Annotated in this window: 410 protein-coding genes, 4 tRNA genes, 1 other RNA gene and 1 pseudogene (2 of these 416 only partly in view); 251 read left to right on the top strand and 165 right to left on the bottom strand. The window is 58.8% G+C overall.

The window, feature by feature from the left end:
- Positions 1-288, bottom strand: partial view of a hypothetical protein gene (locus L0Y14_RS12440; RefSeq protein ID WP_251859201.1) — the 5' portion only. The gene continues 522 nt to the left of window position 1, outside the view; only the first 288 of its 810 coding nucleotides appear in the window; its start codon is at positions 286-288; the stop codon falls past the left edge of the window.
- A gap of 410 nt (positions 289-698) precedes the next feature.
- Between L0Y14_RS12440 and L0Y14_RS12435 the strand changes: the two genes are divergently transcribed.
- Together L0Y14_RS12435 and L0Y14_RS12430 are read left to right on the top strand one after the other, a co-directional pair.
- Positions 699-1,721: an efflux RND transporter periplasmic adaptor subunit gene (locus tag L0Y14_RS12435; protein ID WP_006475701.1), complete on the top strand. Its 1,023-nt coding sequence runs from the start codon at positions 699-701 to the stop codon at positions 1,719-1,721.
- Between the two features lie 42 nt (positions 1,722-1,763).
- A complete protein-coding gene (locus L0Y14_RS12430; RefSeq protein WP_006475702.1) occupies positions 1,764-4,811 on the top strand; it encodes an efflux RND transporter permease subunit in 3,048 nt (1,015 codons plus the stop codon).
- Between the two features lie 15 nt (positions 4,812-4,826).
- Here the strand turns inward: L0Y14_RS12430 and L0Y14_RS12425 are convergent, their stop codons facing one another.
- The 3 genes from L0Y14_RS12425 to L0Y14_RS12415 all read right to left on the bottom strand — a co-directional run bounded on the left by L0Y14_RS12425 (position 4,827) and on the right by L0Y14_RS12415 (position 8,161).
- Positions 4,827-5,567, bottom strand: a complete 741-nt coding sequence (locus L0Y14_RS12425) for a lipoprotein intramolecular transacylase Lit (protein WP_138921932.1) — start codon at positions 5,565-5,567, stop codon at positions 4,827-4,829.
- Positions 5,564-6,337, bottom strand: coding sequence for a CPBP family glutamic-type intramembrane protease (locus L0Y14_RS12420; RefSeq protein ID WP_006475704.1), 774 nt, complete (start codon positions 6,335-6,337; stop codon positions 5,564-5,566). The genes L0Y14_RS12425 and L0Y14_RS12420 overlap by 4 nt, the downstream gene beginning before the upstream one ends.
- Positions 6,338-6,517: 180 nt before the next feature.
- On the bottom strand, positions 6,518-8,161 hold the full coding sequence (locus L0Y14_RS12415) for a hypothetical protein (protein WP_005964759.1): 1,644 nt from the start codon (positions 8,159-8,161) through the stop codon (positions 6,518-6,520).
- Between the two features lie 214 nt (positions 8,162-8,375).
- Here L0Y14_RS12415 and L0Y14_RS12410 point away from each other — a divergent pair, with 214 nt between their 5' ends.
- The 3 genes from L0Y14_RS12410 (at position 8,376) to L0Y14_RS12400 (ending at position 10,373) form a co-directional block, all read left to right on the top strand.
- Positions 8,376-8,594 carry a hypothetical protein gene (locus L0Y14_RS12410; protein WP_005964757.1) on the top strand — a complete coding sequence of 73 codons (219 nt, stop codon included), beginning with the start codon at positions 8,376-8,378 and terminating at the stop codon, positions 8,592-8,594.
- A 239-nt stretch (positions 8,595-8,833) separates the two neighbouring features.
- Entirely contained in the window at positions 8,834-9,742 is a 909-nt protein-coding gene (locus L0Y14_RS12405; protein ID WP_005964755.1) for a phospholipase effector Tle1 domain-containing protein, read from the top strand.
- A gap of 226 nt (positions 9,743-9,968) precedes the next feature.
- Entirely contained in the window at positions 9,969-10,373 is a 405-nt protein-coding gene (locus tag L0Y14_RS12400) for an SCP2 sterol-binding domain-containing protein (protein WP_006475307.1), read from the top strand.
- A 45-nt stretch (positions 10,374-10,418) separates the two neighbouring features.
- On the opposite strand, the gene L0Y14_RS12395 is transcribed toward L0Y14_RS12400, so the two are convergent.
- The 3 genes from L0Y14_RS12395 to L0Y14_RS12385 form a co-directional block, all read right to left on the bottom strand.
- The gene (locus L0Y14_RS12395) at positions 10,419-13,667 is read right to left on the bottom strand and encodes an EAL domain-containing protein (RefSeq protein ID WP_006475306.1); all 3,249 of its coding nucleotides are present in this window, start codon (positions 13,665-13,667) and stop codon (positions 10,419-10,421) included.
- Positions 13,668-13,734: 67 nt separating this feature from the next.
- Entirely contained in the window at positions 13,735-15,402 is a 1,668-nt protein-coding gene (ettA, locus tag L0Y14_RS12390) for an energy-dependent translational throttle protein EttA (RefSeq protein ID WP_005964748.1), read from the bottom strand.
- 342 nt (positions 15,403-15,744) lie between these two features.
- Positions 15,745-18,345 (bottom strand): EAL domain-containing protein, encoded by a 2,601-nt coding sequence (locus tag L0Y14_RS12385; RefSeq protein ID WP_240991691.1) that lies wholly within the window; start codon positions 18,343-18,345, stop codon positions 15,745-15,747.
- 481 nt (positions 18,346-18,826) lie between these two features.
- Between L0Y14_RS12385 and L0Y14_RS12380 the strand changes: the two genes are divergently transcribed.
- From L0Y14_RS12380 to L0Y14_RS12280, 21 genes are all read left to right on the top strand, one after another.
- Entirely contained in the window at positions 18,827-19,360 is a 534-nt protein-coding gene (locus tag L0Y14_RS12380) for a flagellar basal body-associated FliL family protein (RefSeq protein WP_006475303.1), read from the top strand.
- A gap of 4 nt (positions 19,361-19,364) precedes the next feature.
- On the top strand, positions 19,365-20,408 hold the full coding sequence (gene fliM / locus L0Y14_RS12375; protein WP_006475302.1) for a flagellar motor switch protein FliM: 1,044 nt from the start codon (positions 19,365-19,367) through the stop codon (positions 20,406-20,408).
- Positions 20,409-20,424: 16 nt separating this feature from the next.
- Positions 20,425-20,826: a flagellar motor switch protein FliN gene (fliN, locus tag L0Y14_RS12370; RefSeq protein ID WP_006475301.1), complete on the top strand. Its 402-nt coding sequence runs from the start codon at positions 20,425-20,427 to the stop codon at positions 20,824-20,826.
- A gap of 10 nt (positions 20,827-20,836) precedes the next feature.
- Positions 20,837-21,247, top strand: a complete 411-nt coding sequence (fliO, locus tag L0Y14_RS12365) for a flagellar biosynthetic protein FliO (protein ID WP_006475300.1) — start codon at positions 20,837-20,839, stop codon at positions 21,245-21,247.
- Positions 21,247-21,981, top strand: a complete 735-nt coding sequence (gene fliP / locus L0Y14_RS12360; protein ID WP_006475299.1) for a flagellar type III secretion system pore protein FliP — start codon at positions 21,247-21,249, stop codon at positions 21,979-21,981. The genes fliO and fliP overlap by 1 nt, the downstream gene beginning before the upstream one ends.
- 12 nt (positions 21,982-21,993) lie before the next feature.
- Positions 21,994-22,281 carry a flagellar biosynthesis protein FliQ gene (fliQ, locus tag L0Y14_RS12355; protein ID WP_005959687.1) on the top strand — a complete coding sequence of 96 codons (288 nt, stop codon included), beginning with the start codon at positions 21,994-21,996 and terminating at the stop codon, positions 22,279-22,281.
- A gap of 108 nt (positions 22,282-22,389) precedes the next feature.
- A complete protein-coding gene (gene fliR, locus L0Y14_RS12350) occupies positions 22,390-23,169 on the top strand; it encodes a flagellar biosynthetic protein FliR (protein WP_006475298.1) in 780 nt (259 codons plus the stop codon).
- Positions 23,170-23,172: 3 nt separating this feature from the next.
- On the top strand, positions 23,173-24,306 hold the full coding sequence (gene flhB / locus L0Y14_RS12345; protein ID WP_006475297.1) for a flagellar biosynthesis protein FlhB: 1,134 nt from the start codon (positions 23,173-23,175) through the stop codon (positions 24,304-24,306).
- Between the two features lie 93 nt (positions 24,307-24,399).
- Positions 24,400-26,496: a flagellar biosynthesis protein FlhA gene (gene flhA / locus L0Y14_RS12340; protein ID WP_006475296.1), complete on the top strand. Its 2,097-nt coding sequence runs from the start codon at positions 24,400-24,402 to the stop codon at positions 26,494-26,496.
- Positions 26,497-26,583: 87 nt separating this feature from the next.
- A complete protein-coding gene (gene flhF / locus L0Y14_RS12335; protein ID WP_006475295.1) occupies positions 26,584-27,861 on the top strand; it encodes a flagellar biosynthesis GTPase FlhF in 1,278 nt (425 codons plus the stop codon).
- Positions 27,848-28,735, top strand: a complete 888-nt coding sequence (locus L0Y14_RS12330; protein ID WP_478210061.1) for a MinD/ParA family protein — start codon at positions 27,848-27,850, stop codon at positions 28,733-28,735. Before flhF ends, L0Y14_RS12330 begins: the two co-directional genes overlap by 14 nt.
- Positions 28,732-29,481 carry an RNA polymerase sigma factor FliA gene (locus tag L0Y14_RS12325; RefSeq protein ID WP_005959693.1) on the top strand — a complete coding sequence of 250 codons (750 nt, stop codon included), beginning with the start codon at positions 28,732-28,734 and terminating at the stop codon, positions 29,479-29,481. Before L0Y14_RS12330 ends, L0Y14_RS12325 begins: the two co-directional genes overlap by 4 nt.
- A 108-nt stretch (positions 29,482-29,589) precedes the next feature.
- Positions 29,590-29,964, top strand: a complete 375-nt coding sequence (gene cheY, locus L0Y14_RS12320) for a chemotaxis response regulator CheY (RefSeq protein WP_478210060.1) — start codon at positions 29,590-29,592, stop codon at positions 29,962-29,964.
- 85 nt (positions 29,965-30,049) lie between these two features.
- Entirely contained in the window at positions 30,050-30,781 is a 732-nt protein-coding gene (locus L0Y14_RS12315; RefSeq protein WP_005959695.1) for a protein phosphatase CheZ, read from the top strand.
- Positions 30,782-30,861: 80 nt separating this feature from the next.
- Complete coding sequence (locus tag L0Y14_RS12310) at positions 30,862-33,069, top strand: chemotaxis protein CheA (protein ID WP_005959696.1); 2,208 nt, start codon at positions 30,862-30,864, stop codon at positions 33,067-33,069.
- A gap of 187 nt (positions 33,070-33,256) precedes the next feature.
- Entirely contained in the window at positions 33,257-34,000 is a 744-nt protein-coding gene (locus L0Y14_RS12305) for a flagellar motor protein (protein ID WP_005959697.1), read from the top strand.
- A gap of 12 nt (positions 34,001-34,012) precedes the next feature.
- A complete protein-coding gene (gene motD / locus L0Y14_RS12300) occupies positions 34,013-34,891 on the top strand; it encodes a flagellar motor protein MotD (protein ID WP_005959698.1) in 879 nt (292 codons plus the stop codon).
- The gene (locus L0Y14_RS12295) at positions 34,888-35,685 is read left to right on the top strand and encodes a ParA family protein (RefSeq protein WP_005959699.1); all 798 of its coding nucleotides are present in this window, start codon (positions 34,888-34,890) and stop codon (positions 35,683-35,685) included. Before motD ends, L0Y14_RS12295 begins: the two co-directional genes overlap by 4 nt.
- On the top strand, positions 35,682-36,290 hold the full coding sequence (locus tag L0Y14_RS12290) for a chemotaxis protein CheW (RefSeq protein ID WP_005959700.1): 609 nt from the start codon (positions 35,682-35,684) through the stop codon (positions 36,288-36,290). Before L0Y14_RS12295 ends, L0Y14_RS12290 begins: the two co-directional genes overlap by 4 nt.
- A 72-nt stretch (positions 36,291-36,362) precedes the next feature.
- Complete coding sequence (locus L0Y14_RS12285; protein WP_005959701.1) at positions 36,363-36,845, top strand: chemotaxis protein CheW; 483 nt, start codon at positions 36,363-36,365, stop codon at positions 36,843-36,845.
- A 350-nt stretch (positions 36,846-37,195) separates the two neighbouring features.
- A complete protein-coding gene (locus L0Y14_RS12280; protein ID WP_240991690.1) occupies positions 37,196-37,525 on the top strand; it encodes a DUF2802 domain-containing protein in 330 nt (109 codons plus the stop codon).
- Positions 37,526-37,646: 121 nt separating this feature from the next.
- On the opposite strand, the gene soxZ is transcribed toward L0Y14_RS12280, so the two are convergent.
- The 7 genes from soxZ to L0Y14_RS12245 form a co-directional block, all read right to left on the bottom strand.
- Positions 37,647-37,964 (bottom strand): thiosulfate oxidation carrier complex protein SoxZ, encoded by a 318-nt coding sequence (gene soxZ, locus L0Y14_RS12275; protein ID WP_005959703.1) that lies wholly within the window; start codon positions 37,962-37,964, stop codon positions 37,647-37,649.
- A 46-nt stretch (positions 37,965-38,010) separates the two neighbouring features.
- Positions 38,011-38,487 carry a thiosulfate oxidation carrier protein SoxY gene (soxY, locus tag L0Y14_RS12270; RefSeq protein WP_006475290.1) on the bottom strand — a complete coding sequence of 159 codons (477 nt, stop codon included), beginning with the start codon at positions 38,485-38,487 and terminating at the stop codon, positions 38,011-38,013.
- Positions 38,488-38,876: 389 nt separating this feature from the next.
- On the bottom strand, positions 38,877-40,379 hold the full coding sequence (locus L0Y14_RS12265; protein WP_006475289.1) for a M48 family metalloprotease: 1,503 nt from the start codon (positions 40,377-40,379) through the stop codon (positions 38,877-38,879).
- A gap of 101 nt (positions 40,380-40,480) precedes the next feature.
- A complete protein-coding gene (locus L0Y14_RS12260) occupies positions 40,481-40,909 on the bottom strand; it encodes an FKBP-type peptidyl-prolyl cis-trans isomerase (protein WP_006475288.1) in 429 nt (142 codons plus the stop codon).
- A gap of 173 nt (positions 40,910-41,082) precedes the next feature.
- Positions 41,083-42,300 carry a vWA domain-containing protein gene (locus tag L0Y14_RS12255; protein WP_006475287.1) on the bottom strand — a complete coding sequence of 406 codons (1,218 nt, stop codon included), beginning with the start codon at positions 42,298-42,300 and terminating at the stop codon, positions 41,083-41,085.
- A gap of 16 nt (positions 42,301-42,316) precedes the next feature.
- Entirely contained in the window at positions 42,317-43,360 is a 1,044-nt protein-coding gene (locus tag L0Y14_RS12250; RefSeq protein ID WP_006475286.1) for an AAA family ATPase, read from the bottom strand.
- A gap of 53 nt (positions 43,361-43,413) precedes the next feature.
- A complete protein-coding gene (locus L0Y14_RS12245) occupies positions 43,414-43,968 on the bottom strand; it encodes a hypothetical protein (RefSeq protein WP_006475285.1) in 555 nt (184 codons plus the stop codon).
- 247 nt (positions 43,969-44,215) lie between these two features.
- Here L0Y14_RS12245 and L0Y14_RS12240 point away from each other — a divergent pair, with 247 nt between their 5' ends.
- Positions 44,216-45,253, top strand: coding sequence for an Sfum_1244 family protein (locus L0Y14_RS12240; RefSeq protein ID WP_005959710.1), 1,038 nt, complete (start codon positions 44,216-44,218; stop codon positions 45,251-45,253).
- Here L0Y14_RS12240 and L0Y14_RS12235 read toward each other — a convergent pair.
- Both L0Y14_RS12235 and L0Y14_RS12230 read right to left on the bottom strand, forming a co-directional pair.
- Positions 45,244-45,984, bottom strand: coding sequence for a sulfite exporter TauE/SafE family protein (locus tag L0Y14_RS12235; protein WP_005959711.1), 741 nt, complete (start codon positions 45,982-45,984; stop codon positions 45,244-45,246). The genes L0Y14_RS12240 and L0Y14_RS12235 overlap by 10 nt on opposite strands.
- A gap of 6 nt (positions 45,985-45,990) precedes the next feature.
- Positions 45,991-46,308 (bottom strand): hypothetical protein, encoded by a 318-nt coding sequence (locus tag L0Y14_RS12230; RefSeq protein WP_005959712.1) that lies wholly within the window; start codon positions 46,306-46,308, stop codon positions 45,991-45,993.
- 71 nt (positions 46,309-46,379) lie between these two features.
- Here L0Y14_RS12230 and L0Y14_RS12225 point away from each other — a divergent pair, with 71 nt between their 5' ends.
- Positions 46,380-46,760, top strand: coding sequence for a DNA-binding transcriptional response regulator (locus L0Y14_RS12225; protein ID WP_006475284.1), 381 nt, complete (start codon positions 46,380-46,382; stop codon positions 46,758-46,760).
- 139 nt (positions 46,761-46,899) lie between these two features.
- Here L0Y14_RS12225 and L0Y14_RS12220 read toward each other — a convergent pair whose 3' ends face one another.
- From L0Y14_RS12220 to L0Y14_RS12205, 4 genes are all read right to left on the bottom strand, one after another.
- Positions 46,900-47,244: a TusE/DsrC/DsvC family sulfur relay protein gene (locus tag L0Y14_RS12220; protein ID WP_005959714.1), complete on the bottom strand. Its 345-nt coding sequence runs from the start codon at positions 47,242-47,244 to the stop codon at positions 46,900-46,902.
- A 76-nt stretch (positions 47,245-47,320) separates the two neighbouring features.
- Entirely contained in the window at positions 47,321-47,980 is a 660-nt protein-coding gene (locus tag L0Y14_RS12215; protein WP_006475283.1) for a type I-MYXAN CRISPR-associated protein Cas6/Cmx6, read from the bottom strand.
- A gap of 13 nt (positions 47,981-47,993) precedes the next feature.
- Positions 47,994-48,698, bottom strand: coding sequence for a hypothetical protein (locus tag L0Y14_RS12210; protein ID WP_005959716.1), 705 nt, complete (start codon positions 48,696-48,698; stop codon positions 47,994-47,996).
- A gap of 26 nt (positions 48,699-48,724) precedes the next feature.
- Positions 48,725-48,901 carry a hypothetical protein gene (locus L0Y14_RS12205; RefSeq protein WP_005959717.1) on the bottom strand — a complete coding sequence of 59 codons (177 nt, stop codon included), beginning with the start codon at positions 48,899-48,901 and terminating at the stop codon, positions 48,725-48,727.
- A gap of 504 nt (positions 48,902-49,405) precedes the next feature.
- On the opposite strand from L0Y14_RS12205, the gene dsrA reads away from it, so the two are divergent.
- The 15 genes from dsrA to L0Y14_RS12130 all read left to right on the top strand — a co-directional run bounded on the left by dsrA (position 49,406) and on the right by L0Y14_RS12130 (position 63,280).
- The gene (gene dsrA, locus L0Y14_RS12200; RefSeq protein WP_039959666.1) at positions 49,406-50,644 is read left to right on the top strand and encodes a dissimilatory-type sulfite reductase subunit alpha; all 1,239 of its coding nucleotides are present in this window, start codon (positions 49,406-49,408) and stop codon (positions 50,642-50,644) included.
- Positions 50,645-50,748: 104 nt separating this feature from the next.
- The gene (gene dsrB / locus L0Y14_RS12195) at positions 50,749-51,819 is read left to right on the top strand and encodes a dissimilatory-type sulfite reductase subunit beta (RefSeq protein WP_005959719.1); all 1,071 of its coding nucleotides are present in this window, start codon (positions 50,749-50,751) and stop codon (positions 51,817-51,819) included.
- A 39-nt stretch (positions 51,820-51,858) separates the two neighbouring features.
- Positions 51,859-52,251 (top strand): sulfurtransferase complex subunit TusD, encoded by a 393-nt coding sequence (tusD, locus tag L0Y14_RS12190; RefSeq protein WP_005959720.1) that lies wholly within the window; start codon positions 51,859-51,861, stop codon positions 52,249-52,251.
- Positions 52,252-52,267: 16 nt separating this feature from the next.
- Complete coding sequence (gene tusC / locus L0Y14_RS12185) at positions 52,268-52,675, top strand: sulfurtransferase complex subunit TusC (RefSeq protein WP_005959721.1); 408 nt, start codon at positions 52,268-52,270, stop codon at positions 52,673-52,675.
- 13 nt (positions 52,676-52,688) lie between these two features.
- Positions 52,689-52,994 carry a sulfurtransferase complex subunit TusB gene (gene tusB / locus L0Y14_RS12180; RefSeq protein WP_006475278.1) on the top strand — a complete coding sequence of 102 codons (306 nt, stop codon included), beginning with the start codon at positions 52,689-52,691 and terminating at the stop codon, positions 52,992-52,994.
- A gap of 41 nt (positions 52,995-53,035) precedes the next feature.
- A complete protein-coding gene (locus L0Y14_RS12175) occupies positions 53,036-53,368 on the top strand; it encodes a TusE/DsrC/DsvC family sulfur relay protein (RefSeq protein ID WP_005959723.1) in 333 nt (110 codons plus the stop codon).
- Between the two features lie 71 nt (positions 53,369-53,439).
- Entirely contained in the window at positions 53,440-54,162 is a 723-nt protein-coding gene (locus tag L0Y14_RS12170) for a respiratory nitrate reductase subunit gamma (protein ID WP_005959724.1), read from the top strand.
- A gap of 30 nt (positions 54,163-54,192) precedes the next feature.
- Positions 54,193-55,728: a sulfate reduction electron transfer complex DsrMKJOP subunit DsrK gene (dsrK, locus tag L0Y14_RS12165; RefSeq protein ID WP_005959725.1), complete on the top strand. Its 1,536-nt coding sequence runs from the start codon at positions 54,193-54,195 to the stop codon at positions 55,726-55,728.
- 86 nt (positions 55,729-55,814) lie between these two features.
- A complete protein-coding gene (locus tag L0Y14_RS12160) occupies positions 55,815-57,770 on the top strand; it encodes an NAD(P)-binding protein (protein WP_005959726.1) in 1,956 nt (651 codons plus the stop codon).
- An 8-nt stretch (positions 57,771-57,778) separates the two neighbouring features.
- Positions 57,779-58,279: a hypothetical protein gene (locus L0Y14_RS12155; RefSeq protein ID WP_005959727.1), complete on the top strand. Its 501-nt coding sequence runs from the start codon at positions 57,779-57,781 to the stop codon at positions 58,277-58,279.
- Positions 58,280-58,297: 18 nt separating this feature from the next.
- On the top strand, positions 58,298-59,050 hold the full coding sequence (gene dsrO / locus L0Y14_RS12150) for a sulfate reduction electron transfer complex DsrMKJOP subunit DsrO (RefSeq protein WP_006475273.1): 753 nt from the start codon (positions 58,298-58,300) through the stop codon (positions 59,048-59,050).
- Between the two features lie 20 nt (positions 59,051-59,070).
- A complete protein-coding gene (gene nrfD, locus L0Y14_RS12145; protein ID WP_039959669.1) occupies positions 59,071-60,264 on the top strand; it encodes an NrfD/PsrC family molybdoenzyme membrane anchor subunit in 1,194 nt (397 codons plus the stop codon).
- Between the two features lie 99 nt (positions 60,265-60,363).
- Positions 60,364-61,752, top strand: coding sequence for a cobyrinic acid a,c-diamide synthase CobB (locus tag L0Y14_RS12140; protein ID WP_006475269.1), 1,389 nt, complete (start codon positions 60,364-60,366; stop codon positions 61,750-61,752).
- 17 nt (positions 61,753-61,769) lie between these two features.
- Positions 61,770-62,081, top strand: coding sequence for a HesB/IscA family protein (locus L0Y14_RS12135; protein ID WP_006475266.1), 312 nt, complete (start codon positions 61,770-61,772; stop codon positions 62,079-62,081).
- A gap of 92 nt (positions 62,082-62,173) precedes the next feature.
- Positions 62,174-63,280 (top strand): hypothetical protein, encoded by a 1,107-nt coding sequence (locus L0Y14_RS12130; protein WP_006475264.1) that lies wholly within the window; start codon positions 62,174-62,176, stop codon positions 63,278-63,280.
- A 49-nt stretch (positions 63,281-63,329) separates the two neighbouring features.
- On the opposite strand, the gene L0Y14_RS12125 is transcribed toward L0Y14_RS12130, so the two are convergent.
- The 3 genes from L0Y14_RS12125 to grxC are packed head-to-tail and all read right to left on the bottom strand — an operon-like array spanning position 63,330 to position 64,463.
- Positions 63,330-63,788 (bottom strand): hypothetical protein, encoded by a 459-nt coding sequence (locus L0Y14_RS12125; protein ID WP_005959734.1) that lies wholly within the window; start codon positions 63,786-63,788, stop codon positions 63,330-63,332.
- Between the two features lie 7 nt (positions 63,789-63,795).
- Positions 63,796-64,194 carry an RNA-binding S4 domain-containing protein gene (locus L0Y14_RS12120; RefSeq protein ID WP_005959735.1) on the bottom strand — a complete coding sequence of 133 codons (399 nt, stop codon included), beginning with the start codon at positions 64,192-64,194 and terminating at the stop codon, positions 63,796-63,798.
- Between the two features lie 5 nt (positions 64,195-64,199).
- Entirely contained in the window at positions 64,200-64,463 is a 264-nt protein-coding gene (gene grxC, locus L0Y14_RS12115) for a glutaredoxin 3 (protein ID WP_005959736.1), read from the bottom strand.
- Between the two features lie 265 nt (positions 64,464-64,728).
- Between grxC and pepN the strand changes: the two genes are divergently transcribed.
- The 7 genes from pepN (at position 64,729) to L0Y14_RS12080 (ending at position 79,080) form a co-directional block, all read left to right on the top strand.
- On the top strand, positions 64,729-67,377 hold the full coding sequence (gene pepN, locus L0Y14_RS12110; RefSeq protein WP_240991689.1) for an aminopeptidase N: 2,649 nt from the start codon (positions 64,729-64,731) through the stop codon (positions 67,375-67,377).
- Positions 67,374-67,748, top strand: coding sequence for a sirohydrochlorin chelatase (locus tag L0Y14_RS12105; protein ID WP_005959738.1), 375 nt, complete (start codon positions 67,374-67,376; stop codon positions 67,746-67,748). Before pepN ends, L0Y14_RS12105 begins: the two co-directional genes overlap by 4 nt.
- Positions 67,749-68,448: 700 nt before the next feature.
- Positions 68,449-74,034: a cadherin-like domain-containing protein gene (locus L0Y14_RS12100; protein WP_251859200.1), complete on the top strand. Its 5,586-nt coding sequence runs from the start codon at positions 68,449-68,451 to the stop codon at positions 74,032-74,034.
- A gap of 341 nt (positions 74,035-74,375) precedes the next feature.
- Positions 74,376-75,059 (top strand): DUF4956 domain-containing protein, encoded by a 684-nt coding sequence (locus L0Y14_RS12095; protein ID WP_005962083.1) that lies wholly within the window; start codon positions 74,376-74,378, stop codon positions 75,057-75,059.
- On the top strand, positions 75,056-76,993 hold the full coding sequence (locus tag L0Y14_RS12090; protein ID WP_005962081.1) for an HlyD family secretion protein: 1,938 nt from the start codon (positions 75,056-75,058) through the stop codon (positions 76,991-76,993). The genes L0Y14_RS12095 and L0Y14_RS12090 overlap by 4 nt, the downstream gene beginning before the upstream one ends.
- A gap of 150 nt (positions 76,994-77,143) precedes the next feature.
- Positions 77,144-78,253 carry a polysulfide reductase chain A gene (locus tag L0Y14_RS12085; protein WP_251859199.1) on the top strand — a complete coding sequence of 370 codons (1,110 nt, stop codon included), beginning with the start codon at positions 77,144-77,146 and terminating at the stop codon, positions 78,251-78,253.
- A gap of 8 nt (positions 78,254-78,261) precedes the next feature.
- Positions 78,262-79,080 (top strand): polyphosphate polymerase domain-containing protein, encoded by an 819-nt coding sequence (locus L0Y14_RS12080; protein WP_005962077.1) that lies wholly within the window; start codon positions 78,262-78,264, stop codon positions 79,078-79,080.
- Positions 79,081-79,504: 424 nt separating this feature from the next.
- On the opposite strand, the gene L0Y14_RS12075 is transcribed toward L0Y14_RS12080, so the two are convergent.
- Positions 79,505-79,858: a hypothetical protein gene (locus tag L0Y14_RS12075; RefSeq protein WP_006475378.1), complete on the bottom strand. Its 354-nt coding sequence runs from the start codon at positions 79,856-79,858 to the stop codon at positions 79,505-79,507.
- Between the two features lie 387 nt (positions 79,859-80,245).
- On the opposite strand from L0Y14_RS12075, the gene L0Y14_RS12070 reads away from it, so the two are divergent.
- The 5 genes from L0Y14_RS12070 to hybE are packed head-to-tail and all read left to right on the top strand — an operon-like array spanning position 80,246 to position 85,672.
- A complete protein-coding gene (locus tag L0Y14_RS12070; RefSeq protein WP_006475379.1) occupies positions 80,246-83,014 on the top strand; it encodes a molybdopterin-dependent oxidoreductase in 2,769 nt (922 codons plus the stop codon).
- A gap of 15 nt (positions 83,015-83,029) precedes the next feature.
- The gene (locus L0Y14_RS12065; protein ID WP_005962071.1) at positions 83,030-83,644 is read left to right on the top strand and encodes a 4Fe-4S dicluster domain-containing protein; all 615 of its coding nucleotides are present in this window, start codon (positions 83,030-83,032) and stop codon (positions 83,642-83,644) included.
- A 1-nt stretch (position 83,645) separates the two neighbouring features.
- Positions 83,646-84,605: an NrfD/PsrC family molybdoenzyme membrane anchor subunit gene (gene nrfD, locus L0Y14_RS12060; protein ID WP_005962069.1), complete on the top strand. Its 960-nt coding sequence runs from the start codon at positions 83,646-83,648 to the stop codon at positions 84,603-84,605.
- Between the two features lie 4 nt (positions 84,606-84,609).
- Entirely contained in the window at positions 84,610-85,131 is a 522-nt protein-coding gene (locus L0Y14_RS12055) for a TorD/DmsD family molecular chaperone (RefSeq protein ID WP_240991701.1), read from the top strand.
- On the top strand, positions 85,124-85,672 hold the full coding sequence (gene hybE, locus L0Y14_RS12050; protein ID WP_005962065.1) for a [NiFe]-hydrogenase assembly chaperone HybE: 549 nt from the start codon (positions 85,124-85,126) through the stop codon (positions 85,670-85,672). The genes L0Y14_RS12055 and hybE overlap by 8 nt, the downstream gene beginning before the upstream one ends.
- 279 nt (positions 85,673-85,951) lie before the next feature.
- Here the strand turns inward: hybE and L0Y14_RS12045 are convergent, their stop codons facing one another.
- From L0Y14_RS12045 to L0Y14_RS11925, 25 genes are all read right to left on the bottom strand, one after another.
- Entirely contained in the window at positions 85,952-86,947 is a 996-nt protein-coding gene (locus L0Y14_RS12045; RefSeq protein ID WP_005962063.1) for a malate dehydrogenase, read from the bottom strand.
- A gap of 113 nt (positions 86,948-87,060) precedes the next feature.
- Positions 87,061-88,455 (bottom strand): Re/Si-specific NAD(P)(+) transhydrogenase subunit beta, encoded by a 1,395-nt coding sequence (gene pntB, locus L0Y14_RS12040; protein ID WP_040819860.1) that lies wholly within the window; start codon positions 88,453-88,455, stop codon positions 87,061-87,063.
- A 12-nt stretch (positions 88,456-88,467) separates the two neighbouring features.
- Entirely contained in the window at positions 88,468-90,030 is a 1,563-nt protein-coding gene (locus L0Y14_RS12035) for a Re/Si-specific NAD(P)(+) transhydrogenase subunit alpha (protein WP_040819878.1), read from the bottom strand.
- Between the two features lie 12 nt (positions 90,031-90,042).
- A complete protein-coding gene (locus L0Y14_RS12030) occupies positions 90,043-91,962 on the bottom strand; it encodes an aconitate hydratase (RefSeq protein WP_006475383.1) in 1,920 nt (639 codons plus the stop codon).
- 578 nt (positions 91,963-92,540) lie between these two features.
- Positions 92,541-94,772: an NADP-dependent isocitrate dehydrogenase gene (locus L0Y14_RS12025; protein WP_006475384.1), complete on the bottom strand. Its 2,232-nt coding sequence runs from the start codon at positions 94,770-94,772 to the stop codon at positions 92,541-92,543.
- A 42-nt stretch (positions 94,773-94,814) separates the two neighbouring features.
- Positions 94,815-97,532, bottom strand: coding sequence for a CoA-binding protein (locus L0Y14_RS12020; RefSeq protein ID WP_005962054.1), 2,718 nt, complete (start codon positions 97,530-97,532; stop codon positions 94,815-94,817).
- A gap of 79 nt (positions 97,533-97,611) precedes the next feature.
- Entirely contained in the window at positions 97,612-98,883 is a 1,272-nt protein-coding gene (locus L0Y14_RS12015; RefSeq protein ID WP_040819861.1) for an ATP citrate lyase citrate-binding domain-containing protein, read from the bottom strand.
- Between the two features lie 131 nt (positions 98,884-99,014).
- Positions 99,015-99,839 carry an FAD/NAD(P)-binding protein gene (locus tag L0Y14_RS12010; protein WP_251859198.1) on the bottom strand — a complete coding sequence of 275 codons (825 nt, stop codon included), beginning with the start codon at positions 99,837-99,839 and terminating at the stop codon, positions 99,015-99,017.
- Positions 99,836-100,867, bottom strand: a complete 1,032-nt coding sequence (locus L0Y14_RS12005; RefSeq protein ID WP_005965504.1) for a 4Fe-4S dicluster domain-containing protein — start codon at positions 100,865-100,867, stop codon at positions 99,836-99,838. The genes L0Y14_RS12010 and L0Y14_RS12005 overlap by 4 nt, the downstream gene beginning before the upstream one ends.
- Positions 100,868-100,872: 5 nt before the next feature.
- Positions 100,873-101,913: a 4Fe-4S dicluster domain-containing protein gene (locus tag L0Y14_RS12000; protein ID WP_005965505.1), complete on the bottom strand. Its 1,041-nt coding sequence runs from the start codon at positions 101,911-101,913 to the stop codon at positions 100,873-100,875.
- On the bottom strand, positions 101,913-102,434 hold the full coding sequence (locus tag L0Y14_RS11995) for a hydrogenase iron-sulfur subunit (RefSeq protein ID WP_138921896.1): 522 nt from the start codon (positions 102,432-102,434) through the stop codon (positions 101,913-101,915). Before L0Y14_RS11995 ends, L0Y14_RS12000 begins: the two co-directional genes overlap by 1 nt.
- Positions 102,435-102,450: 16 nt before the next feature.
- Positions 102,451-104,400: a CoB--CoM heterodisulfide reductase iron-sulfur subunit A family protein gene (locus L0Y14_RS11990; RefSeq protein WP_005965507.1), complete on the bottom strand. Its 1,950-nt coding sequence runs from the start codon at positions 104,398-104,400 to the stop codon at positions 102,451-102,453.
- The gene (locus L0Y14_RS11985; RefSeq protein ID WP_005965508.1) at positions 104,397-104,966 is read right to left on the bottom strand and encodes a 2-oxoacid:acceptor oxidoreductase family protein; all 570 of its coding nucleotides are present in this window, start codon (positions 104,964-104,966) and stop codon (positions 104,397-104,399) included. The genes L0Y14_RS11990 and L0Y14_RS11985 overlap by 4 nt, the downstream gene beginning before the upstream one ends.
- The gene (locus L0Y14_RS11980) at positions 104,966-105,964 is read right to left on the bottom strand and encodes a 2-oxoacid:ferredoxin oxidoreductase subunit beta (RefSeq protein ID WP_005965509.1); all 999 of its coding nucleotides are present in this window, start codon (positions 105,962-105,964) and stop codon (positions 104,966-104,968) included. The genes L0Y14_RS11985 and L0Y14_RS11980 overlap by 1 nt, the downstream gene beginning before the upstream one ends.
- Positions 105,961-107,127: a 2-oxoacid:acceptor oxidoreductase subunit alpha gene (locus L0Y14_RS11975; RefSeq protein WP_006475391.1), complete on the bottom strand. Its 1,167-nt coding sequence runs from the start codon at positions 107,125-107,127 to the stop codon at positions 105,961-105,963. The genes L0Y14_RS11980 and L0Y14_RS11975 overlap by 4 nt, the downstream gene beginning before the upstream one ends.
- A complete protein-coding gene (locus L0Y14_RS11970; protein ID WP_005965512.1) occupies positions 107,120-107,380 on the bottom strand; it encodes a 4Fe-4S dicluster domain-containing protein in 261 nt (86 codons plus the stop codon). The genes L0Y14_RS11975 and L0Y14_RS11970 overlap by 8 nt, the downstream gene beginning before the upstream one ends.
- Before the next feature lie 11 nt (positions 107,381-107,391).
- Positions 107,392-108,270 carry a CoB--CoM heterodisulfide reductase iron-sulfur subunit B family protein gene (locus tag L0Y14_RS11965; RefSeq protein WP_040819862.1) on the bottom strand — a complete coding sequence of 293 codons (879 nt, stop codon included), beginning with the start codon at positions 108,268-108,270 and terminating at the stop codon, positions 107,392-107,394.
- A gap of 7 nt (positions 108,271-108,277) precedes the next feature.
- Positions 108,278-108,685 carry a 4Fe-4S dicluster domain-containing protein gene (locus L0Y14_RS11960; protein ID WP_005965517.1) on the bottom strand — a complete coding sequence of 136 codons (408 nt, stop codon included), beginning with the start codon at positions 108,683-108,685 and terminating at the stop codon, positions 108,278-108,280.
- 40 nt (positions 108,686-108,725) lie between these two features.
- Positions 108,726-110,459: an FAD-binding protein gene (locus L0Y14_RS11955; protein ID WP_005965519.1), complete on the bottom strand. Its 1,734-nt coding sequence runs from the start codon at positions 110,457-110,459 to the stop codon at positions 108,726-108,728.
- A 101-nt stretch (positions 110,460-110,560) separates the two neighbouring features.
- Entirely contained in the window at positions 110,561-111,322 is a 762-nt protein-coding gene (locus L0Y14_RS11950) for a 4Fe-4S dicluster domain-containing protein (protein WP_006475394.1), read from the bottom strand.
- 295 nt (positions 111,323-111,617) lie between these two features.
- Positions 111,618-112,175 carry an OmpA family protein gene (locus L0Y14_RS11945; protein WP_005965523.1) on the bottom strand — a complete coding sequence of 186 codons (558 nt, stop codon included), beginning with the start codon at positions 112,173-112,175 and terminating at the stop codon, positions 111,618-111,620.
- A gap of 350 nt (positions 112,176-112,525) precedes the next feature.
- Positions 112,526-112,975: a Fur family transcriptional regulator gene (locus L0Y14_RS11940; protein WP_006475396.1), complete on the bottom strand. Its 450-nt coding sequence runs from the start codon at positions 112,973-112,975 to the stop codon at positions 112,526-112,528.
- The gene (locus tag L0Y14_RS11935; protein WP_006475397.1) at positions 112,968-113,855 is read right to left on the bottom strand and encodes a metal ABC transporter permease; all 888 of its coding nucleotides are present in this window, start codon (positions 113,853-113,855) and stop codon (positions 112,968-112,970) included. The genes L0Y14_RS11940 and L0Y14_RS11935 overlap by 8 nt, the downstream gene beginning before the upstream one ends.
- A gap of 87 nt (positions 113,856-113,942) precedes the next feature.
- Positions 113,943-114,671 carry a metal ABC transporter ATP-binding protein gene (locus L0Y14_RS11930; protein WP_005963085.1) on the bottom strand — a complete coding sequence of 243 codons (729 nt, stop codon included), beginning with the start codon at positions 114,669-114,671 and terminating at the stop codon, positions 113,943-113,945.
- A complete protein-coding gene (locus L0Y14_RS11925; RefSeq protein WP_040819870.1) occupies positions 114,668-115,534 on the bottom strand; it encodes a metal ABC transporter solute-binding protein, Zn/Mn family in 867 nt (288 codons plus the stop codon). Before L0Y14_RS11925 ends, L0Y14_RS11930 begins: the two co-directional genes overlap by 4 nt.
- Positions 115,535-115,732: 198 nt before the next feature.
- Between L0Y14_RS11925 and L0Y14_RS11920 the strand changes: the two genes are divergently transcribed.
- Positions 115,733-116,578 (top strand): pentapeptide repeat-containing protein, encoded by an 846-nt coding sequence (locus tag L0Y14_RS11920; protein ID WP_240991703.1) that lies wholly within the window; start codon positions 115,733-115,735, stop codon positions 116,576-116,578.
- Between the two features lie 34 nt (positions 116,579-116,612).
- On the opposite strand, the gene L0Y14_RS11915 is transcribed toward L0Y14_RS11920, so the two are convergent.
- Complete coding sequence (locus L0Y14_RS11915) at positions 116,613-117,212, bottom strand: ParA family protein (protein WP_005963073.1); 600 nt, start codon at positions 117,210-117,212, stop codon at positions 116,613-116,615.
- A 234-nt stretch (positions 117,213-117,446) separates the two neighbouring features.
- The gene (locus L0Y14_RS11910; RefSeq protein ID WP_005963070.1) at positions 117,447-118,091 is read right to left on the bottom strand and encodes a hypothetical protein; all 645 of its coding nucleotides are present in this window, start codon (positions 118,089-118,091) and stop codon (positions 117,447-117,449) included.
- Between the two features lie 198 nt (positions 118,092-118,289).
- On the opposite strand from L0Y14_RS11910, the gene L0Y14_RS11905 reads away from it, so the two are divergent.
- From L0Y14_RS11905 to L0Y14_RS11890, 4 genes are all read left to right on the top strand, one after another.
- The gene (locus L0Y14_RS11905) at positions 118,290-118,445 is read left to right on the top strand and encodes a hypothetical protein (RefSeq protein ID WP_006475401.1); all 156 of its coding nucleotides are present in this window, start codon (positions 118,290-118,292) and stop codon (positions 118,443-118,445) included.
- 176 nt (positions 118,446-118,621) lie between these two features.
- Positions 118,622-120,955 (top strand): penicillin-binding protein 1B, encoded by a 2,334-nt coding sequence (gene mrcB, locus L0Y14_RS11900; protein ID WP_251859197.1) that lies wholly within the window; start codon positions 118,622-118,624, stop codon positions 120,953-120,955.
- Positions 120,956-121,038: 83 nt separating this feature from the next.
- The gene (locus tag L0Y14_RS11895) at positions 121,039-121,533 is read left to right on the top strand and encodes a hypothetical protein (protein ID WP_005963060.1); all 495 of its coding nucleotides are present in this window, start codon (positions 121,039-121,041) and stop codon (positions 121,531-121,533) included.
- 30 nt (positions 121,534-121,563) lie between these two features.
- On the top strand, positions 121,564-123,474 hold the full coding sequence (locus L0Y14_RS11890) for a DNA repair helicase YoaA (RefSeq protein WP_006475808.1): 1,911 nt from the start codon (positions 121,564-121,566) through the stop codon (positions 123,472-123,474).
- Between the two features lie 247 nt (positions 123,475-123,721).
- Here the strand turns inward: L0Y14_RS11890 and L0Y14_RS11885 are convergent, their stop codons facing one another.
- Entirely contained in the window at positions 123,722-125,095 is a 1,374-nt protein-coding gene (locus tag L0Y14_RS11885; RefSeq protein ID WP_006475807.1) for a Glu/Leu/Phe/Val family dehydrogenase, read from the bottom strand.
- Positions 125,096-125,334: 239 nt separating this feature from the next.
- Here L0Y14_RS11885 and L0Y14_RS11880 point away from each other — a divergent pair, with 239 nt between their 5' ends.
- The 6 genes from L0Y14_RS11880 to L0Y14_RS11855 all read left to right on the top strand — a co-directional run bounded on the left by L0Y14_RS11880 (position 125,335) and on the right by L0Y14_RS11855 (position 132,055).
- Positions 125,335-125,613: a hypothetical protein gene (locus tag L0Y14_RS11880; protein ID WP_006475806.1), complete on the top strand. Its 279-nt coding sequence runs from the start codon at positions 125,335-125,337 to the stop codon at positions 125,611-125,613.
- Positions 125,613-127,433: a serine hydrolase domain-containing protein gene (locus L0Y14_RS11875; protein ID WP_083825198.1), complete on the top strand. Its 1,821-nt coding sequence runs from the start codon at positions 125,613-125,615 to the stop codon at positions 127,431-127,433. The genes L0Y14_RS11880 and L0Y14_RS11875 overlap by 1 nt, the downstream gene beginning before the upstream one ends.
- Before the next feature lie 226 nt (positions 127,434-127,659).
- Entirely contained in the window at positions 127,660-128,244 is a 585-nt protein-coding gene (locus tag L0Y14_RS11870) for a sigma-70 family RNA polymerase sigma factor (RefSeq protein WP_005963052.1), read from the top strand.
- Positions 128,241-128,924 (top strand): anti-sigma factor, encoded by a 684-nt coding sequence (locus L0Y14_RS11865; protein ID WP_006475804.1) that lies wholly within the window; start codon positions 128,241-128,243, stop codon positions 128,922-128,924. The genes L0Y14_RS11870 and L0Y14_RS11865 overlap by 4 nt, the downstream gene beginning before the upstream one ends.
- A 301-nt stretch (positions 128,925-129,225) precedes the next feature.
- Positions 129,226-131,847 (top strand): putative bifunctional diguanylate cyclase/phosphodiesterase, encoded by a 2,622-nt coding sequence (locus tag L0Y14_RS11860; RefSeq protein ID WP_138921943.1) that lies wholly within the window; start codon positions 129,226-129,228, stop codon positions 131,845-131,847.
- Between the two features lie 132 nt (positions 131,848-131,979).
- Positions 131,980-132,055 (top strand) — tRNA-Glu (locus L0Y14_RS11855).
- A gap of 473 nt (positions 132,056-132,528) precedes the next feature.
- On the opposite strand, the gene L0Y14_RS11850 is transcribed toward L0Y14_RS11855, so the two are convergent.
- Entirely contained in the window at positions 132,529-134,751 is a 2,223-nt protein-coding gene (locus L0Y14_RS11850) for a c-type cytochrome (protein ID WP_251859196.1), read from the bottom strand.
- A 279-nt stretch (positions 134,752-135,030) separates the two neighbouring features.
- On the opposite strand from L0Y14_RS11850, the gene guaD reads away from it, so the two are divergent.
- Positions 135,031-136,353, top strand: coding sequence for a guanine deaminase (gene guaD / locus L0Y14_RS11845; RefSeq protein ID WP_138921913.1), 1,323 nt, complete (start codon positions 135,031-135,033; stop codon positions 136,351-136,353).
- Positions 136,354-136,413: 60 nt separating this feature from the next.
- On the opposite strand, the gene L0Y14_RS11840 is transcribed toward guaD, so the two are convergent.
- Positions 136,414-137,160, bottom strand: a complete 747-nt coding sequence (locus L0Y14_RS11840; RefSeq protein WP_240991730.1) for a hypothetical protein — start codon at positions 137,158-137,160, stop codon at positions 136,414-136,416.
- A gap of 11 nt (positions 137,161-137,171) precedes the next feature.
- Positions 137,172-137,450, bottom strand: coding sequence for an efflux RND transporter permease subunit (locus L0Y14_RS11835; RefSeq protein ID WP_240991726.1), 279 nt, complete (start codon positions 137,448-137,450; stop codon positions 137,172-137,174).
- 584 nt (positions 137,451-138,034) lie between these two features.
- On the opposite strand from L0Y14_RS11835, the gene L0Y14_RS11830 reads away from it, so the two are divergent.
- Positions 138,035-138,781: a class I SAM-dependent methyltransferase gene (locus L0Y14_RS11830; RefSeq protein ID WP_050799409.1), complete on the top strand. Its 747-nt coding sequence runs from the start codon at positions 138,035-138,037 to the stop codon at positions 138,779-138,781.
- 80 nt (positions 138,782-138,861) lie between these two features.
- On the opposite strand, the gene L0Y14_RS11825 is transcribed toward L0Y14_RS11830, so the two are convergent.
- The 8 genes from L0Y14_RS11825 to L0Y14_RS11790 all read right to left on the bottom strand — a co-directional run bounded on the left by L0Y14_RS11825 (position 138,862) and on the right by L0Y14_RS11790 (position 147,692).
- Positions 138,862-139,923, bottom strand: coding sequence for a polysaccharide deacetylase family protein (locus L0Y14_RS11825; RefSeq protein ID WP_006475586.1), 1,062 nt, complete (start codon positions 139,921-139,923; stop codon positions 138,862-138,864).
- 169 nt (positions 139,924-140,092) lie between these two features.
- Positions 140,093-141,799: a BatD family protein gene (locus tag L0Y14_RS11820; protein ID WP_040820011.1), complete on the bottom strand. Its 1,707-nt coding sequence runs from the start codon at positions 141,797-141,799 to the stop codon at positions 140,093-140,095.
- 77 nt (positions 141,800-141,876) lie between these two features.
- Complete coding sequence (locus L0Y14_RS11815) at positions 141,877-143,262, bottom strand: tetratricopeptide repeat protein (protein WP_006475588.1); 1,386 nt, start codon at positions 143,260-143,262, stop codon at positions 141,877-141,879.
- Positions 143,259-144,287, bottom strand: a complete 1,029-nt coding sequence (locus L0Y14_RS11810; protein ID WP_006475589.1) for a vWA domain-containing protein — start codon at positions 144,285-144,287, stop codon at positions 143,259-143,261. Before L0Y14_RS11810 ends, L0Y14_RS11815 begins: the two co-directional genes overlap by 4 nt.
- Positions 144,280-145,326 carry a VWA domain-containing protein gene (locus L0Y14_RS11805; RefSeq protein ID WP_006475590.1) on the bottom strand — a complete coding sequence of 349 codons (1,047 nt, stop codon included), beginning with the start codon at positions 145,324-145,326 and terminating at the stop codon, positions 144,280-144,282. The genes L0Y14_RS11810 and L0Y14_RS11805 overlap by 8 nt, the downstream gene beginning before the upstream one ends.
- The gene (locus L0Y14_RS11800) at positions 145,319-145,801 is read right to left on the bottom strand and encodes a DUF4381 domain-containing protein (RefSeq protein ID WP_006475591.1); all 483 of its coding nucleotides are present in this window, start codon (positions 145,799-145,801) and stop codon (positions 145,319-145,321) included. Before L0Y14_RS11800 ends, L0Y14_RS11805 begins: the two co-directional genes overlap by 8 nt.
- Before the next feature lie 12 nt (positions 145,802-145,813).
- Positions 145,814-146,722: a DUF58 domain-containing protein gene (locus L0Y14_RS11795; RefSeq protein ID WP_006475592.1), complete on the bottom strand. Its 909-nt coding sequence runs from the start codon at positions 146,720-146,722 to the stop codon at positions 145,814-145,816.
- A gap of 13 nt (positions 146,723-146,735) precedes the next feature.
- A complete protein-coding gene (locus L0Y14_RS11790; RefSeq protein WP_006475593.1) occupies positions 146,736-147,692 on the bottom strand; it encodes an AAA family ATPase in 957 nt (318 codons plus the stop codon).
- A gap of 680 nt (positions 147,693-148,372) precedes the next feature.
- On the opposite strand from L0Y14_RS11790, the gene typA reads away from it, so the two are divergent.
- Positions 148,373-150,187: a translational GTPase TypA gene (gene typA, locus L0Y14_RS11785; protein ID WP_006475594.1), complete on the top strand. Its 1,815-nt coding sequence runs from the start codon at positions 148,373-148,375 to the stop codon at positions 150,185-150,187.
- A 16-nt stretch (positions 150,188-150,203) separates the two neighbouring features.
- Here typA and L0Y14_RS11780 read toward each other — a convergent pair whose 3' ends face one another.
- The gene (locus L0Y14_RS11780) at positions 150,204-151,421 is read right to left on the bottom strand and encodes a methyl-accepting chemotaxis protein (RefSeq protein WP_006475595.1); all 1,218 of its coding nucleotides are present in this window, start codon (positions 151,419-151,421) and stop codon (positions 150,204-150,206) included.
- A 363-nt stretch (positions 151,422-151,784) separates the two neighbouring features.
- Between L0Y14_RS11780 and pip the strand changes: the two genes are divergently transcribed.
- From pip to tatC, 14 genes are all read left to right on the top strand, one after another.
- Positions 151,785-152,735: a prolyl aminopeptidase gene (pip, locus tag L0Y14_RS11775; protein ID WP_005964562.1), complete on the top strand. Its 951-nt coding sequence runs from the start codon at positions 151,785-151,787 to the stop codon at positions 152,733-152,735.
- Positions 152,732-153,169 carry a D-aminoacyl-tRNA deacylase gene (gene dtd, locus L0Y14_RS11770; protein WP_005964565.1) on the top strand — a complete coding sequence of 146 codons (438 nt, stop codon included), beginning with the start codon at positions 152,732-152,734 and terminating at the stop codon, positions 153,167-153,169. Before pip ends, dtd begins: the two co-directional genes overlap by 4 nt.
- Before the next feature lie 92 nt (positions 153,170-153,261).
- Complete coding sequence (locus L0Y14_RS11765; protein WP_006475596.1) at positions 153,262-154,212, top strand: MBL fold metallo-hydrolase; 951 nt, start codon at positions 153,262-153,264, stop codon at positions 154,210-154,212.
- 82 nt (positions 154,213-154,294) lie between these two features.
- The gene (rbr, locus tag L0Y14_RS11760; protein WP_006475597.1) at positions 154,295-154,873 is read left to right on the top strand and encodes a rubrerythrin; all 579 of its coding nucleotides are present in this window, start codon (positions 154,295-154,297) and stop codon (positions 154,871-154,873) included.
- A 518-nt stretch (positions 154,874-155,391) separates the two neighbouring features.
- Positions 155,392-157,347, top strand: a complete 1,956-nt coding sequence (locus L0Y14_RS11755) for a methyl-accepting chemotaxis protein (protein ID WP_006475598.1) — start codon at positions 155,392-155,394, stop codon at positions 157,345-157,347.
- Positions 157,348-157,537: 190 nt separating this feature from the next.
- Positions 157,538-158,131, top strand: a complete 594-nt coding sequence (hisB, locus tag L0Y14_RS11750) for an imidazoleglycerol-phosphate dehydratase HisB (RefSeq protein ID WP_006475599.1) — start codon at positions 157,538-157,540, stop codon at positions 158,129-158,131.
- Positions 158,132-158,163: 32 nt separating this feature from the next.
- On the top strand, positions 158,164-158,805 hold the full coding sequence (gene hisH, locus L0Y14_RS11745) for an imidazole glycerol phosphate synthase subunit HisH (RefSeq protein ID WP_005964583.1): 642 nt from the start codon (positions 158,164-158,166) through the stop codon (positions 158,803-158,805).
- Between the two features lie 3 nt (positions 158,806-158,808).
- Entirely contained in the window at positions 158,809-159,543 is a 735-nt protein-coding gene (gene hisA, locus L0Y14_RS11740) for a 1-(5-phosphoribosyl)-5-[(5-phosphoribosylamino)methylideneamino]imidazole-4-carboxamide isomerase (RefSeq protein WP_006475600.1), read from the top strand.
- 13 nt (positions 159,544-159,556) lie between these two features.
- Complete coding sequence (hisF, locus tag L0Y14_RS11735) at positions 159,557-160,327, top strand: imidazole glycerol phosphate synthase subunit HisF (RefSeq protein ID WP_005964589.1); 771 nt, start codon at positions 159,557-159,559, stop codon at positions 160,325-160,327.
- Entirely contained in the window at positions 160,324-160,710 is a 387-nt protein-coding gene (hisI, locus tag L0Y14_RS11730; RefSeq protein ID WP_305790647.1) for a phosphoribosyl-AMP cyclohydrolase, read from the top strand. The genes hisF and hisI overlap by 4 nt, the downstream gene beginning before the upstream one ends.
- A 9-nt stretch (positions 160,711-160,719) precedes the next feature.
- On the top strand, positions 160,720-161,037 hold the full coding sequence (locus L0Y14_RS11725; protein ID WP_005964595.1) for a phosphoribosyl-ATP diphosphatase: 318 nt from the start codon (positions 160,720-160,722) through the stop codon (positions 161,035-161,037).
- Positions 161,038-161,215: 178 nt separating this feature from the next.
- The gene (tatA, locus tag L0Y14_RS11720; RefSeq protein WP_006475601.1) at positions 161,216-161,467 is read left to right on the top strand and encodes a Sec-independent protein translocase subunit TatA; all 252 of its coding nucleotides are present in this window, start codon (positions 161,216-161,218) and stop codon (positions 161,465-161,467) included.
- Positions 161,468-161,507: 40 nt separating this feature from the next.
- Positions 161,508-161,846: a Sec-independent protein translocase protein TatB gene (gene tatB / locus L0Y14_RS11715; RefSeq protein ID WP_005964601.1), complete on the top strand. Its 339-nt coding sequence runs from the start codon at positions 161,508-161,510 to the stop codon at positions 161,844-161,846.
- A gap of 14 nt (positions 161,847-161,860) precedes the next feature.
- Positions 161,861-162,952, top strand: coding sequence for a twin-arginine translocase subunit TatC (tatC, locus tag L0Y14_RS11710; RefSeq protein ID WP_005964604.1), 1,092 nt, complete (start codon positions 161,861-161,863; stop codon positions 162,950-162,952).
- A 17-nt stretch (positions 162,953-162,969) separates the two neighbouring features.
- Here tatC and L0Y14_RS11705 read toward each other — a convergent pair whose 3' ends face one another.
- Complete coding sequence (locus tag L0Y14_RS11705; RefSeq protein WP_005964606.1) at positions 162,970-163,308, bottom strand: pentapeptide repeat-containing protein; 339 nt, start codon at positions 163,306-163,308, stop codon at positions 162,970-162,972.
- Between the two features lie 408 nt (positions 163,309-163,716).
- Here L0Y14_RS11705 and L0Y14_RS11700 point away from each other — a divergent pair, with 408 nt between their 5' ends.
- The gene (locus tag L0Y14_RS11700; protein ID WP_240991728.1) at positions 163,717-164,661 is read left to right on the top strand and encodes a LysR family transcriptional regulator; all 945 of its coding nucleotides are present in this window, start codon (positions 163,717-163,719) and stop codon (positions 164,659-164,661) included.
- Positions 164,662-164,687: 26 nt separating this feature from the next.
- Here the strand turns inward: L0Y14_RS11700 and L0Y14_RS11695 are convergent, their stop codons facing one another.
- Positions 164,688-165,551, bottom strand: a complete 864-nt coding sequence (locus tag L0Y14_RS11695; RefSeq protein WP_139042189.1) for an SEL1-like repeat protein — start codon at positions 165,549-165,551, stop codon at positions 164,688-164,690.
- 220 nt (positions 165,552-165,771) lie between these two features.
- Positions 165,772-167,541 (bottom strand): Ig-like domain-containing protein, encoded by a 1,770-nt coding sequence (locus tag L0Y14_RS11690; RefSeq protein ID WP_251859195.1) that lies wholly within the window; start codon positions 167,539-167,541, stop codon positions 165,772-165,774.
- A gap of 334 nt (positions 167,542-167,875) precedes the next feature.
- Between L0Y14_RS11690 and L0Y14_RS11685 the strand changes: the two genes are divergently transcribed.
- Entirely contained in the window at positions 167,876-168,838 is a 963-nt protein-coding gene (locus tag L0Y14_RS11685; protein ID WP_005966820.1) for a sigma-54 interaction domain-containing protein, read from the top strand.
- Positions 168,839-169,408: 570 nt separating this feature from the next.
- On the opposite strand, the gene L0Y14_RS11680 is transcribed toward L0Y14_RS11685, so the two are convergent.
- Positions 169,409-169,867, bottom strand: coding sequence for a hypothetical protein (locus L0Y14_RS11680; protein ID WP_005966817.1), 459 nt, complete (start codon positions 169,865-169,867; stop codon positions 169,409-169,411).
- A 190-nt stretch (positions 169,868-170,057) separates the two neighbouring features.
- Between L0Y14_RS11680 and L0Y14_RS11675 the strand changes: the two genes are divergently transcribed.
- From L0Y14_RS11675 to L0Y14_RS11665, 3 genes are all read left to right on the top strand, one after another.
- Positions 170,058-170,441, top strand: coding sequence for a type I restriction-modification system subunit M N-terminal domain-containing protein (locus L0Y14_RS11675; protein WP_006473997.1), 384 nt, complete (start codon positions 170,058-170,060; stop codon positions 170,439-170,441).
- Between the two features lie 106 nt (positions 170,442-170,547).
- Complete coding sequence (locus L0Y14_RS11670; protein WP_006473996.1) at positions 170,548-170,910, top strand: DEAD/DEAH box helicase family protein; 363 nt, start codon at positions 170,548-170,550, stop codon at positions 170,908-170,910.
- 26 nt (positions 170,911-170,936) lie between these two features.
- The gene (locus L0Y14_RS11665; protein ID WP_006473995.1) at positions 170,937-171,671 is read left to right on the top strand and encodes a hypothetical protein; all 735 of its coding nucleotides are present in this window, start codon (positions 170,937-170,939) and stop codon (positions 171,669-171,671) included.
- A gap of 43 nt (positions 171,672-171,714) precedes the next feature.
- On the opposite strand, the gene L0Y14_RS11660 is transcribed toward L0Y14_RS11665, so the two are convergent.
- From L0Y14_RS11660 to rpsU, 5 genes are all read right to left on the bottom strand, one after another.
- A tRNA-Ile gene (locus L0Y14_RS11660) sits at positions 171,715-171,791 on the bottom strand.
- Between the two features lie 97 nt (positions 171,792-171,888).
- Positions 171,889-173,700, bottom strand: coding sequence for an RNA polymerase sigma factor RpoD (rpoD, locus tag L0Y14_RS11655; protein WP_006473994.1), 1,812 nt, complete (start codon positions 173,698-173,700; stop codon positions 171,889-171,891).
- Between the two features lie 118 nt (positions 173,701-173,818).
- Complete coding sequence (gene dnaG, locus L0Y14_RS11650; RefSeq protein ID WP_006473993.1) at positions 173,819-175,585, bottom strand: DNA primase; 1,767 nt, start codon at positions 175,583-175,585, stop codon at positions 173,819-173,821.
- A 75-nt stretch (positions 175,586-175,660) separates the two neighbouring features.
- The gene (locus L0Y14_RS11645; protein WP_005960971.1) at positions 175,661-176,104 is read right to left on the bottom strand and encodes a GatB/YqeY domain-containing protein; all 444 of its coding nucleotides are present in this window, start codon (positions 176,102-176,104) and stop codon (positions 175,661-175,663) included.
- A 29-nt stretch (positions 176,105-176,133) separates the two neighbouring features.
- The gene (gene rpsU / locus L0Y14_RS11640; protein WP_005960972.1) at positions 176,134-176,349 is read right to left on the bottom strand and encodes a 30S ribosomal protein S21; all 216 of its coding nucleotides are present in this window, start codon (positions 176,347-176,349) and stop codon (positions 176,134-176,136) included.
- Between the two features lie 160 nt (positions 176,350-176,509).
- Here rpsU and tsaD point away from each other — a divergent pair, with 160 nt between their 5' ends.
- Positions 176,510-177,541: a tRNA (adenosine(37)-N6)-threonylcarbamoyltransferase complex transferase subunit TsaD gene (gene tsaD / locus L0Y14_RS11635; RefSeq protein WP_006473992.1), complete on the top strand. Its 1,032-nt coding sequence runs from the start codon at positions 176,510-176,512 to the stop codon at positions 177,539-177,541.
- Here the strand turns inward: tsaD and plsY are convergent.
- Complete coding sequence (gene plsY / locus L0Y14_RS11630; RefSeq protein WP_006473991.1) at positions 177,538-178,143, bottom strand: glycerol-3-phosphate 1-O-acyltransferase PlsY; 606 nt, start codon at positions 178,141-178,143, stop codon at positions 177,538-177,540. The genes tsaD and plsY overlap by 4 nt on opposite strands.
- A gap of 250 nt (positions 178,144-178,393) precedes the next feature.
- Between plsY and folB the strand changes: the two genes are divergently transcribed.
- The 22 genes from folB (at position 178,394) to L0Y14_RS11520 (ending at position 200,923) form a co-directional block, all read left to right on the top strand.
- Positions 178,394-178,750: a dihydroneopterin aldolase gene (gene folB, locus L0Y14_RS11625; RefSeq protein WP_005960975.1), complete on the top strand. Its 357-nt coding sequence runs from the start codon at positions 178,394-178,396 to the stop codon at positions 178,748-178,750.
- Complete coding sequence (folK, locus tag L0Y14_RS11620) at positions 178,743-179,237, top strand: 2-amino-4-hydroxy-6-hydroxymethyldihydropteridine diphosphokinase (protein ID WP_006473990.1); 495 nt, start codon at positions 178,743-178,745, stop codon at positions 179,235-179,237. Before folB ends, folK (L0Y14_RS11620) begins: the two co-directional genes overlap by 8 nt.
- Before the next feature lie 456 nt (positions 179,238-179,693).
- On the top strand, positions 179,694-180,935 hold the full coding sequence (locus L0Y14_RS11615; protein ID WP_005960977.1) for a DUF1015 domain-containing protein: 1,242 nt from the start codon (positions 179,694-179,696) through the stop codon (positions 180,933-180,935).
- 81 nt (positions 180,936-181,016) lie between these two features.
- Positions 181,017-183,185 (top strand): RelA/SpoT family protein, encoded by a 2,169-nt coding sequence (locus tag L0Y14_RS11610; protein WP_320415582.1) that lies wholly within the window; start codon positions 181,017-181,019, stop codon positions 183,183-183,185.
- A gap of 149 nt (positions 183,186-183,334) precedes the next feature.
- Positions 183,335-183,976 (top strand): adenylate kinase, encoded by a 642-nt coding sequence (locus L0Y14_RS11605; RefSeq protein WP_005960979.1) that lies wholly within the window; start codon positions 183,335-183,337, stop codon positions 183,974-183,976.
- A gap of 308 nt (positions 183,977-184,284) precedes the next feature.
- Positions 184,285-185,355: a dual-specificity RNA methyltransferase RlmN gene (gene rlmN / locus L0Y14_RS11600; RefSeq protein ID WP_081417716.1), complete on the top strand. Its 1,071-nt coding sequence runs from the start codon at positions 184,285-184,287 to the stop codon at positions 185,353-185,355.
- A complete protein-coding gene (gene pilW / locus L0Y14_RS11595) occupies positions 185,352-186,143 on the top strand; it encodes a type IV pilus biogenesis/stability protein PilW (protein WP_005960981.1) in 792 nt (263 codons plus the stop codon). Before rlmN ends, pilW begins: the two co-directional genes overlap by 4 nt.
- Positions 186,143-187,213: a RodZ domain-containing protein gene (locus L0Y14_RS11590; protein ID WP_005960982.1), complete on the top strand. Its 1,071-nt coding sequence runs from the start codon at positions 186,143-186,145 to the stop codon at positions 187,211-187,213. Before pilW ends, L0Y14_RS11590 begins: the two co-directional genes overlap by 1 nt.
- Before the next feature lie 89 nt (positions 187,214-187,302).
- Positions 187,303-188,586: a histidine--tRNA ligase gene (hisS, locus tag L0Y14_RS11585; RefSeq protein WP_005960983.1), complete on the top strand. Its 1,284-nt coding sequence runs from the start codon at positions 187,303-187,305 to the stop codon at positions 188,584-188,586.
- Between the two features lie 11 nt (positions 188,587-188,597).
- Entirely contained in the window at positions 188,598-189,227 is a 630-nt protein-coding gene (locus L0Y14_RS11580) for a YfgM family protein (protein ID WP_006473986.1), read from the top strand.
- Positions 189,202-190,386, top strand: a complete 1,185-nt coding sequence (gene bamB / locus L0Y14_RS11575) for an outer membrane protein assembly factor BamB (RefSeq protein WP_005960985.1) — start codon at positions 189,202-189,204, stop codon at positions 190,384-190,386. The genes L0Y14_RS11580 and bamB overlap by 26 nt, the downstream gene beginning before the upstream one ends.
- Before the next feature lie 5 nt (positions 190,387-190,391).
- Positions 190,392-191,777, top strand: a complete 1,386-nt coding sequence (gene der / locus L0Y14_RS11570; RefSeq protein WP_006473985.1) for a ribosome biogenesis GTPase Der — start codon at positions 190,392-190,394, stop codon at positions 191,775-191,777.
- A 300-nt stretch (positions 191,778-192,077) separates the two neighbouring features.
- Complete coding sequence (locus L0Y14_RS11565) at positions 192,078-192,815, top strand: lamin tail domain-containing protein (protein WP_005960988.1); 738 nt, start codon at positions 192,078-192,080, stop codon at positions 192,813-192,815.
- Entirely contained in the window at positions 192,793-194,085 is a 1,293-nt protein-coding gene (locus tag L0Y14_RS11560) for an SPL family radical SAM protein (RefSeq protein ID WP_006473984.1), read from the top strand. The genes L0Y14_RS11565 and L0Y14_RS11560 overlap by 23 nt, the downstream gene beginning before the upstream one ends.
- 1 nt (position 194,086) lies before the next feature.
- Complete coding sequence (gene putP / locus L0Y14_RS11555; RefSeq protein WP_006473983.1) at positions 194,087-195,532, top strand: sodium/proline symporter PutP; 1,446 nt, start codon at positions 194,087-194,089, stop codon at positions 195,530-195,532.
- Between the two features lie 120 nt (positions 195,533-195,652).
- Complete coding sequence (locus L0Y14_RS11550) at positions 195,653-197,359, top strand: HDOD domain-containing protein (protein WP_005960992.1); 1,707 nt, start codon at positions 195,653-195,655, stop codon at positions 197,357-197,359.
- A complete protein-coding gene (locus tag L0Y14_RS11545; protein WP_251859193.1) occupies positions 197,343-197,765 on the top strand; it encodes an ATP-binding protein in 423 nt (140 codons plus the stop codon). Before L0Y14_RS11550 ends, L0Y14_RS11545 begins: the two co-directional genes overlap by 17 nt.
- An 11-nt stretch (positions 197,766-197,776) precedes the next feature.
- The gene (locus L0Y14_RS11540; protein WP_006473980.1) at positions 197,777-198,106 is read left to right on the top strand and encodes an STAS domain-containing protein; all 330 of its coding nucleotides are present in this window, start codon (positions 197,777-197,779) and stop codon (positions 198,104-198,106) included.
- A 76-nt stretch (positions 198,107-198,182) separates the two neighbouring features.
- The gene (locus L0Y14_RS11535; RefSeq protein ID WP_006473979.1) at positions 198,183-198,989 is read left to right on the top strand and encodes an ABC transporter ATP-binding protein; all 807 of its coding nucleotides are present in this window, start codon (positions 198,183-198,185) and stop codon (positions 198,987-198,989) included.
- A gap of 14 nt (positions 198,990-199,003) precedes the next feature.
- On the top strand, positions 199,004-199,792 hold the full coding sequence (locus tag L0Y14_RS11530; protein WP_005960996.1) for an MlaE family lipid ABC transporter permease subunit: 789 nt from the start codon (positions 199,004-199,006) through the stop codon (positions 199,790-199,792).
- A 39-nt stretch (positions 199,793-199,831) separates the two neighbouring features.
- A complete protein-coding gene (gene mlaD, locus L0Y14_RS11525) occupies positions 199,832-200,293 on the top strand; it encodes an outer membrane lipid asymmetry maintenance protein MlaD (RefSeq protein ID WP_006473978.1) in 462 nt (153 codons plus the stop codon).
- A gap of 42 nt (positions 200,294-200,335) precedes the next feature.
- Complete coding sequence (locus L0Y14_RS11520) at positions 200,336-200,923, top strand: MlaC/ttg2D family ABC transporter substrate-binding protein (protein ID WP_006473977.1); 588 nt, start codon at positions 200,336-200,338, stop codon at positions 200,921-200,923.
- 46 nt (positions 200,924-200,969) lie between these two features.
- Here the strand turns inward: L0Y14_RS11520 and L0Y14_RS11515 are convergent, their stop codons facing one another.
- Both L0Y14_RS11515 and galE read right to left on the bottom strand, forming a co-directional pair.
- Positions 200,970-201,773 (bottom strand): undecaprenyl-diphosphate phosphatase, encoded by an 804-nt coding sequence (locus L0Y14_RS11515; RefSeq protein WP_005960999.1) that lies wholly within the window; start codon positions 201,771-201,773, stop codon positions 200,970-200,972.
- Between the two features lie 64 nt (positions 201,774-201,837).
- Positions 201,838-202,842 (bottom strand): UDP-glucose 4-epimerase GalE, encoded by a 1,005-nt coding sequence (gene galE, locus L0Y14_RS11510; protein ID WP_005961000.1) that lies wholly within the window; start codon positions 202,840-202,842, stop codon positions 201,838-201,840.
- Between the two features lie 298 nt (positions 202,843-203,140).
- On the opposite strand from galE, the gene L0Y14_RS11505 reads away from it, so the two are divergent.
- A complete protein-coding gene (locus L0Y14_RS11505; protein WP_006473976.1) occupies positions 203,141-203,449 on the top strand; it encodes a c-type cytochrome in 309 nt (102 codons plus the stop codon).
- Between the two features lie 68 nt (positions 203,450-203,517).
- On the opposite strand, the gene ppk2 is transcribed toward L0Y14_RS11505, so the two are convergent.
- Entirely contained in the window at positions 203,518-204,330 is an 813-nt protein-coding gene (gene ppk2, locus L0Y14_RS11500; protein WP_006473975.1) for a polyphosphate kinase 2, read from the bottom strand.
- 324 nt (positions 204,331-204,654) lie between these two features.
- On the opposite strand from ppk2, the gene L0Y14_RS11495 reads away from it, so the two are divergent.
- From L0Y14_RS11495 to folD, 3 genes are all read left to right on the top strand, one after another.
- Positions 204,655-208,125 (top strand): PPi-type phosphoenolpyruvate carboxykinase family protein, encoded by a 3,471-nt coding sequence (locus L0Y14_RS11495; protein WP_006473974.1) that lies wholly within the window; start codon positions 204,655-204,657, stop codon positions 208,123-208,125.
- A gap of 256 nt (positions 208,126-208,381) precedes the next feature.
- Positions 208,382-208,690 carry a sulfur globule family protein gene (locus L0Y14_RS11490; protein ID WP_081417773.1) on the top strand — a complete coding sequence of 103 codons (309 nt, stop codon included), beginning with the start codon at positions 208,382-208,384 and terminating at the stop codon, positions 208,688-208,690.
- 161 nt (positions 208,691-208,851) lie between these two features.
- The gene (gene folD, locus L0Y14_RS11485) at positions 208,852-209,709 is read left to right on the top strand and encodes a bifunctional methylenetetrahydrofolate dehydrogenase/methenyltetrahydrofolate cyclohydrolase FolD (RefSeq protein WP_006473972.1); all 858 of its coding nucleotides are present in this window, start codon (positions 208,852-208,854) and stop codon (positions 209,707-209,709) included.
- 34 nt (positions 209,710-209,743) lie between these two features.
- Here folD and L0Y14_RS11480 read toward each other — a convergent pair whose 3' ends face one another.
- Entirely contained in the window at positions 209,744-209,887 is a 144-nt protein-coding gene (locus tag L0Y14_RS11480; RefSeq protein ID WP_006473971.1) for a hypothetical protein, read from the bottom strand.
- A 106-nt stretch (positions 209,888-209,993) separates the two neighbouring features.
- Between L0Y14_RS11480 and L0Y14_RS11475 the strand changes: the two genes are divergently transcribed.
- Both L0Y14_RS11475 and L0Y14_RS11470 read left to right on the top strand, forming a co-directional pair.
- On the top strand, positions 209,994-211,547 hold the full coding sequence (locus tag L0Y14_RS11475) for a CHAD domain-containing protein (protein WP_006473970.1): 1,554 nt from the start codon (positions 209,994-209,996) through the stop codon (positions 211,545-211,547).
- Positions 211,548-211,551: 4 nt separating this feature from the next.
- Positions 211,552-212,295 carry a ParA family protein gene (locus tag L0Y14_RS11470; RefSeq protein WP_005965930.1) on the top strand — a complete coding sequence of 248 codons (744 nt, stop codon included), beginning with the start codon at positions 211,552-211,554 and terminating at the stop codon, positions 212,293-212,295.
- On the opposite strand, the gene L0Y14_RS11465 is transcribed toward L0Y14_RS11470, so the two are convergent.
- The 3 genes from L0Y14_RS11465 to L0Y14_RS11455 form a co-directional block, all read right to left on the bottom strand.
- Positions 212,253-212,621 (bottom strand): hypothetical protein, encoded by a 369-nt coding sequence (locus tag L0Y14_RS11465; protein WP_006473969.1) that lies wholly within the window; start codon positions 212,619-212,621, stop codon positions 212,253-212,255. The genes L0Y14_RS11470 and L0Y14_RS11465 overlap by 43 nt on opposite strands.
- Before the next feature lie 101 nt (positions 212,622-212,722).
- On the bottom strand, positions 212,723-213,250 hold the full coding sequence (dsrE2, locus tag L0Y14_RS11460) for a sulfur carrier protein DsrE2 (RefSeq protein WP_478210064.1): 528 nt from the start codon (positions 213,248-213,250) through the stop codon (positions 212,723-212,725).
- Between the two features lie 216 nt (positions 213,251-213,466).
- Positions 213,467-214,069, bottom strand: coding sequence for a TetR/AcrR family transcriptional regulator (locus L0Y14_RS11455; RefSeq protein ID WP_006473967.1), 603 nt, complete (start codon positions 214,067-214,069; stop codon positions 213,467-213,469).
- Positions 214,070-214,237: 168 nt separating this feature from the next.
- Between L0Y14_RS11455 and L0Y14_RS11450 the strand changes: the two genes are divergently transcribed.
- From L0Y14_RS11450 to L0Y14_RS11435, 4 genes are all read left to right on the top strand, one after another.
- Positions 214,238-215,170: an ABC transporter ATP-binding protein gene (locus L0Y14_RS11450; RefSeq protein ID WP_006473966.1), complete on the top strand. Its 933-nt coding sequence runs from the start codon at positions 214,238-214,240 to the stop codon at positions 215,168-215,170.
- Positions 215,167-215,943: an ABC transporter permease gene (locus L0Y14_RS11445; protein ID WP_005965916.1), complete on the top strand. Its 777-nt coding sequence runs from the start codon at positions 215,167-215,169 to the stop codon at positions 215,941-215,943. Before L0Y14_RS11450 ends, L0Y14_RS11445 begins: the two co-directional genes overlap by 4 nt.
- Positions 215,944-216,141: 198 nt before the next feature.
- On the top strand, positions 216,142-217,341 hold the full coding sequence (locus L0Y14_RS11440; RefSeq protein WP_138921736.1) for a tetratricopeptide repeat protein: 1,200 nt from the start codon (positions 216,142-216,144) through the stop codon (positions 217,339-217,341).
- Between the two features lie 111 nt (positions 217,342-217,452).
- Entirely contained in the window at positions 217,453-218,409 is a 957-nt protein-coding gene (locus L0Y14_RS11435) for an ATP-binding protein (RefSeq protein WP_240991583.1), read from the top strand.
- Between the two features lie 96 nt (positions 218,410-218,505).
- Here the strand turns inward: L0Y14_RS11435 and recQ are convergent, their stop codons facing one another.
- Both recQ and L0Y14_RS11425 read right to left on the bottom strand, forming a co-directional pair.
- Positions 218,506-220,332, bottom strand: coding sequence for a DNA helicase RecQ (gene recQ / locus L0Y14_RS11430; protein WP_006473964.1), 1,827 nt, complete (start codon positions 220,330-220,332; stop codon positions 218,506-218,508).
- Complete coding sequence (locus tag L0Y14_RS11425; protein ID WP_006473963.1) at positions 220,329-221,282, bottom strand: complex I NDUFA9 subunit family protein; 954 nt, start codon at positions 221,280-221,282, stop codon at positions 220,329-220,331. Before L0Y14_RS11425 ends, recQ begins: the two co-directional genes overlap by 4 nt.
- A gap of 98 nt (positions 221,283-221,380) precedes the next feature.
- On the opposite strand from L0Y14_RS11425, the gene L0Y14_RS11420 reads away from it, so the two are divergent.
- A complete protein-coding gene (locus L0Y14_RS11420) occupies positions 221,381-222,196 on the top strand; it encodes a sulfite exporter TauE/SafE family protein (RefSeq protein WP_005961997.1) in 816 nt (271 codons plus the stop codon).
- On the opposite strand, the gene L0Y14_RS11415 is transcribed toward L0Y14_RS11420, so the two are convergent.
- Complete coding sequence (locus L0Y14_RS11415; protein ID WP_006473962.1) at positions 222,155-222,895, bottom strand: hypothetical protein; 741 nt, start codon at positions 222,893-222,895, stop codon at positions 222,155-222,157. The two genes, L0Y14_RS11420 and L0Y14_RS11415, sit on opposite strands and share 42 nt — an antisense overlap.
- Positions 222,896-223,187: 292 nt before the next feature.
- Between L0Y14_RS11415 and L0Y14_RS11410 the strand changes: the two genes are divergently transcribed.
- Positions 223,188-223,637 carry an Rsd/AlgQ family anti-sigma factor gene (locus tag L0Y14_RS11410; RefSeq protein WP_006473961.1) on the top strand — a complete coding sequence of 150 codons (450 nt, stop codon included), beginning with the start codon at positions 223,188-223,190 and terminating at the stop codon, positions 223,635-223,637.
- A 200-nt stretch (positions 223,638-223,837) separates the two neighbouring features.
- Positions 223,838-226,225: a hypothetical protein gene (locus L0Y14_RS11405; RefSeq protein ID WP_006473960.1), complete on the top strand. Its 2,388-nt coding sequence runs from the start codon at positions 223,838-223,840 to the stop codon at positions 226,223-226,225.
- Between the two features lie 8 nt (positions 226,226-226,233).
- Here the strand turns inward: L0Y14_RS11405 and L0Y14_RS11400 are convergent, their stop codons facing one another.
- Entirely contained in the window at positions 226,234-228,219 is a 1,986-nt protein-coding gene (locus L0Y14_RS11400) for a transglycosylase SLT domain-containing protein (protein ID WP_005962005.1), read from the bottom strand.
- A 241-nt stretch (positions 228,220-228,460) separates the two neighbouring features.
- On the opposite strand from L0Y14_RS11400, the gene L0Y14_RS11395 reads away from it, so the two are divergent.
- Both L0Y14_RS11395 and L0Y14_RS11390 read left to right on the top strand, forming a co-directional pair.
- Positions 228,461-228,919 carry a PaaI family thioesterase gene (locus L0Y14_RS11395; protein WP_005962009.1) on the top strand — a complete coding sequence of 153 codons (459 nt, stop codon included), beginning with the start codon at positions 228,461-228,463 and terminating at the stop codon, positions 228,917-228,919.
- Positions 228,920-228,971: 52 nt separating this feature from the next.
- A complete protein-coding gene (locus L0Y14_RS11390; protein ID WP_006473958.1) occupies positions 228,972-229,412 on the top strand; it encodes a tetratricopeptide repeat protein in 441 nt (146 codons plus the stop codon).
- 2 nt (positions 229,413-229,414) lie between these two features.
- On the opposite strand, the gene L0Y14_RS11385 is transcribed toward L0Y14_RS11390, so the two are convergent.
- Positions 229,415-231,259 carry a hypothetical protein gene (locus tag L0Y14_RS11385; RefSeq protein WP_005962013.1) on the bottom strand — a complete coding sequence of 615 codons (1,845 nt, stop codon included), beginning with the start codon at positions 231,257-231,259 and terminating at the stop codon, positions 229,415-229,417.
- A 591-nt stretch (positions 231,260-231,850) separates the two neighbouring features.
- On the opposite strand from L0Y14_RS11385, the gene L0Y14_RS11380 reads away from it, so the two are divergent.
- Positions 231,851-232,510 carry a glutathione S-transferase family protein gene (locus L0Y14_RS11380; RefSeq protein ID WP_039960112.1) on the top strand — a complete coding sequence of 220 codons (660 nt, stop codon included), beginning with the start codon at positions 231,851-231,853 and terminating at the stop codon, positions 232,508-232,510.
- On the opposite strand, the gene L0Y14_RS11375 is transcribed toward L0Y14_RS11380, so the two are convergent.
- A complete protein-coding gene (locus L0Y14_RS11375; RefSeq protein WP_005962017.1) occupies positions 232,500-233,123 on the bottom strand; it encodes a thiol:disulfide interchange protein DsbA/DsbL in 624 nt (207 codons plus the stop codon). The two genes, L0Y14_RS11380 and L0Y14_RS11375, sit on opposite strands and share 11 nt — an antisense overlap.
- Positions 233,124-233,268: 145 nt before the next feature.
- On the opposite strand from L0Y14_RS11375, the gene L0Y14_RS11370 reads away from it, so the two are divergent.
- Complete coding sequence (locus tag L0Y14_RS11370) at positions 233,269-233,478, top strand: hypothetical protein (protein WP_005962019.1); 210 nt, start codon at positions 233,269-233,271, stop codon at positions 233,476-233,478.
- 37 nt (positions 233,479-233,515) lie between these two features.
- The gene (locus L0Y14_RS11365; RefSeq protein WP_005962021.1) at positions 233,516-233,851 is read left to right on the top strand and encodes an SET domain-containing protein; all 336 of its coding nucleotides are present in this window, start codon (positions 233,516-233,518) and stop codon (positions 233,849-233,851) included.
- 6 nt (positions 233,852-233,857) lie between these two features.
- On the opposite strand, the gene L0Y14_RS11360 is transcribed toward L0Y14_RS11365, so the two are convergent.
- A complete protein-coding gene (locus L0Y14_RS11360; RefSeq protein WP_006473951.1) occupies positions 233,858-235,573 on the bottom strand; it encodes a BatD family protein in 1,716 nt (571 codons plus the stop codon).
- A gap of 204 nt (positions 235,574-235,777) precedes the next feature.
- Here L0Y14_RS11360 and recJ point away from each other — a divergent pair, with 204 nt between their 5' ends.
- The 3 genes from recJ (at position 235,778) to L0Y14_RS11345 (ending at position 238,868) form a co-directional block, all read left to right on the top strand.
- A complete protein-coding gene (gene recJ / locus L0Y14_RS11355; RefSeq protein ID WP_006473950.1) occupies positions 235,778-237,499 on the top strand; it encodes a single-stranded-DNA-specific exonuclease RecJ in 1,722 nt (573 codons plus the stop codon).
- Positions 237,500-237,573: 74 nt separating this feature from the next.
- A complete protein-coding gene (gene yjgA, locus L0Y14_RS11350; RefSeq protein ID WP_006473949.1) occupies positions 237,574-238,008 on the top strand; it encodes a ribosome biogenesis factor YjgA in 435 nt (144 codons plus the stop codon).
- Positions 238,009-238,061: 53 nt separating this feature from the next.
- Complete coding sequence (locus tag L0Y14_RS11345) at positions 238,062-238,868, top strand: GGDEF domain-containing protein (protein WP_006473948.1); 807 nt, start codon at positions 238,062-238,064, stop codon at positions 238,866-238,868.
- Here L0Y14_RS11345 and gluQRS read toward each other — a convergent pair.
- Entirely contained in the window at positions 238,865-239,782 is a 918-nt protein-coding gene (gene gluQRS / locus L0Y14_RS11340) for a tRNA glutamyl-Q(34) synthetase GluQRS (RefSeq protein WP_305790605.1), read from the bottom strand. The genes L0Y14_RS11345 and gluQRS overlap by 4 nt on opposite strands.
- A gap of 56 nt (positions 239,783-239,838) precedes the next feature.
- A complete protein-coding gene (gene dksA / locus L0Y14_RS11335; RefSeq protein ID WP_005962033.1) occupies positions 239,839-240,279 on the bottom strand; it encodes an RNA polymerase-binding protein DksA in 441 nt (146 codons plus the stop codon).
- Between the two features lie 327 nt (positions 240,280-240,606).
- Between dksA and L0Y14_RS11330 the strand changes: the two genes are divergently transcribed.
- The 3 genes from L0Y14_RS11330 (at position 240,607) to L0Y14_RS11320 (ending at position 245,120) form a co-directional block, all read left to right on the top strand.
- Positions 240,607-243,063 carry a cytochrome c3 family protein gene (locus L0Y14_RS11330; RefSeq protein WP_005962035.1) on the top strand — a complete coding sequence of 819 codons (2,457 nt, stop codon included), beginning with the start codon at positions 240,607-240,609 and terminating at the stop codon, positions 243,061-243,063.
- A gap of 228 nt (positions 243,064-243,291) precedes the next feature.
- Complete coding sequence (locus L0Y14_RS11325) at positions 243,292-244,587, top strand: peptidylprolyl isomerase (protein ID WP_005962037.1); 1,296 nt, start codon at positions 243,292-243,294, stop codon at positions 244,585-244,587.
- Positions 244,584-245,120 carry a TlpA disulfide reductase family protein gene (locus tag L0Y14_RS11320; protein ID WP_005962039.1) on the top strand — a complete coding sequence of 179 codons (537 nt, stop codon included), beginning with the start codon at positions 244,584-244,586 and terminating at the stop codon, positions 245,118-245,120. The genes L0Y14_RS11325 and L0Y14_RS11320 overlap by 4 nt, the downstream gene beginning before the upstream one ends.
- A gap of 8 nt (positions 245,121-245,128) precedes the next feature.
- Here L0Y14_RS11320 and L0Y14_RS11315 read toward each other — a convergent pair whose 3' ends face one another.
- Both L0Y14_RS11315 and L0Y14_RS11310 read right to left on the bottom strand, forming a co-directional pair.
- Positions 245,129-245,983, bottom strand: coding sequence for an HDOD domain-containing protein (locus L0Y14_RS11315; RefSeq protein WP_006473945.1), 855 nt, complete (start codon positions 245,981-245,983; stop codon positions 245,129-245,131).
- Positions 245,984-246,147: 164 nt separating this feature from the next.
- A complete protein-coding gene (locus tag L0Y14_RS11310) occupies positions 246,148-246,327 on the bottom strand; it encodes a hypothetical protein (protein ID WP_039960117.1) in 180 nt (59 codons plus the stop codon).
- Between the two features lie 143 nt (positions 246,328-246,470).
- On the opposite strand from L0Y14_RS11310, the gene L0Y14_RS11305 reads away from it, so the two are divergent.
- From L0Y14_RS11305 to L0Y14_RS11295, 3 genes are all read left to right on the top strand, one after another.
- Positions 246,471-247,463 carry a serine/threonine protein kinase gene (locus L0Y14_RS11305; RefSeq protein WP_006473943.1) on the top strand — a complete coding sequence of 331 codons (993 nt, stop codon included), beginning with the start codon at positions 246,471-246,473 and terminating at the stop codon, positions 247,461-247,463.
- 125 nt (positions 247,464-247,588) lie between these two features.
- Positions 247,589-247,969, top strand: a complete 381-nt coding sequence (locus tag L0Y14_RS11300) for a tetratricopeptide repeat protein (RefSeq protein ID WP_040818765.1) — start codon at positions 247,589-247,591, stop codon at positions 247,967-247,969.
- A gap of 57 nt (positions 247,970-248,026) precedes the next feature.
- A complete protein-coding gene (locus L0Y14_RS11295; protein WP_006473941.1) occupies positions 248,027-248,194 on the top strand; it encodes a hypothetical protein in 168 nt (55 codons plus the stop codon).
- Positions 248,195-248,515: 321 nt separating this feature from the next.
- On the opposite strand, the gene ssrA is transcribed toward L0Y14_RS11295, so the two are convergent.
- Together ssrA and smpB are read right to left on the bottom strand one after the other, a co-directional pair.
- Positions 248,516-248,891, bottom strand: a transfer-messenger RNA (tmRNA) gene (gene ssrA, locus L0Y14_RS11290).
- Between the two features lie 501 nt (positions 248,892-249,392).
- A complete protein-coding gene (gene smpB, locus L0Y14_RS11285; RefSeq protein ID WP_005966434.1) occupies positions 249,393-249,878 on the bottom strand; it encodes an SsrA-binding protein SmpB in 486 nt (161 codons plus the stop codon).
- 112 nt (positions 249,879-249,990) lie between these two features.
- On the opposite strand from smpB, the gene L0Y14_RS11280 reads away from it, so the two are divergent.
- Genes L0Y14_RS11280 through L0Y14_RS11270 form a run of 3 tightly spaced genes read left to right on the top strand, consistent with a single transcriptional unit; the run spans position 249,991 to position 252,135 of the window.
- Positions 249,991-251,397 carry a sodium-dependent transporter gene (locus tag L0Y14_RS11280; RefSeq protein WP_039960708.1) on the top strand — a complete coding sequence of 469 codons (1,407 nt, stop codon included), beginning with the start codon at positions 249,991-249,993 and terminating at the stop codon, positions 251,395-251,397.
- Positions 251,398-251,399: 2 nt separating this feature from the next.
- Positions 251,400-251,834 carry a type II toxin-antitoxin system RatA family toxin gene (locus L0Y14_RS11275; RefSeq protein WP_005966436.1) on the top strand — a complete coding sequence of 145 codons (435 nt, stop codon included), beginning with the start codon at positions 251,400-251,402 and terminating at the stop codon, positions 251,832-251,834.
- Complete coding sequence (locus tag L0Y14_RS11270; RefSeq protein ID WP_232433047.1) at positions 251,827-252,135, top strand: RnfH family protein; 309 nt, start codon at positions 251,827-251,829, stop codon at positions 252,133-252,135. The genes L0Y14_RS11275 and L0Y14_RS11270 overlap by 8 nt, the downstream gene beginning before the upstream one ends.
- A 25-nt stretch (positions 252,136-252,160) precedes the next feature.
- On the opposite strand, the gene L0Y14_RS11265 is transcribed toward L0Y14_RS11270, so the two are convergent.
- Entirely contained in the window at positions 252,161-252,622 is a 462-nt protein-coding gene (locus tag L0Y14_RS11265) for an outer membrane protein assembly factor BamE (RefSeq protein ID WP_081417784.1), read from the bottom strand.
- 78 nt (positions 252,623-252,700) lie between these two features.
- Here L0Y14_RS11265 and fur point away from each other — a divergent pair, with 78 nt between their 5' ends.
- The gene (gene fur, locus L0Y14_RS11260; RefSeq protein ID WP_005966441.1) at positions 252,701-253,129 is read left to right on the top strand and encodes a ferric iron uptake transcriptional regulator; all 429 of its coding nucleotides are present in this window, start codon (positions 252,701-252,703) and stop codon (positions 253,127-253,129) included.
- A 31-nt stretch (positions 253,130-253,160) separates the two neighbouring features.
- Here the strand turns inward: fur and recN are convergent, their stop codons facing one another.
- Together recN and L0Y14_RS11250 are read right to left on the bottom strand one after the other, a co-directional pair.
- Positions 253,161-254,864, bottom strand: a complete 1,704-nt coding sequence (recN, locus tag L0Y14_RS11255) for a DNA repair protein RecN (protein WP_006473937.1) — start codon at positions 254,862-254,864, stop codon at positions 253,161-253,163.
- Positions 254,864-255,748, bottom strand: a complete 885-nt coding sequence (locus L0Y14_RS11250; protein WP_005965145.1) for an NAD(+) kinase — start codon at positions 255,746-255,748, stop codon at positions 254,864-254,866. Before L0Y14_RS11250 ends, recN begins: the two co-directional genes overlap by 1 nt.
- Before the next feature lie 251 nt (positions 255,749-255,999).
- Here L0Y14_RS11250 and hrcA point away from each other — a divergent pair, with 251 nt between their 5' ends.
- The 10 genes from hrcA to galU all read left to right on the top strand — a co-directional run bounded on the left by hrcA (position 256,000) and on the right by galU (position 266,622).
- Entirely contained in the window at positions 256,000-257,061 is a 1,062-nt protein-coding gene (gene hrcA, locus L0Y14_RS11245; protein WP_039960419.1) for a heat-inducible transcriptional repressor HrcA, read from the top strand.
- Positions 257,062-257,168: 107 nt separating this feature from the next.
- A complete protein-coding gene (gene grpE / locus L0Y14_RS11240) occupies positions 257,169-257,723 on the top strand; it encodes a nucleotide exchange factor GrpE (RefSeq protein WP_006473934.1) in 555 nt (184 codons plus the stop codon).
- Positions 257,724-257,799: 76 nt separating this feature from the next.
- On the top strand, positions 257,800-259,758 hold the full coding sequence (dnaK, locus tag L0Y14_RS11235; protein WP_005965151.1) for a molecular chaperone DnaK: 1,959 nt from the start codon (positions 257,800-257,802) through the stop codon (positions 259,756-259,758).
- Between the two features lie 252 nt (positions 259,759-260,010).
- On the top strand, positions 260,011-261,159 hold the full coding sequence (gene dnaJ / locus L0Y14_RS11230) for a molecular chaperone DnaJ (protein WP_006473933.1): 1,149 nt from the start codon (positions 260,011-260,013) through the stop codon (positions 261,157-261,159).
- 145 nt (positions 261,160-261,304) lie between these two features.
- Complete coding sequence (gene dapB / locus L0Y14_RS11225; RefSeq protein WP_040818756.1) at positions 261,305-262,108, top strand: 4-hydroxy-tetrahydrodipicolinate reductase; 804 nt, start codon at positions 261,305-261,307, stop codon at positions 262,106-262,108.
- 119 nt (positions 262,109-262,227) lie between these two features.
- The gene (locus tag L0Y14_RS11220; protein ID WP_005965158.1) at positions 262,228-263,157 is read left to right on the top strand and encodes a flagellar hook-length control protein FliK; all 930 of its coding nucleotides are present in this window, start codon (positions 262,228-262,230) and stop codon (positions 263,155-263,157) included.
- Between the two features lie 90 nt (positions 263,158-263,247).
- Positions 263,248-263,535: a LapA family protein gene (locus L0Y14_RS11215; protein WP_005965160.1), complete on the top strand. Its 288-nt coding sequence runs from the start codon at positions 263,248-263,250 to the stop codon at positions 263,533-263,535.
- 177 nt (positions 263,536-263,712) lie between these two features.
- The gene (lapB, locus tag L0Y14_RS11210) at positions 263,713-264,876 is read left to right on the top strand and encodes a lipopolysaccharide assembly protein LapB (protein ID WP_006473930.1); all 1,164 of its coding nucleotides are present in this window, start codon (positions 263,713-263,715) and stop codon (positions 264,874-264,876) included.
- 37 nt (positions 264,877-264,913) lie between these two features.
- Positions 264,914-265,636: an orotidine-5'-phosphate decarboxylase gene (pyrF, locus tag L0Y14_RS11205; protein WP_006473929.1), complete on the top strand. Its 723-nt coding sequence runs from the start codon at positions 264,914-264,916 to the stop codon at positions 265,634-265,636.
- A 101-nt stretch (positions 265,637-265,737) separates the two neighbouring features.
- On the top strand, positions 265,738-266,622 hold the full coding sequence (gene galU / locus L0Y14_RS11200; protein WP_039960428.1) for a UTP--glucose-1-phosphate uridylyltransferase GalU: 885 nt from the start codon (positions 265,738-265,740) through the stop codon (positions 266,620-266,622).
- Positions 266,623-266,739: 117 nt separating this feature from the next.
- Here the strand turns inward: galU and L0Y14_RS11195 are convergent.
- Positions 266,740-266,814 (bottom strand) — tRNA-Glu (locus tag L0Y14_RS11195).
- 68 nt (positions 266,815-266,882) lie between these two features.
- Between L0Y14_RS11195 and pcnB the strand changes: the two genes are divergently transcribed.
- The 5 genes from pcnB to panD all read left to right on the top strand — a co-directional run bounded on the left by pcnB (position 266,883) and on the right by panD (position 270,931).
- Positions 266,883-268,199 (top strand): polynucleotide adenylyltransferase PcnB, encoded by a 1,317-nt coding sequence (gene pcnB, locus L0Y14_RS11190; RefSeq protein ID WP_305790645.1) that lies wholly within the window; start codon positions 266,883-266,885, stop codon positions 268,197-268,199.
- Positions 268,192-268,689, top strand: coding sequence for a 2-amino-4-hydroxy-6-hydroxymethyldihydropteridine diphosphokinase (gene folK, locus L0Y14_RS11185; protein ID WP_040818754.1), 498 nt, complete (start codon positions 268,192-268,194; stop codon positions 268,687-268,689). Before pcnB ends, folK (L0Y14_RS11185) begins: the two co-directional genes overlap by 8 nt.
- Positions 268,690-268,825: 136 nt before the next feature.
- Positions 268,826-269,623 carry a 3-methyl-2-oxobutanoate hydroxymethyltransferase gene (gene panB, locus L0Y14_RS11180; protein ID WP_006473926.1) on the top strand — a complete coding sequence of 266 codons (798 nt, stop codon included), beginning with the start codon at positions 268,826-268,828 and terminating at the stop codon, positions 269,621-269,623.
- A gap of 8 nt (positions 269,624-269,631) precedes the next feature.
- The gene (gene panC, locus L0Y14_RS11175) at positions 269,632-270,495 is read left to right on the top strand and encodes a pantoate--beta-alanine ligase (RefSeq protein ID WP_240991580.1); all 864 of its coding nucleotides are present in this window, start codon (positions 269,632-269,634) and stop codon (positions 270,493-270,495) included.
- A 55-nt stretch (positions 270,496-270,550) separates the two neighbouring features.
- Positions 270,551-270,931, top strand: a complete 381-nt coding sequence (panD, locus tag L0Y14_RS11170; protein ID WP_005965177.1) for an aspartate 1-decarboxylase — start codon at positions 270,551-270,553, stop codon at positions 270,929-270,931.
- A gap of 93 nt (positions 270,932-271,024) precedes the next feature.
- Here the strand turns inward: panD and glgA are convergent, their stop codons facing one another.
- Positions 271,025-272,512, bottom strand: coding sequence for a glycogen synthase GlgA (gene glgA, locus L0Y14_RS11165; protein ID WP_005965179.1), 1,488 nt, complete (start codon positions 272,510-272,512; stop codon positions 271,025-271,027).
- A gap of 290 nt (positions 272,513-272,802) precedes the next feature.
- On the opposite strand from glgA, the gene pgi reads away from it, so the two are divergent.
- Positions 272,803-274,464, top strand: a complete 1,662-nt coding sequence (pgi, locus tag L0Y14_RS11160) for a glucose-6-phosphate isomerase (protein ID WP_240991579.1) — start codon at positions 272,803-272,805, stop codon at positions 274,462-274,464.
- Positions 274,465-274,553: 89 nt separating this feature from the next.
- Here pgi and glgB read toward each other — a convergent pair whose 3' ends face one another.
- Complete coding sequence (glgB, locus tag L0Y14_RS11155) at positions 274,554-276,734, bottom strand: 1,4-alpha-glucan branching protein GlgB (RefSeq protein ID WP_006473924.1); 2,181 nt, start codon at positions 276,732-276,734, stop codon at positions 274,554-274,556.
- A gap of 123 nt (positions 276,735-276,857) precedes the next feature.
- Here glgB and glgC point away from each other — a divergent pair, with 123 nt between their 5' ends.
- The 4 genes from glgC (at position 276,858) to L0Y14_RS11135 (ending at position 281,687) form a co-directional block, all read left to right on the top strand.
- Positions 276,858-278,123 (top strand): glucose-1-phosphate adenylyltransferase, encoded by a 1,266-nt coding sequence (gene glgC / locus L0Y14_RS11150; RefSeq protein WP_006473923.1) that lies wholly within the window; start codon positions 276,858-276,860, stop codon positions 278,121-278,123.
- Positions 278,113-279,819, top strand: a complete 1,707-nt coding sequence (locus tag L0Y14_RS11145; RefSeq protein ID WP_006473922.1) for a glycoside hydrolase family 57 protein — start codon at positions 278,113-278,115, stop codon at positions 279,817-279,819. Before glgC ends, L0Y14_RS11145 begins: the two co-directional genes overlap by 11 nt.
- A gap of 59 nt (positions 279,820-279,878) precedes the next feature.
- Positions 279,879-281,399 carry a 4-alpha-glucanotransferase gene (gene malQ / locus L0Y14_RS11140; protein ID WP_005965378.1) on the top strand — a complete coding sequence of 507 codons (1,521 nt, stop codon included), beginning with the start codon at positions 279,879-279,881 and terminating at the stop codon, positions 281,397-281,399.
- Positions 281,400-281,513: 114 nt separating this feature from the next.
- On the top strand, positions 281,514-281,687 hold the full coding sequence (locus L0Y14_RS11135; protein ID WP_240991578.1) for a hypothetical protein: 174 nt from the start codon (positions 281,514-281,516) through the stop codon (positions 281,685-281,687).
- Between the two features lie 252 nt (positions 281,688-281,939).
- Here L0Y14_RS11135 and L0Y14_RS11130 read toward each other — a convergent pair whose 3' ends face one another.
- Positions 281,940-282,071, bottom strand: coding sequence for a hypothetical protein (locus L0Y14_RS11130; protein ID WP_005965374.1), 132 nt, complete (start codon positions 282,069-282,071; stop codon positions 281,940-281,942).
- A 170-nt stretch (positions 282,072-282,241) separates the two neighbouring features.
- Here L0Y14_RS11130 and L0Y14_RS11125 point away from each other — a divergent pair, with 170 nt between their 5' ends.
- Together L0Y14_RS11125 and tcdA are read left to right on the top strand one after the other, a co-directional pair.
- Entirely contained in the window at positions 282,242-282,577 is a 336-nt protein-coding gene (locus L0Y14_RS11125; RefSeq protein ID WP_006473920.1) for a hypothetical protein, read from the top strand.
- Positions 282,578-282,694: 117 nt separating this feature from the next.
- A complete protein-coding gene (gene tcdA, locus L0Y14_RS11120; protein WP_005965370.1) occupies positions 282,695-283,474 on the top strand; it encodes a tRNA cyclic N6-threonylcarbamoyladenosine(37) synthase TcdA in 780 nt (259 codons plus the stop codon).
- Positions 283,475-283,580: 106 nt separating this feature from the next.
- Here tcdA and L0Y14_RS11115 read toward each other — a convergent pair whose 3' ends face one another.
- Entirely contained in the window at positions 283,581-284,171 is a 591-nt protein-coding gene (locus tag L0Y14_RS11115; protein ID WP_005965368.1) for a class I SAM-dependent methyltransferase, read from the bottom strand.
- 37 nt (positions 284,172-284,208) lie between these two features.
- Positions 284,209-284,829, bottom strand: coding sequence for a DsbA family protein (locus L0Y14_RS11110; protein WP_005965366.1), 621 nt, complete (start codon positions 284,827-284,829; stop codon positions 284,209-284,211).
- A gap of 144 nt (positions 284,830-284,973) precedes the next feature.
- Between L0Y14_RS11110 and rnr the strand changes: the two genes are divergently transcribed.
- The 11 genes from rnr to radA all read left to right on the top strand — a co-directional run bounded on the left by rnr (position 284,974) and on the right by radA (position 295,963).
- Positions 284,974-287,340 (top strand): ribonuclease R, encoded by a 2,367-nt coding sequence (rnr, locus tag L0Y14_RS11105; RefSeq protein WP_006473919.1) that lies wholly within the window; start codon positions 284,974-284,976, stop codon positions 287,338-287,340.
- Positions 287,341-287,349: 9 nt separating this feature from the next.
- On the top strand, positions 287,350-288,087 hold the full coding sequence (gene rlmB, locus L0Y14_RS11100) for a 23S rRNA (guanosine(2251)-2'-O)-methyltransferase RlmB (RefSeq protein WP_005965360.1): 738 nt from the start codon (positions 287,350-287,352) through the stop codon (positions 288,085-288,087).
- 75 nt (positions 288,088-288,162) lie between these two features.
- Entirely contained in the window at positions 288,163-289,371 is a 1,209-nt protein-coding gene (locus L0Y14_RS11095) for a hypothetical protein (RefSeq protein WP_006473918.1), read from the top strand.
- Complete coding sequence (locus L0Y14_RS11090) at positions 289,362-289,565, top strand: hypothetical protein (RefSeq protein WP_006473917.1); 204 nt, start codon at positions 289,362-289,364, stop codon at positions 289,563-289,565. The genes L0Y14_RS11095 and L0Y14_RS11090 overlap by 10 nt, the downstream gene beginning before the upstream one ends.
- Before the next feature lie 134 nt (positions 289,566-289,699).
- Positions 289,700-290,179, top strand: a complete 480-nt coding sequence (gene rpsF, locus L0Y14_RS11085; protein ID WP_040818751.1) for a 30S ribosomal protein S6 — start codon at positions 289,700-289,702, stop codon at positions 290,177-290,179.
- Positions 290,180-290,182: 3 nt separating this feature from the next.
- Positions 290,183-290,407, top strand: a complete 225-nt coding sequence (rpsR, locus tag L0Y14_RS11080) for a 30S ribosomal protein S18 (protein WP_005964967.1) — start codon at positions 290,183-290,185, stop codon at positions 290,405-290,407.
- 30 nt (positions 290,408-290,437) lie between these two features.
- Complete coding sequence (locus L0Y14_RS11075) at positions 290,438-291,364, top strand: DUF2232 domain-containing protein (protein ID WP_005964970.1); 927 nt, start codon at positions 290,438-290,440, stop codon at positions 291,362-291,364.
- 18 nt (positions 291,365-291,382) lie between these two features.
- The gene (gene rplI / locus L0Y14_RS11070; protein WP_006473914.1) at positions 291,383-291,832 is read left to right on the top strand and encodes a 50S ribosomal protein L9; all 450 of its coding nucleotides are present in this window, start codon (positions 291,383-291,385) and stop codon (positions 291,830-291,832) included.
- Positions 291,833-292,093: 261 nt separating this feature from the next.
- The gene (gene dnaB / locus L0Y14_RS11065; protein WP_006473913.1) at positions 292,094-293,500 is read left to right on the top strand and encodes a replicative DNA helicase; all 1,407 of its coding nucleotides are present in this window, start codon (positions 292,094-292,096) and stop codon (positions 293,498-293,500) included.
- Positions 293,500-294,603 carry an alanine racemase gene (gene alr / locus L0Y14_RS11060; RefSeq protein WP_006473911.1) on the top strand — a complete coding sequence of 368 codons (1,104 nt, stop codon included), beginning with the start codon at positions 293,500-293,502 and terminating at the stop codon, positions 294,601-294,603. The genes dnaB and alr overlap by 1 nt, the downstream gene beginning before the upstream one ends.
- Positions 294,590-295,963 carry a DNA repair protein RadA gene (gene radA, locus L0Y14_RS11055; RefSeq protein ID WP_006473909.1) on the top strand — a complete coding sequence of 458 codons (1,374 nt, stop codon included), beginning with the start codon at positions 294,590-294,592 and terminating at the stop codon, positions 295,961-295,963. Before alr ends, radA begins: the two co-directional genes overlap by 14 nt.
- Before the next feature lie 7 nt (positions 295,964-295,970).
- On the opposite strand, the gene L0Y14_RS11050 is transcribed toward radA, so the two are convergent.
- From L0Y14_RS11050 to L0Y14_RS11040, 3 genes are all read right to left on the bottom strand, one after another.
- Positions 295,971-296,330, bottom strand: coding sequence for a PilZ domain-containing protein (locus tag L0Y14_RS11050; RefSeq protein WP_006473907.1), 360 nt, complete (start codon positions 296,328-296,330; stop codon positions 295,971-295,973).
- Positions 296,331-296,348: 18 nt separating this feature from the next.
- Entirely contained in the window at positions 296,349-296,984 is a 636-nt protein-coding gene (locus L0Y14_RS11045) for an FHA domain-containing protein (protein WP_005964989.1), read from the bottom strand.
- 339 nt (positions 296,985-297,323) lie between these two features.
- Positions 297,324-298,616, bottom strand: a complete 1,293-nt coding sequence (locus L0Y14_RS11040; RefSeq protein ID WP_005964992.1) for an HlyC/CorC family transporter — start codon at positions 298,614-298,616, stop codon at positions 297,324-297,326.
- Positions 298,617-299,056: 440 nt separating this feature from the next.
- On the opposite strand from L0Y14_RS11040, the gene L0Y14_RS11035 reads away from it, so the two are divergent.
- The 9 genes from L0Y14_RS11035 to fliJ all read left to right on the top strand — a co-directional run bounded on the left by L0Y14_RS11035 (position 299,057) and on the right by fliJ (position 309,096).
- Positions 299,057-300,529: a sigma-54 dependent transcriptional regulator gene (locus L0Y14_RS11035; RefSeq protein WP_005964996.1), complete on the top strand. Its 1,473-nt coding sequence runs from the start codon at positions 299,057-299,059 to the stop codon at positions 300,527-300,529.
- Between the two features lie 118 nt (positions 300,530-300,647).
- Positions 300,648-301,883, top strand: a complete 1,236-nt coding sequence (locus L0Y14_RS11030; RefSeq protein WP_006473906.1) for a sensor histidine kinase — start codon at positions 300,648-300,650, stop codon at positions 301,881-301,883.
- Positions 301,880-303,226, top strand: a complete 1,347-nt coding sequence (locus L0Y14_RS11025; RefSeq protein WP_006473905.1) for a sigma-54-dependent transcriptional regulator — start codon at positions 301,880-301,882, stop codon at positions 303,224-303,226. Before L0Y14_RS11030 ends, L0Y14_RS11025 begins: the two co-directional genes overlap by 4 nt.
- Before the next feature lie 61 nt (positions 303,227-303,287).
- The gene (fliE, locus tag L0Y14_RS11020) at positions 303,288-303,605 is read left to right on the top strand and encodes a flagellar hook-basal body complex protein FliE (RefSeq protein ID WP_040818749.1); all 318 of its coding nucleotides are present in this window, start codon (positions 303,288-303,290) and stop codon (positions 303,603-303,605) included.
- Positions 303,606-303,791: 186 nt separating this feature from the next.
- Positions 303,792-305,435: a flagellar basal-body MS-ring/collar protein FliF gene (fliF, locus tag L0Y14_RS11015; protein ID WP_006473903.1), complete on the top strand. Its 1,644-nt coding sequence runs from the start codon at positions 303,792-303,794 to the stop codon at positions 305,433-305,435.
- Between the two features lie 54 nt (positions 305,436-305,489).
- Positions 305,490-306,533 (top strand): flagellar motor switch protein FliG, encoded by a 1,044-nt coding sequence (fliG, locus tag L0Y14_RS11010; RefSeq protein WP_005965013.1) that lies wholly within the window; start codon positions 305,490-305,492, stop codon positions 306,531-306,533.
- The gene (locus L0Y14_RS11005) at positions 306,520-307,215 is read left to right on the top strand and encodes a flagellar assembly protein FliH (RefSeq protein ID WP_006473902.1); all 696 of its coding nucleotides are present in this window, start codon (positions 306,520-306,522) and stop codon (positions 307,213-307,215) included. Before fliG ends, L0Y14_RS11005 begins: the two co-directional genes overlap by 14 nt.
- 3 nt (positions 307,216-307,218) lie before the next feature.
- Positions 307,219-308,640 carry a flagellar protein export ATPase FliI gene (gene fliI / locus L0Y14_RS11000; RefSeq protein WP_006473901.1) on the top strand — a complete coding sequence of 474 codons (1,422 nt, stop codon included), beginning with the start codon at positions 307,219-307,221 and terminating at the stop codon, positions 308,638-308,640.
- An 18-nt stretch (positions 308,641-308,658) separates the two neighbouring features.
- Positions 308,659-309,096 (top strand): flagellar export protein FliJ, encoded by a 438-nt coding sequence (gene fliJ, locus L0Y14_RS10995; RefSeq protein WP_005964215.1) that lies wholly within the window; start codon positions 308,659-308,661, stop codon positions 309,094-309,096.
- Positions 309,097-309,115: 19 nt separating this feature from the next.
- Here fliJ and L0Y14_RS10990 read toward each other — a convergent pair whose 3' ends face one another.
- From L0Y14_RS10990 to L0Y14_RS10955, 8 genes are all read right to left on the bottom strand, one after another.
- Positions 309,116-310,525 carry a sigma-54-dependent transcriptional regulator gene (locus tag L0Y14_RS10990; protein ID WP_040818747.1) on the bottom strand — a complete coding sequence of 470 codons (1,410 nt, stop codon included), beginning with the start codon at positions 310,523-310,525 and terminating at the stop codon, positions 309,116-309,118.
- Positions 310,522-313,140 (bottom strand): PAS domain S-box protein, encoded by a 2,619-nt coding sequence (locus tag L0Y14_RS10985; RefSeq protein WP_005964211.1) that lies wholly within the window; start codon positions 313,138-313,140, stop codon positions 310,522-310,524. The genes L0Y14_RS10990 and L0Y14_RS10985 overlap by 4 nt, the downstream gene beginning before the upstream one ends.
- Positions 313,131-313,460 carry a hypothetical protein gene (locus tag L0Y14_RS10980; protein WP_005964208.1) on the bottom strand — a complete coding sequence of 110 codons (330 nt, stop codon included), beginning with the start codon at positions 313,458-313,460 and terminating at the stop codon, positions 313,131-313,133. Before L0Y14_RS10980 ends, L0Y14_RS10985 begins: the two co-directional genes overlap by 10 nt.
- 14 nt (positions 313,461-313,474) lie before the next feature.
- On the bottom strand, positions 313,475-314,884 hold the full coding sequence (gene hemG, locus L0Y14_RS10975; RefSeq protein WP_006473899.1) for a protoporphyrinogen oxidase: 1,410 nt from the start codon (positions 314,882-314,884) through the stop codon (positions 313,475-313,477).
- On the bottom strand, positions 314,881-316,911 hold the full coding sequence (locus tag L0Y14_RS10970; protein WP_006473898.1) for a radical SAM/SPASM domain-containing protein: 2,031 nt from the start codon (positions 316,909-316,911) through the stop codon (positions 314,881-314,883). Before L0Y14_RS10970 ends, hemG begins: the two co-directional genes overlap by 4 nt.
- 10 nt (positions 316,912-316,921) lie before the next feature.
- Entirely contained in the window at positions 316,922-319,147 is a 2,226-nt protein-coding gene (locus L0Y14_RS10965; RefSeq protein ID WP_251859192.1) for a universal stress protein, read from the bottom strand.
- Between the two features lie 223 nt (positions 319,148-319,370).
- Positions 319,371-320,111, bottom strand: coding sequence for a carboxypeptidase regulatory-like domain-containing protein (locus L0Y14_RS10960; protein ID WP_005964192.1), 741 nt, complete (start codon positions 320,109-320,111; stop codon positions 319,371-319,373).
- A 33-nt stretch (positions 320,112-320,144) separates the two neighbouring features.
- Positions 320,145-322,601 (bottom strand): HEAT repeat domain-containing protein, encoded by a 2,457-nt coding sequence (locus tag L0Y14_RS10955; RefSeq protein WP_006473895.1) that lies wholly within the window; start codon positions 322,599-322,601, stop codon positions 320,145-320,147.
- Positions 322,602-323,234: 633 nt separating this feature from the next.
- Here L0Y14_RS10955 and L0Y14_RS10950 point away from each other — a divergent pair.
- The 13 genes from L0Y14_RS10950 (at position 323,235) to L0Y14_RS10890 (ending at position 340,451) form a co-directional block, all read left to right on the top strand.
- Positions 323,235-323,387, top strand: coding sequence for a hypothetical protein (locus L0Y14_RS10950; protein WP_006473894.1), 153 nt, complete (start codon positions 323,235-323,237; stop codon positions 323,385-323,387).
- A gap of 18 nt (positions 323,388-323,405) precedes the next feature.
- Positions 323,406-325,298 carry a cytochrome ubiquinol oxidase subunit I gene (locus L0Y14_RS10945; protein WP_081417741.1) on the top strand — a complete coding sequence of 631 codons (1,893 nt, stop codon included), beginning with the start codon at positions 323,406-323,408 and terminating at the stop codon, positions 325,296-325,298.
- Positions 325,295-326,122, top strand: coding sequence for a c-type cytochrome (locus L0Y14_RS10940; RefSeq protein WP_005964184.1), 828 nt, complete (start codon positions 325,295-325,297; stop codon positions 326,120-326,122). The genes L0Y14_RS10945 and L0Y14_RS10940 overlap by 4 nt, the downstream gene beginning before the upstream one ends.
- Positions 326,122-328,524 (top strand): c-type cytochrome, encoded by a 2,403-nt coding sequence (locus L0Y14_RS10935; protein WP_006473892.1) that lies wholly within the window; start codon positions 326,122-326,124, stop codon positions 328,522-328,524. Before L0Y14_RS10940 ends, L0Y14_RS10935 begins: the two co-directional genes overlap by 1 nt.
- A gap of 193 nt (positions 328,525-328,717) precedes the next feature.
- Positions 328,718-329,320: an SCO family protein gene (locus L0Y14_RS10930; RefSeq protein WP_240991577.1), complete on the top strand. Its 603-nt coding sequence runs from the start codon at positions 328,718-328,720 to the stop codon at positions 329,318-329,320.
- Between the two features lie 767 nt (positions 329,321-330,087).
- On the top strand, positions 330,088-331,194 hold the full coding sequence (locus L0Y14_RS10925) for a cytochrome-c peroxidase (protein ID WP_006473890.1): 1,107 nt from the start codon (positions 330,088-330,090) through the stop codon (positions 331,192-331,194).
- A 17-nt stretch (positions 331,195-331,211) separates the two neighbouring features.
- The gene (locus L0Y14_RS10920; RefSeq protein WP_005958940.1) at positions 331,212-332,450 is read left to right on the top strand and encodes a cytochrome-c peroxidase; all 1,239 of its coding nucleotides are present in this window, start codon (positions 331,212-331,214) and stop codon (positions 332,448-332,450) included.
- Complete coding sequence (locus tag L0Y14_RS10915; protein WP_005958941.1) at positions 332,450-333,019, top strand: arsenate reductase (azurin) small subunit; 570 nt, start codon at positions 332,450-332,452, stop codon at positions 333,017-333,019. The genes L0Y14_RS10920 and L0Y14_RS10915 overlap by 1 nt, the downstream gene beginning before the upstream one ends.
- A 15-nt stretch (positions 333,020-333,034) precedes the next feature.
- Positions 333,035-335,731: an arsenate reductase (azurin) large subunit gene (locus L0Y14_RS10910; protein WP_005958942.1), complete on the top strand. Its 2,697-nt coding sequence runs from the start codon at positions 333,035-333,037 to the stop codon at positions 335,729-335,731.
- Positions 335,732-336,030: 299 nt separating this feature from the next.
- Positions 336,031-336,477 carry a phospholipase effector Tle1 domain-containing protein gene (locus L0Y14_RS10905; protein WP_006473889.1) on the top strand — a complete coding sequence of 149 codons (447 nt, stop codon included), beginning with the start codon at positions 336,031-336,033 and terminating at the stop codon, positions 336,475-336,477.
- Positions 336,461-337,717 (top strand): phospholipase effector Tle1 domain-containing protein, encoded by a 1,257-nt coding sequence (locus L0Y14_RS10900; RefSeq protein ID WP_006473888.1) that lies wholly within the window; start codon positions 336,461-336,463, stop codon positions 337,715-337,717. The genes L0Y14_RS10905 and L0Y14_RS10900 overlap by 17 nt, the downstream gene beginning before the upstream one ends.
- Before the next feature lie 12 nt (positions 337,718-337,729).
- The gene (gene glgX, locus L0Y14_RS10895) at positions 337,730-339,856 is read left to right on the top strand and encodes a glycogen debranching protein GlgX (RefSeq protein ID WP_040818789.1); all 2,127 of its coding nucleotides are present in this window, start codon (positions 337,730-337,732) and stop codon (positions 339,854-339,856) included.
- 52 nt (positions 339,857-339,908) lie between these two features.
- Positions 339,909-340,451 (top strand): DUF2058 domain-containing protein, encoded by a 543-nt coding sequence (locus L0Y14_RS10890; protein WP_005958947.1) that lies wholly within the window; start codon positions 339,909-339,911, stop codon positions 340,449-340,451.
- A gap of 11 nt (positions 340,452-340,462) precedes the next feature.
- Here the strand turns inward: L0Y14_RS10890 and rhlE are convergent, their stop codons facing one another.
- The 3 genes from rhlE to fliK form a co-directional block, all read right to left on the bottom strand.
- Complete coding sequence (gene rhlE / locus L0Y14_RS10885; RefSeq protein ID WP_006473886.1) at positions 340,463-341,920, bottom strand: ATP-dependent RNA helicase RhlE; 1,458 nt, start codon at positions 341,918-341,920, stop codon at positions 340,463-340,465.
- A gap of 262 nt (positions 341,921-342,182) precedes the next feature.
- Positions 342,183-342,467, bottom strand: coding sequence for an EscU/YscU/HrcU family type III secretion system export apparatus switch protein (locus L0Y14_RS10880; RefSeq protein WP_005958949.1), 285 nt, complete (start codon positions 342,465-342,467; stop codon positions 342,183-342,185).
- Entirely contained in the window at positions 342,464-343,588 is a 1,125-nt protein-coding gene (fliK, locus tag L0Y14_RS10875; RefSeq protein WP_006473885.1) for a flagellar hook-length control protein FliK, read from the bottom strand. The genes L0Y14_RS10880 and fliK overlap by 4 nt, the downstream gene beginning before the upstream one ends.
- Positions 343,589-343,719: 131 nt before the next feature.
- Between fliK and L0Y14_RS10870 the strand changes: the two genes are divergently transcribed.
- Positions 343,720-344,514 carry a pentapeptide repeat-containing protein gene (locus tag L0Y14_RS10870; RefSeq protein WP_006473884.1) on the top strand — a complete coding sequence of 265 codons (795 nt, stop codon included), beginning with the start codon at positions 343,720-343,722 and terminating at the stop codon, positions 344,512-344,514.
- A gap of 3 nt (positions 344,515-344,517) precedes the next feature.
- Here the strand turns inward: L0Y14_RS10870 and amrA are convergent, their stop codons facing one another.
- A complete protein-coding gene (gene amrA, locus L0Y14_RS10865; protein WP_039959574.1) occupies positions 344,518-345,123 on the bottom strand; it encodes an AmmeMemoRadiSam system protein A in 606 nt (201 codons plus the stop codon).
- Between the two features lie 100 nt (positions 345,124-345,223).
- Here amrA and rdgC point away from each other — a divergent pair, with 100 nt between their 5' ends.
- Positions 345,224-346,135, top strand: coding sequence for a recombination-associated protein RdgC (rdgC, locus tag L0Y14_RS10860; RefSeq protein WP_005958953.1), 912 nt, complete (start codon positions 345,224-345,226; stop codon positions 346,133-346,135).
- A gap of 334 nt (positions 346,136-346,469) precedes the next feature.
- Here rdgC and L0Y14_RS10855 read toward each other — a convergent pair whose 3' ends face one another.
- The 9 genes from L0Y14_RS10855 to L0Y14_RS10815 form a co-directional block, all read right to left on the bottom strand.
- Positions 346,470-347,477 carry an NAD-dependent epimerase gene (locus L0Y14_RS10855; RefSeq protein ID WP_006473882.1) on the bottom strand — a complete coding sequence of 336 codons (1,008 nt, stop codon included), beginning with the start codon at positions 347,475-347,477 and terminating at the stop codon, positions 346,470-346,472.
- 50 nt (positions 347,478-347,527) lie between these two features.
- Positions 347,528-348,805, bottom strand: a complete 1,278-nt coding sequence (tviB, locus tag L0Y14_RS10850) for a Vi polysaccharide biosynthesis UDP-N-acetylglucosamine C-6 dehydrogenase TviB (protein WP_005958955.1) — start codon at positions 348,803-348,805, stop codon at positions 347,528-347,530.
- Positions 348,806-348,909: 104 nt separating this feature from the next.
- A complete protein-coding gene (locus tag L0Y14_RS10845; protein ID WP_251859191.1) occupies positions 348,910-349,662 on the bottom strand; it encodes a lytic transglycosylase domain-containing protein in 753 nt (250 codons plus the stop codon).
- 99 nt (positions 349,663-349,761) lie between these two features.
- The gene (locus L0Y14_RS10840) at positions 349,762-350,256 is read right to left on the bottom strand and encodes a hypothetical protein (RefSeq protein ID WP_005958957.1); all 495 of its coding nucleotides are present in this window, start codon (positions 350,254-350,256) and stop codon (positions 349,762-349,764) included.
- A gap of 15 nt (positions 350,257-350,271) precedes the next feature.
- The gene (locus L0Y14_RS10835) at positions 350,272-351,738 is read right to left on the bottom strand and encodes a hypothetical protein (protein WP_240991576.1); all 1,467 of its coding nucleotides are present in this window, start codon (positions 351,736-351,738) and stop codon (positions 350,272-350,274) included.
- Positions 351,728-352,528, bottom strand: coding sequence for a hypothetical protein (locus L0Y14_RS10830; protein WP_006473880.1), 801 nt, complete (start codon positions 352,526-352,528; stop codon positions 351,728-351,730). The genes L0Y14_RS10835 and L0Y14_RS10830 overlap by 11 nt, the downstream gene beginning before the upstream one ends.
- Positions 352,494-353,171, bottom strand: a complete 678-nt coding sequence (locus tag L0Y14_RS10825) for a hypothetical protein (RefSeq protein WP_006473879.1) — start codon at positions 353,169-353,171, stop codon at positions 352,494-352,496. Before L0Y14_RS10825 ends, L0Y14_RS10830 begins: the two co-directional genes overlap by 35 nt.
- A 7-nt stretch (positions 353,172-353,178) precedes the next feature.
- Complete coding sequence (locus tag L0Y14_RS10820) at positions 353,179-353,724, bottom strand: hypothetical protein (RefSeq protein ID WP_005958963.1); 546 nt, start codon at positions 353,722-353,724, stop codon at positions 353,179-353,181.
- A gap of 19 nt (positions 353,725-353,743) precedes the next feature.
- Positions 353,744-354,574, bottom strand: coding sequence for a hypothetical protein (locus tag L0Y14_RS10815; protein WP_006473878.1), 831 nt, complete (start codon positions 354,572-354,574; stop codon positions 353,744-353,746).
- 90 nt (positions 354,575-354,664) lie between these two features.
- Between L0Y14_RS10815 and L0Y14_RS10810 the strand changes: the two genes are divergently transcribed.
- Positions 354,665-356,383 carry a B12-binding domain-containing radical SAM protein gene (locus tag L0Y14_RS10810; protein ID WP_006473877.1) on the top strand — a complete coding sequence of 573 codons (1,719 nt, stop codon included), beginning with the start codon at positions 354,665-354,667 and terminating at the stop codon, positions 356,381-356,383.
- Between the two features lie 911 nt (positions 356,384-357,294).
- A complete protein-coding gene (locus L0Y14_RS10805; RefSeq protein WP_006473875.1) occupies positions 357,295-358,617 on the top strand; it encodes a dicarboxylate/amino acid:cation symporter in 1,323 nt (440 codons plus the stop codon).
- 26 nt (positions 358,618-358,643) lie between these two features.
- Here the strand turns inward: L0Y14_RS10805 and L0Y14_RS10800 are convergent, their stop codons facing one another.
- Positions 358,644-358,838: a hypothetical protein gene (locus L0Y14_RS10800; RefSeq protein ID WP_006473874.1), complete on the bottom strand. Its 195-nt coding sequence runs from the start codon at positions 358,836-358,838 to the stop codon at positions 358,644-358,646.
- Positions 358,839-358,959: 121 nt separating this feature from the next.
- Between L0Y14_RS10800 and L0Y14_RS10795 the strand changes: the two genes are divergently transcribed.
- From L0Y14_RS10795 to L0Y14_RS10780, 4 genes are all read left to right on the top strand, one after another.
- Positions 358,960-359,343: an SEL1-like repeat protein gene (locus L0Y14_RS10795; RefSeq protein WP_006473872.1), complete on the top strand. Its 384-nt coding sequence runs from the start codon at positions 358,960-358,962 to the stop codon at positions 359,341-359,343.
- 32 nt (positions 359,344-359,375) lie between these two features.
- Positions 359,376-359,828: a DUF192 domain-containing protein gene (locus tag L0Y14_RS10790; RefSeq protein WP_005958969.1), complete on the top strand. Its 453-nt coding sequence runs from the start codon at positions 359,376-359,378 to the stop codon at positions 359,826-359,828.
- Between the two features lie 363 nt (positions 359,829-360,191).
- Positions 360,192-360,401: a cold-shock protein gene (locus L0Y14_RS10785; protein ID WP_006473869.1), complete on the top strand. Its 210-nt coding sequence runs from the start codon at positions 360,192-360,194 to the stop codon at positions 360,399-360,401.
- A 73-nt stretch (positions 360,402-360,474) separates the two neighbouring features.
- Complete coding sequence (locus L0Y14_RS10780) at positions 360,475-360,795, top strand: RNA recognition motif domain-containing protein (RefSeq protein WP_005958972.1); 321 nt, start codon at positions 360,475-360,477, stop codon at positions 360,793-360,795.
- A gap of 182 nt (positions 360,796-360,977) precedes the next feature.
- Here the strand turns inward: L0Y14_RS10780 and L0Y14_RS10775 are convergent, their stop codons facing one another.
- The 7 genes from L0Y14_RS10775 to L0Y14_RS10745 all read right to left on the bottom strand — a co-directional run bounded on the left by L0Y14_RS10775 (position 360,978) and on the right by L0Y14_RS10745 (position 368,242).
- Entirely contained in the window at positions 360,978-361,391 is a 414-nt protein-coding gene (locus tag L0Y14_RS10775) for an acyl-CoA thioesterase (protein ID WP_005958973.1), read from the bottom strand.
- Positions 361,388-362,464 carry an o-succinylbenzoate synthase gene (menC, locus tag L0Y14_RS10770; protein WP_006473867.1) on the bottom strand — a complete coding sequence of 359 codons (1,077 nt, stop codon included), beginning with the start codon at positions 362,462-362,464 and terminating at the stop codon, positions 361,388-361,390. Before menC ends, L0Y14_RS10775 begins: the two co-directional genes overlap by 4 nt.
- Position 362,465: 1 nt before the next feature.
- A complete protein-coding gene (locus L0Y14_RS10765; protein WP_005958975.1) occupies positions 362,466-363,329 on the bottom strand; it encodes a 1,4-dihydroxy-2-naphthoate polyprenyltransferase in 864 nt (287 codons plus the stop codon).
- Positions 363,326-364,156, bottom strand: a complete 831-nt coding sequence (menB, locus tag L0Y14_RS10760; RefSeq protein WP_005958976.1) for a 1,4-dihydroxy-2-naphthoyl-CoA synthase — start codon at positions 364,154-364,156, stop codon at positions 363,326-363,328. Before menB ends, L0Y14_RS10765 begins: the two co-directional genes overlap by 4 nt.
- A 127-nt stretch (positions 364,157-364,283) precedes the next feature.
- Positions 364,284-365,069: a hypothetical protein gene (locus tag L0Y14_RS10755; protein WP_005958977.1), complete on the bottom strand. Its 786-nt coding sequence runs from the start codon at positions 365,067-365,069 to the stop codon at positions 364,284-364,286.
- Positions 365,070-365,090: 21 nt separating this feature from the next.
- Positions 365,091-366,788 (bottom strand): 2-succinyl-5-enolpyruvyl-6-hydroxy-3-cyclohexene-1-carboxylic-acid synthase, encoded by a 1,698-nt coding sequence (menD, locus tag L0Y14_RS10750; protein ID WP_006473866.1) that lies wholly within the window; start codon positions 366,786-366,788, stop codon positions 365,091-365,093.
- Positions 366,788-368,242: an isochorismate synthase gene (locus L0Y14_RS10745; protein WP_083825104.1), complete on the bottom strand. Its 1,455-nt coding sequence runs from the start codon at positions 368,240-368,242 to the stop codon at positions 366,788-366,790. Before L0Y14_RS10745 ends, menD begins: the two co-directional genes overlap by 1 nt.
- Before the next feature lie 194 nt (positions 368,243-368,436).
- Here L0Y14_RS10745 and L0Y14_RS10740 point away from each other — a divergent pair, with 194 nt between their 5' ends.
- The 12 genes from L0Y14_RS10740 to L0Y14_RS10685 all read left to right on the top strand — a co-directional run bounded on the left by L0Y14_RS10740 (position 368,437) and on the right by L0Y14_RS10685 (position 381,285).
- A complete protein-coding gene (locus L0Y14_RS10740) occupies positions 368,437-368,787 on the top strand; it encodes a hypothetical protein (protein WP_006473864.1) in 351 nt (116 codons plus the stop codon).
- Positions 368,788-368,792: 5 nt separating this feature from the next.
- The gene (locus L0Y14_RS10735; RefSeq protein WP_050799316.1) at positions 368,793-370,229 is read left to right on the top strand and encodes a metal ABC transporter solute-binding protein, Zn/Mn family; all 1,437 of its coding nucleotides are present in this window, start codon (positions 368,793-368,795) and stop codon (positions 370,227-370,229) included.
- 267 nt (positions 370,230-370,496) lie between these two features.
- A complete protein-coding gene (gene nosZ, locus L0Y14_RS10730) occupies positions 370,497-372,806 on the top strand; it encodes a Sec-dependent nitrous-oxide reductase (RefSeq protein WP_005958984.1) in 2,310 nt (769 codons plus the stop codon).
- A 282-nt stretch (positions 372,807-373,088) separates the two neighbouring features.
- Positions 373,089-373,406 carry a c-type cytochrome gene (locus tag L0Y14_RS10725; RefSeq protein WP_005958985.1) on the top strand — a complete coding sequence of 106 codons (318 nt, stop codon included), beginning with the start codon at positions 373,089-373,091 and terminating at the stop codon, positions 373,404-373,406.
- Between the two features lie 302 nt (positions 373,407-373,708).
- Positions 373,709-374,401, top strand: a complete 693-nt coding sequence (locus tag L0Y14_RS10720; protein WP_006473861.1) for a c-type cytochrome — start codon at positions 373,709-373,711, stop codon at positions 374,399-374,401.
- A gap of 122 nt (positions 374,402-374,523) precedes the next feature.
- Complete coding sequence (locus L0Y14_RS10715) at positions 374,524-375,720, top strand: hypothetical protein (RefSeq protein ID WP_005958988.1); 1,197 nt, start codon at positions 374,524-374,526, stop codon at positions 375,718-375,720.
- Positions 375,717-377,087 carry a nitrous oxide reductase family maturation protein NosD gene (nosD, locus tag L0Y14_RS10710; protein ID WP_006473859.1) on the top strand — a complete coding sequence of 457 codons (1,371 nt, stop codon included), beginning with the start codon at positions 375,717-375,719 and terminating at the stop codon, positions 377,085-377,087. The genes L0Y14_RS10715 and nosD overlap by 4 nt, the downstream gene beginning before the upstream one ends.
- 33 nt (positions 377,088-377,120) lie before the next feature.
- Positions 377,121-378,020, top strand: coding sequence for a 4Fe-4S binding protein (locus tag L0Y14_RS10705; protein WP_005958990.1), 900 nt, complete (start codon positions 377,121-377,123; stop codon positions 378,018-378,020).
- A 1-nt stretch (position 378,021) separates the two neighbouring features.
- Positions 378,022-378,993, top strand: coding sequence for a NapH/MauN family ferredoxin-type protein (locus L0Y14_RS10700; protein ID WP_005958991.1), 972 nt, complete (start codon positions 378,022-378,024; stop codon positions 378,991-378,993).
- A gap of 39 nt (positions 378,994-379,032) precedes the next feature.
- Positions 379,033-379,899, top strand: coding sequence for an ABC transporter ATP-binding protein (locus tag L0Y14_RS10695; protein WP_005958992.1), 867 nt, complete (start codon positions 379,033-379,035; stop codon positions 379,897-379,899).
- The gene (locus tag L0Y14_RS10690) at positions 379,889-380,458 is read left to right on the top strand and encodes a multidrug ABC transporter ATPase (protein ID WP_006473857.1); all 570 of its coding nucleotides are present in this window, start codon (positions 379,889-379,891) and stop codon (positions 380,456-380,458) included. Before L0Y14_RS10695 ends, L0Y14_RS10690 begins: the two co-directional genes overlap by 11 nt.
- Positions 380,458-381,285, top strand: coding sequence for an ABC transporter permease (locus L0Y14_RS10685; protein ID WP_005958994.1), 828 nt, complete (start codon positions 380,458-380,460; stop codon positions 381,283-381,285). The genes L0Y14_RS10690 and L0Y14_RS10685 overlap by 1 nt, the downstream gene beginning before the upstream one ends.
- A 63-nt stretch (positions 381,286-381,348) precedes the next feature.
- Here the strand turns inward: L0Y14_RS10685 and L0Y14_RS10680 are convergent, their stop codons facing one another.
- The 3 genes from L0Y14_RS10680 to L0Y14_RS16380 all read right to left on the bottom strand — a co-directional run bounded on the left by L0Y14_RS10680 (position 381,349) and on the right by L0Y14_RS16380 (position 382,936).
- Positions 381,349-382,032 carry a c-type cytochrome gene (locus L0Y14_RS10680; RefSeq protein ID WP_005958995.1) on the bottom strand — a complete coding sequence of 228 codons (684 nt, stop codon included), beginning with the start codon at positions 382,030-382,032 and terminating at the stop codon, positions 381,349-381,351.
- A 145-nt stretch (positions 382,033-382,177) separates the two neighbouring features.
- A complete protein-coding gene (locus L0Y14_RS10675) occupies positions 382,178-382,528 on the bottom strand; it encodes an inner membrane CreD family protein (RefSeq protein WP_006473856.1) in 351 nt (116 codons plus the stop codon).
- A gap of 285 nt (positions 382,529-382,813) precedes the next feature.
- A complete protein-coding gene (locus L0Y14_RS16380; RefSeq protein ID WP_005958997.1) occupies positions 382,814-382,936 on the bottom strand; it encodes a hypothetical protein in 123 nt (40 codons plus the stop codon).
- A gap of 56 nt (positions 382,937-382,992) precedes the next feature.
- On the opposite strand from L0Y14_RS16380, the gene L0Y14_RS10670 reads away from it, so the two are divergent.
- Both L0Y14_RS10670 and L0Y14_RS10655 read left to right on the top strand, forming a co-directional pair.
- Complete coding sequence (locus L0Y14_RS10670; protein WP_240991575.1) at positions 382,993-383,157, top strand: hypothetical protein; 165 nt, start codon at positions 382,993-382,995, stop codon at positions 383,155-383,157.
- A 357-nt stretch (positions 383,158-383,514) separates the two neighbouring features.
- Entirely contained in the window at positions 383,515-390,105 is a 6,591-nt protein-coding gene (locus L0Y14_RS10655; protein WP_270104647.1) for a PKD domain-containing protein, read from the top strand.
- A 37-nt stretch (positions 390,106-390,142) separates the two neighbouring features.
- Here the strand turns inward: L0Y14_RS10655 and L0Y14_RS10650 are convergent, their stop codons facing one another.
- Positions 390,143-392,239, bottom strand: a complete 2,097-nt coding sequence (locus L0Y14_RS10650) for an asparagine synthetase B family protein (protein WP_006475067.1) — start codon at positions 392,237-392,239, stop codon at positions 390,143-390,145.
- 159 nt (positions 392,240-392,398) lie between these two features.
- On the opposite strand from L0Y14_RS10650, the gene L0Y14_RS10645 reads away from it, so the two are divergent.
- The 3 genes from L0Y14_RS10645 to L0Y14_RS10635 are packed head-to-tail and all read left to right on the top strand — an operon-like array spanning position 392,399 to position 395,473.
- Positions 392,399-394,129 carry a 2-oxoacid:acceptor oxidoreductase subunit alpha gene (locus tag L0Y14_RS10645; protein WP_039960060.1) on the top strand — a complete coding sequence of 577 codons (1,731 nt, stop codon included), beginning with the start codon at positions 392,399-392,401 and terminating at the stop codon, positions 394,127-394,129.
- A 1-nt stretch (position 394,130) separates the two neighbouring features.
- Positions 394,131-394,955, top strand: coding sequence for a 2-oxoacid:ferredoxin oxidoreductase subunit beta (locus L0Y14_RS10640; protein ID WP_006475064.1), 825 nt, complete (start codon positions 394,131-394,133; stop codon positions 394,953-394,955).
- Complete coding sequence (locus L0Y14_RS10635) at positions 394,952-395,473, top strand: ferritin-like domain-containing protein (RefSeq protein WP_006475063.1); 522 nt, start codon at positions 394,952-394,954, stop codon at positions 395,471-395,473. The genes L0Y14_RS10640 and L0Y14_RS10635 overlap by 4 nt, the downstream gene beginning before the upstream one ends.
- Positions 395,474-395,480: 7 nt before the next feature.
- Here L0Y14_RS10635 and arfB read toward each other — a convergent pair whose 3' ends face one another.
- The 4 genes from arfB to L0Y14_RS10615 form a co-directional block, all read right to left on the bottom strand.
- Positions 395,481-395,894, bottom strand: coding sequence for an alternative ribosome rescue aminoacyl-tRNA hydrolase ArfB (gene arfB, locus L0Y14_RS10630; protein ID WP_005961813.1), 414 nt, complete (start codon positions 395,892-395,894; stop codon positions 395,481-395,483).
- The gene (locus tag L0Y14_RS10625) at positions 395,894-396,199 is read right to left on the bottom strand and encodes a hypothetical protein (RefSeq protein WP_006475062.1); all 306 of its coding nucleotides are present in this window, start codon (positions 396,197-396,199) and stop codon (positions 395,894-395,896) included. The genes arfB and L0Y14_RS10625 overlap by 1 nt, the downstream gene beginning before the upstream one ends.
- A gap of 122 nt (positions 396,200-396,321) precedes the next feature.
- A complete protein-coding gene (locus tag L0Y14_RS10620; RefSeq protein WP_005961819.1) occupies positions 396,322-398,295 on the bottom strand; it encodes a monovalent cation:proton antiporter family protein in 1,974 nt (657 codons plus the stop codon).
- Positions 398,296-398,434: 139 nt separating this feature from the next.
- Positions 398,435-400,003, bottom strand: a complete 1,569-nt coding sequence (locus tag L0Y14_RS10615; protein WP_005961821.1) for an inorganic phosphate transporter — start codon at positions 400,001-400,003, stop codon at positions 398,435-398,437.
- A gap of 342 nt (positions 400,004-400,345) precedes the next feature.
- On the opposite strand from L0Y14_RS10615, the gene L0Y14_RS10610 reads away from it, so the two are divergent.
- The 4 genes from L0Y14_RS10610 to L0Y14_RS10595 all read left to right on the top strand — a co-directional run bounded on the left by L0Y14_RS10610 (position 400,346) and on the right by L0Y14_RS10595 (position 403,289).
- On the top strand, positions 400,346-400,654 hold the full coding sequence (locus L0Y14_RS10610) for a hypothetical protein (RefSeq protein ID WP_039960062.1): 309 nt from the start codon (positions 400,346-400,348) through the stop codon (positions 400,652-400,654).
- Positions 400,655-400,748: 94 nt separating this feature from the next.
- Complete coding sequence (locus tag L0Y14_RS10605) at positions 400,749-401,459, top strand: response regulator transcription factor (protein WP_005961825.1); 711 nt, start codon at positions 400,749-400,751, stop codon at positions 401,457-401,459.
- 11 nt (positions 401,460-401,470) lie between these two features.
- Positions 401,471-402,925 (top strand): sensor histidine kinase, encoded by a 1,455-nt coding sequence (locus L0Y14_RS10600; protein WP_005961827.1) that lies wholly within the window; start codon positions 401,471-401,473, stop codon positions 402,923-402,925.
- Positions 402,926-403,049: 124 nt separating this feature from the next.
- Positions 403,050-403,289, top strand: a complete 240-nt coding sequence (locus L0Y14_RS10595) for an HP1242/YdcH family protein (protein WP_005961829.1) — start codon at positions 403,050-403,052, stop codon at positions 403,287-403,289.
- A 181-nt stretch (positions 403,290-403,470) separates the two neighbouring features.
- On the opposite strand, the gene L0Y14_RS10590 is transcribed toward L0Y14_RS10595, so the two are convergent.
- The 8 genes from L0Y14_RS10590 to L0Y14_RS10555 all read right to left on the bottom strand — a co-directional run bounded on the left by L0Y14_RS10590 (position 403,471) and on the right by L0Y14_RS10555 (position 412,172).
- Positions 403,471-403,827 carry a hypothetical protein gene (locus tag L0Y14_RS10590; protein ID WP_006475059.1) on the bottom strand — a complete coding sequence of 119 codons (357 nt, stop codon included), beginning with the start codon at positions 403,825-403,827 and terminating at the stop codon, positions 403,471-403,473.
- A 142-nt stretch (positions 403,828-403,969) separates the two neighbouring features.
- Entirely contained in the window at positions 403,970-404,599 is a 630-nt protein-coding gene (locus tag L0Y14_RS10585) for a class I SAM-dependent methyltransferase (protein WP_005961833.1), read from the bottom strand.
- A gap of 38 nt (positions 404,600-404,637) precedes the next feature.
- Positions 404,638-405,237 (bottom strand): hypothetical protein, encoded by a 600-nt coding sequence (locus L0Y14_RS10580; RefSeq protein ID WP_006475058.1) that lies wholly within the window; start codon positions 405,235-405,237, stop codon positions 404,638-404,640.
- Positions 405,238-405,305: 68 nt separating this feature from the next.
- On the bottom strand, positions 405,306-407,249 hold the full coding sequence (gene acs / locus L0Y14_RS10575; RefSeq protein WP_006475057.1) for an acetate--CoA ligase: 1,944 nt from the start codon (positions 407,247-407,249) through the stop codon (positions 405,306-405,308).
- A gap of 140 nt (positions 407,250-407,389) precedes the next feature.
- Positions 407,390-408,082: an exonuclease domain-containing protein gene (locus L0Y14_RS10570; RefSeq protein WP_005961838.1), complete on the bottom strand. Its 693-nt coding sequence runs from the start codon at positions 408,080-408,082 to the stop codon at positions 407,390-407,392.
- A 3-nt stretch (positions 408,083-408,085) separates the two neighbouring features.
- Positions 408,086-409,951: a putative nucleotidyltransferase substrate binding domain-containing protein gene (locus tag L0Y14_RS10565; RefSeq protein WP_006475056.1), complete on the bottom strand. Its 1,866-nt coding sequence runs from the start codon at positions 409,949-409,951 to the stop codon at positions 408,086-408,088.
- A gap of 168 nt (positions 409,952-410,119) precedes the next feature.
- On the bottom strand, positions 410,120-411,904 hold the full coding sequence (locus tag L0Y14_RS10560) for a sodium:solute symporter family protein (RefSeq protein WP_006475055.1): 1,785 nt from the start codon (positions 411,902-411,904) through the stop codon (positions 410,120-410,122).
- 13 nt (positions 411,905-411,917) lie between these two features.
- A complete protein-coding gene (locus tag L0Y14_RS10555; RefSeq protein WP_039960067.1) occupies positions 411,918-412,172 on the bottom strand; it encodes a DUF4212 domain-containing protein in 255 nt (84 codons plus the stop codon).
- A gap of 439 nt (positions 412,173-412,611) precedes the next feature.
- On the opposite strand from L0Y14_RS10555, the gene L0Y14_RS10550 reads away from it, so the two are divergent.
- Positions 412,612-413,559, top strand: a complete 948-nt coding sequence (locus L0Y14_RS10550) for a DUF3179 domain-containing protein (RefSeq protein WP_040819699.1) — start codon at positions 412,612-412,614, stop codon at positions 413,557-413,559.
- Between the two features lie 119 nt (positions 413,560-413,678).
- On the opposite strand, the gene L0Y14_RS10545 is transcribed toward L0Y14_RS10550, so the two are convergent.
- The 5 genes from L0Y14_RS10545 to L0Y14_RS10525 form a co-directional block, all read right to left on the bottom strand.
- Complete coding sequence (locus L0Y14_RS10545; RefSeq protein ID WP_005961850.1) at positions 413,679-416,813, bottom strand: efflux RND transporter permease subunit; 3,135 nt, start codon at positions 416,811-416,813, stop codon at positions 413,679-413,681.
- Positions 416,810-418,132 carry an efflux RND transporter periplasmic adaptor subunit gene (locus L0Y14_RS10540; RefSeq protein WP_006475052.1) on the bottom strand — a complete coding sequence of 441 codons (1,323 nt, stop codon included), beginning with the start codon at positions 418,130-418,132 and terminating at the stop codon, positions 416,810-416,812. Before L0Y14_RS10540 ends, L0Y14_RS10545 begins: the two co-directional genes overlap by 4 nt.
- Positions 418,129-418,803, bottom strand: coding sequence for a CerR family C-terminal domain-containing protein (locus L0Y14_RS10535; RefSeq protein ID WP_005961290.1), 675 nt, complete (start codon positions 418,801-418,803; stop codon positions 418,129-418,131). Before L0Y14_RS10535 ends, L0Y14_RS10540 begins: the two co-directional genes overlap by 4 nt.
- Positions 418,804-418,926: 123 nt before the next feature.
- The gene (locus L0Y14_RS10530) at positions 418,927-420,972 is read right to left on the bottom strand and encodes an ankyrin repeat domain-containing protein (RefSeq protein ID WP_039959939.1); all 2,046 of its coding nucleotides are present in this window, start codon (positions 420,970-420,972) and stop codon (positions 418,927-418,929) included.
- Positions 420,959-422,278: an NAD(P)-binding domain-containing protein gene (locus L0Y14_RS10525; protein ID WP_006475049.1), complete on the bottom strand. Its 1,320-nt coding sequence runs from the start codon at positions 422,276-422,278 to the stop codon at positions 420,959-420,961. The genes L0Y14_RS10530 and L0Y14_RS10525 overlap by 14 nt, the downstream gene beginning before the upstream one ends.
- A gap of 163 nt (positions 422,279-422,441) precedes the next feature.
- Here L0Y14_RS10525 and L0Y14_RS10520 point away from each other — a divergent pair, with 163 nt between their 5' ends.
- Entirely contained in the window at positions 422,442-423,356 is a 915-nt protein-coding gene (locus L0Y14_RS10520; protein ID WP_138921870.1) for a transcriptional regulator, read from the top strand.
- Between the two features lie 101 nt (positions 423,357-423,457).
- The gene (locus L0Y14_RS10515) at positions 423,458-424,972 is read left to right on the top strand and encodes a hypothetical protein (RefSeq protein WP_006475047.1); all 1,515 of its coding nucleotides are present in this window, start codon (positions 423,458-423,460) and stop codon (positions 424,970-424,972) included.
- Between the two features lie 430 nt (positions 424,973-425,402).
- Here L0Y14_RS10515 and L0Y14_RS10510 read toward each other — a convergent pair whose 3' ends face one another.
- A complete protein-coding gene (locus tag L0Y14_RS10510) occupies positions 425,403-425,891 on the bottom strand; it encodes a hypothetical protein (RefSeq protein WP_240991669.1) in 489 nt (162 codons plus the stop codon).
- A gap of 1,905 nt (positions 425,892-427,796) precedes the next feature.
- Between L0Y14_RS10510 and L0Y14_RS10505 the strand changes: the two genes are divergently transcribed.
- Entirely contained in the window at positions 427,797-428,015 is a 219-nt protein-coding gene (locus tag L0Y14_RS10505; protein ID WP_240991668.1) for a hypothetical protein, read from the top strand.
- A gap of 86 nt (positions 428,016-428,101) precedes the next feature.
- Complete coding sequence (locus L0Y14_RS10500) at positions 428,102-430,654, top strand: hypothetical protein (protein WP_251859190.1); 2,553 nt, start codon at positions 428,102-428,104, stop codon at positions 430,652-430,654.
- Positions 430,655-430,723: 69 nt separating this feature from the next.
- Here the strand turns inward: L0Y14_RS10500 and L0Y14_RS10495 are convergent.
- Positions 430,724-431,122, bottom strand: a pseudogene (locus L0Y14_RS10495) (response regulator); the annotation flags it as partial.
- A 114-nt stretch (positions 431,123-431,236) separates the two neighbouring features.
- On the opposite strand from L0Y14_RS10495, the gene L0Y14_RS10490 reads away from it, so the two are divergent.
- The 3 genes from L0Y14_RS10490 (at position 431,237) to L0Y14_RS10480 (ending at position 433,658) form a co-directional block, all read left to right on the top strand.
- Positions 431,237-432,325 carry a tetratricopeptide repeat protein gene (locus L0Y14_RS10490; RefSeq protein ID WP_006475045.1) on the top strand — a complete coding sequence of 363 codons (1,089 nt, stop codon included), beginning with the start codon at positions 431,237-431,239 and terminating at the stop codon, positions 432,323-432,325.
- A 440-nt stretch (positions 432,326-432,765) separates the two neighbouring features.
- Positions 432,766-433,245 (top strand): c-type cytochrome, encoded by a 480-nt coding sequence (locus L0Y14_RS10485; RefSeq protein WP_081417720.1) that lies wholly within the window; start codon positions 432,766-432,768, stop codon positions 433,243-433,245.
- Positions 433,245-433,658, top strand: coding sequence for a hypothetical protein (locus L0Y14_RS10480; protein WP_010088819.1), 414 nt, complete (start codon positions 433,245-433,247; stop codon positions 433,656-433,658). The genes L0Y14_RS10485 and L0Y14_RS10480 overlap by 1 nt, the downstream gene beginning before the upstream one ends.
- A gap of 684 nt (positions 433,659-434,342) precedes the next feature.
- Here L0Y14_RS10480 and L0Y14_RS10475 read toward each other — a convergent pair.
- The 4 genes from L0Y14_RS10475 to L0Y14_RS10460 form a co-directional block, all read right to left on the bottom strand.
- A complete protein-coding gene (locus tag L0Y14_RS10475) occupies positions 434,343-434,801 on the bottom strand; it encodes a cytochrome c (protein ID WP_005961299.1) in 459 nt (152 codons plus the stop codon).
- A 276-nt stretch (positions 434,802-435,077) separates the two neighbouring features.
- Entirely contained in the window at positions 435,078-438,185 is a 3,108-nt protein-coding gene (locus L0Y14_RS10470) for an efflux RND transporter permease subunit (RefSeq protein WP_005961300.1), read from the bottom strand.
- Positions 438,182-439,633 carry an efflux RND transporter periplasmic adaptor subunit gene (locus L0Y14_RS10465; protein WP_251859189.1) on the bottom strand — a complete coding sequence of 484 codons (1,452 nt, stop codon included), beginning with the start codon at positions 439,631-439,633 and terminating at the stop codon, positions 438,182-438,184. Before L0Y14_RS10465 ends, L0Y14_RS10470 begins: the two co-directional genes overlap by 4 nt.
- On the bottom strand, positions 439,630-440,238 hold the full coding sequence (locus L0Y14_RS10460) for a TetR/AcrR family transcriptional regulator (RefSeq protein ID WP_005961302.1): 609 nt from the start codon (positions 440,236-440,238) through the stop codon (positions 439,630-439,632). The genes L0Y14_RS10465 and L0Y14_RS10460 overlap by 4 nt, the downstream gene beginning before the upstream one ends.
- A gap of 419 nt (positions 440,239-440,657) precedes the next feature.
- Between L0Y14_RS10460 and L0Y14_RS10455 the strand changes: the two genes are divergently transcribed.
- Together L0Y14_RS10455 and L0Y14_RS10450 are read left to right on the top strand one after the other, a co-directional pair.
- On the top strand, positions 440,658-441,098 hold the full coding sequence (locus L0Y14_RS10455) for a helix-turn-helix domain-containing protein (protein ID WP_050799392.1): 441 nt from the start codon (positions 440,658-440,660) through the stop codon (positions 441,096-441,098).
- Positions 441,099-441,226: 128 nt separating this feature from the next.
- Positions 441,227-441,547 carry a hypothetical protein gene (locus L0Y14_RS10450; protein WP_138921868.1) on the top strand — a complete coding sequence of 107 codons (321 nt, stop codon included), beginning with the start codon at positions 441,227-441,229 and terminating at the stop codon, positions 441,545-441,547.
- 672 nt (positions 441,548-442,219) lie between these two features.
- Here L0Y14_RS10450 and L0Y14_RS10445 read toward each other — a convergent pair.
- Positions 442,220-442,306 (bottom strand) — tRNA-Leu (locus tag L0Y14_RS10445).
- 162 nt (positions 442,307-442,468) lie between these two features.
- Here L0Y14_RS10445 and L0Y14_RS10440 point away from each other — a divergent pair.
- The 4 genes from L0Y14_RS10440 to L0Y14_RS10425 all read left to right on the top strand — a co-directional run bounded on the left by L0Y14_RS10440 (position 442,469) and on the right by L0Y14_RS10425 (position 447,043).
- The gene (locus L0Y14_RS10440) at positions 442,469-443,308 is read left to right on the top strand and encodes a M23 family metallopeptidase (RefSeq protein ID WP_305790604.1); all 840 of its coding nucleotides are present in this window, start codon (positions 442,469-442,471) and stop codon (positions 443,306-443,308) included.
- A gap of 107 nt (positions 443,309-443,415) precedes the next feature.
- A complete protein-coding gene (locus L0Y14_RS10435) occupies positions 443,416-444,732 on the top strand; it encodes a TolC family outer membrane protein (RefSeq protein ID WP_039959957.1) in 1,317 nt (438 codons plus the stop codon).
- A 4-nt stretch (positions 444,733-444,736) separates the two neighbouring features.
- Positions 444,737-445,837, top strand: coding sequence for a chorismate synthase (aroC, locus tag L0Y14_RS10430; RefSeq protein WP_005961306.1), 1,101 nt, complete (start codon positions 444,737-444,739; stop codon positions 445,835-445,837).
- A 69-nt stretch (positions 445,838-445,906) separates the two neighbouring features.
- Entirely contained in the window at positions 445,907-447,043 is a 1,137-nt protein-coding gene (locus L0Y14_RS10425) for an MFS transporter (RefSeq protein WP_006475037.1), read from the top strand.
- 10 nt (positions 447,044-447,053) lie between these two features.
- Here the strand turns inward: L0Y14_RS10425 and trhA are convergent, their stop codons facing one another.
- Positions 447,054-447,713 carry a PAQR family membrane homeostasis protein TrhA gene (gene trhA / locus L0Y14_RS10420; RefSeq protein ID WP_005961308.1) on the bottom strand — a complete coding sequence of 220 codons (660 nt, stop codon included), beginning with the start codon at positions 447,711-447,713 and terminating at the stop codon, positions 447,054-447,056.
- 182 nt (positions 447,714-447,895) lie between these two features.
- Positions 447,896-448,813, bottom strand: coding sequence for a LysR family transcriptional regulator (locus tag L0Y14_RS10415; RefSeq protein WP_005961309.1), 918 nt, complete (start codon positions 448,811-448,813; stop codon positions 447,896-447,898).
- A 98-nt stretch (positions 448,814-448,911) separates the two neighbouring features.
- On the opposite strand from L0Y14_RS10415, the gene leuC reads away from it, so the two are divergent.
- The 11 genes from leuC to accD all read left to right on the top strand — a co-directional run.
- Positions 448,912-450,315, top strand: coding sequence for a 3-isopropylmalate dehydratase large subunit (leuC, locus tag L0Y14_RS10410; protein ID WP_005961310.1), 1,404 nt, complete (start codon positions 448,912-448,914; stop codon positions 450,313-450,315).
- A gap of 45 nt (positions 450,316-450,360) precedes the next feature.
- The gene (gene leuD, locus L0Y14_RS10405; RefSeq protein WP_006475035.1) at positions 450,361-450,996 is read left to right on the top strand and encodes a 3-isopropylmalate dehydratase small subunit; all 636 of its coding nucleotides are present in this window, start codon (positions 450,361-450,363) and stop codon (positions 450,994-450,996) included.
- A 149-nt stretch (positions 450,997-451,145) separates the two neighbouring features.
- The gene (leuB, locus tag L0Y14_RS10400) at positions 451,146-452,219 is read left to right on the top strand and encodes a 3-isopropylmalate dehydrogenase (RefSeq protein WP_006475034.1); all 1,074 of its coding nucleotides are present in this window, start codon (positions 451,146-451,148) and stop codon (positions 452,217-452,219) included.
- Between the two features lie 105 nt (positions 452,220-452,324).
- Positions 452,325-453,440 carry an aspartate-semialdehyde dehydrogenase gene (gene asd / locus L0Y14_RS10395; RefSeq protein WP_040819686.1) on the top strand — a complete coding sequence of 372 codons (1,116 nt, stop codon included), beginning with the start codon at positions 452,325-452,327 and terminating at the stop codon, positions 453,438-453,440.
- Positions 453,441-453,530: 90 nt separating this feature from the next.
- Positions 453,531-454,550, top strand: coding sequence for an Asd/ArgC dimerization domain-containing protein (locus tag L0Y14_RS10390; RefSeq protein ID WP_138921867.1), 1,020 nt, complete (start codon positions 453,531-453,533; stop codon positions 454,548-454,550).
- Positions 454,551-454,686: 136 nt separating this feature from the next.
- Positions 454,687-457,752, top strand: a complete 3,066-nt coding sequence (locus L0Y14_RS10385) for a FimV/HubP family polar landmark protein (RefSeq protein ID WP_251859188.1) — start codon at positions 454,687-454,689, stop codon at positions 457,750-457,752.
- Positions 457,753-457,825: 73 nt separating this feature from the next.
- The gene (gene truA, locus L0Y14_RS10380) at positions 457,826-458,587 is read left to right on the top strand and encodes a tRNA pseudouridine(38-40) synthase TruA (RefSeq protein WP_006475029.1); all 762 of its coding nucleotides are present in this window, start codon (positions 457,826-457,828) and stop codon (positions 458,585-458,587) included.
- A 41-nt stretch (positions 458,588-458,628) separates the two neighbouring features.
- Positions 458,629-459,255 carry a phosphoribosylanthranilate isomerase gene (locus L0Y14_RS10375; RefSeq protein WP_005965836.1) on the top strand — a complete coding sequence of 209 codons (627 nt, stop codon included), beginning with the start codon at positions 458,629-458,631 and terminating at the stop codon, positions 459,253-459,255.
- Positions 459,239-460,456, top strand: coding sequence for a tryptophan synthase subunit beta (gene trpB / locus L0Y14_RS10370; protein ID WP_005965838.1), 1,218 nt, complete (start codon positions 459,239-459,241; stop codon positions 460,454-460,456). Before L0Y14_RS10375 ends, trpB begins: the two co-directional genes overlap by 17 nt.
- Positions 460,453-461,259: a tryptophan synthase subunit alpha gene (gene trpA, locus L0Y14_RS10365; protein ID WP_005965841.1), complete on the top strand. Its 807-nt coding sequence runs from the start codon at positions 460,453-460,455 to the stop codon at positions 461,257-461,259. Before trpB ends, trpA begins: the two co-directional genes overlap by 4 nt.
- A 51-nt stretch (positions 461,260-461,310) precedes the next feature.
- Positions 461,311-461,373 carry the beginning of an acetyl-CoA carboxylase, carboxyltransferase subunit beta gene (gene accD, locus L0Y14_RS10360; protein ID WP_005965843.1) on the top strand. The gene runs 798 nt beyond the window's last position, so only the first 63 of its 861 coding nucleotides appear in the window; the start codon lies at positions 461,311-461,313; the stop codon falls past the right edge of the window.

The following is a 461,373-nucleotide window of genomic DNA, read 5'->3' as shown; positions in this document are numbered from 1 at the left end:
GCCTGAACTGCTGCCCTTTGTGCCACTGTTTTTACTCGGGCACTGGCCTTTGTAGTCACCGTGATCCATGTGAGCTTTAACGGCAGATTTCGCAACGCTGATGGTATGAGCATTGCCTGAATTGCTAGAAGGTATATGGCAGATTGTTACTTTGTCATTGGTCTTGTGTTTGCTCGCGTAGGTATTAGGTGATACGACGAGTAAGCTGAGGAAGAGGATTAACAAGATGTGGGTGAGCAGTCGCCCCTTTCTTCGTAAGGAGTGCTGGATAGATGTGGTTGATTTCATAGCTTTGACCCCCAATAGGCTCGATATCAGCCTTTGCTTGATTTTGGTATCGGGATGGGGTCTGACTTCTTAAGCCAATAGGTGTGTGTTAATTCATAAAAATCCTAGTAATACACTTTTGTCGGGGGTTTAAGTCGAACGATTCCTGAGGCAAGGAAGTTACTTCATTTGTTTTGGGCTGTTGCTTCTTCATGGCTATCTTAATAAGGGCATTTAATTCTCAGTGCAGTGTGTTAGGCTTCGGCGGTCTTCGACTTCACTCTCAGCATCTGGAAGCCAAAATGGATACGAAGAATCTGTCATTAGGTCGACTCCCTTTTTTTCTTGCCTTTGCTATGGCAGCTTTAATTGGAGGCTGTAGTGAAGCGCCGCCAACTGCCGAGACGGATCTGGCTAGACCAGTCAAATCGATGATTGTGGCAGCGCCTGAACAAGGGGGTATCCGCAACTTTCCTGGGCGCATCGATGCAGTTAACCGGGCGGAACTCTCTTTTCGGGTGCCGGGCAAGGTGGTGGCAATCAAGTTCAACGAGGGTGATCGGGTGAAAAAAGGCCAGATTCTGGCCCAGCTGGATGCCACCGACTACCGCATTACTCTGAAGGATCGCCAGGCTAGTTTTGACAGTGCGAAGAACGACTTTGAGCGAGCTAAGGATCTGGTGGAGAAAGGGCATATCTCGCGTCGTGATTTCGACAAGCTCGAAGCCACATTCAAGAGTGCATCGGCTGCGCTGGAGCAGGCACAACAGAACCTGCGCTACACCGACCTGCGTGCTCCGTTCGACGGGGTGGTGGCGAAACGCAAAGTCGAGCAGTTTGAAGAGGTGCAGGCAAAACAGCCGGTGCTTTCGCTGCAGGACAGCAGCAGTCTCGAAGTCAAGATCGATGTACCAGAAAATATTATTCTGCGGATTACTCAGGAGCGGGTTGAACGGAATGAAAGTGGACAGATCCCCGTCTGGGCCTCGTTCGATAGCGTGCCGGGGAAAAGATTCGAGCTGAGCTTCAAAGAGATCGCGACCAAAGCTGATCCCAAAACCCAGACCTTCGAGGCGACCTATACCATGCCTGCGCCGCAGGGCCTGGTGGTGTTGCCAGGTATGACAGTCAGCGTCACTGTCGATCTCTCCCGCTCTCTGGACGAGAAAGTGGTTTACTTCGTTCCGGTGAGCGCCATCGGCGGTGATCGGAAGCTCGATCCCCGCGTCTGGGTGGTTGATGAAGAGGCGATGGTGGTACATGAAAAGCAGGTGGAATTGGGGGTGATGAAGGGGGCGAATATTGAAGTTATTTCAGGGCTACAGCCGGGGGATCGGGTCGTGACGGTGGGGGCCGCCTACCTTGCTGAGGGGATGAAGATCAGCTTGATGCAAGAGACAGAGCAGGCTGAGCCTCGGTCGGATGACCTGCAGCTGATGCAGCAGAAACAGTAAGGTGCAATCAGATCGAATCGAACGGACCCGCGGGAATCTGCAATGAACATCGGCGAATATTCAGTCAACAACAAGGTTGTCTCCTGGCTTCTGGTCATCATCATGGTGGCCGGCGGCGTCTACGGCTTCGAGCGGATGGGCAAGCTGGAAGACCCCAACTTCACCATCAAACAGGCCAAGATCATCACCCTCTACCCCGGCGCCACTGCCCAAGAGGTGCAGGATGAGGTGACCTACCACATCGAAGAGGCGGTGCAGCTGATGGGGCAGCTGAAGCGGATCAATATGTCGATCTCCCGGCCCGGCATGTCTGACCTCAGCATTGAGTTCAAGGACGAATACAAGGCCAAGGATTTCCCCGATATCTACGACGAGCTACGACGCAAGATCGCTGACATGAAGCAGAAGCTGCCGCCGGGCGTGCAGGGGCCGCTGATCATCGATGACTTCGGTGACGTCTACGGCGTCTACCTGGCTCTGACGGGGGAGGGCTACACCTATCGCGATCTGAAAGACACTGCAGATGCGCTGAAGAAGCAGCTGGTGCTGGTGCCGGGAGTGAAGAAGATCGTTATCGGCGGCGAGCAGCCGGAGCTGGTCTACGTGGAGATCTCCCGTGCCCGGCTCGGTGAGTTGGGGCTGTCGATGGAGCAGATCACCCAGGTGCTCGCCTCGCAGAACCTGGTGGAAGATGCCGGCAAGGTTCGGGTCGGCGATGATTATATCCGCATCCACCCCAGCGGTGAGTTCGCCTCGGTAAAGGCGATCGGTGACCTGCTGATCAGTTCCAGCGATAAGCGGCTGATCTATCTGAAAGATATCGCGGACATCCGCCGCGCCTACCAGGATGTGCCGTCACGGCTGATCTACTTCAATGGCAAGCCGACCCTGACCCTGGGCATCTCCATGCGCGAGGGGGAAAACGTGGTGGCGGTGGGCGAGGCGTTGGAGAAACGCTTCAATCAGCTGCAGTCGATCATCCCGGTGGGCATGGAGTTGCAGGCGATCTACAACCAGCCAACCGAGGTCGATAACTCGGTGAGTAGTTTTATCGTCAGTGTTGGTCAGGCTCTGGCCATTGTCATCGTTGTGCTGCTGCTCTTCATGGGGCTAACATCGGGCCTGATTATCGGTGCGGTGCTGCTGATTACCGTGGCGGGCACCCTCTTCATCATGCAGCTCTACGGCATCGAACTGCAGCGTATCTCCCTGGGTGCGATGGTGATTGCGCTGGGGATGCTGGTGGATAACGCCATCGTGGTGGCGGAGGGGATGTTGATCCGCATTCAGGGTGGCATGAATGTGGTGAAGGCCGCCGGTGAGGTGGTGGGTAAGAGTATCTGGGCGCTGCTGGGCGGCACTATTATCGGCATCCTCGCCTTCTCCGCGATTGGCCTCTCCACCGACAATACCGGCGAGTTTGCCAGCTCCCTGTTCTACGTGATCCTGATCTCTTTGACCCTCTCCTGGGTCACCGCAGTCAGCACCACGCCGCTGCTCTGCGCACTCTTCATGCGGCCGAAAGCGGATGCAGCCGATGCCGGAAACCCCTACGACAAGGGCCTCTTCAGTGCCTTCCGCGGGGTCTTAAAACAGGTGATCCGGTTTCGCTGGATCACCGTCGGGGTGGTGGTCGGATTGTTCCTGGTTGCCGGCATGGGCTTCGGCTATGTGAAAAACGCCTTCTTTCCCAACGCCAATACACCGATGTTTTTTATCGATATCTGGGAGCCGGAGGGGACAGATATCCGCAAGACCCGCGATGATACCCTGCAGGTGGCCGAGTTCGTCCGCCAGCAGTCTGGGGTGACGAAGACCACCTCCGTCGTCGGTGGTGGTGATGCCCGCTTCTCCCTGGTCTATGAGCCCAAAGAGGCGAGTTCCGCCTATGCGCAGATCATCATTCAGACCGAGCAACTGGAACAGATCGGGCCAATCTGGGAGGCGGTGGCCGACTACATGCGCAACAATCTGCCACAGCTCGACCCGATCATCAAACCGCTGCGCATCGGCCCCGGTCGTGACGGCAAGATCGAGGCCCGTTTCCAGGGGCCAGATCCAGCAGTTTTACGCGGGCTCTCGGAGCAGGCCCAGGCGATCATGCGCGCCGATCCTGAGACCAAAGAGGTGCGTGACGATTGGCGCAGTCCGGTGCAGTTTATTCGCCCGTTGTTCAACGAGCAGGTGGGACGGCAACTCGGTATTACCCGCAAAGATCTGGCGATCGCCTTGAAATCGGCCTTCGAGGGCAAGGATGTAGGGGTCTATCGTGATGGTATCCGTCTGCTGCCGATCAAACTGCGGCCACCGGCGGATGAGCGGGAAGATGTGGCGAATATCCAAGATATTCGCGTCTGGAGCCCGGCGTTACAGAAGACGGTACCGGTGGCCCAGGTGGTGAGTGGTTTTGAAACCGCGTTTGAGAATACTGTGATCCGTGGCCGTGACCGGATCCAGACCATCATCACCTCCTGTAATCCAACCGGGGAGCTGGCGACACCACTCTTCAATCGTCTCAAGCCGCAGATTGAGGCGGTCGAGTTGCCACCGGGCTACAGCCTCTCTTGGGGCGGTGAGTATGAGGACTCGAAGAATGCCCAGAACGGACTGTTGTCGGTGCTGCCGGTGGGCTTTCTGTTGATGATTCTGACCAGCATCCTGCTGTTTGGCCGACTGCGTCAGCCGCTGATCATCTGGCTCACGGTGCCGTTGGCGATCGTTGGCATCACCGCCGGTCTGTTGGCCTTCAACGGCGCGTTCGATTTTATGGCGTTGCTGGGTGCACTGAGTCTGATCGGGCTGCTGATCAAGAATGCCATCGTGCTGATCGAGGAGATCGACCAGCAGATCGAAGAGGGCAAGCTGCCCCTGACTGCGATCCTCGATGCCACCGTGAGTCGGTTGCGGCCGGTGGCGATGGCCGCCGCCACCACGATTCTCGGCTTGATCCCGCTGCTCTCCGATGTCTTCTTCGTCAATATGTCGATCACCATCATGGCCGGCCTGGGCTTTGCTACCCTGTTGACGCTGCTGTTTGTGCCGGTGCTCTATGCGCTGCTGTTCCGGGTGCCCTATGCCGAAAACGCCTGATCGCAGGTTGTGGCTCTATCCGGTCTGGGTTGGCGCGAGCAGGCGTCGTGCCAGCCACAGCAACAGCAGATAGGCCAGCAGGCTCAGTAGCAGCCAGACCACGGCGATATAGGCGAACAGATTCGGCGCCTGCATCAGCATGCTCATCAGCGAATCCTGATAGTAGAAGAACCACTGGTGTCCCGCCGGGAAGACCCATTCGTGCAGCAGATAGAACAGCCGTTCCGCCCCCATGGCCAGGATCAGCAGCGCCAGGGTCAGCAGTAGAGTCAGCCAGCCGAGCAGCAGCTGCTGACCCCCTGGTAGTCGCCACCTGCCTCGTCGCAGGGCCAACAGCAGGAGCAGGCTGAGGCCGGCGCTGCCCCAGGCCAGTTGCTGGTAGCGATCGATCAGCCGGGCGACATCCACCAGGTGTTGCTGCTCCGGCGGGGTGAGGAAGTGCCCCAGTGGCTGGCCGTCTCGGGCGTGGTAGCGCAGCGCGCCGAGCCCCGCGCCCTGTCGGTGGATGGCCGTCACGATGGCGCTGAAGAGCCTCAGCCGCTCTCTCTTCTCTGTCGTCTCAAAGCCATGACGAAAGCGGTTCTGGGGGGCGTACACCTGGATTGTCTGATCGATCCCCATCCAGTCGTACCAGAGCGGAAACAGGAAGTCGGCCGCTGCCAGCGCCCGCCATGCCAGCAGCGAGGCGACCAGGAACAGGGCCAGTGCCAGCGCTATTCCCAGCAGTCGCTCAGCCACAGGGTGTCCCGTACTCATCCGGGCCACCAGCGCTGGGGTAGGGTGCCGCTGCGGTAGAGCGCCATCAGGTCCATGCCCAGGGCGATGCTGGAGTGGACCGCCACGCCACCCCAGATCGAGCGGGAACGCAGCGCCAGCAGCCCGAGCAGAAGGCCAAAAAAGATCGCCCCGCTCGCCTCCAGCCAGGGTTTGGCGAAGTGGATCATCAGATAGGGCAGCATCATCACAAACAGGGCATTCAGGCCGAAGGCGCGCTGGCAGGCGTGCAGCAGAAAGCCGCGGAAAAAGAACTCGAGAAAGAAGAACTGCAGCAGGTAGATGATCTCCCACGCCAGCAGATCGAAAATGCTGCGTGAGGCCTGCCGATAGAAGGGGTAGTGGGCGAGGAAGTCAGGACGCGCACTGGCGAACCAGGCGAACAGCAGAATCGGCGTGGCCAGGGCGAGGTACCAGAGCCAGAAGCGGCGGGTCTCGGCTAACTGTAGCCCATACTCGTTGGCCGGCTCGCGAAACAACCAGTGGATCACCGCCAACGGGATCAGCAGATAGCCGAGCAGATGCCAGAACCCCCACCAGAGCTGCTTGAAGAGCGGCAAGAACGGGCTGGTGATAAGCGCGGCGGCCAGCCTCTGGCCGGCCTCACCGCTGCCGCGCAACTGCTGCAGGGCGGCAACAAAGACATGGTCGAATTTGAGGTAGTGGATCAGCAGCAGGCAGAAGGCCGCTGTCGATAGTGCGATCGCCGGCTGCCAGTCGAATCTGTCGCTCCTGGTTGCATCGACTTGCATGCGTTGTCGCCAGCGGCATTCCGGCATTCCGGCATTCCGGCTTCCCCCTTGGTTGGTTGTCATCGACTGCCGACAACCGAGGCGGGATCCGGCAGATTGAGCTGATGATAACTCCAATCAGCTGTCGTCCCTAGTGCTGGCGGATGCAGTCCACAATCTTTGCGGGCTGCACCCTGCGGGTCAGATCCTCGCCTGAATCCGTGCCAATTGTTCCACCTGCGGACGGTTACGGTAGTCAGGGCTGGGCATGCGTCGCATCGCGCTGGCGGCCGCCCGGTAGTTGTTGAAACTGCCGTAGATCAGCTGATAGTGGTTGCCGCTCTTCAGATAGGCAAGATCCTGCTTCAGGTAGTGGCCGTAGCGATCGGCGATCTTGTAGAGCTGCTGCTTGTTGGCCACATTCGCGAGACGGATCGCATAGTGGTTTGACGGCTGACTGGCAAGCCACTCGGGGCCGTGGATGGTGTTGTCGCTGCCGAATTGGTGCAGCGGTGCGATCGCAACGACCCGGCCATCCAGACTCTCGACGCTGTCCCCCATGTTGGTCAGCTCACTCTTCAGGCGAGTGATCTTCTGCTTCAGAACCTTGACCTGCTGGGCCATCGCCTCACTATCTTGCTGATGAGCGCTGGCGGCGGCGCGCTGTGCGCTCAGCTGCTGCTGTAGGGAGGCAACCTGCTGTGCCATGGCGACCTGCTGTTGTGCATTCAGATCGAACTGCTGAGCAACGCGCTGATCCAGTTTGTTCTCCTGGTACCAGCGGTATTGCTGGTAGCTGGAGAAGACGGCCACCGCGAGTACCACCAGGATCAGGCTGATCCCCAGCATCTTGAAGTGGTGTCGCTCATCCTGGATGACCGAGGCGATACCCTGCTCCTGCTGATTGCTCCGCTCCTGAAGGGCGCCGGTCTTGCTATTCAGCTGGTTGACCGCTTGTGAGAGGCCCTGGCTCTTATTCTCCAGGCTATCGGTGGCGATCTTCAGCTGGTGAGTCTTCTGTCCTAGCTTGCTGGTGGTCTGCTTTATCTCCTCATCCACTGAGTGCAAGGTCTCGATCTGCTGATCGTGGTTTGTCAGACGCTTGCCGGCCTGCTTCAGCCCCTGTTCCAGGGCGCTGGTCTGCTGCGAGAGTTTCTCGCCCATGCTCTCCATCGAGGATTTGAGCTTGCCGGCGACCCGCTCAAGGCTGTCGCTGAGATACTTCGAGACCTCTTCGGTGCGGCGGGAGATGACGTCGTCGCGCTTCTGAGAGGATTGGGAGACCGCGTCGATCTTCTGCTGCAGTTCTTGCTGGGCGGCGGCACTTTCGTCAATGCTGCTCTCGAGGAGCGCAGCCAGCTGCTCCGTCGCCTCGTTCAGTGCCTGGATGCGCTCCAGCTGTGACTGCTGCTCGGCGCGCAAGGCGGCGCTCTCTTCACGGTGCTTCTTTGAGAGCTGTGCAATCTTTGCGGTGAGCTTCTTGCCCAGGGTGAGGGTGGCTCCCTCCTGCTCAGCGATGCTCAGCTCAAGCTTGCTGGCCACCTCGGTGGTGGCGGCGGAGAGCTTGAGAGTATCTTCTGAGAGGGACTGGAAGGCCTGGGTGAAGTCGGAGGAGAGGGCTTGGTTGCGGCTCTCAGCACTATTCAGGGCCTCGCTGAAATCGTGGTTGCTGCTGTCGAGGTGTTGCTGCAGCTGCTGCAGCGTCTCTTCCAGATCCGATATCTTGGTGTTGAAATCCCGCGCCCGGGGTTGTGGCTCTGAATCCTGATCCAGATGGATCAGGTTTTCTGTGGGTGTGGTGATCTCGGTCGTCTCTTCTGAGGCGACAGACTGTTTTGCTGACATGATTTGATCCTCCAGCCTATTTTGTCCGGGTGCAGGTACCAGTCAATGGGAGTAAAATTCGCCCCGGATTCAACAAAGTAGCATATTATGAAATGCGAATATATGGTGTTTTTCAGGCCCGGGGTGAGGTTTTGCTGCTTTGCCGTGTTCAGAAGCGGATCTCCGCGGCTGATCCCTTGGCTGCCGATCCATTGCTAAACGGGAGATAGAGGGTATGGAGTGGTTGGATCAACTGCCGTTGGGGACACTGGCCATCGGCTGTCTGTTATTGGGGTTTGCACCATTTTTTCCGGAACCCCACATCTGGGAGAAGCTGAAGATGCTGCGGGCGGGCACCCTGACGCGGGCCATCGATATCTTTGATCTGCTGTTTCACGCTGCCCCGTTTCTATTGCTGTTGCTGAAGCTGGTGAGGATGGGGATGCAGGACTGACCAGTATCACTGGGATGCTGCATAGGCTTGAAAAACAGCCACTCAATCAGTTCAGCCTCATCGGATTGCCTGATCATAGGGAAGGGCATGTTGGCAGATCCTTGCAGACCATGGATGGCTCTCCTAGGCTTTTAATCGGGAATTAGCTTCATTACACAAAGGTTGATCGTAGACTGAGGTCGGGGATCCGATCTCGCAGAGAGCATCAGAGGCTCCCTAAGGACCAAGAGGATAACATCATGGCAATCTATGCATTCGATGGTACCGGTAACGAAGACAACCCCGGAGAGGGGGAAGACACTAACGTCCTGAAATTTTTTCGCGCCTACGAGGATGCCTACAGTGGGCCTGGGAAGTGCTTTTACGTAGCAGGTGTGGGCACTCGCTATTCTGTGCTCGGGGACCTCTTCGGCAAGATGCTGGGGATCGGTGGCCACCAGCGTATCGGCGAGGCGATGGACCAGCTCGAAGCGAACTTCCGCAACGGCGATTGTGATATCGATATTATTGGATTCAGCCGTGGCGCTGCGCTGGCGTTGGAGTTTGCCAATGATATCCTGGAAGAGGGGGTGAATGGCGAAGAGGCGCCTACGATTCGCTTCATGGGGCTGTGGGAAACGGTCGCTTCGTTCGGCATCCCAGGCAACCGCATCAACCTGGGTTACGACCTCACTCTGCCCTATATCGTGCAGCATTGCTGTCACGCAATCGCACTGGATGAGCGGCGTCAGTTGTTTCCACTGACCCGGGTGGTGCAGGATGCCTATTCGGACCGGGAGCTACGCGATATCCGTGAGGTCTGGTTCCGTGGCTACCATTCTGATGTCGGTGGTGGCAACAATAATGAAGGCCTCTCCAACATTCCGCTCTACTGGATGTACCAACATGCCCAGCGCAATAAGCTGCCGCTGGATGACGCACAAATCAAGAAAGCCAGCGGCGGCAGCGACTCCTGGGCTGAATGCAAGACTCCGGGAATGGATCTGATGGCGAATAAAAAGCGCACTATCTATGCGACAGATCTGGTCCATAACAGCGTTATGCGACGCACCAAGGCCGGGCGGTTTGCTGCAAACAACCCCCCAGTTGGGCTGTGTGTTGTTGATGATGCGGGGGAGATTGTGGGCAAGGGGTTTGAAAAGCCCTGAAGTCTTGTACTCCGTCCCAGATATATCTGGGACGGAGTACAAGCGCTAGGTCCGCTGCGCAAATATCTGTTGGATTGAGGTGCTGTCCAGGCAGCGGGCAGCCTCGGAGGCTGAGTGGCTACAAAATTCCTGTCTGCTGGCATAAAAAGAACTGTTGCGATAAGCCGCCTGGCCTTGGATATAGTCAAGCAGTCTGAATACAACGACTAACCTGAGGATGTCTGGAATGGCTGAACTTTTTTCTGCTGATTGGATGAACGAACTGAAAGATGCCTGGAACGCTGATCCAGAGGTCAAAGACAAGCTGGCCGAGATCGGTTTCAACTCCACCATCACCTGTGGCTTCAAAGACGAAGAAAAGCCCCGTGGCGTGTTTGTGGTGGTGAACGGCGAGTGTGTGAGTGCCGGTGACTACGCTGGCGAGACGATGGATTGGGACATGCGCGCCAGCCGCTCTGACTGGATGAAGTGGGTGGAGAAGGGTATCGGCATGGCCGGTATGGGCACCGCCTTCGCCATGGGCAAGCTGAAGTTCCTGCAGGGCGACTTCAAAGGCATGCTCAAGGATCCGCGCATGGCGGGCCCCTTCATCAAGAGCTTCGGCCTGATGAAGCAGATTGGCGCCGAATAACTGGCCTCCGTAGAAGCGCCGCTTGTGGCGCTTCTACGCTGTGAGCTATAGCCGGAACTCCTTCAGCGGCATCGGCTCCCCAACCCCATAACCCTGCGCATAGTCGACATTTAGCACCCGCAGCTGATTCAGAATAGTCTGATTCTCGGCCCACTCGGCGATCGTCTCCAGCCCCAGGATATGGCCGATCTGGTTGATCGACTCCACCATCGCATAGTCCACCGGGTCGGTGGCCATGTTGCGCACAAAACTGCCGTCGATCTTCAGATAGTCCACCGGTAGCTCCTTGAGGTAACTGTAGGAGGAGAGCCCAGTGCCGAAGTCGTCCAGGGCGAATCGGCAGCCGAAAGATTTCAGACGTTTGATCATTACCTTGACGTGTTCCAGATTGGCCACCGCCGCGGTCTCGGTGATTTCGAAACAGATGCTGCGAAACGGGATCCGCCACTCGTCGAAGAGTCGCTCCAGATAGTTGAGAAAGCCGTCGTCCGAGAGGGAGGTGCCGGAGAGGTTGATGGCGAACAGAAACTCTCCTGTTTGTTGATTCACCTCGGCCCATTGACGCAGGGTCTCCCCCTGGGTAGTGAAGAGTTCGCTGATGATCCAACGGTCGATCGCCGGCATCAGGATGTAACGCTCGGCGGCAGGGATGAAATGATCGGGGACCACCGTATCCCCCGCCTCGTCGATCATCCTCACCAGCACCTCATAGTGGCGCCCATCGGCACCGTTGACCGGCACGATCGGCTGCACATAGAGATGGAAACGCCCCTCCTGTAGCGCCTGATTGATGCCGGCCACCAGGTGCATGTCGCCGTGGTGGCGGACCAGCGCGGTATCGCCAGTGTGGTAGGTATGGAGCCGGTTGCGGCCCTGCTCCTTGGCCATCTGGCAGGCCACATTGGCACTGCTGAGGATGCTCGAGGTGCTCTCATCGCCAGGCTTGAAGCCGAACAGGCCGATGCTGACTGCGACATCGTAGGAGCGCTCCTGCCAGGAGAAGAAAAAACTGCGAATGGTCTGCAGCAGATTGCTGCTGATCGACTCAGCCCGCTCTACCGAACAGTCGGTGAGGATCACGCCAAACTCGTCCCCGCCGACCCGCCCCAGCAGATCAAATCCCTTTAGCTGCGACTTGATAAGGATCGCCAGCTGGCGCAGCAACTCGTCTCCCGCATCATGGCCGCCGGTGTCGTTGACCAGCTTGAACTGGTCGATGTCCATAAAACAGACCACATGATGGGGACGGGGGCTGGCCGGCGTGCTCAGTAGCACCGCCAGGCGGCGCTCCAACTCGGCGCGGTTGAGCAGCCCGGTGAGCACATCGTGCTGCGCCAGATAGGCGAGCCGCTGCTCCGCCTCGCGGGATTCGGAGAGATCTTGCATCAGCAGCAGATAGTGGGGGCGCTGATCCAGCTCGAAGGGGCTGAGGGAGAGACGCAACGGGAACTCATCGCCGTTGCTGCGATAGCCGATCAGCTCGCGGATCCCGCCGTCCTCGGAGAAGCCCCAGTTCGATAGATACCAGGCAAGGGCGTGCTGCTCGCCGGGTGGTGCACTGGCCTCGAACAACTGCTCGAAACCGACCCCGATCAGATCCTCCTCGAGCCGGCCAAACATCATCTCTGCGGCCGGGTTGAAAAGCTGCACCAGACCGTCATCATCGAGCATGGCGATGCCCTCGGTGGCCGCCTCCACCAGGCTCTGCAGCTTCTGCTCGTTGTCGCGCAACGCCTTTAGCGACTGTTCCCGCTCGGTCACGTCGTTAATGATCAGATAGATCAGCTCAGTGTCGCCGGTGGTGACTGGGCCGGCCTGGATCTCCACCTCCCGTTCTCGGCCGGAGGCGAGGCGATGGGTCTCCTGAAAGCTGCTTAGCTGGCCCTGCCGGATCGAGCCGAGCAGCTGGCCCAGTCGCAGCGGTTCTGCCTGGTTGAGGTCATGGAAGCCGAGTGAACGGAGTGTCTCTTCGGGGTATCCGTAGAAGCGGCTGGCGGCGCTATTGGCCTCGATAATGTCGCCACAGGTGGCATCGAGGATCAGTTTGATCGCCTGGTTGGTCTCAAACATCTGCCGGTAGCGCTGCTCTTTCTCACGCAGCACATCAAGCGCGTTGATCTGTTCGGTGATGTTGGTGGCGGTGCCGGTGGCGCCCTCGATCTCGCCCTTCGGGCTGAGGATTGGCAGCGCGTTGAAGCGCATGTGGATATCGCGCCCGTCGCTGGAGGCCAGCCGGGTGATATGGTTTTTCCAGGCGTGGCCGCTGAGTAGGTTGCGCAGCGCCTTGAACTGGTTTTGCAGCTCATCGTCGGGGACGAACTCCAGCAGTGGGCGGCCGATCATCTCTTCTGCGTTCAAGCCAAGGATCGGCCAGGCGGAGTCGTTGATCTGGGTGAGGTAGCCCTTGCGGTCGATCGACCAGATCAGATCTTCAGAGGTCTCGAGCAGGTTACGGTAACGTTGCTCTGTGTGGCTGCGCTGGCGCTCTAGGATCATCCAGCGCCGATAGAGCAGCAGGCTCAGGATGCTGCTGAATATAAACAGTAGCAGTGCCTGGCCGGCGCTCCTGTCGAGTAGCGTCAGATCGGGCCGGGGTTGGGCGACGATGCGCCAGCCGATGTCTGGGATGGTGCTGTGGAGCGCCGGCACCGGGTCTGGGGCACCGCCATTGCCAGCCTCCAGCGGCGAGGCTGGTGGTAGCAGCTGCAGCTGATAGCCAGTCAGCTGTTCGTTGTTGATGATGCGGCAGAGTGGGCGGCAGAGGAAATGCACGGTAAGCACGCCGCTGCCTGCGCCTGAGCGATGCCAGGGCACCATGATCTCAAAGTTGTAGCGTTCGCCATTGCGCAATAGCAGGATCGGTTGCTGGCGTCCCAGGATGAACTGCTTCAGGGTATAGGTGTGTTGGTCATCGAGAAGTTCGTCACTATTGCCGGAGAGTGGTTTGCCGGCGCTATCGGTAAGCAGAAAGCTCTCCATGTCGGGGAATTGCAGCTGTAGTCGTTTGTGCAAGCGTTGGTGTTGTGGATCATTGACGTTTGTGACGGCAACTTCGGCCAACAAGGCCCGCTCCTGTTGGACGAACAGGGCTAGGTTGGCGTGGAAGTTACGCAGCTGTAGGGTGATCTCACGGGCGCCACTGCGGACCGCCTGTTGCGCGAGCTTTTGGCGGTGGGCATGGTGCTCTTGGTGCTCGTGCCAGACGTAGTAACTGAGCATTGAGGCGAGCATCAGTAGGGTGAGGATGACGAATTGAAAACTCGGCTGCTGCCTCAGATGATGCTGTGTCGACAAGGGGGTATCCTCCGCACCGGGCGGGGCTTCTGGCCCCAGCCCAGGTGCGAGACGCTGCGGTCCGATCTCATCCTGAGAGCCGTTTGTATTTGATTCGGTGTGGCTCGATTGCTGCTTCTCCGAGGCGGCGCTTCTTATCCTCCTCGTAGTCCTGGAAGTTGCCCTCAAACCAGACCGTCTGACCCTCATCTTCGAAGGCGAGGATGTGGGTGGCGATGCGGTCGAGGAACCAGCGGTCATGGCTGATCACTACCACGCAGCCGGGGAAGGCGAGCAGCGCCTCTTCCAGGGCGCGCAGGGTCTCCACGTCGAGGTCGTTGGTGGGCTCGTCGAGCAGCAGCAGGTTGCCGCCGCGCTGCAGCAGCTTCGCCAGGTGCAGGCGGTTGCGCTCACCGCCGGAGAGGTCGCCGACCCGCTTCTGCTGATCGCTGCCCCTGAAATTGAAGCGGCTCAGCCAGGCCCTGGAGTTGAACTCATAGCGTCCGACGGTGATGATGTCGCGGCCGTCGGAGATCTCTTCCCAGGCGGTCTTGCTGCCGTCCAGGGCGTCGCGGGATTGATCAACGTAGGCGATCTCGACACTCGGACCGATGCGCAGTTCGCCGCCATCGGGCTGCTCCTCGCCGGTGAGCATGCGGAACAGGGTGGTCTTGCCGGCGCCGTTGGGGCCGATGATGCCGACGATGCCGCCCCGTGGCAGATTGAAGCTAAGCTCATCGTAGAGCACTCGGTCGCCGTAGGCCTTCTTCAGCTGGTTGGCCTCGATCACCAGCTCGCCGAGGCGCTCGCCGGGCGGGATGTAGATCTCGTTGGTTTCGTTGCGGGCCTGGAACTCTTGGCTCTGCAACTCCTCGAAGCGTGCCAGACGTGCCTTGCTCTTGGCGTGGCGCCCCTTGGGGTTGGAGCGTACCCACTCCAGCTCGTGTTTCATGCTCTTGACCCGGGCCGCCTCGCTCTTCTGCTCCTGCTCCAGGCGCGCCTCCTTCTGCTCCAGCCAGGAGGAGTAGTTGCCCTCCCAGGGGATGCCGTAGCCCCGGTCCAACTCCAGGATCCAGCCCGCCACGTTGTCGAGGAAGTAGCGGTCATGGGTCACCGCTACCACGGTGCCGCTGTATTCGTGCAGGAAGCGCTCCAACCAGGCCACCGACTCGGCGTCGAGATGGTTGGTCGGCTCGTCCAGCAGCAGCATGTCGGGCTTCTCCAGCAGCAGCTTGCACAGTGCCACCCGCCGCCGCTCGCCGCCGGAGAGGGTGCTCACGTCGGCCTCCCAGGGCGGCAGCCGCAGCGCGTCGGCGGCGATCTCTAGCTGGCGCTCGATGTTGTGGCCGTCGCTGGTTTGGATGATGTTCTCCAGCTCCGCCTGCTCCTTGGCCAGGGCGTCGAAATCGGCATCGGGCTCGGCGTAGGCGGCGTAGACTTCATCGAGACGGGTTAGCGCCCGCTTCACCTCGCCCAGCGCCTCCTCCAGGTTGCCGCGCACATCTTTGCTCTCGTCGAGCTGAGGCTCCTGGGGCAGATAACCGATCCGGGTCCCCGGCTGGGGCCGCGCCTCCCCCTCGATATCGGTATCGATCCCGGCCATGATTCGCAGCAGGGTCGACTTGCCTGAGCCGTTGAGACCCAGCACGCCGATCTTGGCGCCAGGAAAGAAAGAGAGGGAGATATCGCGCAGGATCTCGCGCTTGGGCGGGACGATCTTGCCCACCCGGTTCATGGTGTAGATGTATTGGGCCATGGTCTCGGTCTTGGATTCCAGAAAAGAGAAAGGACAGGCGACGATTTTCGCACAAATCGGCGGCGGGCATCACCAGAGATGTAGGTTGGGGGGAGGAACAAATCCCAACTGGTGCCTGCCGCCAGCCACTCACCTGTAGGTCCGGCTTCAGCCGCACTTGTTTGTCCGGCTAAAGTCGCACCTACGAGGGTCCGATTATCCTTGTCACACCGCTCTGCGGTGTGGCGTACCTTAAGCATTCTTACCGAGGCCAGCTTGATCCTGCATGAGCTGTCGAGGCTGGACAAGGGGGAGATCATCCCGCTTCCCTCCGAGGAATCCGCAGCGGAGCTGGCGGGGATATCACCCAGTGGTGCACAGTGGTAATTTGCAGGCCTGCAGCAACTCATCGACCTCCTCCCGGGGTACCGGGTGCGAGTAGTAGAACCCCTGTCCCAACTGACAGCCCATGGCGGCTAGGGCCTGGGCCTGGGCCTCGGTTTCGATACCCTCGGCCACCACCTCCATTTGGAACCCATGGGCGATGCGGATAATGCTCGCCACCAGTGCGGACTGGGCGGTGTCATTCAGGAAACCAGCGACGAAACTGCGGTCGATCTTGAGCACCTGGGCTGGCAGGCGGTGGAGATAGGCCAGTGAGGAATAACCGGTTCCAAAGTCGTCCAGAGCGACCTTGAAGCCCATCCCACGCAGGCGATTCAGCACCTGTCCCGCGGATTCGGGGTCGCGCAGCAGTAGGCTCTCAGTGATCTCTAGGCGAATCTGCTCCGGCCTCACTCCGGCCGCCTTAGTGGTAGACAACAGACAGTCCATGAAATCACCTTGGGCAAAATGCTTGCAGGAGAGGTTCACCGCCAGATGGAGACTATCCATGGTGTCTGTGGCAAAGCGGCTGCGCCAGTCCACTAGGGCCGCGCAGGCCTGCTCCAGCATGTGGCGGTCGATGTCGCGCACTATCCCGGCCTCTTCCGCGGCGGGAATGAATTCCCCCAGGGAGATTATGCCTCGCTCGGGGTGGCGCCAGCGCGCTAGTACCTCGAAGCCGTGGATGGTCCCGTCGGTCAAGTCCACGATGGGTTGGTACCAGGCCTCGATCTGGCCCTCGACAACGGCGGCCCGCAGGTCCTGCTCCAAGGTCAGGACTTGCTGTGCGGCACTGTGCATCCCCACATCAAAGATCACGGTACGCCCCGTGCCCTCGGCTTTGGCCTGGTACATCGCGGTGTCGGCGTCGCGCAGCAGGCCATCGGGGCTTAGCTCCAGGGTATCGGTGAAGGCGATACCGATACTGGTGGAGGTGGTCACCCTGCGTCCATCAAGATTAAACGACTCTTCCAAGGCACGATGGATACGCTCGGCGATATGGGTGACGGTGGCTGGGTTAGCGACCTCTTCCAGCAACACTGTGAACTCGTCCCCTCCTAGGCGCGCCACGGTGTCCTGGGGGCGGACGCAGCCTGCAATGCGTCGCGCCGCCTCGCTTAGCAGCCGGTCCCCATGATCGTGCCCCAAGGCATCATTGATGGTTTTGAAGCGATCCAGGTCGAGAAACATCACCGCCGAAAGAACCTCCCCTTGACCTCGTCCCCCCCCCAAATGATGGCGCAGGCGATCCAGGAACAGACTACGGTTGGGCAGGCCGGTCAGCTCATCGTAAAAGGCCTGGTGCTCCAGACTCTGGCGGGCGAGATGGCGCTCAATCAGATTGCCGAGGATGTCGGCCACCGAGGTTAGGAAGAGCTGCTCCTGCTGGTCCCGGACATGACCCTCGGCGATATAGAGAGTAAATACGCCAAGCAGGCGTTCGCCGCTGTGGATGGGCATGCAGTAGTGGCCGTGGGCAGTCATGTTGGGATAACGGGTCTCGTGGCGCTCGTCCACGCAACCCGCGAACACCAGCTCGCGCGTGCTTGCGGCCCGCCCGCAGAGGCAGTGGCCGAAGGAGATCTGGGCGCAGGCATCGAGCAAAACGGGGGCCAGCCCTACCTGTGCAGCCATGTGCAGGCTCTCAGTCTCGGGATCCGCCAGGAACACCGCCCCCCTGGGCTCCAGGTCGGCCAGGGAGCTACGCGTGGTCACCTCCAGGATGCGGTGCAGACGCGATTCGAAGGGCATCTCCGCGAGGGAGATCTCGAGGATATCGCCCAAGGTGCGCTCATTGTCCAGTTCGCGTTTCAGTTTGCCCTCCATGGCCACACGCTGCCGTGCCCATCGCCCGGTCAGGACGTAGCCCCAGATGCCTCCCCCCAGCCCGAGGAACCAGATCAGGCCATAACCCAGCCAGACGCCCATGCGCTGTCGGGCCATGATTGCCTGCAAGGGGTCCAGGGGCACCCTCACCGAGAGTCCACCGAGGATTTCGCCGGTCTTCACGCCCTGACCTCGATGGCAGTCCAGGCACTCTGCCGAGGCGATGCGTGGTCGCAGTTCGCGCCACCAACGTTTGCCCTCCTCGACCACCATCTCCCCCCACTCCGATGCTCCGGAGCGAATGCGACGCAGGGCCTCTCGCTCCCAGGTGTCTGGGGCATTTTTTTCGGATAGGGGATCGATGGCGACGGCCCGCACCCGCACCCGGTCACGGCCCGGCGTCATCTCGTCTACCAACCTGATCAGGTAGGAGGAGTTCACTAGGGTGAGTGTTCCGCTATTTGGACCAGGGATGTCCCGGTAGGAGAGGTGGGCGAGGAAGGGGTTGGGCTCCACCCCCTTGGCCACGGGTACGTAGATCCCACCGACATGGGTTACGAAATAGCGCATGGCGGCCTGGGTTTCCAGTGCCGCTCGCGCCTGATTGCGCCCTTCGTCCAACAGAACCCCCCCCTGCTGCCACAGGTTCCAGGCCAGGGTCCCACCGAGCGCGAGGGTCCAGAGCATCGCTGCGGCGAAACCCAAGATACGGCGGCGTTTAGTGGAAACTCGTAAGGAAGGATCGTTGGTCATAATGTCGACTGCTCGGCTGGGCATCCCTTACTTTGACTGAATGTTATGAGCTAGCGGCATGGCGTGGCACGCAGCTCTCGAGACTCACAACCGCCCAGTGTGGATGATGAGGTATAGGATGTCCATTCCCAGAGATGAGTAGGGATTCAGGCACGAGCATTGATCATAAAGGGTCGATGAGATAATTGTCTCTCGCTTTTGTTGATGGTTAATACGCTTCCATCATGGTGCATTGTGACGCCGGTTAGGAAGTGGGGGGAGGCCATCTCATCGACTCCCTTACCCTGAAGCCTGACCTATAGGCGGGAGCGCCGTTTGTTGGTGGCCGACCCTGCCGTTATTTTGCCGGTCGTCCACTCATCTCTTGTCAATAAACCGGCATTGGCGGCCATGCTTTGTCTAACTCCATGACAAATCCACTAATTCTCTGCTGGCACTCATTTTGCATCTGGATTGTCGAAACAATCTTGGGGAGTGGGCAATGGCCAAAGATGCGGCAAAAGAGGATCTGGAGCTGGGCGATGAGAAGCCCGGCAAGAAGAAGCTGATCATCATCATCGCGGTGGCGACGGTATTGCTGTTGGGTGGTGGTGCGGCGGCCTATTTTCTGCTGATGGGTGATGAGGCACCGACAGAGGAAGAGGTGGCGCAGGAGCAGGAACAGGCCAAGGAGGAGGAGCCTGCAGCGGAGGTCGAGAAGGGGCCGCCGCAGTATCACGCCCTCGATCCGGTGTTTGTCGTCAATCTTCCGGGCAAGCCGAGCCTGATACAGGTTGGCGTGACTGTGCGGGTGCGCAGCGACCAGATGGTCGAGTTTCTCAAGCATAACGACCCGATGATTCGCCACCACTTTCTTGACCTGCTTGGAGCGAAGGATGGCAAGGTGCTGAAGAACCGCGAGGCGAAGGAGGCGCTGCAGCGGGAGATGCTCGACAAGCTCAACGGCATCGTCAAGGAGCTGGATGGACCGGGCGAGGTCGAGGCCCTCTATTTCACCAACTTTGTGATGCAGTGATCTGATGAGTACCAACGATCTGCTCTCACAAGAAGAGATCGATGCCCTGCTACATGGCGTCGACAGCGGCGATGTCAGCACCGAGGCCGAGGTCGAGGTGGATGCTGGGGGGATCTCGAGTTACGACTTCGCCAGTCAAGACAGGATCGTGCGTGGGCGTCTTCCGACCCTGGAGATGATCAACGAGCGTTTTGCCCGCCACTTCCGCACCAGTCTTTTCAATATGCTGCGCCGCTCCGCAGATATCTCAGTCTCCGGGGTGCAGATGCAGAAGTTCTCCGAGTTCGTCCACAGCCTGTTTGTGCCGACCAGCCTGAACATCGTGCGCATGCGTCCGCTGCGTGGCAAAGCCTTGATCGTGATCGACCCCAAGCTGGTGTTTGCGGTGGTGGACAACTACTTCGGTGGCACCGGGCGCTTCCACACCAAGGTCGAGGGGCGCGACTTCACCCCCACCGAGCTGCGGGTGATCCAGCTGCTGCTGAAGCAGGCGTTCGGCGATCTGCAGGGGGCCTGGAAGCCGGTGTTTCATGTGGAGTTCGAGTACGACAGCTCCGAGGTCAACCCACAGTTTGCCAATATCGTCAGCCCCTCCGAGGTGGTAGTGGTGACTAGCTTCCATATCGACCTGGAGAACAGCGGCGGTGATTTCCACATCTGCCTGCCCTATTCGATGTTGGAGCCGATCCGTGAGCTGCTCGATGCGGGTGTGCAGAGCGACCGGGGTGAGCGGGATGAGCGCTGGGAGCGCTCCCTGCGCGAAGAGATCCTCGGTGCCAAGATCGAGCTCAAAAGCATCCTCACCGAGACCTGTGTGACCCTACGTGAGCTGTCGAAGCTGGACAAGGGGGACATCATCCCGATTGAGCTGCCAGAGGAGGTGGAGGTGACCGCTGCCGAGGTGCCGGTCTTCCGCGGCAAGCTGGGGGTCTCCGATGGCAACTATTCGGTACGCATCTCGAAGTGGATCAAACCGAAACGGCAGGAGGCGTTGCACGAATATCTTGAGTATGAGACGGATTCTGCAGCCGGATCCGCAGCGGAATAGAGACAGGACTTGAATCATGAGTGATACAGAAAATAGCGAGCAGGGTGCTGAAGTGGTCGGCGACGAGTGGGCCGAGGCCCTGGAAGAGCAGAGTGGCAGTGAAGGTGGTGCAAATTTGCCGGCGGTGAATGGCGCGGAGGATGAGGATGATGCCGAAACGGTCAGCCTGGATGCGATTCTTGATGTGCCGGTGATCATCTCGATGGAGATCGGCCGCACCAAGATCAACATCCGCAATCTGCTCCAGCTCAATCAGGGCTCGGTGGTGGAGCTCGACCGGCTCGCCGGCGAGCCGATGGATGTGCTGGTCAACGGTACTCTGATCGCCCAAGGCGAGGTGGTGGTGGTGAATGAAAAGTTTGGCCTGCGTCTGACCGACATCATCAGCCCTGCCGAGCGGGTCAAGCGGCTTAGCTAGGGGCCCTCTAATGATCCGCCTCAGCGCAATCCCTCTATTTTTATGCAGCCTGCTGGCGACGGCGGCGGAGGCCCCGGGCGGCAAGGTGGGCGGCACGATGCTTGAGCCGATGTCTGCGACGCAACTGCTGGAGACCGCCGGTGGTCTGTTGCTGGTGCTGTTGTTGATCTTTGGTGCGGCCTGGCTGTTGAAACGCTATGGCCAGCTGCCCAGCGGCAGCAAGGGTCTGGTGCGGGTGGTGGGCGGTGCCTCGCTGGGCCCGCGGGAGCGGGTAGTGGTGGTCGAGGTGGAAGGGGTGCGATTGCTGCTTGGCGTCGCGCCGGGGCGGGTGGAGAGACTACATCTGCTTTCGAGTAGTGGGGAGAAGGGCGGGCAACCCTTCGAGAAAGAATTGAGTCAGGCGGTGGAGGAGCAGTCGTGATGAGGGCCGGAGTATTGCTGATCGGACTACTCTTGAGCCTCGGCCTGCAGGCGGCCCCCGGGGTGGAGGCGGTGACTGTGACCCAGGATGCCGGTGGAGTGCAGACCTATACCCTGAGCATCCAGGTGCTGCTCTTCATGACGGCGCTGAGCCTGATCCCCGGCGCGTTGATGATGATGACCTCGTTCGCCCGCATCATTATCGTGCTGGCGATCCTGCGTCAGGCGCTGGGCACACAGAGCACCCCCAACAACCAGATCCTGGTCGGCATTGCACTGTTTCTTACCATCTTCATCATGATGCCGGTCTTCAAAGAGGTGAATACAGTGGCGATCCAGCCCTACCTGGAGGATCGGCTGACCACGATGCCTGCGCTGCAGGCGGCGGCCCAGCCGGTGCGGGAGTTCATGCTGGCGCAGACTCGTGAGGACGATCTGGCGATGTTTGCCCGTATCGGCAACTACGGCGAGCTGCAGAGTCCGGAGGATGTGCCTTTTTCACTGCTGCTGCCGGCCTTTGCCACCAGCGAGCTGAAGACCGGCTTCCAGATCGGCTTCCTGCTCTTCATCCCGTTTTTGGTCATCGATGTGGTGGTGGCCAGCGTGCTGATGTCGATGGGCATGATGATGCTCTCGCCGATGATCATCTCGCTGCCGTTCAAGATCATGCTGTTTGTACTGATCGATGGCTGGGCGCTGGTGTTTGGCACCCTGGCGAGCAGTTTTCAAGTCTAGCGGAGGCAGAGTATGGATCCGGATACCGTCATCACTATCGGCCAGCAGACGATGCAGGTGATCGGCTCGATCATTGCGGTGGTGTTGCTGCCAGCGTTGGCGGTCGGGTTGATCGTCGCCACCTTCCAGGCAGCGACCCAGATCAACGAGATGACCCTTACCTTCATCCCCAAGCTGGCGGTGGTGGGTATGGTGCTGATGGTCGCCGGGCCCTGGATGTTGCGCACCATGACCGATTTTGCCCGCACCTTGATCGAGAGCATCCCGGAACTGATCTCAATGGGGGTGGGAGGCTTATGAGTGCATGTGCGGTCGCTGCGGCGTCTGCGCACCTGCCAGGGAGGGTGGGGTTTTTTCTGGCAGTGGTGGCCATGTGATGGCCGGTGATGCCTGAGGTTGGGTAGAGCGATGTCATTTAGCGAAGCGCAACTGGATGCCTGGATTGGGGCCTGGCTCTGGCCGTTGCTACGCATCGGCGCGATGTTGATGGCGGCGCCGGTGTTCAGCTCACGCCAGGTGCCGGTGCGATTTCGGCTCGCTCTGGCGGTGTTCATCACTTGGGCGGTAGCGCCGACCCTGCCGCCGATGCCGAGCATCGATGTGATCGGTTACCCTGGTTTTATCATCATGCTGCAGCAGATCCTGATCGGTGTAGTGATGGGCTTCCTGCTGCAGATGGTATTCGCCGCGCTAGTGTTCGGCGGCCAAGTGATGGCCTACAGCATGGGCCTCGGTTTCGCCTCCATGGTCGATCCGCAAAACGGCGTGCAGGTGCCGGTGCTGGCCCAGTACTACCTGATCCTGGCGAGCTTCATCTTTCTCTTTCTCGGTGGCCATCTGCTGCTGATCGAACTGCTGGTGGACAGCTTTCGGACTCTGCCGGTGGCGCTGGACGGCATTAACCGCAACGGCTTCCGTGAGATCGTCGCCTGGACCAGTCGGATGTTCGCCGGCGGCCTGCTGATCGCACTGCCGATGGTCAGCGCGATGTTAATGGTTAACATCGGCATGGGGGTGGTAATGCGCGCCGCGCCCCAACTCAACATCTTCTCCGTGGGTTTCCCGATCACCATACTGTTTGGTTTCGCACTGGTCTGGGTGACCCTGCCGAATGTACTGACTGTCTTCTCCAATATTTTGGAGGAGGGCTTCCAACTGGTAATGCGGCTGCTGGCCGTAACGAGGTGAACTATGGCCGAAAATAAGGACGGCCAGGAAAAAACAGAACAACCGACAGCGAAACGCATGAGCGATTCGCGGCGCAAGGGGCAGGTGCCGCGCTCACGGGAGCTCAACACCATGGCGGTGACCCTCGGTGGGGTGATCACTCTGGTGATGATGAGCGGTCACTTCGCGCAGGAGCTGCGTGACATCATGAGCAGCGGCTTCACCATCAGTCGGCAGGAGATCTTCGATGTCAGCAGCATGCTGGTGCGCCTGACGGAGAGTCTGCAGAGCGCCTTCATGATGCTGCTTCCCTACTTCCTGGTAATGGTCGTGCTGGCAGTGGCCAGTTCGGTGGTACTGGGTGGGTTGGCGGTCAGCAGTGAAAACCTGATGCCGAAGCTGAGCAAGTTGAGTCCGCTGAAGGGCATCAAGCGGATGTTCTCCGCCAAGGCGCTGATCGAGGTGGTGAAGGCGATCGCCAAGTTTGTGCTGATCGGCGGGCTGACTGTTTTGCTGTTGTGGAACACTCTGGAGAACTACCTGCAGCTGCACGAAATGGACCTGCACCAGGGCTTCGATCTGATCAGTAGTCTGGTCGGCTGGTCGGTGATCTTGCTCGCCTCGACCCTGATCCTGATCGCCGCCATCGACGTGCCGTTTCAACTCTGGGATCACACTCGGCAGTTGAAGATGACCCGCCAGGAGGTGCGCGATGAGATGAAGGAGACCGAGGGTCGCCCCGAGGTGAAGAATCGGATCCGCAGCCTGCAGCGGGAGATGGCGCAGCGGCGCATGATGGAGGAGGTGCCGAAGGCGGATGTGGTGGTGACCAACCCGACCCACTATGCAGTGGCGCTGCGCTACGACCAGGATCGCATGCAGGCGCCAAAGCTGGTGGCCAAGGGCAGCGAACTGGTGGCGTCAAACATCCGCCAGGTGGCCGGGGAGTCGCAGGTGCCGATCATCGAGTCGCCGATGCTGGCCCGCGCTATCTACTTCAGCACCGAGCTGAACGAGTCGATCCCCGCCGGGCTCTATCTGGCGGTCGCCAAGCTGCTTGCCTACGTGTTTCAGCTGAAGGCCTATGACGAATTTGGTGGTGAGCCGCCTGAGGTGCCGGAGGATCTGCCGGTGCCGGAAGATCTTCGGCACGACTGATGCGTGGAGGACAAATAGGTTGGGCCGTGCCCGACATGCGGTGGTGGCAAGGTATGGATGTGGCGGTCATGGGCTGCCCTATTTCAGGTTGATATGATGGACGCAACAGCGATTCTCGATAATGTGAAGCAGGTGGGAGCCCACGGTCTGGGTGCCCCGCTGGTGGTGGTGATGCTGCTGGCGATGGTGGTGATCCCGCTGCCGCCGTTCCTGCTCGACCTCTTCTTCAGCTTCAATATTGCCCTCTCGCTGGTGGTGCTGCTGGTGGTGGTCTACACTCGCCGGCCGCTGGAGTTTGCGGTGTTTCCCAGCCTGCTGCTGATCGCCACCCTGCTGCGACTGGCGCTGAATGTTGCCTCGACCCGGGTGGTGTTGCTGGAAGGACATCATGGCGGTGATGCGGCCGGCAAGGTGATCGAGGCGTTCGGCGCGTTTGTCATCGGCGGCAACTATGCAGTGGGTCTGGTGGTCTTCCTGATCCTGGTGATCATCAACTTCGTGGTGGTCACCAAGGGTGCCGGTCGAGTCGCGGAAGTGAGCGCCCGCTTCACCCTGGATGCGATGCCGGGCAAGCAGATGGCGATCGATGCCGATCTCAACGCCGGGCTGATCGATCAGGATGAGGCGCGCGCACGGCGCATCGAGATCTCGTCGGAGTCGGAGTTCTACGGCTCGATGGATGGCGCCAGCAAGTTTGTGCGGGGTGACGCCATCGCCGGCATCCTGATCCTCTTCATCAATATCATCGGTGGTCTCGCCATCGGCATGGCGCAGCACGGCCTCGATTTCTCTACGGCGCTGCAAAACTATGTGTTGCTGACCATCGGTGATGGTCTGGTGGCACAGATCCCCTCACTACTGCTTTCGACCTCGGCGGCGATCATCGTCACTCGGGTCGCCAGCAGCGAGGATGTGGGTGGGCAGATCATCACTCAGCTATTCGCCTCGCCCAGGGCATTGGCGGTAGCGGCCTCGGTACTGTTGCTGATGGGGATCATCCCCGGTATGCCTAACTTCGTCTTTCTGCTGTTCGCCGCCGCAGCGGGTGGTGGTGCCTGGATGATCCACCAGCGCCAACAGCAGGCGGCGGAGGAGGTGCAGGTGCCCGCTACCTCGGAGCCGTCACCGGAGCAGCGTGAGCTGACCTGGGACGATGTGCAGCCGGTGGATGTGATCGGCCTAGAGGTGGGCTACCGGCTGATCCCGCTGGTTGATCGCAACCAAGGTGGGCAGCTGATGAATCGTATCAAGGGGGTGCGGCGCAAGCTCTCTCAGGAGATGGGTTTCCTGATCCCCTCGGTGCATATTCGTGACAACCTGGACCTTTCGCCCAACGCCTATCGCATCACCATTAACGGCGTGATCAGCGCCGAAGCGGAGATCTTTCCCGACCGTGATCTGGCGATCAATCCAGGGCGGGTGTTTGGTGAGCTGCAGGGCACCTCTACCAAAGATCCCACCTTTGGTCTGGATGCGGTCTGGATCGACCATGAGCAGCGCGACCATGCCCAGACGTTGGGCTACACGGTGGTCGATGCCAGCACAGTGGTGGCGACCCATCTGAGCGAGATCCTGCACAACCAGGCCCATGAGTTGTTGGGTCATGAAGAGGTGCAGCAGTTGCTAGATTCGCTCGGCAAGACCGCACCGAAGCTGGTGGAGGATCTGGTACCCAAGCTGCTCTCCTTGAGTGTGGTGCTGAAGATCCTGCAGAACCTGCTGGCGGAACATATTCCGATCCGCGACATCCGCACGATTGCCGAAACCTTGGCGGACCAGGCGCCAAGAAGTCAGGATCCTGTCATTTTGACGGCGGCAGTCAGGGTTGCGCTCTCTCGAGGTATCGTCCAGCAACTCATTGGTTCTAATGCGGAAATTCCCGTGGCGGTGCTTGAGCCGGGTCTGGAACAGATATTGCAGCAGACGTTGCAGACCTCGGAAGAGGGGCAAGCTGGGTTTGAACCTGGCTTGGCAGAGCGGCTACAGGCGGCGCTGGCTGAGACCAGCTCCAGCATGGAGGCAGAAGGAATGGAGAGCATTTTGTTGGTGGCAGCACCGATCCGCGCCTGGATGGCGCGCTTCGCCAAACATGCGGCCCCGGGCATGCACATCCTCTCCTACAACGAGATTCCGGACAACCACCAGGTGAAAGTGGTGTCGACTATCGGCGGAAACCATGCGGAAACCTAACAGGCAGGCTGGGACAGAAAAGGGGAGCAAGCCACACAAGGCTAGCGTTCCTTTGAATGGACGGCCTGTCCAGAAGGATTGTGGACGATGAAGATCAAGCGGTTTTTTGCTCCCGACATGCGAACTGCCCTGCGCAAGGTGCGTGAGACGCTCGGTTCAGATGCGGTGATCCTCTCCAATAAGCGGGTGGATGGCGGTGTCGAGCTGGTGGCGGCGATGGACTACGACGAGGCGGCATTCACGCCCGAGCCTGAGCCTGAGCCACCGGCGATGGCGGATGTTCGCCCCCTGAGGCCGCCACAGTCGGAAGTGCCTAAAAATGAACCCTATATCGGCGAGCGGCATGAGCCGCCGGCACAGACACTGAAGCTCGATCAGCTGCGTCGCCAGCGTCAGCCTGCGGCCAAGCGGGTGGAGTGGAGTCAGGATCCGCTGCTGCAGGAGATGCGCCGTGAGATGTCCGAGCTGCGTCGGATGATGGAACTGGAGCTCTCCGAGCTGACCTGGCGTGACTTGGGGGAGCGATCACCGCAGAAACAGGAGCTGATGCGGCAACTGATGGAGTTGGGGCTGAGTGCCGATCTCTGCCGCAAGCTGGCCGAGCGGGTCGATGCAACGGAGAGCCCGGAGCAGGCTTGGCGGCAGGCGATGTTCCACCTCATCGGCGAACTGCCGGTGATGGATGGGGATATGTTGGAGCAGGGCGGCGTGATTGCCCTGGTGGGGCCAACCGGGGTGGGCAAGACCACCAGTATCGCCAAACTGGCGGCGCATTTCTGTCTGCGCCAGGGTTCCAGAAGTCTGGCGCTGATCACCTGTGACAGCTATCGCATTGGTGCCCAGGAGCAGCTGCATAACTACGGCCGGATCCTCAATGTGCCGGTGCGTTCAGCCGCCAGCGCGGATGAATTGAGCGATGCGCTGCATACCTTCTCAGGCAAGCGGTTGGTGCTAATCGATACAGCGGGCATGAGTCAGCGAGATCTGCAGTTCAGTGAACGACTGTCGTTGATCACCGCCGGCAACCATCCGGTGACGACCCTGCTGACCCTCTCCGCCACCACCCAACGTGCCGCGATGAACCATGCGGTGAACGCCTTCCGTGTCGCCAATCCGGTGGGGGTGGTGTTAACCAAGATGGATGAAGCGGCATCCCTGGGCGGGGTGTTCAGTACCCTGATCGAGGCCGGGTTGCCGCTTGCCTTTACCACTGATGGGCAGCGGGTGCCGGAGGATCTGCATCTGGCAAGGGCTCACACGCTTGTCAGTCAAGCCATCGAACTCGCCCAGGAGGCAGGGGAGGTGCTGGATGAGGCCTACCTGGCTCTCGCATTTGGAGGAACGGGTGAACATGCTCATGTCTGATCAGATCGAAGACCAAGCCGCCGGGTTACGCCGCATGGTGAATCCCGAGCCGGTGCGAGTGATTGCCGTGACTGGCGGCAAGGGTGGGGTTGGCAAGACTAATATCTCGGTCAATCTGGGGGTGGCGATGGCGGAGATGGGGCGGCGCGTGATGTTGCTGGATGCGGATCTCGGGCTGGCCAATATCGATGTGATGCTCGGCTTGCATCCCGAGTTCGATCTCTCCCATGTGATGCGCGGCGAGCGCCGCCTGGAGGAGATCCTGGTGACCGGCCCTCACGGCATGAAGGTGGTGCCAGGGGCCTCCGGTGTGCAAAAGATGGCCGAACTGAGTACCGCGCAGCATGTCGGTCTGATCAATGCTTTCAGTGAGCTGGCCAACGATGTCGATGTACTGCTGATCGATACCGCTGCCGGGATCTCCGACCAGGTGGTCAGTTTTAGTCGTGCGGCGCAGGAGGTGGTGGTGGTGGTCTGCGATGAGCCGGCCTCGATCACCGATGCCTACGCCATCATCAAGCTGCTCAACCGGGAACACGGTGTCAGTCGTTTTCGGGTGCTCGCCAACATGGTGAGAACGGTGCAGGAGGGGCGTGATCTCTACAATAAGATGTGTCGGGTCACCGACCGTTATCTGGATGCGATGCTTAGCTACATGGGCAGCATTCCTTATGACGAACAGCTGCGCAAAGCGGTCAAAGCACAGCGGCCGGTGGTGGATGGTTTCCCGCGTTCAAAGGCTGCACAGGCATTCAAGAATCTGGCGAAGAAGGCCGATACTTGGCCGCTCCCCACCGGGGTTAGTGGTGATCTGCAGTTTTTTGTTGAGCGTCTGATCCAGTTTTCAAGTCAATACGGGGAGAGTGCAAGGTGAACGGCTTGGCGAGTTACACGGCCATTCAGAACGATCAGGAGCACGATGATCTGGTGACCCGGCATGCGGGGCTGGTGAAGCGCATTGCCTATCATCTGATGAGCCGTCTGCCGCCGAATGTGCAGGCAGATGATCTGATCCAGGCGGGTATGCTGGGGCTGCTGGAGGCGAGTCGCAACTACGACCCCACCCAGGGTGCCAGTTTTGAGACCTATGCGGGGATTCGCATTCGTGGCTCGATGATCGATGAGATCCGTCGCAGTGACTGGACGCCCCGCTCGGTACACCGCAAGGCGCGCATGGTCTCTGATGCAATGCGCGAGATCGAAAATGCAGAGGGGCGGGATGCCCGTGATGTTGAAGTGGCTGAGGCGCTCAACCTGTCACTCAAGGAGTATCACCAGATCCTGAAGGATTCCACCGGCTCGAGGGTCTTCAGCCTGGATGAGCTGACCGCGGTCGGCGAGATCAACATCACCCCTGCCACCGGCAAGAATACCTATGAAGGGCCGTTTGAAGGGCTGCAGAAAGATGCGTTTAAGAATGCGCTGGCGGAGGCGATCGCCGGTCTGCCGGAGCGTGAACGGCTGGTGATCTCCATGTATTACGACGACGAACTCAATCTGAGAGAGATAGGTCAGGTGCTTGGTGTGAGTGAATCCCGGGTCTGCCAGATCCACAGTCAGGCTACGCTACGTTTGCGTTCGCGTCTGAGCGAGTGGCTGACTTTGGTGGAAGAGGAGTGAGTCTCAATGGTCGGAACAGAACGGTTTGGGGGGAAGTCAATGCTGCAACGCACTTCTTCCAGTCTTACAGTGGCGACACAGTGATGGGAGGTTGCCTTGGATAAAAATATGAAGATTCTCATTGTGGACGACTTCTCCACCATGAGGCGCATCATCAAGAACCTGTTACGGGATCTGGGTTTTACCAATACCCATGAGGCCGATGACGGGACCACCGCGTTACCGATGCTGCAGAACGGGAACTTCGATTTCCTGGTTAGTGACTGGAACATGCCAGGCATGACCGGCATCGATCTTCTCAAAGCGGTGCGTGCCGATGCCAAGCTTGCCGCTTTGCCGGTATTGATGGTGACTGCCGAATCGAAGCGAGAGCAGATCATCGAAGCAGCGCAGGCGGGGGTCAACGGCTATGTGGTTAAGCCATTTACCGCAGCGACTTTGGAAGAAAAGATCAACAAAATCTTCGAACGTATCGAAGGTTGATGTACTCCAGGGACAGCTAGCGTTGGCGAATGTGTCGTTTGCGTCCATTTTGTCGGTATAGCAGGCCCTAGTCGGGAGAGACCAGATGCAGGAAACACCGGATATTGGTACTGCTCGTCTGGAGACGGCACGTGCTTTGGTCGAAATGCTTGAGGCAGGGAAAAATCAGGAGGCCGAGCAGCTCATCGCAGAGCTGTCGCTGGGAAGAGAGAGCGAGCTATTTCAAGAGGTTGGCCGTCTAACGCGCGAACTTCACGAAGCGATCAACGGCTTTCTGCTGGACGCCCGTATGGCGGAGCTGACCGAGATCGACATCCCCGATGCCAAAGAGCGTCTCAGCTATGTCATTACCATGACGCAACAATCGGCGGACCGCACTTTGACGGCTGTTGAGAAGAGCCTGCCGCTGGTGGCTGAGATGGAAGGGCGGGCGAAACAGCTTGCAGGAGAGTGGGATAAATTCCGTTCTCGACAGCTGAACAAGGACGAATTTCAGGAACTCAGCTTGGCGCTTGATGGTTTTCTAAAAGAGTCAGCCTGCAGTGCCGCCGCCCTGCATGAAAACATCTCAGAGGTATTGATGGCGCAGGACTTTCAGGATCTGACCGGGCAGATCATCAAGAAGGTGATCGATCTGGTGCAGGATCTGGAGCAGCGTCTGGTGATGCTGGTGCGGATTACCGGCCAGCGGATGGAGGTAAAACGGGAACAGCAGCCAGAGAAGCTTGAAGGGCCTGTGGTGCCTGGGGTGGATCAAGGGGATGTGGTGAACGGTCAGGATGAGGTGGACGACCTGCTTTCAAGCCTCGGATTTTAGTTCTGCGTTGAGTTGCCGACACACCTGCATGTGGAACTAGGAAAGTTTTTGAAGGTGTCAGCGGGCTTCGGGAGCAAAGCATGGCGATCGATGTAAATGATGAAATACTGCAGGATTTCCTGGTAGAGGCAGGAGAGATTCTGGAGCAGCTGAGCGAGCAGCTGGTGGATCTGGAGCAGCGGCCGGAAGACTATGACCTGCTGAATGCGGTATTTCGTGGTTTTCATACCATCAAGGGAGGTGCAGGCTTCCTCGGTATCGAGGCCTTGGTCGAAGTCTGCCATCGGGCTGAGGATGTTTTCAACGTGCTGCGCCAGGGGCAACGCAGCATCGATGCCAATCTGATGGATGTGGTCTTGAACGCACTGGATGTTGTCAACGAGATGTTTGACAGCGTACGGAACGGCATCGAACCAGAGCATGCAGCCCCGGCGCTGATCCAGAGTCTGCACAGTTTTTCTGTTCCCGAAGCTGAAGCCGGGGCTCAAGCCAAGTCTTCCGGAGAGGAGAGTTCCCAGGCCCAAGCAGCTGCACCTGCAGAGAGTGTGGCGCCCGCGACAGCTAAGAAGGGTGAACTCTCCGATGCAGAATTTGAAGAGCTGCTTGAGTCGATTCAGGAGCCCGCACACGCTGCCACACCCAATGGCAACGACAAGATCACTGAGGATGAGTTCGATAATCTGCTGGATGAACTGCATGGCAAAGGTAAATTCACCGGGATGCCCACTGCCGCTGTGCCCGGTGAGGAAAAATCGGTAGCTGAGTCAGATTCGATAACCGAACAGGAGTTCGACAACCTACTCGATGAACTGCACGGCAAGGGCAAGTTCAAGCCACCCGCTTCCGCTCAGACAGTTTCTGTCGGCGCTGATGAGATCACCGAGGAGGAGTTTGAGGCCCTGCTGGACGAGCTGCACGGCAAGGGGAAGTTTGCCGGCGCTTCGGCGGCTACCGCAGCCAGCCCGGAACAGCCCGTGGTGCCGAAGACAGATGCTGCGCCTCAGCAGGTGGCAAGCCCCAAGCCGCAACAGGCTGCAGAACCTAAGAAAACAGAGCCGGAACCAAAGACAAAGCCCGGATCCGCGCCAGCAGTCCCGAAGACTAAACCCGCCAAGGCGGAGACCACGGTTCGCGTCGATACGCAACGCCTGGATGACATCATGAATATGGTGGGCGAGCTTGTATTGGTACGCAATCGACTGGCCACACTAAAGGCGACGCTGAATGATGAAGAGCTGGCGAATGCGGTGAGCAATCTTGATGTGGTGACCTCGGATTTGCAGCTGTCGGTGATGAAGACCCGCATGCAGCCGATCAAAAAGGTGTTTGGCCGTTTTCCCAGGGTGGTTAGGGATCTGGCTCGCAGCCTGAAAAAGGAGATCGATCTGGAGATGGTTGGCGAGGATACCGACCTGGATAAAAATCTGGTGGAGGCGCTCGCCGACCCGCTGGTCCATCTGGTAAGAAACTCGGTGGATCACGGTATTGAGCAGCCGGAAGAGCGGGAGCGTATGGGTAAGCCGAGACGTGGCACAGTGCAGTTGGCAGCTGCGCAGGAGGGTGACCACATCCTGCTCTCGATCAGCGATGATGGTCACGGGATGGATCCCGATGTGCTTCGCCGCAAGGTGGTGGAGAAGGGTCTGATGGACCAGGAGAGTGCCTCCCGGCTCGATGACAGGGAATGTTTCAACCTGATCTTCCAGCCTGGGTTTTCCACCAAGACCGAGATATCGGATGTCTCCGGACGTGGTGTGGGAATGGATGTGGTGAAGACGCGGATTGCGCAGATGAACGGCTCAGTGGAGATCGATTCAGAGTTGGGGCGCGGTAGCGTGATCACCATCAAGTTGCCGCTGACCCTGGCGATTCTGCCTACCTTGATGGTGATACTCAGTACCCAGCCGTTTGCTCTGCCGTTGGCTAATGTGGTGGAGATCTTCAATCTGGATCTGAAACGGACCAATGTGGTGGATGGTCAGCTCACGATCATGGTGCGTGAGCGTGCGCTGCCGTTGTTCTATCTACGGGAGTGGCTGGTGCCCACGGCCCCACCAAGAGATAAGGAGCGTGGGCTCGGTCATGTGGTGGTGGTCAATATCGGCAACATTCAGGTGGGGCTGGTAGTGGATGACCTTATCGGTCAGGAAGAGGTGGTGATCAAACCACTTGGCGCCATGCTGCAGGGTATGGAAGGCATGGCCGGTGCCACCATCACGGGTGATGGCAAGATCGCATTGATACTCGACATGCCCGGGCTGATGCGCAAGTACGCCAGAAAATTCTGAAGCTGCTGCCATGCCAGACAGGTAGACCAGGGTATCGGGACTGATGTATCTGGAGAGAGAGGCAGGTAGTGAACATGGTGTTGCGCTCCAAATATCTCACATCTTTCGAAGCCCATCGTTGTGTTGAGGTGGGCATGCTGCTTGGTATGCATGTCGTGATGGAGTGTGGGGCCGAGGAGAGGTCTAGATGAGGCCGGATATCCTCAGTTTTGTTGGCCTGATCATCGCTTTCATGGCGATTATCGGTGGTAACTGGCTCGATGGGGGGCACATCGACGCCCTGCTGAATGGGCCAGCGATGGTGATCGTGATCGGAGGCACTGTCGGTGCGATTCTGCTGCAGACACCAATGAACGTATTTTCCCATGCGATACGCCTTACCGGCCGGGTGTTTCTGACGCGTCACAACGACATGAGCGCCACCATCAGGAAAATGGTGGCGTGGAGCAATATTGCACGCAAGGAGGGGCTGCTCGGATTGGAGCGCGTTGCAGAGGAGGAGCCCGATCCTTTCATGCGCAAAGGTATGCAACTGATGGTCGATGGCGGCGAGCCTGAGGTGATTCGTTCCATCCTGGAGATGGAGGTGGATGCCACAGAACTGCACGATCTCCAGGCAGCCAAGGTGTTTGAGGGGATGGGTGGTTACTCGCCGACGATTGGCATTATTGGAGCGGTGATGGGCCTGATCCATGTGATGCAGAATCTGGCCGACCCGAGCAAGCTTGGCAGTGGTATCGCTACCGCCTTCGTGGCCACCATCTACGGTGTTGGGCTGGCCAATCTGGTGTTGCTGCCGATTGCGGCAAAACTCAAGACTCTGGCTGCCTACAACAGCAAATACAGGGAGATGGTGATCGAAGGGGTAGTGGCGATTGCTGAGGGTGAAAACCCACGCAATATTGAGATGAAACTGACAGCTTTTCTCTGATGAGATAATTCGATGGCACGCAGCAGACGCAAGAGAGTAGAGGAGCCTGTCCATCACGAGCGGTGGATCGTCTCCTATGCCGACTTCATTACCCTACTATTCGCCTTTTTTGTGGTCATGTATTCGCTCTCATCGGTAAATGAGGGCAAATATCGGGTGCTCTCCAATACTCTCTCCCAAGCCTTCAAAGAGGCGGGGCGCACGTTGGAACCGATCCAGTTGGGCGAGTTGAAGCGGGATCAGGGCACAGCCGATGCTGTGGGTCAGAAGAGCGCGCTGATCGAGACTGACGTGAAACTTGGCCCGGGCACCTATGAGGAGTCGGGCAGCGAGCCGGTCAATCCGCATCGCAGTCTGCTGGCGGAGAGCGACAAAGCGAAAGGAGGGTTGAGCGAGGCCCAGCGATTGCAATATCTCAGCGCAGCTATCGGGGATATGTTAGCCCCTTATGTGGAAGCAGAGTTGATCGATGTCGACTACAAAGATGGTCGTGTGCTGGTGGATATGAAGAACAAACTGCTGTTTCCCAGCGGTAGTGCAGAGTTGTCGCGAGTGGCGCTGAAAGTGCTCAGGGATATCAGCAAGATTATCGGCGTACTACCAAACCGGGTCTGGGTTGAAGGCTATACTGATAACCGCCCTATCCGGACCAATGAGTTCCCGTCGAACTGGGCGCTCTCCGCAGCCCGTGCAGCGAGTGTGGTGGATCTGATCAGCCGGCTGGGAGTGGAGCCGAAGCGGTTGGCGGCGATCGGCTTTGGTGAATACCATCCGATTGCGGACAACACTAGTGAAGCGGGTCGGCAGAAAAATCGGCGCGTGACCCTGGTGATCATCGGTCAGGGTATGGAGTCGGATCTAATGTTCGGCAGGCTGGGTACAGGGCGGTGAAAGTCTGGACGGTCGCCAACCAGAAGGGGGGGGTGGGTAAGACCACCACCGCCGTCAGCATCGCCGGACTGCTTGCCAACTGGGGACTGCGTACCCTGATGCTCGATATCGATCCCCATGGTTCGTTGACCAGCTACTTTCGCTACGATCCCGAGATGGTCGATGAGAGTGTCTACTCGTTGTTCAAGGCGGTGGCGGACAAGCGAGATGTGGACCCCGCCAGCCTGATCTATAACACTGGCACCGAAGGGCTAGATCTGATCCCCGCTGCGATGGTGCTTGCAACCCTGGACCGTCAGGCGGGCAGGCTGGATGGCATGGGGCTGGTGCTCAACAATGCATTGGCACGCCTGCACGACCGCTATGATTATGTGGTGATCGATTGCCCCCCCATCCTGGGAATACTGATGATCAATGCACTCGCCGCCTGTGAACATTTGATCATTCCGGTGCAGACCGAGTTTCTCGCCCTGAAAGGGCTGGAGCGTATGCTGCATACCCTGCGGATGGTACTGAAAGCACGCGCCACGCCGCTTCCCTACACTATTGTTCCCACCATGTATGACGTACGCACGCGGGCTTCTGTGGAGAGCCTGAAGGTGTTGCGTGAGACATATAAGGAGCATCTCTGGCAGAGCCTGATTCCGGTCGACACCCGTTTGCGGGAGGCGAGCCGGGCGGGTATGCCGCCATCGATGTTTGATCCTAATTGCCGCAGTGTTGCCGCCTACACGGAGTTGCTGCAGGAACTTCAGCGTGAAGGGGAGCCGCTCTCCCGGGCCGGTACCAGATGATCAGGTCGGTTGAATACGAACAGCCAGTTGTCGGTTTGGCTGAAAAAGATCTGGCCCTGACCAGCTACCTCGATATGTTGCTGGCGGAGGTGGATGAGCTGCTGCAAGCCCCATCGCCTGTTGAAGTCGAGGTGCTGGATGCTGTCCCCAGTCCATCAGAAGGGCTGCGGTTTTCGCCGAATTGGTCGAAAACACCGTTTCAGACACTCCTGTTTGAGGTGGAGGGCGTCTCACTGGCTGTACCACTGGTTTGTCTCAGTGAAGTCGCGGCCTGGGATGGCCAGTGTGCCGCTGTTCCGAAGCAACCGAAATGGATGCTCGGTGTGCTGATGAGACGAGATGAACTGGTTGGGATTATTGATACGGCACAGCTGATCATGCCGGAGCGGTCTGGAGGAGAGTGCTCAAAGGGTTATCTGCTTCTGGTGGATGAGGGGCGAATCGGCCTGGTGGTGGACAGGGTCTGTGAAACGACAACTCTGGTCAGGGGCGATGTTTGTTGGGCACGAGAGGCAAGTCGTCGTATCTGGATGGCGGGCGTGATGATTGAACAACTTGTTGTGCTGTTGGAAGTGGATGGGCTGGTGGGCATGATCAATGGTTGATCGGCTCACCGGTTTGTCATCTTGCAGATTTATAGATTCAACTCGTCGAAACGATGGGTGTGAGGTAAGGCAATGAACGAAATGGCAGCAGAAAGTGAATTCAACGATGCAGTGATTCAGTTGGTGACCTTTCGTCTGATGGATGAGAGCTACGGCATCAATGTGATGAAGGTGCAGGAGGTGCTCCGCGTTTCCGAGATAGCCCCGGTTCCTGGAGCACCATCATTTGTACTTGGCATCATTAACCTTCGTGGCAATGTGGTAACAGTGATCGATACGAGGAGTCGTTTTGGGTTGCCCCCCCATGAGGTGGATGATGCTAGCCGCATTATTATTATCGAGTCGGAAAAACAGGTGGTAGGTATCCTGGTCGATTCTGTAGCCGAAGTGGTCGAACTGCGCGAGACGGAGATTGATGCGGCACCGAATGTCGGTAGTGAGGAGAGTTCGCGCTACATTCAAGGGGTAGTAACACAGGAGAACCGCCTGCTTATCCTGGTCGATCTGAACAAACTCCTTACCGATCAGGAGTGGGCCGCGATCAAAGCCTTCTGATGCCGGCCCCTGGAGACGTCAGGCCAGCGCATTGAATCATCCTCTTGAGCCACTATAGTGTCGGGTAGTGAAAAGATAGTTCTGCGTAAGAGGGGAGGGGGACATCGTTATGCCTGAAATTGGTGAACAGAACCCGTTAAATCCGCTCTATCCTATCACTCCGGCGAAAAGACCGGAGAAGCGGGAGAAGCCCAGACCTCCCGAGGAGAGAAAAGATCGCCGACCCAAGCGCCAGTCCGATGAGCAGAATGATAATGGGAAGCCTCATATCGATGAGTATGCTTGATGGTTGACAGCAGCATTGCAATTGCTGCGGTCGTTTTGTGCCTGCTGATCATTCTGGCAGGGGGGTGGCGTTGCTTGTGACCGGACGTCGTTTCCGCAATGAATTATCATCCCTGAGAGGTGAGGTTGAGACCCTCAAACAGTCTGTTGGCGCGCTCTGTTCCAGTGCAGTGGGTGTGGATAAGCGGGTAATCCGGCTGGAGCGCCGCGGGCGTGATCTAGAAGAGCGCCAGGAGACCATTGAACACAACAAGGCTGGCGATCATCCCCCCTATGCGGAGGCGATTCGCCTGGTGCAGCAGGGGGCTAGTGCAGAGCAACTGGTCAATGAGTTGGGGATCAGTGGCGGGGAGGCCGATCTGATCGTGATGCTGCACCGCAACAGTCAGGCTTGATTGTGACGGTGGGCGTCTCTCGCCGACCCTGCCGATTCCACCATTTCACTTCTCTAGCGGGCACGAAAAAGCCGGCGATGCTGTAAGACTTCGCCGGCTTCGTAAGCGGTCAGAGTGGATCTTATTTGATCTTTGCGACCTTGCTGTCGCTGCCGCCTTTGTTATCGCTCCAGCTTAACTCGATTTCATCGCCCTTGGCGCCACCGGTAAACTTGAAAGAGAGATAGGGGTTTTTGGATACACCGCCACTGAACAGTGCGGCTATCACGGTATTCCCCTTGTGCTTGCATGTGATTTCCTGGATAAAGTGGGCCGGGATCAGTTTGCCGGTCTTCTTGTCCTTGCGACCGCCGGTCTCCATCGGGTGGGTCATCAGGGTCTTCACAGTGGTGACGTCACCCTTGGCCTTAGCCCGGATCTTGATGCTAGATTTCGCCATTTTTCTCTATACCTCTGTATCTGTTCTTCCGATGCTGTTGTGGGGCTTAACCGCCGCAACCGCCGATGGTGACCTTCACGCCCTTGCGTGCGCTGTAGAGCTTGCCGCCAGCTTTGACAACACCGATCACATCGCCGGTCTTGCCCATCTTGATACGGGTGGAGACGAAACCGCTTGCGCCCTGTCCAAGGTTGAAGGAGGCAACCAGAGGTACCGGGTTGTTGGAGGCGATGATGGCGATAGATTCCACGCCGCCGATGCTAGTCTCAACGGTGACAGGTACTACGGCACCGTTCTCTGCGATGTCCGGGGCCTTGACCCGGATATCGGTGGAAGGCTCGCTGGTGTCTGATCCCATCAGAGCGCTGAGTGCTGCCGGAATTTCCTTTGCTTCAAAAGCGGCTGAGGGCCAGGCGGCCAGCACTTGCTGCGGCATCAGCAGGCCCGCGCCTGCAGCCATGCCTACTGCGCCGGCAGCCAGTGATCCTTTGAGGAAGATCCTGCGTTTCATGTCGGTACTCATCAATAATTCTCCTGACTGAGAAGATTAGGGGGCGATAAATATCCACTCTCCGACAAGCGCGTATGCCCTCGAGAGGCGCATAAGCATATCGGTACTGCTGTATTTGGAGCCTGATTGGCGTCTAAAGTTTCACTTGTTGGGAAAGCGGTTTTTTTCTCACACAGGTGGGGTCTGTTATCGCTTCTGTTTTTCGCGACCGCTGCCTGTATCACCTTGTCAAGGTAGGCGGTAAGAATACCCTAACTTCAGGTGATGGCAAGTAAAAATTGTCTATATATTAGTGGTTTATAATGTTTGCGGCAGTACTTCCGCAGGCCTCGGATGGGTTTGCTGTGGACCGCCTAATGGTTAACCGTAATGCTTGTTTGTGTTTTATCCTGCAACGGAGATCATTGAGATTTGGCCTGTGCTTCCGAGTGTCGTTGCTGCAGTTCCTGCAGGCGGGCCTCAAGCTGTGACTGAAGATAAAAATCCCCCTTGTCGGGTTGCTTCAGGGCAATCTCGAGCTGGTTGATGGCGGCAGCCAGATCCCCTTCGAAGACATATGCCTCGGCAAGCTGCCGGTGAGATTCAGTCTGTTTGCCCCGGGCCTGTGCGGCGCGGGCGGCAAGTCGCAACAGGCGCGGTTCCCGGGGACGAAGCGCGCGCAGTTGATCGATAACCTTATCGACCTCGCTCTGTTTTCCCGCCTTGAGCAGAGTCTCCGCATAGTGAATTGCCAGCGGGTAGTCGTTCGGTAGCAGCAGGTAGGCTGTCTGCAAAGTCTGTAGAGCCTGCTCCATCTCCTTCCGGGCGAGGGCGATGCGGGCCTGCACCTGGATATAGCTGGTTTCAGTGGGACGCTGTTTCAGCAGTGGCTGTAGCATCTTCTCCGCTTGGTCGGGATTGCCGGCTTGCAGCAGTGCCAGCACATAACCAAAACGGTGCGCCTCCTGGTTGAGATAACGCTCTTGCTTCAGGCCTTCCGCATAGTATTTGACGGCGTCGGCCGGCTTATCATAGTGGCTGACCCGCAGCATTTCCCGCACCAGATAGTAGCGATGGCTGCTGGTGTACTGGCGATAGGGGTAGGTATCTGCCCGGTTCAGTGCATCGGCGATACGGTTGGTGGTGACCGGGTGGGTGCGCAGGATCTCTGGGATGCCGTTTTCGTAGAGGCGGCTGGCATCGGTCAGGCGCTCGAAAAAGATTGGCATCGAACGCGGATCGAAGCTGGCGTCGGCCAACAGGCCTATGCCCACATGGTCCGCCTCCTGCTCGTTGCTGCGAGTGAAGTTGATTTGCTGCTGCAGGGCGTTCGCCTGTGCTCCGGCGGCGATAGCCATACCCGCCTCGCCTGATGCACTGGCTCCGATCAGCACCGCAGCGAGCAGCAGTGCGGCGGTCTTACCGCTCATCCGGTTGGCTGCATCGAAAGCGCGTAGCAGATGTTTCTGGGTGACGTGAGCGATCTCATGGGCGACCACCGAGGCGAGCTCGCTCTCGCTCTGGCTGGCCAGGATCAGCCCGCTGTAGATGCCGATGTAGCCTCCCGGACCGGCAAAGGCGTTGATGACCGGTGAGCGGATAACAAAGAAGTGGAACTGGCCGCCCGCTGCATCACTCTGTTCGACCAGCTGTCGCCCCATCGACTGGATATATTCGTCGATCAGCGGCTCATCCACTACGTCCTGGGTTTCCCGAACGTTTTTTATGAACTCCCGGCCCAGACGCGTCTCATCGGCCGGAGTCAGATATTGATCCGAGGGTGAGCCCAGTTCCGGCAGCAGGATCCCCCCCGGCGCTGGCGCGAGATCGCCATCGGCGGCGAAGCTGAGCGAGACGACGGCAGCGAACAGGGCCGTGATGAGCGCCAGCAGCAGCGGAATGGATGGGCTGGTGAATCGTTTCATGAACCTTATGGAGTCTATCCGGCGGCGGGAGTTCCGCCTGATCTTGAAATCTGGCCTGGCAAAACCCCTGACGGCTGGTCAGGGTGCCAGCTTAAGGGCTGTTAGTTGATCGATACCAGTTCGATGGCGAAGGTGAGAGCCTGGCCCGCCAGCGGGTGGTTGGCATCAACACGGATCGAGCTATCATCCATCTCCACCACCGTCATCTGCACCACCTGGCCATCCGGGCTCTGTGCCTGCAGTGGCATGCCGACCTCTACCTCCATATCATCGGGCAGGGCGTCGCGTGGTACATTGTGAACCAGCTCATCGTCACGCTCACCGTAGGCTTCCTCAGCCGGGATCCGCACGCTCTTTTTTTCGCCGATGCTCATGCCGCTGACGGCGCTATCGAAGCCGGGGATCACCATGCCGCTGCCGATCTGAAACTCGAGTGGCTCCTGGCCTTCGGAACTGTCGAACTGGGTGCCGTCATCGAGGGTGCCGGTGTAGTGAATCTTTACGCTGTCGCCGTTCTGTGCCTGGCTCATGGTTGTCTCCAAATGGTGTTGTACCGCTGCATCGGCTTGAAGCTGGCAGAGTCGGGATAGCGCGGGCTGGCGAATCTGGAAGCGAAGGGGAGATGACTGGCGGAATGGTAAAACTGCCGCGCAAAAGTAACAGATGGCAGGGAGAGGGACAAATCCCGTGATGTGCCAGGACGTTAGTTGAGCTGAATGCGCTCACCCCAGGGGGTCTTAGTCTTGCCCTTGACCAGCCAGATCACCGGATAGCCCGGCTCCTGCTTGGGGAAGGCGCCCTCTGCATCGGTGAAGTAGACCAGCAGATCGGGGCGCTGGGGCTGCTCGCTGATCCACTTGAACACCGGGCGGAAATCGGTGCCGCCACCGCCCTGGATCTGTTCCGGCAGGGTGAACTCGTCCCAGCTCTCGTAGCGCCAGGGGGCATCTTTGGCGAGCTGTGAATCGCAGGCGAGCAGGGTGATGCAGGCGCGCATCTGGCCTTTGAGGGCGTTGACTTCGGCGAGAAACTCGGTGATCTCGGCGTTGCTGATGGAGCCGGAGGTGTCGAGCGCCACCACCAGTTCCACCTGGTTGCTGCGTAGGCTCGGCAGAATGAACGCCCCTTCGCGGCGGGAGGGCCGCATGTAGCTGAAGTCATCCCGCGCCATGGCGGTCATATAACGCGCCAGCAGCATCCGCCAGGGCAGCTGCGGTTGCAGCAGGTGATCCACCATGCGTGCCATCTCGCCCCCCATCTTGCCCGCCTGCATCGCTTGCTGGGCGGCACCGGCGAGGCGCTGCTGCCACTGGATGTTGAGGGTCTCCGCCTCATCCGGAGTGAGTGGCTCGGGCTGTTCGGCACCGCCATCGCTAGGCTGCTGGTCTGGGGTCTGCGAGTCTGTCTGCTCCGTCTTGTCCTGCTGCAGATCTTTCTCGTTTTTGCCACTGCTACGGTTCTTGGTGTTGTCCTGGTCGTAGACATGGTTGTCGAGCGGCTGCTCGTCATCCTTCTCGTCGAGGCAGGGGTAGATCTCCTCTGCCGTCATGCCCTTGAACTGGGTTAGATAGAGCGAACCAGGCGGTGGCTTGAGGCCGTCGTCGATCAGCAGCGGGTTGATGGCGTAGTCACAGGCCATGTCCCAGTGCAGCTTGGTGCGGTGCTGGCGACGCGCGAAGTGCGACAGCGCACAGTGCAGCGCCTCGTGGGCGAGCATGAACTGAGTCTCATCCAGGCTCAGACAGTCGATGAACTCCGGATTGTAGTAGAACTTGCGCGCGTCGGTAGCGGTGGCTGGGCACCAGTCGGGATCGGCCGCCTGTAACGGCAGGCGCATCACCAGCGCACCGAGGAACGGCTTATCGAGGATTAGCTTGGTGCGGGCCGCGGCCAGCTTGGTCTCGATCTTTTCGATATCCATATTTGCTGGTTAAAATTTATTCGTAAAGCATCACATCGGAGATCGCCTGTGCCCAGTCGCCGAACTGGGGCACGCTGAACAACGTCTCGCCGATCGCGCGGTGCATGTCGGATACCAGCATTACTCCCATCTCACGCTGTGGAAAGCGCTGCGCATAGTCGAGGATGCGCCCCATCACTTCGATCTCTGCGCCGCTTTCTTGGGCGCGGATCGCACGCCCCACCAGGGCGGCGGCGACCGCGTACTGCAGGTCGATCTCCTCCGGCACCGCCACCTCTTCGCCAGCGAGGATCGCATCCAAATCGGGCATCTTGTCGAGGCTGTTGACGAAGGCGGTCAGCTCGATACCGGCGGCCGGCCCGACACAGGCCTGCAGGGTGCCCTGCAGCAGGTCCGGATGGCTGGAAAATTTCTGCAGACCGCGGTGGGCGAACTCCCAGGAGCGCGGAGAGGGAAAGGCGACCGGATTGTGGGTCGGGTCGAAGTCGAACAGCAGCTCCGGACGGAAGCGTAGGAAGCCGATCACCCGTTCATCGATGTTGTGGCGGTAGGCCCACAGCACCCAGTCGTCGAGGTGGGTCTCCACCTCGAAGTGGGAGAAGCGGTTGGCGAGTGGCGCCGGCATGCTGTAGGTGATGCCGCGGTCGCCCTGGCGGTTGCCGGCGGCGAAGATCGCCCAGCCCTCCGGCACCTGGTATTCGCCCAGTCGACGGTCGAGGATAAGCTGGTAGGCGGCGGCAGAGACGGTGGGTGGTGCGGAGGTGATCTCGTCGAGAAACAGGATGCCCGCGTCGCCGTGGCGCTCAGCATCGGGCAGGATCGATGGGATCGCCCAGTTGACATGACCGTCGATGCGGAACGGGATGCCGCGCAGGTCGCTGGGCTCCATCTGCGACAGACGGATGTCGATCACCGGCGCGCCGTGCTCTTGCGCCACTTGGCGCACCATATCGGATTTGCCTACCCCGGGCGGGCCCCACAACATCACAGGGGTGTGGTGGCCGTGGCGGGTGCTTTTGAACTCCTGCTTGAGGATAGTTGACAGCTGGGCTGGGCGCATAGAGGGTCCTTCAAAGGGGAAGCGTTGCGGGAGAAGTTGTGATGGCTGGGAACTCAGTCGAGCAGGTTGCGGGTCGCCCGGGAGAGCTGCTTGTAGACTTCCGGGCCATCCTTGTCCATCACCTGATCGATCACCCAGCGGTTCTTCTGCTCGTCACCCATGAGCTGCTGGATCTCGAAACCGAGGTGACGGAAGAAGGGATAGGAGGGGCCTGTATCGCTGAAACTGAACTCGGCATACTCACCGGAGCGCTGGTTGAACAGGCTGATAAAGCGGTTGGCGTGATCGCCCTCGCCGAGCAGGTCACGGGCGTTGTCCTGGTAGTGGTCGGCGAGTTTCATCACCAGTGCGGTGATCAGCTCGCGGCGTCCCTCCGCATCGAATTGTGGATGGATGATGCGATCCACGACCTGCACCTCGAAGGCCAGATATTCAGCGATCACGCCAAGGCGCTGCAGATCCGAGTCATAGATGAAGTGTTCGCCGTGCAGGGTGATCGCCTTGTCGAGGGCGATGCGCCAGGCGATGAAAGCGGTGGCGGCGCCGATCTCTCCGGGGGAGCGGGTGGCGTCTTCGTCGTGCCATTGGCTTTTGATTCTGATGGCCAAAAGGGATCTCCGGTTACTGCTTGGCAAGATGCTGTCGGCCCGCATGCGATGCGATTCCGCTGGAAATCAGCGGGAAATTCAGCTTGGCTGAGGTCGGGACAGCATGTTAGGTTGCTTCAAATACCCAAGTATTCTACTGGGATAAGGGTCGATTTCAATGGTTTGAATCCGCCTTATTTGTGCTGGATCGTGGGATCTGGCGCCAGCGTGAATAAGGTGGGTTGATCTTACCGAGGATTCTCTGGTTATGTCTCTGCAACAGCTCAGCCAGGCGGTACAGTACAACTGCCATATCTCCGACGCGCGCCACGGCGGCGACTACGGACTCTGCACCTACCTGATGAAGATGCGTGAGTATTTTCGCTGGGAGAAGGGGCTGGGTTATGCCGAGCAGTTGCCGAAGGAGGAGGTGGGGGAGTGGCTCGCCGAACGGGAGTCCCTCTGGGAGACACTGGCTGAGGCGGAGTATCGGTCGTTGCCGATTAACGGTGGTGAGTATGCCCCCTTCGAGGTGGAGTCGATCAACCAGCAGTTGCATGCCGAGGGGTTGGTCTACAGTGCCGGCTACGGCATCAAGAACAAACCGCACTTCTTTCTCGCCCAGCTGGAGCGGTACGAACAGCCGCAGGGGATGTCGTTACTAGTCTCCGGACGTGAGTTGGCGCGGGATCTGAGCGCACCGGCGGCGATGAGCCTGGGGCGGCAGATCTTTCTGCGTCGTGAGTCGTTGCGCAGGCTATTGTGGGAGAAGCTGGAGAGCTGGCGCTGGCACCGACCCGACAATGCCCTCGGCCGCGCCTTCGCCTGCTACGATTTCGAGCAGGAACTGGAGTCCTCACTGGATGCAATGGTGGAATGCGAGATCGAGATGGTGCTGTTGCATGAGCAGGGGGAGTGCCGGGTCGGCGAGGCGCTGGGCGAGTCATGGGGTGAGATGCTGATGGCACTCAGTTTCACCCCGGCGGAACTGATGCTGCGTGCGGTGCGGGACCACTGGTCCGACTGCAGCAGCAGCCTGCCGGGTCTGATCGCGCAGGGGCAGGCGGCCTCGATCCACTTCTGGTTCGGCAACCTCGGCGGGATGCGTCGGGAGCTTTTTCCTGGTGCGCTCAAGGCCTATGAGGAGTGGCGCAGTGCGGGGGGCACGGAGCCGCTGGCGGTGGTCGCCCGCATGGGGCAGGCACACTGGGAGCGGATCGCGATGGAGTCACTGCAGCTTTACCAGCAACAGGGAAGCGAGGCGGCCAGTGCGATCCAACAGCTGATCGGGTCAAATCACCTCTGATAGAGCATCTCGATAGCGCCTGCGCTCATCAGCAGCCCCATCGCTAGCACCAGCAGAAAGGTCAGCCGGCGGTAGTTGTGATCGTCGAGGCGGCGATAGAGCGTGATGCCGAGCCAGGTGCCGGTGATCAGCATCGGCAGCGCCATCAGCGCCTGTTCGGCGACTTTAAGGTTGAGCAGCCCGCTGATGCCGTGGGCGCTGGCGGTGATCAGACCTGCAGCGACAAAGAAGAGACTCAGTGCGGCCTTCTGCTGGTCGGCGGACCACTGCTGGGCCGCTACATGCAAGATCACCGGTGGCCCGTTGGTGCTGAAGGCGGCCCCCAGCGCGCCGGAACCGGTGCCGATGCCGATCGGATGGTACCTGAGCCAGGCAGGTTGCAGCGTTCGTCCAGCCAACGAGAGGGCTGCATAGCCGCTGAGGAAGAGCCCCAGGGTGAGTTTCACCCAGACCTCGGGTGCGTCGATCAGAAAGTAGAGGCCGAGCGGGGTGCCGAGCAGATAGCCGCCGATCAGCGGCAGCACCGGCTTCAGGCTCAGGCTGCGGCGCAGGTGGAGCAGATTCAGGCTCGACATGCCGATGCCCAGCAGCACCATCAGTGGTACCACCTGCTCCATCGGTAGCAGCAGGCTCATCAGCGGCACCGCCACCAGCGCGGAACCAAACCCGGACAGCCCCTGCACCAAGCCGGCGAGGGCGGTGATGGCGGCAATCGCGAGGGGGAGTTCCATGGTCGATCAGCTGAAGCTGGTTTCCTGCGGTTCGCCGTTGTTGTCGATACGGATCTGGCGGATCTCCGGCATGCGGCTGGTGATGTAGCCGCCCATCAGCAGCGCCAGGTTTTCGTTATGGGTCTCGATGGCGGCCAGCAGTTTGTCGGCGGCGATCTGGCAACGCTGCTGTTGATCGGGCTGCTTTAGCCAGGTCTGTCCCAGGCGCCGGCCGTTGTCCATATCCTTGTCCATCTTGTCGAAGGCGTCTGCCATCTTCTCTTGATATCCCTCGGGGATCTCAAGGTTCATCGAATAGTCGCCAATGATCAGATTCAGTAACATGATTCGCCCTTTAACTTTGTAGACCGGGAGTTGCGCGCATACTCCGATCAGACGTGGAGAAAATCAAGCGTATGAATAAGCGGGAATTGCTGGTGTTGGTAGAACTGGGGGGATACCCCAACTTCGTGCCACTCTATCAGCGTCACGGTTATGCGGTGGAGATGGTTAACTCGGTGCGCAAGGCGCAGGCCTGGTTGAAACGGCATCGGCCGGCGGTAGTGGTGGCTGAGTTCTATTCTGATCCGCAGTTCCGCGACCGTATGAGCAACCTGGAGTCGTTGCTCGCCAGCCTGCAGCGCTATTGTGCAGATGCCAAGGTGATCGTCCTGATCGAGCCGCAGTACCGGCCGAAGCTGGAGCAGGTGATGAAACGTTATTCGATATTTGGTGTTGTCGAGTTTCCGCTCCGGGAAGAGCGACTGGAGAGTCTGCTGCTGCAGGTGGAGGGTTGAGCGTATTGTTGCAGATGCCGGGGCTGTTAAACGTAGTGTGACTGCTGAAGATCAGTGAGGTGTTTGATGAGGCTGAGTTTGTCTTAGGCACAAAAAAAGGGGCTGCGAAGCCCCTTTTTCGGCGCGGTATGCTGGAGGCTTAGTAGCCGCCCTTGCGCTTGGTCTCGGGCAGTCCTGCGACCTTGCTGGCCTGCTTAGCGGGGCCTTTCGGGAAATGGATATAGAGGGCTTTGGCATCTACCTTGGGGAGGTCGGTCCAGACTCCCTTGAAGTGTTTTACCATATTGCGCTCGTTGGGCTGGTTGCCACCATTGTTGAGGTATTCGTCGCGCAGGTAGTTGATGATGTCCCAGCTTTTTTCGGAGAGGGTAACGCCTTCCGCTTCGGCGATAACCTTGGCGACATCTTCGTTCCACTCGCTCTGATCGACCAGGTAGCCGTTTTCGGTGGCCTCAATGGTTGTGCCATTCACTTCATATGACATTGGTTTCTCCTTCTCGATGGTAACTCGGGTGGGTGGGGGTGCCCGCCCGCGTAGCTAAAAGTCGTGGGGCGGTATCTTATACAGTCTTATGGGGGACGAACAAGCCGAATCCTCGGTGGCGCAGGGGGCCGACGCCGTGCTGCTGCAGGGTGACCGCATCCTCGTAGGAGAGGCCGGCGACCATCAGGCTGCGGCTTGACTGTGGGCCATCCGGGCCCTGAAATCTGGCCTCTTTGCCGGCCAGGATCTTTTTGAAGCGCAGCCTGAGACGGTGCAGATCGGCGAGCGATTGTTCCAGGAATTGATCTTCATCGTTGCTGGCATCGGTTGCGACATAGCGGCTGTAGAGAGTGGTGGTAATCCCCAGCGGGTGCGCCTTGGCGCTGCCTATGGTGAGCGGCATGCCTTGGATATGCAGGGTTTTGCCGTTGAGCGCCTGGGCGTCATCGATGCGCGCCTGCGGCAGTCGCAGCTGCAGCCGGGTGCGGCGCGACAGGTAAAGGGTGTCGTCGGATCCCTGGGGACGCTCCCAGCCGTTGCCAGAATCGGCGCCATAGATCAGGTGTAGGCCGCACAGTCTCTCCTCGGCGAACCAAGGCAGTATCCGCTGGATCTCTTTAGAGAGGGCCCAGGCGTGATCCACCGGCAGCGCCTTGCATTCGATGCGGAAGGACAGGTCGAGTACGTTATCGGGCACCACAAACTGATCGTTGTCGCTCTCTTCTTGCCAGTACATCTGCAAACCTCTCTCAGTGGGGGATCTTGGCGCGCAGTGCGTCGCGGTCGAACCACCAGTCGCTCTCGGTGACTAGATCGAGCACCTTGGCCAGGCGCGGCAGGAATTTTCCTGGATCATCCAGCTCCATGCGCTCCACCCAGAAGTCGAAGATCTCTTGTTCTTCGACCTGGCTGTGACGGCGTGCTACCTCTCCGAGCAGCTGGCTGGTAAAGAATTTCAGCTCTTTGCGCTCGGCGCCTTCGGCGCGCAGGTCGACGATGTAGGCGGCAGTGGCGGCGGCTACCGCAGCGCCGTCCGAGTTGTCTGGGGTCTCATCGATCAGGTGCTGCAGCATGGCGACGCTGAGCTCCGGGAGGATAGGGAAGGTTACCGAGAGCCAGATGCCTTGTGCCAGCGCCTTGAGTGAGTCGGCTTGCTCTGCCTGGTAGAGGATGTCGCAGGCCTCCACCGCCTGCAGCCAGAGCTCGTTGTCGATCGCCTGTGGGAGCATCTCCTGCACCGCCTTCCAGGCCGCCTCGTTCTGGTCCAGATCGAGCTGGAGATAACCGCGCTCCAGGATTAGGGTGAGGCGTGATTCCAATGATGCGTCGGCGGGCAGGGCAGCAAGTTGCTCATCCTTCTCGTCGAGGCGGATCTGCAGCAACTTGCTGGATGGAATGGCGTCCTCGGAACACTCGTTGTCGCCGAGAAAGGTCTCTGATTCAAGGTATTTCACGCGCTAACCTCTTATTTGCTGCTGCATTAGGTAAAGGCCGCCTCGAGGCGGTCTTCCCAATTGTCGGGGGTGTCGGCGAAGGGGGGTTTGACGTCGATGCGGAAGAACATCTCGCGCTTTGATCGTACCTTTATTGCCTGGACCAACTCTTCGAAGGTCTCTAAGTCCGGGTTTTGCATCATCAGTTCGCTAAGGTAGAGCATTTGTGTGACCCTGTGATTCTGTCTGGCCCCTTTCGTGGGGCGATTCTACCGCTCCAGAGGGACTTTAAAACCGCACAATTTTACTCGGTTATTGGCTGACTGCAATCGACAACAGCTGTTTTGTGATCCGAAGATTAATACCCATATATTGCCGGCTTATTAAGAGGGGGGGTAGTGGTTATGCGATCTTTTTGGGAGAATCCATTATCTCATTGTTTATTAATGGGTTATCATGAAATTCATGGATTGAAAGGTGCTCGGTTGGGGAGTTTCTTATCCCAAAGGGGATAGACGTCGTCTATGCTTACCCTCCCATCGGAAGGATATTTCCGATCATAAGTAAACCCTAAACTTTGCGCCCTGTAGAGGCAGGCTTGTAGCCTGCAACGGCTTCGGATTGCAGGGTGCACGGCTGTATTCTACGCTCGGTGGACGGCCGGGCTGATAGCAACGAATACGAACTGGCCAGAGTCCCCACGTAAACGACCATTGGGAGAAAGAGTGATGGCAAAACAGATGCATGATACCCCCATGCTTGATCAGCTGGAGAGTGGCCCTTGGCCCTCGTTTGTAACCGGCCTCAAGCGTCTCGCGAAGGAAAATGACATCATGGTTGACCTGCTGGGTCAGCTGGAAGAGTCCTACGAGACCAAAAAAGGTTACTGGAAGGGCGGTACCGTTGGCGTTATCGGTTATGGCGGCGGCGTGATTCCACGTTTCACCGAGCTGAAGAATGAGGACGGCACCCCCAAGTTTCCTGCCGCCGCAGAATTCCACACCCTGCGTATCATGCCGCCTCCTGGCATGCACTACGATACCAAGACCATTCGCAAGTTCTGCGACATCTGGGAGAAGTACGGTTCTGGTCTGATTGCATTCCACGGTCAGTCTGGTGACATTATGTTCCAGGGGTGCTCCACCGATAACGTGCAGCCTGCCTTCGATGAGCTGAACGAGATGGGTTTCGACATGGGTGGAGCGGGTCCCGCTGTGCGGACCGGCATGTCCTGCGTTGGTGCAGCGCGCTGTGAGCAGTCCTGCGTGGACGAGGGTCGCACCATGCGCATGCTGGTGAACAACGCCCTCGACGATATGCATCGTCCGGCACTCCCCTACAAGATGAAATACAAGGTCTCTGGCTGCCCGAATGACTGCATGAACGCCATTCAGCGTGCAGACGTGGCCATCATCGGTACCTGGCGCGACGACATGAAGGTCGATCAGGAAGAGGTCAAGAAGTACGTCGCCGATATGGGCCGCAAGAAGATGATCGACAACGTCATCACCCGCTGCCCGACCCAGGCGCTGTCGCTGAATGACGACGATACCCTGGCCGTCGACAACAAGAGCTGTGTGCGCTGCATGCACTGCATCAACGTCATGACCAAGGCGCTGTCTCCTGGTGACGACAAAGGTATTACCGTACTCTGCGGTGGTAAGCGTACCCTGAAGATCGGCGACCTGATGGGCACCGTGATCGTGCCTTTCCACAAGCTGGATACCGACGAGGATTACGAGTGGCTGGAAGAGCTGGCTACCGAGATCCTGGACTTTTTCGCTGAGAACGCCCTGGAGCATGAGCGTACCGGTGAGATGATCGAACGTATCGGTCTGGTTAACTTCCTCGAAGGCATCGGCCTGGAAGTCGATCCCAACATGATCGAGCGTCCGCGCATGAACCCCTACATCCGTACGGATGGGTGGGACGAAGAAGCCGCCAAGTGGGCTGAGCGCCAGGCTTAACAATCTGTTGATTGCCAGATAAAGGCAGTTTCATGCGGGGCTCTGGTGTTCGCACCGGAGGCCCCGCAAAGCGAATCAAATACCCTAATTATTAGGAGGTAAGCATGTCGGAACCTCGTATGCCGATTGAGAGTGGCGTTCCCGAGATGGAGCCCTACTTGCACCCCGTCCTCAAGAAGAACTATGGCGCCTGGAGCTGGCATGATCGCCCGCGTCCCGGTGTGCTGCATCACGTTGCCAAGAGCGGTGACGAAATCTGGACCGTTCGCGCCGGTACCCAGCGTCAGATGGATCTCTTTACCATCCGTCTGCTGATGGATATCGCCGATGAATTTGCTGAAGGCTATGTGCGCTTCACCATTCGCTCCAACATCGAGTTCATGGTGAGTGAGGAGTCCAAGGTTCAGCCCCTGATTGACAAGCTGACCGAGCATGGCTTCCCGATCGGTGGTACCGGCAACTCGGTCTCCATGATCTCTCACACCCAGGGCTGGTTGCACTGTGACATCCCCGGTACTGATGCGTCCGGCGCCGTGAAGGCCCTGATGGACGAGCTGATTGAGGAATACACCAAGGAAGAGATGCCGAACCGGGTTCGCATGACCACATCCTGCTGCCAGATCAACTGCGGTGGTCAGGGTGATATCGCGATCAACATTCAGCACACCAAGCCACCGCGGATCGACCACGACCAAGTGGCCAACGTCTGCGAGCGTCCCACCGTGGTGGCCCGCTGTCCGGTGGCCGCTATCCGTCCTGCGATGGTCAACGGTAAGCCCTCCCTGGAGATCGACGAGAAGAAGTGCATCTGCTGCGGTGCCTGCTTTCCGCCTTGTCCGCCGATGCAGATCAACGATCCTGAGCACTCCAAGTTCGCGATCTGGGTGGGTGGCAAGAACTCCAACGCCCGCTCCAAGCCGACCTTCCACAAGCTGGTTGCGGCAGGCATCCCCAACAATCCGCCGCGTTGGCCCGAGGTCTCTGCGGTCGTCAAGCAGATCCTCAATGCCTATAAGGAAGATGCCAAGGATTGGGAACGCATCGGTGAGTGGGCTGAGCGTATCGGCTGGTCTCGCTTCTTTGAGAAGACCGGTCTGCCGTTCACCAAGTATCACATCGATAACTGGCGTGGCGGTCGTGCCAACCTGAACGCCTCTGCTCACATCCGTTTCTAACGGACACTGACAGAGTACTTCAACAGGAAGGTTAAACTGATGAAATTTGCGATTCAGGTAAACGAAGGTCCTTATCAGCATCAAGCGACTGATTCGGCCTATCAATTCACCAAGGCTGCGTTGGAAGCAGGACACGAAATCATGCGTGTCTTCTTCTATCACGATGGTGTGAATAACGGCACCAATCTGACCACTCCGCCCCAGGACGACCGCAACATCGTCGCCCGCTGGAGCGAGTTGGCAGAGAAACACGGTCTGGACCTGGTGGTCTGCGTGGCTGCTGCCCAACGTCGCGGTATCGTCGACGAGGGCGAGATGCAGCGTAACGGTAAGAGTGCGCAGAACATCGCTGACGGCTTCCGGATCTCCGGTCTCGGTCAGCTGGTCGAGGCGGGTGTCCAGTCCGATCGTCTTATGGTTTTCGGTGACTAAGCGCAGGGGTTGAAAGATGGCTGATATTAAAAAATTCATGTATCTCAACCGCCGGGCTCCTTACGGAACCATCTATGCTTGGGAATCGCTGGAGGTAGTACTGATCGGTGCCGCCTTCGACCAGGACGTCAGTCTGGCCTTCCTTGACGACGGTGTTTACCAGCTGGTCAAGGGGCAGGATACGAGCGAGAGTGATATGAAGAACTTCTCCCCGACCTACCAGGCCCTGGGTGACTACGACGTCACCAAGCTCTATGTCGAGAAAGAGTCTCTCGAAGCGCGTGGCCTGACCCTGGATGATCTGATGCCTCTGACTTATGAGGACGAGGACGACGACTGGGCTGAGAAGGACTCCATTCGTGTCGTGAGCCGTGCTGAGCTGGCTGACATCATGGATGAGCAGGACGTCGTTTTCAGTTTCTAAGGGGAGCAAGAGTATGAGCACTTTGCACACAGTGAATAAGTCGCCCTTCGAGAAGAGCTCCATGACGAGCTGTCTCGGCTATGCCAAAGAGGGCAGCGCCGTTCTGCTGTATGAGGATGGCGTCTATGGGGCGATGCAAGGCACCGAGTATGCGGATAAGGTCCAGGCGGCAAGTGGGATCAAGTTCTATGTACTTGGTCCTGATCTGAAGACCCGGGGTATTGCAGAAGACAAACTGATCGAAGGTGTTCAGGTTGTCGATTACGCCGGTTTTGTCGCCCTCGCTGCTGAGAGCAGCCGGGTGCAGGCCTGGGTCTGATCAACTGAATTCAATTTAAACGAGAGTTAGGAGAAATCACGATGGCTATCGAAGCTAATGGCAAGACTTTTGAGACTGATGAGGAAGGCTACCTGGTTAACCTGAGCGAGTGGGAGCCTGCGGTCGCTGAGGTTATGGCCAAGGAAGACGACCTGGAGCTGACCGACGAGCACTGGGATATCATCAACTTCCTGCGTGAGTACTACGAAGAGTACCAGATCGCTCCCGCCGTGCGCGTTCTGACCAAGGCGGTTGGTAAGAAACTGGGCAAGGAGAAGGGCAACAGCAAGTACCTGTACGCTCTGTTCCCTTACGGCCCTGGTAAGCAGGCTTGCCGTTTCGCCGGCCTGCCGAAGCCGACCGGCTGCATCTAAGTCGTGCCGAGCACCTGGAGAGGGTTCGCCCCTCTCCAGGCCTGAACAAGAACTCTGAGGAACGCAGGAACATGTCAACTGTCTACGCGTTGCTGTTTATCGTAGCGACTCTGGTGATGCTGATTGGATTGGTCCGCAAGATCGTCCAATATGCCAAGACCCCCGCACCTTTAAAGATTCCCACCACGCCGGCGCCTGTGACACAGACCGGTGTGGTACTGCGTATGTTCCGCGAAGTGGTCTTTTTCGAGAGCCTCTTCAAGAGCACCAAGTGGACCTGGATCTTCTCCTGGATGTTCCACATGGGGCTGTTCGCGGTACTCGCCCGCCACCTGCGTTATTTTATGGACCCCGTGCCGCTGCCAATCCAGCTGCTGCAGCCGATCGGAAAGTATGCGGCATTTGCGATGGTGGCCGGTTTGGTCGGCCTGCTGGTGCGTCGTATCTTCGTTGATCGGGTCCGCTACATTTCGGCTCCCTCTGACTATCTGTGGTTGCTGATGCTGATGGTGATTGGCCTGAGCGGTCTGATGATGACCTTTGTTGTGCACACCGACGTGGTGATGGTGAAGCAGTTCTTTGATGGCCTGTTCACCTTCAGCGGAGGCGCGCTGCCAATGGATTTTGCGCTGCTGGTACATCTGCTGTTGGTGGCTGTACTGATGCTGCTGCTGCCGTTCAGCAAACTGCTGCATATACCTGGCGTGTTTTTCAGTCCTTCACGCAACCAGGTCGATAATCCGCGCGAGAAACGCCACCTGGCGCCTTGGGCGAAGAAGCTCGAAGAATCCTAAGAAATTTACCTGGCCGAACGAGGGCTACACATGGCTAAGGCAAAATTTGAAACGCCGGAACTGAGTGAATACACCGAGGTTCCGAAGATCGAAGAGGGGGTGATGGCGCACCTCAGCCCCTTCGTTGCAGCGCCGGCGCACCAGGAGCCACTGGGCTTTCCCGGCGAGAAGGTGGAAAACTGGCAGGAGGTGGCCATCGAAAAGATGGGCGATCTGCTGAGTCGCTATCGCAGCTTTCAGGTCTATATGGATGCCTGTGTGAAGTGCGGATCCTGCACCGACAAGTGCCACTATTTCCTGAGCACCAGAGATCCGAAAAATATGCCGGTGGGGCGTCAGGATCTCCTGCGTCGCGTCTATCGCCGCTACTTCACCTTCGCTGGCAAATACTTTCCGAAACTGGTGGGCGCGGTCGATCTGACCGATGAGGTGTTGGACGAGTGGTACAGCTACTTCCATCAGTGCTCCCAGTGTCGTCGCTGCTCAGTGTTCTGCCCCTACGGTATCGATACCGCCGAGATCTCTATGGCGGCGCGCGAGATCATGGCGCAGATCGGTGTTGGTCAGAAATACTGCAACGAGATCATCGCCAAGGTTTTTACTGTTGGTAACAATCTGGGCCTCCCTGGCCCCGCGCTGGCTGATACTCTCGAAGGCCTCGAAGAGGATGTCTACGACGATACCGAGGTGGCGGTCAAATATCCGCTCGACAAGAAGGGCGTCGATATCCTACTGGTGACCCCCTCTGCCGACTTTTTTGCCGAGCCCCATGTGGATGGCCTGATCGGTTACGGCAAGGTCTTTCATGAGGCTGGCGTCAGCTGGACTCTCAGCACCACGGCGTCCGAGGCAGCCAACTTTGGCATGTTCATCGGCTCCTATGAAAACATGCGCCGCATCTCGCTGCGGGTTCGCGAAGCGGCTCTGGAACTAGGTGTTAAGCGCATTGTGTTTGGTGAGTGCGGCCACGCTTGGCGCGTTGCCTACAGCTTTCTCAATACCCTGGCAGGACCGTTCGATTTCTTAGATCCCGACTATCCGGTGCCGCAGCATATCTGCGAATTTACCTGGGATGAGATTCAGAAAGGAACACTCGAGCTCAACAAGTCGGAAAATGACGATATGACGCTCACCTTTCACGACTCCTGCAACGTGGCCCGCGCCTCACGCATGGGCGACAAACCTGGCGGCCAGTTTGAGATTCCGCGTAATGTCATCAAGGCGGTCTGCAACAACTACTACGACATGGAGTGGGACACCATCCATGAGCGTACCTACTGCTGCGGTGGTGGTGGTGGTCTGCTGACCGATGATCTGATGGAGATTCGCGTCAAGGGTGCGCTGCCGCGCATGAATGCACTGCGCAACGTCATGGACGAGAAGGGTGTGACCCACATGGCGGCGATCTGCGCGATCTGCAAGAGCCAGTTTACCAAGGTGCTGCCCTACTACGGTATGGACATGTACCAGATCGTCAGTGTTCACCAACTGGTGAGCAATGCGATCGTCCTCAACCGTAAGACTCCGCCGGAAGAGGCTCCCGGTTACGGCGAAGATGACGATTGAGATTTAGCGACTAGCGAATAATTCTGTCGGTCGAAGCATAAGCAAGCCGGCACTCACAAAATTATATAGGTAAAGGAGACTCAACCATGGCAACTCCTAGCGAAGAGATGAACAAAGACATCACCTGGCGCCGTTTTGAAGATGGCGATGCCGCCTACGACGATTGGACAGATAAGATCTTCATGGAGGATACCTCCTACAAGTGTCCTACCTATATTCAGCGTACCCCGCCCTGCCAGGGCAGTTGCCCCTCTGGTCACGACATTCGTAGCTGGTTGGCTATCGTGCGTGAAGAAGAGAAGCCTGAAGAGGGTATGGAGTGGAAAGAGTACGCCTTCAGACGTGCGACCTCGTCCAACCCCTTCCCGTCGATGATGGGTCGCGTTTGTCCGGCGCCTTGCCAAGATGGTTGCAACCGCAACGAAGTGGAAGATTTTGTTGGTATCAACTCGGTTGAGCAGTATATCGGTGACAGCGCTATTGAGGCGGGTTTCAAGTTTGAAGCTGGCGCCGACACCGGCAAGAAGGTCGCTGTTATCGGTGGTGGGCCCGCTGGTCTAGCCGCTGCCTTCCAGCTGCGCAGCAAGGGGCATGGCGTCACCCTGTTCGAGGAGAACGAGGGCCTGGGCGGTATGATGCGCTACGGCATCCCCGGCTATCGTATCCCGCGTGAGCGGCTCGACGCTGAGATCCAGCGTATCGTCGATATGGGTGTCGAGGTGCGCAACAAGACCCGCGTCGGTCGCGATGTGGCAGTTGCCGACCTAGAAAAAGATTACGATGCGATCCTATGGGCACTGGGCTGCCAGAGCGGTCGCGGTCTGCCGATCCCCGGTTGGGACGACACCCCTAACTGCGTCTCCGGTGTTGCTTTCCTCAAGGCCTTCAACGAAGGTCGCATGAAGGTCACTGCCGACAAGGTGGTCTGCATCGGTGGTGGTGATACTTCCATCGACGTGGTCTCCGTGGCACGTCGCCTGGGGCACATAAAGCACATCAACCCCACCGATCGTCCGGAGCTGGTGGTGCGCGATGGCTTCGTGGTACACGATGCCGCCAACGCTGCCGCTGCACAGGGCTCCGAAGTCACCCTGACCTCTCTGTTCCCCAAGGAGCAGATGATGGCCGCAGAGCACGAAGTGAGCGATGCCACTACCGAGGGTGTCACCATCCTCGACGGCATGATGCCACTGGAGGTAATTAAGGGTGAGGATGGCCGTGCCACCGCCCTGAAAATCTGTGCCTGCACCATGGATGGCATGCGTCCGATCCCGGTTGAGGGTACCGAGCGTGTCATCGAGGCCGATCTGATCGTGTCCGCCATCGGTCAGGGCGGTGACTTGGAGGGCCTGGAGGATTTCGATAACGGTCGTGGTCTGATCGACGCCGACAAGTCCTATCAGGTGCCCGGCAAGCCTGGCCACTTCGTTGCTGGTGACATCATCCGTCCGCACCTGCTGACTACCGCTATCGGTCAGGCGCGTGTTGCGGTCGAGAGTATCGACACCTACATGAAGCACGAAGAGCTTGGTAAGCGTCCCAAGGTTGATGTCAATCACTTCAGCCTGATGAGCAAGCTGAAAGAGGCACACCTGGAGCCGGAGCACTTCGACAGCACGAAAGGCGACCTGCGTGGCACCAACTCTGCGAAATACGCCGTGCACAACTTCGAGGATCGTTCCAAGCAGGAGATCATCCCTGCCGATGAGTTGTTCCTCGGTCACTTCACGCCGACTCCGCGGAATATTCGCTCCGAGGATGTGCCCAGCTCCGATGAAGTGTTGGGCCACTTCCACGAGCGCCTGATTGCGCTTAACGAAGAGCAGGTGCAGGCTGAAGCCAAGCGTTGCATGAGCTGTGGAATGTGCTTCGAGTGTGATAACTGTGTGGTCTTCTGCCCTCAGGATGCGGTGTTCCGCGTCAAGAAGAACGAGTCCACCACCGGTCGTTATGTCGACACCGACTACAGTAAGTGCATCGGCTGCCATGTCTGCAGCGATGTTTGCCCGACCGGCTACATTCAGATGGGTCTTGGTGAATAGGAGCTGAGATGTGTAGTTCAATCGACAGCATCAAGCGATTCACCGCACTGCTGGCGGGGGCCGTTTTAACGGTCTCCGCGATGCAGGCAGTCGGTGCAAGCGCTGTAACTGAGGGGTCGAAGGCGGCTTCGATGGATAGTTGTGTGGCACCGACGGAAGATATGCGTCGCAACCACATGGACTATCTCAAGCATGAACGGGTCGAGACCGTACGTGGCGGTATCCGTGGTTCGAAGTACAGCCTTGCAGGCTGTATCGATTGCCATGCTTCGAAGGATCAGAGTGGTAATCCACTGCCGGTCACCGACGAGGGTCAGTTCTGTCAGAAATGCCATAGCTATCTGGCAGTGCAGCCCGCCTGTTTTCAGTGTCATCGCACTACCCCTGCTGAGGGTGGCGCAACGCTGGGTGCAGTCGATCTGAACAGTATGACTTACGAACAGCTGGATGCTTTGAGCTTGATGCAGTGGCATCCGGCGGTATCCAAAGATGTTTCCAACGCCCGCTGAGTGGCGGAGAGACTGATCATGAGTATGAAAAGTGACCAGCCTGATATGAACCGCCGCAAGCTGCTGGGGACTACCCTGGCTGCAAGTGGCGCGGTGGTTGTCGCCCCGGGGGTTCTGCTACACGGCGTCGCCGGTGCAGGAACTGCGACAGAAGGCGCCTCCTCCAAGCACCGCTGGGGGATGCTGATCGATGCAAACAAGTGTGCTGATGGCTGCAGCGCATGTGTCGATGCCTGTAACCAGGAGCATGGCCTGACCTCTCACGGCCGCCCTGAAACGGATGCGCAGTGGATTCGCACCGTCAAGTTGCGCGATCTGCATACCGGTCGTGAAAATCGCCTGGTGATGATGTGCCAGCACTGTGAAACTCCACCCTGTGTGGACGTCTGTCCAACCGGCGCTTCATTCAAACGCGCTGATGGTATTGTGCTGGTGGATCGACATCGCTGCATCGGCTGCCGCTACTGCATGATGGCTTGTCCCTACAAGGCACGCTCCTTTGTGCATGAAACGCTGGAGAATCAGTCGATCAACCAGCCTAGAGGTAAGGGTTGCGTTGAGGGTTGCACCCTCTGTGTGCATCGTATCGATCGGGGAGAACTGGTCACTGCCTGTCAGGAGGCTTGTGCCAAAGAGGGTCATAACGCGATCCTGTTTGGTGATCTGAACGATCCCGAAAGCGATCTCTCAGAGGCCCTAAGAGAACACAACAGTCAGCAGATTCGCGCCGACCTCAAGTTGAACACCGGCGTACGCTACACCAATATCTGATGGCAGGGGGCCGAACAACAATGACGAAAATGCATTATCGCGAGCTCTACTGTGGTACGCCGCTACGTTTCTGGGCGGGCTTGGCACTACTCGGCGCAATTGTCGCGATTGGTATGGGTGCCGCGTACTACATGGAGCATCATGGTCACTGGGTGACCGGCATGACCAACCAGGTGGTCTGGGGTCTGCCTCATGTGTTTGCGATCTTTCTGATCGTGGCTGCATCCGGCGCGCTCAATGTGGCATCGATCGGTTCGGTGTTTGGCGGGCCGATGTACAAGCCGCTGGGACGCTATTCCGGGCTGCTGGCGATCGGCCTTCTGGCCGGTGGACTGGCGGTGCTGATGCTTGATCTGGGGCGTCCAGACCGCCTGATCGTGGCGATGACCAGCTACAATTTTAAGTCGATCTTTGCCTGGAATGTCATCCTTTATTCAGGATTTTTCGGCATCGTCGGTGTCTACCTCTGGGTCATGATGGACCGCACGGTGAATCGCTTCTACCGCCCGGTTGCCTTTGCGGCCTTCTTCTGGCGCCTGATGCTCACCACTGGTACTGGCTCGATCTTCGGTTTCCTTGTGGCCCGTGAGGCCTATGACGCAGCGATTATGGCACCGATGTTCATCATCATGTCGTTCAGCTATGGTCTGGCATTCTTCATTATCACCCTGCAGTCGGCCTACGCCTGGGGCGATCGTCAGCTAGGTGATCTTCGCCTCGCCAAGCTGAAGAATCTGCTTGGTGTGTTTATCGGTGCGGTGCTCTATTTCACCTTGGCTTACCATCTCACTAATCTCTACATCACTCAGCATCACGGCATTGAGGCCTTTATCCTGCTCAATGGCGGTGTCTACACGGTGATGTTCTGGTTGGGACAGATTGTTATCGGCTCTCTTATTCCACTGGTTCTGATCTATTCGCCGGCCTTTGTGGCATCCCGTTGGGCAGTTGCTGCTGCCTCGGTGATGGTTCTTATCGGTGGCTTCTTCCAGGTCTATCTGATCGTCATCGGAGGCCAGGTCTTCCCGATGACCATTTTTCCGGGTAAAGAGGTAATCGAAAGTAGCTTCTATGACGGCGTGATCAACAGCTATGTGCCAACCTTTGCAGAGGGGGCCCTCGGTGTTGCAGGTATTGCCATCGCTATGGCCCTGGTTGCAGTTGGTGCCCGGATGTTCAAGGTCTTTCCCGAGACCCTGGAAGATCCACAATAACCACAAGATCCTGCGCCTTGTCTTATGGCTGGGCGCGGGTTGAAAATATCCACCACCAGCAATTTGGCTGTTGGTGGATATTTTTTTGCCAGCTAGAAAATGTCAGCTTTTTACATATCAGCCGCTCACAAATCATCCGGCAAGACAACCCTCTCTATTGGCTTGGTACGGGCTCTGCGTAATCGTGGGCTGAGTCTGCAGACCTTCAAAAAGGGGCCCGATTACATCGACCCGATATGGTTGAGCAGTGCCAGTGGCAACGCCTGTTATAACCTTGATTTTTACACCCAGCATCGCCGCGAGATCACGGAACTGTTTCAGCAGTACAGCAGTGGGCCGCAGGTCACTCTAGTAGAGGGCAACAAAGGCCTCTACGACGGCATGGACTTGCAGGGTGAGGATTGCAATGCGGCGATGGCCAAGTTGCTGGGTCTGCCGGTGATTCTGGTGATAAACGCCAAGGGGATCACCCGTGGCGTGGCGCCACTGCTGCTCGGCTATCAGGCGTTCGACCCGGATGTAAAGATCGCAGGCGTGATTCTGAATCAAGTCAGCGGCCCACGCCACGAGATTAAACTGCGCAGGGTGGTTGAGCACTACACCGATATCCCTCTGCTTGGCGCGGTGGCTGCTGACCCGCAGATGGTGATCGACGAGCGACACCTCGGTCTCAAGCCGAGCAATGAGCAGTCACAGGCCGAGGCGAAGATCAACTATCTGGCGGAAGTGCTGGAACGGCAGATCGATATCGAGCAACTACTCGAGAGCACCGTGCGAGCGCAAGTGCAAGCGCTCCCATCCAACGCTGTTGAGACGGTACAGCCTTTTGCCGGTCTGCGTATCGGCTATCCGGCCGACACTGCCTTTGGCTTCTACTATCCTGATGACATGCAGGCGATGCAGCGGCTGGGTGCTGAACTCCTCCCCTTCGATTCGCTGCATGACAGCCATCTCCCAGCGGTTGATGGTCTGTTTCTTGGCGGCGGGTTTCCAGAAACCGCGATGGTTGAGCTGGAGGCCAACCAGCCGCTGCTTACCGAAATCAAGGCGTTTATCGAGGCAGGTGGACCAGTTTACGCAGAATGTGGCGGGTTGATGTTGTTATGTCGAACACTGACCTGGCAGGGCAAAACTTGTAGAATGGCCGCCGTTATTCCAGCTGATGCGGTGATGCACGAGAAACCCCAGGGCAGGGGGTATATTCGCCTGCGTGAGACCGGTGCCATGCCTTGGCCTGGCGCGAAGACGGATGCAGCCCCGATCCATGCTCATGAATTCCACTATTCCGCACTGCAGGGATTGGATCTGGCAGCCTGCACGTTCGCCTACCGGGTGGAGCGGGGTACCGGGATCGACGGCGAGCATGACGGCTATATCTACAAAAACCTCCTCGCCAACTACGCTCATATGCGTAGTGTCGGGGGCAACCGCTGGGTTGAGCGTTTTCTCAGCCATGTACGCAGTTGCAGTCGGGCGGAAGCACCCTAGGACTTGAAGGAAAGCAGATGTTTAAGTTGACCAAACAAGCAGCAGAACAGATCATCGAAGCAGCACGACAGGGTGGCACCGAGGGAATGGCGCTGCGCTTTGCCGCACGCCGCAAAGAGGATGGCTCTTTCGATTACCTGATGGGATTTGACGAGGCCAAAGAGGATGATATCCGCTTCACATCCGAAGGCATAACTATCGTTATCGAACCTGAATATGTCCCGCTGCTCGATGAAACCACCATGGATTATGCTGCCATGGAAGATGGTGAGAACAAGTTTATCTTCATCAACCCCAAGGATGCCAACTACACTCCACTGGCCGACTAGTCTGGTCGATGGAGTCTCCCCATCCTTTCACTCCCCCTTCAGCAAAAAACCGCTGACAGCGGTGGTCCTAAAGCTATTAGAGAGACTGAGCGATGGCGCTGTCGAGTGAAGATGCTCTGCGTCTGAACGTCCTGCTGGCAAACAAGCCGAAGGCAATTCGTATCGATGAGTCGTCGATGATCCTCTATGGCCTCAGCGAGAAAGGTGAGGCCAAGGTCAGCCTCAACCCCAATTGTCGCGATGAGCAGTATCTGCGCCAGGTACGAGAGACCCTGTCGGGTCATGTGTTGGGTTCCCCGGGCGGCTACCCGATCTACCTGCAGCGCTGGACCCGCATGGGTCAAACCCGTGACGACAACCTGGAACAGTTGCTGCTGCTGGGGGAACCTGTGGCGGTGGTAGCGGTCACCTGCGCGCGTGGACTCACTGATGAGCTTGCACGGCTCGCCTGGTGGGCGGGTCAGCAGCCGGATAATGCGCGCCGCATGCTGAGCAATCCGGCGGTGGTGGCGGGCAGCATGGGGCCTGAACTGGCCAATTTTCTGATCGAATTTCTGCCGTTCGAGAACGAACCGGAAGTGATGGTGGAGGATCTGCGTCTCGCACTGCAGCCGGGCTTGGTCAGTGACGAGATGCGTGCAAAATTGTGGAAGCGCGCTGAAAAGAAGCCGGTCTACTATCTCGGTTTTCTTGCCAGCACTCCGGATGACCTGCCGGAGAAACTCCCGCCCCGTGCCGACTATGCGGCCTGTCAAAGCGAACTGGAACCACTGGCTGAGGCGGGAAACTGCACCGCGCAACAGTTGCTGCGGTTGCTCGATGCGCCTGGTCAGGGCTTCCTGATGGGAGTGGCACGGGTGCTGAAAAAGCCTGCTAATCAGGAGGTTATCAGCCTGCTGCTGGATGTGGTGCGTAACTACCTGAGTGCATTGCGTGCGGCTGGTGATCCCGACCTCACTCTCGAGGAGTTGCAGCTGGAGGTGGAAACGCTCAACGAAGAGGAGCGTGCCTGCCTGGCGGTGTTGCCTGAAATGGCGAATGAGCTACGCGCCATGCGGCTGCTCTCCGGACTGGGCTACGGCGTGTTGCGCCCAGTCTTCAGCAGGAGTGACGCGATCGGCTCATTGATGCGGCGCAAGCTGGAGCCGGTTTTGACCCCCTTGGGTGACTATCTGAGCTGCCTGCGCAGCGATCGCTGATTGCTTTGCAGACTAGCCGGAATGGGCTCGATTCGACCTGCAGGTGCTGTTAGCGTGTGCTGCGCAGGCTGGGCCGCCCCTTGTAAGCAGACACTTGCTGGATCAGGTTCTGAAAGGGGAGTTTGTCGATAGAGCCATAGCTGCCGATCGCCTCGCGTAAAAGTGTCTCGATATCGGCGATGGGATCTGGGATCTCCCGCTCTGGATTGAGCGAAGAAAACACCCCGCGCAGACCGCCGACCTGCAGCCGCATTGCCTTGCCATGGGGCAGCGCAGCCGCCTCATCGTTCAGTTTGAGTGCGAAGCGGGCGTGGTGGCGGAGGGTTTCAAGAAATTCGATGCAGATGGTCTGAAATTGATCCGACTCACAATGCACACCCTCCCGTTCTGCCAGGTGGATTTTGCTGGAGCGGGTACAGCGACACTTGCTGCTGAGCACGCTTTTTTCGAACGCACAGAAACGGTCATTGAGTTCCCGGTAGGTGCGGCGATAGGCGTCCTGATCCATCGGCAGGCTACTCCCCTTTGGCAGTGAATCGGTGGATCATTCGGCGGTCCCGTTTGCTGGGTTTGCCGCGCATCGGGTGGGGCTCCACGGCCCGTTGTTCGCGCAGTTCTTGGGTTAGGCGCTGGCGCCGCAGGAAGCTCTCTTCTGACTCGACGTAGAAGGTCTTTGCCTCTTCCGCCGGGCGCCGCTTGCTGGCCGCAACCTTCACCTCCAGCTCCCACTCTAGAGAACCTTTGTGGATGCGCAACTGGCTACCTGCCTTGATCTCCTTGCCTGGCTTGGTGCGCTGACCATTGAGGTGCACCTTGCCGCCGTTGATCGCCTCACAGGCGAGCTGACGCGTCTTGAAAAAACGCGCCGCCCAGAGCCATTTGTCGAGGCGTACCTTGGCGGTTTCACTCTGCATGGTGCTCAGCTTTCCGCCAGCCCCAGCAGCTGATCGAGGCGGCCCGCCATCTCCAGCGCCGCCATATCGTCATAACCGCCGACATGCAATTCGTCGATGAAGATCTGCGGCACTGTGTTGCGTTGGCTGCGCTGCAACATCTCTTGCATGGCATCTTGGTTCATGTCAATGCGGATCTCGTCGAACTCGACCCCCTTGTTGTTCAGCAGATATTTTGCGCGTACGCAGTAGGGGCAGACCGCCGTCGTGTACATAACTACCTTGGGCATTTGAAACTAATCTCCTTTGTAACCGAATGCCGGCCGGCACTTCTGATTTGAAATTATAGTGATAAGCAGATTTTAACACGCCAACAGCTGATTGCCGGTTGGGCCGAGTGGCTGGGCGGAGCTGTAGCACAGGACATCCTAGCAGTGCTGATTTGTCTGATCTAGCTGGAAATCGGTACTATTCTGCATCAATGCAGCAGAATTTCCAGGTTTGTGCTTCCGCTATTTACCAGTAACATCGGGCCTCCACAACTGGGGGAAACTGATGCGATCCGACAACCCAAACACCATCTATCTCAAAGACTACCAGCCACCGGCCTTCTTTATCGAACAGATTGATCTCAGCTTCGATCTGTTCGACAGCCACACCCTGGTGGAGAGCCGCCTGCAGCTGCGCCGTAACCCGCAGCGGGAGGCGGAGCCACTAGTACTGGACGGGGAGCAGCTCGAACTGCTCTCGCTGCAGCTGGATGACCGGCCGCTAGCAGCGGAGGAGTACCGGGTCGGTGCCACGAGCCTGACCATTGATCAGGTGCCCGATAGCTTCGAGCTGAAGTGCCGGGTGCGGATCCTGCCGCAGCAGAACACCGCGCTGGAGGGGCTCTATCAGTCGGGCAGTATGTTCTGCACCCAGTGTGAGGCGGAGGGCTTCCGCCGCATCACCTACTTCTTAGACCGGCCCGATGTAATGAGCCGCTTCACCACCAGCATTACCGCCAAGCGAAGCGCCTACCCGGTGCTGCTCTCCAACGGCAATCTGGTCGCCGAAGAGCTGCTGGAGGATGGGCGCCACCGGGTGCGCTGGGAAGACCCATTCCCCAAGCCCTGCTATCTGTTTGCCCTGGTGGCTGGTGATCTGCGCGACATCCGTGACAGCTACACCACCGCCTCCGGTCGCGAGGTGGATCTGCGCATCTACGTGGAGCCGGAGAATATCGACAAGTGCGAGCACGCCATGCGCTCGCTGAAAAACGCCATGCGCTGGGATGAGCAGCACTACGGTCGCGAGTACGACCTCGATATCTACATGATCGTGGCGGTTAACGACTTCAACATGGGGGCGATGGAGAACAAGGGTCTCAACGTCTTCAACTCCAAATATGTGTTGGCCCGTCCCGACACCGCCACCGACCAGGACTTTCAGGGTATCGAGGGAGTGATCGCCCACGAATACTTCCACAACTGGACCGGCAACCGCATCACCTGTCGTGACTGGTTTCAGCTCAGCCTCAAAGAAGGACTGACGGTGTTCCGCGATCAGGAATTCTCCGCCGACATGGGCTCCCGCGGGGTCAAACGGATCGAGGATGTGCGGCTGCTGCGTGCTCACCAGTTTGCCGAAGACGCCGGCCCGATGGCCCACCCGGTGCGCCCCGACTCCTACATCGAGATCAACAACTTCTACACCGTCACCGTCTATGAGAAGGGCGCTGAGGTGGTGCGCATGCAAGCCCATCTATTGGGGCCGGAGGGCTATCGCAAGGCCACTGATCTCTACTTCGAGCGCCACGACGGCCAGGCGGTGACCACTGACGACTTCGTCAAATGCATGGAGGATGCCAGTGGTCGCCACCTGGAGCAGTTTCGCCACTGGTACCGCTATGCCGGCACGCCGGTGCTGGAGGTGGATGAGAGCTACGATGCTGCCAGCCAGCGCTACAGCCTGACCATCAGCCAGCACTGCCCCGACACCCCGGGGCAGCGTAACAAGCCGCCGTTCCACATCCCTGTCGCGATCGGCCTGCTCGACGCCCAAGGCAATGATCTGCCGCTGCAGCTGGCAGGGGAGGTGGCGCCGGTCGGTACCCAACGGGTGCTGGAGCTACGCGATCAGATCGAGACCTTCCACTTCGTCGGCATCCCGGAACGTCCCGTGCCCTCCCTGTTGCGCGGCGGCTCAGCGCCGGTGAAGCTGGAGATGGCGCTGTCGGATCCGGTGCTGATGTTCCGCATGGCCCACGACAGCGATGGCTTCAACCGTTGGGATGCGGCGCAACTGCTGGCGCAACGGCTGATCCTGAAGATGGTGGAGCAGCGTGCGGCGGGTGCGCAGATGGAGGTGCCGGCAGGCTTCATTGACGCCTTTCGCCAGACCCTTGTCAGCGCTGATGAGGATCAGGCGCTGCTGGCCCAGGTGCTCTCCCTGCCCGCTGAGGGCTATCTGGGCGATCAGATGGAGGAGGTGGATGTGGAGGGGGTCCACGCCGCTCGTGAGCGGCTGCGCCAGCAGCTGGCCGAATCTCTGCACGATGAGCTGGTCGCACTGGTAGAGGCGAATCGGGAGCAGGGCGAATACCGCATCGAACCGGCTGATATCGGGCGGCGCAGCCTGCGTAATCTGGCGCTGCACTACCTGATGGCAGCGGGCTCAGAACAGGCGCTGCAGCTCTGTCTGGCGCAGTACCAGGCTGGCCACAACATGACCGATGTGCTGGCGGCGCTGGCGCTGCTGGCGGCCAGTGATGCCCCGCAACGCACAGAGGCGCTGGCCGATTTCGAGTCGCGCTGGCGCGATGACCCGCTGGTGATGGACAAGTGGTTTGCGGTGCAGGCGATGGCGCCGCGGGCAGATACCCTGGAGACAGTGCAGGGCCTGATGTCGCACCCGGTCTTTTCAATGCGTAACCCCAACAAGGTGCGCGGCCTGATCGGTACCTTCTGCGGCGCCAACCCGATCCAGTTTCATCGTGCCGATGGGGCGGGTTATCGTTTCCTGGCGGATCGGGTGCTAGAGCTTGACCCGCTCAATCCGCAGGTGGCAGCGCGTCTGTTGCGTCTGATGAGCTGCTGGCGGCGCTATGATGGAGCACGCCAGGCCTTGATGAAGGGGCAGTTTGAGCGGGTGTTGCAGCAACCAGGACTGTCGCGGGATCTGTTCGAGATCGCCGAGAAGAGCCTGGAGGCGGGACAGTGACACAGGCCTTGTTGATCGTTGCCCACGGCAGCCGCCGTGAGGCCTCCAATCAGGAGGTGCGCCAGCTCACAGAGCGGGTGAGGGTGCGGGCGGGGCCGCTCTATTCAGAGGTGGCCTGCGCCTTCCTGGAACTGGCAGAGCCCTCGATTCTAGAAGGGATTCACAATTGTATCGCCAACGGCGCAGATCATCTGCTGGTGTTGCCCTACTTTCTCTCCGCCGGGCGTCACGTGAGCCAGGACATCCCCAAGATTCTGGCGCGGGCGCGCGAAATCTACCCGGGTGTTGTGATTGATCTGGCTCCCTATCTGGGCGCTGCTGATGCGATTCCCGAGCTGCTGTTAACGGTTGCCGAACAGCAGGGGTGCTGAAAACACTGCGGGTTAGGCTGGTTGCACAGACAGCTGAACAGCCACGGGGCCATCTCGGACGGCCGGCTGTTTCATGTGGCGAACACCCTCAAATAACATAATTAAGTCGTGTTGCTGGGAGGGTCGAGAAATCTTACAAGTCGCGCGGGAAGTTAAGTCATTTTTATGAATTACCTTCTTAAGATACTGCTTTAAGTCATTAACCATAATAATAATTTAATTATTTTTTTATGTTCGGAACGAGTGAGGCTCTGATAAAGGGTTTAGCCAAACAGATAGATTCGATCGATGTTTTACTAATAAAACAGTGGGTTATCTGTCTGTGGTGGATCGGCCTTCGGCAGGAATCGCGCCCTTGTCTGCTGTTTTCAAAGTGAAGCTGGGAATGATGTTACATCGGTGTTGGTTTAGGCATGGGAATGCAGATCTTTAGTCGGTTGTCGGAAATCTTTACACTGATCAATCTTCGAGGATTCGTCTATTTGTTGTAACCCCTTGTTTAATAATACAATAAAAAGTGCTGTCATAATTCTTGCTTGGGTATTCCCAAAATAATCTTGGGCACGGCTTTTTGCTGGGGGGCAAGGGGATGGGCAAAGCATGGATAAGGACTCAAGCGGCAGGCAGAGCACAAAAGCCGGCTTCATTTCACGCGACAAAACGTCAAACGCTATTTTTACGAGCTCTTTTCACTCTATGTGTGCTCGTTGTCAGTCTGCCTGCTTGGGCTGATTACAGCCTGGTCTACAGTGAGACCGCGGACCGTGCTGGCAGCATGCCGCTGGCCGAGGCGGTGGTGGTCGGCGACCTCTACGCACGGCTGCTCCCGGAAGATGGCAGCATCGAACAGGTGCGCTTCTACCTGGACGGTTCGGGTTCGGTGCTCAAAACAGAGCGCAGGGCTCCCTACGACTTGCAGGGCGGGTCGAGCTCCGCGGCCAACCCCTTCGACACCACTGATCTGGCCGACGGTGCGCACACTCTGCGCAGCCTGGTGGATCTCAGGGATGGCAGTCAACTGAGCTTCGAGACCACATTCACGGTGGCCAACGATGGACCGCCTAATGATGCACCACAGCTGGCGTCCATCGGCGACCAGGCACTGCTGGTGGGTGACAGCGCGGCGCTGTTGATCTCTGCCAGTGATGCCAATGGCGATCCGTTGAGCTTCTCCAGCTCCGCCCTGCCGGCCTTCGCCAGCATGAGCGACAATGGCGACGGCACGGCGATCCTCACCTTGACTCCCGGCGTGGGTGACTTGGGTGACCACAGCATCACGGTGAATGTCAGTGACGGGCAGCTCAACGACAGCGAGACCTTCATCGTCAGCGTCAGCGAACCACTGGACAATCTGGCGCCGCAACTGAATCCGATCGGCAATCAGACCTTGCTGGTTGGTGCGAGTGCGGTGGTGGCGATTACCGCCAGTGATCTCAATGGTGACCCGCTGAGCTTTACCAGCTCACTGCTGCCAGCCTTCGCCAGCTTCATTGACAACGGCAATGGCACCGCCAGCCTGATCTTGGCCCCCGGCGCGGCCGATGTGGGCACGCATAGCCTTACGGTGAGCGTCAGCGACGGCGAGCTCGAAGCGAGTGAGACCTTCGATATCATCGTCAACGAACCGCCGCCCAATGTCACCCCGGTGCTTGGTGTAATCGGCAACCAGAACCTGCAAGCGGGGGATAGTACCACCCTGTTAATCGTGGCCAGCGACGCCAACGGTGATCCGCTGAGCTTCTCCAGCTCCGCCCTGCCGGCCTTTGCCAGCTTCATTGACAACGGCAATGGCACCGCCAGCCTGATCTTGGCTCCCGGCGCGGCCGATGTGGGCACGCATAGCCTTACGGTGAGCGTCAGCGACGGCGAGTTCGATGACAGCGAGAGCTTCGAGATCATCGTTAGTGAGGCGCCGGCCTCACCCTACTGGCTGGTCTACAGTGAGAACGCCGATCGTGCTGGCTCCATCCTGCTGGGTGGAGCCGTGGTGGTCGGCGACCTCTACGCACGCTTGCTTCCGGAAGATGGCAGCATCGAACAGGTGCGTTTCTACCTGGACGGTTCGGGTTCGGTGCTCAAAACTGAGCGCAAGGTCCCCTACGACTTGCAGGGCGGGCCGAGTTCCGCAGCCAACCCCTTCGACACCACTGATCTGGCCGACGGTGCGCACACTCTGCGCAGCCTGGTGGATCTCAGGGATGGCAGTCAACTGAGCTTCGAGACCACATTCACGGTGGCCAACGATGGACCGCCTAATGATGCACCACAGCTGGCGTCCATCGGCGACCAGGCACTGCTGGTGGGTGACAGCGCGGCGCTGTTGATCTCTGCCAGTGATGCCAATGGCGATCCGTTGAGCTTCTCCAGCTCCGCCCTGCCGGCCTTCGCCAGCATGAGCGACAATGGCGACGGCACGGCGATCCTCACCTTGACTCCCGGCGTGGGTGACTTGGGTGACCACAGCATCACGGTGAATGTCAGTGACGGGCAGCTCAACGACAGCGAGACCTTCATCGTCAGCGTCAGCGAACCACTGGACAATCTGGCGCCGCAACTGAATCCGATCGGCAATCAGACCTTGCTGGTTGGTGCGAGTGCGGTGGTGGCGATTACCGCCAGTGATCTCAATGGTGACCCGCTGAGCTTTACCAGCTCACTGCTGCCAGCCTTCGCCAGCTTTATTGACAACGGCAATGGCACCGCCAGCCTGATCTTGGCCCCCGGCGCGGCCGATGTGGGCACGCATAGCCTTACGGTGAGCGTCAGCGACGGCGAGCTCGATGACAGCGAGAGCTTCGAGATCATCGTTAGTGAGGCGCCGGCCTCACCCTACTGGCTGGTCTACAGTGAGACCGCCGATCGTGCTGGCAGCATCCTGTTGGGTGGTGCCGTGGTGGTCGGCGACCTCTACGCACGGTTGCTTCCGGAAGATGGCAGCATCGAACAGGTGCGTTTCTACCTGGACGGTTCGGGTTCGGTGCTCAAAACTGAGCGCAAGGTCCCCTACGACTTGCAGGGCGGGCCGAGTTCCGCAGCCAACCCCTTCGACACCACTGATCTGGCCGACGGCGCGCACACTCTGCGCAGCCTGGTGGATCTCAGGGATGGCAGTCAACTGAGCTTCGAGACCACATTCACGGTGGCCAATGATGGGCCACTCAATCGTGCGCCTGTGCTCAACGCAATCGGTGCGCAGAGCGTGCAGGCTGGCAATATGTTGGAGCTGACCCTATCGGCCAGCGACCCGGATGGTGATCTCCTGACCTTCTCCAGCGATTTATTGCCGGGCTTTGCGGTGCTGACTGACCTGGGGGATGGCAGTGCCAGCCTGAGCATCAGTCCGCTGCTTGATGATGTTGGCAACTATTCGGTCACTATTAGGGTGAGTGACGGCGAACTGGATGATGCCGAGAGCTTCGCCCTGCAGGTCACCGCTCTGGGGAGCTTGCCAGAAGTCGTTGAGATCAGCGAGTTCATGGCCTCCAATGCGACCACCCTGGCAGATGGTGACGGCGACTACGAGGACTGGATCGAGCTACACAATGTGGGTGTCGATCCGGTGAATCTGGCTGGTTGGTGCCTGACCGATGACGTGGCGGTATGGAACACCTGGTGCTTTCCATCGGTGAGCCTGGATGCAGATGGCTACCTGCTGGTGTTCGCCAGCAAGAAGACGGGTTCGGCCGTACCAGAGGAGCTGCACGCCAACCTGAAACTCGGCAAGAGCGGTGAGTACCTTGGGCTCTATCGTCCCGATGCCAGCCTGGCGCATGCCTATAGCCCGAACTTCCCGGCGCAGTCAGATGACATCAGCTATGGCGTGAGCGACGCTGGCCAGCTGCGCTACTTCGCGATCCCGACCCCCGGTGCGGCAAACGGCGCGGGTCTGAGTGATGCCCTGAGCTTCGATGCCGCATCGCTGAGCCTGTCGGCCCAGGTGGGTGATGCGACAAGCGTCCAGGTCAACCTGTCGAGCCTGCAGGGAGGGGCCAGTGGCTACGCACTGGCAGTGGATGATGGCGGCCTCGGCTGGTTGTCGGCAGTCGCCGCCTCGGGTGAGGATGATCTGACTCCGGACCTGCTCGATATTACCGCCAATGCCGCGGCTCTGGCTGCCGGCAGCTACACGGCGACAGTGACCGCCAGTGCAGCGGATCATGCCTCGGCGGTGCTGGCGGTGAACTTCACCGTGAGCGATGGCGGTAGCGTGCTGGAGACGGTGGAGATCAGCGAGTTCATGGCCTCCAACGCAACCACCCTGGTGGATGGCGACGGCGACTACGAAGATTGGATCGAGCTGCACAACATGGGTGCCAGCGCGGTCGACCTGCTGAACTGGTGCCTGACCGATGACAGCGCTGATCTGTTTCAGTGGTGTTTCACTGAGAGTGTGTCGCTGGCGGCTGGCGGGCATTTAGTGGTCTTCGCCAGTGGCAAGTCGCCCGCGCCGGTCGGTCAATACCATACCTTGTTCAAACTGAGTGCTGGTGGTGAGTATCTGGCACTGGTGCGCCCGGATGGCACGATCGCCGATGAATACGCGCCTGCGTATCCGCCGCAGACGACCGATGTCTCCTATGGTATCGATGATAATGGCGCGGAGGCCTTCTTTCTGATGCCTACGCCAGGTGAGGCCAACGGCTCAGGCGGCAGCAGTGGTGAGCCGCTGAGTCTGAGCGTGGAGCGCGGTTTCTACGATGCGCCGTTCCAGGTCACAGTCAGCAGTGATGATTCGGTGGAGCTGGTACGTTACACCACCGATGGCAGTGAGCCGACCTTGAGCAACGGGCTGGACTATACCGGAGCGGTGGATATCACCACCACCACGGTGCTGCGGGTGGCTGGCTTCAGCTCGGGTGTGATTGTCGGACGCGTGCAGAGTCACAGCTACCTGTTCCTGGAGGATGTGATCCGCCAACCGGCAACAGTGCCGGGTTATCCCAATAACAGCTACAGCCTGGGTCAGGGTGCGGCGGTTCACGACTACGAGATGGATCCGGATATCGTCGACGATCCGAACTACAGTGGTTCGATGATCGCAGCGATGCGTGCGGTGCCGAGCATGTCTATCTCGATAGACCCGACGGATATCTTTGGTGGTTCAGGCTTCTATGAGACCGAAGATATCGAGAAGGCGGTTTCGCTGGAGATCCTCTATGCGGATGATCCGGGGGCCAGCCATCAGGCCAATGCGGGCATCCAATCCCACTCACATAACCGCCTAAAACGTTCGCTGCGGCTCAATTTTCGAGCTCTCTATGGCGACGCCAAGTTCAAATCCGACCTACTCAATCGGGCGCCGTTGAACGGTGCAACTGCAGACGGAAAGTACGACAAGCTGATCCTGCGCGCTGGCAACAATCGCAGCTGGGCACGCAGCTGGCATCCGGATGAGACCACCTATACGGTCGATCAGTTCTACCGCGACACACAGATCGCGGCGAGTGGCCATGGTATGCGGGGTACCTACGTGCATCTCTATATCAACGGTCTCTACTGGGGGCTCTACAACGCCACTGAGCGGGCGGATAAGCATTTCCTCTCCAGTTACTTCGGTGGCGCAGATGAGCACTGGTTCGCCGCCAATCATGGTCTAGTACACGACAACGCGCCACCCTTATCGGGCGATCCGACCCGCTACAACTACCTGACCGAGACCCTGATCTACCGTGATATGAGCGATCCGTTCAACTATGCGGAGCTGCAGGACTACCTCGAGGTGGATCCGTTCATCGACTACCTGCTGGTGAGTTGGTGGTCGGCGACCAACGACTGGCCGGATAACAATTGGTATGCAGGCAATCGTAATGAGACTGCGCCGGAGGATACCACCGGACTGATGTATTTCGCCTGGGACGGCGAGGCCGCCTGGGATACACCACAGGACTTTGGCAATCCCAGCGGGAAGGCCAAGATCCATCCGGCGTTTCTCAGTTCGGAGGATGTCAACAGCGTGGGTGATGCGTTTGTGATCGCCCGTATCTGGCATGCGGCACGGCAGAATGCGGATTTCATGGCGCGCTTTTCCACGCGGGTCGATGAGCTGACGGGGCCGGGTGGGGTGCTGGACGATACAGTGGCCCGGGCGCGCTGGATGACTCTCACCAACTTTGTGCGCGAGGCGGTGATTGGTGAGTCGGCGCGCTGGGGTGATGCGGTGGATCCGAACGCGCCGCGCACCCGTGATGGGGCCTGGCAGCAGGAGGTCGACAAGATCTATGACATCCTGGGCGGCAATGCTGCCGAGTTGCGCAGCCAGCTGGCTGCGGAAGGCTTCATTCCATAACAGAAAATAGTGCCGGCGCGGCGGTGAGCTGGGAGCTCTGGTTGAATTAGAGATTTCCGTGGGCCAGGGATGGCCCCGCAGTTCGATGGTGTTACACCATGGATTTTGGGGTAGGAGGCAAACCAGGTTGGCATCGCAGTCTGCTATGAGGAATCCAGGATGAATTTATTCAGCCCCTTAGAGGGGCGGGAGAGACAGTCCTGATTTTTTTCAAGGAAGGCGCAAATAAAGATGGAGCCGATGGGTGAGGGCGAGCAATAACACTAAAGCGGAACTTGTGTTGTTGCAGGTGAGTAGGTGCCTATCTCTCTGCTGCTTTTCACGTATTCAGGGGGGGCGTTATGCTGGATTTCATCACCGTTCAGACGTTTTCAGAAAATGCCACAGTGGTCACGTTGATCTATGTGGTGTTGTTGTCATTTGTATTGTCTACGCTGGTGGCGGTCACCTACGAGAAGACCTATCGGGGCCTCTCCTATTCGCGCAACTATGCGCAGACATTGATACTGATCTCTATCGTCGCGGCCACTGTAATGCAGGCGGTGGGTGATAGCCTGGCGCGGGGTCTGGGGATTATGGCTGCCATGGCTATCATCCGTTTCCGCACCAATTTTAAAGATCCCCGTGACATTGTGTTTATCTTTGCCTCGCTGTCGGTGGGGGTGGCCAATGGTGTGTACGGCTTCAGCATTGCCATCGTCGGCACCCTCGGTTTCTGTTTGGTGGCGTTCCTACTCTATTGGTCCCCATTTGGCCAGACCTCCCTGTTCGATGGCATGGTGCGTTTCAGCTTGGAGAATCACTCTGAGAGCAAGCGTCGCCTGGAGGATGTGCTGGCACACTTCTGCAAGCGTTTCACCCTAATCACTCTGCGGGACATGTCACAGGGGAGCCGCCTGGATTACGCCTACCAGGTGAAGCTCAGGCGTGGCAAGGATCGAGATGACTTCGTACATGAACTGAAGGCGATCGATAGCATCATGGGCGTGAGTTTCTACATGCAGGAGGCGACGGTCGAGTTATGAGTGGCAATAAGAAACTCTTCTTCTCCTGGAGCTTCACCTTACTGGCGGTGGTGCTGATGACACTGCTCTACCGTGGCGAGACCACCCAGTTTTTTGGCATCGCTGAGAGCCGTGAGCAGGTGATCAGCTTCCAGTATCCGGTGGCAATACGCCGGCTGCATGTGGTGCCCGGTCAAGAGGTCAAGCAGGGAGATTTGGTGGCGGAGCTGATGCGCGCTGATCTGCTCACCAAGATTGCCATGGCCGACTATCAAATCGATGTACTCAGTGCGGAGCGTTCTCTGCGTCATGAGAAGCTCAAGTCAGAGTTGCAGAGCCTGCGTGCGCAGCAGGCGGCAGAGCTGGTGGAGATCGACTACCAGATCCGCGAACTGGAGTCGCAATACAGTATCAACCGCAAGTTGGTGGGTGAGGAGAGATATCTAAAATCAAAATCCGGCGAAGAGGCCAGCAGTCCACTGCGTTTAAAAATTGCAGGGCTCAAAGAGAAGCGCGCACATCTGCTTCAGTCGCTGAAGCCAAAAATGGATAATCTGCGGGGTCAGTTGCAGGGGCGTGATCCTCTGGATGCCAAGATCGAGAAGCTCAAGGCTAAGCGCCGCTCCCTGGATGCGGCGAAGTCCGAACTCTTCATCCACTCACCTTTTGACGGCATGGTCGGCTCGGTTTTGTTTCGCGAGGGTGAGGACGTCGCACCATTCAAACCGGTGATCACGCTGCATGGCAAGACCCCTTCCTATATCAAGGGCTATATTCACGAGGACGTGTTTAATAACGTCCATGTGGGTCAGCAGGTGTGGATTAGTCCGGCCTCCAACAGCGATGAACCTATGGCGGGGTACGTCAAGAGTGTGGGGTCGCGCATTGTCGAGTACCCCGATCGCCTCAAGCGCCACCAGAACATTGCGGCCTGGGGGCGCGAGGTGCTGGTCAGCATCGGTCAGAAAAACCCCCTTCTGCTGGGTGAGAAGGTGGTGGTGTCCGCACAGCGGGAGCGCAATCCGTGGATCGCCATCGCCAGTCCGTTTTTGCCGTTTATATCATCGGATCCGCAAGAGCTTGTCTATAAAGACTCGACACGCCTGGCTCAGACGGTAGAGGCTTCCGGTGCCCTCTACCTGTCGGACATCGACCGTTATCTTGTTATCAGCGATGAGAGTAAGGCGAACCGTCCGCTGCTTCATCTGGTGACGCCCCAGGGCAAGATCGAAGAGGATCTGCAGCTGGTGGGGGAGACAAAGATCGATGACATGGAGTCGATCGCTTCAGATCGCCGCTTTATCTACATCGCCAGCTCCCAGTTCTACAGCAAGAAGGGCGAGATAAACCCCCGTGGTAATAAACTGTTGCGTTTGGTGCGCCGCGGCAAGGTGTTGAGCCTGGATGCCGAGGTGCTATTGAATGATGTGCTTGCACAGGCCGCACAACAGGGAGGGGATGCGGAGTGGGCTCTCTACCTGCGTCGTGCTTTGGTGGAGAAGAGTATGGATGTCGAGGCGATGTTTCTTCCCCGGGAAGGTGAGTTGGTTTTGGGCTTCAAATCCCCGATAGATGGGGATGGCAAAGTGGTGTTTTTGGTGATTCGCGAGCTGGATACCCTGTTCGCCACCCAGCAGTTGGCGCCGGAGAATGTTGCGATTTGGCGCAGGGTGCCGTTCCGCGACCCAGTCACTGGAGCCTTTGCGCAGGTCACCGATGCGCTCTATCTACACGACAAGTTGTATCTGTTGACCCACTCCAGGCGTGGCGAGCGTGATAACAGTACCCTGTGGCGCTTCGATCCAGAGTCGAACGAGTTAATGGTTCTCAGGAATTTTACCGGTAACAGAGCCGAGGGGCTGGCTTATAACTCCGCACGTGACCGTTTTCTGATCGTGTTCGATGGAGAAGGCAAGGCCAATTCACATTTTACACACTACTCACAGGGTACTTGAGCATGCGGGTGCCTCAGAAAAATGGTTGTTACCTTCGCTTATGCTGGCATTTTTCGGTGATCTGTTCGGTGTGCTTTGCCAGCACTGGGAGTGCATGCCTCCCCGCCGGATATTAATGCATTTCTCCTTGCTGCTCGCGAGGGGGTAGAGGTGCTGGATGTAGAGGAGAGCTGGCGTGGCATGGCTTCACTCAAGCCAGCCTCTATGCCACTGGAGGACGTGGAACTGCGTATGGAGTTCAATAATGGAGGCGTGTCGGAGGGTGACTATGTCGTGCGCCTGCACCCCCGGTCGTTTTCCCGTATGCAGGCGGAGACACAGCAGTGGCAGGCACGCGAGACGATGCTGGAGGCACGTTACCGCAGCCTGTTGAGTGAGGCGCTGCGCGAACGCTACCGGCAACTGTTGGAGACGATGCGGTTGAGCCGGGAAAGAGATCTGCAGGAGCGGCGTATCACCTTGCTGAAGGAGCGGATCAGCGCCTATCAGAGCCTTTCAGAAAGCCAGGAGTTTCGTTTCGCCAAGCTGCTGGAGAGCGATCAGGATCTGGCCCAGGCACGCCTGCAGCAGATGCGACTGCAACGTGCCTTGAAGACCCAACAGGAAGCGCTGCGCCAGCAGGGTGTGAGCATCGAAGAAAAGCTGGACGACAGCTGGCTCAAGAGTGTGGCTGGAGTGATGCAGGCCATTGACGAGATGCCGCAGCTGGATGAAGCAGCACAGGCAAACCCCCTGTTGACAAGTAAACTCAGTGCGGTGCAGGTGGCGGAGACGCAGCTGACGAAGCAACGCGCTAAGCAGGGCCTACAGTTCAGCTTTTTTGATCTTGGTTATGATGCTGCCAAGGAGAACTCCCGCTCCTACTCTATCGGCCTGGGCATCAAGATTCCCTTGGGCACTGCTGCTGATCCAGGGTTGGCCGAGGCCCGTACCCGATTGAACAGCGCCCGCCGTGAGCAGCAGTTATTGCAGCAGGAGCTACCGCAGCAACTGCACATGGTCAGGGTCGAACTGCAGGAGCTGCAGCAGGCTTATGGCTTGGTGATGGATCGCCTGCAGGAGTTGGACGGTATTGGGGATGATCTCGCTAGTTCGTTGATGATCTATCGTATCTTCGAAGATCGTCTGCAGTGGAAGCTGGAGGAGGCGAAGATCCGCCAGCAGATCCTGGAGCGCTATGTGGATCTGTTGCACCTCAGCGGGCAGCTGGCCCGTCTGCCATTGAAGAATCATCTGAGCAAACAAGACGATCAGCTATAGGGGGTGCCATGAGTATCGATGCGCAGCTGCCACCACGTCTGGAACGCTACGAACTAAAGTATGTGATTCCCTCCTGTCTGGTGGAGCCGGTCTCTGACTATGTGTTGGCCTACTGTGGGTTGGATCGTCACTCGGAGGCAGCTGAGGACAACTTCTATCGGGTCAACAGTCTCTACTTTGATTCCCCCAACTTCCTGTTTCTGCGCAACCGCATGTACGGTAAGGACAACCGCTTCAATATGCGTGTCCGTTCCTATGGCTGGGATGCGCTGCCCCCCTATTTTCTGGAGATTAAACAGAAAAAGGCCAATGTTGTTATCAAGTACAGAGCTACCCTGAGCGAGGGGGAGTGGCCTGGGATTCTCAACGATCCGGCTTACCAGATCCGGGAGGATGAAACGAGCCTCGATAGCGACAATAAGTCCCTGTTCCTGCGACTGGCCACCAGTTACGCGGCTGAGCCAAAGATTCTCACCCAGTACCGTCGGCGCGCGTTTGCCTCTGTCGTGGATGATTACGCCCGAGTGACCATGGATATGGATATGCGCTGCTACTATCAGGAGGCGTATAATCTACTGCCAGACCCTCACCGAATGGTCCCGTATGATGATGAGACCATCTACGATTGGGGTGGTGACCCAGGCAACAGCGTGATCCTGGAAATCAAGTGCCACCCCACCCAAGTTCCCACCTGGGTGCTTGATCTTACCCACCACTTCCAGCTCTATCGGCGCAGCTTCTCCAAATATAAGACCAGCTTGCTCTCTACCCTCTCTCGCGACAGCTGTCCGGATATAGGTGAGCGCTATTCATCGCTGTACACTTAATCCTCGCTTTAGGGGGGGGGATCTGATCGACCTCTGGCTCTACATCGCCCAAGCCAACCCGGCTGCTGCAGATCTCTGCTTGCTGAGAACCCGGAGCTGAGACAAGCCGACCAGGCCTCGCTGCGGGTTTCCGGTATCTATCTGTGGGGCGCGCTACCTGATGCTCTACCAGGTGATCCCATGAGGGATTGAACTGGTCGTGTGGTGCAGCAGGGTATGCGGCTATTGAGCTCGCTGTAGATGAAGCCATGTGGCGGTGGGTCAATCCAGACAACCGACGCTACTACCAGGCCGATCTAGTGCAGGATCCGCTTGGTGACTGGGGGGTGGTCGGAGCTTCTCTAGCTTGGCCTGCAACTGTTGCAATCTCTTGCATGCAACACAGTTTTCGGCCGCCGGCTGGTGCTGTCTGATGCGATCCAGCTCAGATTAGCAGAAAGAAGCTGATCGCCGCTGCAGTCACCAGGCTGAGGGTGGTCAGCGGCGTCACCAGCATAAAACCGGTGCCGAGCATCAGGTAGGTGGTTTCCACCACCAGAATCCCTATTGCAAGCCCCAGTGCCCGAGGTGCACTGATCCAGTGGCTGATACTGGCAAACGAGATCAATGCCAGGCCGAGCAGGGCGGCGCCCATCATGCCGGCAAAGGCATGGTTGAGCGGTTCGGTACTGAACAGTCCGGCCACCTCCTGCGGGGCAACAATCAGTATTACACCCCAGATTCCGAGCATGGTGATGGTCAATCCGTGTGCCATTTTTTTGAAGGGTTGGGAAGCCATTTCGATTGTCCGGGTTGAGAGTGGAGCGCCCATCATAGCGTTTCGTTTTGCCGCTTCCAGCGAGCATGCTGGTTTTTTCCTCTGTTTGGCATAAAAAAACAACCATTCCACCCTGGATAGGGATAATAGGAAACTTCTACCTATATAGGGGTAAACCACTATCTATATCTGGAAAACATTATGATCTGAATCAATGAGTCCTCGGTTATCGATGGACATGGAAACAGTGTGGAAATAAAAATCCTCAGTATGTGGTGCGTTAAGGGGGCTCTGAAGGCGTCTGCTCGAGCAGGTCCATCCAGAGATACCTAAAGATAACGAATAACAGCACTGCTCTCTCCCGGTAGCTTCATCGCCGGAGTATCAAACGCTGACGGAGTACTGAATATGGGTTGGAAGATCCCACGCCTTTCGCGGCGTTCATTTCTCAAAGCGAGCGCCGGTGGCGCGGGTGTCGGGTTGCTTTCTCCAGTCGCCGGGTTGGTGAGCCAGGCCGCCAGTGAGGACGGTGAAGTCGAGACCGAGATCACCCACAGCATCTGCAACTTCTGCTCTTCGCTCTGCAACCTCAAGGTGAAGACCGAGAAGCGTGGTGCCAGCAAACGTATCGTCAAGCTGGCCGGCAATCCCGATTCGACCCTCAATCGGGGCAAAATCTGCGCCCGCGGTCAGTCGGGGCTGCGCCAGATCTACGATACCGACCGCATCAAGACGCCGTTGATCCGGGTTGAGGGGAGCAAGCGGGGTGAGTACAAGTTTCGCGCCGCCAGCTGGGAAGAGGCCTGGGACTACATCGCGCAGAAGAAGACCAATGCGGATATCAAAAACTGGGAGTGGACCATGGTGGGGGGCTGGACCTCCTGCGTCTTCTATATGAACTGGGCGGTACCATTCGCCATGGCCAACGGCATCCCCAATATCATCGCATCACCGATGCAGCACTGCGTCACCACCGGTCACCTGGGCACCGACTCGGTCACCGGCAACTTCAACATCCACGACGAGATCCTGCCCGACTTCGATAACGCTCGTTACATCCTGTTCGTGGCGAATAATGCCTCGATCGGTGCCGTTTCCACCTGCCGTATGGTGCGTTTCGCCCAGGGCTGCAAAAACGGCGCCAAGGTGGTGGCGCTCGATCCGCGCCGCTCAGAGACTGCTGCCAAGGCGGATGAGTGGATCGCGATTCGCCCCGGCACCGATCTGCCCTTCCTGCTGGCGATGATGCGGGTGATGATGGAGGAGGGCTACTACGATGCGCCCTTCCTTAAGCGTCACACTAATATGCCGTTCCTGCTCTATCGGGACGATGCCGGAGAGTGGCAGCCGCTGGTGGATGATGAAGGTCGGCCGCAGGTGGTGATGGAGGGTACCCGCGAGCTGCGTACGCTGAAGAAGTTCAGCAACGACAACCGCACCGATATCGAGGGGCGGACCTTCTGCCCTGACCTCAAGGCCCCGGAAGGCCTGCAGGTGGACGGTAAGGCGGTACAGACCGTGTTTCAGGCCCAGCTGGAGGAGTTGCACGAGTACACCCCGGAGTGGGCCGCTGTCTCCACCGGCATCAAAGCTGAGACCATCGAGCGTATCGCCCGGGAGTTCGGCACCAGCCGACCCGCCATCATCGATCCTGGTTGGCACGGTGCCCGCTTTGGCAACATCATGATGCTGCGTCGGGTGCAGGCGATGATTCAGGCCCTGACCGGTGGCATCGACACCATCGGCGGTTGGATCCAGGCCGCCGAGTATCGCCACAAGGCCAAGGAGATGTTCAAGGCCTACGATGCGGGCCATGAGATCGCCGCGCCGATGGCCAATCTGGCTGGCATGCACTTCGCCAAGATGGTGATCGGCGCGGTCTCCAAGGGGGAAAACTTCTCCCACGGCAAGCCAGGCTGGACCTGGGCCTGGGCCGCGCAACAGAAGGAGGCGGGGGAGCAGAGCATCGCGCTGCCGGTGATGACCGACACCGGTTTCCGTGAGTCGATAGAGGGCAAGGTCAACTTCAACGGTGAGCCCTACCTGACTCGTGCCACCATCATCAACGCCGCCAACCCGGTGCGCCACTACTACCCCGATACCTACTGGAAGGAGTGTCTAAGCCACGAGAATATGGAGCTGGTGGTGGTGATCGACGTGCTGCCCTCGGATACCGCTGCCTATGCCGATGTGATCCTGCCCAATACGACTTATCTGGAGCGAGATGAGCCGGCGGTCTACGGAAACGGGGTTAACCAGGATCTGGCGCTGACCACTCGTTATGCGGCGATCGACCCACTCTACGACACCGAAGAGACCCCGGACATGCTCTATAAGCTGACTGAGATCATCTCCGGCGAGACTGAGAGTTTCCTCGACTGGATTGAGACCCTCACCGGGCTGTCCAAGCTGCCGGTAAAGGCGCACTGGGAGGAGACCAGGCAGATCCACAAAAAGGGGAGCTTTCTCGCCGCCTGTCGTCGTGTCGCCTTTGAGCAGGCAGCGAAGAAGATCCACAAGTCGGCGGCGGAGTTGGATCACACCCTGCGCACTAGGGGGGTCTACCATGAGGAGGACAAGGTGCATCTGATCGAGCACGCGGGCATGCCGCGCAAGATGCCGGTGCCCACTGACTCGGGTCGTATCGAGTTCTTCTCCGGTCTCATGTACTCACTGCGTTCCGCCGGGCGAACAGAACCCAACTTCAGCCCGCTGGCCACCAATGTGCCGATCAGCTGTCGCACCGGTCGCAACATGCACGAGCCGCTGGCGGAGGATGAGTTCTACTTCACCTACGGTAAGACGCCGACCGTCTCACACGGCTCCACCAACAGCAACAATCCGGTACTGGCGGCGATCAACCGCTTCAAGAACGATATCTACAAACACGTCTGGATCCACCCGGAACGAGCCGAGGCGCTCGGCATCGGCCAGGGCGAGCGCATCATCCTGAGCAACAGCCTGAGTGGTCAGCGCGCCGAGGGCAATGCCTACCTGACCCGGCTGATCCGGCCTGACACGCTCTTCATCTACTCCTCATTTGGCGTGGAGAACCCGGCGTTGACCCAGATCCAGGGTGAGGGCACCGCCACCAATAAGCTGATCCCCTACCAGGTGGAACCGGTGGTGGCGGGCTTCAAGTCCCAGGAATTCACCCTGCGTGTGCAGAAGGCGTAACGGAGGCTAACAACAATGACTCACTATGCAATGGTCATAGACCTGAATACCTGCGTCGGCTGCAACGCCTGCATGGCCGCCTGTGCCATCGAGAACCAGACAGCGGTTTGGAAAGATGAATGGCGCACCCATGTGCACGACACTGAGATCGGCAGCGGTTCCGACGTGCATCGCCGCTTCTTTCCGCGGCTCTGCAACCACTGTGACAATCCGCCCTGCATGAGCGTCTGTCCCACTGGTGCTACCTACAAGATGGATAACGGCATCGTTATGGTGGACGAGGATCTCTGCATGGGTTGTCGTGCCTGCGCCATGGCCTGCCCCTATGACGCCCGCCGCGCCGTCACCTACGACGATGTGGAGAAGGGCAAAGCGTTCTACGGCGAAGCCTATCGCCGTGAACGGCCCAGTGTCGACAAGTGCACCTTCTGCGAACATCGGGTCAAGGAGGGGCTGCAACCGGCCTGCGTGGAGACCTGTGTCGGCTCGGCACGCATGTTTGGCGATCTCGACAACCCGGAGGATCCGGTCACCCAGATGGTCGCCAGCGGCGTAGCTCGACCACTGATGCCACACCTGGGCACCCGGCCCAACGTCTACTACATCGACGATATGAAGAGGAGGGGTTGAGATGGACGCCACCATGAACTTCTACACCCAGGATATCTGGACCTGGTGGATTGCCATCTACCTCTACTTTGGCGGACTTGGTGCGGCCACCCTGGCGGTGACCTTCCTCACCGACATGTACCTCAAGGCGCACCGCGACCTGGTACTCTGGGGTGCCTTTTCCGGCATTGTGCTGTTGAGTCTGGGCTCCCTGATGCTGTTCATCCATCTGCTCGACTACAGGGCAGTGATCTATGTGCTCAACCCGATGATCCTCTTCACCAAACCGGATGCATGGATCGCCTGGGGCACCCAGTTTATCGTCTGGATGATGTTCTGGGGAGTGATCTACGCGCTGCCCTATATGTATCTGACGCCGTTGTTCGACAAGATGCCGGTAGTCGGCAAGTTGCTCGATTTGGCGCTGGTGAAGAAGATCGCCGAGCTGTCGAGCCGCTTCCGCAAGGTGGTGGGCTGGATGGCCACCATCAACGGTGTCGGCGTGGCGGTCTATACTGGCCTGCTACTGCAATCCTTCCCGGCGGTAGCGCTCTGGCACAACCCCGGTGTGCCGCTGCTGTTTACCGTGTCGGCCTTCTCCACCGCGATGGCCTTCTTGCTGCTGATCATGTACACCATCATCAAGCGTGAGGAGGACGAGCATATCCGCCACTTCTACGAGCGGGTCGATCTGATCCTGATCAGCGCCGAACTGGTGATCCTGTTCTCCTTCTACCACTACATGTCGTCTGGCAACGAGTCGGCGATGCACTCGGCGCGGCTGCTGTGGAACGACTTGGGTTGGTTGATCGGCTTCATCGGCTTCGGCCTGATCGTGCCCTTCTTTCTGGAGCTGCGTGGGGTGCTCAAGGGGTGGGCCAGCCATCTGCCGATCATCACTGCCTCGGTGCTGGTGCTGATCGGCGGTTATCTGCTGCGCCACTACTTCATGTATGCAGGTGTCTATGCCTATCCCTGGTGATGAAATGAGACGATCGGGCGAGCAGCTGCGGCTCTTGGCCGGGCTGCTCTCCATGCCCGACCAGGATGCGCGGGAGATCATCCAGGGCCTGGCCGAACAGCACCCCTGGCTCGCAGAAGCGGCGGAGGAGCTGGGTAGCACCCCGCTAGAGCAGTGGCAGGGCGAATACACCCGGCTGTTTATCAGTGGTTTCCCCAAGACCGCCTGTCCCCCCTACGAATCGGCCTACCGCAGCGGCACCATGCAGGGGCCGACGGTGGCGAAGCTGGAGCGGCTCTACGCGCAGCTGGGGATGCGCTCCAGTGAGATGCCCGCCGACTACCTGGGAGTGATGCTGGAGTGCGCGGCGCTGCTGGAGGATGGGCAGCAACGACCGGAGTTGCGACAGCGTCTCTGGGACGAGCACCTCAGCCGCTGGCTGGCCGATTTCGCGAACGATCTGAGCCAGCAGAGCGAGCTGGCGCTCTATCGGGCACTGGGCCTGCAACTGCTCGGATTGAGCGCGGATAGGGCTGGTCATGAGTGACCCAGGTTGGCTGCTGTCCGGTGTGCAGTTGGAGGAAACGCCGTTTCTGCAGGCGGTGATCGATGCCCATCAGACGATCTACCAGGAACACTTCGCCGATGAGCTGATGCTCAACCACCAGCTTGGCATCCAGCTGCGTGCCTACCGCGAGCTAGACGATTGGCGGTTGCTGCTGATCCTCACCCCCTGGATGCTGTCGCGGCTGATCTTTCCGCGCTCTGATCCCGGCATTCCGATCCCGGCGGATTGGCAGCAGCAACAGCTGGAGGAGACGGAGTACCAGTTGCTGGGTCCGGCAGTCGAACTGGCGATGCTTGGACAGAACCAGCGCGCCCACCTCAACTACCATCCACAACTCGGCCACTATCTGCTGCAGCCCATCGCCCTCAACATGCTGCAGTACGACTCCGCCGAGGCGGTGTTCGAGGCGTGGAACGAGGTGATCACCACCCGTGACCAGAACATGAAAAAGCTGCAGCGCGACTGCCCCTGGCAGAAAGAGCTCTCACGGCGTGAGTTCTTTGGCCGGCTGTCGCGCTAGCTGCGCCGGTTTAGGCGCTCTTCCGAACAGGCGAGGTTGAGTGCTGCGCCCCTCTCTGGCGTCGACTCAGCTGAGGGACGCCGCCTTTCTGTTGCTACTGCCTCCAGGTGCTGCTGTTTCTGAGAAGGCTGTCGGCAACGATGGCCTTGGCCCCGTCAGGTCCGAGGAGATTGGTGAGCGTTGCAAAAGAGATGGGCGAGCAACACCAGCAGATTTTGCATGGCGGGGTACTAGTAGGGAAGGTTGCCTTCGGAAACAAGACCGGCTAAGTGTTCATATTCAGACGATAATCTGCAATTCGCCATGGACGGTGCGACGCTCCTCCTGGAGCTCGGCCAGTGATCGATCCATCATCTGGCGGGAGAAGGGGTCGATGTCGAGACCTTTCACCACCTCCCATTTGCCCTGCTCGCAAATGCAGGGCATGCCGAAGACCAGACCCTCAGGGATGCCGTAAGAGCCATCGGAGACGACGCCCATGGTCACCCAACGGCCTGAGGAGCCCAGCGCCCAGTCGCGTGTGTGGGCGATGATGGCGTTGGCGGCCGAAGCGGCGGAGGAGAGTCCGCGCGCCTTGATGACGGCGGCCCCCCGCTGGCCGACCTTCGGAATGAACTCGTTTCTGTACCACGCTTCGTCGATCCGCTTGGATGCTTCCCGGCCGGCGACGCTAGCGAAACGGATGTCGGGATACATGGATGGAGAGTGGTTGCCCCAGACTACCATCTGCTCTACGGAGTCCACCGGCTCGCCGACCTTGCTGGCGAGCATGGAGATGGCTCGGTGGTGATCCAGGCGCATCATCGAGCTGAAGTTTTCCCGCGGCAGGCTCCTTGCCGTGTTCATGACGATCAGGGCGTTGGTGTTTGCGGGATTGCCGACGATGGTCACATGGATGTCGCGGGACGCCGCCTCCTCCAGCGCTCTGCCTTGCTCGATGAAGATCTTGGCGTTTTTCAGCAGTAGATCCTTGCGCTCCATGCCGGGGCCACGCGGCAGGGCACCGACCAGTAGGGCATGGTCGGCGTCCTTGAAAGCGGTTTTGGGATTATCGGTACCGATAATATCTGCCAGCAACGGGAAAGCGCAGTCCTCCAATTCCATCATGACGCCCTTGAGGGCCTGCTGGGCGCGTTCGTGCGGCACTTCCAGTAATTGCAGGATGACGGGCTGGTCCTTGCCCAGCATCTCGCCGGCGGCGATGCGGAACAGCAGTGCGTAACCGATCTGGCCTGCGGCACCGGTAAGGGCGACTCGAACGGGGGCTTTTGCCATCAGGATCTCCTTGCAGAACAGGATGAATGATCAAGGGATCGCATCCCGAATTTCCGAACTGATATCGTCACGGGGGAATGCTCACGAATTCCCCCGCGACTGACATCTGCCGTTTAGATATTGGCCAGAATGGCCTCTACACTTGCTTTTGCATCGCCGAACAACATGCGCGTGTTGTCCTTGAAGAACAGAGGATTCTGTACCCCGGCGTAGCCCGTGGCCATGCTGCGCTTCATAACAACGGTCGTGCCCGCTTTCCAGACTTCCAGTACCGGCATGCCGGCGATGGGGCTGCTCGGATCATCCTGCGCACTGGGATTGACGATGTCGTTGGCGCCTATGACCAGTACCGCATCTGTATCGGGCAGATCGTCGTTGATCTCATCCATCTCTAGGACGATGTCGTAGGGCACTTTTGCCTCGGCCAACAGGACATTCATATGGCCTGGCATACGCCCCGCCACCGGGTGGATAGCAAAACGCACATTGACACCCTTGGCCCGCAGCTTCTTGGTAATCTCACAGACAGCGTGCTGGGCCTGGGCCACAGCCATGCCATACCCCGGCACCACGACGACACTCTTCGCGTTTTTGAGCATTTCCGCTGTTTCGTCTGCCAGGACGGGCACTACCTCTCCCTGATGCACTTCGCCGCTGGTGGCAGCCGTCCCTTCTGCCGCACCGAAACCGCCGGCGATGACGCTGAGGAATTGCCGGTTCATGGCGCGGCACATGATGTAGGAGAGGATGGCGCCGCTGGAGCCTACCAGTGCGCCAGTGACGATTAGCAGGTCGTTGGACAGCATGAAGCCAGTAGCCGCTGCCGCCCAGCCCGAATAGCTGTTGAGCATCGAGATCACCACCGGCATGTCCGCTCCACCGATGGCCATCACCATATGGACCCCGAAGGCAAAGGCGATGAGGGTCATGATCACCAGGGGGATAGTGCCGGCCGCGGCGGTTTCCGCCCCCACGAATTCGACACCCAGCCAGACGCAGAGCAGTCCCAGACCCAGGTTGAGCCAGTGGCGGGCCGGCAGATACAGTGGCTTGCTGGTGATTTTCGCGCTCAATTTGCCAAAGGCGATAACGGAACCTGTGAAGGTCACCGCACCAATGAGCACCCCGAGAAAGATCTCCACATCATGGATGGTCCGCTCGACCCCGGTATAGTGGAGGGTGGGGTCCAGGTAGCTGGCGAATCCCACCAGCACCGCTGCCAGACCGACGAAACTGTGCAGGATGGCGACCAGTTCCGGCATGGCAGTCATCTGTACCCGTGCCGCCACGATGATGCCGATGACGGCACCGATGCTCATGCAGACCGCCAGGACGCCGTAACTTGTGACCTGGGCGCCCGCGATGGTGGCAGTCAGTGCGATCAGCATGCCGATGATGCCGTAGATATTGCCGCGGCGGGCGGTCTCCTGGTTGCTCAAACCACTCAGGGCTAGGATGAACAGGATGCTTGTGGCCAGATAGGCCGTCGTTAAAACGCCTTCAGTCATTTCCAAACCCCTTTATTTGCGGAACATCTGCAGCATCCGTTGGGATACGAAGAACCCACCGAACACGTTGATGGTCGCGATGAGAATGGCAACCGCGCCCAATATCCATACCAGTGCATCCGAACTGGATACCTGCACCAGGGCGCCGATGACGATGATGCCGCTGATGGCGTTGGTCACGCTCATGAGAGGTGTATGCAGGGCTGGAGTCACATTCCAGATCACCATGTAGCCCACGAAGCAGGCCAGCACGAAGACGGTAAAGTGGCTCAGGAAAGCCGCGGGCGCTACTTGGCCCAGTCCCGCCAGCAGTAGGCCGCCGACGGCAAGACCGATGGCGCCGCCCAGGCTGCTCTTCTTCTCTTTCTCCTTCTCCACCGGAGGCGCGGCAGCGGCCGTTGCCGGCTTGGCCGGGGCAGCAGAGACCTGGATCGGCGGGGGCGGCCAGGTGATCTCACCCTCCTTGATCACGGTGGTGCCGCGGATCACGTCGTCATCCATATCCACCACGATCTCACCATCCTTCTCCGGAGTCAGATCGGTCAGCAAGTGACGCAGATTGGTGCCATAGAGCTGGCTGGACTGAGCGGCCAAACGGCTGGGCAGATCGGTGTACCCGATAATGGTGACGCCGTGTTTCACGGTCACCTTGCCCGGTTCGGTCAGGGCGCAGTTACCGCCTTGCTCGGCGGCCAGATCCACGATCACGCTGCCGTCGTGCATCGATTCCACCATGCCAGCGGTGATCAGTTCGGGAGCCGGTTTACCGGGAATCAGGGCAGTGGTGATGATGATGTCCACATCCATCGCCTGCTCGGCGAATAGTTTCATCTCCGCCTCGATGAATTCCTTGCTCATGGTCTTGGCGTAACCGGTGCCCGGGGAACCATCCTCCTCCTCTTCGAAGTCCAGCATCAGGAACTCGGCGCCCATGCTTTCCACCTGCTCTTTAACCTCGGGGCGGGTGTCGAAGGCGCGCACGATGGCGCCCATGGAGCCAGCCGCGCCGATGGCGGCTAGACCGGCCACGCCGGCACCGATGACCAAAACCTTGGCCGGTGGTACCTTGCCTGCGGCAGTGATCTGGCCGGTGAAGAAGCGTCCGAAGTTGTTGGCGGCCTCCACCACGGCGCGGTAGCCGGCGATGTTGGCCATAGAGCTCAGGGCGTCCAGCTTCTGGGCGCGGGAGATGCGGGGCACGCTGTCCATGGCCAGCACTGTCGCCTTGCGCGCCTTCAGCTTTTCCATCAGTTCCGGGTTCTGTGCCGGCCAGATGAAGCTGATGAGGGTGGCACCCTCGCGCAACAGTTCAGTTTCGTCCCGGCAGGCTTGGTGGTCGATCTCCGGGGCGCGCACCTTGAGCACGATGTCAGATTCGCCCCACAGGGTCTTGGTGTCCTCCACGATTTCGACACCCGCCTCACGGTAGGCATCGTCGCTGAAGTTCGCTTCAGCTCCGGCGCCCGCTTCGATAGCCACCGAGAAGCCCAGTTTCCGGAGCCGTTCGGCAGTTTCGGGGGTGGCGGCAACCCGCTGCTCCCCTTCGTGGCACTCTTTTGGGATACCAATCTTCATGGCCATGATTGCTTATCCTTTATAGGTCATTTTGAATAAGGGCAGCGCGCCGCCGGCCTTTAGGGGGCCCACGTCACCGGGCTCGAAGGCCGGATTCAGCGGGATCCGCTTGCCGTTGACCTCCAAGAAGAGATCCCCTTCCAGGTCGGAGACGTCGATGGAGACGGTGTCGCCCTGCTTGATCTTGTCGTAGTCCGCCTCGTTGGCAAAGGTCAGGGGCACAATGCCGAAGTTGACCAGGTTGGCCACGTGGATGCGGGCGAATTGGGAGACCACCACGGCGCGTACGCCCAGCCAGCGGGGGCAGAGCGCCGCATGCTCGCGGGAACTGCCCTGGCCGTAGTTCTCGCCGCCGACGATGATGCCGTGACCGCCGGCGTCGCGGTGTTCACAGGCACGGGTGGAGAAGCTCGGGTCCACCTGATTGAAGGTGGCCTGCATGGCGTACTCCTTGACGTTGGAGCGCAGCGGAAGGAAGGTGCCGGCGGGCTGGATGTCGTCGGTGCTGATATTGTCGCCGAGTTTCAGCAGAACCTCGCCTTTTAGGGTGTCGGGCAGGGGGTCGAAGTCCGGCAGAGCCATGATGTTGGGGCCGCGGATGACTTCCACCTTCTCCGCCTCCGCTGGGGGCAGGGGCATGATGAAGGAGTCGGTGTCGAGGATTGCCGGCGACTGTTTGAACTCCACATTTCCCTGGGGCACGGTAATCTCACCGGCGAGGGCGCTGGCCGCCGCCACCAGTGGGCTGACCAGATGGACCTCGGCGTCGGCGGTGCCGGAACGCTTGGGGAAGTTGCGGTTGAAGGTGCGCAGGGAGATGCCCTTGCTCACCGGGGAGCCGCCCTGACCGATACAGGCGCCGCAGCCGTTCTCCTGGATGCGGACGCCGGAGGCGTACAAGGAGGTCAGGTAACCGGACTCGGCCAACTGCATGGCCACGGCACGGGAGCCGGGATAGAGCAGGGTGTCCACGGTGACGCGCTTGCCCTTCAGCAACTCGGCGAAGGAGGCGATGTTCTCGTAGGAGCTGTTGGTGCAGCTGCCTACGGAGACCTGGTTGATCTTGGTGCCGGCGCGGTCCGCCACCTTCTCCACGTTGCCGGGAGAGGGGTAGATGGCGATCAACGGTTCCAGGGCGGAGAGGTCGATGTCGATGACGCGCTCGTACTCGGCGCCCTCGTCGGCCGCCAGGGGCTGGTAGTCTTGACCGCGTCCGCGGCTCTCCAGGAATTCCTGGGTGCGTTCGTCGCTGGGGAAGATGGAGGTGGTGGCGCCCATCTCGGCGCCCATATTGGTGATGGTGGCGCGCTCGGTGAGGGAGAGGCTGGCTACGCCCGGACCTGCATATTCGAAGATGACGCCCTTGCCGCCCTTGACGCCGTTGATCTCCAACATCTTCAGGATAACGTCCATAGCCATCGCGCCTGGCTTCAGAGCGCCGGTCAGATTGACTTTGACCACCTTTGGCATGGGCATGCTGTACTCGCCGGTGGCCATGGCCAGGGCCACGTCGTAACCACCGGCGCCCATGAAAATGGCACCGCAGCCGCCGGCGTTCACGGTGTGGCTGTCCGCGCCCACGCCGGTCATTCCAGGCTTGACGAAGTTCTCCATATTGAGAAAGTGGCAGATGCCGGTACCCGCTGGGGAGTAGACGATACCCAGCTTCTGGGCCACCGTCTTAAGATATTCGTGGTCGTCCGGATTACGAAACCCGACCTGCAACATGCTGTGGTCGACGAAGTTGACGGAGAGCGGCTTGACCCGTTTGACGCCCATTGCCTCCAGTTGCAGCATGCACATGGTGCCGGTGGCGTCCTGTGTGAAGGCCTCGTCCACCCTGATCTTGATGACACTGCCGGGCGCTGGCAGCTCATTCTCATCCACCAAGTGGTCGAGCAGGATTTTCTCCGTCAAATTCAAAGGCTTCATTTTGCTCCTCCTTTGGAGTGCTTAAATTTGGTTTATGTCAATTATTGTCTGATTCAGCGCCAATAAATTTTGATTCCGATAAATCCCAGCGAGGGGATCCTAGGCGCTTGCCGGATTATGGGTGACCCGGCTGCAAAAGCAGGAGAGCGGTCCAGATCCCTTCGCTTCGTTCTTCCCCGTTGCTTATGATGCGCCCCCTGTCGAGGTCGCCGCACGGTCCAAATCCGCTCCAGGTGGATTTGTCGTTGCGTAGGACCCTCTATGCGCCCCAAATCAGCGAAATGGTGGCCGCGACACGGCGTGCGCCAGCCGGGTGTGGGAGTCGGACGCCACGCCCCGGTTCCACAGTGCTCCAACGCGGCCACCAAGCGCCCGGACGCAGGGCGGCCGGGGCGCTTGGCTTTTTCGAGTTCGTCGTTGGTCACGGATGCCGCACGTTCGTAAAAGCGCTTGCCGTTTGTCTCCAGTTCGTATCCTGTATTGCTGGTCGGTTGAATCGTCCACTATTCGCCTTCTTCGAGCCTTGAATACGAAACCCTGTCCGGCGCAATCTTGGCTGATTGATTTTTCCAGCTGCCTTAACCAAGAGCATCCAGTGCTGCATTGAAGCTGGTACTGGGCCGCATGGCGTTTAGCATCTTTTCCGCATCTGGACGAAAGTAACCGCCCATGTCGACAGGCTGCCCCTGGGCTGCATTCAGCTCTTCGATGATCTTTGCTTCATTGTTTCCAAGCTGCTGCGCCAGTGTGGCAAAACGCGCCTGAAGCTCTGTGTCCTCGGTCTGCTCGGCCAGCGCCTGCGCCCAGTAGAGGGTGAGGTAGAAGTGGCTTCCCCGGTTGTCTAGTTCATTCACCTTGCGGGACGGTGACTTGTTGTTGTCGAGGAACTCGCCGGTCGCCTTGTCCAGCGTATCCGCCAAGATTTGGGCCTTCTTATTGCCGGATACGGTGCTCAGATGTTCCAGGGATGCTGCCAGCGCCAGGAATTCGCCCAGGGAATCCCATCTGAGATGCCCCTCTTGTTGGAACTGTTGGACATGCTTGGGCGCTGAGCCGCCAGCTCCCGTCTCAAACAGTCCACCACCGTTCATCAGCGGTACGATGGAGAGCATCTTAGCGCTGGTGCCGACTTCGAGAATCGGATAGAGATCGGTGTTGTAGTCACGCAGCACGTTGCCGGTTACGGAGATGGTGTTTTCTCCCGCCCGCATGCGTTCAATGGAGAGTTTCGCCGCCTCGTAGACGCCCATGATGCGGATATCCAGCCCCTCGGTATCGTGGTCTTTCAGGTATTTTTCAACCTTTTTCTTGAGTTCCGCAGTGTGGGCGCGGTCATCGTCGAGCCAGAAGATCGCCGGCCAACCGGTCGCTCGTGCGCGGGTCACCGCCAGTTTCACCCAGTCCTGAATCGGGGCGTCTTTGACCATCACCATGCGCCAGATATCGCCTTCCTCGACTGCCTGCTCGTGGATGGTTTGACCCTTGCTGTCAACGACACGAATAATTCCGTCGCCAGGGGCCTCGAAGGTGGTGGGGTGTGACCCATACTCCTCCGCCTTCTTTGCCATCAGACCCACATTGGGAACCGTGCCCATGGTGGCCGGGTCCAGTGCGCCGTTGGCGATGCAGTTCTCGATGGTGGCCTGGTAGAGCGGGGCGTAGCTGTGGTCCGGGATCACGAACTTGGTGTCATGCTGCTTGCCGTCTGGACCCCACATCTGGCCTGAGGCGCGAATCGCGGCGGGCATCGAGGCGTCGATGATTATATCGCTGGGTACATGTAGGTTGGTGATGCCTTTGTCGGAGTTGACCATGGCGATGGCTGGACGCTCGGCATAGAGCGCCTCGATGTCGGCCTCGATCTCGGCCTTTTTGTCCGCCGGCAGGCCTTCGATCTTGGCGTAGAGGTCGCCGACGCCATTGTTGAAGTCGACCCCCAGCTCGGTGATGGTATCGGCGTGTTTCTCGATCACATCCTTGTAGAAGACCTTGACGCAGTGGCCAAAGATGATCGGGTCAGAGACCTTCATCATGGTCGCCTTCATGTGCAGTGAGAACAATATCTCCTTCTGTTTGGCGTCTTCCACCTGCTCGGCGAGGAACTGGGTTAGCGCCTTTTTGCTCATGAAGGTGGCATCGACCACCTCACCCGCCTCCAGGGGGACGCTCTCCTTCAGTACAGAGGTGCTGCCATCGTTGTCGATAAACTCAATCCGGGCATCGGTTGCCTCGGCCATGGTCACGGATTGCTCGTTGGCACAGAAATCCCCGCTGCTCATGGTTGCAACATGCGATTTTGAGTCCGGGCTCCATGCACCCATGGAGTGCGGGTTCTTCTTCGCATAATTTTTTACCGCGGTCGGCGCCCGGCGGTCGGAGTTTCCTTCTCTCAAAACCGGGTTGACGGCACTCCCCAACACCTTGGCGTAGCGGGCCTTGATTGCCTTCTCGGCGTCGTCTTTCGGCTCGTCGGGATAGTTTGGCAGGTCATAGCCCTGTGACTGCAACTCCGCGATTGCGGCCTTCAGCTGTGGGATCGAGGCGCTGATATTCGGCAGCTTGATGATATTGGCCTCTGGCCTCTTCGCCAGCTCACCCAACTCGGCTAGGTCATCGGATTGCCTCTGGCTGTCGCTCAGATGGTCGGGAAAATTCGCGATAATTCTGCCCGCGAGAGAGATATCCCGTGTTTCGACGGTGATGCCGGACACCTCCGTGAATGCCTTGACGATAGGGAGAAAGGAGCCAGTCGCCAGCGCGGGCGCTTCATCGGTCTTTGTCCAAACAATCTTTGATGCTTTTGGTGTCATGCTTTTTTCTCAGTAGTCAGAACGGTGCCAGCAAATTCTTCGCTAGGAAACATAGGAACAGCGGGATGCCGGTGTCCGCGTATCCATATTTCGGCCGCGGTTGGTATGGTCATCGATCTCCGCGGCGGAGCCGATCATGCGGCCAAACAGGAACGTGGTGAAGGCGGCAGATTCCATGGTCGCGTCGCTGATCTCTCCATCCGCGTAAGGCCGCCACAGCATCTTCAGTAGAATCACCGCGATCACGGCGTCCACGTTGACGCAGTAGACGTTACGGCTGACGCCGGTCTTGAACAGGGCTTCGACCAGTTCATGGTAGAACTCGTGGAAGACGTTGTAGCTGCCGCGCTGCTTGAACAAGTCGTTGACGAACACCTCGCGGGGATCGTAGTTGACCTCCTTGTTCTTGAACACCGGGTGGTTCACGCAGGGGATCTTGGCGTAGGAGAGGTTGCCTTCCGCCTTGGCCTTGGTCTTATACGCCTTGTATGCCTTGGCGTAATCCGTGGCCATGCCGGCCAGCTCTAGGCCGTGGCCTTCGTCGCCGGGGTCACTCAGACCAGAGTCGCGGAAGCGGTCCAGTAGGAAGGCGATGGCCTCAAAGCCGTTGCCGCCGTGGGCGAAACCGGTATGGGTGAGGAAACCGATATAGCCTTTGTTGACCTGCACCCGTTCCGGGGCCTCGGGACCGTCGGCGCTGACCGCGCCCTTGGCGCCCTGGGCAGAGATGGTGCCGGGGCCGTTGGAGATGATCAGCCCTAGCAGCACGGAGAAGGCGTACAGCGCCTCTGCATTCGGGCGATTGCCCAGCAGCGCCAGGTGGGCGGTCTCGGTGAAGCTCCAGCCGCTCATTAGGTCGCTGTCGGCGACGCTATAGAAGCTGCCTTCACGCTGCTGAGCGCCGCCGGCGGCGGAGCCGATCAGGGTGCTGAAGATGCGGAAGTGCCAAGGCATGGTGCTGATAGTGGTGGCGGAGAGACGCTTGCGCATCAGCGGCTTCCAGGCCAGATGCACGGTAATAGCGGCCAGGACCACCTGTCCACGAACATGTCCGCCGGCCTTTTCGGCGAGGGCCTTCAAGAAATCGATAAAGATCGACTTGGCGCCCCGTGCCTCGATGGCGGCCAGCATGGCGGTTCCGCGTTCACAGGCGTTGTCGGAGACGAAGATCGACGGGTCAGCGGCTTCCAGCTGCTCAGAGATATCGGCGCTGGTGTCGGTCGGATCTTCGATGCCTGCTTTCTTGAACAGCTCCATCATGGTGGTGGCAGCGTTGCGGGAGGCCTCCACCTCCTTTGGGCCCACCATGGCGACGGCGGTCGCTAGCGCGGTGTTGGGGCTGTTGCCCGCCTCACGGGAGGCGTCCGTAGCCGCCAGGCCGATGCTGCCCGCCTGGTTGACGAAGGCGTTCAGGGCGACGTTGGCCAGGGCTGTGCCATTCTCATCCGGGTACTCGCGGATCAGGCTCTGCACCAGGTTCTCTTCGAAACTGTGGGTGGAGGCGTCCAGCACGCTGGTGCCATGGACTCTGGTCACCTGGGTCTTGGGGTCCATCATGGAAGCGCCAGAGGCGTCCTTCATGGTCTGACGCGGAAAGACGATGCCCACTTGCTCGCTGAGGCCGGCGATCTGCTCGTTGTAGGGGGCCATCGCCTCTACCACCGGCGGATTCAGGTGATCCGGCAGGTCGATTCCCTGAGTGTTGCTGAACCAGCACTTGAGGGAGAGGTCGCCCACGGGTTCGAAGTCAGGTTTGGCGCCTCGCTTCTCCATCACGGCGGTCATGGCGGCCGGGATGTGGGCAATGTTGACCACGACTGCGCCTTTCTCGGAGCAGACGGGGTTGTCCGGGGTGAAGATGGCGTCGACGCCGAACTTCTCCATGAACCACTCTTCCTTGGCGACGGCATTGTCACCGGAACCGGCGATGGCGCCGGCGTGACCGCAGGCTTTGGTCAGTTTTGCCTTCCAGCGGCCCACCACGCACGCGATCACCGGCTTCTCGAATTCGAGATCACGCTCATAGTAGCCGCCTGGTTCGACATACATCACCGCGGCTTTGGAGCGGTCATCGTTGTGGAATGCGTAGGTCCACTCCTGCGCGGAGTAGTGGATGTAGAGATCCTTGCCGGAGGAGAAGGAGACTGTGCTGCCCCAACCGGCGGTAGCCAGGTAGACCGCAATGGTGGTGGTGAAGTTACCGGAGTTGGAGTAGATGGCCACGGAGCCGGGGAGCAGAGACTCCTCCGGGGCGCTGCCGCCCAAGGCGCCGCCGATGCGGATATGGTTGTGGGCGTCGGCCAGGCCAAGACAGTTGGCGCCGAAGATATCGATGCCGTGCATCTGGCCGATGGCGCGGATGACGCGGGCGTCACGTACCGGCACCTTCTCGGTGAGGATGACGATCTTTTTCAGATTGGGGTTGACCCGCACCGCCTCGATCACCCCGTCACGCACGCCAGACGGCGGTAGATAGACCACCGCCACATTGAATTCACAGCCGTCGTCAACGGCCTCGGCCACGTTGTCGTAGACCGGGATTTCACCGATGGCGGTCTTCATCTTGGAGCCGGAGCGCCCGGGGGCGGTTCCACAGACGATATTGCCGCCGGAGTAGATGTGGCTCACAGGGGTTACGGTACGGCTCTCACCACCGGTGATGTTGAGGACACAGACCCGGTCATCTTTGGTGGCCAGTTCCGACAGAGAGTTGATGCCCACGTAGTAGTGGGGAAAGGCGGCTACACCTTGCGGATGCATGATTTTGGTTCCCTCGTTATTACACGGCCTTTTGTACCGGCCATGTCCGGAAATGCTTTGTGAATATCTTGAACGGCTCTCAGGAGATACCCAGTTTTTTGGCGATGGTGTCGCGGCCGCCCTGTGTCATCCAATCGTTGGCCGCCTGGGCGAAGTTGACCACCTCACTCATGGCGGAGTCGAAGCCGAACATCTGGTAAGGAATGCCCAAGGCATCCAGGGTATCCTGCATATAGCCCATGCCGCGGATTACGTTGGGGCCGCCCCTTCCCACCACCACGTAGAGCGGGGTCGGGCCATGAGCGTTGAAATGGTCCCGCAACGCATCCGCCATGGCGCGGAAGGTCTCATAGATATCGGTATTGTTGGCCTTGCCGCCGATGATGAAGAGCACGTTGGACTGCTTCAGCCAATATTTGTAAACGATACGGCTGATGTCGTGCATCTTGGCGTAGGGCGGGTTACCGCCGAAGTCGGAGGAGATGGTGGCCGCGTCTCCCAGCAGTTCGGTCACCAGGGCGTTGGCCCCGCCGCCGAAGGTCATGGCGGTTATGCTGCCCGCTTCATTGACGACGAACACGTCGGACTGGCCCTGGTAGGTGCGCAGCGAGTTCACCTCCTGCTCGAAACTGGAGTAGCTGGAGGTATCCAGATCATCTGGCAGCCCCAGACGATCGACGTTGGGATCATCGTCGTCGAAGGAACCCTTGAAGTCGCAGGCCACCGGGACCAGGCGTCCTTTCCCGTTGGGCATCATGCGGATCGGATTCAGCTCCAGGGTAGTCATGCCGTAGTTGTGGTACAGATCCCAGAGCTTGGGCAGGTTCTGCACCAGCGGGCTGATCAGCTCACTGGGAGCGCCAAGGCGCTTCAGTGCATTGGAAACGACAAAACCCTTCAGCCCGGTGAGAGGATCGAAGGGGATGCTGGCAATCTTCTCCGGGGGCAACTCCTCTATATCCATGCCGCCGTGGTGAGTGATGGTGATGGTCGGCGCTCGGAACTCCGTACTGTCGGTGATGGAGAAGTAGATCTCGTACTTGGCCGGCACCGCTCCCTCGAATGTAACGCCTTCGGCCTTGCTCAGGGTATTGTTGTGGAAGTGCTCGGCGAAATAGAGCCGCGCCTTCTCTTGCATGGCGTGGCTCAGGTCCTTGGCCCGGCCCAGCAGACCGGCCTTACCCTTCTTGCCAACGCCGCCCTTGAAGATGGGCTTGACGAAAACTTCGCCGCAACGATCTATCAGGTCTTTGATCTCTTGATCGCTCGCTTCCGGCCCCAATATCTCGGACCGGGGGAAGCCGACAATATCCAGGAGTTTCGCGCCGTAACGCATCCCAGTGATGTTCATTACATCTGTCCCCTTAACACTCTATATAGTTTCGTAACCATTCCGCCCACCGCTGAGGCACGGAGATCACAGAGAAAACCGGGGAAATCTCTGAACTCTCTCTGTTCCTCTAGGGAATAGCCACATGGTTTCTAGTATTCTTGTGGCAGGCTCCTAAGCTCGGCCCAGGAGTAGACTGGGCCCTTTACGCAGACGTAGTCTTTGCCCATGTTGCAACGGCCGCACTTGCCGACGCCACACTTCATCTTGTTTTCAATCGTGGTGTAGATCTGCTCGTCCGCGAAGCCCAGCGCTTGCAGATTTTGGATCACGAACTTTATCATTATCGGCGGGCCACAGGTAATGGCGACGGCGCTATCGGGCGACGGTGCCTTGTCCATCAGGTTGGCCGGAACAAACCCCGTATAGCCCTGCCAGCCCTCCTCGGGGGCGTCCACCGAGAGTTGCACCTCGGCGGACTCCTTAAGCTTTTCGAAATCGGCCTTGTACATGATGTCGCTGGAGGTGCGGGCGCCATAGAAGACGGTAATCTTGCCGAAGTCCTCGCGCTGCGCCACCGCCGTCTGGATCACCGGCCAGATCGGCGCCAGGCCGACGCCACCGCCGATGAAGACCAGATCTCGGCCCTTCCAGTCATCCAGGGGAAACTGGTTGCCGTAGGGGCCGCGGATACCGATGAGATCGCCGATCTTGGCGTCGTGGAAGGCGGTGGTGACCCGCCCCATCTTCATGATGCTGAACTGTTTATACTCCTTGACCAGCGGCGAGGAGGCGATCGAGATCATCGACTCGCCCCTGCCGAAGATCGACAGCATGGCGCACTGGCCGCAGGCGTGCTCGAAACCGTCGTCGTTCGGGAACTCGACTTTGAAGGTCTTGATCGCCCTGGCGCCGCGGGTCTCTTCCTCAATACCGGTGATGCGTCCAATCTGTGGAAGATAGATGTTGTCCGTCATGCTTGGTCCACCCTCTCCAAGACCGCGACAATGTCGATCCCAACCGGACATTCCGAGATGCACCGGCCGCAGCCCGTACACTGTTGGGTCTCGTGGTTCTCGACGAAATAAAGGAATTTGTGGCTGACCCGCTGACGCAGGCGCGAGCCGAGGTCGCCCCGGGGGTTGTGTCCCGAGGTATGCATGGTGAAGTCTGGGAACTGACAGTTGTCCCAGGTTCTTACTCGCTCACCCTTGTCGGCGTTCGGGCCGGCCACTTCGTCGTTGATATCGAAGCAGTGGCAAGTCGGACAGAGGAAAGTGCAGATGCCGCAGCCGATACAATGCTGTGCCATCTCGTCCCACAGCGGGGAATCGAAGTGGCTGCGGATCGCCTCGGGAATGGCGTCCAGGTCGCCGATGGGGCGCTGGGGATGACTGCGTGATGCGTCGTGAACCTTCTCGACCTCGGCCAAATCGCCGTCATGAACCTCATCGAAGGTGTTGCGACCGCGCTCCATGATCTCCACTCCCTTCGCCGTGATTCCCTTGACGTGGAACCGGTCGCCCAGGTCGGTCATCAGGATGTCGAGGCCCTCCTCGGAGTGCGGCGAACCGCCGACCGATTGACAAAAGCAGTTGGGGGAGTGGGGCTCGTTGCAGGCCAGGCCGACCAGGGTTAGCTTCTCCCGTCTTGCCCAATAATAGGGGTCCTCGAACTCTTTGCTGAACACCGTGTCGTTACGGGGCATGCCCCTGCCGTCACAGGGCCGCACGCCGAACACCACAGTGGGTTTTGGATTGGGCAGGGTCGAGGTCAGCAGTGGAACGCCGTCTTTCGTTTCGAAGCGGAAGAAAACCTCACGTTGCGGGAAGGCAAACTCCTTGACGGAGCGAATGGTGTTGCTATGAGAGAGGTCGATATCGGCACCGGCATCAACTCTGGCATAGTTCCAAACCGAGTCGGCGAAGGCGGGGGCATGCACCTCACAGTCGTCGAGTGTATCGACCCACTCCCTGAGTTTTTCCTGGCTAAGGATCTTTTCCATGGGAGCTACCTGATGAAACTGTTGGGATCTTCGTCCCGGAAGGACGAAAGCAGCGAGGGCTGTTCGATATCGTATCCTGCCTGGTACTCGAACGTCTCGAAGGCCTCCATTTCGAGCTTGGTGTTGAGCAAGCGAAGCGGGATGTTGACCGGGCAGACCCGCTCGCATTCACCGCAATCGACGCAGCGGCCGGCCAGGTGAATGGCGCGCGTCAGGAGGTAGACCGCGCTCTCGGAGGTGTTTGCCGAACGTTCACACCAGCGGATGCGGCTGGCCTTCTCCTCGGCGCTGGTTGCCGGTGTGATCACGAATGTCGTGCTGTCGACCACGCACTCCGGGCAGTAGCACATCGGGCAGACCGAGCGACAAGCAAAGCAACGCAGGCAGCGATCGAAGTGGCGCCCCCAGGTCGCCCAACGCTCATCCTCGGAGGCCTTCTCCGCTTCCTTGACGGCGCGGAAGGGTTCGTCGAAACCGCGTTCTTCGACTGCCTCGCCGAAGAGGACGTCATGCAGCTTTGGTGTGGCCGCCCGACATTCGAGGCAACGATCGGCCAAAATCTCTCGTGCGGGGATGACAGTTTCGCTTTCATCACCATGCATGCTGATCTTGAAGTCATCGGCGCCGGCGAATTCCACCTGGCTCGCTGTCCTGCCCTTCAGCTTGGCGGAGAGCTTCCTCGGGTCGATGACGCCCGTGCCTTCACAGGAGACGCCGATCACCACCACGTCCTCGCGCTTGAAATAATTCTCCTGCAGCAAAACGCCGACAGCGCGGCTGTCGCAGCCCTTGGCGACGATGCCGACGGGACGGTTATCGGGGGTCTTGGCGGCCGCCTGCTGCTTGCTGTCATTAACCAGGTAGAGCGCCAGATTATTAAGGCAGGTGGGGTCCCACACCAGGCTTGCGGCCTCGGCCGCCGAGGTGATGGTGCAGGGTTCGGCCAGGGCGCCGGCGGTGCCCCTGCGAAAGCCGATCACGGACTTGACCTGCTCCTGCTCCAAGAGACCGGCGGCGTAGTCGCGGAGTTCTTCGACATTGACCATCAGCGTTTCGCCTTGGTCGCTTTCAACGTCCTGACCGCTTCAGCACCTTCTGCACCCGCGGCATTAGTGCGTCTTTGCGCGGCGAGTCTGTTCTGGGGGCCGAGCGTGCGGAGATCACTGACGAATTCTTCGACCACTTCTGCGAATTTGGCGCCCTCGGCGGCCGAGACCCAGGACATGCGGAAGCGATCCGATTCCAAACCGATGAACTGGAGCAGATTCCGCACCAGGTACAGTTTGCGGCGGCTCAGGAAGTTCCCTTCCATGTAGTGGCAGTCGCCGGGGTGACAACCTGAAACCAGCACGCCGTCCGCCCCCTTGTTGAAGGCAGAGAGGATATACATGGGCGACACCGCTCCCGAGCAGGGAATGGTGATCGGCGTGGCGTTTGCCGGATACTGGATGCGCGACACACCGGCCAGGTCGCTGCCGGCGGACGAACACCACTTGCACAGGAAGGCCACGATACGTGGCTCGAATTCCTGTGGTTCCGCTGCGGTGGATTGCGATGAGTTCGACACCTGAATCATCCTCCCATTATGCCGCCATTATGGCGCTGATCATTTCGTGAATCTGAAGCTGAGTGACGTTCTTGACGTCAATGGCGGCGCGCACGCAGACGCCTGCGCAGGAGCCGCACCCCTCGCACAGCACCTCGTTGACCCTGGCCTTGCCGTCCACCAGATCGATGGCCTCGAAGGGACAGGCATCGACGCACATCTGGCAGCCGGTGCAGTAGGGATCTCTGACCTTGGCCACCATTGGGCTGTGCGCCAGCTCATCCTTGGAGAGCAGGGCGATGACCTTACTGGCGGCGGCGCTCGCCTGGCTGACCGTCTCCGGGATATCCTTCGGCCCCTGGGCGGTGCCGGCGAGGAAGATGCCCGCAGTCACACTTTCCACCGGTTTTAGTTTCGGATGGGCCTCGGCCAGGAAGCCGTCCTTGTCGCGGCCGATCTTCAGGATCTTGGCGATCTCGGCGGTGCCCGTGGAGGGTTGCATTGCCTGGGCCAGGACCACCATGTCGGCGTCGATCTCGACGTTGCGTCCCGCCAGGGTATCGACGCCCAGCACCTTGAGCTTGCCGTCCTTCTCATAGACTTTGGAGACCCGACCACGCAGGTAGATCACGCCGTCATTCTCCATCGAGCGCTGCACGAACTCCTCGTAGCCCTTGCCGCCGGAGCGGATGTCGATGTAGAAGATATAGGCCTGCCCGTCGGGGACATGATGCTTGTAGAGGGTGGCATGCTTGGCCGTGTACATGCAGCAGATCTTCGAGCAGTAGGCGCAGTGGTTCTCCGGATCACGCGAGCCGGAACACTGGATGAAGACTACCTCCTTGGGCACCTTGTGATCCGATGGCCGCAGGATATGGCCCTCGGTGGCGCCGGAAGCCGAGCAGAGACGCTCGAACTGGAGGCCGTCGAGCACGTCAGTGTAGCGCCCGCCGCCGTATTCACCCAGATTTTCCATGCCGTAGAGATCGAAGCCGGTGGCGACGACGATGGCCCCCACCTCTTCCTCGGTGACGGTTGGCCGCTTATCGTAATCGATGGCCCCGACCTCACAGACCTCCTCACACTTGCCGCAGACCACCGGATCGAGGCCCAGGCAGGCCTCTTCATCCAAGGTAAAGGAGGCCGGAATTGCCTGGGCGAAGGGGATATGGATGGCGCGGCGGTTGGTCAGGCCGATATCATATTCATTGGGTACGGCGACCGGACAGACCGGGGTGCAGTCGTCGCAGAGCTTGCACAGCTCGGGATCGACGAACTGCGCCTTTTTCTTGATCTTGACTTTGAAGTTGCCGACGAAGCCGGAGATGCTCTCCACCTCGCTCTCGGTCATCAGCTTGATCTTGGGGTTTTTCGAGACCGAGACCATTTTCGGTGAGAGGATGCACTGGGAGCAGTCGAGAGTCGGGAAGGTCTCCGATAGTTTGAGCATGTTGCCGCCGATGGTCGCCTGTTTTTCCACCAGGACTACGTCGAGGCCGGCATCGGTCAGATCGAGCGCGGCCTGAATGCCGGCGATGCCACCGCCAACCACCAGGGCCCGGCGGGTCACCGGAACGCCGATAGGCTCGAGCGCTTGGTTGCGTTGGACGCGACGCACCGCCGCGCGGGTGATCTTGAGGGCCTTTTCGGTGGCCACCTCCATGTCATTATGGACCCAGGCGCACTGCTCGCGGATATTGGCAATCTCGCATTGGAAGGCGTTGAGGTCGCCCAGCTCGGAGGCGTCGCGGAAGGTCTTTTCGTGCAGGGTCGGTGAACAGCAGGAGATCACCATGCCATTGAGGTCGTTCTCCTTGATGGCATCGATTACGGCACCCTGGCCTGGGTCCGAGCACATGTAGACATAATCCTCGGAGAAAACGACACCGTCGTCTTTGGCCAGCTCCTGCGCGACCTTTTTGACGTCGACAGTGGCGGCAATATTTTTACCGCAGTGGCAAACAAAGACACCGGTGCGTTTTGTCATTTCGTTTCCCCAGTAACGAGCGGCTTCTTGTCCAGCAATTCGAGCCCGTATTCATAACCCTTGTCGAAGGCTTTCTTGTTGACCTCGAGAAATCGGTCCGGGACCAGCCCTGGCAGGGCCTGCTTCATCGCCTCCGGGGTCACGATCCTGGTGATGGCGGAGAAGCAACCGAGGGTCACCAGGTTGGCGAACAGGCGGTTGCCGAGATCTTCCGCGAAGCGGGTGACCGGTGCGGGATACATCTGGACCCGCCCGACATCCTCCTTAGGCTTGACCAGATCTGCCTCGTAGATAAGGATGCCGCCGTCTCTCAGCTTTGGTTCATAGGTATCATGGGCATCCTGTGACAGTGCGATCAGTACGCCAGGCAGGGTCACGTAGGGATAGAGAATCCGATTTTCAGAGACCACTAACTGGGAGCTGCAGGCGCCGCCACGGGCCTCGGGGCCAAAGCTCTGGGTCATGGTGGCGAACTTGTCGTCATACATCGACAGCGCCTTGCCGGTGATCAGGGCGCAACGGACGATGCCCTGGCCGCCAAACCCGGAAAATCTGACCTCATGCATCAGAGTCCCTCCTCGTCCACGCCCATATCTTCGGCCATCATCTGGGCCTCTTCCTCGTCCAACAGGGCCTGTACCTTGGCTCTCTCCTCCGCCTCGCGCTTGGCCTTCTCCTCACGTTCGGGCTTGCTCATGCCGTAGAGCTGGTAGTCGTCACCCAGGACGTTGGCGTAACGTTCATTGACTGCCTCGTAGTAGGTTGGCTTCTCCTGCTGAACGAATCGGCCCATGGTGATATCGCTCTGGAAGTCGATGCCCACATCGCGGGTGTCAACCTCTTTCTCAACCCCAGCTTCCTCCTTGTAGTACTCGAGGGCATCGAGGCCGTCGCCCAGGCGATTGCGGCGCTGATAGAGCGTGGTGCAGGGGGCAATCACCTCGATGAAGGAGAAGCCCTTGTGGTTCAAGGCCTCGCGGATCGATTTGGTAATGTTGCGCGCATGCAGTGAGGTCCAGCGCGCCACGTAGGTGGCGCCGCAGGCGTCCGCCAGAAACGGCAGGCTGAAGGGATATTCGTAGTTACCGTAGGGGGTGGTGGAGGCATTGGCCGTCTGCGGTGTGGTCGGGGTTACTTGGCCGCCGGTCATGCCGTAGGTGAAGTTGTTGACGCAGATGACCATGATGTCCATGTTGCGGCGGGCGGCATGGATGAAGTGGTTACCGCCAATACCCGTGAGATCGCCGTCACCGCTGACCACCACTACCTTGAGATCGGGGTTGGCCAGCTTGAGGCCAGTGGCGACGGGGATGGCGCGCCCATGGGTAGTGTGGATGGAGTCGAAGTTCACATAGCCGGCGACCCGACCGGTGCAGCCGATGCCGGAGATCACCGCCAGCTTGTCCATGTCAATACCGCTCTTCTTGACGGCCTCGGCGAAGGAGTTGACCACGGTGCCGATACCGCAGCCTGGACACCAGATGTGTGGCATCCGCTCCATGCGGAGGAAATCTGTCATCGGACTCTCTGCACGGAATTCATCGATATTTACTTCAATGCTCATTTGCTGGCCTCCATGATAGCGTCAAGGATGACGTCGGGATCATGCACCGCGCCTCCGCAATGGGGGACACTGACGACGCGGCACTGGCCGGCCGCACTGCGTTCGACTTCTCTTACCATCTGACCATAATTGATCTCCGGAACCACGATCGCCTTCACCTTGCCGGCCAGCTCCTGGATTCGTTTCTCCGCGAAGGGCCAGATGGTGATGAGCCGCAGCGATCCCGTCTTGATACCGGCCTCACGCGCCAACTGCACCGCCCGGGAGACGATCCGTGAGGTGATGCCGTAGGAGACGACGACGACCTCCGCGCCATCCACCTCATTCTCCTCGAGCCGGATGATCTTGTCGGCGTTTGAATCGATCTTCTCGATCAGGTGGGTGACAACCTTTTCGTTTTGCTCCACGGTCAGGTTTGGATAGCCACGCTCGTCATGGGTGAGACCGGTGATGTGGAACCGGTAACCGTCACCCGCCTTGACCATGGGTGCGACATCCTTGCCGGTGAACTGGTAGGGGCGGTAATCCGCCTTGGGACCCTGGTGCCAGTTGCGCTCCACCACCCCGATTTCCTCGGCGGGTGGGATGACCACCTTCTCGTGCATATGGCCGACGGTCTCATCGGCCATGATGAAGACCGGGACTCGATAGGTTTCCGACAGGTTGAATGCCTCCACCGCCAGGTCGAAACACTCCTGCGGTGAATCTGGGCAGAGAGCAATAATCCGGTAGTCGCCGTGTGATCCCCAGCGTATCTGCATCATATCCTGTTGGGCGGGGAGGGTCGGCAGCCCGGTAGAGGGGCCGGCACGCTGGACGTCGGCGATCACCATGGGCGTCTCCGTCATGACGGCCAGGCCGATATTTTCCATCATCAATGAGAGGCCGGGACCCGAGGTCACCGTCATCACCTTTCGTCCACCCCAGGCGCCGCCAACCAGGGCAGCGATGGACGCAATCTCATCCTCCATCTGGATGAACAGGCCACCAGCAGCAGGACAACGTTCGGCGAAGCGTTCGGCGGTCTCGGTCGAGGGCGTGATCGGATAGCCAGCGAAGAAGCGACATCCGGCCGCCAGCGCCCCTTCGGCAAGTGCGTGATCGCCGTCGAGGAAGTGAGAGCCCTCGAGTACGCCTTTTGGGTCGGCGGCAGTCTTACGCATTCTCATTCTCCTCTTGTTCCGCCTTGCGGGTGACGTAAATGGCGAATTCCGGACAGATCGTCTGGCAGAAATCACAATTCCTGCAATCATCCGGCGATTTGACGAACGGGGGATGATATCCCTTGGCGTTATATTCAGATGACATGGCGAGGGCATCGGTCGGGCAATAATTGACGCAGAAGCCGCATCCCTTGCACCAAGACTTGTTGATGGTGACAACGCCGGTGATCTCTTTGATTTTGCCGAATGCCATCGTTGTTTTCCTCAGAGCAGACCCTTCCCGGCCAGCAGGGGGGCGGGAGGTGTGTGATGGAGATCCAGCCTCAGTACCGACTCGGAACCCCCGAGGGCGATGGCCATCAGCTGCGAGAAATAAACGACCGGCATGGTATGGAAGTCAGAATGGAGCTTCAGAGTTGTCTCCTGACGGTGGTCCAGATTGAAGGCGCACAGGGGACAACTGACTGCTACGGTGTCCGCACCCTGCGCCATTGCGGCACCCAGGATCCCGTAAGTCTTGTCGGCGACGATTTCGGGCTTGTCGACGGTCTGGTGGGCGCCACAGCACTCAGTCTTATGACTGAAATCCACTGGCTCGCCACCCAGGGCCGTAATCAGATCCTCAAGCACACTGGGGTTCTCGGTGTCGTCGATTGCCGCTTCATTGGGCCGCACCAGCATGCAGCCGTAATAACAGGCCACGCGTAGACCTTCGAGGGGTTTGACGACCCGCTCGCGGATGGCATCGAATCCGATCTGATCACGCACCACCTCCAGAACATGGAGGACGTCGACATCCCCTTCGTAATCGACCGGCTCGTCATACATGAAGGCATTCATGCGGGCCAGGTCTTCTTCATTGGTTCGGGCGCGATGATTGGCCCGTTTGAGGGTATTGAAACACATGGAGCACCCGGTCATGAGCTGCGAGTTCCCCCCCTCCTTGGCGCGGATCAGGTTGCGGATCGGCGCCACCTGGCGCATCAGATCGTCCGCGGAGAGGGAGTAGACGGTGCCGCAGCAGTTCCAGCGTTCCAGCTCCACCGCCTCCACCCCAAGCCGGTCCATTGCGTACAGAGTGGAATCCTCGAAGTTCCGGGCGTGGTTCTTTAGGGTGCAACCGGGATAATAGCTGAGCTTCATGGGAATCCTACGAGGTGAACTTTCTCATGCTGCCGATGAGAGCAATGGGTGGAATGGCGCGCAGATCCTCTGCGGAAATCTTGTCCACTTGCAGGTGATCCTGCCGTGCGCGCAGCTTTACCTGGCGCAGGGACTCGATCAATTCGGCGATCCGAACCCCCTTGGGACAGCGCGTATTGCAGGTCAGGCAGGAGACACAGAGCCAGATCGCCTCGCAGTTAAGCAGATCCTCCTCCATTCCCAGTTGCGCCAGCCGAATCATCTGGTTCGGCGGGATGTCCATATAGGCGGCCATGGGGCAGCCGGCAGAACATTTTCCGCACTGGTAGCAGGCCATGAGATTCTGATTGGCGAGCCTCTGAACCTTGGTCGTGAATCCGCTGTGGACCTTGTCTCTTGAGACGTGCACCGTCATGAGATTTCTCCCGCGCCCGTGATGAACAGCAATGGGCCGATCACTTGCCCTCCTTCCCTTTGCCGCAAGCGCAACCGATACGGCTGCGCAGTATGGAGTGACGTGCCGGGATATTGCCGAGGCGGGCTAGCTGCTGGAGCCTGACGTCCTCGGGGGTATAAGAGGGCAGAATCACTGGCGAAATCAGATCGCTGTCGATGCCCTGTTCCATCATCTCCCCGGTATAGGCTGTCACATGATCCAGGTTGAGCTTGCCGAGCTTCGCCGACTTGGCGTATTCACTGGCCTGCCTGCCGACGCGGCGACCAAAGACGTTGTAGTCGAGCACCGAATTGCCCATCAGACGGTTGCGGCCGTGGACGCCGCCTGAGGCCTCTCCGGCGACGAACAGGCCCGGAATATTGGTCTCGCAACGCTCGTTGATCTCGACGCCGCCGTTCTGATAGTGCAGCGAGGGGTAGATCAGCATCGGCTGCTTGGTGATGTCGATGCCGTAACGGTCGAACGCCCGGCACATGCCGGGGAACTGGTGCCGGGTGTAGCCTTCGCCGTGGATCATGTCGATGATCGGTGAGTCCAGCCACACCCCGGTGCGACCGGCGGCGGTGTCGACGCCGTTGTTGCGTTCGCTGCTGCACTCTCGAATGATGGCAGCGCTCTCCACGTCGCGGGGCTCGCGCGGGAAGACGAAGAGTTCTCCGTTCTTGTTCAGCGGCTGGCCGCCGGCGCCGCGGATTTTCTCGGTGATCAGGAAGCCGGCGATCTGCTCGGGGTATACAGCTCCGGTGGGATGGTACTGGACCGAATCCATGAACTTGAGGTTGGCACCGGCCCGATAGGCCATGACCAGCCCGTCGCCGGTGGCGCCGTAGTGATTGGTGGTGGCGAAGCCGCGGATATGCAGCCGCCCGAAGCCGCCGGTGGCGATCACCGTCGCCTTGGCCCTGACCACCAGGAACTGCTCGGTATCGAGGTTGTAAAGGATGGCGCCGGCGCACTGGCCCTTATCGTCCAACAGCAGCTCGATGGCCGGCTCGAATTCACGGATGGTGATTTTGTCCGGGTGGTTCTCCACCTCGTCCATCAGCGTGCGCATGATGACGGCGCCGATGTAGTCGCGGCAGGAGACCATGCGCTTACGCGAGGTGCCGCCGCCGTGCATGACCTGGAGTGAACCGTCCTCCATCTTGTCCCACATGACGCCCAGGTTCTCCAGCTCCCTGACCACGTCCGGGCCGTCCTCGGTCAATGCGCGAACCAGTTCCGGCTTGTTGTCGAAATGGCCGCCGCCGATGGCGTCCAGATAGTGGCGGGTCGGTGAATCCTGAGCCGCGACGGCGGCCTGCATGCCGCCCTCGGACATCATGGAGTTGGCGTCGCCAAGACGGAGCTTGGTGGCGATCATCGAGTTGACACCGTTCTTCATGGCGGTGATGGCGGCCCAGCAGCCAGCCCCGCCGCCGCCGATGATCAGCATGTCAGTCTCGTAATCGGGGTTGGCGAGATGTGCCTCCACCCGCTTCGGATCGACCATCGAGTGGGCTTCGAGGAGTTCGGTGATCTCAGTGGTGAGCTCCTCGTCCTTGTTGGGTCCGATGCGGATCCGGCTGCGCGCGGCGGAGGCGGAATCGGGATGGAATTTCGATAGCACGTCTTCCCGTTCCGCCGCGTTCATCGGTGGATAGACCGGCTCGCTGCCCTTCGCGAGTTCCAGCCTTTTGGGTCGAGTCTGGTCTACCTTTTCAAGCAAACCCTTCAAATAATCCGGATACATTCGTCTCCTCCGAAAGCACGCTTGTCGTCGACGCGAAACCGACCTTTAAACGCCCCGAAAGTGGTTTTGTTTTACCTTCCCGAATCCCACCGGGAAGCGTGCTACTCCATATCCCGCGCGTAATACCGCTCGCTGAGGGCCTCTCTGTCCAAGGACATCAACTCGGCATATTCGCCGTTGTACTCGCCGTCCTTTATCTGCTGGAGGCGACTATCGAGTTCCTTGCTCTGCTTGCGCAAATAGCGTCCGTAGAGGCGCTTGCCGAGGATGCCGACCTTGTGCTGGATAATCTCGGCGGGGCAGCGCAGGGCGCACAGGCCGCAGGCAACGCAGTCGTAGGAGAGCTCCATAAGCTCGGCGATGTCGCCGCGCATGGCCGCCTGGATGTAGTCCATGACTTGAAGCCCCTGCGGACAGGCTTTGGTGCAGGTGCCGCAGGCCACGCAACGGAAGGTGGCCGGATAGAGCTGTTTGATGGTGTCGACGTCGGGAGTGAGTTCTTCCAGATCGTAGACCGCTTTCTCTAAAGGCACTGAGGGTATCTGGGAGAGCGCCATGCCGTCTTGGACCAGGGTGGTACAAGCAAGGCCGGTATGGATTCGATAGTCGCCGGGCAGCCGGTAGATGGTGCCGCAGGCGCCGCAGAAGCCCTCGCGACAGCCCGCGCCGCGGATGATCTGCTGGCCGCTGTGTTCGATGGCCCGCATGATCGTGGCGTCCTCGGGAACCTGAGCGGGCTTGCCCATGATGGATACGGTGACCATGCGCGCCTGGGGTTGCCCCTGTTTGTCGGCATTGCTCACGGCCTTGCTCTCGCTATCGGCTTCTTTTTGCTGTTCGCCACTCATATTGCTGTTCGCCACTCATAGGGATTTCTCCACCCGTGCCACATTCAAACCAAGTCGGTCCGACTCCGGCCCCAGACTGCAAACCCGGACACCAACTCCGTCAACCTCGGTCTATCGGCTGCTTCGTCCGGCATGGCCGGGGGGGTTCCGCAGTAAAAACGTCGGGAATTCACACATCAAATCTGTGGAATTAGGGGCCGATACTACCACTGCCAGTTTTGTATATTCAATCGCTGAAATTTCAATTCTTTTGACAAATGTCAATGCTAATAACAGAGACCAACTTCGCAGAGTATCAACAGCAGCTGGATCAGCTGGGAGAGTCATGCCTTGGATAAGACCTACGGGGGAAAAGCGCAAGGCAAGGGAATATAATCACCACTGGTTCGGCAGAGCTTTCTATCATCCACAACTGGGCCACTACCTGCTGCAGTCCATCGCCCTCGACAGGCCCCTCCGCCTTGAGCAACACCGAACCGGGGTAGGGGTGTAACAGGGCGATGATGCGCTGGCTCTTGCCACCCGCCTTCTTGATCAGCTCCACCCGTCGATTCTTTGCCCGTCCCTCCGAGGTGCCGTTGTCAGCCACCGGATGATCTTCACCATAACCCCGGGCCAATAAGCGATCCGCTTGAACGCCGTGCTCCAACAGCCAGCGCCGTACACTCGCAGCACGGTGATTCGAGAGATCCAGATTGGCTTTAGCCTTGCCTTGACTGTCGGTATGTCCTGCAACCTCAAGCACCAGATCAGGATAGTTGTTCAACAGGTTGAGGACTGGCTCCAGTGCAGCCTTGGATTTGGGTTTCAGGGTGGCCTTGGCGGTATCGAAAAAGATCACCCTCCAGGGTGATCTTCCCCAGGGCATCCAGCTCCGCCATCATCCGCTCGACATCGAAGACCAGCTCCTGCTGCATGGCTGTCGTATCCACGATCTTCAGATCGATCTTGCCATCCTGGGTATGGAGATAGGCTGTGCTGAGCGCAGATTCCGGGGAGGCTTACACGGAAGCTCAGCAGGAGAGCTGTGCGCCGGGCCAGGCACTGATAAAGGGATGATTGGGGATGGCGCTCTTCTTCCCAGGCGCCTTAACACTTTGCGGAAGACAGAGTTTGAGACGCTGCAGATGGCAATTGCGGGCAAGAATTGCTTGGTGAGGATCGTTATGGGACTCCTTCCAACTGCGTCTCCGATGATTTCGCTTCACGAAAAGGTAGTCACTGGCGTTTGTCAGACTGCCCCCGGCTGCAACTTTCGCAGGTGCCGATCAGTTCGACAATGCGGCGCTGCGGGGTGAAGCCCGAGGCACGGCTGGCTTGGCGTAGGCTCTGGCTGACCTGTTCATCCTCCAGCTCGTCGATGCCGCCGCACTCGCTACAGATTAGGAACTGGCTGGCATGGGGGTGGTCAGGATGGTTGCAGCCGACAAAGGCGTGCAGGCTTTCGAGCTTATGGATCAGCCCCTGCGCCTTGAGAAACTCTAGGGCGCGGTAGACGGTGGGTGGTGCGGTGCGGCCGCTGCTCTTGCGCATCGCGTCGAGGATCTCGTAGGCTCCCAGCGGACGCCGTGCAGCACAGACGATCTCCAATACTTGGCGCCGTTGCGCTGTGAAGCGCACGCCGCGTTCTTGGCAGATCTGCTCCGCCTGTTGCAACAGCTTATTCATTGCTTGTGGATACATCGGATCTCGGATTTTTCTCGATTGCTGCCACCCCGCGCCGAGCCTGGCGTGCTGCCAGCCAGTGACTGAGCAGCGCCGAGGCCACATAGGCAGCGCCCGCCAGCAGGATGATGGTTGGCCCGGCCGGCAGGTCGGGAGTGTAGGAGAGCGCCAGCCCGCCGCTGGTGAAGAGGCCGCCGATCAGGGTGGCGAGTAGCATCATGTGCCCTAGGGAGTGCAGATAGTGGCTGGCGATGGCCGCCGGCAGGGTTAGCAGGGCGATCACCAGGATTAGTCCCACCACCTGGATCAGCAGCACCACGGTCACCGCCACCAGGCAGAGCAGCAGCAGATAGAAAAAGGTCACCGGCACCCCGCGCAGCCGGGCGAACTCCTCATCGAAGGCGACCGCCAGGAACTGCCGATAGAAGAGCACCACGATCAGCAGCAGGCCGGCGTCGAGCCCGGCCATGATCCATAACTCCCGTTCCGGCACCAGCAGGATGTTGCCGAACAGATAGCTCATCAGGTCGGTGGCGTAGCCGGGGGTACGGGAGATGAAAAGGATGCCTGCCGCCATGCCGATCGCCCACAGGGCGCCGATCAGGGTGTCCTCCTGGGTCTGCCAGTTGAGCCGTACCCAGCCGATAATCAGCGCCGCCGAGATCGCCGCCAGCAGCGCGCCGAGCAGTGGATCGAAACCGAAGTAGAGCGCCGCCCCCATGCCACCGAGCACCGAGTGGGCGATGCCGCCGGCGAGAAAGGCGATGCGTTTGACCACCACGAAGCTGCCCATCACGCCGCAACCGACGCTGGCCAGCAGTCCGGCGAGCAGCGCGCTCTGCAGGAAGGTCTGTTGAGTCAGGGCAGTTAGGAATTCGCTCATCGAAATTGTTCAGTCTTGCAGAGGGGCTGCCGCATCAGGCCGTCAACCGTAGGTTCAGGATTCAAATCGAAACAGTGGCTGCGCATCTCAGTGCCGGTGCGCCACCATGCGCACATCCTCGCCGTAGAGCTCACTGATCAGCTGACCATCGATCTTGTCGGTGTGGTGACAGACCAGGGAGCGGTTGAGACAGGCGACCCGGCTGACATAGCTGGAGATGAAGGCGATGTCGTGGGAGACCACCAGGATGGTCATACGCTGGTTGAGTTGGCGCAGTAGATCGAAGATGTCGCTCTCCAGTCGCAGATCGACATTTGCGGTGGGCTCGTCGAGGATCAGAATCTGTGGCTCGCAAACCAGCGCCCGGGCTAGTAACACCCGTTGCAGCTGGCCACCGGAGAGGGTGCCGATGCGCCGCTTTGCCAGCCCAGCCGCCTCCACCTCGGCCAGCGCCTGCTGGGCTGCCTGGTGGTCGGTACGGCGGTAGCCACCCAGGCCGGGGCGGCCGCTGAGACGCCCCATCAGCACCGCTTGCTCCACACTAATCGGAAAATCGCGGGCGAAGCGCGGATATTGCGGCACATAGCCGATGGCGCGATTACTGCGGGGCGGTCGTTTACCGAGCACCAGCACGCGACCTGCCTGGGGTTCGAGCAGGCCGAGGATCAGCTTCAGCAGGGTGCTCTTGCCGCCGGCATTGGGACCGACGATGCCGAGGAAATCCCCCGCCTCGACACTCAGGTTGACCTGCTGCAGTGCCAGGGTCTCGCCATAGGAGAAGCTGACGTCGTCGAGCTGGATGACCGGGCTGCTCATCGTCGGTTGGCCTCTGCAATCAGCCGGGCGACCCGGCGCAAGTTGTCGATGTAATTCTCCGCCAGCGGGTCGATCGGTTCGACCCGTCCGCCGATCGCTGCAGCCAGCCGTTGCGCCGTCTTGCGGTTGAACTGAGGCTGCACGAAGATCACCCGCACCTGCTTGGCTCTGGCCTGTTCGATCAGTGCCGTCAGGGCCCTTGCCCCCGGCTCCTTGCCCTCCTGCTCGATGGCGATCTGGGTTAGCCCGTAGGCGTCGGCAAAGTAGCCCCAGGCGGGGTGGAAGACCATGAAGCGGCGCGAGCGCAGGCCGCTGAGCTGCTGTTTGATCTCCCGGTCGAGCTGCTCGAGCTGTTGGGCAAAGCGTTGGTAGTTGTGTTCGAACTTCGCTTGGTGTTGCGGCGCCAGCCGGCTCAGCTCCACCTGGATCTGGGCCGCCATCTGTTTCGCCAGCCGCGGGCTGGTCCAGATGTGCGGGTCCAAAGCTTCATGTGCAGCCGCTTCGCTCGCATCTCCATGCTGGTGAGAGTGGGCCTCGATCTTGCGCAGGGGCAGCCCATCACGGGCGTCCACCAGCCGCATGCCGGGATTGGTGGCGCGGATGCGTTCCATCCAGGCCGCTTCGAAGGGGAGGCCGCAGCGGATGAAGAGATCGGCCTGGGTCAGCGCCGCCACCTGGCGGGGGGTGGGGGTGTAGCTGGCTGGATTGTAGCCGGGGCGGACCATCGCGCTGACCTGCACCAGATCGCCGCCCACCTGCTCCACCAGATGTTTTTGTGGCAACGCGCTGACAAAGACTCGTATTGGCTGTGCTGCAGGCAGTGAGAGTGGCAGCAGTACGAGCAGCAGCAACAGAAGAGTCAACCTGCCTTCTGCCAGAGAGTGAGTTGTGATCTTTTTTTCCTGGCTCATCGGAGAAGAGTGGGCTGAATGCCCGGCTGAGGATCAGGGATCGAAATGTTATAGCATAACGGTATTGATTGCACTGGCGGATGGCGCTGATGGGGCCGGAGGTTGCGCTTCGTGACGAATGGAATGATAGTGCCTTGGAGGACGGACTGGTTGTCTGGTATCAAACCCGTGGAGATGGAGTCATCGATGGCGCTGCCTAACGTTCACCCTTTCGATAAAAATAGTCATTGCTGCTCGACAGTCAGCTTGTTATCGCTGCTGTTTCTTCCAGCGACTCTCTTGGCCGATACGGTGACTGACGGTGACGCAACGCTGCCGCGGGGGAACTGCGCTGCGCCACGCCCGTTTACCGATCTGCGTCACTGTTCGTTTGCGGGGGTTGCCAGGCCGGGGCACGACTTGCGGGGGGTACGACTCGACGGTGTCGATCTTTCCAACGCCAGTCTGCCGGGTTGTGATCTGTCACAGGCCAGCCTGAAAGGGGCGGACCTGAAATGGGCCAATCTCAGTGAGTGTCGGCTGGTATCGGCGGATTTTTCCGGCGCCGATCTGTTTCATGCCAATCTGGATCTGGGAACCCTCGACAACGGCCGCTTCATCAAAGCGCAGATGTTTGGCGCAAACCTGAATGAGGTGCAGGCGCTCAATGTCGACTTCTCCGGCGCCTTTATGAAGGACATCGCCATGGAGGAGGGCGATTTCAGCGGCAGCACCTTTCACCATAGTTTCATGTTGAGGGCGGTGCTGATCAGCAGCCGGCTGCAGGATAGCCAGTTTTATGAGGCGGTGCTGACCGGCAGCGCACTGGAGGAGGCCGACTTCTCCCGGGCATCGATAACCCACAGCCTGCTGAATGGTGCGCGTATGGATAACAGCCTGTTTAGCGAAACCGATCTGCAGGATTCGCGTTTTGTGAATGCTGTAGTCACAGGGGCGGATTTCAGCGGGGCGCGGAATATTCCACCCCATCTGCAGGAGATGATCGAAAGAGAGTAACGAGCGGCAGAGAGATCCAAATCGCCCTGCCCGCTCAGCCAGTCAATAATTGCATCATTTGCCGATTGAGTGACTCCGGCAGGTCCGCCCCCTCAAACAGCGCAGGCCAGGCGGGATCGAAGCGGATTGGCAAGTCGGCCAGTTCCAGCCCAAGTCTGTTGATGATCGCCTGCAGCGGTTCGAGCGCCTCATCCCGCCACTGGTTGAATACCACCTGATGGGGGATCTCCAGACCCCGGCTCTGTGCATCGGCGAGCAGTGCCGCTATACGCTCCAGCGCCCAGATGTCGGGTGGTGCCGGGCGCACCGGGATCAGCAGCCGGTCCACCAGATTCAGGGTCTGCAGGGTCGTTTCGCCCAGGTTGGGCGGGCAGTCGAGGATGCACCAGTCGAACATACGGCTGAAGCGCTCCAGGGTGGCATCGAGGGGGCCAGGCCCCTGTGCCCGCACCACCACACCAAACCGCTCGGCATAGTGATCGCCCCAAGTAGAGGCGCTGCCTTGGGGGTCGATGTCGAGCAGTAGTACCCGTGCGCCGCTGGCGGCTAGGGCGATACAGCTGGCGATGGCCAGGGTGGTCTTGCCGGTGCCACCTTTCTGGTGGAGAAAAGCCAGGCTTTGCATCATCTTCATTGGGTACTTCTCATCGTGGGAGCCTCTGAATGAATCTGGGTGAGCAGAATTGTGAGGCTAAATTTTCCGCTGCAAGGCGGAAATCGTAGGGTCGCTCAATGACATCCTGTCTCCGCGACACTTGCACATCCTTGTGCGGCGTAATAGTAGGCCTATTGCCAAGATTTCCAACACAGCAGCGGGAAACTTGGGCCGCAAGGCAGCCGTCCATAATTCGTTCGGAAGCTCCTTTGTTCAAACCGCATCCTCGTCGGCGATCTTGTGCGCTTCCATGTGGGTCAGCCCCGGATGGTTACGCAGCAGATAGCCGGCGGTGTGCAGCCGGAGTATGGCTTCATTGAGGTTCTCGCGAATCCGCGAGCTGCTGGAGTCCATCTGTCTGGCCAGCAGCTTGAGAGGAACTTCCACATGGTGTGCTTTTACCGCTACCGGCAGCTGTAGCCGCTCGGCGATGTTGAGAAAGGGGTCGAGCGGGGCCACATCCTGTAGCTGGGATTCATGGGGACGGTGCACGTAGACCAGGGCAACCCCGCTGGGAATGACTTCAAGCTGCTCCCGGTAGGTTTGGCGGAGCGTCTCTTCGACCTCCCCGCAGCTGCGCTCCGCATCGGAAACAAGGTGTAGGATCGCGCGGGCCGACGCCCGGTCAGGGCGGCAGGAGAGGATGGCGGCCATCAGCCTGCGTTGCTCATCGCTCAGCATATTGGCCTTGTAGCTTCCCATGCTGTATTCAGGCTCCCCGGCCAGGTTGCGCAGAAAGGCTTCGGTGTAGGTGTAGTAGCGGGAGGTGTAGTGGAACAGCTCCTCAGCACAACCGCCCCAGCCGTGATGGAACTCCGGGTAGTAGTGACCGTCGACATTTTTGGCAATGGCTCTCATCTGTGCTTTCGTGACTGGCTCGCCCCGGAAAAACTCGGACCCTGTCGGAAAAATACTCTAATCCATCAGAAAATTCCTAACATCTTTATGCAGAAAGGTGTCGTGATTCTTTACACCCTGATTGGATATGCTGAACTTAGGAAGAGCGGCGACCGATGCGGACAGCGAGCGGGACGCGGCCAATTGGGGAGGCAGGTTATGAGTAGTAAAAACGAGATGACTCGGGCGCAACGGGTTGCCTATCTGAAAGAGATCATTACATCTCTTCAGCCACCGGTGACTGATGAGGAGGCGCTGGCGATAAAGACCTGCAGGCGACTGTTACAGATGGAACGGAAGAAGGCGGATAGATAAAGTGTCTATCTGAGCCAGGGAACTCTCCTTTAGGTGGAATTGATCGATTATCTCCTTGATCGATAGGCGGCGACCGGAATCTGTCGGTGAGCCGCCATTTTTTTGCCTGCAGATTGGTTCAAATCCACCCCTGATTGGCGTAGATTAGCCGCCCCCTCTTAAAGCAGTTTCTATCTATGGCGAAGCGAGCCAAACGAAAGCGTAAACCAACCGCCTCCCGCAGTCGCGGTTTTCGTTGGAAGAGCTGGCTGGTTCTGATGCTGATCGCGCTGTTGCTGGCCGCCAGCCTCTACCTGATCTATCTCGACCGGATCGTGCAGCTGCGCTTCGATGGCCGCCGCTGGGCGGTACCGGCCCAGGTCTATGGTCAGGCGCAGCAGCTGGCAAAAGGGGTCCGCCTGGACGAGCCGGGACTGCGCCAGATCCTCGACCGGCTCGGCTATGCGCGGGTCAAGCATCCCGATCGGCCCGGCAGTTACTCCAGCTATCGCGGTCGCTTCCTGATACGCACTCGTGCCTTTGCCTTCCCCCAGGGGACACGCGACAGTGACTATCTGGAGCTGAAGCTCGCTGATAGCCGGATCATCTCGCTCAAACAGGCGGCCAGCGGCCGGGCCATCGGGGACTACCAGCTGGAGCCGCCGCTAATCGGCAGCCTGCATCCGGCCCACAGCGAAGACCGCATCCTGGTGAAGCGGGGAGAGCTGCCGAAGCAGCTGGTGTCGGCACTGATCGCGGTGGAGGACCGTAACTTCAACTCCCACTTCGGTATCGATCCGATCGGCATCGCCCGCGCCCTCTGGAGCAACCTGCGCGCCGGCGGGGTGGTACAAGGCGGTAGCACCCTGACTCAGCAGTTGGTGAAGAACTTCTTCCTCAGCAAGGAGCGCAGCCTCACCCGCAAGCTCAACGAGGCGCTGATGGCGCTGCTGCTGGAGTATCACTACAGCAAGGATGAGATCCTCGAAGCCTATGCCAATGAGATCTACCTCGGTCAGGAGGGTGGCCGGGCGATCCACGGTTTTGGCCTGGCCAGCCAGTTCTACTTCAACCGCCCGCTGAATGAGCTGACGCTGGCGCAGAATGCCCTGCTGGTGGCGTTGGTGAAGGGGCCCTCCGCCTACAATCCGCTGCGCCATCCCAAACGTGCCCTGAAGCGGCGCAATCTGGTGCTGCAGCTGATGGCCGAGCAAGAGCTGATCAAGGAGGCGACTGCACAGCGGGTGGCCAAGGTGCCGCTCGGCATCAAACAGGGCAGCAAGCGTGCCTCCGGCTATCCCGCCTTTTTCGACCTGGTGCGGCGCCAGTTGCGGCGCGACTATCAGGAGGCCGACCTCAACGCCGAGGGGCTGCGCATCTTCTCTACCCTCGACCCGCAACTGCAACGGCAGGCGGAACAGGCGCTGAGCCGACAGCTGCAGCGGCTGGAGCAGCGTGGCGTGGCCAAGCCCAGAGAGCTGCAGGGGGCGGTGGTGTTGGTAGAGAGCGACAGCGGTCGGGTGAGCGCGCTGGTGGGGGATCGCAACCCTCGTTTCGCCGGTTTCAACCGGGCGCTGGATGCGATCCGGCCGGTGGGTTCGCTGATCAAACCAGCTGTCTATCTGAGCGCCCTGGAGCAGGATCAGCGCTTCACCCTGCTCAGTCGCCTGCAGGATGCGCCGGTACGGTTCAAAGGGGAGGGTGGCGCGATTTGGGCGCCGCGCAACTACGACCATAAAAATCACGGTGAGGTGCCCCTCTACCTGGCGTTGGCCAAATCCTACAACCTGGCCACGGTGCGATTGGGGATGGAGGTAGGGCTGCCGCAGGTGGAATCGACCCTGCGCAAGCTGGGCATCCGCCGGCCCTTCGAGATCTATCCCTCGATACTGTTGGGTGCGGTCTCCATGTCGCCACTGGAGATGGCGCAGATGTACCAGACCCTGGCGGCGGGTGGTGTGCTGGCGCAGCTGCGGGCCATCGAGGCGGTCACCGACAGCCGCGGGCGGCCGCTCTCCCGCTACTCAACCAGCCGTACGCAGGCGTTTGATGCGCGGCCCGTATTCCTGCTCAACCAGGCCCTGCGGGAGACCCTGATCAGTGGCACCGGGCGGGGCCTAAAAAGACAGTTGCCGGACATCACCGGCCTGGCCGGCAAGACCGGCACCACCGACGAGCAGCGCGACAGCTGGTTCGCCGGCTTTGATGGCAGGCGGGCGGCGGTGGTCTGGGTCGGCCGGGATGACAACGGCCGCACCGGGCTGACCGGCGCCAGCGGCGCGATGCGGGTCTGGGGCGATCTGATGAAACGCATCGGCACCACCCCGCTGGATGATCGCCTGCCGAGCGGGGTGCGGTGGGTGGCAATCGACCCGGCCAGCAGCCTGCTGAGCGGTAGCGGCTGTGGTGCATCCCGTCAATGGCCGTTCATCGCCGGCAGTGAGCCGACTCGCTCAGCGCCCTGCGCTGGCGGCGCCGAGGCGGCGGGTACCGAAGACCCCTTTGCCTGGTTCCAGCAATTGTTTGATTGAGAAAGACCCGCTAGGCCAAGTGCCTGCTGCCCCACATTCCGCTACAATCGGGCCGATCATCGCAACCAGACAGGGGTTATGGCTTGAGCGTTTACGCCGCCGACAAACTGATCGCCCAGGCGCGCCTGCTCGCCGCTGAATACCGTCGCACCATGGGCAAGCCGCTGCCGGGAATCAGCAGCGAGATCGCCGAGCACGATGCGGTCAAGCTGCTGCGGCTGGAGCCGCGTCCGGAAGGGGCGAGCGGCTACGATGCGGTGGACCCGGCGCGGGACGGGCTGCGCATCCAGATCAAGTCACGCACCATCTTTGACGAGAGCAAGTCCGGGCAGCGCGTCGGTCAGCTGAAGATGGATCAGGCGTGGGATGCGGTGGTGCTGGTGCTCATGGATGAGGAGTATGAACCCTATGAGATCTACGAAGCGCAACGCAGCGATATCGAGGCCTTTATCAATTCCTCCAGCAGTAGCCGCGCCAAGCGGGGTGCGATGTCGGTGGCGCGCTTCAAAATCATCGCCCGTCTCGTCTGGACCCGCGAGGATGGTCTGGAACCCGAGGTCTGGGATAACCAGGCTTGATGCTTCTGCTGACTAAATCTCCCTTTCTTAATGAGTGACCTCTCCGAGATCTTCGGCCCCGATGGCTGGCTCGCCCGCTGTATCGACGGCTTCTCTCAACGCCCGCAGCAGCAAGAGATGGCGGAGGCAGTGGCAGCGGTGCTGGAGCGTGGTGGCACTCTGATCTGCGAGGCGGGCACCGGTACCGGCAAGACCTTCGCCTATCTGGTGCCGGCGCTGATGTCGGGGCGCAAGGTGATCGTCTCCACCGGCACCAAGAACCTGCAGGATCAACTGTTCCACCGCGATCTGCCACTGGTGCGCAAAAGTCTCGCCGTGCCGGTCGCGGTGGCGCTGCTCAAAGGTCGCGCCAACTATCTCTGCCTGCACCGTATGGAGAGCGCCCTGTTCGAGGACCACCACCTCACCCGGGAGCAGCGTGAGCAACTGCCGCGCATCCGCGAATGGTCGAGCGCAACTGACAGCGGCGATATCGCCGAGATGCCAGAGGTTGGTGAGGATGCCTCGATCTGGCCACTGGTCACCTCCACCACCGAGAATTGCCTCGGCACCGAGTGCCCCTCACACAGCAAGTGTCACCTGGTGGAGGCACGCCGGCGGGCCCAGGAGGCGGACCTGGTGGTGATCAACCACCATCTGTTGTGTGCCGACATGGCACTCAAGGATGGTGGCTTCGGCGAGCTGCTGCCGAGTGCCGACTGTTTTATCCTGGATGAGGCACATCAGCTGCCGGAGGTGGCGGGCAATTTCTTTGGCATGAGCGTCAGCTCGCGCCAGCTGCTCGATTTGGTGCGCGATACTTTGGTCGAGTATCACAAGGAGGCGGGGGATCTGCCCAAGCTGGAGGAGCAGGCGGAGCGACTGAAGAAGTCGACCCGGGATCTGCGTCTCACCTTTGGCCTGGAGCCGCGGCGTGGCACCTGGAATGAGATCGACACAAATCCGACCATCCAGGCTGGGCTTGAGCGGCTGCGCAGTGAACTGGAAAACCTGGGCGGCATGCTGCAGGCGATGCAGGGGCGCGGCAAGGGGCTCGACAGCTGTGGTGAGCGTTGTCTCGCCCTGGACGCTGGCCTCGATCAACTCTGCGATGGCAGTGACGAGGAGACGATCCGCTGGTTCGAGACCCAGCGGCAGGGCTTCCGCCTCAATACCACGCCGCTGGAGATTGCCTCGATCTTCTGCTCCCGCATGGCCGATCAGCAAGCGGCCTGGATCTTCACCTCCGCGACCCTGGCGGTGGGGGGCAAGTTTGACCACTTCTCCCGTCAACTCGGGCTGGTGGATGCCGAGACTCACTGCTGGAGCAGCCCCTTCGACTACCCGCATCAGTCGGTCTGGTATGTGCCGAAGGGGTTGCCGGAGCCGAATCAGGCCGACTACAACCAGCGGGTGGCGGAGCTGACCATTCCGATCCTGGAGGCGAGCCGGGGCCGGGCGTTTCTACTCTACACCAGCCATCGGGCGTTGCAGGAGGCAGCGGACTATCTGCGGGAACGTATCGAATACCCGCTGTTGGTGCAGGGTAGTGCGCCCCGTTCCGAGCTGGTGGAGCGCTTTCGGGAACTGGGCAACGCGGTGCTGCTCGGCACCTCCAGCTTCTGGGAGGGGGTCGACGTGCGTGGTGAGGCGCTCTCCTGCGTGGTGATCGACAAGCTCCCCTTCGCCTCCCCTGGCGACCCGGTGCTGCAGGCGCGCATCGACGCGCTACGCAAGCGTGGCGGCAACCCGTTTATGGAGTTCCAGCTGCCGCAGGCGGCGATCGCCCTCAAGCAGGGAGCGGGGCGGCTGATCCGTGACGAGAAAGACCGTGGCGTGCTGGTGGTGTGCGACCCGCGCCTGCTCAGCAAGCCCTATGGCAAGGTCTTTATCCGCAGCCTGCCGCCGATGACCAAGACCCAGGACCTGGATGCTGTGCGGCGTTTTTTCGCGCTGGGCTAGGGCCTGTTAACAGGCCCTAGATTATCTCCTCGTGAGCCTGCTGCTCTTCCTGTCTGATTTTCTCCCAATCCTCTCCGGGATCAGGTTGCACTCTTTGATCTCGCTGGAGCCGGCCGTGGGGCTGACAAGCTGTAGGCTGGGCCGGCCGACCATAATGCCTAATTTGTCTGCGTTGATGCGGAGCAAAAGAACGGAACTGGTTTTCAATCTTGGCCACAGGTCGCTCTGCGCAGTTTAAATGCCAGCCTTAGAAAACCCCCAGGTCGAGATAGGAGCGGGCCAGCTTGTTCAGGGCGATGATATAGGCGGCAGTGCGGTAGTCTTCGATTGCGCTGTTGCGGCGACGAGTCTCGATGATCTCCTGCAGCGCGGTGCGCATGCTGTCGTCTAGCCCGGAGTGGACCAGGTCGATCTCGCTGGCCCCTTTGGCAAGTTGGGTGCGGATCCAGTCGGGGACCTGCCGTTCAGTAGTCTCCTCCAGGGCGCGCAGGATGTTGCGCCCACGCATCTCGTCGAAGCGGCGCTCCATGCGGCCAAAGCGCATGTGGGTGAGGTTACGAATCCATTCGAAGTAGGAGACCACTACACCACCGGCGTTCAGATAGGCATCGGGCAGGATGGCGATGCCGCGGCTGCGCAGGATGCGGTCGGCCTCGAAGGTGACCGGGCCGTTGGCCGCCTCGGCGATCAGTTTGGCCTGGATGTTGGGGGCGTTGGCCTCGCTGATCACGCCCTCGACGGCGGCGGGGATCAGGATGTCGCACTCCATCTCCAGAACCTTCTGACCGTCTTCTACGAACTCGGCTCCGGCGAAACCCTTGAAGCTGCCGTTGGAGCATTTGTGATAGTAGGCCTCTTCCACATGGATGCCTTCGGGATTGACGATGGCCCCGTCGTGTTTGATGATCGCGATGACCTGCGCGCCATCCTCTTCGGAGAGGAGCTTGGCGGCGTGGTAACCCACGTTGCCTAGCCCCTGGACCACGATCCGCTTCCCCTCCAGATCGCCGTCTAGCCCTGCGGCATTAACCTCCTCCCGGTGGCGGAAGAATTCGCGCAGGCCGTACTGGACGCCACGGCCAGTGGCCTCGGTGCGGCCACGGATGCCGCCGTGGCCGATCGGCTTGCCGGTGACGCAGGCGATGTAGTTGATGTCTTCCGGGTAGAGGTGTTTGTAGGTGTCGGCGATCCACGCCATCTCCCGCTGACCGGTGCCCACGTCCGGCGCTGGTACGTTGGTCGAGGGGCTGAGAAAACCCTTCTCCGCTAGCTCACGGGCAAAACGCCGGGTGATCACCTGCAGATCGTCGCGGCTGTAATTTTCGGGGTTGATGCAGAGTCCGCCCTTGGAGCCGCCAAACGGTACGTCGACGATCGAGCACTTGTAGGTCATCAGCGCCGCTAGCGCCTCGATCTCCGGTTGGTCCACCGACTCAGAAAAGCGTATCCCCCCCTTGGCCGGCAGACGATGGATGCTGTGTACCGCACGCCAGCCGGTGAATACCTCGACACGCTCACGTAGCTGTACCGGAAAGGTTACCTGCAACACCGAGGTGCAGCTCTTGATGGCTCTGGCAATGCCTGGGTCGAGTTCCATGATCTCCAGAGCGCGGTCGACCATATGATCGACGCTCTGGCGGAATGTCAGGCCACTGGGTACTTCAACCACTGCATTAACCCCTTATATCAGATTCTGTCTGCCGCAAGTCTAACGGTTTTTGGCTTAAGCCTAAAAGGGGTGCAGCAGGGGTGGTTCGATTGGCAGATGATTATTTGAATCCAGACCGCTCCAGCCTGCGTATTGTTATCTGAAAGCCGCGGAAAACTGGCGTGAACCACAGAATTACGAGGAAATATATCATGAAAACATTGACTTTCACTGCCGCAATGATTCTTTCTACCGGTCTCTCTGCCGGGCAGTTCAACAGCCCCTTCGAGGTAGGCAACCCGGATCTCTATCATGGCGTTGATGACTCCAGTCAGCTGTCGACCGCAGTACAGCCTGGCATCGGCGACTCCTACGCCTATCCCTGGCTGGGTAATGGTGGCTTCTCTGACACCAAGACGGTAGTGCAGCGGGGTACTAACGAGGCCTACGGTAGTCATCTGCTCGATCTGGGGCATGAGATTGACTGGTAATGGAAGCAGTGAGACCGGGGCTTAGCATGAGCCCCGGCGGGGCCTGCGGCCCTGTATCGAAAAAGAGGTGGATCACCACTGTGCTGTGGATGGTCTGCCTCTTGCTGTTGATCGGTTGTCAGTCGCAAAAACAGGATCCTAGCGGCGCGCAGGTGTTCCCCGGCGGTGAGCTGAGTGCGCTACGTAGCGAGGCGCTGAAACTGATCAACGGTATGCTCGAGGAGGAGATGATCCCCGGCGTTAGTATCGCGCTGGTGGATCGCAGCGGCCCACTCTGGGTCGAGGGCTTTGGCTACGCCGATCAGCCGACGATGCGGCCGGTGCAGGCGGATACCGTGTTTCGTGTTGGCTCGTTGACCAAAACACTGACCGCACTGGCGGTGATGCAGCTACAGGAGGCAGGTCGCATCGATCTCGACCAGCCGTTTACAGAGCAGTTCGAGGGTTTTTCGATTCGCAGCCGTGGTCCGGTTCAATCCTTTACCCCGCGTCAGATGCTGAGTCACCGAAGCGGCCTGCCGAGCGATCTGCGCAAGGGGATGTATACCGCCACCCCCTTCACCCAGGTGGCGGCACTGCTGGAGGATGAGTACATCGCCTATCCCCCTAACCAGGTCTACAGTTACTCCAACCTGGGATACGATCTGTTGGGCCATCTGATTGCGCAGCGTTCCGGCAGTACCTATCAGACCTATCTGCAGCGCCATTTGTTTCAGCCGCTGCAGATGAGGCATAGCGGTTTTGAACTGGATGAGGTGATGGAGCAGCGGCTTGCCGCTGGGCATCTGGACGGCCAGGTGCGCCCCCAGCCGCCGTTGCGGGATACTCCCGCCCTGGGTCTTTACACTAGCGCTGCTGACATGGCGCGGCTGCTGCACGCGCTATTGCGATCGGGGGATCCTGTCCTCTCAGCGCAGAGCCTGCGGGAGATGTGGCGTGAGCAGACCGCAAGCGGGCAGATCGTTCGAGGTCCGAGTCCCGGGCTGGGCTGGTTCATTGAGCAGGATCCGCTGATCGGCAAGGTGGTGCGTCACGGCGGCAGCACCCTGCTGTTTGGCGCTGAGATCTCACTGCTGCCGGAGCGGGGATTGGGGGTGGTAGTGTTGACCAATGGGGCAGATGGGAATCGCTATGCCCATAAGATCGCTGCCACCCTGCTGACCCTGACGTTGCAGTTGCGTGGCGAGTCGTTGGGGGTTGCGAAAACCTCGGAAGATACCTCTACGGCTGGCGAGCCGAAGATCGTCTCTGGGGGGTATGCCACCGATCTGGGGCTGCTGACCATCGACCCCGAGCGCCCCAGGCTCTGCGCCTGCATCATCGAACGGGTGCTTGACATGGTGCGTTTTGATGACGGCAGCTATGGGCTGACCCCGGAGAGTCGCGAGAGCCTACCGGCCGCCTATCGTATCCTGGGTGAGATGCGGTTTCGCTCCCGCCGCTCGGGGGAACGGGATCTGTTGATCGCCGAGCGCAATGAGCAGGAGTTCATCCTCGGCACACGGATCGACTCGAAGGCGTGGACCGATGCCTGGCGTGAGCGCATCGGGCGCTACCGCACCATCAACCCCGATGGCAACTTCTCGATCCAGAACCTGCGCCTGAGTGAAGAGAGTGGCGTGATCTGTCTCCACTATGAGGCGCCGCACCTGAGCGACGGCTCGATCCGTGTGCCGCTCAAGCCGGTCTCGGCCACCGAGGCGATCGTCGAGGGTCTGGGACGGGGCAGCGGTGAGACGGTCAGTATCGTTGAGATCAACGGCAAGCAGTGCCTGAAGTTTTCCGGTTACATGAGTGAGCCGCTGGAAGAGTCGCCGTAGAATTGGGTTCGGTAGGACATTTATGCTTGAATGCTGTTTAAAGGAGCCCTCAACGAATCGTTGACTCGCACCTTGGGTCCAGAATCTGCCGCTTTGTCGTTGCTGCTCTTCGCAATAACCTGCTATTACGTGCGATCAGCGCCTTAGCTCGACGAATTCTGAATCCCAATCTGCTTCGTCCAGATTCATTCAGAGGCTCCTGAGAAACCGCCTTCAAGGAGCCTCCATGACCGCTCAGGTCGAAGATCCCGTCACCGCACAGCAAAAACGCAATGAGATGCTTGCCAGACTGCTGGCCGCCACCTCGCTGAAAGATCGGCGTGCCTTCGCCGAACTCTACCAGCTGAGTTCGGCGAAACTGTATGGAGTGGTACTGCGTATATTAGTAAGAGACGAATGGGCAGAGGACTGTCTTCACGAGGCCTACATGAAGATCTGGAATGCTGCCGGCACTTATCGTCCCGATCGAGCGGCACCGATGACCTGGATGTCGACCATCGTACGCAATCAGGCACTGGATCTGTTGCGTCGCCGTCGCCGCGAGGTGAGGCGCGCCGAGCCGGAGAACCGGAATGAAGAGGTGGATCCCGGCTTGCTGCCACAGGAACGGTTGCAGCAGAGTGAGGAGGGTCGGAGGCTGAACGACTGTCTGGAACAGTTGAAAGCGAATCAGCGACAGGTGATTGTGCTGGCCTACTTCAAGGGACTGACCCATGAGGAGCTTTCGCAGCAGACAGGAACGCCGTTGGGCACGGTAAAGACCTGGATTCGCCGCGGGCTGGATCAGCTGAAGAGGTGTCTTGAATCATGATAGTACAGGAGAACAAAGCGGAATTGCTGGCGTTCGCCGGTGAGTATGTGCTCGGCACCCTGCAGGGTGAGGCGCGTGATATGTTCGAACGGCAACTGGCCACGGATTTTGATCTGCAGTCGGAGGTGGCAGACTGGGAACAGCGCCTCTCGCCTCTGGCAGCATCGATTGAGCCGGTCGTACCGCCAGACAGCATCTGGCGTCGGATCGAGACGGATATCTCGCCGCATGAGTCACAGTCGCCCGGCTGGTGGGATAGTCTGAACTTCTGGCGTAATCTGGGCATGGTCGCCTCGGGAGTCGTGTTGGGACTTACCCTGAGTCTGTTTGGCCTGCAGCAGGATGAAGGTGAATTGCAGCGGGTGATGGTGGTGCTGAATGACCAGGCACAGACCGGCTGGCTAGTCGGTGCTGGTGAGACAGGCAAGATGCTGCGGGTGAGTGCAGTCGAACCGACCCGCCTGCAACCGGGCAGGGTTTGTCAGCTCTGGATGGAGACAGAAGATGGTCGCATGCTGTCGGTAGACGTGTTACCGCACTCGGGGCGTCAGCAGATGAAGGTGCCCACGTTACTGCGGGCCAACAGCCGTTTCAAGGTGAGTATCGAGGCGGCATCCGAGGCACCGGTGGCCAAACCCAGTGGCGAGTTCGTCTTCGAAGGCGGCTTGACCCAGATCTGAACAGTATCGCTGGATCTTTCACTACCTTTATTGCCGATATGGCCCTGTTGAATCAGGGCCTTTTGCCTGATGCACTACTGGTCGATCCTAGGCTTCATCCGGGTTTACAACCAGATAGATTAATCTATATTTTGGGGCACATGGCTCTGCCACCGATGATCAGCCCCCCTCCACAATGATAAAACTGATCAGAGGAGACGTTGCTGAGTGGTTTAGAGTGTCTATTCAGATCCCACGGGATGCTTAAAGGGTGTTGAGACTGCTTTTGACAGCAGAGGCAGGCATATGAGCGGGGCGGTGTGTGGTAGAACGGTGCATCCTGGATGAGTACGAAGATCAGCGGCAGGCAGAGAGTGTGAGAATTCATCTACCAGGGATAGGTTCCTATCGGGGACGCTACGCCTATGCGGCGGTGATGGCCTCTGTGATTCTGTTGTTGGCCGCGTTGCTGGCACTGTATGACGTCGAGCAGGGCAGCCAGACCTACATCAGAAATATCACCCAGCGTAACTCGACGGCCGAATTGTTGCGCGATGTACGCTCCCATCTCGATCTGGTTGAGAATCGCCTGCAGCGTATCGTTATCGAACCGGTTCAAAAGGATGTGCAGAAGCTGGAGCAGGCGCTCACACAGCTGAGTCTGCTGCTCAACCATCTGAAGCAGCTGCTGGCGCAGGATGACAGTCGTGAGAGCCAGGCCATCGCCAATCAGCTGCAGGCGGATCTCGATCGTTTGCACCGCTCTGGGATGGAGCTGGTCGGGCTCCGCACTGAGGTGGAACGCTGGTTTCCGGCAATACGCCAGATGCGGGAAGTGACCTATCCGCACAGCCAGGCGGCGCTAAACCAGCTGGACATCCTGTTGGCCGAGGTTGATGAGGAGCTGTCTGCGGAGCAGCGCCTACGAGTGGTGATGAGCGTGAGCACACTACGCCACTTCTGGTCTGCGATGGCTTCCGAGTTGCGTCTGTTTGTGTCGAACCGATTTGGCGTCTTCGCCAGTGATGCCTCGGTTGGTATGCGCTCCCGGTTCACCAATGTTATCTACTATGCCGAAGAGGTGAAGGCGCAGATCAATACCCTGAAGGCGCTGCATGAAGAGGGGCTGTTGGGATTTCTCGGAGCAGAATCGATCGACGAGGTGGAGTCTCGCTTTACAGGCTGGATGCGCGGCGCCTATCAGATCTCAGTGATGCTGGAGGGTTCGGGGTGGCGGCGTGATGTGGTGATGCTACAGCAGACAATTGATCCGTTGCTGGAACAGATGCGGCAGCGCCTGCGGGTGATCAACTCCGATAGTGAAAACCAGTCAGCTGCCGACATTACCCGTCTCACCAACATGGCGCGGCAGCTCACCCTGACGATGGGGGCGATGGCGCTGTTCACCATCATTCTGGTTCTGCTCGCCTATATCTTTCTCAACCGAACACTGCTGAAACAGATCGCACGCACCGCGCTGGCGCTCAAGCAGGAGGCCCAGGGCAATCTGCGGATCGTCCCGCCACCGGCGAAACTGTCGGAAATGCGGGATCTGGTGGAGGCATTCAATGAGATGCGACGCCAGGTCCACATGCGGCAGAAGCATCTCGACCACATGGCCTACCATGATGCCCTGACCCGTCTGCCTAACCGGGTGCTGTTCCGCGATCGCCTGGAGCACGCGCTGCAGATCGCAGTACGGGATGGCCGGCGCATCGGTCTGATGTTCATGGATCTGGATCGCTTCAAGCAGGTCAACGACAGCCTGGGGCATCTGGTGGGCGATGAGTTGCTGAAGGTGGTGGCAGAGCGGCTGCAGCGGGTGATCCGGGGCTCGGATACTGCGGCACGGCTCAGTGGCGATGAGTTTGCAGTGCTGGCAGAGGGGATCAACGACAGAGCGGATATGATCCCGCTGGCAGACAAGGTGGTGCAGGCGTTGGAGCAGCCGGTCTGCATCGATGAGCATGAACTGCGGATCTCGGTCTCGATCGGCATCGCTATCGCTCCCGAGGATGATCACCTGGCAGATGACCTGATCCGCGACGCCGATACGGCGATGTATGCAGCGAAGAAGCAGCGCGGCTCGGCCTATCGCTATTTCGCTCAGGAAATGATCAGCGAAGCAGCAGAGAGCTTGCAGCTGGAGAACGAGCTGCGGCAGGCGGTAGAGGCCGGCCAGTTTCTGTTCCACTATCAGCCGGTGGTAAGCCTTTGGTCGGGCGAACTCTACTGCTGCGAGGCGCTGTTGCGCTGGCGGCATCCGACAAAGGGTCTGCTGTCACCCGCGGTGTTCCTCGATACTTTGGATGACACTGGTCTGATTGTCCGGGTGATCGACTCTTTGCTCGATTCGCTGGTAGATCAGCAGAAGCTTCTAAGCCGTCTGGTGGGGCGGCCGGTTGCGCTGGCTCTTAATCTTTCGCCCCGGCTGCTGAACGACCCTCCCTTCTGCCGCGGCCTGCTGAAACGGCTGCTTGAAGGGCAATTCCAGACCGGCTCGCTGATACTGGAGCTCACCGAAGACACCCTCACCCATGAACTTGCAGAAGCCAATGAACTACTGCAGCAGTTGAAGAACCTGGGGGCCCGGGTCGCGTTGGATGACTTCGGTGTTGGCCAGGCTTCGCTCAATCACCTGCGGCAGTTTCCCTTCGATTTGGTGAAGATCGACCGGGATTTTATTCGCAATGTCATCAGCGACTCCAACGATGCCAGCCTGGTTCAGGCGATCATTCATCTGGCTCACGCGTTTGACATGAAGGTGGTGGCAGAAGGTGTGGAGACCAAGGGGCAGCTCGCGTTTGTGCAAAACCTGGGGTGTGATTTTATCCAGGGCTATCTGATCGGTATGCCGCTTTCTGCAGAGCAGGCGCAGGAGTGCGCTGCTGTCGATCAGGCGAGCGGTGGCCTGTTTGAGCCCACGGAGTTTCTTGTCGACTAAGCGGGGGTTTGGGGGCCTGTGTGTTGCGGATTCTGCCGCTGCATGATGTTGGTTGACAGTACTGTAAATCTAAAGTAGATTACGCGCTCTTTCGCGGCAGTGGCCCAGTTCGGTGGGTTGCGAACGCGGAATGTCCCCATCGTCTAGAGGCCTAGGACACCAGCCTTTCACGCTGGGTACAGGGGTTCGACTCCCCTTGGGGACGCCATTTAAGACCGACTCAAAAGGGCTCTCATATCCATGGAGCCTTTTTTTGTGCCTGGAAAAAATAGGCCATCTATGCGATGGGTCTGAGTTTGTCGTCCGTTATTAACCCGGCAATTGAACATGACACAGGTATAGGCCGGGCCTTGCCCGACATCATCCATAATTTCAATGGGTTGCAAGTGGCGGCCCATGGCCGCCCTATCTTTATTTAATTGCCGGATTTATATCTTGTGCTTATGGGCATGGGGAGATCTGCATTTGTGGTAGGTTGGCGCTGCCAGAAACAGTGTGGGAGCGTTGATTTGTCCCTGATTATTCTGGGCGTAACCTGGATAACTCCTGTAATGGTGGAGATCTTAAACCACCATTACAGGAGTAGCTTGGGTATAAGTCGGACTACTAGCGTTTAACTACAGATTTTTGTTGTTGCCCTGCTAGTGTAGGCTTGCTTCGCAACTTCGCGACACCTTATTGCTAAAGCACCTCGTTAAGATAGATGGCAATGGCCTGAGCATCACTCTTATCGACAAAGCTGTGTTTGCGGGTGGTTACAGAAGCAGAGGTGCCGCGAGAGATTTTGCGACGTCCATTGGCCGGGTCGCTACCATGGCAGGAGGCACACTGCTCGGCATAAAGTGCTTCACCCTGCGCTGAACTGTTGCCACTTGAGCCACCGCTGGAGGTTGTTGCCGTGGTTTCGCTACTACCAGAGGCGCTGTTGTTGGCTTCAAGCACTGTGCTGATGTAGGTCGCGATAGCCTGAGCATCAATCTCATCGACAAAGCTGTGTTCACGGGTAGTCGCAGAGGCGGAGGTGCCGCGAGAGATGTTGCGACGTCCATTGGCCGGGTCGCTGCCATGGCAGGAGGCACACTGCTGGGCGTAGAGATCTGAACCGTCGCTTGAACTGCTGTTCGTGGTGGTTGCAGAATTACTGCTACTGCTACTGCTACTGCTACTGCTACTGCTACTGCTACTGCTACTGCTACTGCTACTGCTACTGCTACTGCTACTGCTACTGCTGTTGCTGTTGCTGTTGCTGTTGCTGCCAGAAGAACTGCTTACTGCCGAGGAGCTGTTGCTCCCTTCAAGTACTGCACTGATGTAGTCTGCAATGATCAGGGCATCGCTCGTCGCTACATAACTGTGAGCACGGGTGATTCTGGACCCTGTGGTTCCCAAGGCGATGTTGTTGCGACCATTTGCCGGGTCGCTGCCATGGCAAGCGGCGCACTGCTGAGCATAACGATCTACACCTTGTACTGAAGCGGTGGGGGTTGGGGTACTACCTGATGAGCTGCCGGAGCTGCCGGAGCTGCCGCCTGCGTCGGTAGTGGCACTGCTGGTGTTGTTGCCCGCTTTGGTTGCATTGCTGATGTAGGCAGCAATGGCCTGTGCATCACCGTTATCGACATAGTTGTGTGTGCCGGTAATGCTGTTTGCAGAGGTACCGCGAGCGATGTTGCGGCTGCCATTGGCTGGATCACTGCCATGGCAAGCGGCACACTGTTGTGCATAGAGCTCTGAACCCCGTGCCACGCTGCTTTCATGTGGGCCGTTACCAGAGTTGCTGGCGTTGTTTGTCCCACTGGCCACTTGGTTGACATGAGAGACACTGCTGGAGGAGGCATTCGACACAATGGAGATGGTCTGTCCCAGGCCGTTGCTGAGTGATGAGTTTCCGCCAGCGTTTGAGATGGTCTCGGATAGATTACTGGTATTGGCCGCGTTTTGAAGCTCTGCCAGTACCGTCAGCAGGTCTCCCAATGGAATGCTGGGGTCGATCGCTTGGGCTGCGGCCAGTGCGGCTCGTGCCTGAGCAAGCATCAGCCGGTTGGCTCTGATTTCTCTGACTGAGCGATGCAGTGAGCGATCTGCGGTGCCAAGTACCTGTGCAATGGCGTCGTCCAGCGCGTTACTTGCTGGTTGGTTGTGGACTTGTAGCCCATCGACCATCGCCTCGATCAAAACCTGCGCGCTGACGATATGCGCAATGGCGGTGTAACGCGGTACAGTACCGGGTGCACCTTTGCCATCCAGCGCCGAGTCGCTCAGGTCGGCAGCCAAGGCTGCAAAAATATCGTCTTCAGTGACATTGCCACCGATCCAGTAGGCGCTCCTGCGCGCCATCTCACCAAAGACCTCACTCGACAGCACCACCTCGGTGATATTGTCGTTGGTCACTGCTGACGTCATCGGGTCGGCAACAGTGCTGGTGTCGAGACCAAAGTTGAGCTTGCTCGTGACGGCTTCTGTGGCGATCGCCAGATTCTCTGCTGTGAGTCCTCCCTCCATCGCCATCGCACTTTTAACAATCATGGTGGTGTGGGGGGTGAGATTGACCCGAGTTGCTGTTGCATCCATCAGTACGCCACTCAGGATGAAATCAGGCTCTGCATTGGTGACTAGGTCGATGCCATAAGTGGCTTCGACAATCAGAGGAAAGGCACTGTCAGCGATCTCGCCCGTGAAATTGAAGCTTGCCTGCTGATCACTGGTGGTGGTTGCGATAACCTCCAGATTGCGATCACGAATGGTGACGGTAGCGCCGACCACTGGGCCGTCACCGACACTGCCGTCAAATGTGATAGGACTTGAAGTGGTCGCTTGTGATGCCGTACCCAGGCTGCCCTCATCGCATGCGGTGAGCAGCATAGCCCCCAAAGTGATGGCACAGATGTTGTGTAGCAGTTTCATGTTTTCCATCCAATTATTGGTTCTGGTTTGTGAGGGCGAAGTATCGATGGCTGGTGGCCGATCATCTTTCGATAGAGTCACACTTCCCTGGTGGGATTTGTTGCGATCATGCGCATTTGGAAGGGGTTTCACCCCGCATCAGTGAACCAGGTGGGATTTTTTTTCGGCGTGTGATCTCTGTCATCAGCCGTTGAGCAGAGAATCGAGAGGTATATCGCCGGTTCTGTCCTCGGCGCCTAAAATTGAACTCAAGAACTCTTCAGGAGGGGGCTGGCGTTGATGATGACATCGAAGTCTACGTGTGTGGCACTGCGGGGGGCTGTGCTCAGCTTCAGCGGTGATCCATTCCAGTCTGATCTGGATACGGTGATGCACTATGAGTCGGATGGCCTGGTCTGGCTTGAGGATGGACGGATCAAGCAGGTCGGTCCGGCGGTTCAGCTCCTCCGCCAGCTGCCCGCCGGTATGGAGCCTGTCGACTACCGAGATTGCCTGATCCTGCCCGGCTTTATCGACTGCCACACCCACTATCCTCAGTTGCAGGTGATCGGCGCCTTCGGCGAGCAGCTGATCGACTGGCTGAATCGATATGCCTATGTCACCGAGCAGGCGTTTGGGGATCCTGAGTGTGCGCATGAAGCGGCCCGCATCTTTCTGCGTGAGACGCTGCGTGCAGGCACCACCACCGCGGCGGTCTACTGTACGGTACACTCGGCATCGGTCGACAGCTTCTTCGAAGAGTCAGAGCGCCTGAACATGCGCAATATCGCGGGCAAGCTGCTGATGGACCGCAACGCCCCAGAGCCCCTGCTGGATAGCCCGCAGCGGGGTTATGACGAATCCAAAGCGTTGATCAACAAGTGGCACGGCCGTGGCCGGCAACTCTATGCCATCACCCCCCGGTTTGCTGCAACCAGTTCAGCAGAGCAGATGGAGATGGCCGGTGCGCTGTGGTCTGAGCACCCCGGTACCTATTTGCAATCCCACATCGCTGAAAATCGGGATGAGATGACGTGGGTAAAGCAGCTCTATCCAGAGCGTGCTGACTACCTTGATGTCTATGAGCACTATGGGTTGCTTGGGCCGCGAGCGATCTATGGCCACGGCATCCACCTCACCGAGTCGGAGCTGCAACGCTGCTATGAGACGGGTACGGGGATTGCCCACTGTCCGACCTCGAACTTTTTTCTCGGTAGCGGCTGCTTCGATCTTGGCAATGCAAAGCGTTCGTCACGGCCGGTACGGGTCGGTCTTGCTAGTGATGTGGGGGCGGGAACCAGCCTCTCGATGCTGCAGACCCTGAACGAGGCCTACAAGGCGGCACAGTTTAACGGCTTCCCGCTCAATCCGGCGCAGGCCTTCTATCTGGCCACGCGGGGCAGCGCCGAGGCGCTCTATCTGGAGGAGCGGATCGGCGGCATTGCCCCCGGCATGGAGGCCGATCTGCTGGTGCTCGACCTCCACTCGACGCCGTTGATCGAATACCGGATGCGCCATGCCGGTGATCTGATGGAGGCCCTGTTTATCCAGATGACCCTGGCCGATGAACGGGCAACCCGGGCCACCTACCTGGCCGGATCGCTTGTTTATGAGCGTGATTGAAGCCGAAAAGGGCGACTCGGCTGGTAGTGGGTTTTTGGCTGTCCAACAGCCGTGATCGTTTCAGATCAGTTCAAAGACATACTCGAAGGCAAATAGCACCAGAATGGCGTAGGCGACCGCACCACCCAGAAACGCCAGCGTCTGGATCTGGGTTTCCTGGGGGATCTCCTCGCGCATCACGTTGATGATGATGGCGCCGGCGAGAAAGGAGAAGAGAAGAATTTCCGTGCTCACCGGAACCACGGTCAACTCTCCAACTAGCCACCCAACGTAGAGGCTGGCAACCAATAACCATCGCACCCTATCGGCATAAAATGCCTGGTACTTATGCTTCAGTTCAAGATCGGTGCCAATAAAATGGAGAGCGAAAGTCACCGACGCCAAAGTCAGCGGCATATAGGTCTTTTGGAGAAAGCTGGCGAACAGATGCCCGATGATAAACCCGTAGAGCAGAAAGCTCCCGATGTGCAGGATGGCGGCCAGGTTGGCGTGATCTGTCTTGTTGCCGGTGCGTTGCACCGTGGCAAACTCCGCGATGCGGTGGATGCTGTGGTAGAAGATCAGGCCGATCATCGCCACCAGGTAGACATGGTGTTCCAGATAGCTGAGCACTCCGAAGCCGATGTGCTCGTCCACCTGCTCCTGTTTTCTGGCCAACTTGGGTAGCACATAGATAAAGACATAGGCTACCGAAGCGCCACCGGCGGCGGAGAGCCAGGCGCTCCCTTCACGGGGCTTGAAGGCCCTGTGACCTACCAGGATATGGATCAGGGCGATCAGTGAGGTAGCGGCAAAAGAGGCGACCATCTCCACGACTATTAACCCTCTGCTGAGACTTCCTGCTGAACGCTAACGGACGAGGCGCCGCTGAGCAACAGGTAGAGGCAGGGGATGATGAACAGTGCGATCACCGTTGCCACCAACAGCCCTGCGATGATTACCAGGCAGAGTGGCATCCAGAAGGGGTCGCTGAGCGCCAGCGGGGTTAGGCCGATCACGGTGGTGATGGTGGTGGCGAGGATCGAGTCGGACTGGTCTGAGGTGATGGTGTATTCGACCCCGTGGGGCCAGGTGGGGTGGCTGCACTGCTCGGCCATCACCTGCTTCAGCTGCTCGATCAGCTTGAGGCTGTCGAAGCCCGGCAGCTTCTTTATCGAGATGTCGATGGTCGGTTGGTAGTCGCCACCCTGCCAGCTCAGCTCAGCTCAGCTCAGCGCGGTCGGTCTCCGCTTGGGGCATGGAGATGCTCAGTTTTCTCTATGTCTTATCCGGCTGGATTGCCCAGTTCCACTGGGCTCATGATGCAATTTTACCTTGCCTGGAAATTGTGGTGGCTCTGGTTTGAGGTGGATTTCCTCTCCAGCTGATGGGATCCATCTTAGCTCTGCCGGGATTGGTGGATAGCCCAGGCATGCTTAGAATTAATCTTGCTCAGCTCACATGGTGTGTCAAAGGCGTCACACTTCAATAGTGCATTTATTTTATATGCCAATTTTAAGGCTTTGTTTTTCTACATAAAGTTGAGTCAACTGGGTTATCAAAAGCCCGCAATGGCTGACCTGGAACAAAATGTGAATCGACTCACGCTCCTTTTAATTCCCGTTTTTTTTCATTGACCCAAAATTTTTGGTCTGTTGAAAATAGACCTTAATCTTATCCGGTTATACAGGGGAAGGTGTCAGTGAAACAGCATAGCGAAAAGATAACGATGGATCTTGGTGGCTCAGCGACTCTCGGAAAAACACCCTGGAATGACAGTACCGAAAAGGTGCTTGGGAAGGCGACGGATAAACTGAGGAAAGAGCGAGTCGATCTGTTTGTCAAAACCCTTGGGCTTGGACCAGACGATATCGTTCTCGATCTCGGCAGTGAAGATGGTTCTTACCTTGGGCAATACTACCCTTATCCAGAAAACATTGTGCTGGCAGATATCTTCGAGGAGCCGATGAAGAGAGGGGTGCTGAAGTATGGTCTGAAGGGTTATCAGTTAATCCCTATTGATGGACCGCTGCCCTTTGAAGATCAATCTTTCGATGCGGTCTGGTGCAATTCCGCAATCGAACATGTCACTGTGCCGAGGAGTGAGCTGCGTTCCATATCAAGTGCAGAGTTCAAACGTAGAGCTGAGAAACATCAGAAGGTATTTGCAAAAGAGATTGCGCGGGTGGGGAAGAGATATTTTGTGCAAACCCCTTATCTGCATTTCGTGCTGGAGGCGCACTCCTGGTTGCCGCTGGTGCACTATTTCTCTCACGTGACCCGTTATCGCCTCTCTAAATGGACCAAGCGCTTCTGGGTTAAGCAGTGGTCGGCTGATTTCATGGCGTATAGCAAGCGGCGCTTCAAGGCTCACTTCCCGACCGCGACAGGGCTTCTCGATGAAAAAGTCGCGGGAATGACCAAGTCGATCATTGCCTATAAAAAATAGTTGCCGTCGGGCTTTGTTGTTTCTCTGCGCTGCGACTGTTCAGGCGCGTATAACGGGGGCTGCCCGCGCCGGGAGGCTATCTAATCCGCCGCCTTGCCACGCAGGCGCTGCTTGAGGGCTGACAGGGCGTAGATCAGGCCGCTGGTATGGGCCAGGGTGTTGAGTGGCGAACCGCTGTTGGGAAAGGGGTAGCGCTTCAGGATGAGTGGATTGTCGCCAACCCGGTTGGTACCAAAATCGGAGGTGACTGCGCTGCGGTAACCGCTCTCCGCCAGCAGCTCCACCGCTTGTTTATCCCAGCTCCCCGCCGGGTAACAGAAGTGGTCACAGGGCTTGCCGGTATGCTGTTCGATGGCTGCTTTTGAGTTCACTAGCTGATCCCGGACCCGCTCCTTGCGGTCGTTTCCGATTAGCACATGATCGACGGTATGGCTGCCAAATAGCAGATCGGGAGCCTGGCTGGCCTGAGCAATCTCTTCCCAACTCATCAAGGCCGCCCAGCGGTCGTTATCGATCACCCGGTCAATACTATCGTCCGCCTCGGCTTCCAGCTTGCTGGCAAGAGCATAGAGCTCATGCTGCATCGCCTCATCACTCTCGCTGTGTTGCTTGAAACCCATGATGATTCGGCGATAGGAGTTGAGCAGTGCCCCGCGGCTGCTGGCATCGATCTTGACGGACTGCCCGCCAATCTGGATCTCCCGCCCCTCTACATCGGCCTTCTGCAGGATATAGTCGAGCCGGTCGATCCAGTAGACCTTCTGCTGATCGATGTGGGCGGTGGCTGGGTAGAAGAGGCCGGGAATGCCATGCTTGCGCAGCAGCGGCAGAGCATCGGTCAGGTTGTTGCGGTAGCCGTCATCGAAGGTCAGGACACAGCTGTTGGGCTTGAGGGGTTTTTCCCCCTTCAGCATGGCGATCGCATCATCCATTGAAATGAAGTTGAAGTAGCGCTTCATCAGCGCAAGTGCCGCGTCCATATCGCGCACCGATGCCTGCGGACGCAGTGGTTGCCAAGCGTCAGCCGGGTCGGCGTCGCGGGTGCCGTGGATCATCAGGATCGTGATCTGGCTGCGTCGCAGCAGCGCCCAGATACGGAAGATACCCAGCAGTAGAAACAGTTTTAGCAGGCGTTGTTTCATGGAAGTGTGTGGATTAATCCTTTAAAAATAGATGGTTGAGTCCATCGCGAAGACCCGACGAAGTCCCGCATTATCAGAGCAGTAGGGCGGCGAGTCCAGATTCCGATGCCCCCAGGCAGTGCTGGCAAGCCCTTTGTGATAGCCGGATTGCCAAGGCGATCGCAAAAACTCAGACGGCAGACTCAGGGTTGAGAGCCGGCAGCGCTGCCTTGCGCTGTCTAGCTGTGTGCCGCTGGCGGAAACGAAACAGCCGGGGACGGATCTCCTGTTTGAAGGCGCGTTTCCACTGCTGGAAGTCAAGATCGCTGTGGCCATAGATCGACTGGTCCAGCTGATGAATCAGGCGGCGCACCTGCTCGGGGTTCGAGTGGGGCTGAAACTCGATAATGCGCTCGGCGATATTGGCGAAGGGCGCGCGCGGTGGCAGTTGCATATGTTTGTTGGCGAGGAAGCGCAGCGTGTGTCCCCATACGTCCGGACTGTTCTCCTGATCGACGCAACGCACACAGAACCAGAAGCGCAGCGACAGGGGCAGTATCCCGATCAGACGGCGGCGCAGCCGCTGCCAGCGCAGGATCGGGTTGAGGCAGGCGGTGGTGGAGCGAAACTGCTCACCTAGCGGGGCAAACGCCGGCACCATCCCCTTGAAGGGACGTTTAAGCGCGCTGGAGAAAGGGGAGGCAGGCAGGGCAGGCTGCGCCTTTTGCTTACGGTTGGCGATCCAGACCGCCAGCCAATAGCCAAAGATCACACCCAGGACTATGCCCAATGGAATCCAGAAGGCGGCGGGGGAGCCGGCAGGGAACAGAGTGCTCGATTCGTTGAAGTCAAAAGTCCCCTCACCGCGAAGCCCGCCGGAGACGGAGATCGGTGTTAACGGCACAGAGGCATATTGCGCGCTGCCAGTCTTGATGTTCCACCAGGCGACACGTAGCGGCGGCAGGGTCAGTTCCCCGCCATACTGCGGTACCAGGGTGAAGGATTCGGTGCGGGAACCGATGATCTTGTCGCTTTTTTTCAGCAGCTTGGTCTCGCTGCGGTTTTGCTCTCGGTAGATCCGAAATGCAGGGCTCTGCAGCTGCTTTTCCAGGCTCGGCAGTTGACTCCCGGAGCTGCCAACGGCACGCATCTCAATGGTGAGGCGCAGTGGCTGGCCGGTGGCAGCGCGTAGATTGGGCGGCAGTTTTGCCTTGAGGGAGAGTGTCTCCAATGGCAGCCAGGGGGTACTGGAGGGGTCCGAAGGTTTGACCTGGAGGGTCAGGGGCTGTGCACTCTTGACGTTGAACTCCTGCTTGCTAGAACGTCCATCGAAGGTGCCGGTGACGCCGATCGGGGGGATCTCCAATATCCCCTCGCGCAAGGGTGTGAGTTGGTAGATGAACTTGTTGACGATGCGTTGCTTGCCGCCCTGTTTGATGGCGCTGGTGGTGGGGCCCTCGAGTTTCTGGAACAGCAGGCTGTCGGATTGGGGCAGTTGTGGGACAGCGGTTTTTAGGTTGTTGTCGCTGATCAGTTGCAGGTGCAGCAGCAGGTTCTCCTGGACGAAGGGAGATTGGTTGGAGAGACGCAGCTTCAGCTTGGGGGGCTTGGGGGGGGGGCTGTAATACGGGGTTTGAGTGTAGGGAGACTGGTTGTAGGGCTGGGCATAGCCGGGCCAGGCCTGGGGATAGCCGTAGCCCTGCGGATAGGCGCGCTGGGATGGGCTTTGTGAGGGGGTGCCTGTGCTGCGCTGGTTGGGTGGCGCATAGTTCCGCTGTTCCGGTGGGGCCTGCCAGGGCATATAGCCGGGATAACCGCTGTTGGCGGTGGAAGCCCCGCTGCTGTTGAGTACAAGCAGCGCCGCGACAACGCCTAGGTGTCGTGTTAGTTTCACCATCCTCTCACCTTTGTGTTCGCCCCCCATCTAGTGCGGGGCTCACTATGTCAGCAGCCATGCCGGCGGCGGCAGCAGGATTACCAGGGTCGGGTTTCCAGATCCCGACCGCCGCGGCTGCGCAGATAGTCGTACTCTTCGATCTTAAACTGTTTTTTCAAGAGCAGCGCCGGGTCGCCTTCGACCTGTTCCAGCCACTGCTCCATCAACGCCATGCCACCGCTTAGCGGGGCCTGCCCCTCGGCACCGCCAGCGCCGCTCTGTTGTGCGTCCTGATCGGGGCCAGCGAGCTGACCCATCTGGTCCACCTGATCCACCGCCTCCGGTGTGTTGAGATCCTCTGGCAGTTGGTTGTTATCTTCCGGTTGCCTGGCGTTGCTGCTCGAGCCCTCTGGGGGTTGTTGCTGTAGCGGTTCGCCCTGGCTGGTGTGGTTTTGCGAATCCTGCCGAGGCTCTTCACCCTCTCCCCGCTGTTGCTGCTCATCGGGTTGTGCCCCCTTTTTGTCGGCATCTTCCGGTGGTTGCGTCGACTCGCCCGGTTGTTGCTGGTCCGGCTCCTCGCCACCTTCACCCTTATCCTGCTGCTCTTGGTCGCCCCCGCTACCCTCCTGCTGCTCGCCATCAGAAGAGTCCTGTGGTTGTGGCTCCTCGCCGCCCTGGCCCTCCTGTTGCTGCTTCTGTTCCTGGTCACCGGCCTTTGATTCTTGCTCCTGTTCGCCGGAGTCGCCCGACTGCTGTTCGCTATTGGACTGGGTGCCTTCTCCTTGCTGCTCCTGTTCCTGATCTTCTCCACCAGACTGGGACTCCTGCTCCTGCTCGCCAGAGCCACCCTGTTGCTGCTGTTCTGACTCTTGCTTGCCAGATTGCTGTTGCTCTGACTCCTGTTCACCAGACTGTTGCTGCTCGGACTCCTGCTCGCCGGATTGCTGCTGCTCGGACTCCTGCTCGCCAGACTCCTGTTGCTCGGACTCCTCCTCTCCCTGTTGAGACTCCTGCTGCTCAGACTGCTGTTGTTGCGACTCTTCTTGTTTTTGTTGCTCCTGCTCTTCCGGTTTCTCCTCCTCTTTTTCCTTCTCCTGCTTCTTTTGCAGGGCACGGGCCAGGGCGAGGTTGTAGGAGGCGTCCTCGTGATCGGGCTGCTGGCTCAGCACCTCCTGATAGGCCTGGATGGCGCCCTCCAGGTTGCCCTGCTGGAGGCGGGCGTTGCCGAGGTTGTATTCGGCATCGAGCTTGACTGACTCGCGCTCGACCTGAGCGAATTCACTCTCGGCGCTGGCGTAGTCGCCGCTGCGGTATTTGGCCACGCCACGCCGATAGGGGTCCTGAAACTTCTCAGCCGCGCTCTCATAGTGGCCTTGGCGGTAGTCGGCTTCGGCCTCCTGCTCCTGATTCTGAAACCAGCCGGCCTGTAGGGGTAGGGCGATCAGTGAAACCAGCAGCAAAGAGGGGTGAAGCCGCTTCATCATGCGGATTCACCCTGAGGTGCGCTGCGGCGGAAAGCGGGCAGTAACAGCAGCAGCAGCGGCAGCAGCATCCAGTAGAAACGTTCGTTCCAGATGCGTGCCTTCTCGTTGGTGGCGGTTGCCTCGCCACTCTCGGCAGCCGCAGCCTTGAGGACTGCGCGGCTGTCGGCATCGCGGAAATCGGCCTGGCGATAGATCCCCTTGCCCTGCTGTGCCAGCTGTTTCAGCAGCGTCTCATTGAGACGGGAGTCGATGATCTTGCCGTTGCGATCGCGCATCAGGTCACCCCTGTTGGAGGGGGCGGGCACCGGTCCACCGCCTTGGGTGCCGATGCCGAGCACGTGCAGGCGGATGCCCTTCTGTGCCAGTTTGGCGACGGCCTCCAGCAGGCCAGGTTCAACAAGGTCGCCATCGCTGATCAGCAGGATCGAGCGGCCGTTCTCCTCCTCTCCTCCGCTGAGTAGCTGTTCGGCACGCTGCAACGCGGCCTTCAGCCGGCTGCCCTGCAGCCGCGCCAGGCCGGTAGAGATCGCCGGCAGGGCGTTGAGGATGCTGTTGCTATCCTCGGTGACAGGGGAGATTACATGGGCCACCGAGGCAAACGCGATCAGGCCGATGCGTACCTCGCGGTTGAGTTCAAGCAGATCCTGTACCTCTTGGCGGGCCCGCCCCAGTCGTGAGGGCTGTACATCGGCCACCTCCATAGAGCGGGAGATATCCATCAGCACCACCAGTTCGCTGCCGGGGCTGAAGGCCTTGATCTCTGTGTAGTCCCAGCGCGGGCCAGCCATTGCCAGTACTGCCAGCACCCAGAGGATTGCCCAGCGGATGTAGCGTCCCCAACGTTCGTTGACCTCCAGTTCACGCACCCCGGTGAGGTGTGGCAGCAGCTGTTCATCGGCGTAGCGGTGGATTGCTCCCTTGTTTGGGTGGCTAACACTGAAGATCAGCCAGCCAAGCACCGGCAGCAGACCGAGCAGGGCCCACAGCCATTCGGGGCGGGAAAAATGGAAGCCGAGCTCAGGCATAGCCACCTCCGCGCAACTGGCGACGCCGTCCTTCGGGGAACAGACCGAGGCTCAGTAGCAACAGCAGGGCTGCCCCCAGAGGCCAGTGGAACAGCGGTTGAGGGATGAAGATGGTGCGCGACTCCGCCTCGCTCTTCTCCAGCTCGTCGATGCGCTGGTAGACCTTCTCCAGGGCGGCGGTGTCGGTGGCGCGGAAGTAGGCGCCGCCAGTGGTCTCGGCGATCTGTTGCAGGGTCTCTTCGTCGATGGCCAGTCCTGTGGCGATCTCATAGGTGCGCAGGTCGGGGCTGAGCAGGCGGATGCGGTTTTTGGTGCTTCCGACCCCAATGGTGTAGATGCGGATGCCCTCCTGTTTGGCAAGCTGCGCCGCCTTGAGGGGCGGGATGGTGCCAGTCTCGTTCTTGCCGTCGGTGACGAGGATCAGCACCCGTGAACCTTCCGGACGTTCCCGCAGTTTTTTGATGCCTAGGCCGATCCCGTCGCCAATTGCAGTGCCGCCTCCCGCCAAGGTGGGGACGATGCCGTCGAGCAGCTGATGAATCGCGTTGCGGTCGAAGGTCAATGGGGAGAGAACATAGGAGGTGTCGCCAAATATGATGAGCCCGATGCGGTCACCGACGCGGCCATCGACGAATTTTCCCATGATTCCCTTGAGCACAGACAACCGGCTCACTTCCCGGCCGTGGACGGTAAAATCCTCTGCGGTCATGGAACGAGAGGTATCGACCGCCAGCATCAGGTCGTAACCGGCGGTACGGTTCTCGGTATAGGGTTCGAGCCACTGCGGGCGCATCAGCGCCAGTACCAGCGTCAGCCATAACAGCCACAGCAGGATCTGATGCAGTCGGGTGGCGAGCGGAAGGCGTGGCGAGCGGGTCTGGAAGGCCTCCTGCAGATGTGCGAGAGAGGGGTGCAGCAGGGTGGTCTGCTGGCCTTCGGTCAAGGCATTCTCTTCGTTGGCGGGCTTCAACCAGAAGCGCCGCACTGCCAGCGGCAGCAATAGCAGCAGCGCCATCCAGGGCCAGGCGAATTCAAACATGGCACGCCTCCTCGCTGCTGAGCCAGCGCAGCGCGGCGTCGATTAGGCGACGGATGGTGGCCTGATCGACGCTTTTGCCCGGTGGGGCGTAGGGTAGGTGCAGCAACAGTGCGCCCTGGCCGGGCCAGTCGAAGCCGGAGGGGTCATTCTGCTGGAGCCACAATAGCCAGCGCTGGCCGCTGAGGGCGGCGGTATTTTTGCGGCCGCAGCGGGCGATGGCGATGCGTCGCAGTAGCTCTGAGAGTTCTGCCGCCACCTCTTTGCTGGTGTGGCTGTGCAGCTTGCGACGCAGCTGTAGCAGCTGGCGGCGGGCATCCCTCTGCCAACGCCCGAGCGGGTAGAGGCGGCGTTGGCGCCACCACCACCAGCTCAGCAGCCCGGCCAGCAGCAGGCCGAGCAGCAGCAGCCACCAGCCGGGCCCGGGTGGCCACCAGGGAGCTGGATCGATGCTGTGGATGTCGCGCAGGCCCTCCATAGAATTAACCTGCTAGCGGCCGAAGTGGCGCGCGAGATCCCGGCTCAGGGTCTGGTGGATCTCTTCGTTGGTGGCAATCGGCATCAGCGGGATGCCGAGGCGTTGGGTCAGGCCGGTGAGGCTGTCGCGGCGCTGCTGCCAGATTCGGCGATAGTTCTCGCGGGCGGTCGGGTTGGCAGTGTCGACCTCGAGGGTCTCACCATCGGCGCTGGTGAAGGTGACCCGGCCCATCTTTGGGATCTCGCGGTCGGCGGGGTCATCCACCGGGATCAGCACCAGGGTGTGGTGCTGGCAGAGCCGCCCAAGGGTCTGTTCTAGGGCGCTGATCTCGCGGTTCATGTCGGCGATGACGAAGATCAGCGAGCCGGTGGCGGTGCCCTTGTCGGCTCGCTGCAGGGCCCGCGCCAGGCAGTCGATGGGACGCTGCTGCTGGCTCCCTTCGGTGGTCAGGGAATGTAGCAGGCGCCACAGGGCGCGGCGATCTTTGGTGGGGCGGAAGTACTGCATGCCGCTGTTGGCGTCGCCGAACAGCATGCCGCCGACCCGGTCGTTGAGTCGTGCCGCGGCCCAGCCGAGCAGGGCGGCGGCGCGCGCCGCCTGCACTGATTTGAAGGTGCCGCGGGTGCCGAAGCTCATATGCGGGCCCTTGTCGATGCAGAGCACCACGCTGCGTTCGCGCTCTTCGCGGAATACCTTCAGATGGGGTGTGTTGGTGCGTGCGGTGACGTTCCACTCCATATTGCGGATGTCGTCACCCTCGCGGTATTCGCGCACCTCTTCGAAGTCGAGACCGGTGCCGCGAAACACCGAGGCGTAGAGCCCGCTGAAGCTGGAGTTGACCCGATGGTGCGAGGCCAGTCCCAGGGTATGGGCCTGGTGGCGTAGCTCCAGCAGGTCGTTGAGTTGTGGGTAGAGACTCACGGCGCAGCCCCGATCAGGGAATGGCGACCATGTCCAGCAGGCGCGCCAGGAAGTCGTCGGTGGTGATGCCCTCCGCCTCCGCCTCGAAGGTGAGCAGGATGCGGTGGCGCAGAATCGCCGGGGCGACCGCCTGGATGTGGTGCGGCGCGACAAACTCTTCGCCGTCGAGCCAGGCGCGTGCGCGGGCGCAGCGGGCCAGCGCGATACTGGCGCGGGGTGAGGCGCCAAAACGGCACCAGCGTGCTAGATCCTTGTCATAGGCCTCGGGTTTGCGGCTCGCCTGCACCAGATCGACGATGTAGTGGTTGAGCTTGGGGTCGAGATAAAGCTCTGCTACCTCGTGGCGGATCTGGAAAAGGTCGTGCTGCGAAAGCTGTTTGGCTGGCGGTTTGGGCTCGCTCTTCTGCTGGTCGCTGTCAAGGGTGAGGATCTGCAGTTCCTCCTCGCGGCTCGGATAGCTGACGGTGGCCTGCATCAGGAAACGGTCGAGCTGAGCCTCGGGCAGGTGGTAGGTGCCCTCCTGCTCCACCGGGTTCTGGGTCGCCAACACCATGAACAACTGGGGCAGCTGATAGGTCTTCTGGCCGACTGTGATCTGGTGCTCTGCCATTGCCTCCAGCAGTGCTGACTGCACCTTGGCCGGGGCGCGGTTGATCTCATCGCCGAGCAGGATGTTGTGGAAGATCGGGCCGCGGCGGAACTCAAACTCGCCCTTTTCATGGCGGTAGATGTCGGTGCCGATCAGATCTGACGGGAGCAGGTCCGGGGTGAACTGGATGCGGTGGAAGTCGCCTTCGATCGCCTCCGCCAGGGCCTTCACCGCAGTGGTCTTGGCCAGGCCAGGCATGCCCTCCACTAATAGATGGCCATCGCTCAGCAGGCAGATCAGCATGCTATCGATGAAGTCGTGCTGGCCGATGACTCGGGAGGAGAGGTGTTCGCGTAGGGGATCGAGATCTGAAGGGTTCATACTACTGCTTGCCACTTGCCCATCCGCTGCTTGTGGCGAATGGGTCGTTATCGTTGGTCGTGATTCGGTCCGGGGCCTATCCTGGGGACTTTGGGGCCGGAGTGCAAGGAGCAGAAGTGTAGCAAACTATTTGATTATTAGAATAATTTAATGTGCTGTGTGGCTTCCTGGGCAAGGATGTGTCTGGATGCGGGGTCTCGATTTGGTCCGGGGCGCGTTTATCGAATAGTTGGGCATAGAATCCCAAATTATCGAGGAGGCCGGCCCATTAGCATGCTGATTGGGAAGTTAAAGTCTTTTCTCTGCTGCCTTATTCACATTGCGCCTACTTCTGGCTGGTGATAGTGAAAAACTGGCACGATTCATCTAGAGGAAATAATGAGAGATCATAAACCATTGAAAAGGATGAAGTTTTAAAAATAGTATAGATTTTTGTCAATCTGACGGAAAGTCAGTGTTTATACAGCCTGCAGCGCTTTGTCATGAGATTTTCAACAGAGTTATCCACAGAAGTTGTGAATAAATAGGAACTCTTTCCATTGCGTAGGGTTCACGCATTTTTTGCAATCTTTTTGTTATCAGGATGTTGCAAGCGATTGAGCTCCAAAGAAAAACAAAAAAAGATCGGCATTGTGGGAAAGGCAGGTATAATTGACGGTTTTTGCAAGCGGACCGCTCTAGTGATCAATAAGCTTAGAAATATCGCCATCATCGCCCATGTAGACCATGGTAAGACCACCTTGGTGGACGAACTGCTGAAGCAGTCCGGGACCCTGGGGGAGCGCTTCGGTGCGGTGGAGCGGGTGATGGACTCGAATGACCAGGAGAAGGAGCGGGGCATCACCATCCTCTCCAAGAACACCGCGATCAACTGGAACGGCTACCGCATCAACATCGTCGACACCCCCGGCCACGCCGACTTCGGCGGCGAGGTGGAACGGGTGTTGTCGATGGTCGATTCGGTGCTGCTGCTGGTGGACGCCCAGGAGGGCCCCATGCCGCAGACCCGCTTCGTCACCCAGAAGGCCTTCGATCACGGTCTGCGGCCGATCCTGGTGGTGAACAAGATCGACAAGCCCGGCGCCCGGCCCGAGTGGGTCATCGACCAGGTGTTCGAGCTCTTTGACCGCCTCGGCGCTAGCGATGAGCAGCTCGATTTCCCCATCGTCTATGCTTCCGCCATCAACGGTTACGCCGGTCTGGAGGATACGGTGCGGGAGGGGGATATGAGCTCGTTATTCGAGGCGATTATCGAACACTGCCCGGTGCCCGATGTGGATCCGAACGGCCCTCTTCAGATGCAGATCTCCAACCTCGACTACAACAGCTACGTTGGCGCCATCGCCGTAGGCCGTATCACCCGGGGTACCATCCGGCCTAACCAGCAGGTGGTGGTAGTCAAATATGACGGCGAAGTGCACAAGGCCAAGGTCGGAATCGTTTACGGCTACCTGGGGCTGGAGCGCCACGAGGTGAAGGAGGCCAGTGCCGGCGACATCATCGCCATTACCGGCATGGAGGCGCCCAATGTTTCGGATACCCTGTGTGATCCCGAGAATGTGGAGGCGCTGCCTGCCCTGAGCGTGGACGAGCCCACCGTCTCCATGACCTTCCAGGTCAACGCCTCCCCCTTTGCCGGCAAGGAGGGTAAGTACCTTACCTCCCGTCAGCTCAAGGAGCGCCTGGAGCGGGAGCTGATCCACAACGTTGCGCTGCGCGTGGAAGAGGGCACTGATCCGGAGAAGTTCAAGGTCTCCGGGCGAGGTGAACTGCATCTGTCGGTGCTGTTGGAGAACATGCGTCGGGAGGGCTTCGAGCTGGCGGTTTCCCGCCCCGAAGTCATCTTTCGTGAGATCGATGGTGAGGTTTGTGAGCCTTACGAGCAGCTGACAGTTGATGTGGAGGAGCAGCACCAGGGTGCGATCATGGAGGCCCTGGGTGCCCGCAAAGGCGAACTGAAGGATATGGTGCCGGACGGCAAGGGTCGGGTGCGACTCGACTATGTCATTCCCTCCCGTGGGCTGATTGGTTTCCAGACAGAATTCATGACTAGCACCTCCGGCACCGGCCTGATGTACCACGTCTTCGATCACTACGGTGAGGCTCAGCACGGTGGCATCGCCCCGCGCAAAAACGGCGTGCTGATCTCCAACGGTCAGGGCAAGGTGCTGGGGTTTGCGCTGTTCAATCTTCAGGAGCGGGGCAAGATGTTTGCCTCACCGGGGGATCAGGTCTATGAGGGACAGATCGTTGGCATCCACTCCCGGGACAACGATCTGGTGGTCAACCCGCTGAAGGGCAAGCAGCTGACCAATGTTCGTGCCTCTGGCAAGGACGATGCCATCATGCTGACACCGCCGCTGAAATTCAGCCTGGAGCAGGCGCTGGAATTCATCGAGGATGATGAGTTGGTGGAGCTCACACCCAGCGCGGTCCGCATCCGCAAGAAGCACCTCAAGGAGCATGAGCGCAAACGCGCCTCACGGGAGGGGTGACAGGGCGCACTTCCAGTCAGAACAGATCGACGTTGCCACTGCCCATGTTGTCGGCCTGCACGGATTTGCGCCCCAGCGATTGAAATCCATTGCGGATGAGATTCAGCAAGTTGGAGAGCTCCTCCAAGGGAGGGTCCCCCTGCTGATGATTGAGCAGGATGGTGCTGATCTGTTGGGAGACATCATTGATCTGCCCCAGCCGTTGATGGGCATGTTCTAGGATCTGACGGCTCATATCATCTACCTGCAGTGAGGTGATGCCATCCGCCACCTGCTGTCGGGTCTGTTGGGTGATCTTCGTCAGTTGATCCTGATGGGCCTGCACACTGCTGTTGATTTGCTCCATCTCGGACCACATCTGGCTCAGCTTCTCCCGGGACTGCTCGATCACGCTGATGTCGGTTGCCGCCGACTGCTCGACGATGGATCGGATACTGTGAATGGCATTTTGCATCTCCGTGAGCAGTTCCCGGATCTGGGTGTTGAAGTCGGTGGTGCGCTGTGACAGCAGGCGGACCTCATCGGCGACCACAGCAAAGCCACGTCCGGCGTCTCCGGCGCGTGCGGCCTCAATCGCTGCGTTGAGGGCCAGCAGATTGGTTTGGGCGCTGATGTCGTCCACCTCCTTCAGTAGGCTGACCGCATTATCGGCGTCCTGGTTGATGTTGCTGAAGCGATCGACAATGGTCAGATTGGCTTCTGTGATGTTTCTGATGGTGGTGGCAAAGTTGCCAACGATGTGCTCAGTTTCATGTGCAAACCGTTCCACACTGGCAAACTGATCCTGCTTGCCGCTCTCCTCTACCTCTTTGGTCAGAACGTCAATCAAGCCAGCCAGGGTCTGCTCGCTGCGGCTGCTTTCATCATGGATGGTGGTGAAGTTATTGGAGAGGCGGGTGATAGCATCGCTGACCAGATTGATTACATGGTCGAGATCGTGATGGACTTGGTGAAACTGCCCGTTAAGCTCCTGCATCGCCTGATCAAATAGTGACTGGTAGTCATCGGTCTGGCGCGTATGGCAGGTTAGCTGCTGAGCTGCCTCTTGGCTCTCTCTGTGGTGGAGAATTGCACTGACCAGCACACTGATCAGTGCCGTCACCTCCAGTGTGATGTGAATCCATGTGCTCTCGATGATGAAAGGAACGATGATGGCGACTGTTAATAGAGCTGAAGCAGCCCAGCAGAGCAGGCTTTTGATCTTCTTCTGGGAAGGCTCTGATTGTTGTTCCACAGTCGTCACCTTTTGCAGGATGCCATGACACCTTGTTGAGTACGATTTTCTGATTTAGTCCTATCTATCGGATCGGTGAGGGATTTCTTTAGGGAGCCTCGGAATGAATCATGGAGGATGGGGCGAGAAATAAAAAACCCCGACAGCAATCCATGCTATCGGGGTATGGTCGCCTGCTTTGGTTGGCAAAGGTCTCTAATCCGTTACAGCATCCGGTGCTGTTTTGTCCTTCCTTGGGGTCCGTGATGGCGACACCTTTAGGTTAAGTCAGGGCTATCTGTTCGGATGTGGGTGGGATCTTCTTTGCTTGTAGGAAAATTCCGATAGAATCCCCTCCTTTGCTATCTGATCTGGAAGAGATGCATGACGGACCTGTTTCCTGAAATCGCCCCCTATATCAGCCATCAGCTGCCGGTTGATGATCTGCATACCCTTTACATAGAAGAGGTGGGTAACCCACAGGGGATTCCAGCTCTGTTTCTGCATGGGGGGCCAGGCGCTGGCTGCGAGTCTTACCATCGGCGCTTTTTCGATCCGAACCGCTATCGGGTCATCCTGTTCGATCAGCGCGGATGCGGTCGTTCCACGCCGCATGCGGAGTTACAGGCCAATACCATCGACGATCTGATCGAAGACATCGAGCAGATTCGCAACCATCTCGGAATTGAACGGTGGCTGCTGTTTGGCGGCTCCTGGGGTTCGACCCTGGCGCTGGCCTACGCTGAACGGCATCCGCAGCGGGTCAGTGCGATGATATTGCGTGGCATATTCCTCTGTCGTGAGGAGGAGATCCAGTGGTTCTATCAGCAGGGGGCGAGCCGGATTTTTCCGGACTATTGGCAAGACTATCTGGCGCCAATTCCGCAGGAGGAGCGTGGCGATCTGCTCAATGCCTACCATCGGCGTCTCACCGGCAGTGACGATATCGCCAGGATGGCCGCTGCCAAAGCCTGGTCGGTTTGGGAGGGCCGTACTGCCAGCCTGCTGCCCAACGACGCGGTGGTCGATTTCTTCTCTAGTCCGCGTAATGCTCTGAGCATTGCCCGCATTGAGTGCCACTACTTTGTCCACCAGGCGTTTCTGCGCCCCAACCAACTGTTGGAAGAGGTGGACAGGCTGAAGGATATTCCCGGCGTCATCGTGCATGGCCGCTATGATCTGATCTGTCCGCTCAGCTCTGCCTGGGAACTGCATCGGGCCTGGCCGGGTAGTGAGCTGCAGGTGGTTGCAGATGCCGGACACTCCGCCACCGAGCCAGGTACTCGCCAGGCGCTGGTGGAGGCCACCGAACGGTTTGTCGGGGAGCTGGCATGATCGGGCTGTTACAGCGGGTGAGTTATGGACGGGTCAGCGTGGCGCAGCAGTTGATCGGTGAGATTGGTCGGGGGCTGGTGGTGCTGGTCGGTGTGCAGCAGGGTGACGACTTGGCTCTGGCTGAGCGCCTGCTGGAACGGCTGTTGGGTTACCGGGTCTTTCCCGACGCGTCTGGGCGGATGAACCTCAGCCTGCGCGATGTTGAAGGCGGCCTGTTGCTGGTGCCCCAGTTCACCCTGGCTGCGGATACCCGCAAGGGGATGCGTGCCGGTTTCTCCAGCGCGGCATCTCCGGAAGAGGGGCGGCGGCTGTTTGACTATCTGGTTGAACGGGCGGATGCAGAATACGCCCAGGTTGCCTGCGGCCGGTTTGGTGCTGACATGCAGCTGGAACTGCTGAATGATGGGCCGGTGACTTTCTGGCTTGAGAGCTGATGACGTACCAGCCCGGGATCTGATATATCCTGTTCCGAGGTGCTGTTGGGCCTCATTGATACTATAACGACTATGTTTTTTTGGAGGATGGTATGAGACAGATGTTGGGGTTGTTGCTGGCATTTTTTGTTGTCGGCCCGGTGCTGGCGGAAGGACGTGGCCCGGCGGTGCGCGACTATCCTGCGGTGAAGGTGGCAGATGGCGCCTATGTGATCCAGGGTCCATTGGGACACCCGTCGGTGGAGAATCAGGGGTTCATGAATAATCCCGGCTTTATCGTTGGCAAGGATGGTGTGGTCGTCATCGACCCAGGCTCCAGCGTGCAGAGCGGTGAGATGGTGATGCGGCAGATCCGCAAGGTCACCGATCTGCCGGTGGTGGCGCTGATCGACACTCATGTCCACGGCGACCATTGGCTCGCCAACCATGCCTTTCACCAGATCAATCCGAAGATTCCGACCTACGGTCATCCGAAGATGATCGAGAAGGTTGAGCAGGGTGAGGGGGATAGCTGGATTGCGCTACTCAAGCGACTCACTGAAGGCGCCACCGATGGCACCGGAATCTACGCTCCCAACCTAGCGGTAAGACATGGCGATGAGGTGGAACTGGCCGGGATCAAGTTCCAGTTCCTCTATGGCGAGAAGGCCCACAGTGACACTGACCTGATGGTCTTCATCCCGGAGAAGTCGCTAATGTTTCTCGGTGACAACGTGATGAACAATCGTTTCGGCCGGATGGATAACGGCACCTTCAAGGGTAATATCGCCGCCATCGAGATGGCGATGGCAAGCGGCGCCACGGTGTTTGTGCCGGGTCATGGGCCCACTGGGGATATCGCGGTGCCGCAGGCCTTCCAACGCTATCTCTCCATTTTGCGTGAGGAGGTGGCGAAATACCTTGATGAGGGGCTGAGTGACTTCGAGATGAAACCCAAGGTGGTTGAGGCCCTGGCGGAATTCAAGGATTGGGTCGATTTCAACGCAGAGGTGGGGCGTCACATCAGCGTGGCGTATCTGGAGGTCGAGGCGGAGATGTTCTGAAGGCTGTGTTACGCCCTGTCCCTCGAACGTAGCTGTTTTCTGGCTGATGCCAATTAAGGTCCCTGGCGAAAGGAGAATATTGATGAGCCGTAGCATTAAAGGTACGCAGACCGAGAAAAATCTTTTGATCGCCTTTGCCGGTGAGTCCCAGGCGCGTAACCGCTATACCTACTTTGCCGGGGTGGCGCGTAAAGAGGGCTTGGTGCAGATCTCCCATATCTTTGAGGAGACTGCGAATCAGGAGAAGGAGCACGCCAAGCGCTTTTTTAAGTTCCTCGAAGGTGGCGAGGTGGAGGTCACCGAGACCTTTCCTGCGGGCGGGATCGGCACTACTCTGGAGAATCTGCGAGCTGCGGCGGCAGGTGAAGAGCACGAATGGACCAGCATGTACCCCGAGTTCGCCCGGGTTGCCCGGGAAGAGGGGTTTGAGCAGGTGGCGATGGCCTTTGAGGCGATTTCGATCGCGGAAAAGCAGCATGGCAAACGCTACACGGATCTGGCGGACAACCTCGAAGCAGGACGTGTCTTCAAACGCAACGGCAAGGTGGTCTGGCGCTGCCGCAACTGCGGGTATCTGCATGAGGCAGAGGCGGCGCCGGATCTCTGTCCCGCATGTCTCCATCCTCAAGCCCATTTTGAGCTGCTGGGAGAGAACTGGTAGGTCGTCTGCCTGCAGTCCGGAGGGCTTGAGCGGTGTCTTTCTGGCGGGGGGGTGACAAGCAATGGAAGCCCCTCAACTGACTCAAGCCGAATGGGTGGCGTTCTGCTGAGCTGCTGCTAATCCTTCCTATTGTTGCCATCCCCGGATTTTCCGGGAGCGTGGCAGTCATTCCACCATGCATTCAGCCGATGATGAACGTCATCGGCTGTGTCATTGGCCTGTTCGCCTTTCTTCGCCAGTCTAAAGTCCCTGTACCTTGTGTCGATATTGTGAAGCAGACTCATCTTTCGGGTGATTAAACCGAGTCGAGGTGCTCTTCATGGTTGGGGATACAAACAGACGTATCGAGGTGGTTGGTGATGCATAAATTCCTGGATAAATTCTCCGTCGGCAAAAAAATTCTCATTATCAGCCTCTTTTTTGCACTCGCTTTGGTAGGTGTTGTTGTTTACACCGTAGCGACTCTGAATCAGCAAAAGGCAGATTCCACGGTTATCAACATCGCAGGGCGGCAACGTATGTTGACCCAGAAGTTCACCAAGGAGCTGTTCGACGATCTGGGGCGGAGTCGAAGCGAGCAGTCAGTTAGATCTACCGATAAGACAAAAAAGCTGTTTGAGGTCTCCTTGGCTGCGCTAAGGGATGGGGGCGAGACTTTCTCCGACCTGGGAATGAAAAAACCGCTGTCCTTACCCCCCAACCAGAATGAGGAGATCGAGGCAAAACTTGCCGTGGTTGCCAATCAATGGAGTGCGCTCCAAGTGGCCGCTGAAAAACTGCGTGTGCTTGAGCCGGCTTCACCCGAGTTTGAAAAAGCGTTGGCACGGGTACGGGATCTCAATATTAAGACCCTGAAGAATATGAATGCGGCTGTTGGTATGTTGGCTGCCGCTTCCGCCGGAAAAGTCAGTGCCATGATGACTGCCGAGTGGCTGATATTGATCGTTGTGCTGGCCATCGGTATCTGGTTCAGCCTGCTGGTTTCCAGGGCAATCACCCAGCCGCTTGCCCGGGTGGTGGAGGCGACCGGGAAAATCGCCAATGGTGATCTCAATATTGAGATACGGCAGTTGAAGATCGATTCCAGAGATGAAGTGGGAGCACTGGCGAACTCCTTTACCACGATGGTGAAGGTGCTGCGTGGTCTACAGCAGGAGTTGACCGGCATGACCGATGCGGCACACGCGGGGCAGTTGGACAAGCGTTGCGATACTAGGCAGTTCAAGGGGGCCTGGGCGGGGTTGCTGGATGGGGTCAACAACATCACCGAGCAGTTCAGTGGGCCGCTGATCGAGGCCTCCGGCTATCTCGACCGCATCAGCCACGGGGATATTCCAGAACCAATCGAGACGGAATACCGCGGCGACTTCAATCAGATCAAAGATAGCGTCAATCGCTGTGTCGCGGCGGTAAACGGTCTCTTAGATGAATCCGGAGAGCTAATCGCCTCGGCACAGCGGGGCCGGCTTGATGTGAGGGGTGAGACCGGTCGTTTCGAGGGGAGTTGGCAAGAGCTGATTGTGGGTCTCAATGCCATCTTTGATGCGATTGTCGAACCGGTCAAGGGTACCCGACATATGCTGCAACAGCTTGCCGAAGGTGACCTGAGTGAGACCATGTCAGGGAAGTTCGAAGGTGAATTCGGCATGCTGCAGGAGAACGTGAATTCCACCATCTTGCAGTTGCGGGAGACGGTGGGCCCGATTCAGGAGGCGGCGGATCTGATCAACACCGCATCAGATGAGATCGTCGCCGGCAATTCCAACCTCTCCGCACGCACCGAAGGCCAAGCCAGCAGTCTGGAACAGACCGCTTCCAGCATGGAGGAGTTGACCAGTACGGTAAGAAGCAATGCCGACAGTGCCCAGCAGGCGAATCAGCTTGCTGCCAGTGCACGCCAGATGGCGGAGCGGGGTGGTGATGTGGTCAGCCATGCCGTGCAGGCGATGAATGATATCAACGAATCAAGCACCCGAATCGCCGAGATCATTGGCGTGATCAATGAGATCGCCTTTCAGACCAACCTGTTGGCGCTGAATGCCTCGGTCGAAGCGGCGCGCGCCGGTGAGCAGGGCCGTGGTTTTGCCGTGGTTGCCACCGAGGTGCGTAATCTTGCCGGTCGCAGTGCAACCGCCGCCAAAGAGATTAAGGGGCTGATCGAGGACAGTGTCAACAAGGTCGAAGCAGGCTCCTCTCTGGTGAATGAGTCCGGCGAGACCCTTAATGAGATCATGGTTGGGGTAAAGAAGGTCGGTGACATCATCGCCGAGATTGCGGCTGCCAGCCAGGAGCAGTCGCAGGGGATAGATCAAGTGAACCAGGCAGTCACCAGCATGGACGAGATGACCCAACAGAATGCGGCACTGGCAGAACAGACCGCCGCGGCTGCAGCGTCGATGAGTGAAAAGGCCGACGAGATGGAGCGTCTTATCGGTTTCTTCAGGCTGCAACCAGCAGATGAGAGTGCTGCTTAAAGCAAAACAGCCCGTCAATGAACAATTTCTGGGAGTTGAGCCCCAACACCCAGCTTTCAGCGGATAAGAGCTACACTGGTTGGTCTGACTGCTGGCCGATTGGTTTTTTTTGCGGACAGCCTGCTAAAATGCGCCCTTTTCCGGGCGGGCCTTCCTGCCTGGGTGATCAACCAGCGGGAGCCCATTTCCCATGCAGCGTCGTACAGCACAGGTCGAGCGCAATACCCTCGAGACCCAGATCAGCATCAGTCTGAATCTGGATGGTACAGGTCAATCGAGCTTTGAGACTGGCGTGCCGTTTCTCGACCACATGCTCGATCAGGTGGCCCGCCACGGCCTGATCGATCTACAGATCCAGGCCAAAGGCGATCTGCACATCGATGCCCACCACACAGTGGAGGATATCGGCATCACCCTCGGTCAGGCGCTGGCTGAGGCGGTGGGCGACAAGCGGGGCATCCGTCGCTATGGGCACGCCTATGTGCCGCTCGACGAGGCGCTCTCCCGCGTCGTCGTCGACTTCTCCGGCCGCCCCGGCCTCGAGTACCAGGTCGACTTTACCCGCGCACGCATCGGTGAGTTCGACGTGGATTTGTTTCTGGAGTTTTTCCAGGGGTTGGTCAACCATGCCGGCATCACCCTGCATATCGACAACCTGCGCGGCATCAATGCCCATCATCAGGCGGAGACGGTGTTCAAGGCCCTGGGCCGGGCGCTGCGCATGGCGCTGGAACCCGACCCGCGCATGGCGGAGGCGATCCCTTCCACCAAGGGTTCGCTCTAAACCATTTTGTAACTCAGACAGGCAGTTTTTGAATGGCACAAAGCATCGTTGTCATCGACTATGGCATGGGAAACCTGCGCTCGGTCGCCAAAGCGGTGGAGCATGTGGTGGGCGAGGATGATCAGGTTCTGGTCACCGACGATCCCCAGGCGATCCACGACTGTGACCGGGTGGTCTTTCCTGGTCAGGGCGCGGCGCGCGACTGCATGGCCGCCATCTCCGATCACCATCTGAATCAGGCGGTGCTGCAGGCGGCCAAGGAGAAACCATTCCTCGGTATCTGCATGGGGCAGCAGGTGCTGCTCGAACAGAGTGAAGAGAACGGTGGCACCGAGCTGCTTGGTCTGTTTGCCGGCGAGGTGCGCCACTTCCCCGGTGGCCGGGGGCCGGACGGCGAGCTGCTGAAGATTCCCCACATGGGCTGGAACCGGGTGAGTCCCAGCCGTGAGCATCCGCTCTGGTCGGGGATCAAGGCGGGTAGCCGTTTCTACTTTGTGCACAGCTACTTCGTCGATCCGGAAGAGAAGGATCTGGTGATGGCCACCACCGATTTCGGTGTCACATTTGCCAGTGCAATCGGCCGCGACAACCTCTTCGCGGTGCAGTTTCACCCGGAGAAGAGCGCCGATGACGGCCTGCGATTGTTGACGAATTTTGTGAACTGGAAGGTATAAGACGTGTTACTGATCCCTGCAATCGATCTGAAGGATGGCCAGTGTGTACGCCTGCGCCAGGGCCGTATGGAGGACGACACGGTCTTCTCCGACAACCCGGTGGAGATGGCTGGGCGCTGGGTGGCGGCGGGTGGTCGCCGTTTGCACCTGGTGGACCTCAATGGCGCCTTTGCCGGCGAGCCAGTCAACGGCGAGGCGATCCGCGCCATTGCTAAGACCTATCCCGATATGCCGATCCAGGTCGGTGGCGGCATCCGCGACGAGGCCACCATCGAGGCCTACCTCAACGCCGGGGTCAGCTACTGCATCATCGGCACCCAGGCGGTGAAGGAGCCGGAATTCGTGGCCCGAGCCTGTAGGGCTTTCCCCGGCCACGTCATCGTCGGCCTGGATGCGAAGGAGGGCATGGTGGCGATTAACGGCTGGGCCGAGGTGACCGATCTTGAGGTGGTGGAGCTCTCCAAGCGCTTTCAGGACGACGGCGTCTCTGCCATTGTCTACACTGATATCGGCCGCGACGGTATGATGACCGGCCCCAACATCGAGGCCACTACCGCACTCGCCAACGCCATATCGATCCCGGTGGTCGCCTCCGGCGGCATCACCAATATCGGCGACATCGAGGCGCTGTGTAAGGCCGAGACCAACAACATCACCGCCGCCATCACCGGCCGCGCGATCTACGAGGGCACCCTCGACTTCGCCGAGGGTCAGAAGCTGGCGGATAGTTTAAGCTAAGGCAAGAAATAATATGCTAGCCAAACGCATTATTCCCTGTCTCGACGTGGACGCCGGCCGGGTGGTCAAGGGCGTCAAGTTTGTCGAGATACGAGATGCCGGCGACCCGGTGGAGGTGGCGCGCCGCTACAATGAAGAGGGCGCCGACGAGATTACCTTTCTCGATATCACCGCTAGCTCTGACGACCGCGACACCATTGTGCACGTGGTGGAGCAGGTCGCCTCTGAGGTCTTTATCCCGCTTACTGTGGGCGGCGGCATCCGTACCGTCGACGATGTGCGGCGCATGCTCAACGCGGGTGCTGACAAGGTGGCGATCAACACCGCAGCTGTATCCAATCCGGAATTCGTCAAGGAGGCGACCACCAGGTTCGGCTCCCAGTGCATCGTCGTCGCCATCGACGCCAAACGGGTGAGCGGTGAGGGCGAGCCGTCGAAGTGGGAAATCTTCACCCACGGTGGACGCAAGCCCACAGGTATCGACGCCATCGAGTGGGCAAAGAAAATGGCCGACTACGGTGCCGGCGAGATCCTGCTCACCAGTATGGATCGAGACGGCACCAAGATTGGTTTTGACAATGAACTGACCCGCGCCATCGCCGAGGCGGTGCCAATCCCGGTGATCGCCTCCGGCGGTGTCGGCAACCTGCAGCACCTGGTGGATGGCGTCAAACAGGGTGCCGCCGATGCGGTGCTGGCGGCCAGCATCTTCCACTTCGCCGAATACAGTATCGGCGAGGCGAAGCAGTTCATGCGCGATCAGGGCGTGGAGGTGCGCCTCTGATGAGCGAGTGGATCAACCAGATCAAGTGGGACGACAATGGTTTGGTGCCCGCCATCGCCCAAGAGACTGGCACTGGCAAGATCCTGATGATGGCCTGGATGAACCGGGAATCATTGCAACTGACCCGGGAGACCGGCCATGCTGTCTACTTCTCCCGCTCACGCCAGAAACTCTGGCACAAGGGCGAGGAGTCGGGCCATCAACAGATTGTGAAGTCGATCCGGGTCGACTGCGACGCCGACGTGGTGTTGCTGGAGGTGGAGCAGAAGGGCGGTATCGCCTGCCACACCGGGCGTCACAATTGTTTCTACCGGGAACTGCACGGCGATGAGTGGGTCGAAGTGTTGCCGGTGATCAAAGACCCGAATCAGATCTACGGCTGAGGAATCGCTATGAGCGACGTACTGCAACAATTGGCTGAGGTGCTAGAGGAGCGCAAGGGGGCGGATCCCGACAGTTCATACGTGGCGAAGCTCTACGCCAAGGGTCTGGACGCGATCCTGAAGAAGATCGGCGAGGAGGCCACTGAGACGGTGATGGCCGCCAAGGACGGGGTGGCGGAGAAGATCGTCTATGAGATGGCCGATCTCTGGTTCCACAGTATGGTGTTGCTGGCGCAGCAGGGATTGGGCCCAGACGATGTGCTGCGGGAGTTGCAGCGGCGTTTCGGGCTCTCTGGCCTGGAAGAGAAGGCAAATCGGAGTCGCTGAGATTTCGTTCCCGGAACAGGTGGTTTCGCCGGTGCTTACGGTAGTAACGCTTCTGGGGTATGATGCGCCGGTGTTTTTGAGAGTGATTCGCGAGCGGCGGGGCGAATGTCCCGGCGGACAACGTTAGATACGATAATCAAACCTGGTCCTTTCGGACCGGTTGAGAGTGGAGAATAAAATGGGTATTGGTGGTATCAGCATTTGGCAGTTATTGATCATCTTGGCGATCGTCCTGCTGCTGTTCGGCACCAAACGGCTGAAGAATATCGGCGGTGATCTGGGTGGTGCGATCAAGGGTTTCAAGAAGTCGATGTCCGATGGTGAGAAGCAGGCTGAGGCTGATGCCGAGAAGCGTGAGCAGATCAGCGAGGACGAGAAGGGCACCACCATCGAGGGTGAGGTCACTTCCAAAAAGAAAGAGAAGGTTTAATCCATCCTTGCCATTGGCAGCTTTTCCCTGGTTTTGATCTATGTTTGACATCGGTTTCTGGGAACTCAGCGTTATCGCCTTGGTGGCGCTGGTTGTGATCGGGCCTGAACGCTTGCCAAGAGTAGCGCGGACGGTGGGTCGATGGGTCGGCCATGGCCGCAAACTGTTGGCTAACGTTAAGGCCGATATCGATAAAGAGATCAAGGCCGACGAGCTGAAAGAGATCATGCAAAAGCAGATGCAGCAGATGAATCCGCTACATGAGGTGATCGAAGAGACGCAGAAGGACCTGTCTGAAGTGAAGCGTAGCTCAGAGAAGGCTGTCAACGATGCCAAGAACACCTTTGAGGATCGTGAGATCCCTGGCGCTGAGAAGTAGATCCCCTAGCCACCATGACTGCTGAAAATCAGGGTAATACGGTCGCAGAGCAACCGCTTGTCTCGCATCTGCTGGAGCTGCGTGACCGCCTGCTGCGCATGGTGTTGGCGGTCTTGGTGCTGTTCTTGGTGCTGTTTCCGTTTGCCAATGACCTCTACCTGATGGTCTCTGTGCCGCTGCGGGATGTGCTGCCAGAAGGCAGCAGCATGATCTCCACCAAGCCGATCGATCCTTTCCTGATCCCCTTTAAACTCGCACTGCAGGCAGCCGTGTTCCTGTGCGTGCCGTTTATCCTCTACCAATTCTGGGCGTTCGTGGCGCCAGGGCTCTACAAACACGAGAAACGCCTAGTGGTGCCGCTGCTAGTCTCCAGCACCTTTCTCTTCTACCTGGGGATGGCCTTCGCCTACTTCATCGTTTTTCCGCTGGTGTTTGCGTTTTTGACCAGCACTGCGCCGGAAAGTATCGAGATCGCCACCGACATGGGTAGCTATCTCGATTTTGTTATCACTCTCTTCTTTGCCTTTGGCATCGCCTTCGAGGTGCCGATCGCCACCATCATCCTGGTCTGGATGGGGGTGACTACACCGGAAAAACTGCGCGAAAAGCGTCCCTATATCATCGTCGGTGCCTTTGTCGTTGGTATGTTCCTGACACCACCGGATGTGATCTCCCAGACTTTACTGGCGTTTCCCATGTGGGTGCTGTTTGAGCTGGGCGTGTTCTTCTCCCGTGGTTTCATCCGCGATCGGGAAGCGACTGAAGGAGATGCGGTGCCGGAGGGCGCTGCGCTGGCCTCTGCAAATGAGGCTCCGGTAGCTGAGGAACCGGAAGCTCCGGCGATGGGCAGTGAGATCGACCCGGCCAACGACTACACCGATCCGGATCGTTTTGTGCCGCTCACCGACGATGAGATGGAAGCGGAGCTGGATGCGATCGAGGGTGCGGAGGCGCAGGTTGAGGAAAAGTTGCGCAAGGTGCAGGAGTTGAGGGATCAGGGTGAGGTAGAGGCTGCGCGCGATCTGCTCTACGAGATTCTCGAAGAGGGTGATGCCGATCAGCGCCGGGTTGCCCGCAACATCCTTGCTCAGTTGGATACCCCCTAAGGAGTACCCCGCCTGCCTCAGCGGTATCGCAGGCGTATACCATGCACCAGTGACAGGGTGATCTCCTCGGCAGAGAGTGCCTTGGGGAAGAAAGTGCCGCTGATCTTGGCGCCGTTGATGCTGGCACCTTCCAGATTGGTCTCTTGGAGGTTGAGCCCGCGCAGATCGGTCTGGCGCAGATAGCTGTTGCCGAGGTCGAGTCCAGCGGCCTTTAGGTCGCGCAGGTCGAGTCCGCGCAGGTCTGCATGGCGCAGATCGCAGCTTTGCCCCTCTTCCCGGCGTCGGTTGAACTCCTCGATTTTTCCTTCCCGAAGTAGCAGATACATCGGATCCTGCCTGACTTCCGGTTTCTTCATAGTGTTGTTCCTTGAGTAAATCGTCTACGACATGAAAGGCCTGACGGGCTCTCTCTGTCACTGCAACAGGGGGCTGTCGGATTTAACACTTTTTGGCTGCAAATCCCTGGATAGCGATCAAATCAGCCTATCCCCCTCGTCAAATAGCCGGGCTATTCTCCTCTGGCGATAAACTGATTTGATTTGCTCCCAGTGACTTTCGTTTCAAATGGCCAAACCCGACAGCCTCCTAAAAGGATAGACAAAATAGCAGCGAGGGGAGGGGGATATGGGCAAATCCTCCTCTTCCTTGCTCGCTTATCAGCTAGGCCTTGATTGAATAAATAAATAATTTCCAGATGAAGTATTGGTGATTTTTGTTGGAGAACTTACTATTGGGGCGCCCCGCTCTCAATGACGGATAGAGATATGTCGAGTACGCCCCAGATCTACTACAAGCAAAATCGCCTGAAACAGCTACGAGCGTTTTGCCATGCAGCGCAGACCGGTTCGATCAGCGAAGCCGCAGAACGTGTCTACCTGAGTCAGCCCACTGTCTCGCTACAGATTCAGGCGCTGGAGCGGGAGCTCAATACGGTGCTGTTCGAGCGTCGTGGGCCGAAGATCAAGCTGACCCCGGAGGGCGAAATCCTCTATAAACTGTCGCAGCCTCTGGTCGAGGGGATGGATAAGCTGCAGGAGACCTTCTCCGCCTACTGCGGCAAGCTGGAGAATGGCGAGCTCAACATCGCCGCCGGTGAGTCGACGATCCTCTACATCCTGCCTGAGCCGATGCGCCGTTTCGCGGCCCAGTATCCTGGTATCCGCCTGAAGCTGCACAATGTAACCGGGCGTGATGGCATGGCGATGCTACGTGCCGATGAGGCCGATTTCGCCATCGGCTCGATGTTGGAGGTGCCCGACGATGTAACCTATCAGCCGGTGGTCAACTATGGACCGGCGCTGATCACCCCCCCGGATCACCCGTTGGCCAGCAAGTCTGAGGTTACACTGCACGATATCAGCCCCTATGGGTTGATTCTGCCGCCGCATCATCTGAGCACCTGGCGCATGGTCGATTTGGTATTTGAACAGCACAATGCCAGCTATCAGGTCACCTTGGAGGCCGGCGGCTGGGAGGTCATCAAAAAGTATGTGGAGATCGGCCTGGGTATCTCCATCGTCACAGATCTCTGTCTCAGCGGCGATGAGAATCTGGCGAAGATCCCGCTCGGGCGCTATTTCCCGGACCGCAGTTACGGCATTGTGCTGCGACGCGGGAAGTTTCTCTCGCCCCAGGCGAAGCGTTTTCTGGAGATTACCCGGGAGGTGTTTGCCGACCAGGCGACCCAGATGCCGGTCGATAGCGAATGATGATCTGATCGATAGCGGCGGGGAGGTCAGGGGGCCTCTGCACGTGCTTTCTTGATCGCCTGCTGAATCGCTTTGACTGAACGTATCCAGGCACCCTGCTTGAATTTTTCATCGAGGGTTTCGAGTACGGCCAACGCCTCTTTCTTGCTTGGATAGTCGGCCATGGTGACGCCGATCCAGGTTGAGCTGTCTTTGTACTGAAAGCGAAACAGCAGCGCCTTTCCTCCCAGATCGTGTTCGTTGATGAAATCGACGGCTGATTTGAAGAGGCGGGCTGAGATCAGCTGAATCACATAGTGGTTGGGCGGAAAGGTCAGCAGTCGGGCTTCGCTGCGGAGTGGTTCGCGTGACCAGTCGATCGCAATGTCGCTGTAATCCAGGGGTTCTCCAAGTTCATCCAGCAGATCGACTGCATTTTGTACCCCCTGCAGGCCTACTGCGCGCATCCAGGCAATACCCTCCTCTTTGGCTGGCGGATCTGGCCGTTCATTGAGCAGTAGCGAAGCAAGGTTGAACTGGGCGCGTTGATAACCCTGGAGGGCGGCTTGGCGCCACCAGTACTCCGCTTTTCCCTTGTCGCTTGGGACGCCGCGTCCTCTGAGGTAGGCGTTACCGAGGTTGAACTGGGCTGGGGCATAGTTCTGTTTGGCAGCGAACAGGAACCAGTTGGTCGCCTTTACTGGATCTTTGTCGACACCGATGCCCTGAAAATAGAGTACACCCAGACCAAATGCACCGGCGGGGTCATTTTTTTTCACCGCCTTGCTGAAGAGATCAAGGGCTTGTTCCGGATGTCCCTCTTCGATGTAACTGGCGCCACGGGCCACCAGGTCGGCTGCTGCTTGGGCCGGGCAGGCAAGGGCGAACATGAGAATGAGCAGTGCAGCCAAGGTTAAGCTGAGCAAGCGTTGCTTGGCTGTTGTTAGCAGCGTCTGCCAGGATGCTTGGCAGGGGATATATGAAACAGGATCTAAATGAGCCAACAGTCGCCCTCCTAGGGTCTTTCGGCTCAGTATAAGGTGCGAAATAGGTGGTTCGAGGAACCGGGTCACATCAAAAATAAAATCGCCGGCTACGGCCGGCGATAAAGAGCCTCAGGACTGATGTTTATCATAGTTGTATCGCAACTTCATTGGCGTAGGCAGACTCATTTCCATCTGTGTCGACTGCAGTGACAGAAAAGTAGTGATTGCCAAGTGATTCGGCAGTGTAGTCGTAACTCGTGACATCGCCGGCCCAGATTGCCTCACCATAGTTACCGCTGCTGGTACCGTGGTAGATCTTATAGCCACTGATCTGTGCGGTAGTGTTCTCGCTCCAGGTGAGACGTAGCTGCGCGCTGCAGTTGCTAGTGCAATTGACCGTGATGGTGACCTCTGCCATGGCTGAATCACCGTCCGTATCCATTAGCTGATAGCTGAAGCGATCAGAGCCAAAAAAACCGTTGTTGGGTTGGTAACTAATGGTACCGTCAGAATTGACCTGTACACTCCCTGAGTTGGGATTAGCAGCTATGGTCAAGGTGATAGGGCTGTTGTCTATGCCGCTGTCATTGGCCAATATGTCGATGATGACTGAGCTGTTCTGGTTGGTTTCAGCATTGTCTGCGATGGCCGTGGGAACAGTGTTTACAGTGCCGGCTGAGCCGTCACCCTCATTTGTGCTGCCAGCATTACTGTTATCTCCGGTGGAAGTGCTGCTGCCGGCAGCGTCAACAGTGCTGACAGATTCGCTGCCGCTACTCGAGCTAGCATCGCTACCGCTGGCCACCTGATTGACCTGCTCAACGCCGCTGTTGTTGCTGTTGGCGACGATGGAGATGGTCTGATCCAAGCCGTTGCTCAGAGAGTTGTCGACACCGGCGTTGCTGAGTGCCTCGTCGGTATTGCCCGCGGTACCGTTTTGCAGCCCGCTCAGCAGGCTCAGCAGATCCCCCAACGGGATGTTCGGGTCGATCGCCTGGGCGGCGGCCAGTGCTGCCTGAGCCTGGCTGAGCATTAGGCTATTGACGTTGACCTCGGTCACTGAGCGGCGTATCGAGCGATCAGCGGTGCTGAGCACCTGGTCGATGGCGTCGTCCAGGGCGGTGTTGGCCGGCTGATTGTTCACCTGCAGGCCGTCGAGCATCGCCTCGATCAACACCTGGGCGCTGACCACATGGGCGATCGCGGTGTAGCGCGCCACCGTGCCTTCGGCGCCGCGGCCATCCAGCACCGAATCGACCAGGTCGGCTGCTAGCGCGGTGAAGATATCATCCTCGCTGACATTACCGCCGATCCAGTAGGCGGTGCGGCGTGCCATCTCACCGAACACCTCGCTCGACAGGGTCACCTCGGTGACATTGTCGATAGTCACCTCGGTGCTCATCGGATCGGGCACCTTGCTGGTATCCAGGCCAAAGTTGAGGCGGGTGGTGACAGCGCTTCTGGCGCGCTCCAGGTTAGCTTGTGTCAGCCCACCCTCCATTGCCAGTGCGCTCTTCACCATCATGGTGGTGTGCGGCGTCAGGTTGACCCGCGTCTGTGAGGGTGTCATCACTACCCCGCTGAGAACAAAGTCGGGGGCGGCGTTAGTGACTAGGTCGATGCCTTCGGTCGCTTCAATGATCAGCGGGAAGGCGCTGTCGGCGATCTCACCGTCGAAGTTGAAGCTAGCCCGGTCGGTACTGCTGGTGGTGGCGAGCAGCCGAAAGTTGCGGTCGCGAATGCTGACAGTGGCACCGACCACCGGGCCGTCACCAACACTGCCGTCAAAGGCGACACGACTGGAGGTTCCGCCGGTCTCCCCGACTGGTGTACTGACTGATTCACCACTGCCGCCGCAGGCGGCAAGCAGACTGGTGGAGAGGGTGATCGCGGCGATGGTACGTAACAGCTTCATGACTCTACCCACAGGATGGCCTATAAAAATGACACTCGAAGTATCGGTGGCAAAGGCAGGGGGCTTAAGTGACGAAGTCACATTTTCCTATCAGATAGCCTGCATATCGCCTTGGGTTCAACGATTTTGGGAGGGGTTTCACGATCATCCCAAGAATGAAAATCCTTATTGGCCGATGATGACAAAATTGGAGCAACAGGGTGGTGCAGAAAGATAGAGACAAATAGAATTCCCGAGGAGAGTGGGTTTAAAAAATGGATTGGTGACGTTACTATTTTGGGGGTATTTGATCCTTCTCATTTTGTAGGATCAGGTGATGAGATAGACTGAAAAGATGCATGCGATAAGACAAAATCTGCTGGGTAAGGCGCCGGAGTTCCTGAGTGTGCTCCGGGCGATGAGGATCGTAGCCGCAACCGACGCGACCGTATTGGTCAGCGGCGAGAGTGGTACGGGTAAGGAACTCTTGGCTAGCGCCCTGCATGGCTGCAGTCGCCGCTCAGATGGGCCGTTTCTCACCGTCAATTGTGCCGCTCTGCCTGAGCAGCTGGTGGAGTCGGAGTTGTTCGGCCACCGTAAGGGAGCCTTTACTGGTGCTGTCTCAGACCAACCGGGTAGGGTGCAGGCGGCAGCTGGAGGCACTCTGTTCCTTGATGAGATTTCGGAACTGCCCCTTAGTGCGCAGGCAAAACTGCTGCGCTTCCTTGAGTCTGGCGAGTGCCAGGCGGTGGGAAAAGCCCAGCCCGAGGTGGTGGATGTGCGCGTGGTGGCTGCGACTAACCGTGATTTGGCACAAGCAGTAAAGGAAGGTAGCTTCAGGGCTGATCTCTACTACCGTCTCTACATCGTACCCTTGGAGCTGCCAGCCTTGCGGCATCGTTCGGGGGATATCGACGGCCTGCTTCAGGGCTTGACTGATGAACTGGCGGAACAATATAAGCTGGCCCCGCCCATCTACTCCAAAACAGCAATGAAGCTGTTGCGACGTTATAGCTGGCCCGGCAACGTTCGTGAGCTGAAAAACCTGAGTGAGCGCATGCTTATCCTGTTCAGTGATCGGATTATCCGGGCGGAAAACCTTCCCTTGGAGATCCGCGAACAGTCCCGGCTGGATGGGGCCTCCGGTAGGGATTTTGTCCTGCCGGATGATGGATTAGTGTTGGATGAGTTGGAGGCTAATCTCATCCAACAGGCTTTGGGTCGCACCAGTGGTAACCGCAGCAAGGCAGCCCGTCTCCTCGGACTCTCGCGGGATACTTTGCTCTACCGCATGAAAAAGTATGCGATTGAGTTGTAGCTCTATCTGACGAAGCTTGCCTATTATTCTGCCTCGCGTCTGATTCCCACCCTCTCATGGTCGCCTCAAAGCGGATTTAGTGCTCAGGGATGAGCTGCTGATCCGTGCAGATCGGCTTTTCCTAGGGTCGGTGCCCTGGATAATTCCGAGATTCTGCTGCGCTCACACGAAGTTTGCTGAGCACTTTACCGCCTTGTCATCGCAAGACACTTAATATCGAAGATGAAGCACAGGGATGTCAGACAACTGGCCACCCTGTAGAAAAGCAATAAACAGGGCGGCACATGGAACAAAAAACCTCGGCGGCCTCATCTGGTCGGTGGTCGAGATGCAGCGTTCCGAATACGCCGCCGAGCGCAAAACGCTGATGAAGCTGCGCGACGGCATGCGCAAGTTTGTACGCCGCTACGAGTTCATCGCCCAGGTGGGTGCCGCTGGGTGATCCGGAGTTGGAGAAGCTCAGTCGCTTTATTCGCCTCTATGTGAAACGGTTGGCCAATGTGCCGATGACAGAGATTGATTTCTCCGGCCTGCGGATGACCCACCTGGGGCTCTATAAGCGGGAGGGACTCAAGCCGCCGCGTGCAGATGCGCCGCCTTCGCCTCACGCGCCTTGGTCGCCTCTTCAGGTGTGTAGGCGCGCCCGGACCAGAGCATTTCGTAGGCGATCTCCTCATTGCCGTTCTCGCACAACTCCAGCACCTTGCTGAACAACGGCTGGAAAGTCTCACTGCGATGGGACTGTTCGTGCTCCTCAAAGGAGTTCCAAAAGGTGATGATAAGCGCCTCGCGCCCCTTCAGCGGGCTCTCCACCGGCTGGCCCACTGTACTCCCCTCATTGGAGATGTTGCCGCTGTTGAGGGAGACGAAGCCCCCCACGAAACCTGTATCCGAGTGGTAGGTCTTCACGTTCTCACACAGATAAGCGACCCGCTCCTGGAGGTCGTCCACGCTGTACTCAGGTTTCAGGATGACACGGTTCACCGTCACCACGCCGTTGTAGGGAAAATTGTCGATCAATGCAGACACTGAAATATCTCCTTATGCTTGTATAAATATTTTCTATCACTTAGTCGGACATCGTCACAGCAAATAAGTTCATAATGATATTCAAACACACTTTTCATGGAAATTTCACAGGACAGAAGAGTGAATTACTATAGCGCTCGCATACATAGGCCTCCCCCTTCGGCCGAATAACGATAATTCTGGCCAACACATGGAACAAAAAAATCTCGGCGGCCTTATCTGGTCGGTGGCGGAGCTGCTACGCGGCGACTTCAAACAATCTGAATACGGTCTGGTGATCCTCCCCTTCACCGTGCTGCGCCGTTTTGAATGCGTGCTGGAGCCGCCCCGCGATGCCGTACTCACCAAGCATGCGGAGATCGCCGAGCTTGGCATCAACTCCTATCTGGTACTCCCCGAAGTCAGCGGCCAGCAGTTCTACAACACCTCTCGCTACCAGCTGAACAACCTCGGTGTGGCCGATACCCTGGCCAAGCTGGAGGATTACATCAACAACTTCTCCGCCAACGCCCGTGCCGTGTTCGAGCAGTTCAAATTCTCCAACAAGCTGCTCTACAAGGTGGCGCACTGCTGAAGCTGATCATTGCTTCTTCATCTTCGAAAATAGGCAGATGGAGGACGCCAACGGCCGCCGCTACAAGCAGGAGACGATGTTCTTTCCCCACTATCACCAGTGGTAGGTGGTGACCCGGCTGGATGCCGCGGTACGCAGCGAAGGTGTGGGAAGGTGCCACCTGCTGGAACACAGTGCCGGTTCGGGCAAGAGCAACACCATCGCCTGGCTCTGCCATAGCCTGATCCGGATGCACGAGGCTGACGGTTCGCGCCGCTTTGCCTCGGTGATCGTGGTGACCGACCGCACAATGCTGGATGACCAGCTGCGTGAGTCGATCCAGCAGACCGACCATCAACAGGACGTGGTGGCCGGGATCGAGCGTGGTAGCGGTTTTGGTGACAACGCCGCCAAGAGCGCTAGGCTGGCCAAGGCGCTGCTGCCGTGGAGCCTGCGGTGCAGCGCTTCAAGGGACGACTGCAGGAGCTAAACGACACCATCGCGCGCTAGGAGCCGGTGGCTGACCGCCGCGACGGAGAGGGCGACGAGCGCGGCGCGGAAGAAGTGGAGTCACAGCGCGCCGAATACGCTGCCGAGCGTGACGGCTTGATGAAGCTGCGCGACGGCATGCGCAAGTTTGTACGCCTCTACGAATTCATCGCCCAGGTGGTACCGCTGGGTGATCCCGAGTTGGAGAAGCTCAATCGCTTTATCCGTCTCTATGTGAAACGGCTGGCCAATGTGCCGATGACGGAGATCGATCTCTCCGGTCTGCGCATGACTCACCTCAAGCTCTATCAGCGCGAGGGGGCGGATATGACGCTTGGGGTGAAGGAGGACGCTCCCGATTTGCGCCCGGTTGCCGGTGGCATCAGCGAGGGTCGCGACCGGACGCGTGAGCGAATCAGCGAAATCATTCACGCCCTGAACAGCCTGTTTGGCGAGGGTCTCTCGGAAGGGGATCGCATCAAGCGCATGGGCAATCTGCTGGCAATCGGCGAGCAGGCGCGCCGTGATCCCACCGTGCGCAAGCAGATCGAAGTTGGCAACAGCGAAGAGCAGATGATGCAGGGTGGCGATCTGCAAAGGGCGGTGACCAGCGCGGTGCTGACCATGCTTTTAGAGAGCAAAGATAGGGAAGATGCCACTCACCTGCTGAAAGACCAGCAGGCGATGAGCCATTATTCCCGGCTGGTGTTCAAAGTGCTGGCGTCTGATCTCTCTAAAGAAGATTTGCTTGGATTGGGTTGATCAGCCAGGTGGCCTGGAACCTTCTGTAACTATTTGTTTTTATTGGTGGGCCCTGTAGGACTCGAACCTACGACCAAGGGATTATGAGTCCCCTGCTCTAACCAACTGAGCTAAGGGCCCGATGGGATTTGCCGCCGACAGGCGCAAGGCGTTATGGACGGCGCGAATTCTAGCAGATAAAACGCTGCTGAAAAGAGGGCGGGATAGACCCGCCAGCTTATTCGTTGTCCAGAAAGCTGCGCATTCGCTCGGAGCGGGAGGGGTGGCGTAGCTTGCGCAGTGCTTTGGCCTCGATCTGTCGGATGCGTTCGCGGGTGACGTCGAACTGTTTGCCGACCTCTTCCAAGGTGTGGTCGGTATTCATGTCGATACCGAAACGCATGCGCAGTACCTTGGCTTCACGGGAAGTGAGTCCGGAGAGCATGTTCTGGGTCGCTTCGCGCAGGCCCTCCGAAGTGGCTGAGTCGACTGGCGAGACAACGCCGGAGTCTTCGATGAAGTCGCCCAGGTGGGAGTCTTCATCGTCGCCAATCGGGGTCTCCATGGAGATCGGCTCTTTGGCGATCTTCAGAACCTTGCGGACCTTGTCCTCGGGCATCTCCATGCGCTCGGCCAGCTCTTCCGGGGTAGCCTCGCGGCCCATCTCCTGGATCATCTGACGGGAGATGCGATTAAGCTTGTTGATGGTCTCGATCATGTGCACAGGGATGCGGATGGTGCGTGCCTGATCCGCGATGGAGCGGGTGATGGCCTGACGAATCCACCAGGTGGCGTAGGTCGAGAATTTGTAGCCGCGCCGGTATTCGAACTTGTCCACCGCCTTCATCAGACCGATGTTTCCCTCCTGGATCAGGTCGAGGAACTGCAGGCCGCGGTTGGTGTATTTCTTGGCGATGGAGATCACCAGACGCAGGTTGGCCTCGACCATCTCTTTCTTTGCGCGACGGGCCTTGGCCTCACCGATGGACATCTTGCGATTGATCTCTTTGATGTCGCTGATGGTGAGCTGGCACTCCTGCTTGAGAGTGATCAGGCGCTTCTGGGCGCGGGCGATATCGTCGGCATACTCTTGCAGCGGCTCGCTGTAGGATTTACCGGCATCAAGTTGCTGCTGCAGCCAGTCCGGATTGGTTTCGTTGTCGGGGAAAGAAGCGATGAACTCTTTTCTGGGCATACGCGCCCGGTCGACACAAAGATTCATGATGATCCGCTCTTGCGCGCGAATCCGAGCGATGGTGTCTCGCAGGCTGGCGACAAGGTGATTGAACGCGTTCGGGACCAGTTTGAACTCGAGGAAGCTTTCAGCGCAGGCCTCGAGCGCCTTTTGGGTCTTGGGATTGTTGCGGCCATGCTTCTTGAGTGCGCTGCAGAGGGCGTTGTAGCGCTTGCCTAGTTCCTTTGTCTTGGCGGCAACCTCTTCAGGATCGGGGCCAGTATCGACGGGTTCTTCATCTTCCTCGTCGCCACTATCTTTCGCTCGAGGGGGGCGCGGGATGGGGATCTCGTCTGTCTCGTTCGGGTCGATGAAGCCATTGATGACATCCGCCATACGCTTCTCACCTTCACCGACCTTGGTGAGCATGCTGTGCAGCATCTCGATGGTGACGGGGAAGGTGGCGAGGGCAGCGGAGACCTGTTTGAGGCCGTCCTCAATGCGTTTAGCGATGCGCAGTTCGCCTTCGCGGGTTAGCAGCTCGACGGTGCCCATCTCGCGCATGTACATTCGTACCGGGTCGGTGGTGCGGCCAAACTCGCTGTCGACGCTGGCCAGCGCGGCGGCGGCCTCTTCGGCGGCGTCATCATCGCTGGTGACAGCTTCGTCACTCAGGGTCTTGTCTTCAAGGTCGGGGGCGGTTTCGTGTACGGTGATCCCCATGTCATTGATCATGCGTACGATGTCTTCGATCTGCTCCGGCTCGACGATGCCTTCGGGCAGATGGTCGTTGACTTCCGCATAGGTTAGGAAGCCCTGTTCCTTACCTTTTGCAATCAGTTGTTTTAGCTGTGATCGCTGTTGTTCCTGATTCATTTTCAACCTTGTAGTCCGAGTCAGGCGAGTGCCGACGAATAAACTCCCCATTCTAGCATGATTCCAGGGCAGCGATAGCGCTTTACCCGGGTTTTTTGCATTGATTCAGCGTGGCCGCCTATCTTTGACCAGGAAAGCGTTGTCGAAGTGCCCGACGCTCTTCCTCGGAGAGCTCGCTAGGATTGAGCTTGTGTGGCGTTTTTGCGCTCTGCTTGCGGTATTGCTGATTGAGTCTGCTGATCGCATCGCGAAATTCCGCCTCTTTGTCCATGCCAGGAAGATCAAATCGATAGGTGGCTAATTTATCCAATGCGGCGAAGGCTTCCTGGTCTCGCCAGCGTTCGATGATGGCCGCTTTATTAAGCGTAGGTTGGGCCCGGATTAATTCAAGTAGCTGGCGTAGCAGCGGTACTCCTGGAGCTTGCCATTGTTGCCAATCGTCATCGGTGTCCGCTGCCAGCTGTGCCAGGGTGGGGGTGTCAAGCAACAGCGCAATGGCGCTACGCAGGGGTGTGAGACGTTGTTGCTGGTATTTTTTTCGAGAGGTGGAGCCGGGCTTGCCCTGTTGATTTTGTGGCGTGCTGCTGTCGAGTTGTCCCGGCTTGATGCCGACCAGTCCTTCGAGTTCCTGAAACATCATCTGGCGGAAGAGGCCGGCGGGTAGCTGCTCAAGCAGGGGTTTCGCTAGCTGCGCCAGGCGTGCGCGGCCGTCGATCGACTGCATGTCGATCTGGCTGCTGAGTTGGTCGAACAGGAAGCGGGAGAGTGGCATGGCCGCTTTCGCTCTGTCGCTGAATTGTTCTACCCCCTCTTTGCGCACCAGGGTGTCGGGGTCTTCGCCATCAGGTAGGAACAGAAAGCGCACCTCACGTCCCTCGCGCATCACCGGCAGACTGGTCTGCAGGGCCTTCCAGGCAGCATCACGGCCAGCGCGGTCGCCATCGAAACAGAAGATCACCTCGGGACAGATGCGGAAGATCAGCTCCAGATGCTCCTTGGTGGTCGCGGTGCCGAGGGTGGCTACCACATTGCGGATGCCGAACTGAGCCAGGGCAACCACATCCATGTAGCCTTCGACCACCAGCAAGGAGTCGATCTTGCGCAGTGCCTGGCTGGCTTCAAACAGGCCGTAGAGTTCGCGCCCCTTGTGGAACAAGGGGGTCTCGGGGGAGTTGAGGTATTTGGGGCCGGCCGCTTTTGGCGCCTTGTCCGTCGCGGCGCTATCCTCCAATATCCTGCCGCCAAAACCGATGGTGCGGCCACGCCGGTCGCGGATCGGGAACATGATGCGGTTGCGAAAGCGGTCGTAGTGTTTGCCTTCTCCTTCCGTGATCATGCCGGTCTCACGCAGCTGGCGCAGTGTCTCACTCTGTTGGCCTGTGTGCTGCAGCAGGTTGTCCCAGCCTGGGGGAGCGAAGCCGATGCCGAAGGTGGCGGCGATCTCGCCAGTCAGGCCGCGCTGTTTCAGATAGTCGATGGCGGTCTGCCCCTGGGGGTGGTCGCGCAGCTGATGCCGGTAGTAGCTGGCGGTGCGCTCCATAAGTTGGAACAGGGGGCGCAGGTCTGGCCCTTGCGGCAGGCCACCTTCGCGGGGGACTTCGAGGCCAGTGCTGGTGGCGAGTTCCTCAATCGCCTCGATAAAACCCAGGTTGTCGTAGTCCATCAGGAAGCTGATGGCGGAGCCGTGAGCGCCGCAACCGAAGCAGTGGTAGAACTGTTTTTCCGGGCTGACGGTGAAGGAGGGGGTCTTTTCGTCGTGGAACGGGCAACAGGCCTGGTACTCTTTGCCAGCGCGCTTTAGCGGCACTCGCTGGTTGACCAGATCGACGATGTCCACCCGACTGAGTAGTTCATCGATGAAGTGATGGGGGATTCGGCCGGCCATGGGTCTGAAGCTATCTGCGATGCTGGGGATAACGCATAAGATAGCTGATGCCCCCAGCCGAGAGGGGAGAGAAGGTTAACCGGAGAGCTTTTGCTTGACCAGGGCGCTGACCTGCCCCATGTCGGCGCGGCCCTGCATCTTGGGTTTGAGCTGCCCCATCACCTTGCCCATATCTTTCATGGCGGAGGCGCCCGAGGAGGCAATCGCCTCCTCGATCAGGGAGTTGATCTCTTCAGTGCTGAGACCTTCAGGCATGTAGTCCTGGATGATCTCGATCTCGCTCTGCTCCTGAGCGGCCAGCTCATCGCGGCCGGCCTGCTGATACTGGGCGATCGAGTCACGACGTTGCTTGATCATCTTCTCTAGGATGGCAAGCACCTGATCGTCATCGAGTTCGATGCGTTCATCGACCTCGCGCTGCTTAATCGCAGCGGTGATCAGGCGCAGCGTGCCGAGGCGCTGCTTCTCTCTGGCCTTCATCGCGGCTTTTACGTCATCCTGGATGCGTTGCTTCAACATCGTTCAGAGATCCCTGTCGCAGAAAGCGATCAGTACTGGCGTTCCCAGCGGCGGTTCTCGCGAGAGAGCTTCTTCAGATGACGCTTGACGGCGGCGGCAGCTTTGCGCTTGCGTTCCCAGGTGGGCTTTTCGTAGAACTCACGGCGACGGACCTCGGCGAGAACGCCGGCTTTCTCGCAGGATCGCTTGAAGCGGCGCAGGGCGACTTCGAAAGGTTCGTTGTCTTTGACGCGTACGTTGGGCATCTGTAGTTGTTCCTCAGAATTTCAGTTGTTTGGCCGGGGCCCGGTTGAAAGGCGCGAATTCTACAACATGGCTCTGTGCTTTTCAAAAGTGGTGTGGGATTGTCTGCTAAACTTGGCCGCCTGATTTTGTTTCGTAATGACTAAGAGGGCCGATTGGGCGATGCGAGTACTTGGGATCGAAACCTCCTGCGATGAGACGGGCATCGCCCTTTATGACAGCCAACAGGGCTTAGTTGGCCACGCGCTGCACAGCCAGATCGCAGTGCATGCCGAATATGGCGGCGTAGTGCCGGAGCTGGCCTCGCGGGACCATGTGCGCAAGGTGTTGCCGCTAATCCGGCAGGTTCTGCGGGGGACGGGGTTCGGTGCGGAACAGATAGACGGCGTTGCCTACACTACTGGTCCCGGGCTGGTGGGGGCACTGCTGGTGGGCAGCGCCATCGGCCGTAGTTTGGCCTGGGCCTGGGGGGTGCCGGCGATTGGCGTACATCATATGGAGGGCCACCTGCTGGCGCCGATGCTGGAGGCCGAGCCGCCGCCTTTCCCGTTTGTTGCGATGCTGGTCTCCGGTGGTCACACCCAGTTGGTGCTGGTGGAAGGGATCGGTCGCTACCAAGTGCTGGGTGAGTCGTTGGACGATGCGGCTGGAGAGGCCTTTGATAAGACTGCCAAGCTGCTCGGGTTGCCCTATCCGGGTGGCCCAGAGCTGGCGCAGCTGGCACAGCAGGGCGATCCGGGGCGTTATCGCTTTCCGCGTCCGATGACCGACCGGCCCGGTCTCGACTTCAGCTTTAGTGGTCTCAAGACTTTTGCTCTAAATACCCTGCAGGCTGCTCGGCGGGAGGAGGGGGAAATGGTCAGTCGCCAGACCCTGGCAGATATTGCCCGTGCTTTCGAGGATGCGGTAGTCGATACGCTGCGCATCAAGTGCCGGCGGGCGGTGCGCCAGAGCGGGGTCTCGACCCTGGTGATGGCCGGTGGTGTCAGCGCCAACCAGCGTCTGCGTGCGGCGATCGGCGCGATGATGCAGAAGGAGGGCGGGCTGGCCTACTACCCGCGACCGGAATTTTGCACCGATAATGGCGCGATGATCGCCTATGCCGGCTGGCAGCGGCTCAGGGCGGGGCAGTCGGAGCCGCTGCGTTTTTCCGCCCAACCCCGTTGGCTGATGGAGACACTCCAACCGGTTTAGGTCTTGGGCCCCTGTTCCTTGGAGATCGGCTCTTCGGAGCCTACCAACATATTCTGGATGTTGCTGCGATGCCGCCAGAACAGCAGCAGGCTCATCATCACCTGCATTGAGATCAACTCTGGCGCGGGCCAAAACCACCAGACGATCACGGGCGCCAGCGCCATCGAGACCAGCGCGGCAAGGGAGGAAATTTTCATTATCTTGGCCATGAAGAGCCAGATCAGCGCCACACTGCCGCCGATCTGCCAGGCGAGTCCGAACTGGGTGCCGAGGGCGGTGGCTACCCCTTTGCCGCCCTGAAAACCAAAAAAGATTGGGTAGAGATGGCCGAGAAACGCCGCCATGGCGGTGAGGGCGAAGGTCAGGGGCGAGTCGGTGAGCAGGTGGGCTGCCAGTACCGGCAGCAGGCCTTTTAGCATGTCGCCCAGCAGAGTGATGGCCGCCGCCTTCTTGCCGCCGATGCGCAGCACGTTGGTGGCGCCTGGGTTGTTGGAGCCCTGGGTGCGCGGATCGGGTAGCCCCATCAACGTGCAGACGATGATGGCGCTGGAGATGGAGCCCAACAGGTAGGCGGAGAGGATCAGCAGGGTATCGATAATCATGGGCGAATTGGACCTGCTCACCCGCAGCAGGTCAAGGATGTTGTTAATCAAGTGAACACCGGATGGCCGGCATGCCCAGGGAGAGCAGCGACGGCTAGGAGCCTGTGGTCAGGGCGACATGGAGCTGTTCGCACCTGCCTCGCTGCAGCACTTGATTATCCCGCACACTTTTCGCTGTCGCTGCAGGGGTTGTCATTGTGCCCCACTCCACTACCATGTGGCCCATTTGCCAACCCAAACGGAAGATTGAATGGATATAGTATTCATCCGGGGCCTGAGCATCGATACAGTCATTGGTATCTATGACTGGGAGCGGGAGATCAAACAGACGGTGGTTTTCGATCTGGAGATGGGGGCCGATGTGGCCAGAGCAGCAGCCTCGGATGGCATCGAGGATACCCTTGATTACAAGGCGGTCAGCAAGCGCCTGATCCAGTTTGTCGAGGCGAGCAGTTTTCAGCTGGTGGAGACCCTAGCGGAACGTTGCGCACAGATCGTGCTTGAGGAGTTTGATGTGCCCTGGCTGCGCCTGACCGCCAACAAGGCGGGGGCGGTGAGTGCCGCCCAGGATGTCGGCGTGATCATCGAGCGCGGCAGTCGTGGTTGAGGCGGAGCTGGTGCGCGCCTGGCTGAGCCTAGGCAGCAACATTGAGCCGCGGCGCTATATTCCGCAGGCGCTAACCGATCTGACTGCTGAGTTTGGCGAGCTGGTGATCTCCCCTATCTATGAGAGCGAGGCGGTGGGGTTCGAGGGAGATAACTTTCACAACCTGGTGGTGGGGATCGCTACCCGCCTGCCGCTGCAAGAGCTGGTGCTGAAGCTGCGCTGGATCGAAGAAAAAAATGGCAGACAGCGTGAGTCTGACAAGTTTGCCCCGCGCACCCTCGATGTCGACTTGTTGACCTACGGCGATGTGGTGGTGGATGAGCCCGGCCTGCAACTGCCGCGTGATGAGATTACTCGCTACGCCTTTGTGCTGTTGCCGTTGTCTGAAGTGGCTGGTGATGAGATCCATCCCGTAACAGGGCAGAGCTATCGGGAGCTTTGGCGGGCGTTCAACGCCCCTGAACAGCGTCTGTGGCGGGCTGACTGAACAAACCCACGTGCCTCGCTTGTGAAACGGCGAGTGCTCGGAGTAAGGCCAGGGAGCGGTCAGTCTGCAGAGGCACAACGGAAAAACCCCACCTCCCATTCCATGGAAGTGGGGCATGTCGCCCTGCTTGGTTGGCAAACGGTTCCGTCCTTGAGACGTCCCTGTTCCTTATGGCTTCCCTGTCGTCCTGTTGGCGACAATTCAAGAATGTCACAGGGTGGTGGAGAGGGTAGGGGGAAAGATCCGCAACCCATGTAGGAATTTTCTGACATGGGGGTTGAGTGTGACGGGGATCAAGTTAACGGCACAATTTGGGGTGGAAAAAGTTGGGCGCTGGAGTGTTGACTGTTCGGCAGTGCTTGATCTGTAGCTTGTGCATTTGAAACAATCTGCGCGTTTAACGATTTCCTATGGTGAGAGAGGCTCGCCATTACACGATTTATAAGGATCAGATAGATGCCGCTAATCAAAGCGTTTCCGGGGCTGCGGCCCGCGAATGGCCGCGCCGAAGATGTTGCCGCCCCTCCCTACGACGTGATGAATGAGGCGGAGGCACGCGAGATGGTCGAAGGCCGCCCCTGGAGCTTTCTGCACATCTCTCGCGCCGAGGTGGATCTGCCGGTCGGTACCGATCCCTACTCGCCGGAGGTCTACGCTAAGGCGGCGGAGAATCTGGCGAAGATGGAGCAAGAAGGGGTGCTGGTTCGTGACGCCAAACCCTGCTTCTATGTCTATCGCCTCACCATGGGCGAGCATGTGCAGACCGGGTTGGCGGCGGTCGCCTCGGTGCAGGCCTACGATAACGATCGCATCAAAAAACATGAATTCACCCGTCCCGCCAAAGAGGACGACCGGGTGCGTCAGGTGGATGCGCTGAATGCCCAGACCGGGCCGGTATTCCTAGTCTATCCGAGTGCCGTGGCGGTGGACGATACCCTCGCGCTGATCGCCGAAGGGGCCGCCGATATGGATGTTACAGCCGCTGATGGCGTGCGCCACCAGATCTGGGTTGCCGACGATGAGAAGGTGGTGGAGCAGCTCACCCGCGAATTCGATGCGATGCCCGCGCTCTATGTGGCTGATGGCCACCATCGCTCGGCGGCCGGCTCGCGGGTCGGTGCGGCGCGCAAGGCGGCCAACTCCAAGCATACCGGCGAGGAGTCCTACAATTACTTCCTGTCGGTGATCTTCCCTCACAACCAGATGCAGATCCTCGACTACAACCGGGTGGTCAAGGATCTCAATGGCCTCGACAAGGCGGCCTTCCTGGAGAAGGTGGAGGCGGCCTTCACCCTGGAGATGAGCGACACCCCGGTCAAGCCCGCCGGCACCGCCGAGTTCGGCATGTACCTCGACGGCCAGTGGTACCGCCTGAGCCTCGACCCGGCGCGCATCCCAGCGGACGATCCGGTGGCGCGGCTCGATGTCAGTCTGCTGGCCGACAACCTGATCGAGCCGATCCTCGGTATTTCTGATCCACGCCGCGACAGCCGCATCGACTTTGTCGGCGGCATTCGTGGCTTAGAGGGGCTGGAGGCGCGAGTCGACAGCGGCGAGATGCAGGTTGCCTTCTCGCTCTTCCCGACCAGCATGGAGGCGCTGATGGCGGTGGCCGATGCGGGTGAAGTGATGCCGCCGAAATCGACCTGGTTTGAACCCAAGTTGGCTGACGGACTGGTCAGCCATGTGCTCGACTGATCTGAGGGCCGCCAGAGAGGGCGGGCGGCCACTCATCCCCTAATCATGGTCAGTGTTACGACAAACCTGCCGGAAGGCGATTTGGTCGACCTCGAGAAGATCCAGGCCTGGCTCGATAGTCTCGCGCCGCAGATCGAGCCGGGTGACCGTGAATATCTGGAGATGGCCTGCCAGACCGCGCTTGAGCGGGGGGGGGAGGTGCGTCTGCCGAGCGGTGAACTGCGCATCCGTCATGCCCTCTCAGTGGCCGAGGTGCTGGCTAGCATGCGGCTCGACCGGGAGACCCTGGCGGCGGCGATCCTGCTCGGCGTGCTTGACGACGAAGCGAGCGATCAGGAGGCATTGACGGCACGATTTGGTGAGGCCACTCTGCGCATGGTCGGTGACATGGCGCGCATCGACGCCCTCACCGACTTCTCCAGAGAGATCCCGGCCGGCGACCAGGAAGAGCATGCGGAGAATCTGCGCCGCCTGCTGCTAGGTATTGCCGAGGATGTGCGGGTGGTGCTGGTGGTGGTGGCGGAGCGGCTTCACCTGATGCGCATTGCGCGCGACTTTCCCGCCGAGATTCAGCGCCGCATCGCCGAGCAGACCCGCAGTATCTACGCGCCGCTGGCCAACCGGCTGGGCATCTGGCAGATAAAATGGGAGCTTGAAGACCTCAGTCTGCGTTTTCTCGAGCCGGAGGCGTACAAGCGCATCGCCAGTCAGCTGGATGGACGGCGCAGTGACCGGGAGAGTTTTATCCAGGATGTCATCGCCCTGCTGGAGGAGAAGTTCAAGGCGGCGGGCATCCAGGCGGGGATCAGTGGCCGGCCAAAACACATCTACAGTATCTGGCGCAAGATGCAGCGTAAGGCGGTGGATATCGAGCAGATCTTCGACCTGCGTGCGGTACGGGTGCTGGTGGAGGATGTGGCCGATTGCTACGCGGTACTGGGCATCGTGCATAGTCTCTGGCGCCATATCCCCGGCGAGTTTGACGACTACATCGCCACCCCCAAGACGAATATGTACCAGTCGATCCACACCGCAGTGATTGGCCCCGAGGATAAAACCCTGGAGGTGCAGATCCGCACTCACGACATGCACCACCATTCGGAGTTGGGGGTGGCGGCCCACTGGCGCTACAAAGAGAACACCAAGCATGACGAGGATTTCGAGCGTCGTATCGTCTGGATGCGTCACTGGCTCGAGTTCAAGGATGGCGGCGAGGAGGCGGTGGGTTTTCTGTCCCAGTTCGACAGCGAGCTGGAGGTGACCCGCATCTACGTTTTTACTCCCCAGGGCAAGGTGGTGGAGTTGCCGAAGGGGGCTACTGCCCTCGATTTCGCCTATGCGATCCACTCTGATGTGGGGCACAGTTGCAAGGGCGCACGGGTGGATGGCCATATCGTGCAGCTGACCCGGCCGCTGTGCAGTGGCGAGACGGTGGAGATATTCACCGCTAAAAACGGCAGTCCAAGCCGCGACTGGCTCAACCCCCATCTTGGCTATCTGCACACCTCCCGCGCCAGAGGGCGGGTACGCCAGTGGTTCAAGCAGCTCGACTACGAACACCATGTGGAGTTGGGTCGGGCCGCCCTAGAGCGCGAAATGACCCGCATGAGCATCAGTGAACGGCCCGACCTGGAGGCGGTCGCGGCGCGTCACAATCTGCACAAGGGGGAGGATGTCTACGCCGCGATCGGTCGCGGTGAGCTCTCACCGGTGCATATCGCCAACTTCAGTGAGCCTCCCAAGCCGCCGCCTCGTGTGGCGCTGCCGGAAGAGTGGAGCCTGAACAAGCCGCCGGCCCGCGGCGAGGTGGTGGTGCAGGGGGTGGGCGATCTGCTCACCAGCATGGCGCGCTGCTGCAAGCCGCTCCCTTACGACCCGATCATCGGTTTTGTCACCCGTGGGCGCGGTGTGACCGTGCATCGGCGCGACTGCGCCAACATTCGCAGCATGAATGACCAGGAGCAGAAGCGGCTGGTGGAGGTGCACTGGAGCGAACGCCACGAAACCGTCTACCCGGTCGATTTTCAGGTGTATGCCGCCGACCGCAAGGGCCTGCTGCGTGATATCTCCTCGATCCTCACCAACGAGGAGGTCGATGTAATCGGGGTCAACACCCACAGTGATCGCACCCAGGACCGGGCCACCATGCGCTTTACTGTGGAAGTTACCGATATGGCCCAGCTCAGCCGTCTGCTGCTGAAGGTCGAGCAGTTGCCGGATGTGATCGAGGTGTATCGGCTGGTTGACTGAGCGGCGGCTGCGGCAATCGTTGGGAGGCATACTGCGGATTGGAATTCCCTGCTCAGGCGCGATTTTTTTGCTTTTTGCGCGACTTGGCGACACAATCTCGCCCCGAAAACTCCTTACCCCTTATCAAATAGATTGCAGAGAGAAAAACCATGCGACTGATTCTTCTGGGCGCCCCGGGTGCCGGTAAAGGCACCGTAGCCAAGCTGCTGACCGCTGTCGACGGTTCCGTACAGATCTCCACCGGCGATATCCTGCGCGGCGCAGTCAAGGATGGCACCGAGCTGGGCAAACAGGCCAAGGCCTTTATGGATGCCGGTGATCTGGTGCCTGACGAGCTGATCATGGGCATCATGAAAGAGCGCCTGCAGGAGGATGATTGCAAGGCCGGTTTCCTGCTCGACGGTTTCCCTCGCACCATCCCCCAGGCCGAGCAACTTAAGACCCTGCTGGCCGATCTCAGCATCGAGCTGGATGCTGCGGTCAACCTGGACGTGCCGCGTGACGTGATCCTCGACCGCCTCACTACCCGTCGCACCTGCGTCGGCTGTGGCGCCATCTACAACGTCAAGTCGATGCCGCCGAAGGTGGAAGGCAAGTGCGACAAGTGTGGCGCCGATGTGGTGCAGCGCGACGACGAGACCGAAGAGGCGATCTCCAACCGTCTCGACGTCTACAATGAGAAGACCGCGCCGCTGACCGACTTCTACCGCAACGAGGGGATGTTGATGGATGTCAACTCCACTTCCAGTGATACTGTTGTTGCGGCAATCAAGGAGAAGCTGGGCATCTGATTCCCACCTCAATGTTTTCTCCTGAGGCCGCCGCAATACAGGTTTGCGGCGGCCCCTCCTGCCTCTGCTTTCCTCTGAATCACTCTGCCTGATTGCCTGTGGCAGAGACTCTGGCTAGAATCGCCAAGTCTTTCGCTCGATTGTGGTAATTTATCCCTTTGATGCTTGTGGTTAAGCGTGTTCTGACGTGTAACACGTTGAGCGGGGCAGGATTATCTGTTTCTATGCCTACCTGTTGAGTGCCTGTGCTGCCGTCAATCCCGCGGAATGAGGAAACCTGCTTGTCTGAGTTGAACAAAACCAACCTGATGGAGCTCGATCAGCGGTCGATGGAGCGCTTTTTTGTCGAACTGGGCTCCAAAGCCTTCCATGGGCGCAACGTCTTCAAATGGATCCACAAGCAGGGTGTGATCGACTTCAATCAGATGACCGATATCTCCAAGCGGTTGCGTGTGCAGCTGGAGTCGCTGGCGGAGATCCGTCTGCCGGAGCTGGTGTTTGAGCAGCCGGCCCGCGACGGCACCCGCAAGTGGGTGTTGCAGCTGGATGATGGCCAGCGTATCGAGACGGTCTACATCCCGGATGGGGAGAGATCCACCATCTGTGTCTCCTCCCAGGTCGGTTGCGCGCTCAACTGCAGCTTCTGCTCCACCGCTCGCCAGGGTTTCAACCGCAATCTCTCGGTGGCGGAGATTATCGGCCAGGTCTGGGTTGCCAGCCGTGAACTGGGGCATCCACCGACCAATATCGTACTGATGGGGATGGGTGAGCCGCTCGCCAATTTTGATGCGGTGGTGACGGCGATGGATATCATGCAGGACGACTCCGCCTACATGCTCTCCAAATATCGCGTCACCATCAGCACCTCCGGTATCGTGCCGGCGCTAAGACAGCTGCGCGAGGTGAGTGATGTGAGCCTTGCCGTGTCGCTGCATGCGCCGACCAATGAGTTGCGCGACCAGCTGGTGCCGATCAACCAGAAATACCCGCTGGAGGAGCTGATCCCTGCCTGTCGTGACTTCATCAAGGGCGACAAGCGGCGCAAGATCACTTGGGAGTATGTGATGCTGGATGGCATCAATGATTCGATCCAGCACGCCAAGGCGTTAATCCGGCTGCTGGAGGGGACTCCCTCCAAGCTTAATCTGATCCCCTTCAATCCCTTCCCCGGCACCTCCTACAAAACCTCTCCGCCGGAGCGGGTCGAGGTATTTCGCCAGCGCCTGATGAAAGCGGGCATCATCTCCATTACCCGCAAGACCCGCGGCGAGGATATCGACGCCGCCTGTGGCCAGCTGGTGGGGCGGGTAAAGGATCGTAGTCAGCGTGAACTGAAAAGAAAAATGCCGCAACAGGCGGCGGAGGCAGGGGCGCGATGAAACAACGATTCTGGCTGACCCGATTGGCAGTAGTGTCGCTTGCGGTGCTGCTCAGCGCCTGTGCCAGCCAGGGCGAGTTCAGGCCGGAAGGGGGGGCCACTGGCAACCTTGGCGATCAGAATCGGAAGAGCCCGGCCGATGTCTACGTGGAGATGGGAATCGTTTATATGCGTGAGGGCCAGCTTGGGATAGCGCTGAAGAAGCTCAAGCGGGGCCTGGAGCTCGACCCCAAGAGCGCCGAAGCACACAATGTGATTGCACTGCTCTATGAGCGGTTGGGTGAGGTCGGGCTTGCTGATCAGCACTATACTGAAGCCTTGGTGATCCAGCCACAGAACCCCTATATTCACAATGCTCGTGGCGGCTTCTTTTGTAAACGGGGTCAATATGATCTGGCGGACAAACAGTTTCAACTGGCGTTGGAGAACCCGCTCTATCCGACCCCCTGGATCGCGCTTACCAACGCTGGCCTGTGTGCCGAGCGTAGTGGCGACAAATTGGCAGCAGAGCGTTATTATCGACGGGCGTTGGGCGCCAACGATCGCTTTTTTCTGGCCCTTTACCAGATGGCCGGGATGATGCTGGAGCAGGAGAATCATCTCGCAGCGCGGGACTATATCGAACGATACCACCAACAGGTGGCGGCAACCGCCGGTTCGCTCTGGATGGGGATTCAGATCGAGACGGCGTTGGGGGATGAAGAGAAAGCTGCCAAGTATAAGAGGCTGCTCAGGGGAAAATTCCCGGATGCTCCTGAGATACAGCTCCTCAACCAAATAGAACGATAATGAGTGTACTTTCCACCAAAGATGCGGAGCAGATGGGAGCAGGTCAGCCGATAGAGGGGCCTGGCAGCCGCTTGCGAAAAGAGCGGGAAGCGCTGGGTATAGATCAGATGAAGCTAGCCGCCCAGCTGCACCTGAGCGAAACCATGATCGAGGCCCTCGAGTGGGATGACTATGAAGTCCTACCTAGTCCGGTGTTTGTGCAGGGCTATCTGAAAAACTACGCGCGCATCCTCGGTGTGCCGGAACATGAGGTGATCGACGCCTACCGGGCCCTTGCACCACTGCCGGAAGAAGCGCGCGCGCTCAACGGCAACCGCAAAGTCCTGAAGGAGATGCGTAGCAACCATGGCGGAGTGCGCATCGTGACCTGGGTGATCGTCATCGCCCTGCTGCTGCTGCTGGCGATCTGGTGGCAGGGAGAGCAGGAGCTCCACGATATGAGCACAGCGGACCAGGCGACGCTGCAGGAGTCGATGCTGGAGGAGGGTGAAGCGGCGCCCGACAACCCAGGCCTTAGCCTACCTCCGCCACTCGAGGTGACGCCCAAGAAGATAGCCCCAGCAACTGAGATTGAACCGCCCACTCCACAGGATGAGGCAGCAGTTGTTGAGCCGCCGCCGCTTACACAGACTCTGACGGAAGAGACAACGCAGGTTGATGCGCGCGAGCCGGTTGGTGCAGCAGCGGAGATCGCCGCTGAACAGAGCGCAGAGGTTGTCGTGGAGGCATTGCAGGAGGCGGCGCCGACCACCTCCGATGCAGTCGAAGCGGAAGAGTCTGTCGAGGTCGACGCGGCTCCGGCTGAGCCGGGCTCTGCGTTCCCCAGTGTGGTGATCGAGTTCAACGACTCCTGTTGGGCAGAGATCCGCGATGCTTCCGGCCGTACTCGCCTGATCGGCAACATGAAGGTGGGTGACCGGCGGGTGCTGGGCAATTGGCCGGCACCCTATCGGGTGTTATTTGGCAATGCCGGAGCGGTCAACATGAGTATCAATGGCGATACATTCGATCTCGAGCCCCACACCCGCCGCAATGTCGCCCGTTTTCGCTTCGATCCTGCAGACTACTGATTACACACGCCATCAGGGTTATAACCCGCTCGCCGGACGTGGTAAGCTCCGGCGTTTGATTTTACGCGACAATCCGCAGTAACTGGCCGATGGCAAAGAATATTCAGGCGATCCGCGGGATGAAGGACATCCTGCCGCAACAGACCCCCCTCTGGCATTTTCTCGAGGACCGGGTACGCTCGGTGCTCACCCGCTATGGCTACGATGAGATCCGTATGCCGATAGTCGAGCAGACTGAGCTGTTTAAGCGCTCCATCGGTGAGGTGACCGACATCGTCGAGAAGGAGATGTACACTTTCGCCGATCGCAACGGAGACAGTCTCACTCTGCGCCCGGAGGGTACTGCTGGCTGCGTGCGGGCGATGCTGGAGCACGGCCTGATCCACAATCAGGTGCAGCGGCTCTGGTACCGAGGGCCGATGTTTCGCCACGAGCGACCGCAGAAGGGGCGCTACCGCCAGTTCCACCAGATCGGCGTGGAAAGCTTCGGTCTGGAAGGCCCCGATGTGGATCTGGAGCAGATCCTGATCACCCACCGGATCTGGCAAGAGATCGGCCTCGACGGGCTGGAGCTGCAGATCAATACCCTCGGTACCTCGCAGGAGCGCCAGGCCTACCGGGCGATCCTGGTGGACTATTTCCGCGCCCATCAGAAGCAGCTAGACGAGGATAGCCGGCGCCGTCTGGAGAGCAATCCACTGCGTATCCTCGACACCAAGAATCCCAAGATGGCGGAACTGGTGGCTGGGGCACCGAGTCTGATGGAGTATCTGGGTGATGAGTCAAAGGCGCACTTCGAGACCCTGTTGGCGGGTCTCGACGGGGCTGGCGTGGCCTACGTCGCCAACCCCCGCCTGGTGCGTGGCCTCGACTACTACTCTCGCACCGTGTTCGAGTGGGTTACCACCCGTTTGGGTGCCCAGGGCACAGTCTGTGCCGGTGGGCGCTTCGATGGCCTGGTCGAGCAGCTTGGCGGCAGGCGGGTGCCTGCAGTGGGGTTCGCGATGGGGCTGGAGCGGCTGATCGCGCTGCTCGAAGAGACCGATCTGGCGGAGCGCCTGCCAGGCATCGACCTCTATCTGGTGATGGTGGGGGAGCGGGCGCAGCGCGAAGGCATGCTGCTGGCGGAACGGCTGCGGGATCAGCTGCCCAAGCTGCGGTTGATCGCCCACTGTGGTGGCGGCAGCTTCAAGAGCCAGTTCAAAAAGGCAGACAAGAGTAATGCCCGTTACGCGTTGATCTTGGGCGACGACGAGTTGGCGCGGGGAGAGGTAGGCCTCAAGCCCATGCGCGGTGAGGGTGAGCAGCAGCAGGTGGCACTGGAGCGATTGAGCGAAGTGATCACCGATGTTTTCGAATTGAATACCAAGTAGGGTTGAGAGTCATGAGTGGATATCAGACCGAAGAAGAGCAGGTCGAAGCGTTAAAAAAGTGGTGGAAGGAGAACGGCACCTCAGTGATCGCAGGCATCGTGCTCGGGTTCGGCGCGGTGTTTGGCTGGCAGGCCTGGAACGGCTATCAGGATCGCGTCGGTGAGGAGGCCTCGGTTGCCTTCAGCCAGATGATCGATGCCATCACCCAGGGGCAGAGCGAATCAGCGCTGAAGCAGGCGGAGCTGCTGCGGCTCGAATATGAATCCAGCGCCTATGCGGTGTTTGCTGCACTGGCCCAGGCGAGCCTGAAAATGGAGCAAGGCGACAGTGCGGCGGCTCGCTCGCAGCTTGAATGGGCGATGCAGCATGCTGAAGAGCCCGGTCTGAAACAGCTGGCGCGACTGCGCCTGGCGCGGATCCTGCTGAGTGAAGGCGAGACCGAGGCCGCAGCCAGTCTGGTGAAGGCTGCGTCAGCCGGTGGCTTCGACAGCGAATTTGCCGCACTGCGGGGTGATATCGCACGCCAGCAGGGGGATCTGCAGGCGGCCCGCCAAGCCTATCAGTTGGCGTTGGCCGGCGATGTCGGCAATGGCGAACTGGTGCAGATGAAACTGGATGACCTTGGAGTTGCAACCCCCTGAGGCGATGGAGATGATACGCAAGCTATTTTGGGTTGCTCTGATCTTGCTGCTGGGCGGCTGCAGCGGCTTTTCGGCCAAAGACAATGCTGATCCGCCGGCTGAGCTGGTGGAGCGACAGGCAGAGTTGGCGGTTGAGACCCTCTGGCAGCAGCAGGTAGGGGGCACCGATGGCCGCTTCCTGGCGATCGCGCCGGCGCTGGATGGTGAACTGATCTATATCGCCAACGCTGCCGGTCAAGTGAGTGCGATCGAGCGGGCTGGGGGCAAAACCCGTTGGCAGCGTGATACCGGTTTGCCGATCACCGGTGGCCCCGGTGTCGGCGAGGGGCTGGTGTTGGTCGGTACGGCCGAGGCGGAGCTGCTGGCGCTGAGTGGCGAGACCGGTGAAGAGCTGTGGCGCCGGCGTGTCAGCAGTGAGGTCTTGGCGCGGCCAGTGGTGGGGCAGGGCGTGGTGGTGGCGCGTACCATTAATGGTCGTGTCGCCGGCTTCGATTTGACCAGCGGCCAGCCGCGTTGGGTCTTCGATCGCAGCGAACCGCTGCTGACGCTGCGCGGCAACAGTGCGCCGCTGATCAGCAACGGCCAGCTGCTGGTGGGGTTCTCCAATGGCAAGCTGGCGAGTCTCTCCCTGGAGAGTGGCAACGCGATCTGGGAGGCCACCGTCTCCACCCCCCACGGTCGCACTGAGCTGGAACGCATCGTCGACCTGGATGCCGATCCACTGGCGGTGGAGGGGATGGTCTACGCGGCCAGTTTCCAGGGCGAGGTGGCGGCGATCGCCGAGGCCAGCGGGGTGGTGCTCTGGCGACGTGATCTCTCGGTTTATGCCGGAATGGATGGTGACTGGCGCACCCTCTACGTGAGCGATGATCAGGCCCATGTGTGGGCGCTGGATGCGACCAATGGCGCGGCCCTCTGGCAGCAGTCCGAACTGCATGCGCGACGCCTCTCGGCCCCGGCGATGGTCGGCGACTATCTGGTGGTGGGCGACTTTGAAGGCTATCTGCACTGGCTCTCCCAGGATGACGGGCGGTTGGTGGCGCGCACCCGGGTGGGCGATGGTGGGATCCGTGCCAAACCCCTGGTGGTCGATGGTGTGGTCTATGTCTATGACGATGGCGGCCGCCTGAGCGCGCTACGTCCCGGTCCTTTGCGTTAATTCTGATGCTTCCTGTCATTGCCCTGGTGGGCCGCCCCAATGTGGGCAAATCGACCCTCTTCAACCGCTTGACCCGCAGCCGCGACGCGCTGGTGGCGGATCAACCTGGTCTTACCCGCGACCGCAAGTATGGCATGGGGCGGCTCGGCCCCGGCCCCTATGTGGTGGTGGATACCGGCGGTCTCAGCGGTGAGGACGGGGTTGACCTGCTGATGGAGCAGCAGGTGCGCCAAGCGATTGGCGAGGCCGACCATGTGCTGTTGCTGCTGGATGCCCGTGAGGGCTGCACCGGCGGCGATGCGATCATCGCCGAACAGCTGCGCCGTACCGGCAAACCGGTGACTGCGGTGGTCAACAAGAGTGAAGGGCTGAGCCGGGATGCCGCCGCCAATGAGTTTTTCAGTCTCGGCCTTGGTGAGCCGAAGGCAATCGCTGCGGCCCACGGACAGGGGGTGCACGGCCTGATCGTCGAGGTGCTCGAGAGCCTGCCGCCGGTGGAGATGCCGGAGGAGTTGCCAGAGGGGATCCAGATTGCGGTGGTGGGCCGTCCCAATGTGGGCAAGTCGACCCTGGTCAACCGCATGTTGGGTGAGGAGCGGGTGGTTGCCTTCGATCAACCTGGCACCACCCGTGACAGCATCTTCATCCCCTTCGTCCACGACGACAAACACTACACCCTGATCGATACTGCCGGAGTCCGACGCCGCGCGCGGGTCAACGAGGTGATCGAAAAGTTCAGCGTGATCAAGACGCTGCAGGCGCTGGAGCAGGCCAACGTGGCGCTGCTGGTGCTGGATGCTCAGCAGGGGGTGGGGGAGCAGGATGCCAATCTGGCCGGCCATATCCTGGAGAGCGGTCGTGCCCTGGTGCTGGTGATCAACAAGTGGGATGGTCTGGATCAGGGGCAGCGCCAGCAGGTGCGCGAGGAGATCGAACGCAAGCTGCCGTTTCTCGACTTCGCCACCCACCACTACATCTCGGCGCTGCACGGTTCAGGGGTCGGTGATCTCTACCGGCTGGTGGATCGGGCCTACGCCAATGCGACCCGCGATCTGGCCACGCCGGAGCTGACCCGGTTGCTGGAGCTGCTGGTGCAGGAGCATCAGCCGCCGCTGGTGCGTGGCCGGCGTATCAAGCTGCGCTATGCTCACCAGGGGGGCAAGAATCCGCCGATCATCGTGATCCACGGCAATCAGACCGAGCATGTCCCCAGCACCTACAGACGCTATCTGGTTGGGCGCTTCCGGCGTGCCCTGAAGCTTTCAGGCACGCCGATCCGGCTCGAATTTCGCTCCGGTGACAACCCCTATGAGGGCAAGCGCAACAAGCTCACCCCACGCCAGATCCAGAAGCGCAAACGATTGAAGAAATACGTCAGTCGTAAGGGGTAAGGCACCTTTGCACGAATCATGAAGGGCAGCCTTGGGGCCTAAATTTCCCGCTGCTGCCTTGAAAATCTTGGCAATAGGCCGGCTATTGCTTGCGATTCCCGCCTTGCCGCGAATAATTTGGCCTCACAATTCTGCCCGCCTAGATTCATGCAGAGGCTCCTTATGCGTCAGCGGTTTCCTACAGAGAGGCGGGCGTCGCTCTGATGGATTCTCGTTCTTATTGCAGCTAGTTTCATAAGCAAAGGACAAAGGTATCAGCCCAGCGAGCGGGCCTTGTAACCATGCATAAGGAAATGCGCCATGAAATTCAAACGACTCCCAGCCCTGGTTGGGCTCTCCTTCGCCCTGTTCGGCTTTAAGGGCCAGGCCTCTCTGCTGATCAATGAGGTCGACTATGATCAGCCGGGCAGCGACACTGCCGAGTTCATCGAACTTTTCAACGCGGGTAACACTTCCCTCGATCTCTTCGGATACTCCCTGTCGTTGATTAATGGCAACAGTGGTGCCATCTACCGCAGCTTCGATCTGCCCGATCTGCAGCTGCAAGCAGGGGCCTACTTTGTGCTCTGTGGCGACAGTGCCAATGTGATCAATTGCGACCTGAATGTATCGCCGGCGAGCAATCTGATTCAGAACGGTGCCCCGGATGCTCTGGCACTATTTTTCGGCGCCAGCCAGATCGACAGCCTGAGCTATGAAGGCAGTGTGGCGGGTTTTACCGAGGGCTCCGGGGCAGGCCTGGTTGATTCCGCAACAGTTGCCTATCTGGGGCTCTCTCGTTGGCCCAACGGTGCTGATAGCGACTCCAACAACGCCGATTTTGCCCAGGCCTGTATCACGCCGGGCATGGCGAATACCGATCGTACCAGTGGTTGTACCGATCCGGTGGTTGTACCGCCGATCGGTGTGCCTGAACCGGCTGCTTGGCTGCTGTTGGGGGCTGGCCTTGTGCTGCTGCGAGGTCCGCGGGGCAGGTGCTTGCATGAGGCTGACGGCTTGCGTACAACTGTCGGCCATGAGCCGAAACGACGATTATGAAAACCGCCTGAATGGGCAGTTGGAGCTGGCTGGGATTGCGCGACTCTCCCCAGAGCAACGCAGATTTATAGAGGAGCAGGCACGGATCTACCGCTTCAGCTTCCAGGAACTACGGCAACTGGGGGAGATCTGTACCGATCTGCAGATGTGGGGTGAGCCGCCGATCGAGCAGCTCTGGTCCGGGCTCGAACCCCCTTCAGGCGCAGGTAAAGCAGCACGCCAGCAGATCCTGCAGCAGTTGCAGCTGCATCGTCAGCGATTGCGGGAGATGCCGAACCACTATCCCGAGAGTTCACCGCGTTCCCCCGATGCTACAGACCGCATCCGCCGTGTGACCGAAGAGAGGCCCCAGCTGGGGTTGGGCTGGTGTCCGGTGGCTTCGTCGCGCACCCGCTGCTGCAATCTGTTGACCCTGGATGCGGTGCAAAATTGCGGCTTCGATTGCAGCTACTGCAGCATCCAATCCTTCTATCATGGTGATGAGGTACGCTTTGATGCCAGCTTTGCACAGAAGCTGGAGCGGTTGGAGATCGATCCGCAGAAAATTTATCACATCGGCACAGGACAATCCTCAGACTCACTGATGTGGGGCAATCAGGCCGGTATCCTGGATGCGCTGATGGCGTTTGCTCGCCGCCACCCGAATGTGATCCTGGAGTTGAAAACCAAGTCGAAAAATATCGCCTACCTGCTGAAAAACGATATCCCGCCCAATGTTCTCTGCACCTGGTCCCTCAATCCGCAGACCCTGATCGACAATGAAGAGCACCTGACCGCCTCCCTGGAGGAGCGCTTGGTGGCGGCACGGCAGCTGGCGGATCGGGGCATCCTGGTTGGTTTTCACTTCCACCCGATGATCCACTACGATCGCTGGCGGGAGGAGTACGGGGCGATCTTCAGTCGCTTGGTTGAGGTATTTGAACCCGCTGAGGTGGCGCTGGTGAGTCTTGGCACCCTCACCTATATCAAGTCGGTGCTGAAGAAGCTGCGCGGCCGTGAGGGATTGCGCAGCCAGATCCTGAAGATGCCGATGGTGGAGGCGGCGGGCAAACTCTCCTATCCGGATGCGATCAAGATCGAGATGTTCAGCCATGCCTATACGGGGCTCACGCCCTGGCACGATCAGGTCTTTTTCTATCTCTGCATGGAGAGCCCGACGCTCTGGCAACCGGTGTTCGGTTTCGAGTATGCAGACAACGGTGCGTTGGAGCAGGCGATGAAACAGAGTTATCTGGCAAAGATCGAGCAACGCCGCAGAGGGATCGGTTGAGATGGGAGAGACGGCGGAGCTGGCTATCGGCGCCACCTTTCTTGTCTATCTGCTGTTGATGCTGGCGATCGGTTTTTGGGCCTGGCGGCGGACCAGCAATCTTTCCGATTTTGTGCTTGGCGGTCGTAGCCTGGGCAGCTGGGTGACGGCGCTCTCTGCCAGCGCCTCCGACATGAGCGGTTGGCTGCTGCTGGGGCTGCCGGGTTATGCCTACCTCTCTGGACTGGAGTCGCTTTGGCTGGCGGCGGGGCTTGCCGTCGGCACCTGGCTTAACTGGCGGCTGGTGGCGGGGCGCTTGAGAATCGCCTCGGAGCAGGCGGGCAATGCCCTGACTCTGCCGGAGTATCTCTCCAACCGCTTCAATGATGAGTCGGGTCTGATCCGCATCATCTCGGCTTTTTTTATCCTGCTGTTCTTTCTCTTTTACACCAGCTCTGGATTGGTGGCCGGCGGCAAGCTATTTGAGTCGGTGTTTGGGCTGCCCTATGTCTGGGCGGTGGCGGCTGGCGCCCTGACGGTGATCCTCTACACCACCTTTGGTGGTTTTATCGCCGTCTCCTGGACCGATCTGCTGCAGGGGTTGCTGATGCTTGCAGCGCTGCTGGCAGTACCGCTGATCGCCTTGGGAGAGCTGGGTGGCGTGGCTGAGGCCCTGAGTCGGCTCGAACAGCGCAATCCCCATCTACTCGATCCGTTTAGCGACAACAGCGGCGTGCCCCTGGGCTGGATCACGATCGTCTCGCTGGCCGCCTGGGGGCTGGGCTACTTTGGCCAACCGCACATCCTGGCCCGCTTCAAGGCGATCAGATCGGTGCGGCAGCTGCCCCTGGCGCGGCGGATTGCGATGAGCTGGGTGGTGTTGTCACTCATCGCCGCCTCTCTGGTGGGCTTGGTGGGAGTGCCGAGCTTTGATCAGCCGCTGGCGGATGCGGAGCGGGTCTTTATCGAACTGGTCGGGCTGCTGTTCCATCCGCTGATTGCCGGCATCTGTCTGGCGGCAATCCTGGCGGCGATTATGAGTACCGCCGATTCACAGCTGCTGGTGGCCTCCAGCGCCTTTACCGAGGATCTCTACCGGGTGCTGTGGCGGCGTCAGGCGAGTGAAAGGGAACTGGTGCTGGTGGGGCGGCTTGCGGTGGTGGGGATTGCTGCTGCGGCGTTTCTGTTGGCGCTAGACCCCGACAGCCAGGTGCTCGATCTGGTTGCCTATGCCTGGGCCGGCTTTGGTGCCGCCTTTGGGCCGGTGGTGGTGTTCTCGCTCTACTGGAGCCGCATGAGCCGCAATGGGGTGTTGGCTGGCATCATCGCAGGTGGTGTCACAGTGGTGCTCTGGAAACAGCTGCAGGGCGGTATCTTCGATCTCTACGAGATCGTGCCTGGTATCCTGGTCGCGACCCTGGCGATCCTGTTGGTGAGTCGGCTGGAGCGACCTGCCGGGGTGGAGTGAACCCGCACCGGGCAGAGCAGCGTCCCTTGTTCTGGCCTTGGCTATACTCTGGGAGGTGCGTCTGGGCGAACCCTGCCTTGCCGCCTTCTGTCGTCTGATCACCAAGCAAGGAAAAGGCCGTTGGATTTTGTTTCCCTGGAGTCCCTGAAGCCTACTGAGTTGCCGTCCCCTCCCCAAGGAACCCTCAATGTGGTCCACGCCTGTACCCGGGAGAAATGGGATGCGCAACAGCTGAGCAGCATGGTGGCGCAGGATCCTGTGCTGTCGGTGGAGATCCTGCGGATTGCAAACTCCGCCTATTTTGGCTTCGCTAGCGAGATCACCTCGGTAGCTCGCGCGATCACCGTCATCGGCCAGAATGCCCTGCGTAATATTGCACTCTGTATTGCGATGCGGGATGCACTCAAACCAGATCAGTTGCCCGCCTTCCCAGTGACCGAGTTCTGGGAGGCGGCTCTGCGCCGTGCTGTCTGTGGCAGGTCACTGGCGGTGCTGGCCGGTCTGGATGGGGATACCTGTTTTACCGCCGGGTTGCTGCAAGATTTTGGCCTGCTGGTGTTGTTCTATCTGAAGCTCAACCGCATCAGCGAGTGGCCCAATCTGGCGCGGCTGCCACCTGACAGGCGCCGGGATCTTGAGTTGCAGTTGTTTGGTATGAGTCACGATAAGGTGGGGCTGCAGCTGGCCAGATCCTGGGGATTTCCGGAGGAGCTGGAGATTGCCATTGGTTTTCATCATGAGACGCCTCCCCAGCAGGTTTCTGTATCGTCGGCTCGGCTCGCGGCGCTGTCCCGCTGTGTTGACTGGATGGCGTCGGTGTTTACTGCGGATGACAAACGTCATGCGATCCAGACCTGCCGTGGACTGCTTGCCGATCAGTTCGAGCTCTCTGCGGAACAAGCGGATCGACTGCTGGAGGAGGTCGCTAGCGCCATTACTGAGGCGGCCGGTGCCTACGGTTTCGAGATCAGTGAGCAACCCGAGTTCGACTCACTGATGCGCAACGCCAATCTGCGCCTGGTGGAGGAGAACCTGAGTGTGCAGGAGATGAACTGGCACCTGCAGCAGATCATCGAGGAGCGGGATCGAGTCACTGCAGAGCTCAATCGGGAGTTGGAGCTGGCCCGGGAGGTGCAGCGCAGTCTGCTGCCAAGCGAATCAGACAATCCGCTGGGGCTGGCGGGGGTGAATGTTTCCGCCAAGGCAGTGTCGGGGGACTTCTACGATTTCTTCCAGCTGCACAATGGCCAGATCGCATTCTGCATCGCCGATGTTGCTGGCAAAGGGATGAATGCGGCACTACTGATGGCCAAGGCGAGCAGTCTGTTTCATTGTCTTGGTAAGAGCATCCATGACCCCTCCAAACTGCTGGCGATGCTCAACCATGAGATTGCTGAGCGATCCATCCAGGGTATGTTTGTCACCATGGTTGCGGGCCTCTACAATCCGCAATCCGGTAGGGTACGGCTCGCCAATGCCGGCCATCCTCCGGTCATTCAGATGAGCAGCACACAGCAGCAGGCCGAATATCCGGCGACTGCTCCGCCCCTGGGAGTGGTTACCGTGATTGATTTTCCCAGCATCGAGTTTCAGCTGGGAAATGACAGCCTCTACCTCTATACCGATGGCCTGATCGAGGCGCGGATCTCAGGGCAGCAGCGCCTGGAACAGCAGGGCCTGATTACCCTATTCAGCAGATATGCCCACAAATCGCCGCAGGAGCGTCTGCAGCGCATCGTTGCCGAGGTACGTCGCGGTCAGGCCAGCTCTGATGATGACATCACTCTCCTGCTGGTTGAACGTCAAGAAAGTGAAGAAAAACGCTGAACAATTGATCGATCTGCGGATCGCGGCTGAGCCATGCTGTTTGAAACTGGTGCGCAGTGTGATTCGTGATGTGGCGGAGCTTGCGGGACTGCCAGAGCAGGAGCGGGATAACGTCGTCCTGGCGGTCCATGAAGCATGCATGAACGTCATCCAGCACGCCTACCACAATGCCCCAAAGGAAGAGATCCGGCTATCTGTTCTGCGCTCTCAATCTGCATTGATTTTTTTACTTCAAGATGACGCTCCCTGTGTCGATACAGAGAGCATCCGGCCACGGGATCTGGATCAGATCCGACCCGGTGGGCTGGGGGTTCACTTCATCAGGCAGATCATGGATGAGGTGGAGTTCCTGGAGTGTGTGGTGACAGGAAACACTCTGAAAATGGTGAAGTATTTTCAATCCTGAAGGTGGTAGGCATGGCATATGCGGTTGAGGAGAGAGAGGGATTTTCGGTGCTCTACCTGACCGGCGAGGTTGACCTCAGTTGTTCTCCCAACGCACGCAAGGCGATCCTCGACTGTCTGCAGAACAAGCGAAACCTGCTGGTCGATCTTTCTGAAGTGACCTACATCGACAGTTCAGGTGTGGCAAGTCTGGTGGAGGGGTATCAGCTGTCGCGTACCCTGGAACTCGATTTTTCCCTGGTGAGGGTGAGTGATGCGGCGATGAATGTGTTGCGGCTTGCCAGGCTCGATCATGTCTTTCCTATCTATCCATCGCTTGAAGCGCACCTTGAAGGCAAATGAATGGTGCAGATGCGGCCAGTGATGATTTTTCTGGGTGGCCTGATGCGGCTACCACAGCTGTGTGGGAGGTTTGTCAATGACCATGCAGGCTGACAGTGATGGCAGGGTGGTGGAGGTTGAAGGGCTTGAGGTGCACTACGGTAATCACAAGGTGCTCGATGGCATCGACCTGCAGGTGAATGCCGGTGAGATTATGGTGATCATGGGGGGAAGTGGTTCCGGCAAGAGTACCCTGCTGCGCACCCTGCTGGGGCTGAAGGAGGCTAGCGCCGGTTCGGTGAAGTTGCTTGGCAAGCCGTTTGACGCCCGCCATCCGGAGAACCTGCGGCAGGTGCGCAGGCGCATTGGAGTGGCGTTTCAGGGCGGCGCCCTGCTCAGCTCTCTCACAGTGGGGGAGAATATCCGCTTGCCGCTACGCCATCATGCCAGACTGGATGAGAGCACCATGGCGGTGATGACCCGCATGAAGCTGGAGATGGTCAATCTGCCGGGGACGGAAAATCTGATGCCGGCACAACTCTCTGGCGGTATGGTGAAGCGCGCCGCTCTGGCGCGTGCCCTGATCATGGATCCCGCCCTAATGTTTTTTGATGAGCCCTCGGCAGGGCTCGATCCAGTCACTTCTGCGGAGCTGGATGAACTGATACTGCGCCTGCGCGATACCACCGGCACCACCATCGTAGTGGTGACTCATGAGCTGGAGAGCACCTTCTCTATTGCCGATCGGATCACCATGCTGGGTGGCGGGAAGGTGTTGATGAGTGGCAGTGTGGATGAGGTGCGAAACAGTAGTGATCCGCAGATCCAGAATCTGCTCAACCGCCGGCCGAACCTTGAACAACCGGACCCGGATGCTTATCTGCGCCGTCTGACCGGAAACTGAATCCAGATACCCCAATGATCAAATATCTGAACCATCTTGGCGAAGTTTCCCTAGACCTGCTTGATCAGGCCGGACGCATGGCGAAGATGCTGCTGAGTGCGCTGCTCAGTCTGTTTCGTGCCCCCTACCAACTCGAGCCTGTGATCCGTCAGCTCCACTTCATCGGCGCCCGATCGATGCTGGTGATAGTGATCTCCGGACTGTTTACCGGCATGGTGCTGGCGTTGCAGTTTCACAACACCCTGGAGCGGTTTGGCTCGGTGGATTTGTTGGGCTCCGCGGTCGCGCTGGCTCTGCTGCGTGAGTTGGGGCCGGTGATGGCGGCGCTGATGGTGGTGGGGCGGGCGGGCTCGGCGATGTGTGCCGAGATCGGCATCATGCGCACCAGCGAACAGATCGATGCGCTGGAGTGCATGGCGATCGATCCCCACAAGTTCATTATTGCCCCGAAGCTGGTCGCCGGTATCATCTCGCTGCCGTTGCTCACCAGCGTCTTCGATGTGATGGGGTTGATCGGCGGCTGGCTGGTGGGGGTGCAGATCTTCGGCCTCAATCAGGGGGCTTATTTCGACAGTATGTACAGCGGCGTGGAGTGGAATGATGTGGCCATGGGGCTCTACAAGTCCCTGCTGTTTGGTCTGGTGATCACCGTCATCGCCACTGCTAAGGGGTTTTTTATGCACCTGGAGCGGGGCGGGCGGTTTGGTGCCGAGGGGGTCAGCCAGGTCACGACTAGCGCGGTAGTGGTTTCCGCCATCGCCATCCTGTTTGGTGACTATCTGGTCGGCGCACTGATGCTTTAAGAGGGCATCGCATGAGAGATAAACACTGGAGTTGAATCCATGAACCGGATCAAAGTTGAAACCGTTGTAGGCCTGTTTGTGCTGGTGGGACTGGTCAGTTTTGCATTTCTGGCGGTCAAGCTTGGCGGGATCGGTGATGCTAGTGGTAGCCACTATACTCTGACCGCCCGCTTCCTCTCTGCTTCTGGATTGAGAAACGGGGCGGAGGTAGAGATGGCCGGTGTCGTGGTCGGCAAGGTAACCGACATCCACTTCAACCATGAGGATTTCGAGGCCGAGGTTGAGCTGAGTCTGCCCAACTCCATTCGTCTCCAGGATGATGCCATTGCCTCGATTGCCAGCAGCGGGCTTCTGGGTGGGAAGTTGATCAAGATTTCTGCCGGTGGCTCTGAAGATTATCTCGAACCTGGCGACATTATCACTGAGACCGAGTCCTCAGTGAGCCTGGAAGAGTTGCTGAGTAAATATATCTTCGAGGGCCAGCCTACGAATGATAAGTGAATGCCATTTGACACTCTGCTTGCGTTGATCGGGAGAACCACCATGTCGTTTAAAAAAATGCTGTTACCTTTGGGGCTGATCTGTTTTTTGTTTGGTAGCAGCCAGGCTGTCGCTGCACCCTCTCCCACAGAACAATTGCGTGAGGTTGTGGATGGTGTGATGGCGCTACTCAAGCAGCCGGAGGTGGATCAGGCACAGCGTCGCCAGCAGATGCGGGATCTGATCGCGCCTCATTTCGATTTTGAGGTGATGTCGCGCAGCATCCTGGCCAAAAATTGGAAGAAGGCGGATGCTGCCCAGCGTGATCGCTTTGTCGAGCTGTTCAAGCGCTTGATGGAGAACACCTACATTGCTGCCATGGAGAGCTACACCAACGAAACCATCCGTTACGGCAAGGAGAAGATCCGTAAGAACAAGGCGGTGGCGGAGACCTTTATCATACGCACGGGCGTGGAGATCCCGGTGGTCTACCGTCTGCGTCAGCGGGGCGACAAATGGCTGGCCTACGATGTGGTGATTGAAGGCGTGAGCATCGTCCGCAACTACCGTAGCAGCTTCGCCAGCCTGGTGAAAAAGCAGGGGATTGACGGGCTGTTGGCAAATCTAGAAAGCAAGGTGCAGGGAGGCTGAAGGGGGCGTCCACCATGCCCGATGACACCCCTATCTTTTTGCCCTGTCAGGGGAGGAAGAAGATCAGGATGGCAACGCCCAAGATCAGCCGATAGAGAACAAACGGCGTCATGCCGATACGCTCGATGAATCGCAGGAAGTAGTGGATGCAGAGATAGGCGGTGATGAATGAGAGCGCAGTGCCAAGCAATAAGGAGTTCCAGTCAGCGGAGGCATCACTGCTGATCAGTTCCAGAGTGACCAGCCCACCCGACATCAGGATGGTGGGGATGGCGAGCAGAAAAGAGAAGCGGGAGGCGGCCTCGCGGGTCAGTCCGAGCATCAGGCCAGCGCTCATGGTGGAGCCGGAGCGAGAGGTGCCGGGGATGATCGCCACCGCCTGGAACAGGCCGATAATCAGCGCATCTCGCCAGGTGATGGAGTATTCATCTCGGCTATGTTTGCCGATCTTGTCGAAGACCAGCAGTACGATACCGAAGCCGATGGTGGTGATGGCGATCACCAGCGGCGAGCGCAGTTCTCCTTCTATCAGCGACTTCATCAGCAGGCCGAACAGCCCCACCGGAATGGTGGCAACAATGATCATCCAGCCAAGGCGCGATTCCGGGGTGGTGGCGTAGCGATTGAACAGGGATTTGAAAAAATCGCGGCTAATGGAGATCACCTCATGGCGGAAGTAGCTAATCACGGCCAGCAGAGAACCCACATGCACTGCCACATCGAAGGCGAACCCCTGATCGGCATAGTCCAATACAAGAGGTGCGAGGATTAGGTGGGCGGAGCTGGAAATGGGAAGGAATTCGGTCAGGCCCTGCAGTGCGGCCAGGATAAAAATCTGTAGCAGATCCATAGTATTGAGATGTCTAGCTCGGTTTTTGGTGCTGTACCCCCCGTTTTATTACAGGGGCGAAACGCTAGGGTAGTGCCATCGGCTGGCATGGGGTGATGATCTTCTCCCACGCTAGGCTGGACGAGACGATTGCGTCGAGCGATTCGAATCTGGGCTTCCAGCCAAACAGTTGCCGGATTCGCTCAGCCCTGGCAATCATCGAGGGCAGATCCCCTGGACGACGCGGGGATTCAACCACATTCAGGGGGGTTTCGGAAAGTCGTTCGACGGTCTGCAGCACTTCACGAACCGAGTATCCCCTGCCATATCCGCAGTTCAGGGTGGTAGAACTGCCGCCTTTTCGCAGATAGTCGAGGGCTAGCAGATGAGCGTTGGCCAGGTCCTCCACATGTATATAGTCGCGCACGCCGGTACCATCGCAGGTCGGGTAGTCGGTCCCGAATATCTCGATTTGCATCCTTTTACCCATAGCCGCCTGACAGGCGACCTTGATTAGCTGGGTGGAGTGTTCTGCCGCGTGGCCAGTGCGCAGTTCCGGATCGCAACCGGCGACGTTGAAATAGCGCAGGATGACATGTTTGATGCCGTAGGCGGCAGAGGTATCCCGCACCATCTGTTCGGCCATCAGTTTCGATTGGCCATAGGGTGTGAACGGGTGTGTGGCAGAGTCCTCGTCGACAAGGTTTTCGGCCTGGTAACCGTAGACGGCGGCAGTGGAGGAGAAGATGAAGTTGCGTACTCCGCTCTCCACACAACTCTCCAGCAGGATGCGGGTATTGCTGGTGTTGTTGTGGTAGTAGTCGAGGGGGATTTCGTAGGACCGGGCCACATCCGTGAACGCGGCAAAATGGAATACTGTGTTGATCTGGTGTTTGCGCAGCAGCTCGATCAGCAGTTTTTTGTCGCCGATGTCGCCAACCACCAAGTCACCATAGAGCACGGCCGGGCGACAGCCAGTGGAGAGGTTATCTAGAGTGACCAGGCGTTCGCCTGCTTCCCCCAACTGCCGTAGTGTGTGACTGCCGATATAGCCAGCACCACCGGTCACAAGAATCCCTTTTTGGACCATCGCTCAAGCTTCTCCTGATTGTTGCCGTAAACCAATAATCATACTGATAGCGTAGTTTGTCGTCATTCGTAGCGCACTTTCTGCATGCCGGTTGGGTATAGAAAAACTGTACCTGGTTCGCAAAAAGCGGCACTTCACCGGTTGAAATTCCCAGACAACGGGAATCAGGATGCAGGTATACTTTTCGCGCTGTCCGGAGGCAGATTTAATCGACTATTTGTGACAGATCGGCATCGGGATGGCAATAAAAACAGAACGATCATTATCAGTCAGCGCAAATTCAATTTGGAGTAACACAATGACCAATCCAATCCGTTTTTCTCTGGTTGCCGTGATGGCCGGTGCTCTAGCCGGTTGTGGCGGTGCCAACGATTACAAACCAGTAGCAGGTAGTGCGCCTGAACAGATCTTCGCCGAGGCCTGCGCCTCGTGCCATGGTGAAAAGGGTAGTGGCAAGTTTGGCTTCCTGCTGAAGATTGCCGGTTCTGACCATGAAGTGGCTGAGATCGCCGGTAAGATCGCGGAAGGGGGTATGGTGATGCCGAGCTTCCCCGAGATTGGTGAGGCGGAGCGGGCTGCCCTGGCGACCTATATCAAAGCCCAGTGATCTGTAGCTGAAGAGGTGCCCGGCCGGTCCCCCGGTCGGGCGTTTTTTTGTGCCCGGAGTCTGTGTGCTCAGGGGTAGGTCTCCGGGACGAAGGTCTGGTCCGACATCGGTGGGCGCACATAGCCTCTGCTGTCGTGACGTTGCGGCAGTTCGATCGGTTCTGGGGTCAGGTCTTCGTAAGGGATGATGCTCAACAGGTGGCTGATGCAGTTGAGGCGGGCGTGCTTTTTGATGTCTGAATGGACCACATACCAAGGGGCCTGCTTGATATCGGTATGGGCAAACATCTCATCCTTGGCCCTTGAATACTCGACCCAGCGGGTACGAGACTCCAGATCCATTGGGCTCAGTTTCCAGCGTTTGTGCGGTTCTTCCAGCCGGCTCTGGAAACGCCGTTCCTGCTCCTCGTCCGATACCGAAAACCAGTATTTGATCAGGATGATGCCGGAGCGCACCAGCATGCGCTCGAATTCCGGGCAGGAGCGTAGAAATTCGCTGTATTCCCCTTCGGTACAGAACCCCATGACTCGCTCGACCCCGGCGCGGTTGTACCAGCTGCGGTCGAACAGCACCATCTCACCGGCGGCGGGCAGATGTGGCACGTAGCGCTGGAAATACCACTGGGTCTTCTCCCGCTCTGTGGGGGCGGGTAGGGCGACCACGCGGCAGATGCGGGGATTGAGGTGCTGGTTGATCCGCTTAATTACACCGCCCTTACCAGCCGCATCTCGCCCCTCGAAGATCACCACCACCTTGAGCCCCTGATGCTTGATCCACTCCTGGAGTTTTACTAGCTCAAGCTGCAGGCGGAACAGCTCTTTTTCATAGCGCTTATTGTCGATCTTCTTGATCTTCCCTTTGTTTGTCTTCTTTTCCGTCACGCTTGGGCCCTCGCTGGGTTGGGAGCACAGCCAGCGCAGCGCTGGCTGTGATTGTGAGCACAACAAAAGCCATTCTAGTCAGGGTATCTGCTCTTTGCTATTGATCCAGGCCATCCAAAGGATATTTCCGACTAGCACTGCCTGGCGTTTCCTGGTGTTTGATTCAGCCCTGTAAGAGAATCGGTCTTTCTATATATTTCAATAAAAATCATCATGTTAAGTTGTGTTTGTTGGCTTGTGTTGGTGCGCTTCCCGCTTCGGTCAGCTTGAATGTTGGCTGTCCATCAGGCAGGATTCCCCGCGATTTGTATCATTGGAGCAGTTATGGACCTTGAAAGATCCCTCGGTCTGAAATCAGGCGCCGAAGACAGGGATGATGAACAACAGAAGCTTCAGCTCTACATCAATCTGAAGCTGGCCTCTTCCGGACAACCTACGGTATCCGGTGGCCTCAGCGATGAGTTCATGCACACAGCACAGGATCTGCTGAAGAGTTACCGGGAGAAGAATCGGCTACTGGCCGACTACCTCTGTCCGGTGGATCAGCGCGTCCAAAACTTCCTCAACCGCTATCTCGACGGAGTTGAACAGGAGCCGCTCCCCAGACTACCCAGCCAGACCTTTATTTTGGATCGCCACGGCATGGCGCGGGAGCTCTCGCTGCCGCTGGGCGAAGACAAATTCAGTTCCGATATCGTTACCAGTTACCGGGTTAAACAGGGTGTGCTACACAATCCGGCCAGCGACCGGCGCACTACCAAGGGATCCTTCCATATCGCTGAGGGTGGCCTACCGATCCCCGGCGACAAAAAGGCGGTGCCGCGCCTCAGCTTTGCACGGCTGCTGAAGATCGCGCTCAATCCGCCCCAAGATCTGCTGACTATTCCCTTTACCGCGACCCAGCCCGAGCCGGCGCAGATGTTCGTTTCGTTGCTGATGCGTCCAGTGGTCTGCCCTGAAATTCCAGGGCAAGATGGCGAAAAGAGCATGGAGATCCGCTTCTTTGCTCCCGGCAACCTGGTCAGTAACCTCGATTTTGTCGAGAGCATCTTTGGCAATGGTGGCAACCCGTTTCTGCCGGAGTTCGATGCTGGCCTTGACGTGGATCACTGGACTGGCACCACCGGCTGCGTGATTCTCGCGCCACATCTGACCCGCCTCACCAAACGGGAGCTGGGTCTGCCGCACCGGGATGAAGCTAGCGAGCGCCAGCGTCGAGAGGGCATGTGCTGGGAGTCGGAGGATGAACTCTATAACGATGGCCAGGCGTTCAAGATCACCGCACGGGACCGCAGCGGTGTGATCGTCACCATCCTCGCCGACAACTACTACGGTTACTGCAAAAAAGAGGTTAAGACCCAGATCGGCTACTCCGCCAACCTGTTCGGTCTGGCGGAGGAGGAGCACGCCGGCGGCGCGTTGGCCTTTCCGCGGCGCAACCACGGCCTCGAATATGGTGTTGACTCGCACACCCGCGAGCCGGGCTACAGCCTCACAGAGGTGATCGAAAGCTTTGGCGAGATCATGGAGGTGCAGCCTGAAGGTCACGCCATCGACAAACGTTTCCCCGAAGTGATCTATGTGCCCCAGGATCTGCGCATGGATCTGCAGGAGCAGAGCATCACCTGGGACTGTGACGGCAAGCCGCAGCGCATTCGACTCCAGCCGGGCAAGATCTATATCCAGCCCAACGGCTACAAAGTGGAGATGTCGAAGCATCCGGATGCCCCCTCCTGGCGTCTCATCGGCACCGACCCGGAAGGTACCTTCTGCCACAAACCGAGCACCGTCTCCGGTGGCGGCAAGTCGGAGATCTCCAAGTCCCTGGATGACGCGGTAATCTCCGGGCCGCTGTTCGTGGACGATCTGCAGGCGGACCTTGACCGGGTAGAGGTGATCTTTTCACGCGACTACTCACAGCGCTTCAAACCTGGCTTTGAACATGAAGATCGGAATCCCAGCCGCAAGCCGCTCAATCCCGAGCGCAGTCTGGGTTCGGTAATCAAGCTGCTGACCCCATCGCCCAGCTATACCGACGAATACAACGAGTGGTTGTCGTTGATTCCGCCGCGCATCCTCGCGCTGGTATTTATGATCAAGCGCTTCTACCTCAACTCATGGGGCAGTAACTGGCGCCGTAATATCACCGTGGATGAGATCGACGGTGCTGCGGGTCACGAGGTCAAGATGTTCGATCGCCAGATCATCGGCTCCTATTTGCGGGTCGGTTTTGACGAGGGCGACAAGTGGCGTCTGTTCAAGGTGCGCCAGGATTTCATCGCCGCCGACAAGGTGCAGATGGAGGACGACATCAGCGCCTCAGTGGTGGTCTCCGCGGCAGCGCTGGAGGGGTGTCCGGAGACGATCAACACCAAGCGCAGCGTCAAACTGGTGAAGAACTGCGAGTATCGCCTGTTCCAGCGGCCGGACGATGCGATCCACCCCGGCTTCGACAAGCAGACCGAGCTGGACATGACACAGCCGGATAACTTTCTTGCTAACTACGAGCCGCTTACTGGCGAATCGCTTGCCGCGGTGGTCGACAATGTGCTGACGCTGTGCAACTTCACCGACCCGATGCGCAAACTGCTGCAGTCGGCCAGTGATGACGGCGCGGGCTATGTAGTCTCCTCCGCCCATCCGCGTCTGGTGGATGGCAAGCCGAGTAAAAATCCGCGCTATCTGCAGACCCGACCTGATCTGTCGAATCCGCTACAGTCCTATGTGGCGGAGATCGGCGCCCGCTTTCATCGCAAACTACCGCTCGACAAGCCGCTCTGCCATCCGGTGGATGCGGTGCTTTGCGGGCGGCGCAACAATCCGCCGGAGCCGGGCATCCGCGCGCTGGCGGTCTACAATCCGATCCACTACCAGGAGCTGCCCGAACTCTTCATGGACTTCATCTGCAGCCTCACTGGCAAGTCGCCCTCCACCACCGGGGCAGGTAGCGAAGGGGCACTCACCAAGGGGCCGTTCAATGCGCTGCGCGCTACCGCAGACCTCAACAATGCGTTGGTCTCTTTCATCCTCACCGGCTATGCGGGCTTCTCCAGCTCGGCAGGCTACATCGGCCCCGATGTGCGGGTGGATCACGATATCAGCCTGCTGATCCCGGAGGTCTGGGCGAGGCTCTCCGAGGAGGAGCGGGATCCGCAGTTTCTGATCGAGAAGGGCTATCTCGAGCCGCTGGAGGATTTTGATTACGAAGGCGAGCGGGTGCTGGCAAGCCGTCTCGGTTACCGCATCACCGACCGCTTTGTGCATGGTTTCCTTGGCAAGATCTTTGACAATCCCAATGCGGTCTTCACCGAGGCAATCCTGAAGCCGGAGAGCCAGGGCATGGCGGTGTTTGTCGATGGTGTCAACAACATCGTCGAGGCGCAGCAACGGGTTGCCCGGCAGTATCTGGATGATGGCAGCATTGAAGAGGCCTGCCCGCCGTTGAAGGCGCTGCTCTACATCATGGCGACCGGTGAATACCAGGGGAAAAGCGCCCATGATCCGGCGATCCGCCAGATGTTCAGTCGCGACTACCTGTTGGCGTCCGACTGGTATCGGGGCCGTCTGAAGGAGAAGCAGGCCCGCGAGAGCGTATTGTGGCAACGTAATGTGAGCTACCTGGAGGAGTTCCTCGACAAGCCTGGCTATGCCGACGAAGCGGAACGGCTGGCTATCGAGCAGCGGCTCGAGGTCGCCCGAGAGCGATTGCTGGCAGTGCAGGAAGAGGATTACCTTAACAGTCTGGTGGGCACCTTGGGTGCCGATCCGCTGGCGCCGCCTGCTGAGGCTGTTTGATAACAACGGACGGGAGTTCAAAAGACACTGTCTGAACAGGCCGGGCCGCTAGCGGTTCCGGCCTGTTTTGTTTTGCCTTCCATCTACTCAGAGCTGGTGGCCATCGGAATAATCTCACTTTATTGGCGCAGGGAGACGCCGAAAAAGTTTATAAGAAATTACTAATATGATTGACCTGTAGCAATATTGGCACCGGCGTTTCGGCCTACATTGAAGGTGAAAGATAAAAGCCGCAAACCGTCGCAGGAGGTGCAGTATGAAAGCGACACGCAGACTCTTGACCGCTGCCGCAGTGGCCGCGTTGACCGCAGTGCCGGCAACCTCAGCTGAGGCATGGTGGGGTTGGGGCCCCGGTAGTTGGTGGGATGGTGATGGTTGGGGAGGCTTCAGCTTCTCCTTTGGTTTTCACGGAAGCGGATGGGGCCACGGCTATTATGATCCCTGGTACTACGGTTATTCGCCCTACTATTATGGCCATCCCTACTACGGTTATCCTTCCTATCCGTTCTATTCACCGCCGGCGCTGCCCGAAACGCCACAGAGCGATTCCCTGGCTTCCAAATAGCCGGGTCTGAGGGGGAGATCGCAATCGATCTCCCCAGCCATGCAAAGCAGCCATCTAGCGGCCTTTTCTCATCCCAATCTGTTTTTACTGACGCTGACAGCCTTCGACCATCACGCTATCATTGCCGCTCCCTTCAACCCTTAGTTGTGGATACAGAATCAATGAGTGCACAGATCCTCGACGGCAAGGTCATCTCGAGCGAGATCAAACAGGAGATCAAGAGCAAGGTTGAGACCCGTCTTGCTCAGGGATTGCGGCGCCCAGGCCTCGCGGTCGTACTGGTGGGGGAAAACCCCGCCTCCCAGGTCTACGTGCGCAGCAAACGCCGCTCCTGCGAAGAGGTGGGCTTCTACTCTGAACTACACGAGCTCGCTGGTGACACCAGCCAGGGAGAGCTGCTCAACCTGATCGACAGCCTCAACGCAAAAGAGGCCATCGATGGCATTCTGGTACAGCTGCCGCTGCCCGAGCAGATCGATGAAGAAGCGGTCATCGAACGCATCCTGCCGACCAAGGACGTGGATGGTTTCCATCCCTACAATGTCGGCCGCCTGAGTCTGCGCATGCCGATCCTGCGCCCCTGCACCCCAAAGGGGGTGATGACCATGTTGGCGCGCACCGGTGTCGATCTGGTGGGCAAGGACGCGGTGATTATCGGCCAGTCCAACATCGTCGGCCGGCCGATGGCGCTAGAGCTGCTGGCAGCACGCTGTACCATCACCGTCTGCCACAGCAAGACGAAAGACCTGGAAGGAAAGTGCCGCAACGCCGATATTGTGGTCGCCGGCGTTGGTCGCGCCAACTTTGTTCAGGGGGATTGGATCAAGCCGGGCGCCATCGTGATCGATGTCGGCATCAACCGGCTGGAGAGCGGCAAACTCTGCGGCGACGTGGACTTTGAGGCCTGTAAGGCTAAAGCTGCCTGGATCACGCCAGTTCCCGGCGGTGTCGGCCCGATGACCATCGCCACCCTGCTGGAGAATACCTTGCAGGCAGCGGAACTGCACAGCAACGTTTAATCCCCGCCAGCATAGGCCGGGCATTGGAGGGTCGTCAGTTGATTTGACGGCCCTCCTGGTGATATTGCGACGGTCGAAGCATTTTTGCCAGGCAGATACGGTCGATCCCGTTTTTCAGCCGCATAATCCGTTTGGCCAGCGCCTCCGCCGAGCAGGATTCGCCGCCACTTTCGAGCATAATCTGCTCTACCTGGCCCTATGAAACTCTCGATCTCTCCCCTATCTGTTGCCTCGTGGTCAGCAGCTCTGTAACCTGGCCCGATGCCAATTTCAGGAGCAGGTTGATGGTCGGCCACCCTATCCAGTATGCACTTCCCCAAGAGATGGACCTGGAGATGCTAAGGAGAGAGCTGGAGCGGTCGTTTCGCTTTTTCGATGTGGGCAGGCGCCAACAGAGCCTGGAGTATCTGGAGAGTTTCGACTGGCGCATCTGGCAGGTGGATAGCGAGCTGTTGTTGCAGGACGATGGTGCATGCAAACGCCTCTGGTGCTTTGATCGCAACAACGACGATATTAGCGGTGGTGTGGAGGTCGCCGGCGCCCCGGTATTCGCCGCAGACTTGCCTGCGGACGAGGCGTTCGAGCCACTCCGGCGTGCCCTGGCGATGCGGGCATTGCTACCGATCGTCAAGGTGGAGCGTGAGATGCAACACTTGCGGTTACTTAACCGCGAAGAGAAGACGGTGTTGCGTCTTGCTTTGGTCAGTGAGCGGTTTCATTCCGTCCAACCCAGACAGGAGGGTGATCTGGGGCACAGCGTGATGCTCTCGCCGGTCAGGGGCTACGATAAATATCTGAGCCGGGTAGAGAATCTGCTTTCCGAACTGGGGCTAAAGACTTCACCGTTGAGCCGTTTTTTGCCCGCCCTTGAGGGTATTGGCCGACGGCCAATGGACTACTCCTCGAAGCTCAACTACCAGCTGGATCCAGCCCAGGAGGCCGACAGCGCCACCCGACAGATTCTGCTGGGTCTGCTCGACACTATCGAAGCCAACGTCGACGGCACCCGCGCCGATATCGACTCAGAGTTTCTGCACGACCTACGGGTGGCGGTGCGGCGCACCCGCTCTGCGTTGAGCCAGATCAAGGGGGTGTTCGATCCAGAGGTGCTGGAGCCGTTCAAAAATGGTTTCGCCTGGGTTGGTCAGATCACCGGTGAGACCCGCGACCTGGATGTCTATCTGCTGAAGTTTTCCGGCTACCGGCAGAGCCTGCCAGCGCTGCTGCGTAACGATCTTGACCCCTTTCACAGCTACTTGCTCGAACGCCAGAAGCAGGCGCAAAAGGCGATGGTGCGTAAGCTCAACTCGCCACACTTCCGCACGCTACTGAAAGATTGGCGGGCCTGGTTGGAGATGCCCCTGGCGGCGTCGTTGCAGGGGCCAATGGCAAGCCAGCCGATTCCCGAAGTGGCGAATCAGCGCATCCGCAAGATCTATCGTCGGGTGCTCAAAGATGGCCTTGCGATCACCGAGCAGTCTGAGCCGGAAGCGCTGCACGATTTGCGCAAGCAGTGCAAGAAGCTGCGCTATCTGATGGAGTTTTTCCGCAGCCTCTACCCAAATGCAGAGATCAAACATCTGATCAAGGCGCTGAAGATATTGCTCGACAACCTGGGGGATTTTCAGGATCTGCAGGTGCAGGCAGAGAGTCTGGAGCAGATGGGTCAGCAGATGCTGCAGGAGGGTGCCTCCGCCACCACCCTGATGGCGATGGGGATCCTGGTGGGGGATCTACTACAGCGCCAGCAGTCGCAGCGGGAGCAGTTTGCCGCGCTGTTTGCCGACTTCTCCAGCCAGGCTAACCAGAGCGCCTTTGCGCAGTTGTTGAAGGGGTGATGGGATGAAGATTATCGGTGTATACAACATCAAGGGCGGCGTCGGTAAGACTGCCACCGCGGTCAATCTCGCCTATCTCTGCGCCCGGGCAGGCTACCGTACTCTGATTTGGGACCTCGATCCCCAGGCTGCCGCTACCTTCTACTTTCGTATCAAACCGAAGGTTAAGGGTGGCGGCAAGGGGCTGCTGAATGGGCGGGTCGAGCTGGACCGGGTGGTCAAGGGGACTGATTTTGAAAACCTCGACTTGCTGCCGGCAGACTTCTCCTACCGCAACATGGACCTCAAGCTGGAGGAGGCGAAGAAGCCGACCAAGCAGTTGTTGCGGTTGTTGAGACCGCTCTCGGAGGAGTATGACTACATCTTTCTGGACTGCCCGCCGAGTATCTCGCTGGTGTCGGAGAACATCTTCCGTGCTGCCGATGGCCTGCTGCTGCCGCTGATCCCCACCACACTCTCCCTGCGCACCTTCAAACAGCTGCTCGACTTCCTCGAGGGGCACCGCATCGCCGGGTTTGAACTGATGCCCTTCTTCTCCATGGTCGACCGACGCAAACGCATGCACCTGGATGTGATGCAGAGCCTGCCCGACGCCCATGGCGAGCTGCTGAAGAGCGTCATCCCCTACGCCTCGGATGTGGAGCGCATGGGCATCTACCGCATGCCGGTGGCCGAGTTTGCCCACCGATCCCCCGCTGCCAAGGCCTATGAGGTGTTGTGGCAGGAGGTCGGCCAGCGTCTGCGGTAGGAAGTGCCGCTCGCGGCGCGAAGATCCCGGGTGGACTGGTTCGTGCCGCAGGCGGAGAGAGCTAATGCAGATCCGCCTCCACCCAGAACGCATTCAACATGATGTCGCTGGCTCACCTGGCGTGAGCCGTGGGCGAGCGCATCGAAGATCTCCCACTCGCTGCAGCCGGCTGTCTTCAGCTGTTTGATATCCTCTGCGGCGATTGAATTGGAGTCGCCGACTGCCTTTAGTACACACTGCAGCAGCGTCGGCTCCTTTGCATCCAGAGGTGCCTGGGCCGGGCCTTGCTTCATCGTCTCGATCTGCTCCTGGCTGACATCGTGCATCTGCTGGATCTCGTTATAGACCTCGGCGACGATGCCATCGTTCTGTTCGGGGGGATGATGAGTGACATGGTGTTGGACGCCTTGCGTGGATTTAAAGGGGATTAAACAAACAGATTGACGTCAGCCTTCTGTGCAATGGGCAGGAAGCCGGCGGCCCCCACCCAGTCGTCGATCTCGTCGACAAAATCGGTGCGCTGCCAGTCGAACAGCTCGACAGTCATCTGGCAGGCGATCATCTTCACCTCCGCCTCGATACTGAGTTCGCGCAGCTCTTCAATGGAGGCGACCCCCTTCTGTGCCATCCCCTTTTTCATCATCTGGCTCGCCATCCGCTGAAAGCCGGGCAGGTTGGCCATCACGCTGGTGGGCAGCTGGATCTGCCTGCCAGAGAGCCAGCCCGAGCCCTTGGGCATGATCATCGGCATCGCCGGATTGCCGAGCGGGGTAACCTGCAGGTCAAGGTCGCGTTTCAACAGCGATAGGCCGTAGAAGGTGAAGAAAATCGCGACATCCCAGCCGAGGGCGGCGGCGCTGGAGGCGAGGATGAAGGGGGGGTAGGCCATGTCGAGGGTGCCCTTGGTGGCGATGATGGTCATCGACGGAGTGTGGGCCGCCTCACGCTGCGCCATCTTCTCCTCAAAACGCTGGTCGAACCAGGCGTTGAGGTCGCCATTCTCATCCAAGGGTAGGGGGTTCAAGTTGTTCATTGTGTTGCTCCTGATTGATTTTGGACTTCGAGGCTTTGGTTGGCTTGCGATAGGGTCAATTTCTTCGCTCATAGTAGACCGGTCGGTCAAGTGTCGAGCCAAAGCGGTGCTGGGTCATCTCTCCTCTGTTATGGGGGGTTAAACCGTTTTGCGGATACGGATCTCGGCCATCGCCGGGCCGAGCTGGCGGATCACTTGGGGATCGTTGCGGGTCTTCGCCATCAGCATGATGCCCTCGATGTAGGCGAGCATCGCCTGGGCGGTGGCGGGTATATCGACATCTTTGATATCCCCGTGTGCCTCGGCCGCCTGCAGGGTCTCTGCCAGACGCCCCTCCATCATCTCGAAGACCCGCTCGACCTTCTGCCGGATAGGCTCATCCTGGGTGCTCATCTCTGCGGCTAGGTTGCCGAACGGGCAGCCTAGGGTCTGGCCGAGAGTCTGGGCGATCTCTTTCTGGAACAGATAACCAAGCTCCACCAGCCGCAGCAGGCGCTGTAGTGGTGGCAGATCGGTGGCAAAGGCCTGTTCGAAGATCTGCTGTTTGAGTTCAACGAAGAACTCGTCGATCACCGCCAGGGTCAGGTCGCGTTTGGAGGGGAAGAAGTGGTAGAAGCTGCCCTTTTTGATCCCGGCGCGCTCGCAGATCGCCGCCACTCCCACCTCGGAGTAGCTGCGGGAGTAGATCAAATCCCGGGCGCTCTTCAGGATCAGTCGGCGGGTGTCGCGATCGGCGTTCATGGCGATTGATTCTAGTGGACCGGTCGGTCAAGTCAAGTTGGCCTCTGCCGCGTTGGATTGGGGTGAGTGGGATGCGGCGAGGTAAATCATCTCAGATCACCAGTTTTTCTCGGCTGTTTTGGCGCTAGAATGGCGCTTTGTTGTAACCGCGCCCTACACCCACGATCCATGACCGCACTCTCTATCCAGCAACTCCATAAGACTTATCGCAACGGCTTCGAGGCCCTCAAGGGTGTCGATCTGGAGGTGGAACGGGGGGACTTTTTCGCCCTGCTTGGCCCTAACGGGGCGGGTAAGTCCACCGCCATCGGTATCATCGCCTCGCTGGTGAACAAGAGCCGCGGGCGGGTGGCAGTGTTCGGCCACGATCTTGATAGGGATCCGGAGGCGGCCAAGCAGTGCATCGGCCTGGTGCCTCAGGAGTTCAACTTCAATGTCTGGGAGCCGGCGGTGGAGATCCTGGTCAATCAGGCGGGTTACTACGGGGTGCCTCGGCGCGAGGCGTTCCGTCGTGCCGAGCGCTATCTGAAACAGCTCGATCTGTGGGAGAAACGAACCAGTCAGGCGCGCGAGCTCTCCGGCGGCATGAAGCGCCGCCTGATGATTGCCCGTGCCCTGATCCACCAGCCCCGGCTGCTGATCCTGGATGAGCCCACCGCCGGGGTCGATATCGAGATCCGCCGTTCGATGTGGGCGTTCCTGCAGGAGATCAACAGTCAGGGCACCACCATCATTCTCACCACCCACTATCTGGAGGAGGCGGAGCAGCTTTGCCGCAATGTTGCCATCATCAACCAGGGTCGCATCGTCGAGCGCTCCAGCGTCGATCAGTTGCTGCGCGAGCTGCGCACCGAGACCTTTGTGCTCAATCTGCGTGACAAGCTGGCGCAGCTGCCGGAGCTGGGCGGCTTTGTGTTGCGTCACCTGGACGAGTGCACCCTGGAGGTGGAGGTGAGCCGCGAACAGACCATCAACGGCCTGTTCGAGGCGCTGTCGCGCCACGGTATCGAGGTGACCAGCATGCGTAACAAGCAGAACCGGCTGGAACAACTCTTTATCGATATGGTGAATCAGGACCGGGCAAACGGGGTGGGCTCATGAATCGTTGGCAACGCTATCGCACCGCCTACTGGACCATCCTGGTCAAGGAGGTACTGCGCTTCAGCCGCATCTGGGTGCAGACAGTGCTGCCGCCGGCGATCACTACCAGCCTCTACTTTGTCATCTTCGGCACCCTGATCGGCGCGCGCATCGGCGAGATGGATGGCTTCCGCTATATCGACTTCATCGTGCCCGGGCTGATCCTGATGACGGTGATCCAGAACTCCTACTCGAATGTGGTCTCCTCCTTCTACAGCGCAAAGTATCAGCGTTACGTCGATGAGCTGATGATCGCGCCTGTGCCCCATTGGGTGGTGCTGGCGGGTTATGTCAGTGGCGGGGTGGCGCGGGGGCTAGTGGTGGGGGTGGTGGTGACCCTGGTGTCGCTGTTCTTCAGCGATCTGCAGATCCACAGCTATGGGTTGACCCTGCTGGTGGTTCTGTTGACCGCGCTGCTGTTTGCCTTGGCGGGCTTTATCAATGCGGTGTTCGCCAACAGCTTTGACGATATCTCGATCGTGCCGACCTTTGTGCTGACCCCGCTCACCTATCTCGGTGGGGTCTTCTACTCGGTGGCGCTGCTGCCTGAGTTCTGGCGTGATCTTTCGCTGGCCAATCCGGTGCTCTACATGGTCAACGCCTTTCGCTACGGCCTGCTGGGCACCTCAGATATTCAGATCGGCACGGCGTTGGCGATCATCCTGCTGTTTATTGTGGTGCTGGCCGCCTTCTCGCTGGAGTTGTTGCGGCGTGGGGTGGGGATCAAGAGTTGATGCTGTTTGGTAATGACTGTTCTCGGCCTGGAACGGTAGGTTTCCCATATCGAAAAGCCGGCATAGATACAGCGAATCATCAATTTGAGGTCGGTGTATGGCCGAGTCCATGGTGCCCCTGATCTCCGACCCCTTGACCTCGAACCGAGGATATTACCCGATTTTGACAATCGATCACCTCAACTCTACATTGCGGCGATGAGTGATGATCGAGCAATGAAGCGGGCGGAGCTGCTCATTGAGGCCGGTCGCCTGGATGCAGCGCTGGAGCTGTTGCTGCCCCTGCTCGCTACCGGGGGCTCTACCGGTCAGGAATACGCCCATCTGCTGGTGATGCAGGCGCTGCTGCAAAAAGATGACAACCGTCAGGCGATCCACTATGGCGAACAAGCCATCGGCAAGGGATATGACAGCGCCAGGATCCGTGCCGCGCTCGCCTGCGCCTATATTGGCAGCTCCCTGCCGCTGAAGGCGCTGGAGCAGCTTGATATTGCCCTGGACAAGGCGCCTGATCACGCCTTCGCCCACTATCTGAAGGCCATCGCCCATCTGCATCGGCGGGCGGTCCATTCGGCGGAAAAGAGCATCCAGGCGGCACTGGCCCTGGAGCCGGATGACGCCGACTATATCGGCTGTCTGGCGGAGGTACGCTATTTCCAGAATCGTGGCAGTGAATCACGGCGGCATCTGGACGAGGCGCTGGCGATCGATCCCGAAAACTGCAACCTGTTGCTGATCAGCGCCGACCGTACATCCGCGCTTCCCCGCAAGCAGATGTTGCTGGAGCGGGTATTGCGCCAGCATCCCACCGACCCGTATGTGCAGAAAGCGCACCGAACCCTGACGGCGCGCCGGCGTGGATCGACGCTGTTGCTCGCCCTGCTCATCGCCCCGCTGGTTGCCGGCCTGTTTCTCTCTTACGGGGGGAACAAGGATGGGGTTGCCCTGATCATTCTCTCTCTGGTGACCGGCTATCTGCTGGCGGCGGGTCGCTCGTTGCAGATCATCGGCAAATTTTTCGCCAGACTGGCGCGCCGAGTCCATTTCCACTACCAGCAGGGATCGCTGCGGCATAAGGCGGATGAGTTTTGGCGCGACCACGCCAATGGCTGGACACTGCTTATCGTGATCGGCGCACTCATTGCGGGTATCGCAGAACGGGGCGGGTTACCCGTGGAGTTTCGTAATGCCCTGTTTGGGCCGCTGATCATGCTGATCTATCATCGCATGAGGCATCTGTGGAGTTTTTTGTTTCCCTTTCTCATCCATCTACTGCTGGGAGGTGTCATCCTGTCGTTGGCTGGCAAGCATCCTGCGGTCGCGCTGGGGGGCGGGGCACTGGTCGTGGTGTTGCAGTCGGTCGTCCTCAACAAATGGTATTTGAGTTATTTCAAATGATGTCACCCGAGTAGTACGCCAGGGGGCGGAGTCAAACCGCATAGAGTGCGGTGGGAATAGTGATGTGGTCGGGGCGGCTTCACTCCGACCTCTTTGGTTAGGTAGATGCTGATGAGTGAAAAAGAACGAATTCCAGTCAATCAGGAGGGGGATGAGGCACTACTGTTCACCCCGATTGCCCCGGCGTCGAACCCGATCGGCTTTGATGATATCGGCGGCATGGATGAGCTGAAGCGTGAGGCGCGGATGAAGATCATCCAGCCGTTCAAGAATCCCGAGCTGTTCCGCAAGTTTGGCAAGCGCGCTGGCGGCGGCATCATGCTCTACGGCCCGCCGGGTTGCGGCAAGACCTTCTTTGCCCGCGCTATCGCCCGGGAGTGCGGTGCCCACTTCTTCAATGTCGAGATCGACGATATCCTCGATATGTGGATGGGCAACAGCGAAAAGAATATCGCCGCTCTGTTTCAGGCCGCCCGGGCTAGCCGTCCGGCGGTGATCTTCTTCGATGAGATCGATGCGCTGGGGCGCAACCGCACCCTGTCGCGCCACAGCACTATCAGCACCACGGTCAACAAGTTTCTCTCCGAACTCGATGGACTGGCCTCGGACAACGACAATATCCTGGTGCTAGCGGCCACTAACGCGGTCTGGGATGTGGACAACGCCTTCAAGCGCCCGGGGCGTTTCGACCGGGTGATCTTCGTTCCACCACCCGACACCAGAGCCCGGGCGGCGATTTTCCGTATCAAACTAGAGGGACTGCCGGTCGAGTCGATTGACGTGGATGAGCTGGCGCAGGCCACTCCGCACTTTTCCGGCGCTGACATCGCCGGTCTGATCGACCGGGCCATCGAACGGGTGCTGGAAGAGATCATGGAGACAGGTGAAGAGCGGCAGCTGACCATGAACGACTTGCAGATTGCTCTGAAGCAGGTCAAACCCTCTACCCGTGAGTGGCTGGAAACCGCTAAAAGCTACGTTGAATACGCCAATAGCAGCGGCCAGTACGATGAGCTGCAGGCCTACCTGGAACGGTCCATGCCAAAGCGACGGATGGGCTTCTTGTAACCCCAGGGATCGGAGTCAAACCGCATAGAGAGTGGTGGGAATAGCAATGTGATTGGGGCGCTTTGACGCCAACCCCTTCGGCCGATCATCTGATGTTCAATGATGGGTCTCGGGAGCCGCCGGTTCGGCCTGGCGGATCAGCTCGAGGAACTCCTCCCCATAGTGTTCCAGTTTGGCTTGGCCGACGCCGTCGATGTTGAGCAGCGCGGCGGGGGTCTCCGGGCGCCAGATCACCATCTCTGCCAGGGTGGCGTCGTGGAAGATCACGTAGGGCGGTACCCCCTGCTCCTCGGCCAGCTCCTTGCGTAGGGTGCGTAGATCCTCCCACAGCTCTAGGTCGGCTGGGTCACTGAAGCGCCGCTGCACCTTTTTCTTTTTGATCTTCTCGGGCTTTCGTTCGCGGCGCAGATCGAGCCGGGTCTCGCCGCGCAGCACTGGTCGGGCCTGCTCGGTGAGGCGCAGGCCGCCGTAACCTTGGATGTCGACCGCCAGCAGGCCGCGTACCACTAGCTGTCTGAAGATTGAACGCCATTCTGGACCGCTGAACTCCTTGCCGATGCCGTAGACTGAGAGCTGCTGGTGACCGAAGTTGCGGATGCGTTCGCTGTCGGCGCCATGCAGCACGTCGATCAGGTAGTTGACGCCGAAGCGCTGGCCGGTGCGGTAGACAGCGGAGAGGGCCTTCTGCGCCGCCTCGCTGGCGTCCCAAGTCTCGGGCGGTAGTAGGCAGTTGTCACAGTTGCCGCAGGCGGCATCCAGTTGGTCGTCGAAGTAGGCGATCAGTGCCTGACGGCGGCAGCTGGTAATCTCGCACAGGCCGAGCATTGCATCGAGCTTGCGCCGCTCCACTGTCTGTTGAGCCTCCGGGGCGTCGGACTGTTCGATCATCTGTCGTAGGGTGATGACGTTCTGCAAGCCGTAGCTCATCCAGGCGTTGGCGGACTCACCATCGCGACCGGCGCGACCTGTCTCCTGATAGTAGGCCTCGATGCTCTTGGGCAGGTCGAGATGGGCGACGAAGCGCACGTCGGGCTTGTCGATGCCCATGCCGAAGGCGATGGTGGCGACGATGATCACCCCTTCTTCCTTGAGAAAGCGCGCCTGATGCTGTTCTCGCAGCTGGTGCGGCAGTCCAGCGTGATAGGGCAAGGCGCTGCGCCCCTTGTTACTGAGCCATTCGCTGACCGATTCGACCTTCTTGCGTGACAAGCAGTAGACGATGCCTGCATCGCTGGGGTGTTCACGCTGCAGAAACTGCCAGAGGGCGTCGCGTTGACGCTCATGTTGGCCGATATGGTAGCGGATGTTGGGACGGTCGAAGCCGCTGACAAACTGTGGTGCCTGCTCGAGGCCGAGTCGTGTGGCGATCTCTCGGCGGGTGGTTTCGTCGGCGGTGGCGGTGAGGGCGATGCGCGGGATCTGTGGGAAACGCTCCTGCAGTAGCGAGAGCTGGATATATTCAGGGCGGAAGTCGTGACCCCACTGGGAGACGCAGTGGGCCTCGTCGATGGCGAACAGGGCGATCGGACTCTGTGCGAGCAGCTTCAGGGTGCGGGGCTGCAGCAAGCGCTCTGGCGCCAGGTAGAGCAGGTCGAGAGTGCCTGAGCGCAGCTCGGTCTCGATTTGGGCGGCGGCCTGTGGCTCCAGGGTCGAGTTGAGGAAGGCAGCCTGGATGCCGAGCTCGTTGAGCGCCGCCACCTGATCCTGCATCAGCGCAATCAGCGGTGAGACGATGATGCCGACGCCGTCGCGGAGCAGTGAGGGGATCTGGTAGCAGAGGGATTTGCCGCCGCCGGTGGGCATAATCACCAGCGCGTCGCCGCCTTCGCTCAACTGCTGGATGATCTCGGCCTGCTGGCCGCGGAACTGCTGGTAGCCGAAGGTCTCGCGGAGGATCTCCAGGGCCTGATCAGCGGCGCTCATCCCCGGGGCTGGCGAAATTGGTAGAGGCGGTCCCTTTGGCGTTGGTGGGCGAGGTAGAGTGGCACCACGGCTTCGATATCGATGGGCTTGATGCCAAGCTGCTCGAGACCGTTTTCGTCGCAGACGCTGTCGCTCTGCAGCGACAGGTAGTTGTCCATGGTAAAGGGCTTGCCGGGCAGCTTTTCCATCACCCTGGCCTGTAGGCGGGCTGCGCTGTCGCCCAGCTCCATCAGGATGCGCTGTTTGCCGATGGTCTGGGCGGTGTAGCTCACCAGTTCCCCCAGGCTGAAACTGCGCGGGCCGCACAGGTCATAGTGGTGGCCGAAGGTGCGGCTGTCGTCCAGCGCTTGGCTGAATGCCTCTACCACATCACCCACATAGACTGGGGCGAAGCGGCTCTCGGCGCAGGCCAGCGGAAACAGCAGCGGGGCGCGTTCCAGCAGGCCGGCGAAACGGTTGAAGAAGCTGTCGCCGGGGCCGAAGATCACCGAGGGTCGGAAGCTGGTGACTGCGGCGAAGCCGCCGCCGCGGGTGTGCGCCCAGCTTTCGCCCTCACCTTTGGTGCGTAGGTAGTGGCTGGAACCATTGGCCTCGCTGGCGTTCAGCGCGCTCATGTGCAACAGGCGTTTGATGCCCGCGCTGCGACAGGCCTCGACCACCACATCCACCAGCTCCACGTGCAGGCGGTGGAAACTCTGGCCAGTAGTCTCGTTGAGAGTGCCGATCAGGTTGATGACGGCGTCGCAGCCCTGGAATTGACGGCTGAGTGCGGCCCTATCGAAAATGTTGCTTTTGACCAGTTCGGTGCCTGGGATCACTTTTAGCTGGCGGTGGCGCTGCGGATGGCGGGTGATGACCCGACTGCTGATGCCTTTGTTGCCGAGTCGGGCAACCAGATGTTGCCCTACAAATCCGCTTCCACCGAGAATACAGACTCTTTTGCTGGTCATCCGAACCTCACTCTAAAACTGCAATAATGTGGCCCAATCCAAGATGCGGGAATAGTGACCTTAGCGCCGCGCCGAGACAATAGGTAATAGGGAAGGTTATGTCGAGTTTTATCACATTGTTCTCTGTCGATAGCATTCTGCTGTTGCTCTTTCTGGGGGCTGTGGTCGGTATCGTGGCCGGACTGTTTGGCGTGGGTGGCGGGCTGGTGATTGTGCCTGTGCTGATCTGGAGTCTGCCTCTGTTAGGGGTGGAGGAGGGCCTTTCAGTGCATATGGCCGTGGGCACCTCGCTGGCGACGATTGTGTTTACCTCGATAGCCGCAGTGCGTGCCCATCATCGTCGTGGGGCCGTTGTCTGGAGATATTTTCTGGCGTTGACTCCGGGGATCCTGCTGGGTGCCTGGCTGGGTGGAATGATCGCGGGTGGTTTGGAGGGGGAGAGCCTGCGTCGGCTGTTTGCTCTGTTCCTGCTGATTGTTGCCTTCCGCATGTTTCGTGAGGCGCCGCTAGAGACGCGTTATGGATTGGTCAGTCGTTGGCAGAACAGCGGGGTGGGGTTGGGAATCGGTGCTATCTCGGCGCTGGTTGGGATCGGCGGAGGCACCTTGACGGTCCCTTATCTGAATGGTGGAGGAGTTGAGGTGCGTCGGGCTGTTGCCACCTCAAGCGCCTGCGGTCTGCCGATTGCGCTGGCAGGAACTCTAAGCTTTGTTTGGGTTGGTTGGGGTGCTGCTGGTCTCCCTGCGGGGAGCAGTGGCTATGTCTATTGGCCGGTCGTGCTAATCATCGTGGTGACCAGTACGCTGCTGGCGCCTGCTGGTGCTTCCTTGGCGCATCGTCTGTCGCCCTACTGGCTGAAACGTATTTTTGCGCTATTCCTTCTCTTCGTCAGTATCAGGCTGTTGTTCAGTTAGTGGTTGATCTGGTCTCTGAATGGATGGCTCCAGTGCCGGCTGAGTGACTATTTGAGGCGCTATTTGAGGTGAGGATTGGAATGGCGCCTGGCTTGTCGTTTGCGGAAAGTCCGGCAGGGAGATAGGCATGCGGCGGTAGAGCAGGAGTCTGCCCTCTTGGCTACGCATCGCCAAGTTGCCATCATGGTGAGCATATTCGTAGGTTTTTACCGAGTCGGAGCCTGAGACCCGCATATAGACATGCCTGTCGTCGAGGCGGATCTCTCCATCCCGGTGATGTTCTGCATCGGCATAGATACGGAAGTACCCATTGAGAATCAACAGTGCCTCACCGCCGCGCCCCTTCCAGGCCCCGTCCAGAGGAGAACGATAACTGACTGCCGGGAGGCTCTGCAGCGGGGTTGCAGGTGGCGCATAGCCTGACCACTGCCCTGGTACTCTGTCCCCCGGCAGGTTGTTGATGGTGGCGGGATAGCCCGTCCCCCAGGGAGTGGTGTATGGGGATTGCCAAGGATTCAGTGGCCGGAAGGCGCTGTTGTTGTAGGGTAACGCATTGTCGAACGGGTTGCGTTTCTGGTTGTACTGGTTGGCGATCTTCCCCATGGCATCCATCATCGTGATCATGGCGCGCGCCATGGTGTTGGATGCATCGTTCGCAACTGCTGCCGGGATAGCAAAGAGCAGTGCGAGCATCGTCATAATTGAGGTTATGCTGGGCGGTTTCATCGCTTTTTTCTGTCTGTCAGGAGTTGTGGGGGGGAGTTTAGATTATGCTGCCTGCTCTTGTAAGCGGGAGCTAATGATGGTTAGCTATATCAACCAAAAAAACTAGGTATTTCGGTAGGTTTCGTGGGAATGGGCTGGTTTGTTCTCACCATGCTGAAGACTATTTATACCCATTGAACAGCGGATCTGTTGGGTCGAATGGCGGGTGGGCTGTTTTGAGCAGCGCTCGGCAGCTGACGAGCAGAGAGGAAGAGGCGAGGTGACTATGAGCACTCAGCAACAGGCGACGGCGGAGCGGCGCACCGGCACCCAGGGAATGATCAACAACCTGATGGAGGAGCGGCGCCAGATGTTGGTGCTGTTCTGCCAGGTGGCGGGTCTGGAGCCCTATGCACGTACCGAGTCCCTGGAACAGTTGCTACAGAATTTTTGTCAGGTTCTGGTGGACTATACGGCGTTCGGTCATTTTGAGGTGTTTGGCAAGATCAGTGACGGTACTGAACGGCGCAGTCAGGTGTTGCACGTTGCTGAAGAGATCTATCCCGGTTTTGTCGAGGCCACCGAGACTGCCGTGGCGTTCAACGATAAATACGATATTTCAGACCATGCGTTGAGCTTCGATCACCTCTCTGAAGATATGTCACTCCTGGGGGAGGAGATCGCGATTCGCATCGAGCTGGAGGATCGTCTTATTGCCACTATGCTGGCGAGATAGTCCACACCGAGCAGGGCTGAGGCAAAGCTATTTGTTATAATCGTCCTTGATTCCATGGAATTTGCTTTCACTGGAGTGGGTGTCCGGCTTTTTTATAGACCTCAGGAAGTTAAGGTCTCTTTTTGAGGACTGCTTCATGTTTTCGGGAAAAAAGCGAGGCAATGGGTTAACATCTCCAGACGTTTGGAATGTTCGGGGCGATGGGAGCACGACTGAACAAATTTTTTCACTGGCAACCGGAGAGGGAGGTCTTTTTAGAACCTCTGCACCGGTTTGCGCGTCCTGCAGTACGCTTTGACCGTCTGCAGATTGGCATCGATAACAAGCATATCGATGTTGCTCTCAGTCCAAAGGTTCTGAGTTCCGCCACTGAACTGGTGCGGCGTATGGTCCACGAGGACTTGGCCGCCAACGGTTGGGGCGAGGTGGGGGTGGAGCCCACCGCAAAAGATTTCGATGCCTTCCGGGAAATCTACAGCGGCTTGATGGAAGTCGCCGTCGAGCGGGTGCATGATCGGGTTTCCGCGCCAGAGGTCATTCAGCTACTCCATCTGATCCTTCTGAAAATGCTGCTGGAGATGCCAGGGCGCGCCCTGGAGAACTTCCGCAACCAGCTGCAGCTGGATGCGGAAGGTTTCGCCACCCAGCTATCTGGCCGCAATCTGGAACTCCATGAAAGGCTGGTTGCACTGGCTAAGCTGGAGCCTGGGGTGCGCTATCGGACGCTGCGCCGGATTTTCAAAGTGGTACAGCGGCTAGAGTCCACCAACCTGCGCAAGTTGCGTAAATCAGTGCTAGGCGTCTCTTGGGATATCCCCAAACTAGTGCTGTTCAATCCGCTATTGCATCTGTCGGGGTTCAGTTGTGAATCCCAGTTCATGAATCACTACCCGCTGCTCTGTATCGATGAGGACGAGGAGAACTACTTCGCTCTGACCAACCGCATTCTCTGCGAGCTGTTTGGGGATTATCTGCCAGGCTGGGCGATGTCAGTGGCTGTACCAGCGCGGCGGCCCGACGGCAACAGTAAGCTGCAGATCTACGACCGCTCACAGGATGGTGCCTTCAACAGTTTTCTGGATGGGCAGCGACTGCTGGAACGGGCGCTGCAGAAGGAGGAGTACACTGGGCCCTCGGTCTCCTGGCTGGATGCACCGGATAACATCACAATGTTGATTCATCCGGTCAGGAGTGGCTGGTTTCTCTCGGATAAACCGTCTGATGAGGAGACCATCGTCCCCTGGCTCGACCCACACTGGCCGGAGTTTCAGCAACGCATCGGGACAGAGCTGTTCCAGCGGTTCATGAAGGCAGGTATCACTCGGCGAGCGATTGCTGCCTACCGTACCCCGCGAGTCTATCATCAGCTTGAGGGCCGGGTTCCGGTTCGTGAGGTCTATAACTATCTGGCAGGGACCATTCCCCGTCGTAGGCTGATGCGCCGGATTGCTGCCACTTCACCGAACCTTGATGCGGGAGAGACGATCAAAACCCTTGATATGGTTTCCAATCATATCCGGCGTATGTCTACGCTACGTCAGCAAGAGTATGTGATCCGTTATCTGCGGGATTTCCTCAGTTTTCGCCGGGATCTCAAGCTCGCCTATTTTGCCAATCAGTTGATGAGCCAGATACGCTTGCTGACGGTGCCGGAGGAGATCAAGCTCTCCCGTGATAATGGTTCGCTCTACGAATTTCCCCTGCGGGCGGAGGTGGAGCCGGAGGGGCAGAAGATCCGCTCGCATGTCATCCTCAAGGCGGATGTCAGAGGCTCAACCGAGATCACTCGCCAGTTGCTAGCGAATCGCCTCAATCCGGCGACTCACTTCAGCATGAATTTTTTCGGACCGATTACCAAGCTGCTGGGAGATTTTGGTGCGCAGAAGGTTTTTGTCGAGGGTGATGCGCTGATCCTCACCATCTTCGACTATGATGGGGCATCCCTGCAATCGCTGGCGGTCGCGAACGCCTGCGGTCTGGCGCGTAAAATTCTCTCAGTGATGGATACCCAGAATACGCAGAACCGGGTGCACGGCCTGCCAGAACTCGAGTTGGGGCTTGGTATGGCCTTCAGTAACGACGCGCCGGCCTACCTTTATGACGAGCGCCGCAAGATCATGATCTCCCCGGCGATCAATCAGGCCGACCGGCTCTCCTCTTGTTCTGCTGAGTTGCGCCGCAGTGTGCACTGGAAACACCACAAGGAACATCGGGTGGAGGTGTTAACCGAGCAGTCGGAAGATGCCAAGCCGAAGTTGCTGCGTTACAACGTGAATGGCATCGAGCTCGATTCGCCGGCATTTCTCAAGCTGAAGTCAGAGCTGGCGCTGCATCGGGTGCGGATCAGGGACAAGGCAGGTAACCCCCATTACTATCATGTGGGACGGTATCTCGACCGGCTCGGAGCGACGCATTGGTTGGTGGTCAGGGAGGCGCCGGTGATGGTTTGGGAGGGAGATGTGACCGGTGACCTGGATCCGGAAGGGCGTCAGTTCTATGAGGTGATCACCAATCCGAAAGTGATCGCGCGGGTACGTTCCAAGTTAAGCACCAAGAGCCGGGTGGCGAGTACCGGCACATCTGGCTAATACCCCGTTCAACTCTCCTGATCTGAGGTCTTGGCCGATATCGGCCGGCTCCAGATCTCTGGCAACTGCTCCGGGGTATCGCCCAGGCGGTGAAAATAGATCATGGTGTAGGCCATCACCCGCTTGAGATACTCACGAGTCTCGCTGAAAGGCACTGTTTCAATCCAGACATCCGCCGGTTGTTCCTGGCTGGGCAGCCATTGCGCCACGCGGTGGGGACCTGCATTGTAGGCGGCGGTGGCAAGAATCGGATTCCCCTGCATCTTGCGAAATACGCTGTCGAGGTAGCTGGCACCGAGGCGAATGTTGGTCTCCGGCTGGTACAACTCGTGCTTGTTCATCAGGCGCTGCCCCTGCCTTCTGGCAACCGCTTTGGCAGTGAAGGGCATCAACTGCATCAGGCCCAGCGCGCCGGCGCTGGAGCGTGCGTCGGGGACGAAGGCGCTCTCCTGCCGCAGGATGGCGAAGATCCACGCGGTCTCAAGATTGAGTGCTTCTGCCTGTTGGTTGATCAGGCTGCGATAGGCGAGGGGGAAGCGCAGTTCAAGATCGTTCCAGTGGCGGATCTTCGCCAGAGTGAAGATCGTCTGGGATGGCCACTCCCACTGTCGGGCTAACTCCGCTGCCACCAGCAGCTGTGAGCGACTGGCCCCGCGCAGGGCAAAGTTCCACTCCCGACGCGCCTCGAGATGACGCCCCAGTATCTTAAGCTCCCGGGCTCGTTGCATGCCGGGCAGATGGCTGAGTCTCGCCAGCTCAGCCTGATCCACTTGTAACGATTCATGCTCCATGTTGAGTGGATTGCCGAGCCTGTCGGAGGCGAGAAAGCCATAGTAACTGCGGTTCTTTGCCAGATCCTTTAGCAGTTTCACGCCCTTCTTTTCCTGGCCAATTTCAATCAGTGCGCGCGCCATCCAGTAGCGCCAGCGTTGTTGCTGCTGCTCAGGCTGTGGCAGCTGTCGGATGGTGCCGATGACCCGCTCCCAGTTGTGTCGTTCCAGGGCAATGCGGAACTGCTTGTCGGAGAGTGTGGGGTCGAGTTTGAGACTTGGCTTGATTGTTTCGAAGAGTGTCTCAAGACCATCACCAGGCTGTTTGGCCAGATGAGTGGCGAGGGTGCGGATAACACTGAGCTTCTGCTCGTCGCTATAACCGGGGTGCTTGCGTTCAGCCTGCCAGAGCATGAAGGCCCGCTTCGGGTTGTGGCGGGCGAGGCGTCGGATCCCATGGGCGAGGATGGCGTTGCGATAGGGGTGTGTTTTCTTTAGATAGGGATGGTTGATGAGGCGCTGAGGTTTGTGGTGGATCTCAATCCAGAATTCCACCCAGGGGCGCTCATCTTCGCTGAGGAATCGCCGCAGATAGCGGGTCAGACGGATCTGGCCGGCGTTCATGGCTAGTTCGATGCGTTGCCAGGCCAAGTCCTCATCCAGGAGTCCAGCTTCCTGCCAGGCTTTGAAAACCGGGTTACAAGCCTTGGGGCGGGAGCGGCCGTGGAGCCAGATATCTTCTACTTTCTGGAATGCTTGTGCCGATTGGCCGGTTTCGATCAGAGCCCTGAGACGATGGCAGCGAAGCGTTATGTTGCCGTCAGATGGGGTGGAATAGTCGAGATACTGCTGCCATCTGTTGTTTTTTGCCAATAAACGCAGCCATCTGTTGCGCAGTTGTTCGCTCAGGGGGGTGTCGGTGAATTCTGCCAGAAAGCGCTGGACCGCGGCAGCCGATTGCAAGTGCAGGGAACGCTGCAGTTCACTGTATTTGAGATAGGGGTAGAGTGGATAGTCTTTGAGTTGCTGCTTAAGTTGTCTGTAGCGGCTCATCCGGCCGGCCTTCAGGGCGGCTTCGGCTGCAATAAAAATGCTGCGCTGTTCGTCGTTTGCCGGCGTTGCCGGATCCCTTTGGCTGGCAGGTGCTAGCAGGGGCAGGAGTAAAACGAGGGTCAGAGCGATTCTGGATCCACCCGTAAAAAAGGGGAGGTGCTTGAGACTCATCGCATTTTCCTTGCGGGGTGGCTATGGGAGGAATGATTCCGTTCATCATTTTGTTGATGCTGGCCGGTTAGCGCTCTTCTTTCCCTAATAGTAGATAACAGAGATCATCTGCCCCAAGGGTTGAGTATCGGAGATGATCAGATCCAGTCTGCTAGACTGGTGCAGCCGTCGATCATTCTTTCCTGAAGAACCCATGAGATTTGGGCGGATCTATTTGCCTTGTTGAGTGATATAAACAGATATGACGCGTAGTAAACTGCTGAGTGGGTCACACAATTCACCTGAACGGCGTCTCGAGCGCTTCGCCCCGTTCCACAGCATGGGGGTAAAGGTTTTAGAGCTGGGACGCGGGGGACGGGATGCGCGTATCCTGCTGCCGCTGAATCGACATAACTGCAATCCTGGCGGAAGTATGTTTGGTGGAGCGATAGCGGCACTGGCGGATCCGGTTCCAGCGCTGGCCTGCAACCGCATCTTTCCTGGCTATTCGGTCTGGACCCGACAGTTGCAGATCGATTTCCGTCGTCCTGGAGTGGCGGATCTTGAGTTGCGGTTCGATTTTCCTCCTGGGATTGAAATGCAGATCGGCGAAGAGCTGGAGCGCATAGGGCGGAGTTCCCCGCTGTTTGAATTTGGTCTATACCTGCCTGGCGGTGAGATCTGTGCCTGGGTCCAGAATCGAGTTGCGATGCGCTCTTAGTAGCAGAGCGGGCTTGGTGGATCGAAATAGTTATGATCAGAAGAGGAATAAGATGAGTAATATCGACAACGGTCTGGATATGGAACTGAGCAGTGGCATTGCGGCTTATGAGACGAAGTTTTTCGATCGGGCAGTCAAGCTCCTGTCGCCCTTGGCGGAGGAGGGTAATCCAGAGGCCCAGTACCGCATGGCGATCATGGCCCAAAATGGGTTAGGTATGGTGGTGAATGAGCTGATGGCCTACAAAAATATGAAAGCGGCGGCAGATGCTGGGCACGGCATGTCGCAGCACGGCCTGGGCTTCATGTATCTTGAGGGCGAATGCGTCGAGAAGAACGAAGAGAAGGCGGTCTTCTGGTTTCGGAAGGCGGCTGAGCAGGGGTTAGCTGGCTCCCAGGCAACGCTCGGCATGCTCTATAAGGAAGGCCGGGGGGTGGAGAAAAATCCGGAGGAGGCGCGGCGCTGGTACAAGTTGGCCGGCTTTGATGAGTGATTCTATATGACCGACCAGATGTTCTCGAAGTCTGAGTCTTCATTGATCTCCCGGTCATGGCTGTCGCCGGTGTCATGATCCACGTAGGTAAACTGGAACTGGGAGATTGCACCAGTCGACTCCAGTAGACGGGTAAGCTTTATCTTGTACTGATTGCCGCCATTATCGAGCAGTAGTTTGTTGCCGACATTGAAGGGGTAGTCAGGTCCGATGAAGCTGGCGGGTTGACCGGAAGTTCCGACCTCAGGCAGCAGCAGGCATTCATGGGGGTGCGCATTGGGAATGCCATCTGCTTGGGCGGAGATGGCAACGGCATTTGGCGCGATCATCTGCAGGCCAACCTGCAGACGGTCGGCTGAGATGTTTTTCATCCAGCGAACCAGCCCCACGCCAAACTGGCCGCTGCTGGATGCAGACTGTATGCCGATAAGCTCCCCTACCTTGACGGCGGGGGGATTACTGCCGCGCCAGTCGATACAATAACCACCGGCACTCTCGTTGACGGTGCGGAATATGTGAGTATCGATGGATGCATTGGTGGTGGTGGCTTGCCCCCAGATTGGTTCGACCGGTTCAGGTTCGCGTTCATCTCGCGAGTTGGGGCCAAACTCCTCAAAACCGCTGCGCCGGACATCTTTGCGAGGGGTGTCGATAGGAATCAGGGTAAAGCCAGAGGTGGCGCTATCCGGTGGCGGCTGTAGTGAACTGTCGCCGTCGAATTTGTTGCTGATCCAGTTCATATCCTCCTGTAGACGCTCAGCATTCTGTGCCTTGGAGGAGGCCTCCTCTGTTTTTAACAGGCCATAGATTGCTGCGAGCCCAACTGCGATGCGTAGTTCGAAATTCAGTTTGGTGCGGACGAACTCGCGTTGGGGGGCGGTAGTCCAGAGGCTGATCAGTTGTTGAAGTAAGCCTTTGGAGTAACGATCTGCGCCGATCAGCAGTCCACTGTCGGCAAAGCTGCTGTGCTCATCGTCGAAATGGTCCTGGAGTTTCTCGATCAATTGGCGCGTATCCAGCAAAAGAATGCGGTGTTCGGCTGAAACCTCCATCAGCGAATGGTGGGCTGGCTGCAGATCTGCATCCTGCCGAACCACAAAACAGGCCTCTGGCGGCGCCTCGCCCTGATTGTAGAGGCGTGCGTATTGACTCCACTCCATCAGGTCCTTGTAGAGATAGCGATTGTCTGCCTGGCGCAGCTTGTAGGGAGAAGCGAGCGCGTAAAGCAGTACCCGCAGGTAGATCTGTTCAATGGTCGAGCTTTCGGGCTCACCCTCCACGATGTCTTTGACCGGAAGTGCATGGAGGCTGTAGCGGCGGGCAAGCCGGTGGAGTGTGTGCAACTCCCGCCAGATTCTGGAGGGGTAGGGCTCGTAAACCAGTGCGGACTGATGCAGGACCGCTGACAGATAGATCATTGCTCTGTGAATCGCAACGCCCAGCACCTTCTGGTCTGACTTGTCGCTGGCCGAGTTGAGTAGGTCCTCCACCACGCACTTGTAGGCGGTGGCAAGCTCGTCACAGAGCTCACGGCTTAGCAGGGCGATCTTCCGTGCTTTGCCCGACAGGGGAAAGCCAACGTTGATGAAGTGTTTTTCGAGGTTGGAGCAGATGTAACGAACTGGTTCGCGGAAGGCCTCGACACTCATCATCCGCTCTTTGGGAGGGATGAGCGCGCGATTGAACTCCATCAGTGCCTTGAATACACGACGGGATGTTTCACCGATGTTGGCGACAGGAAGTCGTTCAGCCCAGACTTTTACTTCTTTTGCATTTGCATAGAAGGGTTTTGTGTCGGGCTTGATCTGATCCGGAATTTTGAAACCGACTCGGCTTGCTTTTGCCATCGCGTAACAGGATCTCTCGCTCTGGGAATAGGGCCTTCACCCTAGTCTTTCCCGCCAATCCAAACCTTGCCCACTCCGATTGCGGTGGTCTCGTTCAATACGAAGGGATAAGAATCTACTGCGCCGGACAATGATACCACTCAAGAGTTGGGCGCCTACAAACTGTTTGTCGTCAGGAAGTCTTAATTCATTAGAGATTTTTTCTTCCCGTCATTGCCTCTCTGCTGCTCGCGAACCAACAGAGTGATCCTGGGTGGTTTGGGTTGTTCTTCGAGGTGTCGGTCCAGCCCGCTCCGGTCCGCAAGATCCCTCGTTGGAAGCATCTCCAGCGCTATTTCCAACATGCCTGAATATACTGTAGTAGGGGATTGATCGTAAGGGAAAATTTTCTTCAGGTCACCTTTTTGTGATGGGGTTTTAGCTTTCTTCCGTGTCGGTGGCTGGAAGAAAAAGAGGGTGTCGATGAAATCCTCAGTTGCTCACAGTTGGATGGATTGGAAGACTCTGCGCGGATGGTTCGAATCGGCTGGTGGATTCCCATGACTCACCTCTGAATAGATGCTAAAAAGAGCCAAAGTAGCGGGAGGAGCCATGGTCCTGAGATTGATTAGTTTTGTTCTTTGCCCTTTTGCCCAGCGAGTCGTTATCACGCTTAAAGAGAAGGGGGTCGATTTCTCACTGGAACATATCGACTTGGCAGTGCCCCCTGACTGGTTTGCACAGCTCTCCCCGTTGGGCAAAGTGCCGCTGCTGGAAGTGGATGAAACCCTGCTGTTTGAGTCTTCGGTGATCATCGATTACCTCGATCAAGTTCATGCACCGAAAATGCAGCCAGAGGGCCCCCTCGAGCGAGCGCAGCATAAAGCATGGATCGAATATGGCTCAGGTCTGCTGCTGGATCAGGCATCGGTTCTGCATGCCAAGGATGAAACTGACTACCAGAAAAAACTTGAGGCGTTTCAGCAGAGTCTTAGCCGCCTGTCTGATCCTGTGGCAGAGCGCCTATTTGGCCAGAGCGAGCGTTTTTTGCTTATCGATGTGGCCTATGCCCCGCTGTTCATGCGTATCGCGCTGATGGCGGAGTGGCGCCCGGAATGGCGGGAGCTTGTGCCGCCCTTGCTGCAACCCTGGCAACGCCGATTGCTCGACAGGCCCTCCGTGGCCCAGTCGGTGGTGGGTGATTTTGCCCTTCGCTATCGGGAGTTCTTCTTAGCCAAGGGCTCATGGGTGATGGGGCAGATCAAGGCTTGAGAGTTGCCTGCTCTTTGGCAACTAGTTCATCCATGATCTTGAACATCTTGGTGTAGGTGCCGGCAAGGCTGCCGCTGGTCTTATATTTGCCGTTGATACCCACCGCGGGTACGCCGTCCAGGGCGAAGCGCTGTCCCAGCTTGCGTGCCTGTTGCACCTTTACATGTACACCGAAGGAGTTCCAGGCGTCGGTGAATGCCTTGCGATCGATACCCTGTTCCACGGCAAAATCGATCAGTGCCTGTTTGGTGTAGAGCTTGCGGCGTTTTTTGTGCATCGCATCAAAGAGTGGCTTATGCAGTTGATCCAAGACGCCAAGAGCCTCTGCTGCATAGAAAAACTGGGAATGCACAGTCCAACGCGGGTTGAGCGGTGCTGGAATCAGACGGAACTCCACATTCGCGGGGAGCTTTTCCGTCCATTTCTCCATCGCTGGCTCGAGATCGAAACAGTGGGGGCAGCCATACCAGAAAAACTCTACTACCTCGACCTTGTCGGCCTTGCCTGTAGGGATTGGAGGATCGACTGGATCCCAGCCCTCTCCCCATTCAGCGCTGACAGATTGAAAAGCGATGAGTGCGATGGTCAAAAAGAGACGTCTGCTCCAAGTCATTTTTTCTACCCTGCTTGTTTTGACGAAGAAACCGGCTGTTCAACCGGGTTAGAGATCGGATTGCTACTGTAGTTCCTGGGAATTTATCAGAATGCCACAGGCTTTGGTTATAATTCTCCGCCCACTGGATGAATGGTAGCTGAACGTGAGCGCTGCAAAGATTGATCAAAGTGTGGAGCAACTCTGCCTGAAGGGCTGTAGTTCGGTGCGTGAAGATATCAAGCGATTAACCGCTGGTGTGGTGCTGCCAGAAGTGCGCGATTTGGATCTGGATGGCCGTGCTGCGGTGCTGAAAGAGCTGCAGGCGATCATGGCGGTCTATGGTGATGCCTGCCCAATCGAACGCTCCGGTTGATCTGGCCTCGCTTCGTTAACCGGAACAACACTCTCCGATGGCAAAAAAACAACACAGCAAACTCGGTTCCCGGGTCTATAAAGCCGCTTCAACAATTCACGGCGTCGGCCTGTTTGCCAAGCAGGCGATCAGTGAGGGGGAGTATATCGGTACCTATGAAGGTCCCAAGGCAAAACGCGATGGTACCTACGTGCTCTGGGTGTTTGAAGAGGGTAAAGAGCCAGTCGGTCGCAGTGGTCGCAACCTGCTGCGCTACCTCAACCATCAGGATGAGGGCAACGCGGAGTTTGACGGTTTTGACCTCTACGCCCTGCGCGACATCGAGCCGGACGAAGAGATTACCTTTGACTATGGGGGTTGGGAGGAGGAGTGACCTTCCTCAGGGGTTGAGTGGCACCAGCGCTGCTTCCTGCTTCTGCTCAGCGGCCTTCCGGTTGTGGGGTTTCAACAGCTGTTCAGGGTCATAATCCATCCACGCATCATCCGCCTGTGGAGCGTAGAAGGTTCGGTCGAGGGCGTTGATCGCCGCTGACACTGCAGGTCTGCAGCGCTTGCTGAGTCGGTTGAGATTGCTGGGGGGCTGCTCCGGCCACTGCGCCTCACCCCACCGCAGCCAGGCGATCCGCGCCGCCTCCCGGTCACGCTGCCGGTAGGCATTCAGGAGCTGCTGTAGTAACTGCTCTTCAGGAGTCGGAGGCGCTGTCGGAGGTACTGTAGGCGCATTGACTGGCTTCTGAGCGGGATCGTGGCGCTGGCTCAGATACCAGGCCCCCAGAGTTGCTAGCCAGCCGATAGCCAGCAGCCAGAGCAGCCAAGTGGATCCGGATGCGTTTGTTTCAGCTGCGACAGCTGGCCTCTCGGGCTCTGCCTCTTCTTGAGGTGTTGGTGATCGAGGCGCTGTGGAGGGGGGTGGGCTTATTGTGCCTGAGGCCGCCAACACCCTGATCTTGCGTCCGGGCAGACGGGCGATCTCCTGCTGGTCGGTTTCGGTGTTCCACCAGGGGATCTCGATGGGCGGCAGCTCATACTCCCCCGCCTCGCTGCCGACCAGGGTCAGGCTTAGCGTGCGGCTGGCCGAGATACCCGATGGGCTGGGAGTCTCCTTAGACTGTGGCCGGTCGGGATACTGTTTCAACCCCGTCGGCAGCTCGAACTCCAGATTTGGTAGCTGGGCGGTGGTGAGGCCGTCAGCAAACAGCATGATCTGGCGCTGCAGCGGTTTGCCGGAGATTACAGACTCGTTGTTGCCCGCACCGTTCTCAACGATCTGCAGGTTCTTGGCTGGCAGCCAGTGCTTGCCGGTGAACGTCGCCGGAATGGGGCGGATCATTACCGCCACATCGTCAGATACGATTCGCAACACACGCCTTGCAGATAGGCCCTGTGCCTGCGGATTCTGCAGCCAGTTGAAGATCGACTGGCTCCCCCCGTTGCTGCCGCGAAACTTCACGCCGCCGAGCTTCAGCTCTCCCGGTTGATAGGCAAACACTGAGTAGCGCTGCTCCACCAGCTGGTATTCGATGCCGTCACGCCGAGTGTGGGAGCGGTTGCTGGAAAGCTGCCGGATCACCGTGTCGCTCAGGTTCGCCTGAGGCACTGAGAGCTGCTCGCCGCGCACACCTTCGGCCATCAGCAGTCTCACGGTGAGGATGATCTCCTGCTGAGGATAAGCCGAGTCGTGATCGACCTGCAGCTCGATGAAGGCTTGGGAGTCGGCCTCTGCGCTGGTTGCTGCCGCTGATTCGCTCACTTCCAGGCTGAGCGGCTGGCTCGCTTCGCTACCCACCTGAATCGGCGGGATTTCAATCTGGCCCAGATGCTTGGGCAGCAGCGTCAGCCTCAACTGGCGCTGTTGCGAGACCTGGCCATTGATGATGCTGACACTCTGCTGGCGGGCCTGCCCCTGGATCTCAAAATGCTCCTGCAGTTTCGACAGCTCGGGTGTGGCGTCATTCTGGCCCCGGATGACGATGGTGAGGGTGAACAGCTCATCCAGCGCCACACTGGAACTTGAGAGGTGCGCCGAGACCTCTGCCTGCAGCGGCGGGCTCAGCATCACCAATAACAGAAGGAACAGCAGATTGCGCCAAGCCATCGCGGCGCATCGGGGGAATCGGCTCATCATCTCCATAGGTACTTCGGGTCCAGCAATACAAACTCTCGAGGGACGCTTCGCTTTGACCAAAAACTCCCCCATGAGTTCGGCGGCATCGTTATACTTTGGGCCTTAGCCATATCTCTCGTCCGATGAAATTCAGAGGGCGGACCATACACGATTTTGCATATCGGGAAGAGCCCATTGAAGATCAGCCAGCGCACCGCTGCCAACGGTGAAGACGAACTGCCCGAAACCCTGCATCCGGTGTTGCGACGGGTCTATCTAGCCCGTGGCGTGACGACTGCAGAGGGACTTGGCCTTGGATTAGAGCAGTTGCTGCCCGCCGCCGGCCTGAAAGGGATCGAGGCCGCAGTAGCACTGTTGGAGTCGGTACTGGAGGCACAGGGGCGCATCCTGGTGGTCGGGGACTATGATGCGGATGGTGCTACCAGCACGGCCCTGGCACTGCTGGCGCTGCAGGCGTTTGGCTGCGAAAAGGTCGGTTATCTGGTGCCCAACCGGTTTGAATTCGGCTACGGTCTGAGCCCGGAGATTGTCGAACTGGCGGCTAGGCAGCAGCCGGATCTGATCATCACTGTCGACAACGGTATCGCCAGTATCAGCGGTGTGTCGCGGGCTGCCGAGCTGGGTATCCCGGTGCTGGTTACCGATCACCACCTGCCTGGCGAGCAGCTGCCGGCGGCCGCCGCCATCGTCAACCCTAATCAGCCAGGGGATGGTTTCGCCAGCAAAAATCTCGCTGGGGTTGGGGTGATCTTCTACCTGCTGGTCGCGTTGCGTGCCCGGCTGCGCCAAGCGGGCTGGTTTGAACGCTGTGGCCTGGCCGTGCCGAACATGGCGGAGTGGCTCGATCTGGTTGTTCTTGGCACAGTGGCCGATCTGGTGGTACTGGATCAGAATAACCGCATCCTGGTGGAGCAGGGCCTGCGGCGTATCCGCGCCGGTCGCTGCCGGCCAGGGATCGAGGCGCTGATCCGGCTGGCGGGCCGGGATCAGTCGCGGCTGGTGGCCTCCGATCTGGGCTATGCCATCGGTCCGCGGCTGAATGCGGCGGGGCGGCTGGAGGATATGGGGCTGGGCATCGAGTGTCTGCTGGCCGATGATCCTTCGGCCGCCCTGCAGATGGCGGTGGAGCTCGATCGGCTCAACCGTACGCGGCGTGAGATCGAGCAGCAGATGCAGGAGCAGGCGCAGCAGCTGCTGCAGCAACTTCATCGAGAGATGCAGGGTGAGATCCCGCTCGCCCTCTGCCTCTATGATCCCAACTGGCATCAGGGAGTGGTGGGGATTCTGGCCTCGCGTATCAAGGAGAAGTATCATCGTCCGGTGATCGCTTTTGCCGATGGCGGGGATGGCATCCTCAAGGGCTCGGCCCGTTCGGTGCCAGCGTTGCACATCCGCGATCTGCTGGAGCGCATCGCCTCGCGTCATGCAGGATTGATCGAACGTTTTGGCGGCCATGCCATGGCGGCCGGGCTGAGTCTGCCGAAGCAGAATCTCGAACGTTTTCGTCAGGCCTTTGAGGCAGAGGCCGCCAATTGGCTCGATCCTGCTGAGCTGGTAGGGGAACTGCTCTCTGATGGTGAGCTCGAGGCCGAGGCGCTGGGGCTTGAGCTGGCGCAACTGCTGCGCCAGGCTGGTCCCTGGGGGCAGGGCTTTCCCGCGCCTCTGTTTGATGGCCGGTTTCAGGTGCTGCAGCAACGGGTGGTGGGTGAACGTCATCTGAAGCTGCGGCTGCGTACCGAGCAGGGCGACGCTGAGCTGGATGGCATCGCCTTCAATCAGGCGGAGATGGGTGAACTGGCGTCGCAGGTGCGACTCGCCTACCGGCTTGATGTGAATGAATTTCGGGGCAGAGTGCAGCCTCAGCTTGTGGTGGAGTATATTCAATCAACGACTTAGACGATGATGCGACCGAGGCGGCGGCTGAAGAGGAGCTGCCCAGCAAGAGCCAGGTCAAACGGGAGTTGCTGGCGTTGCAGCAGCTGGGTGAGCGGTTGACCCGTTTGAGCCCGGAGATTCTGCGGCGCATGCCATTGAACAATGAGTTGCAGGCGGCTCTGGAGGAGGCGAAGCGGATTCGTTCCCATGGTGCGCTGCGGCGTCACTATCGTCGCCTGGGCAAGCTGCTTCGGCATGCTGAAATGGATGCGATCCAGCGGGTGCTGGATGAGGTCGATAACAAACACAGCGGTGAGGTGAATCGCTTTCACGCCCTGGAGCGTTGGCGCGAACGGCTTATCGAGGGTGACAGTCAGGTGTTCGGCAGCTTTTTTGCGGAGTATCCCGGGGCTGATAGGCAGCGTCTGCGGCAGTTGATCCAGGCTGCACGCAAAGAGCGTGAGGCGGAGAAACCACCGCTAGCCTATCGTAAACTTTTTAAATGCCTGCGGGAGATCGCCGGGCTTTGAGTCGGCAGATGGCGCAGTAGGTCGCCTCGTCATCAGGGGAGAAGTAGGGCGCGATGCGTAAACTGATCATAAAGCTAGGACGCTTCTGGGTGGTGCTGGGTATTACCCTGGTCTCGATCCTGCTCTCACTGACGGCGGCTTGGGTGATGATGGAAGTGACCGGAGTGCCTCAGCAGGATTTCTTGCCTCGTGCCCTGCCGATCGCGGTAATCGTACTTGCGCTGGTGGTGCCGCTGGTCAGTTGGTATCTGGTTGGTCTGTTCATTCGGGTCCACTCTCTCGAGGCGGAGATGCGGCAACTCGCCAGTTTTGATGAGTTGACCGGGGTGCGTAACCGACGCTCATTTCTCGATCTGGCGAGTAGCTATTTCGAGGTCGCCCGACGCAACCAGCAGGTCTTCTCCCTGCTGCTACTCGACCTCGACCACTTTAAGTTCGTCAACGATAACCACGGCCATCTGGGGGGCGATGCGGTGCTGCGGCAGCTGGGGCGGCAGTTTCTTGATATCACCCGCAAGAGCGACATGCTGGGCCGTTTCGGTGGTGAAGAGTTCATCTTTCTGCTGCCAGAGACCGGCGCGGACGAACTGAGTCACTTCACTGAGCGGCTGCATGGAGTGATTCGGGATGATCCGATTGACTGGGAAGAGCAGCAGATCCATGTGACTGCCAGCATCGGCATCACGGTCTTCGACCAGGAAAATTGTCCCGAAAGTCTCAATCTACTCATCAAGCAGGCCGACGATGCGCTCTATCGGGCGAAGCGCGAGGGGCGCAACTGTTCCTGCCGTTACAGCCCCACCCTGGCGCAGATGCGCTGGTCGGATGAGCCGAAACGGGTGAATGGTGAGACTCTCTAACAAAGTTGGGGTGGCAGGGCGGCGAGTTTTTTAGGCACGGCAGCCATCGACCAGTGACAGATCGCCCACTCCCAGAACTCGTCAAGCCCGAGCGGTGGCTCCGACGGCATTGGCTGGCCCAGATGGGCGAGCGCCAGCAGTAGTGCCGGCAGCGGCTTGCGCGCATCGACCGGGGCATCTCCCGACTGCTTGCTGAGTTTGCGTCCTGTTCGGTCGACCACCAGCGGCAGGTGGGCAAAGGTGGGAGCGGGGAATTCCAGCAGTTGCTGAAGATGGATCTGGCGTGGTGTCGAGAGCAGCAGGTCGGCACCGCGCACCACCCGGGTGATGCCCTGCAAGGCATCATCGACTACCACCGCCAGCTGGTAGGCGTGGAAACCATCGGCACGGCGTACCACAAAATCGCCTATCTCCTGTGCGAGTCGTTGGGATTGTGGGCCTTGTACCGCATCATTGAAGCGGGTGGCCTGATCGAAGGTGCGCAGGCGGATAGCCCGTGCCTGGCGTCCGGGCGGTAGCCCGCGGCTGCAGGTGCCCGGGTAGATCGCGCCCTCGATCCCTTGGCTGGCGGCCAGGTTGATCTCTTTGCGGGAGCAACCGCAAGGGTAGGCCAGATCCGCCTGCAGCAGCAGATTCAGGTGATGGGCGTAGAGATCACTGCGCTGGCTCTGGTAGAGCACCGTGCCATCCCATTCAAAGCCGAACTGCTCAAGGGTGCGTAGGATCTCATCGGCAGTGCCTGTGACTGTTCGGGTCTGGTCCAGGTCCTCGATGCGTACCCGCCAGCTACCCCGGTTGGCGCGGGCATCCAGATAGCTGCCGAGGGCGGCGACCAGCGAGCCGAAGTGGAGCGGCCCGGTAGGGGAGGGGGCGAAGCGTCCTCGGTAGCGGGGCGTGCTGGCAGTTTTTTTCATGGGGAAAGAAAAAACCGGCATAAGCCGGTTTTTTATGCGGGTTGGCTGACGGGGGATTAGATCATCTGCTTCTCGCGAATCTCGTCGAGAGTCTTGCAGTCGATACACTGGTCTGCAGTGGGGCGGGCCTCTAGGCGACGCACGCCGATCTCGACACCGCAGGATTCGCAATAGCCGTATTCGTCATTCTCCAGCTTGGTCAGCGCCTCGTCGATCTTCTTGATCAGCTTGCGCTCGCGGTCGCGGGTACGCAGCTCGAGACTGAATTCAGACTCCTGGGTAGCGCGGTCATTGGGATCGGGGAAGTTGGCGGCCTCGTCCTGCATGTGGTGCACGGTGCGATCCACCTCTTCCATCAGCTCTTTTTTCCAGGCTTGCAGAATGTGCTGGAAATGCCCCACCTGCGCCTCATTCATATACTCTTCGCCTTCTTTGAACTCATATGGTTCGAAGCCAAACGCACCAGCACTGCTATCAGTGGCTTTCTTGTCGGCCATTCATGGACTCCTGCAAAACCCTCTTTGGTGAAGGGGGCTATCTATACCAGAAAGATCTGGGAGAGACAACTTCTGTCGACGTAAAATTGAGGTGTCTTCCCGGTCGTTTGAATTGCCCTAGACATGGCATGCCAGTACATGAAATAAGCAATTTATAATATTGTAACTATATGTATTCTCTAGTTAAATTGCAGTAAACCCCTATTTCTGTTACAAAACCCCTTGCCCCAGCAATGAAGTAAATAACAGGGGCATAGTCTGACCTTTTTTATACAATATCCCTGCGCTTCGCACGGGATTTAACGAGATACCAAGAGGGGTTTCCTAATGGGCAGAAATGTCATAGCTCTCACTGCGCTTAGCGTCGCGGTGATGGCGGGCTGTACGACCCAACAGCACGCTGATACGGCGGCGCCGGAAGAGGCGGTTAAAGCGGTTAAACATGTCGCCAGCGCCGGATTCAAGCGCTATCAGGGGCCGATCGTCGCTGCTGATCCCAGCAAGCCGAAAAACGATTACAACATCACCATCAACTACGAACTCGGTATGCATTGTACCGGTTTCGACTTCACTTACTGCTGTGTATTGCCGCCATACAACTCAATCCAGTCCCAGGTGATCAAGACCGCGACCGGCAAGAAGAAATATCCGGAGATGTTGGAGGCCGACGAGAAAGATCCCGCCGTCCTGGTTGACGGCAAAAAGCGCTTCAAACTCGCCTATGGCCATGTGGACAATACCTACGCTGAAGGCAACAAGCTGAAGTATTGGGACGTCACCTACGACGTCAACGGTGACGGCAAATATGGTGACAATGAGAACGTTGCCAATGCTTACTTTACCCACCTCTACGTTTACAAAGACCTGAAGGGCACTAACCCGGAAGGCACCAGCGCAGACGCGAAGAAGGCCTTCGTTGGCATCCAGATCCCGGTGCCACGTGACAATGGTCCGGCCGGCGCTGCTGTAGCCAGCCCCCTGAATGGTGGTCACCTGCACTACACCGGCGAGGTTGGCACTAAAGTCTTCACCAAGTCCCCGGTGCTGGATAACGTGCCTATCGTGCTGACCAATCCTGGCATCTGGGATGCCCTGGGCCTGCCGCTGACGCCATTCACTGATTCTGCCGCCGCCAAGGATCTGCTGGAACTGGTCGAAACCGACATCCAGCCCTTCCAGGAGGCCTGGGTTAGCCTGATGCATGCTGACTCCGGTAAGCCGGTGCTCGACAGCCACAACGGTCGTCCGATTACCTTCGTTGGTACCAACCCGATCGATGTGCCTAACTGTGCCAACTGCCACGGCAATGAAACCGCCAACGGCGATAAGTACGCCCTGTACAAGCAAGAGAAGGCATTCTGGAAAGGCCTGGGCGCCTCCGACTGGATCGCCAACCTGAAGGCCACCTCGGTCTCCATTCTGGAGATGCACGACGATCACAACGGCACTGACTTCCTGAAGAATTACAATCCCAACAGCCGTTCTACGGATAACCGTCTCGGTCGTGATCCTGTGCTCTGTCAGAAGTGTCATGCCGACAACGTCATCGGCGTGCTTCAATCCAAATCGTTCAAGGACCCCAAGACCGGCAAGGAGAAAGTGGTTCCAGCTCTGACTGAGGCGATACATTCGGTACATCAGAAAGCCGTGCCCATGCCTGACTCCCAGAATCGCACCGCGGCCTGCCAGGGTTGCCATCCGTCGCATCGTCAGGACGGCAATATGGATATGTATCCGATCACCCCGGATGGCAAAAACGCTTACGCCGATAAGGATAACCGCGACGCGGCAGGCGGCTGCTATGTGGGACGTGACGTGCACTCCAATCCTGGTAAGGACACAGACGGCGTAGAGACCCCCGAGCACCTGAATGCCATTGGTGAATGGATGCAGGCCAATGTCTCTGGTATCGGCAATGACAAGGGCGGCAAAGGCCTCTGGTGTACCAACTGCCACAGCCAGCTCTCTCGTGAACTCTACCAGCGTGACAACCTGACCAACGCCTTTAAACATGAAGGCAAGACTCTGCGCAACAAGTCCCTGTCCGAGATCGCCAAGGGCATCGGCATCAGCATGGACAAGCTGAAGGCGATGATGGATCCCAAAGTGGTGCTCAACGACAAGGGTGAGGATACTCCCGGCAAGTCCGAGATCCTCCACACCTGGGCCAAGGATCGTATGGTGCCCGACATCGCGGTGATCGCGCTCAAGGGTGACGGTCCGATGGTCAACAAGGACGAGGATGGCGATATCAACGTGGTACCGCTCTCTGCCAATCCGGCAGTGGACATCGCCTCGCTGAAGCTGCCTGAAGGTGCCACCGGTGCCGCTGCGGTTCCTTATGACGCAGCCACCCACGGCCGCGATTACTGGCTCTCTCCTGGTCAACCTCATTGTGCGGATTGTCACGCAGCCCCCTTCGTTGAAGGTCAGGGCGGCGTCGCCTTCCCCATCAACCAGCCCGGCAAGCACAGCCTGATGCGCTACTCTAAGGGCCACGCGGGTCTCGCCTGCCAGTCCTGCCATCAGTCGATCCATGGTCTCTATCCGGTCACCCCGGGTACCGACATCACCACTTATCGCCAGGCTCCGCAGTACAACCCGGACGGCTCTCACGGCCCCTTCCGCTGTGCTGCTTGCCATGAGGTGAATGAGAATGGTGTGCCCTGGATTGCGGATGAGGAGGAGTACAAAGGCAAGTCGATCATGAAGGATTACGACACAGCCGTCTCCTGGATGCATGAATCTGCACCTGACCTGGGTGGCGCGATCCCTGATGAGTGATCAATAGAGCACTCGGAAATAGCCGGGCAGGGATGCCCGGTGGGATCAAATCCCATCCACTGATTAAGGAGAGCGGGGCGCAAGCCCCGCCTTCTTTATCTAGATCCCGCTTTTTTACACTAGCCCACTGCGTAAGCTGGCTGCTGTAAAAGAGTTGCAGCTCAACGGCCTAAAAGCCATTCCACTACCCCGTTAAAACTGCCATTTCAGTGGCAGACAGGACCGCTCATGCAGATTATCAAACTATTCAAACACCACCTCATCGCCGTCGTACTGTTGGCCGCTACCCAGAGCCATGCCTCAGCAGATGCCCGTGCTGGAGATGAGCAGATTCTCGCCACGGTGGGTGATCTCACCGTTACCGCCAGCGACCTGCGCTCCGCCATGGCCAGTTCTCCCTTCGCCACCCAGTTCCCATCCATGGAGCGAGGCGATCAGGCGGCCCTGCGTGGCACCCTGGTGCAGCGGTTGGTGGTATCGCGCCTGCTCTATCTGGAGGCAGAGCGGCTGGGTCTTGAGCAGAGCGAGCGTTTCAAAACTGAATTGGAGAACTTTCGCCTCGGGCTCCTCTATCGCCACTACATGGACAGGTTGCGCGAGCAGCTGACTCTGCCGGCAGAGCTCAGCGCCAGCATGCAGCAGCAGCTCGGCAATGATCCGGACGCATTGGCCGGTGCCCGTTCCGCCTGGCTTGCCGACAGTTATCGCAATATCCGCTATCTGACCATTCAGCAACTGCGGGACAAATATAAAGTGGTGCTGTTCGAGGACCGGATTGTCCCCGGCAGAATGCAGCCCGATACCCTGCTGCTGGAGGGGAACGGTATCCAGATCAGATACGCTGATATTGTACGCAACCAGCCGCGCGCACCCAGCAACCCGGGTTGGATCAAGAATCAACTCTACAAGCGTGCTGAGATGATGGTGGTGGCCAAGGCTGCGGAGGAAGAGGGGGTTGATGTCAGCGAATGGGTCGCCAGCTTTGCCCGGGAGCGTCTGCCAGCGATGCTGATCGAACAGAAACAGCAGGAGTGGGCCGGTGATGATGCGACCCTACGCGCCTTTTTCGAGAAGAATCCTCAGCTGGGGCGCATCCAGGAGCGTCGGCATATTGGTCAGCTGGTGGTTGCAAGTCGCGAGCAGGCAGAGGCCCTGCGCGAGCAGATCCTCAACGGCAAGAGCTTGTTTGAGCTGGCGGCAGAGCACAGCATTGATCCTTATGGCAAGGCCCGCAGTGGCGATATGGGCTGGGTTAAGGAAGGCAGTGGCCATCCCGCGATTGAACAGGCGCTGCAGGGACTTGAGGATGAACAGGTTAGCGCAGTGATTGAGACCCCGCTGGGTTACCATCTGGTGACAATCCTGGAACGTCGCCCAGGCGGACAAAAAATCTTCGCTAGCATCCGTGACAAGGTTCGTCAGGCGCTGATTGCGCAGCGGATGGCCGGCTATACGAGCGAACTGGAGGCACGCTACAAGGTGGTTTGGAATCTGGTCGACAAGCAGCAGGCTAAACCGGAATGAGAGAGCTGCAACAGATTCTCCGTCCCTCGTCATCACGCAGCCTGTTGCTGGCGCTGCTGCTGTGGGGCTGTGGCTTGGGGCTCGCTGCGGCGCCTGGACAACCGCCACAGATTCCTGATGAGCGTTATCAGGATCTGCAGGGTAACTGGCATAACCTGCGTGAGTGGCAGGGCAAGGTCGTCATCCTCAACTTCTGGGCCACCTGGTGCGCTCCCTGCCAGTATGAGATCAAGGATTTTGTCCGTTATCAGGCATCATACGGTGATGCCGGACTGCAGATAATTGGTCTGGGGATGGACGAGGCGCGCCGCCTGAAAAACGTCAAACGCTCGCTCGAGATTAACTATCCGGTACTACAGGCCGACCCGAAAAATACCCGTGAGTTGCTCGCCAGCTGGGGCAATCGCAGGGGCACCATTCCCTACTCGGTGATCTTCGATCGGCAAGGTCGAGTGGTGCGGGCTCACATGGGGATCATCGACGATCAGCTGTTTGGGCGGCTGATTCTGCCGCTGTTGGAAAAGGGGGACTGATCGCCTGTTCAGAACAGAGCAGTCGCCACCGCGGCTGAGCTCTCGAGCATTGCGGCACTCTGGCTGACTGCGTCTGCTGGCAGGCCGAGGCGTGCAAAGGCGGGTACGCGGTCACGGTCGATAGCTGTCTGCGGCTGGTCGGACTCCTCCTGGGTGAGGATGTTGGCGGCCTGTACCAGATCGACGAGATCGACTGGTTCATCGTCCCGCTCGCTATATAGCTCTTGCTGCGCTCTCGTTACAGCAACAATAGCTGGATCGAATCGCCACAATCTGAGCAGATTTTGCCCCAACTTCCCATGTAATTTGCTTAGTAGCTTGTCCAGCAGCTTGCTGTTTTCAACCAGTTCCGGGTAGTCCGCTGCCTTTGTGATGATTGGAATCTGCCCGACATTCTGTACCAGCCCGGCGACCAAGGCCGTGTTGGGATCAAGATCGGTATAGGTCTTGGCGAGAGTGGCGGCGGTGGAGCCTATCTTCACCGAGTGCATCCAGAGTCGCTCCATGCGCAACTCGATCGCCTTATTCGGCGAGTGGAATACCTCATGCATGGAGACTGCATAGACGGCACTTTTGACCTTTTGAAAGCCAATGCGGGTAATTGCCTGTTTGATCGATGAGACTGGATTCACCCCCCGGTAGAGGGGACTGTTGGCGTAGCGTATCAGGCGCGCGGTCAGAGCGGTGTCGCGGGAGATTATCTTGACCAGATCATTGACACTGCTTTCGATGTCGTTAATTACCACTAACGCCTCCAGCGCCACATCGGGCAGTGTTGGCAAGGCAATGCGGTTTGCTTTCAAATCCTCGCTCAGGGTCTTGGCAAACGCCTGTGGCGAAAAGCCAGATTCATCCTTGTTCACCTTTCTAGGCGAAGGCGAAACAACCGAACCATCATCTAGCTGGAACACTGCTTTTCCCATCTCACAAATCCTCTAGATTAGATGGCAGTTCATTCAATCCCTGTATTGCCACTACTTCCTGGGCACTATGCTCTACTCAGGCTACTGGTTGATCCGCTTGCACCTCAGCCTCCTTTGCGGCGCTCCCAGAGCTTGATGCCAACTGCGGTTAGGCCGAGCGCGACTCCTGTCGACAACACCATTCGCGCTAGCCACTCGGGCCAAGCCGGCGAGGGCGCCAGCAGCGCTGCCATGCCTATCAACACTAACCAGAACGCGACCTTTATCAAGAGTGCATTGCGCATTGTTTCCCCATATGTAACAAACTTTTACAGATAAACCCTGATATATTGTTGGAGCTTATCCCAAGGTGCTGCTGGAGTCCTCTATTGTTGATGTCTGAATGCTCTCTCTTTCCTGCGCTGTTACTTCTGAAGCTCGGCACGATATGAGTGAGGAGGAGGCTGCTGCATTCTGCATGCTCTCGCCGGACCAGATCCTCAATGCCATTGAAGCCCAGGGCTATCCCTGCGATGGTCATCTGCTGGCTCTCAACAGCTACGAGAACCGTGTCTATCAGGTCGGCATCGAGGATGGTGAAACTCTCATCGCAAAATTCTACCGCCCTGAACGCTGGTCCGATAAGGCCATCCTTGAGGAACACGGCTTCAGCGATGAACTGGATCGGCAGGAGATTCCGGTGGTGTCGCCTCTGCGTGACCACTCAGGCTGCTCCCTGTTTTATCAGGGACCGTTTCGTTTTGCACTTTATCCTCGCCGTGGTGGACGGGCGCCTGATCTGGAAGACCCCGAACAACTGGAGCAGCTGGGCCGGCTTGTGGCACGCATCCATAATGTCGGAGCCAGCCAGGCGTTCTTGAGCCGCCCCCGTCTTACTATCGAGAGTTTTGGGATCAAGTCCTACCAATATCTGCTGGAAGCCGGCCATATCCCGCCGGAATTGCAGACACCCTACCGAACCTTGGCGGAATCACTGCTGGAACAGATTCAGATCAGCTTTGACAGAGCCGGTGACGTCACCCGATTGCGCCTGCATGGTGACCTGCATCCGGGCAACTTGCTGTGGAACGATACCGGCCCCCATATTGTCGACCTGGATGACGCACGGATGGGACCGGCGATCCAGGATCTGTGGATGTTTCTCTCTGGAGACCGTTTATACGCCAGCGCCCGGCTCGCGGATCTACTCGAGGGATATACTCAGTTTCGGGATTTTAACCCCCGTGAGCTGCACCTGATCGAACCTCTTCGCACCCTGCGTATGATGCACTACGCTGCCTGGATCGCGCGCCGCTGGAAGGATCCCGCCTTTCCGCGGGCCTTTCCCCACTTTGGCAGCGCCAACTTCTGGGGGGAGCACATCCTCACCCTGCGTGAACAGGCCGCAGCCTTGGATGAACCCACTCTCGTTTGGGATTGAGTGGTTCCGTAAAAAATCCAAACGCGAGCTTTTTTGCTTGCCTATGCTCCTGCTCTGACTGATAGCAGGAAGCCGAATCTTATGACGGCAGGATCATTCGATGTACCGCATCCCCCCTTTCACCCTTGCTCACCCTGCTTATCATCTCCGCACTACCACAGACTGTTCTGTCGCGGACCGAAACCGATCATCAAGCCTGTCAGCAGTTATTCGACAACGCCCGTTATAGTGAAGCTAGCAGCCCTTGCCAAAAGGCAGCGCAAGCAGGAGATGTCAACGCCCAAACCCTGCTGGGTGAGCTCTATGATGGGGGGCTGGGTATCGATCAGAACGCAGCACTCGCAAAAAAATGGTGGCAGGCAGCGGTAGATCAAAGACACGTGCCCGCCATAAACTTGCTGGCCTTGAAGTTCTATTATGGGGGGACGGTGTTTGGCCGTGAGGCTGGTTGGGAGCAGGGTTATCCAAAGGCGATGGCGCTTTGGCGGCTTAGCGCCGAAGAGTAGGCGTAGCCAGCTCCCAGTTCATGCTTGCCGAGATGTACAGGCTCGGCCAGGGGGTTGATGTTGATCGTGGCTGAGGCCTACGCCTGGTACCGGCTTGCCCTGGGCAATGGCTACAAACTGGCTGGCGACTCACTGGTGGAACTCGCCCGCTCGATCACTGCCGAAGAGCGCCACAAAGGTATTCTCCGTTTGCAGGACTATCGACGCCGATATAAAGCGCGCTAGGGCAATCACTGAGCGAAAAACAGTAAAGCTCATCGCCCATATTTTAGGGGAATGGGGTGGCTTTCCGCTCCACGACATCGGATTTCTCTGATTGGACGTGGGGTCACGTAATCACGAGAGGAAGGAGATTTCAGGCCAGGGTAAGCGAATTGACCTCGCGTGGCAAAGGCGGTTTGAATTTTACGGACCTATCCAAAAAATAGCCCCCATATATCTCCGGAAGTTAAGGGATGCTCCCGGAGTGTGGCGGAGCATACAGACAGAAAAAAGCCAGCATGATCGCTGGCTTAGGTGCTTTTTTGTAGTCTCTGGAATGTTAAATGGTGGAGGCGGCGGGAATCGAACCCGCGTCCGCAAGCCCTCTGCCATCGGCTCTACATGCTTAGTCGTGTCGATTATATTTAACTGCAAACCGCCCGACCGACAGGGCATGTAATACAGCGATTCCGTTAGGTTTTAGCGCATCCGGCCCGGACTTCCTTCAGCGCGATCTTATGAGATATGACACCTGAGTGTCCCGAAGGACTCTGGACGCATAAGCACGGCTCCAGTCAGATGGCTTCTACCGGTTATTAAGCGGCGAGAGCGTAGTTGTCGTCGTTGGCAACTATAGTGGTACAGCTGGATTTACGAGGTATGCTGTTCCTCGGCATGCACCTCAGGTTTCGCAACCCACGTCGAAAGCCGTGTCGCCCCCGAAAGGTGTTATCTAATATGACCCCGAATCAGTCCACAAGTTCAGTGTGGGCGTTTGGTTGCGTCAAGAGTGATAAATAACATCGCAGCGATCGCAACCAGTAGAAAAATAGAAAGAAAAGTCTCCATCAAAGCTCCTGTACCTTTTCAATCAAGCTTTTGATGCGGCGATCGAGCAGGTGGATTTCGATGACGGTAGTCATTATAGCAAGGACGACCGTGCTAAGCATTTGCCAATTTGCATTTTGAAAGTGGTTGAACAGGCTGATGGTTGTCGCCGCGCCGAGCCAGAGTTTGAGGTAGGCGAGGCGCTCTTTGGGTTCATCCAGTTCAGACGTTAAAGGAGCCTCTGAAGTAAGTCATGAACGCGTATCTTGCGTCCAGAATGCCCAGCTTTTTCGTTGCAAATCTTCGCAATAGCCGGCTATTACGTGCGATTTTCGCCTCAAATCTGAATATTCTAAATCAGAATCCACTTCGTCCAGACTTATTCAGGGGCTCCTTAACCCTTCTTAAACAGCCGCTCTTTGTCGCGTTTCCAATCACGGTCCTTGATGTCGGCGCGTTTGTCGTGCTGTTTTTTGCCCTTGCCAAGGCCGACCTCCAGTTTGGCGCGGCCACGTTTCCAGTACATGGCGGTGGGTACCAGGGTAAAGCCCTTGCGCTCGACCAGGCCGATCAGCTTGTTCAGTTCGGTCCGGTGCAGCAGTAGTTTGCGGTTGCGGGTCGGGTTGGGCTGGATGTGGGTGGAGGCGGTTGGCAGCGGGCTGATGTTGGCGCCAAACAGGTACGCCTCGCCTTTGTTGATGATGACATAGGCCTCGGTCAGGTTGATACGTCCGGCGCGCAGGCTCTTCACCTCCCACCCCTCCAGCGCGACGCCCGCCTCGTAGCGCTCTTCGATGAAGTAGTCGTGCTTCGCTTTTTTGTTCAGCGCAATGGTGGAGCCGCCGTTCCCGGACGACTTTTTCTTTGATTTCTTGGCCATCAGCGCATTCTAAGCGAGGAGGGGAGAGGGAGCCAGCCCGCCTTGTGATGGGCGTGTGATTCACGGAGAATAGCCGCTTTTAATATAGAGATTGAGCAAACAGGTTCCGCTGATGACGGAAGCAAAATCGATTCACGGGCAGTGGTCGTCCCGCCTGATCTTCATTCTTGCCGCGACCGGTTCAGCCGTCGGCTTGGGTAACATCTGGAAGTTTCCCTACATCACCGGCGAGAACGGCGGCGGTGCCTTCGTGCTGGTCTATCTGCTCTGCATCGCGGTGGTGGGCATCCCGATCATGATGTCGGAGGTGATGCTTGGGCGGCGCGGCCGGCAGAGCCCGATCAACACCATGACCCGGCTGGCACGGGCGGAGGGTGCGCATCCCGCCTGGTCGCTGATCGGTTGGGGTGGTGTGCTGGCTGGTTTCTTCATCCTCTCCTACTATAGCGTGATCGCCGGTTGGGCCATCGCCTATGTGTTTCGCGCCGCTGGCGGCGTGTTTTCCGGGATCGATGCCGCGGGCGTGAAGCAGGTGTTTGGTGATCTGGTGGAGGATCCGGAACGGCTGATCGCCTGGCATACCCTGTTCATGCTGATGTCGATGGTGGTGGTGGCACGCGGGGTGCGCGCCGGCCTGGAGAAGGCGGTGACCTGGCTGATGCCGGCGCTGTTTGTGCTGTTAATCGTGATGGTCGGTTATGCGATGAACACCGGCTCCTTTGCAGAGGGGCTGAAGTTCCTCTTTGAGCCCGATTTCGACAAGCTGCTCTACGCATGTGAGATGGTGGACGGGGCGCAGCAGTGCGAGATCAGTGGCGCCCCGATCCTGGTGGCGCTGGGACACGCCTTCTTTACCCTCAGCCTCGGTATGGGCGCGATCATGGTCTACGGCTCCTATATGCCGAAGCAGTCCTCCATTGCCGGCTCGGCGATATTGATTGCGCTTCTCGATACCCTGGTGGCATTGGTGGCGGGGATGGCGATATTCCCCATCGTCTTCGCCAACGGCCTGGAGCCGGGCGCCGGCCCAGGGTTGATCTTCCAGACCCTGCCGATCGCCTTCGGCTCGATGCCGGGCGGGCAGCTGTTCGGCACGCTCTTCTTTGTGCTACTGGTGTTTGCCGCCTGGTCGTCGGCGATCTCCCTGATCGAACCGGCGGTAGCCTGGTTGGTGGAGAATCGGGGCATGACGCGGGTGCGCGCGGCGAGTTGGATCGGTCTGATCACCTGGCTGCTCGGGCTCGGCAGCATTTTCTCCTTCAACCTCTGGTCGGGCGAGCGCTATAAGCTGTTCGGCAAGAGCTTCTTCGATCTGCTCGACTATCTGGCGGCAAATATCATGCTGCCGTTGGGTGGTCTGCTGATCGCGATCTTCGCCGGCTGGTTTATGTCGCGGGAGTCGAGCCAGCATGAGTTCGCCATGGCACAGCCGTTCTACAGCCTCTGGCGGGGCACGATCCGTTTCCTGACGCCACTGGCGGTGGTGATGGTCTTCCTTAACGCGGTTGGGGTGCTCTGATCATGCCGGTGGTATCCAAGAGCGCGCTGGTGCACCATTCGGCAGCGGAGATGTACCAGTTGGTATGCGATTTCGAGGCCTATCCCGAGTTTCTGCCCTGGTGCAGCGACAGCCGCCTGATCTCGCGCACGGATGACCAGATCTGTGGCGAGCTGGAGGTGTCGCGGATCGGCATCCGACAGCGTTTCTCTACCTGCAACCAGTTGGTGGAGAATGAGCGCATGGATATTCTGTTGCGTGATGGTCCGTTCCGTAAATTAGAGGGGGGATGGCGTTTTACGCCGCTGCAGGAGAACGCCAGCAAGGTCGAGCTGGTGCTCGATTTTGAGTTCTCCAGCAGGCTGATCGATAAGGCCTTCGGGCGGGTGTTCAGCCAGATCGCCAATACCCTGGTCGATTCTTTCTGTAAACGAGCGGATGAGGTCTATCGTGGCTGAAGAGACGATGCGGGTGGAAGTGGCCTATGCGGAACTGCGTGAACAATTGATTCTGGAGCTGGAGTGTCCTGTGGATACCACAGCTGCGCAGGCGGTTGAGCTGTCGGGGATACGGGAGCGTTTCCCCGGCATCGACCTGAAAAAAAACAAGCTGGGGGTGTTTGGCAAGATGGTGAAGGCCGATGCCAAGCTGAATCCAGGAGACCGGGTGGAGATCTACCGGCCGTTGATCGCCGATCCAAAAGAGGCGCGCAAGAAGCGCGCGGCGGAGGGCAAGGCGATGAAGAACCGCACCCGCTGATCCATGCCGGGGGCTGGGGAGGAGATTACTCCTCCTCCAGTTCCACTCCTACCTGATCCAGCAAGGCCTCAAAGATGCCGCCCTCGTCCTCGTAGTCGGGTACAGATACCACTTGCTCCTTCTCATCTTTAAGCCGCTGCAGGTTCTCTGCAGGGGCGATGTCGCCGCTGTAATGGAGCAGCTTATCGCGTCGGAAGAAGACGCTGAAACGCTTCTGATCCACCGGCTTGTTGCGCTTTTTTAGGGCGTAGTAGTAGTCCCAACGATCCGGGTGAAAGACATCGATGAGTATTGGTGTGCCGAGCAGAAAACGCACCTGGCGCTTGCTCATGCCCGGTTTCAGTTCCGCCACCATCTCCGGTGTCACCAGGTTGCCCTGCTGGATATCCGGGATATGGACGAGGGAGAAATCCTCCCAGGTGCTGGAGCAGCCCGTCACTCCGCCCAGCAGGGCCAAGAGCAGAGAAGAGATGAGAAACTTACTCATTAACAGTACAATCCGCTGAAATTCGGCGGAATCATACCCCATCATCCGCTCAAACACACAACTTGGTTTGGAGGTCCGGTGGACAACCAGGAAATCAGAAAGGCTGGCCTGAAGGTCACCCTACCCAGGGTCAAGATCCTGGAGCTCATGGAGAGCAGTGCGCAGCGCCACGTCAGCGCTGAAGATGTCTACAAGATGTTGCTGGAGAATGGTGAGGAGATCGGTCTGGCAACGGTCTATCGGGTGCTCACCCAGTTTGAATCGGCCGGCCTGGTGACGCGCCATAACTTCGAGGGCGGGCATGCGGTCTTTGAGCTTGATCGGGGTGGCCACCATGACCACATTGTCTGTATTACCTGCGGGCGGGTGGCGGAGTTTATGGACGCTACCATCGAGGCGCGACAGAAGGAGATCGCTGCGGAGCACGGCTTTGAAATGGCCGACCATGCCTTGATCATCTACGGCCGCTGCATGGACAAAAACTGTGCGCGGCGCAGAAAAGATTAATCTCGCCGCCGCGAAGAGGGCGGGGTAACCTTCACTCTGCCGCGCCGATTACGATGCCCGTCTCAGCCTCTGAGGCCTGACGCACCATCTCCTCGGCATGCGCCAAGGTCTGCGGCGTGATCTCCACCCCACCCAGCATGCGCGCGATCTCCTGGATGCGCTGGTTCAGATTGAGGGGGGTGATGTCGGTGCGGGTGCTCTTGCGGTCGCTCTGCTTGCGCACCTGCAGGTGCTGATTGGCCTGGGAGGCCACCTGTGGCAGGTGGGTTACGCAGAGTATCTGGAGTGAGCTGCCGAGCCGCCGCAGCATCTGCCCGACGATCTCCGCCACCCCGCCGCCGATGCCCACATCCACCTCGTCAAACACTAGAGTGGGGGTCTCGGTACAGCTGCTGGTGGCGACCTGGATCGCCAGGCTGATGCGCGACAGCTCACCGCCGGAGGCGACTTTGTTGAGCGGCGCCAGTGGCATGCCGGGATTCGCCGAGACCATGAACTCGACCCGCTCCAGGCCAGAGGCGCCGGCATCGTCGGCCTCCAGTGGTGCCAGCTCCACATCGAAGCGGCCGCCGGTCATGCCCAGCTGGCGCATCGCCTGGCTGATCTCAGCGGCCAGCCTCTTGCCGGATTGACGGCGCTTTTTGCTGAGCCGGTAGGCAGCCTCGAAATAGCGCTCGCGCTGCTCCCGCACCTGCTGCTCGAGCTGCTCCAGTGCCTCTCCGGCGTTTTCGGTCGTCTGCAGCTCCTGCTGGATGCTTTGCTGGCGCTCTACCAGCGCCTCCGGGCGCACCCGGTATTTGCGCGCCGTATCGTGGATTGCGCCGAGCCGCTGCTCGACCTGCTGCAGGCTATCTGGATCGAGATCGAGATCGTCCAAATAACCGCGCAGGGCGGTGACCCCCTCATCCACCTGGATCAGCGCGCTGGCGATGGTCTCGGCAGCGTCGATCAGATTGGCATCCAGCCCCGACAGTTCGGCGAGCTCATCGGCAAAGCGGGCTAGCTGGCTGCGCACCGAGGGCTCTGTCTCGTCCAGTTGGGTGAGAATAGTGCCGCAGCTATTGCGCAGCCGCTCCAGGTTGGCCAGGCGGTTGTGATCCTGCTGCAGCAGTTCGAGTTCGTCGTTGGAGAGTGCCAGCGCCTCCAGCTCGGCGCTCTGAAAGCGCAACAGGTCGAGACGCGAGCTGCGTTCGCTCTCTTCGCTCTTGCGTTTGGCCAGTTCGTCACGCAGCTTGCGATAGCTGTTGAAGTGGGCGGCCACCTGCAATGACTCTTCCTGGTGCTGGCCGTAGCCGTCGAGCAGTGTGCGCTGGTGGTTGTTCTGCAGTAGCAGCTGATGGGCGTGCTGGCCGTGGATCTCCACCAGCAGGCCGCCGAGGCTACGCAGCTGGCTGAGCGGGGAGGGGTGGCCGTTGATGTAGGCGCGGGAGCGTCCCTCGGCGGAGACCACCCGGCGCACCAGGCAGTCGTCGCCATCCTCCAGGCTCTGCTCTTGCAGCCAACTGTGCACCTGAGGTAGTTGGGAGATGTCAAACAGGGCGCTCACCTCGGCCCGTTCGCAGCCGGCGCGCACCATGCCGGCGTCGCTGCGTTCGCCCAGTGCCATACCGAGGGCGTCGATGAGGATCGATTTGCCGGCGCCGGTCTCGCCGGTCATGGCGGTGAGGCCGGGTTGTAGTTGCAACTCCAGGCTGGAGACGATGGCCAAGTCTTTGATGTGTATCTGAATAAGCATCAGTCGTGTGTCGGGTGTTCGCTCCAGCCGAGTTTGGCTCGCAGCAGGCTGAAGTGGTCGTGGCCACGTGGGTGGATCAGGCGCACGTGGTGTTTGTCCTTGCGGATCTGTACTGCCTCGCCCTCGATGACCGGCAGGTGGGTCTGGCCGTCGCAGGTGACCTGCACATGCTCCGCATGGCCGGGGGCAAGGTGGATCTCGATGCGGCTGTTGCCATCCACCACGATCGGCCGGTTGCTCAGGGTGTGGGGGCAGATCGGTACCAGCAGCAGGGCGTCGAGGGTCGGGTAGAGCAGCGGGCCGCCGCCGGAGAGGGCGTAGGCGGTGGAGCCGGTGGGGGTGGAGACGATCAGGCCGTCGGAGCGCTGATCGTTGACCAGCTTGCCGTCGATATAGGTCTCGAACTCAATCATCCGTGGTGTGTTCCACTTGTGCAGCACCACATCGTTGAAGGCGCGGAAATGGTCGTTGCCGGGCTCGTCGCCGATGCTTGCAGAGAGCAGAAAACGTTGCTCCTCTTCGTACTCGCCGGCAAGGATCTCTTCCAGCCGCGGGAGCATCTCGTTGGGGGTGACATCGGCGAGAAAGCCAAGCCGGCCGCGGTTGATGCCGAGCAGTGGGATGTCCTGGTCGGCCAGTTCGCGGGCGGCGTGCAGCAGGGTGCCGTCGCCGCCGACCACGATTACCAGATCGCTGTTGCAGGGCAGGTCGATCTCCGGCACGCTGGAGACCGGTGCGTCGTCGAGCAGACGGCAGGTGCCGTTCTCCAGCAGCACGTCGATCTTGCGAGCAACAAGAAACTCGTAAAGCCGACGAATCGTCCTTTTAACGGTGGGATCGCCGTGTTTGCCGATCAGGCCGATGCGCTGGAAAGGTGCACTCATGGGGTCGCAATCTGCTAAGCGATGGTGGCAGGAACGGCTTTCTTAGCCACCGAAACTGTCGGGAAACTTAACACGCTGTCTGTTGCAAATAAAGCGCCCGAATTTTGGTTCTGAAACTTCCAGCGGGAGTGGTCGCTCGGGCGTTTATGGTTGCTCATTCCTTGACTCGCAAAAAGTAGCTTGTTAGCTTCTTCCGGCTTTGGCACTCGTTGTGCCTGAGTGCTAACAGGTCGGTTGGACGGAGGAGTGCTTTGGCGGCTAAGCGGGCGATTGCAGAGAACGGCGTGAGTGAGCGGGCGCAGCACTTTCTCAAGGTGCTGATCGAACACTACATCCGTGAGGGTCAGCCGGTGGGCTCGCGTACCCTGGCGAAAGAGGTGGGGATGGACCTGAGCCCCGCCACCATCCGAAATGTGATGGCCGACCTGGAGGATTTGGGGCTGATCACCTCGCCCCACACCTCGGCGGGACGGGTGCCGACCACCACTGGCTTTCGCATGTTTCTCGACTCTCTGCTTACCGTAAAGCGCCTGAAGACGCGCGAGGTGGAGAACCTGCGCGAGCAGCTGCAGCTGACGCAGGCGACAGATATGAGCGGGCTGCTGGCCTCCGCCTCGCAGATGCTCTCCGGGGTCACCCATATGGCAGGCGTGGTGACAGTGCCGCGCCGCAAACACACGGAGTTTCGCCAGATCGAATTTCTGCCCCTGTCGGAGCGACGGGTGCTGGCGATCCTGGTAACTGCGGATGGTGAGGTCAACAATCGTATCCTTAACACCCACCGGGATTTCACCCGGGCCGAGCTGGACCAGGCCGCCAATTTTTTGAACCACTCCTTCTCCGGGCAGGAGATGGCCGCGGTGCGTAGCAGCGTGCTGCAGCAGTTGAACAGTGCCCGCGAGCATCTGGATCACTCCATGGCGCAGGCGCTGGAGATGGCGGGTGAGGTGGTCGATACCAGCGAGGCGAAGGAGGACTGCCTGATCGCAGGTCAGACTAATCTGATGGAGTTCGAGGATCTGGCCAGCCTGCAGCAACTGCGCGGTCTGTTCGATGCCTTCACCGAGAAGCGCGAGATTCTGCATCTGCTCGACCAGTTTCTGCACGCCGACGGGGTGCAGATCTTTATCGGCGAAGAGTCGGGCTACCAGCTGCTCAATGGTTGCTCAGTGGTGACCGCCCCCTACCGGGTGGACGACCAGGTGGTTGGCATGTTGGGTGTGATTGGCCCAACGCGGATGAACTATGAGCGTGTCATTCCCATTGTCGATGTCACCGCAAAGATTCTTGGTGCCGCCTTGAAAAATAAATAAGCGACCCCATCTGGCCGTAATCGCACTATTTAAAACTGAAAATTTGAGGTTTGGAAACAGTGGAAGAGAAGCAGCAGTCAGAGCAGTCCGCCGAGCAGGCTGAAGAGATGGCGGCCCCGGAGAACGAGGCCGAAGTGGTTGATGCAGAGTCGGTTGAGGTGGTTGCCGAAAAGGATCTGGTGCGCCTGCTGGAGGATGCTCGCAGCAAGGCAGATGAGCACTGGGATGCGCTGGTGCGCGCCCGTGCCGAGATCGAGAACTTGCGCAAACGCCACGAACGGGATCTGGAGAACGCCCACAAATTCGCGCTGGATCGTTTCACCCAGGATCTACTGCAAGTCTGGGACAGCCTCGAACTGGGCCACCAAGCCGCCCAGGATGAGAACGTCGATGTGGCCAGGCTGCGTGAGGGTACTGAACTGACCCTGAAACTGCTGAACGATGTGATGAGCAAAAACCAGGTCGAGCAGATCGACCCCGAGGGCGAGGCCTTTAATCCGGAGTTTCACCAGGCGATGTCGATGCAGGAGCGCGACGATATGGAGCCGAACACCGTGGTGGCGGTGGTGCAGAAGGGTTACAGCCTGAATGGCCGGCTGCTTCGCCCGGCGATGGTGATAGTGTCGCGGGCGCCAAGTGCGCCGGTCGATGAGCAGGCTTGAAGTTTTATAGATTGACCCCAGTTTAGGGGCAGTCAAAAGATTACGAATTATTAGCTATTTTTGGAGAGTTTGAATCATGGGTAAGATCATCGGCATCGACCTCGGTACCACCAACTCCTGCGTGGCTGTGATGGAAGGCGACACCACCAAGGTCATCGAAAATAGCGAGGGCGACCGCACCACCCCCTCCATCATCGCCTATGCCAACGACGGTGAGATCCTGGTCGGCCAGAGCGCCAAGCGCCAGGCCGTCACCAATCCCCACCACACCCTGTTTGCGATCAAGCGCCTGATCGGCCGCATGTTTCAGGACAAGGTGGTGCAGCGCGACGTGGACATGGTGCCCTACAAAATCGTCAAGGCCGACAACGGCGACGCTTGGGTCGAGGTTAACGGCAAGAAGATGGCACCGCCGGAGATCTCCGCCAAGATTCTGCAGAAGATGAAGAAGACCGCCGAAGACTACCTCGGTGAAGAGGTGACCGAGGCGGTCATCACCGTGCCGGCTTACTTCAACGACTCCCAGCGTCAGGCGACCAAGGACGCCGGTCGCATCGCCGGCCTCGATGTCAAGCGCATCATCAACGAGCCCACCGCCGCGGCCCTGGCCTACGGCATGGACAAGAAGCGTGGCGACCAGACTCTGGCGGTCTACGACCTGGGTGGCGGTACCTTCGACATCTCGATCATCGAGATCGCTGAGATCGACGGCGAGCACCAGTTTGAGGTGCTCTCCACCAACGGTGATACCTTCCTCGGTGGTGAAGACTTCGACATGCGCATCATCGACTTCCTGGTCGAAGAGTTCAAAAAGGAGCAGGGTTTCGATCTGCGCAACGACCCGCTGGCCCTGCAGCGCCTGAAAGAGGCTGCAGAGAAGGCCAAGGTCGAGCTCTCTGGCAGCCAGCAGACCGACATCAATCTGCCCTACATCACCGCTGACCAGACCGGCCCCAAACACCTCAATATCAAACTGACTCGCGCCAAGCTGGAGGCGCTGGTGGACGATCTGGTGACTCGCACCATCGAGCCCTGCAAGGTGGCGCTGAAGGATGCCGGTATCTCCACCTCCGATATCGACGAGGTGATTCTGGTCGGTGGTCAGAGTCGTATGCCCAAGGTGCAGGAGCAGGTGCAGGCCTTCTTCGGCAAAGAGCCCCGCCGCGACGTCAACCCCGACGAGGCGGTTGCCATCGGTGCTGCCATCCAGGGCGGTGTGCTGGGCGGCGACGTCAAGGACGTGCTGCTGCTCGACGTCACCCCGCTGTCACTGGGTATCGAGACCCTGGGCGGCGTGATGACCAAGCTGATCGAGAAGAACACTACCATCCCGACCAGCGCCAGCCAGACCTTCTCCACCGCAGACGATAACCAGACTGCAGTCACCGTGCATGTGCTGCAGGGCGAGCGTGAGCAGGCGGCGGCCAACAAGTCCTTGGGTCGTTTCGATCTGACCGATATCCCGCCAGCACCGCGCGGCATGCCGCAGATCGAGGTCAGCTTCGACATCGATGCGAACGGCATCCTGAATGTGTCCGCCAAGGACAAGGCCACCGGCAAGGAGCAGTCGATCGTGATCAAGGCCTCTTCCGGTCTCAGCGATGATGAGGTCGAACGCATGGTGAAGGATGCCGAGGCCCACGCCGAGGAGGACAAACAGTTCCAGGAACTGGCAGGGAGCCGCAACCAGGCTGACAATATGATCCACGCGGTGAAGAAGGCGATGGATGACCTCGGCGACGAGAAGATGGAAGGCAACGAGAAGGAGACCATCGAGGCCGCCATCAAAGATCTGGAAGCGGTGATCAAGGGCGACGATAAGGCCGCCATCGAGGCCAAGACCAAGGCCCTGACCGACGCCTCCGGCAAGATGATGGAACGGCTCTACGCCCAGCAGAGTGGTGAGGCCGGTGCGGCGGCAGGTGCTGCTGCTGGTGCGGGCGCGGCTGACGCAGGTGCCGATGCCGGTAGCCAGGCCGGTGGCGATGATGTGGTCGATGCCGAGTTCGAAGAGGTTAAGGACGACAAGAAATAAGGCGGCAACGCCTTGAGTTTGGACCGTGCATCGGCCTTGGGGCCGGTGCACGGTTTTGATGTTTTAAGGACGCGGAGATCGCGGAGGAGCACAGAGTACGCAAAGAATTTCATTGTGATGTGAGTGTTTTCATATCGTGGGAAGGCACCCGACACAATGGAATGAATTAATTCTCTGCGATCTCTGCGATCTCTGCGCGCCTTTGCGCTCTCTGCGCCGAAAGAAATTTAGTCACAGCCAGGCTGACAGCACATGTCAAAACGCGACTACTATGAAGTACTGGGCGTCAATAAGAACGCCAGCGAGGCCGAGATCAAGAAGGCCTACCGACGGCTCGCCATGAAGTACCATCCCGACCGCAATACCGGTGACAAGGCGACGGACGCGGAGCAGAAGTTCAAGGAGGCCAAGGTGGCCTACGAGATCCTCTCCGATGCGCAGAAGCGCGCCGCCTACGACCAGTTTGGCCATGCGGGCGTTGATCCCTCTATGGGCGGTGGGCCCGGTTTTGGTGGTGGTAGCGCCAATTTCAGTGACATCTTCGGCGATGTCTTTGGCGACATCTTTGGCGGCGCCCGGGGCGGCGCGGGCGGTGGTCCGCGAGTGCAGCGCGGCGCCGACCTGCGCTACAACCTGAAGCTCACCCTGGAGGAGGCAGTTGCCGGTACCACGGTGAAGATTCGTGTGCCGACCTTCGTGCAGTGCGACAGTTGCGGCGGTTCCGGTGCTAAGAAGGGCAGCAGCCCGAAGACCTGCGATACGTGCGGTGGCCACGGGCAGGTGCGCATGCAGCAAGGCTTCTTCTCAGTGCAGCAGACCTGTCCGCGTTGCCACGGCAAGGGCAGCATCATCAGCGACCCCTGTGGCAGCTGCCATGGCCAAGGGCGGGTGCAGCAGCACAAGACCCTCTCGGTGAAGGTGCCGGCCGGTGTCGATACCGGCGATCGCATTCGTCTCTCCGGCGAGGGTGAGGCGGGGGAAAACGGCGGTCCGTCCGGCGATCTTTATGTGCAGGTGACGGTGAAGCCGCACAATATCTTCAGTCGTGAGGACAACACCCTGTTCTGTGAGGTGCCGATCAGCTTTGTCACCGCCGCGCTGGGTGGTGAGCTGGAGGTGCCGACTCTGGACGGTAAGGTGTTGCTGAAGATCCCGGCGGGCACCCAGACGGGTAAGATGTTCCGCATGCGTGGCAAGGGCGTGAAGCCGGTGCGCGGCGGTCCGGTGGGCGATCTTCTCTGTCGGGTGCTGGTGGAGACGCCGGTTCATCTCACCGATGAGCAGAAGGAGTTGCTGCGTAAACTCGAGACCTCGATGAAGAAGGGCGGCAGCCGCCATAGCCCGCAGTCGAGCAGCTGGCTCGATGGGGTGAAGAAGTTCTTTGAAGGCATGAAGTTCTGAGGCTGCCGCTCCATCAAGGCAGACAAAAACGCACAGACTTGAGTGATCAACACCATCTTCGTGAGCGTGCTGCCGCTTATGGTGAATCGTGATTTTAACTGTAGGGTCTCGTGCTCGAGGCTGGCAGAGTGATAGAGGCGAATTGATGAAACGTATAGCTGTTGTGGGTGCCGCAGGTCGGATGGGCCGGGCGCTGGTGCAGGCGGTCAGCGAGGCGGAAGGGCTTGTGCTGGGTGCCACCACGGAACACCCGGAGAGCGCTTTTATCGACATGGATGTGGGTGAGCTGGCGGGGATCGGCCGGCAGGATGTCCGTATCACAGCGTCACTGGATGAGGTACTTGGCGATTTTGATGTGTTGATCGACTTCACCTCACCCGCCGCCACGATGGCCCATCTGGAGCTTTGTCAGGCCAATCGCAAGGCGATGGTGATCGGCACCACCGGGCTGAGCGATACGGAAAAACAGCGGCTGCAGAAGGCGGCAGAGGAGATCGGCATCGTCTTCGCCCCCAACATGAGCGTTGGCGTGAACCTCTGTCTCAACTTGCTGAAGGTCGCCGCCCGGGTGATGGGAGAGGATGCCGATATCGAGATCATCGAGGCTCACCACCGTCACAAGGTGGACGCCCCCTCCGGCACTGCGCTGCGTATGGGCGAAGTGGTGGCTGAGGCGCTTGGGCGCGATCTCAAGGAGTGTGCGGTCTACGGCCGGGAAGGCCACACTGGTGCACGGGATGCCAAGACCATCGGCTTCGAGACCATCCGCGCCGGCGATGTGGTGGGTGAGCACTCGGTCTGGTTCGCCACTGAGGGTGAACGGGTCGAGATCGTACACAAGGCCTCCAGCCGCATGACCTTCGCCAAAGGGGCGGTCAGGGCGGCGGGCTGGATTGCAGTGCGGCAAGTCGGTCTGTTCGATATGCAGGATGTGCTCGAGCTGAAATAGCCCTCTGCGCTGTGCAGAGTCGTTCTGGCGCGATCACTTCTCCCGCTTAGCCTCGACAGGTTTGGTCCACTTCCTGCATTGCAGGAGGTGAACCCAGCACCCTAACTCGAGGCAAGATCATGAACCCACTCGCTACGCTGCCTACCGCATCCTCTGGCCCGGCCTCAGCCACTGCCGAGATTCACAGCGAAACTGCCACCCTGGAGGGGCCCGGGATGGAAGGGGCTAGCGAACTGGTGGTTGATGCTGAACAGGCATCCGATTTCATGAAGTTTCTTGAGTTCGCCGGGATGCAGCTTGCTGCTGCCCTCCCGGATGGCGCCGGTTTGCCGCATCTGCCTGCCACTGGCGGCAAGGCCTTGCCGCCAGTGGCAGGGGGACTGCCCAGAATGGAGCAGCTGTTGATGCCGGGAGCGACCGATATGGCGGCGCAGCAGCAGGTGCAGTTTGATCGCCTGCTGGATGGTGCAGGGCGATTGCAGATGACGTCTGCCCTGGCTGGTCAGGATGAGTCGGCCGCTGCTGTTGGCGAATCGCGGCTGGTCGATTCGCTGCTGAGTGGGGGGCTGGCGGGCGTCCAGTCAAATGCGTCTGCGACGCGTTCACTACCAGCGATGGGTCTGCGACTCGATATGCCAGTCGGACAGCCAGAGTGGAATCAGTCGCTGGGGGATCGTCTGCAATGGATGATCGGGCGTAACATCCAGCAGGCGGAGGTGCGCCTCAGTCCCCCCCACCTGGGGCCACTGGAGATTCGCGTGTCGCTGCACAACGATCAGGCCAGCGTTAGCTTTGTTGCGCAACATGCCGCCACCCGGGATGCGATCGAGGCGGCGCTACCACGGCTGCGGGAGATGCTGGGTGAGGCCAATATTAATCTGGCGGATGTGGACGTGGGGCAGCGCGATCCACGCACCTTCGATCATCAGCAGGAGAAGGGAGGGGGTGCCGAGGCGGATCAGGGGGGCGATGATCGGCAGGCGGCAAACGCCATGCCGCTGCAGCAGGTTCAACCTGTATCGCGGGGATTGGTGGATGAACATGTCTAAATGATCCAGATTAGCGCAACGCCTATTTCCAACCGGCAGACAATTACGAGAGAATAGCCCACTCAGTCCGGGAAACATTGGGGGCCCCAGGTGCGCATTATTAAACTGTTGCTGTTCCTTCTGCTGATGATCTTGGCGGCAGCGTTTGCTGCACTGAACGCCGACCCGGTGTTGCTTAACTTCTATTTTGGCGCCCGTGAGTTCCCGCTCTCGCTGGTGATGGTCGGCGCCTTGGGTATCGGTATGCTGCTGGGTATCCTCTCCGGGATGGGCGTGATCTTGGGCGTCAAGCGTGAGAACGCTCAGCTCAGGCGGCGTGAACGTGAGGCTATTGCGGAGGTGAAAAACCTCCGCTCGCTACCTTTGCAGGATCGCTAAGGAGCCTCTGAATGAATCTGGGCGAGCAGAATTGTGAGGCCAAGTTTTCTGATGCAAGGCGGAAATCGCAGCTAATAGCTGGTCTATTGCCTAGATTTCCAGCGCAGCAGCGGGGAATTTTGACCGCAAGGCTGCCGTTCATGATTCATTCAGAGGCTCCTTAAAGGAAAATCCCTCATGCTGGAGTTGTTGTTGTTACTCCTTCCGGTCGCTGCTGCGTCAGGCTGGTGGGCGGCGCGCCGAAGCGTATCGAAGCAGGAGCGCACAGCGGCTCGCGAATGGTCGCCGCAGTATCTCAAAGGCCTCAACTTTCTGCTCAACGAACAGCCGGATAAGGCGATCGACCTGCTGGTGAAGATGGTCGAGGTGGATAGCGAGACGGTGGAGACCCACCTCGCCCTGGGTAATCTGTTTCGCCGTCGCGGTGAGGTTGAGCGGGCGATACGCATTCATCAGAATCTGATTGCTCGTCCCAGCCTGCATGGGCAGCAGCGCGCCCAGGCGTTGCTGGAGCTGGGTCAGGACTATATGCGGGCCGGGCTCTTCGATCGCGCGGAGAACCTCTTCAGCGAGCTGGCCGAGAGTCGTTTCTACAAGCGCCAGGCGCTATCCAATCTGTTGGAGATCTTTCAGCAGGAGAAGGATTGGCAGCGTTGCCTGGAGACTGCCGAGCGACTCAAGGTGGCGGGCGAACGGGGGCTCTCCAGCCGCATTTCCCACTTTCATTGTGAGCTGGCGTTGCAGGCATTGGCCGAAAGCGACCCGGGGGTTGCGCTGGCGCAGCTGAAAAAGGCCGCCGCCCGAGACAGAAGCAACGTGCGGGTGACGCTGATCCGGGCTGATATTGCGATGCACGCCGGCGACTGTAAGGCAGTGATCAAGAGCTGCAAGCGAGTCGAGGGGCAGGAGCCGGCCTATCTGCCGGAGGTGCTGCCGATGTTGCAGAAGTGCTACCAGCGCTTGCCGCAGGGTGAGTCGCTGCTCGACTATCTGCAGGGGCTCTACAGCCGCCATGCCGGCAGCGAGCTGATGCTGATGCTAACCGATCTGATCCAGAACAGAGAGGGGGAGCAGGCGGCCGAGGCGTTTGTCCTTAAGCATCTGGCGGCCCATCCCGACCTCAAGGGGCTGGATAAGCTAGTCACCCTGAATCTGCGGCAGACGGGGGCGGTGGGTGAAACCCTGGCAACCCTGAAGCAGGCAGTAGAGCAGATGCTGGAGAGGCAGGCAGCCTACCAGTGTGAGCAGTGTGGATTCAGCGCTAAGAAGCTCCACTGGCAGTGTCCGAGTTGCATGAGCTGGGGTAGCATCAAGCCAGCCCAAAACGGCGGGGTCGCTTGAGCGGCCCTGAAGCATGTGGTTTGCGGGAGGAGCAGTGATGAGTGAGACAGGTTCGCGGGTGATTGTCGCCCTGGATTTTCCTGAGGAGCAGAAGGCGTTGCAGCTGGTGGATCAGCTGGAGCCCTCTCTGTGCCATCTTAAGGTCGGCAAGGAGATGTTCACCCGTCTGGGCCCCGGCTTTGTCGAGAGCCTTTCGGTGCGCGGGTTTGCGGTCTTTCTCGACCTCAAGTTCCACGATATTCCGAATACCGTAGCTGCGGCCTGTGATGCGGCAGCAGATCTGGGTGTCTGGATGATCAATCTGCATGCGTCGGGCGGACGTCGCATGATGGAGACGGCCAGGGAGCGTCTGGAACGCCATGCCCAGCGGCCGAAGTTGGTGGCGGTGACTATCCTGACCAGTCTTTCGAGGGAGGATATCGCCGAGGTCGGTTTCCACGGCACCCCGGCGGAAAATGTGTTCCGTCTGGCCCACCTGACAAAAAGCGCTGGGCTGGATGGCGTGGTCTGCTCGCCGCGAGAGGCCGGAGCAATCCGCGCTGCAGTGGGCGGCGACTTCCTGCTGGTGACGCCAGGAGTAAGACCAAAGGATGCGGCTGCCGATGATCAGCGACGGGTGATGACGCCGGGGGAGGCGATCGCTGCCGGTTCCAGCTATCTGGTGGTCGGACGACCGATTACCGCCGCGGCGGATCCGCTGGCGGTGCTGCGTCAGATCAATGCGGATGTAACCGAATCGACATTATTGGCTGACAAATAGTTGGATTGATTGACACCCCTGTGGGGCGATCATACTCTCAGGCGGGTTTCGGAGCGTCATCCGAACTATCTAAGAAAAGCACCAAACACCAAGGACTGAGGATGAGTAAAAAGATACGTAAAGCCGTCTTTCCTGCAGCCGGGATGGGAACCCGTTTCATACCCGCCACCAAAGCCAACCCCAAAGAGATGTTGCCTATTGTGGACAAACCGCTGATCCAGTATGCAGCGGAAGAGGCAGAAGAGGCCGGCGTGGACAACCTGGTCTTCATCATTGGGCGTCAGAAACGCGCGATCCCCGATCACTTTGATAAAAACTACGAGCTGGAGAGCGAGCTGGAAGCTGCTGGCAAACACAAACTGTTGAAGATCGTGCAGAATGTGTTGCCTTCGAATGTCTCATGTATCTATCTGCGACAGGCTGAGGCCCTCGGCCTGGGCCATGCTGTGCTCTGCGCCAAGCCGGTGGTGGGCGACGAACCCTTTGCGGTGACCCTGGCGGATGACCTGATCAAAGGTGATGGTGGTAAGGGGGCATTGGCGCAGATGGCGGAGGTCTACGAAAAGTACCAGTGCAGTGTGATCCTGGTGGAAGAGGTTCCGCCGGAGGAGACCAACAAGTACGGTATCGTCGAGATCGCGGAAGATGACGGCGAGACTGCGATCATTACCTCGATCGTGGAGAAGCCGAATCCGGAAGATGCACCCTCCAATCTGGCGGTGGTCGGGCGCTATATCCTGACCCCCCGTATCTTCGAATTGCTGGAGAAGACCAAGCGTGGCGCCGGCGGTGAGATCCAGCTGACCGATGCGATTGCGGAACTGCTGAAGTATGAGAAAGTGCGCGCCTATCGCGTCAAGGGCAAGCGCTATGACTGCGGCAGCAAAGAGGGGTACATGGAGGCGACCGTTGAATATGGCCTGGCACACTCTGAGATCGGCGCTGATTTTGCGGAGTATCTGAAGAAGATCGCCGCGGATCTTTGATTCGGAGCGGATGAGCGCCTGCAAGGGTCTGTGTTTATCACAGGCCCTTTTTTATTGCGTATGTGTCGCCTACTTTTTTTGCGTGTATGGTCCGCTTAGAGAGGAGGGGGGGGAAGATGGTACTCCCTAGGGGAATCGAACCCCTGTTACCGGCGTGAGAGGCCAGCGTCCTAACCGCTAGACGAAGGGAGCAACGTCGCGAGAAAGCCGGTATTATACTGACCTTGCTGCCAGGCACAATGGCCTGAGCACATTTTTTTATTCAATCACCAAGGACAGAGAAAATCGTTACACCAGTTGTTATTGCCCGGCCTGAGCACAACCTCTCTCGCTCCAACATCAGTGAAAACGCACTCAAGGTGCTCTATCGGCTGAAAAATGCCGGCTATCGGGCCTGCTTGGTGGGCGGAGGGGTGCGCGACCTGCTGTTGGGGCGCGAGCCAAAAGATTTCGATGTGGCCACCGATGCCCGCCCGGAGCAGGTGCGGCAAGTGTTTCGCAACTGCCGCCTGATCGGCCGCCGCTTCCGCCTCGCGCATGTCCATTTCGGCCGGGAGATCATCGAGGTCGCCACCTTCCGTAGTATGGGGGATGGTGAACAGCAGGATCAGCGCCAGGTGGAAAATGGCATGATCCTGCGCGATAACGTCTACGGCACCATCGACGAGGATGCGCAGCGCCGCGACTTCACCATCAACGCCCTCTACTACGATATCGAGGACTTCTCCGTGCTCGACTACGCAAACGGTATGCAGGACCTGCGCGAGGGCCGATTGCGGCTGCTCGGCGATCCTGAACAGCGTTATCGTGAGGATCCGGTGCGCATGTTGCGGGCGGTGCGTTTTGCCGGCAAGCTTGGATTCCTCATCGAGGAGCAGACAGAGGCCCCCATCGAACCTCTCAGCGGCCTGTTGCAGGAGGTGCCGTCAGCGCGCCTCTACGAAGAGGTGCTGAAGTTGTTTCTCGGTGGCTCGGCCCTCGAAACCTTCGAAAAGCTGCGCCATTACGGTCTCTTTAGTCGACTCTTTCCCGCCACCGAAGAGGCACTCTCCCACGAGGAGCATGACTTCCCCATCACCTTCGTCAATCGTGGGCTGAGCAATACCGACCAGCGTATCCGTGAGGAGAAGCCGGTCACTCCGGCGTTTCTGTTTGCAGTACTGCTGTGGGAACCGGTGCGGCGACTCGCCGGGCAGTATATGGAGGAGGGGCTGGCGGCGGTGCCGGCGCTGCAGGATGCGGGGCGTGAGGTATTGTCGGCACAAAATCAGTCGGTTTCGATCCCCAAGCGCTTCGGCTACCCGATGCGTGACATTTGGCAATTACAGCCGCGTTTCGAGAACCGCGCCGGTAAACGCCCCCAGCGTTTGATTACCCACCCCAAATTCCGTGCCGCCTACGACTTTCTGCTGCTGCGTGCCGAGGCGGGGGAGACAGACTCGGAGCTAGCCGCCTGGTGGACCGATTTCCAGAAAGAAAACGCGAGTCCACAACCCGAACCAACCGAGCAGAAACGACGCCGCCGGCGTCGGCGGCGGCGCAAACCGGACGGCGAGGACAAGCCAGTCGATGGCTGAGCCGGCCCCGCGCTCAGTCTACATCGCTCTCGGCAGCAACCTAGCCGACCCTGAGGCCCAGATCAGGTGCGCATTTGATGAGCTCGATAGACTGCCGGACAGTTCGCTGACAAGCCACTCATCCCTCTATCGCAGCCGTCCGTTGGGGCCGCCGGACCAACCCGACTACATCAACGCTGTCGCCCTGTTGCGGACAACGTTGTCACCGCAAGTGCTGCTGGATCAGACTCAGGCCATCGAAGCGGCGCACCAGCGCAGGCGGGATGGCGAGCGCTGGGGACCACGCACCCTCGATCTTGATCTGTTGCTCTATGCTGACCGGGTGGTGCAGACGGATCGATTACAGATCCCCCATCCTGAGATGACACAGCGTGCTTTTGTACTGCTGCCGCTGGCTGAGATTGCCCCAGCTGGGCTGGTAATCCCCGGAGCGGGATCATTGCAGGCGTTGCTTCAACGTATTTCCAGTGATGGTCTGCGGAAGCTCTGAGCGGGTTTCGGCAGGTGTAAACTGAATCCTGCGCGCGGCCGCTGTGGGCGGTGAATCGGGCTGAATCACTTGCTATTATTGACTCTCTTAATAGAATTGCTGCCAAGCAATTGTTGTTTTCAGGGGAAGCACGCCAGTGTCGTCGAACAAGATTACAGTGACGCGCCTGCGCGAGATGAAGCGCGATGGGCGCAAGATCAGCTGCCTGACCTGCTACGACGCCAGCTTCGCCCGGCTGATGGAGCAGGCCGGGATCGAACTGTTGCTGGTGGGGGATTCCCTGGGCATGGTGGTGCAGGGCCAGTCGACCACCCTGCCGGTCAGTCTTGACGAGATGGTCTACCATGCCCGCAACGTCGCCCGGGCTTGCCATAATCCGCTGCTGATCGTCGACCTGCCCTTCATGAGTTACGCCTCGCCGGAGCAGGCGCTGCGCAGTGCGGCGCGGCTGATGCAAGAGGGCGGCGCACAGATGGTCAAGCTGGAGGGCGGCGGGCCGGTGCTGGAGAGCGTGCGGCGCATGACGGAACAGGGTATTCCGGTTTGTGCTCACCTGGGATTGCTGCCGCAGTCGGTGCACAAGCTCGGTGGCTACCGAGTGCAGGGGCGTGATGATGCGGCCGCGGCGCGGATCTTGAAGGAGGCCTACGAGCTGCAGGAGGCAGGGGCCGATCTGCTGGTGCTGGAGTGTGTGCCAGCCAGCTTGGGGGCCGAGGTCAGCGCCACGGTCGAGATACCGGTGATCGGCATTGGCGCCGGCAGCAGCTGTGATGGTCAGGTACTGGTGGTCTATGACATGCTGGGCATGAATCCCAATCCGGCCAGTTTTGTGCGCGACTTCCTTGGCGGCGCTGGCAGTATCGAAGGTGCCTTTCAGGCCTATGTGGCGGCGGTACGCGATGGCAGTTTCCCCACGCTTGAGCAGGCCTTCTGAGGTTGGCGATGCAGCAGACAGCGAGTATCGAGGCGCTGCGCCAACGGGTGCGTGAGTGGCGAGCGGGCGGTGAGCGGGTCGCTTTTGTGCCTACCATGGGTAATCTGCATGCGGGCCATATGGCGTTAGTGGAGGCGGCCCAAAAGCGCGCTGAACGTTGTGTTGTCAGTATTTTCGTCAACCCGCTGCAGTTTGCTGCGGGTGAGGATCTGGAGAGCTACCCTCGCACCCTGGCGGCTGACTGGGAGAAGCTCGCGGCGGCTGGGGTCGATCTGTTGTTTTTGCCCAGCGTGGAGACCATCTATCCGGCAGGCCAGGCGGCGCAGACCCGCGTCGAGGTGCCATTGATCTCCGATATGCTGTGTGGCGCTAGTCGTCCCGGCCACTTCGCTGGTGTCGCAACGGTGGTCTGCAAGCTGTTCAATATGGTGCAGCCCGATCTGGCGCTGTTTGGTGAGAAAGACTTCCAGCAACTGATGGTGATCCGCCGCATGGTGGCGGATCTGGCGATGCCGCTGCAGATCGTTGGCGTGCCCACCAGTCGGGAGCCAGACGGGCTGGCGCGTAGTTCGCGCAATGGTTATCTGACTGAGGATGAGCGCAAACGTGCACCGGCACTCTATGCGGCCCTGCAGATGGTGGCTGAGGGTTTGAAGTCGGCCCAGCCAAACCCGGCGGAACTGCTGTCGAAGGCGAAAAAAAGCCTTGAATCGTCAGGTTTTCGCCCCGACTATGTTGAGATCCTTTCGGCCGATGACCTGCAGCCTGCGGCTCGCGGGACCTCTGAGTTGGTGGTACTGGCTGCCGCCTATCTGGGCAGGGCGCGGCTGATCGATAATCTGCGGGTCTCTTTGCCGCCATCCGGGGATTGATGGGCGGATCAAGATCGATAATAATTACCGGTTCAGTGAAACGGAGCCTCGATAGATGTTGTTGACTGTTCTCAAATGCAAACTGCACCGTGCCTGTGTCACCCATTCAGAGGTCGACTACGAGGGGTCCTGTGCGGTGGACAGCGATCTGCTCGATCTGGCAGGCATCCGCGAGTACGAACAGATCCAGATCTACAATGTGACCAATGGGCAGCGCTTTACCACCTACGCGATTCGTGCCGAGGCCGGCTCCCGCATCATCTCGGTGAATGGTGCGGCGGCGCACAAGGCGGATCCGGGCGATCGGGTCATCATCTGCGCCTATGCCGGGCTGAACGAGCAGGAGCTGGAGCAGTTCAAGCCGACCCTGGTCTATCTGAACGAGCAGAACCGGATCACGCGGACCGGCGATGCGATCCCAATTCAGGCGGCCTGATCCAGCTTCAGAGACGGTTTGAAATCAGACCCCGTAGCCTTGTTTAGCCTCGGGGTTTTTGTTGCCCGGGGGCAGAGGGGGCTGCAGACAATTTTAGCGCACCAATGTCTGACGATAGAGATCGACATAGTGGGCGGCGCTGTTCTCCCAGCTGAGATCCTGTTTCATGCCGCTGGTGGCGAGGATGCACCACTCCACCTCGCCGCGTTGGTAAAACTCGATGGCCCGCTCCACTGCCTGCCACAGGCTGGAACCGTTCGCCTGGTCGAAGACGAAGCCGTTGGCTGTGCCGTTGGCCAGGGTGGCGGGGCTGACGTCGACCACCGTGTCGGCCAGTCCGCCAGTGCGGCGTACGATCGGCACAGTGCCGTAGCGTAGGCTGTAGATCTGATTCAGGCCGCAGGGCTCGAAGCGGGAGGGCATTAGAAAACAGTCGCAGCCTGCCTCGATGCGATGCGCTAGCCCTTCGTCGTAACCGATCCTGACCCCTACCCGGCTGTGGTATTTATTGCTGATCTTCTTCAGCGCCTGTTCCAGATCCGGGTTGCCGCTGCCGAGAAACACCACCTGCGCGCCTGAGTCGATGATGCCAGGTAGTATCTGCAGGATCAGGTCGACACCTTTCTGTTCCACCAGTCGGCCGATATAGCCAAACAGCTGGATATGTTCGTCTTCGGGCAGGCCTAACTCCCGCTGCAGTGCCAGTTTGTTGAGACGCTTGTGGGTGAAATGGTCGGCGCTGAAGGGCTCTGCAATGGCTGGGTCATTTTCCGGATCCCAAGCGTGGTAGTCGATGCCGTTGAGAATGCCGCTGAAGTGGTGGCGGCGGTGCTGCAGCAGCCCCTCCAGCCCGTAACCGTACTCCGGGGTCTGGATCTCCTGGGAATAGGTGGGGCTGACGGTGGTGACTCGGTCGGCGTAGGCAATGCCACCCTTGATGAATGAGAGCTGCCAGTAAAACTCTAATCCTTCGGGGGACCAGAAGCTCTTCGGTAGTCCAAGCCGCTGGAATGTCTCTTGGTCGAACAGACCCTGGTAGGCTAGATTGTGGATGGTGAAGACGCTGGCAGGGCGATTGGTTTCGACCGAGAGCAGCGCCGGTACTAGACCTGCCTGCCAGTCGTGGGCATGCACCAGATCTGGTCGCCAGTTGCCGCCGGCCCGGTCGACGGCGATCTCAACCGCGGCGCGGCAGAACAGCGCAAAGCGGTCGGCATTGTCGGCCCAGGTATCGCCTGTCGGTGCGAGGTAGGGGTTGCCTTCGCGGTTGAAGAAGTGCGGTGCATCCACCAGATAGACCGGGATCTGATGCTCGCCGCAGTGCCCGTAGAGCAGATTGACCGGTTCGTTGTAGCCAAACAGTCGCAGTTGGCTGATGGTCTCGATCTGTTGCGTGTGGCGCAGCGCCTCCGGGAAGGCGGGTAGCACCAGACGGCAGTCATGTCCCAGGCTGCGCAGGGCAGCCGGCAGGCTGCCGGCGACATCGGCTAGACCGCCGGTTTTGATCAGTGGCACCGCCTCACTGACAACAAATAGGATGTTGAGGGGGGGGGCGGTGTTCTGTTTGGTTACTTCAGCCATCGGTCTCGATATATCGCCACGGGCGTGGATTCTGCTTCAGTTTCCCTGTTGCTGGAATTCTAAATCAAAGCAATGCAGGGATGACAGCAAAAAACCTCGATTATTTTCCTCTGGTTGCTTGAATAGCTGGAGGCTTCTTCTTTACCATTTGTGAACAACTAAAATCGTTGGAGAATTTCTGGTTTATCTCCCGCATCACAGGCTGTGCTGCCACTGAAATGATCAGCGCTCCGCTGGCGGATGCCACACCAGAATCCGTAGTAGACTCACAACAAGCAATAATCCGGATCATGACTGAAACAAATCACACCGAGGAGTGGGCTGCTCTGCAGGAGCATTGGGAAGAGATTGCACCGATTCAGATGCGGGATCTGTTTGCCGAACACCCGGAGCGTTCCGAGCAGTTTTTGTTGCGCAGCTGCGGGATCCTGCTCGATTACTCGAAAAACCGCATTACGCCCAAGAGCATGCAATTGTTACTCGATCTGGCGCGACGGGTCGATGTGGACGGCTGGCGCCGACGCATGTTTTCAGGTGACCGCCTGAATAACACCGAAGACCGGGCAGTGTTGCATGTGGCGCTGCGTAATCGCAGCAACAGGCCGATCTGGGCCGATGGCGAGGATGTGATGCCACAGGTCAATGCGGTGTTGGAGAAGATGGAGGTCTTCTCCGAATCGGTCCGTTCGGGGAGCTGGAAAGGCTTCACCGGGCGCGAAATCACCGATGTGGTGAACATCGGTATCGGTGGCTCCAATCTCGGGCCGCTGATGGTGTGTGAGGCGCTGAAGCACTATCAGCGCCCCGACCTGCGTGTCCATTTTGTCTCCAATGTGGATGCGACGCACCTGATCGAGACGCTGAAGTGGCTCGACCCGGAGACCACCCTGTTCATCGTTGCTTCCAAGACCTTCACCACCCAGGAGACCCTAACCAACGCCTTTACCGCCCGCAGCTGGCTGCTCGAATCGCTGGCTGATGAGCGGGCGGTGGCCAGTCACTTTGTGGCGGTCTCGACCAATGCCGCGAAGGTTGCCGAGTTTGGTATCGATACCGCAAATATGTTCGAGTTCTGGGACTGGGTGGGTGGCCGTTACTCACTCTGGTCGGCGATCGGGCTGCCGATCGCCATCGCCATCGGCATGCAGCGCTTCTATGAGCTGCTCGATGGCGCCCACGAGATGGACGAACACTTCTTGAATGCCGATCTGTCGGAGAATATGCCGGTGGTGATGGCGCTGCTTGGGGTCTGGTACAACGACTTCGCCAAGGCCAGAACCCAGGCGATTCTTCCCTATGATCAGTATTTGCGCTATCTGCCTGACTATCTGCAGCAGGCTGATATGGAGAGCAACGGCAAGCGGGTCACCCGCTTTGGTCGGCCGGTGGGTTACCCCACCGGGGCGGTAGTCTGGGGTACTGCCGGCACCGATGGTCAACACGCCTTCTATCAGCTGATCCACCAGGGCACGCAGATGATCCCCTGTGACTTCATCGCTCCGGTCAACAGCCATAATGAGTCGGGTGATCACCACCAGAAGCTGATCGCCAACTGCTTGGCACAGACAGAGGCGCTGATGCGTGGCAAGACCCGCAGCGAGGTACGCGAGGAGCTTGAGGCAAGCGGTATGGAGGCAGAACAGATCGTCGATCTGCTGCCGCACAAGATCTTTCCCGGCAACCGGCCCAGCAACACCCTGCTGATCGACAAGATCACGCCGCAGCGGCTGGGTTCGCTGGTCGCCCTCTATGAGCACAAGATCTTTGTGCAGGGGGTGATTTGGCGGGTCAACTCCTTTGACCAGTGGGGCGTGGAACTGGGCAAACAGCTGGCCGGGGTGATCCTCAACGAGCTGCTGGATGAGGGTGTCAATGCCGAGCACGATAGCTCCACCCGTGGCCTGGTCGACTATTTCCGGCGCCACCGCCCACGCAGCCGCAAGTCTGATTAGATCTTGCGAAGGGGGTGGCGGCGCCTCGCCGCGAGAGCCCTGACCAAGCGCTGCGCAGGCGTGGTGTCTACGATTCGTTCAAAGGCTTCTTAACCTTCCGGCTTCAGCACAATGGCCCCGAGCGGTGGCAGCCGCAGCACTGTGGAGTGGGGCTGGTTCATCCAGGGTAGTTGTTCCGCCTGAATCTGCCCGTCGTTGCCGAGGTTGCTGCCGGCGTAGAATTTGGAGTCTGAATTGAGGATCTCGCGGTAGCTGCCGGCTTGCGGCAGGCCGATGCGGTAGTTCTCCCGTGGCACCGGGGTGAAGTTGAGGATCACCACGAGCTGGCTGCCATCCGTGCCCTTGCGCAGATAGCTGAGTACCGACTGGGAGCTGTCGTGGCAGTCGATCCACTCAAATCCGCTCGACTCGAAGTCGAGTTGATGTAGCGCAGGCTGTTCCCGGTAGAGTCGGTTGAGATCGCCCACCAGCTGACGCAGCCCGCCGTGGAAGTGGGTGTCGGTGAGCACCCAGTCGAGACTGCTGGCCTCATTCCATTCGTTGATCTGGCCGAACTCGTTGCCCATGAAGAGCAGCTTCTTACCGGGGTAGGTGAACATGTAGGTGTAGAGCTGGCGCAGGCTGGCAAAGCGACGCCACTCATCCCCCGGCATCTTGTTGATCATCGAGCCCTTGCCGTGCACCACCTCGTCGTGGGAGAAGGGCAGCATGAAGTTCTCGGTGAAGCTGTAGAGCAGGCCGAAGGTGAGCAGGTCGTGGTGGTAGTGGCGGTAGACCGGATCCTTCGACATGTAGGAGAGGCTGTCGTGCATCCAGCCCATGTTCCACTTCATGCTGAAGCCGAGCCCACCGAGCCAGGTAGGGCGTGACACTTGCGGCCAGGCGGTGGATTCTTCGGCGATCATCAGGCTGCCGGGGTGGAGTTCATGGGTGACACTGTTGAGTTCGTGCAGGAAATCGACTGCCTCCAGGTTCTCCCGGCCGCCATGTTTGTTGGGGATCCAGTCGCCTGCTTCGCGTGAGTAGTCGAGGTAGAGCATGGAGGCCACCGCATCGACTCGCAGCCCGTCGATGTGGAACTCTTCCAGCCAGTAGACGGCGCTGGAGATGAGGAAGTTGCGTACCTCGTTGCGGCCAAAATTAAAGATCAGGGTGCCCCAGTCCTGATGCTCACCCTGACGTGGGTCTTCATGCTCGTAGAGCGCCGAACCGTCGAAGCGCGCCAGTGCGTGACGATCCCGCGGGAAGTGGGCTGGCACCCAGTCGAGGATCACGCCAATGCCGTGCTGGTGCAGATGGTCGACGAAGTAGCGGAAGTCGTCGGGGCTGCCGAAGCGGCTGGTGGGGGCGAAGTAGCCGGTGGTCTGGTAGCCCCAGGAGGCATCCAGCGGGTGCTCGGTGATCGGCAGCAGCTCGATGTGGGTGAAGCCAGTCTGTTGAACGTAGTCGCAGAGGCGATGGGCCAGCTCCCGATAGTTGAGGAAATCGCCGTTTTCATCGCGCTGCCAGGAGCCGAGATGGACCTCATAGACCGACATCGGCTGGTGTTGCCAGTCGAAGCTGCGGCGTGATTCCAGCCAGCCCTGGTCCTGCCACTGATAGGTTTCAGCGCAGATGATGCCTGCGCTCTCCGGTCGCAGCTGGAAGGCGTTGCCGTAGGGGTCGCTGCGCAGGCTGATCTCTCCGGAGTGGGTGCGGATCTCGAACTTGTAGAAGTGGCCACTGCCGATGCCGGGGATGAACAGCTCCCAGATACCAGTGCTGCCGCGTACCCGCATCGAATGGGTGCGCCCGTCCCACTGGTTGAAGTCGCCGACCACCGAGACCCGTTGCGCGATGGGGGCCCAGACGGAGAAGAGCACGCCGTCGATGCCGTCCGCCTGCCACGGATGGGCGCCCAGGAAGCGGTAGGCGTGGCGGTGGCGTCCCTCGCCGAACAGATGCAGGTCGAAGTCCGGCAGCTGTGGGGTAAAGCAGTAGGGGTCGTATTGCTGATGGCGTGCGCCCTGTTCATCGAACCATTCGAGCTGGTAGCGTTCGGGGAGTTTGGTGGCCTTGAATTTGCCGCGAAACAGGTCGGTGCCTTCGATTCTTTCCAGGGGCTCATCAATGTCACTCAGGGTCACCTTCCTGGCGCGAGGCAGAAACACGGTGACCTCGACTTTTTTGCCTGTGAGATGTCGCCCAAGCACCTCAAAAGGGTCGTGGTGACGCGCCTCGATAATACGTTGCAGGGGTTCAGCAACAGTGGCCTTGATCACTTGTGTCATGGAAGAAATTCCGCCTTTTCCGGTACGCTTGAAAGGGTGCATGATGGTACCATACCGCCATGCCAATACGACGCCTTGTTGATATTTCGCTGTGCAGAGTACCCGGTCATGGAGGGAAGTCTAATGTCCGACCAGAATCCACGTTTTGTTAGTCGCCTGACGCGCAACACCCTCGCCCTGATCCTTGCCGGAGGGCGCGGTTCCAGGCTTAAGCATCTGACGAAATGGCGTTCCAAACCTGCTGTCCCCTTCGGTGGCAAATTTCGCATCATCGACTTCCCGCTCTCCAACTGTATCAACTCCGGTATTCGCCAAATTTGTGTGCTGACCCAATACAAGGCGCATTCACTGATTTTGCACGTCCAGCGTGGCTGGGGGTTTCTGCGTGGCGAGTTCGGCGAGTATGTGGAGCTGCTGCCGGCGCAGCAGCGGATCGAGAACAACTGGTATGAGGGGACTGCTGACGCGGTTTATCAGAATCTCGATATCCTGCGCTCACACAACCCCGATTACGTACTAATCCTGGCCGGCGATCACATCTATAAGATGGACTATGGTGCGATGATTGCCGAGCATGTGGAGTCGGGTGCGGATTTGACCGTCGGCTGTATCGAGGTCGATCTGGAGACGGCCAAGGCGTTCGGCGTGATGGCGGTGGATGCGGAGAGCCGCATCCTCGAGTTTCAGGAGAAGCCGGAACATCCCAAGCCAATGCCCGGGCGTGACAGTACGGCGCTGGCCTCCATGGGCATCTACGTCTTCAACACCAAATTCCTCTACGAACAGCTGATCAAGGATGCTGACACCGCGGGTTCCTCGCGGGATTTTGGCAAGGACATCATCCCCAAGGTGATCAAAGAGTACCGCATCCGCGCCTATCCGTTCCGCGATGTGGAGAGCGGAGAGCAGGGCTACTGGCGCGATGTGGGCACCATCGACTCCTTCTGGGCGTCAAATCTGGAGCTGACCGGGGTGACGCCGCCGCTGAACCTCTATGATCATACTTGGCCGATCTGGACCTATCAGGAACAGCTGCCACCGGCCAAGTTTGTCTTCGATGACGAGGAGCGCCGCGGCATGGCAGTGGACTCTCTGGTCTCTGGCGGGTGTGTCATCTCCGGTTCTCAGGTGAAGAACTCTCTGCTGTTCTCCAATGTTCGAATCAACTCCTTCACCGAGGTGGAGAAGTCGGTGATCCTGCCCGACGTCAATATCGGGCGTAACTGCCGCATCCGCAATGCGGTTATCGACCGGGGCTGCGAGATTCCCGAAGGTACCATCATCGGTGAAGATCCGGTCGCGGATGCCGAGCGTTTTTACGTCTCCGAAGGTGGGGTGGTGCTGGTAACGCCGGATATGCTTGGGCAGGTTCTGCGCTATGTCCGCTGAGAGAGAACGCCTCAATGTTGTTCTCTGTTGGCACATGCACCAGCCCTACTACAAAGGGCCGGAGCAAAGCGACTACCATCTGCCCTGGGTCTATCTGCATGGCATCAAAGACTACTCCGACATGGCGGCGCATCTGGAGTACAATCCGGATGCCCGGGCGGTGGTCAACTTTGCGCCGGTGCTGCTGGAGCAGATCGACGACTATGCCGGGCAGACCCGTGACTGGCTCGAAAAGGGCACCCTGATCCGCGATCCGCTACTGGCGGCGCTGGCCGGCCCCGGCCTGCCGCTCGATCTGGAGTCGCGCACAGAGCTGATCTCCGCCTGCCTGCGGGCCAATGAGAGGCACCTCATCAAACGCCACAAGCCGTTCGAACGGCTCGCTGAACTGGCACGCCGGATGCTTGAGGATGATCAGTACGTTAGCTACCTCAACGACCAGTTTCTGGCCGATCTGCTGATCTGGTACCATCTGGCCTGGATCGGTGAGTGTCTGCGGGTCCACGATATTCGGGTGCGTTCGCTGCAGGCCAAGGGGCAAGGTTACAGTGTGGCCGACCGGCGCGCACTGGTGGAACTGATCAGCGAGGTGCTGGGCGGAATCGCCGAACGCTACCGCAAGCTTGCCAAGTCGGGGCGGGTTGAGCTCTCGGTCACCCCTTATGCCCATCCGATCATGCCGCTGCTGGTGGAGATGGACTCTGCCAAGGAGGCTCTGCCGAAGGTGGAAATGCCGCAGTTGGCGGACTATCCTGGAGGTGAGGCCCGTGCCCGCTGGCATATCCGCAAGGGGATCGAGGTATTTGAATCTCACTTCGGTTTTCGTCCAAACGGTTGCTGGCCATCCGAGGGGGCGGTGAGCGAGCCGACCTTGAAGCTTTTGGAAGAAGAGGGGTTTCGCTGGGCGGCCACCGGCCAGCAGGTGTTGCACAATAGCCTCTGCGCTGCCGGTAAGGGTGATCAGCTGCCGGATAACTGGGTCCACTCCGCCTACCGGATTCACGATGGTTCGGTGAATCTGTTTTTTCGTGACGACGGACTCTCCGACCTGATCGGGTTTACCTATGGTGACTGGCATGCCGATGATGCGGTGGGGGATCTGATTGGCCACCTGGAAAATATTGCCGACTCCTGCCGGGGGAATCCCTCGGCGCTGGTCTCGATCATCATGGACGGGGAGAATGCTTGGGAATATTATCCCAGCAACGGCAGCTACTTCCTTGCCACCCTCTACGAGCGTTTGGCAGCGCATCCGCGTTTGAGAATGACCACCTTTTCGGACTATTTGAGCGAACATCGAGATGCCTCTCCGCGGCTCTCCAGCCTGGTGGCGGGGAGTTGGGTCTACGGCACCTTCTCCACCTGGATTGGTGATAAGGATAAAAACCGCGCCTGGGAGATGCTGGCGGACGCCAAGCGTGCCTACGATCGGGTGATCACAGCAGGCAGTTTCACGCAGGATGAGCTGGCGGAGCTGGAGCGACAGTTGGCGATCTGCGAGGGATCGGACTGGTTCTGGTGGTTTGGTGACTACAACCCGGGCGATACCGTGAGCGATTTTGAGAAGCTCTTTAGGCGTCAGCTCGCCCACCTCTATGAGCTGCTGGGTGAAGCGGAGCCTGATTATCTCTCCCAGGTGTTTGCCTCTGGCAGCGGTGATCCGGCGCTGGGCGGGGTGATGAAAAAGAGTGATTGATAGCGTTATGTTGTGCCCGCCCTGCCTTCGGCAGTGACTGAACCCAACCTGGATTTAGCATGGATTTGCCGATAGATGAAATAGAACTCCTCGGGCGCAGAGTTGCTGACCCTATCCTGGGGCGCCGTCGCGCCGGAGTTCTGCTGCATATCACCTCGCTGCCGGGACCGGCCTGTGTGGGTGCGCTGGGCAGCAATGCCTACAATTTTGTTGATTTTCTCGCCGCCGCCGGAGTTAGCGTCTGGCAGATGTTGCCGGTCAACCCGACTCACGGGGACGGCTCCCCTTACCAGGGTATCTCGATGCATGCGGGCAATCCGCGACTGATCAGCCTGGAGCCGGTTCTACAGGCGGGCTGGCTCGATGAGCTGCCATTGGAGGAGGGGGTCCTCTCTGATAAAGGACGCTCATTTGCCCTCAGTCTGGGCTGGGAGGGGTTTAAGGAGCGAGCCAGCGACGAGGCACGTTCGGAACTTGAGCAGTTCCTCGCTGAACAGAGCGGTTGGCTGGATGACTATGCCCTGTTTCAGGCGCTGCGTGCCGAGCAGGGCGGCGCCTGGTGGGAGTGGTTGCCGCCCCTGCGCGACCGGGATCCGTTGGCATTGGCCCAAGCCCGTGCTCGGCTGGCCGATCAGATCAGCTTTATCCGCTTCGAGCAGTATCTCTTTTTCAGCCAGTGGGGGCGGCTCAAGCGGTACGCCAATGAGCGTGGTGTAAAATTGTTTGGCGATGTGCCGATCTTTGTCGCCCATGACAGCGCCGAGGTCTGGACCCACCGTTCCCTCTTCGATCTGCTGCCGGACGGTCAACTGCGAGTGGTTGCCGGGGTGCCGCCGGACTATTTCTCCGAGACAGGCCAGCGCTGGGGCAATCCGCTCTACCGCTGGGATATGCTGGAGGCTGACGGGTTTGCCTTCTGGATCGAGCGGATGCGAACCCAGATGATGCTCTTCGATCTGGTGCGCATCGACCATTTTCGTGGTTTTGAGGCCTACTGGGAGATCCCGGCAGTGGAGCAGACGGCGGTCAACGGGCGCTGGGTCCAGGCGCCTGGGGAGAGGCTGTTTGCCGCCCTCTACAGGGCGTTTCCGGATCTTGAGTTGGTGGCGGAGGATCTTGGCATCATCACCCCCGAGGTGGATGCCCTACGGCGTCACTACCATCTGCCGGGCATGAAGATTCTGCAGTTTGCCTTCTCTGGGGATGCGGATAACCCCTACCTGCCATTCAACCATACGGTCGATTCGGTGGTCTACACTGGTACCCACGATAATGACACCACCCTGGGATGGTATCGCAGTCTGGATGATGGCTTGCGTGAATATATCGATGAATACATGGGGCGCTCGAGAGAGGCGATGCCCTGGCCTTTGATCCGCTGTGCATTTATCTCCTGCGCCAGCCTGGCGGTGGTGCCGATGCAGGACCTGCTGGGGCTGGGCTCGGAATGCCGCATGAATACCCCGGGCACCACCGAGGGCAATTGGAACTGGCGTTTTAGCTGGGATCAGGTGGAGAGTGATCTTGCTGAGCGGGTCCGTCGGCGGGTGGTGATGTTTGGGCGACAGGTCGACCTGTAAGACTGTCGCTGTTTCTGATCGATTATTCAGATAGTTCCTACAAAACTCTGCGTGTAGTCACCTGTAGTGATCTTGTCGATGGCTCTAGATTTAAAGTCAGAGGAGGGCAAGATTATGTTCAGCTATTCGTATCATATTCCACCCCAGGAGCAGCTGAGTTACTTTCAGAGGATGGTCGAGCGGCTGACGCCACCGCGATCCTCCTATCAGCAGCTCCTGCGCAAGACCTATCTGGCTCTGTATGAGCATCACCTGCGTGAGCGGAACGAATCGATGGAGTTGGACTAACCGGAGTCATCCGACCAGTTCGGGTATTTCGTCTGAGGGCGGTGCGAGGACGCATTTAGCCAGATCAGGATTGGGAGAAAGGCAAAAAAAATCCGCTTCGACAAGGTCTGTCGAAGCGGTTTATACCAAAGGAGGATGGAGGAGATAAGCTGGCCGAGGTGATACTGCTTCAATTCCCCTCAACCAGCTTGGGGCCATTCGACCATGGGGGGTGGAGTGTCGTCATTGATATTTCTCAATCTTCTTGAATGCTCATTCATCCTCCTCCGGCCGGGCCGGATCCTCCATGGATGATGACTTTGTAGAGCTGCCAGCCAGGAACAGGGCGGCTACCCCTAAGCCCAACATGATCAGCAGGGAGAGCGCGATCAGTGTGGAAAACATGCGTTATACCTCCAGGCAGGCGCGATGCGCAGCACATCTTTTCATTCGTTCTCTGTAAATATATGTTACCGGCTCGAGAAGAGCATTCACCATCCCCCTGATGCAATAGAATGGTTGTCGCGTGAGTGATGGTGAATGATGTTTATGGACTAACCAAAAGGAAAATAAGGATGAAAAAGATGAGCTCACATCTGAAAGGTTTTGCTGTTGCCACTCTGGTAGTGGCGCTGGCGTTATTCCATTCAGCAGCAATGGCCTCAAGCTGTAAGGGGCTGAGTCAGTCCAAATGCTCGGCGAATGCCGCCTGCAGCTGGGTCAAGAGTTACAAAACCAAAAGCGGTAAAAAAGTAGATGCCTATTGTCGCGCCAAGCCTGGAAAATCAAAAAAGGTCACTGGTAGCAGTTCCAGCGGGGAAAAGGCTAGCAAGGCCAAGCATCCGTCTACATCTGGCAAAGCCAAGACGAGCAAAGATGGCAAGAAAAAGAGCGACAAGTCAAAGAAGTAGGCGATATTCTCCGACAGTGTCGGCAATCATTGCCGGCACTTTTTTCTTCCTTCCGATCGCTGCTGATTTGTTCCTGGCAGATCGAGCCGACTGCATTTAAGGGCTTCCGATAATCTTGTGACTGACAGTGATTTCCAGCGTCGTTTTGGCGGTATTGCGCGACTCTATGGCGAAGCCGGACTGGCGCGTTTTGTTGATTCCCGCATCTGTGTGATCGGCATCGGTGGGGTTGGTTCCTGGGTGGCAGAGGCCCTGGTGCGCAGTGCAGTGGGTGCGATTACTCTGTTCGATCTTGACCATGTGGCGGAGTCCAACACCAACCGGCAGTTGCCGGCTCTAGACGGCAACTACGGCCGCGCCAAGGTGGCGGTGATGCGTGAGCGGATGTTGGGGATTAACCCTGCCTGCCGGGTTGAAGCGGTGGAGGTGTTTGTCGAGGCGGAGAATCTGCAGTTGGTGAGCGATGCCGGCTTCGACTATGTGGTCGACTGCATCGACAACTTCCGCACCAAAGCGGCGCTAATCGCTGTCTGCCGACGAAAAAAAGTGCCGCTGGTTACGGTGGGCGGTGCTGGAGGCCAGGTCGACCCGACCCGCATCCGCCTAGTCGATCTGAGTCGCACCGAGCAGGATCCGCTGCTTGCCAAGACCCGTAAACTGCTGCGCAGGGAGTATGGTTTTTCGTCAAATACCAAGCGGCGTTTCGGTGTGGCGGCGGTCTACTCCGACGAGCCGCAGTGCTACCCAGATGGCAGTGGTGGGGTCTGTGCCAGCAAGCCGGGGGCGGGGGGTTCCAGCCTCAATTGCGGAGGTTTTGGCTCGGCGATGACGGTCACTGCTAGCTTCGGTTTAGTGGCTGCGTCGCATGTGTTGAACCGGCTAGCTGCTGCTGACTGAGCCGTTCTACCGCATGCCCAGCGGGTGACGATAGTATCGGCCAGGTGATCGTGTAGGCAGCGCCTGCTGGCGGTCAACTCAGCTCTATCGGGTTGATCGCTCATGATTACTCTTTGTGTGCCAGCGCCACGGTGTAGCTCTTGCCCTGTTTCAGCTTCTTGTAGTTGCCGAAGACCTCATTCAGGTTGCGTTTCATGTATTGGCGCAGGCCGTTGATGGTGACCAGATAGAGTCGTCCGCCGGGGTTCAGTCGTGCCCAGGCGTCATGCAGTATCAGACTCAGCATCTCCTTGCCCACCTTGGCGGGGATGTTGGAGGCGATCAGGTCGAAGCGCAGTGCCGGATCGATATGGGCGAAGCCGTTGCTCAGCTGGGCCCGGGCGTTGCCGATCCGGTTGCGGGCGGCATTGGCGTTGGCGTACTCCACCGCCATGAAGTCCTTGTCCACCATCAGGGTCTGGCCCGCTGGCGCCAGCGCCCCCAGGGTGAGGCCGATCGGACCATAGCCACAGCCGATATCGAGGCAGTCGTCGTCGGCTGCAATCTCGAGATGATCGAGCAGCAGTCGCGTGCCCTCGTCGATCTCCCGCGGCGAGAAGATGCCCCAGGTGGTGTGGAAGGTGAAGCGGTGTCCGCATAGCTCCGCATCGAATATGATGTCCTGGCGGTAACGGTTGAGTGTGTCTTGATCGAGCATGGCGGGGGAGTTTTGTCCTGTTTTGTTGATGAGTCAATCATTCACTGCAGATCATTGTGATGGTTTCAAGTATTGGCTCCGCCGAGTGGTAGTCCACCGGTACCGGCCAGAAGCCTCCGTCCAGCTCCAGCACCAGGGCGGGGAAGCTGGTGGCGTGCATCGCCAGGGCTTGGGTTATCTCCTGCTTGAGGATGGTGTTGATGGCGGAGTCGTTGAGGGCGACTTTGAAGCGGGCAGGGTCAAGGCCAATCTCTCCGGCCAGTTCAATCAGGGTGGCTGCGTCCGAAGGGTTTCTTGCCTGCTGATAGTAGGCCTGTTGGATCGTGCGGATCATCGCCTGTTCTTTTGAATCATTCAGACTTCGGGCGGCGATCACTGCACGGCAGGCCGGGTAGGTGGAGCGGCGTGGCTCACAACGGCTCCAGAAGTCAAAGTTGAAGCGGATCTCCGGCAACTTCTGCTCGATACGCCGCCAGGTCGCCTGCAGCTGCTCGCGCATCTCTGCTGCCATCGGGGCAGGGTTGTCGGGGGCCAGACCGCCCAGCAGCCGGATAAACCGGATCTCGGCTGGCAGCTGTCGTTGTAGTTTGTCGAGTACCGGAGCGAATGCCCAGCACCAGGAGCACATCGGGTCGTGGATGTAGAAGAGGGTGGTCATGGCAGGCTGTTTGTTGGGGTTATGCAGGGGGTAGTTCTGGTGCTGGCGTGGTCGGTACTCTCAATCCATTGATATTACACTTAGGTTAACTCCTTGATACCTGTTAAAATTAATCTTTATTATAAATTCAAGAGCCCAGTAACCGTGGCGAAACGCAGATCCAAAACCACCTCCCGCACGCAAGACCCCAATCAGGCACGCGAGGCGCGCAAGTACGAAAACCCGATCCCCAGCCGAGAGTTCATCATCGAGACGCTGAACGAGCAGGGGGCGCCGATGGAGCATCTGGAGATCGCCGGGGTGCTGGAGCTGACCGACGAGGGTCAGGTCGAGGCCCTACGGCGGCGGCTGAAGGCGATGTTGCGCGATGGCCAGCTGCTGTGTAACCGCCGCGACCAATATTGCGTGGTTAACAAACGCGATCTGATCGCCGGACGGGTAATCGGCCACCCAGATGGTTTCGGTTTCCTCAAGCCCGACGAGGGTGGCGAGGATCTCTATCTCTCCTTCAAGGAGATGCGCACTCTGTTCCACGGCGATCGTGCGGTGGTGCGGGTGATCGGTGTCGATCGCCGCGGCCGCACCGAGGGTGCGGTGGTGGAGGTGCTGGAACGTAGCACCCATTCGGTGGTGGGCCGGCTCCACTGTGAGGCCGGCGTCGGTATCGTCGCCCCCGACAACAAGCGCCTGAGCAAGGATATCGTGATCCCGCGCAGCGAGATCGGCGAGGCCAAACAGGGGCAGATGGTGGTGGTGGAGATCCTCGATCAGCCGACCCGCCGCACCCCACCGATCGGTCGTATCACCGAGGTGGTGGGCGACCACATGGGGCCGGGCATGGAGACCGATATCGCGATTCGTAGCCATGAGATCCCGGTGGCCTGGCCGGAATCGGTGGAGCAGCAGATCGCCGGTCTCAGCGAGCAGGTGGCGGAAGCCGACAAGGCGGACCGGGTCGATCTGCGTCAATTGCCGCTAGTCACCATCGACGGTGCCGACGCGCGGGATTTCGACGATGCGGTCTACTGCGAGGCCAAGCCCAAGGGGTGGAGGCTGCTAGTCTGCATCGCCGATGTTTCCCACTATGTAGCGATCGATACCCCACTCGACGTGGAGGGGCGCAAGCGCGGTAATTCGGTCTACTTCCCCGACCGAGTGGTGCCGATGTTGCCGGAGATCCTCTCCAACGGCCTCTGCTCGCTTAACCCCCGGGTCGACCGGCTCTGCATGGCCTGCGAGCTCTATATCGATCGCAGCGGCAAGATTATTCGCTCGCGTTTTTTCCCCGCGGTGATGCACTCCCATGCCCGCCTCACCTACGACAAGGTGGCGGCGATGCTCGACGGCGACGGCGCGCTCTGTGAGCAGTACGCCGATGTGTTGCCGCATATCCAAGAGCTCTACCAGCTGTTTCAGGTGCTGCATGCGAGCCGTGCCGAGCGTGGCGCGATCGAGTTCGACACCACCGAGACCAGGATTGAATTCAACGCGCAGAAGCGGGTGGAGCGCATCGTGCCGGTGATCCGCAACGACGCCCACCGCATTATCGAGGAGTGCATGCTGGCTGCCAATGTGGCAGCGGCGCGGTTGCTGCTGCGCAAGAAACTGCCGGCGATCTATCGGGTCCACGAGGTACCGCCGGAGGAGAAGCTGAGTGACCTGCGCGAGTTTCTCGGCGAGCTGGCGCTGAGCCTGCCCGGCGGCAGCAAACCCACCGCTAAGGACTACGCGACCCTGCTGGAGAACGTACGTGGTCGGGAGGATGCGCACCTGATCCAGACAGTGCTGCTGCGTTCCATGGCCCAGGCGATTTACTCCTGCGACAATGCCGGTCACTTCGGCCTCTCTTATCCCGCCTATACTCATTTTACCTCGCCGATCCGCCGCTATCCCGATCTGCTGGTGCATCGGGCGCTGAAGCATCTTTCCCTGGGCGGCAAAGTCGATGAGTTTGACTACGCCCTGCCAGAGTTGAAGGGTATTGCCGAACACTGCTCGACCACCGAGCGGCGCGCCGACGAGGCAACCCGTGACGCCTACGATTGGCTCAAATGCGAATATATGCAGGATAAGGTGGGCGAGTGCTTTGACGGTATAGTCACCTCGGTCAACTCCTTCGGTGTGTTTGTCGAGCTGAAGGAGGTCCATATCGATGGTCTGGTGCATATCACTGCCCTGGATAACGACTTCTACCACTTCGACCCCATCGGCCACCGCCTCACCGGCGAGCGTACCGGCACAGTGATTCGGCTCGGTGATCCGATGCGCATCCAGGTGGCCGCGGTCAATCTGGACGACCGCAAGATCGATTTTGTGTTGGAGTCCCGGGGTGGGTCTGATAAGCCTGGCGCGCCGAAGAGGAAGCGAAAGAGTCGCAAGCGCGGCAAAAGTAAGGACGCTGATAAGGCGGCTCCGGCGGCTGAGTCAGAGTCGCAGCCACAGGCGGCGGAAGAGGCCAAGCCGGCGAAGAAGAAGCGTCGTCGCCGCAGGCGCCCACGCAAAGAGGGGTAAGCGGCGGCAATGTCCGAAACCCAACTGATCATCGGCCTGCATGCGGTGCGCACCGCGCTCAAGCATGGCGATGCGGTGACCGAGATCCTGCTCGAGTCGCGGCGTCGCGACGCCCGTATCAAAGAGGTGTTGAATCTCGCCCGCCAGGCCGGGCTCAAGCCCCGCCAAGTAGAGGGCGAAGAGCTCGACCGGCTTGCCCAGGGCGGCAACCACCAGGGGGTGGCGGCCTACACTCGCGCCCCGGCGGTAATGGACGAGGCTTTTCTCAAGCAACTATTGGCCGGGCTCGATCTGCCTCCATTCTTGCTGGTGCTCGACGGGGTGCAGGATCCGCACAACCTAGGGGCCTGCCTGCGTACCGCTGATGCGGCTGGAGTGCAGGCGGTGATCGCGCCGCGGGATAAGTCGGTGGGGCTCACCCCGGTGGCCTGCAAGGTTGCCAGCGGTGCCGCCGAGACTGTCCCCTTCATCCAGGTCACCAATCTCTCCCGTACTCTCAAATGGCTGCAGCAGCAGGGGGTCTGGCTGATCGGCACCGCCGGCGAGGCTGAGTCAGAACTCTACCAGGCCGACCTGAAAGGCCCGTTGGCGATCGTCATGGGCAGCGAGGGCAAGGGCCTGCGCCGCCTCACCCGCGAGCAGTGCGACAGCCTGATTAAGTTGCCGATGCTCGGTGCGGTAGAGAGCCTGAATGTCTCCGTCGCCACCGGCATTACCCTCTATGAGGCGTTGCGTCAGCGCAGCTAGCCATCTGCACAAGAGGGTGGGGCGATAAGCAGAGGGCGACCCGATACAAATCCCGAGCGCTGGGCGCTGGGGGTATTGCTGGTCCTGGCGGCGCTGCTGCTGGTTAATTTCCTCCTGTTCGCGCTGACGCGGCGTCTGAACTTCGATGAGAGCCTTGCCCTACACGCCGGCTGGTTGTCGTTCAATGAGGTTCCTGCCCAACCCTTCTTCTATATGCCGTTCAGTCTTGTGTTGGGATGGCTGGCGACCCTGATCGAGGATCCGGGAAGGCTGTTTGTCACTCTGCGACTGGCAGCGGTGTTGTCGCTGCTTCTGGTGTTGTTGCTGCTGGTGTGGCGATTGGGTCTGAAGGGGCGTACTACGCTGTTCGCTGTGTTGTTACTCTTCGCCAATGGGGGTTTCCTCAGCCACGGTTATGAATTCCGCTACGATCTTGCCGTTCTACTGGGCTGGTTGCTCGGTTTTGTCGCGTTGCAGGAGCGCTCTCGTGCCGGATTGATCCTGTTGGGGCTGTGCATCGGCTGGCTCGCCATCCACCATCTGAAAGGCGTCTACTTTGCCGGTTGGCTCTACCTATTCGGGCTGCTGCGTCTGCAGTTGGATCGGGGTCTGCGTCCTGGGAGCCTGCTGCCTTATCATCTGGCACTGCTGTTGCCAGCGTTGCTCTGGGCCGGGTACTCGCTATTGTCCGGGCGCAGCGGGGAGTTGATCGGATTCTATTCAGGGTTCATCTTACTCTCGCTGGAGGCGCAGAAGGTCTGGCCTTGGGAGTCGATGCTGCGGCGTCTGGTCCTGGATGGTCCCTGGTGGTGGCTGGTGTTGCCCGCCTCCATCGGTGCGCTGCTGATGCGCCGGGAGCGCTGGCTGCGCTGGGCGGCGGGCTTTGTCTTGGTTGGGGGGCTGTTTCCATTTGTCCACCCCCATCCCTGGCCTATATGGTGGTGCCGCTGCTGCCATTTGCCGCCCTGCTGGCGGCAGCTGGGCTGGAGGCGGTTGTGGAGCGGACCGGGCTGGTTGCCTGGCAGCAGACGATGGTGTTGTCGCTGCTGCTGGTGGCCCTGGGCGCGGGCCCCTATTTTGCAACGTTCTGGGGCCTTCGGCAGGTGCCAATGGAGCGGCAGGTCGCGAGTCTGCGGTTGCTCAAAGAGGTGCTGCGCCCGGATGACCGCATTATCGATCCCTCAGGACTCGCCTATTTTGTTCGACCGGCGTTGGCGTTTTGGTATAGCGATAGCCTTTTTCGGCAACGGTATCAAGAGGCGGTGGCGTCTGTGGTGGATTTGAAGGGTGCGGATGCGGCCAGCCTGGCGCTGCAGACTTATCGCCTGCAGTGGCTGCCAGCGGAGCTGCGACAGCGACTTGGGCTCGATACGGCCAGATCCTGTGGTGGTGTCAGCTTTCTACAACAGGATGAGCGAGAGCGGCGTATCTCAGAGGCGTGTGAGCTGCGCCAGGATAGACTCGAATCGTTTTGGTAACCGATGCGGAGGCCTATTTGCGATAGAGGGCCGGCAAGTGTAAGATGCGCGGTTTTTCCGGTGTCCGTCCTGCGGACGCCACTCCTTGCTTCACCGCCTTGTGCGGGAGGCTGCCTAATCCGAAAGGAGAGACAATGAGGCATTATGAAGTCGTGTTCATGGTCCATCCGGACCAGAGCGAGCAAGTCCCTGCGATGATCGAGCGCTACCGCTCAACCATCGAGTCGAAAAGCGGCACCATCCACCGTTTGGAGGATTGGGGGCGGCGCCAGCTGGCTTATCCGATTAACAAGATCCACAAGGCTCACTACGTGCTGATGAACATCGAGTGCGATGGCGAGGCCCTGGGCGAGCTAGAGAACGCATTCCGTTTCAACGATGCGGTGATCCGCAATCTGATCATTCGCCGCGACGAGGCTATCACTGAGACCTCGCAGCTGGCCAAGGGTCAGGATGAGGACGATGATCGCCGTGAGCGTCGGAGCGACTCCGACCGCCGCCCTGCCAAGGTAGAGGAGCAGGCGGCACCTGAGGCTGAGGCGGCGGTAGCTGAGGCTGAGACGGCTCCGAGTGAGCCTGCGGCAGCGGCTGAGCAAGCAGGAACAGAGGACTAGATCATGGCGCGTTTTTTTCGTCGTAAAAAGTATTGCCGTTTCACGGCTGAAGGTATCACTGATATCGACTACAAGGACCTCAACCTGTTGAAGGCCTATGTAAGCGAGAGTGGCAAGATCGTGCCGAGCCGTATCACCGGCACCAAGGCCAAGTACCAGCGGCAGCTGGCCACCGCGATCAAGCGGGCCCGCTACCTGGCACTGCTGCCCTACAGCGATAGCCACTAAGAGTAATAGATAGGTCGACCGGATAGCGCCATGAAGGGGCTGGCATCCCTGGTGATGCGGGGTATTTCACCAGCGGTGATGGTGATCACCGTGAGTGCGATGCTCTCACTGAGTCTTCCGCTGTTCGGTATCCTGAGTGCTGCGGCAGTGGGATTGATTACCCTGCGGCAGGGATCAAGGGCAGGGCTCAAGGTTTCTGGACTTTCCACCCTGGCAGTGGGTGTGATGATGCTCCTGATCTTGGGCAACCCGCTCCCCGCGCTGGGGATTCTGCTGATCCAGCTGTTGCCGCTTTGGCTGCTGGCGATGCTGCTGCGAACCAGCCGCTCTCTGGATCTGACGGTCCAGGCAGCTTTTGGGCTGGGGCTGTTGGCGATTCTTGGTCAGTACCTGCTGATGGGGGATCCGGCCAGCGTCTGGCTCGAGGAGCTGAGGCCGCTGGCAGAGCAGTTTGAGCAGAGCGGTCTGCTCACGGCTGAGCAGGGGCTGCAACTGGTGCAGACTATTGCCGGCTGGATGGCGGGGCTGTTTGCAGCCGGGTTGTTTCTGCAGCTGGTAGCCGGGCTCTTTCTGGCTCGTAGCTGGCAGGCAGCGCTCTACAATCCGGGTGGCTTTCGGAAGGAGTTTCATACCTTTCGGCTGCATCGGATGTTTGGTGTTGTAGGGGGGCTTGCGCTAGCGGTAGTGTTGATGCCAACACTACTGGACGCTGGTCTGCTCCGCGACCTCGGTGTGCTGTTGCTGGTGTTGCTGTTTCTGCAGGGGCTGGCGATGAGTCACAGCCTTGTGGCTAAGAGGAATGCCGGATCGGGCTGGCTGGTCGGTCTCTATCTGTTACTGATTATATTGATGCCGCAGATGGTGGTGGTGCTCTCCGCCATCGGTCTGACGGACATCTGGATAAATTTTCGCGCCCGCTTTAAATCGAGTGATATAGGCGGACGCGAAGGTGATTAGACCTTTAAGGTGAATACAATGGATATTATTCTGTTGCAGAAAGTCGATAACCTGGGTGACCTGGGTGAAAAAGTAAAGGTAAAGAGCGGTTATGGCCGTAACTACCTGATTCCCTCCGGCCGTGCCATACCGGCTACTGCCGCCAACCTGGCCGAGTTCGAAGCGCGTCGTGCCGAGTTGGAGAAAGGGGCAGCCGATAAGCTGGCTGCTGCCGAGGCACGCAAGGAGAAGCTTGAGGGCCTCGAGATTTCCATTAGCTGCAAGGCGGGTGACGAGGGACGTCTGTTTGGCTCCGTCGGCACCATCGATATCGCCAAGGCGGTGAACGAGGCGGGTGGCGAGCTGGAGAAGCAAGAGGTGCGTCTGCCTAACGGCCCGTTCCGCGTTGCGGGTGATTACGAGGTGGAACTGCACCTGCACACCGACGTCAACGCCAGCCTCAAGCTGCAGATCGTCCCGGAAGCGTAAACCTCCGCAGTGACGGTTGTGACCCGCGCCCCGGTCGGCCAGTGTGCCTGCCGGGGTGCTGGCGTTTGTGCGCCAGCATAAGTTGAATCTACCACTCCTCCCTCCGCTACGGTGCGCCCCGGTTTAGCTATCGTTCCGGTTTTTACTTCCCAGCGCAACTGCCAGACACTGTCCCTGCCGCTTTCCTGAAGCTGGCGGAGCACGTATCCTTAGCACTTTGGGCGGCGTCACCTTGATGTCGTCCGCTTGCTAGATGTCATCATGTCAGAACAATCCTATCCTGCTGATATACAAGACTATTTTTCGGATCGCGCCGAAAATCTGAGGGTTCCGCCCCACTCGATTCAGGGCGAACAGTCGGTGCTGGGCGGGCTGATGCTCGATAACTCCACCTGGGACCGCATCGCCGACCAGCTGGTGTCGGAGGATTTTTACCGCAAGGAGCACCGCCTGATCTTCGATGCGCTCAGCGCACTGGCAGATCAGAGCCAGCCTTTTGATGTGGTGACTCTGGCGGAGGTCCTGGAACGGCGCGGTGACCTGGAGGAGGCGGGTGGCCTGCCCTATCTGGTGACTCTGGCGGAAGAGACACCAAGCGCCGCCAACATCAAATCCTACGCTGGCATCGTGCGCGAGTATGCGGTGATGCGTCAGCTGATCTCGGTGGGTACCGAGATCTCCGACATCGCCTTCCATCCTGAGGGTCGCGATGCGAATGAACTGCTCGACCATGCCGAGCGCAAGGTGTTCGAGATTGCCGACCAGCGTACCCGTGGCGGTGGTGGCTTTACGCCGATCAAGGGCCTGCTGACTAAGGCGGTGGATCGCATCGAGACCCTGTTCCAGCAGGATGAGCCGATCACCGGCGAGTCCACCGGCTTCAGCGACTTCGATGAGATGACCTCGGGGTTGCAGCCAGCGGATCTGATCATCGTCGCCGGGCGTCCCTCCATGGGCAAGACCACTTTCGCCATGAACATCGCCGAGAGTGTGGCGATCAAGGCTGGCAAGCCGGTGGCGGTGTTCAGTATGGAGATGCCGGGCGACTCGCTGGCGATGCGCATGATGTCGTCGCTGGGGCGTATCGACCAGATGCGGGTGCGTACCGGCAAGTTGGAGGATGATGAGTGGCCGCGCCTCACCTCGGCGGTGAGCATGTTGGCGGAGACCAAGCTCTTCATCGACGACACCCCGGCCCTGACTCCCACCGAGGTACGCGCCCGGGCGCGGCGCCTGAAGCGAGAAAACCCCGACCTGGGGTTGATCGTGCTCGACTATCTGCAGCTGATGCAGGTGAATGGCAGCAACGAGAACCGCACCACCGAGATCTCGCTGATCTCGCGCTCGTTGAAGGCGCTGGCGAAGGAGCTCAATGTACCGGTGATCGCCCTCTCCCAGCTCAACCGCAGCCTGGAGCAGCGCCCCAATAAACGCCCGGTGATGTCTGATCTGCGTGAGTCTGGCGCCATCGAGCAGGATGCAGACCTGATCGTCTTCATCTACCGCGACGAGGTATACAACGAGGATAGTCCCACCAAAGGTATCGCCGAGATCATCATCGGCAAGCAGCGTAATGGTCCCATCGGCACCGTGCGTCTCACCTTCCTTGGCAAGTACACCAAGTTCGAAAACTATATTGCAGACCCCTACGGCGACGAGAGCTATTGATGAGTTTTGCCCCCCAGGCACTCATTGACCGGGCGGCTCTGCACCACAATCTGCGCCGAGTGCGCCAGGCTGCTCCAACAAGTCGCATCTGGGCGGTGATCAAGGCCAACGGCTACGGTCACGGCATGGAGCGGGTGGCGCAGGCACTGACAGATGCGGACGGCTTTGCGGTGGCGCGTATCGACGAGGCGGTGCGGCTGCGCGCCGCCGGTATCGACAAGCCGCTGCTGGTATTGGAGGGGGTGTTTGATGCCGAGGCTCTGCGCGCAGCAGCGGCCCACCAGGTTGCAGTGACGGTGCACCAGACCCAGCAGCTGGAGCTGTTGGAGCAGACCCTACTGGCTCACCCGATCGAGGTCTGGCTCAAGGTGGATAGCGGCATGCACCGGCTTGGTTTCCGGCCGGAGGCGGTGGCAGCAGTGGCGCAGCGGCTGCAACAGACGCCAGCGCTGGGAGTGTTGCATCTGATGACCCATCTGGCCAACGCTGATGCCCCGCAGGATCCTGCCAACCAGGACCAGTGTGTACGCTTCGACGCTATCGATACCACCCCCTTTGCGCAGCTCTCCATCGCCAACTCTGCCGGACTGTTGGCCTTTCCTGAGTGTCAGCGTGACTGGGTCCGGCCCGGCATCATGCTCTACGGGGTCTCACCCTTCAGCGAGGGCAGTGGTGAGCCGCTGGGCCTGAAACCGGTGATGCGCTTCAGCGCTCCGGTGATCGCCGTGAATCGCTATGAGACGGGTGAAGCGGTCGGCTACGGCGGCAGCTACCGCTGTCCCGAACCGATGCCGGTGGCGGTGATCGGCGTCGGTTACGGTGACGGTTATCCGCGCCATGTCCCGGGCGGCACACCGGTACTGTTGCGTGGCCGGCGCCTGCCGCTGGTGGGGCGGGTCTCGATGGATATGATCTGCGTCGATGCCCGTGAGCTGCCCGATCTGCAACCGGGCGAACCGGCGCTGCTGTGGGGGCCGGGACTGCCGGTGGAGGAGATCGCCAGACGGGCTGGCACTATCCCTTATGAACTGCTGTGTGGTATCACCGGGCGGGTCGGGTTTGTCGAAGTCAATTCGGAGGAGGGCAGGGATGGCGCAGGGTAGTCGAAAATCTTCCAAATCGGTCTACAGTTGCTCGGCCTGCGGTGCCACCTCTCCCAAGTGGGCCGGCCAGTGTCCCGACTGCAAGGCGTGGAATACCCTGGAGGAGACGGTTACGGGTAGCCGTGGTGGGGCGGGCCGCTATGCCGGCTACGCCGGTGCGAGCCAGACTAAGGTGTTTCCGTTGGCCTCGGTGGAGACCGCATCGGAGGCGCGCCGCAGTTGTGGCAGCGGCGAGCTCGACCGGGTGCTGGGCGGCGGTCTGGTGGATGGCTCGGTGGTGTTGCTCGGCGGTGACCCCGGCATCGGCAAGTCGACCTTGTTGATTCAGACCCTGGCCCAGCTTGCTCGTGAGATTCCGACCCTCTACGTCTCCGGTGAGGAGTCGCCGCGACAGATCGCGTTGCGCGCCCAGCGCCTCGGGCTGCAGGTGGAGCAGCTGCAGTTGCTACCAGAGACTGCCATCGAGCGCATCATTGCCACTGCCGAGCGAGAGCATCCGGCGGTGATGGTGGTCGATTCGATCCAGACCATGTATACCGAGCTGCTGCAGTCGGCGCCGGGCTCGGTTTCTCAGGTGCGTGAGTCCACCGCGCAGCTGGTGCAGTTTGCTAAGCGTAGCGGTACCGCGGTGTTTTTGGTCGGTCATGTGACCAAGGAGGGGAGCCTGGCGGGGCCACGGGTGTTGGAGCACATGGTTGATACGGTGCTCTACTTCGAGGGCGAGGTGGGCAGCCAGTTCCGTCTGATTCGGGCGATCAAAAACCGTTTTGGCGCGGTCAATGAACTGGGCGTCTTCGCCATGACCGAGAAGGGCTTGAAGGAGGTTAGCAACCCTTCAGCGATCTTCCTATCCCGCCACAGCCAGTCGGTGCCAGGCAGTGTGATCCTGGTGACTCGGGAAGGCACCCGGCCGCTGCTGGTGGAAGCCCAGGCGCTGGTGGATGAGAGTCCGCTGGCCAATCCACGTCGTGTCACCCTGGGGCTGGAGCAGAACCGGCTGTCGATGTTACTGGCGGTGCTGCATCGTCACTGCGGCATCGGCATGTTCGATCAAGATGTCTATGTCAACGTGGTGGGCGGTGTGCGCATCACCGAGACTGCCGCCGATCTGGCGGTGCTGCTGGCAGTGCTCTCCAGCTTCCGCGATCGGCCGCTGCCGGAGGGGTTGGTGGCGTTTGGTGAGGTGGGGCTGACCGGTGAGATCCGCCCAGTGCCGAATGGTCAGGATCGTCTGCGCGAGGCGGCCAAACATGGTTTTAAGCTCGCCATCTTACCCAAGGCGAACGCGCCCAAGCGGGCACCGGAGGGGGTTCGGGTGGTGGCGGTGGAACGGCTTGCCGAGGTGCTTGACGCGATATAATGGAGCATTATCGCAACAGATCTTCCAGCTCCCGCTCCAGCAGGGCTGGGTCTGTGCTGTTGAGTTCAACCAGACGCCGCAGGTGGGTGATGCTGTCGAGGTCGATCTCGATACACTGCAGGCCGAGTCGTTGCGCCTCCTGGTGGACGGCGTGGCACTGCATCTTGATTTGAGCCTCCTCGTCATCGAGTCTGATCTGTAGTTCAAGCGGCTTCGTGGTTGGTTGCCAGTCTGTCTCGATCTGCACCAGCGCCCCCTTCAGGGAGATATCGATCAGTCGGACCTCGGTTGTATGATCTTCGACGTTCAAGGTCGCGGGGATATCGAACAGGATTCGATGAAACTGCCGACGTTCGTGCTCTGGCATGGCGGGTGGCTCTTGGCTTTAGAAGTGAAACTGCATCTTGGTCTCGCCGACCTCGATCATATCCCCCTCTTTTAGTAGAAAACTCTCGCTGCCGATGGGGTGATCGTTGACCTGTGGCGGGTTGGGGCCCTCCAGATAGGAGATGTAGTAACCATCGTTCCGCAGCGAGATCATAGCGCAGTCGGTGCCGGCGCGGCCGATGCGGGTGAGATTGCGGTTGAGCGGGATGATGCGTCCCAGATGAGTGCCACTAAGTATCTGCAGGATCCCCTTGCGGCGTGATTCATCGATGTTGGTCCCCTCCGGCCCACTCTCTGCCTGTTCGTTACTCCCCACCGGTATGTTGATGTCGCCGGAAGGTTCGATGGCGTCTTCTGCATAGGCAAGGGTGTGTTTGCCGATCTCCATCAAATCGCCATGGGTCAGTTCACTGCGCTCGATGGAGTTGTAGTTGAGCGACAGGGGGTACTCTTCGTCGAGTACCTCGATGCGGCATTGTTGATCGTCCAACACGATTTTGGCGTGCAGCGGCGCAATTGCCAGGCTATCGATGCAGATGTCGCAGCTGGGATTGCGACCGATGAGGGTCTCACCCGGCTTGAGGTGATACACATCGATCAGGCGGCCTTTGAATGAGAGTGTCAGCTTTGGCATGGCCGGGTCCGTGAGATCAGTTGTTCTTGCTGCTTGCTAGGGAGCCTCTGAATGAATTTTGGCGAGCAGAGTTGTGAGGGTAAATTCTCCGCTGCAAGGAGAAAATTGCAAGTAATAGCTGGTCTATTGCCAAGATTTCCAACGCAGCAGCGGGAAATTTGGATCGCAAGGCTGTCATTCATGATTCGTTCAGAGGCCCCCTAAAGAGCCGAATCAAATGATCAGACCTATTCAAGGCATACGAGTGGTGGCGCTCTATCAATGCTGGCTCCTCCACGAAAAATGATTTGGCGCTAGCTTTAGATGCAGATGATATATACATAATAAGTGGGTGATCAACTAGTTAGAGCCCTTTTTGGATTCAGTTTCACTGTTTTTCAGGTCAGTTCGGATGCGCACCATCTTTACCGTGTGGCCGGAGGTTTGCATGATCTCGATTGGGAGGCCCGCCAGGCGCAGGCTGGTACCAGGTTCCGGGATGGTCTCCATATACTCCAGGATCAGGCCGTTGAGGGTCTTTGGACCATCGGTTGGCAGCGGCCAATCCATTTTGCGTTTCAGGTCGCGCACACTGGCACTGCCCTCTACCAGAAAACTGCCATCCTCTTGAGGGTGCACATTAGGCAGGCTGTCGAGAGGATCGGTGGTGAATTCGCCGACAATTTCCTCCAGCAGATCAACCAGGGTCACCAGACCGAGCAGGTCGCCATATTCGTCCACCACCAGGCCGGTGCGTCGTTTGAAGCGCTGAAAATTGAGTAGCTGCTGGTTGAGCGGGGTGCCTTCCGGGATGTAGTAGGGGGTTTGCGCGATCTCCCGCAGGGACTCTTTGTGCAGCCCACCATTGGCCAGCAGGCGCGCTGCGCCGCGTAGCGGCAGCATGCCGACCACTTCGTCGATGCCGCCGTCAACCAGTGGCACCAATGAGTAGTGGACTTCCTGGATCTGCTCGATAATCTCATCCAGCGGGTCTTTCAGGTCGATTAGCGTGACTTCGTTGCGTGGTACCATGATGTCCTCGATCTGGGCCTTCTCCAGGTCGAGGATACTGATCAGCATGCGTTGATGGAGTTCAGGAATCAGTGCCCCCGCCTCGTTCAGAACAATACGCAACTCCTCCTGACTGAGGGCGTCACGACTGCGATGCGCATAATCCACCCCCAATAGCCTGAGCAGGTTGTTACCCATCCAGTTGACTATCCAGACTAGCGGGTAGAGTAGTCTCAGTAGGGGTTTGTAGATGTGCGCGGCAGGGAAAGCGACCCGCTCCGGATGCAGCGCAGCGAGGGTTTTCGGGGTCACTTCGGCGAAGATCAGGATCACCAGGGTGAGCAGGCCGGTGGAGATGGCGATGGCGGTGTTGCCGCCGAGACGGATCGCCAGCAGGGTCGAGATCGAGGATGCCAAGATATTGACGAAGTTGTTGCCCAGCAGGATCAGCCCGATCAGTCGGTCGGGGCGGGAGAGCAACAGGGAAGCCTTTTCAGCACCCTTGTGGCCCTTTTCTTTGAGGTGTCGCAGGCGATAGCGGTTGAGCGACATCAGCGCAGTTTCGGAGCCGGAGAAGAAGGCGGAGAGCGCAATCAACAGAGCGAGGGTGCCAAATAGCAATCCTGTGGATAGATCGTCCAAACGGAGGTTTCCTTACATAATTCCTCGACCTCCTATCTTCGAGTAGTAGCAGGTGATGTCAAGCGCTGAAGTCGCTTTTCTCCCATCGATCTGGAGAAGGGAAAAGGCCTCAGGAAAGAGTTCAGTCAATATGACGATTCGATAGCCAGGCTATTGTTGCAAACCCCCCACTAAATCTGGTCTGTTTTGTCACATTATTAACTGATTCTTTGCCCTGTATTGCAGCTTCGCCTTCAGCCGGATAAATCGGCTGAAGCCGGCTCTACATGTGCTCCATGTGACTGCCAGGTAATAATAATTATCAACTGTGACAGATAGTTAGCGGTTGTTCATGCCAAAAAATATATGTATGACGTTATTTTGACATGGCTTAATATTACTGCTTTACTAGGCAGCACCTCCCCTCTCCACGGGGCAAAGAAAGAAGGAGTTCAGACACAATGGGGCAGTCGGCAAAACGAGCAGGGCAGGCGTTTCCCAAATTGTGTGCCTATCTGATAGATGATGATGAGGCTCGTCGAGAGTACCTGGAGCATATTCTCTCATTTCTGGATGCCCGTCTTCACCGGGTGAAATCCTATCAAGACATCAAAAACCATGTGGAGGCGGAGAAAGAGGCCTGTTCAGCGGTACTGGTCAGCCCTCATTACTGCCAGGGTGAAGGGCGGGAGATGATCGAGGCGCTGGAGAAGCAGATGCCGGATCTGCCGGTATTTCAGATTTTTGGTGAGGAGAACCCGACTAGTACTGAGGGTTGTGAAAACGTTATCGGTCAACTACAGATTCCCACCCACTATGACGAGTTGATGGCGCTGATCCACAAGGCCCAGGTGTTTCAGGAGAGTCGAAGAAATGGCGACCATGTCACCGCCCGTTCGGTGGAACTGTTCCGTTGTCTCTCCGGTAGCAGCCGGGCGACGCACCAGATCAACAAGATGATCGATCAGGTGGCGGACTCCGAGGCCACCGTGCTGATCCTGGGCGAATCGGGCACTGGCAAGGAGGTGGTGGCGCGCAAGCTCCACTTCCACTCCAAGCGGCGCGGCAAACCCTTTGTGCCAGTCAACTGCGGCGCAATCCCTGCTGACCTGCTCGAGAGTGAGCTGTTTGGCCATGAGAAAGGGGCCTTTACCGGCGCCATCAGCAGCCGCCAGGGTCGGTTTGAGATGGCAGAGGGGGGCACCCTGTTTCTTGATGAGATCGGTGACATGAGCATGCCGATGCAGGTCAAGCTGTTGCGGGTTCTGCAGGAGCGTAGCTTCGAGCGGGTCGGCAGTAACAAACCGATCAAGAGCAACGTTCGGATCCTCGCCGCGACCCATCGGAACCTGGAAAAGGCGATTGAAGACAATAGCTTCAGAGAAGATCTCTACTATCGGTTGAATGTCTTTCCGATCGAAATGCCGCCACTGCGCGCGCGCGTCGAGGATATCCCGGTGCTGGTTACCGACTTGATACGCCGCATTGAGAACGAGAAGCGGGGCTCGGTGCGGCTGACCCCCGCTGCAGTCGCGGCGCTGAGTCACTACCGTTGGCCCGGCAACGTGCGGGAGCTAGCCAACCTGATCGAGCGGCTGGCGATCCTCTACCCCTATGGCGTGGTTGACGTGGCTGATCTGCCCGACAAATTCCGTCCGGTCGGCAACCTGGTGGATACTGTGCAGTTGCCGGAAGTGGCGATCAGAGGGAGTGAGCCGGATACTGTGGTGCATGCCCCGCGCCTGCCTAATGAGGGCATCGACCTGAAGGCGCACCTGAGCACCCTGGAGCAGAGCCTGATTCAGCAGGCACTGGATGAGTCGGAAGGTGTGGTCGCCCATGCCGCCAAGCGGCTTCACATGCGCCGCACCACACTGGTGGAGAAGCTACGGAAATATGGCCTGCAGCGCCAGACTGAGTCGACAGGAATTTGACGCTTACTCCACACTGTTATTATTAACTCATTGAATTTAAATGAAATCATAATAACGGCACGGTTTTTGTTAGTGGTATTGCAAAGGATGAATCCGCAATACCAAGAGACAAAAAACCGTGTCGAGCCAAAGTCTACAGCCTGAGCGCCGCGAATCCCTTGAGGCGGCCTTCAATCTCTTCAACCAACTCTCGGAAGAGCTGACCGGCTCCTATCGGCAGCTGCAGGAGCAGGTGCTGCAACTGAACCGGGAGCTGGCGGCGACCCGCAGCGACCGCATGTCACAGCTAGCAGAGAAGGAGCGTCTGGCGGATCGTCTGGGTCGCCTGTTGGAGACTCTGCCAGCTGGGGTGGTGGTGCTAGATGGCGAAGAGCGGGTGGTGGAGGCTAATCCGGCCGCATTGCGTCTGATCGACGGGCTCACAAAAGGTGCCAGCTGGAAGGTGCTGGAGCTGGCGGCGTTTGAGGCGCAGCGGCTGCCGGCGGCTGACTGGACGTTGCGCGACGGACGTCTGCTGAGCGTCTCCAGTTGTGCCCTCGAACACTCGCCGGGCCGTATCCTGGTGTTGCTCGATGTGAGTGAGACGCGCCGTCTGCAGGAGCACCTCAATCGTCAGGAGCGATTAGGGGCGATGGGTGAGATGTCGGCACAGCTGGCGCATCAGTTGCGTACCCCGCTCAGCTCGGCGCTGCTCTACGTCTCCCAGCTGGGGCGTGATGATCTTTCGTCACCTCAGCGGGAGCGCTTTACCGGCAAGCTGCGTTCGCGGTTGCAGCACATGGAGAGTCAAATCCGTGACATGCTGCTATTTGCCCGGGGTGGAGCTGGCGCAGAGGAGCCACTGTCGCTTATTGAGCTACTGAAAGGGTTCACCACCACCCTCGCCAGCGAGCTGCAACAGACTTCGGTCAGCCTGCATCTGGATTATAGTGATGCTGAAGCTGCCCAGATTCTTGGTCGAAGTGATGCGTTGCTCGGGGTGCTGGGGAATCTCGCCGACAATGCGGTGCAACACGGCGCACGCACTATCTGTATCAGGCTCAGTGGCGGCCCGCTGTTGACCATCCTCTTCTCAGACGACGGCTCTGGTATCGCACCGGAGGTTCGTCACCAGATATTCGATCCCTTCTTCACCACTCGTCCCGCCGGTACCGGCCTGGGATTGGCGGTGGCACAGAACGTAATTCTCGCCCATGGCGGTGAGATCCACCTGCTTGATTCACCTGCACCGGGCACCCGTTTCCAGATCGAGTTGCCTCGTTACCAGTCGTGCCAGCGAGAGCAGCTAACGGAGAGACCGCTTGCAGCAGACAAAGTTGAGCCGATTTCCCGTCACCGGAGTGCAGTACTATGAGTCAGTCAACCGTTCTCATCGTTGAAGATGACCCGGCTCTGCGGGAGGCGCTGAGCGATACTCTCGAACTGGCGGGGTATCCGGTCGTAGCAGCAGATGAAGGTGGTGCTGCCCTGGAGATCCTCGAGCAGGAGCCGGTCGGCATGGTGGTAAGCGATGTGCAGATGCGGCCGATGGATGGTTACCGGCTGCTGAAGCGGATCAAGAACAGCTATCCGGAGCTGCCGGTGCTGCTGATGACCGCCTACGGCACGATCGAGAAGGCGGTCGATGCGATGCGTGACGGTGCGGTGGACTATCTGGTGAAACCCTTCGAGGCGGAGCTGCTGCTCAACAAGGTGGCCAGTACCATCATCGATACTTCAGCCAGCGCCGGCAGTGGGCCGGTGGCGGAGGATCTACGCAGCATTGAGGTGCTTGCGCTGGCACGTCGCGTGGCGGTCAGCGATGTCACGGTGATGGTGCAGGGTGAGAGTGGCACCGGCAAAGAGGTCTTCGCCCGCTACATCCACAACAGTTCGCAGCGCCGGGACGGCCCCTTCATCGCCATCAACTGTGCCGCGATTCCTGAAAGCATGCTCGAAGCGGTGCTGTTTGGCTATGAAAAGGGCGCCTTCACCGGCGCCTATCAGTCCACCGCCGGCAAGTTTGAGCAGGCCCAGGGTGGTACTCTGCTGCTGGATGAGATCTCCGAGATGAGTCTGGCGTTGCAGGCGAAACTGCTGCGAGTACTGCAGGAGCGGGAATTGGAGCGCCTGGGTGGCCGCCGCATTATCGAACTTGATGTGCGGGTGTTGGCCACCACCAACCGCAATCTGCGCGAAGAGGTCGCCGCTGGCCGCTTCCGCGAGGATCTTTTCTACCGTCTTAATGTCTTCCCACTGCTGCTGCCGCCACTACGGGAGCGTCAGCGCGACATCCTGCCGTTGGCAAAGCATTTGATCCGCCAGCATCTGCAGCCTAGGGAGGCGATGCCCATCATTGAACCTGCTGCAGAACAGCTTCTGCTTAACCACCGCTGGCCCGGTAATGTGCGAGAGCTGGACAACCTGATACAGCGGGCCCTGATCATGCGGCAGGGGGAGAACATCCGGGCTGAGGATCTCAGTTTTGGGGCAGGTTTGTCGCCGGAGCCCGACTCAGCAGAAGCGAAGGTGAGCAAAGAGGGGGGTAGACGCCTGCCGGAGGATCTGCGCTCGGTAGAGGAGCAGATGATCATGGAGGCCCTGCGGGAGGGTAAGGGAAGCCGCACGTTCGCGGCAGAACGGCTGGGGATCAGCCAGCGTACATTGAGGTACAAGATCGCAAGGATGCGAGAGGCTGGTGTTGAGATACCGGGATGATCAGAGTGGTGCGGAAACTGCATAGCAATAGCAGGCATGATTTCATCAGGGGAAAGGTGCAATGAGCAGTATGGACATCAACCAGGTTCTGGCGCAGATGCGGGTGATGAGCGCCCAGGCACAGAACCAGGCAGAACAGAGCAAACCTGCCGCGCAGGCGGATTTCAGCGATCTGCTGAAGCGTTCCATCGACCAGGTCAATGAGACCCAGCAAGAGGCCAAGGCGCTGACCCAGGCGTTTGAGACCGGCGAGAAAGATCTCGATCTGGCCCAGGTGATGATCGCAGTACAGAAGTCGAGCCTCTCGTTCGACGCCATGGTCCAGGTACGGAATAAGCTGGTCGAGGCCTACAAGGACGTGATGAACATGCCGATCTAGGAGGCTGTTGGGTTATGGCTGTTTTACTGTGGAAAAGCCTTGCTGGTCGAATTTTCCGTTCGTTCTCGTTAAATAGAGCGGGCTATTCGCCTCGAACGAACGAAAAATTCACCTCAGTGACGCTTCCCCTCGCTACAAATCCCATAACCCGACAGCCGCCTAGCCGTTTGAGGGGGGAGTGAGTACATGGAACTGACCAATCCTGAAGAGCCGGGTGGCAAGGCCCTGGAAGTAAGCCGGCGGCTGCAAGACAACCCGCTGCTACGCCAGTTGGCGGTGATGGTCGGCATTGCCGCTAGTGTTGCACTCGGTGTTGCGGTGGTGCTGTGGAGCCAAAAGCCGAGCTACAGCGTGCTGTTCGGCAACCTGGCGCAGAAGGATGCAGCGGAGATCGCCCAGGTGCTGCAGCAGTCGGGCATCGACTACGAGGTGGATCCTGCCAGTGGCCTGATCATGGTGCCGAGCGGTGATCTGCAGCAGGCGCGGATGAAACTTGCCGGCCAGGGTTTGCCGCACAGCGACTCGGTCGGCTTTGAGCTGCTGCAGCAGGAGACCGGTTTCAACACCAGCCGACTGGTGGAGGCGGCGCGCTACCAGAGGGCCCTGGAAGGGGAGCTGACGCGTACCATCATGACCCTGGCCAACGTGGAGACAGCGCGGGTTCACCTGGCGACGCCGAAACAGTCGGTGTTCATCCGCCAGCGCAAATACCCCAGCGCCTCGGTCACCATCAAACTCTATCCCGGCCGCACCCTAGAGAAGGGCCAGGTGGAGGCGATCGTGCATCTGGTCGCCTCGGCAGTGCCAGAGTTGGAAACCTCACGGGTCACGGTGGTGGACCAGAAGGGACGTCTGCTCAGCGGCGATGAAGACTCCAGCCAGATGAGCCTCACCACCAGCCAGTTTGAATACACTCAGGAGCTGGAGGCGCACTTCAAACAGCGCATCGAGGATATCGTTGCGCCGCTGGTGGGCAAGGAGAACCTGCGTGCCGAGGTCACTGCTGAACTGGATTTCAGTCAGGTGGAGCAGACCCAGGAGAGCTTCAATCCCGATATGGCGGCGCTGCGCTCTGAGCGGGTCAACGAACAAGTGAGCCGGTTGCGTGCCGAGCAGGGGGTGCCGGGGGCACTCACCAACCAGCCGCCGGCGGCCGGATCTTCTCCGGAGCAGGCATCCGGCGCAGGCGGCGAGGGAGAGGGCACGCCGATCAACACTAGCAAGCAGGCGACGCGCAATTTTGAACTCGACAAGACTATTAGCCACACGCGCCTGCCGACAGGTTCGCTACGGCGCTTGTCGGTGGCGTTAGTGCTCAACGATCGGGTGCGGCTGAGCATCAACGAGGCGGGTGAGGAGCAGATCGAGACGATCCCGCGCACCCCGGAGGAGATCTCCAGCATCACCAATCTGGTCAAGGAGGCGATCGGTTTTAACCCGCGCCGCGGCGACAGCGTGCGGGTGATTAGTGAGACCTTCTTTGTCCCAGCACCGCCTGAGCCGCTGCCCGAACTGCCGATCTGGGAGCAGCCCTGGTTTTGGGATGCAGTGCGTCAGGCCAGTGGGCTGTTGCTGGTGCTGCTGCTGATCTTCGGCGTGCTCAAGCCGACCATGACGCGCCTCACCGCTCAACCTGGTGAGGGTGGGGATGAGGAGGGCGAAGGGGTTGCTGCTGGCGGCGTGATCGGCGCCGAAGGTATGGCGGGCGAAGGGCTTGAAGGCGAGCTTGCGGGTGAAGGTGGGTTCGCTGGCGAGCTGGAGGGGGGGAGGCGGTCAAGCTGCCCGGCCCCGGTAGCTATGAGAAGACCCTTGAAGCCGCCCGCCAGATGATCGCAGAGGATCCAAAACGGGTCGCCCAGGTGGTCAAACAGTGGATAGCCGACGATGCCCGATAACAAGAATGCCATGGTCACCGAGGCGGAGGTGGCCGAAGTTGAAAATATAAGCGGCCTGAACCGGGCAGCTATCCTGTTGCTCGCCTTGGGCGAAAATGATGCTGCTGAACTGCTCAAGCACATGGGCCCGAAAGAGGTGCAGGATGTCGGCATGGCGATGGCCGGACTAACCAACGTCACCACCGATCAGATGGAGATGGTGATGCGCCACTTCGTCGCCAACCTGGAGAAGCAGACCGCACTTGGGCTTGGCTCCGACGAGTATATCCGCAACATGCTGACCAACGCGCTGGGGGCCGACAAGGCGGGGGGCGTGATCGACCGCATCCTGCTGGGGCGCAACAGCAAGGGTTTGGAGCAGCTTAAGTGGATGGATTCGCGCTCCATCGCTGAGCTGATCCGTCTGGAACATCCACAGATCATTGCCATCGTGCTCTCGTTTCTCGAGGCCGACCAGGCCGCCGAGGTGTTGTCGGAATTCAGCGAGCGGATCCGCACCGACATTATAATGCGCATCGCCACCCTCGACGGTATCCAGCCCAAGGCGTTGCAGGAGCTGGACGAGATCCTGGAGAAGCAGTTCTCTGGCGCCACCAACGTCAAATCCTCCAACCTGGGCGGGATAGATACCGCCTCCAGCATTCTCAACCTGCTCGATGGTGCAGTCGAGAGCCAGGTAATGGACGAGATCATGGAGGCTGATGCGGATCTGGGGCAGGAACTGCAGGACAATATGTTCGTCTTCGACAACCTGATCGATGTGGATGATCGTGGCATCCAGACACTGCTGCGAGAGGTCGCCTCCGAACAGCTGCTGCTGGCGCTGCGCGCAGCGGATGAGGGGCTCAAGGAGAAGATATTCAAGAATATGTCGAAGCGCGCCGCAGAGATGTTGGCGGACGATCTGGAGGCGGCAGCGCCGACCAAACTGAGTGACGTAGAGGCGGCGCAGAAGGAGATCCTGCAGGTGGCACGCCGACTTTCCGACGCCGGTGAGATCATGCTGGGAGGTGGCGGTGATGAGTTCGTCTAAACTGCGGCCGGAACAGCAGACGGATGAGATCCGGCCCTGGCTGCCTCCCGAAATGGAGGGAGAACGCAAGCCAGAGCGCCCGGCGGATGAGGTCGAGATGGAGGATGCAGAGCTGCCGGCTCCGCCCACTGCTGAGGAGCTGGAGGCGGTTCGTCAGCAAGCGTATGAAGAGGGTTTCGAGAAGGGCAAGGAAGATGGCTTTGAGTTCGGTCACAAGGAGGCGCTGCAGCAGGGGCGCGAGCAGATCAAGCAGCATATTGCGCGCCTGGAACGGCAGCTCAGCCTGCTCGACGAGCCGTTGCGAGAACTTGATAGAGCGGTGGAGGAGGAACTGGTGACCCTGGTTATTGCGATGGTGCGCCAGCTGGTGCGGCGCGAGGTGCGTGCCGATCCGAATCAGATCGTCGGTGTGGTGCGTGAAGCACTGGCGATCCTGCCAGTCTCCTCGCGCAACGTCAGGCTGCTGCTGCACCCGGAGGATGCCGAGCTGATCCGTGAGATCTACGCTCTGGGTGAGGCCGATCTGGGCTGGGATATCATCGAGGATCCGGTGATCAATCGCGGTGGCTGCCGGGTGATCACCGACACCTCCCAGGTGGATGCTACTCTGGAGTCGCGTCTCGCCAATCTGATTGCGCCGCTGTTGGCTGGGAGCCGCTCGTTGGATGAGTCGGAGAGATAGCCGATGAGCCAGCAGAGCCCAGCTGAAAATCGCTCCCATATCTGGTTGCAACGCCTGAAAGAGTACGAAAAGCGTCTGGGCGACAGTCGTGGTCTGGTGGTGGAGGGGCGGCTCACCCGCATGGTGGGGTTGACCCTGGAGGCAGTGGGTTGCCGCGCCGCGATTGGCGGCCAGTGCGAGGTGGTCAGCGCCAGTGGTGTACACATCGAGGCGGAGGTGGTGGGGTTCGGTGAGGAGAGTCTCTATTTGATGCCCACCGGCGATATCCGCGGACTGGAGCAGGACGCCCGGGTCATCCCCACCGGGCGGGTCTGTGAGGCGGTGGTGGGCGATCATCTGCTGGGGCGGGTCATCGACGGTGCCGGCAAGCCACTGGATGGCAAGGGGCCGCTGCGCAGCGATGAACGTCGTCCGCTTACCGGCGAGACCTTCAACCCGCTGGCCAGGACGCCGATCCGCGAGCCCCTCGACGTAGGGGTGCGGGCGATCAACGCCCTGCTCAGCGTTGGCCGTGGTCAGCGCCTCGGATTGTTTGCCGGTTCCGGCGTTGGCAAGAGCGTGCTGCTCGGCATGATGACCCGCTACACCAACGCCGATGTCACCGTGGTCGGTCTGATCGGTGAGCGCGGCCGCGAGGTGAAGGAGTTTGTTGAGAACATCCTCGGTGAGGAGGGGATGAAGCGTGCAGTGGTAGTGGCGGTGCCGGCGGACAATCCGCCGCTGCGGCGTCTGCATGGCGCGATGCTCGCCACCAGCATCGCCGAGTACTTCCGCGAGCAGGGCAAACATGTGCTGCTGTTGATGGATTCACTGACCCGCTTTGCCCAGGCGCAGCGGGAGATCGCTCTGGCGATCCACGAACCCCCGGCAACCAAAGGCTACCCGCCTTCGGTCTTCGCCAAGCTGCCGCAACTGGTGGAGCGCGCGGGCAACGGCGATACCGGCAGTGGTTCGATCACCGCCTTCTACACCGTGCTGGCGGAGGGGGATGACCAGAACGACCCGATCGCCGACGCGGCGCGGGCGATCCTTGATGGACACATCGTGCTGTCGCGCCGCCTGGCGGATGCGGGGCACTATCCGGCCATCGATATCGAGGCCTCAATCAGCCGGGCGATGAACGACATCACCAGTTATGGTCATCAGGATGCGGCGAGATCATTTAAGCATCTCTACTCCCTCTATCAGCAGAATCGTGATCTGGTCAGTGTCGGTGCCTATGAGGCGGGTAGCAATGAGCAGATCGACATGGCAATTGCGGCGATGCCCGCACTCAACGATTTCCTGCGTCAGGATATGTACACCCCAGTCAATCTGGAAGAGAGCCTGGAGGGTTTGGCGGCGCTGTTTCCTCCAGAGCAGGATGGGAACAATGATCTGATCGCGGGGCTGGAGCAGCAGCAACCAGGGTCAGAGACCCCTTAAGTAGTGAGGTAGGATGTCATGTCTCCATCAAAGCGACTCAAACCGGTACAGCGAGTGGCCCACTCCCGTGAGCAGGTGGCGGCCCGTAATCTTGGTATCTCACGTAAGGTCTTGCAGGAGCAGCAGAACAAGCTGGAGCAGCTACGCCACTACCACCAGGACTACCTGCAGCGCTTTGAGCAGGCCGCGCGCAACGGTATTGCGGCTGCGCAGATGCAGGAGTATCGCGCGTTTATCGCCAAGCTGGATGAGGCGATCCGCCGGCAGGAGTCGGTGGTTGCCGCTAGTCAGTCTGAGCACACAGCGAAAAAGAGCCACTGGAGAGAGAAACACAGCCGCACCCAGGCGTTGAATAAGGCGATCGACCGCTATCAGATTGCTGAGAGCAAGAACGAGGCGCGTAGTGAGCAGAAAGAGAGCGACGAGCTGAGTCAGCGCCTTGGCCGTGAGGAGTGAGGCGCCTGGGCTGATTACTTCAAGCCCTGCTGCCCTCCCGCAACTCATCCTCCTCCATAGGGGTGCCGTTTGGCGAACGCAGTTCAAACTGGTTGATCATGCGCCGCAGGCGCGGGCGGGAGATGCCGAGGATCTCGCAGGCCCGCCCCTTGTGCCAGTTGTTGGCGTCAAGCACCCGCTGGATATGGGCCTTCTCCATCTCCTCCAGACTCCACCGCTCCAGCGGTTTGCCGCTGGCTTGTGGTAGGGGCGGGTTCAGCTCCGCCTGTCGGCAGATATAGTCGGGTAGCAGATCGCGGGTGAGTTTGTCGCCGGGGGAGAGCGCCACGCACTTCATCAACAGATTCTCCAGTTCACGCACATTGCCGGGCCAATGGTAGGCCTGCAGGCAGTCGAGCACCTCTTTGGTGATGTGCGAGACGTTGCGCCGCAACTCTTTGTTGATGCGCGCCAGCAGGGTCTGGATCAGGTCCATCAGATCCTCCTTGCGCTCGCGCAGTGGCGGCAGATGGATGTTGATCACCTGCAGCCGGTAGAAGAGATCCTCCCGGAAGTTGCCGCGCTGCACCTGCTCAGAGAGATCGAGATTGGTGGCGGTGATCACCCGTGCATTGGTGGTCTGGGGCTGCTTGGCGCCGAGTGGGGTGAACTCCTTGTACTGTAGTACCCGCAACAGCTTGGCCTGCATCGAGGGGGAGAGCTCGCCGACCTCGTCGAGAAAGATGGTGCCGCCGCGGGCCAGTGCAAACTTACCCTCCTGGCGGGAGACTGCGCCGGTGAAGGCGCCCTTTTCATGACCGAACATCTCCGATTCGAGCAGGGTCTCCACTAGTGCGGCACAGTTGACGGCAACAAGCGGGCCGTCCGGAGAAGCGCTGGCGCGGTGGATGGCGCGAGCCACCAGCTCCTTGCCGGTACCAGAGGCGCCGGTGATCAGCACTGTGGCTGGGCTCTTCGCCACCAGCCCGATGGTCTTGAAGACCTCTTTCATGGCACGGCTGCGGCCGACCATGGTGAGCGGGTGGCCGCCCGGCTGGATGCTTTTTTCGGTATTGACCAGATCGTCGTTGTTATCGCTGTTGAGCTTGTCGATCGACGCCTCCAGCTCATCGATATCGATCGGTTTGTGGATGTAGTCGTCGGCGCCCTTCTGCATCGCCTCGATGGTGCTTTCCATATCGTGGAAGGCGGTGATCATGATGATGCGGGTGGTCGGCAGAGCCTGTCGGAATTCGGGCAGCCCTTCGAGCCCTGACTTGCCGGGCATGCGGATATCGAGGATCACCAGTTCAGGTGCCTTGTGCAGCACCTGTATCAGCCCCTCGTCGACGCTGTGCGCGATCCCGACCTGGTGTCCCTGGGTCTGCAGGTGCAGTTGCAGGGTACGGCAACTGGCGACGTCGTCATCCACAATGAGAATTTTGCTCATCTCTCCTCTTCCTCAAGCTGAGAATCTCCGGAGTGCTCCGGTGATTGAAACGAAGTGGGCAGGACAATTGATGCACAGGCGCCCTGCGGTTCGTTATTGTGCAGCATGATGCTGCCTTTATGTTGTTCGATAATGCGTTTGACGATCGCCAGGCCAAGACCGGTCCCCTGGGCGCGGGAGGTATAGAAGGGATCGAACAGCTTAGCTGCAATCTTCGGGTCGATACCGCAGCCGTTGTCACAGATATCGATGCGCAGGCCGGTACCACGTGGACCGAGTTCGATCATCACCTCGATGATGATCTGGGGTTTTTCTGCACAGGAGGTGGCTTGGGCGGCGTTGACGATTAGGTTGGAGAAGACCTGGCGCAGCTTGTTGGGGTCGGCGTAAACGGTGGGCATGCCCGGCTGATAAAAGGTGTGCAGGTCGACCTTGAAGGTGTCGATCTTCTTCTGCGCCAGACCGATGGCGGTGTCGATGATCTTCTCCACGCTCAGCCATTGGGGTTTGATGGCGTCGGGACGGGAGTAGGTCAGCATGTCGGAGAGGATCTCCTCCATGTAGCGGATCTGGTCGAGGGCGATCTGCCGCAGCTCGCTCTCCTTCGAATCATCGCTGTTGTCGCCCGATTGCTTGCCGAGGATCTGCAGGGTCATCTTCACCGATGAGAGCGGATTGCGCAGATCATGGGCGATCATGCTGGCCATCCGGCCCATTGCCGCCAGAGTCTGGGCGTGGGCCAGCTCCCGATTGCGTTCCGCCACCTCGGCCTCGAGACGCTTGCGCTCGGTGATGTCCTCCTTCACCGCCAGATAGTGGGTGATTTCGCCCGCAGCGTTGTGGATTGCGCTGATCGCAGCCGACTCCCAGTAGAGTTCGCCGTTTTTGCGCCGGTTGTGGAACTCACCACGCCACTCACCGCCGTCACTGATCGCATCCCACAGGGAGTGGTATTCGTCGGACGAGGTCTCACCAGACTTCAGTACGCTGGGATTCTGGCCCATCACCTCAGCGGCGGGGTAGCCGGTGACCTCGGTAAACTTGGGATTAACGTATTCGATCTCCCCCATGGGGTTGGTGATCATGACGATGCTGGGGCTCTGCTCTACCGCCTGGAAGAGTTTGTGCAGCTCCTCTTCGGCGTGGCGTTTTTCGGTAATGTCCTCGCCGATGCCGGTGACTCCGATCACCTCTCCCTCGGTGTTGTAGGAGAGGGTGTTGTTCCAGGCGATCAGCCGCAGTTCGCCGTTGCGGGTCTTGACCTGGGTCTCGGTCAGGGTGGGAAACTCCTGGGGGTCGCCCATCGCTGAGAGTACATCGGTGATCTGATCGGTGGCGTCTTTCGGCACAAACCGTTCGATCCAGCTGCTGCCGACCAGTTCATTCTGGTTCCAGCCAGTCAGTCCCAGAAAGTGCTTGTTGCAGAAACGGATGTGCCCCTGCCGATCGAGGGTGACGGCGGCCAGTTCGATGTTCTCCAGGGTGTGGCGGAAGCGCTTCTCATATTCGCTCTGCGCCTCGGCGCGCCGGTGCCTCAGATGGGAGTAGGCGAGCAGCGCTGAACCGAAACTGATCAGCAGGAACATCGCTAGATAGAGCGCCAGGTGCTGTCTTAAAAAGCCCGGCAGGCTGGAGTAGATATCGCTGGGGGGGATGCGGGAGATGATCTTCCAGATCCGGCTACTGGTAGATTGGAACTTCAGCGGCTGATCAAGCAGTGGCAGATCACTGCTGGCGGCGCTGTTGACCGGGTGTACGGTATGAAAGGTGAAGAGCCCCTCTGGGTTGGCAAACTGCCCCTGCTGCTGGCTGGAGATGATCCGCCAGGCGGCAGGGTAGCGCTTGCCAAAGGTGGTGTTGCGGCCCAGCATGAAACCCCAGGCGTCCTCCGGGTTGGGGCTGCTGAGCCAGTAGCCTTCCTGGTTGACCAGCTCGGTGTGGTCGGCGATGTTGGCCGCCGCGTGGGTGAAATTCTGGATCAGTCGCTCGCCCAGGTAGTTGAGCAGGATGATGCCGCGTTTGACGCCGTTACGGTCGAAGATCGGGGTGGCAAAGCGCATCATCGGTTTGAGCGGATACTCGATTTGCCCCCCCTCCACATTGAGATCGAGCGGTGAGATGTAGCTGGCCCCCTCCGACAGCTCAATGGCCTGCTGGAAGTAGTAGCGATTGCGTTTATTCTGCAGCTCTTCGTCGGGCAGGATGCGGGGATTACCGCCGTTGAAGTTGACCCTCACCACCTCCAGGCCGTTCTCGTCGAGGAAACGGATCTGGTCGTAGAGGCGTTTTTTCTCGGCGAACACCTGAAACTCAAGCCCGATCAGCCGGGCCAGCTGCTGTGGCGACATCTCGAACACATGCTGGCGCTGGATGTGCTCCACTAGAAAGCGCAGATCGCTCAGTACCGCGCTGATATCTGCATTGATCATGCGCCGAGCCAGCCCCACATTGAGGGTCTCGCTGGACTCCCGGCCGCTCCGTTCGGTGGCGTAGACCGTGTAGTAGTGCATCATTCCGACCACCACCAGCACTCCCAGTAGCGGTAGAAAAACCTGCAGAAACCCCTTAAACAGGCTTAGCCGGGAGAGCGTTCGCGGTGGCGGGGTTATCGGCATTCACGCTCCAGATGCCGGCGCAGGCGTTGTAGGTAGTCATCGAGGGGTTCATCACCCTCCCGCGGCACCAGAAAGGTGATGCGGGCGGCGATAATGTAGGGACGGCGGGACTCCTCCCCGGCGGGGGTGCGTTCGGTCAGCACCTGGCGCGCCAGCCGCAGGGTCTGGTCGGGATCCTCGCAGTGACGTGGCAGAGTGATGTTACGGGCATACCACTGGGCGCTGATCGAGATGCCGAGCAGGATCAGCAGCACCGCTAGGATCAGCCGCCAGAGTTTGAATTCGCCGGCCGGCTCGGATTGGGTCACAGGATCATTCATCGAGCTGCTCTCTTTCAGCCAACCGTGGCGGGCCGGTAGCTGAAGGCCTGGGCGCCGCTCTCTGATCGGCTGCTGTGGAGAATCTGCTGTGCCGTGACACTGCCTTGCACAATTCGGTCACGTACCGAGACACCGTCTAGATAGTTGCCGACGAGGTGTAGGCCGGGGAGTGTCTCGACACGCGCTCTGATCTGTCGACTGCGCTGCAGATAGTCACCGTGGTAGAGCGGCAGGGCGCGCGGATGGTGCACCAGCCGCAGATAATCGGGCTCGCCGCGCAGACCGATCAAACGTCGCAGATCAGCTAGGGTATAGGTCAGCGCCTGTGCTTCGTTCCAGTTGCTTCGCTCAGGATGACGCGCCCCGCCGATGTAGCTGGTCAGCAGCACCTGGCCGCTCGGGGCACGTCCCGCGAACAGACTACTCATCCAGAGATTGCCGTTGAAACTCAGCCCCTCTCGGCGCGGCGTGAGGAAGCCGCTGCCGTCGAGCGGATGGCTGATCTGTTTACGGGCCAGGCCCAGATGGAGTACCGACAGCGGCGCGTATTCGATTGCATCCAGCAGCCGGGCGAGTCTCGCATCCTGCCCATCCAGCAGCCCGGCGGTAGCGTCGGCGGGGGTGGCGAGCACCAGCTGATCGACCTGGCGGCTCAGCTGCGCGCCGCTGCGGTCCGTGGCGCCGACCTGCCAGCCTGTGCCGCTCAGTTGCAGAGTGGTGGCACGGGTGCCAGACAGCCGTTTGATCAGTGGGTGGTTGGCCAGCTGTTCGACCAGTTTGCCCATGCCTCCCTGGAAGGAGAAAGCTTCGGCGCGGTTGGCACGCTGCCGATGCAGTAGTCGATTGATCAACATGCCGGCGGTGATGCTGCCGTAGCGTCGCTCCAGCGCGGTCATGCGCGGCAGCACGCTGGCGGCATTGGCCTGCTCCGGATCGGAGGCGAGGGTGCCGGCCACGTAGGGGTCCATCACCTTCTCGAGGATCTCGCTGCCGAAGCGACGGCGGATAAACTGGCTCACTGTCTCCTGCTCATCCCCGCCTCTGGCAACCAGCAGTTCGCTGGCCATGCGCAGCTTGCCGCGCCAGCTCCACAACGGTGAGGCGAGCAGTGCCGGCACCTGCATCGGCACCTCGCAGAGCCTGCCTCCCTGGACCACATAGCGGCGCATATCGCTGCCGCGGGAGCATTTTTGCTCGCTCAGTCCGGCAGCGTTGATCTGTTGGTCCACCTCGGCGCGGTAGTTCATCAGGATGCCGGCAGCGTTTTCCGTGAGATAGCCCGACTCCCGGTGGCTGCGGATCTTGCCGCCGAGGCGCTGGTCGGCCTCCCACAGCTCCACTGGAACGCCGCTGTCGGCCAGCCAACGGGCGGTGGAGAGACCGGAGATGCCGCCGCCGATGATCAGGATCTTCTGTTGGTTCACTCTTTCAGCTCCCGCTTCATCCGCTCGATCAGATCGTGGCCGAGGGTGCCGAGGCCACTGCCGTCGGGTGCCTGGTGGCCCTCCACGTAGTCGCGGATCTTGGAGAAACGCTGCTCCGCCTGGGGGTTGTCCTGCAGTCGTTTGACCTGTTGTTTGGCGACGGCGAAGGCGTCGAAGTCGAGGGATGTCATGCCCATGCCCTTCATCCGCATCACCGCCCGCATCATCGCCCGGTTGCGGTAGCGGGTCAGGTCGTTGCTGCCGATCACCGCCAGGCTATCGCGGCGGGCGCCGAACTCGGCGGCCTTCTTGATGCCTGCGCGGACGAATTCCGGCGCCGATTTGACTCGCGCCAGCGCCTCTGGCGACCACTCGACCCCGGCCAGCAGGGTGGCGGTCACCGCCTCCACATCCTGCAGTTCCACCTGTTGGGCGTGGCGGCGTTTCACCTCGCGTTCTGCTGCCGCCTCCATGGTGGGTTGCACAAACATTCTTACCTGGGGCGCCTTGTCGGCCAGCGCCTCGGCAAGATGCTGCTCTGCCGCCTCACTCCAGGGGAAAGCGCGTTTGGCTGCATCTTCCGATTCAAGCCGCTGTAATAGTTTGATGTTGACCTCAAACCGGCCCTCGCTGCGCGCCACATCCTCGGCCACCTGCTGTACGCCGGACTGCAGGAAGGGAGGCAGCTGGTCGAGATAGGCCTGGGCCTCGCCGGTCCAGGGTAGGGAGGGGGCCTCGGAGATCGATTTGGCGCCGGCCTCGGCAATCGAGGCGACGTTGGCGGGGCGGCCCGGCATGCCCTTCTTGAAGCGATTCTTCGCCAGGGTCGCCATGTGTGCCGGGGTGACCAAGGTTTCGCCTTGCTCCCGTACATAGGTCTCGGCGCGCTTGCGCACCATCTTGCGCAGAAAACCGGGCACCCGAGAGAGGCGCTGCTGCGCCTCTGGTGACCAGCGGATCTCATCGCTGAGCTGCGGGATCAGCGGCTGGATGATGCCGCCGCCTTCGGGACGATAGTCGCACCAGGGGTCGGTGTCCATCAGGCCGTTGCCCATCGCCACTGGGCGGGCGCGGCAGCCGCCGCAGAGCTTCTGGTATTCGCACTTGCCGCATTTGCCATGCAGCTGCGGGTTGCGTAGCTGCTGGAAGGTTGGTGATCTGTCCCAGATCTGCCAGAAACTTTCCTGGCGGATCGAGCCCTCTTCCGCCTCCAGGTAGGGACAGGCGGTGACCGCACCTTCGGGGGTGATGCGACAGTAGTGGATACCCGCCAGACAGCCGCCGCCCTCGTAGCCCTGGGCGCGGGTCAGCGGTGACTCCGGATCGTGCTGGTAGGCGATGCGTTTGTAGTGGGGGGCGCAGCGGGCGCGGAGCAGCAGATCCTTGTTTGCGTCCTGTGCCTCGACCAACTGCTGCAACACCTGTTCGTAGCGCTGTGGGGTGATGTCGGACATCGACTCACCGCGTCCGGTGCAGACCAGGAAGAAGATGTTGAGCACGTGGGCGCCGGCGGCTTTGGTGAAGTCGATCATCGACTGCACCTCGTCGGCGTTCTGCTCGGTCACGGAAAAGTGGACCTGAAATGGCAGGTCGGCCTGTCGGCAGAACTCCATGCCGGCCAGGGTTTTCTCCCAGCTGCCGGGACAGCCGCGGAAGCTGTCGTGGTGGTTTGGATCGAGGGAGTCGAGGCTGATACCCATGCCCATCGCGCCGGCCGCTTTGAGCGCGGCGACGCGCTTTTCGTTGAGTAGCACACCGTTGGTGCCGACTACCATCGCCAGGCCGAGCCCGTTGCCGTGGGCGACCAGCGCTTCCAGATCGCGGCGCAGCAACGGTTCACCGCCGGTGAGTACCACCATGGTGTCGTCGCCCCGCTCGCGGATCTGATCGAGCAGTGCCTTCACCTCGTCGGTGGTCAGCTCAGCCTCGCTGCCTGCCTCGCGGGTCGCTGCGTCCATGTAGCAGTGGGCGCAGGCGAGGTTGCAGCGGCGGGTGAGGTTGATGGCGATGAGAAACAGATCGTTCATCGCATTGGGCTCACTGATTACGGGAGTCGTTGGGATCGAGGTGGAACACACCGCGTTCCGTCCAGACCTGCTTGACTGCATTTACCGCCCGCGTATCGACCCGTTCATATCCCTCGCGTCTGGCCCAGCCTTCGATCTCCTGCACCAGCATGCCGCGTACCATGTCGGGGGCGCGGGCGATGCGTTCGCGGGCTGTTTCGTCCCAGGGCATGCTTTCATTGACCTGGCTGGAGCCCTGCTTGAAGGTGGTCATTACCTGCTGGATGAAGTCGCTGTCGATCTGCTCAAGACCACGTTGCGTGGCGATGGTTTCGGCAGCCTTCATGGTCATCTCACGGCAGAAGCCGGCAGGGACGCTGTTCATGCTCTGTTGGGCTTGGTCGCTCCAGTTGAGGTTAGGTTTTTTCTCTTCCTGCTTGATTGGCTTTGCCGGTTGCGCCCGATGGGCGAAGGGGCAGGCGCTCTTTTTCTTTTCCGGCAGGCTGGCAGCGGGCTGTTTGTCGCCCTGCATCTGGGCTTCCATCGCCTTGCGCGCCTCGGCCAGTCCCGCTTCAGCGGTTTGCAGGCTGACCTCACTCAGCCCCTGGGCGCGGGCATAGTCCTCGATGCGCTGTTTGGCGGCGTCGCGCATGAAGCCTTCTGGCACCCGCATCAGACGCGCCAGTGCCGCGGCCTGCCAGTGGAGATTAGAGGGAGCTGCCTCATCTGCTTGGGTGGCCGAGGGAGGGTGACCATAGGCAGAAGAGGCAGCTCCGGAACTGTGTTGGCTGGGATCATCCAGAAAGGCCTGCAGATGGTGGATGGCCACTTGGCGCTTGCCTTCGCTACGGGCCTTCTTTTCGGCTCGCATGCTGAGGTTACCGCGCAGAGAGAGGTCATCGATGGTCAGCAGCAGTGCCTTGGCATCGTCGTTCCAGCGTATTGCCTCTTCTGCGTTGGGTTTACGTTTCAGCTCGCCCTTGTCGTAGGCCTCTACGATCTCGGCCATTGCATCCTCAGCGTGTCCGGGCATCAGCTGAGCGGTGGCCTCTTCGACCATGCTCTCGGTGATCACGGTGTGGCCGCGTTCCTGAGCGTAACGCAGGATAGCCATGCGTGCCATGTTGCGCACGAAGGAAGGCACGCGGTTCATGCGCGTCTCCGCTTCGTGGGTCCATGAGGTGGTGACGGCGGCGATCTTCTCCACCGGTGGCTGGTATTCGCGCTGACTCAGCAGGATGGCACAGTCGCAATCGTTGAGCAGTGCCTCGGTGTTGCCGCCGATGTCGAGCCCCTCATCGGCATGGATGCCGAGCTTGCCAATTATCAGCAGGGAGGGTTTCTCCCGTTTCAGATAGCGGTCGATGACGTCGTTGGGTTTGCCGTCGAGCAGTGTAGTCTCGACCTCGATACCCTGGTCGGCGGCGACCTGTTTTGCCACGTCGAGGTGGCCCTGGTAGATCTTCGCCAGACCCGAGTCGATGATCTCTTCGTGCAGTTTCTCCTGCTCCTGGAAGCGGAATACCTTGCCCGCCTCTTCGGAGAGCACGCCGGCGATACGGTTGAAGGCGACATAGTGGTAGTAGGGGTCGAAGGCGGAGATCACCTTGACCGGCACCTGCCACTGCTGCGCCAGGCTGAGGGCGGTGAGCAGGCCGCCGTAGGATTTGGCGGAGCCGTCCACCGCGACCACGATTGGGCCGTTGGCGATGGAGCGTTGCGGCTCCTTGATCACCAGGGTGTCGATCTCGCTGCGGCGGCTGACACGCTGACAGACGGTGCCAAGGCGGCTGCTCTTGACCGCACCGAGCCCCAGTGCGCCGATCACCAGCAGGTCGTAGTTGCCGCTGTTGGTCTCGTTCACCAGCTCGCGGTAGTTCTTGCCCTCCAGCGAGCGGCGTCTGAGTTCGATGTTCTGTTCTCGGCTCTCGCGCTCAGCCTGATCCAGGTAGGAGTCGGTGATGATTGAGAGGCCACGGGTAATTAGGTCATCATGCACATCGCGCTGGCGCTCCAGCTCCTGCTCTTCGCGGAACTGCTCCGGCAGACCACCCTCCATCTGGCGGAAGCGCACATCGTGCAGCTTGGCTGCGTAGACGTGGGCAGCGGTGAGATCGCTCTGCCAGATCGATGCCAGGGCGACGGCCTCGCTAGTGCCCCGGTTGGCGTGGTCGGAAGAGTCGACTGCGAGCAGGATCGAGCGGTATTCCGGCAGCGGCGCAGTCTGCGTGGGTTGGGTCTGTGCTTGCGATGACATGGTATCGGGTCGTTTTGCTGTTGGTCGTTATCAGAAGGTAGATAACGGGTCGCAGGGATCGCCCCGCAACCCGTATCAGGTTTTTGTTATTGGTTGAGAAACCAGTAGACAACGATGGAACCAATCACCAGTGCGTTGATGATGCCGGCGATGATCGCCATGTAATCAAGCGGTGCCAGATTGAATCGTTTCAATAGCGCCATGGCCTGGTCTCTCCTCTGTCTTACTTGAAGGTGAAGTCGACGGTTGCGGTGCCACCGGCTTCAACCGTGACCTTGCCCTTCTGGTTCTTCAAAAAGCCGTGCCAGGCCTTGATCTTGTATTTACCGGGCGGTACGTCCTTGATCTCAAAGCTGCCGTCTGCTTTTACCTTGGCGAAGTAGGGGTTCTTGGCAACGAAGACAAAACCGTGCATGAAGTCGTGGGCGTCGCACTCGACCTTCATCGCCGGCCCTTTCTTCATCTTGATGGTGCTGGTGACGGTATTGGGTTCAGGCTGGGAGATGTTGGAGATGGTCTTTTTCGGCCCTTTGGCGTCGCCGCGGATCAGCTCGTAGGTGTGGATGTTGTGCAGGATCGGATCCTTGTTGACCGCGTTGAGCTTGGAATTGTTGCGCATCACCTGCATGAAGGGTTTGAACTCACAGCCCTGCTGATCGATGGTGGCGTCCGAAACGTCGGCGGGGAAGGGCTTGCCGCTCTTGACCTTGTCGAGATAGACCACAACGTCCATCAGCTTGCCGCCTTCGACCCGGACATAGTCGATCTCACGGGTACCGGTACCGCAGACGTCGTTGTCTTTGCTGATCTTGTAGGTCTTTGGCGCTAGGTCCTTGCCGGCAAACGTGATAGTGCCGGTGATGGTGCCGCCGTTGCTGACAGTGCCTTCCTTGTAGGCCGCCTGGCTTGCCAGGGGTAGGGCGCAGAGGCCGGCGATGCTGAGCGCGGTGATCAACTTCTTCATGTGCTGAATCTCCTGTGGAGTCTGGTTGGTGGATCAGGCCGCCTGCTGCGGCTGAGCCTCTTGGGAATGGGAAACAAACAGCTCTTCGAGCATTTCGATGACAAAGCGCCGCTCAGCGCTGGAGTCGACCTCGGCCAGCCCCTTGAGTAGGCGTTGTGCGCTGGCTTCGGCGTCGATCTGACGCAGTATCTTGCCGATTGGACGTGCATGTTCGCCGCTGCCAAGGAAGGCGGTGGCAATCAACCTCTCGATGGTGTCGGGGATCTCATCTGCCAGTGCTTCGAGCTGCAGCAGTTCGCTGAGTGCGTTGGCGGCAGTGATGCGCACCCCGTTCTTTTGGCTCTGCAGCATGCCTTTGATCTTGCGGACGATCGTCTTGGGGGAGACGGGCTTGGTCACCATGTGGTCCGCCTCAACCGGGTCAGAGCCGTGCAAGGCGAGGTTTGTGAGGGCGCGGATCGCCTCGATCTTGGTCTGGGTGAGGTCAGACTGCAGTGCATCCAGCAGCGGCAGGATCGCCGCCTTGTTGCCGAGATAGCCGAGGGCGCGGGCGCAGGCGATCTGTTGATCCTCGTCGCCCAGGCCGAGCTGGGTGATCAGGGAACCCATGGCGTTCATCAGCCCTGGGGCGTCGCGGTTGAGTTTGGCGGCCTCGGCGATGGCGAGTGCGGCTTCATACCTGATCTCGTTGTTGTCGTCGTTGAGTGCCTGAAGCATCGCGGCGATGGCCCGTTCATCGGTCTGCTTTGTCAGCACCCGCAGGCCGAGAATGCGCAGATCGTCTTCGAGCGGGATGGTGCGGCGGTTTTTCTTCATTCGCATGGCGGTGCGATTGTTTTGCTCCACCAGTTTGAGGAACTCCTCGGTCTCCTGGTCATACTCAGGCGCTGCGGTCGGCTCCTCCTGGCCTATGCCCAGGGTTGCCTCCACGTTGTCCATGGCGATGGCATCGAGGGTCGAGATCGCCTTGTTGACCTCGCCAACCTCAACCACTCTGCTGGGTTGCTCTGGCAATTGCAGCGGTTCAGTTGTGGCAGCCTCTTCTGTTGCTCCGGTGATCTCTGCCAGGGTGCTGGTCGCCGCCTGCTCATCAGAAGCGGTCTCATCTTCGGTCTGCTTGGGTAGGATCTTGTCGGCCTCGGGGTCGAATTCGACCGTCTGGCTAATGGGCGGCACCTCACTCTCTTCCGGTTTGATCAGTTCGCCATTGATCGCAGCCAGCACAATATCGAGTGGACGCTGTGGCTGCTGATCGGTTGCCTCATCTTCCTGAAGCGGAAACTGTTCAAGATGGCTGAGTGCGCCGAGTGCGGCGATGCGTACCGCCTGATCCTTGTCGAGGACAGCGCTCTTCAGGACATCGATGATCGCTCTATTGTTGATGCCAAAACTGCGCAGGGCGAGGATCGCATGGCGCCGGGCCATGGAGTAGATGGTGTTGTTGCCGACCATCTCGATGAGCGGCTCGATCGACTCGCTGGCGCGGTTGGCGGCGAGCAGATCGGCAGCAGCAGCGGCGGTATTGAAGTCGCTGTGACTCAGGTTCTGTTCGACCAGTTGGCGTGTTGTTTGCTCCAGTGCCTCCGGCTGGATCAGCCCGCTGAGGGTCTTGAGAGTGGTGGTTCGCACCAGGCTGTTTGGGTCGACGAGCAGGCTGCTGCTCTCCTTGAGCAACAGTTCGGGATCGCCCTGGCTGGCTGCAAGCCGGCTGCTGGCCTCCACCGCAGCGGAGCGGACATCTTCGTCTTCATCCCGCAATAGCAGCACTATTGCGGACAGATAATGGTGGGCCTCTAATTTGGTGAGGGCGGTGGCGGCGGCGGCGCGTACCTCGGGGGCCTTGTCACGCAGGCTCTGACCGATCTTGCTGCTGGCATCCGGCGAGCCGCTGCGGCCAAGGGCGGCGACGGCACGACGACGGTGCATCGCGCTAGGCGATTTGAGCCGCTCGCAGAGTACTTCAAAGCCTCGCTGCTTGATGCTGGAGAGGGCGTGGTAGATCTCGGCATCTATGTCCTGGCTGGCATCGCTGTCCATGATGTCGACCAGCAGCTCAGTGGCATCCTCGATGCCATATCTGCCCAGTGCCTCTACCGCGGCAAGCTGGACATCCCACCATCTATCCCAGTCGTCTTCCCACTCAATGGCTTCGGGACGCTCCACTGCAATCTTCTTTAGTGCATCGATCGCTGCTTCGCCGCCAAGCATGCCAAGCGCGCTGGTGACTGCGGTGCAGACCTCGCCACTCTCTTCTTTCGACAGAGAGTTCAGCAGTGGTGGTACGGCTGCCGGGTCGCCAATCCGCCCAAGGGCTTCGGCGGCGTCGACGCAGACGTCGATATCCTCGTCGGTTAGATGCGCGATGAGCGTTTCAACTGCATTTTGGCTGTGCAGGGTGCCAAGTGTTCTGGCGGCATAGCAGCGGTCGGCTTCATCGCCGTTTTTCATCAGTTCGATGAGTGCCTGTTCGGTTTTTGATCGCATATTCATGGCTGGCCTGGTGGAGATGAATCTTTCCTTTGCTAGCAAATACGGTGCCAAAGCGCTGGGGCGGTAGGTAGTGGTGAGTGGAGCATTATCCCGTTCAAAATGGCCGGCCGCATGGAATGAGATGTTTAGATCGTAGCCTCAAGAGGTAGAAAAATGAACAAATCGTTCAATTTTTCTCGGTGAGATTGTTTGTCCTCTGGTGTGTCGGTCGGCGCGTGTCTGAGCGGAAGCTCGGCAGGCTGGGTTGAAAAAATTGATGCAGTTTTGCTGGAGCGGCTGAAAGAATCGTTCATTTATTTTCTGTAGAGGGTTTGAGGGGGATCGAAGTTGCCTGCATGAAAACGGAGCTGGAGTGGGCTAAATGGTTAAAACCACTGTAATCCAAGGGGTTGGCGTGAGGGTTTTGAAAGGGTGGTGCTTTGGCTTGGTATTTGCTTGCTAGGCGGGAGCTGGGTTCACGGTCACTGGGGAAGGGGTATTTCAATATGTCTGAGAAAGAACAGCACTCTGCTTCGGCTAAAAATTGGGGTCCAAAGTTATTTGCCTCCGTCCTGGTCGGAGTGCTGGCATTCTTCTACTGGCTGCTTATCTATTCCGGCGGCGTTGTGGTCCACCACGGTTAGGAGAGGGAATATGAGCGAACAGAAAAAACTCGGAATGCCTGCCACCCTGCTTATCTGGGGGGCTGCCTTTGTTGCAGTGCTGGTAGCGTTTTACGGGCTTGATCAGATGATCATGAGTATCCAGGGCTTGCCCCTGAACGTGGATCTGACGCCCGCTGGTTAGCGGCAAGGGGAATCGATAATGAGGCAGATGAGACTGCGTAGCCTGTTTGAAAGGGTGAGTCCCGGGCTGCTCCGGAGGGTGCTGGTGGTTCTGCTGTTTGCCGTCGGGCTCTCCGCTGCCAGCGCAGGCATGGCGGGTGATGGCGATATTGCGCCGATCGGCCGGGTCCACGTTGAGGGGATGGATTTTACGCCAGCGGAGGATCTGGCTGCTGCCGAGTCCGATGAACCTGAGCTGATTGCTGCGCCCCAGCCAAGCCGTGGGGATTATCCCAACATCGGGGTCAGCAGCCGCGCGGTGGTGTGGATTCTGGCGCAGATGCACCTGTTCTTTGGCGCGTTGGTGTTGGCGGTGCCGCTGTTTGTATTGGTGATCGAGCTGGTTGGCGTGACCAGCGGTGATGAACGCTACGACAGCATGGCCCATGAGTTCATGAAGATCAGCCTCACCGGCTTCTCGATTACTGCTATTTTTGGCGGTTCCCTGGCCCTGGCGCTGTTTCTGCTCTATCCCGACTTTATGGGCTATATGATGCATGTGTTCGGCGCCCAGTGGCTGGTCTATGCTGGACTGTTTTTTCTCGAGAGTTTCTTCCTCTACACCTATTATTATGGCTGGAACGCGATGCGTTACGGCAACGCCAAGTGGGTGCATCTGTCGTTGGGTCTGCTGCTGAACGGCGCGGGCATGACCATCATGGTGATGTCCAACTCCTGGGCCACCTTCATGATGGCCCCCTCCGGCGTCAACGAGGTCGGCGCGGTGATCGGCAATATCTGGGAGGTGATGAAGGGGCCTTTGTGGAACCCGATCAACCTGCATCGCTTTATCGCCAATATCGGCTTCGGTGGCGCGGTGGTTGGGGCCTATGCGGCTTATAAGTTCCTCAGCACCAAGGACCCAGAGAAACGCGCTCACTACGACTGGATGGGCTACACCTCCAACTTTATCGCCATCCTTGCCTTTCTGCCGCTGCCCTTCGCCGGCTACTGGCTGATGGCGGAGATCTACGCCTACTCCCAGCAGATGGGCATCACTGCCATGGGCGGCATCCTGGCCTGGCTGTTTATTGTGCAGGCGGTGCTGATCGGCACCATCCTGCTGGCGGGTAACTACTACCTCTGGGCAGGCATGTCTCGCACCGAGGGATCGGAGCGTTACAAACCGCTGATCAGCCTTATCGCGTTTGTGCTGGTGGTCTGTTTCCTCACCTGGGTGACGCCGCATACGCTGATCCTGTCGGCGTCTGAGATCGCCCAGCTGGGTGGCAGCCACCACCATCTCCTCGGTCCGTTGGGGATCATGCCGGCGAAGAATATCGCGGTGAACCTGATGCTGATCGTCACCTTTCTCTCGTTCCAGCTCTATCGCCGCTCCGACAAGGTGGCGACGGTGGCCTGGGCGCCGATCGGCAATGCGTTGATGGTGGCGATCTATGTGGTGGCGATAGCTAATGTCATCTTTCTCGGCGTCTACTATGGCTACTTCACCAACACCGTCTACAAGGTGGGTTCCTCGGTGGCTCAGGTGTCGTCGACGCTGGTGGTGATCATCTCCGGTATCGTCATCGACGCGCTGATGTTCAAGAACGCCAAGACCCTGCCTTCGCACTGGGGCAAGATCCCGGACCGCGCTCAGTATGCCCTGTTTGCCCTGCCGATCGCTTTTACCTGGCTGATGGGTCTGATGGGCTATGTGCGCTCCTCGGTGAAGACCCACTGGCATGTCTATACGGTGATGAAAGACAACTCACCGGATAATTTCATTCCGACTATCGGTTACGCGGGCAATATGATCACCATCGTTACTGTGTTGTTTCTGCTGTTTGTGCTGTTCATGTTCTGGGTTGCCAATCTGAGCGGTACCAAACAGGCCAAACCGGTAGCCGCCTCCGAAGGAGGTGCGGCATGAATGTCTTTGCCAAGACAATCGGTTTCAGCTTGGGGCTGACCCTGGTGTTTACCTCTGTGACCCAGCTGTTGCCCCAGGTGGAGGGCGAAGCTCCAGTGGAGAGGAAGGTTGATCTGGGTTCCCTGACGATGGATGACTTCGTTGCCATGGGTGAGGATCTGTTCATGAACAAGGGCACCTGCACCCTCTGCCACAAGCCAGCCCCGTTGGGGCGTGCGCCGGACATCCAGGGCATGGATATGGTGAGCATCTCGGCTAAACGACTGGCCGATGAACGCTACCAGGGCGAGGCGAAGGATGCGGCGGGTTACATCCTTGAGTCGATGCTCGAGCCGAGCAAGTTTGTGGTCGCTGGTTGGGGCAAGAAGGGCTCCAACGACACTGTTTCGCCGATGCCCCACATCGATAAGCCGCCGATCCAGCTCTCTGCGATGGAGATAGATGCGGTCATCGCCTATCTGCAGGCGAAGGATGGCAACGAGGTGACTGTCTCCCTGCCATCGCCTGAGGCGGCGGCGGAGGTTGCCGCAGCCGCGCCAGCGGCTGGTGGGGCTGCCCCCGCGCCGGCGGTGACCGCCGAAGAGGCGCTGGGCAAGTATGCCTGCAGTTCCTGTCATGCGATGGACTCGGAGGATGTCCTGGTGGGGCCTGGATTGGGCACAATCGGGGCGCGTCTAAGCGAGGCGGGGATCCGCCAGAGCATCGTCGATCCAGCGGCGGTCATCGTTGAAGGTTTTCCGCCGGCGATGCCCCCGGACTTTGCGGAGAAGATGACGGTGAAAGAGCTACAGATGATCGTGACGTTTCTGGCGGAGAAAAAATAATGAAGTCATTCAGGATCCCCGCATTCTGGCAGGCGGTGCTGGTCATCGTCATCGCCTACCTGGTGTTTGATAATGCCTTCCCGCCGCTGCTGCCGAAGACGCTGATGATCCAGTACATGATCATCACGATCATTGGCGTGCTGCTCTACTTCTCGTTTGATGATGCCCGCTGGACGGAGTTTCAAGCGCCGGTTCTCGCCACGCTGCGCAATGATAATCTGATGGTGGTGCGCTGGGCGCTGCTGATCATCATTCCTGCGATCATCGGCTACACCGTCTATGGCATGGTGAAGCCCTCCAACGAGGCCCCGGTGGAGTTGCGTCAGGTGCATCCGGCGCCACCTGCGTCGGTGAAGGCCTATGGCAAGAGCTTCGATCTGGCCTTGCTGGAGAATCCGATCCGCGAGGAGATCATTAAGACTCTGAGTTCTGACAAGGAGGCGGGTTGGGAGAAGTACAAAGAGGCGGTGAGCGCAGGGCGTGATGTCTACTATCAGAACTGTTTCTATTGCCACGGCGATCTGCTGAACGGCCAGGGCCACTACGCCCAGGGTTTCAATCCGCAGCCGATCAACTTCCAGGATCCGACCATTATCCCGCAGCTGCAGGAATCGTTTCTGTTCTGGCGTATCACCACCGGTGGTCCTGGTCTGCCGAAGGAAGGCACGCCCTGGAACTCGGCGATGCCGGTCTGGCATGAGATGCTCAGTGAGGAGGATGTCTGGAACGTCATCACCTTCCTCTTTGATTACAACGGTCAGGTGCCACGCATCTGGGATCCGGCAGTCTCCAAGCAGGTCACCGGGATGAAGGATCAGGTGCTGGCGCAGCGTAAGCAGATCCAGGGCCAGGAGCTCTATGAGTTCCGCTGCCAGGTCTGCCACGGTGAGCAGGGGGCGGGTGACGGTATCGCCGCCGAGCATATGTACCCAAAACCGCGTGATTTTTCCCTTGCGCTGTTTAAATACAAGACCTCGCCGGGCACCAAACTGCCACGGGATAAGGATCTCTTCAACACCATCAAATTCGGTCTGACCGGTACCGCCATGCCTGGCTGGGGACCGCTGATGACCGACGAGCAGATCCGCAGTCTGATCCCGGTGATCAAGCGCTTCGATATCACCTCCGCCTGGTCACCGGAGGAGGCAGATGAGGATGCCTTCGACGATGACGGTCACTACACCAAGGATGACTTCAGAAAGATCACCGATGTGGAGCCGTTGGCAGGGCAGATCCCCTACAGTGAGGAGTCGGTGGTGAAGGGTCGCGAGGCCTTCCTCAAATCGTGCAAGGAGTGCCACGGCAAGGAGGGCAGGGGCAATATCGTCTCCGGCAAGAAGTTGGAGGACGATTGGGGTAATCGCATCTGGCCTCGAGACTTGACCAAGCCTTGGACCTGGCGCTCCACCCAGTCGACCGCCGCTGCTGAGCAGGAGCGGGATGAGACCATCAAGGCGATCTACACCCGTCTCTCGATCGGCATACCCGGCACGCCGATGCCGGCCCACCGGGCGGTGGAAGAGGGCAACAAGGATCCGGTCAGCCTGGAGGATCGCTGGCATATCGCCAACTTTGTCTACAGTCTGCGCGAGACCACGGTGCAGCCTAAGGACGGCGCGGTGGTAACTGGCACGAAAGTGGAGGGTGATCTGCCCAGTTCAGCGGAGGATGCGCGTTGGAACAGTGCCAGTGCGGTCACCCTGCATCTGGTGCCCAATATTATCAAGGAGGATCGCCTCTTTACCCCGCTCAACGACGCAGTGACGGTGCGTGCGCTCTATAACGACCAGGAGATCGGCTTCCTGCTGGAGGTGGATGACCGCACCGAGAGTCGGCCGGGTATCGACTACTTCACTGATCTGCAGGATGAGAGCAAGGAGATGCACTCGGATGCGTTTGCGATCCAGTTCCCCTTGGAGGATGCCTATATGTCGTCACCGATGGTGGAGAAGCCGCTCTACCGCCATGGTGACAAGAGTCATCACACTACCATCTGGTACTGGAATGCCGGCAGCGTCGAGCCGAAGCGCGAGGCCCAGGCGATGCTGCTGGAGGGCAGCGGTCCGGATGCCAAGCTGAAGTTTCGCGAGGACGACAAGAGTCTGAAGGCGAGTGGCAGCTGGAAGAATGGCAAATGGCAGGTGGTGATGCGTCGTCCGCTGAGCGGGGGTGAGCAGGGGGATATCGACTTTGCCGAAGGGCAGTTCATGCCGATCTCCTTCGCCAACTGGGATGGTAGCAACGGCGAGGTGGGCTCCAAGCATACTCTGAGTACCTGGTACTGGCTGTTACTGCCGCCGGAGATCGACTACGTCTATATTTACGGGATGCCGTTGGGTGTAGCTCTGCTGGTCTTCCTGGCTGGCATTTTGCTGGTCCGTTCACAGCGTCGCAAGACTTAAACGACTAACATAGGATCCATCCTCCTTTGGGATACCCCAGTTAACCCGGATACGCCATTTGGTGTCTCCGGGTTTTCTTTTTCTGGCAGGGCGGCAGTGAGGATGATCAATGGTGATGATTGGCAATGACCGGATGAGCGACTTCGGGTAATCTTGAGCTATTCCAATAGGTTATTTAGAAGAGGTTATGAATATGTCTGAAAGACTCCCCATGTCATTGTTTTTCTGCCTGTTTTTTCTTTCGCTCAGTGCCTTTGCCGGGGCTGAGGCGCCTAGGCAGGATGAGGTGCTGGAGCAGGTTGAGGCCCCGCCGGGTGGGGATTTTGTGCTTGATTCGGTCAATGGGCCGCTGGATACTCGGCAGCTTCGCGGCAAGTCGATCTTCCTCTATTTCGGCTATACAAGATGCCCCGACGTCTGTCCGACATCGCTCTCTTTTCTGACCCAGGCGCTCAGTGAGTTGAGTGATGAGGAGTTGCAGAAGACGGTCTCGATCTTTGTCAGTGTTGACCCGCAACACGATACAGTGGAGTCGCTGGCCGACTATGTGGAATATTTTCACCCCAATCTGATCGGTGTGACGGGCACGGAAGAGGCCGTGGCGAAGGTTGCCAAGCAGTATGGCGCGCAATACTACGAGGTGGAATTAGAGGGCTCGGCCTTCGGTTACGCGGTCAATCACTCTGCCGCCACCTACCTGATCGCCCCGGATGGAGAGTTGCGATTCATCTTTCCCCATGAGACGCCGCCCGAGGTATTACTTCAGGCGGTGCGCCATCTGAATGCCGGTAACTGATTCCGTAACTATTCAGCTCTTGCTAGAGTCAAGAGCTGAATAGTTACCTGATTCCTTCCAAAACCCTCCCTTCCAACGCTATTAATCCGGTAGTTAAGGAGCCTCTGATTAAGTCTGGACGAAGTGGATTGTGATTCAGAATTTTCAGATTCAAGGCGCAAATCGCACGTAAAGCTACCGCTCCCTGCTCACGCTCCTCCCCGACATCCCTGTCGGGGATAGCTGGCTCTTGCGAACGACCGCATGGATGCAGGAGGTAGAGCAATGCATGGAGCCGTTGCCGAGATTTGCCACGCAGAAGCTGGATATTCTGGGCACAAGATACGAATTCATGACTTGATCAGGGGCTCCTTAAATAAATCGTTTGTAGGTTCGACTGTAGTTGGGCTGGCTCGGCTGAAGCTGAACCTACGGTGGCTGTGAGCCGATCTTCTGAATCTTTGGTGCCTTTGTCTGCGCCACCCTTCTCATTTGCGCGAAGCGGGCGAGTGCTCGGAATGTTGAACGATTTGATGTGCCTGAGTGATTTGTTCAGGGCGTTTTGGAACAGATCATTCAGCTGGGGGAAGTGGGATTTCTTGATCTGTATCAATGGCCTGGCTCTAACCATAGGAAAAACCGGGGTTTGTTGGTCAGGATAGGATTTGGCTCGGAATATGCAGATAGCTGAATCGAATTGGACCGTCGGCAGATCAATTAAGTTCCGGGGTCCGGATTCAGAATTTTCGGAATACCGATAATTGATAATCTGACTTGGAGGAAATCCAATGGGTGTACGAGTCAAGACCGGACATACCCTGCTGGCGGCAGCGCTGGGACTGGGTATGACGTTCGGTGCACAGGCCGGCAAGTATCCCGATATTTCACCTCTGCCTGATCTGAAGATCAACAAGGCAAAGGCAGAGTTGGGTAAGCGGCTGTTTTTTGATCGCCGTTTGTCGGGAGATGCAGGTATCGCCTGTGCCGACTGCCATCAACCGAAGCATGGGTATGCGCATTCCGATGCGCTCTCTCCGGGTTATCCGGGCAATGGCCATTTTCGCAACAGCGCCAGTCTGGTCAACACGGCACATAAGAAGGTGTGGAACTGGGATGGTCGTATCGGCACCAACCTGAACGATATGACCCGTGAGATGCTCACGGAAGACTACATCATGAATATGGATATGCGGATCATGCAGGAGCGTGTCAAGCAGGATCCAAAATATCTTGAGATGTTCAAGGCTGCGGGCATGGGCGAACCGTCAAACGGTAAGATCCGTAAGTTGATCCCTGAGTACCTGAAGACCCTGACCTCTCGCGGAGCGCCTATCGATACCGGCAAGATGTCTGCTGCAGCCAAGCGCGGCAAGAAGGTATTCGCGGGTAAGGGTGGCTGCATCCAGTGCCACAACGGTCCGCTGGCCTCTGATGGCAAGGCCCATAATACCGGTGTTCCCGAGAACTTTGATGTCTTCCTCGATCCGATGAACCACCAGGCATTCCTCGCCTTTGCGATGTTTCAGGGTATCGAGAACTACATGAACCTGAAGCGTGATCCGGGTTACTACAACGTCACCCTGAATGCTGACGACATGGGTAAGTTCGTGACTCCCAGTTTGCGTGAGTTGAAATACACCGCGCCCTACATGCACAACGGTATGCTGAAGTCGCTGGATGATGTGATCGCCTTCTACAACAAGGGCGGTGGCAAAGATAGCCGCAAGAGCAAGTTGCTGAAGCCTCTGAAGCTCTCCAAGCAGGAAAGACGCGATCTCAAGGCATTCCTGCTCTCCATGTCCGGTGAGCCTCTGACCAGCAGCAAGTATGTCTGGAAGGAAGCCTATCCGGCTGAGTATCCAGTGATCGAAAACTGGACTCAGGTCAAGAACTAAACGTCGAGGAGACAGCGATGAGTAAGATGAAACAGACTCCGACCCTGTTGGCCGCTGCCATCACGACAGCACTGCTGGCCGGTTGCGCTGCCCAGGTGACGGCGGAACAGTCCGCTGCCCCGGCTGCAGCGCCGGCAGCCGCAAAGATGGCCAAAGGGCCTGCGCCTCTGGCGCCTCTGCCTGCGCCGCCAATTCCGCCGGACAATCTACAGAGCCCTGAAAAGGTCGAATTGGGCAAGATACTCTTTTTTGATCCGCGTCTCGGTGGTGATGCCTCTACCGGTTGCTCCACCTGCCACGAACCCGATCAGGGCTGGGCATGGGCTGAGGACTTCTCCCGTGGTTATCCCGGTACCGTCCACTGGCGCAACAGTCAGACCGTGGTCAATAGCGGTTACATGCCCCGCCAGTTCTGGGCTGGTTCCGCCTCTTCCAATGAGAAACAGGCACGGGGTGCTGCCAGGGGTGGTGTGGCCGGTAATGGCGAGGCCGACATCATGGAATCACGGCTGAGACTGATTCCTGAATATGTCGAGCGATTCCGTGATGTATTCGGTACCGAGTGGCCCTTGGTTCGCGACGCCTGGCGTGCCATCTCCGCCTTTGAGCGCACTTTGAACAGTCGTGGTGAGTATGAGTCCCAGGTGGATAAGTACCTGAAGGGCGACAAGAGTGCACTGAACGCTGAAGAGATCAAGGGCAAGGCCCTTTTCGAGGGCAAGGCTGGCTGTATCCAGTGCCATAACGGCGCAGTGGCCTCTGATCAGGACTTCCACAATATCGGTGTACCGCCGAACAAGCGATGGGAAGAGGATGGCCTGGCACAGATCACCTTCCGCTTTGAGCAATATGCCAAGGGTCAGACTCAGGAGGGCTACCGTAAGGCCAAGTCAGATTGGGGCTTCTACTATCGCTCCAAGAACGCATGGGACAAGGGTAAGTTCCGCACCGCACCGCTGCGCTACCTGAGTTACACCGCGCCCTATATGCACAATGGTGTCTTCTACACCCTGGAAGAGGTCGTCGACTTCTACGATCGTGGTGGTTTTGATGAAGAGGGACGCACTACTCTGTTCCCAGAGAACAAGAGCAAGCTGATTAAACCGCTTGGTCTGACCGACGACGAGAAAGCAGCTCTGGTGGCGTTCCTCGAGGCGATGTCCGGTCCGGAGATCACCATAGAGAAACCCAAGATGCCCGAATATGCACCGCTCTTCACCAGGGCTGAGCTTGAAGCGGCACAGGAGGCAAAATAATGTCTGATATCGAGAAAAAAGACGAGACTGCAGCAGATCACGGCAAGTGCATGCTCAGCCGTCGTCAGTTCCTGATGTACAGTGGTTCTGCGGCAGCCGCAGCAAGTACTGTTTCGATCAGTCTGTTCCCTGGCCAGGCCGCAGCAAAGGCCCGTGTCGTGGGCTATCCGCGCAAGAAGATCGGCCAGCTCAGTGCCCTCAAGGATAACGAGCCGCTGAACTTTAATTATCCCGATGATAGCGCGATGAATATGCTGGTCAAGCTGGGTGGCGTGAAGGCTGGCGGCGGCGTCGGCTCACAGCGCGATGTGGTGGCCTTCAGCTACCTCTGCACCCACCAGGGCGGCAACATGATTGGCAAGTATCAGGCGGTGGGCAACCATCGGGTACTGGGCCAGTGCCCGCTGCACCTCTCCACCTATGATCTGACGCGTCACGGCATCATCGTCTCCGGACAGGCTTACCAGAGCCTGCCCCAGGTGCTGCTGGAGGTGGACGGCGACGATATCTATGCCGTTGGCATGATGGGCCTGATCTTCGGTCGTAACGAAAATCTATCGGAATCCTGAGGAGGAGAATAGACAATGGCAACTAAATATTACCTCCCTGAGGATCATACACCGCTGCCGCCGAAAAGCGCGGATGTGATGACCACCTGTTGCGACTACTGCATCGTGGCCTGCGGTTATAAGATCTATCGTTGGCCGGTAGGTGCGCCGGATGGTGGCCCGAAGGCCTCAGAGAACGCCTTCAATACTGATTTTCCTTCTGGTCCGCTGCAAGCTTGGGTGGCTCCCACCCAGCACAACGTCGTGATGCACAAAGGACGTCCCCACAATGTGGTGATCATCCCGGATAAGGACTCCAAGGTCGTCAACGTTGGCGGTGACTCCTCGATCCGTGGCGGCTGTATCGCGCAGAAGTGCTACAACCCCGACAAACCGACCAACGACCGCCTGACCTCGCCCCTGGTGCGGATCAACGGTACTCTGCAGCCGGTGAGCTGGGACTTCGCCCTTGATATCGCCGCCGACGTGGCCAAGCATGTCATCAAGGAGCACGGTGCCAACGCCTACAGCGTCAAGACCTACTCCTACCAGTACTTCGAGAATACCTACGCGATCAAGAAGTTTGCCCGTCGTCACATCAAGACCGCGGCGTTCACCTTCCACGATACGCCCTCTGATGTGACCTCCACCCCCGGCTTCCGGGATGCAGGTTTCGACAACTTCGGTCCGGCCTACAAGGACTGGGGGGATGCGGATGTCTTGATGATCTGCGGTACCGATCCGTATGAGACCAAGACGATGATCTTCACCCAGTTCATCAAGCCCGCCATCGACCGCGGCCAGAAGACCATTTGGCTTAACGTGCGTGAGACCGCCGGTATCGCCTACGCCAAGAGCCGCGGCAATGCGCTCTTCCTGCAGGTCAACCCCGGTACCGATACCCCGGTATTGGGCGCCATCTCCCGCATCATCCTGGAGAACGGCTGGGAGGATAAGGATTGGATCAAGCACTGGGTCAACGACAAGTGGGGCTCCAGCTCCGGCTTTGGCCAGGGTACTCGTAACACCCCCTGGCAGTGGCGTACTACCTGGGGCAAGTTCCAGACCAATGGTGTCTACGGCAAGAAGGGCTACAAGGCCTGGGTCATGTCCCAAAAGGAATATGAGCCCGAGGTGGCGGCCAAGATCGCCGGTCTCGATGCCAAGGATCTCTACAAGGCAGCCGAGTGGCTGACGGGGGCTGGCAAGGCGCGTCCCAAGGCGTCCTTTGGTATCGAGAAGGGCTTCTACTGGTCCAATAATACTGGCAACACCAATGCAATCTCTTCGATTGCCACCATCTGTGGTGCAGGTGGGCGTCCGGGTCAGGTGGTTGGTCGTTTCGGTGGCCACCAGCGTGGTGGTGCCGGTGGTGGCAGCTATCCGCGCAATAGGTCACCGGAGAAGGTGCCGGGGCGCCGTCGTCGCTCCCTGGATACCGATCGTTGGCTCTATTCAGGCCACACCCGCATGGCGCATGTCATCGGCACCACCTGGATCCAGGCGATGACTGGCTCCAACGGTCTGCACGCCAAGTTCGAGGAGCTGGTGACCAACAATCCAAACCAGGTCACCTCCTGGGAGAAGGATGAGATCATCAAGACCCTCAAGGCACGTGCCGACTCCGGCGGTACCGTGGTGATCGACCAGGATATCTACTTGCGCGATCCGATCGGCGCCCGCTTTGCGGATATCGTCTTTCCGGCTGCCACCTGGGGTGAGGAAGATCTGGCCCGCGCCAATGGCGAGCGTCGTATCCGCCTCTACCAGAAGTTCTACGATGCACCCGGTGATGCCAAGCCGGACTGGTGGATCATCGCCGGGCTGGCCAAGCGGATGGGTTTCGAAGGCTTCGATTGGAAAGACTCCAACCAGGTCTGCGAAGAGTCCTCCCGCTCCAGCCGCGGTAACCGCAAGGCCTACCACATGATCAAGGTCGCCGCCCATGCCGAGGGCAAGACCCTGCATCAGAAGCTGGCAGAGTTGGGTACCGAGGGCATCCAGGGGCCGACCTTCTACAACTACGAGACTGGCGAGCTGTTGGGGTCGGTGCGGCTGCACAACACCACCATGACTCAGGAGCAGATCGAGAAGGAAGGGCGCACCAAGGGTGCCAACATGATCAACAAGAAGGGAACCCACTTCAATTCCCAGACCGGTCGTGTGAACATCCAGAAACACCCCTGGAGCCTCTATGCAGACTACTGGGAGTGGATGAGTCCGAAAGAGGACGAGCTGTGGCACACCAACGGTCGTATCAACGAAGTCTGGCAGTCTGGCTTCGATGATATTGAGCGTCGCGCCTACATCACTCAGCGTTGGCCGGAGAACTTCACCGAGATCCATCCGGATGATGCCGCGGCCCGCGGTATCGAGTCGGGTGATCGGGTGATGCTCTACTCCAACCGCGTACCGGTGCACAAGAACACCATCAAGGGTGTGCATGGCAAAGACTTCCAGTTTTCTGAACTGATGAAGAACGGCCATATCGCACTGGAGAAGGGTGCCACCACGGCGATCGCGATCGTTACGCCACATGTGAAGAAAGGGACACTCTACTCCTACTTCATCACCCAGGGTCAGCCTTCGAATGCGCTGCAGGGGCGTGTGGTGGATAACATCAGTGGTAACTACAACTACAAACTCGGTGTCTGCAAGATCAAGAATCTTGGCCCTTCCGAGTATAAGGATGAGTTCCGCAGCATGTCGTTCGCACCGCGTAACATTGTCTGATCACATCTTCACTCTTTACTGAGTGACATGCGGGGCTTCGGCCCCGCTTTTTTTTGCTATGCAGGGCGAGTCCTATCCTCCTCACTATTTCATGGGCTACACTGGTCTCTGCCGGAGCCGGCCAGCTCCGATCGGCGTGGAGGAACGCCGCCACACAGGGAGCAAAAGGGGCGTCAGAATCCTGTGGAACCGATAATCAGAGCAGCGGATAGGAGCCACTCTCGTTGCATAACTCACCTGGGTGTTCACGTCTGTTCCCCCGTCTCTCCCTGCTGAGCCATCCATATTGAGGGGATTGCATGATGACAACAGCAGATTCAGATGCTGGTGGAGCCAGCCAGCCTGTGCCGATGCGCAACAAAAATATCATCCTGTGCTCCGATGGCACCGGCAATCGCGGTGGTATTGGCAAGGGTACTAACGTATGGCGACTGTTTCAGGCGGTGGACCGACATGGCCATCTGCAACAGGGGGCGGATGAGCAGGGTGACGATGCACCCTGTGAGCAGATCACCTTCTATGATGACGGGGTCGGCACCTCTGACTACAAACTCCTGAAACTGCTGGGCGGTGGCATGGGCTTCGGTCTCAGTCGTAATATCCGGGACATCTACAGCTTCCTGGTAAAACATTACCAGACTGGCGATCGGATCTACCTGTTTGGTTTCAGCCGTGGCGCCTTCACCGCGCGCTGTGTGGCCGGCCTGATCGATACCTGCGGCATCATCGATGCCTGGTGCAGATGATGATGAGCTGAAGAGGCGGGTGAGTGAGACCTTTGCTGCTTATAAATTCAGCTATTGGCAGGGGCTGAGTGGCATGGATCGACTGGCCAGCCTCGCTGATGACAAGTTGAAACAGGTTGGCATCAAGTACCGCAGAGCCTGGCGATGCCAAACCAACCATGGTGAGGATGGCAGGGAGGCCCCTGTCCACTGTGTTGGTGTCTGGGATACGGTGGGGGCGGTTGGCATGCCGGTAGATGAGTTGCGCGATGGCCTAACCTGGCTGCTACAACAGCTGGCCCGGATTCGCTTTCTTAGCAAGTATGTGCCGGTGGTTGAGTTTCTGGATGGCACCCCGCCCAGACATATGCAGCATGGGTTTCACGCCCTGGCAATCGACGATCAGCGCCAAGCCTTTCACCCTACGCTCTGGAAAGAGAGCGGAAACCCGGCAGAGGGGGCGCAGGTCGAACAGGTCTGGTTTGCTGGCATGCACTCCAACGTCGGTGGCGGCTACCCCAAGGATCAACTCGCCCTGGTCAGTCTCGACTGGATGATGGACCGGGTCGAGGCGTGTGGAGTGCGTTTTCTCGAATCCAGCCGTGCAGCGGTCCGCCAGCAGTTGGATGAGCATGGCAGGATGTACGATTCACGTGCTGGTCTAGGCATCTACTATCGCTTTATGCCCCGTGATCTGACAAAGCTCTGGAGTGATGCGACAAAGAGTGATGCGGCAAGGCCTATACTGATCCACCAGAGTGTCATGCAGCGCATTAGCGCCGCCACCCAGGGCTATGCCCCCCACAATCTTTCATCGAGCTTTAATCTGGTGAGTCGCACGGCCCTGAACCCGCCTGTTTACCAGCAACAGCCTTGGCAGGTGGATGCCGGCAAGTGTGACTATTACGATGTCTGTTTGGCGCGCAGTGCTCACTATGCCAGTTGGCGGCGGATCATCTACATGCTGCTGGTTGGCGCTACGCTCATCTTTCTGGGCCTGATCACCATGCTTGATCCCATACCCCAGGGAGAGATGATTGAAGCTTCACCGTTGTTGGGTGGGTTGATCAGCCTGCTGCAGTTTCTACTGCCGGATATGCTCGGTGGCCGTCTCGAGGCGCTAGGTGCCTACGAGGCGCCATTCTGGAGCCTTGTCGGGGTGCTTGCCCTCCTGTTTGTGGGCCATCGTCTGCTCAAGCGGAAGATGATAAATAGCGCCCAGGCGGGTTGGCGAAGGATCTTCCCGCTAAAGTCAGACTAACCAGTGTTGATCATGCAGAGCTACCAAACTACTCCCGGATCGAGGCAGCCGCTGGGTGCCTCACTCTCTTCGGCAGGCGCCAACTTCTCTATCGTCAGCCCTGACGCCACCCGGGTCGAGCTGCTGTTGTACGAGCATCATGATAGCCAGGCGCCGTTTCAGGTGATCGAACTTGATCCCGAGGTCAACCGGACCTTCATGTGCTGGCATGTCTTCGTCAAAAAGCTGAAGGCTGGCATCCACTACACCTGGCGGGTCGACGGTCCGTCGGACCCTTATCTGACAGGCAAGCGTTTTGATCCCAGCATCGAACTGCTCGACCCTTGGGCCAAGGCGGTCAGTGACAGTCGTTGGAATCGCACAGCCGCAATGCGTGGTGAAAAAAACGGCAGCATGCGCGCCATCGTGGTCAAGACCAAGGTCGGTAGCGGCGACCGGGAGGAGCGCCGCCGCCGTCGCATCCGGAAGGGGGCGTTTCGCTCCCAGGATGCGATCATCTACGAGATGCATGTGGGTGGATTTACGCTGCACCCCTCATCCGGGGTGGCGCCGGAGAAACGTGGTACCTTCGCTGGTGTGATCGAGAAGATCCCCTACCTGAAATCCCTCGGTATTACTCATGTGGAGTTGCTGCCGGTGATGGCATTCGACCGACAGGATGTGCCGGCGGGAGTGGCCAAGCGGGGGCTGAGCAACTACTGGGGCTACAGTACCCACAGCTACTACAGCCCGCACCCCCACTACTGCATCAGCCCGGAACGCGGTACCCACCTGGATGAGTTCCGAGAGATGGTGGATGCGCTGCACGAGGCGAATATCGAAGTGATCCTCGATGTGGTCTTCAACCACACCGCCGAGGCGGGAGAAAATGGGCCGGTGATCAACTTCAAGGGGTTGAACAACGACGTTACTTACCATCTCGATCCGGATGAGCCGAGCCGCTATCGGGACTTTACCGGCTGCGGCAATACCGTCAACTGCAACAATCCGGTGGTTTCCAACTTTCTGGTCAGCTGCTTGGAGTTCTGGGTCAACGAGCTGCATGTGGACGGCTTCCGCTTCGACCTCGCCAGTGTGTTGTCGCGGGGCGAGGATGGCGAGCCGATGGCCAGCCCACCGATCATCTGGGCGATCGAGCTGTCACCGGTGCTGAGCACCAAACGCATCATTGCCGAGGCTTGGGACGCGGTCGGGCTCTATCAGGTCGGCAATTTCCCCGGCTATCGCTGGAGCGAGTGGAACGGGCGTTATCGGGATGTGGTGCGGCGTTTTGTGCGCGGCGATCCTGGTATCCTCGGCGAGGTGGCGACACGCATTAGCGGTAGCAGCGACTACTATCGACACCAGGCGCGCCACCCCTTCAACAGCATCAACTTCGTGACCTGCCACGACGGCTTCACCTTGTGGGACCTGGTCAGCTTCAACCATAAACATAACCAGCCGAACGGTGAGCACAACCGGGATGGTCACAACGACAATCTCAGCTGGAACTGTGGTGTAGAGGGGCAGACCGAGGATGCAGAGATCCTCGCACTGCGGCGGCTGCAGGTGAAAAATTTCATGGCGATCCTGATGCTCAGCCAGGGGTTGCCGATGATCCTTGCCGGTGATGAGGTGCTGCGCAGCCAGCAAGGCAATAACAATGCCTGGTGTCAGGATAATGAAGTCGGCTGGTTCAACTGGGAACTGACCGAACAGAACAGGGAGATGTTGCGCTTCACTCGAGGCATGATCGCTCTGCGTAAACGTCACCCAAGCTTGAAACGGCGTCAGTTTTTGACCGGTGTGCCAGCGGCGGCGTCCGAGCTGGCCGATATCACTTGGCATGGAAAGAAATTCGGGCAACCTGCCTGGGACGATCCGGTTTCACGGGTGCTGGGTTTCACCCTCGCCGCGGTCGCGCCGGGTGAAGCCCATCTGCATGTCATCATGAATATGTCTGAGCGGCGACAGCGTTTCTCTCTGCCAGCAACGCCGGACATCAGCTGGCGGTTGGCTGTGGATACTGCTGCGGCTGCCCCTGATGACATCCCTGACCCTGATCAGCAGCCCTACCTCACTCGCGCTGAATTCGAGGTGGAGGCGCACAGTCTGGTGGTGCTGGAGGGGGAGGACTGCGGTAGCGGTTGCACAGACTGAGCCTTGCCATCATCATCACCCCCTTCATCCAGATTGCAAAGCAGAGAGGCAGATGGGTAATTCGCTACAGGATCAACTGCTACAGGCGGGAATGATCGCTAAACAGAAGGCCAAAAAGATCAAGAAGGCCAAACACAAACAGGACAAGCAGCAGCGCAAAACCAAGAGGCCTGTGAGTGATCAAGTCAAACAGCAGGCGCAGCAGGCACAGCAGCAGAAGGTGGCGCGGGACCGGGAGCTGAACCGGCAGAAGCAGCAGGCGGCAGAGCAACGGGCTGTTGTGGCGCAGATCCGCCAGCTGATCGAGCAGAATCAGGTGTCGGTAGAAGAGGGGGCTGAGATCGCCTACAATTTCACGGATGGCAGCAAAATTCGGCGTATCCATGTCAGCGAAGGCCAGCATGCCCTGTTGAGCAATGGCCGGCTCGCTGTGGTGCGACAGGGAGAGGGTTACGCGATGGTGCCGGCGGTAGTCGCTGAAAAAATCCGCCAGCGGGATGCCAGTGTCATCCTGGTGCTGAATGAGTCACAGCCGCAGGATGACGAGGATGATCCCTACGCTGACTTCAAGGTGCCCGACGATTTGATGTGGTAGGCGTTGTCTGCTTAGCCGCCTAGCAGGGCCGGCTTTTCGCCACTGCGCCGCCGACGTTGGGATCCACTAGCTGAGCGCTGCTGTGCAGGCCGTGTCGGCTTCTTGTGTGACTTGCTCTGGGAGCGGCGCTGGCCATCGGCGTGGCCGGCATGATCGGCATGGGAGTCGCCTCTTTTCTGCGTATTCGATCTCTCTGTCTGTGCACCAGAAGTGCTGCGTTTTGCACTAGAGCGGCCTTCGGAACGGCGCTGCTGGGGTTGCCCCGATCGCCGGCCCTGTCTCTGTCCGCCTGGCGCGCCGCGTCCCTGCCTGATCGGCTCTGCCGGGATGCTTGGGTCGGGTTCGTAACCGGGGAGCACCTTCTCGGTAATCTTGCGCTTCAGTAGCCGCTCGATGTCCCGCAGCAGCTTGTGTTCGTCGATGCAGACCAACGACACCGCCTCGCCCTCGTTGCCGGCGCGACCGGTGCGGCCGATACGGTGCACATAGTCCTCCGGCACATTCGGCAGCTCATAGTTGACCACATGCGGCAGCTGATCGATATCGAGCCCGCGGGCGGCGATGTCGGTCGCCACCAGCACCCGTACCTCACCACTCTTGAAGTTGGCTAGCGCCCGGGTACGTGCCCCCTGACTCTTGTTGCCGTGGATCGCCGCGGCGCTCAGGCCATCCTTCTCAAGCTGTTGTGCCAGCCGGTTGGCACCGTGCTTGGTGCGGGTGAAGACCAGCACTTGGCGCCAGTTGTTGGCGCCGATCATGTGGGAGAGCAGCTCACGCTTGCGCGCCTTGTCTACCGGGTAAACTACCTGGCTGACTAGCTCGGCGGCGGTATTGCGGCGGGCCACCTCGATCTGCTCCGGCTGGTTGAGCAAGTCGCTGGCCAGCCGTTTGATCTCCTGCGAATAGGTGGCGGAGAAGAGCAGGTTCTGGCGCTCATGGGGCAGTAGCCTCAGCACTTTGCGGATGTCGTGGATGAAACCCATGTCGAGCATCCGGTCTGCCTCGTCAAGCACCAGGATCTCGATGTGGGAGAGATCCAGGGTCTTCTGTGAAACGTGGTCGAGCAGGCGGCCGGGGGTGGCGACCAGGATGTCGACGCCGTGACGTAGCTTTTCGATCTGTGGGTTGATCTTCACCCCGCCGAAGATCACGGTGGATTTTAGCGGCAGATATTTGCCGTACTGCTCCACGCTCTCGCCCACCTGTGCTGCCAGCTCTCGGGTTGGGGTCAGCACCAGCGCCCGTACCGGGCGGCGGCCTTTTCCTTGAGCATGTTCCTCGAGCAGTTCCAGCAGCGGCAGGGTGAAACCGGCGGTCTTGCCGGTGCCGGTCTGGGCGCCAGCCATCACGTCGCGGCCGCTGAGGATGACCGGGATCGCCTGCTGTTGGACTGGCGTGGGTTGAGTGTAGCCCTGTTCGGAAACAGCACGCAGGATCGGGGCCGAGAGGCCGAGTTTCTCAAATGACATAGTGTTTTTGATTGCGCCAGAGGCGGTTGGGAGTAGAGCGTTGTGGGGGAAAGCGTAGAGATTGTCGCTGAATCGCGAGACTCTAGCGCGTGCTAAGCCAGATTGCAAATTCAGACCACACGACACCACTATCACGTCATCTATCTCAGCAAGTCGTTGTGTTACCACCAAGAGCACAAAGGACACGAAAGCGATAACAGTTTGTTTCTAATGCGGCTTTGTGCCCTTCGTCATTGCATGACGCAGTCTTGTAGACGGTGTCCTATTCGTAGCCTGGTGGCCGTTTGCCCGAGAGCAGATAGGCAAAGGCGATCACCTCGGCTACCGCACGGTAGAGGGCCTCGGGGATCTCATCACCCAACGGGATTTGTGCCAGCAGGGCACTGAGTTCGGTGTCCTGGTGCAGCGGGATATTGTGCTCTTTGGCGATAGAAAGGATCTGTTCCGCCACTGCCCCCCGCCCTTTAGCAGTGAGCCTGGGGGCGTTGCTGCCATCGTAGTTGAGGGCGATGGCGAGGTCGGCCTGCCGCTGTTTGTCGTCGCTCATGCCTTTTCATCCAGTAGCGAGAGGCCGCTGGGCAGTTCCCGCTCTTCTGTCGGTATGCCCTGATAGGCCTTGATCTGTGTGACTTCGAGGCCAGCCTTTTCGAAGGCGCTTTTCAGTTGGCTGGTATGTCGCTTCAGCAGTTGGGTGGTGTGTGACTGTTCCGCCCAAAATAGACTGGAGATGCTTTTTCCCTGCAGTCGCAGTTGTACCCGCATCGGACCGAGTCCCGCTAGGTTCATGCGCAGGGTGAGGCTCCAGATCTGTTCTTCATCCGGGTTCTCCTGAGTGCCCTGTCGCTTGATGAAGATGGTGAATAGATCGGTCTGATCCGCATTGCGGATCGGCAGCTCAAACTGCCACAGTTGGCGACTGGGGTCATCCTGGGGGAGGGAGTTGAGCTGCAGCGTTTCGATGCGGGCGAGGCCGGAGTCGAGCTGCTTAGCGAGGTCAAGCAGCAGCCGGGTGGCCGCTTCGCCCAGTGGTTGAGGTGCCTGGGGGGCGGCTTGGGGGAGTTGAAAGCGGCTTGCCACTCCAGCTCTATCTCCGAGCGTGAATTTGAGTACACCGAGCAGCTGCAGCAGACTGATCTTCAGGTCGCCCGCCTGTGGCCTGCCCTCCAGCAGGCTGCGTTCGCTGAAGAGGCCGCTGTTGCTCACGCCTTCACGCAGTCGCTGGATGAGCTCCGGCCGAGCGGAAGTGAGCAGCTGTTGGGTGATCTGGCCTATCGACTGGTGCAGACTCTCCGGCAGCTCCCGGCTGGCTGGGCTGGAGAGCAGTTCGGCGAAGCGCTGGAATAGCTGTGTAAGGGGCTGTTGTCGCGGCAGGATCGATTTCAACAGAGTACTCTGGATCTCAGCCAGGCTGCGTCCGGTCACCAGCTTGAGTTCCGGCAGCTCGCCTGCCTTCTCCACGCTCAGGGTAAGCTGCTGTCCGGTCTTGATGGCAAGTTGGGTCTGGGCGATTAGTTTGGTGACACCGATCTGCAGCCGCACACTGCCATTGATGTTGTCGCTCAGGGCCGTGGCCTTGAGCAGTTGCCCCGGCTTGAGGCTATTTAGCAACTGCTCCCGGGAGGGGGGCGGCGAGAGCTGCTCGGTCAGTTTCAGATGGGTGATGTGCATGGGCTGGTGCCGAAACCCTCTTTCAAGCGCTAAACATCCCTGCCGGCAGGGGCTGGAAAAAGTATAAGCGACTTGGAGGGCGATTCAATTTCGCTTTGGTTGCGCCGCTAACGGGGAAGACGAGGTGGCTGATGTCTACTGCGATGAGTGAACAGGAACAGAGATACCCGGACCAATGGCTGTTGCGCTGTAAGGGGGTGAAGCACGGGCCCTATCCAGCGGCTAGCGTGCGCCGTAAGCTGTTGCGGGGTGAATTGGAGCTGAGCGATGAGATCAGCCGAGATGGCCGCCAGTGGCAGCGGATTTTGCATGTCGCAGATGTGGTTCCCCTGCAACTGCGCGCCCTGCTTGGTGAGAAGCAGGCAGGGCGTCTGTTTGCCCATCGTGTGCACTCTGGGCATGAGCGGGAGGATGCACTCAGCGCACCTCTGAGTCCTGTGGTCATCCTCGCGTTGGTTGCGGGGCTGCTGAGCTTACTTGGTGTAGCGCTCTGGTTTGGCGTGCCGCCGCCAGTAGATCCACCCCGATGTGATGCGCCGCCCGGGCCAGGTGTCAACTGGCGCAACTGCGTGCTGGCGGGGGTCGATGTGGGCTCGGCAAGCCTGCAGGGTGCCAATCTGAATAGTACAATTCTGCGTGGTGCACATCTGACCGCCACCAATCTGGAACATGCCGATCTGCGTTATGCAAATCTGACCAAAGCCGATCTGGCCTATGCGCTGCTCAGCGGGGCGAGCCTGATGGGGGCGGATCTGCGTGGTGCGGATCTTTCCCACACTGATCTGCGCGGAGCAGATCTGCGGTTTGCCGATCTGAGCGGGGCGAGCCTGGCAGGTGCGCAGCTGCAGGATGCGCATTTTGACCAGGCGCTCTGGCTGGATGGCAAGCCCTGTCTGGTGGGCTCCAAAGGCAAATGCCTGCGCTGAATCTCACCCTTTCTGGGGCTGATCCTCTGGCCGGCTGGAGAAGGATTCGGTCTCGTATCGGAAAATCTGCACACTGCCGGACCAGTGGTTCTCGGGGAGTCCTGCCTTGCGCTTCAGTTGGCGAAGAAAATCTTCCGGTTGTGGCAGTGAATCCCAGACTGAGGGGAGGAAGGTGCCGCGATTATAGCCCTCTTTCAGGATCAGCCCGTCGCGACCGGGGCGCAGCTGGGCGAGCAGCTCGGCCTCGGAAGTGAACTCCAGTGGCACAGAGGGGGTCAGGATGGAGATGTGGAGTTCGATGCTGCTCAGCTCGCTGCGTTTCAATGGCGGGAAACGCGGATCCCGGAAGGCGGCGGCGTAGGCGTTGTCGGCGACATCTTTCACTAGTGGCTGGAAGGCCTCCAAGTGGCCGATACAGCCGCGCAACATGCCATGTTTGTTGAGTGTGACGAAGCTGGCGCGTTCCTGCTGCAGGGGCTCGGGGTAGGTGTCAAGCTTGGTCTCGGGGGCGCAGCCATTGTCGAGTCCATAGGCTATCGATTCGAACGCGACCGCCATCAGCGTGTCACGCTCCACGCTGCCCAAGCGATCGGTGGTTACCTCTATCATGGTCTCTACCATGTGTCGCCGGGAGCAAAAAAGCAAGTCTGGATTCACGCTACCCCATTCGCCATAATCCCGCCCTTTTCACACACAGGAAGCTCACCGCATGTGGTTTAAAAATCTGCGTATCTACCGTTTAAAGCAGGCGTTTGATCTCTCCCAGGAACAGCTGCAGGAGCTTTTGCAGGAGCGGGCGTTCCGCCCCTGTGGTCCTAATGAGCCGTTATCGGTGGGGTGGGCGGCGGTGGTTGCCGGTCAGGAGTCAGGCTTCTGTCACGAAAATACCGGTAGCCTGATGATCTGCATGCGTCAGGAAGAGCGGCTGTTGCCTGCGCCGGTGATTAACGAGGCGGTGGCGGAGCGGGTTGCGGCGGTGGAGGAGGCGGAGGCGCGCCGCGTTTCCCGCAAAGAGCAGCGGGAGATGCGCGATGAGATCACCTTTGAACTGCTGCCGAAGGCGTTTACAAAATCCTCTTATCTGCATGCTATGATCGATCGCTCGAATCGCTGGATTCTGGTGGATGCGGCCTCGGCAAAGCGGGCGGAAGCGCTGTTGAGCCTGTTGCGGGAGACACTGGGCAGCCTGCCGCTTCGTCCGCTTGAGAGCCAGATTGCCCCTGCGGCAGTACTGACCGACTGGGTCCGGGAGCCAGAGAGCAAACCGGGTTTCCTGCTGCTGGACAGCTGCGAACTGCGCGACAGCAACGATGAGTCTGCAGTGATCCGCTGCAAGGGCCAGGATCTGGCAGCTGAAGAGATCGGCGTTCACCTGGCGGCGGGAAAGCAGGTGGTGAAGCTGGGGATCGAGTGGGAAGAGCGGATCTCCTGTAGCTTGGAGTCCGACTTGGCGCTGAAGCGTTTGCGGTTTCTGGATCTGATTCAGGAAGAGGCAGCGGAAGCCGAGGCAGAGGATGCTATCACCCGCTTCGATGTGGATTTCGCCTTAATGAATCTGGAACTGCGACGCTTTTTGCCGCGGTTGCTGGAGCAGTTTGGTGGGTTGTTGGAGGAAGGGTAGCGGATCTTCTTTGTCAGACTTGCGGTCTTCAAACAAATACCCAACTGATAGAAGGGTTTAGTTGACTTGGGTCAATGCCAGGCGGGAAGGGCAACGGGTAGTCTATGCCTGCAACGTACACGGATTGGTCGTTTCCGTGGATAAGCGCTAGTCTGCAGGTGGGGTATTCTAAGCCCTCTAAGCCTCCTGGGTTGGAGGCCCCACCTGCGTTTTTTTCTCCCCGAATCCTCATTGAGAGCTGAAGCAGCACGCTACGTTGCTTCTACCTGGATCCGTGCGCCAGGGTGGCTGGAGTTACGATGGCGCACGTGGCGCCATCGTAACAGCCTACAGATCAATAGCCGTAGAACTCCTTGAACCACTTGCCGAAGGCGGCGACGCCATCTTCCAGCTTGGTGTCCGGCTTGTAGCCGGTGTCCTTGATTAGATCATCCACGTCTGCGTAGGTGGCAACCACATCGCCATCCTGCAGCGGCAGCATGTTGACCTTCGCCTTCTTGCCCAGCGACTCTTCCAACAGCTCAATGTAACGCATCAACTCGGTGGGGTTGTTGCTGCCGATGTTGTAGATGCGGTAGGGCGCACGGCTGCTGGCGGTGTCCGGGTTGTCACTGTTCCAGTCCGGATTGGGCTGGGCTGGGCGATCCAGCACCCGAATCACACCCTCGACGATGTCATCGATGTAGGTGAAGTCACGCTGATGCTTGCCGTAGTTGAAAACGTCGATGTGCTCGCCCTTCATGATCTTGTGGGCGAACTTGAGCATCGCCATGTCGGGGCGGCTCCAAGGGCCATAAACGGTGAAGAAGCGCAGTCCGGTGGTGGGTAGCCGGTAGAGGTGGCTGTAGGTGTGGGCCATCAGTTCGTTGGCCTTCTTGGTAGCCGCGTAGAGGCTCACCGGGTGGTTGACGTTGTCATGCACCGAGAAGGGCATCGAGGTGTTGGCACCGTAGACCGAGCTGCTGGAAGCGTAGACCAGGTGCTCCACGTCGTTGTGGCGACACCCCTCCAGGATGTGGCCGAAGCCCATCAGATTGGAGTCGATATAGGCGAGCGGATTCTCGATAGAGTAGCGCACACCGGCCTGGGCCGCCAGGTTGACTACCCGGTTTGGCTTGTGGGTGGCAAAGAGATCGGCGATACCTTCACGATCCTCCAACTCCATCCGGATGTCGGTAAAGTTGGGGTGGTCCTGGGTACGCGCCAGGCGCGCCTTCTTCAGGTTGACGTCGTAGTAGTCGTTGAGGCAATCGATGCTGATGACCTCATCGCCGCGCTCCAGCAGGCGCAGCGCCAGCGCGGAGCCGATGAAACCGGCACCGCCGGTGATCAAAACTTTCATGGATTCTCCTTGGGAACCTTGAGTAATCGGGGTCGGGGCGGATGCCCTAGTTACAGGCGACCGTCCACCTGATCGGCGGGCAGGATATTCTTGACGTCGTAGAGTACGCCATCGGGTTTGCACAGGGCGCGGATCTTGTCGATGCCCATCTCGACAAACTCGTTGTGCGCTACTGCCAATACCACTGCGTCATAGGCACCCTCTTCGAGGTTGTCGATGGGGGTGACGCCGTACTCTTTGTGGGCTTCGTCCTTGTCCACCCAGGGATCGTAGACGTCGACGGAGGCGCCGTAGTCATCGAATTCGGCGATGATGTCGACCACGCGAGTGTTGCGCAGATCGGGGCAGTTCTCCTTGAAGGTCAAGCCGAGCACCAGCACCTTGCCGTTGCCGGAGATCACGCCGCGCTTCATCATCAGCTTGACCACGGTGTAGACCACATAGGAACCCATGCTGTCGGAGAGGCGACGGCAGGCAAGGATGATCTCGGGCTGGTAGCCGGTGGCCTGCGCCTTGTGAGCGATGTAGTAGGGGTCGACACCGATACAGTGGCCACCTACCAGGCCGGGCTTGAAGGGCAGGAAGTTCCACTTGGTGCCAGCGGCCGCCAGTACCTCCTCGGTGTCGATACCGAGGCGATTGAAGATCAGTGCGAGTTCGTTGATCAGGGCGATGTTGACGTCGCGCTGGGTGTTCTCGATGACCTTGGCAGCCTCGGCGACCTTGATGCTGCTCGCCTTGTGGGTGCCGGCCTGGATGATGCTCTTATAGAGATCATCAACATAGTCGGCGACATCGGGGGTGGAGCCGGAGGTGACCTTCTTGATGGTCACCAGGCGGTGTTCTTTGTCACCGGGGTTGATGCGCTCGGGGCTGTAGCCGGCGTAGAAGTCCTGGTTGAACTTGAGCCCGGAGATCTCTTCGATGATCGGGATGCAGTCTTCTTCGGTGGCGCCGGGGTAGACGGTCGACTCGAAGATTGCGACATCGCCAGGCTTGATCAGGCTGCCAAGCATGCGGCTGGCGCCGATCAGCGGGCTCAGGTCGGGCTGCTTGTGTTCGTTGATCGGAGTAGGAACCGTAACGATGTAGACGTTGCAGTCCTTTAGATCGTCCGGATTACTGCTGTAGCTGAGTTGAGGGCAGGCCTTGAGCTCTTCGGGTTCTACTTCCAGGGAGCTGTCGCGGCCCTGTTTCAGTTCCTCTACCCGAGCTTCGTTAATATCGAGGCCGATGGTTGGATACTGTTTGCCAAATTCGACGGCCAGAGGCAGACCGACGTAGCCCAGTCCAAGTACACCGATTCGTGTGTTCCTGAGGTCGAACATGCTGAGTCCTTGTTTATAACTTGTTGTAATTTAAGAGAATAACTAGATAGAGGGTTCTGCAGTAAGGGTGCAAAAAACCTTACGAATAGTAGCGTGTGGCTAATTCAAAGGCGAGATTTTTTCTTGAAGGTGAGATGTCGTTCCGAAAAATCTCTGGAGTCGAATCCAGCCGCCTTCAGCAGTGGCAGAGCCTGCTTTGCTGCGTGCTTATCCGCAATTACCACCACCACGCGAAATCGTTGTGCCGGGGTGCGGAACCAGTCGAAGTGGAGCGCCGGAAAACGGGCGGTGAGATGGGCCAGCATGGCCTCCGCCCGGTAGGGTCGGCTGAACTCGACCAGGAGCAGTTTCTGTTCACTTGCGAAGTCGGTCTGGCGCTGGCTAGTGGCGGTGGCAGCATAGCGGCCAAGCAGGCTCTGTAGATGACGGTAGATATAGCGGCTGTACCAGTCGGCGCCATCGGGGATCGGTGCATCCCCTTTGGTGATGCGACTGGGACCATAATTGTAGGCCGCCAGCGCACGGTGTAGATCGCCATCGTAGCGCTGTAGCAACTCCTTCAGATAGCGTCCGCCCGCCGCCACGTTACGACAGGGCTGATAGAGATCGGCGAGCCGATAGATGCCCAGATGATTGGCGGTCCCAGGCCACTGGATCTGCATCAGACCGTGGGCATTGGCTTTGGAGATGGCATTGGCGTCGAAGTCGCTCTCGCCCCGGGCCACGGCCAACAGCAACAGCGTGGGCAGCTGCTGGGCTGCCGCAGCCCGCTGGAAGCAGTGCAGATAGGGGAGCCTAGCTGAGATGGCAGGCTGATGCTCCTGCTGTTCAAGAAACGCCCGCCAACGTTGCTGCATCTCGCTGGATCGAGCGGATGAGGATCCAGGTGCTGCATAAAGCAGTGCCGGTATTAGCAGCAATGCGAGGGTGGCGGCGCCTCGGCTCAGGAAGGCCATCTATGGCGTTCCCTGTTCGATGGGAAGGCCGCTGGCACTGCTGATCAGCGCGAGTCCGACGCGCCGGTCTGGTTCGCCACGGTAGGCAAACTGGGCCTGGTATCTGCCGCTGCCGCTCTGTTCCACGTGGACTTCACGGCCACTGAGCCGGGCGATGCGGCTGGCAAATCCAAGCGCCGAGAGCTCGCTGCGGAAAGGTTTCCAGAACGGTTGCCAAGCCAGTGGCTGCTGTTCCGGCGAACTCACCTCTGACGGGGAGAGGGTTGCCGGTTGATGTTTCGTCGATTTGGCTTGGGCGATGGGCTGGCTTGCTGCCCTGCTAGTCTCTGCTGGTGCTGGAGTAGGCCGCTTATCGTGTTGTACCGCCTCGCTTATCTGCCCAAGAGTTGCGTCAACCTTGCTGTGCAGTTCGGTCAGTTGAGGTGGATCGAACAGGCTTAAAAGCAGTAGTGCAGCGATGCTGCTGCCGGTGATAAATCCCAATATCCTGAACATCTCGTCCTCCCGCGGTTATCTGTGTGCTTGGCGCCAGTGGGCGGTCTGATGGAGCGGCTCGCCGATCTCCAGGGCGCGCCAGCTGATCGTCTGTGGCTGCTGATCGACGATCTGTTCTAGCGCTTCCAGCCAGAGCCGTTGCTGCTCTCGGGAGATGGCAGGCTGCTCATCCTGGTCACAGGGATCGGCCAGCTGGGCGAGATGGCGTGACAGGCGAGTGGCCGGCTCCCCCCGTTTGGCGAGCAGCAGGATGTAACGTTCCGGCCGCCGGGCGGAAAATAGCGCCGGTCGGGCGTGTGCAGAGGGTAACCGCAATCGTCGCCGGGGCTGTTCTGCAGACGGCTGTACACTCAGGGAGAGACAGCTGGAGGGGCTGAGGCGCAGCAGCCTCTGCCCGCCGGTCTGTTTGAAGGCAAACACGAACTCGTCTGCAGCTGCCTCGATCTCGATGGCAAAACAGCCGGGAATCCTCTCCGTTCGGTGGGCTGCAATCTGCTGCATGCCAGATTGCCAGGGGATGGGTGAATCGCATAGCTGTTCCGAGGCGGGGCTGAGGATGCGTACAACAGGTTGTTTGACACCGCTCTGCTGCGGCTCACCGGCAGTCTGCAACGAATAGATGCTGCTGCCGATATCGAGCGGCGCTGCCTCTGCCTCGAGCGGCTTCAGTGTCACCCAATATTGGCTGAGAGAGGCCGACACCGATAGTGACTGCGCCTGCATCACCAGATCTGCCTCCTCTTTGTGCCGGGTCAGATGAACCCTGCCCAGGCGGCTGAGGTAGTGGCCCACCAGTTGCAGGCGGCGGTCACTGTCTTGCTGTTGCACAAGATAGAGTTGTGGGCTGGTTAGAGGCAGCTGACGGATCTGGCAGGCGAGATCGCTGGCCAGTCGATGTGCCGCCAGATCTGGCTGGTCTGTCCGGAATGGCAGTCTGCGCAGGCCGCGCAGCGCCTCGTCGTGATGCGCCTGCTGGCTCAGCGCCAGTTGTGCCGCATCCGCGCTCCCCTGCCACTGCAGTCCAACCCCGGAGACCCAGTGATTCTCCTGCAGATCCAGGATCCTGACCGAAACACTTAGTTGTGCGCCAGGCCGTCTCTCCATCTCGATGCCAAGCAGGTAGTGGACCTCCGGGGTCTCAGCACAGGCCCGCTGCCGTGAGTAGAAGCGCCACTTGTCTGTCGCATTGAGCGAGAGCAGGTTGATGCTGCGCTGCGGTAGCAGCCCCTGGGTCAGGCGACGCGCGATTGAATGGCTCAGCTGATCCTCCAGCGGGGAGATCTGGCCTGCTTGCAGGCCGCCGATCAGGATCGGCTGCCCCATCAGGCGTGGTTCACGGGTGAGTCTCTGTTGCAGGTGGGGGATCAGTTGCTGGTCGATCCAGCGATCCAGGCTGCTGCTTGCGGCAGGGCGCTGGGGTTGGCTGCCGCAACCGACGAGGATCAACAGAAACAGCGGGCAGAGAAGGCGCTCAATCTTCATCTACGGCTCCTTTGATGTGCACTTTGCCGTGGCGATCGATCACCAGATCGCCCTGGCGATACTGCTGCATCAGCTGTTTGATTTCGGTGTGGATTGCTGCGGGCAGCACCACTCCCCAGGTCATCTCGTCTGCCCTGCTGGTGGGCAGGGCGTTGATCAGGGCACTGGGGACGGTTGCAGTGCTCATCTCGTGGATTTGTGATGGCGGCCTCTGCTCGATGTAGCTGAGGGCGGAGGTGGCGCGCCAGGCCATCTCACCGGAGATGGCGAAAAACTTGATGTGGCGTTGGCGAATCAGCTGCAGCAATACCTGATCGGAAGCGAAGCGCAGGGTGAATCCGGGTTGTCTGAGCAGCTTTGCGGGTTGAGTGGTGTCGCTTGGCCAGCGCTGCGCCTGCGCCTCCCGGCTGCTTTTGCGCTGTTCGGTTGCGCTGGCCAGTTGGCCGCTTAACGCTTCGATCTGGCGGCGTTGCTGCTGGATGGTCGTTGCGGATTCGCGAGCCGACTGCGCCATTTGTTGCGCCCTCGCAGCGGCCTGCTCGAGCTGTTGGTGCAGTTGTGATAGCTCTGCCCGATGTTGTTCCCGCTGCTGCGTCAGCTGGCTGATCTGCGCGCTCAACGCCTCTCGTTGCGGGTCGTCTTGGGGCAGTGACTGGACCAAGGCAAAGATCGCCAGCAGGCAGAAGCCGAGGATCGCCATGAAGCGCATCACATCGGTCTGCAGGCTGTCGCCGCCGTCACCCTGCAGGAATGGATCAGTGGGCTCGATGTTCGAGTAGCTTGGGTACATGGTCGGTTTGGTCCTTATTTCCCATACTCTCCAGCTGCTGCTCAATACGCTGTAACACCAGCAGTATCGAGTCGCTCTGCTGTGCGTGGTGCTGCAGATAGAAGCGGCGCAGCTCGCCGCCCACAGAGAGGGCCTTGATCAGCCGCATCAGATAGCCGCCTATGCCGCCGAAGATGGTGGTGGATAGGGCCAGCAGGATGCCGCCATCGACCAGCCGCTGCAGGATCACAAACGCCCCCAGCTGGGCGCTAGAGGTCGGATCCCCAAGCGCCTGCAGCAGTGCGCCGCGCATGCCGATGGCGGTCCAGATTACGCCGATGCCGAAGAACAGGCCGGTCCAGACATCCAGCAGGTGCTCCGTCTGAGCGACCTGTTCGGGTGGGTCGCCACGCTGCAGCTTCTGCTTCAAGACAGTGAGATTGACCAGAAACAGCAGCGCGATCAGGCTGAACGGTAGCAGCGCGCTACCGAGGTTCTGGTTGAGCCAGTCGAGCCACTGCTGCAGCGCCATCAGTTTGCCGCTGTCGATGCTGATCGCTCCGCTCAGACTGGCGAGGTAGAGGCCACTGGCTCCCAGCAGCAGGGTCACACCACCGCCAGCGGCAAAACCCTTCAGAAAGTGACCTGTGGTTGTCTGGTTCATTTTGGCCTCAGTTGCTGCGGCAGGCGGTGCAGGTGGCTTCGAGTACCAACTCGGTCTCCTGCAGCAGACGGTCGGCACGCTGGTAGCCGCTGTTGTCTCGGCTGATCTTGAGCAATCCCTGCTCCTTGTCGAGCAGCTCCTGCTGCATCTCGCTGATCAGCTGTTGCTGGCGGGTGCAGCTGGTGGAGCAGTTGTTGTAGTCCCCCATCAGGGAGACATATTTGACGTTGAAATAGCGGTTGTAGAGTTCCCGGGCCTGGCGCTTGCTGAGCAGGCTGGTGCGGTGGGCCCACATCATGAAGTCGCTGAACTTCTCCTTGTTGGCGGGTTGTGGGTCGCCCTCGGCGATCTTCATCAACTGACTGAAGTAGGCATTGAAACGGTAGCCGCAGATGTCGCTGAGGTCCTGTTTTGCCTGCTGCATCGCCTGATTCAGATCGTGCCCTTCGGGTGGATTGCAGACGTTGGCCTTGACCGTCTCGCTGTTACAGCCGCTGATAGCGAAAAGAGTGGCTGCGAATGCGCTGGCGTAGAGGCTGTTTCGGATCTTCATGCTCTCTCTCCTGGTCTGTCTACATGGCTAGTGGGCTGTGGTAGTCGGCGGCCTGGGTGGCGGGAGGTGCGGCGATCGGCTGTTCTGCTGCCGGGTCGCCGAACAGGATCTGTTTCACGCCGTTCACAATCTGCTGCATCTCCGGAGTGATCACGCCGAAGGATTGCGAGAGCTGCCCCATCAGAGTGGCGCGGCTGATCTCTTGGCGGGTGCGGGTGATCAGGTTGGCGGTCTCCTCCATGTCGAGGTAGATGTCGGAGGCGATCACCGCCAGCGAGGTGTCGTTGGAGGCAGAGCCGTTGGCGACCAGCTTGTAGTACTGGTTGAAACGGTCGCTGAGACGCATCCCAGAACGGCCGCGCAGGCTGGGCCGGGTGCTGTCGGCTATCTGCTGCGACTCACCGAGCAGGGCCTGCTGCAACTCCCAGGGGGTCATGCGTTGCCCCAGTTCGGTGCGCAGGCGTTTCGCTAGACTCTTGCGGGTGGTCTCCACCGCACTCTCCATCTCAGGCAGGTTCTGCTCCATGATCTGCAGCATCTCCAGATAGCTGGTACTCAGCTGTTGGCGCAGCTGGTTGCAGCCGGGGTCCTCCTCGGCGCCATCGCATTTGCTCTCGATGGTCATCTGCTGCTGCAGATCGAGCCGTTCGATCACCTGTTGCAGGCCGCTCTCCATCTCCTTTGCCACCCTGCCGGTGTGGCGGATATCCTCTAGAACAGTGGTGGGGAAGAGCTTCAGCGTCGGAGCTGTGGCCGACGGGGTGGGGCTGGAAAAGAGTGCCAGCCAGACGGTAGCTGCGGCGATCAGGGGTAGGCCTCTGTGGCTGGCGGGGGTGGTGTGGGTTGGCATGGTTGGTCCCTCCTTTTGAATCTGCAAAGAGTTTGGACCTGCTTAACTGAACGGCTGCTGAATACCTTGTGCCGGTGTATAGTGCGCGCGATGATCGATCCTGACCGGTGCCTCAGCGCCGCATCCCACCCGGTAGCCCTGGTTGCACTGCATGCGGGCTACAGCCACTCTTCGCTGGCGATCCGCTCGCTGGCCGCCTTCTGCTGGAACGAGCCTTTCCATGCCGGGATCCAGCTGTTCGAGGCGCAGGTCAATGTCAGTCACCAGACGCTGCTTGAGGAGCTGGTGGCCTGGCAGCCGCGGCTGATCGGCTTCTCCTGCTATCTCTGGAATATCGATGCCTGCATCCGCTTGGCGCAGCTGCTCAAACAGCTGCTGCCGGAGTGTCGGATCGTCTTTGGCGGGCCGGAGGCAGGACCGCGGGGCGAGGCGCTGCTCAGGGCTGTGCCGATCATCGACTTTGTGGTGGATGGTGAGGGCGAGGCGGCATTTCGCGATCTATTGCGCTGGCAGTTTGCTGGGGTAGGGGAGTTGTCAACCATCTCTGGCCTGATCTGGTGGGATCAGGGCCAGATCCACCGTAATCCGATCCGGTTGTTACCGGTGGAACAGATCCCCTCCACCATCCTGCTGAGTAGCTTTGATGCGGGGAAACCGCTGATCTACTGGGAGACCTCCCGCGGTTGCCCTTATAAATGCACCTTCTGCACCAGCGCCACTGACCGTCTGCGTGCCTTCCCCATCGAACGGGTGGAACAGGAGCTGGCGGTCCTCTCCCGATTAAAAGGCAAGACCATCAAGCTGCTCGATCGCAGTTTCCATCTCGGCAAACAGCGCACCCTGCGTCTGCTGCAACGTTTTGCCGAAGCGGAGGGTGATCTGCGTTTCCATCTGGAGCTCAACCCGGATCGTATCTCTGCGGAGGCGATGGTGATCTTCCGCCACGCCGAGCCGGGCCGTTTTCAGTTTGAGATCGGCCTGCAGACCCTCAATGAACCGGTGCTCAATGCCATCGAACGGCAGATGGAGGTGTCCAAGGCGCTGGATAATATCCGCGAACTGGTGGCGATGAAGCGCCATCCAGTCCACCTCGATCTGATCGTCGGGCTGCCGGGGGAGGATGCGGCACACTGCGCCGACTCACTCAACCGGGTGTTCCGGCTGTTTCCCGAGCATCTGCAGCTCGGCAGCCTGAAGCTGCTGCCCGGAACGCCGCTGCATGATCAGGCACAGACGCTGGGCTACCGTTGGGATCCGCAGCCACCCTACGAGGTGTTGGCCCATCCGCTGCTTAGCTTCCAAGCGTTTGCCCGCTTCAAACGCTATGCGGCCCTGCTGGAGCGGCTCTGGAACAGTGGCTATCTGGTTGCGACCCTGATGCGGCTGGTGCCGCACCACTTCAACGATGAGCTGGTGTGCTTTTTCGATACGCTGATGGAACAGTTGGGGGAGGGCATCGCACGGGAGAAGATGCAACCTGAGCGACTGTTCGGGCATCTGGTCGGTTTTCTTGAGCCCTGGCTGGATGGTGATCCGCTGCTGCAGGAGCTGCTGCTCTGGGACTATGCCAACTTTACCCTGCCGAACCGCAACACGCCGGCCTGGATCGCTGCCCGGATTGATTGGTCGCCACCCCTGGTGGTGGATGGGAGCCGTCGCCGGTTGCCTGTGCTGCGGCTCTCGGCAGCGGCGGTGTCGATCATTAACCGCCGGCGTCTGGAGCCACTGCAGGCTGGTCATTATGGGGTCTGGCCACGTCAGCACAAGCGTGGCAAGCCGGTGACTCTGGTGTCGCTGAGAACGGAATAGGAATCCCCGCTGGGCGCATGAATTTCCTGAGTTGCCTTCGTCCCGTTAATCTAAATCCTGAACCCTCAAAAATGCCTTAACCCCGCACTGATCCTGCCGCTATCGCGCATCAACAACAGCTAATATGCATCTGAGAGCCACCACGAGAGCTTGACTCTTTCAGGTGCGGATATCAGACCGGTTTGTTGTCGAAACTAGCCTAGTGTTAAAGAGGTGATGCCTATGATTAGAACGCGCAATGATCAGCGGGATATCAGCAGCTACGTGATCACTTCCATGGTGATGTTCGCATTGCTGGGAGTGATCTTGACCGGGAAGCTGCTCTTTTGGGGGGTTCATAATCTACTCAACTGAGTTTGCTGGCCCCCTGAGTTGATCGCTCAAGCTGAGGCTGCAGTCTGCCGGGAAAGCCGGCGGGCTGCAGCTTCTTTCATTTTCGGCCCAGGTGGCTTTCTTCGCATTGCTCCACCCGCTCTGTTTTCATATTAGTCTGCTCACTGCTGGCTTGTTAAGGAAACACTTATATGCACGCCGCCCGTTTGCCAAGTGAAACGCGTTGGCGAAGAGAATCGATGGTAGTCTTACATCCGGCCTGTTGATGGAATCTGTGCTCCTGGCCTCTATGATATTCGCCGACGGGGCCCTATCTGAATAGCGAGGTGCTTGCCCTCAAGAGTTCCCTCAGATTTGACTCGTCGCGGCTCGACCTGCTTCGCCATGGTTTTATTTGCGCAACTGCTGAGAGACCTCTGTGACTTGTTAACTGATTTGAGTAAATGTCTCCATTGCTTGAATCCGGTTCCGTGCAGCTCTGCTAGCCACTTTGTCACCCGCAATAAACTCTTTGTACACATTTCAAACCATCTGTTAACGTTCCGCAGCTCAACAAACAACCGGAACCCCAACACAGCATGAGTCACCAGAAACTCCACGGCCTGACCCGCCGGATCATGATCGCGATGGCCAGCGGCGCCCTGCTGGGCATACTGCTCAACCTGCTATTCGGTGCTGAAGGCCTGCTCAAGGATTATCTGACCGACGGTCTGCTCTATGTGGTCGGTGCGATCTTCGTCGCTTCGTTAAAGATGCTGGTGGTGCCGTTGGTGTTTGTCTCCCTGGTGGGCGGGGTCACCTCGCTTGGCAACCTGTCGGCGCTGGGGCGGATGAGCGTCAAGGCGATCCTGCTCTACCTTTTTACCACCGCGGTGGCGATCAGCATCGCCCTGATTCTGGCGACGGTGGTCGGGCCGGGCCAGGGCTTCGAGGCGGGGGTTGCCGATGTGAGTTTCCAGGGCAAGGAGGCGCCGCCGATCTCCCAGGTCTTCATCAGCATGGTGCCGACCAATCCGGTGGCGGCCCTCTCCGAGGGCAACATGCTGCAGATCATCGTCTTCTCGCTGCTGTTCGGCATCGCCATCACCCTCGCCGGTGAGCGCGGCCGGCACGTGCTCAACCTGTTCAACGACCTGGATGCGGTGATCATGCACATGGTGGAGATCATCATGCGTCTCGCTCCTTACGGCGTGTTTGCGCTGATCGCACGCACCTTTGCCACTCAAGGACTCGATCTGATCGTGCCACTGCTGGCCTATTTCCTGACCCTGACGGTGGCGCTCGGGCTGCATGCTTTCGTCACCTACCCGCTGTTGCTGAAGCTGCTGGCCGGGCTCAACCCGCTGCGCTTTCTGCGCAAGATGCGCGATCCAGCTACCTTTGCTTTTTCCACCGCCAGTTCCGGCGCCACCATCCCTATCACCATGCGTACCGTGGAGGCGAAGATGGGGGTGGATACCTCGGTCGCCTCCTTTACCGTGCCGCTCGGTGCCACCCTCAATATGGACGGCACCGCCATGATGCAGGGGGTGGCGACCGTCTTCATCGCCAACGTCTACGGCGTAGATCTCGGCGTCACCGAGTATCTGATGGTGGTGCTGACTGCGACTCTGGCCTCGATCGGCACCGCCGCGGTGCCCGGTGTCGGGTTGGTGATGCTGACCATGGTGCTCAACCAGGTCGGCCTGCCGGTGGAGGGGATCGCGCTGATCATCGGCGTCGACCGCCTGCTCGACATGATGCGCACCGCCTGCAACGTCACCGGTGACTGCGCCGTCTCCTGCATCATTGCTAAGGGTGAGGGAGCGCTGGATCAGGCATGTTTCGAGGATTCGCATGCCGGCTCGGTGGAGACGGCGACCAGCGATCTGGCGGGTGCGGTGGCCCAGGAGAAGGCTTAAGCCAGAAGGGTAGATCCCGCAGGAGGCTAGCGCTCTTTGCCCGGTGCCTCGGCAGCGTGCTCCATCAGGTCGAGCCAATAGGGCTCCGCCTCGCAGGAACAGCAATCATGCCAGACCTCAACGCCATCGTGCATGCTCAGACTCTGCCGTGGCTGCTGCGCAGTGGGGCTGGGAAAATTTGGGGCTTGGTTGGTCTCAGGGCCGGAAGCTCGGTTGGTCATGGGGAAACTCCTCGATTATTGCGTATATCGGGTTTATAGCAGCTGGAGCGCTGGCGGCTCATCCATCGGACGATTTTGTTGTAACATCCCTGGCATCTTTTGGCTGATCAGGACCCAACGCATGATCTCTTTTCGCACCATTCTCACCAGCTGTTTCCTGTTGTTTTCTTTCGCTCTCCAGGCCGATTTTGAAGAGGGGGAAGAGGCCAACCGGAAAGGTGATAGAGCAACCGCTTTCAAGGAGTTTCAGGCCGCCTCGCAGGCTGGTGATACCCGTGCCTACAGCAAGCTTGGCAGCATGTATCTCTATGGCCTGGGAACGGAGACGAACTACCCGATGGCCTATGTCTGGTTTGCCCTGGGTATGCAGGCGGGAGACAGATATGCCGAGCGTTTCAGAGATACGGCCGCCGCGGCCATGCCGCTGGAGCAGATCCGCCACGCAGAGGAGTTATTGAGTGAGTATCAGGCCAAACTGGGGTTGCCTGAGCCGGCATCAAAGTGAATCTGTGATCTCGGATTGATTGAACGACTCGAATGCGCCTTGCCGAGCAGACAAAAGTCGGAGTGCTCCCCGCGCTGCTGTTCGCCACCCTTCTATCGGCCTGCGACCACACAGAACGGACAACCATCTATGTCAATGACGTCCGTGCTGAAGTGGAGTTGGCGGCGGATCTGGAATCGCGAGCGACTGGCCTGATTGGGCGAGAAAAACTTGCCAAGGATCAGGGCCTGCTGATGGTGTTTCCCCATGAGAAGATCGTGAAGATCTGGATGCTGAACATGTCCATGCCCCTCGATGTGGGCTTCTTCGACAGCGAGGGTCGTCTGCTCAATACCCACACTATGCCTCCCGATAGTGGGCTGACAACCTACGCTTCAGCCGGGCCGGCCATCTACGCCCTGGAGATGAACAGAGGTTGGTTTGAAAAACATCGCCTGATAAAAAACGCCAGATTGTATCTGCCAAACCCGATTCAGGCACACTGAGCTGCCGCCGCCGGCCAGAAGCGGACGGTTTGTACAGCAAAGACTGTGGTATGCTCCCCATTGCTGCGATGACCAGGGCTCAAGGGCTGGAGCGGGTATTCACGGCCAACGTCGAGACCGGCGACGCATGCGGCAGCGTGCTGAAGGTGGCCAATCTCGCGTAATGGACGGGTTTAGTTTGCATTTCAGCCTAAGGCGATATATCTTTTGCGTCTTCATGATCTTAGTCCTACCTATAACGCCTAACATTCGCTGTTTCCTCACAGATACATTCGAATCGAGCTTCATAGTGCCTGCCAAGATTCGTGGTGGTGGTTCGTTCATTGAGACGGACATATTTGCAATTCATTGAGGTATTTACAGATGTCAGAAAGACAAACCGGAACCGTCAAATGGTTCGACAGCGGAAAGGGTTATGGTTTTATCGAACGCGAGGGCGGCAAAGACCTGTTTGTTCATTTTCGCGCGATTGTTGGTGAAGGCCATGTTTCTCTTGAAGATGGCCAAAAGGTCGAGTTTACTGAAGTCGATGGCAAGAAAGGCCCCCAAGCTGATAACGTAGTTCCGCTGTAAGTTTTGTTTCAATCCGCTGTCCCGTTTCTTTATGGGACGGTTTTCCGAACCGTTGTCGCAGCGGATTAGATAGGTGCAGGGATGCACAGACTTATTTGTCGACGAATTACGCAGCAGGTCAAAAGCATTGATTACCCTTTCGGTTCGTGGTCTCCCTAGATCGACCACAGAAGAGAGTCTGACAGCACTCTTTTCGGAATACGGCGTGGTCCGTTCTCTCAAACTGGTAAAAGATCTCTTCTCCGGTGATTGCAAGGGCTTTGCCGTTATCGATATGGAAGGACACGAAGCCCGCGCCGCTATTGCAGCGCTCGACGGCAGTGAATTCAACGGTAGCATGATCCGTGTCGGGCCCGACCGGCCAAGAAGAGGACGTGGCGGCAGACGCCGCTGACCATCTCACTGTCTTGATGCCTTCAGTTCGAGGCTGCTAAATCGGCCCAACGATCGCAGCTGCGCACACGGATGGGTGCCGGCGGAGGCGAGCCGTAAAAGGCAGAGTGCAATGGGGCGGGCATCGCCGTGATCAGTCAGCAGTTGCCACACTGATCACGGCGATGCCCGCCCCGTTAGCCGTTACTCCAGATAGGCGGCTAGGCTCTTTCTCAGCTCCTCAGAAAGTGGCATTGAGCTGCCATTGCTGAGGTCCAGCATGACGTGGGTGGTTCTCACCCGCGCCAGTTTACCCCCCTGTGAATCAAAAAATTGATAAGCGATGGTGAATGAGCTATCGCCTAGCCGTTCCACCTGTAACCGGATTTCGACTGCATCACCATGGCGCATGGGGCGTAGATAGTCAGCTTCGCTGTGGACCAGGGGCAGACCCTGTTTGGCTTCGATCAGATCATGCAGGCTGAAGCCCATTTCCGCCATGAAGGCCTCATAGGCATCGTGGGCGTGGCGCAGGGTATGGGAAAAAAATACCACCCCGGCGGCGTCGATATCGTGTAATTGGACTCTGAAGTGGTAGTCGAATCTGCTGCTCATCATTGCGGTGACTCCAGGTTGTGCAGGCCCCTTAGGCCAAGTCCGATAACGTCGTTTAACAGCAGCTGGCCCGCAATGATTTGCGGTGGCTGGGCCAGATCCCGGGCCAGCCAGTCGCTGGTGGCCAGCCCGTGGGCCAGTGGTTGTTCTGCGCCGCCGATTGCCGCGGCGAGCTGAGCGGCGGCCTGAATTCCCACTGCACTCTCGAGGCTGCTGGTGACCAGCGCCTCCATGCCGGACTCGGCAGCTCGTTGGGCCAGTCTGAGCGATGACAGCAGCCCGCCCTGAACCATCGGCTTGATGATCAGGCGCCGCACTGGCGGGTGTTGCAACAGCCTCTCCAGCTCGAAGCGGGGCAGGGATTCATCGATCGCTAGAGGGTAGTGGGTCTGTGCCTGAAGTGCTGTCAGGCTGGCGGTCTCCGGAGTGCTTAAAGGCTCCTCGATCGATTCCACCGGCAGCCCTTCGATGTCTTGCAGGAAGGCGCTCGCCTGGGCAAAATCCCAGGTGCCGTTAGCATCCAGCCGCAGCCGGGTGGATGGTGGCAGGCTTGCCGCCAACTGCTCCAGCCGGGCCAGCTCCTGCCCAACGCGATCCAGTCCTAGCTTGAGTTTGAGGATATCGAACCCCTGCGCTAGGGCCCGTTCGCTACGCTCGCCGACTTGCCCATCTAGCGCGCCGATGTTGGCATTCACCGGCACCGATTTCGCCGCCTGGGGATTGAGCCAGTGGCGAAGGCTTACGCCTTCAGCCTGACTGATGAGATCGAGCAGCGCGCTCTCCAGTGCACATCGGGCGGCAGGGCAGCCGCCCCCTATTGGTAGTGCGGCAAGCCGCTCTCTTGGTGAGTCTCCCGTCAGGGCCGGCATCTGTTGAGAGAGCCAATACTTGGCCTGTTCCCTGTTTTCTGTGCCTGCAACCGGCAGGGGGGCGCAGTCGCCACAGCCACGCAGCCCTGCCTCTGTCTCCAAGGCGACCAGCCAGCCCTGCCTCTCCTTCAGTGTGCCCCGGCTGGTGCGCCAGGGCCGTTGCAGCGGCAACCGGTAGGGGATCAGACGCGCATGCTTGATTTGCATCTCAAAGCAGCAGGCCGCCGCTCAACAACAATCCGTAGGCGAGCTGCAGTTGGGCGGTCTGTGCCAGGATTTGATTGAAGGCCGGGCCAGGGGGTTCGCTGATGAAACGGTAGAGCAGCCGCAGCGCCAACGGCAGGGCAATCAACACCAGCCAGCCGCCTGGGCTGATCTGTGGCGCCAGCAGTGGCAGCAGGAAGGGCAGCAACAGAAGGAGGGCGTAGAGTTGTCGAGCGTGCGCGCGGCCCAGATAGTGCGCCAGGGTCAGCTTGTCGGCCCGTTCATCGGTCTCTAGGTCTCGATAGTTGTTGACCAACAGTACCGCAGCGGCGAGCAGGCCCACCGCCACCGCGGCGGCGAAGGCGTTGAACGACAGACTCATTGTCTGCAGATAGTAGCTGCCGAGTACTGCCGCCAGGCCAAAGAAGAGGAACACAAACAGCTCGCCGGAGGCGCTGTAGGCGATTGGCCTGGGGCCGCCGGTGTAGGCGTAACCTGCCGCCAGCGAGGCGAGCCCCAACAGCACGATCGGCCAGCCGCCGTGCCAAGCGAGATAGAGGCCGATTAGAAACGCCAGACCGAAGGCGAAATAGGCAGCCCGCTTCACCTCGGCGGCGCTGAACCAGCCCTGGGCGGTAGCGCGGGCCGGGCCGATGCGCTCGGCGGTGTCGGCGCCACGCTCGAAGTCGGCGGCATCGTTGTGCAGGTTGGTGCCTATCTGGATCAGCAGCGCGCCAGCTAGGGCCGCCAGGGCGGTTGGCCAGTGGAGCTGCGCCGTCTCCGCCCAGGCGAGGCCGCTGCCCACCAGTACTGGCACCAGCGAGATCCCCAATGTCTTGGGGCGAATCGCGAGCAGCCAGCGCTTCATGGGCGACGCGGGAATTTGTTGAAATCCGCCGGACGCTTCTCGACGAAGGCGTCGCGCCCCTCCTGGGCCTCTTCGGTGAGGTAGAAGAGGGCGGTAGCGTTGCCCGCCAGCTCCTGAATGCCGGACAAGCCATCGGTATCGGCGTTGAATGATGCCTTCAGCACGCGCAGCGCGGTGGGAGAGAGCTGTAGCATCTCGCGGCACCACTGCACCGTTTCCGCCTCCAGCTCAGCTAGCGGCACCACGGTATTCACCAGCCCCATCTGCAGTGCCTGTTGCGCGTCGTACTGGCGGCAGAGGAACCAGATCTCCTTGGCTTTTTTGAGGCCCACGGTGCGCGCCAGGATGCCGGCGCCTAGGCCGCCGTCGAAGCTGCCGACACGGGGGCCGGTCTGGCCGAAGCGGGCGTTGTCGGCGACGATACTGAGGTCACAGATCAGGTGTAGTACGTGGCCGCCGCCGATAGCGTAGCCCGCCACCATCGCTATCACTGGCTTGGGTAGGGTGCGGATCTGGCGCTGCAGCTCCAGCACGTTGAGCTGCTCCACACCGTTATGGTCCCGGTAGCCGCCGTCGCCGCGAATCTTTTGATCGCCGCCGGAGCAGAAGGCGAGATCGCCGGCGCCGGTGAGGATGATGACGCCGATCTGCGGGTCGAGATGGGCGCGGCGGAACGCCTGGCCCAGCTCCTCCACAGTCTCTGGCCGAAACGCATTGCGCACTTCAGGGCGGTTGATGGTGATCTTGGCAATGCCCTCGGCCTGGTGGTAGAGGATATCTTTAAATTCGATGTCGGCAGGGCTCTGCCACTGGATAGGCTTGTTCATAATTGGAATCTGTTATCAATTTTCATCCGGTAATTAAACATGACACCGTATAGGTCGGGCTGCGCCCGACATCATCCTTGAGTTCAATTGATGACACGCGGCGGCCACGGGCCGTCCTATATTCTGTTTACTCTTCCAACACCCAGCCGATTTCGGCGGCGCTCTGTGGGCCGATCACACAGTGGCGCAGGCTAGCCGGCATCTGTGCTTCGCTGGCAGAGACGGCGAGCCGACCCGCCATTATCTCACAGCGGCTTTGCGGGTGAAGGGGTTGTTTGTCGGGCCGGGCGTAGCCGATGGGGAAGAGCGGCATGCCATCGGCGCCATATTTGTCGCTCGCGCCCACCGTATGCAGTAGCTCATGGGCGATCACAAGGTTGTTCTTCTGCGTCTGTTTGTCGATGGCGTAGGCGTGCACCACGCCTAGCAGCCCCTTCTGCAGACCCAGCGAGTGGGCCAGGGCGGCGCCCTCCCGTCCCTGCTGATAGAGCACGAAGATCCTCACGCGATGCTGGTTGGAGTCTTCATCCGGGGTGTTTTTCCAGGCCCAGTAGCGTAGCTGGAGGCTCCAGGTGAGCCTCTCCAGCAGGCTGGCGTCGATGGCCGGTACTGCGGGAGGTGGGGTGTCGATCTGCGTTCCCAGACGGGTACGGGTGGGGGGGGCGATAAACACCTCATAGCGCTTCGATTGTTGTTGGATGAACCGGTCGATGGCGGCGAAGTCTGCGTCTTTTAGGCGCTGGATATAGGCCGCGGTGTCGGTATTACCATCCGCATTGATGGGGAATATCACCACATCCAGAGGCTCGAACCAGGATGTCGAGTCGAAGGCCTGATGGTGGGTATAGAGGGCGACGAACAGCAGCAGACCGAGCAGCAGTAGGATGCGGAGGTTACGAAAGCTGAAGAGCATGATTGGTCGGTCTCCGGTCGATCAGTCGCGGGCGACGGTCTGCCAATAGTCATGCTGGCGCTGCAGACTCAGGCTCCGGTTCAGCACCACCTCGATCAGGCTGACACCGTTTGCCTGTATGGCCTGCTCTAGTGCTGGTCTGAACTCGGCCTGCCAGGTCACTCGCTGGAAGTTCAGTCCATAAAGTCTGGCGCTGTGTGAAAAGTCGAGTCCGGTGGGCATCAGCCAGTGGGCTTCGAACTGCTCCAGCCCCGCTTGGGGCAGTTGGCCGAAGATGGCGCCGCCACCGTTGTTGAGCAGGATGATCACACCCTGCAGATCTCTGGCCGCGAGCAGGCCGTTCATGTCGTGGAACAGCGCCAGATCCCCTAGCAGACCGACCACTGGCGTCTCGCTGGCAGCCATCAGGCCGAGCAAGGTGGAGACGTTGCCGTCGATGCCACTGGCGCCCCGGTTGGCGAAGATGCGCAGCCTCTTTGAGCCACTGCCGCTGAAACTGTCGAGCTGGCGGATCGGCAGGGAGTTGCTGCTGAACAGGGTCGAACCTGCCGGCAGCCAATCGATCAGCTGTTGGATCAGCTGATCTTCGAAGGGGATCTTCTCGGCCGGGAGGCGGCAGGTGGCCGCCTGTTGCTCAGCACGCACGAAGGTTTCGAGCCAATCGGCCGGGGCCGGCGTGAGGCTTGTCTGGCTGAGCGCCTCACAGAGTGCTGTGGCGTCGGCGCGAATCATCTCGCGGCTCTGGTGTAGCGGATCGGGCCAGTCGCCACGAGGGGAGCAGAGCAGGGTGGCAGGTTCGGTCTGCGCCAGATAGTCGAGCAGGGCCCCGGAGACCGGGGCGGCCCCAAAGCGCAGCAGCCATTGGGGTTGGTGGCTGCGGCTGAAGCGGTTTCGGCGCAGGAAGGCGTCGTAGTGGCAGCAGACCCGGGAACGATCGTGCTCGCCGAAGCGCAGCTGGCTGAGCGGATCGGCGAGGATCGGGCAGTCGAGGCGGGTGGCCAGGGTTGTCACCGCTTCAGGGAAGCCGGCTCTCTCCTGGTCGGGGCCGCAGAGGATCAGACCCGGCTTGCCGGAGATGTGCGTACTGATTCGATTGATCTGTTGCGGATCGGGCAGCAGCCGTGGCGGCGACCAGGGCTGTGCCTCGCCGGGGGTGGATGGTGCGGGTATCTGCTGGGGCACCAGCGGCTCACGAAACGGCAGGTTGATGTGCACCGGCCCGGGATTTGGCCAGCGGCTCTGCTGGCTTGCCTTGATCGCCAGGCTACGGATGAAGTGCAGTGCCTCTGCTCCTCTCTGGGCCGGGCCTGGGTCGTGGAAGGCACGCACCTGGCTGCCGAATAGGTGGCTCTGGTCGACGGTCTGGTTGGCGCCGCAGTCGTGTAGCTCCGGTGGACGGTCGGCGCTCAGCAGCAAAAGTGGGATGGCGGCGCGGTTGGCCTCGATCACCGCCGGGTACCAGTGGGCCGGGGCGCTGCCGGAGGTGGCGATCAGCGCCACCGGTTGATGATTATGGCGGGCCAGGCCGAGGGCGAAGAAGCTGGCGCTGCGCTCATCGGGGTGGTGCCAGCAGCGCATCTCGGTGCGCCGTTCCAGGGCTAGGATCAGCGGCGTGGAGCGGGAGCCGGGGGAGAACACGGCGCGTCTGACCCCGGCGGCGATCAGGCCGTCGATCAGGGCATCGGCCCACTGCAGATTGCGCAGGGCGGTGTCGTGCATCAGGCGTTTTCCAGGGCTTCTAGCATGGCGGCCAATTTTAGCTCAGTCTCATCGAACTCCGCGTCTGGATCTGAACCGGCGGTGATGCCGGCGCCGGCGTAGAGGTGTGCCTGGCTGCCGTCGAGCAGGGCGCAGCGCAGCAGTACCGCCAGTTCGCCGTCGCCCTCGGCATTGATCCAGCCGGCGGCGCCGGTGTACCAGCCGCGTTCGAGCGCCTCGTGCTGTGCCAGCCACTGGCTGGCAACTGCTGTGGGGACGCCGTTGACCGCGCCGGTGGGGTGCAGTCGGGCGGCCGCCTGTAGCAGGCTGGTGTCTGGCTTGAGGCTGCCCTGGATCTCGGTATGCAGGTGCTGTAGTCCCCGTAGCGGCAACAGCTGTGGGCCGCTGCTCGGTTCAAACCGACTGCAGATGGGGGTCAAGGCATGCTGGATGGTGTCGACCACCAGGGCGTGTTCGTGCAACGCCTTGGGGTTATTTAGTAAGGATTCGCCGAGTATCTTGTCTTCACGCTCGTCGGCCGAGCGGCGGCTGGTACCGCCGATGGCGTCACAGTTGATCTGCGATCCTTGACAGGCCAGCAGGCGCTCAGGGGTGGCGGCGACGAAGCTGTGTTCGCCGATGCGGAATGCCAGGTGCCGGCTGCTGGGGTAGAGGCAGTCGAGGGTTGCCATCAGGCGGCCGGGATCGAGCCGGCGTTGCGCTTCGACCCGGATTTGGCGGGTTAGTACCACCTTTTCCAGATCGCTGTTGCGGATCGACTCTTTGGCCTGCTGCACCAGTGCGTGCCATGTCTGCGGGTCGGGTTGCTGGCGGGTGCGGGTGAGGCGTGTCCGCTGTCCCGGCGGGCCGGATTTCCGGTCGAGTGCCTGCAGCAGTTGATCGAACAGTGCCAGCCAGCGCTCAACTAGCAGCTCGGTTCGGCTCTCGCTGGCGATGTCGTGGCTGAAGCAGAGGCTGCAGCGATTGTTGCGCTGCTGGATCAGGATCTCCGGCAGAAAGATGGCGGCATTCGGTAGCCCCTTCCAGGGGGATATCATTGGCCTTTGCGGCACAAAGGCAAATCCGCTGAAAGCGGCCGGGGGGATGGCGGTATGGTCGGGGTCGAGACAGCGCCAGCGGGCCTGCAGCTGCTGAAATGCCTCAGCCAGATGCTGGATCGGGGTACTGCCACTGGCGTCTATGCGCAGTGCTTCGCCGGCGCCGAACAGGTACTCCTCTTTCTCGGGTTGTCGCCAGTACCAGTAGGATTGGCAGTCGCGTAACTGCGGCAGTCCGCGGAAGTGGATCTCGGGCAGTGCCAGGGTGATCGAGTAGAGTTGCCCGGCGGCAGGCGGATGGGCGGCCAGTGTCCGCGAGACTGCCGTGTGAATGCGATCGCGAAGGGATTGCCTGTCGAACATGGATGGGTGTTGTGCCTGATGGGAATGCCGGGGGCCGTTGGGGGGATCTACCATTTATCCTTCCCCGGGTGCCTGCATGCGGGCTGGACCGCTGAGATTAAATCAACGGGATTCTCTCACGCCTTTGATTTCAGTCAACCGGGATCTGTTTGCGTGGGGTAGGTGGTCTTCCCGGAAGACTTGATTTGAAACAGTTACAATGCCCGCCTGATGATTAGAATGCAGTCCGGTTGATGGAGTCTTTATTCATGAAGTTGAGAAAATCTTTGCTGTTTGGTGCCCTGTTCCTGCAGGGGATGCTTCAGGCGCATGCGATTTCTGATGCCAAGTTGGAGGTTATTCGTGAGTTGGGCCGACTGAATGGTATCGCGCTGCAGTGTGGCTATCTTGAGCAGACACAACGGATGAAGCGGGCGTTGGTGTTGCGCTTGCCGAAGCTGCGGCAGTTGGGTGAGCTGTTTGATGTAACCGCCAATAAATCGTTCATGGAGCTCATTGAGCGGGGGGAGAGTTGCCCCTCTGCCGGCACTTTGGCCGATCAGGTTGGTAGTGCAATCGACTCCCTGGAGCGGGAGTACCCCTCCAGCGAGAGTAGGTGAGGTCCATGGGTTTCCGTCCGAGTTTTTTGCCGCAGTTGCTAGTGGCGTTCTGTCTGCTGTTCAACAGCGCTGCCGCGCTGTCGGAGAGTAGTTTCCGAGTCATCGCCACAATCAAACCGATCCACTCCCTGCTGGCTGCTCTGATGGATGGTGCGGAGTCGCCGGAGTTGCTCATCTCGGGGGAGCAGTCACCCTATGGATTTGAGCTGTCGAAGGCGCAGGCTGAGCGGCTGCGCCAGGCCGACATCCTGGTCTGGGTGGGGCCGGAGCTCGAGGCATCATTGGCGAAGACGATTCAGGCGTTGCCACCTGATGTGCGGGTAATCGAGCTGTTGTCGAGTGATGTGTTGAAGATTCTGCCGATGCGGGCAGATCACAGCCAGCGTGATCCTTTTTTCTGGCTCGATGATCGCAATGCGATCCTCCTGGTTGAAGAGTTTGCTCGCTTGCTCAGTGAGGCCGACCCGAAACGAAGCCATATCTACGCCAAAAACCGACGCAAGCTGCAGAAGGAGCTGGCCCGCATTGACCGGGAGTATGAATATGGTTATCGCGGCCTGAAGGCAGGACTAGGGCTGCAGTACTACGATACTTTGCAGTATTTTGAGCAGGCTTATGCGCTGACGGTGCTGGAGCATGTTGCGGCCTCTCCTCGGCATAACACCGATGCACATGCCCTGCTTAAAGTGCGCCAGCGCATCGCGGATGGTGAGGCGGTGTGTCTGCTGACTGAAGCGGGTATGCAGGCTGAACATCTTGCGCTGCTGACTGAGGGGCAGACGATCAATGTGGGCCAGCTGGACAGCCTGGGAATCCACCTTGAGCCAGGGCCGGGTCTCTATGTCAGGATGATGGATCACAATACCGACACCATTAAGCGCTGCCTGAATGCGGATGTTGCCGAGGCGGCCCGGGCGCGGGATGTTGCCAAATCTGAGGAGGCGCCAGCCGCTGTCCATATCGGCGGTCGTTTCATCCTGACCGACCATTTGGGGAGACTCTTCACCCAAGAGGATTTTCTGGGTAGTTATTCACTGCTCTACTTTGGATACACCTACTGTCCGGATGTCTGTCCCACCTCATTGCAGGTGCTCTCCTTGGCGCTGGATATGCTCGGTGATCGGGCCGATGGGATAAAACCCTACTTCATCACCATCGACCCGGAGCGGGATACAGTAAAGGTGATGCGAAACTATGTGGAGTATTTCAATCCACGTCTGGTAGGGCTGACAGGTTCCAAGGAGATGATCGAGCGTGTTGCGCAAGAGTTCAAGGTCAAGTACGAGAAGGTGACAGAAGATGCGCCCAGTCCGGAACTCTATCTCATGGATCACTCCGCCAGCCTCTATCTGATGGGGCCGGATGGTCGCTTTATCACCAAGTTTGCCCACGGTATCACCCCCGAAGATCTGGTCAAAGAGTTGGCCTTGATCCTGCCCTGAACGGATAAGTCAAAACGCCTTGTTGCAGATGAACCCTCCCGGTTCAAGGAGGCGTGCGTCTAATATTTATCACTTAACTGATAGAGATATGTCGGATTTCTGCCTTCACTCTTTTGGATTCCTGTCTAGAATAAGACGGTGATTTGAAAAAGTGTGTCATTTGACACAAATCAAGGAGTCAAATGACCCAACGGGAGGAGGATTGCCCCGTTGCATTTTGTCATTGATCGATAGAACGCAGGCTGTATCAATCCGTTCGGAGGAACCATGAAAGCTGCCACTAAGCGAATATGTTCGGTATTGACCGGGGTTGGCCTCGGTTTGGGGTTATCGACGAGTGTCTGGGCCCAGGCCTCGCTCGAAGATGTGATGAAAGAGCGTGGCCTAACGCAGAAAGACTTGTTGGCCGCCGCCAAGACCTATACACCAACTGGCGGTCGTGACGAGTATCTGGCCTTCAGTTCAGGCGGTCAGAGTGGTCATGTGATCGTCTACGGCATCCCGTCGATGCGTATCCTGAAGTACATCGGTGTGTTTACACCGGAGCCTTGGCAGGGTTACGGCTTCGATGACGAGTCCAAAGCCATCCTGGCTCAGGGTAAGATCAATGGCAAGCAGATCACCTATGGTGATACCCACCATCCGGCCTTCTCTGAGACCGAGGGTGAATACAACGGTAAATACCTGTTTATCAATGACAAGGCAAATCCCCGCCTCGCGGTGATCGATCTGCACGACTTTGAAACCAAGCAGATCGTGGTTAACCCCTTCATGAAGTCCGATCATGGTGGTGCCTTCGTCACCCCGAATACGGAATACGTGATGGAGGCTTCCCAGTATGCAGCGCCTGTCAGCCACGATTATGTGCCATTGGAAGAGTTCAATGATAAGTATCGTGGCGCACTGACCTATTGGAAGTTCGACATGAAAGAGGGGCGCATCAAGCCTGAAGACTCTTTTACTTTCGAACTGCCTCCCTATAGCCAGGATCTCTCCGACGCGGGTAAAAAGGTCAGTGCAGGTTGGGGCTTTACCAACTCCTTCTGCTCCGAGCGTTATGTGGGCGGTATCGAGCGTGGTCGTCCTCCCTTCGAGGCAGGTTGCTCCCAGAAGGATACCGACTTCCTGCATGTGACAAACTGGAAAAAGGCCGCTGAGCTGGTTGCCGCCGGCAAGGTTCATAAGGTCAATGGTTCCTATCAGATCACCATCGAGCAGGCTGTTAAAGAAGGCCTGCTCTATCTGATCCCCGAGCCCAAGAGTCCGCACGGTGTGGATGTGAGCCCCGATGGTAAGCACATCATCATCGCCGGTAAGCTGGATAGTCATGCCTGGGTCTACAGCTGGGAGAAGATCCAGAATGCCATCAAGAACAAGAAGTTCGAAGGCAAAGATCCCTATGGCATCCCGATCATCTCGATGAAGGATACCCTGCACACGCAGGTGCAGGTGGGCCTCGGTCCGTTGCATAACCAGTATGATTCCAAGAAGTGCGTGGTCTACACCTCTATCTATGTGGACTCCATGGTCACCAAGTGGGACTACTGCCAAGGCAAGGTGCTGGATCAACTCCACATCCATTACAACATCGGCCACCTGGTCTCCATGGAAGGCGATTCCGTCTCTCCTGACGGCAAGTATCTGGTCTCCCTTAACAAACTGGCCATCGATCGCTTCAACCCTGTTGGCCCCCTGCATCCGCAGAACCATCAGCTGATCGACATCAGTGGTGACAAGATGCAGCTGCTCTACGATATGCCGCTGCCGCTTGGCGAACCTCACTATGTGGTTGCCATCAAGGCCGACAAGCTGAAACCGGCCGTACGCTACAAGTCCGGTTGGGACAGCCGTTCCGACAAGAAATCACCCTGGAAGACCCGTGCTGGCCGTGAGAAGGTGGTGCGCAAAGACGGTGTGGTTCATGTCTACGGTACGGTGATTCGCTCTCACATCACGCCTGAGATCATTGAGGTCGAAGAGGGTGAGACTGTCTCTATCCATCTGACCAACCTGGAACGTGCTGAGGACGAGACCCATGGTTTCGCCATGTATAGCCAGAACGTCAACCTCTCTATTGAGCCTGGCAAGACCGTATCTGCCACCTTCAAGGCTGATAAAGCCGGTGTCTATCCTTACTACTGCACCGAGTTCTGCTCCGCCCTCCACCTGGAGATGCAGGGCTATCTGCTGGTCAAGCCCAAGGGCTACGTGGCCAAAGCAGGCAAGATCGAGGAAGGTCAGAAGTACACCAAGGCTGATTACGACAAGCAGGTGAAAACCAACATCGACACCCAGGCTGTCATCAACTCCGTGGTGGGCTTCATCACCAGTCATAACTACAAGGACTTCCCGGAGGTTGTGGCGCTGGTTGAGGATGCGACCGATCAGCTCGGTTTTGCTGACGAAGCCAAGAAGAAGGCCGAGGCCTATGCCGCCAAGGGTGACTACCAGAACGCGACTCTCTGGGCTGGTCAGCACTGGCAGTACCAGGTCAAGACCGCTGACTTGGGGCTGCGAGCCAAGACCTTCCTTGAGGAGCATGGCGCAAAGAAGGTCGAGCCGAAAAAGGCTAAATAGTGCTGAGAAGCAATTGACCTGAATGAGGAAGGGGGCCTAACGGCCCCCTTTCCTGTTTCTGGGCAGTTATTTCGTTAAAAATTGTGGGTGTATTTTGAGTCAGAGGTTCTCCTGATAACCGTTCAGAACTCGGATATATACATCACTATGAGCCATAATTTGCTGAGGGGCTTCTATTTGATGTTGCTCAATGCGGGGTGCTTTACCCGGTGAGAGACTCCGTCCCCATGAAAAATGGTTGCCTAGTCTGGGTGACTTTGTCTGAAGAAAGAGGAAATACTAATGTTGAAATTGATCTCTTATGCCGCAGTAGCTGCTACACTCTCTTTTGGCGCGCTTGGCAATGCAGTTGCTGCTGACGGTGCGGCGCTCTTTCAAAGCAAGACCTGCTGGTCCTGCCACGGCAAAGATGCCAAGACCCCGATCATGCCCATGTATCCCAAGCTGGCCGGTCAGAATGCCGACTATGCCTTCAACCAGATGAAAGATATTAAGTCCGGTGCTCGTAATAATGGTCAGACTGCTGCCATGAAAGGGGTGATGGGTTTGGTCTCCGAGGCAGAGATGCGTGCCATCGCCGATTGGCTCACCACTCAATAGTCAAAATAATCTTGCAATGAGATTGGATCCGCTGTGGGGTTCATTTCCGTAGCGGGGTTTGACGTATATCAATGAGCGCTAATATTCCCCGTGGAAGAATCCGTCTCCGGAATAGAGGTTGAATTTCCGGTCAGGCAAGAGGTCGGTGAACTCGACCTGGTCTGCGTTAAAGTATTTGTGCCCCGGCACCGGGGAACAGGAGAAAACTTGTAATGAGTATTAAATCTGCATTGACGACCCTATCACTGGCTTTAGGGTTAGCCGTTTCCAGTAGCAGTTTTGCGGGAGAAGGCGATGCCCAGGTGACGGATGTCAAAGACTGGAACAAAGCGGGTGGTGAGAAGACCGAGGCGATGCTCCTGACGCCAGACAGGGAGCGTGGCATTGCGGTCTATGAAGTTTGTTCCGCCTGCCATCTGCTGGAAGGCTGGGGTCTGAAGGACGGCACCTTTCCCCAGCTGGCCGGACAGCACCGGAATGTGCTGATAAAGCAGCTGACCGATATCCGTGCCAAGAACCGTGACAACCCCACCATGTACCCGTTTGCTCTGGATGAACAGATCCTGGCGGTGGCCGGTTATCATGAAGGCGAGATAAAGCCTGCACAGCTGGTTGCTGACGTCACCACCTATATCTCCAAGCTGCCGATGAATCCGGACAACGGCAAAGGCATCTGGGCAGAGGGTACGCCGGAATTTGAGCAGGGTAAGAAGCTCTACGCCGACAACTGCACCCAGTGCCACGGCGACAATGGCGAAGGCAGTAACGAAAAGTTCTATCCTAGGATCCAGGGGCAGCACTACGCCTATATGCTGCGCCAGTTCGAGTGGATTCGTGACGGTAAACGTCGCAATGCAAACCCTGACATGGTGAAACAGATCAAAGGTTTCTCTGACATGGATATGAAGATGGTTATCAATTACGTATCCCGTCAGAAGGTTCCTGCTAAGGACCTTGCTCCTTCCACAGATTACCAGAATCCTGATTACGATTAATCAATGACAGCTGCACCGGATGCCTGGAATATCCGGTGCAGGCTTTCCCGTATATTTCCCCGGGAGCCGCTTAAGGAGCTTCGTTCAGAGGCTCCTTAAGGCTCACCAGGGGACTCAATAACATGTCAGTGATTATGCAAAACAAGCAAACGCTCCAAGTCGCAATACTTTCTCTGATCGCTGCAGGTTTGCTTGCGGCCATCTTTTACAGCCCAATCTGGTGGGTCTCTCTCACGGCGCCAAACTATCCGCCTGAGTCCTTCCCGGATGGTGTGCGGATCCATTTTCATATGAATGGCGTCTTCAACGGCTGTCAAAAGCAGGATAAAGCTGAAATCACTGAAGATGAAGCGCTGGATTGCGTGCATGAGATGGATACCATCAACCACTACGTCGGCATGTATCCGATTGCTGCGGGTGGTCCGGTAGAGCGTGGCTTCGGCCAGTTTCTGATGGTGTTCATGGCCGTTATGCTGTTGGGATTTATCTGCACCAAACCGAAAATCCGTATGGCGTTAATGAGTGCCGGTTTTGCAGGCATTGCCATCTGGATGTCCCTCACACTGTATGGTGAGGATGGTTTTAATCTGCAGAATGAAGGATTTGTCACCGCGCTGGTGACCTCCCTTGACCAGGAGGCGTCCGGCGAATCCGCAGAGCCCGAAATCGTGATAGGCGGGATTACCGGCGTCCTGAAAGACTCGCTGGAGGAGTCTGGAGTGGAGGTCATCCTTCCGTCTGAGGTTGCTGCGAAAAAGGCAAAGGCTAACAAGGTCCATGCCAGCAAGGCACACCTGATTGAACAGCTCAGAACGTCCTACGACATCGACCAGGTCAAGTCGGATACGCTGGAGCCCTGGAACGGTAGTTCGTTCCAGGTCATGTCCTGGCACTATGCGAAAAGTTTGGGCCGTTACTTTAATAACCAGGAAGAGATCGTGCCGATGGTCGCCACCCTGGAGCTAGCTATCAATGTGGTATTCATTGGCCTGATTGGTGCGATGGTGGTGGTTGTGGTCGGCGCGCGGAAGAATAATGGCTTCTTCTATTGGTTGCTGGTGCTGGTGCCTATGGCGTTGCCTGTTTTCTTCATTATCGACTACTCGGCCTGGCTCTGGTGGTATGGCCACACCCTGAATGATATGGGCGCCTTTTCGGTCAAACCCTTCATGCCGACAGTATTTGGTGATGGTAAAGTGGCTCAGTTTGCGACCCACTCCTATCCCTACACAGGCTTCTTTTTGATGCTGTTGACCTCGGTAGTGCTGATTGTGGCGGCATTGATCCGTAAGAAACAGTTTAAGGAGTCGAGTGATTGAAGCCATCGCTTTGGTCACATGCGCTGATCTGTCTGGCCTTTTTGTTGCTGCCTTTGGGCAGCAGCCAGGCAGCCTATCCTTCCTTCCAGGCGCTGATCGATGCGGCCGATCCTAACGGTACGCTGATTCCACCGCCCGGCACCTATGCCGGGCCGGTGACCATCGAGAGTGCCATCACCATCGACGGTCAGGGGAAGGTCACCATCGATGCTGGCGGTAAGGGCTCCGTTATCTACCTGGATACCGATGGCGCAACCCTCAAAAATCTGCATCTGACCAACTCCGGTGAGTCCCACAACGATATCGATTCGGGCATCCAGGTTCGTGGTAACTTCAATGTCATCAAGGATAATGTCATCGACAACACCCTGTTCGGCATTGACCTCCAGCAGTCCGAGAACAACCTCGTGCAGCGCAACCGCATCTCCTCCAAGCCTTTCGATCTTGGCATGCGGGGTGATTCTGTGCGTCTCTGGTACAGTTTCAACAATAAGATTACAGACAATATTATTCGCAATTCCCGGGATATGGTCGTCTGGTACTCGGCGGACAATCTGATTGCCCGTAACGATTCCCGTGGTGGCCGTTACTCTCTGCACTTCATGTATTCAAAATACAATGAGGTGCTTGAGAACCACTACGAAAATAATTCTGTGGGTATCTTCCTGATGTACAGCGACGGCGTACAGGTGAAGAATAACTATATTGCCCACGCTCAAGGCCCAACTGGGATGGGTATTGGTTTTAAAGAGACGTCCGACGTGGATATCGTTGGCAATCAGATTCTCTATTGCGCCACCGGCATCTATCTGGATATCTCCCCCTATGATCCTGATACGACCAATCGGCTGAAGAATAATCTGATCGCCTATAGTGGGATTGGTATGCTGTTCTTGAATGATTGGACGGGGAATATCCTGGAAGGCAATAGCTTTAAGGGTAATATTACTCAGGTCGCAGTTTCCGGTGCGGGCAAAACGGCAAATAGGAACGACTGGCTCGGAAACTACTGGGATGATTATGAAGGTTTCGACCAGGATCGCGACGGCGTGGGTGATAAGCCCTACGAGCTATACAGTTATGCCGACAGAATCTGGATGGATGTGCCGCCTGCCCGTTTTTTCAAAGGTGCACCGGTATTGGAAGTGATGGATTTTCTGGAGCGCCTTGCTCCGTTTACCCGCCCAAATATGCTGGTTCGGGACAAGAAGCCGATGATGACTGCTCAACTAGCTCAGGCAGTTGTTACCGAGCTGGGGGCGGAGAGTGGGTCTGCTGTGACCAGCGAAACAACTGAGGGCGTCAAGGGGGAAAGTCAGGAAGCTTTTGATCCGCTAAAGGCGCTAAGAGAATCGCTGGGAAGGTAGTAACAGCTCAAATTTCTGGAGGCAGGGTCTCTGATGAGTGACAAAACGACGAAAAAACCCAACGCCAAAAAAACGCTTTCACCACGGCGGAAAGAGCAGAGCCGGCGGGAGTTCCTGCGTTCCACTGCGTTGACTGTGGGAGTGGTTGGTGCATCCTTGCTTGGGATTATCCCCGTGGTGCAGGGGGCATCGATCCGGCTGCGCCCCCCCGGTGCGATCAAGACCCCTGATGATGAGCAGGAGTTTTTTGCCTCCTGCATCAAGTGTGGCCAGTGTGTGCAGGTCTGTCCGGTCAATGCAATCAAACTGGCGGACCTCAATGATGGCTTTGGTGTCGGTGTTCCCTATATCGATGCCCGAGCGCAGGCCTGCGATTTCTCCTGCGATGGTTTGCAGTGCGTATTGGCCTGTCCAACCGGTGCCCTGACCCATCATCTCGACTACCCAGCCGATGCCCGTATGGGTTTTGCTCGTCTCGCCCGTCCCGGTGCCTGCCTTGCAGTACAGGGTAAAGGCTTCAAAGGTCAGGCCAGGGGGCCGGACTATGAAGGACTGTTACGCTATGACAAGGTGGACCGCTGGAATCCCATTCCGGTGGCGGATCACCCTTACGACCTGGAGTTATGCGATCTCTGTGTGCGCCAGTGTCCTATTGAGATTCGTATCACCCAGTGTGCGGAAAAGGCGAAGCAGGCCGCAGCCTCTGGAGATAGCGGCAAGGTCGCACGGGTAGCGGAACAGCATGGCAACGAATGTCCGCCAAAGCATGCGATTGCGCTGGAGCCATTCGAGCTGCCCAATGGGGAGACGAGGATGGAACCCGTGATCAAGGAGGGGTGCGTCGGTTGCGGTGTCTGTGAAATGATCTGTCCGGTCGAGTCCGCTGCAATTGTGATCGATCTGGATAAAACTACGGATACGCTGGGAGGTTGATATGCGCTACATAAGAGACTCCCTGTCACAGATATTTGGCGCCAAACCCCGTCGGCCCGCCAAGGGCGAGCAGCCGACCGAATTGCTGGAGATCTATCAGGGCAAGAAAGGCAATCTCTCCAAAGCCGAGATTGAGACAGTACGCCATGAACACAGGAATACCTGCTGTAATAAATGGCAGCGGCGGCGCTGGATCACCCTGATACTGGTCAATCTGCTGTTTGTCGTCTCCTACTATTTCGACGTGCAGCTGCTGGAAGGCGCGCTTACCGCATCACGCTTTGTGGGGTTTCACATGGCGGATCTCAACTCAGCACTGCAGGTGGCTTTGGCATACAAGCATATTGTGCTGAATCTGGTGATCGGCACCACCACCGTGTTTGTGTTGTGGTTGTTGCTCGGTGGCCGCACCTTCTGCTCTTGGGTCTGCCCCTACCACCTGCTCTCCGAGTGGGCGGAGTATCTGCACCTCTGGTTGGTGAAGAAGAAGATCATCAAGAACCATAGTTTCCATCGCGGTACCCGCACCGTCTTCTATCTGATCTTTGCCCTGCTGGCACTGCTCTCGGGCTATACCGTGTTCGAGACGATCTCCCCCACAGGCATCCTGAGTAGGGCACTGATCTATGGCCCGGGAGTGGCGCTGCTCTGGGTCGGGGCGTTGTTGCTGTTTGAGGTTTTCTACTCGCGCCGTGCCTGGTGCCGCTATGTCTGCCCGATTGGCGTTACCTACGGTGTGGTGGGTGTGTTGTCGCCGGTGCGGGTCAAGTACAATGCCGAGGCCTGTCACCATGAGGGTGACTGCCGTAAGGTCTGTCTGGTCCCGCATGTGTTGGATCTGACCATTCGTGGCGCGGCCTATGATGTGAATCAGGATGTGGGCGCAGACTGCACTCGCTGCGGCATGTGTGTGGATGTCTGTCCTACCAGTTCGTTGACTTATGAAGTCAAAGGGTTAAACAAATTTCTCTAGGGCCTGTTAACAGGCCTGATAGTTGCGGTCGCATATTGCATGATCCACTTTTCTAATCTGGTCAAACGTTTTCGTCGCCATGAGGTGCTGAAGGGCGTAGAGCTGACCATCGAGCGCGGCCAGCGGGTCGCGCTGGTGGGTTCCAACGGTGCTGGCAAGACCACCCTGATCCGCTGTCTGCTGGGCGAATACACCTGCGAGGGGCGGGTTACGGTGGATGGCATGGAGCCACGTAAACAGCGCCGCGAAGTGCTCTCCATGGTGGGCTTCGTGCCTCAGTTGCCGCCGCCGCTGCGCATGCCAGTGGGGCAGTTGATTCGCTTCTCCGCTAGCCTCTGCGGGAGCGACCCGGCGCGCATGATCGGGGTGGCGGGCCAGCTCGGCTTTGATGTCGACAAGTTCCGCCATCAGCCCTTCGTCAAACTCTCCGGCGGGCAGAAACAGAAGCTGCTGATCGCCATCGCCCTGGGTCGCGAGAGCGAACTATTGGTGATGGACGAGCCGGCTGCCAACCTCGATCCGGAGGCGCGCCACATCTTCTTCCAGCTGTTGGCGGAGAAGCAGCAGAACGCGGCGATGCTGATCTCCAGCCACCGTCTTGACGAGGTGGCCTCGCTGGTCAATCGGGTGATCGAGATGGACCAGGGCCTTGTGGTGCTGGACGACCAGGTAGCCGATCTGGTGGAGCTCTCCTCGCGGCTACGTGTCCAGGTGCGACTGGTACAGCCGGCCGAGGCGTTCGCCAAGGCGATCGGCGAGTGGGGGTTTCGCGGCTCGGCCGACGGCTTGAGCTGGAGCGGTGTCATCGCTGGCCCCGACCGGTTGCGTTTCCTCGGCCTGCTGTCGCGCTATGCGGCGCTGTTGGCGGGGATGCAGATGGATGAGGCCGAAGCGGATGCCGCATAAGCTTGCCTGCTGGTTGGCGGTTGGCCTTGTGTTGCTGCTTGCCGCCTGCTCCGGCGATCCGGGCACAGGCCCAAAAGATGTGAGGTGGGATCGGGATGCCTGCGAGCGCTGCCGCATGGTACTGAGCGATCGTAACTTCTCGGCCCAGATTCGCTATTTCCCCGAGGGAAAAACCCGCTCCCGAGTGGTCGTCTTTGACGACATTGGCTGTGCCATCTTATGGCTCGAAGAGCAGCCCTGGAAAGATGATCCGCGCACCGAGATCTGGGTCACCGACCACCGCAATGGCGAGTGGATCGACGCCCGCGTCGCTACCTACGTAAAAGGCAAGATCACGCCGATGGAGTTTGGCCTGGGCGCCCAGCCAGAGCCACTCGAGGGCGGGCTCGATTTCGAGCAAGCCAAGCAGCATATCCTCAAGGTCGAGGAGCGCTTCAATATTCACGGCGTGCATCTGCTGGAGCGCTTCAAGCAGCAGGCGGCGCAGCGTGATGCCGCACGCAAGGCGCAGCGGGCGGAGTCGACATTACCCACCATCATTCCCGAGCAGAAACCCTGATGAAACACCTCTGGCTCACCGCCTACACCGATATCATTGAATCCCTGCGTGCGCGCTGGTTTATGGTCTACTCCATGGTCTTTGGTGGCCTGATAGTGATTCTTTTCGCCTTTGGCCTGGCTGAGTCGCGCATCATGGGTTTCACCGGCCTGTCGCGGCTGTTGATCACTTACATCCAACTGTCGATGGCGATGCTGCCGGTGTTTGTGCTGATCACCACGGTGCGTTCGGTTGCGGGGGATCGGGAGGCGGGGATCTTCGAATACCTGCTGTCGCTGCCGATCACCCTCAGCGCTTGGTTTTGGGGGCGGGTCTTCGGCCGCTTCTTCGTGGTGTTTCTGCCGGTGTTTCTAGCGATGCTCGGGGCCACCGCCTGGGGCATGGTGAAAGGGGCGGAGATCCCTTGGGATCTGCTGATCTACTACACTGCTCTGCTGATGTCGCTGGCCTGGTGTTTTCTCGGTATCGGTATGCTGATCTCGACCCTGGCGCGCTCCTCGGATGTGGCGCAGGGGGCGGCGTTTGTGGTCTGGCTGACCCTGTTACTGTTTCTCGATCTGATCCTGCTCGGGGTGATGATCCGCGAAAACCTGCCGCCGGAGACCGCGGTGGCGCTCGCTTTGGCCAATCCGATGCAGGTATTCCGCACCGCCACCATGATGCTGTTCGACCCGCAGCTGGTGCTGCTTGGTCCGACGGCTTACGTGATCCTCGACAACTTTGGCCAGAGCGGCTACATCGCCTATGCGCTGATCTATCCGATCCTGCTGGGTACTGGTTGTGCCGGCCTGGGTTATTTTTTCTTTAAACGCAGCGATCTGCCATGATCCTGGCAGGCTGCTGAAAAACCTTCCTAAACTGCACTCGTCTGAGACCGTTCCTACAACCTGCTAATCATCAACGATGGAGAGATAAGCGAAGATATCGCCTAGCTGCTGGTCGCTGAAATCTGCCAGCAGCTCTTCATCCGGCTCTTCGGGATCGTGGATGCGGATCTTGTTGCGATACTTCTTCACTTGCCGCCAAAGGTAGTTGGTGTATTGGCCGGCTAGCATCGGTACGGCTTTTTTCTGGTCACCCAAGCCTTCACGACCGTGGCAGCTGGCGCACTCCTTTCGGTAAAGCGACTGGCCCTTCGCGATATCCCCCGGCGCGCGCGGGATCTGCATTAGCTTCTTCGACGCCAGCAGCCGGGCATAGGCGTCGAAGTCAGGGGCGGTTTCGTCTACCGGCGGCAGTTTGGTCTTCAGACGAACGCTCTCCAGGTAGATCGCAATATCCTGGATGTCTTCATCTGGCATCTGGCGGTCATCCACATACTCCACCATCGCCAGGTTGGGGCGTTCGCGGTCACGAAACAGGTGTAGCTGGAGGGCGATGAATTCACGCGGCATCCCCGCCAAGCGGGGATATTCGCCATCCTTGCCGCCTTGGCCATACTCGCCGTGACAGCCGGCGCAGAGCTCGTTGATCTCCTCGCCATTGTCCGGGTCATAGTCGTGGGCCGCCAGGCTGAAGGGGGGCAGTAGCAGGGTGAAACCGAGCAGGAGTGTGGTGTATCGAAGTATTTGCATCTGTTCTCTGTTGGGGTGCCGTTTACGGCGTGAGTTTTTTGTTACGGCTGGTTCGTGCCGCGAGCGGCTCTGTTACGGATAATAAAGGATTGAAACAGGGCCGCCCACGGGTGGGCATTAATCTATATCAAATTGGTTGGTTATTCTATTCCCTCTTATTCTGCTTTGGTCGTTTCTCAGCAACTTGCTCAGCGGTCTGATACCAGTCGATATTACGGGTCAGGTACATCACCAGGCCAAGCATCAGAAATAGTCCGATGGAGCCGGCCAGCAGTGCGTACTCCTGTTCATGCAGCAGGGCAAATAGGTAGCCGCAGAGGGTGCTTAGTCCGCCGCTGATCAGGGCGGCGTGGCGTCTGCTGGTGAGAATTCTGCGGGTGTATCCATATATCGGGCCGATGGTCAGCAGGGTTGCCACACAGTAAGCTGCGGTAAAACCGATCTGCTCCGCCAGCGATAGCAGCAGAGAGAAGAGTGTGATGGCACATCCCGCCAACCAGCCCGCACACCTGGTTGGAGTTCGAGCGGTTGCCCGCCCCACATCAGCGGGCTGGCCGAATCGATTGCCTTCGGGTCGCTTATCACGATCACCAGGCTGGCCCGATCCTAGTGCGCCGTGTATCCCGGGTACTCATTCGAGATGGTTTCGATCCTGAAGCGACCGGAGAGTTGCAGCTTTGCCTGGTAGGCGGTATCTCGTAGATGCCTCTACGGCGGGTTTCGCTGGCCAGCCGGGCATGCGCCTGCGCCGCCTGCTCACGACTTAAACTCCGTTCAGCGATCAACCCATCCACCATTGAGATAGAGGGATCTGCAGCAGCAGGATCAGCCCAAAGATGATCAGCAGGCGCAGTGCCGGGTTTTCCTGCTGGGGCCGGGTCAGGATCTTCTGAATGCCAGTCATACTTCGTTCCTCCAGTTATTACCTGGACTATTGAGCCGGATGATTCAGGAGGCCTGATGGCAAAACTGTGGCAATCTGCTGGCATCAAAACCCATGTGACGGGAGTTAGATGCGGGAAAATCTGCTGGAGTAATGCTGTCAGCGCGGGTGTCGGCAAGATTTACATTTTTTTTGGCTCTGCTCTGGCAGCGGATCGTTCATTTTGCCAGGGAATTTACTGACTGCTCAGGATATTAAGGCTGGTATCTAGCGCGTTTTATCTGTTTCCACGGGGCGAACGCCGGGGGAGAGGTGTCGGGGATCTTTACAGAGGCTTTGCCAGCCCTCTTTTGTTATTCAGTTAAGTCATTGGTCGTTATAGGGGAATTAAATTGTGGCCTGAATTTTGCAAAAAATTGTGACAGTCCCTATATCTGATGCCCAGCCTGCAGGTTGGCGTGAGGTGATTTCCTCCGTTTTTGGTATGGCGTGTCATCGGCAACGCTTACCCGTGCGGCGCGAATACGATGTCCATTCGTTTCCGCAGAGGTCAGATACGCCTGGGATGTAGCACCACCTAATAACAATAAAGGTAGACAATGACGATCAAACACCCCCTCAATTGGCCCGGCTCCGCTGAACTGCTCTTCATCGTCATCCTGTTTTTGAGCCTCAATGCCTTTGCCGAGCCTCTGATCCAGACTGGCTTTGACAGCGGTGCGGATGGCTTCAGCTATCAGGACGATAGCTTCCGCAGCACCAGCGCACCCGCCTATGCGGATGGTAGCTGGAACCCCACCGAGGCGGCCCTGCAGATTGATCTGGGTGGTATCGACAAAAGCGACATCTTCGGCATGTCTGGCGGCTGGCAGCGTGACTTCGAGCTCGGCGGCCTGAGCGAGGTGGTGCTGAGTTTTCGCTACAATCTGACTCAGAGCGCCTGGTACGAAAGCAACGAGCAGAGCCAGATACTGGTGAGCATCGACGGCGTGCTGATCGGCGTCTCGCCCAACGACTACATCGATCAGGTGACCGGCAACGGCAACGGTGGCCCGGACGAGACCACCGGCTGGCAGAGTGTTGAGCTCAACCTCGGCAGCCTGTCCGCCGGCAGCCACCGCCTGACCCTGGGTGGCTACAACAACCAGAAGACCCACTACACCGAATACACCACCCTGCTGGTCGACGACCTGAGCCTCAACGCCCTCAGCAGCAACCAGCCGCCCACCGCGGTGGCCAGCGCCACCCCGGACAACGGTGTGGCCCCCCTCGAGGTGAGCTTCAGCAGCGCCGGCTCAACTGATGCCGACGGCAGCATCCAGAGCTACAGCTGGCGCTTCGGCGATGGCAGCAGCGCCACCGACGCCAACCCGAGCCACAGCTACACCAGCCCCGGCAGCTACACGGCGACCCTGACCGTCACCGACGACCAGGGCGGCACCGGCAGCGCCAGCGTGACGATCAGCGTCAGTGATGTGCCCGACACCGAGGCGCCCGGGACCCCCACCGGCCTCAGCGCCAGCGCGAACGGTCCCGCCACCATCAATCTGAGCTGGTCGGCAGCGACCGACAACGTCGGCGTCACCGGCTATCGGATCTTCCGCGACGAGACCGAGATCGCCACCGCAACCACCACCAGCTACAGTGATAGCGGCCTCGATCCCGAGACGACCTACAGCTACAGCGTGACCGCCTACGATGCGGCGGGCAACGAGAGTGCGCCCGGCGAGGCTGCCGAGGCGACCAGCGGCGCACTGCCGGTGCTGACCAGCCTCAGCCTGAACCCGAGCAGCGCCGCGCTCAGCGTCGGCACCAGCCAGCAGTTCAGCGCCAGCGGCCTCGACCAGTACGGCAACGCCATCGCCACCAGCCCGGTGTGGAGCGTCAGCGGCGGCGGGACCATCGACCAGACCGGCCGGTTCACCGCCAGCAGCGCCGGTGGCCCGTTCACCGTCCTGGCCGATGACGGTGGCATCAGCGCCAGCGCGACGGTCACCATCACGCAAAACACCACCCTGATCGAGACCGGCTTCGACAGCGACTCGGACGGCTTCAGCTATGTCGACGACGCCTATCGCGGCACCAGCGCCCCGGGCTTCGCCGACGGCAGCCACCAGCCCGCTGGCGGTTTTAGCGGCGGCGGTCTCGAAGTGGTGCTGGGCGGCATCAACGGCGACGACATCTTCGGCATGTCCGGCGGTTGGCAGCGTGACTTTGAACTCGGCGGCCTCAGCGAGGTCACCCTCAGCTTCCGCTACAACCTGACCCAGAGCCCGTTCTACGAAGACAATGAGCTCAGCCAGATCCTGATCAGCCTCGACGGCGTGCTGATCGGCGTCTCGCCCAACGACCACATCGACCAGATCAGTGGCAACGGTAACGGCGGCCCGGACGAGACCACCGGTTGGCAGCAGGTTGAGCTCAACCTCGGCAGCCTGTCCGCCGGGACACACACGCTGATCCTGGGCGGCTACAACAATCAGAAGACCGCGGCCAACGAGTCGACCCGGATTCAGCTCGATGACCTGCTGCTGCGCACCACCAGCAGCAACCAGCCGCCCACCGCGGTGGCCAGCGCCACCCCGGACAACGGCGTGGCCCCCCTCGAGGTGAGCTTCAGCAGCGCCGGCTCAACTGATGCCGACGGCAGCATCCAGAGCTACAGCTGGCGCTTCGGCGATGGCAGCAGCGCGAGTGAGGCCAACCCGAGCCACAGCTACACCAGCTCCGGCAGCTACACGGCGACCCTGACCGTCACCGACGACCAGGGCGGCACCGGCAGCGCCAGCGTGACGATCAGCGTCAGTGATGTGCCCGACACCGAGGCGCCCGGGATCCCCACCGGCCTCAGCGCCAGCGCGAACGGTCCCGCCACCATCAATCTGAGCTGGTCGGCAGCGACCGACAACGTCGGCGTCACCGGCTATCGGATCTTCCGCGACGAGACCGAGATCGCCACCGCAACCACCACCAGCTACAGCGATAGCGGCCTCGATCCCGAGACGACCTACAGCTACAGCGTGACCGCCTACGATGCGGCGGGCAACGAGAGTGAGCCCGGCGAGCCTGCCGAGGCGACCACCGGCGCACTGCCGATCCTCACCAGCCTCAGCCTGAACCCGAGCAGCGCCGCGCTCAGCGTCGGCACCAGCCAGCAGTTCAGTGCCAGCGGCCTCGACCAGTACGGCAACGCCATCGCCACCAGCCCGGTGTGGAGCGTCAGCGGCGGCGGGACCATCGACCAGACCGGCCGGTTCACCGCCAGCAGTGCCGGTGGCCCGTTCACCGTCCTGGCCGATGACGGTGGCATCAGCGCCAGCGCGACGGTCACCATCACGCAAAACACCACCCTGATCGAGACCGGCTTCGACAGCGACTCGGACGGCTTCAGCTATGTCGACGACGCCTATCGCGGCACCAGCGCCCCGGGCTTCGCCGACGGCAGCCACCAGCCCGCTGGCGGTTTTAGCGGCGGCGGTCTCGAAGTGGTGCTGGGCGGCATCAACGGCGACGACATCTTCGGCATGTCCGGCGGTTGGCAGCGTGACTTCGAGCTCGGCGGCCTCAGCGAGGTCACCCTCAGCTTCCGCTACAACCTGACCCAGAGCCCGTTCTACGAAGACAATGAGCTCAGCCAGATCCTGATCAGCCTCGACGGCGTGCTGATCGGCGTCTCGCCCAACGACCACATCGACCAGATCAGTGGCAACGGTAACGGCGGCCCGGACGAGACCACCGGTTGGCAGCAGGTTGAGCTCAACCTCGGCAGCCTGTCCGCCGGCAGCCACCGCCTGATCCTGGGCGGCTACAACAATCAGAAGACCGCGGCCAACGAGTCGACCCGGATTCAGCTCGATGACCTGCTGCTGCGCACCACCAGCAGCAACCAGCCGCCCACCGCGGTGGCCAGCGCCACCCCGGACAACGGTGTGGCCCCCCTCGAGGTGAGCTTCAGCAGCGCCGGCTCAACTGATGCCGACGGCAGCATCCAGAGCTACAGCTGGCGCTTCGGCGATGGCAGCAGCGCGAGTGAGGCCAACCCGAGCCACAGCTACACTAGCCCCGGCAGCTACACGGCGACCCTCACCGTCACCGACGACCAGGGCGGCACCGGCAGCGCCAGCGTGACGATCAGCGTCAGTGATGTGCCCGACACCGAGGCGCCCGGGACCCCCACCGGCCTCAGCGCCAGCGCGAACGGTCCCGCCACCATCAATCTGAGCTGGTCGGCAGCGACCGACAACGTCGGCGTCACCGGCTATCGGATCTTCCGCGACGAGACCGAGATCGCCACCGCAACCACCACCAGCCACAGTGATAGCGGCCTCGATCCCGAGACGACCTACAGCTACAGCGTGACCGCCTACGATGCGGCGGGCAACGAGAGTGCGCCCGGCGAGGCTGCCGAGGCGACCACCGGCGCACTGCCGGTGCTGACCAGCCTCAGCCTGAACCCGAGCAGCGCCGCGCTCAGCGTCGGCACCAGCCAGCAGTTCAGCGCCAGCGGCCTCGACCAGTACGGCAACGCCATCGCCACCAGCCCGGTGTGGAGCGTCAGCGGCGGCGGGACCATCGACCAGACCGGCCGGTTCACCGCCAGCAGCGCCGGTGGCCCGTTCACCGTCCTGGCCGATGACGGTGGCATCAGCGCCAGCGCGACGGTCACCATCACGCAAAACACCACCCTGATCGAGACCGGCTTCGACAGCGACTCGGACGGCTTCAGCTATGTCGACGACGCCTATCGCGGCACCAGCGCCCCGGGCTTCGCCGACGGCAGCCACCAGCCCGCTGGCGGTTTTAGCGGCGGCGGTCTCGAAGTGGTGCTGGGCGGCATCAACGGCGACGACATCTTCGGCATGTCCGGCGGTTGGCAGCGTGACTTTGAACTCGGCGGCCTCAGCGAGGTCACCCTCAGCTTCCGCTACAACCTGACCCAGAGCCCGTTCTACGAAGACAATGAGCTCAGCCAGATCCTGATCAGCCTCGACGGCGTGCTGATCGGCGTCTCGCCCAACGACCACATCGACCAGATCAGTGGCAACGGTAACGGCGGCCCGGACGAGACCACCGGTTGGCAGCAGGTTGAGCTCAACCTCGGCAGCCTGTCCGCCGGCAGCCACCGCCTGATCCTGGGCGGCTACAACAACCAGAAGACCGCGGCCAACGAGTCGACCCGGATTCAGTTTGACGACCTGCTGCTCACTACTGGTGATGGTTCCGTGGGCGGTGGTGGTGGCGGAGGTCAGCCGATCGATGGTGATCTGGTTGTTATCTCTGCCAACGATCTTGGCATGCACTGCGCTGATCTCGATTACCAGGTGTTCAGCATTCTGCCGCCATTCAATGTGGTTCATGCCCAGGTGGTCAAGAAGGGGGGGGAGGGGCAGTCGCCGGAGATCCTCGACGATACCCAGCTCGAGCTGACCTATGTGGCGACCAGCAGTGCCAACGATCCGGTGGGTGCGGGTTCGATAAATACCACCAGCCAGAACGGTGAGGTCTATAAGAGCAACTTCTGGGAGATTCAGGACGCCAATACGCTGGCCTATGGGGGTTATGGGACACTCTATCCGTTTGATAATGGCCTTAGCATCCTCTCGGGTTTTGAGCATCTGCCGCCCGATCTGGGGTTGCCGGTGCCGGATCTGATGGAGCTGGCGCTGGGCAACCTGGTGGTGCATCAACAGGTGATGCCAGGCATCTCTGATCCCTACAATGCGAATCAGCCGCAGGCGTTCAAGCGCTTTGATCGGGATCTGCCCTTCTTTGCCGCGCTGCCGTTTGGCACCACCATCGAAGGCGTGAACTGGTTTGCCGCAGATGGCATTCCGCTCCTACCGATCGATGATCAGGGACGTTCTAACGCCTATCCGCTGATGACAATCACCGCCGTCGATAAGGCAACAGGTGAGGATCTTGCCAGCACCGATATCGTGGTGCCGGTGGCTTCCGAGGCGGATTGCGTCAACTGCCATGGCACCACCGATGATGGCTATAGTGGTGTTGCTGCCGACTTTGCATCGGTCTCCTTCGACTATGTGAGTCAGGCACTCAATGATGGTGAGATCCCCGGGCCGGAGAAGCACAACAATGCTGCCAAGATCAACATCCTGCGGCTGCACGACACCAAACATGGCACCGATCTCGATAATCAACGGCCGGTGCAGTGTTCCCAGTGCCACTACTCGCCGGCTCTCGATCTGGCACAGCAGGGGCCGGTGGATGATGATCCGGAGTCTGGCGGTCGTCAGCAGACCAGCCATGTTTCGATGTCGCGGGCGATGCATCAGCATCACGGTGAGCTGATGTTTGCTGATGAGCCACTCTTTCCGCAGATGCCGTTGCCGGGTGAGCGCACCCTGGATGAGGCCGCTGATGTATTACAGGCGACCTGTTACCAGTGTCACCCGGGTAAGAACACCCAGTGTCTGCGCGGTGCCATGGCGGCTGGCGGGGTGGTCTGCCAGGATTGTCACGGCAGCATGGTTCAGGTGGGCGATGACTTCACCGAAAACCTCCCGCATACCCCCTATCCGGAGGGAGCCGACTTGAGCAAGCGGGTGCCCTGGGGCAGCGAACCGGGCTGTGGTTCCTGCCATACCGGTGATGCGCTCAATCCGAACCATGAGGGTGAGGGGCTGATTGTGGCGCCAGATGGGATTCGTCTGTTGCAGGCCTACCGCAGCGACGACATCACTGCAGAGCCGATCCGTTCGCCCGCTTCACGCTTCACCGAGAACCAGCCTCTCTATCGCCTGAGTACGGGCCACGGTGGAGTGATGTGCGAGGGCTGCCACGGTAGCACCCATGCGATCTTTCCCAACCCGATGCCGAATGCCAACGACAATGTGACTGCCACCCAGTTGCAGGGCCACAGCGGCACCATCATCGAATGCGAGACTTGCCATGAACCGGGCAGTCTGCCGATGACACTAGGCGGTCCGCATGGCATGCACAACCGGGGTGACATGCGCTGGACCGACCATGAGCACAAGGAGTTCTTCAAGGATGACCCTGACGCCTGTCGCAGCTGTCATGGTGCCGATCTGTTGGGAACTGTGCTCTCTGCGGCTGCTGCAGCTCGTCACTATGAGATAGAAGATAATGAGATAGTTGATATCGCTCGGGGTGAGCCGATCGGCTGTAACCTCTGCCACGAACTACCGGAGGATGAGAATGAGGATTGAACAGTTCGATGAAGCGCGGCTAGCGAAAAACCGGCCGTCATACAGGACCACCCTGCGCAAGGTAATGCTGCTCGAATTCAGGATCCTGCTCGATCTGCTCACCCTTAACGATACTCTGATGAACGATACTGAGACAGATCGCGGTCTGGTGAGCCGAGCGAAGGTGCGTCGCCAGGAACGGATCCTGCGTCTCAACTGCCTTGGCCTGGTCCAGCAGCCCCTGGAGTCGGAGCCCCTCCGTCAGGCCGCACAGCTCGAAAACCCGGTCGCTGTTGAATCGCTTGATCAACTGCGCCGAGTCAAGGAAGGGAGCGTTGAATTGCTTTTTCGGCGTCTGGGCAAACTCCGGCGGAAACCGACGCGCGTAGCTGCGGCGTAACAGCACCTTGTCGCGCAGACCGCTGACCAAGGCGTGATCGGGCAGGGCGTGGATCAGTCGGCGCATGTGCCCGGAGAGAAATGGTGTGCGGCCTTCCAAGGTATTGGCCATCTCCATCCGGTCGCCGACCCAGTTGAGAATCAGCACCGGCAGATGAGTCTTTGCGAAGTAGTTCTGCCACACCAGCAGGGCGTTGTCGGGGGCACAGAGGGCGTCGTTGATCGCCAGTCCGGCGCCAAACCAGCTCTGGATCGAGCTGGCTTGGCTAGCCAGCCAGCTCTCCGCCTCATCCCCGAGCAGCGCCTGGGTGATCGCCTGGATCTGGCCGAACAGCGGATGGGGCACGCCGAGCAGGCGGATGCTGTCGACAAAGTCTTGGCCGCTGCCGGCCGCACTCGATCCAGCCAGCCAGGGGTTCTTGCTGTGGGCGGCGAAACGCCCGTTGTAGAGTTGGTCCCGTCCCCGTGTGCCGAGGGGTATTCTCTCCAGCAGCTGCAGAATCTCGCCGCGGGTCTCGGCCTGCCCGCGGCCGCGCATCACAAATCGCCACCAGTTGGCGTAGCGGTAACTGGGGTAGCCGCAGAGCAGCTCGTCGGCACCGTCACCGGTGAGTACACCGTGTACATACTGGCGAGTGAAGCGGCTCAGCCACCATTTGGCGGCGCCGTTGGTGAAGGGTTGCACCAGCTCGCTGTTCTGCACCGCTAGTGGATAGGCGTAGTCGAGCGCTGTGCCGTCGATCCGTACCAGGTGGGGATTGAACCCGAGATGACGGGCAAAACGCAGCGCCTCTTCTGATTCATCGTAACCGGCCTGTTTGAAACCGACGGTGAAAGTTTTCATCGGCTGCTCGCGCCCGGTGAGCCGGCCCAGCTCGAAGGCGACCGCCTTGGAGTCGACCCCGCCGCTGAGGTAGACCCCCAACTCCACATCGCTCAGCAGGCGCTCCTGCACCGACTGGCTGAAGGCCTGCTCGAACTCATCCTCGCAGGCCAGTCGACTGCCGCGGACGGATTGGCGGATCGGTGTGGTGGCGGTGCGTAGCGTACAGTTGAAAGCCTCGCCATTGCGCCGTGCTCGCAGGATGGCGCCAGGAGGGATCTGGATCAGTTGCTCAAAGGGGGTGCAGATCGGCTCGAACAGGCCGACGAACTGGCGCAGTAGCCCATCCCGGTTCCAGCGTTTTGGAGAGGTAATGCCCTTGATCTCGCTGGCGAACTCCAGGATTCCGCTGCTGAAGCTGTACTCTGGGGAGAAGCTCGCGAAGGTGCGGCTGTCGATGCCGTCGGCGTGCAGAAACAGCGGTTTGACGCCGAAACGGTCGCGGTGGGCGATAAAGCCGCTGCCGTTGCGGGCCAGGATCACAAACGCGTACTCGCCCTCGAGTTGCTCGAAAAATACCTCGCCGAAGGCCTTCCAGCCCTCAATCAGGGTTTCGGTATCGCTACGGGTCTTGAAGCGGATGCCGCTCTGGCGCACGATCGCGTCGCGCAACTGCAGGTGATTGTAGACTTCGCCATTGAAGAGGATCAGATGTTCCCTGTCGTGGCTTGGCATCGGCTGCTGGCCGGCGCTGATATCCTGGAACGCCAGCCGGTAGTGGCTCAGCCAGAAGCGTTCACTCAGTTGTTCCCGGTGTTCGGTATTGCCGCGGTGTGCGATGCGCCGGGCAGCCTGGCGAAAGCCATTGAGCGCTGGCGGGAAGCGATCTCTGATCGACTCGCTGTGAAACAGAATGCCTGAGAAACCACACATAACAACACCGATTCCTTCTCTGCTGCTCGGTTGAAAGCGGGCGCCCATCATAAACCGATCCCGTTACCTTGGTCAGCCGCAGTTGATCTAGCCCAAGGATCCGCTTGCTGGCTCGCCTATCATTGAATGCAGGAGAGGACGATAGATTGGACCGATAGGATGAATGCCAGCAACAGAACTCGGAGTTTCTCGATCGCCATCACCGGCTCCGGTGGCAGCGGTGCTGTCACGACCGGGCGCATCCTGCTGGAAGCGGCGGCGCTGGCCGGTCTGCAGGGAGTGATGATGCGTTCGGCAGGACCGCAGATCCGTGGTGGTGAGTCGGCGGCGATGGTGCGCTTTTCCCCCTCGGCGGTTGATTGCATGGGGGATAGATTTGACCTGCTGCTGGCCCTCGACTGGAGGAATGCTGAGCGTTTTGCCGATGAGATCCCGCTTACTGAGCAGAGCCTGATTCTGGCTGATCCGGCGGTTGGTGAGGTGCCGTTGCAGCTGCGTGGCAACGGTGCGCAATTCCAGCCTGTGGCGTTTAAGCAGCTCGCCGCCAGCCTCGAAGGAGGGCGCATCAATATGGTGGCTCTGGGGGCCGCAGGGCGGGTCGTCGGCCTCTCGCTTGCCTCTCTTCAGCAGGCGCTGAATCGCATCCTCGGTCCCAAGGGGGAGCGGGTGGTGGCGGGAGCGCTGGCGGCTCTCGAATTCGGTTATGCTCAGCCGTTGCAGGCGCGTTTTTCACCGCCTTCAGAAGAGCCTCAAGAAGAGCGCTGGAACCTCAGCGGCAACCAGGCCTGTGCGCTGGGAGCGCTGCGTGGTGGGGTGCGCTTTGTCGCAGCTTACCCGATCACCCCGGCCAGCGAGATGCTGGAGTGGCTGGCGCCACGGCTGGAACAGCTTGGCGGCTCGCTGCTGCAGGCGGAGGATGAGCTGGCCTCAGTGAACATGATCATCGGCGCCTCCTTTGGCGGGGTGGCGTCGCTTACCGCCACCTCGGGGCCGGGGCTGAGCTTGATGATGGAGGGATTGGGGCTGGCGGTGATGAGTGAGACCCCGGTGACTGTGGTCGATGTGATGCGCGGTGGGCCCTCCACCGGCATCCCCACCAAGTCGGAGCAGTCCGATCTGAATATCGCCCTCTACGGGATGCATGGCGATGCGCCCCATCTGGTGCTGGCGCCCCTGTCGATCGTGGACTGCGTCTTCACCACTCAGTGGGCGGTACAGTTGGCGGAGCATCTACAGACCGTATCCCTGGTGCTTGCCGACCAATCCCTCGGGCAGTCACGGGCGGTGGTATCGCCGCCAGCGGCAGTTGAGCTAGGGTTGAGCCGACGCGTGGAGACGCGGCCGGCGGATGATTATCTGCGCTATCAGGTTAGTGAGACGGGTATCTCACCGATGACCCTGCCGGGCACCCCGGACGGCATGTATACCGCCGATGGCCTGGAGCACAACCGCCAGGGAACCCCCTCCAGCATGGCGGTGGATCATCGCGAACAGCTCGCCAAGCGTGCGCAGAAGCTGGCGGAGTTCGACTTTGGCGAAGCCTGGGCGGAGATCCGCGGCAGCGGGCCACGCTGCATCATCACCTGGGGCTCAAGCAACGGGGCGGTGTTAGATACGGTGCGGCGGCTGGAGGAGCAGGGGGAGGTGCTGCGGGTGATCGCACTGCGCCTGCTGATGCCGCTGCAGAGTGCCGCGTTGCATCAGGCCCTAAAGGGGGTGGAGCAGATTCTGGTGGTGGAGCAGAACCACTCCGGCCAGCTCTATCATTATCTGCGGGCCGAGGGGGCGTTGCCGGACTCTGCCCACTCGCTGGCCCAGCCTGGGCCCTTGCCGTTGCGGCCAGGACGGATCCTGCGCGCACTGGATGAGATCGGTGGATCGGGAGGCTGAGATGAGCGTGCCTGCACTCAAGGCGAAAGACTACAAATCGGCGATCAAGCCGGTCTGGTGTCCGGGCTGTGGCGACTTCGCGGTGCTGGCTGCGCTGACCCGGGCACTGGCCCATCTGCGGTTGCCGAAACATCAGGTGGCGCTGGTCTCCGGTATCGGCTGCTCCTCTCGCCTGCCCGCCTATCTCGACAGCTACGGTTTTCACGGCGTACATGGCCGCGCGCTGGCGCTCGCCTCTGGCCTCAAGGCGGCGCGCCCCGATCTGACGGTGATCGCCGCTGGCGGTGATGGCGATGGCTTCTCGATCGGCGGCAATCATTTCCTGCACGCCTGCCGGCGCAATATGGACATCACCTACATCGTGATGGACAACGAGGTCTATGGCATGACCAAGGGGCAAGCTTCGCCCACCACCCGGCCCGACTGGCTCTCTAGCAAGATGACCCCCCACGGCACCGGCATCCCTAGCTTTCAGCCAGCGGCGATCGCCCTGGCGGCAGGAGCGGGGTTTATCGCCCGTGGCTACTCTGGCGATCCGGCCGAGCTGACGCGGTTGTTCGTGGAGGCGATCCAGCATCGGGGCTTCGCCTTTGTGCAGGTGTTGAGCAGCTGTGTCACTTTCCGCCCTGAGCAGCGTGAGTGGAAGCAGCAGGTCCATCCCTTTGATGGGGTGCCGGTGGATGATCCGGTGGAGGCGGCACGGATTATCCAGGCCGATGATGGCCGCTCCACCGGGTTGATCTACAAGGGTGAGCTGCCAGTCTGGCAGTTGGAAAATCAGGTGATGAGCGCGCTGGCCCGACTCGAAGAGGAATTTCTAGTATGAGCAGTGATCAATCCCGGATCATCGAGTCGCTGGTGGAGTTCCTGGCTCATGCGCTGGAGCTGGAAGAGGCCTCGGTGGAGCACTATGAAGAGCTGGCCGACAGCATGGAGATCCATAACAATCCGCAGGTGGCGGAGCTATTCCGGCGCATGGCGGGTTTCAGTCAGGAGCACGCAAACCAGGTCCGGGTGCGGGCAGAAGGGCTAGAGTTGCCGGAGATCTCCCCTTGGGAGTTCAAGTGGACCTGCCCAGGTAGCCCCGAATCCTCCTGCATGGAGGAGGCCCACTACCTGATGAACACTGCCCAGGCGCTGCAGATCGCCCTGTTTAACGAGATCCGTGGGCGGGATTTCTACTTGCAGGTGGCCGAGACCTCGCCGGATGCCAACGTGCGTTGGCAGGCCCAGGAGATGGTTGAGGAGGAGGCTTGGCACGTCAAGATGCTGGAGGAGTGGCTGCAGGAGGTGGAGGTGGAGACCCCGCTGGAAGATCTCGATCCGCCAAACAGCCCGGAGTAGGGTGGGGTCAATGCTCCACCTTGCGCCGCAACGACTTCTGCTTGCCCCGTTTTGACTTCTCATCGAGACGCCGCTGCCGGGCGCCTTTGCTCGGCTTGGTTGCGATACGCTTCTTACGTACCACCGCCACGCTGCAGATCAGCTCGCGTAGCCGCTCCAGCGCATCGGTCCGGTTCTTCTCCCGGGTGCGAAAACGCTGTGCCTTGATGACGATGATCCCCTCGCTGCTGATGCGCCGGTCGCGTAGCGTCAGCAGCCGCTGTTTGTAGAAGTCAGGCAGGGACGACTGGGCGATATCGAAACGCAGATGCACTGCACTGGAGACTTTGTTGACGTTCTGCCCGCCGGCTCCCTGGGCGCGGATCGCGCTCAGTTCGATCTCCTCCAGGGGGATTGTGACCTGGTTTGATATGCGCAGCATTAGAGGAGCAGTTCCAGGCTGATCGTGATCACCAGCGTGCCGATCAGGCCATTCACAAACTCAATCCGCAGCAGCTGCATCGGATAGGTGGACTGGATCCACATATTCCAAAAGCGTGGATAGACCCGCAGTGCGCCGAAAAGCAGGCCTAGTATCAAGGCCGCCTGGAGGCCATCAACTGGAATTAGTTCTCTCAGCCAGAGATCGGCCAGAGTGTCGATAAAAGGATTGCCGTAGAGCGCCCCCATGACCGCAAAATGGATCAGCCCGGCCGGAATGGACCAGATCAACGCCTCAAAAAGCATGATCGTTTCTCCTGACATTTTGCGCACCATTCCAAGAACTAAGAGATGGTAGCTGAGGCGCTATTGAGTTCCAATGCCTGCAACTGCTGGTTCTGGCGGGTGGCAATGAGACTGTGAACGCATCAACCGCGCACCAAAATCTCCTCAGCATGCTCCAGCTTTTTCGGCGGTCCCTGGATGATCAGGGTGTCGTTGGCCTGCAGGATGATCTCAGGGTCTGGCGTTTCGCCGTGAATACCGTGGCGGCGCAGGCCGATCACCTCGATATCATGGGACGCCAGCCCCAGTTCGCCGATGCGTCTGCCCACCGCCCGGCACTGCTCGGTCAGCACCAGGCTGTGGCGGTGGAAGTGGTCCTCCTCCTCGACCTGGTCTTCGAAGGATTCGCCGTGGAAGTAGCCGCGCAGTCGGCTGTAGTGGTCGGCGCGGGCCTTTTCGATCAGCTCGTCGATTTCGCCCTTATCCACGTCGAGATGGCGCAGGGTGTGGGCAGCGAGCATCATGCTGGCCTCGATCGACTCGGGCACCACGTCGTTGGCACCCGCCTGCTCCAGATCTTCCAGGTGGTGGTCGTCGTGGGTGCGGGCGACGATCATGATCTCGGCTGAGACCTTGCGGGCGGTATGGATGATCTGTTCACTGAGGTGGTGGTCGTGGAAGGTCACCACCAGCGCCCGCGCCCGCTCGATACCGGCGCTGTGCAGGATCTCGGCGTTACGGCTGTCGCCGTAGAAGACCTGTTCACCTGCCTCCCAGGCCTCGCGGATCAGTACCGGGTCGAGGTCCAGCGCGACATAGTCGAAGCCCTCCTCTTTGAGGAAGCTGGCCAGATTTTGGCCGATGCGGCCGAAGCCGCAGACGATCACATGGCCGGAGAGCTCGTCGCTCGCCTGGGAGAGGTTCTGTGCCTGCGCCATCCGCCGCCCCAGGTAGTTGGCGCAGACCTGTTTGGCGAAGGTGCCGTTGTGGCGGATGATCAGCGGTGCCAGGATCATGCTGAGGACGATGGCGGCCAGCACGGGCTGGGTGACCTCGCTGCTGAACAGCCCCTGGGCGATGCCAAGGGTGATGAGGGCGAAGCCAAATTCACCACCCTGGGCGAGCACCAGGCCGCTGCGCAGGGCGACGCCGAACTCGTGGCCGCCAAAGTGCGTGATGGCGATCACGATGGCTGCCTTGCCGAGGATCAAACCAAGGGTGATCAGCACCACCCAGTGCCAGATCTCCGGCAGCACCATCAGATCGAGCTGGGTGCCCACTGAGATGAAGAAGAGTCCCATCAGTACGTCACGGAAGGGGCGCACCTCGGCCTCGACCTGATGTCGGTACTCGGTCTCGCCCAGCATCATCCCGGCAAGGAAGGCCCCCAGCGCCAGGGACAGCCCGAGCTGGTAGGTGAGTGCTGCGGCAGCCAGGGAGACCAACAGGATGGTCAGGGTGAACAGCTCGATGGAGTGGGCCCCAGCCACCATATGAAACAGCGGCCTCAGCGCCCAGTGGCCGAGCGCGAACATCAGGGCGAAGGCGAATGCCGCCTTGGCCAGGGCCCATAGCATCGGTTGCAGCATGGAGCCGCCGCCGGGATCGGCGAGGATCGGGATCAGCACCAGGAAGGGCACTACCGCCAGATCCTGAAATAGCAGGATGCCGAGCGCGATGCGGCCATGGCGTGATTGCATCTCCAGCTGTTCGATCAGCTGCTTGGTGGCGATTGCAGTGGAGGAGAGGGCGACGATGCCGCCGAGGATTAGCGCCCCCTGCCACTCCACCCCCAGATACCAGGCGATGCCCCCGGCAAGGCCAAGGGTGATCAGAACTTGGGCGCTGCCCAGCCCCAGCACTGTGCTCTTCATCGCCAGCAGATGCGGGATGGAGATCTCCAGGCCGATCATGAAGAGCAGGAACACCACTCCCACCTCGGCCAGCAGATGGATCGCTTCGCCATCCGGTACCCAGCCGAGGGCGTGGCTGCCGGTGAGCACCCCGACCATTAAATAGCCGAGGATCGGCGGCAGATGAAAACGGCGGAAGATGGCGACCGCCCCCACCGAGCAGGCGAGCAGCACCAGGACATCATTCAGTGGGCTGTGATCCATGCGGGTCCCTCAACTATGGAGGGGGAATCATAACCTAGTGCGAGGAAAAATAGGGCGTACCTGTGATGGGGATAAAGCAGGGCGGGAAGTTTCATGCCACCAGGCCATGTGGTTGGCCTGATGGCACGGAGGGGGAGAATCAGGGCATCAGCATGCCGCGCAGGGTGAAGAAGATCATTGCTGCCATGATGCCGGAGACTGGCACGGTGATCAGCCAGGCGGCAACGATCTTCAGCAGATTAGAGCGCTTCACCAGCTCAGTCTTGTAGACCCGCTTCAGGCTTTTGCGTTCCTTTTTCGAGAGATCTGCCTTGGCCGAATGCTCCTTCAGCTGCTGTAGCATTCGTCCCTTAGTGGGAACCGATGCCTTCTTGAAAGCCTGCAGGAACTTGGTAACCTCCGCCTCATCCCTGCCGTGGTGGTGCTCCTCGATCTCCGCCACCATCTTGGCGTAGCTGCTCTTCAGAAACTCGCGCAGAAAGCCAACGCCAAACACCGCACCTACCGCAATGTGGGTAGAGGAGACAGGCAGCCCCATCTGGGTGGCGATGATTACGGTGATGGAGGCGGCCATGGCGATGCTGAAGGCGCGCATCTGGTCCAGTTCGGTGATCTCGGAGCCGACGGTGCGGATCAGTTTGGGGCCGTAGAGCATCAGCCCAACGGCGATACCGATGGCGCCCACCATCATCACCCAGAGTGGGATGGCGGCCTTATCCAAGACGGCTCCACCAAGGATTGCTTCGTTGATCGCTGCCAGTGGTCCGACCGCGTTGGCCACGTCGTTGGCGCCATGGGCGAAGCTGAGCAGTGCGGCGGCGAAGATCAGTGGAGTGGTGAAGAGTTTGTTGACGCTCGCTTTCTCCATCGGCAGCTTGTCTGCAGCCCGTTGCACGATTGGGCGGACAAAGACGTAGATGCTGGCGGCGAGCGCGGTGCCGATCAGGCCGGCGGTGACAAAGTCGACCTTCCAGACCTTCTTCAGCCCCTTTAGCACCAGATAGGTAGCGAATGCCCAAGCCATCAGGGCAATCAGTATCGGTACCATCCGCTTTGCCGCGCTGAGCATATCCTGCTGGTAGGTGATGGTGCGCTTGATCAGGTAGAGGAAGGCGGCGGCGATGATGCCGCCGAGTACAGGTGAGATCACCCAACTGGCGGCGATCTGTCCCATCTTTCCCCAGTTGGCGATATCCATGCCGCCGGCGGCGATGCCGGCGCCCAGTACCCCGCCGACGATGGAGTGGGTGGTGGAGACCGGAGCGCCCAACGCAGTGGCGATGTTGAGCCAGATCGCGCCGGCCAGCAGCGCCGCCATCATCAGCCAGATGAAGGTGTCGGTGTTGGCGATCTGACTCGGATCAATGATTCCCTTCTTGATGGTACCGACCACCTCGCCACCGGCAATCAGGGCGCCGGCCCCCTCGAAGATCACGGCGATGACGATTGCCCCGCTCAGCGTCAGGGCGCGGGAGCCCACTGCCGGACCGACATTGTTGGCCACATCGTTGGCGCCGATGTTCATCGCCATGTAGCCGCCGATCATCGCCGCGGCGATGAGCATGAGGCCGCCGGGCAGATCGCCGGTGGTGATGCCGGAGTAGAGCATCACAGCGACGATAAACACGAGCGCGGTGCCGAGCCGAAACAGTTCAGGGCGACCGGGCTGGGTGGCGTTTTCGATCTGATTGATGTTTCGCAGTTCCATGGTTTGACTACAGTGGCTGGTGTTGATGGATGTGGAAGGTTGGGATTGCTGCTGGCAAAGGGATGTTGCCGCAGAATCGTAAAAAATAGTGCGCTAATTTTGTCATATTTTTGCTCAAAATGGGCGGTTTAGATCAAGAGAATTTGGGGTTTTGATCGCTTATCGGCTCAGGGCCGTGGCTACCTGGATTGTCAACCCAGTCCCCCCCTCTCTGCCGAAAACCGGAGAGTGTGAGCTTTTCGTGAAATTTACGTGACTCAGGCGAGATCTGCATCGGCTTTAATTTCCTCCGAACGTGGTGCGGGGTGTTCCCCACCGACTTTTCCTGGAGGAGATAAGACGATGACTATTTTTATCAACAGAGTGGTTTTGAGCCTCGGTTGTGCCTTGATTTTGCAGGCGGCAGCGACCACTGCCGCGGAAATGAGCGAGCAAATATCCCATTCTGGCACGAGGATGATGGATGATAAAGGCATGATGGCGCACAAACAGATGCAGTCAGAGGGCATGCAGGGCAAGATGGGAGAGACGCCGATGCAGGCGCAAGGCATGCATGATCAGATGGGAGACAAATCGATGTCGGGTATGCAGGAGCAGAAGATGATGTCGGAGAGCCCCATGGGAATGTCAGAGAAGAAGGGCGGAATGTAGCAGGAGCGGCCCGCAATACCCCCTCCGGTTGGAGGGGGCGTCGCCTGGCAACTGCTATGATCACTTCTGAAAATCGCAACAGAGCGCAGACCCGATGCGTCGCAGAGTCTTGATTGTTGAAGATGAACCCGATATCGCCCGGCTGGTGCGGTCGCACCTGAACGATATCGGCTGCGATGCCGACATTGCCGGGGACGGTGCGACAGCGATGCAGCGCTTCAATGGTGGCGATTATCAGCTGGTGGTGCTCGACCTGATGCTGCCCGATACCGATGGCCTGAGCCTTTGCCGCCAGATGCGCCAGTCGGGCGACTATCTGCCGATCCTGATGCTCACCGCCAAGTCGGGCGAACTCGATCGGGTGCTGGGACTGGAGATGGGGGCGGATGACTATCTCAGCAAACCCTTCAGCATTGCCGAGCTGCTGGCGCGCATCAAGGCGCTGTTCCGGCGGGTCGATGCGCTTAGCCAGCAACGGGATGAATCGCCGGTCGAGGAACAGATCCGCTGCGGTGGGCTACAGATCGATGTGGTGCGGCGGGGTGTGCAGGTCGATGGCCGGGCGGTTGAGCTGACCGCACGGGAGTTTGATCTGCTGCTGTTTTTTGCGCGTCAGCCGGGGCGGGTCTTCAGCCGGGTGCAGCTGCTCGATCAGGTCTGGGGTTACAATCACGAGGGCTATGAGCACACCGTCAACTCCCACATCAACCGGTTGCGGGCGAAGATCGAGAGTGAGCCCTCCAAGCCCCGCTATGTATTGACCGTCTGGGGCGTTGGCTACAAGTTCGCTGATGACAGCGGCTGAGGCCCGGCAGCATGTTGCGAACCCTCTATGCGCGCCTGGCCGCCGCTTTGGTGGCGATCTTTCTGGTTATAGGCCTGCTCTACGGCCTGATCACCTCAGTGGTGACAGAGCGCTATCTGCAGCAGCTCAACCAGCAGTTCAATAGCGATCTAGCGCAGCGGATCGTTGCCGATCGGAAGCTGGTGGCGGCGGGCGAGCTCGACCGGCAGGCACTTAAAACCACCTTCAGTGCCTACATGGATATCAATCCGAGCATCGAGATCTACTTGATCGATAGCGCCGGAAAAATCCTCGCCTTCTCCGCTGATCCGGGGCGTGTGAAGCGGCAGCATGTGGATCTGCAGCCGATCCGCGCCTTTCTGCGCGGTGAAGGGTTCCCGCTGCTGGGGGACGACCCCCGTTCCCACGACCGACGCAAGGCCTTCTCTGTCACCCCTGTGCCGGCGGGCTACCTCTATGTGGTGTTGCGCGGTGAGGAGTACGACTCGGTGGAGCAGACCTTGCGGGAGAGCTATCTGATTCGCCTTAGCCTTTGGACGGTGCTGGGCAGCCTGGGGTTCGGGCTGCTGGCGGGGTTGCTGCTGTTCCATCGCTTGACACGTCGCCTGCAGCGGCTCTCCGGGGTGATGCAGCAGTTTCAGGGCAGTGATTTCACTCGTCACCAGCCATTTGCCGAGGATCCGGTCAAGCTGAACGACGAGATCGGCCGGCTCGGCCAGACTTTCGACGGGATGGCTGATCGCATCATCGATCAGTGGGGTGAATTGAAACAGCAGGACCGTCTGCGACGCGAATTGGTGGCGCAAATCTCCCACGACTTGCGCACCCCGTTGGCAGCTCTGCAGGGTTACCTGGAGACCCTGCAGATGAAGGCAGAAACCTTGCAGGAGGGGGAACGGCAGGAGTATCTCGGTATCGCTCTGCGCCAGAGTCGGCAGTTGACGCGGATGATAGAGGCGCTGTTTGAACTGGCCCAGTTGGAAGCGCGGGAGACCCGGGCCGAGCTGGAGCCGGTGGCACTGGCGGAACTGGTGCAGGATGTGATGCAGAAGTTTGTCCTGTCGGCTGACGAAAAGGGCATCCAGCTGAGCATGGAACCACCGGTTGGGCTGTCGCTGGTGCTGGCCGATCTGGCGCTGAGCGAGCGTCTGCTCGATAACCTGATCAGCAATGCCATTGACCACACTCCGCAGGGTGGGACGATCCGGATCCGCTTTCAGCAGAGCGCAGATTCAGTGGCGGTGGCGATCGAGGATAGTGGCCCCGGCATCGCCGCAGCCGATTTGCCGCACATCTTCGATCCCTTCTATCGCAGTCGCCCTGCAACTGGTCAGACCGGGCATGCCGGCCTGGGGTTGGCTATCGCCCGCCGCATCGTGGATCTGCAAGGAGGATGCCTGACGGCGGAGAACCGCCCGGATGGCGGTGCCTGCTTTCTCTTCACCCTTGGCAGTGCCTCTGTTTGAGCTATGTGTGGACCTGGCCGCAGGTGATTCAGCCAGGCTAATGAGCTTCCCTTGAGCCTGATCATTCCAGTCGTTTTGGCTGCTGCTACTCTAGAACTGCTCACTCCCAACAGAGGAAAAAACCATGCTTTCAGAACACCATGACATCGACCATGAGTTTCCTGAATTTCATGAGAGACTGGAGGCGGCAAAGGCTGCTGATGCCGAGTTTGCTGCGTTGGTAGACAAACATGACGTCCTGGATGACGAGATTCGGGAGCTCGAAGAGCGCGGCCAGCCGATCGAGGATCTGGACATTGAACAGATGAAAAAGCAACGTGCGCAGATGAAGGATGAGATCTTTGCCAGGCTGAGATCCGCCTGACCGCTGGGTTGAGCTGCCCGCATGCATCCAGGTTGGCCAGGGAACTGGCGGAGTCCGGTGCTGGCTGGTCTTGATGACATTGCAGGGCAAGGCACTTGGAGGCCGTCCGCTCGGCCCCCATCGAATCTGAATACCTGCCCTTTCCTGGCGGCAGTTCAGACACTAGGCCGCAGAAGTGGCTTCAGCAGGGGAGGCTATGAGCGGCAATGGGTGCTCGTCGGTTTTCCCTGATCTTTTCCAGCGTCGACTTGAGTTGAAACACTGTTTCGAATAGCTCGGGTTGTGGAAACTGGAACATGATGCCGATTTGCTCTGGAGTGGACCAGATGACCAGGCCGAATACCTGCCATTGGTGCGCACCTAGATTGAAGCTCATCTCGATGAACCTACCAGTGGGGATGATCAGCGCTTTATCCCGAAGAGAGATGCCGGTAGAGGAGGTGCCATTGGCCTGTGCAGTGATGCAGCGATTGCGGTGGATGATCTGGACATCGAAAGTGATTGGGATGCGGCGGTTGTATCGCTTTTCTATGGTCATTCTTTGCTCTACCTTTTCTCGTGTTTAGCGTCTTCCATTCTTGATGGGTAGAGTTACAGCAAAATTAATCTTTTGTTGCGGTTCTGCTACGGTTTGCGTTCAGGCTTTGATGTCTTAGCGGTGTTGCCTGGCAGTTGGAAAGTCACAAGCGGTGCAGATGAAAATAGGAGAACGCCTGCCGCTTGCCGGCGGGCGTGGGATGAGATTCCGACAGCTCTTCAAGCAGCTGAAACCCATCACCCAGCACATTCAGCAGACGTTCCGCGTCATACTGCACGATATTCAGGCCGCTGCACTGGGTCGGGCCGCCAATTGCGAAAGCGGCGATCACCAGATGCCCGTTGGGCCGCAGGGATGCGTTCAGAACTTCGACATACTTTTCACGGTCGGCTGCCTTGGTGAGAAAGTGAAATACTGCTCGGTCGTGCCAGAGAGCGTAGCGGTGGGGGGCGCTGAATTCAGTCACATCCACCTCATGCCACTCGATCTGCCTGGCCGCCTCTCCCAATCGGCTTTGCGCATAGGCAAGTGACCTGGCGGAGATATCGAGCACCGACAGCTGTGAGTAGCCCGTCTGCTGCAGCCGATCGACCAGCAGCGAGGCACCACCCCCCACATCGATGATGGGATCATCTTTTTGAATGCCGCTGTTGCGGATCAGCTCCAGAGAGAGGCTGGGTTCTTTCTGGTACCAACTGACCTCGAGAGGGGATTTGTCGCGGTAGACCTGCTCCCAATGCTGCTTCCGGTCGCCCATTGCGCCTGCCTCCATGAGTAGGGTCTGCTTTCAGTATATGTGATGAAATCCCACTACTTGACCCGCTCGTGGCTTGGTGCTGTTGGATAGTGCTGAGTTGCCAGCGCAGCGGAGAGCCAGAGCAGGGCGGCCTCTTCACCTTTTTGCAGCTGCTTTTTGACCACCACTACACCTTGCTCGGTACGCCAGTGGATCAGGCTCGCCGGTTGCGGCTGCGCCTGGCTGATGGTGCGCTCTTCAGCTGGTTTGCCTAGGTGTCTGTGCAGGTGCGTGAGTAGTTGCGGGTGATAGATCTCCCGGTAGACCATTTTCACTGCGCTGACCTTTCCCACGCGGAAGAACAGGGTCAGATAGCGGGCCGGGATGCCGTTGAAGACGCCGATGCGGGTTACACAGAGCCGATCACCAAAGTCGCTGGATTGATCTTGGCACTGCCAGTCGAGATCCGGGTAGACGGTTTTCAGCTCCGCTTCTGTGTAATTGTCGTCCAGGCCCTTGAGATTGAACTTGATCTCATCCTCCCCCCAGAGCATCAACAACACGGTATCGGTGCGGCGCTGACCATCCTCGGTGAAGACCAGCCAGAAGATCGGTCCAAGCACCAGGGCGAGGATCAGTAGTTTTTTGTAGAGGATGGGGAGTTTCAGTTTCATGGTGTGCCTTAGGAGAGTAAAAGGGGCGGCAGTGCCGCCCCTGAGTCAGTTGCTGGCCAGAAACCGGATCAGCGATTGGCCCGGTTCTCGATCAGGTGATCTACCACGGAAGGATCGGCCAGGGTCGAGGTGTCGCCCAAGGCATCGATCTCGTTGGCGGCGATCTTGCGCAGGATGCGGCGCATGATCTTGCCGGAGCGGGTCTTGGGCAGCCCTGGAGCCCACTGGATGATGTTGACCTTGGCGATGGGGCCGATCTCCTTGCGCACTAGCTGCACCAGCTCATCCTTCAACTCATCGACATACTCTTCGCCGGACATCAGGGTGACGTAGGCGTAGATGCCCTGGCCGGTGATCTCGTGGGGATAACCGACTACGGCGGCCTCGGCGACCTTCTCATGCAGCACCAGTGCGGATTCGATCTCGGCGGTGCCGAGACGATGGCCGGAGACGTTGAGCACGTCATCGACACGGCCGGTGATCCAATAGTAGCCGTCCTCGTCGCGCTTGGCGCCGTCACCGGTGAAGTAGTAGCCGGGGTACATCTGGAAGTAGGTCTCGTAGAAGCGGCGGTGGTCCCCATAGAGAGTGCGCATCTGTGACGGCCAGGGGTGTTTGATGGCGAGGTTGCCGGAGGCGGGGTTGCCCTCGATCTCCTTGCCCTGGTCGTCGAGTAGCACCGGCTGTACGCCGAAGAAGGGGAAGGTGGCCGAGCCGGGCTTGAGGGCGGTGGCGCCAGGCAGCGGGGTGAGCATGTGGGCGCCGGTCTCGGTCTGCCACCAAGTGTCGACGATCGGGCAGCGGCTGTCGCCCACTACCCGGTTGTACCACTCCCAGGCCTCTGGATTGATCGGCTCGCCGACGGTGCCGAGCAGGCGCAGGGATTTGCGTGAGGTGGCCTTGACCGGCTCTTCACCGGCGGCCATCAGGGCGCGGATCGCGGTGGGCGCGGTGTAGAAGCTGGCTACGTTGTGCTTGTCGCAGACCTGCCAGAAGCGGCCCACATCGGGATAGGTGGGGATGCCTTCAAACATCAGGCTGATGGCGCCGTTGGTCAGCGGGCCGTAGACGATGTAGCTGTGGCCGGTGACCCAGCCGATGTCGGCAGTGCACCAGTAGACCTCGCCGTCTTTGTAGTCGAACACCAGCTTGTGGGTCATCGCCGCTTGCAGCAGGTAGCCGCCGGTGGTGTGCAGCACGCCCTTGGGTTTGCCGGTGGAGCCGGAGGTGTAGAGGATGAACATGGGGTCTTCGGCGTCCATCTCCTCCGGTTCGCAGACCGGATCGGCCGCGGCCAGCGCCTCGTGATACCAGATATCGCGGCCCTCGGTCCATTCCACCGCTTCGCCGCCATGTTGCACCACGATGGAGGTGTGCACATTGGGACAGTTGGCCAGGGCGGCGTCGGCGCTCTTTTTCAGCGGCAGATGCTTGCCGCCGCGGATCGACTGATCGGCGGTGATCAGGCATTGGCAGTCGGAGTCGAGGATGCGGTCCTTCAGGGCGTCGGGGGAGAAGGCGCTGAAGACGATGGAGTGGACCGCGCCGATGCGGGTGCAAGCGAGCATCGCTACCACCGCTTCGGGGATCATCGGCATGTAGATGGAGACTCGATCACCCTTCTTTACGCCACGGGATTTGAGTACGTTGGCGAACTTGTTGACGTCGGCATGCAGCTCCCGGTAGCTGATCTTTTTGTCATGCCCAGGATCATCCGCTTCCCAGAGGATCGCGGTCTGATCGCCACGGCTCTCCAGGTGGCGGTCGAGACAGTTGTAGGAGACGTTGAGCTTGCCGCCCTTGAACCACTCGATGTGCAGGTCATCCTCGCCAAAGCTCCAGTCCAGGGTCTTGTCCCACGTCTTGAACCAGCTCAGGTACTCCGTTGCCTGCTCGCCCCAGAAGCCCTCCGGGTCATCGATAGAGCGTTGGTACATCTCTTGGTACTGGGCATCGGTGATGTTCGCCTGGGCGGCGAAATCGGCGGGGACTTCGTAAACCTTGTCGGACATGGTGGTTACCTCTTGGTGTTTCGTTCCATTGAATGGTCTGTTGTTAGTGCGAAGCGGGCTTCTGCAGCGGTCCGATGATCGCAGGCCCGGGCTGATTGTTCTGTGCAAAGCTGCATACTGCCGAGAATCTGGGCATCGGGTCAATCCGTCTGAAACTGGTCGAGTCGGCACTGTGCGGGTCTTGGCGCCATCTCCGCTGCCATCGCAAGAAATAGCTCGGCGGTGGCGAGGGCATCACTGAGCGCATTGTGCGCCTTGTAGTGGGGCAGATTGTAGCGTGGCCGTAGGTTGAACAGGCGCAGATCGCCGGGCTGGATGCTGTGGTTACGCTGGGCGAATAGGCGCTGTGCCAGCTCCAGGGTGTCGATGATCGGAATGATAAAAGGCGTGCCGTAGAGCCGCTGGCAGGCGGCGTCGAGAAAATTCTGCTCGATGCTTTTGTAGTGGGCCAGCATCACCTTGCCGCTGAGTTGTCGCAGTAGCTGAGGCAGTGCCTCTTCTAGGGGGATGCCTGCGGCGGCGTGGTCATCGGTGATCTGATGGATCACCGCGGACGACTCCGGGATCTGTTGTTCCACCCGGATTACCCGATGCCAGGCAGTGTCGAGGTGGATCTGTAACGCACGGATATTAACCAGGCCGATGCTGAGAATGCTGTCCTGTTTCGGCTTCAAGCCGGTGGTCTCCAGATCAAGGGAGACAATCTCCAGCTCCGTGCAGGGGGTCTTACTGGAGGGGAAGGGGGCTGTAAGGTAGTCCCTCATCACCCCGGCGGGAGCCTTGGCCAGGGCCCGCTTGCGCTGATGCTGTTTGCTGAAGAGACGTTCGAACATGATTCACCGGAAGCGCCCGCTCTGGTAGCGGCTCTCCATAGTCTCCTGCATTGTCTGAATCACCCCGAAGGCATCTTTCAGATGGCGTCGCTGTAGTTCGGAGAGGGTATCCGGCGGCAGATAGTTGTTGGGGCTCTGGCCCCGTTTGATCTGTGCGGCCTGATGCTGGATGCGCAGGCTGGCGATATATTCCAGGGCATCCTGCAGATTCTCCCCCATCTCCTCGCTGATCGCCCCGGCGGCCATCGCGGCACTCAGGCGCTCGCTGGTGTTGACCTCAGCCAACCCTTGATCAAGGGCGAAGACCCGGGCGATGTCGGTAATCGGCACGATGCCGCGGTGTTTGATGTCGAAGGTGTCGTCGTGCTCACCGCCGTGGATCAGGGTGAAGTTGCGGAAGAAGCCCAACGGTGGGCGGAACTGCAGCGCGTTGGCCGCCATGTAGGCGGTAAACAGGCTGTTTCCCTTGGTATTTTGCAAGATCTCCTGTTGCAGCTGTTCAAACAGGCTGAACTCACCGAATACCGGACGCAGATCGAAGAAGATGCTGGAGAGCATTAGCGCCATCGGCTCGGGGGCGTCGATCCACTCCTTGAAGTAGCCACGCCAGGTTTGTAGCGGCTGACGCCACTTCGGATTGCTGGCCATGGCATCCCCCGGGCAGTAGACAAAGCCGCAGGCGTCTAGGCCGTCTGTAACCCGCTGTGCCAGTGCCGCAAAGTAGTCGGCATGCTGTGCGGGCTGGAAGCTGTCATCGAGCAGCAGCGCATTGTCCTGGTCCGAGTGAGAGCTCTGTTCACCTCGCGCCTGGGAGCCGCCGCAGAGCCAGACGAAGGGGATGGGTGCTGGCCCCAGCTCCTGTTGCGCCATCTCGATCAGACGGATGGTGATGCCGTCGGTGATGCAGGAGATTGCCTCGCCGATGTGCTGTGCGGTGGCGCTGGAGTTGGCCAGCTGCAGCTGCAGCTCGGGCAAGCGTTGGCTGGCTTGGATCAGGTACTCTAGGTTCTGTGCCTTGCGCACATCGTTGGCGATGAAGGCGGAGCTGGAGTTCTGCTGCTGGGCCAGATCGGTGGCGGTGAGCATGCCGATCACCACTTCGCCGATCATCACCGGCAGATGATGCAGATTTAGGCGGGTCATGGTCATCAGTGCATGCATCACCAGGCTATTGTGCTGCACCGTCTGCAGCTGGCTCGACATGATCTCCCGGGCGGGTCGATCGCCGAGCAGCCCGGTTGCCACGCAGCGTTTGCGCAGATCCCGGTCGGTAATCAGACCGGCCAGTCTTTCCCCCTCCATCAGCATTACCGAGGAGACGTTCTGCTCGCTCATTAGCTGGGCAGCCTGTTGGATGCTGGCGTTGACGTCGATGGTCACTGGCGGCTTCTTCAGCAGGTCTGAGACCTCCACCGTCAGGTGGGCCATCTGATTGTGACTCTCCTGATCACCGTTTACCGCCTGTTTCAGCCGATCCCGCAGGGATTCGCTGAAGTGGCGATTGAATGCCTCGGAACCCTCCCGCAGCTGGCGCAGGCTGTCGCAGGGGAGCAGGTAGAGCAGGCTATCCTCCACGGCTTTGCCGTTGCGCGATTGGCCCAGATCGAGCAGTTGGCAGTGCAGGGTGTAGATATCGCCCTCCGCCAGTTTTTCGATCAGGTTGTCGTCTGCATCGTAGAGTTCAATGGCGCCGCTGCGGATGATGTAGAGGTAGCTGCCGTCGATATCCTCTGGCGGGAAGTGGCTGTCGCGGCGCAGGTAGCGGATCTGCAGGGATTTGGGGAGCTGCTCCAGGGTCTGATCGGAGAGTGCGTCGAACGGATGGCGTTCGACGAGAAAGTCGCGGATCTCGATCAGTTCGATTTCCATGGGATCAGTTCCAGCTCTCCATCGGGTGAAGTTGTTATACCGGTACAGGGGAAGAATTTCTACGCATCGACCGCTGGTCTGGGCTGTCGATTGGTGGAAATGCCTCGGTAGGTGGGGAAGGAAAAAGGCCCCGCAGCGCGGGGCCAAACTTTGCAGAGTCGTCTGATTTTAGTGAGCGGAGGCAGCAGCGGCCCCCTTGGGTACCCGGATATCCTCCACCAGATGTTGGATATGCTCCGGCGGTGCGGCAGTCACCTTCGACACGGCGATGGCGACGGCGAAGTTAACCAGTGCGCCGACAGCGCCAAATGCATTGGGTGAGATGCCGAGGAACCAGCTCGGACCCATGTCACCCAGGAAGGAGGTGCCGGGGATGAACATGATGCCCTTGTGCTGGAACACGTAGAGCATGGTGACGCCGATGCCGGAGACCATGCCCCAGATCGCACCGGAGCGGTTCATCTTCTTGTTGAAGATGCCCATCATCAATGCCGGGAAGATCGAGCTGGCAGCCAGACCAAAGGCGATGGCCACGGTGCCGGCGGCGAAATCCGGTGGATGCAGGCCGAAGTAACCCGCCAGGGCGATGGCGCCGGCCATTGCGATGCGTCCGGCCATCAGCTCATTCTTCTCCGAGATGTCGGTCATGAAGACGCCCTTCAACAGATCATGGGAGATCGACGAGGCGATCGCCAGCAGCAGACCCGCTGCGGTGGAGAGCGCAGCGGCCAGACCACCGGCGACGACAAGGGCGATGACCCAGTTGGGCAGCCCGGCGATCTCCGGGTTGGCCAGCACCATGATGTCGCGGTCGACCTTGACCATCTCGTTGCCTTTCCAACCGAAGGACTCAGCCTTGGCGGCAAACTCGGCGTTCTTGTCGTTGTAGTACTGGATGCGGCCGTCGCCGTTCTTATCCTCGTACTTCAGCAGACCAGTCTGCTCCCAGTTCTTGAACCACTGCGGACGTTCGGCGTAGGCGAGGTTGCCTTCGGCGGAGCCCACTTCACCCATCTGAATGGTGTTCATCAGGTTGAGACGGGCCATCGAGCCGACCGCCGGTGCGGTGGTGTAGAGGATGGCGATGAAGACCAGCGCCCAGCCCGCGGAAGAGCGGGCATCCTTCACCTTGGGAACGGTGAAGAAACGGATGATGACGTGGGGTAAGCCGGCGGTGCCGATCATCAGCGACAGGGTGTAGACAAACATGTTGAGTTTGCTGCCCATCACTTGGCTGGTGTACTCCTTGAAGCCGAGTTCGGTTACCACTAGATCGAGCTTGTCCAGCATGTACATGCCGGAACCGTCCGCCATGGTGCTGCCAATACCCAGCTGCGGCAGCGGGTTGCCGGTGATGTTCATGGAGATGAAGACCGCAGGCACAGTGTAGGCGAAGATCAGCACGCAGTACTGGGCGATCTGGGTGTAGGTGATGCCCTTCATGCCGCCGAGTACGGCGTAGATGAAGACGATGCCCATGCCGATGTAGAGGCCGGTATCGTAGTCAGTCTCGAGGAAGCGGGAGAAGGCGACGCCGATGCCCTTCATCTGGCCGATTACATAGGTGATCGAGGCCAGGATCAGGCAGATAACTGCGACAATACGGGCGGTGCGCGAGTAGTAACGATCACCGATGAACTCGGGTACGGTGAACTTGCCGAACTTGCGCAGGTAGGGCGCCAGCAGCAGTGCCAGCAGTACATAGCCGCCGGTCCAGCCCATCAGAAAGACAGAGGCGCCGTAGCCGTTGAAGGCGATCAGCCCTGCCATCGAGATGAAGGAGGCGGCGGACATCCAGTCGGCGGCGGTGGCCATGCCGTTGGCCACCGGGTGTACCCCGCGGCCAGCGGCGTAGAACTCGCCGGTGGTACTGGCACGTGCCCAGAAGGCGATGCCGATGTAGAGGGCGAAGGTAAAGCCCACTACGGTATAGGTCAGTGTTTGAAGATCCATTGGTTGTATCCCCTTAATCCTCGTGGACGTCGAATTCGATGTCCAAGGCGTTCATACGTTTTGCGTAGAAGAAGATGAGCACCAGGAAGGTGTAGATAGAGCCCTGCTGGGCGAACCAGAAACCCAGCCCGACACCACCAACTTTGATGGCATTGAGCGGCTCCGCGAGGATGATGCCAAATAGGTAGGACACCACAAACCATATCGTCAGTAGGATAGCTACCAGGCGAATATTGGCTTTCCAATATTGCTCAGCTCGATTGTTCATTTCATGATCTCTCCGCCGGTTGAGTTGCTTCGCTCTGTGGCTACCGCCGTCGCCCTGCCTGAGGAGTTCCTGCAATTTTATTGTTCTGGCTTAGAGGCGGTGCCCGGTTTTGGGTATCCGCAGGTAACGGATAGAGCCACAGGAATTGTCCGGCTGGTGTGGGTTAAAAGTCAAAACAAAACAAGGAGTTATTGTGTGTTATCTGGGGTCTGTAAAGAGGGTGTGTGAGAAAAAAGGTAACAAAAAATTGAGTGAGTGTTACCGATGGGATCGCAATCTGTTCCCGATGGTAAAAGAAGCTATTTTTTGACCGCAGGAGGCGGGTGTAAAACCGGCTGACGCTGGCGTGCGTATCTGGAGAGAGCAGAGCTGTCTATGGATCAGAATGCGTTAGAAGCGAACTGATCATAGCGAATTGGATTCCCTCAGGATTGGATCTATGTCTAACTTTTCACTGCTGAGTCTATTGTCAATGACGATGGTAGTGCTGGCTTGTTCGCCGGTGCAGACTGACGCGCTGGAGCGTTTGAATGGCTTTGATCTGCGTGATGCGCAGGTGCCGCCGGAGGAAATCTTCCACGGTGGCCCGGCGCGGGACGGCATACCGGCCATCGACTCACCGCAATTTGTCACTGCTGATTCGGCGGATTGGCTGAAACCTGACGAGCGGGTGCTGGGACTGTCGTTGCAGGGGACCAGCCGCGCCTATCCGGTGGCCATTCTCAACTGGCATGAGATCGTCAACGACCGTTTCGGTGAGCGGGCGGTGGTGGTCACCTTCTGTCCACTCTGCGGCAGCGGCATGGCGTTTGCCGCAGAGGTTGATGGCCAGGCCTTGAGTTTCGGGGTCTCTGGTCTGCTCTATAACAACGACATGCTGCTCTATGACCGACAGAGCAAATCCCTCTGGTCGCAGTTGATGAGACAGGCGATCAGCGGCCCGATGCGGGGTAGGCGCCTGCAGATGTTGGCGTTGCAACACACCAGCTGGCAGGAGTGGCGCGACAGGCATCCACAGACGCAGGTGCTGTCGCGGGAGACCGGTTTTGCTCGGGACTACAGCAGAGATCCTTACGCGGGGTATGCGCAGGAGTCAGAGTTGTTCTTTCCGTTGTCTGCTATCAACCCGCGCTACCATCCGAAAGAGCAGGTCTTGGGTCTGGAGATCGACGGAGCCTTCAAGGCCTATCCGTTTCAGGAGTTGTCGCGGCTGGAGGGGGTTCTGAATGATCGATTGGGGAACCGGCCGATCCGGGTGCACTTTGACAAGGCCAACGCGACCGCTTGGGTGGAGAGCCGAAAGGGGAGACGTCTGCCGAGTGTCATCAGCTACTGGTTTGCCTGGATGGCGTTTCACCCGGATAGCCTGGTGTTTGAAGGTGATTAGGAGAGAAGAGAGGAAAGGCAGTGCCTGACTGCAGCGCAAGACTGCAGCCAGGCTGAGTGGGGTTGTTTGGGTGGTGATCGGGTGAATTGTATTCTAACTCATAGTTATGGCTACAAAAATCAATGGCTCTGCTGGGTAACCTCAGGATCTGATTCGGCCTTTTTATCCAGTTCACCCAATAGATTGAAATCATCCAGGATGCAGTAGAAAGCCGGTACCAAGAACAGCGCCACCAGGGTGGCGGCGGTCAGACCAAAGGCGAGGCTGGCTGCCAGTGGAATCAGGATCTGTGCCTGCAGACTCTTCTCCAGCAGCAACGGGGTGAGGCCGACGATAGTGGTGATAGAGGTGAGCAGGATTGGACGGAAACGGGCCCTGCCCGCCTGTTTGGCAGCGTTGGTGACCGCCACACCCTGGGCGCGGGCATCGCGGATAAACACCACCAACAGAATCGAATCGTTGACCACCACCCCGAACAGCGAGGCCATGCCGACGATGCTCGGCATGGTCATATCGAGCCCGAGGGCGAGATGCCCAAACACCACGCCGATCAGGGCGCTGGGGATTACCAGCATCACCGTCAGTGGAGCGAGATAGCCGCGGAACTGCAGTGCCAACAGCAGATAGACCCCGAGTAGCCCCATCAGGACGTTGCGCACGATCGACTTGCCGGTCTTGGCGGACCGCTTGCTCTCACCCTGCACGTCGAACTTCAGCCCCGGATAGCGTGCCAGCAGTCCGGGAATGAACTCACGCTGGGTCAGCCCCAACAGCTCTTGGGCGTTGGCCTGGGAGCGGTCCACATCGCCCTGGATAGTGACTGCCCGCTGGCTGTCGATCCGGTTGATCCGGGCCCAGCCGCGCACCTCTTCGATCTCGGCGACCACTGAGAGTGGTACCAGCGCGCCGTCTGGCCCGGTGATGGTGAGTGTGTCGAGACTCTCGGGGCCGATACGATCCTGCTCGCTAAAGCGCAGATTGACCTCATAGGTCTCGGCGCCGACCGGAAACTCATCCACCTTGAGGCCCTGAAAGGCGCCGCGCAGCTGCTCGGTCACGCTGCGGGCGTCCAGCCCCAGCACGCCGGCATCCGGTTTCAGACGGAGGCGGTACTCACGTTTGCCCGGGCGTAGGTCATCGCTCAGATCGTTGACCCCGGCAAAGCCGTTGAGCCAGGCCTGCAGTTCGTTGGAGGCGGTCTTGAGCTGCGCCAGATTGTCGCCTAGCAGGCGCAGGTCGATGGGGCGGCCACCGGGTCCGATGACCGGCTCGGTAAATTTCAGAGAGATCACGTCGGCCAGCAGCCCGGCCTCCTCGCGCCAGAGCTGGATGAACTCATCCAGCGGGGCGTCGCGTATCTCGGCGCTGAGCAGGTCGGTGACGATCCGGGCCACATGGGGGCCGGTCTCGAAGGCATCCGGGTTCTGGCCGTAGATCACGGTGACATTCTGCACCAGATCCTGCTGCTGCGGCTGACGTGGCTTGAAGTGGGCATTGACCCGCTGCAGCGCACCCTCGATCTGTGCCACAACCTGCTCAGTGCGCACCAGCGGCGTGCCCTGGGGCAGCAGGATGCGGGCCTCCACCAAGTCGCCATCCATATCGGGGAAGCCGACAAACTTGAGCCCGCCGCCGACCGGCACCGCCACCGAGAAGAGCAGCAGCATCAGCACGATACCGAGGGTCAGATAGCGATTGTGGATGGCCCGGTCGAGGGTCGGTCCAAACCAGCGTTCGCGCAGCCGATCGAAGCCCCGTTCAAAGGCTTGGCGGAAGCGGTTTGGTGTGCCGCTCTTCATATGCGCCAGCGAGTGATTCAGGTGGTTGGGCAGGATCAGGAAGGCCTCGATTAGACTCACCGTGATCACCAGGATCAAGACCACCGGCATGACCCGCAGGATCTGCCCGATCTCGCCGGTGATAAAGGCCAGTGAGCCAAACACCATCAGGGTGGTGGCGAAGGAGGAGGCGATGCCCGGCAGCACCTGACGCACCCCGGCGATGGCGGCATGTTGCGGCGTGTCGCCCTTGGCCATGCGGGCGGCGATATTCTCGGCGATGACGATGGCGTCATCCATCAGCAGGCCGATGCCGATCAGCAGCCCCACCATCGAGATCATATTAATGGTGACACCGACCATCGGCAGCACAAACAGCGCGCCAAGGAAAGAGACCGGCAGCCCCATGGTGACCCAGAAGCTGTAGCGGACGCTGAAGAAGAGCCAGAGCACCAGAAACACTGCCACTAGCCCCTGAGCGCCATTGCGCAGCAGCATGTCGAGGCGGTCCTGCACCACCGAGGCGCGGTCCTGGGTCAGCGTCAAGGTGACGCCCTTGGGTGCCTGCTGCTGTTCGGCCTCGGCAAACGCCTTGACGCTGGCGAGCACCTTCAGAATATCCTGGGAGCGGGTCTTGGAGACATCGAGGATCGCCGCGCGCTGGCCGTTGAAGGTGATCTTCTCCTCGGCGCGGTCGAAGCGATCGCTGATCTCGGCGATCTCGCCGAGACGGATGGCCGCGCCGCTGCTGCCGGAGATCACCACCAGATCCTTGAGCTGCTCGACACTCTTGCGCTGATCGTCAAAGCGCAACAGCAGATCCTCCTGACTCCCCTCCAGCCGGCCGGCAGGGCCGCCGACACTCTGGCGCTGCACCGCATTGGCGATGGCGGCGGCGGAGAGACCATACTGGCGCAGCCGCCAGGCGGGGATCTCGATGCGGATCTGGTGCCCGGAGAAGCCATCAATGGAGACGTCGGCGACCGTCTTCAGGGCCAGCATGCGTGACTTAAGCTCTTCCGCATAGGCCTTCAGTGCGACCGGATCCTCCGGCCCGGTGACGGCCAGCGCGATCACCGCTTCGGTACGCCCCAGCTCGGTGATAACCGGCTGCTCCGCCTCGACGGGGAAGTCATCGATGGTCTCCACCTCTGATTTTACGTCGTCGAGGAAGCGCGTCATGTCGGCCCCCTCAAGCATTACCGCGGTGGCTTGGCCGATACCCTCGCGGGCTTCGCAGCGGATCTCATCCAGATCAGTGACCCCCTCCAGGGCATCCTCCAAGCGGCGGCAGATGGCGTCCTCCACCTCCTCGGCGGTAGCCCCTTTGTAGATCACGCGGATCTCGACCTTGTCGTTTTTGATCTCCGGCAGGCTCTCGCGCTGCAGGTTGGGCAAGGTGATCAGCCCAAGCAGCATCAGCGCCCCCATCATCAGATTGGCGGCGGTCGGGTGGCGGGTGAACCAGGCGATCATGAGTCATCTCCGATAGCCTGCAGCAGTTCAGCGCTGAGTTGCTTGTCCAGTTGCGGTTGCAGCAGCATGCCGCTGACCGCCGGCACCGGATCGGAGACGACCACCCGGTCGCCCGCTCGGATGCCGCTTTTGATCACGCTCACACTTCCCTGGCTGTAGAGCAGTTGCACCGGCTGTCGCTGCAAGCGGTTCTGTGCATCCACCAGGTAGACCTTGCCGTTGCGCACCGCAGAGCGGGGGATGACAATCTGATCAGGCTGGCTCTGGCCACGCAGGATCACCTCGACAAACATGCCTTTGGAGAGGGGGGGGCGCAGGCCGGGCCTGACCTTTTCGAATGGTTTGTCGACGGCGACCACCACGCCCACGGTACGAGTCTTGCTATCGATCTGGTCGCTGAAGCGGACGAACTCTGCCTGCCACTCGGCCGTGTGGTTGCCCATGTCGAGGCGGAGCAGCGGGCGCAGTCCAACAAAGCTGGCCAGATCCTGGTTGAGCCGTTCGATGTTGGGAAGGGGTTCTGTCTGACCGATAAACAGGCGGCGCAGTGAGGCGATGGCAACCTGGGCAACTACCTCCACCCGGTCCACCGCATCGCCGTCGAACAGATTCTGACCTCTGCTGACATACTCATCCGCCTCGATTTTTAGATTCGCTATGCGCAGGTTGAAGGGTGCCTTCACCAAGGTGTGGGCGAGATCCCGCTCTGCCTGGGCCATCTTGGCCTGCAGCAGGCGGCGCTGGGTCGGTAGTAGCGCCAGGGTATTCTGCATGTTCTGCACCTTGGTGCGGTTGGCGAGCATCGCGCGCTCTGCCTCATCAGCGTTGCTCTGGGAGGCGGTGCCGCTCTGCACCAGTTTGCGGATGCGCTCCAGTTCGCCTCTGCTCAGGGCAAGATTGCGCTGCTCGATCGCCAGCGAGGCGTGGGCATTGGCCTCCTGCACATCAAGTTCTGCCAGCGACGCCTTGGCCTGCGCCAGATTGAGTTCGTAGTCGACCGGGTCGATGTGAAACAACTCGGTGCCGGCCGGCAGGATCTCCCCGTTGCGCAGTTGCGCATGGATTTCGACGATACGGCCGGAGACCTGTGCCACGGCGCTCCACACCCGTGCGGGCTGGACTACGCCATAACCTTGCGCAACCGGGGTGAAGGCGAGCTGAGGGGCCTCGATGATGCGCACCACTCGGGCGACTTCGCCGCGCTCTGCTTTTGCCGGCGGCTGTTTGCCGCTGGCGGCCCAGAGCAGGACAGCGATACCGATGGCGATGGGCGGCAGAATCCATAGAACCTGCCAGCGGGATCGGGAGGCGTTTGTCATGATTTCTGTTCCTGCAGAGGGTGGTGGTTGAGTGAATGGAGTGCGAGTGAAGTGACCAGTTCGGTGATTATGCGAACCTCACTGTCGCCGAAGACCGGCAGCCCTAGGCGGCGCAGGATAGTGGTTCTGCCAATGCGGAAGATGATGACCTGTCCGAATAGGGCATGGCTGGTGGTCAGCACTTCGGGGGCATCGGCCGGCAGCCCCCAGACCTTGGCGATCAGTTGCGAGATGACATCGTGCATTGGGGCGAAAATCTGTTTGTAGAGGATCTCGAAGGCCTCGGTGGGGTGGTGCTGTTCGCGGAAGATGAGGCCGGCGGCATCCTCAGTGATGCTGTCCAGCGCCAGGTTTCGCACCAGCCTTGCCATCAGGTTGGCCAGTAGCTGACGGCACTGTTGTGGGGAAGCAGTGAGTGATGCCTGCTGAATGTGTTGCAGATGGGGCGCCATGGTGGTGTGAATCGTCTCGGCAAGATATTCGGCGGTCGCCAGATAGAGCCCCTGCTTGCCACCAAAATGGTAGGAGATGGCCGAGATGTTGGCGTCGGCGGCCCGCACGATCTCACGGGTGCTCACTGCCTCATAATCGCGATGACCGAAGGCCTTCAGGGCTGCCTGCAACAGCCGCTGGCGGGTGTCTGCTGTGTTGTTTTGAAGGTTGCGAGGCATGGGTGTCCGGATTGTTGATGATCTCGATGTCGGCAGAAGATAAAACAGATGATTGAATTAAGTCAAACGTTTGTTTGAATTTTCGGTTGTTGGGTATGGGGGCCACCGGCCTGAAAGGCAGGTTTAGAGTCCTAAAAGCTCAAGCCATTCAGACTTCCCGGTGTGGTTTTGCAGGGCCTCCACAACTGGCTGGTGAGCATTGGCGCTGGCCAGATCGATGGCCTGCTCGCGTTTTTTGTTTCTGAGGCGGGGGTTGGCGCCGTGGGACAGAAGCGCTTTGACGATCCTTACCCTGCCAGCTTCCGCAGCGGCCATCAGTGCAGAGGTGCCATTTTGATTGCGTCGGTTGGGGTCGGCATTCCACGCCAGCAGTTTTTGCACAACAGCCTCGTGGCCCAGGGCTGCAGCCTGGATCAGTGCGGTGTCTCCCGCATGGTTTGTTGAGTCCACATCAATACCGGCACGTAGCAGCTTCACTGTGATCTCGGCAGAGTCGCGTCTGGCAGCCAGCAGCAGCAGGGCGTGGCTGGAACGGTTACTGCGTGCGGGGTTGGCATTTGCTAGGAGCAGTTGTTCCAGGGTTTTTGCCGAGCCGCTGTCGACTGCATACCAGACCGGGGTGCGCCCTTGCAGGTCCGCCGCATTGGGGTTGGCGCCCAGCTCCAGTAGCAGTTGGCTGGTGGCCGCGTCGCCATTGGCGGCGGCGATCATCAGGGGAGTCATGTCACTAGCCCCGCGGCGATCCAGCTCGGCTCCAGTTTTGGCCAGCACCTGGATCACCGCTGGTCGAGCATGTGTCACCGCGATCGAGAGGGGAGTCGCCCGTGTATTGTCGCTGGCATGCGGGTCTGCACCATGTTTGATCAGCAGTTCAGCCAGATCGGCCTGGCCGGCCTTGGCGGCGTAAAAGAGTGGGGTCTGCTGGTTAGCATCTCGGTTGTTGGGCTCGGCGCCGGCCTCCAGCAGCCGGGCTGCGATCGCTAGATGCTGTTGTGCGACAGCACGTGACAGTGCAGTAAACCCCTCGGGATCGTGCTGGTCTACCGGGCTACCCGCTGTCAGGAGCTTGGCGACCACTGCCTCGTTGCCGCGCCAGGCGGCGAGATTGAGGGTAGACCAGCCGGCAAAGGGCTGGTTCTCTCCGGCTACTGGGGTGGTCTGGCGCAGCACAGCCAGATTGGGCGTCTCGGCATGGCCGGGCTGTTTCACCGGCAGGCTGGCGCCTGCGTCTTGGAGGATTTTTACTATCTTGTGGTGACCGCGCAGGGCGGCGATCTCGATGGCGCTCTGCGACTTCTTGTTGGTGGCTGTGAGGTTGGCGCCCCGTTTCAGCAGCAGTTGTACGCTCTTTGTCTGGCCCTTGGCTGCGGCGATGATCAACGGGGTATTGCCGAGCGAGTCAGTGTCCTCCAGGCTGGCGCCGGCTTCGATCAGCCGTGCGGCCAGCTTGGTATCGTTATTCTGTATGGCCTGCTGCAGGGGGCGGTTGCCGAGCCGGTCTGCCAGGTTGGCATCTGCACCCTCTTTGAGCAGCAGGTTAATAACCATCGGGTGGCGGTTGATGATGGCTGACAGCAGGGCGCTTCTCCCATCCTGGTCGGTGGCGTTGATCGGCAGGCCTCGGGCAAGCTCGGCTTTGAGTCTGCCGAGATTGCCGCTGGCGGCTTGACCGATGAATTGGGCGATCTCAGCGGTGCTGAATTGGTTATCGGATGGACGCATGGCTTCGGTAAGCTGCGCCAGCTTCTTTTTCGCCAGCGCATGCTCCTGCCGGGCGGCGGCTGAGTACCAGCGTTGGGCCGTCGTTAGGTTGCTGTCGGTGCCCCATCCGTATTCGTAGAAGTTGCCGAGCTGGTACTGGGCTTTGTCGAGCCCCTGGTGTGCGGCCTTTTTCATCCAGGTGAGGGCGGTGGAAAAATCCTTTTTTACCCCGCGGCCGGCTCGGTAGAGGCCGGCCAGGGCGTACTGGGCGTCGGCATCGCCGGCCTCGGCCAGTTGCTGGTAGATCAGCGCGGCTTCGGTGAAGTGGCGTTGACGGATGGCGCTGCGGGCCTCGTCGAGAGTGGCTGCGGTTGCCGGCAGTGCGGCAGTCAGCAGACAGAGCAGACCGGCCAGCAGCCGGGTGATGCGCCAGCGTTGCTTTGTTGCTATAGGGTCAGGCGGTGCCATGTTTGGTCTCCACGGTAATGCCGATCTGTTTGAGAAAACCGGTGGGAAGAATGCCGCCGGCGCAGATGATGGTCGCATCGTTAGCGATCTCGATCTGCTTGTCGTCCTGCTGGAGGGTTACCTGCTTTTCGGTTATTGCCGTTACATTCGAGCTGAGCAGCACGTTGATACTGCCGCTCTGCTCGGCTGCTTCCAGGCGTTGTCGGTTGCGCTTTTTGGCCCGGCTGAAGGCGCCGCTACGGTAGGAGAGGGTCACCTGGGTGCCAGGTTGTTCGGCAATAGAGGTGGCCGCTTCCAAAGCGCTGTCGCCGCCGCCAACCACCAGTACATGTTGTCCCCGATACTGTTCAGGGTCGATCAGCCGGTAAACGATCTTGCTCAACTCCTCACCCGGTACGCCGAGTTTGCGGGGCGTACCGCGACGCCCGATGGCGAGTAACACCGACTGGGTCTGGTAGCTCCCTTTGTTAGTGGTGACCTTGTATCCGCCTTCACCATCAGGTTCGATGGCCTCGACCCGCTCCTGGTAGCGGATTGAAACCTCAGACTCCCGCTCCACCTGTTGCCAGAATTCGAGCAGCTCCTCCTTGGTGGTCTCTGTGAAGTGGACCTTGCCAACGGTGGGGAGATCGACAGGGGCAGTCATCACCAGCTTGCCGCGGGGAAACTGGTAGACTGTGCCGCCCAGAGACTCCTGTTCCAGCGTGGCATAGTTGAGGTTCAACTCGGCGGCGCGCAGGGTGGCGGCGAAACCGGCCGGGCCGGCACCGATGATGACGACGTCAACGGCGTGAGTACGCTTGCGGTCGAGAGATGCATGCAGCGCCTCGAGAGCCTTGACCCCCTGTTCGACCGCATTTTTGATCAGTCCCATGCCTCCCAACTCTCCGGCAATAAAGATGTTCGGCATGCTGGTCTCGAAATTAGACTGCAACACGGGGATGTCGACTCCACGCCGTTCTGTGCCAAATACCAGGGTGATGGCGTCGAATGGGCAGGCGGTTTTGCAGGCGCCATGGCCGATGCAGTTGGTCGGTGCGATTAGCTGTGCCTTGCCCTCGATCAGTCCAAGCACCGGGTGGTTGGCTTGTTCCGGGCAGGCAGTCACGCAGCTGCCGCATCCCATGCAGCGGTTGGGGTCGATCACCGGGTGCAGCGAGGCGGGTTCGGTCAGGCCGGCTTCAGACTCCTCCTGCCAGATGGCGCGGCTGCGCCGCGCCTTGAGCTGCTGGATGCCCAGGTAGATGCTGAAGATGATGGCTAGGGAGGGTAGGTAGATCGTCAGGATGGGCGATAACTCTGTCATGGATTTTGTTTGAGTTGGAGTAAAAGTGTGATTTGAAACTAAGAATAAGTCTAATTGATTTGGAAGGAATGATAGGGGTGCTAGGATTAAAAAACTGTAAAGTTTTCCGACTTTCGAACGACCGAACAGGCAAGATGGGAGATCTATGTCACAAGAGCTGAGCATGACGATGGTTCAAGCGCATAAGCCGCAGGAAGCGCATAAGCCACAGGAGAGGACGAGCAAAAGGGATGGCGCCCCCTTTCTGGGGCTCTCTGGTTGGCTGTTAACGCTGCTGGTTGCAGCGCTGCTCTATGTTGGCTGGATCAACAGTGAAGAGCGCATCTGGACGCCGGAACAGGGCATAGGGTACGCGCTCGGTATCATCGGTGGTTCGATGATGCTCCTGCTGCTGCTCTATTCGATGCGCAAACGCGTGAAGTGGATGCGCCGCATGCTCAGTGTGAAATTCTGGTTCCAGTTGCACATGTTGTTTGGCGTGATGGGGCCAACCCTGGTGGTGTTGCACTCAAACTTCCAGTTGGGCTCTTTGAACGGACGGGTGGCGCTGTTTAGCATGTTGCTGGTTGCCGGCAGTGGTGTGATTGGGCGCTATATCTATTCAAGAATCCACTGTGGCCTCTACGGAAAAAAACAGGTCTTTTCCCGAATGCAGACCGATTTTTCTGTACTGATCGAACAACAGGCAGGACTGCTTGCTGCAGTGCCCGATGCTAGAGAAAGACTGCAGCAGTTTGCGTTGCGGGTGTCGAATCTGCCTGCAGGTGTAGTGAGCAGTTTTATCCGCTGGCTCAGCAGCCGTTGGCAGGCGTACCGCCTCTATCGCCGACTTGAACGGGAGTTGCTGGCGGCGCTCAAGGTGACGGCAGGGGAGCGGCAATGGTCACGCCATAAAGTCAGGGCAAACGTAAAGCAGATGCGGACCTTCCTTCACGAACATCGGGTGGCTACAATCCGCGTGTTGGAGCTGCGTTTCTATGAACGGCTGTTTTCGCTCTGGCACCTGTTGCATCTGCCGCTGTTCATCATGATGCTGATTACGGGTGTGATTCATATATATGCGGTACATGCATATTGAAAATTCACTTTTACTCTCCATTCACTGCAATGTTTTCAGCTCCCGGTCTTTATTCTGCCCGTCTGCTTATTCTGCTGTTGATCGTACTGATTGAGCCAGTCATGGCAGGTGGTGTGCTGGATAGCCTGATCATGCCTGGTGAGGTGATTCAGGGGCATGCCCGCTTTGAACAGCAGTGCGAGCAATGCCATGAGAAGCTGAAAAAGGCTGAGCAGAACAGTCGTTGCCTCGCCTGCCACGACCATCAGAATATTGCGGAGGATATAAAAAACCGCAAAGGTTTCCATGGGCGTTCTGAAAATGTCCGAAACAGCGCATGTAAACACTGTCATACCGATCACAAGGGGCGCTCGGCCCGGATTGTGTTGTTTGATGAAGCCGCTTTTGATCATCAGGCAAGTGATTTTGTCCTCAGGGGGGCACATCAGTCACTAGCCTGTCGCGCCTGCCACCCAAAGAAGCAGGCCTATTCTCAGGCCAAGAGCGACTGTTTCTCCTGTCACGAACAGGATGACAATCACCGTGGTCGACTGGGCAAGAGTTGTGATAACTGTCATCAGGAAGAGGCGTGGAAGCGGGCGGAGTTTGACCACGACCTGGACACTAACTACCCGCTGGAGGGGAAACATCGGGAACTTGGCTGCAAGCTCTGTCACGCGGGAGAAAACTATAAAGATACACCGTTGGCTTGTGTGGCATGTCATCAGCTCAACGATGTACATTCAGGTAAATATGGCAACAGCTGTCCTGCTTGCCACATCACTCAGGAATGGAAGGACCTCCACTTCAATCACGATCTGGATACCAAATACAAGCTTAAAGGTGGGCACAAAAAAGCAAGTTGCAATGGCTGCCATCAGGATAATCCTTATGAGAAAAAGCCGAAGCAGAGTTGTTACAGCTGCCATCGCCTGGATGATGTGCACAAAGGAGTCAATGGTGAAAAGTGTACGAAGTGCCACACAACTCAGGGGTGGAGTGAAGTCGCCTTTGATCATGCCAAGGACACCCACTTTCCTCTTCGTGGTAAGCATGATGGATTGGTGTGCGAGGCGTGCCACAAGGTAGCGGGTAAGAAGCGCGCCTTGCGTATGGAGTGTGTGGCATGTCATATGGATGACGATAGCCACAACGAGCAGCAGGGTGATCAGTGCCAGCGCTGCCACAATGAACAAGGATGGAGCGTCGATGTCCTATTCGACCACGATCTGGGTGGCTTCCCACTGATTGGACAACATTCAGCACTCGCTTGTGAGTCATGCCACATCAGTGGTCGCTTCAAGGATGCAGAAAAGGCCTGTCACACATGCCATCAACAGGATGATGTCCATGAAGGGCGCTTCCTCGATAGCTGCGAGAACTGCCATACCCCTAACGACTGGTCCCTCTGGTTATTCGAACATGCGCGCCAGACCGATTATCCATTGGAAGGCAAACATGAGGGATTGAGTTGTCACTCCTGCCACAAAATAAAAATAGATCCTGATAACAAGATGAGTCAGACCTGCTACAGCTGCCATAGTCAGCAGGACAAACATCGCAAGGCGTTTGGCAGGCGCTGTGAGCGATGTCATACGAGCCGTTCATTCTCCGATATTCAGATGCTGAAGCGATAACCTACCTCGGGTTACAGAGATACGACCAATGAAAAAGATAATGATATCCAAACTCTTCGTGGCTCCAGCGGGGCTGTTGGCGCTACTGCTTGCCTTATCTGTCATCTGGTTGCCCACGGGCAACGCACAAGATGAAAGTTTCGACCACTTCATGACAGGCTTTCCCCTGACAGGTGGTCACAAACGAGTTGAGTGCGAAAGTTGCCATGAAAACGGCTTGTTTAAAGGCACGCCGATTCATTGTACCGGCTGTCATAATAACGCTGCTGCAGAGGGTAAAGGCACGGATCACATCAAAAGCTCGGAGAGCTGTGACGACTGCCATACTACGATGAGCTGGCGGGTTGCCCGTTTTGATCATGGCAGTGTCAGTGAGGCTTGTGAAAGTTGCCATACTGGGCGGCGTGTTGCCGGCAAGAGCGCCAGTCATTTAAGTACCAGTAATAGTTGTACCTTCTGTCATACCACATTCAGTTGGCAACGGGTGCCGCGGGTGGACCACCTGGCGGTGAATGGCAGCTGTGCGAGCTGTCACGACGGCAACCGTGTCACCGGCAAACATGCCAGCCATGTCGAGACCCGCTCGTCCTGCGATACCTGCCATTCCACCAATCGTTGGAGCCTGGCACGGTTTGATCATACGGATGTTGCACCTGGCTCCTGTGCGCATTGCCACAATGGCACCAAGGCGACCGGCAAGCCGACCCTGCATATCCACACCACCGAGCAGTGCGACAGCTGCCACCAGACCAACGGCTGGCAGGTGGCCCGCTTTGATCACAGCAAGACCAATGGCGTCTGCTGGTCCTGTCATAATGGCATCAACAGGCCAGGAAAGAGCAGTAATCACATCAAGACAACAGCGCAGTGTGATACCTGCCATACCACTGAGACCTGGACGACAGGCCGCTTCGACCATTCAAATGCCACAGGCACTTGTGCTTCTTGTCATAACGGAGTCAATGCGACAGGCAAGCACGCCTCCCATGTCAGAACGAATGAGCAGTGTGACGTCTGCCATACATCCACTGCGACATGGAAAACCTCCACATTCAAGCATGTCAATGTTTCTGGTAGTTGTTCTACTTGCCACAATGGATCATCTGCGACCGGTAAGTCCAATAGCCATGTGCCAACTACAGGGCAGTGCGACAGCTGTCATCTCTCTACATCAAATTGGCGCAGTGTCCGGTTTGATCATGACAATGCATCAGGGGCTTGCAGTAGTTGCCATAATGGGGCGCTAGCAACAGGCAAGCAGAGTTCACATGTGCCAACCATAGCCGAATGTGATCGCTGCCATCTCTCCAATACTTCATGGAAGTCGCTGCGCTTCGATCATGCTGCCACCAATGGTTCTTGCAGTAGCTGTCACAATGGAGTCCAGGCAACAGGCAAGCATGTGAGTCATGTACAGACCAGTGCTCAGTGCGATAGCTGCCATCTTTCGACCGGCAGCTGGGAAAGCGTTCGTTTCGATCACTCCAACGTAACCGGCAGTTGTGCCAGCTGCCATAACAGCACGACAGCGACAGGTAAACATGCTAGCCATATCCAAACTACCGCCGCTTGTGATAGTTGCCACAATACGGTCTCCTGGCAAGTTGGCTCTTTTGGCCATGAGGGAGTCACCGGAACTTGCAGCAGTTGCCATAATGGTTCTACTGCAACTGGGAAATCGGCCACTCATGTGGCGACCACTGCACAGTGCGATAGCTGCCATATTTCCACCAGAGTATGGAACAATGTGCGGTTTGATCACGATGCAATATCGGGTAGTTGTTCCAGTTGCCACAATGGCAGCAGGGCTACGGGCAAGAATGTTGATCATCTGAAGACAGTTGCAGAGTGCGATACTTGCCACGTTTCTCAAACCAACTGGAAAACTACCCGCTTTGACCACTCAGCTGTAAATGGTACATGTAGCAGCTGCCACAATGGCCGGACGGCGATAGGTAAACGTGCGGGGCATATTCAGACCTCCGCTGAGTGTGATAGTTGCCATACCTCACAGACAACCTGGGGTGCGGTTCGTTTTGATCACAGTGGGGTTAGTGGCAGCTGCGCCAGTTGCCATAATGGAGCAACGGCGACAGGCAAACCGTCGGGGCATGTTCAGACATCGGCGGCCTGTGATACCTGCCATGTTTCCCAGAGTAGCTGGAGTGCGACCCGCTTTGATCACTCTGGAGTCACCGGTTCTTGCTCTAGTTGCCACAACGGCACAACAGCGACTGGCAAACATGCTGGGCATATTCAGACCTCTGCGCAGTGTGATAGCTGCCATATCTCTCAGACGACCTGGAACGCTACCCGTTTCGATCATTCTGCGGTCAGCGGTTCCTGTGCCAGCTGCCATAATGGAACCACCGCGAGTGGAAAACACGCTGGCCACATCCAGACCAGCGCAGGGTGCGAAACCTGCCATGTCTCCCAGTCCAACTGGAATTCTGTGCGGTTTGATCACGCTGCTGCCACTGGAAGCTGTTCCAGCTGTCACAATGGAACGACCGCCACTGGCAAGCACAGCAGCCATATTCAAACCACAGCAGAGTGCGATGCCTGCCATCTCTCTCAAAGCAATTGGAGTTCAGTACGCTTCGATCACAGTGGCGCGAGCGGCTCCTGTTCCAATTGTCATAACGGATCAACGGCACAAGGCAAACCATCCGGACATTTTGTTACCACTCAGCAATGTGACAGTTGCCACCGTACATCTGCCTGGCAACCGACACTCAGCTACAGTCATCTCTCAGCCAGTTATCCTGGTGACCATCGGGGAAGCCTGAGTTGTACGAGTTGTCATGGTGGCAACAGCCAGATAGTGACCTGGAGCAACGCCGGCTATGTGCCAGACTGCGCCGCCTGCCATGCCAGAGACTATGAGTCGGGGCCACATAAGAAATATGGCAATACCAGGTACTCAGTCAGTGAACTGCGCGACTGCAGTGGTGCCTGTCATGTCTATAGTGATAGTTCGATGACAAAGATCAGTAAGAGCCGAAGCCGGGAGCACCGGGTCTCGGACCGTGATTGGGATTGAGGCGCTTCAAGCAGTGAGATTGCAGCAGGTTGTTTGTAGGGAAACTGCTGCAATCCTCTTCAATAATTAAAACAGGAATAACAGGGTTGGAGATGAATAAACCTATGCAGATGGGGCGTTTTGTCCTTTTCTTTGTGTTACTTGCAATGGGAGCAGGGAAGACCTTTGCTGGCTCGAAGATCATGGACCGGATCGAGACGAAGATTGGTGTGGAAGAGAATCGTATCTCGATATTTTTTAATGTGCCGATGCGGATTGTCAGTCATCTGATCAATGCCAAGCAGAATGAGATAAGCATTCGGATTAAGCCGGTTGTTACGCCGGGTACGGAGAGTGAGTTTCTTACAGGTGATGAAACGTTCTCTTGGAGAGCTACGGCTGAAGTGCCACTTGAAAGGGTGGTGTTTAATGGAAGTCTGATCGGCAATTCCACGCTTTCGCTCTCTTTTGCAACCCCGATTAGTAAATATGAGATCGAGCAGGGAAAGGGTTTTTTCAGTCTCTCTTTGATACTGAAGAAGCAAAAGAAGGTTCAGCAGATCAAACTTCTCGAGCCGGCTGAACTGATTGATGTCCCGCAAACCAAATTACCTGTGCCCTCAAAGGATAAGGAGCAAGCCGTAGTTGAAACGGAAGGGGTGGTAACAGGAGATTATGTGTTGAATCTACTGTCACAAAGAGTCCCGATTGACTTTTCCAAGGTGGCTCCTGTTCCGGTTCCAAAAGGGAGAAAGCTCTATGCCGTTAAGGCTGAAGTCGAGGGTGTGGCATGGTATCGCCTGCGCATGGGCTTTTTTTCAAGCAAAGAAGCAGCAAAGATTGCGAACAGGGAAGTCAGACATTTTTATTCGGATAGCTGGATAGATCTTGCTTCTACTGAAGAGAAAGATCGATTACAGGCAGAGACGGGTGTAGATGCAACGATTGAAACATTGCAGCCTCCTGTATTGCTCCCGAAACGGGATAAAGTCCGATTGGATGCACCGGTTCGCCTGACCAAGATGATGGAGAAGGCACGGGAAATCATGACCGCGCAGGATTATCCTAAAGCGATACGCATGCTGACCGCGATTCTCGAAGAGAAGACGCATGCCTACTCCAAGGAGGCGCTGGAGTTGTTGGGGCTGGCGCGGGAACGGAATGATCAGGTTGCTCATGCCAAGGCGGAATACCGGCGCTACCTCGAACTCTATCCTGAGGGTGAGGATGCCAAGCGAGTTAATCAACGCCTGGTTGGCCTGATCTCTGCGGCCCAGACCCCCAAGGAAAAGTTGCGGGAGAGTCGCATTACTACCCAGCCCGGGCAGGAGCGGGAGGCAGAGTGGGAAGTCTACGGTAGTCTCTCGCAGTCCTATCAGCGTGATGCCAGTCAGAGCAACTTTATCGATACCGATGTTAATTTCGAGGATGAGATGGAGAGCGTCAACCGTTCGGAGATTGCCACTAGTCTCGACATCTCTGCCAGACGCCGCAGCCAGGATTATGATCTGCGTTTTCAGTTCAGCGGCGGCTATGATGTTGATCTGCTGACTGGTGGATCAGGAGACCAGAAATCCCTGACTGAGGCCTTCATCGAGCTGGACCGTCAGAGTCAGGGCCTGCTTGGCCGTGTTGGTCGGCAGCGCTTCAGGTCAAGCGGCATCCTGAGCCGATTTGATGGTGGTGTTTTTGGCTATCAATTTAATGAGGATACACGCTTTAATATCTACACGGGCTTTCCCGTCGATTCATCAAAAGATGTCTTCATCCGCCAGGATAAGTGGTTCTATGGCGCCAATATGGAGATGGATGCGCTGATTGATGATGTGGATGTAATCTTGTTTGCTATCGAGCAGCGAACGGATCATCTGGTGGATCGGCGGGCGATTGGCACTGAAGTCAGATATTTTGATGAGAATTTGTCAGTTTTTGGTCAATTCGACTACGACATATTTCACAATGAACTGGCGATGTTTCTGTTTCAGTCGAACTGGAGTCTTACTGACGATACCAAGGCCTATATCAACCTTGATTACCGCTCCAGCCCTATCATTACCACCTCCAATGCGCTTCAGGGTCAGGAAGGCGTCTCCTCCATCAAGGAACTTTCACTCTCTTTCACTGACGACGAGATCTATCAGCTGGCGCTTGATCGAACCGCAAACAGTACAGTGGTCTCCCTTGGCGGCACCCATTTCCTGGCCAGGGATTTCCAGCTGAGCGGTGATCTGACCGTCGCTAATACTTCAGGCACATCCGCTTCCGGTGGGGTCGATGCTACAGCGGCGACCGGTAATGAGTTCTACTATACTTTTCAGGTGCTGAAGAACAACCTGTTGAAGAATGGAGACATCGGTATCCTCAATCTGCGCTATATCGATGCCAATAGTGCCAATACCTACTCACTGACCGCCAACAGCCGTTACCCGGTGACATCGCTATGGCGAGTCAATCCACGCCTGTCTCTGGCCTATCGGGATAGTGATGACGGCACCACCCGCCTCAGCGCGGGTGGACGCCTGCAAGCCGACTATCGGGTCAAGCGTGATCTGCTGCTGGAGATGGAGCTGGGAGCGAGCTGGAATCGGCAGGAGAGTTCTACGACCATCGATACGAGCATCGACTACTTTCTGCTGGCTGGTTACCGCTGGAATTTTTAAACCTTCCCTCCCCCTGCCTGCCTGCCAGCCGGCAGGCAGGCGCCGTAACAGGGCGCGTAGACGGGCAAGCAGTTCCCTGGGATTGAACGGCTTCGCCAGATAGTCGTCGTTGCCCACCTCTAGGTCAATGATGCGATCGACATCCTCACCCTGGTCAGAGAGCATGATGGCCGGGATATCGGTGGATGCGCGCAGTCGCTTGGCGAGCGTCAATCCGTCATCGGCAGGCAATATGCGGTCGAGGGTGTTCAGGCCCGCCGGTTGTGCAGCCAGATAACATTCCATGGCATCGTCGTCCGTGACCACGCCGGTCGAAAAGCTCTGCTCGCCCAGATATCGCTCTAGCAGCTCCCGCAGGCCTGGGTCGTCATCGACGATGAGTATGCTGGTGTTTTTCGGTACCTCGGCGGCAAGCCTTCTAAAAGAGCCTGTTCTGGGTTCGCCCGCTGAAATAGATGCGAAACACATTGCCCGGGTGTGGAAATACTATGGAAACAGTTTTCCTGTAGCTTTTGGTCCCGGAATCCGGCGTGCGAGACATCACCGGTCATTGCTGATGGTTTAAGGGGATTACCAAAGAATATGAATGCCAATATTTTAAAAGGTTACATCACACTGTTACTAGCCTGGCTACTGATAGCCGGGAACAGTCAGGCCGTGTCTGCGGCGGAGCACTTTTCCATCATTGCGGCCATTCAGACAGATTCTGGACGGGATGGGCAGCAACAACACCTGTTATCTGAACCGGCCCTGTCCGTGCCGACCGAGGCCCAACTACAGAAGGTCAAGATTAAAAGCAGGCTCGATGCAGCAAACTCCGCCTATCGACAAAGTATCTTGGCCGTGTCAAGAAAAGACCTCAACGCCGCATACACCTACCTGCAGGAGGCCGTGCAGCTGCACCCGTCAAACCTGGACTATCTCCAGCTAGCATCCCGGCTGGCCTTTGCACTGGGCAAATACCGCGAGGCCGAAACATACCAGGTAATGGTGCTGAAGATTGCCAATGCTAGCTTGCAGGGCGTGGACCACAGAATGGCCGCTTTGCTCGATAACCTTGCGGTCATCTATATCAAACAATCCCGAATGGAAGAGGCCGAGTTTCTGTTGCGCCAGGGATTGGCACTCAGGGAGCAGGCATTGGGGGAGATGCACCCGTGGGTGGCGATCAGTCTCGGTAAGATCGCGAGCCTGAAAATGCATCTTGATCAGCCGCATGAGGTGGAGGGGCTGTTGACGCGCTCTTTGCACATCCTGCAAACGGCCTCAGGTGAGGACCACCCCCATGCTGCTTGGGCAATGCATAGGCTGGCGGATTTTTACCGCAGCCAGCAACGTCTTGCGCCGGCAGAGAGCCTGTATCAGCAGGCGATCGCCATATGGAAGACCGACTCCGGGGATCGGCGCCTGAACCTTGCAGTCAGTCTGAAGGGGCTAGGTGAACTCTACGTAGCACAAGAACGCCTCGATGATGCAAGGGCACAGTTCGAGCAAATGCTGGCACTCCTGCAGCAGGTATTCGGCGGGGAACATCCCGCCATTGATGCAGCCAGGGACCAACTGGCCAGATTGGACCAAGAACTTCACTCCGGCCAAGATGAAGTGGTGGATGGAGCAGATCGAAGCGAGCATCGAGCAATACTTGGGTCAACTCAACAGCACCGATCATGAGGAGCCATCGATAGCGGATGCACAGACCGCTCGACTGAAGGATAAGGTTGTTGAGGCACTCAAGGAAGAGAGGCTGCGCTTATAAGTGTTTGAAGCCTAAAGACTGGAGGCACCGGACAAGTAGATATCATTGACGTAGCCTAGTGTAGATTGTTTAGACGCGCTACACGCGCATCAAACTATTCAAAAAAACCACAAGAGGAAGAATTAGATATGAAAAATTTACACGTATTAGCCTGGAGTATGTCCTGGCAGCAGGACCAATCAGCATGGCTATAGCTAATGATTATTCCTCCCTTACTGCCGGAAAGATGCTGGAGTTGCATTCACAAACACTGGGGCTGGCACCTTATTAGTGACGAGAATTTTTGTTGTATAGCCAGGTAAATCAAGAGTCCGCACCATGTGTGTGCCTAACTGCTCTTTCTAGGACAAGATCAATGCTGTCACTACGCGTACCATATACGCTCTCATTACTTCTGCCGGCCATGGCCATTATCGGTTGCCAGCATATTGGAATTAATGACTCTAATTCCATCTTTGTCGGCCGCTACACACAATATATGCGGGGAAATATACCGAATCAGTATGCTGATTTGATAAACCCATTGCCCGCGTCTACAGAGAATATTTCGGATGGAAAAAAATTGTATCAAATGCAATGCCAGGTGTGTCATGGCGCATCTGGTGGAGGGGATGGCCTGGCAGGCAAGCAGTTGGTCCCCCGTCCGGCCAATCTTGCGTTTACCCGTAGATTACCGGTAGGCACGGACGCCTTCTTCTTTTGGACCTTGTCGGAAGGCGGCAAACCGTTTGGCACCGCCATGCCTGCATTTGGGGAGCGGCTCTCCGATAAGGAGATATGGCAGATTACCCATTACATAAATATTGGTTTCACCTTGGATCAAGGAACATCGTAATGATTACTAAAAAACGGCCCGCATGGGTCTGGATTGCCGCCATCATCGCAGTGGCCTTTGGCGTGATGACCATTAAATCAGGCGGCAGCGTGCTCTTTATTGATGGAGAAGCCAGACGCGCCGCAGGAAACTATGTCGATTTTGTACTTTGGTTCAACTTTTCTGCAGGTTTTTTCTATGTAGCTACCGGAATTGGTATTTGGCTGGAAAAAGCTTGGGCTCCGGCGGCGGCAATTATCATAGCTACATTGACACTATTGGTCTTTGGCGCCTTTGGAATTCATATCTTTTATGGTGGTGAATATGAACAGCGCACTGTAGCCGCCATGACCTTGCGTTCTGTAGTTTGGATTGCAATCGCTTGGGCTCAGTGGTGTCAAAAAGTGGAGCGAGGCACGAGCGGAGCTTTTTGACACCACTGAGCCCCATTGTTGGGCATAATTCTATGCTGGCCTGTGTCTTTGATTCACAATGCTGCACCGCTCTGAGGACGTAGCGTTTCTGCGGTGGGAAGCTTGAACTGCTTTCCTTGCTGCCCGCACCATTATTCACACCCAAAAATCTATTATCTCCCGGCATGCCCTAGCAGATAATTTCTGCACTAACAACGAAGCCGCATCCTGCCTGAGCCTTGTAAGGCGAGATGATCTTTCGACAGTGACCGATCCAATTAACCACCTATCCGCCATGATGCCGAATAGTTTGGACTCCAAACTGTTCCGACTCTACCCGATTTAAACTTAATTCTCCGTTGCCTTGCACGGCTTATTCTATGGTGATGCCTTAATTGCCCAACGCGATAATGGGCTGCCGCGTTATGTATCCACGTTGGCCGGCTTAATCACAAGGCTCTTCCCTTGGTTGAGTGGATAAGTTAGCGTTATTGGCCATGAGAGACAAAATCTATATGCCAAGATGTTGGGTATTCATAGCCCCTGTCGGGTAGGCGACACCGAACTGACATTGTCTGTTGGTAAGGTTGTGTGTACTGCATGGTCTAGTCCCTTCATAGTGCCCGATTAAAGGAGAAGATCTTCCTCATCCTTTACGAAACAGTTTGCAGGATAGATCTCGTGAGACCACAACTAGGGATCACTTCAGCGCTGACCATAGAAGTGTTCCTGGAATGATTTGCGGAAACTCTGGTGACAGGCCAGGCAGGTATTTTGCAGCGCTGAGAAGGCCGAGACCACGCCGTAGCCGTTTTTTTCTGCTGCAACTTCACCCAATATATGTGCAGCGTCATGGGTTTCACCATCATAGCCCTTGAACTTGCTTACATTGGTACCCACAAAGCCCAGGATGCGTACTTTCTCGCCGAATGGTGGTTGTGGATGATCAGCTACCTGTGACGCGGCTTTTTCGACAAGTTCCCAGTCCTCACGAGAAATGCCATCGGTGATGGCCTGCATGTTCTTACCCAAGTCTTGCATGATTTTTCTCAAAGCCAGAGGCTCGTTGGAATCAGGCGCAGTCTCGGCAAGCGCCTGACTACTGGCAACTATAATGGCAAATCCAGCAAGCAGGATCGTTCTTATTATGTAGGCAGTTCTCATGTCTAATATTATCCGGTTTTCTATGATGCTTTTATGTTTTTGTTGCCTATCACCGAAGCATGTGCGCCTGGGTAATATGGAATTTACGCGAGCTTTAGGGTACCCCGAACGATTCTGGCTGAGCAGTTATCGATCTTTATTCACGCATGGGAGCTAGAGAGTCTTTGATTAAGTCTGGACGAAGTCGATATTCTGGGTACAAGATATGAGTCCATGACTTGATCAGAAGCTCTCTAGTCATACATTAATTAGAGGCGCCCTTTGCTTCTCCATTAGCTATGCCGCTGACCGCTCTGGCTCCCCTGTTAATTTTACAAAACCAACATCTTCCATAATTGCATACATGGCAGGCAGTACCAACATGATCAATACAGTAGATGTCAACATGCCAAACACAATACTGGTTACCAAAGGGACCAGAATTAATGCTTGTGTACTGGTTTCAAATAGCAAGGGTGTCATGCCAGCAATGGTGGTGACAGAGGTGAGGAAAATGGCTCGAAAGCGATCATATACCGCTTGCCTGGCAGCATCGTGAAAGAGCATGCCTTCTTCTACTCGATATTTCACAAATTCGACCAGCAGGATCGAATCATTCACAACTATACCCGCCAGAGAAACGAAGCCAATCATACTCGGCAGGGTGAAATCCAACCCCATAATCAGATGCCCCCAGATTGCACCGATGAGGGCAAGAGGAATATTAATCATGACGATTAATGGTTCGCGGTAATTTCGAAATTGCAGGCTAAGTAAAAGGAATACCCCAAATGCACCCAGCCCGAAGCCTGAGAGTATAGATAGTTTGGTTTCAGTGCCGTTCTCGACTTCACCTTTAAGTTTAAAAGTAATTTCAGGATAGCGCTCTTGCAATGTGCCTAAAAAGTTTTTTTGTAAGCTTGCGATGACTTCCGAGGTATTGGCGATGTCTGCATCCACATCGCCATATATATTGACTGTGCGCTGGTGGTTGATATGCCCGATTCGAGAAAATTCACGTTCCTCAGTGATGGTGGCGACACTGCCTAAGGGAATTTCCTTTCCAGTTTTTGAAAATACGGTGAAATTATCAAAATCGAGTAACTCATGACCTTGCTGGTTGTCCAGTTTGGCAACAATTTCATAGGCTTCACGTCCCTTGTAAATCTCACTGATTTTAACTTCCAGATAAGCCGACCGCAGTTGCAAGGCAATACTACGGGAATCAATGCCTGCGGCTAATGCACCGGGTTTGAGTTTGATACTGTACTGCGGCTTGCCTGGGCGAAGGTCATCCAGCAAATTGTTTACGCCATTATAACCTCTGAGCCAGTTTTGCACTTCCCATGATGCCCTTGACAATTCATCCATGTCTTGTCCACTCAGGCGAATGTGAATGGCACGTCCCGCTGGGCCTACCTTGGGTTCTTTGTATTGAATACTTAGCACGTCGGGTAGTGCCCCGGTTTTTTGTTTCCAAAGCTGAATTAACTCAAGAATTTTAGTATTGCGTTCTTCAGTGTTAAGCAAATCGATACTGAGGGTTGCCAGATGTGATCCATTTTCTGGGACATCGCCATGTTCGCCGTATGAAAGCTGCACATTTTTAACCAGCTCTTCTGCTTCATTTTGGCTAAGGGTTTTATTGGTTTCATCTAAGGCATTGAGCAGTGTATGCACCACCCTTTCGGTTTCTGCCAATGGTGTGCCTTGCGGCAGTAGAATTCTGGCTTCCAGATTGTTTCCTTCCAGATCAGGGAATGCCTTAAATTTAACTGTTCCAGTTGCAACCAAGCCGACAGAAAAAATCAACATAGCCAGAGCTATGCCGACAGTGATGTAGCGGAACTGCATGGCGAGTTGGGCAGCACGGCCAACTCCATGGCGAAATTGATCGAACAGGATTTCAAATTTCTGTCGCCATCTTGGCGGTGCTTTGTGGTGCGCATGTTCCAGCGAGTGCTTCAGGTGGTGTGGCAACACCAGAAATGCTTCAATTAAACTGATGGTAAGCACTGACAGTAAAACCACAGGCAGGACACCCAATATCTGCCCCAGATCGCCTTTCATCATCAACAAGCTGCCAAATAAAAAGGCGGATGTAAGATAGGAAGAAAAGACGCCGCGAAAAACCTTTTTGGTGCCATCAATAGCGGCATCCAGTGGCGATTTTCCTTTGCGGTATTCATGATCAATATTTTCAGACAGTACTATGGCGTCATCCATTAAAATGCCTATCGCCATAAGCAAGGCGACCATTGAGATCATGTTGATACTCACGCCAAAGACGACCATCATGGCAAGACCACCCAAAAATGAAATAGGTAAGCCCAGAGCAATCCAAAAAGTGTAACGCCATGAAAAAAACAGGAGCAGCATAAAAGTTGCCAGGATCAGACCCTGCCAACCATTTGTTAATAACAATTGTAACCGGTCGCGCACTGATGTGGAGCTATCGTTGACAATGGTCAGCTGTGTTCCTTCAGGCAGAATTTTGTTTTCTTTTTCAACAAACTCAATCAGTGCATCAGCAACTTTTAGTGTGTCGTCAATGGTGTTTTTGCTGATTTTAAGTAGTGCAGCCAGTTTGCCGTTTAGCTCGATGCGTTCTTCAGGCTTTTCAAATTTATCCTCAATTTTGGCAATATCGCCCAGTTTTATTTCACCACCTTCTGGTGTATTGATAATAATGAGATTTGCGAGTTCATTAGCTGTCTTTCTGGCATTATCAAAACGAATCTGATAGGAGGTTTCCGTCGCTTCCAATTTTCCTACGGGTAATTCTAACGCCTGAGCTGCAATTAAGTTGGCAATATCCTGGACACTAAGATTGTATTTTTGCTGAGTATCAGGGCGGATTAATACTTGCAATTGATGCGTGGAGAAACCGTCCATGCTCACGATCGGGACTTGGGGCATGGCAATCAGACGATCACGGTAATACTCTGCCAGTTCTTTTAATTCGGTGGGTGTTAATTTATCTGAGGTGATGGCAATATTAGCAACCGGGTTAATTCTCCCCAACTGTTTGATCACAGGGTCTTCGATATTCTCCGGGAAGTTCTGGATTGCATCAATTTCAGTTTTAATATCATCAGTAAACTCACGTATATTTCCCGCTTCCTGCATTTCCAATGTAAAAATGGCGATATTGTCACGGGCATCACATTCCTGCTCTTTTAAAAAGCTGATACCATCTGTGGCATCTTCCAGTGGGATGCATATGCCATCTTCAATATCGGATGGACTTGCTCCAGGATAGGCAACCGTGACCTGTACCTTGCTGGGCTTAAGTAATGGAAACGATTCTTTATTTAGCCCATTTAGTGAATAAAAACCAATGGCGATTATTACCATCATCAATATATTACTGATGGTGGGATGTGCCGCAAAATAACGAATCATTCCGCATCACCTTCAGTCAAATAATGAGGTGAAGTAAGGCTGCCACTGCCGATAACTTTATTTTCATTAATATCGTTTAGCTTCATGTATTCTTCACCAATAGCGTCTTTGGCTAGCTGCTTTTCATACTCGTCTGCCAGAACAGGTTTGAGAGGCAAACCTTCAATCACAGGAATGACATCGGTAATAATAATTTTTTCACCCTCTTTGATCCCATTGTCGACAATCACTAGTTGTCCTTGTTTGTGAAGAATGTTCACCGGGCGAATTTCTAACCGATTATTTGCTTTGGCGACATAGACGCGTCCCTGGTGGATGGCCTTTCTTGGTAAAATCAGCATCTCATGTGGGGGCGTGAAAAATTCGACGGCTGCATACATGCCTTGTAGCAAGGGTGGACGCTTGCCAGGAATGACGTCTTCATAGGGATTGTTGACAGCAACGACTAAGTCAATCGTATCCCGGTCAGGATCAATAGACTCGCCTATTCGCAGTAATTCACCTCGCCATCTTGCAATATTCCCTTTGTATCCGACCAGGCTAACGTTCGCCTCCAGCTGAATTTTCGAGAATGCAGACTGCAAGTCTTCCGGGTTTTGCAAATTCAAACTGTGTTTGCCAAGCCCCATTAGCAGTGGGTAAAACTGACGCACGGGTAGTTGGGCATTGATTTCAACGGCCTGTGTGCCCAATGCTTCAAACAACACGCTGCCAACGGCAGTATACTCACCTTTTTCTACTGAAACCTTGCCGATACGAGCATCAAAAGGCAGACGAATTTCGGTGCGCCACAGAGTATCTTTACTTTGAGCAAGCTGGGTTTTGGATTGTTTGATTTGCGCCTGGGTTGCGGATTTACGACTGCTGAAGCTTGCCAGTTTTCCCTGTAAATCTTCGACCTGCTGGCGTAGTTGTAAAATCTTCTGTTCTTCTGCATCAACGGCTGAACGAGAAATTAAACGTTTCTCCCAGATACTAAGCAAGCGATCTAATTCTTTTTGGCCGGTCTGTAGGTTTTTTTTGGCAATTTTGAGAGAGCGCTGGGTGGTTTTTTCTTCAACTTCCAATTGTTTTAAGGAAAATTGGCTGCCTGCTAGTCCTGCCTTACTTTTATCAAGGGAAAACTCATAGGTGGTTGGTTCAATGCGTAGAACCACGGTACCTTTTGCCAGGCTGGCGCCTTTTTTCAAGGATGGGTGGATATAACTGATCTTGCCAGCAACTTCCGTCTTAGCTTTCAACAAAACGGCAGGCTCTACATATCCATAAGCAATGGCACGACTGCGGAAAGGGATCTTCTTAGCTGTAATGACTTCCACTGTTTTGGTGGGGAATTGCAGTTCCTCATGTTCGATAGGTGGCCTGGATTTTACTTTGAAAATCACCAAGGCCAGGGCTGCAATAACAATCAATGGTAGAATAAACGGTTTTTGAAAGAATTTTTTCATAAGTTCCGCTCAATTCCACGGCGATAGATCGCAAAAACCCCGGGCACCTTGTCTTGCATATTTCCAGTATCCCCAGCCAGTAATGACTGCATAACCAGACCTTGAATGGTGCCTATGAACAAGGTACCCGCAGCCACAGTATCAACAGCCGGATCAATTTCACCTTCGGCCTTACCTTTCTCTATCAATACTGCCACACGCTCACTGTATTTCCGGATCAGGGTGCGCGCCATGCGCTTGGCTGCTGTATCCTCAGCACGCTGTAATTCACCAAACAACATACGTGGCACACCTGGATGGGCAGAGACAAAATCAATATGGGTCATAAATACCGCTTCCAGTGCTGTAACTGGAGTTGTTGCAGCCTTTGCCGCCGCGTCTACTCGCGCCAGCAGGCGTTCCGCGACCCATTCCATCACCGCCTGCCAGATGGCCTCTTTATTTGGAAAATGACGGAACAGCGCCCCCTGGGTCACGTTCATGTATCTGGCAATGGCTGCAGTGGTGATGTCGCTTGGGTTTTGTTCCGCGGCGAGGTCAACCACGGCTTCAACAGTAACTGCGCGACGTTTATTTGCAGGCAGATGTTTGCTGTTTGAGGGCATGTTATCTCCACAAGATAGTAATTAGTCACTATCTTGTGTCATTGGGCGAACAATGTCAATTCCAAGTAGATCTAATCGATTACCCTGTGGAAAGGAGCTATTCCGCCCTAAACGGAAGGGAGGATATCGAATAGGTAGATCCACCTTGAGGTGGATCTACATTTCTAATGTCGTGGTGCACCCTCTTTAACGAAATTCGCATGGGCAGTTCGCCAAAAATGGGTTTGCGATTGACTGAGATCAATGGTGTGTCATTCTTGCCAAGGAGTAGAGGTCCTTGTTGGATTTTCCTGCCTAAATAATTAGAAGGCATAGATTCTAGCTGTTATGGGGTTAGGTCCTGCTCGACCAATAAAATCCAATTGGCTGGGGTAACAATAAACAGGTCGATGCTAGGCGCGTCCTTTGGAGGGGGAGGCATGGCAAGGCAACTGACGGATGTGGACTTGGGAGTTCTGAAGGAAGCTCTCAAAGGGGAGATCCACCACGCGGCTGAGAAGCGCTATCTACATCGTTTGCATTGCGTATTGCTGGTCAGTGCAGGTCAGGAGTGCAGCAGCGTGGCCAACTGGTTTGGTGAAAGCTCCCGTTCGGTGGAGCGCTGGGTCGACAGCTATTATGAATTTGGCCCGCTGGGCCTGAAAGATGACGACAAGTCTGGGCGCTTGGCCAGCCTGGATGCGGATCAGTTCCAGTTCCTGCTACGAGAGATCGCGGCGACACCCGAGTGCTTGGGTTATTCGGTGTCCCGCTGGAGTGGCAAGTTGCTACAACAGCATCTTCAGAAACACTATCAGGTGGATCTCGGCCTGCGGCAGTGTCAGCGGATCCTGCGGGAGTTGAAAAATAGTTGCGGGTGAGGGGAGTAACCAGCGGAAAGGTTTTCCGGCCCCTCCAGGGGTGCTCGTTAAGCTACTTGCTAAGGAAGCTCTGAGCAACCCCAAAGATTCCGATTATTTCTTTTCAGCAGACACTATCAGCCAGATCAGTGAGCGATGCAAAATTCAACAGCGTAGCAATTTTCGATGCTATATCAGAAGGTGAGCTGAACACAGCGCGCCATCTCCGTGAAGACCTTATGGATATTGCAGAGTACATCGCTCATGGCCTTGACGTGCGCTATTTTCGCGTGGACTCAGCTGATGATATGGAGTCTTGTATCTCAGTTCTTCTGGGCGAGGCTACTGAACATGGCTTAATTCCGTGGGGTCATATAGAAGGGCACGGCTCAACTGACGAAAGCGGCTTTAGAACAGTCGATACTCATATTTTAGCTGGACTCGCCTTAAAGGACTTATCACGCCATTGAATATGGTCACTGATTTCAATCTCATTTTTATTTTGGCGACATGTTATGGGGGGGGGAGCCATTACTACGATAGATCGCGAACCTGTCCTTGGGTTAATTGGCCAACTAAGGAAGTTGAGGCCGGTGAAGTCGAAACTGACTTTTTCTGTTTATAAAACATATTTTCGAAGTCAATCACTTAATAGGGCTGTAAGAGCGCTGACCTCTCGAGGGCCTTCAAGTCTTTATTGCCGGACTACGGCTGAAAAGTTTTCTATATAGTATGGGCAAGCTACAAAAGGAATGAATGTTCTGAAAAACGAATAAGGGCTTCTGTCATTTGAAATGGCAAAACCTAAGAAAGGCACAGATGATCGATAAAGCTGGCTTGATCTTGGAGCAACTTTCAAAGCCACTTTCGGCAGGCTTTCCTTAAGCCCGAAATCGCCGTTTTTCGCTACCGCAAAGGGGTGAGCGAAACGGAGCCCCTGTTTCGGAGTAGTTAGGTGTGGGTCGCCGTTATCAGTCTTACAGTGGAGCGCCTCCAGAGCTGCAAAGGGCATGGTTTACGCTGTGCTAGTGTCAGGCTGGCTCTCAAACCTAGTCTAGACGCGAGGTAAGTGCGAGGTAAAAAAGAAACTTGCGAGAAATAAAAAAAGGAGTCCGATTTCTCGTAACTCCTCGATCTATATATGGTGCCGAGGAGAGGACTTGAACCTCCACGGGGTTTCCCCCACTAGCACCTGAAGCTAGCGTGTCTACCAATTTCACCACCTCGGCGAGAGCTGGTTTTAACGGCTACAGCCGTTTGGAGAGCGCGAACTTTACAACCTGATTTTATCCTTGTCAACGCCTGATGCGAATTGATTGGATGGTCTGGTGTGCTGTGCTAGGTTGCCCAGTCTGGTGTTGGACGGATGAGGTGTTGCGATGGCAGTTTGGGTGGCGATTTTTCCCTTGCGCAGCGTGGTGTTAGTTTGGCTGATGGTGCTGGCTCTGCTGCCAGGCAGTGTTGCTGCACTAAGCCTGCAGGGCGACCTGCTGCAAGGTGGGCTGGCGATTGCGCAGGTAGAGCCCGGTACCCAGGTGCGGGTGGACGGCAAGCCGGTGCGGGTTTCCGAGGAGGGGATCTTCATCATTGGCTTTAGTCGCGAAAACCCCCTGCAGAGTGAGATCCGGCTGATCGCCCCCGATGGCAGTGAGCACAAAGAGCTGATCAGCATCGGCAAGCGCAGCTATAAAATCCAGCGCATCGATGGCCTACCACAGAGTAAGGTGACCCCGCCGAAGCGGGACTGGGAGCGGATTCGCAAAGAGACCGCGCAGATCAAGGCAGCCAGAAAGCTCGACGAGCCACGTACTGACTTTCTCAAGGGTTTTATCTTGCCGGTGAAGGGGCGCATCTCCGGTGTCTACGGCAGCCAGCGTATCCTCAATGGTAAGCCAAAACGGCCCCATTCTGGTCTCGATTTGGCAGCCTCGGAAGGGGCGCCGGTGGTGGCCCCCGCTGATGGCGTCATCACCCTGGCCCATCCCGACATGTTCTACTCTGGCGGCACTCTATTGCTCGATCATGGCCACGGTCTGACGACCTCCTATCTCCATTTGAGTCGGCTGCTGGTAGAGCAGGGCCAGCGGGTGCGCCAGGGTGAGGTGATCGGTGAAGTGGGCATGACTGGAAGAGCGACTGGGCCGCATCTTCATTGGGGATTGAACCTGTTCGAGAAGCGTCTCGACCCGCAGCTGCTGCTGAAGGCAGATCCTACCAGCAAAGGTGAATAACCCAGTCAGAGACGGGGGATGGCGACTGTTCCGCTGGGCGTTATCGCATATAATACCTCTTTTTCTCGCTGGGGCTGAGCTGACTCCGGCTATCTGTGGAGCAGAACATGAAGTTAGTACGACTGGTTCTTCCTCTCCTTCTGGCTGGAGCCGCCTTGTCGGTTCAGGCGAAGGATCTCATGGACGTCTACAAACTTGCCCAGGAAAATGACCCCGCCCTGCAGGTTGCCAAGTCGCAGCTGGATGCAGTAAGAGAGACCAAGGTGCAGGCTCGCGCGCAACTGCTGCCCAGTATCGCCCTCGGCGGTCAATTCGACGGGGTGCGGAGTGACGTAAAGAGTTCGCCGTTTAGCAGTACAGGCGTTTCGACCTACAACGATCGGAGCCTCAACCTCAGTCTCTCTCAGTCGATCTACCACCGCGACCAGTGGATCCGGCTGGAGCAGGCGGACAACACCATCGCCCAGGCCGAGGCGGAGTATAAAGCCGCCGAAATCGACCTGATGGTGCGCAGCTCCAATGCCTATTTCAATATTCTGGCGGCGCAGGATGAGCTGCGGGTTGCCGAGGCGGAACGCGAGGCCACCGGTCGTCAGCTGGAGCAGGCGCAGCAACGCTTCGACGTGGGGCTGATCGCCATTACCGATGTGCATGAGGCCCGGGCCGCCTTCGACTCGGCGCGCGCTGCCGAGATCGCTGCCGAGAATGAAGTGGACAATGCCTGGGAGGCGCTGTTCGAGATCATCGGCCCCGGCGAGAAGGAACAACTGGCGAAGCTGGGTGAAGAGCTGCAGCTGAAACCACCGGTGCCCAGTGATCTGGAGGAGTGGTCGAAGACCGCACAGCAGCAGAACTATGCCATCATCGCCGCGCGCAACGGCCTTGAGGCGACCAAGAAGACCATTGAGATCAGCCGCTCGGGCCACTACCCGAGCCTCGATCTGGTCGGTTCCCATAGCATCTTCCGCACCAGCAACGACAGCTCTACCGAGGCCGACACCTCGAAGATTGGCCTGCAGCTAAGTCTGCCGGTCTACGCTGGCGGTGCGGTGACCTCGCAGACTGAGCAGTCGAAGGCCAACTATCGCGCCGCTCAGCAGCAGCTCGACCAGTCGCGCCGCGCGGTCAACAAACAGGTGCGCAACGCTTACCGCGGTGTGCTCTCCACCATTAGCCGGGTCAATGCGCTGAAGGCGGCCACCATCTCCGCCAAGAGTGCGTTGGAGTCGACCCAGGCAGGCTACGAGGTGGGCACCCGCACCATCGTCGACGTGCTCAATGTGCAGCGCAACCTCTTCTCCTCCCAAAGCAACTACGCCCGCTCCCGCTACGATTACATCGTCAACGGCCTGCAGCTGAAGCAGGCGTCGGGTACCCTGAGCCAGTCGGACCTGGAACGCATCAACGCTTGGCTGGAGCGCTAATCAGATGTCTGGCAACTCATTCGGTAAACTCTTCACTGTCACCAGCTTTGGCGAGAGCCACGGCCCCGCCATCGGCTGCATTGTGGATGGCTGCCCCCCGGGCCTGGAGCTGAACGAGTCGGATATGCAGCAGGATCTCGACCGGCGCAAGCCCGGCACCTCACGCCACACCACCCAGCGCCGCGAGGCAGATCAGGTGCAGATCCTCTCCGGGGTGTTTGAGGGCCGGACCACAGGTACGCCGATCGGCCTGGTCATCCACAATACCGACCAGCGGTCCAAGGACTACTCTGAGATCGCCGCACTGTTTCGTCCGGGCCATGCCGATTACACCTATACCCAGAAGTACGGCATTCGCGACTACCGTGGCGGCGGTCGTTCCTCGGCGCGGGAGACTGCGATGCGGGTTGCCGCCGGAGCGATCGCCAAGAAGTGGCTGAAGGTTCGTTACGGTATCGAGATCCGCGGTTACATGGCACAGCTGGGGCCGATCCGTGCGGAGCGGCTGGAATGGGATCAGGTCCATCAGAACCCCTTCTTCTGTCCCGATCCGGACAAGATCGCCGAGCTGGAGCTCTACATGGATGAGCTGCGCAAGGAGGGCAACTCGGTCGGTGCACGTATCACAGTGGTGGCCAGCGGGGTGCCGGCAGGGCTGGGCGAGCCGATCTTTGACCGTCTTGATGCCGAGATCGCTCACGCTCTGATGAGCATCAACGCGGTGAAGGGGGTCGAGGTCGGCGACGGTTTTGCAGTGGTGGAGCAGAAGGGTACCGAACACCGCGATGAGATGACCCCGCAGGGGTTTGCCAGCAACCATGCCGGTGGTGTGTTGGGTGGGATCTCCAGCGGCCAGGATATCGTTGCCAGTATCGCCCTCAAACCCACCTCCAGTCTGCGCATCCCAGGCCAGACGGTAAACCGCGCGGGTGAGACCGCCGAGGTGGTGACCGAGGGGCGTCACGACCCCTGTGTCGGCATCCGTGCCACCCCCATCGCCGAGGCGATGCTGGCGCTGGTGCTGATGGACCATATGCTGCGTCACCGCGGGCAAAATATGGATGTGGAGTCTGGGGTGGCGCAGATCCCTGCCGCCACCGATTAGTCCTGCTACCCTGGGAGAGCCGCTGCTCTCCACGGGGGCCATCACGCACCCATTGGTAACCCAACCCTGATGCCCTACTGGCGACTCTCCGGCTTCTATCTCTTCTATTTTGCCTCGCTCGGGGCGCTGCTGCCCTTCTGGGGTGTCTACCTAAAGGATCGCGGCTTCTCTTCGGCAGAGATCGGTGAGCTGATGGCGGTGATCATGGTCTCCAAGCTGGTGGCCCCCAACATCTGGGGCTGGATCGCTGACCATACCGGCCAGCGTATGCCGATTGTGCGGATCGCCTCGCTGTTGTCGCTGATGATCTTTGTCGGGGTCTTCTACGCTGAGGGCTTCTGGACGCTGGCGCTGGTGATGATGCTGTTCAGCTTCTTCTGGAACGCCTCGCTGCCACAGTTCGAGGCGGTCACCATGAGCTATCTGGGTGAGCGCATCAAACACTATTCACGGATCCGTTTGTGGGGTTCAATTGGCTTTATCCTGGCGGTCTCCGCGCTGGGTTTTCTGCTCGACCGGATGAGTGTGGAGGTGATCCCGCAGCTGGTGCTGCTGCTCTATCTGGGCATCTGGCTGAGCAGCCTGCTGGTGCCGGAGCGCGGTGCGGCACCCCACCATGAGGCGCAGGGTTCGATCCTCACGGTGCTGAAGCGCCCGACGGTGATCGCCTACCTGGCCGCCTGCTTTCTGATGCAGGCGAGCCACAGCGCCTACTACGCCTTCTACTCCATCTATATGGAAGAGCACGGCTACTCCAGCACCTTCGTCGGCCAGATGTGGTCCCTGGGGGTGGTAGCGGAGGTGCTGATCTTTCTGGTGATGCACCGGCTGCTGCAGCGCTGGGGGGCGCGCAAGGTGCTGATCGCCAGCCTGCTGATTGCCGTGCTGCGCTGGCTGCTGATCGGCGCAGCCCCTGATCAGCTCTGGATCATGCTATTCGCCCAGATACTGCATGCCGCCACCTTCGGTACCTTCCACGCTGCGGCGATCCACCTGGTGCATCACTACTTCGTCGGCAAACACCAGGGGCGCGGCCAGGCCCTCTACAGCAGCATCAGCTTCGGCGCCGGTGGTGCGGTTGGCAGCCTGTTGAGCGGTTACCTCTGGAGCGGTATCGGCCCCGGTCCCACCTTCTGGGTGGCCGCCGGCTACGCTGCCCTGGCGGTGGTGATCGCCTGGCGCTGGATCGACAGGGAGACGGATTGAGGCAGGTGCACTAGATGCTGCCGGGTACCACGTAGAAGAGCACGGCAAAGAAGTGCAGAATGCTGCCGGCCAGCACGAATAGGTGCCAGACTACATGGTGGTAGGCCAGCCGCTTCCAGACATAGAAAACAACGCCCAGCGAGTAACTCAGTCCACCTGCGAGCAGCAGTATCAAGCCACCGATATCCACGGCTGACAGCAGGGGATTGATGGCGATCACCACCAGCCAGCCCAGCCCCAGATAAAGGGCGATGGAGAGCCGTTTGTATCGGCGCTTAGTCGCCAGTTCCAGAATGATGCCGAGAATGGCGATTCCCCAAACCAGTCCGAACAGGGTCCAGCCCCAGCCGCCCCGAAGATTCACTAGGGTGAAGGGGGTATAGGTGCCGGCGATCAGCAGAAAGATTGCGGCATGGTCGATCTGCTGCAATATCTGTTTTGCCCGCGGATTCGGGATGCCATGGTAGAGGGTGGAGGAGGTATAGAGCAGGATCAGGGTGACACCGTAGATGGCACAGCTGGTGATATGCCAGGCATTGCCGTAGAGGCTGGCAAAGGCCATCAATACTACCAGTCCTCCAATGCTCAACAGAATGCCGATGCCGTGGGTGATGGCGTGGGCAATCTCCTCGCCCAGGCTGTATTGAGCAGTGGTCAATGATTGTTGCATGGCTGAGGCCTTGGATGCCCAGGAAGAGCTTTAATCATGATTCCGTGTTATGGGGCTGTCAAGCTGACGTCAGCAGAAGATGCGGATAAAAAATGGGTTGTGTGAGAGTTGGATGAGATCTTCATTGTGGCAGCGTGAGCGACCTCGACAGCCACAGGAATGATCACTGATTTTAACATGTCCTATTCATAATAGAGAGTTGGCGGGGGAGGGGCTGTCTCGGTCACCCCGTCCGCCGCCTCAGACAGCAGATTCAGCATTGCATGGGCTGCGTTGGAAAGGGTTCGCCCCGAATGGCTGACGACACCCAATGAACGGGTAAGCGATATACCTTTCACCTCCAGTTCCACCAGTTCGTCATCGAGCATGGTTGCCGGTAGCAGGCTCCAGCCAAGACCGATAGAGGTCATCATCTTGAGGGTCTCCAGGTAATCCGTGGCCATATTGCATTGAACATCCAGTTCAAGAGGCGACAGTATTTGTTCAAGCAGTGTCCGCGTATAGGTACCTTTGGTTGGTAGTACCGCGGGCTGGGTGAGTAGCGATTCAGGGGAGAGTGGTCCCTGTGTTGACAGGTTGTGGTCCCTGCTTGCGACGAAGGAGAGGGGGTCATTCCACAGCAGGATCTGCTCCAGCTGTGGAAATGGGGCCAGCGGCAGGGTAACCACGCCCATTTCCAGTTCTCCGTGGGCCACCGCCTGGCAGGCCTTTTCCGACTCCATGAAACGGATGTCCAGCTCCACGTCAGGATAACGGTCGACATAGCGCCGCAGTATCGGCGGCATGCGGTGCAGGCCGATGTGATGGCTGGTGGCCATGCTCAGGGTGCCGCTGGTCTGATCACTCAGATGGGAGAGTTCGCGGCGGATGTCGGCCAGCTCCTCCAGCACCTGTTCGGCCCGCGGTAGCAGACGACGGCCCGCCTCGGTGAGCAGGATCTGGCGGCCGATCCGGTCGAACAGGGGGGTGCTCAGCTCTGCCTCCAGCCCGGCGATGCGCTTACTCACCGCTGGCTGGGTGAGGAAGAGCCGTTCCGCTGCTGCGGAGAAGGAGGCGGAATGGGCGACCTGAGTGAAGACACGTAGACTAGTGAAGTCCATAATCTATTCCCAATCGGAATGAAATAAATAAACAATATGAATTTGTATTATAGGATGCCCCGGCCTAATCTGGCACGCGTACTCAAGAGGAACAGGCGATGAGCACAAAGACACTCTACGATAAACTCTGGGATTCCCATGTGGTGCGCTACGACGAGGATGGCACCGCACTACTCTATATCGACCGCCAGCTGGTGCATGAGGTGACCTCACCTCAGGCCTTTGAAGGTCTGCGCATGGCCGGGCGCAAACCCTGGCGGGTGGAGGCCAATCTGGCCACGCCAGATCACAACGTGCCGACCACTGATCGTCATAAAGGGATTACGGATGCCGTTGCCCGCACCCAGGTGGAGACGCTGGACCGGAACTGCGCCGAGTTCGGCATCACCGAGTTCAAGATGGACGACATCCGCCAGGGTATCGTCCATGTGGTCGGGCCGGAGCAGGGGGCGACGCTGCCGGGCATGACCGTGGTTTGTGGCGACTCCCATACTTCCACCCACGGTGCCTTTGGCGCGCTGGCCCACGGTATCGGCACCTCTGAGGTGGAACACGTGCTCGCCACCCAGTGCCTGATCCAGAAGAAGTCGAAATCGATGCTGGTAATCGTTGATGGCCAGGTGGGAGCTAGCGTCACCGCCAAGGATATCGTGCTGGCGATCATTGCCGAGATCGGCACCGCTGGCGGCACTGGCTACGCCATCGAGTTCTCCGGTCAGGCGATCCGTGATCTCTCCGTGGAAGGCCGCATGACGGTCTGCAACATGGCGATCGAGGCGGGCGCCCGCGCCGGTTTCGTGGCGGTGGATGAGAAGACTATCGACTACGTGAAGGGCCGTCCCTACGCCCCCAAGGGCGATGATTGGGAGAAGGCGGTCGCCTATTGGCAGACCCTGCACAGTGATGACGGTGCCGAGTTTGATGAGGTGGTGCACATCGATGCGGCCTCGATTCGTCCGCAGGTGACTTGGGGCACCTCGCCGGAGATGGTGGTGGCGGTGAATGCCAGGGTGCCCAATCCCGCTGATGAGTCGGACGAGGTGAAGGCCGGCGGCATGCGTCGGGCGCTGGAGTATATGGGGTTGGAGGCGGATACCCCAATCACAGAGATCGCCATCGACAAGGCTTTCATCGGCTCCTGTACCAACTCACGGATCGAGGATCTGCGTGCTGCTGCCGCCATCGCCAAGGGGCGCAAGGTGGCCGACAGTGTCAAGCTGGCGCTGGTGGTGCCGGGCTCTGGGCTGGTCAAGCAGCAGGCCGAGGCGGAGGGGCTCGACAAGATATTCATCGAGGCGGGCTTCGAGTGGCGCGAGCCGGGTTGCTCCATGTGCCTGGCGATGAACGCCGATCGGTTGGAGGAGGGCGAGCGTTGCGCCTCCACCTCGAACCGTAACTTCGAGGGACGTCAGGGCACGGGCGGGCGCACCCACCTGGTCAGCCCTGAGATGGCGGCGGCGGCGGCGATCGCTGGCCATTTCATCGATGTGCGGGATCTCTAGCCCCATCTAGGTCCGGCTTCAGCTGGACAGATTGAGGATTGTGCAATGAAAAAATTCAAAATATTTACCGGCATTGTTTGCCCCATGGACCGTTCCAATGTGGACACTGATGCGATTATCCCGAAGCAGTTTCTGAAGTCGATCAAACGCACCGGCTTCGGCCCTAATCTGTTCGACGAGTGGCGCTACCTCGACCACGGTGAGCCGGGCATGGATTGCAGCCAGCGCCCGCTCAATCCGCAGTTCGAGCTCAATGACCCGCGCTATGCGGGGGCGAGCATCCTGCTGGCGCGCAAGAACTTTGGTTGCGGCTCCTCCCGCGAGCACGCCCCCTGGGCACTGGAGGATTACGGCTTCCGCGTCATCATCGCCCCGAGCTTTGCTGATATCTTCTTCAACAATTGCTTCAAGAACGGCATCCTGCCCATCGTTTTGTCAGATGAAACGATGGATGAGCTGTTTGCTGCCGCAAAGGGTGAGACGGCGGCGCAGATCAGCGTCGACCTGCGGGCCCAGGAGCTGAAGATGGCGGATGGCAAGGCTATACCTTTCGAGGTCGACGAGTTCCGCAAACACTGCCTGCTCAACGGCCTCGATGATATCGGCCTGACCCTGCAGCATGTGGATGAGATTAAGGCCTACGAGGAACGTCACCGCCAGCAAGCGCCCTGGTTATTTTAAATTCCTCTAACGCGAAGATCGCAATGCAAAGACGCAAAGCTCGCAAAGATTTGAGTTGAGGCTTCAGCTCTGACTATTCAAAAAGGCCATTGCGTGCTTTGCGCTTCACTGTGAACTTTGCGTTATAAAAAATGTAATTAGGATTGAATATGAGCAAAAAGATTTTGATTCTGCCGGGTGACGGCATTGGCCCCGAGATCGTCACTGAGGCAGTCAAGGTGTTGGCGACTCTGCGCGATGAGCAGGGTCTCGACATCGAGATGGACGAGGCACTGGTGGGTGGTGCGGCTATCGACGCCACTGGCGGCCCGTTGCCCGACGCCACTCTGGACCTGGCGAAAGAGGCGGATGCGATCCTGCTGGGTGCGGTGGGTGGCCACAAGTGGGAGTCGCTGGATATCTCTATCCGCCCGGAGAAGGGACTGCTGGGACTGCGTTCCGAACTGAACCTGTTCGCCAATCTGCGTCCGGCGATCCTCTACCCGCAGTTGGCGGATGCCTCTACGTTGAAACCCGAGGTGGTCTCCGGGCTCGATATCATGATCGTGCGTGAGTTGACCGGCGGCATCTACTTCGGCCAGCCGCGTGGTGTGCGTGAGCTGGATAACGGCGAGCGTCAAGGCTACAACACCCTGGTCTACAGTGAGTCCGAGGTGGATCGCATCGCCCGCGTCGCCTTCGACATCGCCATGAAGCGCGGCAAGCGGCTCTGCTCGGTGGATAAAGCCAATGTGCTTGAGTGCACCGAGATGTGGCGTGAGGTTGTCACCAAGGTGGCCGAGGAGCACCCGGAGGTGGAGCTGAGTCACATGTACGTCGATAATGCTGCGATGCAGCTGGTGAAGTGGCCCAAGCAGTTCGATGTGATGGTTACCACCAACATGTTTGGTGATATTCTGTCCGATTGTGCGGCGATGCTGACCGGCTCCATCGGCATGCTGCCGTCGGCCTCGCTGGACGAGAATAGTAAGGGCATGTACGAGCCGATTCATGGCTCCGCGCCGGACATCGCCGGGCAGGGCGTGGCCAACCCGCTGGCGACTATTCTCTCGGTAGCGATGATGCTGCGCTACAGTCTGGACAAACCGGCGATGGCTGAGCGTATCGAGGCGGCGGTCAACAAGGTCCTGGATGATGGCCTGCGCACCCCGGACATCATGTCCGACGGCATGACCGAGGTCAGCTGCGAAGGCATGGGCGATGCCATAGTAGCGGTTTTGTAACTGGTTTAACCACAAAGGGCACAAAGACCACGAAGAGGTAATCGGCCTTTGGCGTGCTTTGTGTCCTTCGTGTTCTTAGTGGTAAAAAATTCTTAGGTCAAGACGATGAAACGAGTCGGATTTGTAGGTTGGCGCGGCATGGTGGGCTCGGTCCTGATGGGCCGCATGCTGGAAGAGGGTGATTTTGCCGATATCGATGAGCCGGTCTTCTTCACCACCTCCCAGGTGGGACAGGCGGGTCCGGATATCGGCCGCGAGATCCCCCTGCTGAAGGATGCCACCGACATCGACGAGCTGAAGGCGATGGATGTGATCGTCACCTGCCAGGGCGGTGGTTATACTAACGAGGTATTCCCCAAGCTGCGTGAGGCGGGTTGGGAGGGCTACTGGATTGATGCGGCCTCCAGCCTGCGCATGAAGGAGCACTCGATCATCGTGCTTGACCCGGTCAATGACAAGGTGATCCGAGACGGCCTGGCGAAGGGTGCCAAAGACTACATCGGCGGCAACTGCACCGTCAGCCTGATGCTGATGGCGATGGGCGGTCTGTTCCGCGAGGATCTGGTGGAGTGGGTCACTGCGATGACCTACCAGGCCGCCTCTGGCGCCGGTGCACGCAACATGCGCGAGCTGATTAGTCAGATGGGCAGCATCGAGGATGCGGTAGCTCCGCAGCTGGCCGATCCTGCCTCGGCAATCCTGGATATCGACCGAACTGTCGTCGAGGCCATGCGCGCCGATGCATTTCCCACCGATAATTTCGGTGTGCCGCTGGCCGGCAGTCTGATCCCCTGGATCGATGTGGCGCTGGAGAACGGCCAGAGCAAGGAGGAGTGGAAGGCATTTGCCGAGACCAACAAGATCCTCGGTCGCTCCGAAAATCCGGTAGCTATCGACGGTACCTGTGTGCGCATCGGTGCCATGCGCTGTCACAGCCAGGCCCTGACCGTGAGGCTGCGCAAGGATGTGCCGATGGATGAGATTGAGTCGATACTCGCCTCCGCCAACGACTGGGTGAAGGTGATTCCCAACCAGCGGGATATTACCGTGCAGGAGCTGAGTCCGACCCAGGTTACCGGGACCCTCGTGGTACCGGTGGGGCGTCTGCGCAAGATGAACTTGGGCAGTGAATATCTCAACGCCTTCACCGTCGGCGACCAGCTGTTGTGGGGTGCTGCGGAGCCGCTGCGACGCATGCTGCGGATCCTTCTGGAAGATTGATCGACGCAATGGCCCAGGCGCTGGGCGCTATTCAGAGCCCCGTTGGAGATAGATTCAACGGGGTTTTCTTTTTCATTATGAGGTGATGGTTTGCAGGAGAGATCGGTTGATATTGCTATCGTGGGGGCGGCCGGGTTGGTGGCGGAAGCGCTGCTGGCCGCCATCGATGCACATCCCCGGCTGAGCGGCAGTGTTGTGCTGCTGGGTGGTCCGGATGAGGTGGGCAGAGGCATCGAATTTGGCAGTCGGGAGTTGGAGATTGCCGACCTGGAGCTGCACAGCTTCGATGCAACCCCGATCGTTATCTCCACCGGCGAGTCGGATGTAGCGCCGGATTGGGTGGAGCGGGCTCAGGATGCGCGTTGTATCGTGCTGGATATCGGCTCGCATCTGTGCCCGGAGTCTGACCTGGTTCCGGTGGTTGGGGCAGTGAACCCGGAGGCGCTGGAGCCTGTGTTATCGGGTGGAGTGGTGCCGTTACCAGGAAGCGTCGCGACTCAGTTGCTGACGGTGATCAAGCCACTCATCGAAACGCTCGGGGTGGAGCGGGTCTCGCTGTTTGTTGCCCAGGCGGTATCGGAGTTGGGACGCAGCGGGGTGGAAGAGGTGGTGCGGCAGACCTCGCTGCTGCTCAATGGCAAGCCAGTCGCACCGCTGCTGTTTCCTCGCCAGATTGCGTTTAACCTGATCCCACAGGTTGGCGAGTGTTTGTCGGGTGGGATGAGTAAGATGGAGACCGATCTGCTGGATGTCTGTCAGCTTGTCCTGGGGCGATCTTGTCCGTCAATCAGTGTTAGCTCTGCTTGGGTGCCAGTCTTTTTCGGCCACTCGATGGCGCTGCACTGCACGGCCTCTCAACCTGTGGCTCAGCAGGTGATCGAGAGCTGTCTGGAGCAGGCGGATGGCATTGAATTGATCGATGTTGATAGTCAGGGGCCCTCTCCGGTTGGTGATGCCTCTGGTGGTGTGTCTGTGCTGGTCGGCCGGTTCGTGTGTAGAACAGAGAATCCAACTGAATTCTCACTTTGGGCAGTTGCCGACAACCTGCGTTCCGGTATTGCGGCGAATGTCTTGAAGATTCTAGAGATTTTGGTAAAAGGCCACTTGTAAGCTATAGTTAGGCCAGATTTATTACCCTTATTCTTGATGGAGATTCGGAACAGATGTCTATATGTTCCGACGGTTTTTTGTATGCGGAAACGTCCAATCTGCCCGTGGGTTGCGTTCGCTTTGGCGAGGAGGAAGCATGATTCGTAAGCTGTCCCTGGCAGTGGCCATTGCGGCGGCGCTATCGCCGTTTGTGGCCAACGCTCTCGGGCTTGGAGAGATCCAGACCAAGTCAGTACTTAATCAGGAATTTAAAGCTGATATAGAACTGCTCTCTATCGACAAGGGTGAAATCCAGGGAGTCAAGGTTGAACTTGGGTCAGCTAAGGATTTCGAACGGGCTGGTATCGAGCGTTCGCTCATGTTGTCGGGGCTCAGGTTCGAGCCTGTCATCCTGTCTGATGGTCGGGCGGTTATTCGTGTCACCAGCGGCGCTCCTGTCCGTGAGCCTTTTTTGAATTTTCTCGTGGAAGTGAACTGGCCGAAAGGTCGTCTAATCAGGGAGTACACTGTGCTCCTGGACCCGCCTGTCACATTGAAACGCAAACCCACACCGGTGGCAGCGCCTACAGTCACCCGCCGTTTGCCGGTCCAGCCTGCCAGTGCGGCTGGCGAGGGCGCTCGTCAGGTGGTCGAAGAGGGGGCTAGGGAGTATGGCCCGATCGCGCGGAATGATTATCTGTGGCGCATCGCCAGCAAGATGCGCCGTTCGGGGGAAACCACCGAACAGGTAATGATGGCGTTGCTGCGCTACAACCCCAATGCCTTTATCGGCAACAATGTCAATCGGCTGAAAGCGGGCAAGATTTTACGGCTGCCGGCAGATGCGAATGTACAGGCTCTGTCACACCGCGAGGCCCGTGAAGAGTTTCTTGCTCAGACATCCGCTTGGCGGGCGAAAAGTGCAAAGGCAAAGTCGGCTGCGGCTGATGTCGCCTCGACCTCCGAAGGTGCTGCACAGGAAATCGCCTCGACCGCGGCAAAACCCAAGCCCAAGCAGGATCGCATCAAGCTGATCTCCGCCAAGCCTGATGCCCAGGAAGCGGTCGATCGTGAAGGTAAAGCGGCGGCTGCAAAAAAGATAGATGAGCTGCAGAAGCAGGTTCTGCTGATGCGTGAAACCAATGAGAGTACGCGTCAGGAAGGCGAGGAGATGCGTGCCCGGATTCACGAGTTGGAGTCGCAGCTCGTTGATATTCAGCGCTTGTTGACACTCAAGAGCGATCAACTGGCACAGCTGCAGTTGGCTCAGCAGGAGGCTGCAGAAGAGGCTCGAAGAGCTGCGGAGGCAGCTCGTGAGAAGGCCGAAGCTCTCGCGGCGGCAGTGTCTGAACCTGAAGCAGTGAAGCCCGCCGTTTCGGCACCTGAGTCGGCTATGCCAGAGGTTGCTCAGCCTGAAGTGGTGGCGATTCCACCAGGAACGCACATCGAAGAGGTAGACATCGAGGCCTCAATCGAAGCAGCGATGAAAGATGCAGTGGCAACCACGCCCGCTGCTGAAGTGGTTCCACCGCAAACGGTAATGCCAGAGACAATCGCACCGGCAGAAATGGAATCGACGGTGGTGGTAGAGCCGCAAGCTCCTGTAGAGGAGAGTAAGCCGCAAGCAGTGTCGGAAGTGGCGGTAGCGCCAGAAGCGACCGCAGAGCCGGAAAAGCCTGAAACAAAAGGCCTGATCGAGGTGATGGGTGGCAATACCACTGTCGTTGCCGGTCTGGTTGGCGGTGTCGCCGTGTTGCTGCTTGGTGTGATGGCACTGGCGATGCGCCGTCGAAAGGAGGCGGAAGCCGAGTTCGAAGAGAGCATCCTGATCGTGCCGGAGGCCGATGCTAGTTCACCGTCAGCTGCCGAGATGGGGGATGGGCCGGTCAATGAGCCGACCGATGAAACCTCCTTCATGAGCGACTTCACGCCCAGCGATATCGATGCTCTGCAGGATGAGACTGGTGAGGTCGATCCGATCTCTGAGGCTGATGTCTATATCGCCTATGGTCGTTACCAACAGGCGGAAGAACTTATCAAGCAGGCAATTGAGAAGTCTCCCGAGCGTCTTGAGCTGAAAGAGAAACTGCTTGAGATCCACTACTCAGCAAAAGACACCGCAGCGTTTAATGAAGCCGCAGTTGCAATGCACCAGGAAGGTATAGCCGAGAGCGACAGCGATTCATGGAAAAAGATCGCCCGTATGGGGCGAGAGCTGGATCCCGAGAATGTACTCTATGAGTCGGCGCTAGACAGTGATGAGGAGGTCTCTGGCGGTGATGACATGGATGATCTGGGGCTGGAGTTGGAGAGTGGTTTTACTGACTCCTCACGGCTTGAGAGCACTCCATCGGCGATAATCAGCAGTGACCGGCCGGCTCCGGATGGAGAGACCGAGATCGATCTCGATAGTATGGAGATTGGTGAGCTCAAAGATTTTTCTGAGACCATCTCCATTGACTCAGAGGCTCTTGGTGCCAGTGAGATGGCAGCACCGGAGGAGGTCTCCAGGGAAGAGGTCGCCCCTCAAACTGTCACAGAGTCCCAGGCGTTAGGTTCGGTGCCGGGGCTTGATGTTGCTGAGGCGGATTCGAGTCTGGCCCGCGAACTGGAAGCGGCGGTGGAAGAGATGCAGGCAGAGTCGGTTGTGGGCCTGGCGGTTGACACCGAAACGCTCGATATCGATCTGGATACCCTTGACCTGGATGAGCTGGATGCCGACGATAGCACCCAGATCGAATTGCCCCATGATCTGTCTGACCAGCTGAACAAGCTGGATCAGATGGGGGGCGCTGGTGATGATACGAGCGAACTGAGTAATCTTGATCTGAGTGCTGCTATGACGGACTCGGCAGGCACAGGGGATTCACTTACTCTCGGTGATGATTCAGAGTCGCTTGATGATCTGGATCTGGCCAGCCTGGAGCGGGAGCTCGAGTCGCTCTCTGATGATCTGGATAACGAGGAGAATGGCAGCGAGAGCTTTGAATCAAGCAGTGCCTTTGGCGAGACAGACGACAGCATCGCGCCGATCTCCTTGACCTTCGATGAAGGGATCGAGTTGGGTGGTGAAGATGAGGTTAACACCAAGATGGACTTGGCCCGTGCCTATCTCGATATGGGTGACGAAGAGGGTGCAAAGAATCTTCTCGACGAAGTGATTGCAGAGGGTTCATCCGTACAAAAGCAGGCGGCGCAATCGCTGCTGGGACAGCTCTCTTAAGCCTGATACTTTAACGACAATGATCGATTACAGGGCGCACACTGTGCGCCCTTTTTGTTGCGGCATAGACAAGATGAAAATCGCACTGGGAGTTGAGTATGACGGCAGCGGTTTCAACGGCTGGCAGAAGCAGAGTCACGCGCGCAGTGTGCAAGAGGATCTGGAAGCGGCGCTGTCACGCGTTGCCGATCAACCGGTGCGAGTGCATTGCGCAGGACGCACCGATACCGGCGTGCATGGTACCGGTCAGGTAGTCCATTTTGAGACCACGGCAGAACGGCCGCCTCGCGCCTGGGTGCTGGGCAGCAACGTCAACCTGCCTAATGATGTGAGTGTCAGCTGGGCGCGGCAGGTGGCAGACGATTTCCATGCACGTTTTTCGGCAACCGGGCGACACTATCGCTACCTTATCCTCAATCGGGGTACCCGTTCCGCACTTTGGCGCAATCGGGCGACCTGGCACCATCATCCGCTGGATGAGCATCGCATGCACCAGGCGGCACAGGCATTGGTGGGCACCCACGACTTCTCCTCCTATCGCGCCCTGGGGTGTCAGGCAAAGCATCCGGTGCGAACCATTCATCGTCTCGATGTGAGCCGGCAGGGGGAGATGATCGCCATTGAGGTTCACGCCAATGCTTTTTTGCATCATATGGTGCGCAACCTCGCTGGAGTGTTGATGGCGATTGGTCAGGGTAAGCAGGAGGTCTCCTGGGCGGAGGAGATCCTGCAGTTACGCGACAGACGCAAGGGTGGTGTGACGGCGCCGCCCCATGGACTCTACCTGACCAAGGTGGACTATCCGGAAGAATTCCAGTTGCCGGATAGGCGCTGACGTGGCGCGCTGCGGCGCTATCCTGTATCTTCTGCCCCCTTATGAGAACACGGGTCAAAATTTGCGGCATCACCCGGACTGAAGACGCGTTGGCGGCGGTGCAAAGTGGCGCCGATGCGATCGGCTTGGTCTTCTATCCGCCAAGCCCGCGGGCGGTGGCACTGGATCAGGCAAGCCAGATCGTGGCGCAGTTGCCACCCTTTGTCAGCGTGGTTGGTCTGTTTGTCGATGAGTCAGCTGAGCGGATCGCAGAGATCCTTGCCCGGGTTCCACTCGGCCTGTTGCAGTTTCATGGCAACGAGACACCGGCCCAGTGCGCGGGGCATGGTAGGCCCTGGATCAAAGCGATCCGTATGCGTGATGGAGTGGATCTGCTGGCCGAGGCTGAGCGGTTTGCGGATGCTGCCGGTCTGTTGCTCGACAGCTACCAGCCTGGCAAGCCCGGCGGCACCGGCAGCACCTTTAGCTGGGATCGGATTCCAACGGAACTGGCACCAAACATCATCCTTGCGGGCGGCCTAGATCCGTTCAATGTAGAGTCTGCAGTACGCCAGGTGCGTCCCTATGCGGTGGACGTCAGTGGTGGCGTTGAGCAGACCAAAGGCATCAAAGATGCCGACAAGATTGCAGCCTTCATCGAGGGAGTAAAACGTGGCGACGACTGCTGAAAAGATTATCGGAACACTGCCGGACGAGCGCGGCCACTTTGGCCCCTACGGCGGCCTGTTTGTGGCGGAAACTCTGATGGAGCCGCTGCAGGAACTGCGCCTCGCCTACGAGCGCTACATGCAGGACCCTGATTTCATCAAAGAGCTGGACGCGGATCTGGCTAACTATGTCGGCCGTCCTTCACCGCTCTACCATGCCGAGCGCCTCTCCCGTGAGCTGGGTGGCGCGCAGATCTACCTCAAGCGCGAGGATCTGAATCACACCGGCGCCCACAAGATCAACAACACCATTGGTCAGGCGCTGCTCGCCAAACGCATGGGCAAGACCCGCATCATCGCCGAGACCGGCGCTGGCCAGCACGGTGTGGCAACTGCCACCGTGGCTGCGCGGCTGGGCCTGGAGTGCGTGATCTACATGGGCGCGGTGGATGTGGTGCGGCAGGAGGCAAACGTCTACCGCATGAAGCTGCTGGGTGCCGAGGTGCGGGCCGTCGAATCGGGTTCCAAGACCCTGAAAGATGCCCTCAACGAGGCGATGCGTGACTGGGTTACCAACATTGATGACACCTTCTACATCATCGGCACCGTGGCCGGCCCCCACCCCTATCCGGCGATGGTGCGCGATTTTCAGACCGTGATTGGCCGCGAAGCCCGCGAGCAGATTCAGGCACAGGCTGGCCGCCTGCCCGATGCGCTGGTGGCTTGTGTTGGCGGTGGCTCCAACGCGATCGGCCTGTTTTATCCCTTCCTCGACGATGCTGAGGTAGCGATCTACGGTGTCGAGGCGGCGGGCGACGGTCTTGAGACCGGTCATCACGCCGCGCCGCTCTGTGCCGGCCAGCCCGGCGTGCTGCATGGCAATCGTACCTATCTGATGGAAGACAAGGATGGCCAGATCATCGAGACCCACTCGATCTCCGCCGGCCTGGACTACCCGGGGGTCGGACCCGAGCACGCTTGGCTGAAGGACGGCGGCCGCGCCCAGTATGTGGCGATCAGCGATGACGAAGCGCTGGCGGCATTCCATCAGCTGACCAGGGTGGAGGGCATCATCCCGGCGCTGGAGTCGAGCCATGCGCTTGCCTATGCTGCCAAGCTGGCGCCGACCATGCGGCGGGATCAGATCATCCTGGTTAATCTCTCCGGACGGGGTGACAAGGACATGCATACCGTGGCGGCACGGGAGGGGATCGTGATATGAGTCGCATCGAGACAAGATTTCAGCAGCTGCGCGAGGCGGGCAGGAAGGCGTTGATCCCCTTCATCACCGCTGGCGATCCCGGTCCTGGCGTCACCGTGCCGCTGATGCACGAGCTGGTGCGCAGCGGTGCTAGCCTGGTCGAGCTGGGTGTGCCTTTCTCCGATCCCATGGCTGACGGGCCGGTGATCCAGCGTGCCAGCGAGCGGGCACTGGCGCACCAGGTCAGCTTGCACGACGTGCTCGACATGGTGGCGGAATTTCGCCAGCAGGATCAGCAGACCCCGGTGGTGCTGATGGGCTATCTCAATCCGATCGAGATCATGGGCTATGCCGCGTTCGCAGAGGCCGCCGCCAAGGCCGGTGTGGACGGGGCACTGGTGGTCGATATCCCGCCGGAGGAGGGCGAGGAGCTGCTGCAGGCGCTGCGCCAACAACAGCTTGACCAGATCTATCTGCTCGCCCCCACCAGCACTGCCGAGCGGATCAGTAAGGTCACTGCTGCCGCGAGTGGCTTTGTCTACTATGTCGCGATCAAGGGTGTCACCGGCGCCAGTCACCTCGATCTTGATTCGGTGGCCGAGAAGATCGGAGAGATTCGCGCCGCCACCGATCTGCCGGTCGGTGTCGGTTTTGGCATCAAGGATGCCGAGACCGCTGCCGCCATGTCGCGGATTGCCGATGCGGTGGTGGTTGGCAGTGCGCTAGTATCACGGGTCGAGGCGCTGGCCGACACCCCCAAAGCGATCGCACCGGCGCTGGGCAGCCTGCTAAGCGAGATGCGCGCGGCGATGGACCGGGCCTGATCCGTTCATCATCCACTGACTTTCTGATATCTATTATGTAGACTCTGCGTCATGAGCTGGTTTGAGAAATTAATGCCGAGCCGCATCCGTACCGATGGCGGCAACAAGCGGGCG

The sequence above is a fragment of the Candidatus Endoriftia persephonae genome (genome assembly GCF_023733635.1).
In the GTDB taxonomy this organism is placed as follows: domain Bacteria; phylum Pseudomonadota; class Gammaproteobacteria; order Chromatiales; family Chromatiaceae; genus Endoriftia; species Endoriftia persephonae.
The sequence above is the reverse complement of the archived record's forward strand: the minus strand, read 5'-3'. Positions and strand labels throughout refer to the sequence as shown.

Excerpts from the sequence above, each read along its gene's own strand:
- aroC (WP_005961306.1), top strand. The coding sequence starts at position 444,737 with ATGTCTGGCAACTCATTCGGTAAACTCTTCACTGTCACCAGCTTTGGC.
- trhA (WP_005961308.1), bottom strand. The coding sequence starts at position 447,713 with ATGCAACAATCATTGACCACTGCTCAATACAGCCTGGGCGAGGAGATT.
- L0Y14_RS12250 (WP_006475286.1), bottom strand. The coding sequence starts at position 43,360 with ATGCGCCCAGCCCAGCTGTCAACTATCCTCAAGCAGGAGTTCAAAAGC.
- L0Y14_RS10565 (WP_006475056.1), bottom strand. The coding sequence starts at position 409,951 with ATGGAAATCGAACTGATCGAGATCCGCGACTTTCTCGTCGAACGCCAT.
- L0Y14_RS11395 (WP_005962009.1), top strand. The coding sequence starts at position 228,461 with ATGACGCGTAGTAAACTGCTGAGTGGGTCACACAATTCACCTGAACGG.
- L0Y14_RS11440 (WP_138921736.1), top strand. The coding sequence starts at position 216,142 with ATGAGTGATGATCGAGCAATGAAGCGGGCGGAGCTGCTCATTGAGGCC.
- L0Y14_RS10870 (WP_006473884.1), top strand. The coding sequence starts at position 343,720 with ATGTCTACTGCGATGAGTGAACAGGAACAGAGATACCCGGACCAATGG.
- mrcB (WP_251859197.1), top strand. The coding sequence starts at position 118,622 with ATGGCGAAGCGAGCCAAACGAAAGCGTAAACCAACCGCCTCCCGCAGT.
- rlmN (WP_081417716.1), top strand. The coding sequence starts at position 184,285 with ATGGAGCTCGATCAGCGGTCGATGGAGCGCTTTTTTGTCGAACTGGGC.
- tusD (WP_005959720.1), top strand. The coding sequence starts at position 51,859 with ATGAAATTTGCGATTCAGGTAAACGAAGGTCCTTATCAGCATCAAGCG.
- L0Y14_RS11685 (WP_005966820.1), top strand. The coding sequence starts at position 167,876 with ATGCATGCGATAAGACAAAATCTGCTGGGTAAGGCGCCGGAGTTCCTG.
- L0Y14_RS10965 (WP_251859192.1), bottom strand. The coding sequence starts at position 319,147 with ATGTCATCGCAAGCACAGACCCAACCCACGCAGACTGCGCCGCTGCCG.
- L0Y14_RS11565 (WP_005960988.1), top strand. The coding sequence starts at position 192,078 with ATGAAATTCAAACGACTCCCAGCCCTGGTTGGGCTCTCCTTCGCCCTG.
- L0Y14_RS12260 (WP_006475288.1), bottom strand. The coding sequence starts at position 40,909 with ATGAGCCAGGCACAGAACGGCGACAGCGTAAAGATTCACTACACCGGC.
- L0Y14_RS12015 (WP_040819861.1), bottom strand. The coding sequence starts at position 98,883 with ATGAACATCACTGGGATGCGTTACGGCGCGAAACTCCTGGATATTGTC.
- leuC (WP_005961310.1), top strand. The coding sequence starts at position 448,912 with ATGAGCACAAAGACACTCTACGATAAACTCTGGGATTCCCATGTGGTG.
- L0Y14_RS11810 (WP_006475589.1), bottom strand. The coding sequence starts at position 144,287 with ATGCCTGAGCTCGGCTTCCATTTTTCCCGCCCCGAATGGCTGTGGGCC.
- glgX (WP_040818789.1), top strand. The coding sequence starts at position 337,730 with ATGCAGAGCTACCAAACTACTCCCGGATCGAGGCAGCCGCTGGGTGCC.
- smpB (WP_005966434.1), bottom strand. The coding sequence starts at position 249,878 with ATGGCCAAGAAATCAAAGAAAAAGTCGTCCGGGAACGGCGGCTCCACC.
- L0Y14_RS11915 (WP_005963073.1), bottom strand. The coding sequence starts at position 117,212 with ATGAAGATGATGCAAAGCCTGGCTTTTCTCCACCAGAAAGGTGGCACC.
- folK (WP_040818754.1), top strand. The coding sequence starts at position 268,192 with ATGGCTGAGCCGGCCCCGCGCTCAGTCTACATCGCTCTCGGCAGCAAC.
- L0Y14_RS10915 (WP_005958941.1), top strand. The coding sequence starts at position 332,450 with ATGTCTGATATCGAGAAAAAAGACGAGACTGCAGCAGATCACGGCAAG.
- alr (WP_006473911.1), top strand. The coding sequence starts at position 293,500 with ATGAGTTTTGCCCCCCAGGCACTCATTGACCGGGCGGCTCTGCACCAC.
- L0Y14_RS11045 (WP_005964989.1), bottom strand. The coding sequence starts at position 296,984 with ATGCCAAAGCTGACACTCTCATTCAAAGGCCGCCTGATCGATGTGTAT.
- fliO (WP_006475300.1), top strand. The coding sequence starts at position 20,837 with ATGATCCGCCTCAGCGCAATCCCTCTATTTTTATGCAGCCTGCTGGCG.
- L0Y14_RS10930 (WP_240991577.1), top strand. The coding sequence starts at position 328,718 with ATGTCTGAAAGACTCCCCATGTCATTGTTTTTCTGCCTGTTTTTTCTT.
- L0Y14_RS10925 (WP_006473890.1), top strand. The coding sequence starts at position 330,088 with ATGGGTGTACGAGTCAAGACCGGACATACCCTGCTGGCGGCAGCGCTG.
- L0Y14_RS11910 (WP_005963070.1), bottom strand. The coding sequence starts at position 118,091 with ATGAGAGCCATTGCCAAAAATGTCGACGGTCACTACTACCCGGAGTTC.
- L0Y14_RS11110 (WP_005965366.1), bottom strand. The coding sequence starts at position 284,829 with ATGACCACCCTCTTCTACATCCACGACCCGATGTGCTCCTGGTGCTGG.
- L0Y14_RS12265 (WP_006475289.1), bottom strand. The coding sequence starts at position 40,379 with ATGAAACGATTCACCAGCCCATCCATTCCGCTGCTGCTGGCGCTCATC.
- L0Y14_RS11865 (WP_006475804.1), top strand. The coding sequence starts at position 128,241 with ATGATAGTACAGGAGAACAAAGCGGAATTGCTGGCGTTCGCCGGTGAG.
- tatB (WP_005964601.1), top strand. The coding sequence starts at position 161,508 with ATGTTTGACATCGGTTTCTGGGAACTCAGCGTTATCGCCTTGGTGGCG.
- L0Y14_RS11480 (WP_006473971.1), bottom strand. The coding sequence starts at position 209,887 with ATGCTCGAAAGTGGCGGCGAATCCTGCTCGGCGGAGGCGCTGGCCAAA.
- fliJ (WP_005964215.1), top strand. The coding sequence starts at position 308,659 with ATGTCTCCATCAAAGCGACTCAAACCGGTACAGCGAGTGGCCCACTCC.
- pip (WP_005964562.1), top strand. The coding sequence starts at position 151,785 with ATGACGGACCTGTTTCCTGAAATCGCCCCCTATATCAGCCATCAGCTG.
- L0Y14_RS10695 (WP_005958992.1), top strand. The coding sequence starts at position 379,033 with ATGATCCACTTTTCTAATCTGGTCAAACGTTTTCGTCGCCATGAGGTG.
- motD (WP_005959698.1), top strand. The coding sequence starts at position 34,013 with ATGGCACGCAGCAGACGCAAGAGAGTAGAGGAGCCTGTCCATCACGAG.
- L0Y14_RS11515 (WP_005960999.1), bottom strand. The coding sequence starts at position 201,773 with ATGGATCTGCTACAGATTTTTATCCTGGCCGCACTGCAGGGCCTGACC.
- L0Y14_RS11325 (WP_005962037.1), top strand. The coding sequence starts at position 243,292 with ATGCAGATTATCAAACTATTCAAACACCACCTCATCGCCGTCGTACTG.
- L0Y14_RS10805 (WP_006473875.1), top strand. The coding sequence starts at position 357,295 with ATGAGTCACCAGAAACTCCACGGCCTGACCCGCCGGATCATGATCGCG.
- L0Y14_RS10990 (WP_040818747.1), bottom strand. The coding sequence starts at position 310,525 with ATGAGCAAAATTCTCATTGTGGATGACGACGTCGCCAGTTGCCGTACC.
- L0Y14_RS10790 (WP_005958969.1), top strand. The coding sequence starts at position 359,376 with ATGCGCCTTGCCGAGCAGACAAAAGTCGGAGTGCTCCCCGCGCTGCTG.
- glgA (WP_005965179.1), bottom strand. The coding sequence starts at position 272,512 with ATGGCTGAAGTAACCAAACAGAACACCGCCCCCCCCCTCAACATCCTA.
- L0Y14_RS11330 (WP_005962035.1), top strand. The coding sequence starts at position 240,607 with ATGGGCAGAAATGTCATAGCTCTCACTGCGCTTAGCGTCGCGGTGATG.
- L0Y14_RS11690 (WP_251859195.1), bottom strand. The coding sequence starts at position 167,541 with ATGAAGCTGTTACGTACCATCGCCGCGATCACCCTCTCCACCAGTCTG.
- L0Y14_RS10530 (WP_039959939.1), bottom strand. The coding sequence starts at position 420,972 with ATGGCACCGCCTGACCCTATAGCAACAAAGCAACGCTGGCGCATCACC.
- L0Y14_RS10415 (WP_005961309.1), bottom strand. The coding sequence starts at position 448,813 with ATGGACTTCACTAGTCTACGTGTCTTCACTCAGGTCGCCCATTCCGCC.
- L0Y14_RS11035 (WP_005964996.1), top strand. The coding sequence starts at position 299,057 with ATGGGGCAGTCGGCAAAACGAGCAGGGCAGGCGTTTCCCAAATTGTGT.
- mlaD (WP_006473978.1), top strand. The coding sequence starts at position 199,832 with ATGAACCGGATCAAAGTTGAAACCGTTGTAGGCCTGTTTGTGCTGGTG.
- L0Y14_RS11965 (WP_040819862.1), bottom strand. The coding sequence starts at position 108,270 with ATGAAGCTCAGCTATTATCCCGGTTGCACCCTAAAGAACCACGCCCGG.
- L0Y14_RS12120 (WP_005959735.1), bottom strand. The coding sequence starts at position 64,194 with ATGCAGAGTGAAACCGCCAAGGTACGCCTCGACAAATGGCTCTGGGCG.
- L0Y14_RS12410 (WP_005964757.1), top strand. The coding sequence starts at position 8,376 with ATGGAGTGGTTGGATCAACTGCCGTTGGGGACACTGGCCATCGGCTGT.
- glgC (WP_006473923.1), top strand. The coding sequence starts at position 276,858 with ATGTCCGACCAGAATCCACGTTTTGTTAGTCGCCTGACGCGCAACACC.
- leuB (WP_006475034.1), top strand. The coding sequence starts at position 451,146 with ATGAGCAAAAAGATTTTGATTCTGCCGGGTGACGGCATTGGCCCCGAG.
- malQ (WP_005965378.1), top strand. The coding sequence starts at position 279,879 with ATGGATTTGCCGATAGATGAAATAGAACTCCTCGGGCGCAGAGTTGCT.
- L0Y14_RS11450 (WP_006473966.1), top strand. The coding sequence starts at position 214,238 with ATGACCGCACTCTCTATCCAGCAACTCCATAAGACTTATCGCAACGGC.
- L0Y14_RS10960 (WP_005964192.1), bottom strand. The coding sequence starts at position 320,111 with ATGAAGAAGTTGATCACCGCGCTCAGCATCGCCGGCCTCTGCGCCCTA.
- plsY (WP_006473991.1), bottom strand. The coding sequence starts at position 178,143 with ATGATTATCGATACCCTGCTGATCCTCTCCGCCTACCTGTTGGGCTCC.
- L0Y14_RS11435 (WP_240991583.1), top strand. The coding sequence starts at position 217,453 with ATGAGTGAAAAAGAACGAATTCCAGTCAATCAGGAGGGGGATGAGGCA.
- L0Y14_RS10835 (WP_240991576.1), bottom strand. The coding sequence starts at position 351,738 with ATGAAGATTGAGCGCCTTCTCTGCCCGCTGTTTCTGTTGATCCTCGTC.
- L0Y14_RS10985 (WP_005964211.1), bottom strand. The coding sequence starts at position 313,140 with ATGCCGATAACCCCGCCACCGCGAACGCTCTCCCGGCTAAGCCTGTTT.
- L0Y14_RS11320 (WP_005962039.1), top strand. The coding sequence starts at position 244,584 with ATGAGAGAGCTGCAACAGATTCTCCGTCCCTCGTCATCACGCAGCCTG.
- soxY (WP_006475290.1), bottom strand. The coding sequence starts at position 38,487 with ATGAGTACCGACATGAAACGCAGGATCTTCCTCAAAGGATCACTGGCT.
- panD (WP_005965177.1), top strand. The coding sequence starts at position 270,551 with ATGTTGTTGACTGTTCTCAAATGCAAACTGCACCGTGCCTGTGTCACC.
- L0Y14_RS11790 (WP_006475593.1), bottom strand. The coding sequence starts at position 147,692 with ATGAACCCTTCAGATCTCGATCCCCTACGCGAACACCTCTCCTCCCGA.
- L0Y14_RS12230 (WP_005959712.1), bottom strand. The coding sequence starts at position 46,308 with ATGTTACTGAATCTGATCATTGGCGACTATTCGATGAACCTTGAGATC.
- L0Y14_RS10855 (WP_006473882.1), bottom strand. The coding sequence starts at position 347,477 with ATGAAAGTTTTGATCACCGGCGGTGCCGGTTTCATCGGCTCCGCGCTG.
- L0Y14_RS11815 (WP_006475588.1), bottom strand. The coding sequence starts at position 143,262 with ATGATGAAGCGGCTTCACCCCTCTTTGCTGCTGGTTTCACTGATCGCC.
- L0Y14_RS10880 (WP_005958949.1), bottom strand. The coding sequence starts at position 342,467 with ATGAGCGACGACAAACAGCGGCAGGCCGACCTCGCCATCGCCCTCAAC.
- L0Y14_RS12135 (WP_006475266.1), top strand. The coding sequence starts at position 61,770 with ATGTTTAAGTTGACCAAACAAGCAGCAGAACAGATCATCGAAGCAGCA.
- L0Y14_RS12175 (WP_005959723.1), top strand. The coding sequence starts at position 53,036 with ATGGCTATCGAAGCTAATGGCAAGACTTTTGAGACTGATGAGGAAGGC.
- L0Y14_RS10840 (WP_005958957.1), bottom strand. The coding sequence starts at position 350,256 with ATGTTCAGGATATTGGGATTTATCACCGGCAGCAGCATCGCTGCACTA.
- L0Y14_RS11280 (WP_039960708.1), top strand. The coding sequence starts at position 249,991 with ATGACGGAAGCAAAATCGATTCACGGGCAGTGGTCGTCCCGCCTGATC.
- L0Y14_RS12220 (WP_005959714.1), bottom strand. The coding sequence starts at position 47,244 with ATGTCATATGAAGTGAATGGCACAACCATTGAGGCCACCGAAAACGGC.
- fliE (WP_040818749.1), top strand. The coding sequence starts at position 303,288 with ATGAGCAGTATGGACATCAACCAGGTTCTGGCGCAGATGCGGGTGATG.
- L0Y14_RS12045 (WP_005962063.1), bottom strand. The coding sequence starts at position 86,947 with ATGGCAAAAGCCCCCGTTCGAGTCGCCCTTACCGGTGCCGCAGGCCAG.
- L0Y14_RS10595 (WP_005961829.1), top strand. The coding sequence starts at position 403,050 with ATGCTTTCAGAACACCATGACATCGACCATGAGTTTCCTGAATTTCAT.
- dnaJ (WP_006473933.1), top strand. The coding sequence starts at position 260,011 with ATGTCAAAACGCGACTACTATGAAGTACTGGGCGTCAATAAGAACGCC.
- acs (WP_006475057.1), bottom strand. The coding sequence starts at position 407,249 with ATGTCCGACAAGGTTTACGAAGTCCCCGCCGATTTCGCCGCCCAGGCG.
- fliF (WP_006473903.1), top strand. The coding sequence starts at position 303,792 with ATGGAACTGACCAATCCTGAAGAGCCGGGTGGCAAGGCCCTGGAAGTA.
- L0Y14_RS11805 (WP_006475590.1), bottom strand. The coding sequence starts at position 145,326 with ATGTTTGAATTCGCCTGGCCCTGGATGGCGCTGCTGCTATTGCTGCCG.
- L0Y14_RS10685 (WP_005958994.1), top strand. The coding sequence starts at position 380,458 with ATGAAACACCTCTGGCTCACCGCCTACACCGATATCATTGAATCCCTG.
- L0Y14_RS10605 (WP_005961825.1), top strand. The coding sequence starts at position 400,749 with ATGCGTCGCAGAGTCTTGATTGTTGAAGATGAACCCGATATCGCCCGG.
- L0Y14_RS12330 (WP_478210061.1), top strand. The coding sequence starts at position 27,848 with ATGCTCATGTCTGATCAGATCGAAGACCAAGCCGCCGGGTTACGCCGC.
- L0Y14_RS12030 (WP_006475383.1), bottom strand. The coding sequence starts at position 91,962 with ATGAAGCCTTTGAATTTGACGGAGAAAATCCTGCTCGACCACTTGGTG.
- L0Y14_RS11365 (WP_005962021.1), top strand. The coding sequence starts at position 233,516 with ATGGCAAAAAAACAACACAGCAAACTCGGTTCCCGGGTCTATAAAGCC.
- L0Y14_RS11305 (WP_006473943.1), top strand. The coding sequence starts at position 246,471 with ATGAGTGAGGAGGAGGCTGCTGCATTCTGCATGCTCTCGCCGGACCAG.
- flhA (WP_006475296.1), top strand. The coding sequence starts at position 24,400 with ATGATGGACGCAACAGCGATTCTCGATAATGTGAAGCAGGTGGGAGCC.
- hybE (WP_005962065.1), top strand. The coding sequence starts at position 85,124 with ATGAGTGACCCAGGTTGGCTGCTGTCCGGTGTGCAGTTGGAGGAAACG.
- L0Y14_RS10785 (WP_006473869.1), top strand. The coding sequence starts at position 360,192 with ATGTCAGAAAGACAAACCGGAACCGTCAAATGGTTCGACAGCGGAAAG.
- L0Y14_RS11005 (WP_006473902.1), top strand. The coding sequence starts at position 306,520 with ATGAGTTCGTCTAAACTGCGGCCGGAACAGCAGACGGATGAGATCCGG.
- soxZ (WP_005959703.1), bottom strand. The coding sequence starts at position 37,964 with ATGGCGAAATCTAGCATCAAGATCCGGGCTAAGGCCAAGGGTGACGTC.
- L0Y14_RS10615 (WP_005961821.1), bottom strand. The coding sequence starts at position 400,003 with ATGGAACTGCGAAACATCAATCAGATCGAAAACGCCACCCAGCCCGGT.
- L0Y14_RS11755 (WP_006475598.1), top strand. The coding sequence starts at position 155,392 with ATGTTGACCCAGAAGTTCACCAAGGAGCTGTTCGACGATCTGGGGCGG.
- L0Y14_RS10455 (WP_050799392.1), top strand. The coding sequence starts at position 440,658 with ATGGCAAGGCAACTGACGGATGTGGACTTGGGAGTTCTGAAGGAAGCT.
- fliR (WP_006475298.1), top strand. The coding sequence starts at position 22,390 with ATGTCATTTAGCGAAGCGCAACTGGATGCCTGGATTGGGGCCTGGCTC.
- L0Y14_RS12070 (WP_006475379.1), top strand. The coding sequence starts at position 80,246 with ATGGGTTGGAAGATCCCACGCCTTTCGCGGCGTTCATTTCTCAAAGCG.
- L0Y14_RS10705 (WP_005958990.1), top strand. The coding sequence starts at position 377,121 with ATGAGTGACAAAACGACGAAAAAACCCAACGCCAAAAAAACGCTTTCA.
- L0Y14_RS10830 (WP_006473880.1), bottom strand. The coding sequence starts at position 352,528 with ATGTACCCAAGCTACTCGAACATCGAGCCCACTGATCCATTCCTGCAG.
- pgi (WP_240991579.1), top strand. The coding sequence starts at position 272,803 with ATGACTGAAACAAATCACACCGAGGAGTGGGCTGCTCTGCAGGAGCAT.
- menB (WP_005958976.1), bottom strand. The coding sequence starts at position 364,156 with ATGAACAAGCCTATCCAGTGGCAGAGCCCTGCCGACATCGAATTTAAA.
- bamB (WP_005960985.1), top strand. The coding sequence starts at position 189,202 with ATGACCTTGGAGTTGCAACCCCCTGAGGCGATGGAGATGATACGCAAG.
- L0Y14_RS10935 (WP_006473892.1), top strand. The coding sequence starts at position 326,122 with ATGAAGTCATTCAGGATCCCCGCATTCTGGCAGGCGGTGCTGGTCATC.
- L0Y14_RS11615 (WP_005960977.1), top strand. The coding sequence starts at position 179,694 with ATGCCGCTAATCAAAGCGTTTCCGGGGCTGCGGCCCGCGAATGGCCGC.
- L0Y14_RS10825 (WP_006473879.1), bottom strand. The coding sequence starts at position 353,171 with ATGAACCAGACAACCACAGGTCACTTTCTGAAGGGTTTTGCCGCTGGC.
- L0Y14_RS12400 (WP_006475307.1), top strand. The coding sequence starts at position 9,969 with ATGGCTGAACTTTTTTCTGCTGATTGGATGAACGAACTGAAAGATGCC.
- L0Y14_RS12035 (WP_040819878.1), bottom strand. The coding sequence starts at position 90,030 with ATGAAGATTGGTATCCCAAAAGAGTGCCACGAAGGGGAGCAGCGGGTT.
- L0Y14_RS11905 (WP_006475401.1), top strand. The coding sequence starts at position 118,290 with ATGAGTAGTAAAAACGAGATGACTCGGGCGCAACGGGTTGCCTATCTG.
- L0Y14_RS11505 (WP_006473976.1), top strand. The coding sequence starts at position 203,141 with ATGACCAATCCAATCCGTTTTTCTCTGGTTGCCGTGATGGCCGGTGCT.
- L0Y14_RS12255 (WP_006475287.1), bottom strand. The coding sequence starts at position 42,300 with ATGGATATCGAAAAGATCGAGACCAAGCTGGCCGCGGCCCGCACCAAG.
- L0Y14_RS10590 (WP_006475059.1), bottom strand. The coding sequence starts at position 403,827 with ATGACCATAGAAAAGCGATACAACCGCCGCATCCCAATCACTTTCGAT.
- L0Y14_RS10970 (WP_006473898.1), bottom strand. The coding sequence starts at position 316,911 with ATGAACGATCTGTTTCTCATCGCCATCAACCTCACCCGCCGCTGCAAC.
- L0Y14_RS11560 (WP_006473984.1), top strand. The coding sequence starts at position 192,793 with ATGAGCCGAAACGACGATTATGAAAACCGCCTGAATGGGCAGTTGGAG.
- dsrK (WP_005959725.1), top strand. The coding sequence starts at position 54,193 with ATGGCTAAGGCAAAATTTGAAACGCCGGAACTGAGTGAATACACCGAG.
- L0Y14_RS12140 (WP_006475269.1), top strand. The coding sequence starts at position 60,364 with ATGTCAGCTTTTTACATATCAGCCGCTCACAAATCATCCGGCAAGACA.
- L0Y14_RS10955 (WP_006473895.1), bottom strand. The coding sequence starts at position 322,601 with ATGAATATGCGATCAAAAACCGAACAGGCACTCATCGAACTGATGAAA.
- fliG (WP_005965013.1), top strand. The coding sequence starts at position 305,490 with ATGCCCGATAACAAGAATGCCATGGTCACCGAGGCGGAGGTGGCCGAA.
- L0Y14_RS12415 (WP_005964759.1), bottom strand. The coding sequence starts at position 8,161 with ATGTCAGCAAAACAGTCTGTCGCCTCAGAAGAGACGACCGAGATCACC.
- L0Y14_RS10775 (WP_005958973.1), bottom strand. The coding sequence starts at position 361,391 with ATGATGAGCAGCAGATTCGACTACCACTTCAGAGTCCAATTACACGAT.
- hisB (WP_006475599.1), top strand. The coding sequence starts at position 157,538 with ATGCAGCGTCGTACAGCACAGGTCGAGCGCAATACCCTCGAGACCCAG.
- menC (WP_006473867.1), bottom strand. The coding sequence starts at position 362,464 with ATGCAAATCAAGCATGCGCGTCTGATCCCCTACCGGTTGCCGCTGCAA.
- fliM (WP_006475302.1), top strand. The coding sequence starts at position 19,365 with ATGAGTACCAACGATCTGCTCTCACAAGAAGAGATCGATGCCCTGCTA.
- folB (WP_005960975.1), top strand. The coding sequence starts at position 178,394 with ATGGATATAGTATTCATCCGGGGCCTGAGCATCGATACAGTCATTGGT.
- L0Y14_RS12240 (WP_005959710.1), top strand. The coding sequence starts at position 44,216 with ATGTCTCTGCAACAGCTCAGCCAGGCGGTACAGTACAACTGCCATATC.
- L0Y14_RS10580 (WP_006475058.1), bottom strand. The coding sequence starts at position 405,237 with ATGAAACTGAAACTCCCCATCCTCTACAAAAAACTACTGATCCTCGCC.
- L0Y14_RS11840 (WP_240991730.1), bottom strand. The coding sequence starts at position 137,160 with ATGGTCGCCTCTTTTGCCGCTACCTCACTGATCGCCCTGATCCATATC.
- L0Y14_RS11025 (WP_006473905.1), top strand. The coding sequence starts at position 301,880 with ATGAGTCAGTCAACCGTTCTCATCGTTGAAGATGACCCGGCTCTGCGG.
- L0Y14_RS11400 (WP_005962005.1), bottom strand. The coding sequence starts at position 228,219 with ATGAGTCTCAAGCACCTCCCCTTTTTTACGGGTGGATCCAGAATCGCT.
- L0Y14_RS11425 (WP_006473963.1), bottom strand. The coding sequence starts at position 221,282 with ATGACCAGCAAAAGAGTCTGTATTCTCGGTGGAAGCGGATTTGTAGGG.
- L0Y14_RS10485 (WP_081417720.1), top strand. The coding sequence starts at position 432,766 with ATGCTGTCACTACGCGTACCATATACGCTCTCATTACTTCTGCCGGCC.
- cheY (WP_478210060.1), top strand. The coding sequence starts at position 29,590 with ATGAAGATTCTCATTGTGGACGACTTCTCCACCATGAGGCGCATCATC.
- hisH (WP_005964583.1), top strand. The coding sequence starts at position 158,164 with ATGGCACAAAGCATCGTTGTCATCGACTATGGCATGGGAAACCTGCGC.
- dtd (WP_005964565.1), top strand. The coding sequence starts at position 152,732 with ATGATCGGGCTGTTACAGCGGGTGAGTTATGGACGGGTCAGCGTGGCG.
- L0Y14_RS12125 (WP_005959734.1), bottom strand. The coding sequence starts at position 63,788 with ATGGATCAGGACGCCTATCGCCGCACCTACCGGGAACTCAATGACCGT.
- L0Y14_RS11875 (WP_083825198.1), top strand. The coding sequence starts at position 125,613 with ATGGAAGCAGTGAGACCGGGGCTTAGCATGAGCCCCGGCGGGGCCTGC.
- L0Y14_RS11990 (WP_005965507.1), bottom strand. The coding sequence starts at position 104,400 with ATGACAAAACGCACCGGTGTCTTTGTTTGCCACTGCGGTAAAAATATT.
- L0Y14_RS11705 (WP_005964606.1), bottom strand. The coding sequence starts at position 163,308 with ATGAAGAAACCGGAAGTCAGGCAGGATCCGATGTATCTGCTACTTCGG.
- menD (WP_006473866.1), bottom strand. The coding sequence starts at position 366,788 with ATGCACGACACCGCCCTGCGCAATCTGCAGTGGGCCGATGCCCTGATC.
- rbr (WP_006475597.1), top strand. The coding sequence starts at position 154,295 with ATGAGCCGTAGCATTAAAGGTACGCAGACCGAGAAAAATCTTTTGATC.
- dapB (WP_040818756.1), top strand. The coding sequence starts at position 261,305 with ATGAAACGTATAGCTGTTGTGGGTGCCGCAGGTCGGATGGGCCGGGCG.
- L0Y14_RS10670 (WP_240991575.1), top strand. The coding sequence starts at position 382,993 with ATGGCAAAACTGTGGCAATCTGCTGGCATCAAAACCCATGTGACGGGA.
- fliQ (WP_005959687.1), top strand. The coding sequence starts at position 21,994 with ATGGATCCGGATACCGTCATCACTATCGGCCAGCAGACGATGCAGGTG.
- L0Y14_RS10980 (WP_005964208.1), bottom strand. The coding sequence starts at position 313,460 with ATGAATGATCCTGTGACCCAATCCGAGCCGGCCGGCGAATTCAAACTC.
- L0Y14_RS10425 (WP_006475037.1), top strand. The coding sequence starts at position 445,907 with ATGCCCTACTGGCGACTCTCCGGCTTCTATCTCTTCTATTTTGCCTCG.
- L0Y14_RS12010 (WP_251859198.1), bottom strand. The coding sequence starts at position 99,839 with ATGACGGACAACATCTATCTTCCACAGATTGGACGCATCACCGGTATT.
- L0Y14_RS10555 (WP_039960067.1), bottom strand. The coding sequence starts at position 412,172 with ATGAACAATCGAGCTGAGCAATATTGGAAAGCCAATATTCGCCTGGTA.
- L0Y14_RS12310 (WP_005959696.1), top strand. The coding sequence starts at position 30,862 with ATGGCGATCGATGTAAATGATGAAATACTGCAGGATTTCCTGGTAGAG.
- dsrB (WP_005959719.1), top strand. The coding sequence starts at position 50,749 with ATGTCGGAACCTCGTATGCCGATTGAGAGTGGCGTTCCCGAGATGGAG.
- L0Y14_RS11470 (WP_005965930.1), top strand. The coding sequence starts at position 211,552 with ATGAAGATTATCGGTGTATACAACATCAAGGGCGGCGTCGGTAAGACT.
- L0Y14_RS10690 (WP_006473857.1), top strand. The coding sequence starts at position 379,889 with ATGCCGCATAAGCTTGCCTGCTGGTTGGCGGTTGGCCTTGTGTTGCTG.
- L0Y14_RS10540 (WP_006475052.1), bottom strand. The coding sequence starts at position 418,132 with ATGACAAACGCCTCCCGATCCCGCTGGCAGGTTCTATGGATTCTGCCG.
- L0Y14_RS10745 (WP_083825104.1), bottom strand. The coding sequence starts at position 368,242 with ATGGTAGATCCCCCCAACGGCCCCCGGCATTCCCATCAGGCACAACAC.
- L0Y14_RS11455 (WP_006473967.1), bottom strand. The coding sequence starts at position 214,069 with ATGAACGCCGATCGCGACACCCGCCGACTGATCCTGAAGAGCGCCCGG.
- L0Y14_RS11410 (WP_006473961.1), top strand. The coding sequence starts at position 223,188 with ATGAGCACTCAGCAACAGGCGACGGCGGAGCGGCGCACCGGCACCCAG.
- L0Y14_RS11940 (WP_006475396.1), bottom strand. The coding sequence starts at position 112,975 with ATGAATAAGCTGTTGCAACAGGCGGAGCAGATCTGCCAAGAACGCGGC.
- L0Y14_RS10475 (WP_005961299.1), bottom strand. The coding sequence starts at position 434,801 with ATGAGAACTGCCTACATAATAAGAACGATCCTGCTTGCTGGATTTGCC.
- asd (WP_040819686.1), top strand. The coding sequence starts at position 452,325 with ATGAAACGAGTCGGATTTGTAGGTTGGCGCGGCATGGTGGGCTCGGTC.
- L0Y14_RS11130 (WP_005965374.1), bottom strand. The coding sequence starts at position 282,071 with ATGTTTTCCACACTGATCGCGCTCTCCCTGCTGATCATGTTGGGCTTA.
- L0Y14_RS11835 (WP_240991726.1), bottom strand. The coding sequence starts at position 137,450 with ATGGCCGAGCAGTGCAGCCACCCCACCTGGCCCCACGGGGTCGAATAC.
- L0Y14_RS11970 (WP_005965512.1), bottom strand. The coding sequence starts at position 107,380 with ATGGCATTCGGCAAAATCAAAGAGATCACCGGCGTTGTCACCATCAAC.
- L0Y14_RS10800 (WP_006473874.1), bottom strand. The coding sequence starts at position 358,838 with ATGACCAACCGAGCTTCCGGCCCTGAGACCAACCAAGCCCCAAATTTT.
- L0Y14_RS10645 (WP_039960060.1), top strand. The coding sequence starts at position 392,399 with ATGAATGCCAGCAACAGAACTCGGAGTTTCTCGATCGCCATCACCGGC.
- dsrA (WP_039959666.1), top strand. The coding sequence starts at position 49,406 with ATGGCAAAACAGATGCATGATACCCCCATGCTTGATCAGCTGGAGAGT.
- L0Y14_RS12405 (WP_005964755.1), top strand. The coding sequence starts at position 8,834 with ATGGCAATCTATGCATTCGATGGTACCGGTAACGAAGACAACCCCGGA.
- L0Y14_RS16380 (WP_005958997.1), bottom strand. The coding sequence starts at position 382,936 with ATGACTGGCATTCAGAAGATCCTGACCCGGCCCCAGCAGGAAAACCCG.
- L0Y14_RS10545 (WP_005961850.1), bottom strand. The coding sequence starts at position 416,813 with ATGATCGCCTGGTTCACCCGCCACCCGACCGCCGCCAATCTGATGATG.
- L0Y14_RS11580 (WP_006473986.1), top strand. The coding sequence starts at position 188,598 with ATGAGTGGATATCAGACCGAAGAAGAGCAGGTCGAAGCGTTAAAAAAG.
- L0Y14_RS11880 (WP_006475806.1), top strand. The coding sequence starts at position 125,335 with ATGAAAACATTGACTTTCACTGCCGCAATGATTCTTTCTACCGGTCTC.
- L0Y14_RS10460 (WP_005961302.1), bottom strand. The coding sequence starts at position 440,238 with ATGCCCTCAAACAGCAAACATCTGCCTGCAAATAAACGTCGCGCAGTT.
- L0Y14_RS12005 (WP_005965504.1), bottom strand. The coding sequence starts at position 100,867 with ATGGAAAAGATCCTTAGCCAGGAAAAACTCAGGGAGTGGGTCGATACA.
- galU (WP_039960428.1), top strand. The coding sequence starts at position 265,738 with ATGAGTAAAAAGATACGTAAAGCCGTCTTTCCTGCAGCCGGGATGGGA.
- L0Y14_RS10465 (WP_251859189.1), bottom strand. The coding sequence starts at position 439,633 with ATGAAAAAATTCTTTCAAAAACCGTTTATTCTACCATTGATTGTTATT.
- L0Y14_RS12425 (WP_138921932.1), bottom strand. The coding sequence starts at position 5,567 with ATGAGTACGGGACACCCTGTGGCTGAGCGACTGCTGGGAATAGCGCTG.
- L0Y14_RS11645 (WP_005960971.1), bottom strand. The coding sequence starts at position 176,104 with ATGTTGAAGCAACGCATCCAGGATGACGTAAAAGCCGCGATGAAGGCC.
- L0Y14_RS11145 (WP_006473922.1), top strand. The coding sequence starts at position 278,113 with ATGTCCGCTGAGAGAGAACGCCTCAATGTTGTTCTCTGTTGGCACATG.
- L0Y14_RS12225 (WP_006475284.1), top strand. The coding sequence starts at position 46,380 with ATGAATAAGCGGGAATTGCTGGTGTTGGTAGAACTGGGGGGATACCCC.
- L0Y14_RS12025 (WP_006475384.1), bottom strand. The coding sequence starts at position 94,772 with ATGACACCAAAAGCATCAAAGATTGTTTGGACAAAGACCGATGAAGCG.
- L0Y14_RS10900 (WP_006473888.1), top strand. The coding sequence starts at position 336,461 with ATGCCTGGTGCAGATGATGATGAGCTGAAGAGGCGGGTGAGTGAGACC.
- L0Y14_RS10905 (WP_006473889.1), top strand. The coding sequence starts at position 336,031 with ATGATGACAACAGCAGATTCAGATGCTGGTGGAGCCAGCCAGCCTGTG.
- L0Y14_RS11935 (WP_006475397.1), bottom strand. The coding sequence starts at position 113,855 with ATGAGCGAATTCCTAACTGCCCTGACTCAACAGACCTTCCTGCAGAGC.
- L0Y14_RS12315 (WP_005959695.1), top strand. The coding sequence starts at position 30,050 with ATGCAGGAAACACCGGATATTGGTACTGCTCGTCTGGAGACGGCACGT.
- ettA (WP_005964748.1), bottom strand. The coding sequence starts at position 15,402 with ATGGCCCAATACATCTACACCATGAACCGGGTGGGCAAGATCGTCCCG.
- L0Y14_RS10650 (WP_006475067.1), bottom strand. The coding sequence starts at position 392,239 with ATGTGTGGTTTCTCAGGCATTCTGTTTCACAGCGAGTCGATCAGAGAT.
- L0Y14_RS11115 (WP_005965368.1), bottom strand. The coding sequence starts at position 284,171 with ATGCTCGATCAAGACACACTCAACCGTTACCGCCAGGACATCATATTC.
- L0Y14_RS12380 (WP_006475303.1), top strand. The coding sequence starts at position 18,827 with ATGGCCAAAGATGCGGCAAAAGAGGATCTGGAGCTGGGCGATGAGAAG.
- grpE (WP_006473934.1), top strand. The coding sequence starts at position 257,169 with ATGGCGGCCCCGGAGAACGAGGCCGAAGTGGTTGATGCAGAGTCGGTT.
- L0Y14_RS11800 (WP_006475591.1), bottom strand. The coding sequence starts at position 145,801 with ATGGAGGGCCTGCGCGACATCCACAGCATCGATCCAGCTCCCTGGTGG.
- L0Y14_RS12055 (WP_240991701.1), top strand. The coding sequence starts at position 84,610 with ATGAGACGATCGGGCGAGCAGCTGCGGCTCTTGGCCGGGCTGCTCTCC.
- pyrF (WP_006473929.1), top strand. The coding sequence starts at position 264,914 with ATGAGTGAGACAGGTTCGCGGGTGATTGTCGCCCTGGATTTTCCTGAG.
- fliN (WP_006475301.1), top strand. The coding sequence starts at position 20,425 with ATGAGTGATACAGAAAATAGCGAGCAGGGTGCTGAAGTGGTCGGCGAC.
- L0Y14_RS10950 (WP_006473894.1), top strand. The coding sequence starts at position 323,235 with ATGAGCGAACAGAAAAAACTCGGAATGCCTGCCACCCTGCTTATCTGG.
- hisF (WP_005964589.1), top strand. The coding sequence starts at position 159,557 with ATGCTAGCCAAACGCATTATTCCCTGTCTCGACGTGGACGCCGGCCGG.
- L0Y14_RS11985 (WP_005965508.1), bottom strand. The coding sequence starts at position 104,966 with ATGCATGAGGTCAGATTTTCCGGGTTTGGCGGCCAGGGCATCGTCCGT.
- L0Y14_RS10635 (WP_006475063.1), top strand. The coding sequence starts at position 394,952 with ATGAGCAGTGATCAATCCCGGATCATCGAGTCGCTGGTGGAGTTCCTG.
- L0Y14_RS11295 (WP_006473941.1), top strand. The coding sequence starts at position 248,027 with ATGTTGATCGTGGCTGAGGCCTACGCCTGGTACCGGCTTGCCCTGGGC.
- lapB (WP_006473930.1), top strand. The coding sequence starts at position 263,713 with ATGCTGGAGTTGTTGTTGTTACTCCTTCCGGTCGCTGCTGCGTCAGGC.
- folD (WP_006473972.1), top strand. The coding sequence starts at position 208,852 with ATGAGTGCACAGATCCTCGACGGCAAGGTCATCTCGAGCGAGATCAAA.
- L0Y14_RS12075 (WP_006475378.1), bottom strand. The coding sequence starts at position 79,858 with ATGGCTTCCCAACCCTTCAAAAAAATGGCACACGGATTGACCATCACC.
- rpsF (WP_040818751.1), top strand. The coding sequence starts at position 289,700 with ATGAGGCATTATGAAGTCGTGTTCATGGTCCATCCGGACCAGAGCGAG.
- L0Y14_RS12130 (WP_006475264.1), top strand. The coding sequence starts at position 62,174 with ATGGCGCTGTCGAGTGAAGATGCTCTGCGTCTGAACGTCCTGCTGGCA.
- L0Y14_RS11220 (WP_005965158.1), top strand. The coding sequence starts at position 262,228 with ATGAACCCACTCGCTACGCTGCCTACCGCATCCTCTGGCCCGGCCTCA.
- tusC (WP_005959721.1), top strand. The coding sequence starts at position 52,268 with ATGGCTGATATTAAAAAATTCATGTATCTCAACCGCCGGGCTCCTTAC.
- L0Y14_RS11980 (WP_005965509.1), bottom strand. The coding sequence starts at position 105,964 with ATGAGCATTGAAGTAAATATCGATGAATTCCGTGCAGAGAGTCCGATG.
- L0Y14_RS10470 (WP_005961300.1), bottom strand. The coding sequence starts at position 438,185 with ATGATTCGTTATTTTGCGGCACATCCCACCATCAGTAATATATTGATG.
- L0Y14_RS10945 (WP_081417741.1), top strand. The coding sequence starts at position 323,406 with ATGAGGCAGATGAGACTGCGTAGCCTGTTTGAAAGGGTGAGTCCCGGG.
- L0Y14_RS12160 (WP_005959726.1), top strand. The coding sequence starts at position 55,815 with ATGGCAACTCCTAGCGAAGAGATGAACAAAGACATCACCTGGCGCCGT.
- L0Y14_RS11870 (WP_005963052.1), top strand. The coding sequence starts at position 127,660 with ATGACCGCTCAGGTCGAAGATCCCGTCACCGCACAGCAAAAACGCAAT.
- L0Y14_RS11275 (WP_005966436.1), top strand. The coding sequence starts at position 251,400 with ATGCCGGTGGTATCCAAGAGCGCGCTGGTGCACCATTCGGCAGCGGAG.
- L0Y14_RS11850 (WP_251859196.1), bottom strand. The coding sequence starts at position 134,751 with ATGAAACTGCTACACAACATCTGTGCCATCACTTTGGGGGCTATGCTG.
- L0Y14_RS10740 (WP_006473864.1), top strand. The coding sequence starts at position 368,437 with ATGAAGTTGAGAAAATCTTTGCTGTTTGGTGCCCTGTTCCTGCAGGGG.
- L0Y14_RS10375 (WP_005965836.1), top strand. The coding sequence starts at position 458,629 with ATGAGAACACGGGTCAAAATTTGCGGCATCACCCGGACTGAAGACGCG.
- L0Y14_RS11520 (WP_006473977.1), top strand. The coding sequence starts at position 200,336 with ATGTCGTTTAAAAAAATGCTGTTACCTTTGGGGCTGATCTGTTTTTTG.
- truA (WP_006475029.1), top strand. The coding sequence starts at position 457,826 with ATGAAAATCGCACTGGGAGTTGAGTATGACGGCAGCGGTTTCAACGGC.
- L0Y14_RS10890 (WP_005958947.1), top strand. The coding sequence starts at position 339,909 with ATGGGTAATTCGCTACAGGATCAACTGCTACAGGCGGGAATGATCGCT.
- L0Y14_RS10725 (WP_005958985.1), top strand. The coding sequence starts at position 373,089 with ATGTTGAAATTGATCTCTTATGCCGCAGTAGCTGCTACACTCTCTTTT.
- L0Y14_RS12170 (WP_005959724.1), top strand. The coding sequence starts at position 53,440 with ATGTCAACTGTCTACGCGTTGCTGTTTATCGTAGCGACTCTGGTGATG.
- L0Y14_RS10600 (WP_005961827.1), top strand. The coding sequence starts at position 401,471 with ATGTTGCGAACCCTCTATGCGCGCCTGGCCGCCGCTTTGGTGGCGATC.
- L0Y14_RS11530 (WP_005960996.1), top strand. The coding sequence starts at position 199,004 with ATGATCAAATATCTGAACCATCTTGGCGAAGTTTCCCTAGACCTGCTT.
- L0Y14_RS11390 (WP_006473958.1), top strand. The coding sequence starts at position 228,972 with ATGAGTAATATCGACAACGGTCTGGATATGGAACTGAGCAGTGGCATT.
- L0Y14_RS12305 (WP_005959697.1), top strand. The coding sequence starts at position 33,257 with ATGAGGCCGGATATCCTCAGTTTTGTTGGCCTGATCATCGCTTTCATG.
- L0Y14_RS12065 (WP_005962071.1), top strand. The coding sequence starts at position 83,030 with ATGACTCACTATGCAATGGTCATAGACCTGAATACCTGCGTCGGCTGC.
- guaD (WP_138921913.1), top strand. The coding sequence starts at position 135,031 with ATGATGACATCGAAGTCTACGTGTGTGGCACTGCGGGGGGCTGTGCTC.
- L0Y14_RS11890 (WP_006475808.1), top strand. The coding sequence starts at position 121,564 with ATGAGTGACCTCTCCGAGATCTTCGGCCCCGATGGCTGGCTCGCCCGC.
- L0Y14_RS10490 (WP_006475045.1), top strand. The coding sequence starts at position 431,237 with ATGAATGCCAATATTTTAAAAGGTTACATCACACTGTTACTAGCCTGG.
- dnaG (WP_006473993.1), bottom strand. The coding sequence starts at position 175,585 with ATGGCCGGCCGAATCCCCCATCACTTCATCGATGAACTACTCAGTCGG.
- recQ (WP_006473964.1), bottom strand. The coding sequence starts at position 220,332 with ATGAGCGCCGCTGATCAGGCCCTGGAGATCCTCCGCGAGACCTTCGGC.
- L0Y14_RS11495 (WP_006473974.1), top strand. The coding sequence starts at position 204,655 with ATGGACCTTGAAAGATCCCTCGGTCTGAAATCAGGCGCCGAAGACAGG.
- L0Y14_RS10525 (WP_006475049.1), bottom strand. The coding sequence starts at position 422,278 with ATGACAGAGTTATCGCCCATCCTGACGATCTACCTACCCTCCCTAGCC.
- flhF (WP_006475295.1), top strand. The coding sequence starts at position 26,584 with ATGAAGATCAAGCGGTTTTTTGCTCCCGACATGCGAACTGCCCTGCGC.
- L0Y14_RS10920 (WP_005958940.1), top strand. The coding sequence starts at position 331,212 with ATGAGTAAGATGAAACAGACTCCGACCCTGTTGGCCGCTGCCATCACG.
- L0Y14_RS10910 (WP_005958942.1), top strand. The coding sequence starts at position 333,035 with ATGGCAACTAAATATTACCTCCCTGAGGATCATACACCGCTGCCGCCG.
- L0Y14_RS11930 (WP_005963085.1), bottom strand. The coding sequence starts at position 114,671 with ATGAGCAGCCCGGTCATCCAGCTCGACGACGTCAGCTTCTCCTATGGC.
- L0Y14_RS12235 (WP_005959711.1), bottom strand. The coding sequence starts at position 45,984 with ATGGAACTCCCCCTCGCGATTGCCGCCATCACCGCCCTCGCCGGCTTG.
- panC (WP_240991580.1), top strand. The coding sequence starts at position 269,632 with ATGCAGCAGACAGCGAGTATCGAGGCGCTGCGCCAACGGGTGCGTGAG.
- L0Y14_RS11475 (WP_006473970.1), top strand. The coding sequence starts at position 209,994 with ATGGTCGGCCACCCTATCCAGTATGCACTTCCCCAAGAGATGGACCTG.
- L0Y14_RS10480 (WP_010088819.1), top strand. The coding sequence starts at position 433,245 with ATGATTACTAAAAAACGGCCCGCATGGGTCTGGATTGCCGCCATCATC.
- L0Y14_RS11975 (WP_006475391.1), bottom strand. The coding sequence starts at position 107,127 with ATGCGTAAGACTGCCGCCGACCCAAAAGGCGTACTCGAGGGCTCTCAC.
- L0Y14_RS10570 (WP_005961838.1), bottom strand. The coding sequence starts at position 408,082 with ATGTTCGAACGTCTCTTCAGCAAACAGCATCAGCGCAAGCGGGCCCTG.
- L0Y14_RS10560 (WP_006475055.1), bottom strand. The coding sequence starts at position 411,904 with ATGGATCTTCAAACACTGACCTATACCGTAGTGGGCTTTACCTTCGCC.
- nrfD (WP_039959669.1), top strand. The coding sequence starts at position 59,071 with ATGACGAAAATGCATTATCGCGAGCTCTACTGTGGTACGCCGCTACGT.
- L0Y14_RS10815 (WP_006473878.1), bottom strand. The coding sequence starts at position 354,574 with ATGCCAACCCACACCACCCCCGCCAGCCACAGAGGCCTACCCCTGATC.
- trpA (WP_005965841.1), top strand. The coding sequence starts at position 460,453 with ATGAGTCGCATCGAGACAAGATTTCAGCAGCTGCGCGAGGCGGGCAGG.
- L0Y14_RS12095 (WP_005962083.1), top strand. The coding sequence starts at position 74,376 with ATGCTGGATTTCATCACCGTTCAGACGTTTTCAGAAAATGCCACAGTG.
- L0Y14_RS11250 (WP_005965145.1), bottom strand. The coding sequence starts at position 255,748 with ATGAGTGCACCTTTCCAGCGCATCGGCCTGATCGGCAAACACGGCGAT.
- L0Y14_RS11135 (WP_240991578.1), top strand. The coding sequence starts at position 281,514 with ATGTTCAGCTATTCGTATCATATTCCACCCCAGGAGCAGCTGAGTTAC.
- L0Y14_RS11415 (WP_006473962.1), bottom strand. The coding sequence starts at position 222,895 with ATGACGATGCTCGCACTGCTCTTTGCTATCCCGGCAGCAGTTGCGAAC.
- fliK (WP_006473885.1), bottom strand. The coding sequence starts at position 343,588 with ATGCACATCACCCATCTGAAACTGACCGAGCAGCTCTCGCCGCCCCCC.
- L0Y14_RS11360 (WP_006473951.1), bottom strand. The coding sequence starts at position 235,573 with ATGGCTTGGCGCAATCTGCTGTTCCTTCTGTTATTGGTGATGCTGAGC.
- L0Y14_RS11540 (WP_006473980.1), top strand. The coding sequence starts at position 197,777 with ATGGCATATGCGGTTGAGGAGAGAGAGGGATTTTCGGTGCTCTACCTG.
- L0Y14_RS11700 (WP_240991728.1), top strand. The coding sequence starts at position 163,717 with ATGTCGAGTACGCCCCAGATCTACTACAAGCAAAATCGCCTGAAACAG.
- L0Y14_RS10625 (WP_006475062.1), bottom strand. The coding sequence starts at position 396,199 with ATGCTTTTTGAGGCGTTGATCTGGTCCATTCCGGCCGGGCTGATCCAT.
- L0Y14_RS11125 (WP_006473920.1), top strand. The coding sequence starts at position 282,242 with ATGAAAAAGATGAGCTCACATCTGAAAGGTTTTGCTGTTGCCACTCTG.
- L0Y14_RS11385 (WP_005962013.1), bottom strand. The coding sequence starts at position 231,259 with ATGGCAAAAGCAAGCCGAGTCGGTTTCAAAATTCCGGATCAGATCAAG.
- rpsR (WP_005964967.1), top strand. The coding sequence starts at position 290,183 with ATGGCGCGTTTTTTTCGTCGTAAAAAGTATTGCCGTTTCACGGCTGAA.
- rpsU (WP_005960972.1), bottom strand. The coding sequence starts at position 176,349 with ATGCCCAACGTACGCGTCAAAGACAACGAACCTTTCGAAGTCGCCCTG.
- L0Y14_RS11675 (WP_006473997.1), top strand. The coding sequence starts at position 170,058 with ATGGAACAAAAAAATCTCGGCGGCCTTATCTGGTCGGTGGCGGAGCTG.
- L0Y14_RS10640 (WP_006475064.1), top strand. The coding sequence starts at position 394,131 with ATGAGCGTGCCTGCACTCAAGGCGAAAGACTACAAATCGGCGATCAAG.
- L0Y14_RS11375 (WP_005962017.1), bottom strand. The coding sequence starts at position 233,123 with ATGACTTGGAGCAGACGTCTCTTTTTGACCATCGCACTCATCGCTTTT.
- L0Y14_RS11725 (WP_005964595.1), top strand. The coding sequence starts at position 160,720 with ATGAGCGACGTACTGCAACAATTGGCTGAGGTGCTAGAGGAGCGCAAG.
- L0Y14_RS10700 (WP_005958991.1), top strand. The coding sequence starts at position 378,022 with ATGCGCTACATAAGAGACTCCCTGTCACAGATATTTGGCGCCAAACCC.
- flhB (WP_006475297.1), top strand. The coding sequence starts at position 23,173 with ATGGCCGAAAATAAGGACGGCCAGGAAAAAACAGAACAACCGACAGCG.
- L0Y14_RS11380 (WP_039960112.1), top strand. The coding sequence starts at position 231,851 with ATGGTCCTGAGATTGATTAGTTTTGTTCTTTGCCCTTTTGCCCAGCGA.
- pepN (WP_240991689.1), top strand. The coding sequence starts at position 64,729 with ATGCGATCCGACAACCCAAACACCATCTATCTCAAAGACTACCAGCCA.
- L0Y14_RS12155 (WP_005959727.1), top strand. The coding sequence starts at position 57,779 with ATGTGTAGTTCAATCGACAGCATCAAGCGATTCACCGCACTGCTGGCG.
- rhlE (WP_006473886.1), bottom strand. The coding sequence starts at position 341,920 with ATGTCATTTGAGAAACTCGGCCTCTCGGCCCCGATCCTGCGTGCTGTT.
- L0Y14_RS12290 (WP_005959700.1), top strand. The coding sequence starts at position 35,682 with ATGATCAGGTCGGTTGAATACGAACAGCCAGTTGTCGGTTTGGCTGAA.
- dsrE2 (WP_478210064.1), bottom strand. The coding sequence starts at position 213,250 with ATGGCGCAGCGTGAGGCGGCCCACACTCCGTCGATGACCATCATCGCC.
- fliP (WP_006475299.1), top strand. The coding sequence starts at position 21,247 with ATGAGGGCCGGAGTATTGCTGATCGGACTACTCTTGAGCCTCGGCCTG.
- L0Y14_RS10585 (WP_005961833.1), bottom strand. The coding sequence starts at position 404,599 with ATGGAGGCAGGCGCAATGGGCGACCGGAAGCAGCATTGGGAGCAGGTC.
- L0Y14_RS10765 (WP_005958975.1), bottom strand. The coding sequence starts at position 363,329 with ATGAAGCGCTGGCTGCTCGCGATTCGCCCCAAGACATTGGGGATCTCG.
- L0Y14_RS11075 (WP_005964970.1), top strand. The coding sequence starts at position 290,438 with ATGAAGGGGCTGGCATCCCTGGTGATGCGGGGTATTTCACCAGCGGTG.
- L0Y14_RS11535 (WP_006473979.1), top strand. The coding sequence starts at position 198,183 with ATGACCATGCAGGCTGACAGTGATGGCAGGGTGGTGGAGGTTGAAGGG.
- recN (WP_006473937.1), bottom strand. The coding sequence starts at position 254,864 with ATGCTTATTCAGATACACATCAAAGACTTGGCCATCGTCTCCAGCCTG.
- L0Y14_RS12385 (WP_240991691.1), bottom strand. The coding sequence starts at position 18,345 with ATGACCAACGATCCTTCCTTACGAGTTTCCACTAAACGCCGCCGTATC.
- L0Y14_RS11345 (WP_006473948.1), top strand. The coding sequence starts at position 238,062 with ATGCGTAAACTGATCATAAAGCTAGGACGCTTCTGGGTGGTGCTGGGT.
- L0Y14_RS11955 (WP_005965519.1), bottom strand. The coding sequence starts at position 110,459 with ATGTATCCGGATTATTTGAAGGGTTTGCTTGAAAAGGTAGACCAGACT.
- L0Y14_RS12205 (WP_005959717.1), bottom strand. The coding sequence starts at position 48,901 with ATGCTCTACCTTAGCGAACTGATGATGCAAAACCCGGACTTAGAGACC.
- L0Y14_RS11490 (WP_081417773.1), top strand. The coding sequence starts at position 208,382 with ATGAAAGCGACACGCAGACTCTTGACCGCTGCCGCAGTGGCCGCGTTG.
- L0Y14_RS11820 (WP_040820011.1), bottom strand. The coding sequence starts at position 141,799 with ATGGTGAAACTAACACGACACCTAGGCGTTGTCGCGGCGCTGCTTGTA.
- dksA (WP_005962033.1), bottom strand. The coding sequence starts at position 240,279 with ATGGCCGACAAGAAAGCCACTGATAGCAGTGCTGGTGCGTTTGGCTTC.
- radA (WP_006473909.1), top strand. The coding sequence starts at position 294,590 with ATGGCGCAGGGTAGTCGAAAATCTTCCAAATCGGTCTACAGTTGCTCG.
- L0Y14_RS12435 (WP_006475701.1), top strand. The coding sequence starts at position 699 with ATGATTGTGGCAGCGCCTGAACAAGGGGGTATCCGCAACTTTCCTGGG.
- nosZ (WP_005958984.1), top strand. The coding sequence starts at position 370,497 with ATGAAAGCTGCCACTAAGCGAATATGTTCGGTATTGACCGGGGTTGGC.
- rdgC (WP_005958953.1), top strand. The coding sequence starts at position 345,224 with ATGTGGTTTAAAAATCTGCGTATCTACCGTTTAAAGCAGGCGTTTGAT.
- tviB (WP_005958955.1), bottom strand. The coding sequence starts at position 348,805 with ATGTTCGACCTCAGGAACACACGAATCGGTGTACTTGGACTGGGCTAC.
- tsaD (WP_006473992.1), top strand. The coding sequence starts at position 176,510 with ATGCGAGTACTTGGGATCGAAACCTCCTGCGATGAGACGGGCATCGCC.
- L0Y14_RS10845 (WP_251859191.1), bottom strand. The coding sequence starts at position 349,662 with ATGCAGCAACGTTGGCGGGCGTTTCTTGAACAGCAGGAGCATCAGCCT.
- pilW (WP_005960981.1), top strand. The coding sequence starts at position 185,352 with ATGAAACAACGATTCTGGCTGACCCGATTGGCAGTAGTGTCGCTTGCG.
- L0Y14_RS10795 (WP_006473872.1), top strand. The coding sequence starts at position 358,960 with ATGATCTCTTTTCGCACCATTCTCACCAGCTGTTTCCTGTTGTTTTCT.
- dnaK (WP_005965151.1), top strand. The coding sequence starts at position 257,800 with ATGGGTAAGATCATCGGCATCGACCTCGGTACCACCAACTCCTGCGTG.
- L0Y14_RS10385 (WP_251859188.1), top strand. The coding sequence starts at position 454,687 with ATGATTCGTAAGCTGTCCCTGGCAGTGGCCATTGCGGCGGCGCTATCG.
- L0Y14_RS11605 (WP_005960979.1), top strand. The coding sequence starts at position 183,335 with ATGCGACTGATTCTTCTGGGCGCCCCGGGTGCCGGTAAAGGCACCGTA.
- tusB (WP_006475278.1), top strand. The coding sequence starts at position 52,689 with ATGAGCACTTTGCACACAGTGAATAAGTCGCCCTTCGAGAAGAGCTCC.
- L0Y14_RS11885 (WP_006475807.1), bottom strand. The coding sequence starts at position 125,095 with ATGGTCGACCGCGCTCTGGAGATCATGGAACTCGACCCAGGCATTGCC.
- L0Y14_RS10510 (WP_240991669.1), bottom strand. The coding sequence starts at position 425,891 with ATGGTCGAAGCGGCCTGTCGTCCAGGTCTCAGTGGTATGGCAGGTATC.
- grxC (WP_005959736.1), bottom strand. The coding sequence starts at position 64,463 with ATGCCCAAGGTAGTTATGTACACGACGGCGGTCTGCCCCTACTGCGTA.
- L0Y14_RS11465 (WP_006473969.1), bottom strand. The coding sequence starts at position 212,621 with ATGCACGATGTCAGCCAGGAGCAGATCGAGACGATGAAGCAAGGCCCG.
- rpoD (WP_006473994.1), bottom strand. The coding sequence starts at position 173,700 with ATGAATCAGGAACAACAGCGATCACAGCTAAAACAACTGATTGCAAAA.
- L0Y14_RS10550 (WP_040819699.1), top strand. The coding sequence starts at position 412,612 with ATGTCTAACTTTTCACTGCTGAGTCTATTGTCAATGACGATGGTAGTG.
- L0Y14_RS12215 (WP_006475283.1), bottom strand. The coding sequence starts at position 47,980 with ATGTACTGGCAAGAAGAGAGCGACAACGATCAGTTTGTGGTGCCCGAT.
- L0Y14_RS10535 (WP_005961290.1), bottom strand. The coding sequence starts at position 418,803 with ATGCCTCGCAACCTTCAAAACAACACAGCAGACACCCGCCAGCGGCTG.
- tatA (WP_006475601.1), top strand. The coding sequence starts at position 161,216 with ATGGGTATTGGTGGTATCAGCATTTGGCAGTTATTGATCATCTTGGCG.
- leuD (WP_006475035.1), top strand. The coding sequence starts at position 450,361 with ATGAAAAAATTCAAAATATTTACCGGCATTGTTTGCCCCATGGACCGT.
- nrfD (WP_005962069.1), top strand. The coding sequence starts at position 83,646 with ATGGACGCCACCATGAACTTCTACACCCAGGATATCTGGACCTGGTGG.
- L0Y14_RS10735 (WP_050799316.1), top strand. The coding sequence starts at position 368,793 with ATGGGTTTCCGTCCGAGTTTTTTGCCGCAGTTGCTAGTGGCGTTCTGT.
- dnaB (WP_006473913.1), top strand. The coding sequence starts at position 292,094 with ATGTCAGAACAATCCTATCCTGCTGATATACAAGACTATTTTTCGGAT.
- L0Y14_RS12090 (WP_005962081.1), top strand. The coding sequence starts at position 75,056 with ATGAGTGGCAATAAGAAACTCTTCTTCTCCTGGAGCTTCACCTTACTG.
- pntB (WP_040819860.1), bottom strand. The coding sequence starts at position 88,455 with ATGACTGAAGGCGTTTTAACGACGGCCTATCTGGCCACAAGCATCCTG.
- fliI (WP_006473901.1), top strand. The coding sequence starts at position 307,219 with ATGAGCCAGCAGAGCCCAGCTGAAAATCGCTCCCATATCTGGTTGCAA.
- L0Y14_RS10520 (WP_138921870.1), top strand. The coding sequence starts at position 422,442 with ATGACGATGGTTCAAGCGCATAAGCCGCAGGAAGCGCATAAGCCACAG.
- L0Y14_RS11945 (WP_005965523.1), bottom strand. The coding sequence starts at position 112,175 with ATGCCCTGGGGAAGATCACCCTGGAGGGTGATCTTTTTCGATACCGCC.
- tatC (WP_005964604.1), top strand. The coding sequence starts at position 161,861 with ATGACTGCTGAAAATCAGGGTAATACGGTCGCAGAGCAACCGCTTGTC.
- amrA (WP_039959574.1), bottom strand. The coding sequence starts at position 345,123 with ATGATAGAGGTAACCACCGATCGCTTGGGCAGCGTGGAGCGTGACACG.
- L0Y14_RS12420 (WP_006475704.1), bottom strand. The coding sequence starts at position 6,337 with ATGCAAGTCGATGCAACCAGGAGCGACAGATTCGACTGGCAGCCGGCG.
- L0Y14_RS10715 (WP_005958988.1), top strand. The coding sequence starts at position 374,524 with ATGTCAGTGATTATGCAAAACAAGCAAACGCTCCAAGTCGCAATACTT.
- L0Y14_RS12285 (WP_005959701.1), top strand. The coding sequence starts at position 36,363 with ATGAACGAAATGGCAGCAGAAAGTGAATTCAACGATGCAGTGATTCAG.
- L0Y14_RS12000 (WP_005965505.1), bottom strand. The coding sequence starts at position 101,913 with ATGGTCAATGTCGAAGAACTCCGCGACTACGCCGCCGGTCTCTTGGAG.
- L0Y14_RS11445 (WP_005965916.1), top strand. The coding sequence starts at position 215,167 with ATGAATCGTTGGCAACGCTATCGCACCGCCTACTGGACCATCCTGGTC.
- L0Y14_RS10680 (WP_005958995.1), bottom strand. The coding sequence starts at position 382,032 with ATGCAAATACTTCGATACACCACACTCCTGCTCGGTTTCACCCTGCTA.
- L0Y14_RS10755 (WP_005958977.1), bottom strand. The coding sequence starts at position 365,069 with ATGCTCTTCAGCTTTCGTAACCTCCGCATCCTACTGCTGCTCGGTCTG.
- L0Y14_RS12020 (WP_005962054.1), bottom strand. The coding sequence starts at position 97,532 with ATGCATCCGCAAGGTGTAGCCGCCTTTCCCCACTACTACGTGGGCATC.
- L0Y14_RS10610 (WP_039960062.1), top strand. The coding sequence starts at position 400,346 with ATGACTATTTTTATCAACAGAGTGGTTTTGAGCCTCGGTTGTGCCTTG.
- putP (WP_006473983.1), top strand. The coding sequence starts at position 194,087 with ATGGGAGAGACGGCGGAGCTGGCTATCGGCGCCACCTTTCTTGTCTAT.
- L0Y14_RS11265 (WP_081417784.1), bottom strand. The coding sequence starts at position 252,622 with ATGAGTAAGTTTCTCATCTCTTCTCTGCTCTTGGCCCTGCTGGGCGGA.
- dsrO (WP_006475273.1), top strand. The coding sequence starts at position 58,298 with ATGAGTATGAAAAGTGACCAGCCTGATATGAACCGCCGCAAGCTGCTG.
- rplI (WP_006473914.1), top strand. The coding sequence starts at position 291,383 with ATGGATATTATTCTGTTGCAGAAAGTCGATAACCTGGGTGACCTGGGT.
- L0Y14_RS12080 (WP_005962077.1), top strand. The coding sequence starts at position 78,262 with ATGAGTATCGATGCGCAGCTGCCACCACGTCTGGAACGCTACGAACTA.
- arfB (WP_005961813.1), bottom strand. The coding sequence starts at position 395,894 with ATGCTGCGCATATCAAACCAGGTCACAATCCCCCTGGAGGAGATCGAA.
- rlmB (WP_005965360.1), top strand. The coding sequence starts at position 287,350 with ATGTCCGAAACCCAACTGATCATCGGCCTGCATGCGGTGCGCACCGCG.
- L0Y14_RS11050 (WP_006473907.1), bottom strand. The coding sequence starts at position 296,330 with ATGCCAGAGCACGAACGTCGGCAGTTTCATCGAATCCTGTTCGATATC.
- glgB (WP_006473924.1), bottom strand. The coding sequence starts at position 276,734 with ATGACACAAGTGATCAAGGCCACTGTTGCTGAACCCCTGCAACGTATT.
- der (WP_006473985.1), top strand. The coding sequence starts at position 190,392 with ATGCTTCCTGTCATTGCCCTGGTGGGCCGCCCCAATGTGGGCAAATCG.
- L0Y14_RS10940 (WP_005964184.1), top strand. The coding sequence starts at position 325,295 with ATGAATGTCTTTGCCAAGACAATCGGTTTCAGCTTGGGGCTGACCCTG.
- L0Y14_RS11590 (WP_005960982.1), top strand. The coding sequence starts at position 186,143 with ATGAGTGTACTTTCCACCAAAGATGCGGAGCAGATGGGAGCAGGTCAG.
- hisS (WP_005960983.1), top strand. The coding sequence starts at position 187,303 with ATGGCAAAGAATATTCAGGCGATCCGCGGGATGAAGGACATCCTGCCG.
- L0Y14_RS10515 (WP_006475047.1), top strand. The coding sequence starts at position 423,458 with ATGGCAGGTGGTGTGCTGGATAGCCTGATCATGCCTGGTGAGGTGATT.
- L0Y14_RS10655 (WP_270104647.1), top strand. The coding sequence starts at position 383,515 with ATGACGATCAAACACCCCCTCAATTGGCCCGGCTCCGCTGAACTGCTC.
- L0Y14_RS10810 (WP_006473877.1), top strand. The coding sequence starts at position 354,665 with ATGATCGATCCTGACCGGTGCCTCAGCGCCGCATCCCACCCGGTAGCC.
- L0Y14_RS11405 (WP_006473960.1), top strand. The coding sequence starts at position 223,838 with ATGGGAGCACGACTGAACAAATTTTTTCACTGGCAACCGGAGAGGGAG.
- L0Y14_RS11765 (WP_006475596.1), top strand. The coding sequence starts at position 153,262 with ATGAGACAGATGTTGGGGTTGTTGCTGGCATTTTTTGTTGTCGGCCCG.
- L0Y14_RS12430 (WP_006475702.1), top strand. The coding sequence starts at position 1,764 with ATGAACATCGGCGAATATTCAGTCAACAACAAGGTTGTCTCCTGGCTT.
- galE (WP_005961000.1), bottom strand. The coding sequence starts at position 202,842 with ATGGTCCAAAAAGGGATTCTTGTGACCGGTGGTGCTGGCTATATCGGC.
- L0Y14_RS11825 (WP_006475586.1), bottom strand. The coding sequence starts at position 139,923 with ATGAAACAACGCCTGCTAAAACTGTTTCTACTGCTGGGTATCTTCCGT.
- L0Y14_RS10620 (WP_005961819.1), bottom strand. The coding sequence starts at position 398,295 with ATGGATCACAGCCCACTGAATGATGTCCTGGTGCTGCTCGCCTGCTCG.
- L0Y14_RS10820 (WP_005958963.1), bottom strand. The coding sequence starts at position 353,724 with ATGAAGATCCGAAACAGCCTCTACGCCAGCGCATTCGCAGCCACTCTT.
- L0Y14_RS11420 (WP_005961997.1), top strand. The coding sequence starts at position 221,381 with ATGTCGAGTTTTATCACATTGTTCTCTGTCGATAGCATTCTGCTGTTG.
- L0Y14_RS11960 (WP_005965517.1), bottom strand. The coding sequence starts at position 108,685 with ATGACGGTGCACGTCTCAAGAGACAAGGTCCACAGCGGATTCACGACC.
- gluQRS (WP_305790605.1), bottom strand. The coding sequence starts at position 239,782 with ATGAAAAAAACTGCCAGCACGCCCCGCTACCGAGGACGCTTCGCCCCC.
- L0Y14_RS10435 (WP_039959957.1), top strand. The coding sequence starts at position 443,416 with ATGAAGTTAGTACGACTGGTTCTTCCTCTCCTTCTGGCTGGAGCCGCC.
- L0Y14_RS11310 (WP_039960117.1), bottom strand. The coding sequence starts at position 246,327 with ATGCGCAATGCACTCTTGATAAAGGTCGCGTTCTGGTTAGTGTTGATA.